Consider the following 448,795-nt stretch of genomic DNA (forward strand, 5'->3'; position numbering starts at 1 on the left):
CCGGGCGCCCGCCGCTTGGCGAGGAGCCGGAGTGACGGATCGTACAATCGCACGAAGCCATCGTCCGAGCACGTCGCCAGCCGGCCGGACGCGTCAAAGTCCGCGCCATAACTCTGGCCGCCATAGTCGCGGTCCTCCCCGATGAGGGCATAGTCGGCCGTCCGATAGACGCGAATCCCGTTCTTCCCCCCCAACGTCGCCACGAGGCGGCTGCTGTCCGGGCTGTAGGCCAGGTGGAGGATGACGTTGGGCAGACCCGCCAGGCGCCGCACGATGTGTCCGGTCGCACGGTCAAAGAGATAGATGGAGTTGCTGCCGTCCCACTCGTATCCCGTCCATCCGCCGGCCGCGACCGTCCGGCCGTCCGGGGAGATCGCCACCGCATAGATCTTGCCTTCATTGCCGTCGCCGATCGGCGGCCAGAGGATCTGCAGGAGCCGTCCGGTCGCCAGGTCCCAGACCCGGGCGGTCTTATCGTCCGAGCCGGTCACGAGAACCCGGTTCGCGGCATCCACCCCGATCCGGTTGATGATCGCGGTGTGCATCCCGCTCTCGATCTGGAGCACCGGCTCCGTGGGCGGCTCGCCCGCCCAGACTGGCCTCGACAGGCTGGCCGGCACGAGCAAGCATGCCAGAACCCCTCTCCACCTGGGTAGCGTCTTCTTCGGAGCCATGGCTTGACCTCCTCAGCGAGCGGCGATCCGGTTGTGGGCCATCCACCTCGGCCAGCCAGCCTGTCGTCTGTCCGCGAACTCGATCACCGGCAGGGCTGTTGCCAGGCGCGCCACCAGCTCCGGCGACACCGCATAAAGGTCCGACTCCGCGCCGATTCCCTTCAGCTCGCGGGTGACTGCGGGCAGCTCCTCGGGCAGGAGGCCCCGCGCGCGGGCCAGCCGGTAGGTCCGCCCGGAGAGCAGCACGCCCCCGGGATCCGCGGCGCTCTCCAGCCGTTGCGCCTTGTTCACTTCGGGGCCCACGACCGTGTAGTCCCACAGGTACTCAGTCCCGAGGTTGCCGACGGTGACGATCCCGGTGTTGACACCGATGCGCAGCCACAGCGCCTGGCCTCCCTGGCCCACCCAGCGCTCGTTCAGGATCGCCATCTGGCGTTGCATCTCGATCGCCGCGCGGACCGCGTTCCCCGCATGGCGCGAGACCCGCTCTTCCTCGGCGTCGGGCCCGCCCTCCAGCGGCTCCGCGTCGCCGAAGAAGGCCATGATCCCATCGCCCATGTACTTGTCGAGCGTCCCGCCAGCCCCTCGGAGCACCGTGCTCATGCTGGACAGGTAGTCGTGGAGGCGCTGCTGGACCTCGCCCGGATTGGCGCCCTTGCACCAGGCGGAGAAGCCCCGGAGGTCGGCGAACAGCACGGTCAGCTCGCGCCGCCGCCCGGCGAGCAGGGCGGAGATGCGGCTGGGGTTCTGCCGGATCGCCCGGATCGTCTGCGGCGGCAGACAGGCGCCGAGCACCGACAGGAAGCGCCACCGCTCCCGGTCCACGATGAAGAAGCGCGCCGCGAGCAGGAGCACGACCCCGGAGGCCAGCCCCAGGACCGGCGGCACGACCGGGAGGACCACCCCCGCATGGAAGGCCCATTGGGCCACCAGCAGCACAGCGACCAGGACCGCCCAGAAACTCGGCAGCATGACCGCGGGGCCACCCGCGAGGGTGACGGCCGTCAGCGCGAGAAGCGGCAGCCAGACCATCAACCGGGCCTCGGCCGGCGTCGCGTCCCGGAGAAACTGCCGGGTGAGCAGCATGTTCAGCACGTGCAAATGCATCTCGCTGAAGATGAAATTCTGCTCGAACGGCACGGGGCCCTGGTCCCCGGACGCGGTGGTGAGGTTCGCAACGACGACCGTCCGCCCCCGGAAGAACTCACGCAGATTGTCGGGGCCATCCGGCTTGGCCATCTCCTCGAGGATCCAACTATAGGGCGCATGCACGAATCGCTTGCCCCATCCGCCGGCATAGTTGATCCACATGGCCCCCTGCTCGTTCAGGGGGATCGCGACCGCCTCGCCGTGAACCAGGAACCGGAGCGCCCGGCCCGGCTCGATCTGGACCGACGCGAGATCCACGCCCAGATGCTGAAACGCGGCGGCCAGCGAGAGCGCGGGCACGAAGCCGTTCGAGACCCGGTACACGGCAGGAATCCGTCGCAGGATCCCGTCGGCCGAGTCAACCGTCCGGCGGATGTGGCCTAGCCCGGCCGCCGCCTCGACGAGCCCGGGCAGCGGGAGGCTCCAGGCAGCGGCCGCGGACAGCGCGCCGTCCGGCGCCGCGTCGGCCCGGATGAGGAACCGGGACTCGATCGGCGCGCTGCCCTCCGCCTCCTGACCGAGGTGGATCAGCAGCGGATAGAAGACGTTGCCGGCCTCGCGGCTGGCTGTAACCAGCGCCTGGTCCTCGCCGGGGGCCCGGCCCGGATGCTCGAAGACGAGATCCATCACGACGGCGCGAGCGCCCCACTCGCGCAGCCACCGAATCACCTGCGCGTGCACGCGACGGTCCCAGGGCCATCGTCCGAGGCCGTGCTCCTGCGCGGCGCGATTGTCGTAGTCAACCATAGCGAGGACTTCGGACTTCCCGTTCTCGGGCGAGGGATCGGCGACCGGGAGGGCGGGCCGGAGGCGAAACCGGACGTCCACGGTCCACAGCTCGACGGGCTCCAGCAGCCGAGGCCACATCCAATCGAGCGCCAGCGGAACCGCCGCGGCAAGAAGGCCGCAGCCGAGGAGCGCCGCCACATGGGACCAGCAGCGCGCCCGGTGAGGGAACCAGTCATGCATGGCCGCCAGCCGGCTAGGGGTTCGCCGGCGCAGGCTCCGGCGAGGCGCCGACCGAGCCGGTGATCCCGCCGGGCTTCACGGGGTCGGGCGGGCGCGCGAGCGGCCGCCCGATGGGGTCGAGCTGGTCAATCCGCTTGGCGAAGCCCTCGACCGACTCCTGCAACGCGACGCGCTCCGGCGTCGCGGGTGCTGGCGACCCGGCGGGCGCCTTCGGGCCGAAGGCCTCATCGAGCTCGCTGTGCGCCATCCCCGCGCGGGTGCGGGTGGCCTCCACCAGCTTCGCCTGGAGGCGCTGGGCCTCCTGGTAGATCTCGTCAATGTCGCGCAGCCGCTGCTCGTACTCCGCCTTGGAGACCAGTCCGGCGTTGTACCGGTTGCACAGCTCGACGTAGCGGACGATGATCCCGTGGACCGCCTGATCCCAGGCCACGCCCCGCTCCAACGCATAGGTGATTTCAGGGCCCACGGAGAAGAGCAAGTTGCCGACCTTCAGCCCGATCGTGACGGAGCCCTTCTTCGTCTCATAGACCCGGCAATCCAGCTTCTCGTCCGGCGATGCCGCCCGCGAGGGGACTGGGCCGAGCGCCGACGCCAGCAGCAGAACTCCGGCCAGGACGGTACCCGTCAGCGCGCCCTTGGGCACGGCCACACCTCTCGGCTACCGGCGCTCGCGGGCGCGGATTTCGTTGCGCATCTCGTCCATCAGGCTCTCCATCTCCTTCTCCACTCGATCCAGGCCCTTGACCAACTGGTCTAAGTTGTAGGGGCGCGCCGGCGGCGGGCCGCCGGCAGACGGAGCCGACGGGGGCACTGGCGCGGCGGGCTTCGGCTGCGGCTTCGGAGGAGCCAGTTGGGCCGGGGCCGGGGCTGGCTCTGCCGGCTTCGTCGGTGGGGGCGTCGCGGCCGCCACCGGCGCGTAGGCCACCTGCACTCCCTGCTGAGCCAGCCAGTCCCGCGCCACGCTGGACTTGAGCGCGAAGCTGATGGCCGTGATCGCCAAGCCGTCCTTGGCCTTCCGGGCGATCGCCGTGTTGACGCCGATCTGGTGGCCTTCGGCGTCCAGGAGCGGCCCGCCGGAGTTACCGCGGTTGAGGCTGGTCTCGGTTTGGAAGACATGCTTGCCGCGGATCTCCTGGAAGTCTTCGAACTCGGCGCTGATGACGCCCGTCGTCAGGGTCCAGAGGCCGCCCTGCTCCGGATGCCCGATGGCGACGACCCGCGCCCCGATCTGGACCGGCCGGGGATCCCCCAGCGGAAGCACCGGCAAGGGCTGTGGAGCCGGCTCGAGCTTGATCGCAGCCAGGTCCAGGTTGACGTCGTAAGCGACCACCTGGCCCTTGACCCGCCGGGAGAAGTCGTTGTCTTGATGCCCCGTCACGCGCTCCGGCTTCAGGAACACCCACACGCGGTCGAAGGGCTGGCCGGTCTCCGGATCAATCACGACGTGCGCGTTGGTCAGCACGTACCCGTCGCGGTTGACAATGGAGCCGGTCCCGGCCATCTGCTTGTCGTCGCTGAACGCCGCCACGAAGACCACGGCGGGCGCCGCCTGCGCGTAGATCTGCTGAGGGGTCAGCTCCACCGCGAGCCCGGTGCCGGGCGCCAGCCAGACCAGCCAGCCGAGCCCCCCCAGCCCGGCCAGCCTCAGCCAGAGCCGTCCCATGAGCCGCCTGTTCGTCACCATCATGGCCTCCATTTCCTCGCTAGCCGATGAGCGTTCTGCCCGCTACGGCGTTGGGATGGGCATACAGACGAGCGTATAGACCGTCCCCTTGGGCCCATACCGTGGGTCGGCTCCGGGGCTCACCCACTGCTCCCGGAGCTGAGCCTGCTTCAGCTCGACGTCGGAAGCGAATCCCGCCTGCTGCCGGATCTCCGTGTCCGACCCGCGGCTGTCTCCAGACTCCTTGAAGTCAATGGTAGCCTGGATCCTGACCTTGACCGCCTGGGCCAGCTTGACCAAGGCATCATCGTGGCTCGCTTTCTTGGCGTCCTCGGCGAAGTAGGTGGGCCCGCTCACCCCCTGGGCACACACCTCCCCTTTGGCACTGGGCACCAGCATCAGCCATCCGGGCGGCGGGGGCGGGGGCGGCGGGGCTCCGTCGCGCATCCCGCCGCCAGGGCCGCACACAGAAGGATCGAGGCGCCGCCCCGGGCGCCGGTCGTGTCACCCAAGCCCCGGCCCATCACTGCTGCGCTGACTGCCCTTTCCGGGCATTCAGCTCCTTGTCCAGATTATCGAAGGCCTGCTCGGCGTTCTTCCGGACGAAGTCCCGCATCTTCGCGTCGAGCTCCTTGAAGTTCCCCTCGGCCTGCTTCATCGCGCCGAGGGTGTCTAAGAACTGCGCCAGGTCCAGCCGCGCCAAGGCGTAGGCCTCATTCCGGGTCGGATGCTCCCAATATTCGGCGATCGTGACGCCCACGAGGGTCGCCTCCGTCAGCTGCTTCATCACGTCCACGACGTGCTGCTCGACCGCCTGCCTGTCCATCGCGCCGGCCGTCGTCTCGGCCAGGTACTGCTTCTGGAGCGCCGCCACGTAAGTGTTGAAGGTCTGCGCGATGTCACGTCGCGCCTGCCCCTCGGCCGCCCGGCGACGGAGCGCGGGGTTCTGCATCGCCGCCGAGTTCCCGACCCCATAGAAGACTCGGCGTTCACCGCTGAAGCATTTCGCCGCCTGCGTCACCCAACAGGGCAAGCCCGGCACGTTCTGGATGGCCGTCCCCGGTCCCGCCATGCCCGTCTGGGTGGTCGGCGGCACGGCCACCTCTTGCTCGGCGCAGCCTGCCGCGACCCCGACCAGCACCATCAACCCCACCCCCAGCGTTACCAGCCTCGCTCGCATCACTCGCCTCCTTGGTTGGCCGGGAAGGTCGCCCTTCGCCCGGCATCATAGGTCACCGCTGTTCCCTGGTTCGCCACGACCATAGCAACCCGTGTTTATTTAGCCAATACGCCAGACGGCGTACGCACAAGCTTTTAGGTCATACCCCCTTCTTTGCGGGTCACCTGCTGCACATCCGTGTGCAGCCCTAGCCGGACTATTCATGGCGGTTCGTCGCGAAATCGCGCGGTCGCCCGGCGAGACGGGCACGTGGAGCCGCGAGGAAGGGAGGCGTGCTCCCTGCAGCACGGTGACCGACCGAGCGGCGAGCCCGCCCGCCGGCATGCCGTGGAACCCAAATGCCGGCTTGCCGCAGCGGCGAATCCGCGATTGCAGCAGAAGCGATCATGAATAGTCCGGGCTAGCCTCGAAGCCTGTCGTGGTTGCCGCCCGCGAGCCTCTGCTGCGGGAGCCGGATCGTGAAGGTGCTCCCGCTCCCTTCGAGGCTCTCGACCGTGATCGTGCCTCCGTGGGCGTCCACGACGTCTTTCACAATCCGAGTGCCCAATCCGGTGCCGCCCGGCTTCCGGCTGATCGTCCGATCCGTAAACAGGCTGTCGCGCACCGTCGGCGGCATCCCGCGACCGGTATCCGTCACGGAGAGGACCACGTCGCCGGTCGCGGCGTCCTTGTGGCCCCATACAGTCACGGAACCGCCCGGCGGCGTTTCGGCCAGCGCGTTGTTGACCAGGTTATAGAAGGCGTTGAACAGCAGCCGCTCGTCCGCCTGGATGCATGGGAGCCGGTCCAGCCCCTGGGCGCGCAAGGCGAGTCCCCTCTCGTCGGCGACGACTTGCAGACTCCGGAAGACCCGCTCCACCACCTTGGCGACGTCGCAAACCGTAAATGCGATCGGGGTGATGATCCCCTTCACGCAATCGGCGATCTGCTTGACGCGGTGCTGGATATGCTCCGTGTTTTCCTCGATCATCCCGATCAGCTCGTCGCATCCCGGCTTGCTGGTCCGCCCACAGGCGGTGCCTTGCCGATCGAGCGACCGAAAGTGCTCTTCCAGCTCAGCCTTCAGCAGCCCCGCGCCAACGACGACCGGCTGCAGCATGTTGCGGAGGTCATGGCCGATGTCGCCGACCAGCCGCGCCACCTCCGCGAGCCGGGCCTCTTCGTAGAGCTGTGCGCGCTCAATGGTTTGGGCGGAGATAGCCGAGACGATCGTCAGTATGGCCAGATCGTCCGGTCCTAGGCGCCCCTCGCGCTTGTTCAGCACCTGTAAGACGCCGATCGGCTTGCCCTGCCATCGCTTCAACGGGACCGTGATGAGATCACGCGTGCGGTAGCCGGTCATCTCGTCAATCCCGGCAAAGTGTCGCGCGTCCTCCTTGACGTCAGCAACCACCTCCGGCTCCCCGGAGGTGAAGACCGCGCCGGCGAGTCCCTGATCCCAAGGGATGTCGGTGCCGCGCAGCAGGTCCGCCTTCTCCCCGATGACATAGGTAAAGATGAGTCGCCGAGTGTTCGGGTCGGCCAGCAGCACGGAGCCGGCCTCCGCGCCGACGACTTCGAGCGCGGTGCGGAGCGTTTTCTCGACCAACTCCCGAACGCCGACGTACCGGAAGAGCGCCTCGCAGATGCGGCGCACGGCTTCGAGCTCGCGGGTGCGCTGCAGCAGCTTGCGGTCTTCATGCCGGCGATAGTGCCGCCGCCGTTCGGACATGGACTCGGACGCGGGTGCGCGCACGACGCTCATCACATGCCTCCTCGTAGGCCCGAGCCTGTGGGGAACCGGCGCGCCCGTTCCGGGGAACCCCGCGGACCCGCCCCGGGCAAGCGAGTCGCGTTCGATTGGCCTAGGTCGTGAACTTGTCCTTGAACAGCACGTGCATATCAATCGCGCGCTTGACGGAATTCAAGAGTCGGACCGGATCGGCGGGCTTGATGAGATAGTCCACCACTCCCTGCTTGTACAGGTCGCTGACATTCTCGACGGTGGGGTGAGCGGTCAGCACGATCACCGGCACAGAGGGGAACTGGGATCGGAAGAACGCAACGGCCTGCATGCCGTTGACGTTCGGCATGACGAGGTCGCAGACAATCGTGTCCACTTTGAGCGGGTTGTCGCCGAAGCGGATGGCCTGCATGGCGTGTTGGCCGTCCTCCGCTTCGACGACCTCGAAGTCCGACTTCTCTAAGGTCAACCGCACGGATTTCCGAACTTGCAGATCATCATCCACGACCAGGACGCGTCCCAAGGGCATGGCGGCCTCCTCCTCGCATTAGAGGGTGAAATGACCTTTGTGTCGAACAGGTCCCCCATCAAAGGCGGCACGACTCTAGCAGATCGCAGGAGGCCTGCCAATACGCCATACGGCGTACGCATGCATCCCTACGATACCCTACTCCTGATCTGGCCCTGGTTCGCCGGCCAGGTCGTCGGGGAACCGGCGGAGAAGCCAGGCGCGCGCCTCGTCCAGCGTGCCGAACGCCCCGTCGAGCTGCGCCTCGTAGGCCGCCCGCAGGATCTCCCCCACCCGCGGGCCAGGCTTGAGCCCGAGCGCCAGCAGATGTCGGCCCCGGAGCAGGGGGGCGGGCACGGCATCGGCGGCCGCCAGCGTGCGCGCGATCTCCACGATCGCCGCCATGGTCGGGGGCAGCCCCTTGGGCAGGGGAGGACGGCCACTGGAATCCGCCTCCACTAACCTGGCCAGCATGTGGATGGATTCCCCCGCTTCACCGAGCGCCCGGGCCAGCCGGCGCACGCTGGAGGCGGAGCCGCCGAAGTCAAGGTGGGTCAGATGGTAGCGGCAGAGGGCGCGGACGCGTTGGCCAACCCGCGGGGGGGTGCCAATGCGCCCGAGGAACCGCCCGCCCGCCTCGAGGCGGGCGGCGTGCCCGGGAGACCGAACGCGGTCCCCCTCAATCCGCGTGGTCTCGGGCTTGCCGAGATCGTGGCACAGGGCCGCCAGCACCAGGACCGTCCGGTCGTCTTCGTCCAGCCCGTCCCGCCAGGCCACCCGAACCGCCTCGTCCGTCACCAGCCGCGTATGCGTCCACACGTCGCCCTCGGGATGCCAGGCCGGATCCTGCGGGCAGCCGTCGAGCGCTGCCAGTTCGGGAAAGACGGCGAGCCAGCCGCACTGCTGCAGAAACACGAGCCCGGCGGAGGGCCGGCTCGACCGGGCCGCCCATTTCTGCCACTCGCCCCAGACCCGCTCGATCGGGAGCGAGTGGAACTCCGCCACGAGCCCCCGCGCCATCTCCAGCGTCTCCGGCGCGGCGGTCAGATTGTAGCGCCCCGCAAGCTGCAGGCCGCGCAAGACGCGCAGCGGGTCTTCCGCGAACTTCTCGGTCGTGTGGCGGAGCCGCCGTGCCTCGAGGTCACGGAGCCCGCCGAAGCAGTCAAGGATCTCTCCCCGCTCCAGGTCATAGGCCATGGCGTCGATCGTGTAGTCGCGGCGGGCGGCCGCCTCTTCTAACGTCATACCGGGATCGGAGCTTACCTTGAAGCCCTGGTGGCCGCGGCCAGCCTTGGTGTCCCGGCGCGGGATCGCCACGTCAATGGGCAGACCGTGGAGCTTCACGATGCCAAAGACCTGCCCGACGAGGTCTAGCCGGAAGCGCGCGGCAAGCCGGTCGAGCAGCCGGTCTGGGGCGACCCCGTAGACCTCGACGTCCAGATCTTTCGCCGGCAGCCCCAGGGCCAGGTCTCGCACGCACCCGCCCACGAGCAGCGCCCGGCCGCCTGCATCCCGAACGAGTGCGCAGAGATCCGCCAGGGCCTGCTCCAGCGCCGGGTCAGCCAGACGGAACGTCATCCTCCTCCGTACAACCGCCGTCATCCGGTCAGCCCTCCCGCGCCGGGCCATTCCGCCACCGACTGTCGGCGGACAACCCACCCGCCCGATCGAGACCGCCATCATAGCACCCCGGGCCATCCGGCCAGACCTCTCCACACGCCGCGGACCGTCCTCCCAGAACCTCCGCACCCTGGTCGTGAATCACCCGGCCGACCGCATCGGGTTCTGGGGACTGGGCAGCGGCACAGACCGAAGCGGGTCGGGACCGAACCGGTTGTCCCCGGCCGTGCCCTTGTGGATCCCGCAAGCCAGAAAAATCCCCAAACCCACCAGCGGAATCACGCTGGCCAGCAACCACCAGCCGGAGTAGTCGAAATCGTGCAGCCGCTTCACCTGCACGGCCAGGCTGGGCCACAGCGCGGCCAGCATCAGAAGCCCGGCGAGTACTCCCTCCGCCCCAGCCACGACGTCGAGCGCGAGGACCCCGACGAGGCCCAGCACGTACCAAAGCATGAACAGCCAAAATTTCGACCGCGGAATCCGCCCCTTGAACGAGAACAGGAACGACGTGTCATCGAGCGTCTGTTCAGCCATGGTCTCCTCCCGCCGATCGCAATGGTTCCGCCCGCGGCACCCTCAAGCTGGCACCAAGCGGAGAAACAGCCCCCGGTCCTTCTGCATCTGGGCCACGAGTTGGGCGAGCAGGTCGTCCACCAACAGCTTCATCGCCTCCTTGGACCACCGCTCGCCCGAGAACAGCCCGCCAAACTTGACGAACACCGGCACATCGGATGAGGCCTGGCACGAGGTCACCAGCCAGCCGCCCTGACCGGCTTCGAAGACCTGGACGGAGGCCGCCCCTTTGAAGTGCCATTCGAACTCAACGAAAGGCGCCGGCAACAGCAGCAAAAACCCGGTCAAAAACGCCTTGAAGTCGTTGCCGCTCCCCTCGGCGAAGGAGCCTTCGAAGGCGGCGTCTATCTCGAGGTTCAGCCAGCTGTCGGGGACCGTGGAATAGTGGACGGACCGGAACAGCTTCGCCTGGGTCAGCCGCGTGACCAGCGCCGCACCCATGTCACTGGTCCAGAACTTATTCTGGCTGTGATGCCGCAACCCCGCAACGAGCGGGAGCGGCGCGCCGAACGGATAGGGCGCCGGCGACTCCTCGGGCTTGATCACCCGCACGCCGCAGCCAGCCTGCAGGACGGCGGCGCTCATGACCAGCAGGACCACCGCCTTCGATATCATCAGCAGGCCCATCGCACCGCGAGCCTCCGTCAGTGAACGAGGCTCCAGCCCCTCAGCCGTTCAGGCTCCGGCGTCAGTTGGGGAGTCTGCCTGGCGTTCTTGTCCCGCTTGGATTGGTCTTCCACCGCTGGCCTGACGACACGGTAAATCTCCACCAGGTCCGTCTTTCCCTCCTTGACGGCCTTCAGAAAATGATACGTGAAGAGGCCGTGCTGCTTCTCCGTATAGGCCCAGGACACCTGGGAGGGTTGGCTTGCGGCGAGGACCGCTACGTGGGGAGGGAACGTCTTGGTTTCGTCCACCACGAGGCCCATCGGCTTGGCGCCCTTGGCCATGACGGTGCGCTCGCCGCCCATGCCGGAGAAGCAGGCGTCCAGCACGACCGTCACTTGAGCCACCTCCAGGCGCTTCAGGTTTTCCTTCAGGCGACTGAGCGGATAGCCGGTGTCCGGCAGCGACTCCGGGTCACCATCGTAGGGGACCAGATACGGGGCGCCCGTTTGCGGATCGGGCGAGCCGTGTCCTGAATAGTAGATGAAAATGCGGCTGTCCGGGGAGACGTGATTCGGCAGCCAGGTCTGGAACGTTTTTTTGAAGCTCGAGAAGGTGGCCCGCTCGTTGACGAGCAGCTCGATGTTGCGCTCCGGAATGCCCATGGCGACCAGGTACTCCTTGACCAGCCGGGCGTCGTTCTCGGCATACTCCGCCTTGGGGAGATCGCGATACTTCTCCACGCCGATCACGACGGCGACGTCCTGCTCGCGGGGACCTACCTTGAACCGGGGAACCTCTTCGATGTTGACCGTGCTGGCCACGACGGGCTTCTGGGGCGTGACAGGGAGCGCCGGCGCCGTCGGCGCCGGAACCGGCCGAGACACGGCCGAGGCGTATTGCCGCAGCCTGGCATTCGTTCCCAGGAACCGAGCCAACTCCGTCAGGCCATTGAGCAAAATCGTCTCGAAGGAGAGCCCGACCTCATCGGCTGTGGGGCCTCCGACCAGAAATGCCGAATTGAAGACCCCTCCCTGCGGCTCAACCCGCCCGCTGGCCAGGACCTCTCGACCGCGCCCGTCCGTGACGGCCGCAGTGAGCGAGACGTAGCCAGTCATGAAGGGCGCCAGCCAGGGCTGGTAGGGGGCGAAGGGGAGCAGAAAGAAATAGGCGTTTTGCAGGTCACATTTCTGTTCGATCCGCGGGACGGGTGGCGCCAGCTCGATGAGCGCGTCGTACTGCCCGGAGGCCATGGCGGCCTGTTTGTCGGTGACGACGTCCACCGTTTCGAAGGCGCGCGAGAAGATCACTGGCGCGTGCCGCTCGACCTCCCGCCCCAATGGAAGGGTGAGCGCGGCCTCGTAGCCCAGGGTCAGCTTGCAGCCAACCTTGATCTCCTGGGTCGCCGCCGTCACGGTGGGAGGTAGGACGAGCGCGGCCCGCAGCGGCAGCAGCCGCATCGCCAGCGGCGGCACATCCGGATTCTGGGGAAAGGCGGCCGTGATCTGGCCCCCGGCGCACCCCAGCACGCCCAGCGCCGCGAGCAGGCCCAGCCCCGCAAGTCCGTCCGCAGCCGAGCGATACCTCCCTCCCCATCCCGATCGCCTCCCGCCCGATCGCCTCCACCCCCACGTCTGTCGGTGGCCGCCCCGCGGCCTTACCCGTATCTCCTCTTCCGCAGGTCAGAGCGGCGGTACCGCCGCGCGTAGGCCTGCACGGCCGCCTCCGTCCGGTTCCGGACCCCCAGCTTTTGGTAAATGCGTTCCAGGTGTTTCTGGACCGTCCGGGCGCTCAGGTGCAAAGCCAGGCCGATCTCGCTATTCGACCGCCCACGGACCACTAGGGACAGCACTTCAGCTTCCCGCCTACTCAACCGGCTAGGTTCGGTCATCATGATCGGCTTCCTTGGCAGCCGCCGGAGAGCCGGGCGCTGCACCAGGGCGGGGCCTGGCCGGGGCGCGCGGCGCCGCAGTGGTCTTTTAACGGGCCCGGTGCTATACTTCATCCCCCGCCCCGGCCTGGGACGGCTCCCCCGGTCCGGTGGGCATTTGCTGCCGCACCATAGCAGCCCGGTCCAGGCGTGGGAATACGCCATACGGCGTACGTAAAATGATTGGGGACATCCGGGCCGCAGACCGCCGTCCGTCCGGAGCGCCAGCCCGGTTTTCCCGCTGCCCGGGGGATGACTCGCTGACCCCTGGGGATCTTTCCAGAGGAGGGTGTGCACCGATACGGACCAGACCGGGCGGCTCGGCCGGTGATCCGCCTGGCGGAGGCCATGGCCATGCGATCTCAGTTGCAGACGCTCAACGCAGCGGAGAAGCACTTGCGGACGGCAGCCCGGCCGGCGCCGGCGTCCGGCTTGCCGGAGATGGCCCAGGCAGCAGCCGGCGTCTTCTTGGCGAACGAAGAGTTGCACCTCCAGCGGCAATTCGCGTCGCTCCACCTGGCGATCGAAACGCTCGGCCAGGGCATCCTGGAAGCCACCCCGCAAGGGCAGATCCGCTGGGCGACCATGCGAGCCCGCCAGCTCCTGGCGATCTGCGCGAACGGCGCGGCCCGGACCGGTCAGCTTCCAGGAATCCTACGAAGCTGGGTAGCGCGGCACCCCCCCCCAGCCGCGCTCGGTCGGTTCCCGTCCCCAGACATGGTCATCCGGAGGGATGGTCGCCAGGTGCTGGTACGCCTCGCCCGCACGCGGGGCCGTTGCTGGCTGTTCCTGGAAGAGCAGCGAGGAGCGTCCGTGGCGGACGTGCTGGAGCCCGTCGCGTTGACCCACCGGGAGTGCGACGTCCTCGGCTGGCTTGCCGAAGGCAAGAGCAACGCGGACATTGGCCACATCCTCGGAATCAGCCCGCGGACTGTGCAGAAGCACCTGGAGCGGATCTACCAGAAACTGGGCGTCGAGACGCGCACGGCCGCGGCCGCCCGCGCGCTGGAGCTGATTCAGCACCAGGCGAGCTGACGCACCGGTGCAAAGGGCCCGGGGCGTGGTGTACAATCACGCCCGTGCCCCCGTAGCTCAGGAGGATAGAGCAGCGGTTTCCTAAACCGCGGGTCGCACGTTCGATTCGTGTCGGGGGCACCACCTGGCACGGCCGGGACGGCGCCACCGCCCCGGCACGATGCCCCCGAGCAGAGGGATTCCATGGAAGTCGTCATCGGGGCCGTCGTGGGAGCCGCTCTCGTGTTGGCCGCTCCTCGCCTGTGCTTGGCAGTCCAGGAGGCAGCGCGTCCGCTGGCCAAGGAGCTGATCAAAGGGGGCCTGCTCCTCTACGAAGCCATGAACGACTTGGTCGCTGAAGCCAAGGCGGAGATCGCCCAGGCGAAGCAGGAGGGAGGAGTGGAGGCGGAGAGAAAGGGCTGACCCGTCCGTGGAAAGCCCCGATTGGCAGGTCCCCACCAGCGCTGGCTGTCCTGAGTCAGCCCTGACCACCGTGTAACAATTCCTCGTACGGGTTGTCATTCTTACCGGCCCCGGCTTTCCTGCGCCACGGTTCCGGGGCCGTCTTGGTCAGCGCTCCTCCGGCTCCCCCTTGAGATGTGGACTACTTACGAGTCATTTCCCTCAGCAGAGCATCGTGGCATTCTCTTTGCGTAAGTGCCTTGACCGAAACACCATGCAGGAGGACATCCCATGCGGTCATATCGCAATTTCCATCGAGATCTTCGGCCCCCGGTCTTGACCCCGCGCCAGAGCCGGGTGCTCCACCTGGTAGCGCAAGGGCTCACCAGCGAGGAAATCGGTCGCCGACTGCGCATCAGCCCGAGGACGGTTCAGGTGCACCGCTCCCACGCTATGGAGGTTCTGGATGTTCGCAACGCGGTGCAATTGATCCGCAAGGCTATAGCCTACCGTCTGCTGACGCCACGCCACCTCGGGGTTCCGGGAAGACGCCGCTCCTCCCGAGCGGCACACCGGTGGGGCGCGTCCCGCCGGTCCACGAGGCGTCGCTGACCTAGCGACGTCCGGCTTCCCGGGCAGCGGCGCGGCCGCAACGGGCCTCCGGCACATGGCGCGGGGAGTCCGCTCCCACACGCCGCGGCATCCCGCGCCCGCGTCGGCCCGACCGGTGACAGGGCCTTCCGTGCCCGATTATACTTCGCCCATGCCGGTCGCCACGGTCACCTTCAAGAAATGCATCCTTAACGTGCCGGAATGCGAGCCGGGCGATGGGCGCGTGGGCTCGCGCGTCTTCTTCGATCTCGAGATCGACGGCGCCCGTCACCCTGACCTGTGTGTGGACATCGTCCATCCGGTTGGAGAAGCACTCGCCGAGCAGCCAGTCGCGGTGACGCGGCCGAGCGGCTACGGGGGCCCACTCAACTTCCCGGTGTTTCGAGACCTGGTGACGTTCTATTACTTCCAGGTAGTGGGCGCGCGCGGGCTACTCGGCGGGCTCCGCGAGCCCCGATTGTTCCGGGGCTACACGCTGGCGCCAGAGATGCAGGTGCAGTTCGAGGTGGGCGGGCGGGACGCCTGATTCGGCAAGGCAGCCGGGTCGTCTACGGATTCTGCGCCTGGTATTCGGCGGCGAATTGGGCGAAATGGATCGTGAGCTGGTCGAGGACGCTGGTCTTGGCCTTGTCGCGGGTGCCGTGGACGAAGGATTCCAACGCCCAGGCCCGGGCGTCCACGGGTTGCGCCGTGTCGGTAAACGTCGCCTTGCGGCGCAGCTCAAGCGCCACGTGGCCGAAGAAGCCGTCGAACTGGTCCGTGGAGATGTTCTGGAGGAAGACCTTGAGGAACAGCCGATTCGGGCAGGTGCGATCCACTTTGAGCCGCGGCAGTTTCGTCTGGAGCTGGGTACGCAGCGCCTCGCGGAGCACCTCGATGGTCGTCCCCAGCGAGGAGCCGGATTCCAGGACCGCCGCCTCCGGATTGACGCAGTCGAGCTTCCGGAGCGGTGAGTCCGCGTGCCCACCCGCCAGGAGCGGCAGGAGGACCGTTCCAATGACCAGGAACAGGAGACGACGGGGCAGAGTTCCCATACCCAAGTACCCGTGTTTTCCAGTCTCGTAGACCGACTCAGCATACGCTTCTCGGCCCAGTTCGTCCAGCAGGACGGCCCTTCCGCCAGTTCCCTCCACATCGCCATCCACGCCGCGAGGGGTTGCAAGGGTCGCATCGGCCCGTGATTTCGGTTCGGCCACGCCCGCCGTTTGTGGTACAAGTGGGCCCCGTTCGACCCCACACCCGTTCCACGAAAGGAGGACTGGCCCATGCCCATGCTGAGATCCATCCGAAGCCTCCTGCTGTTGTTTCCCCTGCTCGCCGCCTGTCCGGACCTCGAGCTACAGGCGGCCCCTGCACGAAGGGCCCCACCGGAGACCGCCGTCCAGGTGTACAAGAAGGTGGCACCGGCGATCGTGTTCATTATGTCCGCCTATCTCACCAAGCCCCATCAGCCGGCCTCCCCCTATTCAGGCATCGGCTCGGGCGTCCTCCTGGACCAAGACGGCACGATCCTCACCAACGCCCATGTGGTGGCCGGCGCGGCGAAAATCATAGTGATGCTGCACGACAACCAGCGGATGCCGGCCGAGGTGATCGGCCTGGACGCCCAGACCGACCTCGCCCTGCTCCGCATGGCGCTCCCGAAGAACTTCCGCGCCGCCGTGCAGCTTGGGGATTCCGACCAGGTCGAGATCGGACAGGAGGTGCTGGCCATCGGCCATCCCTTCGGATTGGGCTATGCGCTGACCACCGGCGTGGTCAGCGGGTTCGGCAAGACCCCGGAGACGGGCCGGCTCTTTCACGAGCGCGTCATCCAGACCAGCGCTCCCATCAACCCGGGTAACAGCGGAGGCCCGCTCGTGGATCTCGATGGTCGCGTCATCGGGATCAATACGGCCATCCTGCTCGGGGCGCAGAACATCGGCTTCGCTATCCCCATCAACGTGGCCAAGGAGATCGTCGCCGAGTTGCGCGTGAACGGCCGCGTGATCCGGCCGTGGCTCGGATTTCGCGGAAAGCTCCTGACTGACGAGGTCATCAATTTGTTCGCCCTGCCGTTGACGAGTGGCTTGATCATCGAGGACGTGGAGCCGGGAAGCCCGGCGGACCGGATCGGGCTCCACGGCGGGGACCTGAACGTCACCATCGAGGGGGAACCTTGGGTCCTGGGCGGGGACATCCTGAAGGCGGTCAACGGGATGGAGCTTCGGACTCCGGAGCAGTATCGAAATGCCTTCAAGGGATTGAAGGTGGGGCAGACGGTCGATCTCAGCATCGTGCGGAACGGCGCGCGCCAGACAGTCCGGGCGACGCTGGAGGAACGGCCCCGCGCCTCCGCCACGCCCGAAGAGCCGTCAAGTCAGGGCCAGGGGCTACGTCCGCTATGAGGGACCTGGTCGGCCCTACGGCCATCGGCCTGCTGCTGGCCGCCTGCCTCGCGGCGGACGGCGGCTGGCTCGCGCCGCGGTCCGCGCATGCGCAGGCCCGGGCGGACGAGACCAGGCAGGAAAAGATCCGGATCCAGATCGAACCCTCCACCTGGCTCGCCGAAGGGCAAACCCGGTGGAGCCACAACGCCTCAGGAGTCAACCCGAGCCTCGGCAACCCGACATCGAGGCTCACGTACAAGGACGTCGTCACGACCGTCGCGCAGATCCGCGGACGGGTCACGTTCGCCAACGGTCTGTTCGTGACAGCCGACTACGGCTACGGCACGATCGGCGGCGGACGGCTCACCGACGACGACTTCCTGGCCGGCCAGGTACGCTGCTGCAGCACCCACAGCGACCTCCCCGGCGACGACCTCTGGTACGTGAACGGTGCGGTCGGCGGGGAGGTCCTCACCTTCTTCGACCGCCGTGGTTCCCTGAAGGTGTTCGGCGGCTTTCAATACTGGCGGGAGACCCTGATCACCACCGGCGTCACCCAAGTGGTCTGCACGTCGCCGGGCGTCCTGTGCAATCCGGCGGGCACCGTCTCCAACATCGGACAACCGGCGGTGACCAATCAGGCAAGCTGGAGCTCGCTCCGGGTCGGGGTCGAAAGCGGGCTGCAGGTCCTCTCACGGCTGCGGCTTGACGCCGCGGCGGCCTTCATTCCCTACACCTTTCTGGACAACAAGGACATCCATCACCTGCGGACGGACCTCCAGCAGAGCCCGAGCTTCTCGATGCGAGGCACTGGGATTGGCGCCAATGTCGAAGGGACGGTGAGCCTGATGCTCATGGAGGGGCTGTATCTGACGAGCGGGTACCGCTTCTGGTGGGTGCAGATCACAGACGGCACGTGGACGAACCATCCCGTCTCGGGGAGATCGAGTTCCGTCCCGCTCACCGAGTTCCGCACCATGCGCCAGGGCGCGACGGTCGGACTGGCCTTTACGTTCTAGCTGCGGCCGCGCGCTGGCCAGCCTGGCTGTATGACGGGGCAGCCCGTTACAGCTCACTGGACCGGGCCGGCGCCGGTTTGCCCTGGAAAAAGCGCTGGATACGTCCCATCAGCGAGCGGGCTTCCTTCTCCAGGGCCAGCTTGGCGTGCTCCTGGCTCATCTGTTGCCGGGCCGCCGCGCTCTGCACACGCCGGCTTGCCACCAGCTCGCTGATCCGGGCGATCAATTCCGGCTGCTCGACGATGATCCCGCTGAGCGTCTGCTTGCCCAGCACCATCACGCGCAGGGGAGTCTTGGCGACCACGGTGGCCGAACGCGGCTCGCCGGTCAGCAGGGAGATCTCGCCGAAGAACTGGCCTGCCTGAAGGGTGTTCAGGATCTTCTCCTCCCCCTCGTGCTCCAGCACGACGTCCGCAGCACCATCGAGGATCACAAACAACTCCTCGCCCGGCTCCCCCTGCCGCACGACCTTCTCGCCTGGGAGAAACTCCTGCGACCGGGCCCCACGCGCCAGTGTCTGCACCTGCTCGGCCGACAAGGCGGAGACGAAATCAATGCCGATGAGAAACGACGCGAAACGGTCGGCCTCGTCCCGCTGGCCAATGCCCCGGCCAGCCTCCTCCATCTGGACGGTCATCCGGGGAGAGGAGCGGGGGATGCCCAGCCGCCGGAGCGCGCTCCAGACGTAGGTCCGCGCCCTCCCTTCGATCTCGGGCGCGCGGCCGTAGTCCCGGATCGCGAACTTGAGGCGGAACTCCATGCCCGTGGCCGTAAAGGCGCTGAGGGTCGCCTCCGGTTTCGGCGTCCGCAGCACCCCCTCCACGGCACCTGCCGCCTCGGTCAACACGCCGCAGACCACCATTGGCGGGGGACCATCGGCGACTTCCACCAGAATCGAGCAGATGTGGGCAGGTGCCCGGCTGTAGTTGACGATGCCGGAGCGGACGACGTTGTCATTGGGCAGGATGACGGCATGCTGCTGCCGGGTCATGATCGTGACGTGGCTGAAGCTGATCTCGGTCACGATCCCCTCGTAATTCAGCACGGAGATCCAGTCCCCCACACGGATCATCTTGCCCAGGGAGATCCCGGAGAAGAACCGAACCAGGGTGTCCCGGAGCGCCACGCCCACCACCGCAGTCGCGACCGTGGGCACCGCCACGAGCGCGATCGGATTGACGTGCAGGACGAACTCCAGGACCACGAGGCCGGCGACCACGAGGCCCGCCCCCAGCACCAGCGTCCGGACCACCTGCGGAACGTGTGCGCGGCGGCGCTCAATGAGGTATTCGCCGATGACCGCGAGGTCCAGGGCCTTGAGGACGAAGAAGGAGGCACACAGCCAGGCCGCCACCCGCAGGGCGTTCATCGCCCGCAAAGACGGCACCGGCAGCATCTCGGCCTGGATCAGGAGCAGCAGGGAAGCCAGACCGACCGTCGCCCCCGCTCCGACGGGGATTGACGGCGAAACCCTCCTTCCGCGCCGGCGCGCGAGGACGGCCAGCCAGACGACGACGGCGGCGCAGGCCAGCGCGAGGGTGGCGATTTTGCCGAGGAGCGGGCCGAGGTCCATGCAAGGGTCCTTGGGCAGCCGCACGATGGCGCGCCCGGCAGGAATCGAACCTGCGACGACCAGCTTAGAAGGCTGGGGCTCTATCCAACTGAGCTACGGGCGCGGCCGTCGGACGCCGTCGGACCTCGCCAGTGTAGACGAGCCGGCACGGGCGAGCAAGTTAGTCCTCCCGCAACTGAACCTTGCAGGCCCCGCACCGCCTCGGGCTCACACTGAACGTCCCCCCGCTCCACGGCGCCTTCTGACAGTTCGGACATTTAAACACCAGCACCGCCACGAGGACCGACACGAGGATGAAGAAGATCGCCGCCTCGACTTGAACCGTCGTCCACGGGTCGGTGAAGGTGCCGCTCGAGTCGGACGGCAGGCCGTACCTAAACAGGAGCCCGGCGAGCAGGCCGAGGACGAGTGCGGTCAGGGCAAGGCGACGCCGGCGTTGAAATCTCCGAATAATGACCCGCTTGGTGATCTCGAGCTTCATAGCCATCCGGCCTGGCCCTCGTCGCACCGGCTCGGTCCGCCACCTCATCTCGCCACTCGGGAAGCAGTAGTAGGACCGGCTCTCGCCCGGTGGAGGCTCTAAGGCGCCGGGCACCTATTCTATGGCTGGGGATTGGCTAAGTAAACTGGCGCGCGCGGTGACAGGGGCGCTAAGCGCGCCGGCCCAGGCTAACTCCATGAAGAAAGCGGCCCCAAGGTACGGCTGCAGCGACATTGTTGAAGCCCACCGGTCGCTGCATGGCGAGCGAGGTTGGTCGGGGCGGGCGGATTTGAACCGCCGACACCCTGCTCCCAAAGCAGGTGCGCTACCGGGCTGCGCTACGCCCCGACGGGGCCCGATGTCCGGTCACGCTGAAGCAGCCGCTCCCTGAGCTTGCGAAAGGCCTGCGCGCGGTGGCTCAGGCGATTCTTGTCCGCCGGGCTCAGCTCGGCCAGCGTCTTCCCTAGGTCCGGGAGGTAGAAGACCGGGTCGTAGCCGAACCCGCCCTGGCCGGCCGGATGTTCGGCAATGTAACCATCGAGCACGCCTTCGACGACCTCGAGCCGGTCGTCGGGACCGGCGAAGGCGGCCGCCGTGAGGAAGCGGGCCCGCCGCCGTTCCCAAGGGACTCCCTTCAGCTCCCGCAACAGCTTTCTCCAGTTGTCTTCGTAGGTCGCTCCGTCGCCCGCATAGCGGGCCGCGAAGGCCCCGGGCCGGCCGCCCAGCGCGTCCACCATCAGGCCCGTGTCGTCAGCGACCGCGGGGAGGCCCGTGTACCGCGCGGCGGAGACCGCCTTCTTGACGGCGTTGGCCTCGCAGGTTTCACCATCCTCGACCACCTCAGGTGCGCCAGGAAACTCGTCCAGTGTGCGGATGCGAATACCAAGGTCGCCCAGGATTGCAGCCAGCTCCCGCCTCTTGTCCTGATTCCGCGTCGCCAGCACCAGGTCGGTCAGAGGAAACGCCATGGTCATCACCCAATGGTCAATCGCAACAGAACGCCGCCACCCACCGGTTCTGCACTAATGACCAGTGACCACTGACAGACAACCGGTCACGATCCTGCTCACGCCAGATCCCCGATGAGGTCCTTCTGGAGTGCCACCAGACGCTGGATCGCCCGCCAGCCGGTCTCGAGGAAGGCATCCAGGTCTGCCTTCGCGAAGGGGCGGCGCTCCGCCGTACCCTGGACTTCCACGTAACGCCCGCCGCCGGTCATGACCAGGTTCATGTCCACCTCGGCCATCGAGTCCTCTTCGTAGGCCAGATCCACGAGCACCTCGCCGCCGACCTTGCCCACACTCACGGCTGCCAAGTAGTCCGTGAGCGGGCGCCTCTTGATCAGATCCTTCTTCTTGAGCGCGGCGAACGCATCGGCGAGCGCGATGAACGAGCCTGTGATCGAGGCAGTGCGCGTCCCCCCGTCGGCCTGGATCACGTCGCAGTCAATCCAGATGGTCCGCTCGCCCATCTCGCTCATATCCGTGACGGCCCGCAGCGCACGCCCCACAAGCCGCTGGATCTCCAGCGTCCGCCCGCCCTGCTTGCCGCGGACCGCCTCCCGCTGCGTCCGCTCCTGGGTGGCGCGGGGAATCATCGCGTATTCCGCCGTGACCCACCCCTGGCCCTTGTCCTTGAGGAACGGGGGCACCTTCTCCTCGACCGAGGCCGTGCAGATGACCTTGGTCCCCCCCATCTCGATCAGGACCGAGCCCTCGGCGTACTTAATGAAATCCCGGGTCACTTTGACGGGCCGCAACTGATCGTTGCGCCGCCCGTCCCTGCGCAAGAGGCTCGCGCCGTGCTCCATGAAAGGCTCCTGGGTGTGTGGCGGAAGCGCGAATTATAAAGAAGGGATGGACAAAGATCAAACCGCGCCGTGCTCAGGCCTCCGGCTCATCGCGTCGCTCGGGTGGCCGTGCGCCACGCCGGGCGAGCGCCACACGCGCCACCAGCAGGGCAACGATCAGCGCCCCGACCCCGACCGCGAACAGGCCCTCATGGGGAAACAGATACGGCATCGGGCCGAGCGTACCCGGTCACGGCGGCAGAAGCAACTGGTGGGTCGGTCCGGTCGCCTCGTGCCCCGCGGCCGGGCGGATGCGCGGTTTGTCCCGCTCGCTTTCATTCCCCTCGGCTTTCTGCTACAACCGTTCGCAGATGCTGCCGGCTTGGCCGCAGCCGCCACAGAGCGCGACAGCTCGCCACTCAGCGGACCGGGAACGATGGAACAGTCGCAGATCCTCATCGTTGATGACGAAGCGCCGATCCGGACCATGCTGGCGAGATTGTTGGAGGGGTACGGCTATGCCTGCACGACGGCCGCCGATGCCGCCGAGGCGCGCGCCCGCCTCCAAGAGAAGCGGTTCGCCCTGATTCTCTGCGACGTCAACATGCCGGGCGAGTCCGGGCTCGATCTCGTCACCGACGTGCTCGCCGAGTACCAGGACATCGCCGCGGTGATGGTCACCGGCCTCGACAACCCCCATCTCGCTAACACCGCGCTGGAGCTCGGCGCGTACGGCTACATCATCAAACCCTTCGAGTCCAACGAGGTCCTCATCAACGTCGCCAACGCGCTGCGCCGGCGCCGCCTGGAGATCGAGAACCGCGCCCACCGCGAGCACCTCGAGCAGACCGTCCTCGCGCGCACGGCGGAGCTGCGGCGCGCGATCGAGCGCCTGCAGCGGGCAGAGCAGGAGGTCCGGCTGTCCCGCGAGGAAACGATCAAGCGGCTGGCCATCGCCGCCGAGTTCCGAGACAATGCAACGGCCCAGCACATTCAGCGCATGAGCCACTACTGCGCCATCCTGGCCCGGCGGTACGGGCTCGACGCCGAGCGCTGCGAGCTGATTCGGATCGCGAGCCCCATGCACGACATCGGCAAGCTCGGGACCCCGGATCACATCCTCCTCAAGCCGGGCAAGATCTCGCCGGAGGAGTTCAAGATCATGGCGCAACATTCCGAGATGGGCTACCGCATCCTCGCCGACTCGGACGCGGAGCTGCTCAAGCTGGCGGCCACGATCGCCTGGACCCACCACGAACAGTACGACGGCTCGGGCTACCCGCGCGGGCTGGCCGGTACCGCGATTCCACTCGAGGGCCGGATCGCTGCGATTGCCGACGCCTTCGACGCGATGAGCAGCCGCCGCATCTACAAGCCGGCCTTTTCCATCGAGCACACCGTGGAGCTGATGCGGGAGCGGCGGGGGACCCACTTCGACCCGGAGCTGCTCGATCTCTTCCTGGAAGCCCTCGACGAAGTGGTGGCGATCCGGCAGCGCTACGCGGACGACTAGCGAGTCGGCGCGGGCGCCCGCGTGATCCTCGCTGGAGCCGCCACCGAACATTGACAGGCGCGCGGTCGGTCTGGTAAAGTCCCTGCCGCTCATGCCGGTTGGTCCTCAGGGGTCCCCTGCCAGGCACTGAATCCGGTCCGCAACCCACCAGCATCAGACCGAAACGGACGCACAGAGGAGGATCGTGCTATGACGACGAGCATCGCTTCGCGCAACTGGATTGGGTATCTCTGCGAGGCGGCCGTGGCCGCCGGCGCCATGCCGACCTGGGAGGCCGCCGACTACTTCAGCGGCCATCTGTTCGGCGAGTCGCCGAACAGCCGGCTGCACGATTCCAAGGCGCCCTACGAAGCCATCTCCCAGTTCCTGCACCGTGTGTACAGCCCCATCGTGGAAGCGGCGACGCGGGCCGTGGACCTGCCGGCCGCGTCCATGCTCCACATCTTCACAGACATCAGCCTGATCGGGAACTCCGCCGTGCTGGTCGTCTATTTTCCAGGCAGGAACCGCCCGCACCAGCTCCTGCTGCTGGACGCCGTGCGCGCTTGGGAGCTGGTCTTCCCGGACTCGACCGCGTTCAACGCCTGGGCCGAGGAGCGATACGGCTGGATCGTGACGGCGCTTCGGACCGCTGTGGCCCACGAGTCGGCCGAGGCCGTGGCGGCCGCCGAGTCGTGCATCCTCAGCGTCTGACCTGCAGACCGCATAGTCCAGGGTTAATGGGTCATGGTTCAGGGAAAAATTGGGAAACTCCGCCCATCACCCATTGACCATCAACCATCAGTCATTCACGCCGCGTCTGAGGGCTCGTAGCCGAGATTCGGGCCGAGCCAACGTTCGACGGTCTCGAGGGGCAAGCCCTTGCGCCGCGCATAATCTGCGACCTGGTCGCGGCCGAGCTTGCCGACGGCGAAGTAGTGGGCTTCCGGATGGGCGAAGTACAGCCCGCTCACCGAGCTGGCCGGGATCATGGCATAGCTCTCCGTGAGCGTGATCCCCGCCCGCCGCTCCGCCTGGAGCAGATCGAACAGGGTCCGTTTCTCGGTGTGGTCGGGACAGGCCGGATAGCCAGGGGCCGGCCGGATGCCGCGGTACCGCTCGCGGATCAGGTCCTCCTGGCTGAGCCGCTCCTCCGCTCCATAGCCCCAGTCCGTACGGGCCCGTTGGTGCAGGTATTCGGCGAAGGCCTCGGCCAGGCGGTCGGCTAGCGCCTTGGCCATGATGGAGCTGTAGTCGTCATGGTCCCGCTCGAACCGTGCGCAGAGCGCCTCCAGGCCGATCCCCGCCGTCACCGCGAAGGCGCCCAGGTAATCCGGCAAGCCTGTTGAGCGCGGGGCCACGTAGTCGGCCAGCGCCAGGTTGGGCTGCCCGTCCGGCTTCTCGCCCTGCTGGCGGAGGGTGTGGACCGCGGCGAGGACCGCGGCGCGCGACTCGTCGGCGTACAGCTCGATGTCGTCCCCGACGCTGTTCGCCGGGAAAAACCCGTACACGCCGCGCGCGGTCAACCAGCCCTCCTTCACGATCTCCCGCAACAGGCGCTGTGCATCCTCGAACAGTTCCCGCGCCTTCGGGCCCACCTTGAGGTCCTCGAGAATCTGGGGGTAATGGCCCCGCAGCTCCCAGGTGTGGAAGAACGGCGACCAGTCAATGAACGGCACGAGCTGCTCCAGCGGAACGGAGTCGAGCGTGCGCACGCCGAGAAACGCGGGTTTGGGCCGGTCCACCCGGTTCCAGTCGAAGGACGGCTTGCGGGCCCGCGCCTGCTCCAGCGTCAGCAGCCGGGCCGTCGTCTGCCGGGCCTGATGGGCCTGGCGCACGGTCTCCTGCTCGCGGCGGTTCTGCTCGAGGAACCGCGGCCGCTGCTCGGCGTCGAGAAGCTGCCCGACGACGCCCACGGCGCGCGAGGCGTCGAGGACGTGGACGACGCCCGGCTCGTAGGCCGGGGCGATCTTCACCGCCGTGTGCGCCTTGCTCGTCGTCGCCCCGCCGATCAGCAGGGGCACCCGGAACCCCTCGCGGGTCATCTCGCGGGCCACGTGGACCATTTCGTCGAGGGAGGGTGTGATCAGGCCGCTCAGCCCGATGATGTCCACCTTCTGCTCGCGCGCCGTCCGGAGGATCCGCTCGCAGGGGACCATCACCCCCAGGTCGAGGACCTCGTAATTGTTGCACCCGAGGACGACCCCGACGATGTTCTTCCCGATGTCGTGCACGTCCCCCTTGACGGTGGCGAGCAGCACTTTCCCGTGCGCCTGCGCGCCGCCTAGGGCCTGCTTCTCCGCCTCCAGGTACGGCAGCAGATACGCGACCGCCTTCTTCATGACACGGGCGCTCTTCACCACCTGCGGGAGGAACATCTTGCCGGCGCCGAAGAGGTCCCCGACCACGTTCATCCCGGCCATGAGCGGCCCTTCGATCACCGCGAGTGGCTTGCCGTACTTCTGCCGGGCCTCCTCGACATCCTCCTCGATGTAGTCCGCGACGCCCTTGATCAGGGCGTGCGCCAGGCGCTCCTCGACCGTGCCCTGCCGCCAGGCCTCGTCCTTGGCTACCGCCCTGCCCTGCTGCTTGACGGTCTCAGCGAAGGCGACGAGCCGCTCGGTCGCGTCCGGCCGCCGGTTCAACAGCACGTCCTCGACCAGCTCGAGGAGGTCCTTGGGGATTTCCTCGTACACCGCGAGCTGGCCAGCGTTCACGATTCCCATGTCTAGGCCAGCCCGGACCGCGTGGTAGAGGAAGGCGGCGTGCATGGCCTCCCGCACGACGTTGTTGCCGCGAAACGAGAACGAGATGTTGCTGATCCCGCCGCTCACCTTGCAGTACGGCAGCGTCGCCTTGATCCGCCGCGTCGCCTCGAGGAAGGCAACCGCGTAGTCGTTGTGCTCCTCGATCCCCGTCGCGACGGTCAGGACGTTCGGGTCGAAGATGATGTCCTGCGGCGGGATTCCGACTACCTCGGTGAGGAGCCGGTACGCGCGCGTGCAGATCTCGACCTTGCGCTCGACGCGGTCAGCCTGGCCGCGCTCGTCGAAAGCCATGACCACGATCGCGGCGCCGTACCGCCGGGCGAGCTTCGCGTGCCGAAGGAAGGCCGCCTCACCCTCCTTGAGACTGATCGAGTTCACGACGGGCTTGCCCTGGACGCACTTGAGCCCCGCCTCGATTACCTCCCAGTTGGAGCTGTCGATCATGATCGGGACCCGCGCGATATCTGGCTCGGACGCGATCAGATGCAAGAACTTCTGCATGGCCGCCTTGGAGTCCAGCAGGGCCTCGTCCATGTTCACGTCGAGCATCTGGGCGCCGCCCTCGACCTGCTGCTTGGCGACCGCGAGCGCCCCTTCGTAGTCGCCGCTGAGGATCAGCTTGGCGAACTTGGGCGAGCCGGTCACGTTCGTCCGCTCGCCGATGTTGACGAAGTTCATGTCCGGCCTGATGGTAAGCGGCTCCAGACCACTCAGCCGCGTCCAGGGCTCAGGCGTGGGCAGCACGCGCGGCGGGCAGTCCCAGACCGCCGCGGCAATCGCGCGGATGTGCGCCGGGGTCGTCCCGCAGCAGCCACCCACGATGTTCAGCCAGCCATTCGCGGCGAACTCGCGCAGGTTGGCAGCCATGAGCTCGGGCGTCTCATCAAAGCCCCCGAAGGCGTTGGGCAGCCCCGCGTTGGGGTAGCAACTGAGGAAGACTGGCGCGATCCGGGACAGCTCCTCGAGATAGGGCCGCATCTGCTTGGCGCCCAGCGCACAATTGATCCCGACGCTGAGCAGTGGCATGTGCGCGATGGAGTTCCAGAACGCCTCGACAGTCTGTCCCGAGAGGGTCCGCCCGCTCCGGTCCGTGATCGTCACCGAGACCATCACCGGCACCCGGCGGCCCGTATCCTCAAAGTATTGGTCAATGGCGAACAGACAGGCCTTGCAGTTCAGCGTGTCAAAGACGGTCTCGCAGAGCAGCAGGTCTACGCCGCCGTCCAGGAGCCCGCGGACCTGTTCGGTGTAGGCGGCCACCAGCTCATCGAACGTGACGGCGCGGAACGCCGGATTGTTCACGTCCGGCGACATCGAAGCGGTGCGGTTGGTCGGGCCGATGGCGCCCGCGACGAAGCGGGGCCGGGAGGGGTCTTCCGCCATGCTCGCGGCGGCCGCGCGGCGGGCTACCTGCGCGCCGGCCCGGTTCAGCTCGTACACGTGCGCCTCGAGCCCGTAGTCCGCCATCGAGATCGCGGTCGAGTTGAACGTGTTCGTCTCGATGATGTCGGCGCCCGCCTCCAGGTACTGCCGGTGGATGGCCTCGACCACCTGCGGCTGCGTGAGGCACAACAAGTCGTTGCAGCCCTTGAGATCGCGCGGGTGTTCGGCAAACCGGGTCCCGCGGAACCCCGCCTCGTCCAACCGATAGGCTTGGATCATCGTCCCCATCGCGCCGTCGAGGATGGCGATCCGGCGCAGCAGCAGCTCCCGGAGTTGGGCCTCTCTCGGCGATTCGCTTCCCATCACCTGCCCTGCACCCGTCACGCGTCACCCGTCACGTCCCAACGTGCGGTCACTATACTGGATCGCCCCAGACCAGGCAAGGCGACAGCGGCTCTGGTGGGGCGTCTTGACATCGCCTCCACCGGTCGCTACGATGAGCCCTGTTTGGATGGCGAGGCTTCCGGCGCCTATGATTCCGCTGGCGTTGCTGGTTGCGTGGCTGCTCCTCTTCCCCTCGCTCCTGTCGCCCGTCCGGTCCGCCTTCGGTCCGGATCAGGCCTACGCTAAGGCCATCTTCGAAGACGGCTACCTGGGCCTGACCCAGACGGAGCTGCGCGAGAAGCTCGGGCCGCCCCACGCGGTCCGGGACCGCAAAGCGGCGCTGCGGGTCTTCAACTATTACTCGTTCAGCGACTGGGAGAAGTTCTACAAGAAGCTGATCTCGCCGCAGAACGGCGAGGACGTGTACAACTACAAGCGCAACGGCGTGGACGTCCGGTACTCGTTCAGCTACGTGCCGGACCTGAACGACCACTCGGACTTTCCGACCCTCTCGGTAAGCCTTGTGGATATCGAGTTCTCCCCGCCCGTCCCCATCGAGCAGGTTCCCGAGCTGGTGCCGGAGTTCAAGCCACCGGAGGAGGCGTCGGCCCCGGCCTTCCGGTCGAATCTCTGGGTGTTGGTCTTCAAGGGCGCGCCGGCGCCGGAAGCGCGAGCGATCGTCCGGGAGCGCACCAAGGATCGCCTGGACTGGACGCTGGCGTTTCAGATGTTCTCGCTGCAGGGGCTCCCGGAGTTCCTGACCACCCGCGCGCTGATTGACCGCATGGAGATCAGCGCCCAGAGCATCGAAATGGCCAAGCGGCGCGCCAAGCTGACCCACGAGCCGATCATGAACCCCTTCTCCAAGGAGTTCGCCAGCCGGCCGGCTCCGCCGCCGCCCGCGAGCAAGAAGATCCCCGTCCCCAAGTACGCGGACTAACCTGGCTCACTCGTCCGCGAACTTCAAATCCGCCGCGTCGGCCAGCGACAGGTATGGCTCGCCCCACTGAGCGCGACTCTCCAGGCTCCACTCCTCGTGGACCGCCACGGGCTTGAGCCGGATGCCCCAGTTGCCCCCGAAGACGAGGTAGGCGAGCCCGGCCCCCGAATCCTCCACCATCTGCGCATAGGCCGGACAGGTCGGCGCCGCCGGATCGTCGCGCCAGCCGACGACCCAACACCATTCGCCGCGGCTGCTCCGCTCGAAGCTGCGAACCTGCACCACCGGCCGTGGCGGCCCGACCTCCTTGAACCGCAGGAACACGGCCTGCTCGCAGTTGGGGTTACTCTCCACCTCGACGAGCATCCGACCCTCCACCGATTCACCCGCGCAGGGACAAGCGAAGAACCGCTGCCCCTGCCCACCGCCCTTGACGCCCCGCTCACCCCTCCGATAGACTTCAGGCCTATGCCGCTTCAGACGGAAACCCGCGACGTCCTCTTGCCCGCTGAGCTGCCCGCCGCCACGCCCGCGCAGGAGAAGCTGGCCTGCTCCACGCCCATCCTCTGCCGCCCGACGGTGCGGGTGGGCTTGTATGCCTTCCTGGCCATCCTGCTCCTGCTCATGCTGGTCTGGCGGTTCCTGCCAGCCTTCACGGACCCGACGTTCGAGCGGCACATCCAGGAAAAGAAAGTCGCAGTCGGCATGACGCGCGAGCAGGTGCTCAAGGCCTGGGGCGGGCCCTACTCCATCAACATCAGTTACACCAAGGACGGGCTACGGCGCGAAGAGTGGATCTACGAGGACTGGGAAAGCCCTTCTGTCGTCAAGCACCGGTACCTCTACTTCGAAGAGGGCCTGCTCGTCGGTGGCTGGTATGCCAAATGACGCGCGCCGCAGGGTCCGTTCATCCGACCTCTTCGGCGCGCGGCGCGGGCGCAAGCCGGCCCAAGAGTGTCCCGGCCCGGTCGAGATCCCACTCCTCCACCATGACGGCGCAGGCGGCGAAGGGCACCCCCGGCAGCAGGCTGCCCAGATGTTCGTTCCGCACGAAATAGGCGATCCCGTTGCCGTCGAGGAGGCTCTTGATCAGGGCGAGCTCCCCGACATCCTGGGGTTCGATGAGCTTGACCATCGCCGTCTCTTCCGAGCGCGAAGCGCCGCGGGGCGCGGACCCCGCCCAGGCCTCCGGACCATTCTATGAAGCTCCCGGCCCGACTGCAACCGCCGCGGCGCATTGATTTTTCGGAGGACGCTTCTTACACTAGCCGGCTTGGCGGATCGCCTGGGTGCGGACGAGGGAGCGCGGCTGATCAGGGGGTCTCGGTGAGTTGTACGCGGCGCTCTTGACCGGGGCCTCCGGAGATCGTCAGCACGCGCTTCCATTCGCGCACCTGGTAGATGGCCCAGGCGCCGGGCCGGCCTTTGTAGTAGGCCTCGGGATCTTCGCCGCTGGCGTTGAGATAGATCGGCTCCGTAAACCCTTCGTCGAGCACGTAATCCAGTAGGCTATCCGTGGTAAACCCCTTGCCGCGCAGCGACACGTCAGCCAGGAAGGTCAGGATCTCGTCAGGTTTCTGCAGCGTGACCGGCTCCATCGTGAAGACGCCTCCAGGCGCGCGCATTCTAAGCGGCCGGGAGTGTAGAATGCAAGGAGCTGCGTTCCCTTCACACGAGGTGCCACGGTGAGGAAGCTCTCGGCCGACCAGTTCCGCGATCGTCTGCTCAGCGTGATGGACCGCAAGAACCACTGGGCCTGGCCCTACTTCAGCGGTAACAAGATCACGCGGGACCAGCTCAAGATCCATTTCCGCCAGGAATACGCGGTGTACGTGCGGGACTTTCCCGTGCTCTTGGCGCGCATCTACGGCAAGAACCCTCCGCGCGACGTCCGGAGCATCCTGGCCAAGAACATCTACGAGGAGGACACGGGCGGGCTGTCGCTGGGCCGCCCCCACCCGGAACTGTTCCTCACCATGATGATGGGACTCGGCTTTCCCCGGAGCGAGTTCCGGGACGTGGAACTCCTCTCTCCGAGCCGCGCCTACCGTGAGTGGCTCGACAGCGTGACGATGGAGCGCGACTGGATCACCGGGGCAGCAGTCCTCACGATCTTCGTCGAGGGAAGCGTCAACGACCGTCAGGAGATCTTGCAGGGCCTCAAGCCCAAGACCCCGGCCGAGATCGAGGACTTGGTCATGAAACACCCGCTCGTCCAGTACCACGGCCTGTCGCCGGAGTACATGGACCTCGTCCGCGCGCACTACATGGTGGAGCCCGGCCATCGGCACGCGGCCTACCAGATCGTCGTGACCCACGCCGTCGAGGCCGAGCAGCAGCAGGCGGTCCTCGACGCCCTCAACGAAGCCCTCCAGTACTGGCTGCATTTCCGTGACGGAATCGCGCGCTGCTGCGGCCTACGGGAAGCGTGAGCCGGTCCGCGCTCGTCGCGGCAGTTCCGTTCGTCCATCTCGTCCTGCTGCTCGCCGCTGCGGCGGGCGCGGGCGAGGCCGGACCCGCGCCCGCATCCGAAGACATGGTTCTCGTGCCCGCGGGAGAGTTCCTCATGGGAAGCCCGGCGGGGAGCGACGGCTTCGACGACGAGCGGCCCCAGCGGCGCGTCTATCTCAGCGCGTTCTGGATGGATCGCCACGAGGTGACGAACGCGGCCTATGAGCGGTTCGTCCGGGCCACTGGGCACCGCCCACCCGCTAACCAGAATCCCGCCGTCACGCTTTGGGAGCACGGTGCCCCACTCCCTGGGACCGCCGACCACCCGGTCGTCAACGTGAGCTGGGACGACGCGCTCGCCTACTGCCGGTGGGCGGGCAAGCGCCTGCCGACCGAGGCCGAGTGGGAGAAGGCCGCGCGGGGCACAGACGGCCGCCGATATCCCTGGGGAGAGACCTGGGATCCTCGACGCGCGAACAGCGCCAGCTACTGGGCGGGCCGCACCATCGAGTTCGCGAGTCGGGAGGAGTGGCTAGCCTTCTGGATCGAGGGCGAGGGAGCCCGCATCGCCAAGGCCCGTGGGCTCAAGGGCGAAGTGCTCACCCTGCCGGTCGGCAGCTTTCCCGACGGGGCCAGCCCCTACGGGCTGTACGACATGGCCGGGAACGTCTCGGAGTGGGTGGCAGACTGGTACGAGCCCTATGCCTATCTCAACGCGCCGCTGGCCGATCCGCCAGGGCCTGACGGGAAACTGCTGAAGGCCATGCGGGGCGGATCCTGGCTCAAGCCGGCCAAGAGCCTGCGGACGACCGACCGCGACTTTGGGTTCCCCGCCGACCGGCCGAGCGGGACCGGCTTTCGCTGTGCGAAGGACGCTTACTGATCTGGGCTACTCTTGGAAATAGAGGTAGTCTAGCCGCTCGACCTGCACCACCGGCATCACCAGCCCGCGCCCCTCCTCCCCGTGCGCCATGTCGTAGATCACGGATTCCTCCGGCACGAGCCGACCCGTCACGGCCACCGCGATCGCGATCGTCTCGCCTGCAGCAATTTTCCGCTTGAGAAACGCGTTCAGGGCTGGCGGAGGCCCGGCGATCAGCTCGGAAGGCAGCCCCTCGGGTTTGAACCGGACCAGCCCCCACGCAGTCCGAATCAGCTTGGGCCCGATGGCCACCCGATAGCCGCCACGCTTTGCGTCGTAGGTCGAAAGTTCTCCCTCCCAGAGGAAGGTCACCCGCTGAGCCAGCGCCGGCTTCCCGGTCCGGGCCTGGTCCCGCTCGCGGTTCAAGGTAAAGAGCCGTTCGTCGTGGCCGCCCCCGTGATGGCCAAAGACCTCGACCCAGTTCGGCGGCGCGCCGTCGAGCGCGGCGAGGAAGCGCTCGATCGCCGCGGGTTCGTCCAGCAGCGTCGCGTCCGGCGGCACGACGCGGTGGATCTCGAACTTCCCCAACCCGATCAGCGGGCGCGTGCCGGTGGGCTCGCCCCGGAGCGGAGGTGCACCGCTTAGCAGCAGGAGCAGCAGGCTGATGAGCAGAACCCGCGTCAGCCCCATCGTCATGACACCCGCGCCCACGCTTGCTCGAACGCAGCCTCCAGCGCCGCGACCGCCGGATGGCCGACGCCGACGATACCCGCGTCCACGAGCACCGCGATCCGCGGCCTGGGGTCCAACCGGGCTAGCGCCGGACGGTCCAGCCCTCGGCCGGACTCCAGCACCTGCCGGTAGGTCGCCAGCCACGATTCGGTGACCGCGCGCAGCCCCGCGTCGGTCGGCTGCATCTTGCCCAGCCTGACCTGCTGGAGCAGCTTCACGATCGGGTCGGTCTTCGACAGGGTCTGGATGGCCTGTCTGAGGTTGGCCTCGGAAGATTCGTGCATCGAGCTCTTGACGCAACCACCCTCCGGGAGATCAGGAGATCAGACCAGGAGATCAGACGAAGGGGACCAGGAGCCTGTCGAGGCCCGCCTCAGTTCATCACGCAGGCACCGGGACCGCGGGGATCGCCGCAAGTCCCGCAGGGAGCCGGGCTGCTCGAGGGCACCCCTGTCGCACCGACGGCGAAGGCCGACCATTGCTTCTCCAACCGCGTGGCCTTGCAGACGGGACAGGCGGGCGCAGCCGAGCCCCGGACGATCGTCTCAAACCGGTGGTTGCATTCCTGGCAAATGTATTCGAAGATGGGCATGGTGTGCATTCTCCTCCTCAGGCCGACCAGCGGTATTATAGAGGGCCGCCCGGCTCGGCTTCAACGGAGGGGGCGGCGCCACGGAGGCCACATGTTTCTTGAAGAGAAGATATTCCGGCTGCGCTTCAACCTGGAAGCCAGCTTCCCTGAGGACTACGAGGGCGAGGAGGACAACTATGCCTGGCTTCGGGACTGGGAGGCGCAGATCAAGCCCGAGCTGCTCAAGCTGATTTTTGAGGCGCTGCGCAAGCATCCGGCTTGGACCGCCCGCGTGCGGAACCGCGGCCTGGCCCCGAGCGACGAGATCGAGATCGTGCTGGCGAAGGATTTCGTCCACGACCGGACCAAGTTGAATTGACCCCCATGCAGACCTCTTCGCTCGGCCGCGTCGGCCTTTATCTCCACGTCCCCTTCTGCACGACCCGCTGCCTGTTCTGCGCCTTCTCCCTCCAGATCTACCGGGAGGACTGGGCCACGGCCTATCTGGCGTCGCTCGCCCGCGAGATCGAGCTGCACGCCCGCCGGGGCAGCCTCGGCGGGCGCCTTCTGGACACAGTCTATTTCGGCGGTGGGACGCCGACCACGCTCACACCCGAGGCGCTGACCAGCATCCTGGACCGCGTGCGCGACCGGCTTGGCGTCGCGCCGGACGCCGAGGTCACGATCGAGGCCCACCCGGACACGGTGACGGCGGACGGGCTCCGGCGCCTGGTCCGGGCCGGATTCACCCGGATCAGCTTTGGCGCCCAGTCCATGGACGCCAACGAGTTGAGCCGCGTCGGCCGCCGGACGGGGCCAGACCGGACGAGGGCCGCCGTGGCGGGGGCGAAGGCGGCTGGCTTCGGCAACGTCAACCTGGACCTGATCTACGGCCTACCGGGCCAGACGCTCGAAAGCTGGCTCGCCACGCTCGACGAGGCGCTCGCGCTCGAGCCGACCCACCTGTCCCTCTACGCCCTCACGGTTGAGGACCGGACCGGCTTGCAGGTGGCGGTGCACCGGAGCACGGTCTCGGAGCCCGATCTCGACCTCCAGAACGCGATGGAGGCAGTGGCGGCGCAGCGGCTCGCCGCCGCCGGGTTCAGCCGGTACGAGATCTCGAACTATTGCCGGCCGGGCTTCGCCTGCCGCCACAACCTGCTCTATTGGCAGGACGAGGACTATCTCGGCCTGGGCCCCAGCGCGCAGTCCTATCTGGAAGGATGCCGGCTCGGCAACCTCGAGGGCCTCACGGCCTGGCGGCGCGCGCTCGACCGCGGAGAGCTGCCGATCGCCGAGTCAGCGCGCCTGAGCCCCGCGCAACGGCGCCGCGAGGCGCTCATCTTTGGCTTACGGCTGACGGAGGGCGTGCCGCTGGACCGGCTGAAGCGGAATGGGCCCGAAGATGGCCTAGCAGATGTGCTCGACCGCCTGGCCCGGCAGGGGCTGATTGAAGGGCGAGCCGGCCGGGTCGCGCTCACGGAGCAGGGGCAGCGGTTGGCCGACTCGGTCGCGGTCGAGCTGCTGTAAGGACGCCTACCGGGCCAGCAGGTAGTGCAGCGCGGTGTCGGCCAAGATGGCCATCCAGGCCGAGGCGTTCAGGACAACCAGCGAGCGGTCCCGGTTCCAGACGTGGAACAGAGCGAGCGCGATGGCAAGCTGCGTCAGGAGCGAGAAGGGCCGGTGGAGATTGGCGGAGACTGCGCCGCGCTCGCTCGCGAGCGCGGCCACGGCGGCGAGCAGGTAGCAGCCGAGCGCGCCGGCCTGGAGCCAGACCGCCTTCTTCTCTCCGGACCGGCGCACGACGTGGACCAGCGCCCAGGTAAGGCAGACGATCACAACCAGGAGCAGGAGCGGGAACAGGGGCCAGAGGACCTTCGCGCTGAGCATCACCGGAGCCTCCGTCACGTCGGGACAAGGCACCGCGGCCGACTGTAGCAGCGGCCGTCGGGAGAGTCAACCGGTTGGTGGTCCCGAGGTCCCTTGACAAAGCGTCGCGCAGAGCGGTAGGAGAACTTCTGAGCGCTTGCGCTGGAAGGAGGTGGCCATGCCCGTCAACATGGATCCCTCGAAGAAGCGCCTTAGGAAGTCGGAGCCCGAGCCGGTGGAAGCCAGGCCCGCGCCGGACCCCGAGGCAGCCAAGCCCAAGCCGAAGAATCCCGACGAACCCGACGAGCGAGACCTCGCCGAAAAGGAATGGAAGCATCTTTGGGATGCCACCGAAGTGATTGACATGGACAAGTGGTGAGGGAGAGGGCTAGGCCGGAAGGAAGTAGAATGCGATCGCGAGCATCACGTACACGCCCACCAACATCATTCCCTCCATCCAGTGGGATTCTCCGTCCATCGCCACGAAGCCTACCACCAGCACGGAGATCGTCACCGCCGCGACCTCGAAGGGCGTGAAGATCAGGTCCAGCGGCGAGCCGGTGAGGTAGCTCGCGAAGACCAGGAGCGGAGCGACGAACAAGGCGATCTGGAGGCTCGACCCCATTGCGATGCCCAGGGCCAGGTCCATCTTGTTTTGCATGGCGACCAGCACAGCGGTCGAATGCTCGGCCGCGTTGCCGACCAGGGCCACCAGGACGACGCCGACGAAGACCTGGGTGAGGCCCAGCCGCTGGGCAGCCGGCTCGATCGCCCCGACCAGCAGCTCGCTCAGGACCGCGACGGCCGCGGTCGTCCCCGCCAGAACCCCGATCGCCCGGCTTCGGCTCCACAGCTCCCGAGCGGTCCCCCCGGCTGCCTCCCCATCCTCCTCGGCGAAGAGGTGATGGTGGGTTCGCAGGGAGAAGACCAGGCTCAGAACATAGATCGCGAACAGCACGAGGGCGATCTCGAAGCTCACCTCCTGCTCCACGGCAGCTCCCTGTTGCGGGGCCGTCCAATGGAAGAGGGCGGGAACGACCAGGCCGACCGCCGAGAGCAGCAGGAGGCTCGCGCCCATGCCCGCGGCGGTGCGGTTGAACCGCTGCCGCTCGTAGCGCAGGCCACCCATGGTCATGGCGAGGCCCAGCACGAGCAGCGCGTTGCCGATGATCGACCCGGTGAGGGACGCCTTGACGACGCCGTGCAGCCCGTCCTTCAGCGCGACGAGCGCGATGATCAGCTCGGCGGCGTTCCCGAGCGAGGCGTTCAGCAGACCGCCGATTCCGGCCCCGACGTGGGCAGCCAGGTGTTCCGTGGCCTTGCCCATCAGCCCCGCCAGCGGGACGATAGCCAGCGCGGACACGAGAAAGATCGCGGTCGGCTCGGCGTGCAGCAGCTCCAGCGTCAGGGCGAGCGGCGTGAAGCCGTAGAGGGCGTTCCAGGCCCACGTCGTCAGGGGCAACCGTCTGATACCGGACCTCTCGAAGCAGTCAACGCGAGAGCGCGGCCCGAAGTTCCGCGAGGGCCGCCTCACAGCGAGCAGAAATGCGCCACGGTAGCATGGAGACGATGAGTTTGTCGAATGCCCCGGGCGAGGCCAGCCAGGCGCTCTATTACCCGTTCCATCTGTGCCACGAGCGGACGCTCGCGCGTTTGCTGGAGGAGTATGCCTCGATCCATTTCCGCGACTACATGGCCCTCCAGGTGACCCCGCTGAGCGGGACGACCGCCCATCCGGATCGGATGGGCGACGCCCACCCGGAGCTGCTCAAGAGCGGCCGGCTGGTCCAGGGCTATCCGGTCAGTGGCCCACCTGATCCCGACCTGGTCGCCGCCATGGATCGGGATCTGGCCGATTCGGACTGGCGGGCCCGCTTTCACCGAGCCCTGATTGAGGATCGGCGGTTCCAGCGGGGACTCTTCGACCTGACGCACGGCATGCGGATCGGAGCCGCGATGGTTCCCGGGCCGGCCGCCCTGCTGCGATTCCTTGAGGAGCCCCGGCGGGATCGTCCCTGCTCGTTCGAGCGCCTGCGGCAGCTCAGCGGCCGGCCCCTGACACCTGAGGAAGGCTACGACTACGAATATGCCTTGGCGCTGGTCAAGACCGCGGCGGCCCTGGCCTGGACAATCCGCCTCTGTCTTACTTACGGCCTCGTCGCCGTGACCGACTCGCGGCCTCACTACGACCTCCTGGAACGGAGCCTGGACCGGGACCGGATCGTCCTGCCCAACCGCTGGATCGCCCGTGAGGGCTATTGAGGGGATCGGGGGGCGACGAGGCGCCGGCCCAGCTTGGCAAGCCTCAGACAGGCTGCTACAATACGCGGCATGGCCGACAGCGGCGTGACGGTTGTTCTGCCGGAGACAAGTGAGGAGCAGCACACTGGGGCCGGCGACAATCTGGAAGCCCGCGTGGTGGTGTACAACTGCAACTGCCACACCTACCAGCAGGTGATCCAGTTGTTCTGCGAGGCCATTCCGGGGATGAATCCCGCCAGGGCCTTTGAGCTAGCCTGGAAGATTGACCACGAAGGCAGCGCGACGGTGTACGAAGGCCCCTGGAGCACGGCAGAAGGGATTGCTAAGCACCTCGCAGGCGGAGGCCTGCGGGTCGCAGTGCAGTAGCCTCCGCGGGCCAAGAGGCTAGCGGTGGGACGATTTTCGCCGGGCCTTGCGGGCAGCGGCGCGGCGCGTGGTCCGAGCGACAGCCCTGGCCCGCTTGCGGGTAGCCCGCTTGAGCGCGACAGTGGCCTCCGGCTTCGGATGCGGCGCAGGCCAGGATGGTAGCCGCCCTTTTTTCTTCAGGACTTCTCCGCTGTAGACCCGGACCTGGTACAGCTCGAACAGCCGGTCAATGGCCTTCGGGTCGCCTTTTCTGGCCAGATTCAGCAGCCGACGCCGCTGATTCATTTCTTCTTCTTCGGTATGGGAAGCCGCCCGTCGCTCCATTCGGCTGGTCCTTTCTCAGATAGGCGTCGTCCTTGAGAACCCCCTACTGCGCTAATCGGAAAGGCCTTACGATATCATAGAGTTATCAAATTGTCACGCCGAACTCTGCGAAAAAAATCGCTCACCTGAGCCTGTTGCTCAAACTCATGATCGAGCCCTCTGGTCACCAGACATTGATTCGCTTCGCTCCCATGTGGGCTTCTCGCTGCCGAGACCGCGAGGGAGCGTGGCCTTTGAGAGAGTCATCCCCTTGTCTTCTTTCCGCTTCCCCGGCCAAGCCGTCGCGGTTCGCTGCCCCTGCGCCGACCGGTCCAGGCCGCCTTCCCACTCCGCCAGAGCTTCAACAAGTTATGCGTGGCGCAGAGCAGCTTCCACTCGCCGTCACAGGCTTGGCGGCCACGGCGCATGAAGCGATCACAGCCACGGGTGCTCTTGATCTGGCCGAATACCGGCTCCACCGTCTGGCCGCGCTGCGTGTACAGACGACGTCCGCGCTGCGTCAGCAGCGTGCGCTCCATGCGGTCGCGGGCCGTCAGCCCCTTCGGACAGCGGCCTCGTGGCGGTGGCTGCTCCCGCAGCGCCTTGCGCTGTTTCCAATCTTGGTTCGGCGCGATCAGCAACTCAGGTCCGGCGGGATCGGCCTCCGTCAGGTTGGCCTCGCTGCAATAGCCGGCATCTGCCAGGGCGGTCTTGATGGCCTGCGGGTGCTCGATGGCCTGCAGATTCTCCTGCGCCTGCGTCAGCATCGGATGCAGTTGCCGGACATCGTTCGCCTCCTGCGTGACGGCGGCCGCCACGATGATCTGCGCCTCCGTCACGACCGCTTGGGCATTGTAGCCTTGCACGTACCCGGCCTGGGTCTTCATGATGCGACTGTCCGGGTCTGTCACGTTCGCCTTGGCCGTGGCATCCGCTGCCGCTTCGGCCGCCTTCGGCTTGCGGCCCCGCTTCTTCTGCCCGGTGGCGGCTTCCTCGGCCTGGCGGGCCTCAAGCTTGGCCTGCTGCTGCGCGGTCGCCTCGGCCGCCGCCTGCGTCAACCGTGCCTGGCACGCCTTCAACCGGGCCAGTCGGCTCCGCCGATCCCGCAACGCCTCCGGCAGTTCGTCGCCCCGCTGCTCCGGTCCGTACAGCCGATCCTCGGCGGCATCGGTGGCCTGAGCCTCGGTCAGCATCCGCGTCACCTCCGCCGCAATCGTCTCGGCGGTCCGATTCGCTGCCAGCGCCGCGTCGGCCTTGATCTTCGTGCCATCCAGGGCCACCACCCCGACCTTCACCAACCCCGCCGCCGCACACAGCGTCAGCACCTGCGTAAACAGGGCGGCCAACGCGGCCTCATGGGTCTGCCGGAATCGGGCGATCGTGGTGTGATCGGGCCGCTGATTGGCCGCGAGCACCCGAAAGGCCACATCCCGCTCGCACAGCCGTTCGATCCGGCGGCTGGAGCGCTCCCCCAGGCAGTACGCATACAGCAGCAGCGCCACCATCATGGCCGGCTCGTAGGCCGCTTGGCCCCAGCCATCGGCTCGGTACGTCCGCTCGATCTTCGTCAGATCCATCTGGGCCACCGCATCCAGGATGAACCAGGCCAGATCGCCCTCCGGCAGCCAATCCTGCAACGCCGGCGGCATCAGATACAGTTGCTCGCGCTCACACGGCAGAAAGTTGTAGCCCATCGCATCCTCCCTTCGGTCATGACTCGGGAAGACAGTATACATATAATTGCCTAGGTGTCAAGGGGTTTGTGCAACAGGCTCACCTGGAGTCATATTGCGATCACATCCCCAAGTTGCGGAAATTCAATCATCTTTCCAGGGCTCCACCGCTTGAATTCCCTTCGTCTCCTGAGCCCCACCGTTTGCCCGGCCACTCCCAATCCCCGTATAATTCGCCCTATGGCGGTCCAGGCTCCAGCCAACGAATCCCCTCTTCTCGGCCTGCTCAAGCAGCACAGCAGGGCGGCTGATCCCGAGCTGTGCGCGTCCAGACCGGACAAGAAGGAGATCATTTGCTACGCCTGCGGGCACCGGTGCGTGATTCGCGAGGGCCGGCTGGGCATTTGCAAGGTCCGGTTCAACGACGGCGGGACCCTCAGGGTCCCCTGGGGCTATGTCGGCGCGCTCCAATGCGATCCGATCGAGAAGAAGCCGTTCTTTCACGTGCTCCCCGGTGCGCGGGCCCTGAGCTTCGGGATGCTCGGGTGCGACTACCACTGCGCCTATTGCCAGAACTGGATCACCTCGCAGGCGGTCCGGGACCCAGAGGCGGTGAGCCCGATCACCCCGGTCTCGCCAGAGCAACTCGTCGGCCTCGCCAAGACCCACGGGGCGCCGGTCATCGCCAGCACCTACAACGAGCCGCTCATCACCACCGAATGGGCCCTCGATGTGTTCCGGGCGGCGAAGGCCCGAGGCCTCCGGACCGCATACATCTCCAACGGGAACGGCACGCCCGAGGTCCTCGCCCATATCCGGCCCTGGGTGGACTTCTACAAGGTAGACCTCAAAGGCTTCTCACAGGAGGAGTACCGCAAGCTGGGCGGCCAGCTCGCGGGCGTGCTGGACACGATCCAGCGGTTGGTCGGGCTGGGATTCTGGGTCGAGATCGTCACGCTCATCGTCCCGGGCTTCAACGACAGCGAAGCCGAGCTGACGGCCATGACCGAGTTTCTCGCGTCCGTCTCCCCCGATCTGCCCTGGCACGTGACGGCCTTCCACAAGGACTACAAGATGATCGAGCCCGACAACACGTCCGCCCGCTCGCTCATCCGGGCCGCGGAGATCGGCCGGCGCAGCGGCCTGCGCTATGTGTACGCCGGCAACCTGCCCGGCCAGGTGGGCCCGTACGAGCATACCTGGTGCCCAACTTGCGGCACGGCGGTCGTCAAGCGCTTCGGCTACCGCATCCTGGAGCGGCACCTCGAGGCCGGCGCCTGCGCGACCTGCGGGACCGCGATCCCCGGCATCTGGTCGTGATCGGCCCGATTGTGTCCTGCGGCGGAGGCCGCTTATAATCGCCCGTATCTTTCTGTCGGCGCCAACACCCCGGCGTTCCGGCCGGGCTCATCGAAGAAGGAGCGATCATCATGGAACTGTACAAGCGTGAAGAGCAGAAGACCGACGTCCAGGACGATCCCCGGGCCCGCGAGCTGCTGCGCCAGGCCTTCGAGAACACAGCTCGCTGGCAATCCGACTTCAAGGGCTTCAGCGCCGACCTCATCGTGAACGTAAACGGGCAAGAGGCGCGCGGCAGCGTGACCGTGAAAGGCCCGCGCGAGGTGACCGTGTCCTTGCCCGACCCGGACCTCCAGAAGTGGGCGGAGAACCAGATCGCGATGATCGCCGTCCACCGGGCACCCCGCAGCTTCGAGGAGGCGGACGGCAAGTACGCGCTGACGCTCGGCGACGACGCCGCGCATCCGCTGGGGCCGCGCGTGCAGATCCACGGGGACGGCATGCAGTCGTTCTACCGGATCAAGGACGGCCGGATCACCCAGATCAACCGGAGGATGCCCCACATCGCCTTCACGATTAACGTGGAGGACAGCGCGAAGACGCAGGACGGGAAGTTCATCACGACCCGCTACACGGTCTACTACTACTCGGGACAAGACGGGAAGCTCGCCAATGTCGAGAGCTTCAGCGACAGCCACACCCGCGTGGGCGCCTCCGACCTGCCGGCAAGCCGGCGGATCATCTCCTACGAGAACAACGAGGTGGTCGTCCGCAGCCTCACGTTCCAGAACCACAAGATGCTCTGATGGACCTGCGGACCGCGTATCCACGCAGCCTGCGGGAGAAGCTGGCCGGCTACGTACACCTGGCGCGCATGCTCGATAAGGCGCGCGCGGCGCTGGCCGGCACCCTGGGCGAGTATATCTACCCGTGCCCCCTGGATCGGCGGCTGCTGGAGTTCGCCGGCCTCACCGCGGAGCAGTTCCTGGAGGCGGTCCGCGGGCGGAGCGACGAGGAGGTGGCGGCCTGGTTTGCACGGACGGCGACGCCACGGAGCCGCGAGGAGATCGAGGCCTGGAACGAGATGATGCTCGCCGGCGGACCCGACACGGAGGAAAAGTGGGCCTATTTTCGCTCGCTCCGGGACAAGATTGATCCGACCCGGACGGACCTCACGACCTGGGCGGACCTGCTGGACCTGGATGAACAGCGGCCGGTGCCGATCCGGTCCGCAACCATGACAGGAGCGCGATGATGAGGGCTTTGGGGAGACGATCTGACAATCCGTTTCGCTGGGCCGGCGCAATGGCCGGCGCCGTGCTGACGCTGTTTGGGTTTGGACCTCTCTCGGGCGCCCGGGCGGACGACCTGCCACGGGAGGCGGTGCTGCCGCTGGCGCTGGCGACGAAGGCCGCGGCCGCCGCGGTGGAGACATGCACGAAGGACGGCTATAAGGTCAGCGCCGCCGTGGTGGATCGGGCAGGGGTGCTGAAGGCCCTGCTGCGGGCGGACGGCGCGGGCGCGCACACGACCGACAGCAGCCGGAAGAAGGCCTATACGGCGGCGAGCCTCAAGCGGCCGACGAGCGAGCTGGGCGAGCTGCTCGTCAAGATGCCCCACCTGCAGGCGCTCCGCGAGATGAACGAGCAGATCCTCATCCTGGGTGGCGGGCTGCCGATCGAGATCGGCGGCGAGGTCGTCGGCGGGATCGGCGTCGGCGGCGCGCCCGGCACGCAGCTCGATGACGCCTGCGCCCAGGCGGGCCTGGACGCCATCGGCGCGGCGAAGAAGGCGTCTCCGCCCGCAAAGTAAGAGGCCCGGCGCCACCGAACAACTGCTAGACACAACGACGTTCATCACAATACCGTCTGTCATTCCCGCGAAAGCGAGAATCCATCAACACATTGGATTCCGGGTCGCCCCAGACGTTTTCAATCCGGAGCGGGACACGTCATTCCGGCAGCCGGTCCCGGCTTGATCCGGGGCCGGGGTGACACCCTGGCGGGCGCCTGGAATGGAGGCGGAAAGACCTCTCATGTCAGTGGTCACGGTGCACCTTGATGAGAAAGCGGACCGCAAGCTGCAACGCCTGGTCAAGGAGACCGAACGTCCTCGGGACCCCTTTTCCGTGCCAAAAACTTCAGCGGCGTTGAAACCTAAGAGGGAGGTAAGGCGCTCAGTTTACCGCGTCGCCTTCAGCTCCTGGTTGGCCGCTACCCTCATCCAGAACAAAGGGAATCCCGGCCTGCTCGGCGCGGCCCTGCGCCGCGCGCCGTTCGTCAGCCGAGTCCTCACGACGTCCACCCGTCCCCGCCCGTGCCGCCATCGAAACGACACGTCCGGACGGGTCAGGCCTCCTGCCGGAGCACTCGCTGGCCGAACTTCACAAACTCGTCGAGCCGTTGCGTGATGATCGCCTTGACGATGTCGAGGTTCAGCTTGTCGTATTCGTGAACCGCGACGTTTCGGAAACCCACCATCCGCTTCATCGCCGTCGCCAGCTCGCGATCCAGGAGCCCCGCAGCGTGAAGCAACTCGAACGCATCCCGGCTGTCTTGCGGGACCCCCAGACGCCGTTTTCTCACGACGTGCATCGCCAGATCGATGGACGCTTCACAGGCCCGTTGCAGGTTCAACAATATGGAGTCTTGCGTGGTGGGATTGCTGTAGAGATGTTCGTCCTCGCCTCCGTAGACATCTCGGATCCTCTTCACGCACCGCTCAAGGCTTGCCACTTTATTGATCACGACATCATCCGGCATAGACAGCGCCTCGCGCACGGATGTCATCGAGAATACCGCGGCGTTCCTCGTTCAAGCGGGCATAGGAGGCGTACACCAAGTCTTCAAACCGCTCTCGCGCGGGATCGTGTTCGCTGTCCAGACATTCGCCATAAGCCAGCACCTGCATGCGCAGGACCGTTGAAGCCGCACGCAGATCAATCAGATCGACCTCCCGGTGCAACAGCGCCGCAAGCTGCTCCCGCAACACCATGAGGTGTTGCGGCGCACAGGGCTCTGCCGCCAGGATCGCTAAATCCACGTCGCTCTGTGGGTGAGCCTCACCTGCTGCCTGTGACCCGAACCGGTAGAGGGCGATCAGGCTCGGCACAGCCTCTCTCACGATGCCAATCAGCTTCTTGTCCTGCATCGTCTACTCTCCATCCCGGCCTCGGCACGCGCAGGAGCGTGGCCGCAGGCCCAGACTACTGTGCGCCCCCGACGCTGTCAACTGCTAGCCCCGCCCCTCCTTCACCGCCATCCGTCCCCGCTTGTGCCACCGCCGAAGCCGCCGAAGTTCCCCCCGAATCCGCCCCGGCCGCTTCCCCAGAACTCGCCCCGCCTGATGCGGCCGAAGGGATGGCGCAGGTCGGGCCGGCTGATGTACCAGAGAAAGAATAGCGCGGCCGCGCCGACCAGGCTGATCAGAAAGATCCCCAATCCCCGCGAGTGCGGTCTCGCCCGGCTGCCTATCCGCAGATGCTGGGCAGAGGAGGCGAGCATGACGGCGGCCCGATACAGCCCCTCTCCGTGCTCGCCTGTACGGAAGGCCGGCTGCAGAACCTTGCCGGCGATCTCCTCCAGGACCGACGCGGGGACGACTAGACTGAGGTTCCGCCCCAACGTGACCGCTGCCTGCCCCTCCTCGAGCGACATCAGGATGAGCGCGCCGTACCCCTGCTGCGCTGTCCCGATCCCCCACTGCTTGTAGAGGGTGCCAGCGTAGGCCTGGGCGTTCCGGTCGGGCGCGAGCGTCCGGACGGTGACGACCACCAACTCGACGCCCGTCTTGCGCTCGAGGTCCTGACAGACGGAGCGGATGCGTGCCTTCCAGTCCGGATCGAGCACGCCCGCGAAGTCGCTGACGTAGCCCATGGGCCCCGGGAGCGGTGTCGTCTCCTGGTCGGCCCTGGCGGGCAGCGCCACGACCGCCAGCAGGACCGCCGTCGCCACCAGCGCGAAGGGTGCCCGCGGCAGGCTCCGCGCTCCCTTCCTCATGGACGTGAGTCCTCCGGGGCAACCAGCCGCCCCTCCGCCCGCCACCGCCCGACCTGTTCCACGAGCGCCTGGAGCGTCCCGCAGTACCGATCGAGCAGCCGGGGGACCTCGAGCTGACCCGGCGTGAGTCTCCCGCGCTTGAGGTCCAGCACCTCTCGGACCGGCCCCAAGTCCAGCCCCAGCGCGGCCTGAAGATCTGCCAGCAACTCGTCACCGGTCTTGGCCCGAGCTCGCTCCAAGAGCCGCGCTACGCCGCGCAAGCAGGCCAGGAGGCTGGTGACCGACACCGTCAGCAGGATCACGGCGGCCTCGGCCGAGCCGGTCCCCTCCACGAACCGCTGGCGCACGCGGAGCAGGCTCGCCCACAGCTCTCGCTCGCACTGCTCGGGCAAGCGACGGAGATCGAGGGGCAAATCGGGAAACGGATCGCGGCCCGTTAACAGCCGATGGTGCTCGCGAATCTCCAGGTACTCGAGCGGAAAAAGTCCGAGCGAGGCCGCCAGTTCCGCTTTCGTGAGCAACAGCGGGACGGCGATCTGCTCGCGGCTCCAGCGCCGGTGAATCTTGGCATAGCGCTGCAGGAGGCCAACGTCCTGCGCGGCCAGGAGGACGAGCAGGTTCAGGTTGGACCGGCCGGGCAGAAACTCGCCGCGGACGGCGCTCCCGTAGAGGAGCACCGCCTCCAGCGAGTCACCGAAGAGCTTGGCGAGGTCGGCCAGGTACGCGCGGAGTACCGACCGCACCTCGGCAGGCAATCCCGCGATCGCTGTCTCGCTCAGCGCCGGGCGGGCGTCGTCTCTGGCGCTCATGGCGCCGTGGTCTCCGGCGGCAGTCGGTGCGCCCTGGGATCGGGCAGGAGCCCCGCCGCCATTAACCGGTCCAGTAAGCTGAATGCCGGGCGTTCGCGCAGCCCCGCCGTCGCGGTCAGGACCTGGTAGCGGAGCCGTGGGTTGCGGTCCAGTGTCCTGAAGACCCGATCCCGCAGGAATGCGACGACGGGGTTGCCCGTGTTCCAGAAGAACACCTGCTCGTCGGCCAGCCGCTGGAGCATCTCGACTTGCGGGCGCCGCCGCCGCTCGTAGGCGGCGAGCGCCTCGGCGGACCAGTCGTCCCGTGCCAGGCAGGCGGGGACCAGCTCAGCCAGGGTCACCGCGTCCACCATCGCCTGCATGCGTCCCTGCGAGGCGTGGGGGTTCATCGCATGCGCCGCGTCACCGATGAGCGCCGCCCCATCGGCCACCCAGCGCGCGGCCCGGACGCGGCCCGTCGGCAGGTAGGCGGTCTGGTCCCAGCTCGCAAGGTTGCGGAAGGTCTTCTCCAAGCTCGGAGCAATCCGGATCCACCGCTCGCGCAGGGCTTCCACCCCCGCGGACCTGAGCTGCGGCATGGCACCGGCTGGGATCATGAAGAAGCAGTACACCTTCCCCCTGGCGGCGGGGAAGATCCCTAGGATGGTCTTGCGGCCGACGAAGTACCGGGCTGCCTCCAGCTCGTCTGCGCCGTCGAGGATCGCGATCAGGTATCCTTCGGGATAGCGGTGCAACCTGGCAGGAATCCCCAGGGCCTCGCGGACCTTCGACAGCGCGCCGTCGGCGCCAACGACCAGCTTGGCCGAGATCCGGATCGGCTTGCCACCCTGTTCCACAACCAGCCCGGTCACCCGGCCGGCCTCACGCAGGAGCCCTTTGAACGGCGTGCCGTACCGGAGCGAGCCGGGGCTGCGGGCCTCCAGGGCCGCTAGGATCGCGTGGTGCGCCGCGTTCGGGAGCGTGACCAGCGCGCGGTTGTACGGCGGCGGGAGCATCCCGTAGTCCACCGTGCAGAGGCGCTCGCCGCCGACGCGGCAGAAGTGAAACCGGCGCACCGGCTGGATGGCGTCCGCAGGGAGCCGGTCGAGCAGGCCCAGGCCGTCCAGCACCCGCTGCCCGTTGGGCTGGAGGATCTCGCCCCGGAGGCCGCCGGGCGGCCCCGGCGCCTGCTCGAGCACGAGCGCACGGATGCCGCGCTGGGCGAGCGCGAGCCCCAGGACGGCCCCGCCGCTGCCTGCGCCGACCACCGCCACGTCCGTTCGCTCGTCCGCGAAGCTCATGGGGCGGCCCGCTCCTCGATCGTCAAGCCGGTGAGGAACTTCGACTTCACGTCGGTCACGGACAGCGGCTTGCCCTCGACGATGGACTTCCGCATTATCCCCTCGCCCGCCGTGTTTCCCACCAGGAGTGCGCCGACCAGCTTGTCCTGCCGCACCACCAATCTCCGGTAGATACCCTTGGCCGGATCCCGTCCGGTGAGGACCACGGCTCCGCCCGTCGCCGGCTGGGTCAGGCCGAGCACGGTCACGCGGAGGCCGCAGAAGGTCTCCGAGTTCGACACGATGACCCCGCGGTAGGGCTGGCCGGCGCCCGCCATGCAGGCGCCGGCCAGCTTGCCTTGCTCGACCGCGTTGTTCCAGTTCGTCACGACGCGGAAGAGGCCGGAGACCGGATCGTAACCCTGAGCCGCGTCCCCGGCGGCGAAGACATCGGGGACGTTGGTCCGAAACTCGTGGTCAATGAGGATGCCCCGGTCCGTGCGGACCCCGCTGTCCTGCAGGAACGCGATGTCGGGCCGGACGCCGACTGCGACGACCACCACTGCGGCGGGGATCCACCGGCCGCCGGCCGTCCGGACGCCCGCGACGCAGCCGCTCTCGGCTTCGATCTCGGCGACCTGATCGCCCAGCAGGACCTCGATCCCCTCCCGCTCGACCGCCGCCCGCACCAGATCCGAGGCGGGCTCGTCGAGGAGCGGTGCCCAGAGCCGCGGCTCCCGCTCGAGCAGCACGACCGGCCGGCCCCGCTTGCGGAGGCCCTCGGCCAGAATCAGGCCGAGCACGCCGCCGCCGATGACCGCCGCCGACCGGTCGGTGCTCGTGATCAAGCGGATCAGCGTCCTCGCGTCCTCCCAGGTGCGGATCGTCATGACGCCGGCCGCGGAGGCCCCCGGCACGGACAGCGTGAGCGGCGCCGAGCCCGGCGCGAGCAGCAGGGCGTCGTAGCCCACCCGCGCGCCGTCCGTCAGCTCAACCGTCCGCTCGGCCGGCACGACGCGCGTGACCACGGTCTCCAAGCGAAGCTCGATCCGCTGCTCCCGGTAAAACTCCGGTGGATTGAGCGGCAGCTCCACGTCCGGCGTCGAGCCGCCGACGTAGGTATCGAGCTCGGTCCGATAGTATGGCGGATCGCGGTCCCGGTCCAGGACCAGCACGGCCCCCTGTGCGTCCGCGGCGCGGATCGCGGAGGCCGCATAGACGCCGGCCGGGCCGCCTCCCACGATGACGTACCGTTTCACGATCGTGCCCCGCAGGGAAGCCGGCGCCGGGGATCAGTCTGACTCGAACACCAGCCGGAACTGGTCGGCGGCGGCGTCCCAGGCCTGGGGAGAGGTCTTCACGAGCCAATCCTTGAGGTACGCCTTCTGGCCGGGGGTGAGGAGCTGCTTGATCTGGTGAGCCCGCCCCTGCAACGGCTGGAGGAATCCCGCGCGCTTGGCGGAATCCAGCGTGGCCGTCCTGACGTAGACGTTCGTATAGGCGGTCGGCGCGTCCTCCTCTCCTTCCCCCTGGATCCATACGGAGATGAACTTCTCGAGGTTGAGCCCGGCGCTGTCGAGCGCCGGCTCCGTGTCGTGAAACAGCTCGTTCTCCGACTGCTCCAGGGGCGTGGAGTCCTGGTACCGAAACAGGAAGTTCCGTTTCCACATGGCGTCGGCGGTCTCCTTCTGGCGGAGGCTACTGCCCTGTGCCGGCACGGGTCCGGGCGGATCGGCCGCCCGACCTCGCAACCGCGCCATACTGGCGGCGGATCAGGGCGAAAGTCAACCCCGGAGCCGCTGCCGGGTGATGAGCAGTTGCGAGAACGAGGCCCTACTGTCGCGTCCCGGAAATTCCCGCCATCAGCCGCGCGCTGCGGGAGGACGAAGGAACGGAGCGGTGAGGGCGGAAGCAGGCGGCACGCCGGACGGCCGTGGATGCCCCGGAGGGGGTATCGCAACGGAGCTGGGAAGCCGCGCCAGCTAGCCTTGAGCTGCAGCACGATCATGGTTTGGACTGTTGTGCAAATTCCCCGTGCTCACCCCCGCAGGGCAGCCGCGGCCAAGGCACTCGGTGGGCAAGCCCCGCGGGCCGGCTGTCCTTGACAAGACTGCGGGCAGTCTGTTAGCGTCTGGCAATTCTCGTGGTTCCGAGCCCACTTGGGAGTCCCCCCGATGCAGGTGACCATTAACGGGAAGCCGGAGGACGTGCCGGGTGGCACGGTCCTGGACCTTTTGAAGGCCAAGAGCATTGATCCGCACATGGTCGCGGTCGAGCTGAACTCCACGATGGTCGAGCGCGACCACCTCGGGACGACCCCCGTCAAAGAAGGGGACCAGATCGAGTTTCTCTTCTACATGGGCGGGGGCCGGTGAGGATGAAGGCCTACCGCGACATCACCGCGTTGATCGGCGGGACCCCGCTCGTGCGGCTAAACCAGCTCTCCCCGCCGGCAGGCGCGGCGATCTACGCGAAGGTCGAGTCGTTCAACCCCGGCGGGAGCGTCAAGGACCGCATCTGCCTCAACATGATCAACGAGGCGGAGCGGCAGGGCAAGCTCAAGCCGGGCGCCACGATCGTCGAGCCTACCAGCGGCAACACCGGCATCGGGCTGGCGCTGGTTTCGGCGGTCCGCGGCTACAAGCTGATCCTCGTCATGCCCGAGAGCATGAGCATGGAGCGGGCGAGCCTGCTCTCCTCCTACGGCGCCCAGCTCGTGCTGACGCCCGCCTGGGAGGGGATGAAGGGCTCGATCAAGGAGGCCGAAAGCATCGTCGCACAGAATCCGTCCTACTTCATGCCTGACCAATTCTCCAACCCGGCCAACCCGGCGGTGCACCGGCAAACGACGGCGGTGGAGATCTGGGAGGCGCTGGAGGGCCGCTTCGACGCCTTTGTGGCCGCCGTGGGGACGGGAGGGACGATCACAGGCTGCGGCGAGGTCTTCAAGGAGCGCAATCCGCGCATTCAGGTCGTCGCGGTGGAGCCGGCCGGCTCCCCGGTGCTCTCGGGCGGAGACCCCGGCCCCCACAAGATCCAGGGTATAGGCGCCGGCTTCATCCCGAAGGTCCTGAACCGGGCCATTCTGGACCGGGTGATCACGGTCACGGACGACGAGGCCTACCAGACCGCCAAGTTGCTCGCCAAGAAGGAAGGCTTGCTGGTCGGGATCTCGGCAGGCGCCAACGTCTTTGCGGCCCAGAAGGTCGCCGAGTTGCTCGGGCCAGACCAGACCGTCGTCACCATGCTGCCGGACACCGGCGAGCGTTACATCAGCATCGAGAAGTATTTCAACATATAGTCTCTAGCCCCTGGCCACGAGCCACAACGCTTCCTTATGAACTTCACCGACGAACAGGTCACCCGCTACAGCCGGCACATCTTGCTTCCGGAGGTTGGAGGTAAGGGGCAGAAGAAGATCGCGCAGGCGCGCATCCTGATCGTCGGTGCCGGCGGCCTCGGCTCCCCGGCGGCGTTCTATCTCGCGGCCGCGGGCGTGGGCACGCTCGGGCTCATTGACAGCGACGTCGTGGACCTCTCCAACCTGCAGCGGCAGGTCATCCACTACACGTCCGATCTCGGCCGGCCCAAGGTCTTCTCCGCCCAGGAGAAGATCCAGGCCCTGAACCCGGACGTCGCCGTCGAGCTGTACGAGGACCGGCTGACCTCGAAGAACGCGCTCGACCTGGTCGGTAAGTACGACGTGGTCCTGGACGGCGTGGACAACTTCCCGGCCAAGTTTCTCATCAACGACGCCTGTGTGCTGGCCGGCAAGCCGCTGGTGCACGGGGGCATCCTCCGGTTCGACGGCCGGGTCACGACGATCATCCCGAAGCAGTCCGCCTGCTACCGCTGCGTGTTCAAGAACCCGCCGCCACCCGGGCTCGTGGCATCTTGCCAGGAAGCCGGCGTCATTGGGGTGCTCGCGGGCATCATCGGGACGATCCAGGCGACCGAGGCCCTGAAGCTCGTGCTCGGCATCGGCCGCCCGCTGACCGACCGGCTGCTGGATTTCGACGCCCGGCGAACCGCGTTCCGGGAGATCCGCGTCCGCCGGAACCCCAACTGCCCGGTGTGCGGCGACCAGCCGACGATCACGGAGCTGTTCGACCACGAGCCAGAGGTCTGCGCCGTTCGAGGGGAAGCGGGCGCTGATCGCTGAGAGCGGCCCGCTGTCGGTTGTTTCCATGTGGTGACGCCATGCCCAAGATGAAAGCCCTCGTCTGCCGGGAGTGCGGGAAAGAGTATCCGACCACGGCCACCCATGTCTGCGAGCTGTGCTTCGGGCCGCTGGAGGTGAAGTACGACTATGCGGCAATCAAGCAGGTGATCTCGCAGCACAGGATCGAGGCCGGTCCCCGCAGCATGTGGCGCTACCTGGACCTGCTGCCGATCGAGGGCGAACCCACCGTCGGCCTGTACGCCGGGTTCACCCCGATGGTGCGCGCCCGGAACCTCGGGGCCTACCTGGGCCTGGACGAGCTGTACATCAAGAACGACACGGTGAATCACCCCACGCTCTCGTTCAAGGACCGAGTCGTCGCGGTCGCGCTGAGCCGCGCGCGGGAGCTGGGCTTCGAGACCGTGGCCTGCGCCTCAACCGGCAACCTGGCGAACTCGGTCGCCGCGCACGCGGCCGCCTCGGGGATGCAGTGCTACGTGTTCATCCCCGGGGACCTGGAGGCGGCCAAGGTGCTCGGGAACCTCATCTACCGCCCGAACGTGGTCGAGGTGGAGGGTAACTACGACGACGTGAACCGGCTGTGCAGCGAGATCGCCGCCGAGCACCGCTGGGCCTTCGTCAACATCAACATCCGGCCTTACTACGCCGAGGGCTCCAAGACGCTCGCCTTCGAGACCGTCGAGCAGCTTGGCTGGCGCGCCCCGGACCAGGTCGTTGTCCCGATGGCCTCGGGGTCGCTCCTGACCAAGATCTGGAAGGGCTTGAACGAGCTGCGCACGCTGGGGCTGATTGACGCCGTTCCGACGAAGATCAACGGGGCGCAGGCCGAGGGCTGCTCGCCCATCGCGACCGCGTACAAGGAGGGGCGCGACTTCTTCAAGCCGGTCAAGCCCAGAACCATCGCGAAGTCGCTGGCCATCGGCAATCCAGCAGACGGCTACTACGCGCTGAAGGCCACGGCCGAGAGTGGTGGCGCTATGGACATGGTCTCCGACGAGGAGGTCGTCGAGGGCATCAAGCTGCTGGCCCAGACCGAGGGGATCTTCGCGGAGACGGCCGGGGGCGTGACGGTCGGCGTGCTCCGCAAGCTGGTGAAGCAGGGCGTCATCAAGAAGAGCGACGTCACGGTCGCCTACATCACCGGCAACGGTCTCAAGACCCAGGAGGCGGTGGTGGACGCGGTCGGGCGGCCCATTCGGATCCAGCCGAGCCTGGTGAGCTTCGAGCAGACGTTCAAGATCGGCAAGAACGGCGGTGGTGACGCATGATCAAAGTTCGCATTCCCACTCCACTGCGCCCGTTAACCAAGGGGCAGGGCGAGGTCGAGGCCAAGGCCTCCACCATTGCGGAGATGATCGAGCACCTGAACAGCACCCACCCTGGGTTGAAAGATCGGTTGTGCGATGAGCGTGGGGAGCTGCGTCGGTTCGTCAACATCTACGTGAACGAGGAAGACATTCGATTCCTGAAGGGCAAGGACACGACGCTGAAGGACGGCGACGAGGTCTCGATCGTGCCCGCGATCGCCGGAGGCCGATAATGCCCAGTCTGCGCTTTCACATCCGGTTCCCCGAAGAGAAGATCAAGGAGCCGATCATCTATCAGATCGGCCACGAGTACAAGGTCGTGACCAACGTCCGCCGGGCTGATGTGCGGGAGACCACCGGCTGGATGGACGTGGAGCTGACCGGCGAGACGGCGGAGATCGAGCGGGCCGTCGAGGGGCTCCGCAAGAAGGGCTGTCTCGTCGATCCGATCGAATTGAACGTGGTCGAATAAAGGGCAAGGGGGCTCACGACGAGAGGCGAGCGGTCCGAGCGTCCTCGGGTGTGCCCCTCGCCCCGTGCCGCTAGCCCCGAGCTTGGACTATGGATTTCACCGACGAGCAAATCCAGCGATACAGCCGGCACATCATCCTGCCGGAGGTCGGCGGGAAGGGCCAACAGAAGCTCGCCCGGGCCAAGGTCCTGATCATCGGGGCCGGCGGGCTCGGATCCCCGGCTGCGCTCTATCTCGCGGCGGCGGGGGTCGGCACGATCGGATTGGTGGACGGCGACGTCGTGGACCTCTCCAACCTCCAGCGACAGATCCTGCATACCACTGCCACGGTCGGGGTGCCGAAGGTGGAGTCCGGCCGGCGAACCCTCGCCGCGCTCAATCCCGACGTCACGGTCAAGACCTACCAGGAGAACGTGTCGACCGACAACATCCTGCGGCTGCTCACCGACTACGACGTGATCCTGGACGGCTCCGACAACTTCACGACGCGGTTCCTCGTGAACGACGCCTGCTTCTTCGCCAAGAAGACGCTGATCTCGGGGAGCATCTTCCGCTTCGAAGGGCAGTTGACGACGATCAAGCCCCATGCGGGCTACCCCTGCTACCGGTGCCTGTACCCCGAGCCTCCGCCGGCCGGGCTCGTCCCCAACTGCCAAGAAGCAGGCGTGCTGGGGGTGCTGGCCGGCACGATCGGCGTGCTGCAGGCCGCCGAGGCGATCAAGGAGATCCTCGGGATCGGGGAGACCCTTGCGGACCGCCTGCTCATCTACGACGCGCTGGAGATGAAGTTCCGCAAGCTGGCCCGCCCCAAGGACCCGGCCTGCCGGCTGTGCGGCCCCCACCCGACGATCACCGACCTGACGGGCGACTACACCGTGTCCTGCGCCCTGTGACCCTGCTGCCGACGTGCCACCGCTCGCGATCCCCAGGCAGATTCTCGCGGAGATGATCGCACATGCCCAGGAGCTGGTCCCCTTCGAGTGCTGCGGGCTGCTGGCTGGAACCGGTGGGCTGGTGTCCCGGCACTACCGGATCGCCAACACCGTGGCCCGGGACGCCCGCGCCGTGCAGGTCTTCCGGGAAGCCGACGTCAAGCCGCTCGATCGCCTCCCGGAGACGGCCCGGGCGGAGGTGGCCTATTTCATGGACCCGAAGGAGATGCTGGCTGCGTTCAAGGACATGCGCAGCCGGCAGCTCGACCTGACCGCCATCTATCATTCTCACACCCACTCGCCGGCGTACCCCTCGGCGACGGACGTCGGGCTCGCCTATTACCCGGAGGCGGCCTACATCATCATTTCGCTGGAGGACAAGGCCCGCCCGGACGTGCGGGCCTACTGGATCCGGGACAAGCAGGTCACCGAAACCCCCTTCACGACCATCTAATCGCCGGCCCCTGCCCGAAGAATTTCGCTAGACCCGCCGGACCGACAATGCCATAATAAGGGCCCTTATCCTCTGACTGGGAGGCCCCGGACGATGGCACTGAGCCCAACCCCTCGACGGCTGGTCCTGCTGGCCGCCGCTCTCGCGTGGCTCTGCTGGAGCGGGCCCGTCGCCGCCGAAGAGAAGAGCATTTTTAGCCCCATCATTGACGTGGACCCTCAGAGCGGCGTGATCATCGTCTCCAGCGATGCCGGCATCGTCATCGTCGAGGTCCCCGAGGCAGCCAAGCCCCATCTGAGCAAGCTCCCCATCTCCGGCATGATCGACATCGTGGTGGAGTGGCGGGGGAAGGGTAAGCCTGCGCTGCTCAAGTCCTGGAAGGTGGCGGGCGGCGAGTCAGCCTGCAAGGTCTTCGATGGCAAGACCTGCAAGTAGCGGGACCTGGAGGAGCGGCTCAGGCGGGCCCAGGTGACCAGCGGACGGGCTCGGCAGCTCACTCCGAGCTGCCGAGCATGTCGTCAATCAAGGGGCGGTTGAGATCCCCGCACCCGGGGCAGATCGTGTCGAACAGCGCCTCGTAGTTGGTGACGAAGTTGCGCCCGTCCACGAGCTGCTCGGCGACCACCTGGCTGTAGCAGGCGTCGCAGAGCATCATCAGCCCGCGTGCCACCGCGACGGTCTTACGTCCGCTGCTTCCCTGCATCCTGTGCCCCCGGGCCCCCGCTAGACCGATCCTTTGACCCGCGCCACCCAGAAATCCTCGGCCTCCAGCTCGACCCCGCAGCGCGGACACTCGTAGGGCTGGTCCGGTGGCGGGACGGCCATCTCCTCCTTCTGAATCTGCCCGAGGCAGACGTGGTAGAAATGGCCGCGGGCGTCCTCCGTGTCCAGCGGGTCGCTCTCGTAGATCAGGACCATGGCGGGTCGCCCCGCTCCCGTTACACCTGGAACTGGGCCTCGTACAGCCCAGCGTACAGGCCCCCCTGCATCAGGAGGGCCTCGTGCGTGCCTTCTTCCACGATCCGGCCGCGGTCCACGACGACGATGCGGTCCACGCTCTGCAGGGTGGACAGCCGGTGTGCGATGATGAAGGTCGTGCGGCCGCGCGTCAGGTTCGTCAGGGCCTCGCGGATCTTGACCTCGGTCTCGGTGTCAATGTTCGAGGTGGCCTCGTCGAAGATCACGATTGGCGGGTCCTTGAGGAGCACGCGCGCGATCGAGAGGCGCTGCTTCTGCCCCACCGACAGCTTGACGCCCCGTTCCCCGATCCAGGTATCGTACCCGTCCGGCAGCTCCTCGATGAAGTCGTGGGCGCGGGCGGCCCGGGCGACCGCCTCGATCCGGACCCGATCCGCCGCCAGGTCCCCGTAGGCGATGTTCTCGCGCACCGTGCCGTTGAACAGGAACGGCTCCTGCTGGACGAGCCCGATCTGGCTCCGGAGGAAGGCCAGCGGCAGGTCCCGGACGTCGTAGCCGTCAATCGTGACCGCACCCTCGCGCACGTCGTAGAACCGCATGAGCAGCTTGAGCAGCGTGCTCTTGCCCGCCCCGCTCGGGCCGACCAGCGCGATCCGCTCGCCTGCCCGGACGTCGAGCGTCACGTCCGTCAGGACGGGCACCCCGGGCCGATAGGCGAAACTCACCCGATCGAAGCGCACGGCGCCGGCGAGCCGCCCCGCCGGCGCCACCGCGCCGGGCCGATCGCGGACCTCGGCCGGCTGGTCGAGGATCTCGAAGACCCGCTCGCTCGCCGCGAGCGCGTGCTGGAGCAGGTGGTTGACCGAATGGATCTGGTTGACGGGCACGTAGAAGAGCGCCAGGTAGGACAGGAACATGACCAGCTCGCCGAGCGTGAGCCGTCCCGCGGCGACCTCGCCGGCCCCGTACCAGAGGACCAGCACGCCGCCCAGGCTGCCGACGAACATCATGCCCGGCGCGTACAGCGCCCAGAGATACATGGCCTTGAGGTTGCTCTCCGCGTACCGCCGGCTCAGCCGGTTGAAGCGCGCCTGCTCGTAGGCCTGGCGGTTGAACCCCATCGTCTCCCGGATGCCGGACAGCGCGTCCTGGAGGTACGCGTTCAGCTCTGCCGCCTGCCGCCGGATCGCGTGGTAGTAGCGGTGCACCCGCCGGGTGAAGAGCGACGCCGAGAGCGCCAGCACGGGGATCGGGACGAGCGCCAGCAGCGCCAGCTTCCAGTTCAGCGCGAACAGGACGCCAGCGATCCCGAGGAGCGTCAGCACCGCGATGAGCATGCCCTCCAGCCCATCCACGAAGATCCGCTCCACGTGCTCGGTGTCGGTGGTCACCCGCGACATGATCTCGCCGGTGGACCGGTTTTCGAAATAGGTGAGCGAGAGCCGCTGGAGCGCCGCGAAGACCTCCGCCCGCAGATCGTAGACGACTTGCTGCTCCAGCCGATTGTTCAGCCGGATCCGCAGCGAGGCGAAGAGGTGCCTCAGCGCGTGGGCGAGCACGAGCCCGGCGATCACCCAGGGGAAGAGCGCCGTTCGCCCGGCCTGGATCACGTCATCGATGGCGATCTTGATCAGCCACGGCGGTACCAGCTCGCTGACCGTGGTCAGGGCGGCGCAGCCAAGCGTGAGGACGGCCAGAACGCGATAGGGCTTGAGATAGCGAAGGACGCGCAGGAGCGAGTTCACGGGCAACCGAATAGCACGTAGCGAGCAGCTACCCGCCGAGAGCCGTGAACGGTAACCTGCTCGCTGCCAGCTATTCGCTGCTGGCGAGTGAGGCTAGATGACGGTCGCATGTTCTCGTTTCCAGAAACGGTCGAACTCCTCGAGCTGCGTCAAGGTCGAGAAGTCCGTCATGCGGTCCAGGAAGAGCTTCCCGATCAGGTGGTCCAGCTCGTGCTGGATACAGACCGCGTACAGGCCCGTCGCGTCGAAGTCCAGCGGAAGCCCCTCCCGGTCCAGCGCCTGCACCCGCACCATCGAAGGGCGTGTGACCTTGCCGCGCAGGTTGTCCACGCTCAGGCACCCCTCCCACATCTCGATCTGCTGGGGTCCGTAGTAGACGATCGTGGGGTTGATCAGGACGGTCCGCGGAAAGCCTCCCTCGCCGGGACATTCCATGACCACGAGCTGCTCGGATCGGGACACCTGTGGGGCAGCGAGCCCGATGCCCTCGTGCTCGATCATCGTCTCGAACATGTCGTCAATGAACTGCTGGAAGGCCTGGCTGCCGATCTGATCGGGATCCACCGGCTGGGCGACCTTCCGCAGCACCGGATTGCCGAGCTTGGCGATTTTCAGCAATGCCATACGTTCCTCTCCGACCTTTAGCCTAACCCCGCGAATCCGTGATGCTTATAGCACAGCCGTTCTGTGCCCTGCAACTCGACCCGGATCACAGGGGCGGGCGCGGACGCCGAGGTTCCGGCAGCTCGAAGGTCTCCCCGCTGGCCTTCCACCAATCAATCCACTCCTGGGCCCACTCCTGCCGCTCCTGCTTGCTTGAAGCGTCCCAGTCATGCAGCTCGGTCTCATGACGTGTCAGGATCCAGAGGGACTGGACCGCAGAAATCGCGACGAACCGCTCGTCGTCCGCCACGAGCCCGATCAGGACCGGAATGACCGACTTCTTCCGAACGTACCGGGCCTCGAAGGCCGCCGCCTTGCGGATGGTGGGGTTGGGATCCTTGGCCATCGTCTCGATGGCCGGCGAGACCTGGGCCGCGTCCAGCCGCACCGCCACGCGCAGCGCATGCTCGCGAATCCGGGCCATCTCCTCGGTCCGCTGCGCCGTCTCGATCAACGCAGGAACCGCCCGCGGATCCTTGATCATGGACAGCGTTTCGATCGCGTTGTAGCGCAACCGGGGCCCCGGCATCTTCAAGGCGTTGACCAGGACCGGGACGACTTGCGGGCCTAGATGGACGAATTCCCCCATCGCCCAGAGCTCCTGCTTGCCCTCCAGCAGGGGGAGCAGCGCCTCGGCCCGCTTGAGCTGCTCGGGGGTCAGCGGCTCGGAGAGCGGCGGGACCGTAGAGGTGTTGGGAATCTCTCCCGCCTTGGGCGGCATCTCGTAGGGAACCTGGACCGGGATGATCCAGGCGGCTCCCGTGGCGGCCCAGGCCGAAGGGCCCAGCGTGGCAAGCCAGATCGCGAGGCAGCGCATCAAGAGCCCGTGCAGCACGTTCATCATCGCCATCCTTTATCGCCCCTCCTCACGTTGACAGGGGTCCGCTTCGAGACCACGGGGCTCATCTTATCCGGCCGCCGCCGGAGAATGCAATCGAGCAGGGGGCGACGGCTCCCCGCGTCAGAAGGGGTAGTCGAGCCCGACGAAGACGTTCCCGCCGTCCTTCCCGTACGCCACATCCAGCCGGCCGACGACGTTCGGCTTGGCTCGGACCCGGATGCCGGTGCCGGGGTTGACCTGCAGGTTCGCGAGGTGCCCGCCCGGGAAGTCCACTTTGGTGGAGACGCGCCCGATATCCACGAACGGGGCCACCTCCAGGTCCACCGCGTAGTCGAAGAACTTCCGCTCGACCATGACGACACGTTCTTCTAGGTTCAGCAGCGCTGCCGTGTTCCCGATGAAGCGCTGCAAACCGAAGGCGCGGAGCGTATTCTCTCCGCCCAGCGTCGGCCGCTCGTAGAAAGGGATCGCGTGCTCCGCGCGGTTCGCGCGGTTGACCGCATCGAGCAAGAGGTGGGCGACGAACACTTTGTTGCCGCCGTGTGGAATCAGGTGCCGCCCGTCAATCGTGAAGCGCCACCACCAGACGTTCTCCGCGGTCTTCAGGTCCTGGTTGAACGCCCCGGAGAGATTCAGATAGCTGCCGTGCGTCGGGGTGAGCTGGTTGTCGCGCGAGTCGTAGAAGATCGTGAGCTGGTGCCCGAGGATCTGCGCGCCTTCACTGCCGGGCACGTTCGGGAAAACCTGCCGCGTGCTCGGCAGCGAGCCGACGATCCCCTGCTCCACCCGGACGTCGCGGTAGCGCTCGGTGACCACGACGGACAGGTTCGGCGTGAGGTTGATCCCTGCGGTCAGCCTCACGTTCCCTTCCCGCGACGTGTAATTGGTCTCGTTCTGCTCGCGGGAGCGATTCCCGAACCCGAAGAAGCGCGCGAACGCGTTCTTGAACCAGTTGCCGTAGAGGGCCAGGATATAGCGGCCGCCGCCGGCAGCCAGGTTCTTGTAACTGCCCTCGAAATATCGTTCGATCCGCTCCGAATAGGAGGCGACGACACTGTAGGTCTCCATGTCGGTCTGGTACCGGTAGTAGTTCCCCGTGATCGTCGAGCCGACCAGGGGGTTGAACAGGTACAGGGGGGCGAAGATCTGATCGAGATTGCCCTTCTTGTTCGTCTTCAGGATGGGCACCAGGGTGCCGACCCAGTACTTCTCGTTCCGGTTGTACGCGAAGGCCGGGAGCGGGATGATCGTGTAGTCCCCGCGGACGAGCAGCGATTTGAGCGCGTGCTCCTTGGGGTCTTCCGCGGCCGTTGGATCCGGCGCCTGCTCGAGAGGCTCCCTCGGGGGCGATGGCGGCGGCTCCCGCGGAGGTGGAGGCGGGGCGGCGGGCTGGCCGACCGGTTCAGCCGGCGCCGCCGATGGTTCCCCTTCCGCCGCGACGGCGAGGCCGGGAGCGAGGAGCAGGGCCCCTGCCCAGATCAGGGCCGCCAGCCCGATCAGCATGCCGGCCCTGAGCGATGGCAGACATCGGCGACGAGACCAATGGGCACCGCAGGAGCGGCCAGGGTAACGGAAGGCGTGGGCCTCATGAGAGCGTGAAGAAAACCACAGGCGACGCGGCGGCGTCAAGCCAAATGTGAAGGTCCGGGCTGTGCGGCACTGAGATGAGGCTTCGCGGAGGGACGATCCGAGGAGAACCATGGCGGGGACGGCGACTGCCGCCCCCGCCCCGCGGTCACGTTACCGGCCCCACTTCTGCCGGAACCACTCGACCGTGCGGCGCAACCCGTCTTCGAACTCGACCGTCGGGAACCAGCCCAGCTCGCGACGCGCCTTCTCGGCGGAGACTTCCTTGCCGCCGAAGTCCCCCGGCCGTTCCGGGACGAACTCGATTCGGACATGGTCGCCGACGAGCTTCTTGATCCCTTCCGCCACTTCCAGGATCGTGACCTTGCGGCGTCCCTCCAGGTTGTAAGTCTGGTTGGCCGCCTCGTCCTTCATCGCGAGCACATGGGCCTCGGCCATATCGCGCACGTAGACGAACTTTCGGAACTGCTCGCCCTTGCCGGCGATCGTGAGCGGCTGCCCGGTCAGGGCCTTCTTGAGGAAGAGCGGGATCAGCAGCTCCTCGCGCATGCGGGGCCCGTAGGGGATGCCGTACCGCAGGATCGTGAAGGGAACCTGGTAGAGCTGGTAGTAGTTGTGGCAGACCATCTCGCTCGCCATCTTGGTCGAAGTGTAGATGTGCCCTGCTCCCTCGAGGTAAAAGGGCACGGACTCGTCGGCCGGCTTGCCGTTCGGGGCCCCGTTGTACACCCAGACCGTCGAGGCCAGGTGCACGCGCCGGCAGCCGTTGATCCGGGCCGCCTCCAGCACGTGGGCCGTCCCCATGACGTTGAGTGCGGTGGTGTAGACGGGGTACTTGTGCGCGTAGTTCACGTTCGAGACCGCCGCCAGGTGGAACACGTGCTCCGCGCCCTTCGTGGCAGCCAGGACCGAGGACAGATCCATCAGATCCACGTCCTCGTAGCCGACGTCCGTCCGATGGGGCCGCACCCGATGGTCCACGACGGTGACCCGATGCCCGGCCTCGACCAGGGCATCCACGACATGGGAGCCGATAAATCCGCTGCCTCCGGTGACGACGACGTTCGCCATGGATCACGCTCCTTTATCCCGAAACCGCCTTCAGCGCGCCGAGCACCTGCTCGGCGTCCGCCTCCTCCATCCCGGAAAAGATCGGCAGGCACAGGTGCCGGGCACAGTAGTCTTCTGACACCGGCAGGGGGCCAGACACGTAGGGCTCGAACACCGGCTGCTTGTGCAGGGGCTCCTCGTAGACCTCCCCGGCCAGCGAGACCCCATACTGGTCCCGCAGGCGGGCCTTGAGCGCCTTCCGATCCCACCGCTCCTTCATGACCACCAGATACTTGTAATAGTTGCACCGTCCTCCGGCCGGCACCGTGACGGGGGTCAGCCAGGGCACGTCCCGCAGCCCGCGGTCGTAGACCGCCGCGATCTTCTGCCGCTCCTCGATCATGGCTGGCAGCCGCTCGAGATGTTTGAGGCCGATGATCGCGTGCGGCTCCGAGAGCCGCCAGTTGTACCCCATGCGGATGTGGGCATTCTGCGTGAAGCTGGCCTTGCCCTGGTCCCGGTAGATCCGCGCCTCCTCGGCGATGCGGTCGTCGTTCGTCACGATCATGCCGCCCTCGGCGGAGGTCATCACCTTGGTCGGATAGAAGCTGAAGGAGCCGGCGATCCCGAAGGCCCCCGCGTTGATGCCCCGATAGGAGGAGCCGTGCGCGTGCGCCGCGTCCTCGACCAGCCAGAGGCCCTTGCGCCCGGCCAGCTCCTGCAGCTCCGGCACCCGGCGAGACACGATCCCGCCGATGTGCACAAGAACGAGGCCGACCGTCTTGGGCGTGAGCTTCGCCGCCACGTCCTCTGGCCGGACCGCGAATGATTCGGGGTCCAGGTCCACCAGGATCGGCCGCCCGCCCGCGTGGATGACCGCCGCGGCGGTGGCGAAGAACGTGTTCGTCGGCACGAGCACGTCCTTGCCGGCCACCCCCAGGGCCCGGAGGATGATCTCCAGCGAGCTGGTCCCGCTGTTGACCGCGACGGCGTGCTTGCAGCCCACGAACCGGGCGAACCGCTGCTCGAACTCGGCCCCGTACTTGCCCAGCGTGAGCTGGCCCGTGGACAGCACCTCCTGGATCCGTTCGGCGATCCAGGCACGGTCCTCCGGGAGAAACTGGATCTTGGCGGCGGGCACCCGCCGGATCGGCGGCTGAGACGCGGCCGCCAGGCCGCCCTGTATACCCTGTGGACTGTTCAAGGTGTGCTTCCTCCTTTCCCCGCCCGGGCCGGGCGCTGCACGCGGAAGGGTCACGGCACGGACACCAGCGCCACACCGACACAGACAAGCATGACCCCCGTCCACCGGTAGCCGTTGACCGTCTCCCGCAGGATGAACTTGGCGGCGAGGGTCGTCACGACGTAGACCAGGGCGGTGGCCGGAAAGACCAGGCTCAGGTCCGCCCAGGACAGTAGCAAGAGAAAGCCGACGAAGTGCACCGTCATACACAGCAGGCTCGCCAGGACATGCCGGTTTCCCAGCGCCCGCCGTGCGACGAGGATTAGCTCCTTGGGTGCGAAGGTCGCGATCTCCCCCACCTGCCGCATCCCCCGAGTCAGCAGGACGTCGCCCGCCGAGTCGGCCAGCACGATGACCAGGATCCCGAGCAGCGTCTTCACTGCCGGACCTCCTCCAGCAGGGGCCCCGCCTCCTCGGCGGCGAAGGTCCGCGGCTCCGAGCGCAGCACCAGCACGACCCCGAGCGAGATCAGCAGGGCGCCGGCCCACCGGACGGCGGACACCGACTCGTGCAGCACATAATCCGCGAGGGCCACGTTGAGGACGACCTCCGCGGAGATCGCAGGGGCCACGAAGCTCAGGTCCGCCTTCGAGAGCGCGACGGAGAAGAACACGAAGAACAGCACGGTCAAGGCCATCCCCGCGAGCACCATCGGGGCCGTCGCGCCCTCGACCAGGAGGGCGGCCCAGTCTCCGTCCAGCCCGCCCCGCCCATCGGCCACAGCCTTCATGCCCTTGCTCAACAGTACGTTCCCGGCCGCCTGGCTCAGGATGGCGGCCAACAGCAAGCTGCAGATCCTCAGGCCAGCCATCGCCTACGCACCCACCGCCGCCTTGACGAAGCTCTTCCGCTTGGCCCTGGTCTTCAGGAACTCCTTGGCCTCGATGTAGAGCCGGTGCCGGTCGTTCCGGTCGAAGATCGCCTTGCGCAGGATCCGGAAGATCACGTGCGGGCGGAAATAGTACCGGTCGTAGAACCGCTCGACGGCCGCCATCATCTCCTGGCGGCTCAGGCCTGGGTACTGGATGACGGGAAGCTGGTGCCCCAGCTCGTCCGTCATCTCGGCGTTGACAAGGTAGTTGTGCTTCCGTAGCCAGGCGTCGAACTCCGTGCCCGGATAGGGGTGCGACATCGAGACCTGAATCGTCTCGGGGTCCAGTTCCATCGCAAACTGGATCGTCCGCTCGATCGTCTCCGGCGTCTCGCCCGGCAACCCGATCTGAAAGTCTCCGTGGACGACCAGCCCGAGCTGCTTGCAGTGCTTCATGAACTCCCGGGCCTGCTCGACCGTCGCGCCCTTCTTCATGTTCTTGAGGATCTCCGGGTCGCCCGACTCGAACCCGACGATCAGCAGCCGGCAGCCGGCTTCCTTCATCGCCTTGAGCGTCTCGTACCCGGCGGTCACCCGGGCGTTGCAGGACCAGGTGAACTTGAGCGGCTTCAAAGCCTTGCAGAGCTCCAGCGTCCGGTCTTTCGCCCAGGGGAACGTGTCGTCGTCGAAGAAGATCTCCTTGGCTTCGGGGAACAGCTCCAAGGCCCGCCGCACCTCGGCCACGGTGTTCGCGACGCTGCGGACCCGCCAGGGATGCCCGCTCATGGTCTGGGGCCAGAGGCAGAAGGTGCAGAGCGCCGGGCAGCCCCGCGACGTGTAGAAGGCCACGTAGGGGTGCTTGAGGTAGGGAATGTTGTACCGGCGGATGTCGAGGTCTCGCTTGTACACGTCCACCGCGAAGGGGAGTGCATCGAGGTCCTCGATCGGCGGGCGGTCTGGATTGTGGACGACCCGGCCGTTCGTCCGGTAGCTGATGCCGGCGATGTCCTCCAGCGGCTTGCCCCAGGCGAACTCGGCTACCTGGTAGTCGAACTCCCGCCGCGCGACGAAATCAATGGCCGGCGAAGCCTTCAGGCTCTGCTCCGGCTGGACGGTGACGTGCGGGCCGACGAAGGCGATCCGGATCGCCGGGTTGGCGGCCTTGATCAGCTCCGCCAGCCGGATGTCGCTCTGAAAGCCCGCGGTGCTGGTAAACAGCACCAGGAACTCGTAGTCGCGGGCGATCTCGACCGTCTCCTCCGGGCTGACCCCGTGCGAGGGGCCGTCCAGGAGCCGGCTCTCCTTGACCAGGCCGGCCGGGTAGGCGAGCCACACGGGATACCAGAAGGACGGGATCTCGCGCGTCGCCTGGTAGCGGGAGGCGGCCCCGCCGTCGAAGCCTTCGAATGAGGGCGGATTCAGAAACAGCGTCTTCATGGCCCGGTCTCCTCTCAAGCCTTCGTGGTCGTGCTCCACTCTCTCGCCTTCCCCCACGGGAGCGTCGCCAGCAAGTCGCGGAGGCCCCGCGCCAGCTCCACCTGCGGCTCGTAGCCCAGCAGGCGCGCGGCCTTGCCGATGTCCGCCTGGTCGTGCCGCACGTCACCAGGCAGCGGCGGCGCGTACCGCGGCGGGTGGGTCACGTTCAGCACCCGTTGCATCACCGCGTACAGCTCGTTGACCGACGTGCGCCAGCCGGTCCCGATGTTGATGACCTGGCCGGCGAGCCCCGGCCGCTCGCAGGCGGCCAGGGTCGCGGCGACGCAGTCGGCGACATGCAGGAAGTCCCGCGTCTGCTCCCCATCCCCGTAGATCGTCGGCGCGCTGCCGCTCAGCAAGGCGGCCGCGAACTTCGGGATGACCGCGGCGTAGGCCGAATCCGCGCTCTGCCGGGACCCGTAGACGTTGAAATAGCGGAGCGCCACCGTCTGCAGCCCGTAGAGGGACGCGAACAGTCGGCAATACTGCTCGCCCGCCAGCTTGCTCACCGCATAGGGCGAGGAGTCAGCGTCGGGCGGCAGGTCCTCGGAGCGGGGAACGACGGGGCTGGCGCCGTAGACCGCCGAGGAGGAGGCCAGGACGAACCGCGCAACCCTCGCGTCGCGGGCGGCCACCAGCAGGTTGAGCGTCCCAGTCACGTTCACCTCGTGGGTGTCCATCGGATCTTCCACCGAGCGCGGCACCTCGTGCAGCGCGGCGAGGTGGATCACGACCTCCACGCCCGCCACCGCGTCCCGGCACAGCTTGGCGTCCCGCACGTCGCCCTCGATGACCTCCACCCGGTCTGCCACCGCCGCGAGGTGCTCCCGTCGCCCCGAGACGAAGTTGTCCAGGACCCGGACGCGGTGCCCGCGTTGCAGGAGCCCCTCGACCATGTGCGAGCCGATAAACCCCGCCCCGCCCGTCACCAGATACCGAGCCACCTGCTCCTCTCTCCGTCCCCCCTCACAAGCAGGGCCCCATCGGATCCCTAGAGGTCGCTGAACGCGAGCCGTTGCGCCCCTGAGGCTGCGAAGGCCTCGCGCACCGACGGACTCACCAACGCTTCGAGCTCCAGCCGATGCTGGTAGTCCGGCTGATGCCGCTCCAGCTCAGGGCAACGGCCGGTCGCCGGATGGAAATACATCTCCGTTACCCCGTCCGGGGCCTCCTGGATAAACCGCGACACCAGTTGCGGGCTCAAGCGCCCACTGTCGTGCAGCCCGAGGACGTAATCGTTGAAGCGCAGGCCGACGCGTGCCAGGCGGCGCCGGAGCAGCCACGTCCAGGGCGCGAGGGCCAGCGTGTGCAGAAGCCGCCCGCCCAGCCCGCCGCCCGCAGCCCGCCAGGACGCGAGGGGCGGCTCATAGGGCAGGCGCACGGCCTTGAGGCCGTAGTCCTTGCCTACCGTGAGGAGCAGCCGCATGACCGTCGGGTGCAGGTGCATGTGATTGTGCGCGTTCACGTGGTCCAGGTCGAGCCCGGTCCTCCGGAAGGCTTCGAACTGCGCCCGGATCTCCGCCTCCAACTGCCGCCGCACGCCGGGCCGGACAACGAACCGCACGCCGGCGGCCACCAACCGCGTCGAGAACTCCCCCGACGCGTCCACCAGATCGGGCACCGCCTCCGGGGGTAGTACCGGCCGGCCCTCGACGAGGACCAGATGGAGCCCAACCTTTAGCGTCGGCAACTGCTTCGCCCGCTCAACCGCGTCCTCGGCGGCTGGCGCCCCAACCATCAGGCTCGCGGCCGTCAGGATACCCCGCCGGTGCGCCTCCTCGATCGCTTCGTTTACCGGTCGGGCAAGGCCGAAGTCGTCACCGGTGACGATGATTCGTCGCACGCCGCCCGCTCCTGCGGCACCAACCGGCCGTCCCGCGTCAGCCAGAATGTGGAGCCCCGCCACACGACCGTCCGCTGCGTAAAGGCCAGGGCCCACGAGCCTGTGGCAGCCAGATCCCGCAGCGGCAGCCACGCGAGGCACCGGACGCCCTCCCGGTCGCCCAGCCCCCAGCGCAGCATCGCCGCGGCCGTCGCGAGCCGGACCGCGACCGCCCCAGCCAAGACCGCCAGCCCGATCGGGTCGCATAGCCGAAGCAGCGCGACGAGCGCCGCGAACGGTACCGACCGGACCAGCACAGTGCCGAAGAATCCTTCGGGTTGGACCACGCGCGTGTTCTGGTCCCAATAGACCTGATGGCGCCACCAGTCGGTGGGGGATTTGAGGTCCATGGTCGTGTCCACGATGGCCGGCACGACCGTCATCCGTTTCCCGGTCGCCGCGATCCGCCGGCCCAACTCGTAGTCCTCGACGAGGTAGTCCGCGAGCGCCTCCAACCCGCCGATCTGTGCGAGGGTGGAGCGCCGGAAGGCCACGGAAGCACCCACGCAGAACGTCGCCGCCCCCGTCGTCAAGGCGAAGACCATGCTGGGCACCATGTCGGCGTTGAAGGTCAGCAACTCCAGCTTCTCGTACCAGCGGTCCGCGCCGACCGCCTTGTAGAACGTGCAGACGTACCCGACGGTCGGATCCGCGAGCGGCGCGACGATGGTCTTGAGGTACTCGGGGGGCACGCGCACGTCGCTGTCGGAGATGATCAGGATCTCGTGGCGCGCGTGGGCCAAGCCACCGAGCAGGTTGTTAATCTTCCCGTTCCGGCCCACGACGCGGTTCTCGACCGCGACCGTGACCCGATCGGGGCCGAACTCCTCCTGGATCTCGCGCAACAACGGAATGGCGGGGTCGTTGGGCCGCTGCACCGAGAAGACGACCTGGAACTCAGGGTAGTCCTGCCGGCAGGCGCTGCGCAGGTTTTCCCTGAGGTCCTTCTCCAGGCCATAGACCGGCTTGAGGATGGTGACCCCCGGCCAGCCTCCAGCCGGCTCGGCAAAAATCGCCCTGCGGGCGCCGCGGAAGTAGCGCACGACGGCCACCAGGGAGAGGACGGCATAGACCGAGCCGCCGATGATCGGGACGGCGCAGAGCCACTGCAGCGTGACGACCAAGTCCATCGCGAGTGAAACACCCCCAGCCGGCGCCCCAGACTGGCGCACCCATCCGCTCGAACCTGTCCGCTCCCCTATCAAGTTGCATGCCCCAAACGGGGGGTGAGGCGAAAACTTCTTTGCACACGATTTCAGTCTGTTAGAGAAGGTAGCCGAAGAAAGAGAAGCCGGACAGGGGGCCCAGTCAAAGAATTTGAATCGGCCGTCAAGGATTTTGAACGTTGGTGGCGTCGCCGGTCAGTCCAAGGACCTTGAGTTTATACTGAAGCAGGCTGCGGCTGATCCCGAGCAGCTCCGCGGCCTTGGCCTGCACGCCGTGGCTGCGCGCCAGAGCCCGCGCAATCAACTGTCGCTCGATCGCCTTGAGCGTCTGATCCAGCGGGACATTGGACGGCAGGAACCGGGCCAGGGCCGCGCTCCAATCTCCGCCTACCGAGAGCTCCAGCGGGAGGTCGTCCGGCTGGATCTCGTCCTCCCTGGCCATCAGCGCGGCGTGCGCCAGCACGTTGTGCAGTTCCCGGACGTTGCCCGGCCAGTGGTAGCGGGCGAGCAGGCTCTTCGCGGCCTCGGAGAGGCGCCGGCCGCGCACGCCGCCCTCCCGCACAAGCTGGGTGAGGTAGGCCTCCGCCAGCAAGGGGATGTCCTCGGCCCGGTCCCGCAGGGGCGGCACGTCAATCCGGACCACGTTCAGCCGGAAAAACAGGTCCTCGCGGAATCGCCCCGCCTGGACGTCTGCTTTGAGGTCTCGGTTCGTCGCGGCCAGGATGCGGACGTCCGCCTCGACCACTTTCTCTCCGCCCACCCGCCGAATCTCCTGGTTGTCCAGGACGCGGAGGAGCTTGGCTTGGAGGGGGAGCGTAAGCTCGCCGATCTCGTCGAGGAACAACGTTCCCCCGTGCGCCTGCTCGAAGATCCCGCGGTGCCGCGCGCTCGCCCCGGTGAAGGCACCGCGCTCGTGCCCGAACAGCTCGCTTTCCGCCAGGCTGTCGGTGAGCGCCCCGCAGTTCACCGCGAGAAACGGCTGGCCGCACCGTGGCCCGTTGAAATGGATCGCGCGCGCGACCAGCTCCTTCCCGCAGCCGCTCTCGCCGGAAATGAGCACGGTGGTCCGGGCGCCGATGACCCGCTTGATCTTCTCGAACACTGCCTGCATCGCGGGGCTCGTCCCGACCAGCCGATCGAAGTGATACTGGTGGGCCAGCGACTGCGAGAGCCTGATGTTCTCCCGCACGAGCGTCGTGCGCTCCAGCGCCCGGGCCACGGTGCGGAGGAGATCCGCGTTGCTGAAGGGCTTTTGAATGAAGTCGTAGGCGCCCAGCCGCATCGCCTCGACCGCCCGCTCCACGGTCCCATAGGCGGTCATCACGATCGTCGAGACCGCCGGGGCGCAGTCCCGAACCTTGGTGAGCAGCGCCATGCCGTCCATCTCCGCCATCCGCAGGTCGGTCAGGAGGAGGTCCACGGGTTCCTGCCGGAGCAGGGCCAGGGCATCCGCGGCCTTGTCGCAGGTGAGCACGTCGTAGCCCTCGCTCTCGAACAACTCCTCCAGCACCCAAAGATAGTTCTTCTCGTCGTCCACGACCAGGATCGTCGCCATGGCGTCAACCTCGCCGCTCCACCGCGCCCGTCGGCGACCGGACAGCCGCCTCCCGCGCTTCGCCGGGCAGGGTGATCGTGATGCAGGTCCCCCGGCCGAGCGTGCTGACCACCTCCAGACGCCCGCCGTGCTCGGCGATGATGCGGCGGGCCAGCGAGAAGCCCAGCCCGACCCCGCCTGCGCGTTTGGTGAAGAACGGATCGCCCAGCCGCTGCAGGTCCTCGGGCGAGAGCCCTACCCCGGTATCCGTGACGGACAGGCGCACGCCGCCCGTCTCGCAGTCCGGCTGAGCTTCGAGACCGAGAGTGCCGCCATTGGGCATGGCCTGGAGGGCGTTGCTGACCAGGTTCGTGAGGGCCTGGTACAGCAGCTCGCGGTCGCCCAGGACCCACAGGGGCTCCGCGGGGACCGTCATCCGGACCTCGTAGGCGCCGGCGAACGACCGCACGGTTGCCGACTGCGTGACCGTGCGGAGGAGCGTCTGCACGTTGACGGGCGCGGACTGGATCCGGAGCGGGGCCCCGAGCCGCAGGACGCTCTCGACGGCCCGATTGAGGCGCCCCGCCTCCTCCAGCAGCACCGTGAGGTGGTGCTGGACGGAGGGATCCGTGACGCGCGAGGCCAGGATCTCGGTCGCCCCCCGAATGATGCCCAGGGGAGTCCGCACCTCGTGGGCCACCTGCGCCGCCAGCTCGCCGAGCGCCGCCATTTGGCTGATGCGCTGGAGGCGCTCTTCCATCTGGGTGAGCTGGGCGAGCCGCTCGGTCAGCTCGGCCTGGACCCGCTGCAGATCCGCGTTGGCCTCGGCCAGCGCCGCGACCATCGTCTGGTAGCGGCTCAGTTGCTCGCGCTCATCCTTGGCGAAGACATACGCCAGGACGCCCGCCATCGTAAAGTACACCATAGCCGCCACCGCGTCCTGGAACTCCTTGACGCGCGTGATGTGCGCCGTCAGCTGCTCGCCCGTGAGGATGAACCCGATCATCGCGATGTTGGCGCCGCCGACGACCAGCGCGACGTCCCGACCGGGCAGCTTGGTCGCCGCCGAGACGATCGGCAGCAGGTAGACCAGCTCGTAGATGCTCCCGCTGCCCTCGGTCGCCGCCACGAGCACCGAGGCCAGCGCAAGCTGCAGGAAGATGTTGGCGCGAAAGGCCAGCAGCCGGCGGGCGGCGTACTCGTCCTCGACCGGGAGCAGCGGGTAGACAACCTCCAGGCCCTGCAGCAGGATGAGGCCGAGGAAAGAGAGATACGCGGCCGGCGTCGCCGGGCGCGTCGCGCTGCCGAGGAAAAACAGCAGGGCGCCGAGCAGCCCCAGCGTGCCCGCCTTGAGCACTCCAGAGAGAGAGGCCGACCGCAGCCTGGTGGACATCAGCGCCCCTGCACGATCAGGCTCCTCCTGGCGCGGGCCTCATCCCCTCGAGTCCTGCCCCTTGATCAGGACCGCTCCCTTGGTGACGATGCGCTCGCCCGAACTGACGCCCTCGATGACCCGCACGCGGTCCCCCGTGGCGCCTGCCACCTTGACCTCGCGTCGGGTGAACTTACCCGGAGCCTCGACGACGTAGACGAACTGCTTGCCCTCCACCTCCAGCACCGCCTCTTTCGGGACGGCCAGGAAGGGAGCCGCCTCGGCTACCTGGATGTGCAGGCGCGCGAACATCTCGGGCTTGAGCTTGCCGTTCTCGTTATCCACCCAGGCCCGGACCTTGATCGTCCGGGTCAGCGGATCCACCACGTCGCCGATCGCCGCGATCACCGCGGGGAAGTTCGTGCCCGGATAGGCCTCCACCGTCACGTGCGCGACCTGGCCGACCTTCACGAGCGCGAGGTCCCGCTCGTAGACATCCGCCACCACCTGCAGGCGGTCCAGGTCTGCCACGGTGAACAGCACCTGCGTCGGATCGCCCCCCACGGACTGGCCGGGGGTGACGAGCCGCTCCACCACCGTCCCGGTCAGCGGGCTTTTCATCTCGAACCGGGAGGTGATCTTCTGCTCGGCGAGCGGCTTCTCCAGCTCCGTCGCCGGCACCCGGAGTGACAGCAGCCGCTCTTTCGCCCGCCGGAACTCCGCCCGGGCCTTCACGAGGTCGTTCTCGGCCTGTTTGAGATCCTTCTGCGGCAGCGCCTTGGTCTCGAACAGGTCTTTGGCCAGCTCATAGGCGCGGGTCGCGTACTCCAGCTCGGAGGCTTCCTTCACGAAGTCCGAATAGGCGGCGGTGATGTCCGGGCTGTCAATCACGACCAGGACATCGCCGGTCTTGACACGATCGCCGAGCTTGGCCCGGACCTCGAGCACCCGGCCCTGGACCGGCGAGGAGATCTTGGAATACCTATCTTCCCCGTAGGCGACCTTGCCCGCGAGCGTGAGCACCGGCGACACGGGGCTGTAGTCCACGACAGCCGTCTCGATCCGGCTCAGGAGATCGCCCGGTGGCGCCGGCGCGGATCCGGCTGCCGGCGCGGCGTTGGACGCAGCGGGCTCGTGGTCCCGTCCGCAGGCGGCGACCAGGGCGACGAGGCAGGCGAGCAGGGTGATGGTGATCCGGGGCGTCACGACGTGATCTCTTTGCCGACCGCGTTTTCCAACTGGAACAGGTTGTGCTGGTACTGGAACAGCGCCTCGATGTAGTTCTGCTGGATGGCCCGCGAGGTTCGGGCGGCATCGAGCAGATCCAGGATCGTCGCGCCGCCGCGCTCGTAGGCCCGCTCGACGATCGTGAGCGTCGCCCGGGCATCGTCGAGGATTCCGGCCAAGTAGGCTTCCACGAGTCGCCGGCTCTGGACCAGGGTCCGGTAGGCGATGTCCACCTGGTTCTCCACCTGCACGAGCGTCTTCTGGAGGTCGGCTTCGGCCACTTGGTAGGAGACCTCCGCCTGCGCGATCCCGCCCTGGTTCCGGTTGAAGAGCGGCAGCGGCACGCCCAAACCTAACATGACCTGTTGCTGGTTGTCCGGCCCGCGCGGCCCCTGGACCGCGTACCCGGCGCCGATTGTGACGTCCGGGAACCGATAGGCCTTGGCGAGCCGCAGGTCCGCCGCCCGCTGGTCCTTGGTCAGCCGCTTTTGCCGGATGTCTGGCCGGGCCTCTAGGGCCACTTGGCGCAGGGTCGCGATGTCGGGTTCGACCCGGCGGTAGTCCAGCTCCGTGGTCAGCTCGAGCGCCTGGTCGGGCGACAGCCGCAGCAGGATGCGGAGATCGGCCCGGGCGGCGTCCGCCTCCTGGGTCGCCTGGATCACCTGCGACTGGAAATCCACGACCTGCAACCGGATTCGGATCAGGTCCACCTCGGCGATGAATCCCTTCTTGAACCGGATCGTGTTGACCTCGAGGATCCGGGCGAACCGATCGCGATTCTCTTCCGCCAGGGCTAGCCGGCGCTGGGCGAGTTGCACCCGGTAGTAGGTATCCTTCAGCGTGAACACGAGCTGCCGGATCGCGTCCTCGAAGCTGGCCTCGGCCGACCTCGTGCCCAGTTCGGCGCTCTCGATCCGGTAGCCCCGCTTGCCCGCCATCTCGAAGAGCTGCTGGATCTGCGGGAACACCTGCCCGCTCCGAGCCATCGTCTGGCCCTGCGTGTAGGCGCTCAGGGTCCCCACCCAGAAGGTCGGGTTCGGGAACAGATGGGCGGTGATCTCTTGCCCCTTGGCGTAGTCAATGCCGAACTTCGCGATGATGAGGTCCAGGTTCTGCTTGAGGAACAGGGCGAGGGCCTCGTTGAGGCTCAAGCGCAGCACCGGGGACGCAGGCGGGGGAGCCATCATCGCGCCTTCCTGGGCGGACTGGGCCGCGGGCGCCGTCGCAGCAAGGGCGGGCGAGAGCAGGACCAGGCTCACCCAGAGAGCCAACCCAAGCCGGGCGCGCGACTCGCGAGCTCGAGCACTACGCATGCCGATGACCCCATCGCCGTGGTTGCCAGACCGAGGTTTCGCCATATCCGCCGCCCTCACCTTCGCCCGACCTGTCCTCCTGCAGTCGGTCTATTCTACAGATTTCCCTCAGGGATTGGGACTAGGAAATTTGCCGGCCTGGCTCAATGCAGCTTCAGCGCCGTCCAGGCCCGGTCGTAGAGCCGGATCGCCTCCCCGACGTCCGTCATCCACTCGAGCCGGGCAGCGTCCGCCTCAGTCGGATAGACGGCCGGGTTGTCCCGCACGTCCGGCCGCACCAGGGGCAACGCGTCGCGATTGGCAGAGGCGAACAGCAGGCGCTCCGTCGTGCGGGCGGCCACCCTGCGATCGAGCAGGTGGTTGATCAAGCGCATCGCGAGGTCCCGGTTCCGCGAGGTCTTGAGGACGACGAGGCAGTCCGCCCAGATCGTCGCGCCCTCGCGCGGGAGGGCGTACCGGATGGACGGACGCTCGGCCATAGCCCGGGCCACCGCGCCGCCCCAGCCGTGGGCGAGGACGACCTCGCCGGAGGCCAGCAACTGATCGTAGTTCTCGCTCGTGTAGGTCTTGACCAGCGGCTTCTGCTCGAGCAGTTTGCGGCTGGCCTGATCGATCGCCGCAGGGTTCCGGCTGTTCTGGGAGTACCCGAGGACGTGGAGCGCAACCCCCAGCACCTCCCGCTGGTCGTTGAGCATGCTGATCCGGCCCTTGTAGCGGGGATCCCAGAGCGCCGTCCAGCTCTCCGGCGGCCGCTCGACCACGCGGGCATCATACCCGATTCCGACCGTTCCCCATAGATAGGGCACGGAATACCGGTGCTCGGGGTCGAAGGGGAGGGTCTGCAGGCGTTCCACCAGCCGGGTCGCGTTCGGAATCCTCGCCGGATCCAGCTCGGCGAGGAGGCCCAACTTGATCAGGATGGAGACCATGAAGTCCGAGGGCACCGCGACGTCGTAGCCGGGCGCCCCGCTCTGGAGCTTGGCGAGCAGCTCCTCGTTGCTGCCGAAGGTGTCCGCCACGACCCGGGCGCCGGTCTCTCGCTCGAATTCGTCGAGTGCGGCCTGGTCCACGTAGTCGGACCAGGTAAAGTAATACAGCGTCGGCCGGGCGCCCGCCCCTGGCTCGGCCCCCTCCTCCGCGGGTTGGCAGCCAGCAAGAAGGCAAAGGGTCAAAGGCACCAGACACAAGCGGACCGACCGCCTGCCCGTGATTGCAGCAGGCCCTGAGCTGGCTGCTAACTTTTCACCTTTCACTTTTGCCTGTTAACTTCAAATGGCGTCGCGCCGCTGCAGGGCGAGCGACATCCCGACGAGCGCCATGGACACGAGCGCCAGGACCGCCGAGAGCGCGTTGATGACCGGGGACACGCCCGTTTTGACCATCGAATAGACCTTCAGCGGCAACGTGGTCGCGCCGGGACCCGCCGTAAAGAAGGACACGATGAAGTCGTCCAGCGAGAGCGTGAACGCGAGGAGCGCCGCCCCGAGGATCGCGGTCCTGAGCAACGGCAGCGTGACGCGCCGGAAGGCCTGCCAGGAGGTCGCCCCTAGGTCCCGCGCGGCCTCGACCAACGCGGGGCTGAGCTGGCGCAGCCGCGCCCGCACGATCAGCACGACGAGTGGGAGGTTCAGCGCCGCGTGGCCGATGGCGATCGTCGCCAGGCTCAGCGGCACCTGCACCAGCACGAAGAACAGCATGAGCGCGACCCCCATCATCACCTCCGGAATGACCAGCGGGAGCGCGAGCACCCCTTCCGCCCACCGCCGCCCGCGCGGCGCGAGCCCCTCGAGCCCGACCGCCGCTGCGACACCCAGCAGCGTGGCGACCGCCGTGGAGGCCGCGCCCACCAGGAGGCTGTTGCGCAGGGCCGCCCACAGCGCCTCGTCATCGAGGAGCAGCCAGTACCAGCGGAGCGTGAAGCCTTCCCACGTGGCCGCCAGCCGCGAGTCGTTGAACGAGAACAGGATCAGGACCGCGATCGGCGCGTAGAGGAAGGCCAGTTCCGCCAGGCCGATGCCCAAGAGCCACCGCCGCCGTCCGCGCATCGTTGCCCTCCCGGTCACGCCCGGCCACCCTCACCAGGACGCAGGACGGGCCGGCGCCGCCGGCCGCCGCTCCAACCGGAAATATACCGCCAGGGGCAGGACGACCAGGCTCATCAGCACGAACGAGAAGGCCGAGCCCAGCGGCCAGTCCCGGATCACGAGATACTCGTGCTGGATCAGGGTGCCGGCCATCATCGTCCGGCCTCCCCCGAGGAGGTCCGGCGTGAGAAAGGCGCCGAGCGACGGAATGAACACGAGCAGGCAGCCCGCGATCACCCCGGGCCTGGCCAGCGGCACGACGACCCGCCAGAAGACCGCCCATCCCGAGGCGTAGAGATCCCAGGCCGCCTCGATCAGCGAGACGTCCAGGCGCGCGAGCGTCGCGTAGAGCGGCAGGACCATGAAGGGCAGGTACCCGTAGACCAGCCCGAGCAGCACCGCGCCGTCGGTGTAGAGCAGCTCGACCGGGCCAGCGGCGAGCCCCCAGGAGACCAGGAGCGTGTTCACCAGTCCTTCGGACCGGAGGATGAACATCCAGGCGTAGGTCCGGACCAGGAAATTGGTCCAGAACGGCAGCAGGACCAGGACCAGCCAGAGTCCCTGCCGCGCGGGCGGCACGCGGGCCATGTAATAGGCCAGGGGAAACCCCAACACCAGGCACAGGGCGGTGGTGGCCCCCGCGAGCCACAGCGAGCGCCCGTACACCCGGAGATAGAGCGGATCGGCGACCAGCGCGTAGTTGGCGAGGCTGAACGTCCACTCCACCCCGCCGTAGAGCCCGCGCGAGGCGAAGCTGATGGCCAGGACGACCAGCAGTGGCGCGAAGAAGAACAGGATGAGCCAGACGGCCGCCGGCGCCAGGAGCCAGCACGCCGGGCGGCCCGCGGGGCCGGGATCAGGAGCCGACACGGACGACTCTCGCGGGGTCACTCTGTTAGGACGACTCCTTCCTCCGCGTTCCACCGGACAAAGACCGCTTCGCCGACTTCAAACCGCTTCCAGTCGCCTCCCGCGTTGGGTGCCTTGGCCGTCCAGGAGAGCCCGCCGGTCAGGGTGAGCCGGTAGTGTGTCTCGCTGCCGTTGTAGATCACCTTGTGGACGCGGGCGGGAACGGCGTTGTCGAACCCCTCGACGCGGTGCTCCCGCGAGAGGTGGAGCCGCTCCGGCCGGAGCACGAGCGTGACCCGGGCACCCGCTCCGAGCGCCCCGGGGCGACGCGCCCGGATCGGCGGGAAGGCCGGGGCGTCGGGCACCGCGAGCGTGCAGCGGGCGCCGTCCACGGACTCGATGCGGCCGGCGAGGCGGTTGGAGAGGCCGATGAACTGCGCGACGAAGGCCGTGGCGGGCGCCTCGTAGATCTCCCGGGGAGGCCCGACTTGGAGCACACGACCGCCGTACATCACCGCCACTCGGTCGGACATGGTCAGGGCCTCCTCCTGCTGGTGCGTGACGCAGATGAAGGTGATCCCAACGTGCTCTTGGATCGTCTTCAGCTCCACTTGCATGTCCTGCCGGAGCTGCTGGTCCAGCGCTCCCAGCGGCTCGTCCAGGAGCAGGACGGCGGGCCGGTTCACGAGCGCCCGTGCCAGCGCGACGCGCTGCTGCTCCCCGCCCGAGAGCTGCCAGGGATACCGCTCGCGGAGCGAGTCCAGTTGGACCATCTCCAGCGCGGCCCGAACCCTGACGTCAATCTCCCCGCGCGGCACGCGGCGCACTTCAAGCCCGAAGGCGACATTGCGCTGGACGGTCAGATGGGGAAAGAGCGCGTAGTGCTGGAAGACCAGGTTGACGGGTCTGCGATTGGGCGGGACGTCCCGCATGGAGCGTCCCTCGATCAGGATCTCTCCACGGTCGGGGCGCTCGAAGCCAGCCAGCAGCCGAAGCAGCGTCGTCTTGCCGGAGCCGCTGGGCCCAAGAATGGAGAAGAATTCCCCCTGGCGGACCTCCAGGGACACCCCGTCCACGGCGCGGACCCCGCCGTAGGCCTTTTCGACGCCGTGAGTTTCGATGCTGGTGTGGGCCAATCCCCCCGATTCCTCCTCGCACCGCACGACGCGGCGGGGACAGACTGCGCCCCCTCACTCGACGAGGCCGACCTTCCGGCCGCCCACCCGGTCGCGCTTCCGCTTGCGACGCCACTCCTGGTGCTCCCGGAGCAGCTCCTGGCGGAGCACCTCGTGATCCTCCGCCACGATCCGGACCAGGCGATCCGCGTCCTCGGCGTGGTCGCGGACCAACTCTGAGAGGGTGCGGACCTGGCGCTCCAGACGGTCGAGGCGCCACAGTACGGCCTTCAGGCTTGGGTTGAGCTTGAGTGGGGCCACGGCCTGCCGAGGCACCGGCGTGACGGCTTTCTTGGACATCCGAGCCTCCTTCGCACGATGGGGCAACGCCCTGCAGGCTACGCCAGCCCTGTCCCGGTCCCAGCCGCGGGTTCCGCCCGTAGTATCGTCGTGCGCGGGCGACCTGTCAACCCGTTTCCTCGCCTTCCTATTTACCCCTCGTCCTGCTACAATTTTGACGTATGCGGAACATCCTCGCGATGGTGCTCGCGGGCGGCAAGGGCGAGCGCCTGTATCCGCTGACGCAGCACCGGGCCAAGCCCGCGGTCCCGTTCGGCGGGCAGTACCGGATCATTGACTGCACCCTGAGTAATTGCCTGAATTCCAATATCCGGAAAATCGCCGTCCTGATCCAATACAAGTCGCATTCCCTGGACCGGCACATCCGGAGCGGCTGGAACGTCCTGAGCCCGGAGCTGGGCGAGTTCATCATCTCCGTGCCGCCCCAGCAGCGCATCAGCGAAGACTGGTACCGTGGCACCGCGGACGCGGTGTACCAGAACCTCTTCCTGGTGGACGCCGAGCGGCCGGAGTTCCTCCTGGTACTGGCGGGTGATCACATCTACAAGATGAACTACGCCGACATGGTGCGGTTCCTCATGGCCAAGCAGGCCGACGCAGTGGTGGGAGTCATCGAGTTTCCGCTGGCGGAGGCTAGCCGGTTCGGAGTGATCGGTGTGGACGAGGAGGACCGGATCGTCCGGTTCGAGGAGAAGCCGGCGCACCCGTTCCCCCTGCCCCGGGACCCGTCGCGGGCCTTCGTCTCCATGGGCATCTACCTGTTCCGCGCGAACGTGATCCGCGAGGTGCTCGCGGAGGATGCCAGACAGTCGGACTCCTCACATGACTTTGGCCGCGACATCATCCCGCGGATGATCCGCGGGAGCCGTGTCTTCGCCTTCCAGTTCCAGGACGAGAACCGGAAGGCGGTCCAGTACTGGCGGGACATCGGCACGCTGGACGCCTACTGGGAAGCCAACATGGACCTCGTCGCCGTGGACCCGCTCTTCAACCTCTATGACCAGAACTGGCCGATCCGCACCTACCAGATGCAGGTGCCGCCCGCCAAGTTCGTCTTCGCCCAGGACTTCCAGGGCGGGCGCATGGGGATCGCGCTGGACTCCATCGTCTCCGGCGGCTGCATCATCTCGGGCGGACGGGTCCAGAATTCCGTGCTCTCGCCGAACGTCCTCGTGCAGGACCACGCCGAAGTCCGCGAGTCCGTGCTGATGGAGAACGTGACCATCGGGGAGCACGCGCGGATCCGGCGGGCAATCATTGACAAGGACGTGAGCATCCCCGCGAAGGCGGAAATCGGCTACGATCTGGAGGCGGACCGGAGCCGCTTCACCGTGACGGAGTCCGGACTGGTGGTCATCTCCAAAGGAACCAAGCTGCATGCCTCCTTCGATCCATCCGGTTGACCTGGTCAACGCACTCCGCCACAAGAACCTGACCCCGGCGATCGTGTTCCTGACTTCGCGCCGCGCCTGCGACGATGCCATGCAGGCCTTTGAGCGCAGCCACAGCGTGCTGCCGCCGGCGCGCCAGCAGGCCATCGCGAAAGTGCTCCAGGAGGTCATCGCGCAATATCCAAGCGTCGCGGACCACCCCTTGGTGACGACCGTGCAACGGGTGGGCGTCGCGGCGCACCACGCCGGCCACCTGCCATCGTGGAAGATCGCGATCGAGGAGTTGATGCGGCAGGGTTGTCTGGACGCCGTGTTTGCGACCACGACCCTGGCGGCCGGGGTGGACTTCCCCGCCCGGACCGTGGTCCTGACCCAATCCAGCGTCCGGAAGACGCGCGACTTCACCGACCTCACGATCGGCGAGGTCCAGCAGCTCGCCGGCCGGGCCGGGCGGCGCGGCAAGGACCTGGTGGGCTTCGCCGTGGTGACACCCTCCCCATACATTGACCTGAACGTCATCGTGAAGGGCTTGACCGGCCAGCCGGAGCCCATCGACAGCCAGTTCGTGATCTCCTATCCGATGGTGCTGAACCTCCTTAAGGCGCATCCGGTGGACCAGATCCAGCCCATCCTGGCGAAGAGCTTCGCGCAGTTCCAGCTCAACCGGCGCGCCGAGACCCTGGAGACGAAGCTGGACGCCCTCCACGAGCAGATGACGCCCTACGGCCCACGGGTCTGCACGGACTGGATCACGCAGTGGCAGGTCTTCGACCATGCCCGGAAGCAGAAGGCCCACCGAGCACAGGTGCGGCACCGGGAGCCGCCGGAGCTGCGCGCCCGCCTCCACTTCCTGACGCCGGGCCGGGTGGTCGGGCTGGTCAAGGGACGCGGGGTCGTGCTGAGACAGTACCGGAGCCGCGGCCAACGCAGCCCCATGCTCACCATGCTGCGGCCGGGCGGAGGGATCGTCGAGTATCCGGCGAGCCTGGTCACGCAGGTCTTCGACCATATCCTCGAGGTCGAGGAGGCCCCCGTCTACCCCTGGTGCACGCCGGAGCGCCTGGACCGGCTCGTCGAGCAGCTCGGGGACCTGCCGACACGGCTCCCCCTGCTGCCGATCCTCGTCCAGGAAGAGCCCGAGGAGGGTGACATCGTGCAGACCCTAACCGACGAGTTCCCCTGCCCGACCTGCCCGTCCCGGTCGGCCTGCCGGAAGGACCATCCGGCGGCGCTGCGCCTGCGGCAGGAGATCCAGCGCCATACGAAGACGATCCAGGCACTGCGCAACAGTCTCTGGCATCGCTTCCAGGAGCGGGCCGAGGTGCTCCAGCAGCTCGGCTACCTGACCCCCACGTTCCATCTGACCGAGACCGGCGAGTGGGCCCGCTTGATCCGCATCGATCACTCGTTGCTGATCACCGAGCTGATCCGGGCTGAGGCATTCAGTGGCGCCGACCCGCAGCTCCTGGCCGCTGTCATGGCGAGCATCGCCCACGACGACGATCGCCCGGGGGTGTTCCCGCGCATGAGCCCTGGGCTCGCCTCGCTGATGGGGCAGGTCCGCCAACTGGCCGAGTCGCTGGCGTCCTACGAGGACCCGCCGCTGCTCCGCGCGGACGTGGCGGCCCTGGTCGAGCGCTGGGTCAGCGAGCCGACCCTGACCTGGATTGGCCTGTGCCGACTCACCACGATGGCCGAGGGCGACATCTATCGCCTGTTGGCCCGCACCATCGAGTACCTCTCCCAGATCCAGACGCTGCACGACACTCACCCGGGCCTGGCCGACACGGCCGCCCGCGCCATCAAGGCCGCGCGGCGGGGCGTCCTGGAGGAGCTCCCGTGAAGAGGTGAACCAGTCAATGGTCATTGGCTAGACACGAAGTCCGAACGATTGACCAATGACCAATGATGACGAACGACGGTGAGTTCATGACCACCGACGAACTGGAAAAGCTCCTGGCCGAACAGCCGCTTGGCTTGTTGCGGCGCCTCGCGCGCGGGCGGGTGCACCGGCACTTCCGCATGGGGAAGCGTCGGCTCATCGAGGCGCTGTTGCGCCACACGGCCGACAACCGGGCCGGGCTGGAAACGGATCTGCAGACATTGATACAGGAGGGCGCGCGGCCGAGGCCGTCAGCCGACCGGCCGGCACCCCAGAGGCGCCCGGCCACCCGCGCAGGGGCTCCCAGGCATGCCGCCTCCGGCGGCGAGCCGGCCCACCCGGAGCCGGCCATCGACCTGACGGCCTTTCTCGACGGCATCGGGGTGCCGCCGCCCCGCCCCTTCGTACCGGACGCCTGGCAGGAGGAGGCGCTGACGCATCTCGCGACGACGGACGTCATCGTGAGCGTCCCGACCGGGAGCGGCAAGACCTACGTCGCGATCGAGGCCGCGCGGCGCGCGATGGAGATGGACGAGACCGTGATCTACACCTCGCCGCTCAAGGCCCTCTCGAACACCAAGTTCACGGAGTTCACCAAGCTGTTCGGCCCCGAGCGGGTAGGCATCCTCACTGGGGACCGGAAGGACAATCCGCAGGCCCCGCTCCTCATCATGACGACCGAGATTCTCAGAAACCTGCTTTACGACGCCGCAGGCGGCGAGATTGACGTACGGCTCGACACCCTCGGGCTTGTGATCATGGACGAATCGCAGTACCTGGCCGACCCGGAGCGCGGGGTGGTCTGGGAGGAGACGATCATTTTCTGCCCGTCACAGGCGAGGCTCCTGCTGCTCTCGGCCTCGATCGGGAATCCCGAGGAGGTAGCGGCTTGGCTGACCAGCATCCGGCCGACGCCCTGCCATCTGGTCCGCCACCACCGCCGGTCGGTCCCCCTCCGGGCCGGCTACCTGCACCCCAATGGGAAGTTGACCCCCCTGTTCCGATCGGTGGGCATCCCGCAGAGCTCGCAGGCCTCGCTCCATCCGGAAGCCAAGCGACTGTTCGCCCTCTATGAAGACGAAACCTTCCGGCCGAGGTCCCATTAGGGCCTGGACCCTCCCTCCCCGTCGCAAAAAAGCGACATCGTGGAAAATTTGCGACAGCCACGGGCAGGCGACCCCATCCCGCAAAAGAAGGAATCGAACGATTTCAATTGATTCCCGCAGCCAGGTTATGGCATTTAGGTTGCTTATCCTGTCGTGGAGGTGCGAGTCCCCGAGAGGGCCGAGATGAAGCGGCTGCTGCTTCTAAGCCTGATCCTGGTCGCGACCGGCTGTCAGACGGCTCACTTCTTCGAGAAAGAAGTCGTCGTGGACAACGCCACCTTCATGAGCTTGTGGCGGGTTTACAGGCACTGCCAGTCCAGCCAGGACCTGGATGCCATGCTGGCCGACATGCGCCACTTAGCGCAGACCGTCCAGCACACGCCGTCGGTCAAGGACCTCGCCCCGGTGCAAAAGCCGATCGAGCGCTTCGTATCCGACCCGGTGAATCGGCTGGCCGTTGACCTCAACGCCATGACCGCCGCCTGCATGCTCTATACCGGTCAGGTCGCGCTGAACACGGGCCGCACCGACCTGGCGGCCGAGCTGTTCCAGACCGTCATTACGAACTACGCGCAACCCGAGTATCGGTACTACGTGACCCAGGCAAGGGCCGGCATGGAGCAAGTTGAGTTCCGCTATCAGTTCGTCCGCGAGGCACCTCCTGCGTCCAGCCCCTTGCTCGCGCGGTCTTCTTTCCAAGTCCAGGCCCACCGTTAACGCTCCCTCAGTCCGCATCGTCCGCGGCACGCCGGGCCTCGGGCCAGCGCACCCGGAGCGCGGTCCGGTACAGGTTCACGTACGCTCGCGCGGAGCGAGTCCAAGACACATCGGTGGCCATCGCGGCCTGGATCAAGGCACCCCATTCGTCCTGCTCCCGGTACACCCGCAAGGCGAGCAAGATCGCGCTGAGGAAGTCCTGCGGGTGCGCCTCCCCGAAGACAAACCCGGTCGCCCGCCTCTCCTTCACTGCCCGCGGGGAGTAGGCGACAACCGTGTCCGCCAGCCCGCCGGTGCGGCGGACGACCGGGATCGTCCCGTAGCGGAGGCTGTGGAGTTGGCTCAGCCCGCAGGGCTCGTAGCGGGACGGCATGAGAAACAGGTCTGCGGCAGCCTCGATCCGATGCGCCAGCGGCTCATCGAAGCCGATGCGAACCGCGAGCCGGTCGGGATACCGCGCCTCCAAGGCCCGCAGGAGACCCTCGTAGACGGGGTCTCCGGTTCCCAGCACCACGACCTGCTGGTCTAGCTCCATCAAGTCGGGTAGGACTTCGACGACCAGATCCACCCCCTTCTGGGCGGTCAGCCGCGACACCATGGCCAGCATCGGGACGTCGCGCACCGGGAGCTTCAGCTCACGCTGCAGGGCCCGTTTGCAAAGCCGCTTGCCGGAGAGGTCGTCGGCTGCATAGCGATGGGGGAGATGGGGATCGGCGGCGGGATTCCACTCGTCCGTATCAATCCCGTTGACGATCCCCACCAGGCGGTCCCGCCGCTCGCGGACGACCCCGTCTAACCCGAACCCCAACTCGGCCGTCTGGATCTCCCGGCTGTAGGTGGGGCTCACGGTGCTCAGAAAATCCCCGAACACCAATCCGCCCTTGAGCAGATTGATCGCCCCGTAGAATTCCAGCCTTTGCGGCGTGAAGAGGCTCCAAGCCAAGCCCGTCTTGGGAAACTCCGCGGCAGGGAAGATCCCCTGAAAGCCGAGATTGTGCAGGCTCAACACGCTCGCAAGCCGGTCATGCTCGGGACGGCCCGCATACAGCGTCCGCAGATACACGGGACACAGAGCCGTCTGCCAGTCATGGACATGGAGCACGTCCGGGTTCCAACCGGCGCCCGCGCTCAAGGCGGTGATCAGTTCCATCACCGCCCGGGAGAAGAAAGCGAACCGGTCCAGGTTGTCGGGGTAGTCGGCGCCGTTCTCCTGGTACAGACCGCGACGGGCGAAGTAGGGATCGTGCCGGATGGCATAGACGGGCACGGCGGCCGGGGCCCCGGTGCTGGTCGGCAGGTGTCCTTGCTCGACCGAGGCCTCGATCAAGCCGGACCACATGGGGACGGAAAGAGACAGCGCGGGCTCCAGCCCATGCGCACGCCCGTCAATCCACCCGTAGCGAGGGAGCACCAGCCGGACGTCGTGGCCCAAGCGGGCCAGCTCGCGCGGCAGGGCGCCCGCGACGTCGGCAAGGCCTCCGGTCTTCGCGAAGGGCACGGCCTCCGGGGAGGCCATGAGGATCTTGAGGGGCTGGGCGATCATCGGACATCGTGCGAAGCGCGCCGCCCCGGCGGGCTACCGGGACGGCGGCGCAACCGACTGCTCCAGCCGGGTCTTGAACCGCTCCTCTCGCCTCCATTGCGCCTCGACGGCCCGGAGGTCCTCCGCCGTCATCCGCTCACGATAGACGAGCCGGCCGTCCAGAAAGCCCAACAGCTCCCCGCGGGGCACATACCCGAGGAAGCGCGCCTCGCCGGTCACGACCCGGCTGTCCCAGCCCGGAGGAGCTTCGCCGAGCGGCACCCGGAACCGGGGCACGTAGCTGCCATTCTCGACGAGAAAGAACTGCGTATATTCGGCATGGTCGAAGGTCGGCTCGCCCCAGACGCTGAGAAACGCCGGAATCGTCAAGGTGTGGAGCGCCAGCTCGCCGCGGCGGACTTGCTCCTGCTGCTGGTCGAGAGAGGGAAGGGCGCAGGCACCGCCGAGCAGGCCAGCCACGACGAGCCCCGACAGAGCGCCGGAGCGAAAGGAGCCTGGACGGGAGCGGTGCATCAGAGCAATCGTCTGCTCTTGGGCTCTTGCGGCTTCACGGGCTGGCACAGGTCGCACTGGCACAGCCGGCGCAGGAACGTAAACGTGTAGATGCCCGTCTCGTGGCCGTCGCTCCACTTGAACCGGAACGCATAGCGGCCGACCGGCTCGACGTCCTGGAGCCGGATCAGCATCGGCACGTCCTCCGGCTTGATACGGAGCTGGCCCGTCCACTCGTCCGTGCAGGCGGCGCAGGGGCAGTGCTGGCGGAGGTAGCGGACCGGATAGACGCCCTTGTGCCCGTCGGACCACTCGATCCCCAGGACGCCCTTGTCCAGCCACTCCATGTCCTTGGGTTCCAGGGTTGTGGTTCGTCCGTCGCTCGTCACGGGGCACCCATCACGTGTCTCCGAGCACCGAGGCCTGATACAGCCCGTAGCCCATCGCGGCGACGCCCACGACCCGCCAACATCGCAGCAGCATCGGCTGGGCGTCGGTCAGCCCGTCGAGGCCCCAGAGGAATCCCGCGCCCAGGAACCCCTTGCCGATGAACCGCACTATGGCAGGACTGTACCAGAAAGAGACTCCTCCGACAAGCGCAGCTCGGCCCTCCTCCCTTCCGCTCGCCGCGCAGCGTGCAGACGCGACCCTGGCCTAGGTCTTCGACGCTCTCAGTTACTATCTGGACCACCGCGACGAGATTGACGCCAACATCCTCCGGAATGACGTGCCAGACCAGATGACTGTTTCGCGTCTGCGGTGACGCCAGATCACCCGCTCATCTTCAGAGGGACGGTCGTCTGGGATGGTCCGTAAGCAGTCCCGCTCTCCGCGGCAACGAGGAAATCCGCCGGCGGGAGGCGCCGCCCGGCGACGACGGTGACGTAGCCCTCGATCGCCGCCTCCAGCTCCTGGCGGACGCGCCCGACGGCTTTCAGCCGGACCAGGACCTCGGCTGGCAGGCGGAGCGCCTGCTGGAGCAAGGCGAGGCTCCCCGGCGAGAGGCCGAGGCAGCGGTCGGGATACCGGCCGGCACAGGGGCCGCACACGAGGCCGCCGGCCTGTGGCGAGAACAGGCGCCCGGCCACGGCGGCCGGCTCCCCTCCCCAGTCCCGCCCGCAGGCGGCGCAGTGGTCCACCTGCGGCCGAAAGCCGGTGAGGCCGAGCAGCTTGATCTGAAAGAGGAGGGTGGCCAGACCCGGCTCCTCGCCCGCCTGCAGGGTCCGGAAGCCGGCCAGCAGCGCGTCGAAGATCGGCGGCCCCGGATCGGCCTCGGCCGTCACCGCCGCCACCAAGTTGGCGAGCCGCGCCGCGGCGGCCATGAGGGCCAGGTCCTCCCGCAACCGGGTGAACGGCTCCCGGATGTCGGCCTGGGTAACGCGGTAGAGGGTGTCGTTGGGCTTCTCGAACAGGTTCAGTTCACTGTGGACGAAGGGCTCCAGCGCGCTGCCGAAGCGGCTCTTGATCCGCCGCGCGCCCCGGGCCACGCCGCGCACCTTGCCGAATCGGAGCGTGTAGAAGGTGACGATCCGGTCGGCCTCGCCCCACTTGCGGCCCTTGAGCGCGATCGCCGGCGTTTTGAGGAGCGTCATCTCAGGTATTCCAGCAGCGCGGTCGCCAGGGCGAGATAGATCGTGATCCCCGTGATGTCGTTGGCCGTGGTGACGAAGGGCCCCGCCGCCACCGCCGGGTCCACGTCCAACCGCTTGAGCAGGATCGGGAGAATGGTCGCCATGCTCGTCGAAACGAGAAAGGCGATCGTCATGGAGGCGCCGACCACCATGCCGAGGATGCCGTGGCCGTGCCACAGCCACCCCACGAGGGACAGGAGCGCGCCGCAGGCCAGTCCCAGCAGGAAGCCGATCCGCACCTCCCGGAAGAAAACGGTCCACATGTCGGCCAGTTCCACCCCGCCGGTGGCGAGGCCGCGGATGATCACCGTGGAGGACTGCAGCCCCACGTTGCCTCCCATGGCCGCGATGACCGGGATGAAGGTCACGATCGCGACCATCTCCTGGATCGTCAAGCGGAAATACCAGAGGATGGCGCCGGAGAGGAGCCCTCCGGCCAGGTTGGTGAACAGCCAGGGAAACCGGAGCCAGGCCGCGCGGACGCTGGACGATTTCAGGAGGACGTCCTCGGCCGCCCCGGCCATCTTCAGCATGTCCTCGGTGGCTTCTTCGCGGATGACGTCCACGACGTCGTCCACGGTGACGATGCCGACGAGCCGGTTGTCCCGCTCCACCACGGGGATGGCCAACAGATTGTACCGGGCGACCTGGCGCGCCACCTCCTCCTGGTCCGTGTCCACCGTCACGTACAGCACGTCGCGGGTCATGATGTTCTTCAACGGCGTGGCCGGCGGGACGGTCAGGAGCTGGCGCAGCGACAGCACGCCGACCAGGTGGTCGTCCTTGTCGGTCACGTAGATGTAGAAGACCATCTCCGCGTCGGTCGCCTGCTGCAGACGCCGGATCGCCTCCTGCGCGGTCGTCTCCTCGTCCAGGGCGAAGAACTCCGTGGTCATGATTGCCCCGGCCGTGCCCTCGGGGTACTTGAGGAGGCCCGCGATGTCGGTGGAGACCTCGGCCTTCATGAGGGCCAGGATCTCTTGCGCCCGCTCGTCCGGGAGTACGCCGAGGATGTCCGCGACGTCGTCCGGCCCGAGGTCCTTCAGCAACCAGGCCACGTCCGCGGGGGGCAAGTCCGCCAGGAGCAACTGGATGTTGTCCTCGTCCAGCTCGCTCAAGACCTGCCCGCGCTTGGCTTCGCCGCGCACCAGCTCGAACACGGTCCGTTTCTCCTTGGGGGACGGCAGATGGGCGAGGATCTTCGCGACGTCGGCGGGGTGCATGCGCGCCAGCATCTTGGCAAGATTGGTGATCGCGCCGCGCCGGAGCAGGCGCTGGACGGAGGCCAGCACCAGGTCAAACTTGGTCTGCCCCTTCTCCCCCGACTCGCGGAGCTGGTCCTTGACGAGGTCCCGCTCTGCCAGTCTGATGCGCTCGGTCGGTTGCATAACGTTCGTCCGGCACGAGGCTCGGGGCAAGGCCTCTGCATCTACGCTGCGCACCGCCCCCCCGTACCCGTTCAGTAGCCCAGTTTCGTCAACGCCTGCTCGTCCTCCCGCCACGCCGGCCGCACCTTGACCCACAGTTCGAGGAACACCTTGACGCCGAACAGCCGCTCCATCTCGATGCGCGCGTCCGTGCCGACCGCCTTCAAGCGCTCACCCTGCTGCCCGATCACGATGGCCTTCTGGGACTCCCGCTCCACCCAAACCGTGGCCGCGATCCTGGCCAGCTTGGGCGACTCCGTGAACCGGTCAATCTCCACTGCGACCGCGTAGGGGACCTCCTCCCGGGTCCTCAACAGGATTTTCTCCCGGATGATCTCGGCCGCCAGCACGCGCAGGGGTTGATCCGTGAGCGTGTCCTGCCCGTAGAGGGCCTCCCCCTCCGGCAGGACCTTCACCGTCAGCTCGAGCAGCCGATCGAGATTGTCGCCGGTCAGGGCGGACAGGGGCACGATCTCGGTCCACGCGAACAGCCGGCTGTACGCATCAATCACGGGCAACGCGCGGGCCTTGTTGATCAAGTCCATCTTGTTCAGCAGCAGGAACGCAGGACTATGGCGGACCGTCAGGGCCTCGCGCACGTGCTCGATCACCAGTCGGTCCCCCGGGCCGGGCGGCCCGGTCGCCTCGACCATGACGTACACCACGTCCGCTTCCCGCATGGTCTCCAGGGCGGTCCGGACCATCCGCTTGTTGAGCTGATGCCGGGGACGATGCAGGCCCGGCGTGTCGAAGAGCGCGATCTGCGCCTCAGGCCGGTGCACGAGGCCCAGGATGCGCGTGCGCGTCGTCTGCGGCTTGTCCGTGACGATCGCGATCTTCTCCTTGAGCAGCGCGTTCAGGAGGGTGGATTTCCCCACGTTCGGCCGCCCGATGATGGCGACGGTTCCGGTTTTCATAACTCCAGCGAACAGCCAGCAGCTAGTCGCGAAGAGCTCGGAACGGTTTCCGCCTCGACCTGACCATCGTTGCTACCGGCTAGCAGCGCCTCGCTACTTGCTGTCTTTCTCTTCCACGATTTGATAGACCGTCTCGCCCTTGCGCACGAAGCCCAGCCGCTCGCGGGCCAGCTCCTCGAGCCGGGCCGGATCGTGCTCGATCCGGTCGAGGTCCTTCCGCAGCTCGGCGTTCGTTCGCTGCAGCTCCTGAATCTCCGCCCGAAGCTGCTCAGCGTGCCGACGCATCGCGACGTATTTCCGGACCCCCATCTCATCGAAGAAGAACGACGCCACGAGGGCCGTCCCCACCGTCAGTCCCACAACCAGCATCAGACGGCGCGCCCGCTGATGCCAGCGCTGCAAGGTCTTGCGGCTGCGGTTCCGTCTGGCCATCAGGTGCTCACACGCACCGCGTCCCGACCGAGGTACACCGCTCCGGCGCCCAGCTCCTCCTCGATCCGCAAGAGCTGGTTGTACTTGGCCACCCGATCCGTCCGGGACAGCGACCCGGTCTTGATCAAGCCGGTGTTCAGGGCGACCGCTACGTCGGCGATCGTCGTGTCCTCGGTCTCGCCGGACCGGTGGGAGACCACGGCGGTGTAACCGGACCGCTTGGCCAGCTCGATCGCCTCGAGCGTCTCGGTCAAGGTTCCGATCTGATTCAGCTTGATCAGGATCGAATTCCCGATCCCTTCGCGGACCCCTCGCGCGAAGATCTCGACATTGGTGACGAAGATGTCGTCGCCCACGAGCTGCACCCGATCGCCCAGCCGCTCGGTCAGCATGCGCCAGCCCTTCCAGTCCAGCTCGCTCAGCCCGTCCTCGATCGAGAGGATCGGATATCGGTCCAGGAGGCGTGCGTAGTACCGGATCATCTCCTCCGAAGACCGCTCCGGCTGCTTTTCGGCCTCGAGCCGGTATCGCCCCTTCTCGTACAACTCGCTGGCCGCCGCGTCAAGGGCCAGCGCGACGTCCCGACCCGGCCGATACCCGGCCGTCTCGATCGCCTCGACGAGGAGGCCCAGGGCCTCCTCGTTCGACGCCAGGTCGGGGGCGAATCCCCCCTCGTCCCCGACCGCCGTGCTCAGCCCGCGCTGCTTCAGGATGCCCTTGAGCGTGTGGAACACCTCTGCCGCCATGCGGAGCGCCTCGCTGAACCGGCTGGCCCCGACCGGCATGACCATGAACTCCTGGAGGTCGAGCCGGTTGTCGGCATGGGCCCCGCCGTTGATGATGTTCATCATCGGCACCGGGAGCACCCGCGCATTCGCGCCGCCGAGGTAGCGGTAGAGGGGCTGTCCGGTTTCCGCCGCCGCCGCGCGGGCCACGGCGAGCGACACGCCGAGGATGGCGTTGGCGCCGAGCCGGCTCTTGCCCTTGGTGCCATCCAGCGCGATCATCGCGCGGTCCACCGCCGCCTGATCGAGCGCCTCCATCCCGAGCAGCCGCGGCGCGATGGTCTTGCTGATGTTGGCGACCGCCTTCGAGACGCCCTTGCCCATCCAGCGCCGCTTGTCGCCGTCCCGCAGCTCAATCGCTTCCTTCTCGCCGGTGGAGGCACCGGAGGGCACGGCCGCCCGCCCGCGGGCCCCACTCTCGAGCAGGACATCCACCTCGACCGTCGGGTTCCCCCGCGAGTCCAGAATCTGTCGCCCCCTGATCTCCCGAATCGCGCTCATCCTCGACTCCGCTCACCGGCACCCGGCCGTCCGCGTTCGGCCACGAGGGGCCCCCGCCGGGCCACGGCCGATCGGCGCCTCACCCCGCCAGCTTCCGCTTCACCAGCTCGTTCACCTTCCCCGGGTTCGCCTTCCCACCCGAGGCCTTCATCACCTGCCCGACGAAGAACCCCAGCACCTGCTCTTTGCCCGCCCGGTACTGCGCCGCCTGGGCCGGGTTCTGCTCGATGGCCTCGATCACGAGCTTCTCCAACGCCCCCTCGTCCGACACCTGCGCGAGGCCCCTCTCCTTGACCAGGGTCTCCGGCTCCTTCCCGCTCGCGTAGACCTCCGGGAAGATCTCCCGGGCGACCTTCAAGCTGATCGTCCCGTTTTCGACCAGCGTCAGGAGGCGCACCAGCCGTTCCGGGCTGACCGGCGAGGCGGTCACCGGCGTCCCGCTGTTGTGCAGCTCCCGGAGGAGGTCGCCCATGACCCAGTTGCTCACCGTCTTCGGATGCGGGAACAGCTTCACGCAGGCCTCGAAATAGTCGGCGAGCGGGCGCGACCCGGTGAGCACCCCGGCGTCGTACTCGGGCAGCCCGTACTCCGCGACGAAGCGCCGCTGCCGCGCCGCCGGCAGCTCGGGCACCGTCTTGCGCAGCTCCTCGATCCACTCCTCGGAGACGGCCAGCGGCACGAGGTCCGGGTCCGGGAAGTACCGGTAGTCGTGGGCCTCCTCCTTGCTGCGCATGACGACAGTCTCGCCCTTCTCCGGGTCCCAGAGCCGCGTCTCCTGCGCGATCCGTCCACCCTCGCTCAAGAGCTTCGCCTGCCGCTTGACCTCGTACTCGATCGCCTCCTTGACGAACCGGAAGGAGTTGATGTTCTTGAGTTCGACCTTCGTGCCGAGCGCCGTCGTCCCGGCCGGTCGCAGCGAGAGGTTGGGCTCGCAGCGCAGGCTACCCTGCTCCATGTTCCCGTCGCAGACCTCCAGGTACATCAGGATGTCCCGGAGGAGCTTCAGGTAGGCCACCACCTCGTCGGCCGAGCGCAGGTCCGGCTCGGTGACGATCTCCAGGAGGGGCGTGCCTGCGCGATTGAGATCCACGCGGCTCCCGCCACCCCCTTCGTGGAGGTTTTTCCCGGCGTCCTCCTCCAGATGCGCGCGGCGGATGCGCACGGTCCGCACGGCGTCGCCAACCCGCACGTCGAGGTGTCCGTGCTCACAGATGGGCGCCTCGTACTGCGAGATCTGGTAGCCCTTCGGGAGATCCGGGTAGAAGTAATTCTTCCGAGCGAAGCGGTTGGTGGGACGGATCGTGCAGTTCAGCGCCAATCCCGTCCGGATCGCCATCTCGACGGCCTTCCGGTTGACGACTGGGAGCGCGCCCGGCAGCCCCAGGCAGACGGGACAGGTCTGCGTATTGGGCGGCTGCCCAAAGCGGGTGCCGCACCCGCAGAACATCTTCGAGTCAGTCTGGAGCTGGGCATGCACCTCCAGCCCGATGACGACCTCGTAGGGCACGGTCAGGCTTTCCTCTCCTCCGAGAGGCGCTCGCGCTCGCGGCGCATCGCGTCGCGCCCGGCCTCGAGCGCCTCGGTCAGCACCGACTTCTTCTCCTGGACGAACTCCCGCCCCTTCTCGACCGCTTTCTCGATCACCTCGCTGGCACGATCGGCCGCCTCGCGGAGTTTCTCCTCCGTCCGCTGCGCGTAGCGCCGAAGCTGCTCGCGCGACTCGCGGCCGGACTGCGGCGCGGTGAGCAGCGCCACCACCGCCCCGACGGCCGCGCCAGCCAGGAAAGACAGAATCACCGTTCCTGCAGAAAATCCCGAATCATTGCCCGCCATCGCTATGCCCCCTTTCCCTCTGAAGACGCCTCCGCAGGACCGCAGACGCGGCCCGGAGCCCGGCGACCACGCTGGCGACGTTGACCAGCATCGTCCCGGAGGAGCCGCGGACGATCCCGTGCACCTGCTGCACCGTCTCGCCGACCTCGCCCACCGCGTGAAGCAGCACCGACGCCCGCTCGACCCCGTCGCGCGCCCGGTCCACGAGGTCGTTCACGTTCTCTGTTACGGACCGGATCTCCTTCAGCAGGGTCGGCAGCTCCGCGTTCAGCTCGGCCATCAGGCGCGCCGACTCCGCCGCGGAGCGCCGGAGCTCGATCAGCGTCGGTACCAGCAACGCCACCAGCACGACGAACGCCCCCGCGGCCAGCACCGCCGCGATCTCGATCAACATGGATTCTCTCCCTCTTGCGCTGGGTGGACGGGAGCGGCCTGGCCCGGCACCTCTGACACCCCTATCGCACCGGAGGCCGTTTGGTCCGCCAGCTCGTCTCCTGCTCGTAGGCGTGCGCCCCGCGCAGGATCGTGCTTTCGTCGAAGGGCCTCCCGATGAGCTGGAGGCCGATCGGCAAGCCCGCCTTGCTGAACCCGCAGGGAACCGAGATCGCTGGATTCCCCGCCAGGTTGACCGAGATCGTGTAGATGTCCGAGAGATACATCTGGAGGGGATCCTCGATCTTCTCTCCGAGTTTGAAGGCGGGCGTCGGCATCACGGGCGTGACGATCAGGTCCACCGCCTGGAAGGCCGCCTCGAAGTCCCGGCGGATCAACGTCCGCACCGCCTGCGCCTTACCGTAGTAGGCGTCGTAATAGCCGGCGCTGAGCGCGTAGGTGCCCAGCATGATGCGTCGCTTCACCTCGGGCCCGAAGCCCTCCTGCCGGGTCTTCATGTACATCTCGAGCAGGTCCTTCGTCTGCTTCGCGCGCAGCCCGTATTTGACGCCGTCGTACCGGGCTAGGTTGGAGCTGGCCTCGGCGGTCGCGATCAGGTAATAGGTCGCGATGGCGGCGTCGGTCCGCGGCAGCGAGATGTCCTTGATCTCGCCGCCCAGCTCCTTGAGCACCTCCACCGCCGCCCGGACCGCCTGATCCACCTCGGGGTCCAGTCCGTCGGCGAAGTATTCCTGCGGGACGCCGATCTTGAGCTTCTTGAGGTCCTTCCGCTTGAACGAGCGCGTGTAGTCGGGCACGGCCACGTCCGCGGACGTCGAATCGAGCGGGTCGTGTCCGGCGATCACGTTCATCAGCAGCGCCGCGTCCGCCACCGTCTTCGTGATCGGGCCGATCTGATCGAGCGAGGAGGCGAACGCGACGAGCCCGTACCGCGACACGCGGCCGTAGGTGGGCTTGAGCCCGACGACGCCGCAGCAGGCCGCGGGCTGCCGGATGGACCCGCCAGTATCGGACCCCAAGGCGGCCGCGCACTCATCGGCCGCCACCGCGGCCGCGGAGCCGCCGCTGGACCCGCCGGGGATATAGGCCAGGTTCCACGGATTCCGACTCGGTCCAAACGCCGAGTTCTCAGTGGACGAGCCCATCGCGAACTCGTCCAGGTTGGTCTTCCCGAGCAGCAGATAACCCCGCTCCCGCAGCCGCGCGATCACGGTGGCGTCGTAGGGCGGCACGAAGTTCCCGAGGATCCGCGAGGCGCAGGTGGTGAGCACGCCCTCTGTGCAGATGTTGTCCTTGACGGCGAGCGGCATCCCCATCATCGGCACCGTCTTCCGCCAGGCCTTCAGCTTGGCGTCCAGCGCCTCGGCCTGGGCCATCGCCGCGTCCAGCCTGAGCGTGATGTAAGCCTTCACCTTGGGCTCCACCTGCCGGATGCGGAGCTGATAGGCGTACACGATGTCTCGGGCGCAGACCTCGCCCTTCGTGAACTTGTCCTGAAGCTCGCTCAGCGTGAGCTTGTGCAGCGACATGCCCTACAAATCACCCATCACGCTTTGCTTACGATCCGATTCTTGTCGTCCACCTGAATGATCTTCGGCCGGTGCCGCTTGGCTTCGTCCTCCGCGTAGTACTCGTAGCAGAAGATGATGATCTTGTCCCCCACGACGGCCTTCCGGGCGGTCGGTCCGTTCAGCACGATCTCGCCGCCCCCTCGTTTCCCCGCCATCGCATAGGTCGTGAAGCGCTCCCCGTTGTTGAGGTTGGAGATCATCACCAGCTCGTAGGGCAGGATCCCGGCCGCGTCGAGGAGATCCTCGTCCACGGTCAGGCTGCCTTCGTACTCCAAGCAGGCGTCGGTCACGGTTGCCCGGTGGATCTTGGCACGCAACATTTGTCGAAACATGATGAACCCTCGTGATCAGTGATAAGCGATGAGCGATGAGTTTGCGTGAGAGATGCACCGAGTCATTTTCGTGTTTCTGGTCCAGGACCCATCGCCCATTCCTCATCACCCTTAACGCTCCTCGAGGATCTTCGGCACGACAAAGAACCCGTCGCCGGCCTCTGGCGCGTTGGCCAGCGCCTGCTCGGCCGGCAGGCCGGGACGCGCCTCGTCTTCGCGGAACACATTCACCTGGCCCAGCACCGTCGCCGTCGGCTCGACGCCTTCGGTGTCGATCGCCTTGAGCGTCTCGACATAGGTCAGGATGCTGCTGAGCTGGCGGCTGAAGGTCTCCTTCTCCGCCTCGGTGATCTCCAGCCGCGCCAGCTTGGCCACGCGCTCGACTTCGTCTTGGCTGATTTCCATAGGAAAGCCCGCAGCGATCAGCCTTCAGCTTCCGACCCCATCTGGCACGCCGCTAGCTGATGACCGACGGCATCCTCGTTCGTCTATTCTTATTCTACCGTCACGCTCTTCGCCAGGTTTCGCGGCTGGTCCACGTCGGTCCCCCGCAGCACGGCGACGTGATAGGCCAGCAGTTGCAGCGCGACCGCAAACAGGATCGGGGTCAGCAGCGGCGGGACGTCCGGAATCCGGAACACCGCGTCCGCCACGCTCCCCAACTCTCGCTCGCTAGCGCTGACAAAGGCGATGACCGGCGCCCGGCGGGCCCTGACCTCCATCAGGTTGCTCACGGTCTTTTCATACAGCTTGTCCCGCGGCGCCAGGACCACCACCGGCATGTCCTCGTCAATCAACGCGATCGGGCCGTGCTTCATCTCGCCGGCCGCGTAGCCCTCCGCATGGATATAGGAGATTTCCTTGAGCTTGAGGGCCCCCTCCAGCGCAATAGGATAGTTGATCCCACGGCCGAGGTACAGGAAGTTCCGTTTCTCGGCGAAGCGCCCGGCGATCTCGGCGATCTCGCCTTCCCGCGCGAGCACCTGCTCCACCAGGCTCGGGAGCGCCACGTACCGCTCCAGCCAGACCCGCCCGTCGTCGGCGGTCAGCGTCCCGCGCATACGGGCCAGGCAGAGCCCGAGCAGGTACAACGCCGTGAGCTGGGCCGTGAAGGCCTTGGTGGACGCCACCCCGATCTCTGGCCCGCAGTGGGTGTAGAGCACGCCGTCCGCCTCGCGCGCCAGCGTGCTCCCGACCACGTTCACGATGGCCAGGACGCGCGCCCCCTTGGCCTTCGCCTCGCGGGCAGCCGCCAGCGTGTCGGCCGTCTCGCCCGACTGGGAGATGGTCAGGAACAGGTCGTCCTTCTGGACCAGCGGATCGCGGTAGCGGAATTCCGAGCCAATATCCACCTGGACCGGCATCCGGAGCAGCTCCTCGAACAGATACTTCCCCACGAGGGCCGCGTGCCAGGAGGTCCCGCAAGCCACGATCCAGATCGAGCGGGCCGACGCGAGCTGTTCGGGCTCGAGGCCGATGCCGGCCAGGTCCGCGGTGCCGCTCTCGAAGCGGTAGCGCCCCCGCATCGTGTCCCGGATGGCCTGCGGCTGCTCGTGGATCTCCTTGAGCATGAAATGCGGATAGCCGCCTTTCTCGGCCGCCTTCGCATCCCAGACGATGTGCGTGGTCGGCCGCGCCGCCGGCCGGCCCTGCCGGTCCAGGATCCGGTCGCCCGCCCGGGTCACCACCGCCAGGTCCCCCTCCTCCAGAAACACCACGTCCCGCGTGTGCGCCAGCATGGCCGTCACGTCCGAGGCGATCCAGGCGGAGTCGCCCGCACGCCCGAGGACCAGCGGGCAGCCCGATCGGGCGGCCACGAGCCGGTCCGGCTCGCTCTCCGCCATGACGACGAGCGCGTAGCTGCCCCGGATCAGCTTCGTCGCAGCCAGAACCGCCTCCGCCAGACCCAGTCCCCGGCGAAGGGCCCGGTGAATCAAGTGCGCGACCACCTCCGTGTCGGTCTCGGACTCGAACCGGAAACCTGCGTCCTGAAGCTCCTGCTTGAGGGGCAGGTAGTTCTCGATGATGCCGTTGTGCACGACCACGCAGCCGCCCGACCGGTGCGGGTGCGCGTTCTCCTCGGACGGCCTGCCGTGGGTCGCCCAGCGGGTGTGTGCGATGCCGATCGAGCCCTGGAGCGGCTGCGCCAGCACGATGGCCTCCAGGTTCGCGAGCTTGCCTGGCGCTCGCCGCACCTCCAGCGCCCCATCCTGCAGCACGGCGAGCCCGGCCGAGTCGTAGCCCCGATACTCGAGCCGTCGCAGCCCCTCGAGGAGCATGGGCACGGCGGACTGGCTGCCGATATAGCCGACGATCCCGCACATCGCCGATCAGTCGCTCCCCCGTTTGCGGGTCTTTCGAGCCACCGAGCGCGACGGCTTCTTCTTGGCGACAAACGGCTGTCCCTTCGCGACTCGCGAAGCGCGAGGCGTCTTTGGACCGGAGTACGCCTCACGCTTCCCGCGCGACGCGTCGCGATCCCCGCCGCTTTGCAGGGCCCGGTGCCGGGCGGCCCAGCCCGGCCGGTTGACCTGCGGCACGCGCGCGATCGCCAGCGTGTCAGCCGGCACGTCCGCCGTGATCGTCGAGCCCGCCGCCACGACCGCGCCGCGGCCGACCGTCACCGGCGCGATGAACTGGGTGTCGCTGCCCACGAAGGCGCCGTCTTCGATGACCGTCCGGTGCTTGCGCACCCCGTCGAAATTGCAGGTGATCGTGCCTGCCCCGATGTTGACGTCCTTGCCGATCCGCGCGTCCCCCAGATAGCTGAGATGATTCGCCTTGGAGCCCTCACCGAGGTCGGCTTGCTTGAGCTCGACGAAGTTTCCAACCTTCGCCCTGCGCCGCACAACCGTCCCAGGCCGCAGGTGCGCGAAGGGCCCGACGGTCGTCTGGTCTTCGAGCGTCGCCTCCCGGATCACGCAGCAGTCCTGCACCACCACGCCGTTGCCGAGCCGGCTGTCGGTGATCCGCACATAGGACCGCAGCTCGCAGTCCCCGCCCACGACCGTGCGGCCCTCGAGCGTCACCCCCGGATGGATGGTCGTGTCCGGCCCGATCGTCACGTCCGCATCGATCCAGGTCGTGGCCGGGTCCAGGATCGTCACGCCGGCCTCCATCCACCGCTCGCAGACCTGCCGCCGGAGCAGGCGCTCGGCCAGCGCGAGCTGCTGGCGTGTGTTGATCCCCAACCCCTCTTCCGGCTCCCCTGTCGCCAGGGCCTCGACGCGCAGGCCGCCCGCGACCGCCTGCGCGACCACGTCGGTCAGGTAGTATTCGCCCTGGACATTCGCCGCCTCCAGCCGGTCCAGAGCCTTGAAGAGAAAGACGCCCTCCACGACATAGGTCCCGACGTTCACCTCGCGGATGCGGGCCTCCGCCTCGGAGGCGTCGCGGTCCTCGACGATGCGCAGGACCCGGCCGTCTCCGTCCCGCACGACCCTCCCGTAGCCGGAGGGGTCGTCCAGCATCGCCGTCAGCACGGTCACCGTCGCCCCGCCGCGCTCATGCCGCGCCAGCAGCTCGCGGACCGTGGCCTCAGCCAGGAGCGGCGTGTCGCCGTTCAGGATCAGGTAGCGCGGCGCGCCAGCGCCGCGCGCCCTCAGGATCGCCTCGCGGGCCTGCTGGACCGCGTGGCCCGTACCGAGTTGCTCCTCCTGGCGCGCGATCAGGATCGGCGGGGCGTCTACGGCTGTCTGGACCCTCGCCGTCACGCCCTGCCTGCGCGCCGGAGCGCCGCGCATCCCGCCGTACCCGGCCGCCGCATAATGTGCCTCGACGACCGCGGTCACCTCGTCGCCCTGCCGGCCGACGACGACCGTCACGCCCTCCCCCGCCAGCTTCAGCGCGAGGTCCAGCGGGTAGAGGACCATCGGTCGGCCCGCGACCCGGTGGAGGACCTTCACGAGCTTGGACTTCATCCGCCTGCCGATGCCCGCCGCCATCACGATCGCGGCCAATCCCTTGACCGGCCCCGCCGGCCGGGCCGCGGTCGCGGCGGCCGGCACCTTGATATCGGAAAGCCCCGTCGTCATGCGATCGGCACCTCAATATCGGGACGTGGGACCGGCTCAGGCTGCCCGGCCTTGGGCCCGGGCGGCCGCGAGCCGCCGGCCGGGGCAGCAGGCGGCGAGTAGAGGCCGCCGGAGACGATCAGCTTCATTGCCTCCTCGACGCTCATGTCCACCGGCACCACCTCCCGCTCCGGAACCAGCAGAAAATAGCCCGAGGTGGGGTTGGGCGACGTCGGCACATACACGTTCACCAGCGGGTCGGGCGAGACCTCCTGGACCTGCCCGTGCGTGACGCCGGTCACAAAGGCGAAGCAGTAGTGCCCGTTCTTCGGGAACTGGATCAGGACGACGCGGTTGTACTTCTCCCGCTCCTTGAACGAGAGGATATCCATCATGGACTTGAGGGTCGCATAGATGCTGCGCACCACCGGCACCCGGTGCAGCCAGTCCTCCCAGAGCCGGACGATCTGGCCGCCGATAATGTTGGCGGCGAGCAACCCGGTGAGAAAAATGAGCAGGACGAGGGCCAGAATGCCCAGGCCTGGCACGTAGTAATCCGGAGTGACGACCTTGGCCAGCACATCCCCGAGGATGCCGTCCACCGCCACGAAGAGGGTCTTCAGGACGAGCACCGTGCCCCAGATCGGGGTGATGACCAGCAAGCCGGTCAGAAAGTAGCGTTTGAGCAGGGCTATCAGGGTTTTCACCAGGGTTGTGCCTCGACTGCTCCATCATACAAGCTTTACGGGGGTGTCGCAAGCCTTTTTATTGCTATTTTCAATGACTTGGACTACCATGCGCCCACCGAGCGGAGGCCCGCCGTCTGGTGCTCCCCTGGGCACCCCGCGCGACAGCCGAGGCCAGTCGATTAGGGACGGAGGGATGTCGGTGAAGGAAGGCTCAGGGCCTGCCAGAGGGCTGGGACTCTGCGGCGGGCATCGCGTTGGCAAGACCACGCTGGCAGAGGCGCTCTCCAGAGTGGGGGGCATTCCGTTTGTCCGCACCGGCACGAGCGCAGTGTTCGAGCGGCATGGCCTCGATCCGGCCGAGCCGATGCCGTTCGCGACTCGCCTGCTCGTTCAGCACGAGATTCTCTCGGCAGCCGAGAAGGCGTGGCGGGAAGGGTCGGGGGCCTTCATTACGGACCGGACCCCGGTGGACATGATGGCCTACACCCTGGGCGATATCCGGGGGGACACGGAGGTGCGGTTGCAGGACTTGGACGCCTACCTGGAGCGCTGCTTTCGGGTCACCAACGAGCTGTTCTCCACGCTGATCGTCGTCCAGCCCGGCATCCCGCTGGTCCCTGACGAAGGGAAGGCCGCGCTGAACGAAGCCTACATCGAGCACATCAACGCCTTGGTGCTGGGCCTCTGTCACGACCAGCGGCTGCGGTGCCGGACGTTGCTGCTCGAGCGCGAGGTGACCACGCTGGACGCGCGGGTTGCCCGGCTCATGAGCCTCCTGGATCTGCCCCCGGATCGAGCCGCTGCTCCCGCTCGGAGGACCGGGCAGCCCTCGGAGCCGCCTCCAGGGTCAGGACGATCACCTTCTCCCCGGCGCAGACGTTCATGTCCATGAAGACCTCCTGCACCGGCCCATCGAGCAAGGCCGAGACTGTCTTGGCCAGCTCGTCCCGACATTCGTCGAACAGGGCTCGGTACATCTGCTTCACCACGGCGCGTCCGTGCGGGGTTCTGACCAACTCCCACTCGGCCTGGGACGGAGTACACCCCCTCAGGCGGATTAAGACCGCTTCGTGCGCCAATACGACCCGGACATCCGTGTAACGGATCCCCATCCAGTCCCGCTCGAACTGCTGGACCGCCCGCGCGATCCCCTCCGCAATCGGCCCGTGATGCTCCGCCGTCGTCATAGCCTGTTCCCCGTGCTCATGGGGCGGTGGTCAAGTGCCGTCCCGACCGGAGCGCGTGCCGGATCACATCCAGCCGACCGGGCAGGCCGAGATACCGGGGTGCGAAGGTCTCCATCAGCACCCGTTCATGGAGCACCGAGCGCCCACAGAACTCGAAGAAGGTGAGCGGGAGGTCCAGCCTCACACCCAAGGGCCTCTCGTATTGGGTGCAGAGACAGCTCAGAGAGCCCCGCCAGAGGTCCAGGATGATCCCGAGCCCCGCCAGCCCGCGCGCGAACCTTCGCAGCCGGCCGGCCTCCCCGCCTGCCGCTTCCCGGAGGATGCGCAACCGGATCAGCCCGGGCAGATCCACGCCCGTCGGCTTGCGCATCCATTCCGCGAGGGTCCATTCGGCCTCGACGTGGTCCAGCAGGCGGCCCGCATCGCGCTGCTCCAGAGAGGCTTGCAGCCGCGGCAACGTGACGACGCCGTCCAGGCCCAGCCCGAGCTTGCTGACCCGAGGCCGCAGCCTTCGTCGCACTGCCTGGGCCACACGGCCGATCCAGGCGGTGCCCACCACGCTGGCAAACAGACTTCTTGCGGTCAACATAGGAGTCTCGTGGTCGGGGCCGGCTGATCGATCCGAGCACCATGACGCACTGGATCAGACACGACCCCGGCCTCCGCTTCATCTGACCGCGGTCATCAGTCCCGGCCGGGTTGCTCTTCAAAGTAGCCCTGGTCAGGAAGCCCCTGTGGCAAGATGGTGAAGTCCCCGGCCACCGCGCTGACCCATCGCTTGGGGGTGCAACAGCTCCCATCCGGCAGCAGGTCCCATGAGCCCCGCCGCACCACCAGTGGCCCCACGCGCAGATCGGGGTGAAACACACCCGGCCCTCCAATGCCGAACGCGTTCCGTCTGGGAACACGCACGACGATCTCCCTGTCAGTCCAGGACTGGATGATCCCAGACACACCGTTGAAGAGAACCTCCGTGCGGGCAACGTTCTCCTCGAGCCGAATCAGCGCGAACTCATGTCCCCCTTCGTTCAAGCCAGGCTGAGTGGCCTCGAATGTCCTGAGAAAGTCGCCGAAGCCGGCGCCCCTGATCGTGACAAGGTCGTCCACGCCCGCGGCCATCGGGCTCACCGACTCCACTCGCGGCGTAACGACCTGGAACTGCTCCGCCCCCACCCGGATCACGCCCCGTTCGGCGCAGCATGAGCCATCGGGCTTCGGAACCGTCGCGCCGCGCTTGATCACGACGGGGCCACTCTTGGCGCTGTAGGGCACCCACACGTCAATCTTGTCGTCGTGCCAGCGGTAGACAATGGCCGGCACCCCGCCGATCTCGACGCCGTTCTCGCCCTTGTCGAAGTCAAGGAACGCAAACGGGGTCGCCCCGCTTTCTGAGTACTGGCCAAAGTGCTCGCCCGTGATGCGCAGGAGACTGCCGATCGGTGCGCTCGATGGGGAGAGGCCCGTCACCGTCGGGACCCACACCGTGAAGAGGCCGACGGTGCGTATGGTTCCGCCCCGCCGGATCACCAGCGGGCCGCTCTCGGCGTTCAGCGGCACATGCACCACGATTCGGCTGTCGGACCACTCCGCTACCGTTGCTGGGCGACCATTAAAGAGGACCGCGTCGTCGGGCGCCTTGCTGGATCCAAAGCCCCCGCCGAACAGGACCACCTTCGTGCCTACCGGGCCAGCGAGCGGATCCACGCGCACCGCGGGTCGGACCGACAGCGGCACCGCATTGCTGAGCGCATATTCCACCGGCGCGCAACAAGACCCGTCTCGCAAGGGGTCGGAGGAGGCCAGGCGGACGACGACCTGGCCGGACATCGCTCCAGGCGGCAGCTTCACCTCAATGAGATCGTCGCGCCACTGGATGGCCCGGGCCGGCTCGCCGCTGATCAGCACGTCATTGACCCCGAACATGACGTTCGGGTCCTGCGAGCCAGCGGTCGGACCGAAGTACCGACCACGGATGCGGAGCACAGTGCCCGGCTCCGCCTCAGCCGGCTCAACGGCGTGGATCTCCGGCTGCCGCACCGTCACGGTGCCCGCCCGGATTCCCTTGTGTCCCGCGAACACCTCGACGGGACCGCTGGCAGCCCGGAGTGGCACCTTCACCTCCACTCGGTCCAGCTCCCAGCGCTGGACCAGCGCCGGGAGCCCGCCGATCAAGACCCGGTTCACCTGGGATGACACAAACCGCCCGAACCCGCTACCGGTGATCGTAAGGGTCGCGCCGGGCGGCAGGGTTTCCGGACTCACCGTAGGAGCCGCGCCGACGCTCTCGTGGACACCGGACATCCCGCCGACGGCCGCGAACAGCCCACCCAGTAATACCGCGTAAAAGGCCGACCGATTCTGCCCGTTGCCCACCTGCGTAGGTGCTCCCTCAATAGGCTGCCGCCGGTGACAGCGGTTCGTTCGACACAAGCCGCAGGATGTGGAACGCATCGAACGCCGCCGTCATCGTCCCCATCGTCACCAAGCCGACCCGGCCGCCTTGCCAGATCGGCTCATTCGCCACCGCCAGGACTTCGGTGCCGTCCAGGAACAGGGCCAGGCGCGGCCGGCTGAGATGCGCGAAGTTTTCCCGTTGGAGGCGCAACAGACGCCAGGCGCCAGGCCCGAGTCTGACAGGAGCCGCGCCAAGAAGCGTAACCGCTCCCCGCTCAATCCGGTAAATCGCCACCTCGCTCACGCCGGCGTTCACCGTCGCCGCGTAGAACACCTCCTTGTCCCGCCCGCCCACGACGATTCCGGCCCGCCCAGGCTGATGCTCATCCAGCTTGAGCCGGACCACCACATCCACATAGTCGAAGGTCGCCTCGTCGGTCAGGATCATCTGGACGCAATCGGCTCCGGCACAGGTGGCATCGACCGCGAGCACGTGGGGCGCACTTGGGGCCTGCGGATCGGCGACGATGCGCCAGTCGGCCCGACTTCCGTTCGGCCAAGCCGCTAGAAGGAATCCATGAGGAGCGGCGCCCGGAGGCTCACGGTCGAAGTCCCATGCCCGCAACAGATCCTGTGCCGGTGGGGACGCGTGGACGGCGACATCAAGCACTTCGGGCGACCGGACCGGCGTGGGCAGCGTCACCTGCGCGCCTTCGGGCACCAGGGCCTTGACCAGATCATTGCCGACCAGATGCGCCCACACCCCGGCCACGCCCGCGAGCCGATCGTGCCACTCCTTCATGGTGCGCAGCCTGGCCTGCAGCGCCTCCGGCTTGCGGTCTGGGGACAGCGCCTCCAGGGTCAGCAGCGCGTGCGCTGCAACGACCTTTTCCAACGGGGACTCCGCCAGTTCTAGCGCCTGTTCGGCCTCGCGCGTCGCCTGGCCTAACCACGGGTGCTCATACCGGCGATTCCAGGCCAGCCACTGGATCCGATCCCATGCCAGCTCCGACAAGAGCGCGCCGCGGCGCGCCGGCTCGGCGGCCAGGACCTCCGCGAGCAGGCCCTCGTGCTGCCTCACGGCTTCCTCCGCATCACCATTCCACCGATACAGCGCCCCGAGCCGGCGGCGTGTCTCTGCATCCGCCCGCCTGTGGCTTGCTACGACCTCCAGCGCGCCCAGGGCGCCGTACAGCGCATCCGCGGCGGGCTCATTGCCTGTCGCAGTTGCCGTCAGCTCCTGACGCCAGGTCGGGGCCTGAATGTTCCAATAGAGCTCCGCCAGGCGGGATCTAACCGCCTCACTTAGCGCGTTTATGCCGCTTTTGCTCAGCCCTTGGGCCAGAAACAAGCGATACAGTTCGCCGCCGAGCAGGGCGTTCGTCTCGGTATCCTCCGGATCGACCAGCAAGAGCCGCCTGAGCAACGCCAGCCGCTCGGCCAAGTCCGGCAAGTGCCGGGCCCGCTCGAGACTGGCTGCAAAGCGGTCGGCTGCGTCCGCCTTGGTCCACCAACGCACCGAACCCAGAACCAGCCCGCCGTTGACAGGGAGCGGCGACGACGAATCACCGGGACGATCGAACGCGCGCCCGATATTGTCCTGATCGAGACCGTATCGGGTTCCAGGAATCTGCGGCGTATCCGTAAGCGCTTCGTTCACCACGGCAGCGTCCATGGGATATCCGTGCTGGCGCAACCCGGTCACGACCACGAAGCGCACGCGCAGGGTCCGCACAGGACCGTACCGGCGGACCGTGCCGGTCGCCCACCAGACTTCGTTTGGCCTGAGAGCCAGCGGCGCAGTGAGGGGGTCGGGGTAAGTCACAAGGAGCTCCACCATGGTCCCTCGGACCGCCAGGGGGTCCTCCCCCTTCCGTTGAACCGCGATCGGTCGAGCGGGCCAAACCTTCTTGATCGCAACCTGGGGCCGGGCGTCCCCGACGATGGCGGGCGAGAGGAACAGGCCCGGCGGATAGTCCTTCCAGGCATCCGCGGTCCGATGCTGCTCGGCGATCAACCCGAACCCGAGACCACGGCCTTGAGCGTTGAAAATGCCTTGCTCTGGATCATCTGTGACCAACGTGCGGTGGACCTGCATTGTGTCGGCCCAGCAGGCTTGCGGCGCTTGTGGCTTGGCCTCCAGCGACGCCGGCGGCAATCCCCCTCGGGACCGGCTGACACATCCGAGGTCGAGCGTAGCCCAGTCGGTAAGCCGACCTGCGGCAAGCGCCTCCGCATACCGCAGAACCAGACGACCCAGCTCATCTGCATGCACAGGGGCGCCAGGCTTGGCCGATCCAGCAAGCAGGCTCTCTCCCCACAACAGCGTTGCCACGAGCACCAACCCGACGATCACTCGTTTCTTCACCGTCGCCCCCTCCGCTCCCCCCCTGCTCCGTCAGTACTCTGGCTGGCCGCTGTAAGGCTGCGTGCGTCCACAACGAACGGACAGGGTGCTGGTGCCGCGCCCGGCTACGCACTGATCGAGCGCCGTCGAAAAATCCACCGTGCCTTCCTCCGTCACGAGGAAGGGGAAATCAAACGTAAAGGTGCCGAACCAGTAGCGCCCAGGCTTCACCCGGAGTTCGTGCGGCTCGCCAGTCCGAAACGCGTCCGTGCTCTCGGGGTCCAGGCTCCAGATGAGCGGGGTGAGCCCCGGGACGTGCCACCAGGTCGGCGGAGAGATCTGGGTCGGGTCAATCGTGATCGTATGCTCCCGCAGGCCAGCTTGATCCGACACCGGCGCTGTCTGTGCAGTTTGAAGGACCACAAGGAGGCCCAGCGCTAAGGCTCGCAGTGTTCCCGAGAGCTGGCTTCGGTATTTACGGCGCATGGTCCCCCTGGGCCGCGCGAGGGGCCTGGAAAATGTCCTCGACCACGTGACTCTTCCACTCAGTATAGGTCTCCAACCCAAGCGCGCGGAGCACAGTCGCGCCCGTATCCATGATCGAGACCGGCTCCTTGATCGTATAGCCGGCTTTGATCCCCGCCCCCCAGGCGATCCAGGGCACGCGCGGCAGACTTGTCCCTCCGGCCGAGGGCGGTTCCGCGTCAGTCCCGCCGGCGCCGCTCAACGCGGTAACAAACACCACGGTGCGCACAAGCAGCCCAAGCTCCCGATAGAGATCCAGCACGGCACCCGTCGCCCCGTCCACCGCCCGCAGGGCCTCGCGGTATTCCCTCGAGGTCCATCCGTACGCCTTCCCCACGCGCCCCGGCTCAGGAAGGTGCACCAGCAGGCAATGTGGCAAGGCCTCGATCGCGTGGCCGTAACCGTGCCCGCTGGTCGCCTTTCGAAAATACTCGCGGATATAGCGGACCACAGTAGCGGGACTGCACTCGGGCCGCAGCGCCCCGCACACCTGGTAATCCGTATAGGGCGTCGGCTTAGCCAGTTGGTTGAGGGATTCGTCCATCAGGAACACCGCGCTGTCCCGCCCGCCGCTCAGATCCAAGTAGTCGAACAACGTCGGCGGCCGGGGATAGCCGCGGATGAAATCAAAGACATCCCAGTCAATCCCGTGCTGCTCAACCGGGAGCCCGGTCAGGAGCGAGGCCATCGTCGGCAGGCGCCCGAGAGGTCTGACAGCGGTCGCCAACCAGGTGACCGCCCCCTCCTTGGCGAGGTGAGACAGGGTCGGTGCGAGGCCGGAGGCGAAGGCTGCGCGATCCACCCCCTCGAGCACGAGCAACACGACGTACTCAGCCGGGCCTGCTGCACGCGGGCTCAGAGCTGCGGCGACCGAAGCCTCGCTGCGAAATGGCGACTGACTGTCAGCTTCAGAAGCCATCGCCAACCACCATCCGAGCAGCAGGCATACTGTTCGCGCGATCGGCCGCCAGTCCACGCGACGGTCCCCCGTGATTCACGCACGCTTCACGCAAGTCGGATGCCAGGCAATACGCCCAGCCCTGCGGGTTACGTGGCCAGCGCTGAGCCGAACGAATTGCACCCATGGGTCTAGGATTTCGGTCGAACGTCCGGACTCGGCTGTCAGGGCAGGTTCTCTTAAGCGCCGCCGCCGGTGCGTCGGCGCACGCGGGCCGGTGCATCGCCGCACGGGACGCACGCACCCGCGCACGTCTGGACCAGTCTCCAGCCGTCTACACTCATTGCGCTCTGTCCCCGCAGTCCCATCCACCCCCTGGACAGTCCCGTAGAAGGCCCGCTCGTCCGGCTCCAGTGCCACGAGGTAGACCCAGCGGTGGTTATAGAACCGTGGCAGGATCGTATGGCGCCCGATCAGCATCTCCAGGTTCTGTCGCGGAGCCTCGACCACGAAGAGTAGGCGCATCGGCTTGCGGGGGCAGTCTCCGCCGCAGATCGCTCTGGGGCGCCGACCATGACCACCAGGCAGCCCACCACGTTATGGGAGATCTTGTTGCCGGCGCCGAACGTCTCGGGAGTGGTCTTCTGAAGCCGACGGCGCACCCAGTCTTCACCGGCTAGGCAGGCCTCTAGCTGTCGGCAAACCCGGATGGAAGCGCAATGGACAGCAGCGCCATGGAGAGCGTATGTCGCTGCACAGGCTTATCAAGCCAGCCCTGTGCGCCTTTCTGCTGCATGAGCCGCCCCAGTTCAGGGGTCATCAGTGCGCTCATCATGAACACGGAGAGGTTACGGTCGTACTGCCTGATTTCGCGCAGCGTCGCCAGCCCATCCATGGTCGGCATCACCAGATCCAACAGCACCATGTCTATGCCTCCTTGCCGAAGCAACTTCAGCGCCTCCTGGCCTGACGCAACCTCCAGCGGGTCACATTGCAACTGCGACAGGAGGTTACACACGAGACGGCGACTTTCCGAATCGTCGTCCACCACCAGGATCCGCCGCCGGGCTTTCGACGACATGCTCGCCATGAGAAGCCGGGCTCAGCGCTCCTAAGCCGGGCCGGTGCGGGCACCACAGAGAAGCGGCTCCGCGCAGCGGCGCAACCGATCCATGATCGCCGCGCCCAAGCCGCGCTCCCCACAGGGCTCCGCGTACAGACGGTCGAGGGCTAAGCTGTCGAGGCGGTGCAGCGTAGCAAACAGGTTGCGCGCCGCTTCCACAAGGCTCCCGTGCTCGGACAGGACCTCGATGGCCGCGTAGGGGCCGGGGGCCCGCAGCACCGAGAAGGCGAGGAGGCCGATCCGCTCGCCGGAATCGCAGGCCGGGAGCGCGCCGCGGTGGGGCAGCAGGTGCAGCGGCGTCCTCGTCGCATAATGACGAGGGAGCAGGCCCGGCGCCAGTGGTCGCAGCTCCGCGCTCCGCACGCGCGCGAGGGCTCCAACCACCTTCTTGATGCTCTCGGAAGGGACCGCACCAGGCCTAAGCAACTGCGGCGGGTCGGCCGCGAGCGACACGATCGTGGATTCCACTCCGATCGGGCAGGCCCCCCCATCGAGGATCACATCAACGCGCCCGCCAAGCGTGTCCTGAACGTGTTGGACGTGCGTCGGGCTCAACGAGCCGAACGGATTCGCGCTCGGCGCCGCGATCGGCGTGCCCGCCTGTCGGAGCAACGCCTGCGCCACTGGATGAGCCGGCATCCTGACGGCGACGGTCGGCAGGCCAGCGGTCACCAGGTCGAGCACGCACGGCCGCTTCGGCAGCACCAGCGTCAGCGGGCCGGGCCAAAATTTAGCGATCAACTGGCGGGCCAGCGGATCGACCTCGAGGACGAGCCGTTCCAGGGCTTCGCGGTCGGCTACGTGCACGATCAGCGGATCGAACCGCGGGCGCTGCTTGGCCTCGAAGACCTTCGCCACGGCCTGCGGATCCATGGCGTTTGCGCCCAGCCCATACACCGTCTCGGTGGGAAACGCGACGAGCCCGCCGGCCCTGATGACGTCCGCTGCGATCGCGATGGAGGCGGGTTCCCCTGCCGGAAGCACCGTTGCCTTGTCCACCGGCCATCCCCCTCTGGAGATTCGCGTAGGCGCCGCACGCATCGCAGACCTGGGCCGGCACCGCCGTTCCGCCTGCGCCCTCCCGTCGCCGCGCCCGAGGCCCCTGCGAATCCCGCAGCGGCGGACCGCGGCCGCCTCCAGAACGCCCGTGCGCTACATGTGGCCCAATTTCCTGAGCAGCTCCATCCCGCGCCCCTCGTCCTGGGCCCGCCCGGCCCGTTCCGCGGTCGTGGTGACGCGCAGCTCCGCGATGATGTCGTCCACGGTGGAGGCCGTCGAGCAGACCGACCCGGTGCAGGGAACGCACCCGAGGCTTCGATAGCGCCGGCCGTCTCCCCGATCGAAATACGGGTCCGGCAAGGGGATGCGTTCGAGCCGGATGTATTCCCAGATGTCCAGCTCGGTCCAGTCCAGCAAAGGATGCACGCGGATGTGCGTCCCGGGAGGGAAGTCGGTCTTGAACTGGTCCCACAACTCCGGCGGCTGTTCCCGGAAGTCCCACTCGCCGTGCCTGTCCCGCGGGGAGAAATAGCGTTCCTTGGCTCGGGTGCCCTCCTCGTCCGCGCGAATCCCGAGAATGATGGCGGTGTAGCCTTCGGCCTCGATCGTCTGCCGGAGCGCCTCGATCTTGAGCGCCGTGCAGCAGGCGACCCGCCCCCGAGCGGGGTGCATCCCCGCGGCCAGCGCGGCCCGATTCTGCCCGACCACCAGCCGGAGCCGCCACTCGCGGCACAGCCGGTCGCGATACTCGATGAGCGCCGGCATCTCATAACCCGTGTCGATGTGGACGAGCGGGAAGGGGACATGGCCGACGAACGCTTTGCGGGCGAGCCAGAGCAAGACCGTCGAATCCTTGCCCATCGACCAGAGCATGGCGAGGCGCTCGAAATGCTGGTACGCCTCACGTAGGATGTAGACGCTCTGATCTTCCAGGTCCCGCAGGTGGCGCATCGGCACCCTCCTGGCTCCTGACATACAGGGCCATGCGAGCCCGGCAGCCGCCCGGCCCCGATTCGCAGCCGCGCGTTGGTCGCTCAGTAGGCCTTGCTGTAACCCGGCTCGCCATCGTAGGTCCACAGCTTCTGCGCTGCGGACCACCACCAGCCCCGCTTCGTCAGCGCGTCGAGGAACGCGTTCACGTCCGCGTCCTGCACCTCCCGCGTGGCGAGGAACCGGCAGCGGTACCAGTTCACCAACAGGAGGTCCGGGCTGACGAACCCCGGCCACACCTTCGTTCCCCGGTTTGAGATGAACTCGCACGCGAAGGGACCGAATTCCCCGTCGGGAAACTGCGGGATGCCCTTCTCCGTGATGATATAGACATCCACCCCGACCAGTTTGATCTCCCTCTTCTTCTTGGTGGCGATCGCTTCTTGCGTCAACGTCGGCATCGTCTCCTCCTCACTTCCGCGCCGCGTGCATCTTGTCAATGATGGCCTGCGCGTACTCGTCCGTCTTGGCGGTCCCGCCCACGTCGTAGGTGACCCGCTTCCCCTCCTCCAGCACCTGGTACATCGCCCGCTCGATCCGGTCCGCGGCCTCCTTTTCATTCAGCCAGCGGAGCATCATCACGCCCGAGAGGAGCACGGCCGACGGATTAACCTTCTTCAGGCCCGCATACTTCGGTGCCGATCCATGGACGGCTTCAAAGATCGCGCAGGCGTCGCCGACGTTGGCACCAGGCGCGAAGCCGAGCCCGCCCATCAACCCAGCGCAGAGGTCGGTCAGGATGTCGCCGTACAGGTTGGGCAGGACCAGACAGTCAAACTGGCCGGGATTCCGGACCAACTGCATCGCGCAGTTATCCACGATAATGTCGCCGGTCTCGAGGTCTGGATACTTCTTCGCCGCCGCGCGGAAGGCTTCGAGAAACAGGCCGTCCGTCATCTTCATGATGTTCGCCTTGTGCACGCAGTACACCTTCTTCCGACCGTTGTCCCGCGCCCACTTCAAGGCGAAGTCCGCGATCCGGTAGGACCCCGGCCAGGTGATCACCTTCAGGCACTGCGCGACCTCGTCGGAGACCATGTGCTCGATGGCGGCGTACGAGTCCTCGGTGTTCTCCCGGAAGTTGATGATGTCCAGCTTGTCCCAAGGGCGCTTCAGCCCGGGGATCAGCCGCACGGGACGGACGTTCGCGTAGAGGTCGAACACCTTCCGCAACGTGACGTTGGCACTCTTGTGACCGGTCCCGATCGGCGTGGTCGTCGGGCCCTTGAGCGCCACCCTGTTCTTCGCGATGCTCTGGACCGTCTTGTCCGGCAGGAGCGTGCCGTACTTTTCCAGACAGTCGAGGCCGATCTCCTCGTACTCCCACTGAATGTTCACGCCACTGGCGTCAATGACCATGCGCACCGCTTCGCAGATCTCCGGGCCGGTGCCTTCGCCCGGAATCATCGTCACTACGTGCTTTGCCATCACGTCGCCTCCTTCGTTCACACCCCTTGCGCCCGGATCCCCTGGGGAGGTCGGCTGGAACCGTGCAAGGTCGGTTCCAGCGTCCGCGCCGTCGAGTCCGGCGCAGGCAATGCCATCAACTTATTGATTCGGCTGAGAAATCAGCCAGACACGGGCACGGCAAGAGCCACGCCCCGCCTAAGCCGCAGAGGGCGGGGCCACGGGCGGTGCGCCGGCACACGGCGCGCACGCCGACCCGGTGCGGCGCTGCACGCCCCCTCCGACCGCACCCAGGAACCAAGGCACGGTAGGTCCCACGGTTGAGGAGCGCGGAGCGAGTTACGGCCTGCGGCGGCGGTCGAGGGTCCAGCGGGTGATGCCGAGGTATTTGGCGGCCAGGGTCTTATTCCCGCCCGCACGAGCCAGCACTTCCTGAATGATGCGGTCCTGCAGGTCAGCCAGGGACTGCTCGCCGACCCGGAAACGAAGCTCCACGCACAGGGGATCCGCCCCAGGGGGCGGGTCGGAGCCCGCGGCGGGCGAGACGGACGCCGGCGGCGCTCCCGCCAGCAGATCCGCGGGGAAATGGGCAGGCTCGACGCTCGAGCCGGAGCAGAACATGACCGCCCGCTCGATGAGGTTGCTCAGCTCGCGCACGTTGCCAGGGAAGTCGTACGCCTGGAGCAGGTCGCGGGCCGTAGGGCTCAGGGCCCGCACCGGCTTCCGCAAGGCCAGCGCGGAACGTACCAGGAACTGCTCGGCCAACGGGATGATGTCCTCCCGCCGCTCGCGCAGGGCCGGGACTTTGAGGGTCACCACGTTCAGGCGGAAATAGAGATCTTCGCGAAACTCGCCCTTGGCCACCGCCGCCTTCAGGTCGCGGTTGGTCGCGGCCATGAATCGCACGTCGATTGGGGTCGTCGTCGTGGCCCCGACGCGACGGAGGCTGCGCTCTTCGATCACCCGAAGGAGCTTCGTCTGCAGCCCGAGCGGCAGATCCCCGATCTCGTCGAACAGGACCGTGCCGCCTTCGGCCAGCTCGATGAGCCCGCACTTGCGGCCCACGGCGCCCGTGAACGCCCCCTTCTCGTGGCCGAACAGTTCGCTCTCGAACAGCTCCCGCGGGATGGCCGGGCAATCCACCTCGACGTAGGGCCGGCTGGCCCGCGGGCTGTTGTAATGGATGACCCGGGCCGTGAACTGCTTGCCGGTGCCGGTCTCGCCCTGCAGGAGGACGGTCACCTGGTCGCTCCGCGCCACCTCCCGGACCTGCCGCATCAGATCCTGCATCGCTGGGCTGGCGGCGATGACGTGGTCCAGCGCGTACCGTTCGCTCTCCTGGCCGTTCTGCAGCCGCATCCGCCGGGTCAGCGCCAGCAGCTCGGTCGCCCGCCGGAGCGCCAGGAGCAGATCCTCCATCTCGATGGACTTGGCGATGAAGTCGTAGGCACCGAGCCGCATCGCCTCCACCGCATCCTTGACGGTCCCGCGGGCAGTCAAGACGATGACCGGGAGATCCGGCGCGATCTGGCGGGCCCGCGCCAGCACCTCCAGCCCGGACAGGTGGGGCATGACGAGGTCCAGCACCATTACGTCGGGCTCCGTGGTCTGGAGCGCGGCGAGGGCCTCCTCGCCCGAGGCCGCCACCTGGACCGTATAGCCGGCGTCCTGCAGGCGCAGCGCAAACGCCTCCCGGACCGATCGTTCATCCTCGACGAGGAGAATCGTCCACACCACGTCAGCCCTCCTGCTTGGCCGGCAACCAGATCTCGACCCGCGCCCCACGCTCCGGCGCATTGGCGATCGTGAGCTGGCCGCCGTGACGCTGCACGATGTCCCGGCTGATCGTGAGTCCCAAGCCGACCCCCCGGGCCTTCCCGCTCGTGAAGAAGGGCTCGTAGATCCGCTCCAGGTCCTCGGGGGCGATCCCGCAGCCCGAGTCCTGGAACGACATGAGGACCCCGTCCACGCCCCTGACCGCGGCGGCGATCCCGATGATCAGGTGGCCGCCCCCGGGCATGGCCTCCACCGCGTTCATCAGGATATTGAGCCAGACCTGCTGCAGGTGCCCGCGCGACGCCTCGACTAGCGGGAGCCGCGGGCTCACCTGCGTGGTCACCGTCACCTTGCTCGTGCGCAGCTTCGTGCGGAGCAGCGCCAAGGTGTCATCGAGCAGGGCCGGCAGATCGCAGGGCTCGAAGTCGAAGGGGCGAGGGGGCAGTTGGGCCAGGTGCGACTCCAGGATCTGATCAATGCGGCTGGCCTCCTGGGCGATCAGCCGGCATCGGTCCCGCACGCCCGCGTCGAGGCTCGTCTGCGCGGCCAGATGCGTGGCCAGGCTCCCAATGCCGATGAGGGGATTTCGGATCTCATGGAGGATGCCGCCGGCCAGTTGCCCGACCAGCTTGACCTGCTCCGCGTGGCGCAGCACCTCCAGCATCTGCTCCCGCTCGGTCAGATCGGTGAGGATCGCCAGGTAGTACCGAATCGCGCCGTCCGGGTCCTTGACGGGGCTTACGCTTTCCCAGACCAGGAACTCGGAGCCGTCCTTGCGCCGGTTGACGAAGCGATCCACGAACGCATGCCCCGAGCGGATCGTCTGCCACAGCCGCTCGTAGAAGTCTGGAGGGTGCTTCCCGGACTTGAGCACGGCGGGGGTCCGTCCGATGACTTCCTCGCGTGTCCAGCCCGTCATTCGCTCCATCGCCGGGTTCCATTCGAGCAGGCGGCCCTCGGTGTCGGTGAGCATGATCCCGTCCTGCACCAGCTCGAACAGCCGGTGGTAGAGCTGCAACTGGGTTTCCTCCCGCCGCCAGCGTTCCAGGACCGTGGCCACCGTGTTCGCGACCGAGCAGAGAAACTCGAGCTCCTTGTTGGAGAACTCGCGGACTGCCTTGCAATGGGCCCCCATGACGCCGTAAACCCGGTCCTGGACCATCATAGGGGCGCTCATGCCCGAGATTCCCCCGTGCTCGGAGAGGAGCCGTGAGGGCGTGAAGCGGGTCTCTGTCCGCAGGTCCCGGACGACGACCGGCCGGCGCTCCCGGATCGCATAGCCGGCCTGGGAATGCGTCCCGCCCTCGACCGTCAGGCTGCCGATCAACCCGTCGCGCCAGCCGACGCCCGCGACCAGGTAGAGGTGCTCATCGGACTCGCGCGGGATCAGGATCTTGCACAGCTCGACGTGCAGCGCCTCCGCCGTCAACTGCACCGCCTCGTTCATGATCACCTGCACCGGGGCGCCGCTGACGGCCAGCGCGCCGAGGCGGGCGAGGACCGATTGGAAGCGCTCGGCCGAGGTCGCCTCCGCGGCGAGCTGCTCCTGCCAGGTGACGTCCTCCAGGACAATCTGAACGGCCCGCTTCCCGTGAAAGGGAACCGCGGTGAAGCGCGCCTCATACAGCCGGCGCGGGCTGGAACCAGGCAGACTGCGATAGCGGCGGCGCCCGCGCTCCCCGCCCGGGCACCCGCTCCACGCTTCGGCGTCCGCCAAAACCCGGCGGCGGGTCGCCGGCGGGAGCGTCGTGCCTGCGTCGCCGGGCCCGTCCGCCACGGGCTCGGGGTGGTCCGGAAGCTGCTCCCCGAACCCGCGGCTCTCGAAAACCACGGCGCCGTCACACAAAACCGCCATACCCCCAGGCGCGCTCTCGCCGAGCCAGGCCAGCAGGTCCGCCGTCGCCAGCGGTCCCGCCGTCTTTGCCGCAGGAGTGGCCTTGGGCCGGTTCGGTTGGGTCATGAATCCCTCGAAGCGTCCGTCATGCAGGTGTGGATCGTCGCGCGAGAGATGAGCGGTATCGAACGTGCGTCAACCGCGTCCGGTGGGCGACCGGACGTCACGACTCCGGCGCGTAGAACCGGTCCCGGCGGCTGACCGCCACGTCCGAGACGAACATGACGCCGGAATGCCGGCTGAACAGCGGGCTCAAGCCGGACAGGATCGGCTCGACCTTCTCCTCGGGGACCACCGTCATCACCATCTGCAGGCTGCTCGTCTCGTTGAACATGAGGTGACCTTCGTGGAAGCCGTGGCTGCCCTTTCCAGAAATGTTGCTGACGATCGTATAGCCGGTGGCCTTGACCTGATCCAGCAGCTCGGTGACGAACGCCAGGTGCTCGCCCTGGACGATGATCTTGATCTCCTTCATGGGATAGAGGCTGAGGCCGCTCATGACCGTAGCTCCTTCTGGAGGGCGCAGTCCGTCGTCTCCGCCGGGCCGGACTCCCGGCTGCCCGAGCCCGGATCCCGGAGGGGAACCCACTCCTGCTTGAGGTGATACCGATAGAATCGTCCGTCCTCCGGCTCGAGGGCCACCAGGTTGACCCAGCGCCGGTCGAAGAACCGCTGGAGCACCTCGTTGCGCCGGATGATCCGCAAGATCCGCTCCCGCGGCGCCTCGATGACCGCGAGCAACCGCAGCGGCTCGTGAAACGGCCGATCCCCGTCCAAGACGGTCTGCCGCGCGAGCCCGATGCGCAGATCGCTGGCCGTGCCGAACATCACGCCGAGCCGGCCCGTCACATTATGGTAGATCTTGCTCCCGCTGCCGTAGACGTCGTTGTCCACGGTCGAGAAATAATACTCCATATTAATCCATTCTGTGACCACCAGGGGAGCGGTCATGATAATCTCGAGCGCTTTGGCCGAGGCGTCCTGCTGGTAGTCATAGGAGTGGAGGAAGACCCGGCCCTCGAGGTCGAGCCCCCGGGTCAGCGCCCGCCGCCCGATCACGAAGGCCGCGTTGCCGGCGAGCCCCCATTCCGGGCGGACCTGGGACCAATCCGCGCTCCGCCGCTGCACGTGCCGGCTCGCCTCGTGCGGCGACAGCGTCCGGCGGACATCCGGGAACTGCCGGACGCGCTCCTGGCTGGTGCGCCGGCCCGCCTCCTTCAAGTCGGCCATTAATCGGAGCAGATCCTTGCGGTGCGTGGGGGGCACATCCTCCAGGTCGAAAAGCTCCACCTCGTCGGTGGTCGTGTCGTGCTGGCCAGCGACGAAGTAGGTGTCCGCGGGAATCTCAAGACCGTTGGCGGCCAGGCGGGCCCGGACCGCGGCGCGGTTCGCCATGGCGGCGAGTACCCGTGCGTTCGCCTGCCCTTGGTTACCCCCGCAGGCCCCGCAGTCCAGGGCGGACTCATAGGGATTGTTGTCCGACGTGCTGCCGTGTCCGCAGACCAGCACGAGGCGCGCCAGGTTCCGGGTCAGACCCATCATCCGGAGCGCGTTCTCCACGAAGAAGGCCTGCTCGGCCAGGGTGAAGCCGGTGCGGGTGATCCGATCCAGCCGGGCGGCTGCCCATCGCGGGTCAATCCGGCACCGGCTGCGCAGCTCCTCTACCCACCCGGTCAGATCCACCGAGGGCAGCCCCGCCACAGCCAGGCGATTCGCCAGCGAGGGCAGCGCGGCGGCGTTCTCCTGTAACGCCGCCTGCCGCACCTGCTCGATGAGATCCTTGGTCAGCAGGCCTTCCGGAAGATGGTACTCCTCGCGCAGGACCCGCCGGATCGTCGCGCGCTGCTCGACCGCCAGCATTTCCGCCGCCTCTTCCTTAGAGAGCTTGTCCACGGTCAGCGTCGTGGCGATGGGAGGTGCAATCCACCGCCGCACCCGCCGGCCCAGCCGGCACAGCCAGAGGGGCAAGACGGTCTTGCCGACGAACGGCAGCGCGAAGAACCAGCCGACAGCTTCGACCATCACGTAGGGGGTCACGACGTTCTGCTTCAGATCATGCAGCAGCTCGCGGCCGGCCTGGATCAGCCTCGCACCGGCCCGGTGCTTGCGGGCCACCTGGCCCTGGTAGGACCGGGGAATCTCACGTACCACGTGCTTGGGCTTGAGCAGCACCGGACATTGGTCCGTCTCCTGCTCGCTGCTGAAGCCGCGATAGCAGAGCGGCACGGCGAAAAAACCGGCAAACCCGAAGGTCTCGCAATCGCCGACCGCCTCCAGGTGCCGACGGAGTCGCTCGGAGCGGGCGTCAATGCAAAAGATCGCCTGCACCGCCGGCCGCAAGAGGTCCTGCGGGGTGTTCCTGTCGGCTTCGCGCAACCGCAGCCGCTGAACCGAATCGGCCAGGCGCGCCAGCAGCCGCTCCCGGTAGCCCGCTTCAAAGGCCTCCTGCCAGACGGGCGCATGCGCGGTCTCGGGGAAGGCCTCGAGCCACTCCAACAGGGTGCGCAGGCTCGAGGGGGCGCTGTCCGGCAGAACCGCCGGATCCAGGTCGAGGGCCTTCGCCAGAACCACCAGCCGCCAGGCGTCCCGGCGCAGGGCCCGCCTAGCGCGCAGCGGCGCGCTGTGCTCCCAGTACCGGGCGGCCAGCCGGTCCCAGGCCTCGCGGCCGGGCCGCCGCCAGCGATGACGCAGCCGGGCCACCCGCCGGACCCAGCCCGCCGGCAACCGGCCGGCGGCCCGTTCTCGCAGCAGCACGTAGGCGGCCGGCTCTCGTTCGATGTACGCTGCGATCGCTTGGTAGTCGCCGGCGATCCCGAGCTCCCGCGCGCAGACGCTGGCCACGAGCTCGCGCTCGTAGAAGAGACGGATCGCCAGATACATCACGAGATCTCCCGGATAGGCCTGCTGCCACGGATGGTGGACCTGGTTCGCCCGCCACTTGATGTAGCCAGCCCAGCCCGGCATGGCACCTAGGTGCAGCGCCAGATAGTCCTGCCAGAGAGGCTTGGGCACTCCCAGCGCCGCCAGGCTGGCCAGGACCGCGTCCTCCGGCCGATCCGGCAGGGCGGCGACCTTCCGGCGGCCGTCGGCGATGCCCAGCAAGGCCAGGCCGACGTCCTGCGCCGCGAGGCCTTTCCAAGCCCCGTAGAACGTCTTGTCGCGAGCCGGCATTGCCCAAGTCGCCTGGCCCTCGTCGAAGAAGGCCCCGCACCACTTGATCAGCTCGTGGTTGATCGTTGCCGTCACGCGACTCCCGAGCGTCCGGTCGCACCAGGCGGCGAGCGTCTGGCGGGTCCCCAGCGCCGCACGGTCCTCCTGGGAACAGGCCCTCAGCCAGTCCTCCAGGCCCTGCAGGCGCTGCGACTGGCCCGCGGGCTGTAGCCGCTCGCACAGGCGCTCCAGCAGCGGCCTGTCCGGGGACGTCTCGAACGCCCGGTCCAGCTCGTCGTCCGGCGGGGCGCCGATGCCGTGGAGCAGGTGCGCCTTGAGCACGGCGCTGTGGGCGACCTGCTTCGGGCCGATCGCGACCCGCTTGTCCTGGATCAGCGGCGCGAGCGCCGCGTCGAGATGCTCCGGGCGGATCCGACCCCGATGCACATAATCTCGGAACCGCGCCGGCGGCAGGTAGCCGCGCCCGCCCAGCACCTGCTCCCCCCGCCGCACCGCCTCGTCGAAGTCCAGGTACTCCAGCTCGTGGAGGGGATTGCGGTAGATGAAGGTGCGCATCGGCCAGAACGGCGCGACGACCTCGCTGGCCAGCTTGACCAGCGACCGCAGCTCCATCCGCACCGTGTCCGGATAGGTCGTCTGGCGGGTCGGCGGCATCGGCTGCGTTCCTACGTTCCGGCGGAGAGGCGGTGGGCGAGCCGGGCCACGCCCTCCCCGAGTCTCCGGTACAGGGCGTCAATGTACAGGCGGTTGAGGAACAGGACGTACAGCCGCGCTTCCAGATGCGGCAGCCACGCCGGCCGCCAGAGGCTTCGCCCGTGCGCGTGGGCGTAGATCAGGCCCCACCCTGCGACGATGAGCAACGCGGTCAGGCCGACCAGCAGATCGAACAGCCAGCCCGCCAGCGCCGCGGCGTCGTAATAGGAGGCCACGAGAACCGGGTCGGGGTACAGGAAATACGTGAAGGCCTCGCCGGCCCAGAGGTAGGTGAACACGATGAGCCCGAGGGTCAACACCATCAGCCCGGCGATCGTCCAGGAAGCGACGGCCTGGAGCCGCGAGAGGCTGATGACTGCCTGGGAAGCCGTCACCCAGCTAAAGAAGAGGAAGATCACCGCGCCCTGCGCGTCGCGGAGCGGGACGTGCAGGATCCCGTGCGCGGCCAGGAGGATGACGAGCGGCAGCAGCAGGGTGACGGCGAGCCCCGTCCCCCAGGCCAGCGGCGAAAAGGTCACGGGCGCGGGCGAGAGTGGGGAGGGCGGCGCCGTGGGCTCCCGCCGCGCCACGTGGATCACGTGGCCGGCGTTCAGGAACAGGGTGGCCTTGAACAGGCCGTGAGCCATGAGGTGGAACACCCCAAGGGCAAAGGCGCCCAGCCCGCATTCCATGACCATGTAGCCCATCTGGCCCATGGTCGAGAAGCCCAGCGTCTTCTTGATATCGGATTGGGTGAGCATGATGGCGGCGCCGAGGACCGCGGTCACCCCTCCGATCAGGAAGACCGCGTGGAGCGTGGCCGGGGCCTCCGCGTACAGGGGGGCGAGCCGGTTCAGCAGGAAGCCGCCAGCGTTCACGATCCCGGCGTGCATGAGGGCGGAGACCGGTGTCGGCGTATCCATCGTGTCCGGCAGCCAGACGTGGAGCGGCACCTGGGCCGACTTCGCCATGGCCGCGATAAAGAGCAATCCCGTGACCAGGGTAGTCGCGTTGACCTCCGCCCAGCCTCCGGGCAGAAGCGCGACCGTGCGCGGCCGCGCCGCCGCCCGGGCGAACAGCTCACCGAATTCGACGGTCCCGTACTGCGCGTAGGCCACCAGGACGCCCGCCAGAAACGCCAGGTCGCCCAGGACGAGGACCGTCAGCGTCTTGCGCGCGGCCTGCTGTGCCGGCAGGTGCCGCCGGTTGTAGGCGAGCAGGAAGTACAGCATCCAGCTCAGCAGATGCCAGCAGAGGCACAAGAGCAGCAGGTTGGGGCTCGTGACCAGCCAGAGCAGGAGGGAGGTGGTCATTCCCAAAAGCGAGAAGAACCGCGCATAGCCAGCCTCCCCCTGCATGTAGCGGATGGAGTACAGGTGCACGATGGCGCTCACCCCCGTGATCAGCACCATCATCACGGCGCTGAGCCGGTCGAGGTGCAGCGCGAGCCGAAGCGGCGGTTCTTCCCCGGCTCTGCCGGGACCGAGGAGCAGGGTCGCGGGCCCTTGCTCGGCTACCGCGACGAGGGTCCAGACGGACCCAAGGAGCGCCAGGACGAGCGCCGATACGCCGATCTTGTGACAGTCCTCACCCAGCCGGCGCCCCAGCAGACCGATGAGGAGCCCGCCCAGGAACGGAAGCACCGGAATGAGGAACGCGGTTTCCAAGGTCATCCCTAATCCCTCAACCCGCTCGGGAACGTGCCGGCGGGCCTACCGCCACGGGTGGCCCCGCGCCGTCCGCTGCCTGCATCCTACGGAGATCCTGAAGACTTCGCAATCGCCCGCCAGGGCAAGCAAGGCTGGGCCGAAAGGCCTGCTCGCCTACGCCAGTCGCCCTAGGGTGAGCGGCCGTCCTTACGAGGCTCTCCAGCCTCGCTGGACAGTCAGTCAGCGGTACAGCAAGACACGGGCCATTGCAGAAGTAGCATGTGCGCTGGACATCTCGCCCTCGCAGGCGCAGCGCGCGGGCGACTGCCGGAACTGGGCGGTGGCACGGACAGGGAACCGGCTGCCTCGTCCGAGACAGGTGCGGAGGCGCACACCGGCCCGTGCGTCCGTGCATGGGTGCACGGACCGTCGCCGAGACCATTTGGCGATTCGATCGTGCTTCCCGTTTGCCGCCCCTTCGGATAAGATGCCGTCGAGAGGCGTCGCTGTGCCCTTCCACGACGTGATCGGACACGACCGACCCAAGGCGATCCTGCACGCCGCGCTCCGCCACGACCGTCTCGCCCACGCCTATCTCTTTTCCGGCGCGGCGAATATCGGCAAACGGCTCACGGCCCTGCGCTTCGCCCAGGCGGTCAACTGCGAAGGCGACCCGGGCCCGGAGGGGCCCGACGCCTGCGGCGCCTGCCGCTCCTGCCAGCAGACCGAGCGGCAGACCCATCCGGACGTCGCCCTGATCGAGCCGGATCGGGAGGCCGCGACGCCCCAGATCCGGATCGAGCAGATCCGTGAGCTCGAATCGCAGATCGTCTATCGGCCGCTCGTGGGCCGCTGGAAGGTCTGCCTCGTGGACGAGGCGGACCGGATGACCTTGGCTGCGGCGAACGCGCTGCTCAAGACGCTGGAGGAGCCTCCCGCCCGTTGCCTGTTCCTGCTGATCAGCGACCGGCCGCTCGCCCTGCCGGCGACCGTCCGCTCGCGCTGTCAGACTATCCGCTTCGCCCCGCCGGCCCCATCCCAGATCGAAGCCGCGCTGATCGCGCGGCGTGCGCTGCCCCCGGAGACGGCCCGCATCCTCGCCGTGGCGGCGCAGGGGCGGATCGGACTGGCACTCCACGCCGACCCGGACCGGTTCCGCGCGCAGGGCCAGCGCTTGAGCGAGCTGACCGACATGGCGACTTTGCGGTCGGTCGCCGCCGTGCTCGGCGAGGCGGAGACGCTGGCCAAGGGCGAGGACGGTGCCGAGGCGCTCGACCAGCTCGCCGGCTGGCTGCGGGACGCGCTCCTGGTCCGGATCGGCGCCGATCCGGACAGCCTGGTCTATCGAGACTGGCTGACACAATTGCGCGCGCTCGCCGCGGCCGTCCAGCCCGAGGCGCTCCTCGACCTCCTCGACGACCTTGACGCGCTCCAGCGTTCCGCCGCCCGGCACTTGAACCTCCAGATGGCCCTGGAATCCCTGTTGCTCCGGATCCGCGACGCGGTCGCGCCGACGGCACGCTAGCTTTCCCCCCGCCGACCTGTTATCTTTCCTGGTCATGAGCCGCTTCTACGTGACGACGCCGATCTACTACGTCAACGATGTGCCCCATATCGGGCATGCCTACACGACGATCGCCGCCGACGTCCTCGCGCGATTCCACCGCCAACAGGGGCACGATGTATTCTTTCTCACCGGGGTGGATGAGCACGGGCAGAAAGTCCAGCAGGCCGCCGCCAAGGTGGGCATTGCCCCCCAAACCCATTGCGATCGGCTCGCGCCCAAGTTCCAGCACCTCTGGAAACGCCTCGCGATTTCGAACGATGCGTTCATCCGCACGACGGACGCCCCGCACAAGGCCGTGGTCCAGCGGCTGCTCCAGGCCCTGTACGACAAGCAGCTCCTCTACCAGGCCGACTACACCGGCTGGTACTGCACCTTTGATGAGCGCTTCTGGACGGAGAAGGACCTGGCGGGGGGACTCTGTCCCGACTGCCAGCGCCCCGTCGAGCGGCTCATCGAGCGCAACTACTTTTTCCGGATGAGCCGCTACCAGGACCAGCTCATCAAGCACCTGAAGGACCAACCGGACTTCATCCGCCCCGAGTCGCGGCGGAACGAGGTGCTCGGGTTCCTCCAGAAGCCCCTGGAAGACCTGTCGATCTCGCGGCCGAAGGCGCGCCTATCCTGGGGGATCGAGCTGCCCTTCGATCCGGCCTACGTGACCTACGTCTGGTTTGACGCGCTCGTGAACTACCTCTCGGCGCTCGAATATCTGGCGCCCGCGTCCTCGTTTGAGCGCTACTGGCCCGCCGACCTGCACCTGGTCGGCAAGGATATCCTGACGACCCATGCCGTCTATTGGTCCACCATGTTGATGGCCTTGGAGCTGCCGTTGCCGAAGTGCATCTTCGCCCACGGCTGGTGGACCGTGAGCGGCGAGAAGATGTCCAAGAGCCGCGGCAACGTTGTGGATCCCGACGCGATGGTGGACGAGTTCGGCGCGGACGCCTTCCGGTACTTTCTTCTGCGCGAGGTGCCGTTCGGCCACGATGGCGACTTCTCCCGCGAGGCCCTGGTCGGGCGGCTCAATAGCGACCTGGCCAACGGGCTTGGCAACCTGCTCAGCCGGACCCTGACGATGATCGAGCGGTTCGCGCAAGGCCGGATTCCCGCGCCCGATGCCGCCGTGGAGACCGACCTGGACTGGCAGCTCCGGCGAGCCGCCCTGGAGGTTCGCCCAGCCCTGGACACGCACCTGTCGAAGCTCGAGTTCAACCGGGCCCTCGAAGCCATCTGGAGCGTGGTCCAGCTCGCGGACCAGTACATTGACAAGTGCGCGCCGTGGGCGCTGGCGAAGCGTGCGGAGGACGCGCCCCGGCTCAGGACCGTGCTCTATCACGCAGCCGAAACGCTCCGCCTCCTGAGCCTCACCCTGGCCCCTTTCATCCCGCAGACGGCCGAGGCCATGGCCAGGCAGCTCGGGCTCGCCTGGTCCGCGGCGGGCACGGCCGCCTGGGGTGGCTTGGCGCCGGGCACGGCGATCGCCAAGGGCGCGCCCCTGTTTCCGAGGATTGAGGCTCCCACCGCCCAACCAGGAGGCCGACCCGTGTCAGCAGACCAGCAAGCGGCGGCAGCGCAAAGCCAGTCGGGCCCGCCAGCGTCGCCGGCCACTCCCCAGATCACGATCGAGGATTTCCAGAAGGTCCAGCTCAAGGTGGCGCGCGTGCTCGCCGCCGAGCGGGTGCCCAAGTCCGAAAAGCTGCTCAAGCTCCGGGTGGACCTTGGCGGCGAGCAGCGACAGATCGTTGCGGGCATCGGCAAGAGGTACGAGCCAGAGGCCCTGGTCGGCCGCCGGATCGTCGTCGTGGCCAACCTCAAGCCCGCCAAGCTCCTGGGGATCGAGTCGCAAGGGATGGTCCTGGCCGCGGGAGACCAGAACGTGGCCGGATTGGTGACGATCCTGGAGGACGTCGAGCCAGGCACGACGGTAAAGTGAGGGGTAGTCGACTAACCAGACCGATCGCCATGGCTCTTCAATGGCTGAGACCAGCCGCCCGGGCCCTGGCGTTCGGGCTCGCGACCGTCGCCGCGGCGGCGGAGCCGCCCGCCGGTCCCGAGACCGGGCAACCGGCGGAGAGCGCCCCGGCGGAGGGGACGTCGCTCCCCAAGGGGCCGATCGCGACCGATGTCGTGGTTCGCGTGGTAGCGCACGGCGCGATGGTCCTGGGCGACGAGGTGGGCGGGGCGCGGGTGACGATCACCGACGTGGCAACGGGCCAGATCCTCGTCTCCGGGCTGCAGGTGGGCGAGGCCGGCGACCAGAACCAGATCATGCGTACCCCCCGCTTCATGGAGGAGCCGCGCTACACCTCCCGGCCGTCCGGCTCCTTCCGCACCACGCTGCACCTGGAGAAGCCGACCCTGGTGGAGGTCACCGCCCAGGGACCGCTGGCCCATCCGGCCGCGATGCAGAAGGCGAGCAAGACGCTCCTGCTCATCCCCGGCCAGGACCTGACGCAGGACGGATTGGTCCTCGAGCTGAACGGCTTTATCGTCGAGATCGTCCATCCGCCGCCGGGCCAGCCGCTCCGCGCGACGGACGACGTGAAGCTGACGGCCTCGATCCGGATGTTGTCCGGCGCGCCGCTGCGGCCTCACGGGGATTGGGATTCCCGCAAGGTCAAGATCTACGGGGAGGTCCTGATCGGCGATCGCGTGCTCGAGCGCTTGCAGATGTTCTACAGCGGGACCAAGAGCCATTTCGAGGCCCCGTTCTTCGTGCCCTCGCCGAAGGAGGCCCCCGACGGCGTCACCCTCCGCGTGGTCGCCGCCGACGGGGCTGGCGTGAACTTCGGCCTCGGCGAGGCCCGTTACCCTGTGTTGCCAGCCCAGTTCATCCCCTCCAGGAAGCGGTGAGGAGACGCCCGCGCGGGCAGGACACCGGAGGCTGTCATGGACCCGAGACAACGGCAATTCTCCATCTGGTACGTGTTCATCGCCCTCTGGGCGCTCCTGCTGTTCCAGATCTTCGTCGCCCCGTTCTTCAACCCGGGCGAGATCCCCTACAGCGATTTCAAGGCGGCGGTGGCCGCCGACCGCGTCGAGGAGGTCTCGATCTCTTCCTCGATGATCCACGGGCGGATGAAGCCCGAGGCCGGGCTGACCGGGACGTCCGGCCGGGCCGCCGAGTCCAGCCTGTTCCACACGGTCCGGGTGGAGGACCCAGACCTCATCCGCGAGCTGTCGCAGCACGGCGTCAAGATCACGGGCGTCATCGAGACCACGTTCTGGCGCGACCTCCTCTCCTGGATCATTCCGATCGCCCTGTTTTTCGGGGTCTGGTTGTTCCTGTTGCGCCGCATCGGGCAGGGGCAAAGTGGGTTCATGACGATCGGCCGCAGCAAGGCGAAGATCTACATGGAGAAGGAGGTGAAGGTCACGTTCGCGGACGTGGCGGGCGTGGACGAGGCCAAGGAGGAACTGCGCGAGGTGATCGAGTTCTTGAAGATGCCGGAGAAGTTCCGCCGGCTGGGCGGGAAGATCCCCAAGGGCATCCTGCTCGTCGGCCCGCCCGGCACCGGCAAGACCCTGCTGGCCAAGGCCGTGGCCGGCGAGGCCGGCGTGCCGTTCTTCTCGATCAGCGGCTCGGAGTTCGTGGAGATGTTTGTCGGCGTGGGCGCGGCCCGGGTCCGTGACCTCTTCGAGCAGGCCAAGCAGAAGGCCCCTTGCATCATCTTCATTGACGAGCTGGACGCGCTCGGCAAGGCCCGCGGGGTCGGCCCCCTGGCGCACGAGGAGCGCGAGCAGACCCTGAACCAGCTCCTGGTGGAGATGGACGGCTTCGACCCGCGCGCCGGGGTCATCATCATGGCCGCGACCAACCGGCCCGAAATCCTGGACCCCGCGCTCCTGCGCGCCGGCCGCTTCGACCGCAATGTGGTCGTGGACCGGCCGGACAAGGCTGGCCGCCTGGCCATTCTCAAGCTGCACGCGCGGGCCGTGCCGCTGGGACCAGACGCCGACCTGGACGTGATCGCCTCGATGACGGCCGGGTTCGTCGGCGCCGACCTGGCCAACATCGTCAACGAGGCGGCGCTGCTGGCCGTGCGGCGGGGCAAGGACCGAGTCGGGCTCGCGGAGCTGCAGGAGGCGGTCGAGCGCGTCATCGCCGGGCTCGAGAAGAAGAACCGGGTCCTGAGCCCCAAGGAGAAGGAGCGGGTCGCCCACCACGAGGTCGGGCACGCGCTCGTCGCGCTCTCGATCCCCGGCTCCGACGCGGTCCAGAAGATCTCGATCATCCCGCGCGGGGTAGCCGCACTCGGCTACACGCTCCAGCTCCCCACCCAGGACCGGTTTCTGATGACCAAGTCCGAACTGGAGAACAAGATCGCGGTCCTGTTGGGGGGCCGCGTCGCCGAGGAGCTGATTTATCGCGAGGTCTCCACCGGGGCGCAGGACGACCTCCTGAAGGCCACCAACATCGCCAGGAGCATGGTCAAGGCCTACGGGATGAGCGGCAAACTGGGCCAGGTGAGCTTCGACCGGGACCGGCAGCCGCTGTTCCTCCAGACCGGCGAGGGCGCCGGGCCCGGCGACTACAGCGAGGAGACCGCCCGCGAGATCGATTGCGAGGTCCGGCGGATCATTGACGAGCAGCACGGCCGCGTGACCGCGCTCCTCGGCGCCCGCGAGAAGGAGTTGCGGGAAGCCGCGGCCGTGCTCCTATCCAAGGAGACCATCACCGGCGAGGAGCTCAAGGCCATCGTGGATCGGTCGGGGGCCGCCGCATGACCCGCCGGCCCGCGCCCCCGCGCGCGCTCCTCTTCGACCTGGACGGCACGCTCGTGGACACGTGGCGACTCTACCTCGACGCCTTCCGCCACACGCTGGAGCCCTGGTTCGGGCGCCCCCTGTCCGACGAGGACATCATCGCGCTCAACCCGTCGGCGGAGCGGCGCCTGTTGGAGCGGGTCGTGGATGCGCCGCGGGTTCCGGATTACTTTTCGCGGTTCCTGGCCCATTACGACGCCCAGCACGATCGGCTCTTCGGCGGCCCCTATCCGGGCGTGACGGAAATGCTGGCCCATCTGCGGACGGCCGGGGTGCGGCTCGGGCTCGTGACCGGCAAGAGCCGCGAGGCCTGGCGCATCACCGCGGGCAAGGCCGGGCTGGGCCCCTTTGAGGTGGTGGTGACCGACAACGAGGTTAAAGACCCCAAGCCCAGCCCCGAAGGCATCCGGATCGCCCTGGAGGCGCTGAGGCTGCGGCCGGATGACGTCCTGTTCATCGGCGACTCGTTGTTGGACCGCGAGGCGGCAGGGACGGCCGGAGTGCGCTTCGGCGCGGCCCTCTGGCCGAAGTCGCCGGGCGACCAGGAGATGTTCGGGTCCGCGGCGCGGCGGGGCGGCTCCACGCTGTCCTTTCCGACACCGGACTGTGTCCTGGCTCTCTTATGACCGACGCCTGCCTGTTCTGCCGGATCGTCCGGGGCGAGGCACCGGCCCATGCGGTGCTCGACGCCGAGTCCGCCTTCGCGTTCCTGGACCACCGGCCCGTCTTCCCGGGGCATTGCCTGCTCCTGCCCAAGAGCCACCACGAGACGCTCGCCGACCTGCCCGACGCGCTGCTCGCCCCGCTGTTCGCCGAGGCCCGGCTGCTGGCGCGGGCCGTGGAAGAAGGGATCCGGGCGGACGGGACCTTCGTCGCGATCAACAACCGGGTCAGCCAGAGCGTCCCGCACCTGCACATCCACGTCATCCCCCGCCGCCGCGGGGATGGGCTGAAGGGATTCTTCTGGCCCCGACAGCCCTATCGGGACGCGGAGGCGATGGCCGACGCCCAACGGGCGATCCAGACAGCCGTCGCGCGGCTCCGGGAGGCCAGGCCGCGCAGCGCCGATCCAGCGGAGGGCACCCATGAACGCTGAGCGGACGGGGCGTCCTCTGATCTTGGGCATCCTCCTCCTGCCGCTCCTGCTCTGGTCGGCGCCCGCCAGCCAGCCGGCCGTCGCGCAGCACAGCGACGCGCCCCAGGAGCACGGGCGCCCCCGGCAGCCGACAGACCTGCAGCAATACCTGCGCGACCTCGACAGCCCGTCGCGCGACGAGTACCAGAAGCCAGCCCAGGTGATCGAGGCGCTCGGGCTCAAGCCCGGCATGGCCGTCGTGGACCTGGGCGCGGGCTCTGGCTATTTCACGCGGCGCTTCGCGGAGGTCGTCGGGACGGAGGGCACGATCTACGCGGTGGACGTGGAGCGGGAGATGCTGGCCTACGTCGAGCGCAGCCTCCCGCAGCGGCCCGCCCGGGCGAAGGTCGAGCTGATCCTCGCGAGCCCGGAGGATCCCAAGCTCCCACCCGCCTCGACGGACCTGATCTTTCTCTGCAACGTTTACCACCACCTGGAGGAGCGGACGACCTACTTCACCCGACTCATGCCGGCCCTGCGGCCGGGCGGCCGCGTGGCGATCATCGACTTCTACCACGACGAGCGGTCGGGCAACGTGGGCTTCCCGCGCCGGCACCTGGTCGCGCGCGAGACGGTGATCGAGGAGATGGCAAGGGCGGGCTACCGGCTGGCGCGCGAGCACCGATTCCTGCCACGGCAGTACTTCCTGGAGTTCGAGCCGGCCGGCCGCCCGTAGGCCGCGCAGCTCGCCTTGCGACGGATCGTCGACCCATGAGAAACTAGGCCTGATGCCGAGCAGCTACGACCAGCTCCGGTTCCGCCTCCGGCTCGCGTTGGGGCTTAACGCCCTGGTCATCCTCGGCGAGTTCGTCGGCGGCTGGCTCATCAACAGCACCGGGGTGATGAGCGACGCCGGCCACAACCTGATTGACCAGGGCGCACTTTTCCTCGCGCTTTACGCGCATATCCTGGCCGCCCGCCCCGCCACCGAGGCCCGGACCTTCGGCTATCACCGGGCCGGCATCGTGACGGCCTTCGTCAACGCGTTCGTGCTGCTGCTGACCGCTGCGGGGATCGCCCTGCTAGCCGCGCGCCGCCTGGTCGAGCCGGTACCCGTCGCCGCCGGCTGGGTCATCGGCATCGCGCTGGCTAGCTTCCTGGCCAACCTGGGCATCGCGCTCCTCCTGCAACAGGGCGCCAAGGAGGACTTGAACCTCCGGGGCGCGTTCCTCCACATGCTGGCCGACGCCTGGGTGTCGCTGGGGGTGATCGTGAGCGGCATGGCCATCCTATTGACGGGCTGGCCGGCCTTCGATCCGCTCATCTCGCTCGTGGTCGTCGCGGTGATCGTCAACGGCGCTTGGCCGATCTTCCGCGAATCGCTGGAGGTGCTCCTGGAGTCCACGCCACCCGGCATCCGGACGGCCCATGTGGTCGAGGCGATCGAGAAGATTCCTGGCGTCAAGAACGTCCACGACCTCCACATCTGGGCGGTGGAGCCGCGGCTGGTCATGCTGACCTGCCACGTCATGGTGGAAGGGGACGACTCGCAGCTCACGGACGAGCTGCTCCGGACGATCCGGGCGCGGGTCGCCGCCGAGTTCGGCATCCGGCATCTGACGATCCAGATGGAGACGCGCTGCTGCCACCCCGAGGCGGTGCACTGCGACCTGAATCACCTCGCCGGAGAGAGCGCGGCGCACGGGGCACGAGACCGGTTTCCCGCATCTTCCCGCCCCTAGCCCTTCGCCCCTCGCCCCGCTCCCGTTCGGAAGCCCGGCCACCGGCGCAGGCAGAGCGCCGCGCCCACGCCCAATGCGCTCCCGAGCAGCCAGCCTCCGAGCACATCGCTCAGAAAGTGGGCGCCGACATAGACTCGGGAGAGCCCGATCAGGGCCACCAGCGGCCAGGTCACCCATCCGGTGACTGGGTAGAGCACCTGCAGGAAGGCCGCCGCGGCAGCGGTGTTGAGGGCATGGTTGGAGGGAAAGCCGAAGGTGCCGCCGCAGCCGGTCAGCTCGCGCACGCCCGCGAGCACCTTGCACGGCCGGTCGCGGCCGACCGCATGCTTGAGCTGCGCGCCGAGGAAATCGCCGACGAGCACCAGGGCCGCGAGCAGCGGCCCGGCGCGTAGCGCCTCGCGCCGGCTGGTCCACAGCCAGTAGCCCAGGAGGAGGACACCGGGCCACAGGAGCAGGCCGGGCCGCGAGAGGGCGAGCGCGGCCTCGTCGGCCCAGACGGACCGCCCGGCCAGCCCGTTGATCGCGTAGAAGACCGTGACGTCCCAGTCCACTGCCGCGCGCCTCGCGCCCGTGCCCTATCGCGTTCTAAAATGGATCCGCACGGTCAGCTCGCCGTCCACGGGCTGCTCGCCTCTCATCTGGGGCTGGAACTTCCACTGCTCCAGGGCGTGGAGCCCGGCGAGCGTCAGCTCGCGGTGCTTGGCGGGCTCGAGAACGACCACCGTGACCTGCCCTTCCTTGGACACCAGCATCCGGGCCTTCATCCAGTCGTCCAGCGGCTGCCCGTCGAGCGACGGCGGAATCGCCGGCCACGGGGTGTAGGTGGGCACCGGCCCGAGCTGCTGGTCCTTGTTCAACGGCAGGCCGTGAACGTGCACTTCCGGGAGCGTGATCACGTCCTCCGCATGGTCCGACTGGTGCGTCGCCTCGTCCCCCTGGACCGCGCCCACGTCTGCGGGCCAGAGCCAGACACAGAGCGCACAGCACAGGATGATTCGGTGGAGAGGCATCAGGACCGTTCACCCATCACGTGGCACCCATCACCCGTCACGGTTTTAACCTGAATCCGGCGTGAAAAGCGCGGGCGTCACAGCCTAAGTCGCTGGATCTGATGCAGGGCGTACTTCCACGCGGCCTCTCGATAGCCGCTGGCCGGTAAGGTCAGGGTGGGACGATTGCGAGCGCGCCGCAACTGGGCGGGCATGGAGAGGATCCGCTGACGCAAGGTCTGAAGGGTGGCGTTCTGGAATTCCAGAGGCAAGCAGAGTCGCTTGAACCAGTTGACGAGGTTGTAGGCTAGCAGAAGAAGATGGAAGTAGGTCTCGTTGGCAAAGAAGTGACGGGTGGGAATGCTGCCCAACGCGTAATCTCCCTTGAGCTGTTTGATGAGCAACTCGACTCCGGCGCGATCGTTGTAGAACCGCCAGAGGTTGAGGGGTCGCAACGGGAGATTCGTGACGAGGACCTGGTAGTGGTACTTGCCGAGCTTGAAGAGTGTCAGCTGGGCGGTGGGCTCTTCGGCCTGCGGGCGACGGATCACGACGAACCGACAGGGATGGGGCCAGCGGGTAGGCTGGTAGCGGAACTCGGCCACCTCGATGCCTCGACTGGGACTGACGTACCGCAGACCCGACAGTTTGCGCTTGATCGGGGCGGTCAGGCGAGCCACGATCACAAATCGGGCCCTGTGTTCTTCCAGCCACTCGATCAGCTTGTGGTCGTAAAACCCTTTGTCCGCGCGGACAATCGTCAACCGGACCCCGGCCGGGATCTTCGCGAAGCACGCCGCGAGGAGGTCGAGCGTCCCGCTGGCGGTATGCGCATCCCCTGGCCGCAACTCGCCGTGCCAGAAATCTTTGGTCTGTCCCTCGAAGCAGAGCAAGGGGTGATACGACGGCCGGCCCCGCTTGACCGGGTTGTAGCCGATCCGAGCTTGCTCCTGACGGCCATAGACCACCAGCACGGTGGAGTCCACGTCCAAGATCAGCCGGGTCGGGGGCCGCGGCCGAACGGTCATCCGGCGCAGAAAGCTGTCGTGCAGGGCGCGCACCTTCGGGAGCGCCGTCGGGGCCACCCGCAGCAGGAAGCGGCGGAGCGTGGTCGCCTCTGGATAGCTCGGCAGGCCGGTGAGAGACTGGAATACGCCATTCTGCCGCAGCAACTGCGTGGTTTCGATCCGTTCGAGCCCGAGGATCATGGGGTACAGCAGGGCGAGCAGCATCTCGCCCATGCTGTACCGGTTGTTCCGCTGGACCACTCGGACATGTCGGGCGATCGCGTCCTTGAAGCCAATCCGGGACAAGAAGCGATGCAGCAGGTAGACGCCGCCGTAATGCGTCAGCGACGCGGCACCGAACCTGATCGTGAGCTTCCGGGGCCCCCGCGGCATTTGAGCCAAAGCTAACACAATGATAGCTTTCGCTCAACTCCCCCGAAGGGGCGCCAGCGGCCCGAGAATGCGCGTCAGCAGAGGATCTTGTCATTACCTGGCGCCGGATTCAGGTTTAAAAGAACCACTGCCCGCGGAAGAAAACGGTCCGCGGCATCCCAGCATGCGCCACCCCGAGCCCGATGCTGCCTTCGCCGAAATTGTAGAAATAGCCCTGGTCGAACAGGTTGATGACGTCGACACCCAACAGGAATTTCTGGGTCTTCGCGATCGGAATCTCGTGCGTGAGCGACGCGTTGTAGATCGTGTAGGACGGCATGTGCGTCGAGTTCGTCTGGGCGCCCGGCAGGGCCGTCCGCAGACCGGAGCCGTAGAGCATCTGCCCGGACACCGTGTTTCGCTCCAGGAACCGGTAGGTCAGGACCGCAGAGCTGGTCACGAGCTGCATGTGGTCGGTGAAGACTCCGCCCCTCCGGTTGATGTCGTTGATCTCGCGCTGCTCCAGCAGGAAATGTCCCGACTGGAGCCCGTACCCCTTGGATTGGCCCCAGGCCACGCTGGCTCGGCCGGTCAGGTTGTCGGTGACGTTGACCTTCAGGGTCGTGTCCACGCCCCGCTGCCAGCCGCGCTCGAACGCGAAATAGTTCAGCAGCGGGGTCGAGCCAAACTGGCCCGCGTCCGACATGTTCTCGTTGAGCTTGTAATAGGCGACGACCTGCAGGGTCGCCAGGTGGTTGAACGCATGATACCACCCCATCTCGAAATAATGCGACCGTTCTGGCTTCGGCGGGGTGTTGGTCAGGTTCTCCGGCTGCGCCGTAGTCCCGACCGTCTGGGGCACCAGGAAGGCCACCGACTCCAGGTTCGGCGGCGTGAAGAGGCGGCCGTAGTAGGCGTGGACCACATTGGTCCGGTTCACCTTGTAGGTCACCCCGACCCGGGGGCTGAGCTGCCAGGAATCGGTCAGCGCCTGGATGTAATCCCACCGGAGCCCGACGTTGAAGGTCAGGTCGTCGGTCGGCGTGTACTGGTCCTGGATCCAGAGCTCCTCCCGCCAGCCGATCAGTCGCCGGTCCCCGTTGATCCCGATCACGGGACCGGTCGGATCCCTCGTCGTGCTGTCCCGCCCGAAGGCGAACAGGCGCGTCTTGTTGACCGCCTGCGTGCGGTCAATCTGGAACCCGTACTTCAGCAGGTGCTGGCCGCTCAGCTTGTTGGTGTAGTCGAGCCGGACGCCGGCCGAATAGGCCGACCGGTCCTGGCTGCCGGCCGAAAAAGGCTCCTCCGTATTCTGGGTGTAGCTCAGCACGTTCAGCGGATCCGTGATGAACGTCGCGCGCGTCTGCCGGAAATAGGTGGCCAGGCTGAAGAACTGGGTGGCGCTCACGTCGTGCCGCCAGACCAGGTGTCCGTACTGGTTGTTCTCGTACTGATTCTGGTCCACGGCCTGGGAGGCCACCGGCGAGAAGCCAGGACGCTGGGCTTGGATCAGCGCGACGATGGCCGCATTGGGTGTCTGGCCCGGAATCGTCGGAATCTGGTGTTTCGCGACCGAGTTGAGGACCAGAAAGGAGAAGTTGTTCCGGTTGTCGCGCTGGTAGTCTCCGCGGAGATAGGTCTGGTTCTGCTCGCTCTGGTTATGGAACCAGGAGCGGCCGAGGGTCGGCGGGTCAATGCCGCGGTTCGTCGAGGTGAAGCTGTTGAGGACGTAGTAGCGGAACTGCTCGCCGATCGTGCCGCCGTACTCGAACGATGGATTGATCGTCTCGTTCTGGCCCCCGAACATCTGGATCGAGCCGAAGCCGGGCTTCGTGCCGCTCTTGCTCGTGATGTCAATCAGGGCGGCGGTCCGGTTCCCGTATTGGGCCTCCATGCCGCCCAGAATGATGTCCGCCCGTTCCCAGGCTCTGGGCGTGATCACGTCGGCGAACGTCGTCGAGACCGTGTCCGGGATCGGGACGCCATCAATCCGGAACTGCAGGTTGGCGTGGTCCTGCCGGATGTGCACCTGCTTGAGCGCATCCACGGTTGCCCCCGGGATGGTGGCGAGGACCTGGTCCACGTCGTTGTTGTTGCCCCGCGGCAGCTCTTCGATCTCCTTGCGGCTGACCGAGTAGGTCTCGCTGGACGCCCTGTACTGGATGGGCGGGAGCGGCGAGACGATGTCCAGCGCGATCTCCTGCGTCAGCGCCAGGGTCAGCTTGACCGGCTCGAGCTGCTCGGCGCCGACCTTCAGCACGACGTACTCGCTCCGATAGGTTTCCTGGACCGCGCTCACCGAATAGGTCCCCGCGGCGGGCGCCACGATCGAGAATTCCCCCGCGTCGTTCGTCACCGCCTCCGCGACGACCGTCCCTTCCCGGTCCCGCAGCTCCACGATGGCCTGCGGCACCCGCCGCAAGTCCTGGTTTTGCACGAATCCTGTAATCGTCAGTGCCCCAGGCCGGGCCGGCTGCGCGCCGGCCTCCGCCAGTACCGCCAGCACGAGGGCAGCCCAGAACCCCAGCCCCCCCAGCGCCAAGCGGATCAACCCGATGCATCCCATCCGCGCTCCCTCCCGTCGCACGTGCGCCGCCGCGGGCCGTCCCGGCCCGATAGCGCCCGCGCCGTTGCGGCACGTCGTTGCGTCGGCGCCGGCCCTCGGGCCGGTCGCCGGACCACCTGCGTCATGAGCGGGATCAGGACAGGGGCGGCGCGCGGGAGGCCTTGGAGGCCAGCAGGGTGAGGGACGAGAGGAAGTGGGCCAGAGGCGGGTCGTGCCGCTCCGGGGCGGCGAACCGTCCGGGCAGCACGACCGTCGGGAGCACGGAGCCAGCGCTGTGAAGCTGGACCCACTGGCAGAGGTCGAAGTCCGAGTGCCGGTGCCCATCGTCGTCCGCGGCGGCCAGCTCGTGGTGCACACCGAGGGCGGCCGCGAACGGTCCCAGCGCCAGCACGAGACAGACGAGCACCAGGGCCAAGCGGGCGCGGGTCTGCTGGTGCGAGCGGGCTACCGGCACTTGGGGCACCATCCGAAAAACTCCAGCGCGTGGCCGTCCACGCGGAACCGGGTCAGACGCTCCACCAAGGCAGAGAGCTTCCGGAGGGGACAGAGGGCCAGGTCAGCGATCCGCCCGCATCCGCGACAGCGGATGTGGTGGTGGTGCTCTCGCCCCTGCCGGATCTCGTACCGGAACTGGCCCTCCTGGAACTCCACTCGGAAGACGAGCCCGAGTTCCTTGAGCACGGCCAAGGTCCGATAGACCGTCACCAGATCGGCGGGCTCCCGCTGCTCCGTCAACCGTCGGTGGACGTCCGCCGCGCTGAGCGGATATTGGGCCTGCTCGAGCACGGCCAAGATCGCCTTGCGGGTCCGGGTCAGCCGCCGTCCCGTCGCCCGCAGCCTCGCCGCTAGCGTCGCCGACACGTGAAGCGCCTCCCGGGAAGAGTAGTTGCAAATAGTTTGCATTTACCACGTCGCCGCGCCCCTGTCAACCCTCCAGGTCGCCCCGGTCTGCCCTTCCGAGTGGCATTCGGCCGTGCTAGGATACGGCGCATCCACGAGCCCGGAGCAGCCGCATGCTCATTGACACCCATACCCACCTGGACGACGCGCGCTACGACGAGGACCGCGAGGCTGTCCTGGCGCGTGCACGGGAGGCCGGCATCACGGCGCTCGTGACGATCGGCTGCGACCTCGCCTCCAGCCGGGCGGCGGTCGCGCTGGCGGACCGCTATCCCCAGGTCTATGCCACGGTGGGCGTCCATCCCCACGAGGTTCGGCAGATCGGGGACGACTGGTACGATCAGCTTCGCCGACTGGCCGCCCATCCCAAGGTCGTCGCATACGGAGAGATCGGCCTGGACTACCACTACAACTATTCGCCGCCCCGGCTGCAGCGGGACCGGTTCCGGGAGCAAGTCTGCCTGGCCAAGGATCTGGGCCTGCCCATCGTCGTGCACACCCGTGCGGCTCAGGACGACACGATCGCGATCCTCCGGGAAGAAAAAGCCGACCGGGTCGGCGGCGTCTTCCACTGCTTTTCGGGCGACGCGGCCCTGGCGAGGCAGGCGCTGGACCTGGGCTTTTACCTGTCGTTTTCCGGCGTCGTCACCTTCAGGAACGCGGAGCCGCTCCGCGAGATCGCCAAGACAGTGCCCCTGGACCGGATGCTCGTGGAGACGGACTGTCCCTACCTGACGCCGGTCCCGCACCGCGGGAAACGCAACGAGCCGGCCTACGTCCGGCTCGTCGCGGAGCGGATCGCCGACCTGACGCGTCCAGCCGGACCATCCCCGCTGGAGGAGATCGGCCGGATCACCTCGGAGAATGCGCAACGGCTATTCCAGCTCGCGGCGCGGCAGCGGTAAGCGAACGAGAGGAGCCACCCCATGGACGAGCGAGAGACGACCCTGGCGATCGAGCTGCTGGTCAACCACGTGGTCCATCTGAGAAGTCAGGTGGAGATCCTGCAGGAGCAACTCGAGCGGCTGGGGATCATCCCGGCGGAGAGCGTCGACCGCGAGCTGGACGAGAACTGGTCCGTCCACGGCGATCAGGCGGTGGATGCCTTCTGGAACGAGTTCGAGAAGATCAAGCGGGAGACGGAGTGAGTCAGAACCTCCGGAGCTGCCGCTGCCGCTGGCGGAGCGCCTTCGGCAGCTTGCGGGGATTGCCTCGTTTGTCGGAAGTCCGTCGCGGACCATCATCGTCCTCACCGCGGCTGAACGCGGGTGGACGCGCCGGCGCCGTGGGCGCCGCGCGCAGCCGCGCGTCGAATTCGCGGGCCTCGATCGTGAAGGCGCCCCGCGCGCGGGCAAAGGCCGCGACCTCGCGGTCCGAGGAGACCACCGCGCACGCCTTGCCGAACTCCTCCGCCAGCCGTTGGATGACTTGGTCCGCCCGCTCCCCGCGACGCGAATAGATCACCTCGACCCCGGCCCGGTGCTCGTGCCGCTCCGTCCCTGCCCCTTGCTGCCATCCATCGAAGACCACGGTTATGGGATGGCCTTTGCGCTGCCGGTACCGCGCCAGCTCGTGAAGCAGCGCCTCGCGGGCGGCCTCCGGATGTTCGCGGCCCGTGCGGCCGGCCTGGCCTCGGACGCCGAGGAGATTGTAGCCGTCAATGATGAGGTGACCCTCCATGGGGCTCAACCCTAGCCGACACCCGCGGGCCTGTCAATCGAGCCCGTGTGGGGCGGCCCCGGCCGGTTCTGCTTGACAATCCCGCGGGCATCTGAGACAACCTGCGGTGAGAGGGCCAAGGAGCCGACTCGTATGCTGGTAGCTCGACGGCTGGCGTTCGCTCTGAGCCTCACCGCATGGCTGCTGAGTTGGGTGGCGGCGGGGCTCGACGCCCACGGCGCCGCCACCAGGGCGCTGCGCGCCGACGGCCGGGCGGTCCCGTCCACGCAGCCGGCCACCGACCGCAAGGCCAGGAAGTCCAGAAAGAAGGCGCCCCAGCCCGCGGCCTCGCCGACGGTCGTCCGGGATCTTCGCTTCCGGGCCTACGTGGACTACACGCGGCTGGTCTTCGATCTTCAGCGCAGCGTGACCTTCACCCAGAGCCGCCAGGCGGACCCCGACCGGATCGTGATCGAGCTTCAGAATTCCGTCCTAGGCCAGGCCGCCAAAGCCCGCCTGAGCGACAAGGAGTTTCCGTCGGACATCACCATCGGCCAGCCGAACCCCCAGTCCGTCACGGTCTCCCTCAACCTAGAGTCGATCACCGACTACAAGCTGCTACCGCTGCGGGATCCGGCCCGACTCGTCCTGGACGTGTACCCCCCCGCGGCAACGGCGCCGAGCCGGCCCGGCCGGGCTCCCCGCCGGCCGCGGGTCAACCCGCTCCCGCTGGCGCGGCGCCTGTCGCTCCCGGCGCGCCAGCCCCGCCGCCCCGGCGGAGCCGGACCGCGTGATCGCGCTCACGCCCGAGCAACGCAGGGCCAGCGAGATCAGGACCATCGTGCTCGATCCGGGGCACGGCGGCAAGGATCCCGGCGCGATCGGGCGGAGCGGCACGGCGGAGAAGGACATTACCCTCCAGGTCGCCCTCAAGGTCCGCGACCTGGTGGTCAAGCGACTCGGCAAGAAGGTGCTCATGACCCGGGACCGGGACGTGTTCGTGGAGCTGGAGGACCGGGCGGCTTTCGCCAACCGGAACGGGGCGGACCTCTTCGTCTCGATCCACGTCAACTCGCACCCCCAGCGCGCCGTGAAGGGGCTCGAGATCTACCACTTCGGCAAGGCGAGCGACCGCCGGGCGCTGGAAGTCGCCGCGCGGGAAAACGGCATTCCCATTGACCAGGTGGACAACAACCCGGTCAACGCCATTGTGCTGGACATGGTGGCAACGAAGAAGCTCCACGAGTCGCAAACCCTGGCCTGGGCGACGAAAGAAGCGATGGTCGCTCACCTGGACGACCACTACGACGTGGTGGATCACGGGGTGAAGACCGCGCCGTTTTACGTGCTCCGCTTCACTACCATGCCCAGCATCCTGGCCGAGATTGCGTTCATTTCGAACCCGACGGAAGAGCGGCTAATGCGGGGCGAGGCCTTCCTCACCCGCATCGCGGAAGCGATCTTCGAAGGCATCCGGGCCTACGTCAGGCCGGTTCAGACAGTCAAGCAATGACGGGCCGCCGGGCTCCGTCCCGGCCCAGTGTCCCCTCGCCTCCGTACAGGCGTGCGCACAACTCCGAATCGGCGCTGCCCGCCCCATGGCCACGATCAAGCTGACGCTCCAATACGACGGCACGGCCTACGCCGGCTGGCAACGGCAACCGAAGCAGCCGACCATCCAGGCCGCTCTGGAAGCGGCCATCGAGCGCATCTGCCAGGCGCCGGTCCGGGTGATCGGGGCGGGGCGGACCGACGCGGGCGTGCACGCGCTGGGACAGGTGGCGAGCTTCCGCTGCGCACGGGACCTGGCCCCCGAGGTGTGGGTGCGAGCGCTGAACGGGCTGTTGCCGCCGGACATCTGCGTCCTGGCGGCCGAGCAGGTCGCCGACGACTTCCACGCGCGCTACGGCGCCACGGCAAAGGTCTATGAGTATCACATCCTCAACCGCCCGGTGCGGTCCGCCCTGGAGCGACACCGGGCCTGGCACGTCCGGCACCCGCTCCTCATCGAGCCGATGCGCGAGGCGGCGGCGCTCTTGCTCGGACGGCACGACTTCTCCTCCTTCCAAAACTCCCCGACCGACACGGAGAATCCCGTCTGCGACCTGCGTCGCCTGGCGGTGCTTCACGACTCTCCTCTTATCCGCATTGAGGCGGAAGCGGACCGGTTCCTCCGTCAGATGGTCCGCGCGATCGTGGGGACCCTGGTCGAGGTCGGCCTAGGGAAGCGTCCACCCGTGAGCCTCAAGGACATCCTCGCGGCGCGGGACCGCCGCGCCGCCGGCACCACCGCGCCGGCGCAGGGGCTCTATCTGGTGCGGGTGGAGTACTGACCCTTCCAAGCAAGCTTGCGGGACTGAGGCGGGGAACAGAATTGCGACAGATGAGCGTAGGACGGCACGCACGCATCTACCCATCACCGATGATTGACGCAGGGGCTCTCGCTACTTCGCGTTAAAATCGTAGTAGGGCCTTTCAATCCCCACGATTTCCCCTTTGCCATTAAGATACGGTGAGCGTACCTGCGCGGCGAAGAAGACGTCGTCTCCCTTCTGCAGGACGATATCCTTGGCTTCGTCCCCCTCAATGAGGAGCTTGGGAAGATCTACTTGTAACTTGACCGTGCCCTCGCCGTTCGGTTGCCGGCGGATAACATAGACGTTTGAAAAGTCCCATCCTGGATTGAGGCCTCCCAAGTCATAAACCAGGCTGGAAAATCGTTGGCCGGCTTCCAATTCATATTGCAACAGCATCGCGGTACTCGACGGTGCGGAGGAGCCGTTTTCAGCACCGGACCCGTCAGTGGTGGTGGCTAGGACCGCCGCTTGGTCGAAGATGCGGATGAGCGACCCGCTCACCGGAGGAACGAAGATGACGTCGCCTTCGTGGAGGAAAGGATTCGCGTCCTCGACGCCTCGCTTGAGATAGGCATTGAGGTCGCACATCGCGCGGAGTGTTCCGCCTTGCTTCACCTGGATGTGTCTCAAGCTGCCGCCAGGCAAAACGCCACCCGCCTCGACAATCAGGTCCGACACGCGCGTGTCCAGTGTCGCTGGATAGTTCCCTGGCGCATGGACCGCCCCGAGGACTCCGACTTTGAATGTTCGCAGGGACGTCAGGGAGATGCCGCTGTTCACATTCCTGTAGTACTTGTCCACGGCGCGCCTGAGGAGGGCCTCGGCCTGCTCGAGCGTCAACCCAGAGACCTTCAGTTCGCCGATCGTCGGGAGGCTGATCTTCCCCGTCGCGGACACAACTTGGGGCTCGAAGGCATCGTACTCCCCCCAGAGATTGACGAGGAGTTCATCTCCCGGGCCCAGGACATATTTCGCGGGATCAATCTGCTTAAAAAGGGTCAGCCCTCCGCCCCCCGATGAACCGCGCGCGCCTTTTTCTTTCGCACCACTTTGAACGCCGGCCTTAAGGCCGCTTACCCCCCCTTTCCCTTTTCGCTGGTCTCCTTGATGTGCGCCCTGCGCCCAGGTCACAGCGTGGAGGACACAACAGGTCAACAACACAATCGCGTACACCAGCACAGGTCCGCGATGGGCGTACCTTGAAGACATCGGCGATAACCCCTTCGGGGGAGGGATTCTACCCCCCCCCCCGCGCGAGCGTCAAGGCGGTGCCCAGCGCGTGGTTTCTGGAAGGAATTTGCGCGCGGGGTGTGGCGGCTCGATGCGGAAGACAAGCTGTTGCGAACCGCTCTTAGACCCGCCGCAGACGAGATGGCGCGAGCTGTTTGACGATCTAAGGATTCTTCGGAGGGTTTTGATTTTCCAGCTTTTTCCGCAGCTCGATGAGCTCGCGCTCGAGGGCCTCGAAGCGGTCGGCGATGGGGTCGGGGATGTTGATGTGGTCCATGGTAGCCTCGGGGACGCGCTGCCCCTCGGTCTTGATCACGCGCGCCGGCACGCCGATTACGGTCGAGTTGGGCGGGACGGACTTGAGCACGACCGAGTTCGCGCCGATCTTGACGTTGTCCCCGATCTTGATCCCCCCGAGGATCTTCGCGCCCGCGCCGACCACCACGTGGTTGCCCAGGGTCGGATGCCGCTTGCCCCGTTCTTTGCCGGTGCCACCCAGCGTCACGCCTTGGAACAGCGTCACGTAGTCGCCGATCTCCGCGGTCTCCCCGATCACCACGCCCATCCCGTGGTCAATGAAGAAGCCGACTCCGATCTTGGCCCCGGGATGGATTTCGATCCCGGTCAGCCAGCGGGCGAGCTGCGAAATCAGGCGGGGCAGAACCGGCACCCCCCAGGTGTACAGCCGGTGGGCAACCCGGTGGGCGAGCAGCGCGTGAAAGCCGGCGTAGGTCAGGATGACCTCCAGCACGCTCGTCGCCGCCGGGTCGCGGTCGAACACGGCCTGGAGGTCCTGTCGGATGGTCTTGAACATGCTTCGTTGGGCCGTCAGCCGTCGGCTTCGTCATTCCGGCGAAAGCCGGAATCCCGAGAGATCCCGGATTGACGCTGTCCGGGGCGACGGCCACACTGATCGCTGGTGTCCAGGCTTATTTGTCCGCGATCAAGCACACGGCCTGGGCCGCGATGGCCTCCTCCCGGCCGATCGCGTCGTCGAGCCCTTCGCCGCCCTTCACCTTCACGTTCACCTGTCCCCGTTCGACCTTGAGGACCTCTGCGAGCCGGGTCTGCATCGCGGCCAGGTGCGGGCCGAGGCGCGGCGCTTGCGCGATAATCACCGTGTCCAGGTTGACCAGCCGGAGCCCCTTCTTGTCCAGCATCGCCGCCACGTCCTCCAGCAGCCGCAGGCTGGAGATGTCCTGGAAGCGGGCGTCCGAGCTGGGATAGTGCTTCCCCAGATCGCCTTCCCCCATCGCGCCCAGCAGCGCGTCGCAGACCGCATGCACGAGCGCGTCCGCGTCCGAATGGCCGATCAACCCCCGATCGTGGGGAATGTCCACGCCACCCAGGATCAGCCTGCGTCCCTGCCCCAAGGGATGGATATCGTACCCCAATCCGACCCGCATGCCTATCCTCACCCCTTACGCCTCACGTCTTTTGCGCGCAGCCAGGATCGCCTCTCCGATCGCCAGGTCCTCCGGCCTGGTAATCTTGATGTTCTCCCCACTGCCCTCCACGAGCGCTACCGGCCGCCCGAGCCATTCCACGAGCTGGGCGTCGTCGGTGGCCCGGTACCCCTCGAGATGGGCCTTGCGGTGCGCCTCCCGCAAGACCTCGATCCGGAAGGCCTGCGGAGTCTGGGCCAGCCACAACCCGCGCCGGTCCACGGTCCGCGCGACCAGCCCGTCCTCGCCGGCCTGCTTGACCGTGTCGCGCATGGGGATCGCGACAACCGCCGCCCCCCACTCCGCTGCCCGGGCCAGTACCCGGGCAATCATATCGGCGGTGAGAAAGGGCCGGACCGCGTCGTGCACCAGGATCAGGTCGGCCTCCTCCCTGATGGATTCCAGCCCTAACCGGACCGAGTCCTGCCGCTCCGGACCGCCGGCGACGATGCGGGTGACCTTGGTGAAGCCGTGACGGGTGACGATTTCCCTCTGGCAGTGCTCGCGGTCGGCGGCGGGGACGACGAGGACGATTCCCGCCACGGAGTCCGCGCCTTCCAGGGCAAGGAGGGAGTGCACCAGGATGGGGAGGCCCCCCAAAGTCACAAACTGCTTGGGGACATCGCCCCCCATGCGGATCCCCCGTCCCGCCGCCGGGACGAGGGCGACGGTTCGGTTAGCCACGCGCGACTTGGACTTCCTCCTTTTCCGCCTCTTCCTTGAGCCGCGTGAAGATCATCCGCCCCGCCGTCGTCTGCAGCACGCTGGTGACCACGACGTCCACGTTCCGCCCGATACAGCGCTTGGCATTGTCCACCACAATCATGGTGCCGTCGTCCAGGTAGGCGACCCCCTGCCCGGCCTCCTTGCCTTCCTTGAGGACGAACACCCGGATCGTCTCGCCCGGCAGCACGACCGGCCGGAGCGCGTTGCACAGCTCGTTGATGTTGAGCACCCGCACCCCTTGCAGCTCGGCAACCTTGTTGAGGTTCAGGTCGTTGGTGATGACCTTGGCATTTACCTTCTTGGCGAGCACCACGATCTTGGAATCCACATCCTTCACCTGTGGGAAATCGTCGTCCACGATGCGGACGTCAATGTCCACCATCTTCTGGATCTTGTTCAGGATATCCAGCCCGCGGCGGCCGCGCGCCCGTTTGAGCGAATCCGACGAGTCCGCGATGTGCTGCAGCTCGTGCAGGATGAACTGCGGCACCAGGAACGTCCCCTCCAGGAAGCCGGTCTCGCAGAGGTCCGCCACCCGGCCATCAATGATGACGCTCGTGTCCAGGATCTTCATGTTGGACACCGGGGCCGCGTGCTCCGGATGCTTGACCGCCCCCGCCATCCGCTCCTGCCCGAACCGGGCGCCCAAGACCAGCCCCAGGTACGGCAGCCCCAGCAGGAAGACGAGGCCCCCGATGTGAAAGAGGACCGTCTCGACGTCGAAGATGACGCTCCCGACCCACTCCACCAACCCCGTCAGCACGAGCCCAATCGCCAATCCCGAGGTCCCGCCAACGATGATGCCAAACGAGAGCTTCTGTAATGCGTATTCTCCGGCCAGAATAAGTCCGCCCGTGGCCCCCCCGATCGCGAACCCCGCGACCATCAGCGGCGCGTTCAGCTCTCCCCCACGCAGGAAGAGGGCCATGCCCGCGAGGGCGCACAGGAGCACGAAGACGATGCGTCGTGCCATAGGCTCCACCCCCCTTCGGCCAGCAATTATACCATCAGGATCGCTTCCGGTCCTGGGACTCACGGTTTCAAGGTCACGTAGCTCGTGCGCCCGCCCCGCTGAATCAGGAGCAGCACGCTCGGATCCTTGCTCACCGCAGCCGCCTCCCGTTCGTAGGCCGTCAGGCTGTCCACCGGCTTGCGGTTCACCTCGAGGAGCACGTCGCCCGGCCGGAGGCCGGTCTCTTCCGCCACACTGCCGGGACGCACCGATGCGATCAGCACGCCGCGTTGGCCAGCCGCCAGGCTGAGGCGGCTCGTCAGGCCCCGCTCCAGCTCCCGGACCTCGAGGTCCGAGAGCAGCCCGGCCGGCCGGATCGCCTCGCCGGAGTCCTCCCGGCCCGCCTGGGCCACGCTCTTGGGCTGCTCGGCGATCGTGACTTGCACCGTGCGCACGCGCCGGTCCCGAACCAGCTTGACCGTCGTCTTCCGCCCGATTTCCGCCTGCGCCACGACGTTCTTGAGCTGGGTCGGCGTGTCCACGGGCTTCCCGTCGAACTCCACAATGATGTCGCCGCGCTCGATGCCGGCCCGCTTGGCCGGGCTGTCGTCGAGGACGTCGCTGACCAGCACGCCCTTGGCGTCCTGCACGCCGAACTGCGACGCGAGATCGGGCGTCAGCTCCTGGATGGACACCCCCAGCCACCCGCGCACGACCCGCCCGTTCTTGACGAGCTGTTCCAGGATCGAGCGGGCCATGTTGCTGGGCACCGCGAAGCCGATGCCCATGTTCCCGCCGCTCTGGCTGAAGATCGCGGTGTTGATCCCGATCAGCTCGCCGCGGGCGTTGACCAGCGCGCCGCCCGAGTTGCCCGGATTGATCGCCGCGTCGGTCTGGATAAAGTCCTCGTACTCGGCAATCCCCATGCTGGCTCGTCCGATCGCGCTCACGATGCCCATCGTCACGGTCTGGTGCAGCCCGAAGGGGTTCCCGACCGCGAGCACGAATTCGCCGACCTGGAGGTGATCGGAGTCCGCCCAGGGAATCGTGTGCAGGCCCTCGGCCGCGACCTTCAGCACCGCCAGATCGGACTTCGAATCGGTCCCCACCAGCTTGGCCTTGTATTCCCGCTTGTCGGCCAGGTACACCTTGATCTCGTCCGCCTTGCTGACCACGTGGTTGTTCGTGAGGATGAGCCCGTTGGGATCCACGATCACGCCAGACCCGAGGCTGCGCTCCTTCCGCTCCCGCGGCGCCTCGAACCGGCGGAAGAATTCCTCGCCGAAGAACCGCCGGAAGAACGGGTCCTCGAAAGGCATCGCGTGCGGGTTCCCTCCCACGCTCGTGCGGGTCGTGAAGATGTTGACCACCGCGGGCGTCACGGCCTTGGCGACCTCGACGAAGTTCGGCCCAGCCGGGACGGCCGGCGGCGGGAGGCTGGCCGGGGTCGGCTTGACCTTGACCGGCTCGGGTACCGCATGGCCGAAGGGCAGCCAGCCCAGGTCCGAGGCCGCGACGAGGCCGATCAGGATACCCACGCCCACCAGCAGGCTGGCCACAAGAAACGGGCTCACCCCACGCTGCGCCAGCCGGCTGGGCTCGTAGCCGTTCACGGAACCTCCTTGGAAGACGCGGTCAGCCCTCGGGGTCCACGGTCGTCTATGGAATCTCACCGGCATAAATGCCCATGACCGTGGCCAGGAATTTGAGCGCCTCCGGCTTCGGGCGCTGGAAGGAATTGCGCCCGATGATCGAGCCGAAACCGCCCCCGTCTCGGATCGCCCGGACTTCCTCGAAAAACGTCTTGTCCTCGCTCTTGGGTCCGCCTGAAAAGATCACGATTCGCCGGCCGTCGAAGGCGCTCTGCACGACGTGCCGGACCCGCTCGGCCAGGGTCTTGATCGGAACTTGCTGGGCCTCGTACACCTTGCGGGCCGCTTCCTGCTCGAGGTGCGCGGTCGGGAGCTTGACCTTCACGATGTGGGCGCCGAGCTGGCACGCGATCTGGGCCGCGTAGGCGACGACGTCCACGGCGGTCTCCCCCTCCTTGCTGAGCTGGGACCCGCGCGGGTAGGACCACACGACCACGGCGAGCCCATGGGCCTTCGCTTCCTCGGCGATCGCGCGGAGCTGCTGGTACATGGTCGTGCAGTGCGCCGAGCCCGGATAGATCGTGAAGCCGACGGCGGCGCAGCCGAGCCGCAGGGCGTCCCGCACGCTGCCCGTCACCGACGGGAGTGGGTCCTTGTCCTCGTGCAGGAGGTCGTGGTTGTTCAGCTTGAGGATCAGCGGCACGCGGCCGGCGTACTCCGCTGCCCCGGCTTCTAGGAACCCCAGGGGCGCCGCGTAGGCGTTGCACCCGGCCTCGATCGCGAGCTCGAAGTGATAGTGCGGATGGTAGCCCGGCGGGTTCGGGGCAAAACTGCGGGCCGGGCCGTGCTCGAACCCCTGATCCACGGGAAGGATGACCAGCCGGCCGGTCCCGCCCAGCTTGCCGTGGTTCAACAGGCGCGCGAGGTTCATGCGCGTGCCCGGGTTGTCGCTGCCGTACCAGCTCAGGATCTCTCGAACGCGATCGCTCATGCTCACCCTCCTGACCGGAACTCAGGCCCCGTTATGATGTCCGCTTGCCCTGAATGAACTGCTCGGCCGTCTCGACGTCCTCCCGGCTCCCGATGAGCAGGGGGACGCGCTGGTGCAGGCCGGCCGGCTCGACGGCGAGGACCCGGTGCGTCCCCGTGCTGGCGCGCCCGCCGGCCTGCTCGACCACCATCGCCAGCGGATTGGCTTCGTACAGCAGGCGCAGCTTGCCCTCCGGCTTGTCCGTCTCCGCGGGATAGAGGTAGATGCCGCCGCCCAAGAGGATCCGGTGGACATCCGCCACGAGGCAGCCGGAATACCGGCCGGCATAGGGACGGCCAGTCGTCTTGTCCGGAGTCTTCAGCCAGTCCAGGTAGCGTCGGGGGCCCGCCGGCCATTTCTGCGCGTTGCCTTCGTTGACCGCGTACACCTTCCCCCGAGTCGGCATCCGGATGTCCCGGTGGGAGAGGAGGTATTCGCCCACCTCGGGATCCAGCGTGAACCCGTGCACTCCCTGCCCGGATGTGTACACCAGCATCGTGCTCGACCCGTAGAGGAGGTACCCAGCGGCCACCTGCTCCGTGCCGCGCCGCACCAGCTCCGCTTCCGTCGGCAGCCGGTCCTTGCCCTTGTGGCGGAGCACGGAGAAGATCGTCCCCAGCGGCATGTTGACGTCCGTGTTGGCGGAGCCGTCGAGGGGATCGAAGAGGAGCATGTACTTGCCGTGCGGCCAGTTCTCGGGAAGCTGGACCGGCTTTTCCATCTCCTCGGAGGCTAGGGCGCAGACGAGCCCGCTGTATTGAAAAACCTTCAGGAACGTCTCGTTGGCCAGCTCGTCCAGCTTCTTGACAGCCTCGCCCTGGACATTGACCTCCCCCGTCACCCCCAGGATGTTGATCAGGCCGGCCCGGCGGAGGTCGCGGGCGAGCAGCTTGCCGACCAGGCCGATCTGCGCCATCAGCGCGGAAAACTCTCCGGTCGCGCCCGGGTGCACCGCCTGGTTTTCGATGATGAAACGGGTCAGGGTGACGGGAAACGGGCCCATGCCAGCACCTCGCAGACGGAATGCACAATTATAGCGGTTTCACGGTGGACGGGCAATCAAACGCGTTCACCGGGACCCATCCCCGTAGCCCTCGATCAGGTCCGCGACGACCGAGCCGATGATGACCTTGGCCTGCATGCGCAAGGGAACGTGTCTGTCGTCATTGGTGAACCAGACCCGGATGTTTCCTTCGTTGAGGAAGATCCCCTGGAAGGGCATCACGACCAGCACCCGGATCGCCTCCCGCTCCCCCCAGGCGCCTGCCACGCGCTCGATGCCCTCGACCCGTACCTCCAGCCGGTAGTTCTTCTTGTCGTGGTGAACGTTCAGGAAGATCGAGTCGCCGGGCCTGAGGGACGGCAGGCTCCGGACGTAGTAGAGGCAAGAGAGCGCGTCCTGGGTATCCGGCTGGATGGGAATCACGTCTGTAACCCCGTCCTTGATCGATGTGACGACACCCTGGTCTTGGCGGAACGTGAGGTCGAACTCGTTCTTCCGCTTGCCCTCGCGCCGGTGAAAGATCAGCCGCCGTGGCGCGAGCGTAGCGGCATCCACGATGGATTCCACCCGGTTGTCCACCGGATAGAACCGCGAGAGGAAGGGGGTGGACCAGGCCCTGGTGAGCAGTTCCAGTTGCGCCGGCTCGCCGGCGAACGGGTGTGCCCGCACCTCCATGACGGCCGTGCCGGCCCGCAGGTTCAGCCAGGAGAGCGCGTAGATGAAGCGCTCTCCACCGGAGAAGGGCCGCGACGAGACGGGCTGAGCCGGCGCAGGCCGGACCGCATCGCCTCGGGGGGCCGCCACCGCGGAAGGAGGCGCGGCCAGGCTCGTGACGACGAACAGAGAGAGCGCGGCGCGCCGGCTCAGCCGACGCCGATCAGGCCCCCAGGGCACGACGCGCCTCGTCCAGGTGGGATTCGATCAGCGTCTGAATGGCCGAAAGACGCTCCGGCGTCGAGGCTTCGAAACGCAACACCAAGGCCGGCTGGGTGTTCGAGGCCCGGATGAGCCCCCAACCGTCTTCGAAGATCACGCGGACGCCGTCAATGATGACCACGTCCCGGATCGCCAGGCCGTCCTTGCCCGGCGCACGGCCCAGCCGGGCGAACTCGACAAATCGCTCCTGAACGCGCCGAACCAAGTCGAACTTGATCGAGTCCGGGCAGTCCACGCGGATCTCCGGCGTCACGCAGGTCGGCGGCAGATCGGCGACCAGCGTCGAGAGCGGCTTGCCGGCCCGGGCGAGAATCTCGACCAGCCGGCAGGAGGCGTAGATCGCGTCGTCGTAGCCGAAGTACCGGTCGGCGAAGAACATGTGGCCGGACATCTCCCCGGCCAGAACGGCCGCTTCGGCCTTCATCTTGGCCTTGATGAGCGAGTGCCCGGTCTTCCACATGATCGGACGGCCGCCGTGTTTGCGGACATCGTCGTAGAGGGTCTGGGAGGCCTTCACTTCCGAGAGAATCGTGCTGCCCGGCCGGGCGGCGAGAATATCGCGGGCAAAGAGGACCATCAGGCGGTCGCCCCACAGAATCTCGCCCCGCTCGTCCACCGCGCCGATGCGGTCGGCATCCCCATCGTAGCCGATCCCGACGTCGGCGCCCGTCTGCCGGACGGTGCGGATCAGGTCTTGGAGATTGGCGACCACGGTCGGATCAGGATGGTGGTTGGGGAACCGCCCGTCCAGCTCGCAGTACAGCCCCGTCACCCGGCAGCCTAATTGCTCCAAGGCCGGCTTGGCGGCGAGCGCGGCGGCGCCGTTTCCGCAGTCAATGACCACGTGGAGCCGCTCCGCACGGACGGCGGCGAAGGTCTGCTTGAGGAAGGCCAGATAGTCGGGGATCAGCGGGCGGCTGGTGACCGTGCCCGCCCCCGAGCTGAACCGACCCGCCTCCATGACCCGCCGCAGCTCCTGGATCTCTTCGCCGTGCAGCGCCTCCTTGCCCACGCAGAGCTTGAACCCGTTGTACTCGGCGACGTTGTGGCTGCCGGTGATCATGACGCCTCCGTCCACCGGTTGGGTGAACAGCGAGAAATACAGGACCGGCGTCGGGCAGGCCCCGATGTCCACGACGTTCAGCCCGCCGGCGGTCAGGCCGCGCACGAGCCGATCTCGCAGGACCGGGGAGCTGGCGCGGCCGTCCCGCCCGACCGCGACGGTCTTCACACCCTTGTCCCGGCCCAGCGTAGCGAAGGCCCGGCCGATGCGCTCGGCGATCTCCTCCGTCAGCTCCTGACCGACGATCCCTCGGATGTCGTATTCGCGAAACAGCGTCATCTTTGCGCAGCAACCAGCGAACAGCTCACAGCAAGGAGCTCAGCGCTATTGGCTACTCGCTATTGGCTTCTCCCGTAATCGTCCTGGAGCCGGACGATGTCGTCTTCGCCCAGGTAGGGCCCGTTCTGGACCTCGATGACGTGCAGCGGCTCCTGCCCCGGGTTCTCCAAGCGGTGCGGCGTCTCCCGGGGAATCGCCGTGCTCTGGCCCACCGCCAGCTCGTACACACGCCGCCCGCAGGTGACGCGCGCCCGGCCAGCAATGACCACCCAGTGCTCGCTGCGCCGGTGATGGAGCTGCAACGACAGCCGGCCGCCCGGGCTGACGGTCACCCGCTTCACCTTGTAGCCCGGCCCCTCCTCCAGCACCGTGTAGGAGCCCCAGGGTCGGAACACCGTGCGGTGCTCCAGATGCTCGGGGGCGCCCCGCCGCTTCAGGATCTCGACCACCCGCTTGACATCCTGCGCGCGCGCCTTCGGGCAGATGAGCGTGGCGTCCGGCGTGTCCACGACCACCATGTCGGACAAGCCGAGCGTCGCCACCAGCCGCCGGTCCGCGTAGACAATCGAGTTCCGGCTGCCAAGGTCCACCACGTTCCCGCTGAACACGTTCCCGGCCCCGTCGCGTGGCGCCACCTCCTCCAGGCTGCTCCAGGTCCCGACGTCGGACCAGGCGAAGTCCACGGGGATCATCGCCGCGCAGGACGAACGCTCCATGACGCCCTGGTCGATCGAGAGCGGCGGCAACCGTCGGTACACCGGCGCCAGCCGCGCGGCCGTCGCCCCGCCCCGCGCAAGCTCGCCGAGTTTCCGGAGCGCTCCCGCGAGCGCCGGTTGCAGTCGCTTCAGCTCTTCCAGAATCACGCTGGCGCGCCAGACGAAGATCCCGCTGTTCCAGTAGTAGTGCCCCGCACGCAGGTACGTCGCCGCCGTCGGGGCGTCGGGCTTCTCCACGAAGCGCGCCACCCGGTAGCCGGTCAGCCCGTCTCGGGTCGCGAGCCGGTGGGCGAGGTCGGGCCGGATGTAGCCGTACCCGGTCTCGGGCCTGGTCGGGCGGATGCCGAACGTGACCAGATGGCCTCGCGCAGCCAACTCCGCGCCCAGCCGGACCGCGGACTGGAATCGCCGGGCCCCCTTGATGACGTGGTCCGCCGGCAGCACGAGCATGATCGCCTCGGGGTCGCGGCCGGCCAACGTCACGGCGGTCAGGGCGATCGCCGGCGCCGTGTTCCGGGCCTCCGGCTCGACGATGAAATGCCCCTGCAGCGCATCCTTCCATTCTCCGAGCTGATAGCGGATGGACTCGGCCTGGACGGGCGTCGTCGAGAGAAAGACCCGGTTGACGGGCACACAGCGCAGCACGCGCCGCATGGTCTGCTGGATCAGCGTCTCGTCGCCGATGATCCGCAGGAGCTGCTTGGGGTAGAGCTGCCGGCTCAGCGGCCAGAAGCGCGTGCCGCTGCCGCCAGCCATGATGACGGCATACAGATGAGAATTGGTGCGGGGCCTCGTCATTCGCCGCAGTCGTCGTTTACCGCGCGTCGCGCGTCATGCGTGGCTCGCAGGAGAGGGCCTTCCTCACGCCCCACGCCTCACAGGCTTGCCTGCTTGCGCCGCCAGGATCAGGTCGGCCACCTCCCGGACCGCCCCCTCCCCACCGCGCCTCCGGCAGAGATAGTGGACCGCCTTCCGGACCGCCGGGACGGCATCGGCCGGGGCCGCCGCAAATCCGACCGCCCGGAGCGCCTCCAGATCATTGATGTCATCGCCCATGTAGGCGACTTCGTCCAGCGTCAGCCCGTGACGGGCCGCCATCGCGCGGAGCGCCCCGAGCTTGTCCCGGATCCCCTGATGGACCTCGGGGATCGCGAGCTTTTCGGCGCGCCGCGCGACCAGCTTGGTCTCCTCCATCGTCACCAATGCCGTGACCAGGCCCGCCTGCTGGAGCAGCTTGATCCCCATGCCGTCCCGCGTGTTGAACTTCTTCCACTCGTCGCCCGACTCCGCATAGTACATGCCCGCATCGGTGAGCACCCCGTCCACGTCGGTGGCGAAGAGGCGGACGCGCCGGAGCGTCCGCGTCAGGGACGCGCGCCCGTCCCGGCGGCTCGATCGGTTGGGTCGTGGGGTTGACATGGAAACCCGAATCGGCTCGGGGCGATCTTAGCAGAGCCTTCCGCGGAACGCCAACCATCAGCGGTACGGACGCCCGACAGAACAACGGCCGGCCGCACTCAGGGTCGTGCGCCGCGTGCGCCCGTCAGGGCGCCAAGGTCGGCCTCGACCATCTCCTGGACGAGGGTCTGGAACTTGACTTGGCAGGTCCACCCGAGCCTCTGCCTCGCCTTGGTGGCGTCCCCGAGCAAGGTCTCGACCTCGGCGGGACGGATGAGCTGGGGATCCACGACGACGTAGTCGCGATAGTCCAGCCCGACGCACGCGAAGGCGGCCTCGGCGAACTCCCGGACCGAGTGCTGCTCCCCTGTCGCGATGACGTAGTCCTCCGGCTCATCCTGCTGCAACATCAGCCACATAGCCCGGACGTAGTCCCGCGCGTGCCCCCAGTCCCGCCTGGCGTTCAGGTTGCCGAGTCGTAGCTCCTTGGCGAGCCCGAGCTTGATCCGGGCCGCGTGCGAGGTGATCTTCCGCGTGACGAACTCGAATCCGCGCCGCGGGGACTCGTGGTTGTACAGGATGCCGCAGGCAGCCTTGATCCCGTACGCCTCCCGGTAGTTCCTGGTCAGGTGAAACCCGGCCACCTTGGAAATGCCGTAGGCCGAGCGCGGATGAAAGGGCGTGGCTTCGTTCTGGGGGACCTGCGCGACCTTCCCGAACATCTCGCTCGAGGCGGCGAAATAGAACCGGCAATCCGGGGCACAGTCCCGGAGCGCAGCCAGCACATAGTGGGTCCCGTTGATGTTCGCGTTCAACGTGGAAAACTCGTCCTCGAACGAATAGGTCACGAAGCTCTGGGCGGCCAGATGATAGCACTCATCGGGCTTCACCGCCTGGAACACGCGGTAGATGCTCGGCAGGCTCTCCATCGAGGCCGCGTGCAGGCGCAGCCGATCCCTGAGGTGCAGGATGCGCCAGAGCCGGTGCTCCGGATCCTCGATCGCCACGCGGCGGACGATCCCATGGACCTCGTACCCCTTCTCCAGCAGCAGCTCGGCCAGGTAGGACCCGTCCTGCCCCGTAATGCCGGTGATCAGCGCGCGCTTCATCGAATCCCCTCCGGCAGCAGACCGCGAAAATAGCAGGCAGCGAGCCGCCAAGGCTTCGCAGCGTCATGGGCTGTCGGCTAGTGGCTGGCGACAGCTTGCTCTTTCATGAACCGGGCTAGCGCATCCCTCCAGGGCGGTAGCGGACCGACGGCCTCGGCCAGCCGTGATCCACCCAGGACCGTGTAGGGCGGCCGCGCAGCGGCGCGCCGCGCCTCCGCGGTGGTGATCGCCCGGACGGGCACCGACAGACCAGCCAGATCCACAATCGCGCAGGCAAACTCGAACCAGGTACAGTCGCCGGAGCCCGCCGCGTGGACGATCCCGCGCAGGTTGGTCTTCAGGAGACGATGGATCGCCTCGGCCAAATCCCGAGCATAGGTGGGGCTGCCCCGCTGGTCCGCCACGACCCGCAGCTCCGGCTGCTCGCGGGCCAGGCGCAGGACGGTGGAGGCGAAGTTCTTGCCCTGCACCCCGTACAGCCAGGAGGTCCGGACAACCAGGGTATCCGGACAGACAGCCAGAGCCCGCCGCTCGCCTTCCAGCTTGGATCTCCCGTAGGCGTTGAGCGGATTGGGCTCGTCCGACTCGACGTAGGGTGCGCTTTTCTTCCCGTCGAAGACATAGTCGGTGGACAGGGCGATGAGGCGAGCCCCGACCTCCGCAGTCGCCCGGGCCACCCGCTCCGTCCCTTCGGCGTTGACCGCCATGGCTTGCGCCGGCTCCCGTTCCGCCCCCTCCACGTCGGTGTAGGCCGCCGTATGGATGACCACTTCCGGTCTCGCCGCTCGGATGAGGCCCTCGACCTCAGGCTTGAGGATATCGAACTCGGGCCGGATGCCGAGCGTCAGCTCATGGTCTTTCAGCGACCGTCGCAGTTCGTGACCGAGCTGGCCCCCCGCGCCGGTGATCAGGATCCGCACGGAACGCCGTCCTTGAGCCGGTCCCGGTACATCCGCTCGTAGTAGGCGCGGAACTCGCCGGACTTGATCTTCCGCCACCACGTCTCGTGCGTCCGATACCAGTCCACGGTCGCGCGCAGCCCTTCCTCGAACGGCACCGTCGGCGCCCACCCGAGGCGCCGAAGCCGGCTGCAATCCACCGCGTACCGGCGGTCGTGCCCCGGGCGATCCTGGACGAAGCGGATCAAGGACGTGGGCTTGCCGAGGTACTGAAGGATCAACCCGGCGACGACGAGGTTTTCCCGCTCGTTGCCCCCGCCGACGTTGTAGACGCCGCCCGGCTCGCCGTGATGCAGCACGTGCTCGATCGCCGCACAGTGATCGAAGACGGAGAGCCAGTCGCGGTGATGGCGGCCGTCGCCGTAGAGCGGCAATGGCTGCTCGTCAATCGCGTTGGTGATGAACAGGGGAATAAACTTCTCCGGATACTGGTTGGGGCCGTAGGTGTTGCTCCCGCGGGTGATGAGGACCGGGAACCGGTAGGTCGTCCAGTAGCTTTGGACGAGGAGGTCCGCGCCCGCCTTGCTGGCCGCGTAGGGGCTCCGCGGCGCGAGCGGATCGTCTTCCGTCGACGAGCCGGACTCGACGCTCCCGTACACCTCGTCGGTGCTCACCTGAAGAAACCGCGACACTCCTGCCTGGCGCGCGGCCTCCAGCAGGACGGCCGTTCCGACCACGTCGGTCCTGGCGAAGCTGTTCGGATCCAGGATAGACCGGTCCACGTGCGTCTCCGCGGCGCAATTGACCACCGCCTCGATCCCGCGCTCGCGGAAGACCCGCGCGACGATCTCCGCGTCACAGATGTCTCCGCGCACGAAGGCATAGTCCGGGTGCCCGGCGAGGTCGGCGAGATTGTCGAGATTGCCCGAGTAGCGGAGCGCGTCCAGGTTGACGACCCGATGGCCCCCGACCACTAGCCGCCGGACGAGGTGCGAGCCGATGAACCCCGCCCCGCCCGTCACCAAAATGCGCATGGAATCGTCTCTCGTCTCGCGTTATTCGTGAATCGAGGCAAGAAGAAGCTGGTCATTTACGCTTCATGATCGAGTTTGTTGGCCCCAGTCCGGGCCACGAGCTGGTTCGCGTGGAGCAGCGACTCGACCGTGCCGGCGTCGGTCCACCAGCCGTCCAGCACGTCCCAGGTAAGCTGCCCGGCCTCGATGTAGGCGTTGTTGACGTCGGTGATCTCCAGCTCGCCACGCTGCGACGGCTTCAGCGTCTTGATGATGTCGAAGACCCGGGCGTCGTAGAAATAGATCCCCGTGACCGCATAGGGCGAGGCCGGACGTTCGGGTTTCTCTTCGATCTTCACCACCCGGTCTCCTTGCAAGATCGGCACGCCGAACCGCTGGGGATCCTTCACTTCCTTGAGGAGAATCTTGGCCCCCACCTTCTGCTCCCGGAACGCCCGCGCCGCCCGGAGGATGTTGCGCTCGATAATGTTGTCGCCGAGGATGACGCAGACGGGCTCCCCGTCCGCGAAGTGCTCCGCAAGCCGGAGGGCGTCGGCGATCCCGCCCTCGCCCTCCTGGTACGTGTAGTCCAGATGGTTCAGGCCGAACTCCTTGCCGTTTCCCAACAGCCGGAGGAAATCCCCCGCGTTGTTCCCGCCCGTCACCAGCAGGATCTCCCGCATCCCCGCGTTCACGAGCGTCTGGATCGGGTAATAGATCATCGGCCGGTCGTAGACGGGCAACAGGTGCTTGTTCGTGACCTTGGTCAGGGGGTAGAGGCGGGTTCCGAGCCCGCCGGCCAGCACGACACCCTTCATCACAGGAGCCCTCGGCGACGCACTCTCAGCGAGAGGTTCATGGGATCAGAGAGCCTGACGAAAGTACTCAATCGTCTTGACGAGGCCGTCCTCCAGCGTCACCGCCGGTTCCCACCTGAGCAAGGCCCTGGCCTTGCGGATGTCCGGCCGGCGCACCTGGGGGTCATCCACCGGCAGCGGCAGATGCTGCAGCTCGCTGCGGCTTCCCGTCAGCTTCAGGATGAGCCTCGCGATCTCCCGGACCGTCAACTCGCGGGGATTCCCGAGATTGACCGGCTCGTGCACGCTCTCGCGCGCCGGGCCCGACCGGGCCGTCAGGAACCCGCGGTCCGTCCGCTCCTCGACCGGCCGGTCCGACTCGATCATCAGCAGGGCGATGACCCCGCGGACCAGGTCATCCACGTAGCAGAAGCTCCGCGTTTGGGTGCCGTCCCCGAAGACCGTGAGCGGCTTGCCCTCCAGCGCTTGGACGATGAAGTTCGAGACGACCCGGCCGTCGTTCGGCCGCATGCGGGGGCCATAGGTGTTGAAGATCCGCGCGATCCGCGTGTCCAGCCCATGATACCGGTGGTAGGCCATGGTCATGGCTTCGGCAAATCGCTTGGCCTCGTCGTAGACTCCGCGCGGGCTGATCGGATTCACGTTGCCCCAGTAGGACTCCGGTTGCGGGTTCACCAGCGGGTCGCCGTACACCTCCGATGTGCTGGCCAGGAGAAACCGCGCCCCCTTGGCCTTGGCCAAGCCCAGCGCCTTGTGCGTACCGAGCGCGCCGACCTTGAGCGTCGCGATGGGCATCTCCAGGTAGTCCTGGGGGCTGGCAGGGGACGCGAAATGCAGCACGGCGTCGAGCGGGCCCTCGACGTGCAGGTAGTCGCACACGTTGTACTTCACGAAGCTGAAGCGGGCGTGCCCCAGGAGATGGGCGACGTTCTCGACGCGGCCGGTGCTGAGGTTGTCCATGCAGACCACCTCGTGCCCCTGCCCAACCAGGAGGTCGCAGAGGTGGCTCCCCAGAAACCCCGCCCCGCCGGTAATGAGGATGCGCATCCACACCCGCCTGACACGTCACATCCGGCGGCGGAGCAACCCGCCGCCCGGAATGCAGAAGATACGCGAAGACTCCGCCGGGACGCAAGCGTAATGTGCCGCGGACGGCGCCGTCACCCGCGTTCCTCGATCACACGCCGGTACACCGCCACCGTCTCGCGCGCGGTCCGGTCCCAAGTAAACTGCGCGGCGCGGCCTAGCCCTCGCTCCCGCAAATCCCGCCGCAAGGCTGGATCCGACAAGACCCGCTCGATCGCCTTGGCGAATCCCTCCGTATCCGAGGGATCCACCAGCAGCGCGGCGTCCCCGGCGACCTCCGGCAGCGAGGAGGCGTTGGAGCTAATGACCGGACACCCGCACGCCATCGCCTCCAGCACGGGGAACCCGAAGCCCTCATACCGAGAGGGGAACACAAAGACAGTCGCGCGCTGGTACAGCTCGATCAGACGGGGCTCACTGACCACGCCGGTCAACCGGGTCTGCCCCGCGATGCCGGCCCGACTCACCCGTTCGCGCACATCCGGCCGGCGCCGGAAGTCCCCGGTGAGCACCAGATCGTGCAGGTCCCGGAGACCCTTGGGGAGCCGAGCGAAGGCCTCGATCAACATTTCCACGTTCTTGGTCGGATCGGCTCCAGCCACGCAGAGGACATAGGGCCGCGAGGCTGAGGGGGAGGTTTGTGGTGAGACGGGCCGAAAGCGCTCAAGGTCCACCCCCGGGTACACGACGGTGATCCGATCTCCCGGAAGGCCCACCCGTTCCATGAGGTCCTGTTTGGAGCAAGCGGAGTCCGTCAGGATATGGTCCATCTGCGCCCAGCGGTCACCCACGAGCCACCGCTCGACGAGGCCCCCCAGGCTTCGGCTCCGGCTCAGCTCGCCGAAGAGCAGCGGCTTGACGTCGTGGACGGTGACGACGAACTTGCCCCGCTTCCACGCCACCGCCGAGTCATAAGGGAAATGCAAAATATCGTGGGGGCCGACCAGCAGCGGCGCGACCTGCTCCCAGACCCGCCGCTTGAAGATCGGAAAGCGGATCAGCCGATGGCGCACGTTCGGCCGTGGGGAGAAGCCGCCCGCCGAGACCGGCGCGAGGATCTCATAGTGGTTGTGCAAATCCACCCTGCCCAGCGCCTCGATCAGCCCGCGCGCATAGCGGCCGAGACCGACGTTGAAATGGCTCAGGTGCCAGGCGGCAATGACGATGCGCAATCCTCAGCTCCGCGCGCGGGCGAACCCGCGCAGCTCCGACCAGGTCACGGCTCGGTCCAGGAGGAGGCAGCCGGCCCCTATCGTGTTGATCGCGAGCCACTGGCTCCCGTGCAACAGCGTGGCATAGGCCGCCGCCTGTGTGGGATCAGTGCCCGCCACCAGCGTGAGCCCCGCCACACAGAATCCATGGAACGTCCCCACGAACCCCGGCGCCGACGGAATCGCGATGCCCAGCAGGACCACTACGAACACCAGCGAGGACTGCACGATCGTCAGGCCAAGGTGAAATCCCTCAGCCAAGACGTGGAAGGACACGATCCCGACGCCCCAGACGAGCAGAGAGAGCCAGATCGCGTGCCACGTCTGGCGCCCACGCAGCGCGCACAGGCCTTCAATAAACCGGCGAAACAGGTCGAGCCCGCGTCGCCTCCAGGCAGGACCGTCTCCGGCAGCGAGGCGTTCCGCTTTCTCGTGAATCACCCCCTGGAACCGTCCGATCAACAGCAATCCCGCCACGAAGCCGATGCTGAGGAGCAGCCCCGCCAGCCCGACCTGCCGGAAGACCGCGCTGCCCGGGCCGGCCAACGGCGGCGAGAGCAGCAAAGCCAGCCCGAGGACGGCCACCAAGGCGATCACATCCAGAATCCGCTCCAGCACGATGCTAGCGAACACGACCGGAATCGGCCTGGCTTCGTTCCGTGCAAAGATCCAGGCCCGCACGATCTCCCCCAACCGGGCCGGCAGCACGTTGTTGGCCATAATCCCGATGAAGGTGGCGGACACGAGGGACCGGAGAGCGACGGCGCCTCCATTGTCGAGGAGATACCGCCACCGAATGCCCCGGATGACGAGGCTCATCACCCCGGCAACCACGCTGAGCCCGACCCAGGCCAGATGGACCTGGCCTATCTCCTGCATCAGCCCACGCAGATCTACCCCTTTGAACGCATACCAGAGGAGCACCGCGCTGATGATGCTGCCTAATAGAAGCCCCGCTACGGCGCGGCTACGCACGGCGTTCGCTCCCCGCTCTCATTTCTGGTACTCCATGACCTTGGTCGCTCCGACGATCAGGCCCTCGCCGAACAGCACCGCGTCCGAGAGGAGCACACGCCGGACTTCGGCCCTATGCGGGCTGGCGGCCGCCGCCCGCTTGCCCCTCGTCATGAGGATCGCGCGAATTAGCCGGTAGAGGAGCGAGCCCCGTTTCAGGTAGCGGTTCGTTTCGACCGCGTCCACGCGGAACCCCCACCGGCTCAACGTATAGCGCAACTCCAGGTACCCGATCGGGTTGATGTGGGCGACCGGCTGCTCGACGCCCGTGTCCTTGTCCACCTCGATCATGTAATGGAACTGGTCGGGGTACCCTCGGAGGAGGTAACTCAGCCGGGACCGGATCGAGAGGACATTGGGCGTGCTGATGAAAATCTTTCCGCCCAGCTTCAGGACGCGATTGGCCTCCCGGGCCAGCAGGTGGGGGTTCTCGATGTGCTCGATGCCTTCGAGGCAGGCGAACCCGTCGAACTCACCGTCATCGAACGGCAGTACCTCGTTGAGGTTCGCGGGGACGCAGGGCCGGCCAGGAATGACAAATCCTTCCGGATTAATATCCGCGGACACCACCTCGATGCCGCTCTCCAGCAGGAAATGGGTCAGCTCCCCCGTCCCGCAGGGCAAGTCCAGGACGCGGCGGCACCCGGTCTCGCGGATGAGCCGGGCAACCTGGACACGCGTCAGATGGACCGTGTTCGGCCCACGGTGGGCCGGGTCGACCTGGTCGAACTGCATGGGTCCTCCCACCAGCTCACGGGGTCTGGTATGATGGGCCTCGGACACGGCTCCGCTGCAAGCCGAACCCGATGACGACGGTCAGCGCAATCATTCCGGCCTACAACGGCGTGGCACGATACCTCGAGCAGGCGATCCGCAGCGTGCTCGCCCAGACCTTTCGCGACCTCGAGCTGATCGTCGTGGACGACGCCTCCACCGACGACACGGCTCGGCTCGTCTTGCGGTACCCGCAGGCCCGCTATTTCCGGCGCGCCGTGAACGGCGGACAGGCGGCGGCCCGCAACGATGGGGCCAGGCTGGCTCGGGGCGAGTACCTGGCCTTCCTCGACCAGGACGACCTTTGGGAGCCGGCGTTCCTCGAGCGCACCGTCCCCCTCCTGAGGGCGACCCCCGAGGCCGCCTTGGTCCACTGCGACGGCTACCAGGTGAACGAGCGGAACGAAGTTCTGGAGTACGACGCCGCGATAAAGCACACCGACAGCATTACGCAGATGCTGCGCGGTGGACACGACGTCGCCACCTCAGGCACCCTGTTCCGCAAGAGCTGCTTCGACGCCGTCGGCGGCTACGATGACCAGTTGACGATTTGGGAGGACATTGACCTGGCCATCCGGCTGTACGCCCACTCCCCGTTCCTGCACCACCCGCAGCCGCTGTATCGCCACCGCCTGTACGCCCGCAACGCCTCTCGGGACATTTCGTCCGAGCGGGCGCTCCTCGCCCGGCGCCGCTTCCTCGACAAGCATACGCCCGCCTGCCGCCCCGGCACCCCCGAGGCCCGTGCACTCGCGCGGGACTGGGCCTGCTACTACGGCGACCTCGGCAAGCTCCGGCTGGCTGAAGGTCGCCTCGCCGAGGCCCGCCAGGCCTTCTGGGAGGCCGTCCGCCGCGAGCCGCTCAACCGCAAGGCCCTCCTGCGACTGGTCCGCGCCTACCTCCCCCTGGCTCGCCCGAGCCAGCCGGCCGCGAGCGAGCACCGGTTGTAATCAGACAGTCCCCCTCTCGGGTCTCCCTGAACCAGCCAGGTGCACAGCCCCTGTCCCATCAGTCAAGCTGGAACTCCGTGCGCCAGTCGCTGTCCGATTGCAGCGCGGGCTGCGCGGGCTTGCGGAGGAGACAGTTGCCCAGCACGAGTGCATCCATTTCGGTCCGCATGAAGCACCGGTAGGCGTCCTCGGGCGTGCAGACGATCGGCTCCCCGCGCACGTTGAACGAGGTGTTGACGAGCACCCCGCAGCCGGTCCTCGCTTCAAACGCCTTGAGGAGCGCGTGGAAGCGGGGGTTGGTCTTGCGGGATACCGTCTGGATGCGGGCCGAATAGTCCAGGTGCGTGACCGCGGGGATGTCGGCGCGGGGCCGGTTGAGCCGCTCGATCCCGAACAGCCGTTGGTCCTCCCCAGTCAGAGGGACCCGACGTTCCTCGCGCACCGGGGCGACCAGGAGCATGTAAGGAGAGGGCTCGTTCAGCTCGAAATAGTCGGCGACGCGCTCCTCAAGGACCGCTGGGGCGAAGGGACGAAACGACTCCCGGAACTTGATCTTGAGGTTCATGACGGACTGCATCCGCGGCGAACGCGCATCCCCGAGGATCGAGCGGTTGCCGAGCGCCCGGGGGCCGAACTCCATCCGGCCCTGGACCCAGCCGACCACCGCCTCGCTGGCCAGCAGGTCGGCGACCGTCTCGACCAATTCTTCGTCGGAGAGCCGCTCATAGGGCAGCCCCCTGTCCGCCAGCCAACGGTCAATCTCAGCCTGTGTATAGGCCGGCCCCAGGTAGGAGCCGGCCATCCCGTCCGGCTCCTCTGCATCCACGCGCCGTTCCGCCCCGCCGTGGCAGTAGTAGGCGGCCATCGCCGCCCCGACGGCGCCGCCCGCGTCGCCGGCCGCCGGCTGGATCCAGAGCCGATCGAAGACCCGCTCGCGCAGGAGCCGGCCGTTGGCCACGCAGTTGAGCGCCACACCGCCCGCCAGACAGAGATGCCGCATCCCAGTCTCCCGTCGCACGTACCGGGCAATCCGCAGCACCACCAGTTCCGTGACCTCCTGGATCGAGCGGGCCAGATCCATCTCGCGCTGGGTGAGCGGCGACTCCGGCTGGCGCGGCTCGCCGCCAAAGAGCCGGTGGAAGCGCTCGTTGGTCATCCGGAGGCCCGTACAGTAGTCGAAGTACTCCAGGTTCAGGCGGAAGGACCCGTCATCTTTCAGATCAATGAGGTGGCTCAGGATCAGATCCACATACTTGGGTTCCCCGTACGGGGCGAGGCCCATGACCTTGTATTCGCCCGAGTTGACCTTAAACCCGGTGTAGTACGTAAAGGCTAAATACAGGAGCCCGAGCGAGTGCGGGAAGGTGATCTCCGCCTGGAGCGTGAGGGCCGCATCGTGCCCCCAGCCGAAGCTCGTGGTCGCCCACTCGCCCACCCCGTCCATCGTGAGCACCGCGGCTTCGCGAAAGGGGGACGGATAGAAGGCCGAGGCGGCGTGGGAGAAATGGTGCTCGGGATAGAGGATCGGGCCGGTCCACGGCCGACAACCGACGAGATCGGCCACGGCGTGCAGCTCGCGCCGGAGCAGCCGTTCGAGGAACAGCTTCTCCTTCAGCCACACCGGCATCGCCGACACGAACGAGCGCCAGCCCCGGGGCGCGAACGTGAGATAGGTCTCCAGCAGCCGCTCGAACTTGAGCAGCGGCTTGTCGTAGAAGGCGACCCGGTCCAGGTCCGCCAGCCCGATCCCCGCCTCCCGGAGGCAGTAGGCCACTGCGTGGCGCGGAAACCGGGCGTCGTGCTTCTTTCTGGTGAACCGCTCTTCCTGGGCCGCGGCCACGAGGCGGCCGCCCACGACCAGCGCGGCGGCGGAGTCATGATAGAACGCGGAGATGCCCAGAACGCGCATGCTATTACCGGGAGCGCAAAATACTTGACGCCTTTCACTCAGCCGCATAGCGGACCGCAGGGTGATGGAAGAAGGATTGCACCACGGCCGGCATGCGCTGGGTGCTGCGAAGATAGCGACGGACGTTGACCGCCAGCTCATCTGCGTCCTGGGGCGGCCGACGGCCCAGCGCGTTGGTCTTGACGTCTTGGTTCAGATATTCGTCGGGATTCAGTTCCGGGCTGTAGGGTGGCAGGAAGAACAGACGCAGCCGATCGCGGTGACGGTGGAGCCACCGCTGGGTGACAGCCGCGGTATGCACGGGATGCCCATCCACAATCAGAAAGACCGGATGCCTCACGTGCCGGAGCAAGCGGTGGCAGAATCGGAGGAAGACTCGTGCGGTGAAGCGATGCCGGAACACCATAAAGTACAACCGGCCGCGATTGGTGATGGCCGAGATCATGTTGCAGCGAAAGCGCCGACCGGGGCCACGGATCACCGGGGTCTGGCCGCGCTTGCCCCAACTGGTCCCCGCCTGATGATCCGAGCGCAGCCCCATCTCATCACCCCAGTAGATCTGGGCCCCCGCGCGCTTGGCCGCTGCCCGAATTCGGGGGTACTCGACCTCCAGCCAGCGTCGCACCGCCTTCGGGTCCCGCTCGTAGGCCCGTCGCAGCGGCTTCTGCGGGGTGAAGCCCCAGGCCCGCAGGTAGCGACCGACGGTCCAGACCGACAGCCGAAGCCCGTACCGGCGCGCGATCAGCTCGCCGACCGCTTCGCGGGTCCACAAGTAGAACGGCAAGTGCATCTGCTCCGGACAGCAGTGGGTCAAGGTGCGGACGACCTGGGCCGCTTGCCAGCCCTTGAGCTGGCCGCCGCGCGGTCGGCCCCGGGGTCGCGCTTTCAGCGGGTGCCGGCCCCCCCGCGCATGGCGCTTCAACCAGGTGTACAGGGCTTGCCGACTGATGCCCAAGAGCCGACAGACTTCGGCCTTGGAGCGCCCCTGCTGCTTGACAGCGGCCACGGCCTTCTCGCGCAAGACTTCTTGAGCTTCGGGCGACAGGTGCCGCGCATCCCGGGTTCGAGCACGCATGGCCACGTGATAACCATCGCCCGTCAAATGTCAAGTATTTCATGCTCCGATTAATAAAACAACGTATAGATGAACGGCGCCACCGCCGAGCCTTCCGTCAACACCAGCAGCGCACCGAACATCAACAGGACGAGGATGATCGGGAGCAGCCAGAACTTCTTTCGCTCCCGCATGAACGCCCACAGCTCGCTCAAAAACGCCCCCATGTTTTCCCTCCTCGTCCTCCCATCACGCCTCACCCAGCCCCGCTTTTCAGAACTGCCGCTCCATCCGCTCCGCGGTGAACTCGTCGGCGCGCCGCAGGCGCCAGTAGGACCGGGCGGCCGGGTCCCACCCCAACTCGATCGGACGCTTCCCCAGGAGTCTGAGCAGGAACGCCATTGGCGTGATGAGGCACGCGAACAGGACCGTCAGCAGGATCCGGGAATTGACGGCGCCCAGCAGGTCGGCCAGCTTCAGCCAGGCCTTGCGGAGCGGCTCCAGCCAAGCCGGCGCAAGCAGCCCCGCCCCCAGGAAGCCCAGGGCGAGCCCGAGCAGCCACCAGGCGATCGTCCCGGCGAGCAGGTAGCGAAGCCCGGTGAGGATCGCGAAGCCCACGGCCAGGACCAGGCCGAAGGAGCGATGCACCGGCCGACTGTGTTGGGGCCTCACCGGCGCCCTCCCCGTGGGACCATAAGCAGGCTGGAGACGACTTCCTCCAGAACCGGACGAATCGCCTGCGCCGCCAACGCATGACCCGCGGCGTTCCAGTGGATGTCGTTCTGGAAGTACAAGGATTCTGGACTTCCCACCGCCTTAAACGCTGGCAAGAGATCGAGGACTGGTACTCCGTGCTCGCGCCCCCAGGCCGTGAGCAGTTGCTGCGGCTTCTCGAAGTTATACTGCTCGCGAGACTGTCTGAAGGCTGCAAGGTACTCGTTTTGAAGCTGCAGGTCAATCTGGACGTGGTCCGGAATCAGGATGATGACTAGCCGGATATTTCGCGCCCGCAGAAACTCGTTCATGGCCAGAAGGATCGCCCGGGTACGAGCCCAGTGCTGCTGGAAATAGTCATTGCTGGCAGCAAGGTAGATGTCGCTGCGTTCATAGATGCCCTTCAGGTAAAACGATCGGGGAGCGAGACCGGGGCCTCGGTCTGCGCTGCCACCATCTTCGACCGCTTTAAGAACTCTACCCGTGCCGACCCGCCACAGGTAGTTCAAGTCGTGGTACAGAAACCAGCGGTCCAGGCCAAGCCGATCATGCACCCAATTGCCGTTGCTGTGCACGTAATAACTCTGTCCGGCGACGATCAGGATGGTTGACAGGTTGCTGTCGTTGCCGGCGTAGAAATTCAGCAGGACCACATCCGGCTGGAACCGGATCCCGTCGTGCTTGAGCAGATGAAATTCTTCATGAGGCCCCCAGGCGCCAACCCCCAAATTGATGATCTCCAGGCCTGGCGCTAGCCGTTGCAGATCCCGCTCCAGGATCGTCACGAAGGTTTCGTCGTAGCTCACGCCCGCCCCCCAGGTGAACGAGTCTCCCAGGGCGACTAGGCGCGGATGTCCGGTGCGCTCAAAGGTCCTTTCTCGGTCTTTGAACCCTTGCGAATTTGTAAACCCGATCGACCCGTGGACCGGCACATGCGGCTTGAGGTTGGCGGGCGTCTGCTTGTCGCCGAACAGCCCGCTCCGCGCGAAGACCGGATCCGCCAGTCTGCACACCACCTCGCCAGTACCGACAAAGACCAGCCCATTCACCAGGACGAGCCGGAGCCAGGTAGCCGGTCGCAGATTCAGGACCCGCTCCAAGTTCGTCGGGCCGATCGTGAACCACAGGCTCCACAGGAGCACGACCGTGCACCCGATCAAGAACTTGTCCATGTGGTGGGCGAGTGGCGGGATCGGATAATGGAGCAGCAGGGTATACCAGACCACAAGAGACCACAGAGCCAGGAGATGACGGACCATTGGTCGACCACCGCTAGCCAGTGCAACAGTCAGGGCGGCCAGGACTGGCAGGGCTAACAGCAAGGCCGTCGCCCGCGGCGCGTTGGACAGTTTGCTGGTCGCGCGCGCCTGCAAGTACAGTCCGATCTCTCCGATGGTCCATACCGCAGCGAGGACGCCTACGGCAGCAACCAGGCACAGCAGGACCCAGCTCCAGCCTGGCCGTCGCATCCACTCCCGCTTCAACGGGCACGCTTCTTTCGTCAGGCACGAGACTCCCTTGTATCGAGCCCGATTGCGCCACCGTGGCCTGGCTCGACATGTTGAGCCTTGACCGCGTGGACAATGAGCTCGGTCCCGGCTCCGAGGTGGCCGGCCACCAGACAGAAGGGTCGTGCGAGGAGTCGCTCTACCCATCGCCTTGCCGGCAGGGGTCCCCCCTTGCCGCTTGTCCAGGCCCGCTCCAGGCTGGACATGAAATGCACCGCCGTGACCCCGGTCCGGACCTTCACGATTCGGAAGCCGGTCCGAGTGAGGAGCCTGACCAACGTGACCTTCGTAAAGTGGTAGAGGTGTCGGGGCGGATCCCACGGGACCCACCAGCGCCCGAACAGCCGCGCCTCCCACCCGCCGGCATTCGGCACCGCGACCACGAGCAGCCCCCGGTCATCCAGAATTCGGTGCACCTCGCCCAGCACCCGGTCGAGGTGATACATGTGCTCCAGCGAATGGCTCATGAGCACGACGTCGAACGCGCGATCCGGATAGCGCACGCTTTCCAAATCCCCGACCAGGACCCAGTCCCCCAACAATGTCCTGGCCTGAGCAACGGACGCTTCACTAAAATCCACGCCCTGCACATCCCATCCCTGCCGGAGCAACATGGCGGCGCTGACCCCGTGGCCGCAGCCGACATCCAACAGGCGGCCCCGTCCAATCCAGGGAAGGATGGTTCGCCCGGTCGCGGCGCGGCGCACTGCCTCCGGCCACAGCAGCCATCGCCGCAACCGTTGGAACACCGGCGCTCGGCCAGATGCCGGATAGCCATAGAAGTCCTCCATGATCCACCGCTTGATCCGGCTCACGGGTCGAGGCGGCGACGGCGGTCCAAAGTAGCCCGCCGGATAGAACCGGCCGATTTCCTCCTCCGTGGGCCGCGGGCTCAAATACAGGAACGCGCAGCCGTCGCACCGCACGACGGTGAACTCCTCGTCCGTGACGCGGTGTAGCAGGTCACGCTGCCGAACGACGACCGTCGCCTCCTTCGATCCGCAGAGGGTGCACCCGACCTGCTCCACCGTTTTCCCCAGATGCAATCAACGATAGGACCGCAGAAGGCGGCTGACTGCCCGCCAGACCGTCTTCCAGCGCAGACCTTCCCGGAAACTCACGCCGAGCGCCTCTTTCAGGCAGGTCCGCCCACCTTCGAGATCCCCCTGCTGGATCCGCCACTTTCCCAGATCGGCGAGGTAGGCGGCCCGTTCCTCCATCAAATAGCGCCGCTTGTCGGGCTCGTGCCCGAACCGCTGCAAGAGGATCTCGTTCAAGAGCGCCCGATGTTCCAATTCCACCTGGGGCGGCTTGACGACTCGGTGGCGATGAAAGGTCAGCGGCTCATCAATGAGCGCGATCTCGCAGTGCTGCGCGATTCGCGGCCAAAACTCATGGTCGTCCAAGCCCGCCGAGCCGAACCGCTCGTCGAACCCGCCGGCCCGCTCGATGACCGTCCGCCGGATCATCGCGGCGGACGGGGTCGGCCCGTAGCCCTTGACGAACAATTGATAGAACCGGCTGGACGGGCCCGTCGGAAAGTCACGGCTGGGCCGACCGTCCCGATCCAAATGCGCGATCCCGGTGGTCACCAGCCCGACCTCCGGGCGGGCATCCAGCACCGCCACCTGCTTGGCGAGCTTGGTGGGCGCCCAGAGATCGTCATGGTCGAGGAGGGCGATATAGCGCCCGCGAGCGAGCGCGATCCCGCGGTTCCTGGCCTTCGCGACTCCGCCGTTCTCGAAGGCATGGTAGCGCACCCGGTCCCCGTAGGTCCTGATGACCTCAGCCGAGCCGTCCGTGGAGCCGTCATCAATGACCAGGATCTCGCGGTCCGTCCAGGTCTGCGCCAGGGCGCTCTCGATCGTCTCGGCGACGACATCGGCCGCGTTATAGACGGGGATCACAACACTGACCGTGACGCGGCTCCCTGGAACAGCATCAGCGACCATGCAGCCGTCCCATGAGAACCGACCGGAAGAGCCTAGAATAGGTTCGGAATTTATACGGGTCATAGAGCCTGTTGCTCAAACCCATGATTGAACCCTTTGGTCACCAGAAATTGTATTGTGCTCCCATCTGGGCCACTCGCTGCCGAGCCCGCGAGGGAGCGTGGCCGTCGAAAGGGTCATCCCCTCGTCTTCTTTCCACTTCCCCGGCCAAGCCGTCGCGGCTCGCTGCCTCTGCGCCGACCGGTCCAGGCCGCCTTCCCGCTCCGCCAGAGCTTCAACAAATTATGCGTCGCGCAGAGCAGTTTCCATTCGCCGTCACAGGCTTGGCGGCCCCGGCGCATGAAGCGATCACAGCCACGGGTGCTCTTGATCTGGCCGAATACCGGCTCCACCGTCTGGCCGCGCTTCGTGTACAGACGGCGTCCGCGCTTCGTCAGCAGTGTGCGCTCCATGCGGTCGCGGGCTGTCAGCCCCTTCGGACAGCGGCCGCGTGGCGGTGGCTGCTCCCGCAGCGCCTGGCGCTGTTTCCAATCTTGGTTCGGCGCGATCAGCAACTCAGGTCCGGCGGGATCGGCCTCCGTCAGGTTGGCCTCGCTGCAATAGCCGGCATCCGCCAGGGCGGTCCCGAGGGGCTGCGGGTGCTCGATGGCCTGCAGATTTTCCTGCGCCTCGGTCAGCATCGGATGCAGTTGGCGGATATCGTTCGCCTCCTGCGTGACGGCGGCCGCGACGATGATCTGGGCCTCCGTCACGACCGCTTGGGCATTGTAGCCTTGCACGTACCCGGCCGGTGTCTTCATGATGCGGCTCTCTGGGTCCGTCACGTTCGCCTTGGCCGTGGCATCCGCTGCCGCTTCGGCCGCCTTCGGCTTGCGGCCCCGCTTCTTCTGCCCGGTGGCGGCTTCCTCGGCCTGGCGGGCCTCAAGCTTGGCCTGCTGCTGGGCGGTCGCCTCGGCCGCCGCTTGCGTCAACCGTGCCTGGCACGCCTGCAACCGGGCCAGTCGGCTCCGCCGATCCCGCAACGCCTCCGGCAGTTCGTCGCCCCGCTGCTCCGGTCCGTACAGCCGATCCTCGGCGGCATCGGTGGCCTGAGCCTCGGTCAGCATCCGCGTCACCTCCGCCGCAATCGTCTCGGCGGTCCGATTCGCTGCCAGCGCCGCGTCGGCCTTGATCTTCGTGCCATCCAGGGCCACCACCCCGACCTTCACCAACCCCGCCGCCGCACACAGCGTCAGCACCTGCGTAAACAGGGCGGCCAACGCGGCCTCATGGGTCTGCCGGAATCGGGCGATCGTGGTGTGATCGGGCCGCTGATTGGCCGCGAGCACCCGAAAGGCCACATCCCGCTCGCACAGCCGTTCGATCCGGCGGCTGGAGCGCTCGCCCAGACAGTAGGCATACAGCAGCAGCGCCACCATCATGGCCGGCTCGTAGGCCGCTTGGCCCCAGCCATCGGCTCGGTACGCCCGCTCGATCTTCCTCAGATCCATCTGGGCCACCGCATCCAGGATGAACCAGGCCAGATCGCCCTCCGGCAGCCAATCCTGCAACGCCGGCGGCATCAGAAACAGTTGCTCACGATCACATGGCAGAAAGTTATAGCCCATGGCACCCTCCCTTCGGTCATGACGAGGGAAGAGAGTATACATAGAATTGCCTAGGTGTCAAGGGGTTTGTGCAACAGGCTCCATACTGGAGCGAACGCCACAGATACCGGCGGCCTTCGCGCACCTCTCCGGATCGGACCTTGCTGATACCCCAGTCCGAATAGCACTCCGCGAACAACGTCCGGATCAGCGCCTGCTTGGCCCGGTCTCCCGCATACAGCTCCCGCATCCGCAGCAGAAACCGCTCACGGCTGCGCTGGAGCCGCTCGCCCCCCGACCGGCTGAAGCTGGTCGGATGGACGCGATAGCACATTCCCGACTGCTCCAGGAAGGCAAACGCGCCCTCCCGCTTCAGCCTGGCGCATAGGTCGAAATCCTCGAACCCGTGCAGGTGCGGATCGAACATGCCGGCCCGGATGAACGCGTCTCGGCGCACCATGATCGCCGAGGGCAGGAGCTGGTCCGTTTCCATCAGACGGCCCAGGGGCGAATCGGCGAGCCTGGCGCGCTCGGCCGCTGTCGCCCGGACCTGGATGAGACGCCCTTCGGCATCCATGCGATCCGACTCGCAGAGGACCAGCACCACCTCCGGACACGCGTCCAGCACCGCCACCTGCTGCTCCAGCTTGTGCGAGTACCAGAGATCGTCCTGATCGAGGAAGGCCACGTAGGGGGCGGCGGCGCGCTGCACGCCTACATTGCGAGAGGCGCAGACGCCCGCATTCCTCTGCATCAGGATCTGCACGCGTGCGCCGTATTCCTCCAGTAGCTTGTGGGACCCGTCCGTCGAACCGTCATCCACACAGATGACCTCGAAGTCCTGGAACGTCTGTGCGAACACGCTGTCGAGCGCCGAGCGCAGGTACCGCTCCCCGTTGTAGACCGGAATGACGACGCTGACCTTCGGCATACGCCCCAAAAAACTTACATCCTGAACGGGCTCGCCCGGTCCTCTTCGTGTCGGATCGCCTCGTCAGCCCGCTGCCGGCGTTCGCCGCGAAAGAGCCGGTTCGGAAAGTTCAACGAAAGAGCCTGACCCGGTCCGTGATTCCGGTAGGCGTGCACAACGCCGGCTGGAACAAGCACCGCGACAGGCTGCTCACCTCCGACCATCCGCTTCAACGTGTGGCGGTAGGTGGGCGAGTCTGGCCGGTTGTCCCAGAGAGCGAGCATGAAGTGTTGCGGGCCTGGAAACACCAGGAAGTTCGACTGGTCACCGTGCTCATGGGGGCCGCGTGATGCTCCAGGTTCTGTCCAGGAGAGGGTCGCCATCTTGGGATGCAACCCGGCGGGCAGTTCGTCACACCGGAAGAGTTCGGCTAGCCCGCCGCGCGCATCGCGGTGGATCGTCAAGGGCTTGAAGACCACCCCTTGGATCTCGCCTTCGGTGAATTCGACCATCCCCTTGCTGTCGAGGGCCCAGAGTTGGCCGACGCCCCCCTCTCGTGACTGGACGATGAACTCCCCGCCCACTACGGAGGTGGCCGACACAACCAGGGGTTCCGGGATCGGCACGATGAACCGGCCGCCTTCCCGTAGGTACCGCGACTCCTTTTGGATCACCTCTCTAGCGTAGTTCCAGGCCAGAAGCAGATAATAGTCCGGCGGATGCTGCTTGGCAAAGGTTGGGGTGCAGACGGGGATATGCGTGCCCGGCAAGACCTTTCCCTGCTTGAATTCCGTCGTATCGCTTACGAAGACTAGGTCCCTCGGTCCCAGCCCGCAGGCGTTGAGCAGGGTATTACCCTTGGCGGGCGCCCCGTAGCCTGCGACGTGCTTGCCTTCGCCCGCGAGACGCCGGACCAATTCCCCCAACGCTTTCCTGGTCTGCTCGACCCGCTCGGCAAACCTCCGATAGCGACGCTCCCCGGTCAGGCCGGACCGCTCCTCCAGCTCCACGAGCTGCGACACGATCGGCCGGACGGCCCACTGGCCATCCGGGAGCCCCGCGAAGACCAGGATCGAGCCGCCGTGCACGGCAAACCGTTCCACGTCCACCACGCGGAGGCCATGTCGCTCAAACAGCCGCACGAGCGTCCCGACGGAGAAATACGACAGGTGCTCATGGTAGATCGTGTCGAACTGATTCGCGTCGAGCAGGTCCAGCAAGTACGGCACCTCGATGGCGAAGACAGCGGTCCGGTCCAGAAGAGCCTGCACCCCCTCAATAACCTCGCGGAGATCGTCAATGTGTGCGAACACATGCCGTCCGAGAATCAGCCGGGGCCGCCCGTAGTCCCTTTCGATTCGCCCTGCCAGGTCCACGGAAAAGAATTCCGGCAGCGTCGCGATCCCCTTGCGGTGGGCGATCTCCGCCAGGTTCCTCGCCGGATCTACGCCCAGGACCCGCATGCCCGCGTCCCGGAACACCTCAAGCTGCGTTCCGATGTTGCTCCCGAGCTCCACGACCAGACTACCGGTGGGAAGTTCAAACCGCCGGGCGCACAGCCCTGCGAGCTGGTGCATGTGCCTGGCGATCATTTTCGAATCGGAGGAGATGTACACATAATGCCGGTAGAGGATTCCGGATCCACCACGTGCCGCAGACTCATGAGCCAGCAGTTCCGGCAGACGATCACGTCCAGGGGAAAGCGCGGCTCCCTTTCATACGACGGAGCCGGATCAAGATAGTTATTGGCCAGCGGCATCAACCCGAACGAGAGAACCTCCAGCCAGTCCTCTCGCCCGCAGACCCGGCACGCGGTGACCGTACGCATGCGTTCGCTCATTGGTCCAGCTCGCTCTCCATCGCAAGCCCCCGACACCATGTCCACGTTCCTGGTCACTAGCAGACCGGAAAGATACCACGCCGTCCCTTCAAAAGCGACGTGTCTGAGAGGGGCCGGGTACCCATACCGAAAAGAAGCACCCGTCACTGAGCATCTTGGCCTTCAGGTAGCGTCCGCTGTCCACATAGTTCGCCACTATGTATTCCGCGAGGATCGGGTTCATCGGCCATCCCGTCATCGTCCTGCCTCGGTCTTGGCATGCGACGAGCAGCTCCGCCCCGGTCCGTTGCAATCCGGCCACGACCTCCGCAGCCCAGGCATCCGCCAAGGCGAGCTCGATTCCCGGAAACCGGTTGGGCGGCACCGTCCCGGACAGGAAGTAGTAGATCCCCGCTCCGGCCCCTAGCACCACCACCCACTTCCCGGCCCTATGGCTGTCCTTCAAGTATGAAACGACTTCATCTTCCAAATACAGGGGTTGCTCGCGCGTCAGCCGCCCGTCTGTGGAAACGAAGGTGCCCAGAAGTTGCCCGATATCCCGGACGAGACGGGGTTTCTTAACCAAGGCAGTCACCAACTGAGGCTTGGCGTCGTGGAAAAACCATGCAGCCACGATCACGGCAGCCAGGGGAGGGGCAACCAGCAGGGGTTTTGCTAGCCACGAGCCGCGAACCCGCGCCCGGCAGCCTGCCGCAGCGGCGCCAAGGACAAGCCCTGTCAAGGCGGGAAAAACCACGCGCGGGGCGATCTCCTGCGATTTCCACTCACGGGTTAATGCCTGGAACAGCACCGCTAACATGAGCACTCCGGTCAACCAGGCCACAAGCAACTCGGCAGGCACGCTCCGTGCCCCGGCCCGTGCCCCGGCAGGCTCCTGCCGCCCCTCTGTCAGGACCGCCAGCGCATAGACCGTCCCGACGATGAAGGGAAAGGCTACAACGGCCAATTTCCAGTAATTCACCCCCCGCAGGGCGTAGGGGAAGGAAAACACCCCGAAGAGCAGGGTCGGCCAGATGGCCGTCCATCGCTAGTCCCCGCCACGCGCCGCATGGACGAGGATCTGGATCATCAGACCGGCATACAGGAACGGGATAGCGTACCAGAACACATTCCTCATGCTGGCCGCCGGATAGACCTGGCTCCCCCAGACATGACTCAACGCGAAGAACTCCGCCTCCCCTCGCCTGAAGAGGTCCAGGACGAATGTGGCCATGCTACCCGTCAGCGCCAGGAAAGCAAGGAACGGGAGTATCCCGATCAGCACACCCTTGTACAGGGGCGGCGCCACTGTGAAGAACCGCGCCAGTGCCGGCGGCTCGGCGGACTTTCCTGCAGCCACCGAGCCTCTCCGCCGCAGACCCTGCTCCACCGCAACCATGACCGGGAGCGTCAGGACCGCCGTTAGCAGGAAACTGGCCTGGTCCATCGTGCTGATCAGATACCCGAGGCCCGTAATGACCCCTGCCCAGAACAGGAGCCGGGAGTTCCCGGTCCGGGCCCACGCCGCCAACAGCCCCAGGGTCACGAACACGGCCACGTGCCTCGGTAAGAGCAGCAGGGGGAACAGGACCACGCTTGCCAGCCCCACCACACGCCAGAACGGCGTCGAAAAGAGCTGCCAGATGTAGAACGCCGCCGCGACGTACGCCAGCGGCTCGAGGAACAGCCCCAGCAGCCGATCGGAAGCCAGCGACTCGCCGAACAGCCAGAACGCGAAAAGCGGCCGAATGACTTCCGGGAAGAGTCCGTGGACAGTGTACACGTCACGGATGGGCAGTCCGCCGTTAAGGACCATCTGAGCCGTCCCCATGCGCTCGCCTTCGTGCAGCCAGTCGATTTCAGCGAAGAGCGGCACGCTCGCCGTCGTCGGCAGCCCCAGGTACAAGAGGTAGATCACGACCAACAGCCACGGAGGGACCGAAGGCCGTGCACGAGTCTGAGGTTCGCTGCTGTGGGTCATTCGAGCACCTGTCGGAGGGCGATCCTCATGGCTTGACCGCTTCCAGCGTGACGGTCATCTCGTCGCACACATTCCAGAGGTACCGCCGGCATCGCTTCTGCAGATAGCGCGGCAAGAACTTGAACGGCTTCCGCATAGCGTACTCGATAGAGACCGTGCGGAAGTTGGTGTTCAGTCCGTAATAGTTGGGAGACTTGAAGTACTCAAAGCTCTCTTCAGTCATGAACCGGACGTGGGTAGGATCCACAAAAGCCTTCCGGGACGTGTAATAGGGCGTCCGGATGTACACCTTGGCTCCAGGGGCGCAGACACGGTAAAGCTCCTCCATGAACGTGATCAGGTCGCGCATGTGCTCGATCGAGTGGATGGAAAAGGCCCCGGCGACGCTGCTTTGCCGAAAGGGGAGCCCGCGCTCGAAATCGCAGACCACATCCACGCCCGGCAGGCGTCGCCGGTCAATCCCAACCGTGCCAGGCTGCTTGGAGCTACCACACCCGATGTCAAGGATCAGCTTCGCGTCGTGATCGCCTGCCGCCACCGCGTGTACCCTCACAGACGGAACGGCGCCTTTCGGATCGCCTGGGCGTAACAGCGCCGGGCCTCGTCCCGCCGGCCGCGGTGCTCGGCCAGGAAATTGTTGGGACGTCCCCAGGACTTACCGGCCCAGTGTCTGTTCATCCGGCAACTCCAACCGAATAATCTCCTTCTCACGCAGCGAGACTGGATCGCCATAGAGCAACAGCCCTCGCCCGAAACAATGCTTGAGCCGCTGGAGGAGGGCTCGACGGAACGCGCCATCACCGCCCGAAAACCGTACGGAGGCTGCTTCATGCGCCTGCAGCCATTGGGACAAACGCTCCCGGTCTTCCTGACGGGCATGGTGGATGATCGCATATCGAACCGCCGCCGCGCCTAGGCCAGGTATGGTTAGGGCCTGAGAGCCTTCGAGGACCTCCGCCCCCAACTCAACCGGGTCGCTCCACGCACGGGTCGCGCTCACGAGCACCCCAAACAGAAGCAGGATTCCGAGGCCAATCCTCTTTGGGCTCATGGTGGCACCTCCAGACCCACGTAGCGGAGCAGCCCCGTGAGGGCCAACTCGACGGCTTCTTGGGCACGCCGGACGACAAGATTCCAAACCTGCCCCCTCCGCAATCCCTCTGCTTCTTGAAGGATCACCTGAGCACCGCTCAGGTAGCTCCTGGCCATATCGAGGTTTGTCATAACTCGAATCGGCCACCCGCCACCAAGTCGGACTTGAGATCCCAGTACCGCACTTGCCCTCTGTATTTTCTGACTGTGCCGAGCTCCAGAAGGCGGTTGCGAAGTCGGTCAAGGACCGATGAGAAAAATTCGTCTCGGTCATGCAGCAATTTCGCATCCTCTGTCATATCCAGATAGAGTGGAATCACTTGGCTGGCTTCCGCCTTGGTCTTGATCAGCCTGGTTAGTCTGGGGAAATAGCCTTGGGCCTCCAACGCAGCCAGCCGTTCCTCAACCATCGGATCCAGCGCACTGAGCAGCGCCTTGCTTGCAAACCGCCCTTTCGGCAGCACCTCCACCACGATCAACATACCAATATCAGAGTACGGCCCGGCCTCTCCGCGGGCGACAGAGCCAAACAGCACCACGGAGACCAGTTGTTCGCCGAGCAGCCCCTTCAACGCCTCGGCGTAGTCACGCGCAAACGCGAGAAGTTGTGCCTGACAATTTCCAGCCTGATCGGATCCCGCACGTCTCATAGCTTCACCATCTCCCGAGGATCAGCCCCACGCCCGCAGCCACCGCGTGTACCCTCGCAGACGGAACGGCGCCTTCCGGATCGCCTGGGCGTAGCAGCGCCGGGCCGCGTCCCGCCGGCCGCCCTGCTCGGCCAGGCGCCCGGCCAGCAGGAAGTAATTCGCCCATTCCCGGCTCAGCGCCGCACGCTGCTCCGCCGTCAGCGACGGCCGGCTTTCCAGCCGTTCGAGGAATCGGCACCGGCTCGCCAGGATCCGCTCTCGGTGGGTCGTCTCGTCGAAGGCCATGTCCCGATAGCCGTGCCCCCGTTGGAGCTTGCGGACTAGGACACGGTCCACGCAGTCGAACTGCGTGGCGGCATACAGACGGATCGTCAGGTCGGAATCCTCCGACCCGTAGAGTTCGGGGTCGAGTGCCCCGACCTTGTCCAGCACCGACCGCCGGATCAGCAACGTCGAAGGCAGGGCCACGTGCCCGCCCGCGAAGGCCCGCACCAGCGGCTCCGGGCTGGCGCGGGCCCGCACGCGGGTTTCCACGCGCCCGTCCTCATAGACCACTTCATAGTCCGTATGCACGAGGCCGACCTCGGGGCACCGCCGCATGACCGCAAGCTGCGCCTCCAACTTCCCGGGCAGCCAGACATCGTCGCAGTCGAGCAAGGCCACGAACTCGCCACAGGCCGCTTCGATCCCGCGATTCCGCGACCGGGCCGGCCCGCCGTGGTCCTGCTGGAACCAGACGATGCCCGCGCTACGCTCGAGCTCCCGCAATACCGCCTGCGTCCCGTCCGTCGAGCCGTCGTCCACCACCAGGATCTCCACGTCCGGGATGCCTTGGGCCCGCACGCTCGCGACTGCCTTGGCGACGAAGGGGGCCCCGTTGAACACGGGGATGACGACGCTGACCAGCGGTGCGACGTTGCTCATACTCCCTTGCGCGCCATTCACAGGCCTAGCTTTCCCCGCCAGGCCTCCACGTACGGCCAGTCAACTCGCAAATCCGGCCGTTCTTTGATGTGCTCGAGGTCGGTCAGATCTTGAAGGCGGCCGGCCATGGCCTTCAGAATGATCAGGTCTTCGAGCGTCACGAGCGGCAGCGTCACTCCCTCGAACTCGACGGCCTGCTTTCTGGCCAGCGCCTGCCTGTGGAACTCCGACTGGGCAAGGAGCAGATCCACGATGGTTTCTCTCCCTTCCTTGATTCCGACAACCCTCCAGATTGAAACTCCCTTGAACGGCCTCGGAGCCCGATGCGGGACCACAGCGTCAAACGCGCCGGAGAACAACCGGGCGACCTGATCCGGGTCTGTGGTTTCCAGCAGGATCAGCACGTCCACATCGGTGGTGGCCCTGGGTTCAACCCAGGCGCTGTAAGCCAGGCCGCCGACCAGCGCGTAGTCCGTCCTCCGTTCGTTCAGCGTCCGGACCACTTCCTTGAGGGTTGTGATCAGGAAGGGTTCCGCCGCCACGCTCGTTCCTTGGAGAGTCGAATCTCCGCCATCAGCAGTTTCTCGACATCCTGCTCCGCATGGGTCCGCCTCAGGACAGCCCTCCGCAACTCTAGGCACAGCACCGTCAATTCCCCGCACAGAAGAAGGTTGCGGGTGAGGTTCGAGGTCCGAGGGTCGAGGGTCAAAGTCAGGGACTTTTGCCCCAACAATTTGGTCGCGGCGGCGAACACCTCGTCCACCGAGATCAGCTTCATGCAGCTCTCCTCGCCCCGAACGCAGGAGGGATGAAAGCACCGGCGGCAGTCCAAGCCCTTGTAGAGAACCTCGGCCCGGTTCCCCCGCGGCCCCCACACCGCCGGGTCCGATGGTCCGAACAGCGCGACCACCGGGATGCCCAACGCCGCCGCCATGTGCATGGGGCCGTTGTCGTTGCCGACGAACAAGGCGCAACGCTTCAGGACGGCCACGAGTTCGAGCAGGGTCGTCCGGCCAGCCAGCACAGCCGGGGCCGACCGGGCGCGCGCCCGGATCGCCTCCGCCGTCGGCCGGTCGGCCGCGCTGCCGCCGATCAGGACCCGACAGCCGCAGCGCTCCGCCAGCCGGTCCGCCAGCTCCGCGAACCGCTCCACGGGCCAGGCCTTGAACCAATACCGAGCCCCGGGCTGGAACAGCACGAGCGGCTGGGAACCGTCGGGAGGCACCCCGGCTTCCGCCAGGATCCGCCCGGCGGCCTCGTCATCGCCCGGGGCGGTCCGCAGGACCAAGGGCGCCGTCTTCGGTGCAAGGCCCAGCAGCCGCAGTGCCGCCAAGTCATGGTCCACGCGATGCTCCGTCGCCGGCCGTTCCGGCACGACGGCCGTGTACAGGAGCCCGCGCCAGCGACGCTCTTCGTTGAACCCGATCCGAATCGGCGCGCCGGTCAGTCTAGCGAGCAGGGCGGAGCGGTCCGCGTCCGTGAGATCGACCACGACGTCGAAGCGCCGTCGCCGGAGGTCCCGCGCAAACCGGAGCTGCGCCCCGAGCCTTCCACGCTCCACAACCAGCACGTCGTCCAGGTCGGGATTGTGCCGCAAGACGTCCTCGGTCCCCCGATTGACCAGCATGGTGAGCCGCGTGGCCGGAAACCCGTCTCGCAGCGCGCGGAGCACCGGCGTGGCGAGCAGCACGTCGCCGATGTACCGCAGTTTGATGATCAGAATATTCTTCATGCCTCCCTTGCTACCAATCCCTCGTTACCGGTCACCCGTCACGACTTTTCCCCGCAGAGATCCCGGTACAGGGCCACGGTACGCCGCGCCGCGGACTCCCAGGTGAACTGCTTTGCCCGCTCGAACCCCTTCACCCGCAGCTCCTCGCGCAGCCGTTCGTCCTCGATCACTCGGATCATCGCGTTCGCCAGCCCCTCCGCGTCTCGGGGGTCCACCAGGAGCGCCGCCTCGCCGGCCACTTCCGGGAGCGCCGTCGTGTTGGCGGTGATGACAGGGGCGCCGCAGGCCATGGCTTCCAGAACCGGCATCCCGAATCCCTCGTAGAGGGAGGGAAACACGAACAGGTCGGCGTGGGAATAGAGGAGCCGCAGCTCCCCTGCGGAGAGCCGGCCCGGACACACGACGCGGCTCTCCACCCCGAAGGTGCGGGCGGTCTGGCGAATGTCGCCGAAGCGATGGATTGGATCCCCCACCATCACGAGCGTGTGGCTTGTGAGCAGCTCCGCCACGCGGGCGTAGGCCCGGAGCAGAATCTGATGGTTCTTGCGCGGATCGGCACCGCCGACGAAGAGGATAAACCGTCCGGTCGGGACCGCGTGCTTGCGCCGGAACGCCTCCAGCGCCTCCGCATCGGGAGTTGGTCGGAACGCCTCGGCCACACCGTTATAGATCACCGTCACCCGCTCGGCCGGTAGATCGTACAACGCCTGGATGTCCCGGGCGGAGAATTCCGACACGGTCACCACCTTGCGGGCCCGCCAGGCGGTGCGCCGGGTCCGATAGAACGACGGCTTCTGGCCGAACAGCTTGGCGGAGTATTCCGGATGCCGGTCCAACCAGAGATCGTGGATGGTCACCACGCCGCCGTAGCGGCCCGTGGTGGGCATCTTGAAGTTGGTCCCGTGAAACAGGTCAAGGTGGTCCAGGACGCCGCGCCAGCGCAGCATCGCGCGCCCGGACTCGACCCACGCTGCCCGGACCCCGCTCTCCCACGACGTGACCTTCCCGCGGCGGACCGCACCGGGCTTGACGTAGCACAGCAAGTCCAGGTCTTCCTTGAGATTGAGCAGCGCACGGATCAGGTGATACGTATGCCACCCGATCCCTCCTCGATCCCCGACAATGGGGTTCGCGTCAATGCCGATCCGCATGCTCCCCGCGAGCCTCTCGCCCCGTGCCCCGCGCCCGCAGCATCTCATACGCCTTCGCGTACTTGACGAACGTGTGCATGCCCGCGAACAGCGCCACGACCACGCCGTGCACGCCGTCCCGGTAGCTCCCGCGGAACAGGTAGGTCCGCAGGATCGTGCCGAGGTGGCTCCCCAGCAGATCCAGCACGGTCACGCGCGCCCGAGTCTTGAGCTTCTCCTGGGCCCCCAACGTCGTGTACCGCATCATCTTCCGGACATGGTCGCGGACGCTCGGCATGCTGTAATGATCGAGCGGATGCTCGAGCCGCCCCACCCGGCCGGCGAGGTGCAGATGTTCGTGCAGCAGGACGTCGTCGTACCGCCCCGCCGTCCGGCGGAACAGCCGGAGCTGATAGTCCGGGTAGAGACCGCCGCCGCGAATCCAGCGGCCGTAGAAATAGTTGCGCCGGGAGATCTCGAAGCCGGCCAGGTCGGCGGGAGGCCCGGCGCGCAGGACGCGGAGGATCTCCTCGCGCAGCGCGTCCGTGACTCGCTCGTCCGCGTCCACGATCAGGATCCAGTCCGCCGTCGTCTGGGCCATCGCGAAATTCTTCTGCGGGCCGAACCCAGGCCAGGGCCGGACGAAGATCCGATCCGTGTAGGCCCGGGCCAGCACCACCGTTCGGTCGGTGCTGCAGGCGTCTACAACGATGATCTCGTCGGTCCACGCGAGCGACGCCAGGCAGGCCGCGATGTTCCGCTCCTCGTTCTTGGTGATGACTACCGCCGCGATCGTCATCGTCGAGCTTCACCCGGGATGGTTCCTGGCCGAGGGTGCGCGAAGAGAACGGCGCCTCTCTTCATCAGCCATAGCCATCAACCAGGCCCCATCGCCATGCCTCTATCCGCGAAACCCCCTCTTGAGGATCGCCCGATAGAAGGCCGGCGCCAACCAGCGATTGCGCCCGGGCCTGAGCTTCGGCGCGCGCCCCACCCGCTCCCGCATCACCGCCGGATGCCTGCCCGCGAAGTTCTTCATGATGTCGTATTCTTCGAACTCGTAGGCCTCTTTTGCGAGCATCCGCGCCTGCTCCTCGCCGGGCCGGTCCCCGTGGTGGCGCGCCACCTGGTACCGGAACTTCTCCAGCAGCACCCGCGGATGCTTGACCCACCCGTAATGGTAGATCGTCGCGCCGGAGGGACGCAGCCGGTCCTTGTGCGCGCCCTGGAGGTAGCCCTGGTCCGCCTTGAGCCAAAAGCCCACGGCGTCGCCGCAGGACTCCACTTCGCCGTTGTTCCGGATGATCCGGACCGCCCGGTGGTAGAACCAGGGATTCACCGACCAGTAGTCCCCGTAGAAGTGCAGGTACCGGAACGTGAACCCCAAGACGCTTGGGTTGTCGAGATGGACGCGGAGCGCCCGCCGGATCCGGTCGAGATCGTCCTCGTGCAACACCTCGTCCGCCTGGAGGTAGAGCGCCCAATCGCCCGTGCACTGCGCCAACGCCTTGTTGGTCTCGTACGAAAACAGCAGGCCTTCCTTCGTCATCGAGTCGTCCCAAACCGACTCAATGATCCGGACCTTCTCGGAGCCAATCGAGCGGATCAGGTCCCGTGTCCCATCGTCCGATGAGCCGACGTTCACGACAAATTCGTCCACGAGCGGGAGCGCGGAGCGGATCACCTCCACTATCGGGTAATCGAACCGCACCGCGTTCCGGCAAATGCTGAACCCGCTGATCCTCATCCTCAGCCTCTAGCGAGCAGCGAACAGCTCGAAGCATGCTTTCGCGTCGTCGCTATTCGCTACCCGCTGCTCGCTTCCCTGCTCAGTTCCCAGAACTTCGCGTACTTGATGAAGGTGTAGTAGGCGTAGAGCCCCGAGAGAATCAGCCCCGGCATGCCGTCCAGGAACCCGGCCCGCCCCAGGTACATCTTCATGAAGGTGAAGCAGGGATGCGTCACGAGCTGGTGGGCTCGGAAGCGCCGGCCTTGGCGCACCATCCGCTCGGCCATGAGATCCGAGTAGCGGTCCATCTTGGCGAGGTAGTGGTCCAGATCGCGGAACGGATACTGGAGCACATGGTGCCGCAGGTAGCCAACCGGCCCGTCCACGTCGAAGCCCTCGTGGACCACGTCGTCGCGGTACCGCAGGCGGGCTCGGTGGAACAACTGGGGCTGGCGGTAATCGGGGTACCAGCCACAGTGGCGGATCCACCGGCCGAGGAAATAGTTGCGGCGCGGGACGAAGTAGGCGGAAGCCTCGGGGCCGCGGGCCAACAGCGCGCGAATCTCCTCGCCCAGTTCCGGCGTCATCCGCTCGTCGGTGTCGAGACTGAAGACCCAGTCGTGCGTGGTGCGCGCCACCGCCTCGTTGCGCAGCCGCCCGAACCCGCGGAACGCATGCTGGTACACCCTGTCGGTGTATTCCCGGCTGATCCGGGCTGTTCCGTCAGTGCTGTACGAATCCACGACGACCACCTCGTCGGCCCACGCCACGGACTCCAGGCAGGCCCGTATGTTGGGCTCGTCGTTATACGCAATGACATACACGGAGAGTTTAGACACGCACCACCCGGATGGGCTCTGCGCGGCGGAGCACCTGCTGCACGCGCGCCGCCACTTCGTCCACCGTGATCCGGTCGAGGCAGTCCCAGTAGGGGCAGGCCTCATAGATACAGCGCTCGCAGGTGGGCACATCCGGCTGCAGCAGAATCCCGCGGCCCAGCGGCCCCCAGCGGAGCGGATGGGTCTTGCGTTGGGGATCATAGAGGCTCACGGTCGGCACCCCCAGTCCCGCCGCCAGATGGGCCGCTCCCGTAGACCCCGACACCACCACCTGGGCGGCGCCGATCACCGCCATGAATTCCCGCAGGCTGAGCGCGCCCCGCAGATCCAGCAGGTCGCCGCGCAACCCGCCAGACTCCTCGACCTCCCGCAGAAACCGCGCGCGCTCGGCTTCGCTCCCGCTCAGGATGATCCCGTACCCGTCGTCGGCCAAGCGATGGGCCAGGTCCCGATACTGTTGCGCGCGCCAGTGGCGGGCCGAGAGCCCGCCAGGATGGATCACCACCCGGGGCAGGGGCAGCCGGGCGAGCCGGCGCTCCGCCCATTGCCGCTCCGAGCCCGTCAACACCAGCGCCGGCGGCGCGAGGGGCCCGGGATCCAGGCCCAGTCCGGCCAAGAGCCCCAGATTATACTCGCTCTCGTGCTTGGCGAACCGGCTGCGGTGCTCGTACACGCGCCGGTTAGCCAACAGGCTGTACCAGCGGTAGCCGGTGGCGACCCGCAGGGGGACCCGCGCCGCGAAAGCGGCCAACAGCAGGCGCCGGTACGGTTTGAGAAAGATCGCGACGTCAATCCGTCGTCGAAACAGCGAGACCAACTCCCCGAATCGCTCGCGGCCAGAGAGCGTGATCACTTCGTCGAGATCGGGATGATGCGCCAGGACGGGCGCGGCCGCCTCGCTCGACAGGAAGGCAATGCGGGCCTTGGGCCGCAGACGGCGGAGCGCGGTCGCGATGGGAAGCGAGAGAATCTCGTCCCCGATCCCGTCCGGCCGGACGAGCAGGACCGTCAGGGCGTCGTTCAGCAGATGCGCGCTCATCGTTGAGCCACTCGTGCCGGAAGCAGATCGCGGACCGCCGCAGTCACCATCGCGGGGCTGATCCGCCGCAGGCACTCGAGCTCCTGCTCGTTCCGGCACACCACGCTGAAGCAAGGCCGGCACGGCACATCGCTGGTCAGGACGCGATGCCGCTCCCCGCGGGGCCCGGAGTAGGCCGGACTCGACGGTCCGAACAGCCCGACGACTGGCGTGCCGACCGCAGCCGCCAGATGCATCGGACCGGAGTCCCCGGTCACGACGACTGCGGCCGCTTCGAGCAGGGCCGGGAGCAGCTCGAGGGGGATCGCGCCGGTCAGGTCCGCCGGCACGGTCTTCATCAGACGGATCACCCCAGCGGCCTCCTCCCGTTCATCCGGCCCGCCGACGATCGCCACGCGGGCCGTCGTCTCCTGCAGCTCGTCCAGCGCCGCGGCGAAGGCGTCAGGAGGCCATCGCTTGGTCCGCCAGCGGGCCGATACGTTCACGGCGATCCACGGGGTGCCATCGCCGGACACCCCGTGCCGGGCGAGCAGGGTGCGCACCGCCTCCCGATCGGAAGCCTGCGGCCGCAGCCCGAACGCCCACGGTTCCGGCGCCAGATCCGCGGGCCCACCCGAGGCCCATAACCGGGCCGCCACCGCCAGGTAGCGGTCCACCACGTGTCGGTCTTCGCTCCCGACAGACACCCGATGCGTGTAGAATAGCGGGCTTCCCTCGCGGCCGTCCGCGAATCCGACTCGGACGGCACATCCGGCCAGCCACCCCATGGCCGCGCTCCGGAACAGGCCTTGGAGATCCACGACTGCATCAAAGCGCTCGGCGCGCAACCGCGGGATCTGTGACAGCCAACCGGACAAGCCCGGATCCACCGGCCAGATGGCGTCCAGGCCGTCCACGCGCGTCAGCAAGCCCGCCCACTGGTGCTTCACGAGCCAGGCGAGGTGGGCCTGCGGAAAGCGGCGGCGCAACGCCTGCAACGCCGGGAGCGCGTGCACGATGTCGCCGAGCGAGCTGGGCTTGATGAGCAGGATCCGCCGGTAGTCGGCCATTGCGGAACCCCCTAGCCTCGCGCCTCTCGCCCCGTGCCCTTTCGGGCCGCGTCGGCCACGATCCACTCGACCGCTTCGCGCAGCCCGGGGGCCACGAAGTCCGGTTTGGCCGCGGACGGCAGCTCGAGCCCTGCCTGGCCGGCGGGCCCGCTGGTGACCAGGACCGCCCGCGCGCCGACCTGGCGGGCCAATTCGATATCGCGCGGCTGGTCGCCCACCACGTAGGCGGCGGACAGATCCACTCCCAGGTCGGACGCCGCCTGGTTGACCAGACCCGGAGCCGGTTTCCGGCAGCCACAGCCGTCGTCGGGGTGGTGCGGGCACACGTAGAGGCCGTCGAGCGACGCCCCGCCCGCCTGGAGCGCTGCGCGCAGCTTGGCGTGAATGATCTCCAGCGCCTCCGGCGAGATCAGGCCCCGAGCCACCCCGGACTGGTTGGTGACCACGACAACCCTCGCGCCGGCCCGTTTCAGGCGCACCACCGCTTCGACGGCGCCCGGCAGCAACCGGAACTCCTCCAGGGTGCTCACGTACCCCGTATCCTCGTTCAGCGTGCCGTCCCGATCCAGGAACACCGTCACCCCCGCCAAGGGGGCTAGGGGGGCAGGCCTTGCCGCGCGCCCCTCGCCGCACGCCTCTCGCCCACGAGTCAGGCGCTCAACGGCGGCTTCAGAGACCATGTCGACCGTGATCCCCGTCATGCACCGGTGGTCAATCGGACATTCCCGCAAGAGGCAGGGCGCGCATTCGACCGGCTGGCGGACGATCGTGTGGCCGGTGCCGTACGGCGCGGTCGTGCGGGGATCGGTCGGCCCGAAGATGGCTACCAGCGGCACGCCGAACGCGGCCGCGATGTGCATGGGGCCCGTGTCGTTACTGAGGAAGAGGCCGCACCGCTTGACGACGGCCATGAGCTGCCGGACGGTGGTCCGTCCGGTCAGGAGCACCGGGCGCGCGACCATTCGGTCGGCGATCGCCTGCGCCAAGGGTTCTTCGCCAGGCGCGCCTACGATGACGAGGCGCGCGGGCTGACCCCGTTCAACGGAGAGCCGCTCGAGCAGCCGGTCCGCGGCCTGCGCAAAGCGTTCCGGAAGCCAGCGTTTCGCGCCCCCGTAGGTCGAGCCGGGATTCAGCCCGACCAGAAAGTCCCCCGGCGCCACCTCCGCCGCCAGCAACGCCCCTGCCTCCCGCTCATCCTGCTCGCTCACGAAGAGCCGGGGCGGCCGGGCCGGCAGAAATCCGCCCAGCGGTCGCAGGAGATCCAGGTAGTAATGCACCTGATGGATCGCCCGGCCCCGGTCCGGCATGGCCACCGGCTCCGAGAGCAGCCAGCCGCGGCCGTCCGTCGCGTACCCGTACCGCCGCGGAATCCCGGCCAGGAACGCGATCAAGGCCGCCTCGAACGCGTTCTGGAACAGGACCGCGAGGTCGAACCCCATCCGCCGCAACGACGAAGCCAAGGCCCATTTGCCGGACAGTCCGGCGTGCCGGCCCTTGCCGTCGTACAGCAGAATCCGATCCACCGCCGGGTGTCCCTCGAAAAGCCCGGCGACGGCCGGCTTGACGAGGAGCGCGATCTCGGCCGCCGGAAATAGCTCCCGCAGCCCCGCCAGCGCCGGCTCGCACATCACCGCGTCGCCGATCCAGTTGGGTCCGCGCACCAGTAGCCGCCGGATAGATCGGTGATGTGTGACAGAAGAAGGCATACTCGCTCGCATCCCGTCCCAGTTAACCACTTCACCGATCGCCCATCACCTGTCAGGGCAGGATGAGCTGTTCCAGCCGCTCCCGCCCTTCCAGGATCTCCAGCCCGATCCGGACCGCCCGGACCCGCTCCTCGGCTCCGACCAGCGGCGCGAGCTTGACCGCGTCCTTTTCCGTCGTCACCACCAGCTCCGCGCCGAGACGGCCAGCGCGCTCCAGCAGGGCCGAGAGCTCCCGGGCCGTGTACGCATGATGATCGGGGAACACCGCCTCGTCAACGACGGTCACGTTCAGATCGGCCAGCGTCGCCCGGAACGAGGCCGGGTTGCCGATGCCGCAGCAGGCGAGGACCTTGCGCCCGGCCAGGACGTCGGCCGGCTCCTCTCGGCCAGTCGCCACGGTGATGCAGCCTTCGCCGCCGAACCGAACCAGGATCGGCGGCATCGCGAGCGGCCCGGCGGCCCGAAGCGGGCCCAGCACCTGCTCTGGATCCACACCGGGCCCGACCCGCGTCAGCAGCAGCGCGGTCGCGCGGGCGGCGGCGGACAGGGGCTCTCGCAGCCGGCCGGCCGGGAACAACGCCGCCAGATCGTCCGGTGCCGAGGCGTCCACCAGCAGGAGATCGGCGTCCCGGTGGAGCGCGAGGTGCTGGAACCCGTCGTCCAGCACGAAGCAGTCTACCGGCACGTACTCGAGGACCCATCGTCCGAGCCCGTACCGGTCGGCCCCGACCGCCACGACCGCGCCGGGGCAGCGCCGGGCGATCACGGAGGGCTCGTCCCCCGCCTCGGCCGGGCCGGCCAGGATCCTCCGCCCGTCGGAGACGAGGAGTCGAGAAGCCCCCGTCGTCCGCCGATAGCCGCGACTCAAGACCGCGACCCGGAAGCCGCGCGCCAGCAACTGGCCGACCAGCCAGATGACGACCGGGGTCTTCCCGGTTCCGCCCAGCGTCAGGTTCCCGACGCTGACGACCCGGCCGGGAAGGCGCCGCCGCGCCAGCCATCCCCTCTCGTAGAGGGCGACACGGGTACGGACCGCCAGCCCGTAGGGGATCGCCAACGCCGACAGGAGTCCCCGCACCAAGCCGGAGCGCTCCAGAGGGATCAGTGTCTGCCTGAGAGCCAGTCCGCCCATGCCGTGCCGGTCCCGCGTCTCCGCCCGCATGTCCCGTATCCTTGAGGGCGCGGCGCCGCTAGCACGACCGTCGCCCGGAGACACGGATGGCGAGGCCGCCCGCTCCACAGCCCCATCCAGACTGCCAGCGCCGTCCAGGACCTTGGCGATCAGATCCAGGCTCCGGTCCAGCGCGCCGCGGTTCTCAGTCACCACCCGCTGCGCCGCAAGCCCCATCTGCTGAAGCGTCCCCCGGTCGTGCAGCAAGCCCGTGACCCGGGCCGCCAAGTCCGCGCCATCCCGCACGCACAGCCCCCCGCCCGCGTCGAGGAGCAGACGGGCGACCTCGGCGCAGTGATCGGTATGAGGGCCGAAGAAGACCGGCTTCCCCCACTGGGCTGGCTCCAACAGGTTGTGCCCGCCGACCGGCACGAGGGTACCCCCGACGAACGCGAGGAGCGCATGGCGATAGGCACCAGCCAGCTCGCCCCGCGTGTCGAGGATCACGACACGGGGGCCCGCCGGGCCCTGATCGCCGGCCCCGCGCAACGCGGTGCGCCGGAGCCCGACCAGGCCCCTCGCCTTCACCGCGGCCTCGACTTGCGCGACCCGTTCGATGTGGCGCGGGGCCAGCAGGAGTACCAGCGACGGAAACCCGGCGACGAGCCGCTCGTAACAGGCCAGGATTTGCTCCTCCTCACCCGGATGGGTACTCCCCGCCACGAACAGCTCCTCATGCCCGGCTAAGCCCAAGGCCGCGCGCGACACGCACTCCTCTGCCGGCAACGGCTGGTCAAATTTAAGGTTGCCGGTGACGTGCACGCGGCCGGGGTCCGCCCCAAGCGCCATGACACGCTCGGCGTCCCGACGGGACTGCATGAGGCAGCAGGTGACGGCGCCCAACACATGGCGCATCAATGGCCGGATCAGCCGGTACCGCCCGAACGATCGCGACGACAGCCGCCCGTTGACGAGAACGATGGGGACCCCGCGACGCGCCAGCATCCGCAGCAGGTTTGGCCAGAGCTCGGTCTCGACAACGAGAAAGGCGGCGGGTCTGACGAGGGCCACGACCCGGGGCACGACCCAGGAAAAATCCAGCGGGGCGTAGAAGTGGCGCGCGACGCCGGGGAGCCGCTGCTCCACCGCTTCCCGCCCGGTCTCGGTCACCGTGGAGACCAGAAACCGGCACCCGGGGTAGCGTCGGTGGAGCGCCTGCACGAGCGGCGCGGACGCCACGACCTCGCCGAGGGAGACCGCATGGAGCCAGATCGTCGGCCCGCTCCCGCCGGCCAGGTCGGCCGGCAGCCAGCCCAGCCGCTGCGTGAGTCCGCGCCGACAGCGCATCTTCGCCTGCAGGATCAGCACAATCAGCGGCGAGGCCAGGATGAGCCCGAGGTTGTACAGCAAATGCCACATCGTTTTGAGCGCGCAGCGCTTCTTGCCGGCTGTTCGCTCCTTGCTATTGGCTGTTCGCCATCCTCTGATCTGCTTCCGCGGTCAGGCGATTGAGCGCCTCCTCGATTTCCAGCCGCTTGGCCTCGATCGCCGCGTCATCCGCGTCGGACGGAACCCAAATCGGCGGCCCCCACAGGAAGAGCGCCCGGCTGAAGGGATAGGGCAGCAGAAAGCGATCCCAACTCGCAAAGAGTTTTTTTTTGAGCAGCCGAACGTCAGCGGGACGATCGGCAAGCCCGTGGCCTTGGCGAGCTGAACGACCCCCTTCTGGACCACCTGCCGCGGGCCGCGGGGCCCGTCCGGGGTGACGACCAGGTCCATCCCCGTCCGGCCGAGCCGGATGAGCTGGCGCAGCGCCTCGACGCCGCCCCGCGTCGTCGAGCCGCGCACCGAGCGGAAGCCGAATCGCCCGATGAGCCGGCTGATCAGCTCGCCGTCGCGGTGCCGGCTGACGAGCACGTGGGCCTCGGTCCCGCGGTAGGCCAGCGGCATCATCAGTTGCCGCCCGTGCCAGAAGACGATGATCATCCGCCCGCCGCGCCGATAGAGCGCATCCACCTGTTCCGCCCCGACGGTCCGAAGGAAAAGCGTCCGGCCCAGGGCCCGGATCGCCCAGGCCCCGAGCGCTGGCACCACCGCCAGTTTGAGCCAGTTGCCCACCTGCGTCATGCAGGACAGGGGACGCGGGACGCGGGACTGATGGGTGCTCTCTTCGACTCGTTCACCCATCACTCGTCACCCGTCACGCTTTCTGCGAACTGGATCGCGTGGAGCCGCTTGTAGAGCCCGCCCAGCCGGAGCAGCTCCTCATGGGAGCCGACCTCCACGATACGCCCTCGATCCAGCACCACGATGCGGTCAGCCCGTTGCACCGTCGAGAGCCGGTGCGCGATAACCAGCGTGGTCCGATTCCTCATCAGGTTGGCGAGAGCCAGTTGGACCACCCGCTCGGACTCGGAGTCCAGCGCCGAGGTGGCCTCGTCCAGGATCAGGATCGGCGGATCCCGGAGGAGCGCCCGGGCGATGGCCAGGCGCTGCCGCTCTCCGCCCGAGAGCTTCACGCCGTTCTCCCCGATCAGCGTGTCATAGCCGTCTGGCAGCCGCATGATGAAGTCGTGTGCGTAGGCGGCTTTGGCCGCGGCCACCACCTCCTCGTCCGTCGCCCCGGCGCGGCCGTAGGCGATGTTGTTGCGCACGGACTCGTCGAACAGAACCGTCGCCTGCGAGACGATCCCGATCTGCCCGCGCAGCGACCGGAGCGTGACCTCCCGGATGTCCCGCCCGTCAATCAGGATCGCGCCCTCCGTTGGCTCATAGAAGCGCGGCACCAGGCTCACCAGCGAGGTCTTCCCGCTGCCGCTGCTTCCGACGAGCGCGACGATCTCTCCCGCCTTGATCGCCAGGTTCACGTCAAACAGCGCTGGGTGTTCGGCGCCGTCGTACCGGAACGTGACGCGTCGAAACTCCAGGGACCGGCTGATCGGGGCCAGCTCCACCGTGCCCCGGTCCATCGCCTGCTCGTTCTCGAGATCCAGGACGCTGAAGACGCGTTCCGCGGCAGCCAGGGCCTGCTGGATCGTGTTGTTGGCGCCGGAGAGCTTTCGAATCGGAGCATAGGCCATAAACATCGCGGTGAGAAAAGAGAAGAACGCGCCCGGGGTCATCGTACCCTGGATCACCAAGTAGCCGCCATACCACACGATCACGGCGACACCCGTGACGCCGATGACCTCCATGTAGGTCGAAGTCAACGATGAGATCTGCACCGCTTTCATGTTGGCCCGCAGAAAGGCCCGGTTGTTGTCCAGGAACCGCTTGCTTTCGAACTCCTCGCGGCCGAAGGCTTTGACCTCGCGAATCCCCACCAGCGTCTCCTGCAGGACCGAGGCCATGTCACCCGCCCGCTCCTGCCCACGCGTGGCGAGCGCGCGCAGCCGCTTGCCCATGCGCAGCATCGTGTGCGCGGAGAGCGGGACGACGATGGCCGACACAGCCGCCAGCTTCCAGTTTTGGTAAAAGATCACGGCGACCATCGCCAAGAAAGTCAACCCCTGCTGGAACACATCTTTGAGGACCCCGCCGACGGCGTTCGCCATGACACTGACGTCGTTGAAGACCCGCGCGAGCAGTCGCCCGGAGGCGTTGGTGTCATGAAACCGAATAGGCAGTCGCATGAGCTGGACAAAGAGGGCCTGCCGGATGTCCGTCACCACCCGGTTGCCGACATAGTTCATCAAGTAGTTCTGGCCGTAGCTGAAGGCGCCTTTCAGCACCGCCACGCTCAAGATCGCGAGCGGCAGCACCGTGAGCAGGGCCTGATCCTTGCTGATGAAGATGCCGTCGAGGACGGGGCGAACCATCCAGGCATAGGCCCCGGTGAGCGCCGCGACGGCGGCGGAGCACACAAAGGCCGCCGCCAGCCGGACGCGGTGGGGCCAGAAGCACCGGATGAGCCGGAGGAACAGCGTCATGCCCCGCACTCCTCAAGGACGAGCGCGGCCGCGCGCCGCGACGCCCCCGGTTCGCCGAGCGCGGCCCGCACCCTTCGCAGCGCCGCGCGCATGGCCTCGGCTTCCGCCCCGTCGTCGAGCAGGCGCGCCGCCTCCTCGCGGAGACGGGCGCCGCTGGCCGCGCCCTGGAGCAACTCGGGCACGATCCGGCGGCCCGCGACGATGTTGACGAGGCCGATACAGCCGAGCCGCGCGACCAGCCCGGTCCGGTTCGCCCGGATCAGCCATCGCGCGAGCCAGTAGGTGAGCGGCGAGACCCGGTAGGCCAGCACCATCGGCGTGCCCACGATCGCCGCTTGAAGCGTCGCGGTCCCGGAAGCGACCAGCAGCACATCGGAGGCCGCCATGACTTCGCTCGCCAGGTCCGGCACGATCCGGACCGGGACCCGATGCCCGCGGCACAGCACCTCCACCAGCGACGTCGGGATCGAAGGGGCTTGCGCCACCAGCACCTGGAGCCCCGGATGGTCCGAAGAGAGCGCCGTCGCGGCTGCCAGCATTTCAGGAAACAACGCCTGGACCTCTCGCTCGCGGCTACCTGGCAGCACCCCGATCACCGGACCGCCGGTCTCCACGCCGAACCGCTTCCGCAGCTCGGCGCGGTCATAAGAAGGAGCGACCACGTCGAGCAGCGGATGCCCGACGAAGTCGCAGCGAATGCCCGCCTCCCTGAAGAGAGCCTCCTCGAAGGGCAGGATGACGAGCAGGCGGTCCACCACCCGAGCGATCAGGCGGACCCGCCCCGGATGCCAGGCCCAGACCTGCGGGGCGACATAGTAGATCACCCGGTGCCCGGCGCGCTTGGCCGCGCGCGCCAGGCGGAGATTTAAGCCGGGCGCGTCAATGAACACCGCGGCGTCTAGCGGGGTGCGCTGGAAGAACCGCGCCAGCGTGCGATACGTCCGGAGGCCGGCGCGCAAGTGCGCCACCCCGACCATCCCGATGCCGTCCAGGCGCTCGTTGCCCTGCACGAGCGCGACGCCCGCCGCCTGGAGCTTGGCGCTGCCGACCCCGAGCAGCTCCACGTCGGGCCGCAGTGCGTGAAGCGCCCGGGCCAGGTTCGCGCCGTGCAGCTCTCCGGAGGCCTCACCGGTCACGATCAGAATGCGGGGCATAACGCTACCCATGACGCGGGATGGGGGACGCGGGACGGGCGCGGCGCGCCGGGACCTGCGCGCACCCCAGGCGATGGGAATGCGGAAGACCCCGCGTCTTTGCACCGCCTCGCCCGTGACTCGTCACGCATCACCCGTCACTCGTCACGCCCTCAGTGTGGCGTTGCATGAACTCGCCGATCGAGTCCAGGACCTGATAGGCCAGCTCCAGCGCCGCGATGCCGTCCTCCCCCGACACCACCGGGCGCGTGCCCGACGCCACCGCCTGCACGAACGCCTCGAGCTCCAACCGCAACGGCTCGTCGTCGCTCCCCTGCACCGGCTCGGCTTTGATCGCGGGCCGGGCGCCCGGCCCGGTCTCGCGCCGGCAGATCACGCCCTGGCGAGTCTGGTAGTCCACGGAAATATAGGCATCGCGCTGGAAGAGCCGCAGCCGGCGCAGCCGGGTCATCGAGACCCGGCTCGCCGTCAAGTTGGCGACGCACCCGCTGGCGAACGCGATCCGGACATTCGCGATGTCAATCGTCGGCGACAGCACCGGGACTCCGGCCGCCCGGACTTCCTCTACCGGTCCCGGCCCGAAGGACAGGATCATGTCCAGATCGTGGATCATGAGATCGAGCACCACGTCCACGTCGGTGCCGCGCTCGCCGAAGGGAGCCAGGCGGTGGCATTCGATGAAGCCCGGCTTGCCGATGAGGGGACGGATCGCCCGGATGACCGGGTTGAACCGCTCGATGTGGCCGACTTGGAGGACCAGCCCCCGGCCCTTGGCCAGTTCCACTAGCTCGCAGGCCTCGCGCACCGTCACCGCGATGGGCTTTTCGACCAGGACGTGGACGCCGGCCTCCAGGCAGCTCTTCACGACGGCGTAGTGGGCCGACGTAGGCACCGCGACGCTCACGGCGTCCACCTGGGGAAGCAGGGCGGCCGCGTCCGTATGCCCGGGCACCCCGTGGCGCTCGGCCACGAGTCGCGCCCGGTCGGGAGCCGCGTCCACGATCCCCGCCAGGACGCAGTCGGGCAGGCCCGCATAAACCCGGGCATGGTGCTGCCCGAGATGCCCCACCCCGATCACGCCGACTCGCAGGGGACTCATCATTCAGTGAACGGGTAACGGGTGATGGGTGACGCGTAAAGAAGCCGTGTTCAGAACCTTACCCATTACCCATTACGTTGCTCGTCCGCGAGCCCGACGATTGCGATGCCCGCCCGGTCGGCTTGGCGCAGCGTCTCCCCTCGCTCCAGGAGAATCCCCCGCCCGGCTTCGAGCGCCAGGGTCGAGGCCTTCACCGCCTCCATCACCGCGATGGTGGCCGGCCCGACGGCGGGCAGATCAAACCGCAGGTCCTGCTGCGGCTTGCTGCGCTTGACGACCACGGCGCCGCCCCGCGCGAGCATCCCGCCGCGGCGGATCGCTTCATCCGTCCCCTCGACGGCCTCGACCGCCACGACGACCCGGTTCTTGACCACCACGCACTGGCCGATGTCGAGCCGGCCAATCTCCAGAGCCATGTCCCAGCCGAACCGAATGTCCGCCCACTCCTCCTCGCTGGGCTCGCGCCTCGTCAGCACGCCCTCGTCCACCAAGATCCCGCTCAGGCCAAAGGTGGATTCGCGAATCTGGATCCCTTCGCGCTCCAGTTCTGCGGCGATCTCGCGGAGGATCGCGTCGTCCTTCCACGCTTTGAGGCGGCTGGCCACGGCCAGGGCCCGGAAGTCGGGCCGGACCGTGGTAAAGACGTGCGTTTTCTTGATGCCGCCCAGCATCACCGCCTGCCGGACCCCGTCGTCCTTGAGGGCCCGGATCAACTTGTTGAACTGGCCGATCTTGACCCAGTGGATCCGGTCCACGTGCCGTTCCAGCTCAGGATCGGTCTCGCCGATGTGGGCGACCGCCGACACGGCGTACCCGAGCCGCCGGACGTTCGCCGCGAAGATAATAGGGAACCGCCCGTTGCCCGCAATGAGTCCAATCCGCTCGCCCGATCCGGCCGGCACAGCCCCCGCCCTGCCCGCGTCCATACCTAATCCTCTTCTTCGAGCTCCCCGGTGGCCGCCTGGCAGATGCCCCGCTTCGTGCCCTCCAGGAACACCAGCATCTCCTGCACATCCGGACTGTCCCCGAACTTCTCCTGGGCCTGCTTGACCGCGTCCACCAGCTTTTGGCCCGAGCGGAACAGCAGGTCGTAGGCGTCCCGGATCACGCCGACGCGCTCGGGGGAGAAGCCGTGGCGCCGCAGGCCGACGGAGTTCAGCCCGTACAGCCTGGCGCGGTAGCCCCCTGCGGCCCGGGTGAACGGGGGCACGTCCTGCCCGACAGCCGAGCATCCCCCAATCATCACATAGGCGCCGATGCGGACGAACTGGTGGATGCCGACGAGCCCCCCGATGATGGCGTGGTCTCCGATGGTGATGTGCCCCGCCAGGGTGGCCGAATTGGCCATGATCAGGTGATTCCCGAGCTGGCAGTCGTGGGCGATATGGCAGTAGGCCATGAGAAAATTGTGGTTCCCGATCGAGGTCAGTCCGCCACCCAAGGCCGTGCCCCGATTCACGGTCACGTACTCCCGGATGATGTTGTCGTGCCCGATGACCACGCGGGTCGGCTCGCCCCGATACTGGACGTGCTGAGGCGGCGTGCCGATCGAGGCGTAGGGATAGAGCTGGCAGCGCTCGCCGATCTCGGTCCATCCCTCGATGTAGACGTGCCCGAGCAGGCGGGTGCCGCGGCCGATCCTGACGTGCTCGCCGACGATGGAGTACGGCCCGATCTCCACATCTGGCCCCAACTCAGCCTTGGGATGGACAATCGCGGTCGGATGAATCTGCACGCTTCCCTCCAAGAGCACCGAGCGAAGAGCCCAAGCGAACAGCGCCGAACGCTCGGCTGCTCGCTAGTCGCTGCTCGCTGGTTTTTCTTCCGTCACCATCGCCGTCATCTCGGCTTCGCACACCAGATCGGACTCGACAAACGCCTGGCCCTGCATCTTCCAGAACGGCGCCCGCTGCCTGACCACCTCCACCTCCAGGCGGAGCTGGTCTCCAGGGACTACGGGCTTGCGGAACTTGGCCTTGTCCACGCCGGTCAGGTAGACCACGGGCTTGCCCGCCAGCGGCGCGGACTTGAACGCCAGCACGCCCCCCACCTGGGCCAGTGCCTCGAGGATCAGCACCCCGGGCATGATCGGCCGACCGGGGAAATGCCCCTGAAAGAACGGCTCGTTGACCGTCACGTTCTTGATCCCGACGATCCGGCGGCCCGCCTCCAGCTCCCGGATCCGGTCCACGAGCAAAAAGGGATACCGGTGTGGCAGCGTCGCCTGGATCTCCTGGATGTCCATCGTCGTCATCTGCTCTGCCTCCCGTCCGCACGGCCATCCTGCGTCTCAGGGGAACCGGCGATCGAACTCCTTGATCACCTGGTCGGTCAGATCAATCACCCTGGAGAAATAGATCACGATTCTGAGGGTCTCGTTGCTCCCGGAGTCCAGCACCGCCGCATAGCCGCCCTTCTTCGCAATCTCCGATGTGACCTCGCTGATCCGCTTGCTGTACTCATCGAGCAGCTCCTGCTGCTTGGCCTGGATCTCCCGGTTGAACTCCTCGAGCCGCCGCTGGTAGGCCTCCAGCTTGACCCTGAAGAGCTCGGTCTTCTGGCTCTTCTGCTCGTCGGTGAGGGAACCGTTCCGAATCTCGGTTTCCAGCCGCTTGAGTTCCTCATCGTCCGCCGCGACGATCCGCTGGCGGGTGGCCGAGAACTCCTTGAGACGGTCCAGCTCGCGCTTGCCGGCCTTCGTGCGCTCGAGGACCGCCCGCTGGTTGACGACCCCGACCTTGAAGGCCTCCGCGGCCTGGGCGGCGCCGGCTGGCAGGAGCGCGAGGACGACCAGTCCCGCGAGGACGCTTCGGCACTTCCCCGGATTCATGCGCGCTTCCACTCCCGACCCGGCCTCGGCAGACCGGCGGCGGCCACCAGGCGAGGCCCCCGCCGTCCACGTCATCGGGCCTCCTTGTTCAGCTCTTCGATGACCTTGGGCGTAATATCGAGCGACGCGTCGGAGTAAATGGTCGGGGACCCCTTCCCCTTTTCGAGCACCATGAGCAGGCCCAACTGATGCGCCACCCGAGCGGACACCCGCTCGACCTGATCGCGAAAGCCTTCGAAGACTTCCTTCTGCTTCTCCTGCACCTCGCGGTTCAACTCATTGGCCTTCTGTTGGTACTCTACCACGCGGCGGCGGAACTGCTCCTCGCGTTCCTTCTTGGCGTTGGCGCTCAGCACGCTCGCCTGCCTGCCCAGCTCCTCTTCCAACCGCCGGAGCTCCTTCTCCTCCAGCTCGATCAGCGCCTGACGGTTCTTCATGAAGGTGTTGAGGGAATCCCGAGCCTTCTGGCCGGGGACCGAGTCGGCCAGCACCCGCTCGGCGTCCACCACGCCCACCAGGAACGCGGGCTTCGCAGGAGCCGCTCCTCCGCAGCCGCTGAGCAGCAGCGCCAGCCCCATGACGACGCCCACGAGGCTTCGCCCCCGCCCGCTCGCCAGACCCTCCATCGCCCATTCGGCTGCTGTGGTCATGCTTCCCCCTGTTCTCCCCACCGCCCCGGCCAGACTGCCCAGGCCCGGCCCCAACCGACAAACGGCCCCGCGGCCTGGCTAGAACAGCGAGCCCACGGAGAATTCGAACACGGCTTTCCTCTCATTGGGCCGCGGCTCGAGGTTGATCCCGTAGGCCAGCCGGAGCGGGCCGAACGGCGAGATCCAGCGGATCTCGATACCCGCCGCCTTCCGGAGCGCCAGACTGAACTTCTCGTTGTCGTCGAACCCCTTCCCATAGTCGTAGAAGAAGACCCCGTTGAGCTTCGCCTCGGACGAGATCGGGAAAATAAAGTCGAAGTTAAAGATCAGCTCCTTCGCGGCGCCGACCAGGTAGCCGTCCGGTGTCACGGGCCCCGCCCGGCCGAAATAGAACCCGCGCATCGTGTTGATGCCGCCGACGTAGAACCGCTCCGTCAACGGGATCGGCTTCCCCTGCAGCCCTTCCACGGTCCCGAACCGCCCGCGGACCGCGAATCGGGTGTCGAACGGCAGCGGCGTGTATTTCAGGACGTCCAGGGCGAGCTTATAGAAATTGTTGGTGCCCCCGAGATACGGCGTCCCGAGGCTGAACTCGGCGGCATGGCGCCAGCCGGTTCGGGGGTCCAGGTAGTAGTCCCGAGAATCTCGTGCGACCGACAGGCGAAACCCCGTTGTGGTCTGAGTTCCGAACTGATTCCGGATGAATTGGGGGATCTGGGTGGACACGCCGAACAAGGACCCGGGGCTCGCCGCGCTGCCGAACGGGTTGAACGTGTTAAAGTACGTATTCGGATCCGCATAGCGGATATGCTCGGCGACTAAGGTGAATGACCCGGACGCATATTCGGAAAACCACCGCCCGAACGTGGCCGTCGCGCCCGTCTTGTCTTCGAAGAAGGTTCCGTACATCGTCTGCGTCTTGTACACATCTCCTTGAAACGACGTCAACGAATCCTCGACGTACGGATTGCGGAACGTGATCAACCCGACCGAGCGCAACTGGCCCAACTGGCCCCGGATGCGGCCTAGATAGCCCTTGCCGAACAGGTTGCCCTCCGTGATGTCCGCGATCGCGACGAACCGGTCCAGGGTGCTGAAGCCGCCCCCGATGCTGAACATCCCCGTCGGCTTCTCCTTCACCTTGACGTCGAGATCCACCTTGTCCTCCTCCACCTGCTTGGGGAGGATCTCGACCGTCTCGAAGAAGTTCAGGTTGTTGAGCCGCTGGTAGCTCCGCTTCATCGCGACCGTGTCGATCACTTCCTGCTCGTTGATGCGGATCTCGCGCCGGATCACGTTGTCCCGGGTCTTGTCGTTGCCGGTGATGCGAATGTTCCGCACGCGGATCAGGTTCCCCTCCTTGATGTGGAAGGTGATGGCGGCGGTCTTGGTGGTGGCGTCGGGCGTGACCGCGGGATTCACCTCGGTGAAGGCGTAGCCCTTGGCCCCGTAGAGCTCCGTCAGCCGGGTGATCTCGTCGCGGATCTTGGCCCGTTGGAAGACCTCGCCCGTCTGGATAGGGGAGCCGGCCCGCAGCTCCGCGTCTTCGAAGACCGTGTTGCCGCGGAACCCCACCTCGCCGACCGTGTAGGGTTCCCCCTCCTCGATCGGGAACGTGACGATGAACCACTTCTTGTCCGGCGTCAGCTCGATGCTCGGCAACCCGACCTGGACGTTCAAGTAGCCCTTGTTCATGTAGACTTCGCGGATCCGCTCCACGTCGTTGGCCAATTCCTCTCGCTTCAGCAGGCCCGCGTCGGTGAAGTTGGAGAGCAGCCAGATCCACTCGCGGGTGGCCATGAGCTTAAACAGCTCCTTCTTGGTCACCGCCGTCGAGCCCGGAAACCGGACCTCCTTGATCTTGGCGCGTTCGCCCTCCTTGATATAGAAGGTCAGCCGCTTCCGGTCCTGGTCCAAGGCTTGGATGATCGGGATCACCTGGGCGTTGTAGTACCCGTCTTCCTGATATTGCAGCCGGATCTTCTCGGCGCTCTCCTTGGCCTGTTGCTGATCCAGGAACGACTGGCTGCGGATGGTGATCTTTTCCTTCAGCTTGTCGTCGCTGAGCTCTTCGTTGCCATCGAACACGATCTCGGTGATGAAGGGCTTCTCGCGGACGACGAAGGTCACGGCGACGCCGCCGGGCGCCGGCTCGGTCTCGACCTGGACGTCTTCGAAGAACCCCATTTCATAGATCAACCGGATCTGGGCCCGGACGGCCTCGGCTGTATGGAGGTCGCCGGGCTTGAGCGTGAGGCGCCCGAGAATGGCGGGGTCCTCGATCCGCTGATTCCCGCGCACGTGCACCGACGCCACCCGCGCAGCCCCCTCCTGGGCCCCGCGTTCCTCAGCGGAGGGGGTGCCACGCCAGCACGCGAGCAGGACAGCCATCACCAGCACAGCGAAAAACGACGAACGGTCCACCACGAGCTTGGTCACCGCGGTCGTTCCGTGGCAACCCGCTGACCTGCGACCGTGGCGAGCGGCTCCGGGGCTTGGAGACCTGCGAGCGGAGCGTTCTGGACGACGTCCGCCTCTGGACGGCGAGTAGTCATGATGCCTATAGATGCCGTGGACGCGCCGCACCCGCTCGTGCGACGCTCACCTCCGGACACCGGAAGGTGTCTGCTCGGCCGGGCAGACAGGGACCCCGTGAAAACGTTTGAAAAATCTTACGGATTATAGGGGGCCGCTCCCGGGATGTAAAGAGAAATTCTCCGCGGGCGGCTCGCTGGTGCGCGCCCGCCCGCGACCGCCGTTGCCTTGACTTTCCAGACACCCATCTCATAGGATGCAACCCATGTCGGCGCCTGCGATCAGAACAGCGGTCATCCCCGCCGCAGGGCTCGGGACGCGGTTCCTCCCGGCCACCAAGGCCTCTCCCAAAGAAATGCTCCCGCTCGTGGACAAGCCGCTCATCCAGTACGCGGTGGAAGAGGCGGTGGCGGCGGGGATCGAGAACATCATCGTCGTCACGGGGCGCGGCAAGCGGGCGATCGAGGACCATTTCGACCGCTCCTTCGAGCTCGAAGAGAACCTCAGGGGGAACGGGAAGAGCCATCTGCTGAAGGACATCCGGCGAATCTCCGAACTCGCGAACTTCTGCTATGTGCGGCAGGCCCAGGCCCTGGGGCTGGGGCACGCGGTGCTCTGCGCGCAGCACCTCATCGGCAACGAGCCCTTCGCCGTCATCTTGGGCGACGAGGTGATTGACGCCAAGGTACCGGCGCTCGCCCAGCTCATGCGCGTCTTCAAGCAGGACACCGGCGCGGTGCTCGGCGTCAAGCAGGTGCACGCGAGCGAGGTACATCAATACGGGATCGTCGCCACGAGGCGAGTGGCCGAGGGCCTGTACCGCGTGCTCGACATGGTCGAGAAGCCCTCGCCCGAGCAGGCGCCCTCGCGGCTGGCCGTGATCGGCCGCTACGTGCTGTCGCCGAAGATCTTCCCGATCCTCGAGCGGACCTCGCCGGGAAAAAACGGCGAGATCCAGCTCACCGACGCGCTGCGCCGGCTGGCCCAGGACACGCCCGTGTTCGCCCAGATCGTCAGCGGCGAGCGCCACGACGCGGGGGACAAGCTCGGGTTCTTGAAGGCGACCGTCGCCTTCGCGCTCAAGAGCCCCACCCTGGGCCGCCCGTTTGCCCGATACCTGCGGCAGGTGGTCGGAGGCGGCCGAAAAGCGTCCTTCAACTGAGTCGTGTCGGGAAGCGCTGCCCTCTTCCTCCGGCCTCCAGCTCAGGCGCCGGCTCGCGAGGGTGAGGGAGGCAGCCCGATCCGGCTGTCCTCGGGTGTGCCCGATCGAACGAGAAAGCGCGAGACCTGATGTCGGCAGAACAGCACGAACGAGACCCGCAGCAGGTGGAGATCCCGGAGCAGCTCCCGCTGCTCCCGGTCCGGGACATCGTCGTCTTCCCCTATATGGTCCTCCCGCTCTTCGTCGGTCGCGAGATGTCCATCAAGGCGATCGAGGCGGCGCTGGCGGGCAACCGGATGATCTTCCTCGCCACCCAGAAGGCCCTCGACGTCGAGAACCCCAAGCCGGACGACATCCACCAGGTCGGCACGATCGGGATCATCATGCGCATGCTCAAGCTCCCCGACGAGCGCATCAAAATCCTGGTGCAGGGCGTCGCCAAGGGGCGCGTGCAGGACTACATCCAGACCGAGCCCTACTACTCTGTCCGCATCGCCCGGATCCCGGAGCTCAAGCCCGCCGCGGTCTCCCTCGAGGGGGAAGCGATCATGCGCACGGTGAGGGAGCAGCTCGAGCGCGTGATCAGCCTCGGCAAGGTGCTGATGCCGGACGTCATGGTCGTGATCGAGAACCTGGAGGACCCGGGACGTCTGGCCGACATGGTTGTCTCGAACCTTGGCCTCAAGGTCGAGGTCGCGCAGGAGGTGCTCGAGATTGAAGATCCGGTCGCCCGCCTCAAGCGGGTCAGCGAGATCCTGGCCAAAGAGGTCGAAGTCCTCTCGATGCAGCAGAAGATCCAGGCCCAGGCCAAGGGCGAAATGGACAAGACCCAGCGCGAGTACTTCCTGCGCGAGCAGCTCAAGGCTATCCAGAAGGAGTTGGGCGAGCTGGACGAGCGCGCCGAGGAGGTCGCCGATTTCCGCAAGCGCATCAAAGACGCGAAGATGCCGGAGAAGGTCCTCAGGGAATGCGAGAAGCAGCTCAAGCGGCTCGAAAAGATGCATCCGGATACGGCCGAGTCCGCCACGGTCCGGACCTACCTAGAATGGATGGTCGAGCTGCCCTGGAGCAAGAAGTCCAAGGACAACCTGGACATCAAGGCGGCCGCCAAGGTGCTCAATGAGGACCACTATGACCTCGAGAAGGTCAAGGAGCGCATCCTCGAATACCTCGCGGTCCGGAAACTCAAGGACAGGATGAAGGGCCCGATCCTCTGCTTCGTCGGCCCTCCCGGAGTCGGGAAGACCTCGCTGGGCAAATCCATCGCCCGGGCGCTGGGCCGCGAGTTCGTGCGGATCAGCCTCGGCGGGGTGCGCGACGAGGCGGAGATCCGCGGGCACCGCCGCACCTACGTCGGCGCCCTCCCCGGCCGCATCATCCAGGGGATCAAGCAGGCGGGGACGAGCAACCCCGTCTTCATGATGGACGAGGTGGACAAGATCGGCATGGACTTCCGCGGCGATCCGTCGGCCGCCCTGCTCGAGGTCCTAGACCCCGAGCAGAATCACGCCTTCAGCGACCACTATCTCGGCGTGCCCTTCGACCTCTCGGAGGTCATGTTCATCACGACGGCCAACCTGATGGATCCGATTCCCTCGCCGCTCCGAGACCGGATGGAGATCATCGAGATTCCCGGCTACACGGAGGAGGAGAAGCTCGGTATCGCGCAGCGCTACCTGATCCCGCGGCAGCTCAAGGAGCACGGGATCACCGAGACGCACGTCCGGTTCACCGAGCCGGCGCTCCGGCACATCATCACCCACTACACGCGCGAGGCGGGCGTCCGGAACCTGGAACGCGAGATCGCCAACGTCATGCGGAAGGTGGCCAAGAAGGTCGCCGAGGGCAAGACCAGCCGGCACACCGTGATCCCCGGCAACCTGCACCGGTACCTGGGCGTGCCGAAGTTCCTGCCCGAGGCGGAACAGCAGAAGGACGAGGTCGGCGTGGCCACGGGACTGGCCTGGACAGAAACGGGCGGCGACGTGCTCTACATCGAGGCGACCGTGATGAAGGGCAAGGGGCAGCTCATGCTGACGGGCCACCTGGGCGACGTCATGAAGGAGTCGGCCCAGGCCGCGCTCAGTTACGTGCGCTCGCGGGCGAAGCTGCTGGGCATTGACCCGGAGGTCTTCGCCAAGACGGATCTCCACATCCACGTGCCGGCCGGCGCGATCCCGAAGGACGGGCCCTCCGCCGGGATCACGATGGCCACGGCCATCGCGTCCAGTCTCACGAACCGGCCCGTCCGGCGGGACGTCGCCATGACCGGCGAGGTTACGCTGCGCGGCCGGGTGCTCCAGATCGGCGGACTGAAGGAGAAGATCCTGGCGGCCAAGCGGGCGAAGCTCTCCACGGTGATCCTGCCCGCCCGCAACAAGAAGGATCTCGAGGAGATCCCCAAGCACCTGCTCCGCGGGCTCCACTTCGTCTTCGTCGAGACCATGGACGAGGTGATCCGCACGAGCCTGGCCCAGAAGGGCGCGGCGACCGCGAAGCCGCAGCCTACGGACGGGGCGCGCCCGACCCGCCGCCCCAAGGCCAGCCGGATCGAGAAACGCAAGCCCCTGCCGCGCTCGCGCCCGCTCGCGCCCGCCGTGTCCGTCGCGCCCCGGCGCGGCCGCGGTGGCTGACCCGCATGCCGACGCCCGCCGCCCGCGGCGCTCCGCTTCACGAGTTCGGCCTGATCCGAGACCTGGCCCGCCGCTTCGGCCAGACCGGCCCCTCGGTCCTCCAAGGGATCGGCGACGACGCCGCCGCCATCCGGCCGGTTCCGGGCCGGGCCCTGCTGCTCACCACGGACCTGCTGGCCGAAGGCGTCCATTTCAATCCCGCCACGGCGACCTGGGACGAGATCGGCTACAAGGCCGCGGTCGCCAACCTGAGTGACATCGCTGCCATGGGCGGCGTGCCGCGATACCTACTGGTGGCCCTGGCCCTCCCAACCTCGCGGACCGCTGCCGAGATCCGGCGGCTCTACCGCGGGATGATGCGCGCTTGCCGGGCCTATGGCGTCGAACTGATCGGGGGCGACACCTCGGCTTCGCGGAGCGGCCTGTTCCTGAGCCTGACGCTGGCTGGGATCGCCAGCGAGACCGGTATCCTCCGGAGAAGCGGCGCCCGGGTGGGCGACCTGATCTACGTCACGGGCACGCTGGGGGACGCGCTCGCGGGCCTCGAGCTCCTCGGCGAAAGCCCGGCGCGCGCCCTCCGAGCCCTCCCGCCCCGGTACCGGCGGTACCTGCTCGAGCGGCATCGCCGGCCGAGCCCGCGCCTCAAGGAAGGGCGGCTCCTGGCCGCCCATCGCCTCGCCACGGCCGCCATCGACCTCTCTGACGGGCTCTCGGGCGACCTGGCGCACATCTGCGAGCAGAGCAGCGTCGGCGCCCTGATCGAGGCCGCCGCCCTCCCGCTGTCGCCGGCCTGCCGGGCCTACGCGCAGGCCCGGGGGCTGACCCCGGCCGCGCTGGCCCTGCGTGGCGGCGAGGACTACGAGCTGCTGTTCACGGTCCCGCCACGGCGCCGGGCGAGGCTGGAGCGGCTCGCGCGGCGCCACGGCTGCCGGTTCACGTGCATCGGCACGGTCCGGCTGCCGGGCGAGGGCCTGCGGCTGCGCGGGGAGGACGGAACGGTGCGCCGGCTGATTCCGACCAGCTATGAGCATTTCCACCGGCCGGCTCCCGGCACGAGGTGACGCGATGCCTTCGCTCGCGAGCGTCCGTCAGCGCCTGCGCGCGGTCCTCCATCTCGACGAGCCGCCGTCCCGGACCGCGCTGGCCTTCGCGATCGGCACGTTCATCGCCTTTTGCCCCCTCTATCCCCACACCCTGCTCGTGGTCCTCTGCGCCTGGCTGTTCCGTCTCAACGTCGTGGCGATTCTCGCCGGCGCGCTGCTCAACAATCCGTGGACGATCGTGCCGATCCTCGGCGCGACGTTCTGGATCGGGTTCCAGGTGACAGGCTCGCCGCAGGCCGGTCCCCTGAACTGGGACGTCAGCTCACTCACCGCCCTCTACCACCAGGCCACGCCCTACGCCGTCCCCTTCGTGGTCGGCGGGCTCGTTCTCAGCGTAGCCGGCGCGGCGTTGTCGTACCCGGTCGCCTACTACGTCATCACCCAGTACCGCGGGCGGCGACGCGCACCGGCGGAGGCCGAGCGACGGTTGCCACCCGGGACGGGGCTGGGCTAAGATGATCGCACCGGCTCGAGGACGCCACCCTGCATGGACACCGCCGCTGCGCCAGGCTCCCCGCACGAGGGCTCAGCCCTGATCGCCGATCCCATCCACGAATACATCACCTTCACGGTGCCTTCCTCGCTTTCCGGTCCGACCGAGCGGACGGAAAAGGACCTCATTGATTCGCCCTGGATGCAGCGGCTGCGCTACATCTACCAGCTCCAGAGCGCGCGCTGGGTCTACCCGTCCGCCGAGCACAGCCGGTTTCAGCATTCCCTCGGCGTCATGCACGTGGCGGGGCGCTTCGCGCGCCACCTGTATCCGTTTCTGAAGCAGGCCGTCCCGGACGCTCCATCGGCCAACTATATCGAGGAGCTGCTCCGGGTCACCGCGTTGATCCACGATATCGGGCATGGGCCGTTCTGCCATTTCTTCGACGACAACTTCCTCAAAGCCTACAACCTCACCCACGAACGGCTCGGCCAGATCATCATTCGCGAGCACCTCGGCCCGATCATCCGGAAGATCCGGCGCAGCCCCTCCGGGCCCTTCGCCCGCGGAGAGGAGCTGGACCCCAACCAGATCGCGCACCTGATCCTGAAGGACAAGGGCAAGGACAACTCCCGGATCCCGCGCTGGCTCAACGCGCTCCAGCCGATTATCTCGGGCAGTTACACCGCGGACAACCTGGACTACGTCCTGCGCGATGCCTATATGTGCGGGGTGGCGGTCGGTCCGGTTGACCTGACGCGGCTGATCCACTACACCATCATCACGCCGGCGGGATTCACCATTCACAAGACCGGGCTCCCCGCGCTGCAGATGTTCTTGACCACCCGGATGTACCTCTACTCGAACGTGTACTATCACCGGACGACCCGGGCCATCGACATCCACCTCCGCGAGATCTTCGGGGACACGATGCGGGGCCTCTTCCCCTACGACCCCCGCAAAAAGATGGATCAATACCTGACGCTCACCGACTGGTCGCTGCTGGAGGAGGTCCGGGGCTGGGTCAAGGCCCGTCAGGCGACCCGGCGGAGGCTCGGCCAGGAATGGGCGCGGATCCTCGGCCGGGACGTGAAGTGGAAGATGGCCTACAGCACGGTGCTCAAGGAGAAGGGGCAGGAACGCGGGATGGATTTTCCGAGCCGCGAGCAGTTCGAGAAGCAGATCCGCAAGGAGCTGCCCAGCCGGCTCCAGCACCTGCCGTTCCGGGTGGACATGGCGCCCCTGGACCCGAGGCCCGATCCCAAGGACACCCGCGGCACCCCGCTCCTCGTCTACGACCCGAGCACCCGCAAGGTCTCGACCGAGCCGCTCGAAGAGTTCCTGGACCTCCTGCCCACACGCCTGATCCAGTTCCGAATCTACGCCCTCAACCACGAGGCGGACACGGAGCTGTCGCAGGCCGCCGCCGCCGTGCTCAACAAAGCGCCCGCCAGCATCGAGACGAACGTCTAGTTCTCCCGGGTAGCAGGCGGACGCTCCACGATATAGTTGGGATCCAGGCGCTGCTCCCAGACGCTCTGCTCCTGGTTGGCGCCCCATCCCCGCAGGTAAAGCGCGTCCAGCACCGGCTCCTTGCCGGCGCCGGGCGCGGGAGCCGCCGTCGCGTCGGCTACCCGGCCGACGACTGTCACCTGCGCCCAGGTGCGGTAGGTCTTGGGCAGGTTCTTCGAGGCCACGGCGACCCAGTAGTGGCCGGACTCGGACGGGAGCAGGGTCGCCGGTAGGTGGGGCACGTAATCGTCGTCGAGAGGGCGGTTCTTCATGTAGAGCCAGACGCGGTCGCCCTGCTCCTTGTGGCTTACCACCACGCCGCCCAGTATGACGACCTTGCCCCGGTAGGCCTCGGGCCGGTCGGCCAGCTTGGTCAGCGTGATCCCCGGCTCGGCCTGCTTGACATACTGGCTCGGGACCGCGTCGCAGGCGGCGACGAGCGTCGCGGCAACGATCAGGAGGCAGTCTCTCCAAGGCGGGAGCGTCGCCGTCAACTGGGACTGCGCGGGGAGGCAACGGTACCGGGGCTTACTCGCCAGCGACCCCGGTCTGAGCAGGCCCGCGGCCTTCATGGCGCGGCCGAGGCCTCCTCGGCGAAGGGAAGCTTGAGCAGGGCGTAGGGATCTACCCGGGCGCCGTTGACCCGAACCGCCCAATGCAAATGGGGGCCGGACACCCGACCCGACGCGCCGACCCGGCCGATCACCTGACCCCGCTTGACGGGCTCCCCTTCTCGCACCGCGATCTCGGACAGGTGGAAATACATCGAATACAGGCCGAGCCCGTGGTCGAGGTAGACGCCCTTGCCGGAGAAGAAGTGATCCACGGTCAGTCGGACGACGCCGTCGTTCGTCGCCACGACCTCGGCGCCGAGCGGCGCCGCGATGTCCTCCCCGTTGTGGGGGGTGCGCGGCTGGCCGTTGATGATGCGTGCCTGCCCGAACGACCCGGCCACCGGCCCATGCACCGGCTCGATGAAGGGGCCCCGCCAGAACCGCTCGCGGGAGATCTGGTCCAGCACCGTCCGCACTTGCTGCTGCTCGGCCTTCACGCGAACTAGGCTGTCCTGGTCCAGGTCCACCTTGTCCTTCGGCAGGGTCAGGCGCTGCACCGGGTACCGCTCCTTGATAACCAGGACGTTGTAGCTCAGGGTCCGGGTCCCCTCCGCGGTCTTCACGGCCACGGCCAGCTCGTGCGTGCCGGGGGCGTCTTCAAGATCAATCCCCAAGAGCCCCACGTAGCCTCCAGGCTTCTCCCGCGCGGATGCGGGAAAGAACGGGATCTCGCGCCCGAGGAAGCGCCCGGTGATCTCCGGCGACCGGGCCTCGGCCGGACCCGTCTCGACCGGCACGCGCACTAGCACGACCTGCCCCTGCTTCCCGCTAAACTGTCCGTCGGTGCCGCGCAGGTCGCGCGGCGGTCCCGGGAACAGCTCTACCGGAAACACGCTGGCCAGGAGCACGACCGCCATGATGGTCAGGCGATCGAAGCGACGCCGGCGCTCGAGGTCCGCTTGAAGCTCCGCACCCGTCATCGGTAGAACCGCAGCCCCGCCACTTGGGAGACCAGTTCCTCCACGCGCCGGTTGACCGCGCTGAAAGGATCCATGCAGAGAATGGTCTCCTCCCAGTAGCCGTTGAGCTTGAGATAGGTCCAGTCCACGGTGTAGGAGCGGTTTTTGGCCCGCGCAAACCGGATGAAATCCCCCCGGATCTTGGCTCGGGTCGTCTGAGGCGGCACGGACATCGCGCGCTGGATCGCTTCCTCGTCCACGATCCGCTCCGTCATGTCGTGGGCTTCCAGCAGGTAATACAGCCCGCGGGTCCGCTTCACGTCGTGATACTGGAGATCCATCAGGAAGACCCGCGGATCGTCCATCCCGCAGCCCTTCTTCTCGCTGTAGCGGTCGATGAGCCGCTTCTTCCCGACCCAGTCGATCTCGCGCGAGAGCTGCATCGGGTCCTCTTCCAGCCGATCCAAGACGGAGGCCCATTTCGCGAGCACGTCCGCCATCACCGGATCGTGCGGCTGGGCGCTGAGGTACTCCTGCGCCCGGTCCAGGTACACGCGCTGGATCTCGATCCCGCTCAGTTGCCGGCCGTCGTCCAGCTTGACCTTCTTCTTGAGCGTCGGATCGCGCGAGATCTCGCGGATGGCCTTCACGGGATCTTCCAGCTCGATGCCGCTGACGGTATAGCCGTCCTCGATCATCGAGAGCACGAGGGCCGCGATCCCCACCTTGAGGTACGTCGCGTACTCGGACATGTTGGAGTCGCCGACGATGATGTGCAGCCGGCGGTATTTCTCCGCGTCCGCGTGTGGCTCGTCCCGCGTGTTGATGATGCTGCGAGACGAGGTGGTCGAGGAGGAGGTCTTCTCGTGGATGTGCTGGGCGCGCTGGGAGATGAAGTACTGCGGCTTGCCGGAGACCTTGAGCACCTTGCCGGCGCCCGCGTAGATCTGGCGGGTGACGAAGAACGGGATGAGCTGCTCGGTCACTTTCCAGAAGTCCACGTCCCGCCGCATCAGGTAGTTCTCGTGGCAGCCGTACGTGTTGCCGAGCGAGTCGGTGTTGTTCTTGAAGATGTAGATCTCGCCGGACAACCCCTCCTCGCGCAGGCGCTCCTCGGCCGCCGGCAGGCAGGCCTCCAGGAGCCGTTCCCCCGCCTTGTCGTGCACGACGAGGTCGAGAATGTTGTCGCACTCGGGGGTGGAGTACTCAGGATGGCAGCCGGTGTCCTGGTAGAACCGCGCGCCGTTGACCAGGAAGGCGTTGGACGGCCAACTGTTGGGGATGAGGCCCTCGAAGATGTATCCGAGGACCTTCTCCATGGGCAGGTAGATCCGCCCGTTGGGGGAAAAGATCAGGCCGTACTCGTTTTCGAGACCGAAGATCCGCTGTCGCATCGGCAGCCCGCGAGCATGCCCTGAGCCCCCAGCATACACGCGGCGGCCAAATTCTTCAAGGATGGGTCGGCCTTGCGCGGCGCTCAGGCGAGGAGCTGGCGGGCTTCGGCCGGCGAGATCCGGCGGAACTTCCGCCCGACGCGCTTGCGGTCCAGGACGGCGACCTCCAGCCCTTCGAGCGGGAGCTTCTGGTTCGTCACGCCTTCCAGCGCCTCGGTGCAGAGCAGGAGAGCGGTCTTGAGCGGCGGGGCCTCGGTCTTGTACCGCTCCTTCAGGAAGACCTGCAGGGCCTCGGCCCGCCCACCGATGGCGGTAAAGCCCCGCTCGTCGAAGATGCTGCCGTCGAACGAGATGCGGTACAGCTCGTTGGGCCGTCCCGGCTCCCCGACCTGCGCGACCAGGATCTCGACCTCCAGCGGCTTCAGCTCCTGGCTGAAGATCGTCCCGAGGGTCTGCGAGTACCCGTTGGCGAGCGACCGGGCCGTCACGTCCTCCCGGCTGTACATGTACCCCTTCAGGTCGGCGTGGCGAATGCCGGCCTTCCGCAGGTTCTCGAATTCGCTGTACTTACCGGCACCGGAGAAGGCGATGCTGTCGTAGATTTCGGAGATCTTGTATAGGGAGGCGCTGGGGTTGTCGGCGACCAGCAGGACGCCATCTTCGTACTCCATCGCGATGATCGAACGGCCCTTGGCGATCCCCTTCTTGGCGTACTCCGCCTTGTCCTGCATCATCTGTTCGGGCGAGACATAGTAGGGCAACGCCATGGTCAGACCTCCTTCCGCCGCCCCTCGATCAGCTCGGCGTAGACGCCGGCGAGGCGCTGGTCGTCCACGTCCAGGATTCCGCGGGCGGTGACCAGCTTGGCGCTAGGATAGATACCCCGGACGAGATCCGGCCCGCCCGTCCCGGCGTCCTCGTCGGCCGCGTTGTAGAGCGCGAGCATGGCGAGGCGGACCGACTCCGGTTCGGTCAGATCTTTCCGGTAGTGCTCACGGATCGTGTTGCGCGCGTCCTTGCCTCCGGAGCCGATCGCGTGGTACTCGGACTCCTCGTACCGCCCCCCCGTGACGTCGTACTTGAAGATCCGGCCTTCGTTCCGCTTGAGGTCGAAGCCCGCGTAGATCGGGATCACGATGAGCCCCTGGAAGACCATCGGCAGGTTGGCCTTGACCATCTGGCCGAGCTTGTTCGCCTTCCCCTCGCAAGAGAGCTGGACGCCTTCCAGCTTCTCGTAGTGCTCGAGCTCTGTCCGGAACAGCCGGGCCAGCTCGATGCACGGGCCGGCGGCGCCGGCGATGGCCATCGCGGAGTGCTCGTCCACCTTGAACACCTTCTCCATCCGACGGCCCGCAATCTGGAAGCCCTCCGTCGCCCGCCGGTCTCCGGCGATGACGACCCCCTCGCGGTATTTGATCGCCAGCACCGTCGTCCCGTGCGCGAAGGCCGGTGCCCCCGTCCCGCGGCTCTCCTCGGGCGCACTTCCGAAGGACGCGCCCGGCCACCCGCGGCTGCCCGGGAGCAGATCGGGACGCTGCTGCAGCAGGTAGTCGAAGAAGCTCGATCCCCAGTCGTTAGAAGCGTCCAGTGGCACGGCCGATGCTCCCCTCTAGGAACCCGGTGGCGAGCGTCTGGGCTTGAGCGCCGCGTCGCGTGGGGCGGGGCGGCGCGGGTGGGAAACGGTCAGGCGGTCAACTTGGCAAGCAACGATTCCGCCGAGTCGGACCCTTCCAGCAGCTCACGCGTCAGCGACTCGCTCCCGCGCAACGGCTCCATTAACGGGATCTTCTTGATGGCGGTATTACCCACGTCCAGCAGCACTGAGGTCCAGCTCGCCGCGTAGACTTCCCGGGGGAACTTGGCCAGACAGCCGCCCCGGAAGTAGGCCCGCGTCCCGGTCGGCGCGTGGTGCAGCGCCCGCTCGATCTCGGCGTCCCGGACCAACCGCTCGATCATGTTGCTCCGCTCGAGCGTGTAGTACAGCCCCTTTTCGGGTCGGACGTCATGGTACTGCAGGTCCAGCAGCAGCACCCGCGGGTCGTTCCAGCCGCACCCCTTGCGGTCCATGTAGGACCGCATCATCTCGCGCTTGGCCACCCAATCCAGCTCGCGGATCAGCAGGACAGGGTCCCGCTCCAGCTTGTCGAGCGTCTCCTCCCAGCGCACGAGGACGTCCTTGGTCACCTGGCTAATCTCATGGCAGGCGTAGAACTCGATCGCGGTCTGCAGGTAGGCCCGCTGGATATCGATCGCCGACGTGACCCGGCCATCCGCTAGCTTCAGGGTACCCTTGAGGTCCACGTCGCGCGAGACTTCCTTGATCGCGTGCACCGGGTCCTCCAGCTCCAGGTCCGGCACCTCCCATCCGGCCTCGATCATGTCCAGCACGATCATGGCTGTGCCCACCTTCAGGTAGGTGGACAGCTCGGCCATGTTCGCGTCGCCCACGATGACGTGCAGCCGGCGGTACTTCGCAGGGTCGGCGTGCGGCTCGTCCCGGGTGTTGATGATGGGCCGCTTCACCATGGTGTTCAGGTCCACCAAGCACTCGAAGAAGTCGGCCCGCTGCGAGATCTGGTAGTCGGCCGGGCTGGTCTGGTTCTCCGCCCCCACCTTCCCGGCGCCGGCGTAAATCTGCCGGGTCACCAGGAACGGCAGGAGCCCGCGCACGAGCCGGTCGAAGGGCACGGCGCGCGAGACCAGGTAGTTCTCGTGGTAGCCGTAGCTGTTGCCCTTCCCGTCCGTGTTGTTCTTGTACAGGACGAACTTCTCCGCGCCGCGGGCGCGGGCCAGCGTGCGCAGGCAGTCCGCCATGATGCGCTCCCCGGCGCGCTCGAACGCCACCAGCTCGCGGGGGTTCGTGCACTCGGGAGTCGAATACTCAGGATGCGCTCCGTCCACATAGAGCCGCCCGCCGTTGACCAGCAGCTTGTTCAGGAGCCGGTTGTACTCCGGCCCGGGCTGCTCCCGCTCTCCCTCCACCTCGAATCCCCGGGCGTCCAGCAGCGGGTTCTCGTTCTCGTAATCCCAGATGGCCTGCGGAGCCGGCAGGGCGGGATACTGCCCGATCAACTGGAGCGAGTTGGAGACCGGATCCAGGGCCTCGGCGTCCCTGGCGGCGATCCCGAACTCGGTTTCTGTTCCCAGCACTCGCGGCACGGTGACCTTCCCGGTTGGCGACGCCACGGTCAGAAGTAGTGACCGGTGCCGATGGTCTCGATGCGGCGCGACTCGGTCGAGCCCGCCGTGATGGTCCGGACATGGATGATCTTCTCGCCCTTCTTGCCGGCGATCTTGGCCCAGTCGTCCGGGTTGGTGGTATTCGGCAGATCCTCGTGCTCCTTGAACTCCTCGCGGATCGCCCGCTGCAGATCCTCCAGCTTGATCCCCTTCTCCTGCCCGGCGATCGCCCGCTTGATCGCGTGCTTCTTCGCGCGGGAGACGATGCCCTCGATCAACGCGCCGCTCGCGAAGTCCTTGAAGTAGAGGATCTCCTTCTCGCCGTTGGCGTAGGTGACCTCGAGGAACTTGTTTTCCTCCGAGGTTGCGTACATGGCCTCCACCGTTCGGACCACCAGGTAGTCCACGAGCGCGCGCCGATCCCCGCCGTGCCGGGCGACCTCGTCGGCCGCGAAGGGCAGGTCCGGAGTCAGGTACTTCGAGAAGATGTCGCGGGCGGCGGCCTGGTCCGGACGCGAGATCTTGATCTTGACGTCCAACCGGCCTGCGCGGAGCACGGCCGGATCGATCAGGTCCTGCCGGTTACTGGCCCCGATCACGATCACGTTGCGGAGGCTCTCGACCCCGTCGATTTCCGACAGGAACTGCGGCACGATCGTGGACTCGATGTCCGAGGAGATTCCGCTGCCGCGCGTCCGGAAGAGGGCATCCATCTCATCGAAGAACACGATGACCGGGTTCCCCTCGGCGGCGCGCTCCTTGGCCTTCTTGAACACTTCCCGGATCTGCCGTTCGGACTCGCCGACGTATTTGTTGAGCAGCTCCGGGCCCTTGACGTGCAGGAAGAAGCTGCGCAGCTCCTTGCCCGTCAGATGGCCCAGCTTCTTGGCGATCGAGTTGGCGACCGCCTTGGCAATCAGGGTTTTCCCGCAACCGGGCGGCCCGTAGAGCAGGACGCCCTTGGGCGGGCTCAGCTTGTGCTCGGCGAACAGCTCCGGATACAGGAACGGCAGCTCCACCGCGTCGCGAACCTGCTCGATTTCCTTGTCCAGCCCGCCGATGTTCTCGTAGCTGACGTCCGGGACCTCCTCGAGGACCAGCTCCTCGGCCTCCGACTTCGGCAGCTTCTCGATCACGTAGCCGGAGCGCGGGTCGTACAGCAGGTGGTCGCCGACGCTCAGCTTCTCGCCCTTGAGCCGGTCGCCGAGCTCCGCCACCTTCTCCTCGTCGAGGTGCAGGGTCACGAGTGCGCGGTTGCCTTCGAGCAGGTCCTTCAGCCGGACCACCTCGCCCATGCCGCCGTACTCACGCGTCTCGATCACGTTGAAGGCCTCGTTCAGGATGACCTCCTGCCCCTTGCGCAGGTCCTTCGGCTTGATCGAAGGGTGGAGGTTGACCTTCATCTTCCGGCCGCCGACGTACACGTTGGCGGTGTGGTCGCTGTTCAGGCTGGAAAAAATCGCGTAGCTGGATGGAGGCGCGGTCAGCTTGTCCACCTCGACCCGGAGCGCCTCGATCTGCGCCTTCGCCTCCTGCAGCGCGGCGGTCAGGCGCTCGTTCTGCCGGGAGGCCTGCTCGAGCTGGTACCGTGAGTGATGCAACTGACGGAGCTCCTCTTCCATGGACTGGATCTGGACGCGGAGCTTCTCGACCTCGCGCGCGCTGTCGTCGTGTTTTCTCACGGCGTCTGCATCTCCGTCTGACAATCGTTCAGTGAGCTTCTTGACTGAATCCCGCAGGGAACTGAGCCGACTCGAGGGGCGTTTGGACTCGGCCATAGAACTCCTCTCCCCGCCGTCTCAGGATGACACCGCGAATCGGAGCGCAAACATGCGGGGATTCTATCATCGGCTCCGGGGGCGGTCAACAGTGGCTGGGAAAACGGCGCGCAAGATCGCGACGCGGTCGGGACGCGTCCGCTCAGCGGGCAGCGTCCAGCGCCTCGATCAGCCCGCGCGTCGCCGCCGCGACCTCCGGCGCGGAGAGGATCGCGGAGACGACGGCGATGCCGGCCGCACCGGCCTGCCGCACCTCGCGCACCCGCGCGACTGTGATCCCGCCGATCGCGAACACCGGCAAGCGGCACCGGCGGCTCGCCTCCTCGATCGGCTTGAGCCCGATCGGCGCGCCGTACGCCCGCTTGGAGGGCGTGTCGTAGACGGGCCCGAGCACCACGAAGTCGGCGCCCTCCGCCTCGGCCCGGACCACCTCCTCAGCCGAATGCGCGGACACGCCGATCAGCCGGTCCGGAGGCAGGAGGCGACGTGTAACGCGGACGGGCAGGCTGTCGGCCCGGAGATGCACGCCGTCCGCGCCAAGCGCCAGGACGAGATCCACCCGGTCGTTGACGAAGAGCCAGCCACCGTGCCTGCGCACGCAGCCGAGCGCCTCCTCGGCCAAGGTCAGCAGCTCGCGGGTCGGCAGGTCTTTCTCACGGAGTTGGACCGCCCGGAGGCCCGCGCCCAGTGCCTGGTGGAGGAGCGAAACCAGCGGCCGGCCGGCAGCCTGGTGGCGGTCGGTTACAAGGTAGAGAGGAAAGTCAATGCGGGGCATGTCGGCGTGATGGGTGACGGGTGAGAAGGAAGTAAGACCTGGACCGACCCGAGTCGCGGGACACGCACGCGGGCTCTCGACCGATCACTCATCACACGTCACCGGGGACCCGTTGCGCCGGGAATGCACCGGGTGCCCTCGTCACGGTTTCTAGAGCATGCCCTCGATCGGGCTGCTGGCGGTCGCGTACAGCTTCCGGGGAATACGGCCAGCCCGGTAGGCCAGGCGGCCCGCCTCCACGGCCCGCTTCATCGCCTCCGCCATCATGATGGGATCCTGGGCGCCGGCGATTGCCGTGTTCATCAGCACCGCGTCGCAACCGTACTCCATCGCGAGGGCGGCGTCCGACGCCGTCCCCACGCCGGCGTCCACGATGACCGGCACCTTGACCGTCTCGAGAATGATCCTGAGGTTGTATGGGTTCCGGATGCCGAGCCCCGAGCCGATAGGCGCGGCCAGCGGCATCACAGCCGGGCAGCCGACGTCCACCAGCTTCTGCGCCGTGACCGGGTCGTCGTTCGTGTAGGGCAGCACGAAGAAGCCTTCCTTGACTAAGATCTTCGCCGCCTCGATCAGCCCGACCACATCGGGGAAGAGGGTCCGCTCGTCCCCGATCACCTCCAGCTTGATCATGTCCGACACGCCGGCAGCCCGGGCCAGGCGCGCGTAGCGGAGCGCGTCCTCCACCGTGTAGCAGCCGGCCGTGTTGGGCAAGATCGTGTACTGCTTGGGGTCCAGGTAGTCGAGCAGGTTCTCCTTGCTCCGGTCCGTGATGTTCACGCGGCGGACCGCGACCGTGACGACGTCGGCACCGGCGGCGTCAACGGCCTTTTTCGTCTCGGCGAAGTCCTTGTACTTGCCCGTCCCGACCCACAGGCGCGACTTGAATTCGCGCCCTGCGATGACCAGGCGATCGTCGTTCATGTTCCGCCCCCGATGAAGCTGAGGATTTCGATCCGGTCCCCGTCCTGTAACCGGTGCCGGTGGAAGTCTCCCCGGTCCACGATCTCCAGGTTCACCTCGACCGCGACCCGCTCCGGGCGGACGTCCAGCTCCTGGAGCAGGTCAGCCACCGTCACCCCACCGGGAGCGGTCCGCGACTCCCCGTTGACCTGGATCCGGATGGTTCGAGCGCCCGTCTCCGTCATTGAGGCAACGCCCCATCCTAGGGGACGCTCCGACAGGTTGTCAACCAACGCAACCGGGGAGGAAGACCGTCCTGCCGCATGCCCAGCAGCGGCCCGCGCCGGGCAGCCGACTTGGCTCCCCGCCCATCCCGGTATAGTATATGAGGGAGCACCCATCACAGCCAGGGGGGCTCCATGACTGACAGAAATCGCGCGCTCGCGACGCTGTTCCAGGCGATCGCGGCCCACCTCGCTGCCCAGCAAGCCAATCCCTATCGCGTCCGGGCCTACCGGCGGGCGGCGGAATCCCTCGCCGGCCTTGCCGAGGACGTGAGTCAGGTGGCCGAACGCGGAGAACTGCAGCAGATTCCCGGCATCGGCAAGGACCTGGCGGCCAAGATCGAGGAGTATCTCAAGACTGGGACGATCCGCGCCTACGAGGAGCTCAAGCACCCCCTCCCCCCGGAGGTGGCAGCCTGGGCCACGCTGCCGGGACTGTCAGAAGGTGTGGTCCAGTACCTTTATTTTCGGCTGGGCCTGCGGACGCTGGATGATCTGGCAACGCTGGTCCGCTCGCATCTGCTGCGGACCCTGCCGGGCGTCACGGTTGCAGAAGACGAACTGCTTGCGGCCATCGTCGCGCGGCGTGGAGTCGAACCCGCGCCTTGACTTGCCGAAGCGCCTTTTGCTAGGGTCCCCGACCGGCCAGATTGCCTCGTCACAGGAAGGAGCATGCCCGCATGGCGGTGACAGCCTTTGTCCTGATCGATGTCGTCGGGGATCATACCCGTAGCGCCCACAAGACGATCACCCGGCTCGAGGGCGTGAAAGCGGTCTACACGGTTAGCGGGCCGCACGACCTAATCGTCCACGTCGAGTCGCCGTCCTTCGAGCACCTGACCGACCTCATCATCTCGCGCATCCGCGCCGTGGACGGCGTCACCAAGACCACCACCGCGATCGTGCTCCAAGCGTAAGGCGCCGCCGCCACCCGCGCGCGGGCTACAACGGCCGCAGCTCCTTGAAGATCTTCCAGGTCTTCAGCAGCTCGATCGCCTTCTGAAGCTGGATGTCCTCTTCGGCGGAAGGCTCGGCCCCCGGCTCGCCGGAAGGCGCCGGCCTCGCGGCACCCTCGTCGCCCGGCTTCGCGCCGCCCGGCGCCGTGCCCTCCTTCGGCTTGGCGCCCTTCGCCTCCGGCTCGCCAGCCTTGGCGACGACCACTGGCTGCGGCTTCACGACGATGTCCGGCGTGATGCCTGTGGACTGAATGGAGCGCCCCTTGGGCGTGTAGTATTTCGCCGTCGTGAGCCGCAGCCCGGACCCATCGGCCAGCGGGAGGATCGTCTGCACCGACCCCTTGCCAAAGGTCGTGGTCCCGACGATGACTGCGCGGCCCCAGTCCTGCAACGCCCCCGCGACGATCTCGGACGCGCTGGCCGACCCCTCGTTGACCAGCACAATCATCGGATAGTCGTCGGGTTGGTCCTTCTGGCGGGAGACGTACTCGTCCTTCCGGCCGTCGCGCCCCTTGATGTAGACGATGAGCTTGCCCGGCCCGATGAACTGCTCAGACACCTCCACCGCCGAGGTCAGGAGCCCGCCGGGATTGTTCCGCAGGTCGAGGATCGTGGCCTGAATCTTCTGCTCGCGGAACTGCCTGAGCACCTTGCTGAGATCCCGCCCGGTGGATTCCTGGAACTGGCTCAGCCGGATGTAGCCGATGGTGTTCTCCAACACCTTCGACTTCACGCTCTCGATCTTGATGACGTCCCGCACGAGCGTGAAGCTCAACGGCTCCGGCGTGCCGTCCCGCTGGACCGTCAAGCTGACTTTGGTGCCCTTGGGCCCGCGCATCCGCTGGACCGCCTCCATCAGCGTCATGTCCTTGGTCGGCTCGTCGTTGACCTTGATGATGAAGTCGCCCGCCTTGATCCCCGCCCGCTGCGCCGGCGTGCCTTCGATCGGCGCGATCACTGTGAGCCGGTTGTCCTTGATCCCGATCTGGATGCCGACGCCACCGAACTCGCCCTTGGTCTCGACCTGGATCTCCTTGTACATTTCCGGGGTCATGTAGGCCGAGTGGGGATCCAGCGTGGCGAGCATCCCCCGGATGGCCCCCTGGACCAGGTCCTTCGTCTTCGCTTCCTCGACGTAGTGCTTCTGGATCTGGGTGAGGACCTCCGAGAACGTCTTCAGCTCTTCGTATGTCTCGGTCGCGTGTCCGGTCCGCTCCCAGCCCTTGCCGATCAGGATCCCGAAGACCAGGACCACCATGATGACGGGACCCCAGTACCATGAACGCCGCTGGCCTTGGTGTTCCATAGCCGCCCAATTCCTTTCCTGACGGGATTGGTGAAAAAGGCCCTCCAACGGGGACACGCTTGGCGAGTTCTCGCGTCCTCAGGGCCTCAACGCCTCAACACGCAGTCCACCCTTTGCTCCGGGCAGAGCAACGAGCACCCTGGTGCGACCCCATCTTACCGCCGTTTGGCCAGCCACGCCAAGGGATCCACCGGCTCTGCCCCCTGGCGCAGCTCGAAGTAGAGCGTGCTGTCCCCGGTCAGCCCCGTGTCGCCGGTCTCCCCGATCACCTGGCCGGCCTGGACCAGGTCCCCGACCTTCGCCTGGAGCTTCGAGGCGTGGGCATAGAGGGAGAAGAACCCGTTGCCGTGGTCCAGGATGAGCACCAACCCGTAGCCCTTGAGCCAGTCGGCGAAGGCTACGTGGCCCGACATGACCGCCCGGATCGCGCTGCCCTCGTCGGTCCGGATCTCGATGCCCTTGCGCTCGACGTACGTGTCGAACTGGGGATGCTTCTGGCGCCCGAAGAACGAGACGACCTCGCCCTCGGCTGGCCAGGGCAGAGCGCCGCGCGCGGGGTGCAGCCCTTTGGGCTCGGCCGGCGGGCGGGCGGCGGCGGCCCGCCGCCGGTCCTCCAGGTCCTTGAGCAGCTTCCTGAGGAGCTGGTCCACACGGGCGGCGGACTTCTCGAGCTCCTCCACCGCGAGATCATAGGAGGCCTTCTCCCGGGTCAGCTTCGCGAGGAAGACGCGCTTCTGCTGCTTGGCTTCCTGGATCTCCGCCAGCGACCGCTCGACGCGCTGCTTGAACCCAAGCATCTCCTCACGAGCACGCGCCCGCTGCCGCTCGGCCTCCTCGAGCTCGATGAGGTCAATCCGGTAGCCTTTCATCAGGTCAAATTCGAGCTGGGAGACCGCCGACAGGTACTGGAACCGCCGCTGGAGGTCTGCCAGGCTCTGCGCAGCGAGCAGCGACTTCAGATGGCCCAATCGGCCTTCCATGTACTGCACCCGCAGCCGGGCGAGGATGGACCCCTTCCGTTCCGCCATGCGGGCCCGCATGGCGGCGATCCTGGCCGTGATCTCCTCGATTTCCTGGTCCTTCCGCTTGAGCTGCTGGTCAATCGCCTGGCGCTCCTGCCGGCTCCGCAGGAGCCGTTCGTCGAGGTCCTGGAGCGCCTGGAGCAAGGATTCGCGCTTCTTCTCCGCCTCTTCGGCGTGCTTCCGTTTTTCCTCGATCTCCCGATTGAGTTTCTCCAGCGCGCGGCGCTCCCGCTCGATCCGCTGGGTGATCGGCTCATCGCGGTCCTTGGCCGCCCAGGCTGGTTCGACGAGGCTTGCCCTAAGCCCCGTCGAAGGGCTCACCACAGGCGGCTCGACGATCAGGACGACGGCAACCGCGAGCATCCCTCCGAGCCCGATCGTCCGCATCATGGCCGCGCCCTTCCAAATTGCAGCAACGACACGAAGCTGCCCGCGAAGCCGACGAGGAGGCCGGCCGTCACCAGGACGGCCGACACGTGGAGCGGGAAGAATCCCAACGCGGACGTGATCCCGAGGAACTGCCCGGAGAGGCCGAGCTGGCCCGTGACGTATTCGAAGGCTCCACGCAGGAGCAGCACGGAGAGCAGACCGCCGGCCGTCCCGAGGAAGGCTCCCTCCAGGAGATAGGGAATCTTGATGAACGCGCCGGTGGCCCCGATCAGCCCCAGGATCTCGATTTCGTCGCGCCGCGCGTAGAGGGTCAAGCGGATTATGCTGGCGATGATCGTGACCGACGCCGCGGTCAGCAGGGCGCCGACGCCCATGGCCGCAAGCTCGAGGTACCCGATTATGGTCGTGAGGTTCTCGATCCACTCCCGGCTGTACTGGACCTGCTCCACCTCCGGCAACGCCTGGACCCGCTCCGCCCACCGCCTCACCGCGGCCGGGGACCGGAAAGCTGGCGCGAGGGTCACCTCCAGCGAGGCGGGCAGCGGATTCTCGCCCAGGCCCTGGAGCAGGGGCGCGTCCCCCGGAAACTCCCTGGTGAAATCCGCCAGGGCCTGCTCCTTGGAGACGTAGATGAGGGTCACTACCTCCGGCTGGCTCTTCAGCCGCCGCTGCAGGTCCGCGACCGCCTGGGGCGCGAGCCCCTCGCGCAGGTACACGATGACTCGGATGTCCTCCTGGAGGGAGCGCACGAGTCCCTTCAGGTTGAGGTAGAGCAGCAGGAAGACGCCGAAGCAGGCCAGCGTGAAAGCCGTCGTCGCGACCGCGATCAGAGTCGTGGTCCTGTTCAACCGGACGTTCGTCAGCGCCTCTCGGAGGAGATAGCCCAGCCGCCTCACGCGCCGTTCCCTTCATCGGAGACCAGCCGACCCTGGTTGAGCGTGACCACCCGCCGGTTGACCTGCTCCGACACCTGGCGGTTGTGGGTCGCCAGCATGACCGTCGTCCCGCGCGTGTTGATCGCCTTGAACAGCTCGATGATCTCACGGGTCAGGTCCGCGTCCAGGTTACCCGTTGGCTCGTCCGCAAGCAGGATGATCGGGCCGGTCACAATCGCCCGGGCGATGCAGACGCGTTGCTGCTCGCCCGCCGACAGCATCAACGGCTTGCTGTCCCGCTTGTGCTCGACGCCCACACCCTTGAGCGCCTCCAGCACCCGCCGCCGGACCTCAACTGCCGAGACGCCCTGAACAAGGAGTGGCAAGGCGACGTTCTCGAACACGGTCTTCTTCGGGAGAAGCCGAAAGTCCTGGAAGACAAACCCCATCGTCCGCCGCAGGTAGGGGATATCGGATGACCGCAGCCGGGCGATGTTGCGGCCCTGGACCAAAATCTGTCCCTCATCCGGTTGCTCGGCGCAGAAGAGGAGCTTCAGCAGGGTCGTCTTGCCCGCCCCGCTCGGCCCCATGAGCAGCACGAACTCACCTTTCGCGATCTGGAGATTGATGTCGAGGAGCGCCGGCTTGCGATCATAGTATTTGGAGACATGGAAGAGTTGAATCATGACGAAAACTGGGCGAGGGGCATGAGGTGAGAGGCCCCTCTCGCCCCGTGCCTTTACCATCTCAGATCGTCTTCCGGCACCTGGAACGCGTTCTCGATGTGCTCCAGGCGGTCCGGCCAGGCCACCGCTCCGTGGCAGAGTACCACATCGAAGCGGCAGGGCTGGTTTTGGAGCCGCCGCTGCGCCAGGTACTGGGCAGCCAGCCGGATGAGCCTAGTGCGCTTCCGGCCGTCCACCGCGTACCGGGCGCCGCCAAACGCGGCGCTACGCCGGGCTTTCACCTCGACGAAGACGAGCACGCCGGCCGCCTCGGCGACGAGATCGATCTCGCCGCCAGGCAGTCGCAGGTTGCGCGCCAGAATCCGGTAGCCCTTGCCCCGCAGCAGCCGCTCCGCCTCCGCCTCGGCGGCCGGCCCGAGCGCGCGCGGCTCACCCATCCGCGCGCTCCGTCCCCTGCGCCGCCCCGTTTCGGCAGAACGCGCGGACAGGCCCGAAACTTCGCCGGTGCAACGCGCAGGGACCGTGGGCGGCCAGCAGGCTCAGGTGCTCGGGCGTGGGATAGCCCTTGTGCAGGTGGAAGTTGTACTGGGGATAGCGCCGGTGGTGCTGGGCCATGATCCGGTCCCGGGTAACCTTCGCCACGATCGAAGCGGCCGCGATCGCGACGGACAGGCCGTCGCCCTTCACGATCGCCCGTTGGGGCACCGGCACGGCGGGGAGGGACACCGCGTCAATGAGCAGGAAGTCGGGACGCGGACTCAGCGCCGCGATCGCCCGCGCCATGGCCAGCCGGGTTGCCCCCAGGATGTTCAGCGCGTCAATCTCGCGCGCCGTGGCGCAGCCGACGCCGACGCCCAGGGCCCGGTCGAGGATGGCCTCGTACAGCCGCTCCCGCTCTGGCTCGGCCACCTGCTTGGAGTCGTCCAGCCCGGGGAGCCAGCATCGTCGAGGCAGGATCACGGCCGCGGCGACGACCGGTCCGGCGAGCGGGCCCCGCCCGGCCTCATCCACCCCGGCCACCAGGCGATACCCGCGGCTCCGTGCTTCCCTCTCGAAGAGGTCGGTGGGCTCCACTCGCATCGGAAGCAAATAGCAAGCAGCGAATTGCTGGCAGCACTGAGCTCTCCGCTGTTTGCTGTTGGCCCTTTGTTCGTTCAGCCTTTGCCGGCCGCCACCGCATCGGTCGCCGCCTCGACGGCTTCCGCCGGCTTCCCCTCCGCGGTAGCGCCCGCCCTGGACTCCGGCGAAAACTCCCGCTCGCTCACCTTGGCTGTCTTGCCCTTCTTGTGGCGCAGGTAGTAGAGCTTCGCGCGGCGCACCTTGCCGTGCCGCACCACGTCCACCCGCGTCACCGTCGGGGAATGGATCGGGAAGATGCGCTCTACCCCGACGCCGTAGGAGATCTTCCGGACCGTGAACGTCTCGCTGTTCCGCGCGCCCTTGCGGGCGATAACGAGTCCCTCGAACACCTGGATCCGTTCCTTTTCACCCTCGACGACCTTCACGTGCACCCGCACCGTATCCCCGATCTCGAAGGCCGGGATCGTCTTCTTCACCAACGATCGTTGGATGCGCTCCAACCGGTTCATGTGATTACCCCTCCTCCCCGCACTGCACTGTCGTGTTCTCCGCGCTCTCGCGGATAACTTCATCCAACAATCGCCGCTCCTCCTCGGTCAGGAGCCGCCCCTCCAGCAGGTCCGGACGCTTCAGGTACGTGTTCCGCAGCGCTTCCTTCCGGCGCCAGAGCCGGATGGCCTCGTGGTTCCCGGAGAGGAGCACGGCCGGCACGGTCAGGCCGCGCACTTCCGGCGGGCGCGTGTATTGCGGATAGTCCAGGAGCCGCTCGGCGAACGACTCGTACCGGGCGGAGTCCGGATCGCCCAGCACGCCCGGGATCAGCCGCACGGCGGCGTCCACCATGACGAGCGCTGGCAGCTCGCCTCCCGTCAGCACGTAATCGCCGATCGAGATTTCCTCGGGGGCCAGGCCCAGTCGCACCCGCTCGTCCATGCCTTCGTAATGCCCGCAGAGGAAGACGAGCCGGCGCGGCTCCTGCGCGAGAGCCTCGGCCGTCGCCTGCGTGAACGGCTTCCCTTGCGGCGACGGGAGGATCAGTCGAAGACCCGCTGGGCCGCCGGCCTCCTCCGCTTTGAGCGCATCCACTGCGCGGAAGATCGGTTCCGCCTTCATGACCATCCCGGCCCCGCCGCCGTAGGGTGCGTCGTCCGCCACCTGATGCCGGTCCAGGGTGTAGTCGCGCAGGTTCCGCACGCGGACCCGCAGCAGCCCTTTGTCCTGGGCCCGCTTCAACATGCTCTGCTGCAGCACGGGGAGGACCATCTCGGGGAACAGCGTCAGGATCTCGCACCGCATCGCGATCACCCCTGCATCGCTCGCACCGGCGCCTCGTCGTCCAGGAGCCCTTCCAGCCGCCGGATCGTCATCGTCCGCCGGGCCAGGTCCACGGCGGCCACGACCTGCTTCGCGGCAGGCACCAGGATCTCGCGATCGTCCCGTCTAACCGCGAACACATGATGCGCGCCCGTCTCCCAGATCTCTTCCAGCGTGCCAAGCACCATCCCGGTCTCGTCCTGGACCGTCAGCCCGATCAGTTGAAACTCGTAGTACTGGCCGTCCGGCAGGGGGGGCGCCTCGCCCTTCGGAATCTTGAGCAGGCCGCCCCGCCAGGCCGCCGCCTGCTCGGGCGAGGTGACCGCCTCCAGCCCCACCACGTAGGTTCCGGGTGCGCGCTTGTCCGCGCGCACCCGCTGCACCGCCGTGACCAGGGTGCGTCCCGTCGGCGCCTCGATCGTAACCCGCCGGAGACGCTCGAACCGCCCCGGGACGTCGCTGAGCGATCGGACCCACACGTCCCCGCGCACCCCGAAGGGCTTGAGGATCTGCCCGATGGCGATCAGCTCGGTCGAGTCCCCCACTGACGTCCTCGCAAGGCCCAGGTCAAAAGACAAAAGGTCACTGTTGGCACGCCGCCCATCTTCACTCTTCACTTTTTACTTGCGCCGCGCGCATCTCCTCGAACTGCTTGAGGACTCCGGCCCGCTTCAGCACCGTCCGGACCGTGACCGTCGGCTGCGCGCCCTTCTTCAACCAGTCGAGCACCCGCTCCGGCTTTAGCTCGGCCGCCGCCGGATTCTTCAGCGGGTCATAGGTGCCCAGCACCTCCAGAAATCGCCCGTCGCGCGGCATCCGGGAATCCGCCGCCACCAACCGGTAAAAGGGCCGCTTGTGCCGGCCGGCCCGCGCCAAACGCAAACGCACTGCCACGTGAACCTCCCTCTCCCAAAGAAGCCGTCAGCTTTCAGCCATCAGCCTTCAGCTTCGGATTCCGGCCTGAGTGTTCCTCATCAAAGCTGACAGCTCACGGCTGATGGCTGGCAGCTTGTCCTCCCTCACAATGACCGCAGAAGCTGCGCGAGGTGCCGTTTCGCCCCGCCCCCCGACAGGACCTTCACCATCTTCCGCGCAGCCAGGAACTGCTTGAGCACGCGGTTCACGTCCTGCACGCTTGTCCCGCTGCCCCGTGCAATCCGCTTCTTCCGGCTCCCATTGATGATCGTGTGGTCCCGGCGTTCCTTCGGAGTCATGGAATCAATGATCGCCGCAACCCGCTTGAGATCCTTCTCGGGCGCTTCCCCCCGCACCATCCCCTGAAGCTTCTGGCCGCCCGGCAGCATCCCGAGGATTTGCTCCATCGAGCCCACCCGGCTCACCTGCCCGAGCTGTTCGCGGAAATCCTCCAACGTCAGGCTTCGCGAAGCCAGCCGCTGCTGGAGCGCCTGCGCCTGCTCGCGCGAATAGGTCTCCTGCGCCTTCTCGATGAGCGAGAGGACATCGCCCATCCCTAGGATGCGCGAGGCCATACGGTCCGGATGGAAGGGCTCCAGGGCGTCCAACTTCTCGCCGACGCCGAGGAACTTGACGGGCTTGCCCGTGACGGCGCGGATGGACAGGACGGCCCCGCCCCGCGCGTCGCCCTCCACTTTCGTCAGGATCACCCCGGTCAGCCCGACCCGCTGCTCGAAGTGCTCCGCCATGGTGACAGCGTCCTGGCCGGTCATAGCGTCCGCCACCAGGAGCACCTCGTGCGGCTCGACTGCACGCTTGACCTCCGCCATCTCCCCCATCAACTCATCGTCAATGTGGAGACGCCCCCCAGTGTCCAGGACCACCAGATCGTAGCCTTGGTCGCGCCCCCGCGCGACCCCCTCGACGCAGACGCGCACGACGTCCGCCCTGGCGGCACCGGGGCTCGCGGAGCGGTGCACCGGCACGTCGAGGTCCGCACCCAGACTGGCGAGTTGATCGCCCGCTGCTGGCCGGCGCGGATCGGCGGCCACCAGCAGCACCCGCTTCCCCTGGGTCTTAAACAGGCGCGCCAGCTTCCCGCAGGTCGTCGTCTTGCCGGCTCCCTGCAGGCCGACCATCATCACGATCGTCGGGGGGACGGAGGCTAGGGCCAAGCGGGCCTGTTCCTGCCCCATCAAAGCACACAGCTCCTCCCAGACGATCTTGACGACCTGATGCCCGGGGGTCAGGCTCTGCAACACCGCCTGGCCGACTGCCTTCTGGCGAACGCGCTCGACGAACTCCTTGACGATCTTGAAATTGACGTCCGCCTCCAGCAGCGCCAGGCGGACCTCCTTGAGCGCCTCCGCGATGTTCTGCTCGGTCAACACCCCGTGGCCGCGGAGCCGCTTCAGGATCCGTTCGAACTTCTCGTTCAAGGCATCAAACATCGTCTGCTCGCGACTGGAAGCGTGCCGGAGAATCCTGAGGAAAGAATGCGGGGGGCCTGCCCTGCGCGTCCGGGCCCCAGAGCCTGCCTGCGGAAATCAGCTCACGCTGTCGCCCGGGCCTCGATTCGGCCGGAAGCCTCAATGAGTTGGAAAAATCAGCAAAAAGACCATCGCGGAGTGTACAGAATGCCGCGACCAAAAGTCAATGGTTTGTAGGGCGTCTTCGGCGCGTGCCACGCCCCAACGATCACCCGCGCCAGAGTCGCCTTGTCAGTCTCCTCCCCGCCCCGCACCCGCCTCCCGGCCAGTGACGCCCGCGGAGCCGATCCCCGGACCCATCTCCTTGACTTCCCGGTTCCATTCCGCTATCGTGCCCCGCAATTTCCCCTAGCCCAGGGAACGGAAGAGACCCATGCGGAAGTCGCCGTGGATGTTGCTCCTGTTCGTCCTGCTCGGGGGGCTGCTGGGCGGGCTCCTCGGGGAAATCCTCAGGGCGATGGCGCCGGGCGGCACGATTCAAGCGATCTTCTCCGAAGCGGTCACGCCGGGCCTCAATCCGCCCGTGACCGTGGACCTCGTCCTCCTCAAGCTGACCTTCGGGTTCACGGTCAAGATGAACCTGTTGACCTTCCTGGGCATCTTCCTGGGCATCTATCTCTACAAGCAAGCGTAATTCGTCATGGGTCATTCGTCACGCGCAAAGCGTCACGGGCTGCTCTTGACAAATGACTGACTGACAAGGAACGCATGACGTGTCACGACCGATGTCTCACGTCGCGGCTTCGAGCTGTCTGAGCTTCAGCGCGCGAATCCGATCCCGCAGCTCCGCCGCCCGCTCGAACTCCAACACCTTGGCCGCCGCCTTCATTTCCTCTTCCAGCTTCCGGATCGTCTGCTCCAGGGTCTCCGCCTCGCCGTCGCGCGTCCCCGGCTCAGCCGCCACCTCAAGCTGCACATAGTCCAGCTCGGCGAGCTTGTACTCCAGCTCGGGAATCCCCTTTCTGATCCCCTCGGGCGTAATGCCGTGCGCCGCGTTGTACTCGGCCTGAATGACCCGGCGCCGGCGCGTCTCCTCGATCGCCAGCCGCATCGAGTCGGTCACGACGTCGCCGTAGAGGATCACGCGTCCCTCCACGTGCCGGGCAGCGCGGCCCGCCGTCTGGATCAACGACCGGTGCGACCGCAGATAGCCCTCCTTGTCGGCGTCGAGAATGGCCACCAGGCTGACCTCCGGGATGTCCAGTCCTTCCCGCAGCAGGTTGATCCCCACCAGCACGTCGAATACCCCGCGCCGCAGGTCGCGGACGATCTCCGCCCGCTCCAGCGTCTTGATGTCCGAGTGGAGGTACCGGACCCGGACGCCCAATTCATGGAAATACTCGGTCAGGTCCTCCGCCATCCGCTTCGTCAGGGTCGTCACCAGCACTCGATTCCCGCGCGCCGCCTCCTGCCGGACTTCGCCCAGGAGGTCGTCCACCTGCCCGCGCGCCGGCCGCACCTCGATCTCGGGGTCCATCAGGCCCGTCGGGCGGATGATCTGCTCCACCACCTCACCCTCCGCGTGCTCCAGCTCGTAGGGCCCCGGCGTCGCCGAGACGTAGACCACTTGATTGATGCACCGCTCGAACTCCGCGAAGGTCAGCGGGCGGTTGTCGAAGGCGGAGGGCAGGCGGAAGCCGTACTCGACCAGGCTCTTCTTCCGCGAATGATCGCCCTCGTACATGCCCTGCACCTGCGGGATCGTCGCGTGGGACTCGTCCACGATCATCAGGAAGTCCTTCGGGAAGTAGTCCAGCAGCGTCGGCGGCGGCTCGCCGGGTGCCCGCCCGCTCAGGTGCCGCGAATAGTTCTCGATCCCGTGGCAGTAACCCATCGCGCGGATCATCTCCAGGTCGAAGCGCGTCCGCTGCTCGATCCGCTGGGCTTCGAGGAGCTTGCCGTGCCGCTTGAACCAGGCGATACGCTCCTCCAGTTCCTCCTCGATCCCGTTCAGAGCCCGCTCGTAGCGGTCCGGCGCGATCAGGTAGTGCGTGTTCGGGTAGATCGGCACCTTGGGCAGCCGGGCCAGTGACTTGCCCGTCAGCGGATCAATTTCGTGGATCGCGTCCACCACGTCGCCGAACAGCTCGACCCGCACCGACACGGCGTCGGAGGAGGCGGGGAAGATCTCGATCACGTCTCCGCGCGCCCGGAAGGTGCCGCGGTGGAAGTCCGTGTCGTTCCGGGCATACTGGATCTCGACCAGCTTGGCGAGGATCTGCTCACGTCGGATCTCCATCCCCTCCTCCAGGTAGAGCAGCATCCCATGATAGACCTCCGGCGAGCCCAGGCCGTAGATACAGGAGACCGAGGCGACGATGACGATGTCGTTCCGCTCGAAGAGCGATCGGGTCGCCGAGTGCCGCATCTGGTCAATCGCGTCGTTGATCGAGGCGTCCTTGGCGATATAGGTGTCGGTCTGCGGAATGTAGGCCTCGGGCTGGTAGTAATCATAGTAGCTGACGAAGTACTCGACCGCGTTGTGCGGGAAGAACTGCCGGAACTCCTGGTAGAGCTGCGCAGCGAGCGTCTTGTTGTGGACGAGGACGAGCGTCGGTTTCTGCACCCGCTCGATCAGGTTGGCCATCGTGAAGGTCTTGCCCGAGCCGGTGACCCCGAGCAGGACCTGGTGCCGCTTGCCGGCCTCGACCCCGGCCGCCAGCTTCTCGATGGCCTGACCCTGGTCGCCGCAGGGCTTGAACGGCGCCACCAGCTTGAACCGATTCGTCGCGGGCATGCCCAGACTCCGGCGGTCATCTTAACACAGCGAAGCCCTTGCCCTCAGCCAGCCTCCTCCGGCCGTCAGCCTGCGCCAGTTGGCAACGACGGCAGAAACACCTCAAGGGCTGGCGGTTCAGCGACGGCGCCACCTGATCCGTGAAGATCGCGGGCGGCGACCCAGTTGGTCATTGATGCCAGTATCGCCGTCAAGTGGTTTCTGCCCAAGCCCCATGCCGAAGCCGCCCGGAGAGCCCTGGACAAACGGCATGACCTCATGGCCCCTGTGATCTGGGTGGAAGTGGGTAATGCCATCTGAAAACGGTGGCAGCGCGGAGAGGTGAGCCAGGAGGCTATACTGCTCCACTGAGCGAGTGGACCCGTGCGAGAGTGAGTGGGAAGGAGTCACCACACTCAACGAAGGAGGGGTCCAGATGAAGGGGCGCACCTGGACGGCAGAGGAAACACTGGCCAGTGTCTTGGAAGGGATCAAAGGGACCAAGCCGGTGGCCGAGCTGTGCCGGGAGCATCAGATCGCTCAGACCCCGTCCGACCAGTGGCGGGATCGGTTCCTGGAAGGCGGGAAGCGGGCCTTGACCAACGGGCTCCCCGCCAGTGAGGAGACGCGGACGCGAGAGAGCGAGCAGCGCCAGCGGCTCATCGGCCAGCAGGCCGTCGCCATCGAGCTGGTAAAACAACCGACGAGCCGGTCGGGAGGCGGTGAGGCTGGTGGAGGCCTGGCCCCACGCGGGCTGGACGGTGGCGGCGGCCTGCCGGCTGGTGGGGTTCAGTCGGAGTGGGTACTACGTCGCGCGGCAAGCGCGCCCCGATTCGGGGCCGGCTCTGGATCCCTCGGACCAGGCGCTGCTGGGACGCATCCGTGCGGTTGCCGAGGCTCATCCCTTCTGGGGCGTCCCGGCGGGTGTGGGCCTGGCGGCGGGATCGGGAAAGCCTCCAGGTCAATAAGAAGCGGGTGGACTCGGCTGATGCGGGAAGCTGGCTTGACGGTCAAGCGGGGCTCCATGTGGCGCCCCGAACGCCGAAGGCAAACCCACAGGCGACCCAGCCGCGGCAGTCCTGGGGGATCGACAGGACGACGTGCCTGATCCCCGCCCTGGGCTGGGCCTATCTGGTTGTGGTCCTGGACTGGTACACGAAGAAGATCGTGGGCTGGAACCTGGCCCTGCGCCGTCGCCGACAGGAGTGGGAGGCAGCCCTGGCCCGGGCGGTCCAGGCCGAATTCCCGAATGGGGTCCGGGGGGCCGGCTTGAAGCTGGTCTCCGACACCGGGAGCCACCCGACGGCGACCGGCTTCATGGCGGCCATGAGCTTGTTGGGGATCGAGCAGGTCTTCACCAGCTCTGACAACCCCAAGGGGAATGCCGAGACCGAGCGGCTGATGCGGCGATCAAAGAGGAGATGCTCTGGCTGCGGGAGTTCACGAATCTGGAAGAGGCGCGGGCGGCGATCCGCCACTGGATCACGGTGGAGGACAACGAGCGCGACGTCCACTCGAGCCTGGGGGACCAGAGCCCGCTCGAGTTCGAAGCGGCGCTCAGCGCGCAGGAGGCCGCGCAGGCCGCTGCGGAGGATGACTCACTCTCAGCACCCTATAAAGGGTCTTGACAAACGGGGAGCATTACAAATTCGATGTCTTCGTCACTGCCGACAAGACGCTCCGTTACCAGCAGAACTTGACAGGCCGGAGGTTGGCCATCGTTGTCTTGCCGACCAATCAGGTTCCTACGGTGATTGCCCTCCTACCCACGATCGAACCAGGCTGTGACAACCATTCAGCCCGGAACTCTTGTGGAAATCCCTCTACCCTCGGTTTGAGACGCATGCTGCCGAGGGAGTGGGTGCCTCGTTTGTTCATTTCTTGAATCGCCGATACGCCCCTCCCGCCAGCACAAAGAGTCCCGCCGGCAGCCAGATCCACTGGATCTCGCTCGCCAGCACCTCCAGCCCGTAGGGCGCGAAGAATTCCGCAAGCCCGATGGGGGAAACCTTGACCGGACGCCAAGGCAGAAAATAGCGGCCGTTGTCGAAGGGCGCAAAGAAGGCGACGCCCAAGCCGCCGTCGGTCATCGCGTCCAGCACGCCGTGCGAGGCCGTGACCAGGAAGAAATGCGCGACCATGCCCCACCAGCGGCGCGAGCCACGCGGCGGCTCGGGGAACTCCGTCTCTACGACGAGGAGCCCGAGCAGCAGGGCGAAGACCAACGAATGGGTGAGCCCGCGGTGTCCGAGCGGATGGGCGTACTCGATCCCAAAAGCGAAGCCGATCACGTCCACGTCCGGCAGGAGCGCACAGCCGATCGAGAGCCACCAGAAGCGGGCCGGCAGGTTCCGCCCCGGATGCGCCCGACCGATTGCGAGCGCGACGACCGCATGCGAGAAGGCCGATGCCATGTCCGGTGAGGAGTCGGCCGGCCCGGCTGCCTGGCGCCTGAGCGGACGGGTTAGCGCGCCCGCTTCCCGCTGCCCCGGCTTCCCCCCACCGCCTCGCCCCAGCGGGCCAGGAACGTTGTGACGAAGGCATGTTCCTTGGCCGGCTCGACGGCGAGCGGCGCGAGCGCGAGTGCCACGGCCAGAGAAATATGGTATCCGACTGACCGGGAGGCCAGGGCCCGTTGGTAGGCCGGATGCGCCTGGTTGATCCAAACCGTGGACTCGACCAGCCGCGCCAGCTCCGGATCACCGGGGCGCTCCTCGAACTGAATGGTCAGACCGTACCGGGCCGGCCGCTTGGCGCCGCGCCCATCCGGCAGCCGCACGCCGCTAGGCGGCGCCTGTTCCCGGCTCGGTTCCGTCGGCTCACCCGGCTGGCCGTCCGGCTCGCGCGGAGGTTCCGGCTGGGCGGGCCGGGCTGGCGGTTCCGGTTCCACGGGAGCTAGACCTGACAGGCATATCGGTTCTGCCCCCGATTCCCTGCCACCGATCGGCAACCGCTTTTGCCCACCCGCACGCGGCTCGATCAGCGCAGCCAGCAGCGGGAAGTCCTGCGCCAGATCCTCCAGCACCCGTCCCAGGTCCCGCTCGAGCGGCCGCACCGCCCGCTGCCGGGCCTCCTCCGCCGGTTCGCGCATGTCGCCCCAGGCGTGGAGCTGCCGCGCGACTGCTTCCTGAAAGGCTTTGCGGTACGCGAGGTAGAGCGCACCGCGCTGGCCCGAGCGAATGAAATCACCCTTATTGAGCGTCAGGCAGGCGGCGAGGGCCGGCGCCTCGATTAGGCCACCGATCCGCTCCGGGGCGCTCGGCGTGAGCCCGAGCCAGTCCCAACCACGCTTGATGATCTTCCCGTACGTGCTGACGGCGAGCCCGCGTCGTTCCTCCGGAAGCGGCAGGCTGTCGCGGATCAGGTACCCCAGGGCCGACGGCTTGCGCTTCCGGGCCAGACGGATCTCCAGCACCGCCCGCTCTGCCGCGGCCCAGCCCTGGCGATCGAGCGGGGTCCCGTTGACCTCGATGGTAACCCCGTGCGGATACGCTCCGGCGAGCAGCGGCTCGACAGCAGGGTCCAGCAACGGCTGAAAATGCTTGCGGATGGCGGTTTCGATGAAGCCGGGATCGAGCAGGGGCGACAGTGCATTGTGGAGCGTCAGCCGGACAGCAGTGCCCCGCGTCGGCACGAGACCGGGCGGGGGCACCCATCTCCACGGAGCGCGATGACGCGAGGCGAGATGCCAACAGGAGGCCACGTGCGTCTGGCCGCGGCGCGTTTCGGTTAGGACCTCGGCACAGACAAGGAGACCGAGCTTGATCCCGACGCCTGCGAACCCGATGCCCTGCCCCCGGGTCTTGGTGCTCGCCGCAACGTCATGATAGCGAGCCAACTCGCGCCGTTGCATGCCAGTTCCATTGTCCACCACTGTCACGGTAGCCTGGGCCGGGTCAGCCGTCACGGCGATATGGCTGGCGCCCGAATCCAGCGAGTTGGCGATGATCTCCGTCAGAATCGTCTCCTCGATCGGCCCGGCATAGGCGTCGCGCAGGTCTTCGAGCAAGTGCAGCAGGTCCACACGCGTCTCGCCCAATGGCAGCTCCCTCCTTCAGGCGGCAGGACCAGCGCTTTGCCGAGCCGCAGGCTTGCCGGTCGCGCTTTGCTTGTAACGCATCTCGCAAGGAAAGACAACTGGACTTCCGGTGGAAGGTTCTCTATGATCGGCCCCGGCCTGCCGCCCACGGACCACTTCGGAGGGCTCCGCCATGACGGCCCCCTGTCGCCGCGCCCTTGCCCGGCTCCTCCTGCTCTGCCTGGCCGGCCTGCCCGCCTCAGGTGGGGTCCAGGCCCGCACCCTCATCCTCGAGGGCGCGCTCGCCTCTGCATTCCACGTCACGGACCAGGCTGTGATCGAGTTGCCAGCGGGAATCGAAGAATTCACCTATCACCTGGTCCCGCCGCCGTCCGTCACCACGAAGACCTCCAAGCAGGCGGTCGCGAACTACCGTTACCAGGCGACCCCCGCCCCCTCCGCCGTCCAGGAGCGGACCGACCCCTACGGCAATCGCGTCCTGGCGCTCGTCTGGCGCACGCCCGCGCCCGGGGAACTTCAGATCGTCAGCGAGTACGACGTGCGGGCGTCCGTGACGTTCGCCCCCGTGGCCGCCGTCGCGCCCTATCCCCTTCCCGCCTCCGCCATCCCGGCCGATGCGGCGCCCTACCTGAAACCCTCTGAGCAGGCCCAGGCCGACGACCCGGCCATCCGCGAGCTGGCCAATGGTCTCGTGAAGGGCGCGCGAACCCAAGGCGAGGCGGTGACCCGCCTGCTGTATTGGGTCGTGGATCACCTGCACTACACGCTAGAGCCGGCCGGCTACGACGCGCTGACCACCAAGCGGGAAGGCAAGGGTAACTGCCAGAATTACACGCACCTGGCGATCGCGCTCCTGCGCGCCGCGGGGATTCCGGCCCGGATGGTCCGGGGGCGCACGCTAGAGAAGCCCTGGGAGGTGGACGAAGACAACGGCCGGCGGCGCTGGACCGCCCGCTGGGCGGCCGGCCGCCACGCCTGGCTGGAGATCTACTACCCGGACCAGGGCTGGCTCATGTACGACAGCCAGGCCTCTCACCTGTTCGTCTCCACGCGGTTCATCCGGGTCGAGGTCGGACCGGACAACAAAGCGGCCCACACCGACGGGTTGATTACCTGGCGCACCCGGGGGTCGGCCAAGCCGAGGCTGGCGGACGTGCGGCTGGAGGCGCAATTCTCCCAAGACCAGGATGTCGTCAAGGCCCAGAAGGTGGAGTCCATGCCGCAGAAGCTCCTCTATGCGGCGAGCCTGGTGGTGCCGCCGGTGAACCCGAGCCCGCCGGCCGCGCCGCCGGCGCCCACGCCGGCTCCAGCCCCGGCCCCGCCCCCACCGAGCCCGCCCTCTCCGCCCCTTGCTGCACCTCCCCGCCCAAGCCGGCGCTGAGCCCCGAGCAGTTCGACTTTCCGGTGGTCTTCGGTAACCTGGAGTTCCCGCGCGAGATCCGACTCTTCGAGCCGGTCAAGACCGAGGGCGGCGGTCAGTTCTCACTCGAGCAGAACTACATGGTCGAGACCGCCGAGTACGTGACGGGCGACCAGCTCTATGCCCAGGCTCTGGAGCCCGAGCGGCCCGTCCTGGTCAAGGATTTTTCCCTTGCCCTGCACCGGTTCGGCGGAGAGAAGGGAGAGCTGTGGGTGGAGCTGTACGAAGACGGCGGAGACGGGCCGGGCCGGCTCGTCGCGACGAGCCGGCCCGTGCCGGCCGACGCGATCCGAACGCCGCCCACCCGCTACGAGTGGGTGCCCTTCTCCTTCGAGGACCGCCCGACGATCCTGCGCGAAGGGCGCCACTGGATCGTGCTCAAGCACACCGGCGATGCGATCGTGACCTGGTTCTACCTGTACGGGAAGGTCGTCAGCCCAGAGGACGGGACTCGGGCGCGGCCGCGCACGGCGACGGGGTCGGTCTGGAATCAGATCCTGAACATCGAGTTCAACTTCCGCTTGCGGGGCCTGATCACCGCTGGCTGACGCGTACTACGAGTGCTGGCGGGTCTTCAGTTCGACGATCTCCTCCACCTGGCGGTCCCGCTCCGCCCTGATCTGCTTGATCCGCCGCCAGCGATCCCAGGTCCACCACTTGAGCCGCGCCGCGAAGGTCACGGTCGGCGGCGGCACGTTGCCGGCCGGGGCCTGTTGAAACTCATAGCCCGGCATGCGGTCTTTGCTCTGCACGAACTCGGTGTATGGGTCGTTGAAAGGGCCCTGCTCGCTCATTCTCCTCCTCCCAGCAACCGTTCGAGCGTGACCCAGTCGGTCACAGGCCGAGAGCAGGTGAACTGCTGGCACACGTAGGCGGTGGGCCGGCCATCCACGGCCCGCTTGCCCTTCGCCGCGGCCGGCACAAAGCGCGCCGCCTCACCCGCTGCGCCATCTTCCACAAGCACGAGGGTCTTGTTGGGCAGGTAACGCCGGCCGACGACTGCGCGCATCTCCTGTAGGGCCGGATCCGTTCGCCGGCCGACCAGCACGATGTCCTGCGGCCCGCGCAGGTGCAAGTCCGCCGCGCAGAGCATGGCGGCCGATCCGTACGCATTCTGATCCATCTGTGCCCGGAACAGCCGCAGCGTCCGCTCGGCCCGGTCGCGATACCGGGGCTCCCCGGTGTAGGCCGACAGGCGGAGCAGCGCCAGAGCGGCCACCGCGTTGCCCGAGGGAACGGCGCTGTCCGTGCCGGGCTTCATCCGCTGGAGCAAGGCCTCGTGGTCGCTTCCGGTGAAGAAGAACCCGTCGCCCTCTGGATCCCAGAACCGGTCCAGCATCAGCTCGACCAGCTCGATCGCCCGCTCCAAATGAGCAAGCTCCGCCGTGGCCTCGAACGCGTCCACCAGCGCCGCCGCGAGGCAGGCGTAGTCGTCCAGATATGCGTTCAGCCGGCTGCGCCCCTCCGTGACCATCCGGGACAGCCGGCCGTCGCGGTACCCCCGATCGAGGAGGAAGGCCAGCGCCCGCTCGGCCTTCGCCAGATAGGCCGGCTCGGCCAGGGCTTGGTACGCATCGAGAAGGGCCGAGATCGCCAACGCATTCCAGCCCGTCAGGATCTTGTCGTCCAGCCCCGGCTTCACCCGCCGCTCGCGGACCTCCAGCAGCTTGTGTTTCGCCGGCGTCAAGAGCCGCTCAATCTCCTCCATCTCCTCCGGCGGCAGGCTCGCGTGACCGAGTCGGTTCAGAATGGACTTCCCCTCGAAGTTGCCGGTTTCGGTGACATCGTAGACCCGGCAGAACAACTCGCCCAGCTCAGTGCCCAGGACCGCCTTGACCTCCGCTGGCGTCCAGAGGAAGTACTTACCCTCCTCTCCTTCACTATCGGCGTCCTGGGCGGCGTAAAAGGCCCCGCCCGGCGCCGTCATCTCCCGGCTCAGATAGGCGATCGTCTCCTCGACCACCTGCCGGAACCGATCGTCGCCCGTCAGGCGCCACCCGTCCAGGTAGAGCCGGATGAGCTGGGCATTGTCGTAGAGCATCTTCTCGAAATGCGGAACCAGCCAGCGGGCGTCCACCGTGTAGCGGTGGAAGCCGCCACCCAGGTGATCGTAGAGCCCGCCCGCCGCCATCTTCCGGAGCGTATGGGTCACCAGATCGAGCGCGTCCCCGTCCTTGGTCCGGTTGTGGTGGCGCAGCAAGAGATTCAACGGCGCCGCCGTCGGGAACTTCGGCCCGTCGCCGAAGCCCCCGTGGACCGGATCGTAGAAGAAGCCGAGTTCCCGGACCGCTCCGTCGAGCAATGCCGCGCTCAGCGGCTCGCCGGACGGCTGTGGCACGCTGACCCGCCGCAGCCCGGCCCGCACCCGTTCGATGTTCGTCTGGATGTCGGCGGACCGGCCGTGGTAGGCCTCCGCGACGCTTTGCAGCACCTGGGGAAAGGCTGGCAGGTTGTAGCGGGGCACGGGCGGGAAGTAGGTGCCGCCGTAGAACGGCTCTTGATCCGGCGTCAGAAAGACGGTGAGCGGCCACCCACCGCTGCGCCCGGTGAAGACCTGGACCGCCTTCTGGTAGAGGTCGTCCAAGTCCGGCCGTTCCTCCCGGTCCACCTTGACGTTGACAAATCGCTCGTTCATCAACTGGGCGATGTCGGGGTTCTCGAAGCATTCGTGCGCCATCACGTGGCACCAGTGACAGGCCGAATAGCCGATGGACAGCAGGATGGGCTTGTCCTCCGCCTTGGCTCGCGCCAGCGCCTCCGCGCCCCAGGGGTACCAGTCCACGGGATTGTGGGCATGCTGCCGCAGGTAGGGACTGGCCTCTTGGACGAGGCGGTTGTTTGGAACGATCTGCTCCCGCTGGTCTCCCGTCTCGGTCACGGAAGGGTCCCCCTGATATCGCCATAGTACCCCGTCGGTTCTTGGGTCCGCAACGGCAGGGAGCCAGCCGGTGTGGTATAGTCCGGAGCGCTATGCCGCGCCTCCCCCACCCTCGGCCTTTCCTGAGCGCCGCCGTCCTGGCCGGTTGGCTGCTGACCGTAGGCTCGGTCGCCGCCACGGCCGCGGCTCAGCCCGTTGGGGACGACGGGCTGGGCCGCGCGCTCGCCCGGATCTCCGGCGCGCGGATGGCCGTGGACGTGGCCCGGCTGAGCGGCCCGGACTTCAACGGCCGCCAGACCGGGACAGCCGACGACCGGCGCTCGGCGCGCTTCGTTGCCCACCAGTGGGCCACGCTGGGGCTCCAGCCCGCCGGGTTCGAGCTGCTCCCGGAGGAGCCGGCCACGTCCTCGTCCCCGCCCGCCTCGTCCGGCGGCGCCTGGGCGCAGACGGAGCCCGTCCTGACGACGCACCTGGAGCCCGGATGCCGCGTCGAGCTGTCTCTAGGCGGCGAGCGCGTGGCCCTGCAGATAGGCGCCGATTACTTACCCATCCTGGATTCGCCGGCCGTCGGCGCAACCGCGCCGGTGGTCTTCGTCGGCTACGGAATCGCCGACCCGGCGCGCGGCCTTGACGAATACGAGGGACTGGACGTCCGCAACCGCGTCGTGCTGTTCCTGAGGGGCCAGCCTGAGTGGTACCCGGCTCCAATCACCCACGCCGACAAGGAACGGGCTGCGCGCGAACGGGGCGCGGTCGCCTTCCTGACCGCCACCGGGCCGCTGCTCTCGGCCTACGAGGCCCGGCGCGGCGTGACGGGCCAGCCGGCCGCCTTTTACGGAGGAGCGCCGGAGGGTGAGCGGCCACTGCCGGGCGCCTGGATCAGCACCGCCTTGGCCGAACGGCTTCTCGCCGCTCAGGGCCTCTCCTTGCGCGCAGCCCAGGAGCGGATCGCCTCGGCGCGCCAGCCGCAGTCGGTGGCGCTCGCCGCCCTGGTGTCCCTCCGCTGGGCCGCCGTCCAGGAGCCGGGCCGCCTCGTGAACGTGCTCGCGCTGCTGCCGGGCCGCGACCCCGCCAAGCAGCGGGAGACAGTCGTCCTGGGGGCGCACCGCGATCATTTCGGCCGCCAGGCCGGGCTCCTGTTCCCCGGCGCCGACGACAATGCGTCGGGCACAGCCGTGCTGCTCGAGATCGCCCGCGCGCTCACGGAAGCTGGTCTCAAGCCACGACGCCCGATCCTGTTTATTTCCTTCAGCGGGGAGGAACAGGGGCTGCTCGGCGCGCGGGCCTACGTCCGCCACCCGTCGCGGCCGCTGGCCAGCACACGAGGGATGGTCAACGTGGATCATGCCGGAGCGGGCAACGGACGGCTGACCGTCGGAGTGACGCAGATCCCGAAGGAGACAGCCGCGGAAGCCGGCCGCCGGGCGGGCTCGGCTGACAGGCTGGACCTGTACGGGTTCTTCCCGGGCGGGGATCACGTGCCCTTCAAGGAGGCGGGCGTCCCGACGGCGACCGTGGTGATCGGCGGGCCCCACCCGCACTTCCACCAGCCGACAGACACCGCGGACCGGATCAACCCGGACCTGCTGGCCTCGGTGGCCCGCTACGTGCTCGCTCTCACCTGGAGCCTGGCCGACGCCCCGTGATGGGGAGCCTGGCCGCCCGGCCTCATTTCACCGTGACCACTTCGATTGGCCCCTCCCGCCTGGCGACGCTGATGCCCACATCCTGGTCATAGCGCCGGAGCTGCAGGTCCACCGAGGCCTCGCCGACTCGCAGGTTGGTGATGCGCACCTGCTGCAGGAATTCCGGCAGCAGCGGGCGGACGAAGTAAAGCCGCCGTTCGGGCGCATGGATGGCAAGCCCGAGACAGGCCTGGAGGAGCAGGAACACGGAGGCGGCAGCCCAGGCCTGCGGGGCGCAGGCCACGGGATACAGCGTCAGGCTTTCGCCGGGTCTCCGGGGAAACCCACAGAAGAGCTCCGGCAGCCGGTGCTGATCCACAAACAGGCTGGCGTCGAAGAGGCCCGCGAGGACCCGCGCCACCAGGTCCTTAAAGCCGTAGCGGGCGAAGCCCGCGGCGATCAGGGCGTTGTCGTGCGGCCAGACGGACCCGTTGTGGTAAGACATGGGATTGTACCGAACCTCCGACGTCGCCACGGTGCGGATCCCCCAGCCGGAGAAGAAGTCGTCGCCCATGAACCCTTCGGCGAGCCGGCGGGCCCGCTCCGGGGCGGCGAGGCCGCTGAACAGGCAATGGCCCGGATTCGAGGTCCGAACGCGGCAGGGCTGCTTCCGCCCATCCAGCGCCAGCGCGTAAGTGGCGAGGTCCTCGCACCAGAAGACCTCTTCGAAGCGGTCCTTGAGTCGGTCGGCCTCCTGGTAAAGCCGGGCGGCCACCTGGCCCTGACCCAGCACCAAGGCCAGCTCGGCGGCCCGGCGCTTGGCCTCGTAGACGTACCCCTGCACCTCGCACAGGGCGATCGGCCCCTCGGCGAGCGTGCCGTCGGCGTGGAACACCGCGTCGTGCGCGTCCTTCCAGCCCTGGTTCGCAAGCCCTGTGGCAGATCGCCGCGCGTACTCCACGAAGCCGTCGCCGTCCCGATCGCCGTAGCGGTCCAGCCACCCCAGCGCGGCCTCGATGTTCGGCCAGATCGCCTTGATCAGGGCCAGGTCGCCGGTTCGCTCGTAATAGGCTCCGGCTAGGACCACGAAGAGCGGCGTGGCGTCCACCGTCCCGTAGTACCGCCCGAAGGGGATCTCGCCCAGTGCGGCCATCTCCCCCTTGCGCGCTTCGTGGAGGATCTTACCGGGCTCCGCGTCCCGCTCCGGATTCACGGTGGTCGCCTGTGTGGAGGCCAGGTAGGCGAGTACCCCGCGGGCGATCGCCGGATTGACCCAGAGACACTCCAGCGCCGTGATGATTCCGTCCCGCCCGAAAGGCGTGCTGAACCAGGGCACCCCGGCATAGGGGTAGACGCCCTCCCCGGTGTCAGTCACCATCATGTGCAGGTCGAGCCGGGAGCGATTCAGCCAGTCGTTGAACTGTTCGTTCGAAGTGTAAATGGCACAGTCTTCAGTCTGCGCGCGCCTGAGCGCCCGTCCGGCTTCGGCGGCCGCCTCTTCGTAGCCGATGACACAGGCGCGGCTCCCGGCGGCGTCGCAGGCGACCGTGATGTCGAACGTCGCTTCGCCCCGCGGCGGCAGGGCGGCCCGGAAGGTGGCTTTGGTGCCGGAGAGGGTCTCCGCCGCCGGCGCGCAAACAATCTTGGTTCTTCGGAGGAGACCGTCCAGTCCCTCGTAGGCCAGCGTGACCGAATCCCCGTCGACGATCGCGGGCAGCCTGTGCCCACGCCGGGACCGGGCGAACCCCCGCACCTCGAAGACATCGGCGAAGTCGGCTTCGAACCGCAAGGAGAAGGCGACCTCCACCGGCATCAGTCCAAAGTTGGCCAACCGGAGCCGATGGAAGCAGGTGCCCTGCCAGAGGAACGTGGACCGGCACAGATGGATCGTGCCCCTTGGGATCACGACCCGCCCGTGACGGTGCACATCGGCGTTCGTCAGGTCCACCGTGAAGAGGGCGTTGTCCTCCTTGATGGTCGAACTGAGCAGCAGGGGACGACCCTCCTGGAGTGACAGGCTGAGCCGGGAGAGGAACCGGGTGCCCTCATGGTAGAGCCCGAGCATCCCACGCCCAACCGGTTGGATGTCGCCATAGCGATCGAAGACCGCGAAGGTCTCGCCATGCTTGAGCACCCGGGTTCGGTCGTCGGCCATGGCGGATGTTGCCAGGATGTAGTACTCGTCCTTGATCTGGATGACCTCTTCCACCGACGCCTCCTCGTCCGGCCAGCCCGCCGTCGGCACGCGAACGCATCTCAGCCATTGATAGCCAACTCCCTCAGCTTTCGCAAGCGGGCAGAGGGGAATCTGGACGGCCAACCCGGTCGTTGGTGACAGGGGGTAGAGCGGAGAGCGACCGGATCCTGCCAGGATTAGCCTGCATTATTCATGGCGGTTCGTCGCGAAATCGCGGAGTCGCTTGGCGAGACGGGCGCGTGGAGCCGCGAAGGAAGGAGGCGTGCTCCCTGCAGCACGTTGACTGACTGAGCGGCGAGCCCGCCCGCCTGCGTGCTTGAAATTCGCACGCAGGCTTGTCGCAGCCGCGAATCTGCGGTTGCAGCAGAAGCGTTCATGAATAATGCAGGTTAGGGAATTTCGTCGAACGAGGACTCGATCGGCGGAGGCGGAGCAACCGTGCGCGGGGGCGGGGGAATGACGAGCGGCGAGCTGGCGAGGACGTTGGTCCCGGTCGACAAGGAGAAGGTGGTCTGGATGCCCCCGGAGATCAGCCCAACGCTGAGCTGGGGGCCGAGGGTCATCATCGAGCCGATCCACGTCTGGCCTGTGCTCATGTTGCGGAAGTTGTACGATTCGAAGGTTCCGAAGGTGTACATAAAGCCCTGCGTGCCCTGGCTATCAACGTACAGGTTCCCGCCCACTCCAACGAGGTTGTGCAGGGCCCCGACCCCGCCGTTGATCCCGCGCACGCCGGAGACGGCCTGGCCCCAGGCCGGACCATGCATGGCCAGCACGAGCCCAACCGCCAGCAGGAGACCACGCGCTTGGACGATGTCGGCAAAGAAGCGGTGACAGGGAACGGCAACCATGCGTATAGTATGGACCTCGGCCGCTCCAATAGCAAGGGGGATGTTATGGACAGAACGGCGCATTCTCGCGGACAGATGCTGCTACCGATGGGAGCGATCATCGGGCTGCTTGGCTGGGCGTGGGGGCTTGGCGCGTGGGCCGCGGAGCCGCCGAGCGCGCCGCCGCTCGAACGGCGCGAGCCGCTTTCCATCGCGGATGCGGTCTTGCGCGCCCTGCAGAACAACCTGGATATCACGATCAGCCGCCACACCAAGGAGAGCCGGGTCACGGACATCGTCTTCGAGCAGGCGAAGTTCGACCCGACCGTGAGCCTCAATGGCCAGTACAACCGCTCGGTCAGCCCGCTGAACCGGCCGTTCTTCGGACTCACGGGCCAGCAGCTCGCTGGCATCCAGAGTCTCGATCAAAACCAGTCGCAGGTCACGCTCGACGTGACTCAAAACCTCCTGACCGGCGCGAATTATGATTTGAACTACAGCCCGTCGCGCACCTTTGTCGCCGGCAACCCGGGCTTCCTGTTCAACCCCGGCTACCAGGCCGGGCTCGCCCTGACCCTGACGCAGCCGCTGCTGCGGAACTTCGGCCTGGACATCAACCGGACGTTCATCCGGGTCGCCCAGAACAATGCCAAAGTCGAGGAGCACGTCTTTTTCGACCGCGTGCTCACGGTCATTGCCACGGTGGAGCAGGCCTACTGGGAATTGGTCTTCGCCAACGAGAACCTGAAGGTGGCCAAGGCCGCGCTCAAGGCCGCCGAAGAGCTGCTCGCGAGCAACCGGGCGAAGGCCAAGGCGGGTGTCATGTCTATCGTGGACGTGCTCCAGGCCGAGGCAGCGGTCGCCTCACGGGTCGAGCAGATCCTCGTCGCCGAAAAAGCGATCCGCGACCAGGAGGACCAGCTCCGGCGCCTCCTGAACCCGTCCGAAGAGGAGCTGCGACAGGATGTGCGGGTGATCCCGACGGATCAACCGGTGCAGACGCTCGAACCCCTGAGCTTGCAGGAGGCCATTGACGTGGCGATCGAGCGGCGTCCGGAAGTGCTCCAGGCCAGCAAGAACGTCGAGACCAGTGAACTCAACGTCAAGTTCGCCAAGAACCAGCTCCTCCCGAACCTCTCGTTCCAAGGCACGACTGGGTTGGCCGGGCTCGGCAAAGACCCCGGCGACATGATCAGCCGAAACTTCGGGGGCGACTTCTACAACTACGGGGCCGGCCTGGTCCTGAGCTACCCCCTGGGCAACCGCGCCGCCGTGAGCCAGTACAACAAGCGCCAGCTCGAGGCGCGGAACGCGCAGGTGTCCCTCCAGAGCGCCCGGCAGCAGGTCATCGTCAGCGTGAAGGAGGCGGTCCGGCGCGTCCAGACCGACTTCAAACGCATCGAGACCACGCGCTCCGCGCGCATCCTGGCCGAGAAGCAGCTCCAGGCGGAGGTGGAGCGGCTGAACGTGGGGCTGAGCACCACCCGGTTCGTGCTCGACTTCCAGCGCGACCTGGCCATCGCACGGGGCAACGAGGCCCGGGCCATCGTGGACTACAACAAGTCCCTGTCCAATCTGGCCCGGGCCAAGGGGACGACGCTCGAGCGGTACCGGATCGAGCTGCAGTAGCGTCGCGGTGGACCGGAACCCCAGGGCATCCCAAACACGGTCGGGCGAGCCCCTGGAGCCTGAGCGGCTCGCAGGGGTGGCGTGGCTCCCGGTCGCGGCCACCGGCTCGTTCTATGTCCTGCCTGCAGACCTCCAAGGCGTCCTCGTGATCCAGTTCCTTCCCCAGGTCCTCGCCTACCTCGGCTTGGCCCTCTGGGCCGCGCGGAACCGCGGGGTCGCCGCACACCTCGGGCTCGGGCTGGCACTCCTAGGGCAGGGACTTCGCTGGGGCCTCCCGACCGGCCTAGCACTCGGGTGCCTGAACACCGCCGTGATCCTGTGGATCGTCCCGGCCTTGGGCGGGGACATCCAGTTCCTCCGCGAGACGCCCCACGCGCGCGTGCCGCCCGCCGTGATGCTGCCCTGGGCCATCACGCTCATTGCCGTCGGAGTCGAGCTGAACTTTCGGGGTTTCCTCCTGGGCCGACTTCTGGCCCTGTGGCAGAGTCCGCGCGGCTCACGCTATCATCGGGGGAGCGCGGCGCTCGCGATCGCGGTCTCCGCCCTTGTCTTTGCCTATGATCCGTTTCTGGTCGCCACGTTTCGCCACCTGCACTGGATCGCGGTCTGGGACGGAGCGGTCTGGGGGACCCTCCGCGTGGGGCTCGGCAACCTCTACGCGCCGATCGTGGCCCACGCCGTGGAGGTCCTGATCCTCTACAGCATCCTCCGGACGGTGCTGGCATGACACCCTCGTTCTCCTGCTCCCTGGTCAACGACCCCTTCGGAGATCCAGGGCTCTACGTGGAGATCAAGTGGGCCCGCCGCGCCCTGCTCTTCGATCTCGGGACGAACGAACCCCTGACGCCCAGCCGGCTGCTTCGAGCCCGCGACATCTTTGTCTCGCACACCCACATGGACCACTTCATCGGCTTCGACCGCGTCCTCCGCGTCGCCTTGGGCCGTGGGAAGACCCTACGCCTCTTCGGGCCGCCCGGCCTCATCGCCAACGTCGCCGGGAAGTTGCGCGGCTACACCTGGAACCTAGTGGACGGCTATCCCCTGCGGATCGAGGTCGTCGAGCTGCACCCCGAGGAGACCCGCTCGGCCTCTTTCGACGCCGCCGCGGGATTCCAACTCACCGAGCGGCCCCCGACGCCGCGGCTGGCGGCGCCGCCTGGGCGGCCCGCGCCCGTGCTGGAGGATCCCCAGTTCACGGTGAGCGCGGTGGAGCTGAATCACCGGATCCCCTCGCTGGCCTACTGCCTGGAGGAGCGCTTCCACGTAAACATCAACAAGGAGCGGCTGCACGCGGCGGGCCTCCCGGTCGGCTCCTGGCTCAAGGATGTCAAACAGTACCTCTGGGAGGGCCGCCCGGACGACTTCCGGTTCACCGCGACGCTCTACCTCGAGCACCGCCGGGAGGAGCGGGAATTTCGGCTGGGGGAGGTGCGCGACCGCTTCGTCACGATCACGCGTGGCCAGAAGATCGCCTACGTCGTGGACGCCCGCTACAACGACGAGAACGAGGCGAAGATCGTCGCGCTGGCGCGGCACGCCGACGTGTTCTACTGCGAAGCCCCCTACCTGGATCGGGACGCGGACAAGGCACGCGAACGCTACCACCTCACAGCCCGCCAGGCGGGGCTGCTAGCGGCCAAGGCCGGCGTCCGGCAGCTCGTCGTGTTTCATTTCTCCCCCCGCTATACAGGCATGGGCGACGCGATCGTCCGGGAGGCCATGGAGGCGTTTCGCGGAGCGGCCGCGCAACAGGAGACCACCTGATGAACGAGACGCTCAAGCTGGCGCTGTACTTCCTGCTCGGCGGCGCCATCGTCAGCCTGTCCACCTACGTCGGCGCCCAGGGCCGCGGTTTCCTCGCGGCCTTCGTCAGCACCTTTCCCGCGATCACGGGCGTGACCATCATCCTGATCTACCTGAACGGTGGCACCGCGCCCGCCCTGACCTATGCGAAGCACCTCCTGTGGTTCGTCCCGCCCTGGATCGCCTACGTCGGGTTTTTGATCCTCGGGATGGATCGGATCGGATTCTGGCCGACGATCGCCGGCGCGCTTGCGCTCTACACGGCACTGATCGCCGTGGTCAAGCTGGCGATCCGGTAGCCGGGTTCTCCTGACATACGTACCTCTGCTGGGGCTCCGGACGAGGGTTGGTCCAGACCGGCCCGACCAGACCGGGTCCTACCGGTCCGCCCGATTTGACAAAGCCGCGGCGAAGGACTAATATTTTTTGCTGAAATCCCAACGGGTTGCGAATCGACTAGCAAACCGATTGCCTGAGGAGGGTCATGGGGCCGAAACAGTGGGTGGTCTATGAAGCCGACCAGACGCGGCGCCGCGCGCTCGCGCAGGCGCTCGCGATCTCGCCAATCACCGCGGCGGTCCTCCTCGCGCGCGGGGTAACGACCGACGAACAGGCCCGTCGCTGGCTGGCCCCGCTGGAGGCTGTCCAGCACGATCCCTTTCTCCTGCCCGACATGGAGCGTGCAGTGGACCGTCTGCACCAGGCGATCCGCCGCGGGGAGCGCGTCTGCGTCTACGGCGACTACGACGTGGACGGCATGTGCGCGGCCAGCCTGTATCTGACCGTCTTCCGGGCCCTTGGCGCCGACGTCGTCGTGTACATCCCGCACCGTCTCCGGGAAGGCTACGGCCTCAACGGCCCAGCGCTCGAACGGTTGGCCCGGGAGGGCGTCACGCTGCTCGTGACTGCCGACTGTGGGACAACTGCCCATCGCGAGGTGGCACTGGCCACCTCGTTCGGGCTCGACGTCATCGTCACCGACCACCACCAGGCCGACGCCCTGCTGCCGCCTGCCAGCGCGGTGCTGAACCCCCACCGGGCCGACTCGGCCTATCCGTTCCGCGGTCTCTGCTCGGCGGCCCTGGCCTATAAGGTCGCCGTGGCCTACGCGAGGAAGTACGGCGATGGGGGCGAGGCCGGGGCAGCAATGGAGGAGACGCTGGACCTGGTCGCACTGGCCACGGTCGCGGACGTCGTCCCTCTGCAAGATGAGAACCGGCTCTTCGTCCAGGCCGGCCTCGCGCAGATCTCGCGAGGCGCCCGGCCGGGCCTCCGCGCGCTCAAAGCCGCGGCGGGGCTTGAGGGTGATCGCCCCTGCACGGCCAGCACCGTGGCCTTCAAGTTGGCGCCGCGGCTCAACGCGGCCGGCCGGCTGGCGCACGCCGAGACCGGCGTGCGGCTGCTCACGACCGAGAGCGAGCGCGAGGCCCATGAGCTCGCCAAGCACCTTGAGCAGCTCAACCGAGAACGGCAGCGGATCGAGGAGCAGACGACGGCGGAGGCCCTGGGGGGCGTTCCGGACGACGACGCGCCCGCGGCGATGGTCCTGGGCGCGCGCCACTGGCACCCCGGCGTCGTGGGCATCGTGGCCGCACGGCTCGTCGAGCGGTTTCACCGGCCCGCTGCCGTCCTCGCCATCGGGACGGATGGCCTTGCCAAGGGATCGGCCCGGAGCGTGCCGGGGTTCGACCTCTATGACGCCCTGCGCCAGTGCCGCGACGTCCTCGAGGGGTTCGGCGGCCATCCCTGCGCAGCCGGGTTGACGGTGCAGGAGGCCCGGTTGTCCGAGTTCCGGGAGCGGTTCACCGCGGTGGCCGCGGCCTGGGCGGGCCCGGAGCGGCGCGGGCCCGAGCTGCTGGTAGACGCGGAAGTGGCGTTGACGGACGTGGACCACCGGCTCGTCCGCGAGCTGGACCGCTTGCACCCGTTCGGCGCCGGCAACCCGGAGCCGACCTTCGCCGTTCGGAACCTCGCCGTTCTGGACCGGCGGGTCGTGGGCGAGCGCCACCTCAAGCTGACCGTCCGGCACGAGAACTCTGCGCCCTTCGAAAGCATCGGCTTTCGCATGGGCGCCTTGATCGAGCGGGGGCTGGAACCGGGCCAGGTTGTGGACATGGCCTTCGTCCCGGAGCTGAGCCGCTGGAACGGGCTGGATCGTATCCAGCTCCGGATCCGCGACCTCCGCGCCAGCCGGGCCGGCTGATACGAGCGATGCCTTACGACACCATCACAGACCTCGACCAGCTCCTGGCGAAGATCCAGGCCTACAACCCGGCCGCGGACGTGGATCTGGTGCGCAAGGCTTACGGCTTCTCCGCCAAGGCCCACGCGGGACAGACACGGCGGTCGGGGGAGCCCTACCTGCAGCATCCCCTCGCCGTCGCCGGCATCCTCACCTCGCTCCGCACCGACGTGGCCGCGATCGTCGCGGCCCTGCTCCACGACACGCTCGAGGACACGCTGGCGACACCCAAGGAGCTGGAGCAGGAATTCGGCAAGGACGTCCTGCGCCTCGTGGACGGCGTCACGAAGATCGGGAAGATCCCGTTCCGGAGCTACGAGGAGAAGCAAGCGGAGAACTTCCGCAAGATGGTGCTCTCGATGGCGGACGACATCCGGGTCGTCCTCATCAAGCTGGCCGACCGGCTCCACAACATGCGGACGCTGGAGCACCTGCACGAGGCCAAGCGGCGCCAGATCGCGCAGGAGACGATCGAGATCTACGCCCCGCTCGCCAACCGGCTCGGCATCGGCTGGATGAAGAACGAACTGGAGGACCTCTGCCTGAAGGCGCTCAAGCCGGACGTCTATGCGGCGCTCAAGCTACGCGTGGCCAAGCGGGACGAGGAGCGGCAGGAGTACATCAACGAGGTAATCCAGGTCGTCCGGCGGGCCCTCGCGGAGGCCGGGCTCACCGGCGAAGTGCATGGCCGCCCCAAGCACCTCTACGGGATCTACCAGAAGATGGAGCGGCAGGCGATCTCGTTTGAGGAGGTCTACGACCTCACCGCGATCCGCGTCATCACCGACACGAAGATGAATTGCTACGCGATCCTGGGGCTGATCCACTCGCTCTGGCGGCCGGTGCCGGGCCGGTTCAAGGACTACATCGCGATCCCGAAGTCGAACCTCTACCAGTCGCTCCACACCACCGTCGTCGGGCCGAAGGGCGAGCACGTCGAGTTCCAGATCCGGACCGAGGAGATGCACCGCGTGGCCGAGTACGGCATCGCGGCCCACTGGAAGTACAAGGAGCGCGGGCAGATTGACGACAAAGACGGCAAGGTCTTCTCCTGGCTCCGGCAGTTCGTCGAGTGGCACCAGGACCTCACGGATAACCGCCAGTTCATGGACACGGTCAAGCTGGACCTGTTCCACGACGTGGTGTACGTGTTCACCCCGAAGGGGATGGTCAAGGAGATGCCGCTCGGGTCCACGCCGGTGGACTTCGCGTACGCGATCCACACGGAGATCGGGGACCACTGCGTCGGCGCCAAGGTCAACGGGAAGATCGTCCCCCTCAAGCACCAACTCGCCAGCGGCGACACGGTGGAGATCCTCACCTCACCGACCCAGGTTCCGCACAAGGATTGGCTCAAGTTCGTCCGGACCCCGCGCGCAAAGAACAAGATCAAGCACTGGCTGCGCGTCGAGGAGCAGAAGCGCAGCGTGGAGATCGGGCGTCGGCTGTTGGAGCGGGAGTTCCGCCGCCACGATCTCGCGCCGGTGCAGCTCCTCAGATCCGAGCGACTCCTGCAGGCGGCCCGGGACCTCGGTTTCGACACGACGGACGAGTTGGCGGCCGCCGTCGGCTACGGCCGCCTGTCCGTGGCGCAGGTGCTCCACCGGCTGCTGCCCGCTCCGGCTGAGACCGCGCGGCCCGCACCGACCGAGGAGGCGCCAGCGCGCCATCCGGCCGGAAAGCAGGAAGAGAAAGCTGTCAAGGTCAAGGGCGGCCAGGATCTGCTGATGCAGCTCTCCCGCTGCTGCAATCCGGTCCCCGGCGACCGGATCATGGGCTACATCACGCGGGGCCGCGGCCTCACGATCCATTCGGTGGGCTGCCCGAACCTGGAGGCACTGGACTACGACCGGGACCGGCTCGTCGAGGTCGAGTGGGACACCACCGCGCCGAGCACCCACGCGGTCAAGCTGTCCGTGCTCACGGTGGACAAGCCCGGGGTGCTGGCCAACGTGTCCTCGTCCATCTCGGAGTGCGAGGCGAACATCAGCCGAGCGGAGATCACGACACGGGAAGACCGGAAAGCCGTCCTGGACTTCGTGATCCAGGTCACCGACACGGCCCACCTGGACCGCGTGTTGAAGGCCATCGAGCGGGTGGACGGGGTGATCACCGCGCGGCGAATCCGCGCCTGGCAGGAACGCTAGGGAAGGTCAAACTTGAGCGTCACGCCGCGGTGCAGCTTCAGGCTATCCGCGACACCCGCCGCCACCTCGAGCACGTACCGCGCCGGCTCGTTGGGCTGGTAGTTCGGGCAGCCGTCGTCGGTCCTCGTGCAGATCGGGACGTTCCGCTCCACGTGGACGATCTTCTTGGTCCCGTCTAGCCAGATGATGTCCAGCCGGATCTTCGTGTTTTTCATCCAGAAGCTCCAGGGCTGGGCCTCCGGAAACGTGAACAGCATGCCGCGGTCTCTCGGGAGCGACTCCCTGCCCATGAGCCCCCGCGCCCGCGTCTCGGTCGTGTCCGCCACTTCGGCGACGATCGTGCCGCCCTGCGGCGTGAGGACGGTCACCTCCCGCATCGTCGTGGGGCCGGCGGATCCCGCCCATCCCGGCTCCGCGGCGAGTGGAAGAGCCCAGAGCAGAGTCGCAACGGCGCGCAGCCAGAATGACCGGCGAAGGCTGGCAGCGGATCTTGCACCTGCGCTGGGCACGGAGGCATCGTACGCAGCCCGCCCCGGGCTGTCAAGGCAGGCCTCGATTGACAATCCCCCGGCAGGACGCTACGGTGGCTCCCCATGGAACGCGACTGGGTCGCCCACTACGACCCTGATGTCCCGCCCACACTGACCTATCCGGACTGGGTCGTGCCCGACCTCCTGCGCGAGGCCGCCGCGCGGTTTCCCGACCGGCCAGCGATCCGGTTCTACGGCCGGACGATCTCCTACCGGGAACTTGACACCCTGGCCTCCCGCTTTGCCCAGGCCGTGGCAGGGCTGGGGGTCCGCCCGGGCGACACCGTGGGGATCATGCTTCCGAACCTCCCGCAGACGATCCTGGCCTATTACGGCTGCCTCCAGGCCGGGGCAATCGTCACGATGATCAACCCGCTCTATGTCGAGTCCGAGATCGCCTACCAGGCCACGGACGCGGGATGCGAGACGCTGCTCGCGCTCGACCAGTTTTACCCGCGCATCGCCCCCTTGCTCCATCGTTCCTGCCTGAAGCGGCTGATCGTGACCGGGGTCGCCGACTTCCTACCCTGGTTGAAACGGCTGCTCTATCCGCTCAAGGCAAGGCGCCAGCGACAGGGTCCCCCGACAGCCGTGCCGCCGGACGTCCTCCGGCTGCGCGGATTGCTGCGCGAGGCCCGCACCGGGCCGGCGATCCGTGTGCGCCCGGACGACATCGCCCTGCTGCAGTACACGGGCGGCACGACGGGGCGGCCCAAAGGTGTCGTGCTGACGCACCGCAATCTCATCTGCAACACCTGGCAGTGCAAGAGCTGGATGCCCTCCCTGCGCGAGGGCGCCGAGGTATTCCTGGCGGTCCTGCCGTTCTTTCACGTCTACGGGTTGAGCGCCTGCCTGAACCTCGCCGTCAGCGTGGGCGGCTGCCTCGTCCTCCTGCCGCGCTTTCAGGCCTCCGAGGTGCTGGAGGCCATCGCGCGCGAGCGGGTGACCGTCTTCCCGGGCATTCCGGCGATGTACGCTGCCATCAACAACGACCACCGCCTGGACCGCTACGACCTCCGGTCCGTTCGGCTCTGCATCAGCGGCGCGGGCCCGCTTCCCGCTCCCGTTCAGGAGCGGTTTGAATCGCTCACCGGCGCGCGGCTGGTGGAAGGCTACGGGCTGACGGAGGCCGGCCCCGTCACCCACGTCAACCCGATCACGGGCCGCGGCGGCGAGCGCCCACGGCGCAGCATCGGCCTGCCCCTGCCGGACACCGACGCCAAGATCATGGACGCGGAGGCGGGCGAGCGCGAGCTCCCGATCGAGGAGGTCGGGGAACTGGCGGTCCGCGGCCCTCAGGTCATGCAGGGCTACTGGAAGCGCGAGGAGGAGACCCGGCTCGTCCTCCGGGATGGCTGGCTCTATACGGGCGACATGGCCAGGCGGGACGCGGCAGGGTACTTCTACATCCAGGACCGGAAGAAGGACATGATCAAATCGGGGGGCGAGAACGTCTATCCGCGGGAGGTCGAGGAGGTGCTGCTGCGCCACCCGAAGGTCAAGGAGACGGTCGTCGTCGGCATCCCGCAGGGGCTCCGCGGCGAGCTGATCAAGGCGTATGTCGTCCTGAAGGAAGGTGAGCGGGCCTCGCCGGCCGAGCTGCTGGAGCACTGCCGGAAAGACCTGGCGAAGTTCAAGGTTCCCAAGCGCATCGAGTTCCGGACCGAGCTGCCCAAGACCCTCGTCGGAAAGGTGCTCCGGCGCGTGTTGGTCGAGGAGGAGCTGAAGAGGAGCGCGGCAGGGGGCAGCGACCGAGAAGACAGTGAGCCAGACTAGCCCCCGGTTGCTTTCCGGCGCGTGCCTGTGTCATCCTAAAGCCCGATGCAGGTGGCCGGGGCGAGCGAGGACCGCGATGAAAGAAAAGCGACTGGTGCACTACAAGAAGGGCGTCTTCGTCTGCCCAAAATGCAAGCAAACGTACGTGCAGGAGAAATGGATCGAGGAATGGCGCATCCGCTGCCATAAGTGCGACTACCGTGGGTCGCTGACGGAAGTGTCTGTCGAAGAGCACATGGACGAGGAGACGTTCCGACGTTGAGCGTCGGCCCCGCGATTTCCGTTCGGCTCGAATCCCTGTCCACTTGCAGGCCTCATGTGTCCCCGCCCGTTACGACCGCCCACCACCCATTCGCTAAACCGGGTTAGTCAGGCGCGGACTTGTCGAACCCGTCACTCTTGCCGAGGTCCACTATGAGTCGGAAGCTGGCTCTTCCGTTCCTCGTCGCCTGGCTCGCGCCGGTTGCCGCGGCGGCCGCGGAGCCGCCCGGGATCATCACGGTTCTCGTGGCGTACCATTCGATGACCGGCAACACCCAGAAGATGGCTCAGAGCGTCGCGGACGGCGCACGACAGGTGCCCGGCACAGCGGTCGTGCTGAAGTCCGTCGGCCAGGTGACCGCCGAGGACCTCTTCTCCGCCGACGCGGTCGTGGTCGGCACACCGGTCTACTGGTCCAACATGGCCGGGCCGGTCAAGACCTTCTTCGACGACTGGCAGCTCAAGTTCGGCGTGTTCCCCGAGTTCAAGATGCGGAACAAGGTCGGCGCGGCCTTCGCCACCGGCGGGCAAGTGTCCAGCGGGAAGGAGGTGGCGATGCTCACGATCCTGGCGGCCATGTTGGGCAACCAGATGATCGTGGTCAGCGGAGGCGGCGCCTTCGGTGCCTCCGCGACCACAGAGGGGGATAGCCCGGGCGTTGACGAGAAGGAATTGGCCGGTGCGCGAGCCCTCGGCCAACGGGTGGCTGAGGTCACCTGGATGGTCAAGCGGGGGAGGCGAGACTGTCTGCCAGAAATCAACCGATAGGGGGCGGTCCCGACCACAGCGACGGAGGGGCGCCGGGGGCGAGGCTCCCAAGGAGGGGTCAAAGCCTGCACCGGGTGCGATCGGCGCCGCACGCAGCCCGGCCTGACGCGATCGCCACCAACTCGTGAATGTTACGCGCGCAACGCCCGCAACATTCGTCGTCATCCAATCCCAGCTTCTTCACCAATGCGGTCGAATCCACGTGCCCAGCCCGCCCGGCTTGCCTGACGTCGGCTTCCGTAAGCCCTTTGCAGAGGCAGACATACATAGGATGGCGTCTCCTGTATGCAGTGCCGTATGTCCAACGAGGAAGAGAACGATAATGATAACCGTTCTCATCTATACGCGTATTCTACCGGCGCCGCTGCCTCCTGTCAAGCATCTTTTTTCTGGAGAGCCGGCCTGCCTAAGCCGGCAGGAACAGGTGCGGGGTGGCCGGCTAGTCCACCGTCCGAGCTAGCTCCTCGACCATAGCCCGGATCGTGTCGAAGCCCGCCTGCCAGAACGCCTCCGAGCGCATGTCAATGCCGATCTCGCCGAGGAGCGCCTCCGGGCTCCTCGACCCACCGGCGGCCAGTAAGTTGAGATAGTTCGGCACAAAGGCAGCGCCCTCCTGCTTATATCGGTGATAGAGGGCCAGCACCAGCAGGTTGCCGAAGCTGTAGGCATAGCAGTAGAAGGGACTGCCGAAGAGATGCGGAATCGTCAGCCATTCCCACCGGAACTCGTCCGGCACTGTCACCGCTTTTCCGAACTGCTCGCGGAGATTGGCCAGATAGACCGCGGCTAGATCCTGCACAGACGCGCCGTTCGCGATCATCTCGTGAGCGGCTTTTTCGAACAGCACGAAATAGGCCTGGCGCATGATGGTCGCGTACATGTCGTCGAGCTGGGCCAGGAGGAGCCCTTGCCGGACCGCCCGGCTGGACTCCTGGGCCATGAGCGCGTCCGAGAGAATCCGCTCCCCGAACACCGAGGCGGTCTCCGCCAGCGGGAGGGTCGCGTGGAAGGTGAACACGGAATGGTCGGCCGCCATCATTGCGTGCACCGCATGGCCCAGTTCGTGAGCCAGCGTGGCCACGTCGCGCGCTTCGCCCGTAAAGTTCAACAAGACATAAGGCGTCAGGCCGGGCGCGATACTGTAGCAATAAGCACCGCTGAGCTTGCCCGGCAAAGTCCGCGCATCAATGTGGCGCTCGGCGAACACGCGCTCCGCCAGATCGGCCAGCCGGGGCGAGAAGCTCCGATAGGCGTCCAGGACCATCCGGACCGCGTCCGCATACCGGTACCGCTTGCGGTCCGCCCGATGTGGGGCATAGATGTGGTAACGGTTCATCAGCTTGATCCTGCAGAGCCGCGCCTTGATCCGGAAGTACTCCTGGAACACCCCCGCATTTTTCGTACATACTGCCAGGAGGGCGTCCACCGCCTGGTCTGGAACATCGTTCCCCAGGTTCCTGGCCGCGATGGGAGTGGCGTATTTCCGCAACTCCAGGTTCTCGCTCTTCCAGTCGTTGACCAGCGCCGTGTAGGCCTCCCCGATGACGTCGCTTTGGGCGGCGAACACGCGGTAGAGCTCTTTGTAAGCTCGCTCCCGGAGCGCCCCCCGCGGACTGCGCAGGAAAGCGGCCAGGTGTTCCCGGGTCAGGGACTTCCGCTTCCCGTTGACGGTCAACGTGAAGGTGAACCCATTGGTCAGAACGTCATAGAGGGTGTTGATCGCGCTCCGGCCGGTTGAGTTCTTCAGGTTGATGATCTTCTCTTCCGACTCCGAGAGCGTATGGTCCCTGAACCGGCGGATGGACTCCAGGTGATACCGGTAGTCGCCTGAGACAGCCAGAAGCCTGGCTGCATTCTCCTCGTCCAGCTTCTGCCACCAGAGATCGAAAAATAGGGTGCGATTCTGAAGCGCGGTCAACCGCTCCTCCACCCTGGACTTGAACGCCCGCGCCTGCGGATTCTTGGTGTCCTCGGAGAACCACAAATAGGCGTATGCGCCAAGCTTGGCCGCGCGGACCGCGATATCCTCGTTCTGCTTGAGGAGCGTCAGAAAGTCCTGCTCGGACAGTCCGGGGCTTAGCCGCGCCCGCCAGGACTCGAATTCCACGATCCGGCCGTCAAGATCCTTGACCAATCCCCCGAATTCCGCCACGGGATCTTGGAACAGATGGGTCAGGTCCCACCGCTCCGGGCCCATTGTGGCGCTCTGCGATGAGGCCTTCATGCTCATCCGCTTCATCAGCGTCCGCTTCATGCTGCCTCCCCAAACCGCATCGTAGTCTGGGAAATCATACCACCCCCTGTCAGGCTTCATAAAATGCATTTTTCTTTTTGTTTTATAATAACTTACAAATATATGTCAGGTAGCAATTAGACGCGCAACCCCTGTGAGGGTCGGTTGACAGGTCCAACGGCGATGTTAGAATTCTTGGCCTGGATGGGGGCAGACCTTTGGGCTCATGCCGAATTGTTGAATGAAACCCTCCAGGGACGGAATTCGGCCATCCAAGGCGTACAGGCTTGGATAATTTTGAGCTTCATGTCCTCGTTGTCCCGGTAGCCATAGGCCCGACGGATGACGTTGCGGGCCGTCACGTGGCTCGCCTCGCTGGATCCCAGCGAGCCCTGCTTGTCGCAGAAGGCGAGGATGCCCTCCCAGTGACGCTCCACCAGGGTGACGAACTTCCGATAGGCCGGCATCCGCTGCCACGTGAGCTGGGCCTTCCAGGGCTCCCAGAACCGGCGAGCGCCGCCCTTGTCGGGGGAGTCCCACAGGTGACCGAAGGACTCCTTGAGAAGATGCGCCTTGAGCAGTTTGGGGCTGGCCGCGAGGACGGCGTCGAGGGCCTTGCGGGCCTTGCCGCGAACCCGAGCTCGGCGCGTGAGCAGCACGACCTTCTTGCCCGCCAAGGTCTGCGTGAACCGGCCCAGCGCCTTGCGCAGCTCGGCCTTGCGGACGGTGTTGAGGGCCTCGGTGAGATGGCGCCTCACAGGGAACGTGTCGTCGATGATCTGGCCCCCCCGAACCGCGCCCGTGATCTGGGGGCAGCCGTGAGCCCGGATCCTGGTCTCGAAGGCCCGACCCAGGTCGATCCCCGCGTGGGTGATCGTGGCGGCCCGGTCCGTGCCAAACCAGCGCCAACATCGCTGCAGGCTCTTCTCACTCCGGCCCTCCACCACGGGGAGCCTCGCTGGGCCCCGAGGCCCCTCCAGGGCGTTGATCAGGGTCCAGTACCGGTGGCCTTTGCCTACGCTGATCTCGTCCATCCCCAGCACGGGGATCCCCTCCAGCGACCGGGTCTGCTGCGCCCTGCGGAGGGCCGCCGTGTCAAAGGCCTTGACGGGGTCGCGGGGCCACGCCTGGAAGACGGCCACGGCCTTCACGGTCATCCCCTGGCCCAGCTCGGCCACCAAGCCGGCCAAGGCCGTGGTCACCCGGGCCTACGTGGCCAGCCACGGCAAGGCCTCCCCCGTCAGGCCGCAGGTCGGGCCGTGCACTCGGGACTCCCAGCACGTCAGCACGGTGACGGGCTCCCACCAGATCACGTGGTGGGCCGTGCGTTCCCGAGTCCCGCACCGCCCTGGTCGTCCATTGCCCGCAGCCGCGACCGCGAAACCGGCTCCGATCTGTCCTGGTCAGCCGCAGCACCACCTGGCTTCGCGTGCCGACCCAGCCTTGCTCGATGGCCGTGATTCGGAACCCTGGAATCCCCAACCGTTCGGTGAGACAATGGGGTGCATTGGGCATCTGCGCGATCCTCCCTGGCCTCCGATTTTCCCGATCGAAGGGCAGAGCGTACCTCGTCTCAGGTGCCCTTTGCTCTTGCATGGTTGGACAAAGGCCCGTTCAACATTCCGTCAAGAGCCGACCTTTGACGGACAGCGAGATTAACCGGGCGGTCCAATATGTGACTGCAGTGACGTCCTATGGACGGGAGACTGTGGCAGAAATCATCAGGACCGGTCTTGGGGAACTCGGCTCTCTCGCGACCAGTTCGATCTTCACCTTTGAGCGGGACAGTTTGCTCGAATACGTCTGCCAGTGGACAATCCGGCGGACGGGCTACCCGGAACCCATGGTCCGGGAGGTGCTCGGCCATACCGGGCGCTGGCTGGACGAGCTATGCAAGGAGATTGCCCGTAAGCATCCGGAATTGCTAGGTGAACCGGAAAGCTGATTCTGTCAAACGGTCAGGAAACCCCATGAGGCGGTACCGCAACCGTAGAAGCCGGCTAGTCCGGTCAGAGGCGATCCTCCGAAGAAGCCTGGTCCACACGTTCCACCAAGCTCCGCCCGGACCGTCACAGACCGGCGGCAGCCGCTCCCCCACCGGGGAGGCTGCTCTGGCGGCGCAGTGGGCGGCCCTGCACCACGCTTGTGCCGACCGGGCCAGCCGGGTCCGCCTCGCGCGGCTTTGGGACCGGTTGCGCAGCCGCAATCGAGGCGCCCTGGAATCAGCGGCCGCCGAGGTAAGTCTGGCCGCACAGCTGCTCCAGGCCGGGTGCGCGGTGGGGTTCCTCCCGGAATCGCAGGCGAAGACCGCCGACCTTGAATGCATGCTGGGCTCCGACCGGTTCTTTGTCGAGGTGACAGCCATGGTGGGATCAGGCGGCTCCCGCCGGCTCCCCACGCATGCGGCTGGCTCCCGGCAGGGTCCTGACGAAGGCAGCGACGGACAGGTCCTGGTCAACCGGATCGTCGCCCGGATCGTTCAGAAGGCCAGACAGCTTACGGACTACTGCGAGCCGGTTGTGCTCGCCATCACGATCCCCTACCCGGACACACGTGTCCCGACGCTCGACATCCGGCACCTGGCGGGAACGGTGAGCATGATCCTGCCGCTTGTCCGGCAGGTCAGCGCCGTGCTGCTCTCGCTCTGGCAGGTGACTCCCTCACCGGCGCGCTCGGCAGTCCGGCTGGCCAACGTCTGGATGGTTGAGCGCTCGCCCCAGCAGAGCAGGCAGCCGCGCGTGCAACTGCTGGTCGCGAACCCAGCTCCGGGCTATCCCCTGAGCCGGCGCGGGATCCAGTTGCTCGCCAGACTTCTGTAGCGAAACCCTAGGTCAGCTCACCCGAGGCTCTGCCGGAGTGTCTCCAGGTTCTTGGTGACCATGGCGTCGCCGTTCTTGGTCGAGACTGCGATGCCCTGGTCACAGACCTGCCGGCAGTCCTCGATCCGTCCGAGCTTGTGGAGCGACTGGGCCAGCGCCAGGTACGCGGCTGAATAGGTGGGCTTGACGCTCACGCAGCGCTCCAGGGCAGCCGCCGCCTCCGCGTAGTCGCCCTCCTCCATGTAGGCCTTCCCCAATCCGAACCAGGCGACCTCGTCGTTCGGATCCACGGCCAGGAACTTCTTGAGCGGCTCGATTCTCGGATGCGCCACGCTGGGTCCTCCATGAGGCAGGGTGCTCCACTGTCCAGGCACTTTACTATGGGCCCTGGGCAATTGTCCACGAAGATTCCGGCGTGCTACGATACGTGCTCGTTTAGTTGGCGCGCACGGCCCCCGGCTGGGCGCAGCAGTGGAGCCGCTGATGGGGCGAACCGGATTCGTCTACCACCCAGACTACCTGAGGCACGAGATGGGCCCGGGCCATCCGGAATCCCCCGAGCGGCTTCGCGCCATCGTCGCGCGTCTAGAAGACAGCGGCCTCCTAGGCCGCCTTGTCCGGATTGAGCCTGTGCCGGCCGCCGACGAGTGGCTCACGCTGGTCCACGCTCCGTCCTATGTGAAAAGCCTGAAGGACCGCGAGCCTGCGGTCGGCTATGCCGCCCTCGATCCGGACACGGCCCTGTCGCCGGGTTCGCTGCCCGCAGCCTATCTGGCGGCCGGAGGGGCGCTGGCGGCCGCCGACGCAATCATGGCCGGCCACGTGGACCACGCCTTCTGCGCAGTCCGTCCGCCAGGCCACCATGCCGAACGGAATCGCGCGATGGGATTCTGCCTATTCAACAACGTCGCCATCGCCGCCCGCTACCTGCAGCGTCGCCACGGAATCGCGCGCATCCTCATCGTGGACTGGGACGTGCACCACGGCAACGGCACCCAGCACGTGTTCGAGGAGGACGGCTCGGTCCTCTTCTTCAGTACCCACCAGTATCCGCATTATCCCGGCACCGGGCGGGAGACCGAACGCGGCCATGGGCGGGGAGAGGGCCTGATCATCAACGTACCCCTGCCGCCCGGCCAGGGCGACGAGGCCTATCGGGACTTGTTCCACCGGCTCCTCGTCCCAGCCGCCGACCGGTTCCGGCCTGAGTTCGTGCTGATCTCCGCTGGCTTCGATGCCCACCAAGACGATCCGCTGGCCAGCATGCGGCTGACCGAGCAGGGATACGGCGAGTTGACGGGCATCGTGGCGGGGATCGCCCGGCGCCATTGCCGCGGGCGCCTCCTCTCCTGCCTCGAAGGCGGTTACAACCTAAGGGCTCTGTCCGCCTCCGTGGAACAGCACCTCCTGACCCTGCTGGCGGCGTAGCCTCGGACCTTGGATCCATGCGACGAGCCCACACGATTCTCCTGATCGCCGTCATCGTCGCCGGACTGGTCTACCTCTACTACACCGAGGTCAAGCCGGTGGTCATCTTCGGCCTCCGGGCCGATTACGCTCGGGCCATCCCCTCCCAGCCAATCCCGGCTGGCCTCGACAGCCTGCGGGCGGAAGCCTGCGGCTCCTGTCACCGCGAGATCTACGAGGAGTGGAAGACCAGCATTCACGCCCGTGCCTACACCGATCCCTTCTTCCAGGCCTACTGGAGGAAGGATCGGAACATTTGGGTCTGCCTGAACTGCCACGCCCCGCTCGATAGCCAGCAGCCTACGGTCGTCCAGGAGATCCCCCGCGGCCGCGTCGAGAAGGCCGCCCAGGTGCCCAATCCCCACTACGACCCGGACTATCAAAAGGAAGGCATCTCCTGCGCGGCCTGTCACGTCCGTGACGGCGTGATCCTCGGACCCTTCGACGATTCCGTCGCCCCGCACCCAACGAAGTTCGACCCGGCGTTCCGGACCACGCAGCTCTGTTACCGGTGCCACAACGTCGTGTCGGGGCCGGCTCAGTTTTACAATGTCGGTCCCTGCGGGACGTATGCAGAGTACGAGGGGAAGTTCTTCATGCAGGAGCGCGGGATGATCTGCCAGAGCTGCCACATGCCGGAAGTGGAGCGGCCTGTGGCGGAGGGCGGTCCCCTCCGGCATGGCCGACAACACCTCTGGCGCGGCGGCCATGATCCCGAGATGATCCGACGCGCTGTGGCAGTCCAGGTGGATGCTGAGCCGTCCGTGCCGATTCCGGGGCAGCCAATCCGCTTCACCCTGACGCTGATCAACGCGGGTGCGGGCCATAAGCTGCCGACCGGGGATCCGGATCGGCATTTCACGGTTGAATTCCTTGTGAAGGACGCGAAAGGACGGGTCATAGCCACCCAGGCCGAGACGATGGGGCGCTGGATCCTCTGGCAACCGGTCATACTCGAGCTGTACGACAACCGGCTCCTGCCGCTGGCCAGCCGCGCGTACACCTTTGACTACACGCTGCCGGCCCGACCGGCCGGCTTTACGCTGACCACCCGCGTCCGATACCATATCCTGACGGACAGCCAGCACGAGATGCTGGTCTCCCGGTACGGGCTAACCGGGAACGACCCGTACACCTTTACGATTTACGAGCGCGCGTTTCCGCTTTCTCAGGACCTGGCGGCGGCGCTGGAGGCCGCCCAGGATCCACGAACCGGGTGCGCGGCCAAGTCCGCCGGTTCCCACGGATAAGGCGGTCATCCGCACCCCCAGCCGGAACAAAGGGGACATCATGCATCCGATGTTGATGGATACCGAGACGTTGGAACAGCACTTAGGGCACAGCGATCTCGTCGTCATTGACGTCCGCGGCAAGGCCGCCTACGCGTACGGCGGGCACATCCCGGGGGCGGTCAACGCCACGTGGCACGAATTCAGCGACCCGAACGCGGCCGCGAAGGGCCTGCTGGATCCGGACCTCGCCCGCATCGAGCAGCGGATCCAGGCGCTGGGCGTGAACCAGGACAGCGAGGTGGTCATCTACTCGAACCCCTTCGACAACTGGGGCGACGAAGGCCGCATGTACTGGATGCTGGAATATCTGGGACACACCAGGCTCAAGATCCTCGACGGCGGCTGGGTCAAGTGGGTCGCCGAGCACCGCAAGTACGAGCACGGCGTCGTCACCCCGAAGCCGGGCAACTTCCGCGCCGCGCCCAAGCCGGAATTGATCGTCATGAAGGACGAACTGAAGAAACTGGTTCGGGGCCCGCATCCGGGCGTCACCATTGCGGATGCGCGAAGCCTGGAAGAATATGCCGGGAAGGAGATCATCGGCATCCCGCGGCCCGGACACATCCCCTCCGCCATCAGTGTCCCCTGGAACGCCTTCCTGAACCCGGACGCGACCGTCAAGGATCTGGAGGTCATCCGTCAGCACCTCCACGAGAAGGGGCTGTCCGAGGACCAGGAAGTCATCTGCTATTGCACCGGCGGGGTGCGCTCCTCCTGGTTGTACTGCGTCTTGAAGCTCGCCGGCTTTCCGCGGGTCCGCAATTACCCCGGTTCGTGGTGGGAGTGGAGCCGGGACTTCGCCGCGCCGGTCGCGACGGACCCGCAACTGCTGTACAAGGTCAGAACCCAGGAGCAGCCCAGGCCGTCTTGACTCTAGAGAATTCCACGTGGTATCGTCGCTCAACAGTCGGCGCTCCCGCGTCCGAGCACGTCGTCGGGCCTCTGACGGCCCTTTACCAGCATTCAGACAGGAGGGAGACCCCATGACCAGACAGATCCTCATCGGAGCGTTCGCCGTCGGCCTCATGACCGGACTCCTCAACCTTCCCTACAGCCAGTCCCTCGCCTTGGCAGGCGGCAACCAGCATGTCGCCGAGGCGGTCACGCACGCCAAGGAGGCCGTCGAGCATGGGAAGGCGGGCCATGCCAAGGAGCTGACGATGCACGCGGAAGGCGCGCTGAAGCACGCCGAGGCTGCGCAGAAGGATTCGAAGAACCCGCACCTCGCCGAGGGCGTCAAGGAGCTCAAGAGCGCGGTCGAGCACGGGAAGGCCGGCCATGCGGATGTGGCCACCAAGCACGCCGAGAGCGCGGTGATGCATCTTTCCGAAGTGAAATAGTCGGCGGTCTCAAGGTGTCTTCGGAAGCGGGCAGGGTGCGCATCCCTGCCCGTTTTCGTTTTGAGGTGACGGGGCGTGCGTGTCGGATTCTTCCAGTTCGATCCCGCCTTTGGCGAGGTCAAGCGCAACCTCGACCGGGTCGCAGCCGCGGTTGGGCATGTGACCTGCGACCTCCTGGTCCTTCCCGAGCTGTTCGCGACCGGCTACCAGTTCGTGTCCCGGCAGGAAGTGCTCGACCTGGCCGAGCCGATCCCCGATGGCCCGACCACGCAGCGGCTCCTTGCGCTCGCGCGGGACCGGGGCACGTACCTGGTCGCCGGCCTGGCCGAGCGGGCGGGGGACCGGTGCTACAACTCCGCAGTCCTGGTCGGTCCAGGCGGCTGGATCGGGACCTACCGGAAGGCCCATCTGTTCTACGAGGAGACGCTGTTCTTCGCGCCGGGCGACACCGGATTTCTGGTCTGGGACATCGGGCCGGCCCAGGTCGGGCTCTTGATCTGCTTCGACTGGTTCTACCCTGAGGCGGCCAGGACCTTGGCCCTCCGGGGTGCCGACATCCTGTGTCACCCCGCCAACCTGGTCCTGCCGCACTGCCCCAACGCCATGGTCACCCGCTGTCTTGAGAACCGCGTCTTCAGCATCACGGCCAACCGGATCGGGTCCGAGAAGCGGGGCGGGAAGCGCCGGCTCACGTACATCGGCCAAAGCGAGATCGTGACCCCGGACGGCCACATTCTTTACCGCGCGCTGCGGGACCGGGAGGATCTGACCATCCTGGAAGTAGATCCCCGCGAGGCTCGCGACAAGACTCTGAACCAGTACAACGACCTTCTTAGAGACCGCCGGCCTGGCCTCTACGGCCTGTGACCACCTCCCGTGCCCGCGTTTCCCGGCTTGCACCCGACCTGCCACGCTGTGTAGGATGAGTGCATGCTCCAGCGGTGTCCACTCGGCAAGGGCATCTTCCTCGTAGCCAGCCCAGGGCTTCGGGACCCGAACTTCCGGCAAACCGTCGTCCTGTTGTGCGAGCATGGGCCCGAGGGCGCACTCGGCGTGGTCGTCAACCGCCCGACCGGTATGCTGCTCTCCGAGGCACTCCCCCAGGTTCCCGTCCTCGAAGGGCAGCGGCACATCCTGTACTCGGGCGGACCCGTGCAGCCCAATCAGGTGCTGATCCTCTACCGGCTCACCCAGGAGCCGACGGGTATCCACCATGTCTTTGACGGGGTCTACCTCGGCGGGGACATGGGCGTGTTGGAGCGGGTGCTGCTGGCGTCTGGGAGCGCGGCCGCGTTCCGGGCCTTTGTCGGCTATTCCGGCTGGGGCCCCGGCCAGCTCGAAAACGAGTTGAAGACCGGTTCTTGGATCACGCTCCCGGCCGACCCGGCCGTGGTCTTTGATAAGGACCCGGCCCGCGTGTGGCCGGACATCCTCCGGTCGTTGGGCGGGCCTTTCGAGATCTATGCCGAAATGCCGATTGACCCTAGCCTGAACTAGCCTTCTGCAGTCCCCGGTAGCCCGGCCGGGTGCAAGAGGGGGCGTAGCGCCCTGCCCGTGTGGGACGCTGCCACGTCGGCCACCTGCTCGGGCCGGCCTTCCGCCACGATCCGCCCACCCGCTTCGCCGCCTTCTGGCCCTAGATCAATGATCCAGTCCGCGGTCTTGATGACCTCCAGGTTGTGTTCCACGACGAGCACGGTGTTTCCGGCGTCCACCAGCTTGCCGAGCACGCCGAGGAGCTTCTTGATGTCCTCGAAGTGCAGCCCTGTCGTCGGCTCGTCCAAAATGTAGAGGACGTCGCCTGTGAGCGCCCTCCGGGACCCCGGTCGTGCGCCGGCGGCCGCGAGCTCCGCGGCGACCTTCAGACGTTGTGCCTCGCCGCCGGACAGTGTGGTCGCAGGCTGCCCCAGCCGCAGGTACCCCAGCCCGATCGTGGCCAGCAGGTGGAGCCTCTCCGTCAGTCTGGTCGCGCCGGAGAAGAAGGCCAACGCTTCGCTGACCGTCATCTCCAACACGTCATGGATCGTCTTGCCGCGGTACTGCACCGCCAGGACATCGGGTCGGAACCGGCGTCCCTGACAGTCCTCGCAGGTCACGTAGAGATCTTCGAAGAAATACATCTCCAGCTTCTCGTAGCCGTTGCCCTGGCACCGCTCGCAGCGGCCGCCCGCTGTATTGAACGAGAAGTGGGCCGGCGTGAGCCCGCGGCGCCGGGCCTCCGGTTGCGCGGCGAAGATCGAGCGAATCTCGTCGAAGGCCTTAAGGTACGTGATGGGATTGGACCGGGGCGTCCGCCCGATGGGCTCCTGATCAATCAAGCGTATGCCGCGGAGGTGCTCGAGGCCCTTGATCGCCGTGAACCGGCCGATCGGGAGCGAGGCGACCCGGAAGGCCCGCGCGACGGCCCGGTAGATCGTGTCGTTCACCAACGTGCTCTTGCCCGAACCCGACACGCCAGTCACGCAGACCAGCATGCCGAGCGGGATCTTCACGGTGAGGTGCTTGAGGTTATGCTCGCAGGCACCCACGATCACGAGGGCGCGCCCGTTTTCGCGCCGGCGGGCCACCGGCACTGGGATCGTGGCCTCGCCCCGCAGGTAGCGCGCGGTCAGCGACGCGTCGGCCGCCAGAAAGCGCTCCCGAGGGCCCGTGAAGACCAGTTCCCCGCCCCGCTCGCCCGCCCAGGGCCCCAGCTCGACGACGTAGTCCGCCGACGAGATTACCTGGCGGTCGTGCTCGACGACGACGACCGTGTTGCCCGCTGCGGCGAGATCGCGGAGGATCGTTGCCAGGGTCTCGGTGTCGCGCGCGTGGAGCCCGATGGTCGGCTCGTCCAGCACGTAGAGGGTCCCCACCAGATGGGAGCCCAACTGGCTCGCGAGCGCGATCCGCTGCGACTCCCCTCCGGAGAGCGTTCGGGTCTGCCGGGAGAGCGTCAGATAACCCAGGCCAACCCGGAGCAGAAACCCCGCCTTGCACGCGAGCTGTCGGAGCAGGTCCGCAGCCACGGCCGCGTCGAACGCCGGCAGGGACAATTGCTCCAGCCACAGGGCGAAGTCGCGGATCGTCAGCTCCGACACCTGATGGATCGTCCACCCCGCCACCGTGACGAGCAGCGCCTCGGGCCTGAGTCGGGTCCCGCCGCAAGCCACACAGGGGAAAGGGCTCCGGTACCGACTGAGAAAGACCCGCACGTGCAGCTTGTATCGCTTCTGCTCCAGGTAGTCGAAGAACTGGTGAATCCCCTCGAATCGCCCGTCGCCGCTCCAGAGGAGCGCCCGTTCCTCCTCCGACAACCGGGCGTACGGTACGGCGAGGTTGACGCCGCGCCGCTTCATCCCGAGCAACATCTGTTTCTGCCACCAGTCGGTGCCGGGTTTGGTCCATGGCTCCACAGCGCCGTCGGCCAGGGATCGAGTTCGGTCCGGGATGACGAGATCCTCGTCGTAACGCAGGATGTTCCCGAAGCCCTTGCACGCGGGGCAGGCGCCCAAGGGATGGTTGAACGAGAAGGTCACGGGCCGCACGGGCCCGAACGTCCGTCCGCAGCGGGGGCAGCGCGCGTCGGCGCTGTAGACCTGGCGGCCGTGCCCGATGACGTCCACGCAGCAGAGGCCTCGCCCCTCTTGAAAGGCGGTCTCGACGGCCTCGATCAGGCGGCCGCGGTTCGCCAGGCTGAGCTGGAGCCGGTCCAGCACGACATGGAGCTCGGCGCCGCGTGCGACTGGCAACGGCCGCCCTGGTTCGAGCTCAATCGTCTCCTCCCCGCTCATGACCCGCAGGAAGCCCCGCGTCAGCAGCGAGGCAGCCACCTGGTCGCCGGACTCCCCGTCGGACATGGTGATCGGAAAGAGGATCCGGGCGCGGGCGCTGGGAAAGCGGCCGAGCAGCTCGTCGGCGACGGCGGCGGAGGCATAGCTGCGTGCTTCCTCCTTGCAGTCCGGACAGATCTGGTGGCCGATCTTGGCGAAAAGCAGCCGCAGCAGGTCCGCGATCTCGGTCGCCGTGGCGACGGTGGAGCGGGCCGTCCGGACCGGATTCTTCTGCTCGATCGCGATGGCAGGCCTGATGTTGACGATCCGGTCCACGTCCGGACGATCCACGCGGTCCAGGAACATCCGCGCGTAGGTGGAAAGCGACTCCATGTACCGCCACTGCCCCTCGGCAAAGAGCGTATCGAAGGCGAGGGAGGACTTGCCGGATCCCGACACGCCAGTCACGACGGTGACGGCGTTGTGCGGAATGCGCAGGGAGAGGTTCTTCAGGTTGTGTTGCCGCGCGCCTTTGACGACAAGATCACTCTCGGTCTGCGAAGAAGAGCGGGGCTGCGTCACGGGGACACCTCGGCTGCTCGGCACGCGGGCATCGTAACAAGCGCCGGTCGGCGCTGCAACACGGGGCTGACGCACCGCGCGGCCGGCTCGTCCAGCCGAGGCCAGGAGACAGGAGCGCCGGAGCCGCAGCAAGCCACAACCTGAAGGCGCGGCGGCGCCTGCGAGGGCCCTCCGCTGACAGGCGGAGGGCGACCCGACTCGGGTTTCAGAACAGCACGAGGAAAGACTCGTCGGTCTCAGCGGTCAGGGAGGATGGCGGGGCAGGCGCGAGGAACCGCCGCCAGGCGCTCGGCCTGGCAGCGCGCCATGTCGAGCACCGCGAGGGGACTGCCTGACAGCGTGCGGGGGAGCCTGGTCAAATGGCTATTCTCCGCCCTTCTGCACATAGTTCTTGACGAATTCCTCCGCGTTCTTCTCAAGGACTTCGTCAATCTCGTCAATGAGCTTGTCAATGTCTTCCTTGAGCTTCTTGCCCGTCTCGACGACCTTGGGGTTTGGTTTGACGTCGTCCTTGGCCTGGGTATCTCGCTTAGACTCAGGTCTCCTCTCTTGCTTCTCCATAGGAGCACCTCCCGGTGTCGGACTGGTCACCACCTCGGTCATGCACGATCAGCCTCGCACGCTCCCTCAGAATACTCCCGGCCACCCGCGCCGTCAAGACAAGGGCGCATCCGCGCTACCGGGCGATCAGCGACACGATCAGCAGCGCGACAATATTGATCACTTTGATCATCGGATTGATCGCGGGGCCAGCCGTGTCCTTGCAGGGATCGCCGACGGTGTCGCCGGTCACCGCAGCCTTGTGCGTGTCCGTGCCTTTCTTGCCCTGCTCCTCGATGTACTTCTTGGCGTTGTCCCAGGCACCGCCGCCGCTGGTCATCGAAATGGCGACGAACAGCCCGGTGACGATGCTCCCGACGAGCACCCCGCCCAGCGCCTGCGGCCCCAGGATGACGCCGACTAGGATGGGAGACAGCACCGGGATCAGCCCGGGCACCATCATCTTCTTGATCGCGGCCTGGGTGACGATATCCACGCAGGTTCCGTATTCGGGCTTTGCGGTCCCCTCCATGATTCCCTTGATCGTCCGGAACTGCCTCCGCACCTCCTCGACCACCAGCCCGCCAGCCTGGCCGACCGCCTTCATGCACAGCGAGCCAAACAGGAACGGCAACATCCCGCCCAGAAATAGCCCCACGAGCACATCGGGGTTCGAAAGGTCGAAGCCGCTCGCGTTCTTTTCCCCCGCCACGGCCCGGGCGTATTCGGCGAACAGCACGATTGCCGCCAGGCCGGCAGAACCGATCGCGTACCCCTTGGTGACAGCTTTCGTCGTGTTCCCCACGGCGTCGAGGGGATCCGTAATGTTCCTGACGTCCTTGCCCAGGTGCGCCATTTCGGCGATCCCACCCGCGTTGTCGGTGATGGGCCCAAAGGCGTCAATGGCCACGACGATGCCGGCCATCGAGAGCATGGAGACGGCGGCCACCGCGACGCCGTACAGCCCGCCGCCGTCCGCCCCGCCGCAGACCCAGAAGCTGCCCAAGATCGCCGCCGCGATGACCACGACGGGCCAGCCCGTCGCCTGCATGCCGACCGCGAGCCCCGCGATGATGTTGGTGGCATGGCCGGTCTCACTTGCCTTGGCGATCTCCTGGACCGGGCTGAAGCTCTTGGACGTGTAGTAGTCCGTGATGAACACCATCGCGAGCGTCACTGCCAGCCCGAGCAGCGCGGCGACGTAGTAATGGAGCCCGCTCACGCCACCCACATCGTCCATGAGCTTCATCGTGACAGGAAAGAAGGCCACGGCGGCGAGCCCGCCCGCCACGAAGAGCCCCTTGTAGAGCGCGGGCATGATCCCCCCGCCCGGACCGACCTTGACGAACAGAATACCGACGATCGTAGCCAGGATGGTCACCCCGCCCAGGGCCAGGGGATACAGGATCGGCTCGCCCTGGCCCCCGAACAGCGTCAAGGCCAGCACCATCGCCGCGACCGTCGTGACCGCATAGGTCTCGAACAGGTCAGCGGCCATCCCGGCGCAGTCCCCCACGTTGTCGCCCACGTTGTCCGCGATCACCGCCGGGTTGCGCGGGTCGTCCTCCGGGATGCCCGCCTCCACCTTGCCGACCAAGTCAGCGCCGACGTCGGCCGCCTTCGTGTAGATGCCACCGCCGACGCGGGCGAATACCGAGATCAGGCTGCCCCCGAAGCCCAGGCTCAGCAGCGCGTGGACGGCCTTACTCGGACCCGCGACGGCCGACGCAAACGCGTAGAAGCCGGTCACGGCCAGGAGCCCCAACCCGATTAGCAGCAGGCCCGTCACCGCTCCGCCGCGGAACGCCACCGTCAGCGCCGCGTTGAGCCCGTCGTGGGCGGCTTGCGCGGTCCGCACGTTGGCGCGGACAGCGATGTTCATCCCGACGTACCCCGCGGTCGCCGAGGCGGCAGCCCCCACCAAGAACCCGACGGCGGTGAGGAGTCCGAAATGGTCGGACCAGAGCCCGGCGAGCCAGAGCACGGCGAAGAGGACCGCGGCGACCAGCCCTACCGTCCGATATTGCCGGTTCAGATAGGCGGCGGCCCCCTCCTGGATCGCCTGCGCGATGCGCTGCATCTCCTTGTTCCCCGCATCGAGCTTGAACACCCACAGAGCCAGATAGAGCCCATACCCAATCCCCGCCGCCGCAGTCGCGAGCGCGAAGACAATGATCGCTGTCGAAGCTTCCACAGAAATCTCCTCTCGTTGCTAAGCGAGCAGATGACCTGAACCGGTTCGGAGACGGATCTCAGGCCACGCGTCTGTCCACGTTCCCGTGGACAGGCGGGACGTCGTCACGTGATCACAAAAACCGGGCCATTGTAACGGACGGTCCCGCAATGATCAAGACGAAACGCCGCCACCCGTCCCTAGCTTGTTCTACGGAGTCTGAGGGAGCCCGCCGGCACGGACCCTCGCGTTTGCGGGATCAGAACGGATTTTGGTATAGTGTGGCGCCGAGGTGAGCGAACATGAGCCTGCAGCCTGAATACATCCTGGTCGAAGGGAAGGAGTTCACGAAGGAGGAACTCTCGCTGGACAACCACGTCTTCAAGAACTGCACGATCGACCGCTGCAAGATCTACTACAGCGGCGGCCCCTTCGAGCTAATTGATACGCACATCACGGACTCCGAGCTGATCTTGAACCAGCCTGCCAAGAACATCTACTCCGCCATTCAGATCTTCAAGGTGAAATCTCCGGGGTCCACTATCAGGACCGATTAACCTACCCTCCCATCGCGCCTAGCGGAGCGGAATATTGACCGCCCGTTTGACGATTGGGATCGGCTGAAAGACTGGGTCCTGCGCCCCCTTGGGCGACTCTGCTTCGATCCGCTGCAGGAACTCAGGTGGCCCGCTCACTGGTGCGTACTCAAGCGCGGCCTCAACGTCGAAGGAGGGCGCATCCTTCGGAGTTGGAAACGTAAATTTCTCGATTCGGCTCTCATCGGGCCTCAAGACCGTGTCCTCAAGCACCTTCACCGCTTTGAAGTCGAAGACAGTCTTCTGACCTTTGGCATCCGCATAGGTCCGCCCGTACACCCGCTGCTCCCCGTACACTTTCTTGAGGTTCTTGCCCTTGATCGTCAGATCAAGCACCACCCGGGCCCACCCCGGATGGGTGGTCGGCAGGTTGTGCGGTACCAGGCTGTGGACCGTCACCGTCACGGTGGTCTGAGGCCCCTGCACCTCGGTTTTGATGTCGAGCCGCGCGGCCTCCTGGCGAAGCTTGCCGACGCGCCCCGGGAAGGAATGGTTGGCCACCTTTCGCTTGTTCTCCCCGTTCGCGGACTCCCCGACCGCCTCCGGCATGTGGCAGGTCTGGCACTCCTTGCCGGACTTATAGGCCTTGCCGTGCTCCCAATCCCCGAGCAAGTCGTTGCTCTTCCCCAGATTGCCCGCTGTCGGGACCGCCAGGTGGCAGTTCAGGCACAGCTCGGAACGCCGGTACAGTTGGAGTTCCATGGAATCGTGCGCTTTGTTCTGCACGTAGTCCTTATAGGGCCCGTAGAGGGTTCGCCCTAGCTCATACTTGGGGACCGGCACCAGGCTCGTGCGGTCCACCTGTTTGATCAGGTGGCACTGGGTGCAACCGACCCCATCAATGGTGGGCTCGCCCGACTGCACCTGTGTGACGAAGGTCTGCACCTGGTCCGTGAACTCGTTTATGTGCGGCGCATGGCACCGAAGGCAGAGAGCCTTGTCTTTCCCTCCGGAATAGGCCAAGTACTCATCCAGCGCAGCCCGGAACGCAGGAGAATGAATGGACCGAGACAGCGGAGAGGTTTCCCACTCTTCGAAGACACGCTCGTGACAGCGCTTACACTTGTTGGAGTGTGGGAACACCTTGTCAATGGACCGGTCTTTCCCGGAATCCTGGGCGAGCCCGACCTGCCACCACGCAACGACCGCCATCAATGAGAGCGCCGCCGCAGCCAGGGCGACAGTGAACCACGTTCGAATCGTTCGTGCCACAGCTTGCATGTCCCTCCTGTCTCCGTCCGAAGACGCGATCGGATTGTCGCGATCCATCCGCAAGCAGGCTCCGTTACAAGACCTTCGTCCGGAACGTCAGCACGCGCGGCTGCGTGTATTCTTGAATCAGTTTCGACGCCATGTCTCGATCCTTGTCCGTCGGCAGCGTGGCCAAATAGCGCTCCTTGAGGGTCGGCTCAGGAGTCGGGATCAGGGCATAGGTCAGCAAGGCCTCCACCACCGCCGGGGCTCCCTCCGCCGAGAGCATCAGGGAAAAGGGGATGCGCCTGGTCGTCCCGCCCTTGACCAGCGGTTCCGGAATCGGCCCCCGGAGGATCTTGTCGTAGGGAAGGCCGAAGCGCTTCTCTTCGGTGGCCAACACCTGGCCGTCCGCAGTCTTCACGGTGATGGTGACAAAATACTGCTTTAGGACCGGGTCGCCGTCCGGGAAGCTGTGCGGCAGGCTCCCCGTGCGGACCAACACGGTCCCCTCCACCTGGCTCGAGCCCTTCCGCGCCTCGATGTCAAGCCGGGGCATCCACTCGGCCTGCAGATTGCGATTCTTCAGCATGATGCCGGGGATGACCACGCCGCGGAACCAGTGCCGCCCGATCGAGCGGGTCATCGCGCCGCGTTTCGAGGTGGAACTTCCAGTGGACGGCTCCATGTGGCAGTCCTGACAGACGGTCCCTTTGAGGATCTCGCCGGGGAGATCCCGTCTGGTCACGTCCTTGACTTTATCGAAATGACAAGCCGTGCAGTAGTTCGCGCCGCGGAAGACATCGGACTGGCTGGACGGATGAACGAGGTTCTCTTCAGGCTCGGCGTACGGCCCGTAGATGACTTTTCCCGGTTGGATCTTGAAGGTCGGCGGAGGCGCCTCCTTGTCCGAGACGGCGTTGATCAGGTGACAGGAGGCGCACCCAATCCCCTCGATCTCCACCTTACCGGAGAGGACCTGGGCTGTGACCTTTTCAACGTACTGGGGGAAGACGGTCATCGCCGGGGCGTGGCAGGACAGGCACCGCGTCCGCTCCTCGGTCGTCGGATTCGTCTGCAGCCAGAGCCCGAGGACCGTCTTGAAGATGGGCGATTCGAGCGAGGTCCCATGGAGCAAGGCCGCGTCCACGCGCCCGAAGGTCTTCAGGTCGGGGGTCTGCTCGCGCATCCCCTTCCATTCTTCATAGTGACGGTCGTGGCACTGCTTGCAATCCTCCGAACGTATGAAGATCTTCTCGATCTCGTCCACCCATTCGGCTGTCCCCTGGCTATCGGTCTTCTGGGCGATCGCCCGGCCTTGATACACCGCGCCAGCGACAACCAGCGCCGCCAGCAAGACTGCGCCCGCTACCGCATGCCCTCTCCCCATGCCACGCTCCCCGACCAGAGGCCTGCTGAGGATTCCGAATCAATCGCTCAGACACCGCACGAAGTGAAAATTGATGATGCCCCCGACGCCCTGCTCGTTCGGATCCGCCGGTTCATAGGTACCCACAGTGAAGCCACATTGCTGCTTCACCCGTTTCAACGCCCGGCCGAAGTCCTTCAGGTCAACGATCTCTGTCTTGTCAATTTCCTTGATGACCGCCCGCACCTTGATCCCGGCCATCTCGGCAGGGGTCCCCCCGATGACCTCGAAGACGACGACGCCCACAGGCTTCTGGAGTTTGAGCTCCTTCTGAATCTCTTCGTCCACCGGGCCGACGACGACGCCGAACTCCTCCCCCAGCTTGAGCGCCTCCTCTTCCGTCATCCCGTCGCTGCTCTGCCCCGAAGCCGGAAGGGGCGGGGACAGGCTCCACGCGCTTGCCGCGACGAGGCACAGCACCACCGTCCAGCACGACGGCGGAAGCGCCGACCATCCGCCCCGGCGCGCCCGAGCCCTCACGCTTCCCGCACCGGAGACCCTCAGGTCGCGGCTGGCGAGTCTGATCCTGTCAGCGTCCCTCATAGCTTCTTGATGGGATCAATCAGAAGCTGGAACCAGGGAGCCACCGCCTTCTGGCCATTGCGCTCCTTGTTCTCGCCGTTCCACACCGCGAACGCGATAGCCTGGAGGCGTCCCGGCTCCAGTCTTGCCTCATTCTCGGGATCGGTGCTGGTCATCGGCCGGCGGATGACGACGCGCCAGACTCCATTCTTCCAGGTCGCGCTCCCCTGCACCTTGCCCTGCGTTTGCTTGCTCGTCAGCGTGCTGAAGCCGCCGCCGACCAGATCTTCAACGGAGGAAGCGCGCCGTGGAATCACCTCGAATCGCCGCACCTCGCCGCTCCCCCCCTTGCCCTTTTCGCCTGCGCGGGCCGCCCGCCGATCAATATCGCTCTGCCAGTCGGCCTTCCAATGCCAGATGTTGATGTAGTGGTCCAACTGCCCCATGCAGAAAAAGGCCGGCGCATCCCCCAGCGGCAACCCGATTGCCACGCCGTCCCGAAAGGTCCCCGGCGTCAGCCGGTCGTTCTTGGTGTTGTCCTCCCACTCGAGGAGGAAGGCAAGATCGGTGCCGTTGTGCACGCTCCGGACCACCAAGGCTCGAGCGGAGGGCTCCGGCCACACTGGCCGGGTGATCACCTGCCCGCTCAGCGGCAGCGTAATCGGAGGAATGTTTTGCCATGCAGGATCGTCTGGCGTCGTGGGGATCTCGCCGGAGATGAAGTGAGATCGGATGATCATCCCCTCAGAGCTGACAATGGGGATGCTCAACCAGCCGAGGACCAGGGCCGCAACCAAGACACCGAAGAACAGCGAAAGAACGGAAGAAGACCGGAACCGCCCCGATCGCACCATACCCGTGCCCCATCTGACCAGATTCGGACCGTGGATGAGAAGCCCCGGAGCCTGCTTCGCTGGTCAGCGACCGGGGCCCCGTGTGCCCCGGTGCGCTACCACAACTTGACGCGGCGGATCTTGTTCTCGCCCCGCTCACAGATATACAGGGACCCGCGCGAATCCAGCGCGAGCCCGACGGGCGAGTTCACGACCGCCTCGACGGCCAGGAGCCCGTCACCGTGCTTCAGCATGCCCGGCGCATCCTTGGCGACGAATCGGGCCATGCCGCACCCGCCCATGTTTTTGTCCTCGTAGCCGCTGTCGCCGTTCCCCGCCACCGTGGTGATGATGCCCGTCTCCGCATCCACCTTTCTTACCCGGTGGTTCATCGTGTCCGACACGTACATGTTGTCATGGGCGTCGAAGATCACAGCTTCCGGCGCGTGCAGCATGGATTTGACGGCTGGCTTGCCGTCGCCGTCGAAGCCGTACCAGCAGACGCCCGCCACCGTGGTGATGATACCGGTCTCCCGATCAATCTTGCGGACGCGGTTGCTGCCCTTGTCCACGACGTAGATGTGGCCGCGGCTGTCCACTGCGATCCCTACGAGGTCGTACAGCCTGGCCTCCAAGGCCGGCTTGCCGTCGTCGAGGTAGAGCGACAGGTCCACGCCGGTCGAACATTCCGGCCGCAGCCAGCTCTCATCGCCTGTGAAGTCAATCCCGATGGCATCCCCGGACAGCACGACGAGGTTCTTGGCCACCAGAGGCTGCTCACGCGCATCGTCCTCCGCCGACCACGTGCCTGCGATCGTGGTGACCAGGCCGGTCCGCGGGTCGTAGCGCCGGACCCGATGGGCCTGGGTGTCGGCGATATACATCACGTCGTCCTGGTCGAAGGCGATGGCGGCCGGCCAGGTCAGGTTCACCTCGAGCGCGGGCCCGTCGCCGTTGAAGCCATGCTGCCCGGTCCCGACCACCGTTGTGATGATCCCCGTGTCGCGATCCACCCGACGGATCCGGTTGCTGCCTGAATCACAGATGTACAGATGGTTCTGGGAATCGAAGGCCACATCCAGCGGCAGATAGAGCCCAGCTTCACTGCAAGGCCCGCCATCCCCGCTGTAGCAGGTTTCTCCGATGCCGGCGAAGTTGTGAACGGTCCCCTCCAGCAGATCAATACGCCGAACGCGGTCCGATCCCGACTCCGCGAAATAGAGGTAGCGCTCCTCCTTGTCCAGCGCCGCGTGATGCGGGAGTGGAATCCCCGCCTTGGTGGCGAGCTTGCCGTCGCCGGTGCTCCGGGCCTTCCCGTTGCCCGCGAAGGTTTCGATATAGCCGACCGCCAGTTCTGCAACCGTCCCCATCTTCGTTCCTCCGCCCCCTCTTCCTCTGGCGCATTGATGCGCCTGCGCCGCTGTCCCGGAGAGGCCTCGCAGCCGCTACGCGCCTGTGCTGGGCTGCCCTGAGCCAACAGGCTGAGCCGCAGGCGGCGCCTCGATGGCCTGGCCAGTCGGTGGGGTCTGCGCCGGGGCTGGCTGCGGCGGCAACGCGCTAGCCGCCTGCATCGGCGCTTGGGCCTGAGCCTGGGCTTCCGCCTCGATCGCGTCCGCTTCATGGACGGACTTCTTGAAGCCCTTGATCGCCTTGCCCAATCCCTCACCGAGTTGGGGGAGCTTCCCCGCGCCGAAGATAATCAACACGATGAACAGGATCAGAATGAGCTCCGTGAACCCGATGCTCCCAAACATAGCGATTCTCGCTCCTTGTTGATGGGAAGTCCCTCAGCCCTTCCCGGTTTCCTTGGCCCGGCGGGCGAAGCGCTCTTTCAGCTTCTGCCGAGCCTGCTCGGCCTGCTCGAACATCTTGCACTTGTCGTACATGTTGATGAGATTGTAGTAGGCCAGCGGCTCGTCCGGGTTATGCTCGACCGCATCCTCCATCACCTTGATGGCGAGATCGAATTTGTTGTGGTTGAGGGCGATATCCATCAGCTTGAAGCTCGCGTCCAGGTGACACGGATCCAGCTCCAGCGTGCGCAGATAGCACTGCATCGCCATGTCAATCGTGTTGTAGTCGGACACCGCAGGGTTGTCCAGCTCGACGTACACACCGCCCAGGTTGTACCAGGCAATCGGATCATCCGGCGTGACCTCGACCAGACGCTCGTAGTATTGCCTCGCCTCAACGAACTGTCGCTTCTCGCTGTACAGACGCCCCAGGTTGAACAACGCCAACACGTCGTACGCGTTCAGCTCTAGCGCCTTCTTAAACTGGGCCTCCGCCTCGTCGGCCATGTTCTTGGTGGCGTAGATCGTCCCGAGGTTCGAGTAGTACATCGCGAGCGACCGGTTCATCTCCAACCGGATCGCCTCGGCCATTTCGATGGATTTCTTAACCTCGGTCAGCGCGTCGTCCAGCCTCCCCTTGCTGAAATACAGCTCGCCGAGGCGGCAGCGTGCCTGGAAATCGTCCGGCTCTTGCGCCAGCAGCTTCTCCAGCTCGGCGATCTCCTCTTCGGGGGTTAGCTGCGGCTCCGGCTGCTCGACCGTCGTCCCGCCGGGATCCGGCTGCTTGGAAACGTCCTGGTCACTCATAGATGCGTCACCCGTCCCACGTTAAGAAGCCTGCCCGCCCAGGACCGGCGAGGACGCGAGCGCCCGTTCGGCAGCGCGCTCGCCCATCTGGACCGCAGCCTTGCGGCGATCCAGCACCAGCAACATGAGACCCAGCACCACCATAAGGGTCAGATGGGAGAGCTGGAGCGCGTATCCCGCGATGAACATCAGGGCCAATCCGTACCCAGCAGGACGTCCCATCATGAGCAGCTTGCTCACCGCGTAGGACCACGCCAGGAGGCCGGTCACGTACAGCACAAAGGGGAGGTAGAAGGTGTAGCCCATACCCATCTGGAAGATCCATCCGATCCCCTGGCTGGCCTTACGGACCTTCTCGGCGAGCGCCTCGTCGTACAGTCCCAGGAAGTAGTCCATAAAGAGGAGCGCCAGGAAGAGCGCCGTCGCAACGAGTGCGAAAGCGACGGCCCGTCGCCGCTGTCGCCGGTTCTTGCTTGTCCAAGCAGGAAGCCCGCCGTAGGCCCATGCGGTGAGGATGCTCGCCAGTACCATGAGCGCTTCACCCGCCCGATTGACTTCGTGGGCGAACGGCGGCATCGCCGCCACGTTCAGCAGTCCGTAGGCCGTCGAGATCGTCTGGTAATAGACCCAGCTCCCGACCCCGAGCACAAAACAGGCCACCATGATCCGTTGCGACCAGGGGCGGCCGGCAAACCCGTAGTCCGTCAGCAGCGCCACGAGGACGAGCAGGAACGCCGCGTTGTAGACCACCGAGCCCACCATCGCTGGCGGAGACACGATGAACCCAACGGTCAGGAGCAATAGGAGCGACACGGAGGCGACCACCGAGCCGTCCCGCCACCCCAGTCCCCTCCCCGTCTTCACCCGGCTAAGCAGAAGGACCAGAATCGCCAGAAACACCAAGACGGAGACGAAGTTGAGCAGGGTAAACCCGACGGAGGAGAGGGCCTGGAAGAAGACGCGGACCCAGTCGTGCTGTTCCGCAACCTTGCTGAAATGCATCCCGAGGCGGGAGATGAGCCGGTAAAGAACGAGTTCGAGCAGCCCGGCTAGCAATAACGCCTTAACGGTATATTCGAAGAGCAGACCCTGCTCTTCAAGCCTTCCCCCCTCCTTCTCCTGGAGCTCTGCAACTGCCATGGTCCTGAAGAGCCTCTCTCACCATTTTCCGCGAGGTTCGGTGTCGGATTATAGCCAGAAGCACCGAGCTCAGTCAACCCGCGACAGTGCGAGGGAGCGGCCCGATCCTACAATGCACCGGCAGTCCTGCGTCAGGAACCGGCGGGCTGTGGCACGTGCCGAGCCTGGGCTTTGGCTCGTGCGATATACAGTAGTCCGTCCGCCATGGAGTAGTTGAAGGGCAACTCGCAGACCAGCTCGCTAATCTTCTGGTACACGTGCTGATAGACCCGCTCGGCCTCCTCGGGCGTCATTCCTTCCTGGACTTCGTAGAAGAATCCGAGGCTCAAGTCCTCGGACGCGGGCCTCATGATCCGACGGATGCCATAACTCCCGGGATCCCCCATGATCGGCGCTTCCTTCTCGAGGTCGAAGAGGCAGGGCTGGCAGGAAAACCCGTAGGACGAGTTCAGCCGTGTGTGTTCGATGATGAAGTTTGCCGTCTCCATGGCTTCCGCCTCGGTCTCGGTTGGAAAGCCCACGATGATATACATATGGATCGCGATACCCAGATCCAGGCAATCCTCGGTGATCCGCCGAACGCTGTCCTGGGTGATCCCCTTTTTCATGAAGTCCATGACGCGCTGGTTGAACGACTCAAGGCCGAACACAATTTTGAGGCATCCGGCGTCGCGCATTAGCCTGAGGAGATCACGTGACAGGTTCTTCTCGAACCGCATCTCCGCGGTCCACTGGAGGCTCAGGTTCCGGTCAAGGATCTGCTGGCACAACCGCTTCGTCGGGGACAGCGCCAGGCACTCGTCGGTGAAGAAGAAGTACGGGGTATCGTATTTGTCTGATAGCGCCTGCAGCTCATCCACGGTCTTTCCCGGATCCTTCTGCCGAAAATTCTGATGGTCCAAAGTCAGCGCGCAAAAGGCACAGTCCTTGTAATAGCACCCGCGGGAAAACTGGACCGGCAGGACGGTCTGGGGCGCCAGATAGCGCCCCAGCGGAAATCCGTCGTAGTTGGGCGCCGGAAGCTGGTTGATGTTTTCCGAGTAGAAGGGCTGGTTGACCATGACCCGCCCGTTTTGCCGGTAGATGAGGTTCGGCACCTTGGCAAAGTCCCGCTTGCCGGCGAGCTGGTTGATCAGCTCGAGCAAGGCGGTCTCGCCCTCGAAGACGATAAAGTCGTCGGTAAGCTCAAACAGACTGTGACAGCGTCGCAGGTTGTCCACGAGCCGCGTGAAGATGCTTCCGCCAATGGTCACATGGACGTCGGGACGAGCCTCCTTGATGAGACGGCATAACGTCAGGCCTGGAATGATCTGGGAGGTCGCTGTGATCGACACGCCGACGAGATCCGGGTTGTCCGCGAGGATGGATCTCAGGAACCGATCCCGGAACAATCCGAGATACGGATTCTGCTCCTCGTCCCGGATGACCTTCATCAAGTCCTTGGACGAATAGATCGAGTAGTTCCCGAACTGGTTGTCCACCACGGTCAGCCTAGTGGGGAAGTAGAGGGTGGAGACGAGCTCCAGCCATTTGTCAATTAAGAAGAGGCATTCCCGATACCGATCAATGTCGTAGAACCCCTCACCGCGCAAGGAGTTTTTTGCGGGCTCGATCTGATCAATCAGGTAGGGAAATCGCTCGAGGGACTCGACCAGCCGGGCGTAATGCTCCGTGCTCCCTGGCCCCGTTTCCCCGCTCTGCCGCGCCTCCAGTTCCCGCTGCTTCTGAACGAGCCGAGCATACACCTCGTGCCCAAAGGCTTCGGTCAGGACCGTGTCTAAGATCTCGATCCCAAGGTCACGCTGGGTGACGTTCCGGACGCCGGCCTGGGCAAGGAATCCGGTGAGGGACGGCAGGCTCAGGTACGGCTGGGACGGATGCCACGTGGGGGGAAACAAAAGGGAGACTTTCATAAGACCGCCCACTACCCTAAGGATTGACTCCTGATCCACATGCCGCACGCGGTGGCGAAATCCTTTTCTCCCTTATACACCCGGGCTTTCCTCGATTGCAACCGGCGCCCCGCACAGGCCGGTCCATCCAGTCTTCTGCAAAGGGGCCAAAACAAAAGCCCCGAGCCGCCATCGTCCCCCTGGACGACCGACTCGGGGCCTTCGTTCGATGGGAAGTTTTCAAGTCCCCCGGAACGCAGTCAGCACGCTGCTGTCCGGCCTCCCGTCAGCCGATCACGGGAGCTTCAACGTGAACCAGGTCGAGATCCCCTTCATGCCGTTCCGCTCGACGTTAGAACCGTCCCACACCGCAAAGGCCACCGGGACGGACATGCCGGGCTTGAACTGCACATCGTTCGGATCACTCGTCGTCAGCGCGCGCTTCACCACGATCCGCCAGGTGGGGCCGGTGCAGCATCCCCCCTTGATCGAGCCGGCCGGCTCCCACAACCCGTTGCCGATCACGTCCTGGTGGGCCTGCGTGGTCAGCGTGCTGAAGCCGTTCGCGTTCAGGTCCTCAACCGAGCTCACGCGCAGCGTCGGATCTGACATGATGTTGCCGGACCAGATCCCGGGGTTGAAGGGTCCGAGGCTGCGGCCGATCCGGTCTGGATAGGTCACGCCGCCCGCTGGCTCCTCAAAGTAGTAGTCCCAGAAAATGCCCGGGTACTGGTCATCCACATCCCAGATGCCGGCGCTGTCCTTGCCGAGGTCCTTCTGCCACTCCGCGTTCCAGCGCCAGATGTTCACCGTACCGCCGGACTGCCCCATGCACTGGAACGGCGGCGCCCCGGACGTGTTCACCGGGAACTGAATCGCGGCCTGATCGCGGAAGTCCTGCGGCCCGATCGTCGTATCGTTCTTGGTTTGATCCGCCCAATCGAGCCGGAAGCCGATCTCCTTCCCATTGGTGACCGCTTTGACGAAGACGGACTTCACCGAGATGTTGGGATGCATCGGCGTCGTGATCGTCTGACCGCTGAGCGGCACGACAACCCCCGGCACGCCCTCCCAGATGGGGTTGGCCCCGTCCATCGGGATGGGTCCCTTGATCGCCTTGACCGGAATCGTGACCGGCTGGCTCACTGCCAGGGGCACTTGTCCGATCGTGAGTACGAACCCGATCGCCAGAGCAGAGAGAAGAATGCCCAACACAACAGCTCTGTTGCGTGTCTGCACCACTCTCATATGAATATGCCCTCCTCTCGATTAAAGATTGAAGACTCCTCTGCAACGCTACCGACGATCAATGCTTGGCTACATCGCCCCGGGCAGATGGAAGCGACGCAGCGCGAGACGGACAGGGGGTCACGCATTGCCCACCGGTCCGGATTCATCCCGTCCTTTCTCCTTGTCCAGGAACGACTGCGCGCCGACCTCGTCAAGCAGCATGCTCAGTTCGTTCCCCTGGTCCTGTGCGCCACATTCGTACGTCTGCCCTTCCGGCGCGTTGAACGTCGCCGGCCGATACTCGGCCTCCGAATAGGGCTGCGGGGTCACCCCCAGGTAGGCCGCATCGAACTCAATGAGGTCGCTGGCGAAGTCGGCCATGTACTTGAAGAACCCCGAGTCGGCCTTCCTGGCGAGCATGCGGGAGAAGAGCGGCACCCAGCGGCCAATGTGGTTCTTGACGAACTTCTTCTGGGCGTCCACGACGATCTGTGTCTTCTCGTCCCCATCGTGGCAGCGGGCGTACGACTCTTTGTAGCCGAGGAAATGCATGAACTCCAGCTCGACGCTGAGATGGTCCATGCGCTCATGGATGTCCTTGGACAGCTCCAGACCGAAGGCTCGGTAGAATCCCGCAATGTCTCCCATCACGTGGGCTTGGCCGAAGACATGGTCGTTGCCGAAGAGGGTCTCGTAGGGGGGGCAGTCGAGGCTGATGACGTTGCTAAACACGCGGCGGTGTTCAGCCTGCAGGTCCTCGAGCTTCCAATTCATACATTCCGATGTAACCCATTCCTCAATTTGATCGAGATAACCAGCGAGCGCCGTCAGCTTCTTTTTCGCCCGGTCCCCACCGATCCCGTCGAGCGACTTCTCAAGGCTCTCGATCGCCGACCGCCCATCCTCCACAAACTCGCCGCTCTGCAGGTAGTCTAGGAACTCCTCGTCTTCCGGATACAACAGGCTCCATGAGACAAGGAGGTAGAGCTTGCTTCGCCCTAAAGCCCGTTCGACCGCTGGTGAATCCTTCAGTGCGCCGACGCCTTGGCCCACTGGGGCGCCGACTCGCCGCTCAGTTTCCTTGGTGCTCATATTCGCTGATCCCCCTTCACGTCAAGCTCGAGGGTCTGACACGAGGCACAGGAGCCCTACTCCCCCCTGATCCCGACCCGCGATCTCTCGGCTCAGGTTGGCGGTATCATAGGCAAAGCCCGGAATGATGTCAAGCTCCAACTCACCCCCGCGTCGCGCAGGAAGCCTTCGCGATGAAATACTGGTTTTTCCTGTTATTACAACGGGCTAGGCGCCTGTCTGACATTGCCGCTCCTCGCGAGGCGAAGGAGGCGCCGGTGGATGCACGACCGCAGACCCCCGAAAACCGAAGGCGTGTTCGCTGGAATCCGTTGAGGATTCTTCAGGGGTCGAGAACAATGCACACCCGCCAGGCGGGTACCCGCAGGACATCGTTAGCCGCTGCAGCATGGTCAATGTCGGACAGGCTCCTAGGCTTCACTTCTCGGTCGCCGACTGGCCGCTCCCGGACGGGAGCATCCGGGCCGGCAGAACCCGAATGGCGATCTTGTCGTTGACGGTCTTGCACACCTGCTCGCACAGGCCGCACCCCACGCAGCGAGTGGCCTCAACCTGGAGACGGAAGGCCGCGAAGTCCATGGAGAGGGCCTGAGTCGGACAGTGCGACACACAGGCATGACACCCCTGCCCCGCCGTGCATAGTCGGTGGGACACGACTGCCACGCCCATCCGCACCGCTTCCTTGGACTCGACTGGCAGCAGCGCCTCGGCTTCGCAGGCTGCGATGCAGGGGAAATCCTCGCACAGGTGGCAGGGCGCTTCGTCCGGAAAAATCACCGGGGTGCCGCCGGGCGCGGCCTTGATAGCTTCATAGGGGCAGGCCTCGATGCAATCGCCGCACTGGGTGCATCGTTCGAGAAAGAGCGCTTCGGGCACGGCGCCGGGGGGTCTGAGCCAGTCCTGCCGCGCCGGCGGCGTCGGCTTGGGCTTTTCAGAGGGAGCGTCCCGGTGCTTGACGTACTCGTGGGCAGTCCTGATAAAGGAGAGCGCCGAGTCCTTCAAGAAATGGCGGCGGCCGTATTGCGGATCGCTGCCCATACGTGGTCTACCTACATGACGCCATCCGCCCGTAGCTTGTAGACCTCGACGCACCGGTCGCACGCGCCAAACTCCACGTCCCAGCCCGGATGGTTTTCCCTGATAAAATCGAGGACGTACTTTTCCACCTTGTGCTCGAGGTCTTCAACCCAGGAGTAGGTCGGGAAGCGGCACAGCGGACAGGGGAAGCCCGGCATAAGCATGACCTTGTTGTGAACCTCCGGGACCTCTCCGCCTTCCGTCTCGATCGCCCGCTCCATCACGCGCAACGTATCAGTCGCCATGTCCACCAGCTCGGAATGCGTGAACATGTCCGATTGCCACAGCCCTTCGAAGACCGCCTTGAGCTGGGCCGGCGGAATCTTGCGGTACCAGGACCGGAATTCCTTGAACCGGTCTTCCTTCGTCAGCATCGGTTCTTTCCCGGCCCGGGTGAGCCGGCTGTCGATGTTCAGACACCACAGCACCCGGTACCGATGCAAGATCAGGGTCTCTTCGCCGGGATTCTGGCCGACCTTGGTGTCTGGATCGTAGTTGAAGGCCTCGTCCAGCATGTCGGCGATATGGGTCAGCTCATGCCGGCAGTAGCGGGTCAGGGCGGGATCGTAGAAGCGGCGCGGGATCAATTTGATCCCGACGCCCTTGAGCCCCTTCTCCTCGAATTGCTTCGCCAGATCCTGCTCCACCGAGCCCCACTTCCGCAGGATGTCCACGCCCTCCTGATCCTCTTTCAGCACGCCCTTCACCAGGACAATGCCGATTTTTTCTTTTAGTGTCGGAAACTCGTCGAACGCGTCGCGGATGATGTCCGAGAAGCCCCAGATCCCGAAAAGGTACTGGTAGAGCTTCTTAAACTCCGCCTCACGATCGTCGAGGGAGAACTTTTCGTAGATCGGATCGGCAAGCTCGTGGAACTCGCGGTAGTAGGTTGGATCGCCCTCCCGTTCGGTCTTCTCGACAAAGGAGTCAATAACCTCCTGGAGCAAGGCGGGCTGGAACCTGATTTCCATACCGGTCTCTCTCCCCTGACGGCCTCGCGCGGGAGAGCACGCCTCTGATGGAGCAAGCCTCGATCGTTGGGCCGCGAGGCGGTGGGCCACCCCGCGGCCAACGACGGCTTGACTTGGCTCCGCGGCTTCCCCTATGATGCACGCGATTCAGACGTCAATGATTGATTATAGTTGGTGATTCGATGATTTGCAAACCGGGTCCGAGCCGCGAAGGAGGCGCCGACCTGGTTGCCTGAATCTCGTCCAGGACCTCTCATGACCGATGCATCCGCAATCCAGCCCCAGGGAGGCCAGCCGTCGGGCGTTGCCCCGGCACCGGCCCCGCCCACGCCGCCGGCGATTGACTTCCTCGAATACTGGAAAGCCGGAGCCAGGGAGGTGAAGACCTTTCGGGGCCACTCGCACGGGGTCTGGACCGTCGCCTATGCCCCGGACGGCCTGACGCTCGCCAGCGGCGGCGTGGACCGGTTCGTCCGGATCTGGGACATTGAGACCGGGCGGCTGCTCCGATCGCTGCGAGGCCACACCCACGACATCCGGGCCGCGCTCTTCACCCCGGACGGGCAGATCCTGATCACGGGCAGCGAGGACCGCACGATCCGGATGTGGAATCCCAAGACCGGCGAGCCGACCAAGCTGCTCTTTACGCGCTACGACCATAACATCTGCACCCTGTCTCTGTCGCCCGATGGCTTGATGCTGGCCCGCGGGAGCCACAACAAGGACATCAAGATCTGGGAGGTGACGACCGGGACCGAGCTGATGACGCTCCTCGGGCGTGACCCCTACGATCATCACTGGACGCCATGCGTCGCGTTCTCGCCCGACGGCATCCATTTGGCCAGCGGCAGCGACATCGGTAAAATTAAGATCTGGGAAGTCCTGCCGAGCGGCGAGGAAAAGGTGCTCCTCGACGGGCACTGGAAGGAGGTGCTCGACGACGACACGACGGAATATCGCGGGTTCTTCGTCGAGGACGAAGGCGGATTCCAGAAGCCGATGGAATACTGGATCGGCGCGATGACCTTCACCCCGGACGGCAAGATCCTGATCAGCGGTAGCCGCGACTCGACGATCAAGTTTTTCGAGATGCCCTCCGGGACCGAGCTGCGGACCTTGAAGGGGCACGCGGGTTGGATACGCCATCTGGCCGTATCCCCTGACGGCAAGGTCCTGGTCAGCGCGAGCGACGATCAGACGATCAAGATGTGGGACATCGCCACGGGCCGCCAGTTCCGGACCCTGCGCGGACACCAGGGCGGCGTGCGCGGGCTGGCGTTTTCGCCGGACGGGCTTCGGCTCGCCTCCGCTTCGTGGGATCGAACCGTCAAGCTATGGGAAGGAGGCGCCTCGTAGCGCGCGCCCTGCGTCCTCCTACTCCTCCTCCGGCTCGGGTTTTCCCGCCGCAATGCCGTAACGCTTGCACTTCTCCCACAGGGCCTTCCTCGACAGCCCCAGTAGTTTCGCGGCGGCGGTCCGGCTGCCCTCGGTTCGCTCGAGCGCAGCCAGGATGTACTGCCGCTCGAACTGCTCCCGGGCGGCGGCGAGCGGTTCCGGCATCCCGCCCGGGCCGGCCTTTCCCGTCAGCCCTTCGCTGCAGAAGCCACAGCTCTCCTGCGGTGGCCCGCCGAGGAACGGGCAGGAAGGAAACCCACACAGATCCCACGCCTGCACCTCCTCGTTGGGTCGCCCTAGCGCCACAGCCCGCTCGACCATGTTCTCCAATTCCCGGATGTTGCCCGGAAACGAGTACTTCAGCAGCACCTCCCGCGCCCCCTGCGAGAATCCCTTGAGCGGCTTGTTCATGCTGGCGCACCGGCTCTGCAGCATGTGGTCGGCGATCAATAGGATGTCCTCGCGCCGCTCGCGCAACGGCGGCAGCAGGATCGGCACAACGTGCAGCCGGTAGTACAGGTCCTCTCGGAAGCGGCCCTGGGCCACCTCCTTCTTCAGGTCTTTCTGGGTCGCGCACACGAGGCGCACGTCCACCTCGATGGTTTCGTTTCCGCCGACCCGCTCAAACTGCCGCTCCTGGAGGACCCGGAGGAGCTTGACTTGGACGACCGGGGAGATCTCGCCGATTTCGTCCAGGAACAGCGTGCCTTTGTGGGCGAGCTCGAACCGGCCGCGGCGCTGCCGCAACGCTCCGGTGAAAGCACCCCTTTCGTGTCCGAACAGCTCCGCCTCAAGCAGCGCTTCTGGCAGGGCCGCACAGCTCACCTTGATGAGCGCCTGGTCCCGGCGCGGACTGTTCCGGTGAATGGCGTTGGCGACCAGCTCCTTGCCCGTCCCGCTCTCGCCGACGATCAACACAGTCGAATCCGTCGCGGCCACCAGCTTGATCTTTTCCATCACCTCGCGCATCCGCTCGTTCTTGCCGAGGATGCCCTGGAAGTTGAACTTGCCCTCCAGCTCCTCCCGCAGGAGTTGGTTCTCCTGCCGCAGCGCCAGCACCTTGCTGACCCGATCCACGATGAGGAGCAACTCCTCCATCGAGAAGGGCTTCGTGATGTAGTCGTAGGCTCCAAGCTTCATGGCCTCGACTGCCGTCTCGACCGATCCGTGTGCCGTGATCACGATGACCTCCGTCCGGGGCGAGCGTTGCTTGCAGACTTGCAGGAGGTCGAGCCCGTCGGGGCCAGGAAGGCGCAGGTCGGTGATCAGGATGTCGAAGACCTCCTTCCCGAGAATCTGGGCGCCCTCGTCCCCGGTCGCGGCAGCCCGCACCTCGTACCCGACCGCTTTCAGCGCATCGGACATGGACAGCCGCATCAGCGGCTCGTCGTCAATGATGAGGATCGCCGGAGGTTTCATGCCGTCCTCCCCGCCGGTGCCCGGTCACGGGTGAGGGGCAGGCAGACGGTGAACACCGTGCCCTTGCCTACTTCGCTCTCCACGAGGATCTGCCCGCCGTGCCGCTCCACGATGCCCAGGCTGACGGAGAGCCCCAAGCCGGTGCCTTCCCCCGTCGCCTTCGTAGTGAAGAACGGATCGAAGATGCGCGGCAGGATGTGGGGCGGAATGCCGGATCCGGTGTCCTCGACGTCAATAGCGCAGGCGCTCCCCGCCAACCGCGTGCGGATCGTGATCACCCCGCCGCCCTTGATCGCCTGGATAGCGTTCAGGATCAGGTTCATCAACACCTGCTCGATCATGTGGCGGTCCACCATCAGCGCGGGCAGGTCCGGTTGGAGCTGCTTCGCGAGCCGGATCCGGCTCGCGACAAAGGCGTGGTTGGTGAGCACGAGCACCCGTTCGACCAGGGCGTTGATGTCCGTGCTGGAGAGCTCCGGCTCGTGCTGTTGGGAGAAATCCAGGAGCTGGCGGACGATCTTCTGGACCCGCCGCAACCCGTCTTCCATCGAGACGAGATACTCCTCCTGTCGCGCCGGCGACAGACTCCCCTTCCGGATGTTGTAGAGGCAGTTGAGGATTCCGCCGAGCGGGTTGTTGATCTCGTGCGCGACGCCCGCCGCCAGCTTCCCGACGGAGGCCAGCTTCTCCGACTTGAGGATCTGCTGCTCGAGCTTCTTTGTGTCGGTAATATCCCGGGCAATGCCAAGGACGCCCTGGATGCGTCCATCGGCGTCGAAGAGCGGCGACACGCTCACGGTCACCGCACGGGCCTCCCCCGCCCGGCTCATGACCTCCACCTCGTAGACCTGCTTGGTCCCGATGTCCAGCGTGCTCTTCAGCCGCCGCCCGCGATGTCGCTTGGACAGGAGCGAGAGGTATGGCCGTCCCAGCAGATCCTCCTTCCGATAGCCCCAAATGGCCACCTTGCTGTTCACGTACGTGAAGCGCTGGTCTGCATCCAGCGTGTAAATGACGTCGTTCGCGTTCTCCAGCAGGTTTTCCAGGTATTGCTTTGTCTCCTCGATTTCCTGCGTCCGTTGCCGGACCTTATCCTCCAGCTCTTCGCTGTATTCCTGGAGCTGCTGCTCCAGCCGTTTCCGCTCCGTGATGTCGCGGAGCTGCACCATCACGGAGACCGCCGAGCCCTCGGCGATGCGGATCAGGTCCATCTCGACTGGCACGGGCATGCCTGCACTGTTGGCGACCTCGATTTCCTGGGTGGGGACCTGGCGCTCGCCCAGGACGATCTTCTCCAACAAGCCCTTGGTCACCGCCCGGTGCCGCGGCAGGACTAGCTCGAGGAACGGGCGTCCGAGGACCTGGGCCTCCCCATACCCGAGCACCTGCTCCTCCCGCTTATTGACCGCGGCGATGGTCCCGTCGGGGTTCACCATGAAGACCGAATCCGCCGCCAGATTGAAGATCGTGCGATACCGCTTTTCAGACTCGGAGAGCTGCTGGGTTCGGACCGCGATCTCCTGCTCGAGCTGCGTCGTATAGCGCTGCACCTTCTGCTCGAGGAGCTTCCGCTGGGTGATGTCCCGGACGAAGGCCCGCGAGTAGAGTAGCCCTCCGCCCTGGGGATCGAAGAGCGCCGTGGAGTGGATCTCCACGTCAATCGGCTGACCGTCCCGGGTCAGGAACACCGTCTCGATCGAGCCGCGCCCCTCGACCATGAGGCGTTCCAGGAAGGCCAGCACCTCGGGCTCCCGTCCCTTGGGGACGATGTCCCACAGGTGCATGCGTAGCATCTCGTCCAACGTGTACCCCAGCTTGTCCAGTTCGGTCTGGTTCACGTGGACAAACTGCCCCGCCTTGTTGACCTGGTGGATCATCTCCGGCGAGTTCTCGATCAGGTCTCGATACTTCTCCTCGAGGAGCCGGATCTCCGCCATCCGCTGCTGCAACTGGCCGAAGGACTGCTGGAGATTGGCGGCCATCCGGTTGAACGCGTCCGCCAGATGCTCGATCTCGTCGCCGGTTGTCAACGTGAGGCGCTGGTCCAGGTTCCCGGCCCCCAGACGCTGGGCACCATCGTGCAGGACCTGGATCGGCCGCACCAGCCGCCGGGCGACGATCAGCCCCGTCAGGCACAGTACGGCAAAGACCACGGCGCCATACGCCGCCACCTTGACGAGCAACTGGTCCAGCGGCGCGTAGGTCTCCTCCGGACTCTGGCGCACAAAGGTGAGCCAGTGCTTGCCCCCGAGACTGTCCGGTGCCAGCCGGTCCGTCAGGCGAACCGGCGAAAAGCCGACGATCGCGTTGCGTCCACCGTGGGAGTCGTCCGCCACGACGTCCCAGCCCGCCTGCGGGCTCGCGATCACCCGCACGAGCGCGGGGGTGATAGCGTGCTCCTCCGGCGCCAGCACCGGGCAGATGAGCGGGGTCCCGTCGGAGCTGACGAGCATGGCGTGCCCGGTCGCCCCAATCGCCACATCCGAAAGGGAGTGGAAGAGGGAGTCGCGCTTGAGCAGGACGGTGACCGCGCCGATGGCCGTCTGCTGGTCCTCATCGTAGACTGGCACGGAGGTGTTCACCACGTGGGTGCCGAAGGAGGGATCGAAGTAGATGTCGCTGACGTACACCTGCCCGCGCCCCCTGTTGAAGACGGCTTGCCACCAGGCGCTCCTCCCGTAGTAGTACTCCACCTGGGGGATCGAGCTGACGACCAGGGCGCCATGGTTATCCGTGACAAAGATCCCCAGGTAATCGGACTTCCGGATCTCGTGCCACCGGATCAGGTAGTTCGTGACGATCCGGTTGATGAACACGGGAAACTCGCTTTGCCGCTCCCGCTGCCGCCAGCGCTGTTGCCAATCCCGGATCATTTCCCGGACGTTCCGTTCCTCCCGCCCGGCGTAGCTGCGGTTCGATTCCTTGACCGCCGTCCGCACGAAGGGGGTGGAGCCGAGCTGCTGGGCCTCGTTGATCCCTCTGGTGATCTGCATTTCAATGCGCCGGGCCGCCTCGACGGCCATTTCCTTGAAGTTGGCCCCGATCGTATCTCGGAGGGCGCGGCGCTCTTCGATGTAAGTCAGGAGAAGGGACAGGGTAAGCGGGAGCAGTCCCACCATGATGATGGCGGTAATTACCTTCCGCTGGAGGCTGTGAGACCGGCTCCAGAGTTTCATTCCGGTAACGGAGTGGAAAGTTCTAAGTCTTCATTTTCATTGAGGCTCCCTCGAATGTCAAGAATTGGTAACGCGCCGGAGGCCCTTTGCTACCCCCGCCGGAGCATCCGGCCGTAGCCGCCAGGCCAGATCAGGAGCAGCGGGCTGGCGACGAAGATGGACGAATAGGTCCCGATCAGGACTCCCCACAGCAGCGCCAGCGAGAAATCGTGCAGGACCTCCCCACCGGCCAGCGTCAAGGGGATCAGCACCAGCACTACGGTCAAGCTCGTCACAATCGTTCGGCTCAGCACCTGATTGATGCCGCTGTTGATGACGGTCTCGATCGCGTCGCGGCGCCGGGTCTTCAGATTTTCCCGGATCCGATCGAACACGACCACCGTGTCCGTCAGCGAATAGCCCGCGAGGGTCAGGAGCGCGGTCACAACCAACAGCGTGATCTCCTTGTCGAGCACGTAGAAGCCCCCGAGCACGGCCAGCACGTCGTGAAACGTCGCGATGGCCGCTGCCACGCCGAACCGAAACTCAAAGCGGGCCGCGATATACATGATGATGCCCGCGAAGGAGATCAGCACGGCAATCAGCGCGTCCTCCTGCAGCTTCTTCCCGATAGTCGGCCCGATCTCGGTCGAGGAGTCCACGACGAACTTGTTGTCAGGAAAGGCCTTGCCAAAGATAGAGAGCACCCGCTCGGCGACCTTCTCTTCGATCGTCGTCGCCGCCTTCACCCGCACCAGGATCTTGTTCTCCTCGACGAACTCTTGCAGATCGGCGTTCGGCAACCCGTTGGTTTCCAGCGCCGCCCGCACCTCATCAATCCGGATCGGGCGCTCGAACTTCACCTGCACGGCAGTACCCCCGGCGAAATCAATCCCGAGGTTTGCCGCACCCCTGGCGATCTGGACGACCGCGACCAGGCCCAGGACCACGAGCACGCCGGAGAAGACGAACGCCATGTTCCGCTTCCCCATGAAGTCAACGTTGGTCTTGCCGAGAATCTCTAGCATGCCTGCTCCTTCTCCAGACGCGTTCCGCCCCGTCAGATGCTCAGCTCCTGCAGCTTGCGGCGCTGGTTGATCAGGTCGAAGATCACTTTCGTGCCAACGAGCGCCGTAAAGAGATTGATCGCGATGCCCAGGCACAGGGTCACGGCGAATCCCTTGATCGGCCCCGTCCCGAAGAGAAAGAGGGCCAGCCCGGTGATCAGCGTCGTCACATGGGAGTCAATGATGGTCAGGAGCGCCTTATCATAGCCGCCGTCCACAGCGAGCCGGACTGGCTTGCCTTGCCGGAGTTCCTCCCGGATCCGCTCGAAGATCAGCACGTTCGAGTCCACGCCCATCCCGATCGTCAGAATGATCCCGGCGATGCCGGGCAGCGTGAGCGTCGCGTTCAGCCCTGCCAGGGCCCCGATCAAGCAGATCAGGTTGAGCGCCAGCGCGAAATCCGCGATCACCCCAGAGAGTTTGTAGTACACCACCATGAAGCCGACGACGAGCAGGCCGGCGACGATCGTGGCCCGGATGCCCTTCTCGATCGAGTCGCGCCCGAGCGACGGCCCGACCGTCAGATCCTGAATGATCTTGAGCGGCGCCGGCAGGGCGCCCGCCCGGAGCACAATCGCTAGGTCATTCGCCTCCTGCACGGTGAAGGAGCCGGTGATCTGCGCCCGGCCGCCGCTGATGCGCTCCTGGATCACCGGCGCGGAATAGACCGTGTTGTCGAGCACGATCGCCATCCGCTTCTTCACGTTCTCGGCTGTGATCCGCTCGAATTCGCGCGCCCCTTTCGCATCGAAGCTCACTGCCACGTAGGGCTCGTTGAACTGGCCGATCGAGACGCGGGCGTCGCTCAGCACGTCGCCGGCCAGCATCACCCGTTTCTTCACCAGGTAGGGTACGCGGAACTCCCGACCGGAGTCCTGATCTACCACGCGCTCGAACAGGATCTCGTCCCCCTCCGGGATCTGACCGTGGATCTGCTTGAGGAATTCCTCCTCCTGCCCCTTCGGAATCCGTTGGGGCAGCTCCCTGCGCAGCTTGCTGTCCTCGTCGAGCAGCTTGAACTCCAGCAGGGCCGTCTCCTTGATCAGGTCCTTGGCGCGCTTGGGCTCCTTGATCCCCGGAAGCTGGACGACGATCTGCTTGAGGCCCTGCCGCTGGATCAGGGGCTCCGCCACACCGAACTGGTCAATGCGGTTCCGAATGGTCTCCAGTGCCTGATTGATGGCGGAGTCCTTCAGGCGTTTGATCTCGGTCTCGCGGAGCTGGTAGACGAGCCGGTTGGCTTGGCGCTCGGTCTCCACCTCGAAGAAAGATGGAAACTCCTCCATCACCTTCTGCACCTGCGACTGGAGTTCCGCGTTCTGAAACGCCAGGGTCACTTGATTCGAGCCAGTGCGCTTGACAGACTCCACCGGGATCTTCTTGTCCACCAGCATGTCCTGAATCGCGTTGACGGACCGATCCACCGCAATCTCCACGGCGCGATCTTCATCCACCTCCAGGACCAGGTGGATGCCGCCCTGGAGATCCAGACCGAGGGCGATGCCCTTGGACGGGAGCACCTTCTTGAGCCATCCCGGCAGAGACCGATAAAGCGCAGGATAGGAAGGGAGGAAAAACGCGATTGAGAGGATGACGACCACGCCCAGCAATGCGAACCGCCCGCCGACTTTCTTCATACCCTCCTCAAGCCTTTCACCCTAACTCTTCTTCATACTATTCTTCGTCATCGGTCCGCAGTCGGGCGATGTGCTCCCGCTGGATCTTGACCTTCGTATTGTCGGCGATCTGCAGCGTCACGGTCTCCTTGCCGATGTTGCTGACCGTGCCCCAAAGCCCAGAGGATGTCACCACCTTGTCCCCCTTCTTTAAGGAAGCCAGCATCTCCCGGAGCTGCTTCTGCTTCCTCTGCTGCGGCAGGATGAGCAGGAAGTAGAAGATCACAAAGATCAGCACGAACGGGACCAGGGAGAGCAACAGATTACCTCCGCCGCTCCCCGCCGCACCCGTTCCCTGCGCCCATACCAATGAGGTCAGCATCGTCACGCCCGTCTCTCCTCCGGATCGGCGCCAGGCTTTCTTCGGTCCGCACCTGCCGCAGCCGCCACGACTGCCTCCTCCGCCATCGGTCTCCGCTCAGCCTGGAAGCGCGCGCGAAAGGCCTCGAAGGTCCCCGTCTCGATCGCCCGTCGGATCCCGGCCATGAGCTCGGCAAAATAGGCCAGATTGTGGAGCGTGTTCAGGCGCACGCCCAGCATCTCGTTGACGTTGAACAGGTGGTGGAGGTAGGCCCGGGAATAGCGGGCGCAGACGGTGCACCGGCAGGCCGGGTCAATCGGCTGCTCGTCGCGCGCGTACCGGGCTTGCTTGATCAGCACCCGGCCGAACGACGTGAAGAGCCACCCGGTCCGGCCGTGTCGGGTCGGGACCACGCAGTCGAAGAGGTCCAGGCCTCTGGCTACTCCCTCGACCAGATCCTCCGGCATCCCGACACCCATCAGGTACCGGGGCCGCTCCGCTGGTAGCTCCGGGACCGTCGCCTCCACGATGTGGTGGCGCACCGACGCCTCCTCCCCGACCGAGAGCCCGCCGATCGCATAGCCGTCGAATCCCAGCGAGACGAGGTCGCGGGCGGCCTGGACCCGCAAGTCAGGATCGGTTCCCCCCTGCACGATGCCGAACAGCGCCTGGTCGGTCCTTCGTCGAGCGTCTTGGCACCGCCGGGCCCAGGCGTTCGTTCGCAGCGTCGCGTCGCGGACCCGCTCGCGCGGGGCAGGCAGCGCCACGCACTCGTCGAAGGTCATGATGATGTCGGCGCCGAGCGCTTCCTGGATCTCGATAGCGCGTTCTGGGGTGATGTGGTGGGACGACCCGTCAATGTGCGACGAGAACGTCACCCCCTCGTCGGTGACCCGGCAGAGCTTTGCCAGACTGAATACCTGAAATCCACCACTGTCGGTCAAGATCGCCCCTGGCCAGCCGGTGAACGCGTGCAGCCCGCCCATCTGTGCCACCACCTCGTGGCCCGGACGGAGGTACAGATGATAGGCGTTGTTGAGGATCAGCCCGTACCCGAGCGCTTGGAGGTCGTCCGGGCCGATCCCCTTGACCGCGCCGAGCGACCCAACCGGTATGAAGCAAGGTGTCTCGATGGTCCCGCGGGTCGTCGTCAGCGCGCCGCGGCGCGCGCGGCCTCCCAGGTCGGTGCAGCGGACAGAAAATTCCACCATAGGGCCTTTTCCTCTCGACAGCCGGTTACATCCGGTCCGGGGCCGATACACCCAGAATCTCCAACGCGTTCCGCAGCACCTGCCGCACGGCCACCATGAGCGCCAGCCGCGCCGCGGTGATCTCGGTGGTCAGCAGCTCGCGATGACAGGCGCTCGCGGCCTCGGGATCACCGCCGAGCGGCTCCCCCTCCCAGTCCTCGCCCCCGACCACAGGCGGCAGGATCCGGTGGCGGTAATAGAAGGTATGAAGGAGGCTCGCCAGCTCCTGGAGATAGAAGGTCAGGCGGTGCGGCTCCAGGGCCGCCGCGCTGTTCTGCACCACCGAGGGATACTCCGAGAGCTTTCGGATGAGCGCCAGCTCGTCCGGATCCGTGAGCACTGTGAGCGCGGCCTCGCTCGGTTTGGGGACGCTCATGCCCCGGTCCTCAGCGACCCGGAAGAGGCTGGAAATCCGCGCGTGCGCGTACTGCACGTAGTAGACCGGGTTCTCCGCGGACCGCTGCTTGGCCAGCTCAAGATCGAAATCCAGATGGGTGTCCGCGCGCCGCATGAGAAAAAAGAACTTGCCCGCGTCCGCACCGACTTCTTCGATGACCTCGCGCAGCGTGACGAACTCGCCCGCCCGTTTCGACATCTCGGCCTTGCGGCCTTCCCGCAGCAGATTGACCATCTGGACCAGGACAACGCGCAGCCGGTCCTTCGGATAGCCGTAGGCCTGCACGACGGCCTGCATCCTGGGAATATAGCCGTGATGGTCCGCGCCCCAGACATCAATGAGCAGATCGAAGCCGCGGCGAAGCTTGTCCCGGTGATAGGCGATGTCAGAGGCCAGATAGGTGTAGTCGCCATCCTTTTTCCGCACGACCCGGTCCTTCTCGTCTCCGAACGCGGAAGATCTGAACCAGAGGGCGCCGTCCTGCTCGAACAGGCAACCTTTCTTCGCCAGCTCATCGAGCACCTGCTCGACCGCTCCGGAAGCGAGCAGGGACGCCTCGCTGAACCACGAGTCGAACTCGATCCCAAAGGCCCGTAGGTCCTCCCGGATGAGCGCGAGCAGCTCCTTGTACGCCAGGTCTCTGCAGGTAGCTTCTGCCTCTCCGGCTGGCAGGTCGAGGAGTGTGTCCCCCACGCGGTCGCGCAGGCGGGCGGCCAGCGCCTCGATGTACGCCCCCCGGTAGCCGTCTTCCGGAAACGGTGCGTCGCGGCCGTGCAGGTGGTGGTAGCGAGCCAGGACCGATTCTCCCAGCAGCTTCATCTGCCGGCCAGCGTCGTTGATGTAGTATTCACGAACGACCTCGTAGCCCGCGGCGTCGAGCAGATTAGCGATGGCCTGCCCGACGGCGGCGCCTCGCCCGTGCCCGACGTGCAGAGGGCCGGTGGGATTGGCGCTCACGTATTCCACCAACACCCGCCGGCCGGCCCCGAGGTCGCTCCGCCCGTAGCTCCTCCCCCGGGTCTCGATCTCCGTGAGCACCTGGAGCCATAGCTCCCGCCGAACGGTCATGTTCAGGAAGCCCGGGCGGGCGATCTCGACCCGCTCGAACAGCAGCTCCCGCTGCTCCAAGTTCGCCAGGATGATCTCCGCCACGTCCTGCGGGGAGCGCCGCTCGGACGCCGCCAGGCTCATGGCCACGGTCGTGGACAAGTCGCCCCATTCGGGGCGCTTGGGAGGATCGAGCGTCAGAGTAGCGGGGGGATCGGTCTGCAACAATCCCTTGTGCCTGGCCTGCTGAAGAGCATGCCGAATGGCCCCGAGGACCTTCTCTCGAACGATGTCCTGCGACACAGAACCTTTCTAACCCCGCTCCGACTCAGCAAAAAATAGCCAGTAACCATAGCACAGCTTACCAGGCATGACAAGAATCTCCCGTCCGTTCACAGGGCGCCGACGGTTTCGCGTCAAGGCCGAGCAGCCCCAGGCAGAGCGTGACGAGTTCGTCCGCCGGGATTGCCAGACAGGGCTTCTCCGAACAACGCGACACGCGGTCCCATGTCGCACACTGGCACGGAGATCCTCTCAAGACTCTCACGTAGGGACCTAGTGGCCTCCACCGGCCTGGGTCAGTCGGCCCGAAGAGCGCCACGGTCGGGATGCCGAGAGCCGCCGCGACGTGCGTCAGCCCTGAGTCGTGCCCGACGAATAAGCCGACCTGGGCCAGGACTCCTGCCAGGGTCACGAGATCCAACCCGCTTAGCGTCGGAACCGGCTCCGGCAGGCTTCCCAGGACCGCGCTGATCATCTCCGTGTCAGCCGGCCCAGCGATGAGTACCGGCCTCACGCCATCCTCTTGGAGGCGGACGACTACTCCAGCAAGGAGATCCGGACTCACGCACTTGTGCCGACTGCCGCTCCCGGGATGGACAGCCACCACGGGGCCGGCTTCACCCTGGAGCGTCGCCTGGAGCAGTGGCTGGGTCGCTGCGAGTATCCTCGCGGGAATCTCGAGTGTCCATCCCTTGGATGGGGTTGGGGCTAATGCGGCCACAGTTTCCAGGAACCGGTCTGCCTGGTGACCGCCCAGTTTGCCTCGTTGCGAAGGCGAGGAGGCGATCACGGTGGGTACCCCCAGGGCCTGCAGCGAGGCCGTTAACCTTCCCTCGCGATCCACTAGCCATGCAATCGCCACATCGCACCGGTGGAGCCAGTCACGGAGAGCAGCGCCCACCCGCTCTGGCCCCGCCAAGAGGTCGGCCAAACTCCCGCCCTCGATCGGCATGGTCACGTCCACCTCGTGGCAGGTTTGCAGTAGCCTCCCGACCTCGATGCCCGCGACGAGCGCAACCTGATGGCCAGCCAGCGCGCACCTGAGCGCCCGAATCGCCGGCACAGAGAGGATCACATCCCCGAGGCTGCCCGGATGAATGACGAGCATCGTGCGAGGCGATGGGTTCACGTGGACTCCTCGCGCGTCTGGCTCCGGCCGATCAGCTTTTTTACAAGCTCAAGGTCCGCCGGGGTATTTACATTCAGGAAGGAAAGGAGATCCCGGTCAAGTGCGACCAGCTCCTGCTCCGTAACGATTCGAACCCGGAGGCCCGGAGCGGAGGCAATCTGCTGAAGCTTGAGGTTCCGCGCCCTGGCCATTTGGTCTAACCAGGGCAGGCAGGCCTTCGAATAGACCGCGTGCATCGGCTGCAACCCTACGGCCAGCCTAGCCATGACGACATCTGCTTCCGGGGCCAAGCCCACCATCTTTGCGACCACTGTGCGGCTGAGGAAGGGGGCGTCGCAGCCGACCGCGAACACACGCTCGTGGGTGGCGCACGTCAGTCCCGTGTACAGTCCGCCGAGCGTGGCGCAATCCGGGATCAGATCGTAGACGACCCAGTAGCCCAGCTCGGTTAGCCTCGGCACGGGCTCGGCGGCGACGACGAGGATCTCCGGGAAGAGTCCTGCCAGGACGTCGTAGACTCGCTCAATGAGCGCCCGCCCGTCCAGCTCGATGAAGCGCTTGTCCACGCCCATCCGACGGCTCTTGCCGCCTGCGACCAGCACAGCGGTGACGCCTTCTATCCGAGGATGACCCTGTGCACTCATGATCTGCCGCCCTGCTCCGAAACAAAAAGAGGGGGTGGGATTTCCCCCACCCCCCCCTTTGCCCCCGGACCGCTCTGGAGAAGCCTTTTAGAACGTCTTGCCCTTCTGCTTGTTTGCCCGCCTCGTGAGAATCCAGCCCTCGATGATGACGATCCCCACGGCGATCAGCGTCGGGTAGATGTACGTCTCCTTCGGGATCGGTGGCTCCAGGATCGTGTAGTAGAAGGCGGACACCGCCATCTTGCGGCCCACATCCCCATTGTGCCCGTCCCAGGCGAAGAAGACGGTCGGGATGTATTTGCCCATCTCGAAGTAGGTGTCTTCCTCGTAGTCCCCCTTGAGCGGCCGCTGGATGATGACAGTCCACTGGCCGTTCTTCCATTCGGCCTTGAGGACCTTCATCTTCTCGGCGAAGTCCCGCTCCTCGAAGTCCTGGTCCCAGCCAGTCCCCTTGAAGGTGCGCAGGGAGCCGTCCGCTTCCCACTTCGTGATGTCCACAGGATACTTGTCGTCCCCCCAGAGATACCGAGGCTTCTCCGGCGGAGGCAGTTCCTGCCACTTGATCGGGAACTCGATCGCGATCGCGTCGTTGTAAACCGTGTACTTGTTCTGCATCGCCGCGATCGAGCCTTCTTCGCCGGTCTTGGGAGGCTGCTCCTCGATCCCGTAGGCGTCAAGGTTCACCTCTGTCGGCTGGAAGGGTAGCTCGCCTTCGTGGACGCTCTTCGAGCGGTCGTCCCACTGGAACATGAAAGCGATGTTTTCGTTGTTGTACACCGACCGTACCCAAATATCGTCAATCCGGTTGACGAAGTTCCTGGGCTTGTGCGTGATCTGCCCACCCATCGCGACGTAGCGCCTGATGGCGGTCTGCCAGATCTCACTGGCCGGATCGTCTGGAATCTCTCCTTCGATCGGCTTCGACCGAATGACGAAGTTGATCTTCGGCTTATCTGTCAAGGGATCGATCTCCAGCGGATTGCCATTCTGGTCACGCTCGCAGAGCGATTGGACGAAGTTCGCAATGTGCCACCGCTCCTCGATCGTCGTGTTATCGGCGAACGACGGCATCGGCGTCCCGTTTACGCCAGTGGAGAACGTCCGGAAGATGTTCCGCACGTTATAGGGATCCTGCCGGCTGCCCCTGAAGTTCCAGCACTTGTGCCAGTCCGCCGGCTGGATCGGGAAGCCCCAGTCATCCTTGAGGTTAAACGCGTTGCCGTCCCCTCGTCCCTCGAGGCCATGGCACTCGATACACTTCTTATCCACGATGAGCTGCTTGCCTTTTTCCAGGCTCTCCTTGTCAGGAGGGACCGGTTTGATGGAGTCGAGCTGCAGGACCGTGTAGGTCTCCGTCTGCTTGTCGTCGAACTTGCGATCCTTGACGAGCTGCGTCGTCACAAACGACAGAACCTGCAGCCGCTGCTCCTCCGTCAAGATCCCTTCCCACGAAGGCATGGCCGATCCGGGAAGCCCGTGGGTCACGGTCTCGAACAGGTCGTTTTGCCCCTTGATCGGCTTGGTCGCGTCGAAGAGCGGCAGCTCACCGCTCGCCGTGTGGCGGATCTTAAACGTGCCCTGGTTGAAGTTCCGCGGCCGCGGCCAGAGGCGATCTGCCGCTGGCCCGTCGCCCGCCCCATCTACCCCGTGGCACCAGACGCACTTGGTGAAGTAAACCCGTTTGCCGGCCTCGATCATTTCGGCAGACGGAGGCGCAGGCAGTTCCTTCTTGGCAAAGCCAGGCGGCAGCCCATCGCCTCCACCTTCCTGAGCGTAGGTCCAGACTGTATCGCTGCCGGAGATCAGTGCGATCCCGACGACAGCGACCAGCATCAGAACCAGTCGACTGATGAACCGAAGGTCCCTCATTGGTGTACCCCTTGCGGATAGATGTGGGATTAATCCCAGGTCCTCGGATAATAACCGGTGTGCCAGTACTCAAAGAGAATGACCTTCCAGATCTCGTCCGTGGTCAGGTGCTGCTCCCACGGAGGCATGACGGAGGCCCAGGGGAATCCTTCACGGGGAAGCCCGATGCCACCCTTGGCCACCCGCCAGAAGATGAAGGTCTCTTGAAGCTGGGCGATCGTCCCTGGGTCCGTGAAGTTCGCCGGGATCGGGTTGAACGCAAACGCGTGCAACCCCCGCCCGTTCAGGTTGTCGCCGTGGCAGAAGTGACAATTCTGGAAGAAAATCTCCCCGCCCTCACGAACGTACTTGATATAGCCCTGCGCGTTGGGGTTCCACGGGTTCGCCTCCGGCTTATCCTGCATCAGGCGCCCCATGCTCTGCTCGACGATGAGCTTCCGCGCATACTCCTCGTCGAACTTCCCTTCCAGATTCGCCCGGAACGGATTGTAGGCCGTCTGGAGCGTGTACAGCTTCCCGTGAACCTTGGTGCTCGCCGGGGGCGCCGGATGCACGGTCCTGAGCTCGATCGGCTCTTCGAGGTTCGGGAGGAACGAGTTGTAGGAGAAGCCCCAGAGGAGAATCGGAATCGCAATGAGATAGAAGGTCCGCAGCGCTTTGTGGAAGCCGGTCTTTGCGTCCAGGACATTGAGGATGGGCTGCTTGAAGGCTTTCCAGTCTTCCTCGCTGGCCGACATCCACATGAAGATCGCGACCATCGAAACGGTCCCGTAGATCGCACGGACGCTAAAGGGAATCGGAGGGTAGATCCGATACTTCAGGTACAGGACGATGAAGACCCAGAAGAGGATTCCCTGCCAAAAGCGAGGAATCTTCACGCCAGCGGTCTTCAACAGGTAGCTAGCCAAGGCGAAAATGCCCACGCAGACAGCAAGCTCGAAGAGCATCTGCATGGGCATGTAACCTTCTACAAGCTTGAGCGAGGTCGCCGGCAGCACACCGAACACCATCAGGCCCAGCGTGACCGCCACCACCCCGCCCAGTATGAGGGCGCCTACCAAATTCATATGCCTACTCCTCTAGTTCTAGGACATTTGCCCCGATGAAGTCGCGTCGCATCAGGAGATCTTCGGAGGCTCCTTGCCCTCCTGCAACTGCGAGAGATAATCAATGATCTTGTTGAGAGCCCCCGCACTCAGCTTCTGCCCAAAGACCTTCGGCATCACGTTGTCGGGGAACGGCTTGACAACATACGTGCTTGGGCTGACCACAGACTCCATGATGTACTCCCGCACCGACTTCGCGTTGCCTTTGTAATCGGGCGACTTGATCCGCAGCGGCGCATTCGTTCCCTCAACCAGCTTGGGCCCGACCGTGCCCATGGCGCCAGGGATGCCAGGAATCGTGTGGCAGACGACGCACTGGGCCTTGGCGAAGATCTGATCGACGGGCTCGGTTCCGTCCGCCAGCAACCCACCGCCGCCTCCGGCAGCGCCTTCCCTTTTCTCCTCTTGCTGCTTTGGCCGATCAGCCTCGGGGATGAACTTCTCGTACGCCTTGATGATCTCTTCGTAGGTCGGCGGCTCCTTGCCTTCCCGCACATAGAGCCAGGTGTCGACTGCAGCTAGCTCGCCGAGGGTCAACGAGATCGGCGGCTTGTGAATCGGCGGCATGGGGCTTTCGCGATCGTTGGAGCCCTTGACGCCAAAGCCAGCAACGACATAACAGCTCGGGCAGGAATGGGACTCCGCGATGTACTCCTGCCCCGTCTCCGCCGTCCCGGCCCCAGGGAACGCTTCCTTCTGGACCGTATCCCGCTCCTGCGGCTTTCCCTTGTGGTAGCGCGGATCCTCGAGCCGTTGCTTGGCCCGGTCTGGAATCCCAAACAGGTTCGGGGCCCGTTCGCTCAGGAAGCCCTCGTTAAAGCCATGGCAGAGGGGGCATTGCCCCTTGCCGATCGCGCCCTGGACTTTGCTCTGACCGATGCCACCGAAGATGATCTTCTCCCCTTCGTCCGCCAATTGCTGGGGGCTCATGGACGCAAAGTCAAGCTTCACCTCGGGCGGAGGAAACCCTCCTTCCACTTGAGGTAGCCAATTCCCGTAGCCCGAGAGCGCCGCCGCCACGAAGAACATGAACCCGCCGATCTTCAACAACGCACTGATGTTCGAGAAGTACAGAGCCATCATGAAGGTCAGCGCGGTGATCATGACGAGGGAGATCGGTAGGAGGCGGGAGTTACCAAAGAAGTTGAGCTTGTAGTTGGCAATGGCAATAAAGACCATCACGGTCGCGATCATGCCGATGAAGGTCTTGAATGAGGCCCGCTTTTTCTTCTCGGGATCTTTGATGCCGACTTGAAAATAGACCAGAAGGCAGGCCAGAAAGACCAGGACCGGCCAGCCCATGTCCAGTGCAGTCCCCAGTAACTCCGCCACGTGTGAACCCTCCTTAGGGCTGCGTCCACGGGGGCGCCCCCCGTGGACGCAGCATGCCGTGTTCCTATGAGACTTTGAGTGAGATCAGTGTCCGGTGACGGGCTGCGGAGCGGTACCAGGCACCGGCACCTTCGCTTCCACCGGCACCTTCTTCACACCGAGCGTCCCGAGCCAGAAAACGAACAGAATGCTCAACCAGAAGAAGAGCACGTTGAAGGAGATCATGTTCGCCGCAAACCCTACGGTGTGGGTGTACGCCCAGGGGGAGTTGTCGCGCATGATCTCGTTGACGTGCCAGAAGAGCCGCACCGACGAACGGATGTAGCCCATCAGCCCCATCATCCAGGTAAACGCCGTCGCCAGCATGATGAGGGCATACTGGGACCGGACAGAGATCTTCCCCCACTCGATGGGCCCGCTCTCCTTCGCGCCCTTCAACATCGTCAGGTTGAGCGCCGTCATGAAGAACAGACACGACAGGGTGCTCGCCACCTGGGGCACTGACAAGCCGATGCGCACGTTGGCCGGAATGTAGTAGCCGTAGATCGCCAGCCAGATGATGTTCACGTACGCAAGGAAGAAGAACACCCCCATGAAGATGTTCCCGAACTTGGCCCAGGACACGACGGGCACCTTGTTGCCGCGCTGGTACCAAATGAAGCTCAAGACAGTGGTCGTAATGATCACGTTGATGCCGCCGTTCTTGGCAGACATCACGCCGTAGTTTCCCAGCACCGGGTGCTGCTGGCCGCCCATCGCCTTCAGCTCGGCTGGTGTCATCACCATCGTGTGCGGCGTGATAAAGATGAGGAAGCCGCACACCAGGATGAACACCAGGTACTTGATGTAGCGCTGATACTTCTCGGCGCCACGCATCCGTCCCAGCGCCTGCCACAGGTAGTAGTTGGAACTGAGGAACAGGATGCCGATCATGGTCGCCTGGATGATGAACAGCCAGGCGAGCAGGCCCCCCATCAGCGTGATTCCCATCTGCTGCCGGTAGGCATACACTTCGCGCATCAGCCAGTACCCAGCAAACGGCAACGGAATCAGGAAGGCGACGCCAATCGCCATCGCGATGTAGCCCATCCAGTCATAATGCGCCCGCTCCTCATCTGTCTTGGCGGACAAGAACCGATAGGCCGCATAGGCCGCCACGACACCGCCGCCGAAGGCCATGTTCCCCAAGATGCGGTGCACGTTGAGTGGGTTCCAAAGCGCGGTGTGGATGACGTGCCAGATGTTCCCGAGATAGCGTCCCTGCTCATCCACGCCGGCCGGGGACATCATGAACCCGATCCAAGAATTGGCCAGGAACATCAAGACGGTTCCGATGACGTTCAGGATGACGGACATGCTCAAATGGAGCCACTTGAGCAGCCCCTCCTTCATCTTGTCCCAACCGTAATAGTAGATGTAAAGCGTGCCGCTCTCCGCCACAAACAGGAGGGCGTAGATGTGCATCACGGGCCGGAAGATGCTGGAGAGATATCCGAAGAACGCCGGGTACAGCGTGAGGAAGGTGAAGATCAGGATCCCACCGAGGATCGCGGTCAGGGAGTAAGCCGTGAGGCTGATCTTCACGAAGTCGTAGGCGAGCTGGTCGTACTTCTTGGCCATCGCCTTGTCTTTCGAGACGACCCCCATGAACTCGATGATCATGCAGAAGATGGGGACCGCGAGGACGAAGCTACCATAGTACAGGTGCTGCTGGTTGGCGAACCACAGCAGCACCCGGCTCTCAAAATTGTACCGGGGATAGTCCTTCGGGCTATCCGTCGTCTTCGGAGCCGGAGCACCGGAGACAATCCCTTCCGTCTTGTAGTAGACGTCACGGGCCTTTTCGACCTTTTTGTCTTTCTCGGCGTCAGCCGCCGCCCCGGCCTTCTGGGCAGCCACCTCGGGCGGAGGCCCACCAGCCGCCGGGCCACCCCCGCCGCCTGCAAGGGCCGGCAAAGCCACCAAGATCGGCAGCAGGAGGAGGCCAATCATTGCGCTCAACGCCATGATCGACAACAGCTTGTTACGAGTTAAACCGGCCATGGCTTACCTCCTTAAACGATCGCGATGCGGAAACCGTACCGCATGAAGTCCCCAAACCGTTCGCCCGCTCTTGTGCGAACGTCATTTATTTACGGAATAAGTACCAGTAGTCGAGCCCCTGCATGTCCATCAGGTAATGGTCCACAATGTGGAAATACCCAAGGGCGATCATCAGCGAGATTACGACTGCGATCACGGTGTTGTTCAGCAACTGGGTATTTTTACGAATCGCAAACAGGATGGCGACACCCCCGCCCATCAGGGCCATCCAGAATATCGGGTTCATCAAAATTTCCATCGTTCCCGCTCCCCCTTGATCAGAAGGATCAGAAGCTTGCGCGTCACAACCCTTGACAATTCACACTATCCCAGCTGGCCCCTCTCAGCAGGGACATTGAATGCCGGCGAACCAGTAGAAGAACCAGAGGCTGACCGCACAAGTGATATAGAAAATCATCTTGCCGATCTTGATCTTGAGCTCGTCGGACGAAGCTGCTTCAGCCATTGTCGCTCCTTCGAGTAAAATTGCGGCGGCCTCGGGGACCGCCAAGATCCTTGACAAGCAGCTAACTCTATGTTATTGCTCCCTCGTTAGCGCGGTCTTAATAGCGAGGGCACACGATGAGAACCAATTCAAAATTGTTCGACATTATAGTTTTGGCTGGGATGGTTGTCAACATAATTTTGGCTGTCTTTCTCATCCTCTATTACTTTGATTTTCTGTAGGTTTTGCCGCCTTCTCGGGTACTGCTGGCCCACCCCCTCCTTCCTCCGATTTGGCACACCGGAAACCGATGGTTTCGTCTCTGAAATCCGGAACCATTTTGCTTCGGCTGGTTATCCTGACGTCGGAGCCGGTACTCGTGTAGCCCCCTCCGCGTAACACCTTGAAAACCCCATGGTCCGGGCCTCGCGGATTGCGGACATTTTCTTCCCGATAGGCCTCCTCTGCGTACCAGTCCGCCACCCATTCCATCACGTTTCCAGCCCCGTCGGCGACGCCGAAGGGACTGAAGTCCAGCTTGAAGAATCCGGCCGGGGCGGTGGCTTCAAACCCATCTCTAGCCGACCCCCAGTTGGCTGCGAGTGGCTGTGGAACATTCCCCCAGGGCCAGAGCCTTCCGTCAACACCGCGCATCGCCTTTTCCCACTCCGCCTCGGTCGGTAAGCGCTTTCCCTTCCAACGACAATAGGCATCGGCGTCGTCCCAGGACACATAGACCACGGGCTGGTTCACGCCGCGCAGCCGGGCGAGATTCTTGGCGTAGCGCGAAGGCGGCCCCGGCTTGCGATGCCCCGTGGCCGCGACGAATTCCTGATAGGAGTGATTCATCACCTCGTAGCGATCAATCCAAAAGGCATCCAAATAGACGATCCGTTGCGGCTTCTCGTCGTACCCTCCGACGGATGTCCCCTGAATGAAGGATCCCGCCGGGATGTATACCATTTCCTCAGGAAGGGCACTCTCGGCGGAGGGGACCGACTCCGGAGGCTTGCCGGGAACCTCAACCGACATGGGATCTTCTGGGGGAGGCGACGTTCCGCGGAGAATACCCATGACCGGGAGGCTGGTCAGAAACAAGACGGTTAGGAGAAGCGCGACTTTGAATCTGGTTTCGAGCATGGGACAAGCCGGACCGCTCGCATGACTTGGCGGACGGAGTCCCTGCCACGCCCGCCGCTAACGCTGTGCGCGCTGAGCCCGGTCCTGTGCGGGCTCGGGGTCTTTGGCGCACCGGATCCCAATTGTGCTGTCCGTGCGCCACATCTTGGCCTGAAACCGCTTCGAGATGCGCGCGTTGCGAGGCGTCTCCCGCCAGGAGCCCCCGCGGATCACCTTGTGCTGGCCTTCCTCGGGCCCTTTCGGATCCCGAAACGGCGATTTCGCGTAGTAGTGTTCCTCGTAGGTATCCGCCACCCACTCAGCGACGTTCCCGGTCATGTCGTAGACCCCGTAGGGGCTTCTTCCTGACTCGAAGGAACCGGGAGGCGCGAGGTACTGCACGCCGTCCTCGTCGCCGTCCACGTTGGCGTTTCCCCTCCCGAAGTCATCACCCCAGGGATACCGTCGCCGCCCTTCGCCGCGCGCCGCTTTCTCCCACTCCGCCTCGGTCGGAAGCCGCTTGCCGGCCCACCGGCAGTAGGCCAGCGCGTCTGCCCACGATATGCCGATGGCTGGCAGCTCCGGTTTCAGGATCTTGGAGATGTCGTCCTCGAATACTGGGACGAAAGGCTTCCCACGCTTGGTCATCCGGACGAAGCGCTCGTAGTCCGCCTGGGTGACCTCCTTGAGGTCTATGTAATAGGTCGAGAGGTACACCTGATGCTCGGGCGTCTCGTCGGGGTCACCCTCGCTACTGCCCATGATGAACGGCCCTTCGGGGATCTCAACCATCTCCCGTCCATCGTCGCCCATGACGGTCTTGTACATCGAGTAGTCCCGTGGCGCGGCCGCGGCGACGGGCGTCTGCTCGGTCCGGATCGAGGCCGCGAGCTCGCGCTGCTTCTTCGCCTTGTAGGACTCGTACACTAGCCCGACGATCATGAGGATGAAGGACAGAAAGACGAACCCAATAGCTCCCCACAGCACAGCCCGATTTTCCATACTCCCTCGCGAGTGCAGGATCGGCAAGGCCTCCGGCCGCTCCTATTCAGACCCGCTACGACGGCGGCCGATTGTCTGGCGCCTTTTCCCGGCGACGCTCAGCCCACAGGTCCAGAAGGGACGAGAGCTGCACGCCCAGGAAGCCGCCCATCGCTGCCCCCGCGCCAGCCCCGACGGAGATCTTCTCGGTGCCGACCAGCGCCCAGGCCAGCAGGCCGCCCAGAACCGCACCGACCAGGATGCTGACGAGGAACCGCCGTCCTCCGAGGATCCCGACCACCGTGCCCAGCACCACGCCAATACCGATCGCCACAGGAAGCGCACCGCCGCCCATCAGCAGGCCGATCAGCGCTCCGACCGTGCCCATGACCGTGGCGCCGAGCATCATATCCATGAGCGTTCGCGTTGACATCAGCCGTTGCGGCGCGCCGGCCGGGCCTCGCGCCCGCCCCAACAGCCCCTCACGGCTTCGAGGCCGTGATCGGACCGAAATCCACCTCCACGCCTGGCCCCGCAAGCAAGGAGATCCCCCAGGCTTCGGGAGCCGGCTCGTGTCGGTGAATCCGTTTGAAGTCTTCATAGACGTTCACACGCTCTTCAACCCATTCCCCCGTCGGCTTCGCGCCGCTCTGGATCACGATTTCCGTGCCGCTGAACATCCCGCCTTCGACCATGGAGCCCTCGGCCTTGGTCGCGCTCCAGACGTACTTGGTGAAGACCGGGATGATGTACAGGTCAGTGTCGAGCGACACGTAGACCGCCGCAATGAGATCGGCGCCTGCGGGAGCCGACCGCAACCGCCACCGCCAGGTGAGGACCGGCAAGGCCTTGGGGTCCCAGGCGATGCGCTTGTACACCCGCTGATCGGCCTGTCTGGCCGCCAGGAAGGCGGTTTCCCCCTCCACCTGCACCTTGTACGACTCGCGAGCCCTGTTGTTGGTCTGAACCTTCCAGCCCACGGGAAATCCGTCACCGTCCTTCGCCCGGAAATCCTCGAGCACCAGCTGGCCTGCCGCCGGAGTGGCCAGGACGGGGGGCTGCGGAAGTACGACACAGGCCGCCGCGACTAGGACCCTCAGCCACAGGCGCCCCCATGACGGCCTTCCCTTGGTCATGAGGGCTGCGCCTCCCGCGATGCCGGCGACACAAACGCACACTCGTCGCTCGTCGCCTCACCTGCTGCCGGGACCGGCTGTCGCTCGCGGCCGCTGATCCAGAACAGCGCCAGCACCGCCAGCCAGAACACCACCATGTTGAGCGTCACCATCTTCGCCGCGAATCCCAGCGTGGGCGTGTGGGCCCAGGGCGACAGGTCCGGCATGATCTCGTTCACGTGCCAGGAGAGTCGGCCGGAGGACCGAATATACCCCATCAGGCCCATGACCCACGTGAAGGTCGCTGCCAGGCCGAACAGGGCGACCATGCCCCGCACCGGGATCTTCCCCCACTGGATGGGCCCGTGGAGTTTGGCCCCGCGCAGCATCGCGCGATTGATCAACAACCCGGCCACCAGCACGGTGAGGGTCGTCGCCGCCTGCGGCGTGGACAAGCCGACGCGCACGTAGGACGGCAGGTAGAAGCCGTAGATGGCGAGCCAAATGATGTTGGCGATGCCCGCGCCAAACAGGACCGCGAGCACCGCGTTGCCGACCGGCGCCCACGAGATCGTCAAGGTCCGGTTGGCCCGGCGGTACAGGATGTAGCTCAGCCCCGTCAGGCAGATCATGATGTTGATCGCCCCGTTCTTGGCGGACATGACGCCGTAGTTCCCGATGACGGGATGTTGGGCGCCACCCATGGCCTTGACCTCGGTCGGGGACATCACGATCGTGTGCGGGGTCAGCCAGACCATCAGGCACATGGTCAACGCAACGACCAGATACTTCAGGTACCGCTGGTACCGCTCGCCACCCTGGATTCGCCCCATGCTCTGCCAGATGTAGTAGTTGATCCCAAGGAACAGCACGCCGACCAGTAGTGCCTGGACGACGAACAGCCAGGTCAGCAGGCCGCCCATCATCGTGACGCCCATGCTCTGCCGGAAGGCGTAGACCGAGCGCATGAGCCAGTAGCCCGCGAAGGGCATCGGCAGCAGCGCGCAGACCGTGACGAACAGGAAGATGTAGCCGACCCAGTCGTAATAGGCCCGCTCCTTGTCCGTCTTGCTGGTCAGAAACCGGTATGAGGCGTAGGCCAGGACGACGGCGCCGCCGGACATGAGGTCCGCCAGGAACCGATGGACGTTGAGCGGATTCCACAAGGCCGAGTGGAGCAGATGCCAAGCGTTGCCGAGGTAGCGGCCCTGCTCGTCCACTCCGGCCGGTGCCATCATGAACGCCGCCCAGGCGTTGGCGAGCAGAAGCAGCACCGCGCCGAACGCGTTGGCCAGCACGCCGAGCGAGGCGTGGACCCACTTGAGCGCCGGCGAGACCATGCGCTCCCAACTGTAGTAGTACGCGATCAAGCAGAGCGATTCACCCAGGAACACCAGCGCATAGACTGGCATCATCGTCTTGAAGGTGCCGCCCATGTAACTCATGAAGCTGGGGTAGAGCGCGATGAACACCCCGAGCATGAAGCTGCCGACGACCGCAGTGACGGACAGCGCCAAGAGGGCGATCTTGAGGAAGTCCCTCGCCAGCCGATCGTAGCGGGAGGCCGCAGCTGGATCCCGCGCCAGCAATCCGATTAGCTCGATGATGACACAGAAGATCGGCAGCGCGAGCACGAACCCGCCGAAGTAGGTGTGCTGCTGCGTCACGAACCAGAGGAACACCCGATTGTCAAGCGAGCCGTAGCGAGGATAGACCAAACTGTCCGGCGCCGGCGCGGGCGGGCCGATCGGCACGCCAGGAGTCTTATAATAGATGTCCCGCCCGCCCGCCGCCGTGTTGGCCCTCAGGGGCTGCTCCGCCGTCGCTGCGGCCGCCAGCCCAGCCGCCGCCAGCCAGCTCAGCGCAAGGGTCCACAAGACAACCTGCACCCCTCGGTGTTGGTGCGACCAACCGTGCATCGGCGTCCTCAACCCCTCTGCCGCGCCTCGCCCACCGCCACCTCCGCCTCCTGAACGGAGACGCCGTTTGCCGCAGCACCGGCCACGGACTTGGACAGGATCCCCAGCACGAACGGACAGCGCAGCAACGAGGTCGGCACCATCTGTTGAATCCGGTTCTCCAGAAAGCGACGATGCCCGAGATAATAGCAGTCCAGGGCCATGAGCCCGCCCACCGTAGCGGCGATCACGCCTTGAACCACTCCATGGCCCTCCTCCAGGCGAAGCAGGAACGTCGCGCCGCCCGCCATGGCCAGATAATAGGTCGCCGCAAAGGCCAGGCCCGGCCACCACCAGAACCGGAAGAGCTCCGTCCAGCCCTCCGAGCACGACACAGCTCTCCAGCCGCCCGGACGCTGCTCACCTGCCAGATAGGCGCCAACCGCCAGGCTTCCTGCAACCAGGCTCACCAGGATCAACTGAGCCAGGTCGCTCTGTCCGACCTCGACGAGGCGAGCGGCCAGCGCGACGAGCCCGGCCCCGGCAGCAGAGACCACGGCCCACCAAAGCGCCGGCAGGGGCTGCTCCCGCAGCAACGCACGCAAGGCAGCCCCATCTGGAAAGGTCAGCACGGATTCGCCGCGCCGCTGTAGCCGACGGACGTAGCCGATTTCAAAGGCATCCCGCGCGACGGACGTCACGGCGATGAGGATCGCCATCATCGCGGGCCCGTCCGGGTGGCGCAAGAAATCATACTGGCCCACCAGCTTGAGCAAGGCCAGCACCATCAGAGAAAGCTGGACCCCGTACGCTAACCCAACCCAGCCGGCGAGCCAGCTCAGGCGTCGCCCCCCGTCCTCGGCCCAGATCGCCGCCCAGGGTGCACCGCAACCGACCCGGTAGGCCGCCAGCGCCGTCGCGGCGGACAACAAACCGCTCACCGCGAGGAGCACCCAGGGATCCGAGAGGGGAAGGACGTACTTGACGAGCCGGTAGACCGCAAACGCCACCAGCCCCGGAATCAGCATGACGAGCCGCTTCCTCTTCCGCACCGACTCTTCGGCCACCGCCAGCGTCAACTGCGGCAGGACCCTGAGCGTCAAGCGATGGAGCATCGTCACCCCTCCCCGCTTTTCGCGAACATCCCGAAGTACCGGGCCTTGACCTCTTCTACCAGCGCGACCGTCACGCGGGCTTCCCCGCGCTCGGCCGCCGTCCGCTCCAGCTCCAGCCTCGCCATGCTCCGGACCGGTCCCGGCACCCGCTCAAGCCGCCGCTCGGCTTCCGGATCCCAGACGACCGCGCCGCCGTGGCGGGCTTGCGCCAGCACTGTGAAGGTGATCACCCGATGCCCAGCCGACTGTGCGTACCGCTCGGCCTGGTCCTGAACCAATGGCGCCAAGTAGGGCGGCAGCCGATCGAGCACGTGCCGCGCGTCGTCGCTCCACAGCAGGCGGTCCACCAGAGCCACCGCCTCCCTGGCCGGGCCCTCCGCCCCCACCCGAAGGCCGCAGCCGCGACATTCGGAGCGGACCAGCCAGGTGTCGGCATCCACTTCCTCCACCCCCTGCGTATGCATCCAGCGGCCGCACCCGCAAGTCAAAATCGCCATAAGCGACCAGCCGTCAGCGCTCAGCCCTACCCAATTTTCCCAGGATACAAAATGTACAGCATCGTATAGGTGACGCTCCCGGTGACGAACAGGATGCAGTAAATAATCATGGTGAACCGGCCGAGCACGCGGTGGCGCTGCTCGCCGTTTGGCCAGATCCGCTGGATCGCGAATTCCACGGCGAAGACCACTCCGACCAGCAGCACGAGGCCGAGATAGACCATGAACTTTCTCGTGGAAAACCCGGTTGTCAGGCCGCGTGCCAGATACACCACCAGAACCGCAACGGTCAGCCCGCCCAGGATCGTGCCGATCCGCTTCGCCGGGGTCTGGAGCACGGCGTCACGAAGGATGCGCCGGCCCTGCACCACGCTTTGGGCGCGGAACCCGAGCACGATCATGTAGATCGCCATGACCAGGCCGATGATCACGAGCGTGATGTGGAAGGTCAACAGGGGGATAAACACGTTGTCGTAGAGCTCCTGCGATCCCCCGAATCCGGCCTTGCCTTCGAACGCCAGCACCCCCAGTTGCCGAAACAGGTAGTAGCTCGTAAAGAACGCGAGCATGGCCACCATCCCGCCCAGCATCAGCCAGTGGTGGGCGTCGGCCTTGCGCTGCTTGGCCTGGACCCAGCCCACCACAAACAACACCGTGAAGAGCGTGGCCATCGCCTGGCTGAGGTCCGCCCCGATGGTCGCATGGGTGCCGAAGAATCCTGGCTGCTTCAACCATTCCTGCATGTTCTTAGCTCATTCAACGTGCGCCGGCGGTTAGACGTCCTATAGTCGCCAACCCATCAGACGGGCAACGATGGTTCATGCCGCACAAGGTCGAAGCCCATTCATCTCTTCGCTCATGAACCCGCTCGGCGGTTGAACGTCCCCCCATTCACCCACCAACCTCGCCCAGGAGCTTCGCACTACGCTTGCCGCCTCACGCCTTGCGCTTCACGGTTTCGTCCCAAGCACGACCGCAGCGGGCTCCAGCTCCGTGACCGACTGAAACCCGGCCCCCCTCATCCACTCCCGCACCTCCCCCACTGTATAGCAGCGGCCTTTCTCGGTGTTGACCAGGATATGGACGGCGAAGGCGGTCACCCAAGCGGGGCTCGTGCGCGAGGCGTCCAGGAAACGGTCCTTGATGACCAGGCGCCCTCCCGCCGTCAGGTGCCGGGCGGCCTTGCCGACCAGAGCACGATTCTCCTCAGGTCCTTGGTAATGGAGAATATCCGACATGAGCACCACGTCGTAGGGGCCTCCGAGTGGATCGCGGTTAAAATCCCCGCCGAGCAGCGTGATGCGCGACTCGAGCCTCGCCTCCTTAATGGTCCGCTCGGCCACTTTCAGCATCTGTGGCAGGTCGAAGACGGTCGCATGCAGGTTGGGATAGACCGAGCAGAACGCGATGGCGTTGGTGCCCGCGCCGCCCCCGAGATCCAGGAACGTCTTCGCATCCTCCAAGAGGAGCCGCCTGGCGAGGGCAGGCCCGCTCTGCTGGCCGATCCGGTTCAACACGGAGAGCACGTTGGCGCCCAACTCGGGGTCAGTCTCAAACAGGTGCCGGGACACCGGAGACTGCCCCGTCCTGATCGTGTCTTCCAGCCGGCCCCAGTTGCTCCACTCCGCGTCGTGAAGCAGGAGCAAGTGCCCCACGTACTGCGGCGCGCCCTTCACCAGGTGCGTCTGCGCGACCTCGGTATTGGCGAACCGTTCCCCCTCCTTGTTGAGCACCCGCATCGCGACCAGCGCGTTCAGCAGCAGCTCCAGGGCCCGCTCGTCAACCCCTAGACGCGCGGCGATCTCCGTGGCCGTGCGGCCTCTGCCATCCAGGGCCGAAAACACGTCCAGCTTGACGGCCGTCAACAGAATCTTGGTTTCCCAGTAGTATCCGAGCTCAAAGATCTCGGCGAGCGAGAGGTTCCGTGACACCGCATCCCCTGGGCAGGCGCAGCGGCCGTTTCAGGAACTGCGCCTGAAAGATTGCCATCTTACCCGGATGAGAAACGGAAAGGCAACTGTGGGAGGAGCGCGCGAGGAGGGCGCTGAAAACACCAAGGGCAGTAACCGGTGGTGGCCACTGCCCTTGGGGAAGGCTGCGAAGCGTGCTGCTCCGCGAGGAACACTCCAGATTACTTCTTCTTCACCTCGAACTTCGCTTCGACCGTCGCGCCGTCCTTCACCTCCACTTCGGCCTCGACCTGGCCGGCAAAGGGATGCCACGCGAGGATCTTGTGCTTGCCTGCCGGAACGTCCTTGATCTCAAAGGTGCCGTCGTCACCTGCCACGGCGTAGTACGGATTCCAGACCGGGAGGAAGAAGGACTGCATGAACTCGTGCTGGTCGCACTGCAACCGGTAGGTCGCGCCCTGCTTCTCCTGGCCACCCTTGAACTTCACCGGCTTCTCCAGCTTGGAGCCCTTCTCCGCGAGACCGATATTGAAATCGGTCGAAGAGCTCGAGCCCTTCACGAAGAAGCTGTGCGGGTTGTGGAGCACGCCCTTGACGGATTTGGGATCCTCGGGGTCGGCATCGTGGTTCTCCACACGGAAGGGCTTCTGGGCCACCACCACGCTGGTGAAGGGTTTGAACTCGCAGAACTCGGCGACGATGTCCGTGCCCTTGTACCCGTCCACGAAGGCCTTGTCCTCGATGTCGCGGACGGCCACCACGGCGCCCTTCAGGCCCCCGTCCTTTGCAACCGTGATGGTGGGCATGATCCGCTTTTCACCCTGGACCAGATCCTTGTTCGGATTCTTGGGGCAGAACTTCGGGTTCGGGAACTTCGAGAAGAGGAACTCCTTCGCCTCGGACTTCCCCGCATACGTAACCTTGCCCTTAACCGTACCACCCGCATAGGACGTGAACGGCAACGCGAGGAACGCCGCCGTCACCAATGCGAACATGGCGATATAGATACCCTTCTTCATAACGCCTGCCTCCTTATGGATGTGAACGGTGATACAGAACCACAGCTCTGTAAATCCTTACTGGCGAACCCCTGAGTCTTGACTACGACTACGCACAGGTGAGACCACTTACCTCTGCCACCGGCCGGCTGGGGATGCTCGACTGTGCTGGAGGGATCCTTTGTAGCTTTGAATGCCAATTGTATACGAGGTCAACAAGTTGGTGTCAAGCGAAAACCTCGCAGTCGCGATAAAATTCTCACCGTGTTTTCAACGATTTGTAGTTTTCGCCTGCAGATCGAAGGATCCGAGCTATCGCCCCGCCGGCTGTAGCCCGGACTGCATCATCCTGGTCGAGCAACGCCTCTTTGAGCATGGGCAGCGCTTCCTTGCCGCCGACACGGCCGAGCGCTCGGGCAGCGGCGATGCGGGGACGCGGGAGTGGATCTTTGATGAGCTGACGCAAGAGTTGGCTGACCTCCCCCGCATCGTCCCTGCTGCTTTTTGCCAAGGTCCGCGCCACCGCCGCCCTAATGCCCGGGTCGAGATGGCGGGTCAGGTCCTGGACCGCGGTTCTCACCTCATCGTACGGTACCCCCTGCTGGAGCAGGGCGTTGACCGTCGCGGCCCGCACGACGGGGTTCTCGTCCCTCAGCGCACGTTTCAGCGCGGAAATGGTTTCGGGTGTCCCCAACCCGCCCAGGCCGAGGGCAGCGGCCGCCCGCACCGCCGGAATCGGATCGCTCAACAGGCGAACGAGGCCGGGCGCGGCCTCGGGCTGCCCGAGATCGCCGAGCGCGGCGACCGCGGCTCCCCGCACCGAGGGTTGCTCGTCGGACAGCGCTGCTTCCAGCCAGGGCAGCGCTCGGCGATCGCGCAGGTCGCCGAGCAGACGCAGCGCCGCCGCACGCTCCTCCGGATTTCTCGCGGCGGCTGCCTCCTGCAACCGGGCCCACCCCCTCTCTTGGCCCAACATGGCCAGCGCAGCCGCCGCGGCGACACGGACTGAGGGGTGCTCGTCGCTCAGCGACCGCTCGACGAGCGGGATGACGGCGCGATCGCCGGACTGGCCGAGCACCTTGATCGCCGTCGCCCGAACCAGCGCGGCCTGATCCTCAAGCGCCTTCCGGATCGCCGGCGAACGCTGGCCTGCCGGAAGCTGCCCCAGAGCCTCGACGGCCAGCGCCCGGACAAGGCCAGACCCATCCGTCAACGCATCCTCGAAATAGGGAATCGCCTCCTCCGACTCGAGCTCCTTGAGTGCCGTGTAGGCGGCTCCGCGCATCTGCTCCCGCATGTCCTTGAGCAACGGCGTGACGAACCCGAGGGCGACCTCGCGCAGCAGCGCCGCCTCCTCGCGCCCGGTCCTGTGCGCAAGCTGGTCATAGGCGGTGAGCGCCTCCTGTGGCTTGCCCAGGCGGAGCAGGCACCGGGCCTTCAGCCGGTACGCCTCAGCCGGGCCCTTGCCATCCTTGGTCAGAGACTCCAGCAGCGCGAGCGCCTGATCGTAGGCCTTCCGTTTGTAGGCAGCTTGCGCCTCCTGGAGCGCGGCCGTCCTCTTCTCGGCTATGACAGCGGCCGGATCCGCGATGCCGTGGAGTGTCAGGCTGACCGTGCAAGCCAGAAGGATGGCTTGCAGGAGGTGAGACGGGTGGATCTGCACGAGTGATGGTGATGGTCTGGGTTGCGCCCTACTGCTGCAGCTCGACCAGCGGGACGATTTCGATCGGCTTTCCTAGCACGCCCGGTCCGAACCGCGGATTCTCCACGACCTGGAGCGAGGTGCGCCGGCCCGTGGGCGCCCGCAACGCGAGCGACACCTCGACGTGCCCGTCCGGCTCGACGGTCACTGCCCGCGTGGCGGGCGGCCCGGCCTGGGGGTGCCATGCGATGAGCCGGTACGTCCCAGGAGGCACGTTGGAGATCGTGAAGCGCCCGGCCCCGTCGGTAATAGCGTAGTAAGGATTGTCCATGGCGAGGGCCCAGCTCTCCATGTAGGGATGAAACCCGCACTGCATCAGGAACACGCGGCGCCCTTTGCTGAGGTAGATCGGCCCCAGCAGGGACTTGCCGGGTTCGTGGTTGTGCGTGGCGTGCAGGTCGCCCCGCCGGTGATGGCCGTTCATCGGCAAGGGCTGGTTGAACAGGACCCGTGCCCCCAGGCTGGATGAGGTCTCGTACGCCTGGATATCATGCATGACCGGGTCCATGTTCACGACCTCGATGGCGTGCCCGTCTCGGACCACGGTCATAAAGGGTAGAAACTTGCAGTCGCGGGCTTCCACGTGCGGGACGGATACGTCGAAAGCCTTCCCGGCCCGGATGCCTTCGAGCATCACCACGGCATCCTGGAGGCCACCGGTCTTGTCCACGACGAAGTCGTACAACAGGCGCCAGCCTTTGCCGTTCGAGATTCGCCCGCAGTACTGCGGGTCCGGGTAGATGACGAGGTTGTACCCCTTGGGCTTGGGCACGGATCCTTCCAGGCTGATCCGCCCCGTGACGGTCCCGCCGGCCTTGACCTCGACCACGTCGTAGGCCGCCGCTGCTGTCGCAGACAGCGCAAGGAAGAAGGCACCGATTCCGACGATGCCTGTAACTGTTAACGTTTCGCGTTTCACGTTTCGCGCCTCACGGCTTCTGCAATTCCAGCGTCGGCCTGATGTCGATCGGCTTGCCCAACACCTCCAACCCAAAGTGGGGATTCTCGACGACCTCGTGCGCGCTGCGCCGGCCGGTCGGCGCCTTGAACGAGAAGTTCACCTGCACCGTTCCCTTCGGCGCCACGGTCACACGCTGCTCCAGCACCGGCCCTCCCTGCGGGTGCCAGGCGACCAACGTATACTCCCCCGGTGGCACATCGCTGAGCGTGAAGCTCCCGTCAGGGGCGGTGATCGCGTAGTAGGGGTTCTCGACTGCGAACCCCCAACTCTCCATGTAGGCGTGGAAGCCGCACTGCATCACGAAGATCCGCCGCCCCTTCGTCATATGGATCGTCTGCTTCATCGGCGTGCCGGGCAGATGCTCATGTGAATCCGCGCCGATGTTGCGCCGGTGATGCGGATTCATCGGGAGGGGCGTATTGAACAGCACCCGCGGCCCGAGGTGGGAGGTCTCGTAGGCTTGAATGTCGTGCATCACGGGATCCATGTTCACGACTGTCACCTCGTGGTGGTCCCGCACCACGGTGACGAAGGGCAGAAACCGGCAATCCCGCGCCTCGATCGTCGGCGGCGTGAACGTAAACCGCTTGCCCTTCTCGATGTCCGTCAGCATCACGACCACGTCCTGCAGCCCGCCGTCCGGCGCCACTCGAAACTCGTGGAGCAGACGCCAGCCGGTTCCAGTCGAGATCCGCCCGCAATAGACCGGATCGGGAAAGGTGACGAGATTGAAGCCCTTCGGCGTCGGCTTGCCTCCCGTCAACACGATCTTGCCGGTAATCGTTCCTCCATCCACGACCGCAATCTCTTCGTAAGCTTGCACCGGCGACGCCATCAGGAACGCCGCCGCAAGCCCCGCTATGACATGCCGCATGTGATGTCTCTCCTCGAATCCGTTTCAAGTCGTATCAGTCCGACAGCCTTCTACGCTCTTCCAACCTATCACACCGCCTCGTCAAAAAAAGAGGGGGAGCCTCTGACGGCTCCCCCTCCAGGAACGCACAGTTTCAGAGGCCAGCGATTACTTGGAGGCTACCGGCATCGCCTGGCCCGGCTCCGCCGGCACGGTCTCCGCCTTCTTCGTCCCCGGAATGGCCCCGGAGAGCGGAAGTAGGCGCTGGTCCCCGACCGGAAGCACCCGCATGTAGCCCCACTGTCCGGACTGGGAGTACGGCAGCCGCTGGTTGCTCCACACGTAGTCGCCTGGCAACCGGTAGACGCCGCCGGCCGACGGGATGAAGGTATCAAGGACCTCCGACCCCGAGAATTCGACCACGCTGATCATGTCGGCGCCGCGCATGTAGGGCTCGATCGGCCACTCATGCTTCTCGACGCTGAACATGCCATTCTGCTCGTTGTTCGCACCAATTACGTGGATCCGCACCGGATCGCCGGCATGCGCCTCGATGATCGGGGTCACCGGATCCTCTGGTTTGTCCGCCGTGCAAGGCTGGAACATCCGACCCAACGAGCATCCGACCTCCTCCCGATACTTATAGGGCTCCGACCGGTAGTTGACGCCAGTCAGGCCGGCCACGTTCTGCACGTACGGCATGAAGCTCGTGCCAATGATATTGTCCTCGTCCTGGAAAAACAGGGCCACGTCCCGGTAATTGGGACGCATCTCGTTCCCCTGGATCGTCCGGTCAATAATCACATCCGCCGCCCAGGCGTTCTTGTTCGAGAGATCCTCGCCGGTCTTCGGGTCGCGATACTTGGACCCCTTGGGCCCGACGATGATCGCGCCGAACAGCCCGTTGCGCGGATTGAGCATCACGTTGCCCCAATCCCAGACCAGCGAGGTAATCTCCCCGTTGGCTGGATCGGCGTAGTACGTGTAGGTCCGGCTCTCGCCGGGGCCAATCGTCTGATCACCCGGATTGTTCCCAACGTTCGCGCCGAGCGAATCCTTCGGGTCGAACGCCAGCGAAATCGCCGAGAACGAGGCGCGGCCTTCCTTCAGCTTGTTCTTCAGGTTGATCTTGACGCAGTCGCCCACGTTGACCCGGAGCGTCAGCGGCATCGGTTGGTAGCTCCCCTGGGCCACCTTGGAGACCTCCTCCTCCAACATGTAGATCTTCGCGTTGGGATTGCGCGTCAGGATCTTCCGCTCGAAGTCCACTTCGATCTCGTCCGGCGCCTTCGGGTTGAACTTCATCTCCGGGTAGTCCGTCGCCACTACGTTGAAGGTCTTCACCGGGGCGTCGGCCGGACAAACCGGCAGCGGCTTCGGAATCTCGTTCCGGCCGCTGTAGCCAGCCGGGAGCTTCTGCAGGTCTGGCTGCTCCTTGTCGTACACACGCAGGATCCCCCAGGCCCCCTCGGAGAACTTCGAGGATCGGCCGTTGAAGTGGATGTAATCGCCTGGCTGCAGGCGCGGGCCGCCGGCTTGCGGCACGACTAGGTCGTACCGCTCGGCGATCCCAATGTGAATCGAGTTTTTCCGGTTCGCGTCGCCCGCATACCGCTCTGTCAAGAACGTATGGCCTGAGATCGTCCAGGTCATCGTCTCGTTCATAAGCGTGTGCAACAGCCGGAACACCAGCGTATCCCCCACGTAGGCCCGCAGCAGCGGCGTGTAGGGGTCGCCGTGGATCTTGCTGTTGAAGATCTGCGACGCATCCGGGTTGTTGGCCAGCCGTTGCGCAATGGGTCCGGCCCGGAAATTCAACCCGCTGCCCGTCGTGTGCGTCCCGCCGTTCAGGAAGGGCATCGGTGTCATGTAGATCTTCTCTGGCATCTGGAAGGACACAGTCTTCCCGGCTTCCAGCGCCACCTCGACCGGCTGCCCGGGCGGGTTGCCCGCCGTCACGATGTTCACCGTGTGCGGCACCGTGTCGTGCACCTGTACCATCAGCTCGCGGAAGCTGTTGTTCACGCCGTAGCCCACCGGCTCGACCGTATGGATGTCCGCGATGGGACCGCTCCGGATCTCCTTGCCGGTCTTGGGATCATAGTAGGTGGATCCGACCGGCTCGGCGATGAACGTGCCGAACCCGCCGTGCGGCCAGGTGGTTGCCCCGAACGCGTGGTCGTGCCAGAACACGGTCCCCACGTCTGCGTCCACCCAGAACCGCTGCCGGACGAACTCGACCGTCACGATGTCGTTCGCTGGGTGGTCGTGCTTGAGCGGCTTGGTCAGCTCGATCGTGTTGCCCTTGATTGCCTTGATCCGGGCGACCTCGTTGCCCTTCACGTTGTCGGCACCGACCAGGATCAGCGTGTTCACGTGGTACTGCGCCGCGTTCTTGACCGTAATGGCCTTGGCTCCCTTCTTCACCGCAGCCGTCAGCACCGTGTTCATCGGAGCCGGCAGGCCCTTCTTGTTCTTCTTCTCCAGCATCGTGAACGGCCGCACCGACTGCTCGTAGGAGAAACCCGTGATCACGCCATCGGATGCCTGGTTGTCGAACTGCAGGAAGTGCCAGTGGGTATTGATCTTGGACGACTGGAAGTTCGTGTAGTCGTCATCCTCCCACTCGCTGGTCAGGGTCCAGTCCACGCAGTCGTAGATGTTGCCACGGACGACCAGCGGATACTTGAGGTCGTCGTTCTTGCGGATCGCGGCCTCTTCCTCATGCAGCACGAAGATCAAGCCGTTCGGATCCACGACGGGGGGCTCCTTCCCCACGCCGTGCGCGATCTTGATCGGCAGCTTGATAAAGTGGACGTTGTAATCCTTACGCCCGGCGTTCTCTGGGCACAGGCTCCAGACGCCGTTCTCGCCGGGCTTCGCCTGATCGAGGCTCTCCTCGCCGTTCTCGTCCCGCCGGATCATCTCCAGCCAGGGCGCCCCGACATGGTTTGGGGAGAACATCGCCCGCTTGCCGAAGTGCGGGGTCAGGTGCGGCCAGGCGATCTTCCCGGTGGTCGGCTCGAACAGCAACGGATGCCGCTTCCCGGGATGCGTGGACTTGTACTTGGGATTGTCAATCGTACTCTCCTTCTCGCTCATCGCACGATTGCCGTCCCACACCCAGTCGAGCACGGTCGCGTCATACGACACGATCTGCCCCTTTTCGTCGTCCTTGTGGCCTGGCTTGCCCTGTGGTGGCAACTGCATCTCAACCCAGTCCTTGATGTTGATCACGGCCGGGTTGGATTTCCAGTTGCTCTTCCCCTTCTCGACGATCTTGAAGGTCTTGCCGAACCAGTCCACTGTCGTGCCGATGAGCTTGTCCGAGGGCACGCCGACCTTCATCCGGCCCTTCCGGTCCGGCAACTCGCGGAGGTCCGGCATCGTGTCGTTCCGGTACTCCCCGACCTGCAGCGTGTTGTACACGCGCCAGTAGCCCCACATCCCGGCCACATAGTGGTGTGCCACGTGGCAGTGGAACAGAAAGTCGCCGGCGAGCTGCTGGCACAATCCAGACCCGCACTCCGTCTCCAGGTCCAGCGCCTCGGAGGGCCCGATCACCTCCACGTCCACCCGGTCTGTCTTATGCCGGATCACCGGGTATTTCACCGGACCGTTCTTGGCGACATACCAGAGGTTCATATCGTCAATGGCGCGTGGGCTACGCGGCCAGCGGATGGAGCCGCCGTGCGGATGGTGGGAATGGAAGACCTCGGAGCCGCCATGCACGAGACGGAACTTGGCTGGGTCGCCGAGATAGGAGCGAGGGATCGTCGGGGCTGCGTCTCCGAAGGTATAGGAGCTGTAGCCCATGGACTCGTCCTCGAACCCGAAGTACTCGTGCTGGAGGTGCATGTTGTTGATGCCGAAGGGCTCGCTCCGGTAGTTGATCGCCCGGCCACCCGGCCGATACGCGTCCGTCAGGGGGTCGCGCTGCGGCAAGAAGTCGCCCTTCTTGTTCACGGGCCGGAAGGCCTCGTCACCGACCTCGTGGTAGATCAGGACGAACTCGCGGAAGTCTGGACCCGCGCCGTTCCGGATGATCGTTTGCCAGCCGCTCGTCTGCGGCGTGGGATCGCCGGTGCCCAAGGGCTCGAGGTACGACGACCCCTTCGGCTCGACGACGAAGGCCCCGAAGAGCCCCATCACCGTCAGCTCGCGGTCGTTGCTGTAGGAATGGAACTGGCGGACGCCTTCCTGGGTCGTCGGGTGGATATACCACTCCAGGTCCACGCTCTTATCCTTGGCGACCACACTGTCCGGATTGGTCGTGGTGGCAGCCTTCCCCGTGGCGCTCACCACCATGGCCGAGCCGTGGATATGGAGGCTTACATCCTCCCCGCCCTCCAGCTTATTCCGCAGCGTGATCTTGACGCAGTCGCCCTGGTTGCCGCGGATCACGAGCGGCTGAATCCACTGCGCCTGCACACCCGGGAGCACGGCCCCGGGATCGAAACCCTCCTTCTCGCGGGCTGCCTTGTTCTTGGCCTCTTCCTCCCGGACCTTGTCAATGTTCTCGGTCAGGACGTACATGTAGCCTGGGTAGAAGTCCAGCCACTGGTTGAGCGTGATCTCGACGTTGATCGCGGAGATATCGTACTGCCGCACTGGTGCGTTCGCCGGACACCGGCCGCCCGGGGCCGACACTGGCTCGACGCGGGGATCCGACATGAGCAGGAGGTCCTGCCCCCCGGCGCCATACTGGTGCATCATGGACATGCCGTTGTACATGCCCGTGTTGACCTGATGCGCCTGCGGGTCGTGCGCCATCTGCTCCATGATGCGCTGGTGCTGCCGCTCGACCTGGGCTGCGCGATCCGGCCGCCCCGCCATCACATCTTCCACGATGGTCTGGCCCTTGAGCTTCTCAGCCCAGTCCGGGGACTGAGGGCTCATGGCCACATGTTGAGCATGGGCCGACGACGGCTCAGCCGATGCCCCGAGAGGCATTACGAAGAGGAGCGCTCCCACAGCCACCACGCTGAGGAAGCGCCCTACCAAGGTACAACTTGAACGATCCATGGACCGGCCTCCTTGGATGAGAAAACCCTCAATGAAACGGACCTGATTCCCTATGAGTTGATTGAGCGTACAACGTGGGCGGGGTTGAGCGAACCTCCTACCTCCGCCTGTTCGTCAGACCTCAGCGGAGGAATGTCTGTTCAGAGAAGTCCCCGATTGGGGCCTTACATAAAGGTGTGGTTAACATACGTCTACCCGCTGTCCGATGTCAACCCTTTGGGGACGCGGTCCGCGATTGGGGAAGACCCAGTCGGCTCTCGATCACCTGCCCGACCGCAAAACCCTTCCCCCAATGAAGAAGAATGAGGGCAGGGGGCGCTGCCGCGCCCGCCTGCCCCTCTCACTTGCTCACTTGCGCGGGCAGCCAGCTACCATCCTGGCTCGACTGGCTCGGTCCCGTCGCGGCGGCGCGGGCGGAGGCGCACCAGCACCCGCCCTACCACGCTCGCTCGGCCCGGCGCGCTCTCGCCCCCTTGCAACAAGCAGAGCCATGGAGGCCCCGGCGCGCCCGGGTCGGTTCCTTAGAGCCAGTTGACGCGTTCGGCCGGGCGAATGTAGATCGGCTCCTCGATCTGCTGCCGCACCACCTCCTTGCCCGACTTGTTGAACCCCAGCACGGTGTCGTTGTACATCTCGAACCGCCGCCCGTGAATCTGGGTCTCAAACACCTTCGGGCCCGGAATCACGTCGTACCGGAACACAATCTGCTGGCTCGCCCGCCACAACTGCAGCACCGCCAGCAACTCCCGGCTCGGCACCAGGTACTTCTCAATGGCGTTGTCCACCCCCGGCCCGAACATCTGCCGGATGTACCCCCGCGGCGCCCACCGCGGCGGAATGTAGTACCCGTTCGGCTCCGTCCCCCACTGCGGGTACAACGGCAACGCCACCTGCTCCACCCGAATCGCAAAGTACAACGGGTGCCACCGGTCCTCCGCCCACAACCCGTCCTCGCCGATCCGCACCAGGCTCTGCATCCGAATCTTCCCCACGCAGGCCGCCATGCACCGCGTCTCCATCGGCTCCCCGCCCGTCAAGGGGTCCTTCCCCTCAATCCGCGGATAGCACGCAATGCACTTCTCGCTCACCCGCGTCGTCCCCCGGTACATCGGCTTCTTGTACGGACACTGCTCCACGCACTTCTTGTACCCCCGGCACCGGTTCTGGTCAATCAACACAATCCCGTCCTCCGGCCGCTTGTAGATCGCCTTGCGCGGACAGGCCGCCAGACACCCCGGGTACGTGCAGTGGTTGCAGATCCGCTGCAGGTAGAAGAAGAACGTCTCATGCTCCGGCAACGAACTGCCCGTCATCCGCCACGGCTCGTCCCGCGTGAACCCGGTCTTGTCAATCCCCTCCACCACTGCCCGCATGGAGGTCGCCGTGTCCTCGTAGATGTTGACGAACCGCCACTCCTGGTCCGTCGGGATGTAGCCAATCGCCGCCTGGCCCACCTTGGCCCCCGCGTCGAAAATGGTCATCCCTTCAAACACCCCGTAGGGCGCATGGTGCTTGCGGCCCACCCGCACGTTCCACACCTGCCCCCCCGGGTTCACCTGCTCGATCAGTTGCGTGATCTTCACGTCGTAGAACTGGGGATACCCGCCGTAGGGCTTGGTCTCCACGTTGTTCCACCACATGTACTCCTGCCCCTTCGAGAACAGCCACGTGGACTTGTCCGCCATCGAGCAGGTCTGGCACGCCAGACACCGGTTGATGTTGAACACGAAGGCGAACTGCCACTTGGGGTGCCGCTCCTCGTAGGGGTAGAGCATCTTCCGCCCCAACTGCCAGTTATAGACTTCCGGCATGGTTGACTCCTTCGTTAGGCGTGACGGGGGAGGGGGGCAGCGTCAACCCGCATGGCCGCGCCAGGCGCCCCGCCTCACTCGCCACGCATCCCTCTCCCCTAGACCTTGATCTTGATGTGCTCGCCCTTGAGCCACTTGATCATGAACTCGTTCTCCTGCGCCGGCGTGAAGCCCGTCCGCACCGGCTCCCACGGCCCGCGCGCCCCGATGCCCCCATCCTCCGCCTTCGTGATGCGGATCAGGCACTCCTTCGGGGTCGTGTTCACCGCATGGTGGTCAATGGCATACCCGAACTTGAACTTCCACGCAATCGCGTGCTTGCCCGGCAGCGAGTCCGTCTGGTGCATCGGCATCAGCCAGGAGCGCGTGAACGACTGCTGCGCCCCGTACCGGAAGTTGCTCTGATAGCCGGTGTCCACCGCTATCGCCCGCCCGTCCGGCCGCGTCTCATGCCCCTTCACCGACTTCGCCGTCGCCACGTACGGCGCGTGCTTCGTCATCGTCACGTGGTACGGATACGCCGGGTTGTACTTCGCCCGGATCATCAACCGCGCCACCTTGTAGAACGGATCGCTCGGCCGCCAGCCCCGGTACGGCCGGTCCACCGGGTTCCCGTCCACGTACACGTAGTCGCCGTCGTTGATGCCCCGGTCCTTCGCCGCCTGCGGGTTGATGTGCAACTGGTGCTCGCCCACCCCCGGCGTCCGCTTGTCCATCCGGTACGGATCGCCGAAGTTGGACTCGTAGATCTGCACCCAGTCGTTCACCGACCACTGGCTGTGCACGCGGTGCCGGGTCTTCGGGGTCACGCAGTAGAACTGGTACCCCTTCTCCCACAGCGGGTTCGCCTGCCGCCGAATCTCCTGCCACGGCAGCTTCAGGTTGCGCACGTGCTTGTCGTCGTGGTGCTGGGCCGTGATGGGAATCCCGTAGTCGTCCGGCCGGACGTACGGGTTGCTGGACATGATCGCGTTGGGCAGGTACGGCGTGCACTCCGGCCCCTCCCGGTGCACGATGAAGTTCTCGCCGTACTCGATCGCCTCCGGCTCCACCCGGTAGGTCTCCAACCGCCCGCACCGCGTCCACTGCGGCTTGCTCTCGTTGATCTCCTCCCACAGCGGCTGCCGCGGATACGTCCGCGTCATCACCATCCAGCCCTTCTCGCTCTTCAGCATCGTGTCCGCATGGTAGCCGTACATCGTGGCGCTGGCGTCCAGCACCCGCTGCACGTACACGTCCACCCGGTTCTGGTAGACGAAGTGGAAGACATCCTTGATCCGCTTGTCACCGGTCATCTCGGCCAGCTTCGCCGCGACGCCCGCAAAGGTGTCCGCGTCGTTGCGGGTGTCGTACAGCGGCCGGATCCCGCCCTTCCAGATCTGCACCCAGGGGTTCGACACCGTCGCCGTCATCTCCGGATAGGTGAACTCCATCCAGGAGTTGCAGGCAAACGCGATGTCCGCATGGTTGACGTCGGAGGTCATCTCGATGTCCTGCACCACGATCATCTCGATGTTCGGATCGACGTTCTTGACCATGTCGTAGTGGTGCTTGGCGTTGTTGAGGATGTTCACGTTGGTCACCCACCGCACCTTGCTCGCCGTCGGCATGTGGGTCTTGCCCGTGAACACCTTGCGGCCGTACTTCGGCGTGTTGACGATTAAGGCCGTGTCCCCGTGGTTCCAGTACCCGACCTCTTCGCCGTAGTAGTAGGACTTGACCTTGATCTCCTTGCCGTGGGCGTTGGGATCGAGCGTCAGGTTGAACGGATCCTCGCCCGTGTGCACGCCCAGGCCGCCGCCCGACCAGGGGGTCGAGTTCCAGATGCCGGCCTTGTAGTTACCGGACCAGGTGTGGCAGCCCGTGCCGAACTTCCCGATGTTGCCGCCGAGGATCATGACCAAGGCCGCCCCGCGGCCCATCTCGGTGCAGTGGAAGTAGTGGCACACGCCCTCGCCGTTGTGGATCTGCGCCGGCTTGATCGTGCCGTTGTCCCGGGCCCAGCGGACGATCAGGTCCTTGGGCGCCCGGTTGATCTGATGCACCGTGTCCAGGTCGTAGTCCTGGAAGTGCACCAGGTACATCTGGAAGATCGGCATCACGTCCACTTCGCGGCCGTTGAGCAGCTTCACGCGATAGGTCCCGGTGAGCGCCGCGTCAATGCCGCTGTTCTGGTAGTGCCAGCCCACCAGCTCACGGTCCAGCGGCACGGCCTGGTTCTTGTTGAGGTCCCAGACCATCATGCCGCCCAGCCGCTCGATCTGCTCCGGCTTGAGCGACTGCACCCGGCCCGAATACCGCTTGCTGTAGTCCGGGAACTTAAAGTCCGGCACCACGTCCCGCGGGTCCAGGTACTGCAAGGTGTCCGTCCGGACGAGCAACGGCATGTCCGTGTACCCCTTCAGGAAGTCCACGTCATGCATGTTTTCGTCAATGATGATCTTGCTCGCCCCCAGGAACAGCGCCGCGTCCGTCTCTGGCCGCACCGGAATCCAGTAGTCGGCCCGCGTCGCCGTCGGGTTGTACTCCGGCGTGATCACCACCACCCGGGCGCCCCGCTCGATGCTCTCCAGCTTCCAGTGGGCCTCCGGCATCTTGTTCTCGACGAAGTTCTTGCCCCAGGAGGTGTTCAGCTTGCAGAACCGCATGTCGGAGAGGTCAATGTCGCAGTTCTGCGTGCCGTTCCACCAGGGCTGGGCAGGGTCCTGGTCGCCGTGCCAGGTGTAGTTCGAGTAGTAGCGGCCGCCTTGCGCCTGATCCGGCTTCACCTTCCGAATGTAGGTGTCCACGAGCGGGAGCACGCCGCCGTTGAACCGGGTGTTCATCATCTTGCCGATGATGCCCAGCACGGGCATGCCGGCCCGGTGCTTAAAGCAGCGCACCCCGGCGCCCTTCATCATCTCGATCATCTCCGGCGGATAGCCCTGCTCGCGCAGCCGCCGCGCCCCCGCCTCGCCGCTGTAGCGCGTGGCGATGATCAGCACCGCCTTGGCGGCGTAGGTGAAGGCTGTGTCCCAGGACACCCGGACCATGTCGTCCAGGAAGCGGCTGTCGAACTTGTACTTCCGCTTGGTCTCCGGGGTCAGCTCCGGCGCTCCCGCATCCATCCATTCCTTCCAGCCCCGCCGCATCAACGGCCCCTTCAGCCGATAGGGCCCGTACACCCGGCGGTGGAAGGTGAACCCCTTCAGGCACATGCGCGGGTTGTGGGCGAAGGTCCCGCGGTTGCCGTAGAGGTCCTCGTAGGTCTGGTGGTCGTAGTTCTGCTCGACCCGCATCACGACGCCGTTGCGCACGAAGGCGCGCACGCGGCAGCCATGGGTGTCGTTCGGGGAGCAGCAATAGGTGAAGGAAGAGTCATACCGGTACTGGTCGTGATAGACGCGCTCCCAGGACCGGTCGGGATACTCGCCGAGGGGGTTGCCCACCTCGATGACCGGCTGTAGCGCGGTCAAGGCGAGGGCCTTGTCCGCCAGCGCGACAGCCGCCACGGTCCCGGCCGTGGCCTTCATGAACTGTCTCCGCGAAAGAAGCATAACGAAGCCTCCCCACAAGTTGATAAAGAACCTACAGACTCTCAGGCACCTTCTCGATGCGTGATTCTTGCGACTCGCCTCACCTCCTTTCTCTCCACAAATGCTGGTGTCAGGAAATACTGGCAGGCATTCTGAATCCTGCCTCAAGCCGGGCTTTGGGGAGAGGCAATGGCTATGCCAGTCGCGAGTCGGCGGGAAATCTGTCGTAAGTAGTTGATCGTGTCGCCTGAACAGGGCATGGGGCCGGGGAAGCCTGGATGCCATCGTCCGCGGCCCGCGATTTGTCACGGGCTCCGTTTCGCTTGCCGCGATTTATCGAGGGCAAGGATGGAACGGAAAATCCTATACGCTACGAAGGCGTAACGCACGCTGGCACAAATCTTGTTCCCTCCCAGCATGACGAGCCTACGTGGGATTGGAGGCGAGCGGACGTTTGAGCCCCAGCTTTTTGAGTCGGCTGCGCAACGTGCTGGGATTAAGCCCCAGGGCCTGCGCGGCCCCCTGGGGCCCCTCGATGCGCCAGCCTGTCTCCTGCAGGGTCTTCAGGATGTGGGCTCGCTCAAAATCCAGTAGCGTGGCCGGTGCACCCTGCGGGTCGGCGCCAACGCCGGGAGCCAGCGAGTCCTGGATCTCGAGGAGCGGCGTCCGGGAGAGGATCATGGCGCGCTCGATCACATTCTGCAGCTCCCGCACGTTGCCCGGCCAGGCGTACCGGACCAGACGCTCCATGGAGGCCGGCGCGATGTCTTCCCAGCGCCGCTTCAGCTTCGCGCTGTACTGCTCGAGGAAGTGGCGGGCCAGCAGCGGAATATCCTCCGGCCGCTCGCGCAGCGGCGGGACGAAGATCGGAAAGACGTGGAGGCGATAGTAAAGATCGGCGCGAAACCGGCCCTCGGCGATGGCGGAGACCAGGTTGGAGTTCGTGGCGGCGATGATCCGGACATCCACGGGCACCGGGTGCGTCCCGCCAACCCGATCCACATAGCCGTCTTGCAGCACGCGCAGGAGCTTGGCCTGCGCCTCCATCGGCATCTCCCCGATTTCATCCAGAAACAACGTGCCCCCGTTCGCGAGCTCAAACCGCCCCTGGCGACGCTGCTCGGCCCCCGTGAAGGCGCCCCGCTCGTGCCCGAACAGCTCGCTCTCGACCAACCCGACCGGCAGCGCGGCGCAGTTCACCCGCACGAAGGGCTTATCCCGTCGCAGGCTCAGCTCGTGGATGGCCCGGGCAAGCAGCTCCTTGCCGGTTCCAGTCTCTCCGGTGATCAATACCGTGCTGTTTGTCGGCGCGACGGCCTGCGCCAGCGAGAGCAGGTTCTGGAAGGCCTGGCTGCGCCCGACCATGGCCCCGAAATTGTTTGTGAGCTTGATCTCCTCAACGAGGTACTCATTCTCGCGTGCGAGCTGTTCCCGCAAACGGTTGATCTCTTCATACGCCCGCACGTGGTTGATGGCATACGCGATCTGCGTGGCCACCTGCTGCAGGAACTCCAGGTCCTCGGCATCCGGGTCACCAGTCTGCACGCTGCCGATGTTCAACGTCCCGAGGCAGGTGTCGCGGAGCATGAGCGGCAGGTTGATCATGCGCCCGAGCCCCTCCTGGATGTAGAAATCATCCTCGAGAAACAGTCGCTCCCGGTGCAGATTCGGCCGGATGTGGATCCGGCGGTGATCGTACACCCACCCCACGGCGCTCCCCACCCGTGGGATGATCGCGTCCCGCTGGAGTACCCTGACCGGCATGGTCGTTTCGACCGCGAGAAACCGGAAGGTGTCGGTGTCCGCGCTGTACAGGGTCACACCCGCACGCTCCCACGGCATCACCTGCCGAATCTGCTCCGTGATCGCCCGCCACAGACTGTCGGTGTCGCGCTGGGAATTCAGCACGTTGGTCACTTCCAGCAGCGCCCGATAACTGAGATGGATGCGTGTCATGAACATTCCCCTGGAAACCGCTGCGCATTCTAAAGCACGGGCGGGCCAAACGCCAGCGAAACTCGATGGTGAAATGCGAAACGCGGCGCGGCGGCTCTACTCGTCCGACTCCACGACGAACCGATAGCCCACGCCAGGGTCCGTCAGGATGTAGCGGGGGCGGGCGGGATCCTTCTCGAGCTTCTTTCTGAGGTGGGCGACGAAGACACGAAGGTATTGCGCCTGGTCCGCATAGGACTTTCCCCAAACGGCGGTGAGCAGCGTCTGATGCGTCAAGACCTTCCCGGCGTTCTCGATCATGTACTTGAGCAAATTGTATTCGGTGGGAGTCAGTTTGACAACCTCCCCGGCGAGGCGGACCTCGCGCGTGGCGAAGTTCACCGAGAGATCACCGGTCGTAAACACGGGCAAGGCGCTTTTGGCCCCGGCAGCCCTGCGCAGCACCGACTTGATCCTGGCCAGCAACTCGACGGTGCTGAATGGCTTGGTGATGTAGTCGTCGGCTCCCAGTTCCAGGGCTTCCACCTTCTTCGCTTCGGTCGAGACCGCCGAGAGCACGATGATCGGAACTGGCGACTGCTCTCGCAGACGACGGGTCACTTCTAGCCCTTCCAGGCCCGGCATCAACAGATCAACCAACACGACATCGGGCATGCGAGAAGCGGCTGCCTGCAACGCCTGTTCGCCCGTCTCCGCCCGGATGACCGTGTAGCCCTGGGCCTCCAGCGCGACCTGGAGGGACCGCCGGATCTGGGGCTCATCGTCCACGACCAGGATGCGAGCTCCACGGTTCACGGCGGCTCCTCTAGCACGTTGGAAGATCCAAGAACGACGGCGCCGGCTCGCGGACGGGCAGGGTGAACGTGACCGTCGTCACGTGCCCAAGGGTGGACTCCACCCAAATACGCCCGCCGTGGGCAGCAATAATGCCTTTGCAGATCGCCAGCCCCAACCCGCTGCCGCGCACAGGTCGCTCGCGCTTCGAGCGCACACGATAGAAGCGATCGAAAACCCGATCGAGATCGTTCTCCGCAATGCCTTCCCCTTCGTTGGACACGCTAATCGTCAGCTCCGAGTCGGTCTGGCGGGCCGTCAATCGGATCGCCGTGCCCGGGAAGGAATACTTGGCCGCATTGTCCAGCAGATTGACCAGCACCTGCTGGATCTCCACGGCATCCACGTGCACGGGGGCCAGCCCGTCCGGAAGCTGGATGTCCACGCGCCGCGCCTGGAGCATCGTGGCGCTGCGCCGCAGCGCCCCCTCGACTAGGTCTTCGATCGGGTACCATCCGCGGTTGGGGACGAGCTGCCCGGCCTCGATGCGCGACATGTCCAGCAGGTTGCTGATCAGCCGGTCGAGGTAGTCCACTTCTTCGTCAATCCCACGAAGGAGTTCCACCCGAGTGTCCTCGGGAAGGCCGCCCTCGACTCCCTGTAGGCTCACCACCGAGGTCTTGATGGCCGTCAGCGGCGTCCGGAGCTCGTGCGAGATGAGCGACAGCAGCGCCGATTTCAATTCGTCGCTCTGGCGGAACGCCTCGATCCGCTGGGCTTCGCTCCGGCGAAGCTCCTCCTCGGCGTGTTGACGTTGGGCGATTTCCTCCACTAACTCACGACTGGCCCGGACCACCTGGACGGTCAAGAGCAGCCCCAAACCCGCGGCGCACAGACTGAGTGAGATTTCCCACGCCAGCATGTTAGCGACTTCGGCGTCAGCCTTGGCATAGAAGAGGCGGGCCGCCTCGACCGTCACCTCATTCAACGTCTCGTTGAGCCCCAGCAACTCCTGCAGCTCGACCGCCGATCCGGGGCTCCCCTCCGGACGCTGTGCAAAGCGCTCCCCCTTCCGGACGAATTCCTCGATCAACCGTTGCTGTTCGATCAACTTCTTCCTGATGGCTTCGTCGCTGGCCGGCGGCAGCTCGACCGTCTCCGTTTGCCCCAGCAAGGCCACCCGACCGCCGTGGATCAGCGCGTTCAGCGACCCCTTCCAGAGCTCCGCCGTGTCGCGATAGTTGACCCGATGCCCCTGGGAGGCCAAGAACACCTCCTTCATGAACATCTGGTTGAGCATCCGCTGCCGACCCGCGATATTGATTTCGGCAGCCATGGACCTTTGATTCCGGATCGTCAGCACCGTGTAAGACAAGATGCCCAACATAGTCGCGATGAAAAGCCCGGCGATCACGACCAGCGTCTGGCCGATCGAAAGACGGACGACGGTGTGCTTCATCATTCATCCCCGCGGTGGTCATGCCCCGGCACTCCAGGCCGGTGAAAGCCCCGAACCAGAGGCGACCGTCAAGCCCGGATTGCCGCAGGATAATCAGTTTCGGCAGCTCCTGCAAACCAAATGCTTCTTCCACACTCGCCCCTCGGGAAAAGACTGGTGAGGATAGGCCTTGAGAAGCAAGGGGACCAGGCAGAGATTCGCGGGCGGCGGCCCGTCGCCGTCACACAGCTTGAACAATGGCGAGCTTCAAGAAGAGAGATGGGGAAACAGACATGGTGTGGAATTCACAGAATGCAGAGGGGGGCAGGGGCGCTCCCATGCGCCTCCTGCCCCCCTTCGCCGAGCCCTCAGCGCTCAGCTTGCAGCCTCCCCATGGTTGCTGACGGCTGAGCACGGATGGCGGGGTGTGGCCTCAGCCTCAGAGCCAGTTCACCCGCTCCGCGGGCCGAATGTAGATCGGCTCCTCGATCTGCTGCCGCACCACCTCCTTGCCCGACTTGTTGAACCCCAGCACGGTGTCGTTGTACATCTCGAACCGCCGCCCGTGAATCTGGGTCTCAAACACCTTCGGGCCCGGAATCACGTCGTACCGGAACACAATCTGCTGGCTCGCCCGCCACAACTGCAGCACCGCCAGCAACTCCCGGCTCGGCACCAGGTACTTCTCAATGGCGTTGTCCACCCCCGGCCCGAACATCTGCCGGATGTACCCCCGCGGCGCCCACCGCGGCGGAATGTAGTACCCGTTCGGCTCCGTCCCCCACTGCGGGTACAACGGCAACGCCACCTGCTCCACCCGAATCGCAAAGTACAACGGGTGCCACCGGTCCTCCGCCCACAACCCGTCCTCGCCGATCCGCACCAGGCTCTGCATCCGAATCTTCCCCACGCAGGCCGCCATGCACCGCGTCTCCATCGGCTCCCCGCCCGTCAAGGGGTCCTTCCCCTCAATCCGCGGATAGCACGCAATGCACTTCTCGCTCACCCGCGTCGTCCCCCGGTACATCGGCTTCTTGTACGGACACTGCTCCACGCACTTCTTGTACCCCCGGCACCGGTTCTGGTCAATCAACACAATCCCGTCCTCCGGCCGCTTGTAGATCGCCTTGCGCGGACAGGCCGCCAGACACCCCGGGTACGTGCAGTGGTTGCAGATCCGCTGCAGGTAGAAGAAGAACGTCTCATGCTCCGGCAACGAACTGCCCGTCATCCGCCACGGCTCGTCCCGCGTGAACCCGGTCTTGTCAATCCCCTCCACCACTGCCCGCATGGAGGTCGCCGTGTCCTCGTAGATGTTGACGAACCGCCACTCCTGGTCCGTCGGGATGTAGCCAATCGCCGCCTGGCCCACCTTGGCCCCCGCGTCGAAAATGGTCATCCCTTCAAACACCCCGTAGGGCGCATGGTGCTTGCGGCCCACCCGCACGTTCCACACCTGCCCCCCCGGGTTCACCTGCTCGATCAGTTGCGTGATCTTCACGTCGTAGAACTGGGGATACCCGCCGTAGGGCTTGGTCTCCACGTTGTTCCACCACATGTACTCCTGCCCCTTCGAGAACAGCCACGTGGACTTGTCCGCCATCGAGCAGGTCTGGCACGCCAGACACCGGTTGATGTTGAACACGAAGGCGAACTGCCACTTGGGGTGCCGCTCCTCGTAGGGGTAGAGCATCTTCCGCCCCAACTGCCAGTTATAGACTTCCGGCATGGTTGACTCCTTCGTTAGGCGTGACGGGGGAGGGGGGCAGCGTCAACCCGCATGGCCGCGCCAGGCGCCCCGCCTCACTCGCCACGCATCCCTCTCCCCTAGACCTTGATCTTGATGTGCTCGCCCTTGAGCCACTTGATCATGAACTCGTTCTCCTGCGCCGGCGTGAAGCCCGTCCGCACCGGCTCCCACGGCCCGCGCGCCCCGATGCCCCCATCCTCCGCCTTCGTGATGCGGATCAGGCACTCCTTCGGCACCGTGTTGACCGCGTGGTGGTCAATGCCGTAGCCGAACTTGAACTTCCACGCAATCGCATGCTTGCTCGGCAGCGAGTCCGTCTGGTGCATCGGCATCAGCCAGGAACGCGTGAACGACTGCTGCGCCCCGTACCGGAAGTTGCTCTGATAGCCGGTGTCCACCGCAATCGCCCGCCCGTCCGGCCGCGTCTCATGCCCCTTCACCGACTTCGCCGTCGCCACGTAGGGGGCGTGCTTCGCCATCGTCACGTGGTACGGATACGCCGGGTTGTACTTCGCCCGCAGCATCAACCGCGCCACCTTGTAGAACGGATCGCTCGGCCGCCAGCCCCGGTACGGCCGGTCCACCGGGTTCCCGTCCACGTAGACGTAGTCGCCGTCGTTGATGCCCCGGTCCTTTGCCGCCTGCGGGTTGATGTGCAACTGGTGCTCGCCCACCCCCGGCGTCCGCTTGTCCATCCGGTACGGATCGCCGAAGTTGGACTCGTACATCTGCACCCAGTCGTTCACCGACCACTGGCTGTGCACGCGGTGCCGGGTCTTCGGGGTCACGCAGTAGAACTGGTACCCCTTCTCCCACAGCGGGTTCGCGTGCCGCTTGATCTCCTGCCACGGCAGCTTCAGGTTGCGCACGTGCTTGTCATCGTGGTGCTGGGCCGTGATGGGAATCCCGTAGTCGTCCGGCCGGATGTACGGGTTCGTGGACATGATCGCGTTGGGCAGGTACGGCGTCGCCTCGGTGCCCTCCCGGTGCGCCACGAAGTTCTCGCCGTACTCGATCGCCTCCGGCTCGATCCGGTAGTTCTCGTACCGGCCGGTCCGGGTCCACATCGGCTTCGACTCGTTGGTCTCCTCCCAGAACGGCTGCCGCGGATACGTCCGCGTCATCACCATCCAGCCCTTCTCCGACTTCAGGCATGTATCGGCCTGATAGCCGTAGAAGGTGCTCGAGGCATCCAGGAGCCGTTGCACGTACACGTCCACCCGGTTGAGGTACACGAAGTGGAAGACATCCTTGATCCGCTTGTCGCCGGTCATGTCGGCCAGCTTCGCCGCCACGCCCGCAAAGGTGTCCGCGTCGTTGCGAGTGTCGTACAGCGGCCGGATGCCGCCCTTCCAGATCTGCAGCCACGGGTTGCTCACCGTGATCGTCATCTCCGGATAGGTGAACTCCATCCAGGAGTTGCAGGCCAACGCCACGTCCGCATGGTTCACGTCCGAGGTCATCTCAATATCCTGCGTGACGATGCACTCGATATTGGGATCGACGTTCTTGACCATGTCGTAGTGGTGCTTGGCGTTGTTGAGCACGTTCACGTTGGTCACCCAGCGGAACTTGCTCGGGCTCGGCATGTGGGTCTTGCCCGTGAACACCTTGCGGCCGTACTTCGGCGTGTTGACGATCAAGGCCGTGTCCCCGTGGTTCCAGTACCCGACCTCTTCGCCGTAGTAGTAGGACTTGACCTTGATCTCCTTGCCGTGGGCCTCCGGATCCAGCGTGAGGTTGAATGGATCCTCGCCCGTGTGCACGCCCAGCCCGCCGCCCGACCAGGGGGTCGCCGTCCAGGCGCCGGCCTTGTAGTTGCCGGCCCAGGTGTGCTGGCCCGTGCCGAACTTGCCGACGTTCCCCGTGATGATCAGAACCATGGCCGCCGCCCGGCCGTAGATCGTCTCGTGGAAGTAGTGGTTCACCCCCTCGCCGTTGTGGATCGCCGCCGGCTTGATCGTGCCGCTATCCCGGGCCCAGCGGACGATCAGGTCCTTGGGCGCCCGGTTGATCTGATGCACCGTGTCCAGGTCGTAGTCCTGGAAGTGCACCAGATAGAGCTGCCAGACCGGCATCACGTCCACCTCGCGGCCGTTGAGCAGCTTGACCCGGTAGGTCCCGGTCAACGCCGCGTCAATGCCGCTGTTGCGGAAATGCCAGCCCACCAGCTCGCGATCCAGGAACACCGGCTGCTGCTTGTTCAGGTCCCAGACCATGCAGCCCCCCAGCCGCTCGATCGTCTCCGGGTTGAGCGTCTGCACCTTGCCGGAGTACCGGTTCGAGTAATCTGGGAACTTGAAGTCCTTGATTACATCCCGCGGGTCCAGATATTGGAGCGTGTCCGTGCGGACGAGGATCGGCGCGTCCGTGAACTCCTTGAGGAAGTCCACGTCGTGCATGTTCTCGTCAATGATGATCTTCATCGCGCCACAGAACAGCGCCCCGTCGGACTGCGGCCGCACCGGAATCCAGTAGTCGGCCCGCGTCGCCGTCGGGTTGTACTCCGGCGTGATCACCACGATCCGGCAGCCCCGCTCGATGGATTCCAGCTTCCAGTGGGCCTCCGGCATCTTGTTCTCGACGAAGTTCTTCCCCCAGCTCGTGTTCAGCTTGGAGAAGCGCATGTCGCAGAGGTCAATGTCGGAGGTCTGCACGCCCGACCAGAAGGGGTGCGACGGGTTCTGGTCGCCGTGCCAGGTGTAGTTCGACCAGTAGCGGCCGCCCTGCGCCTGGTTGGGCCCCACCTTGCGGATGTAGGTGTCCACCAGCGGGAGCACCCCGCCGTTGAACCGGGTGTTCATCATCTTGCCGACGATGCCCAACACGGGCATGCCGGCCCGATGCTTGAAGGTGCGCGTGCCGGCGCCCTTCATCATCTCGATCATCTCCGGCGGATAGCCCTGCTCGCGCAGCCGCCGCGCCCCCGCCTCGCCGCTGTAGCGCGTAGCGATGATCAGCACCGCCTTGGCCAGATAGGTGAACGCGGTGTCCCAGGACACCCGGACCATGTCGTCCAGGTAGCGGGCGTCGAATTTATACTTGCGCTTGACCTCAGGCGTGAGTTCCGGGGCGCCGGCGTCCATCCACTCCTTCCAGCCTTTGCGCATCAACGGCCCCTTCAGCCGATAGGGCCCGTACACCCGGCGGTGGAAGGTGTAGCCCTTCAGGCACATGCGCGGGTTGTGGGCGAAGGTCCCGCGGTTGCCGTAGAGGTCCTCGTAGGTCTGGTGGTCGTAGTTCTGCTCGACCCGCATCACGACGCCGTTGCGCACGAAGGCACGCACCCGGCAGGCGTGGGTGTCGTTCGGAGAGCACACGAACGTGAAGGAGGAATCGTACCGGTACTGGTCGTGGTAGACCCGCTCCCAGGACCGGTCGGGATACTCACCGAGGGGGTTGCCCACCTCGACGACCGGCTGCAGCGCGGTCAAGGCGAGAGCGCGGTCCGCGATCGCGGCCGCCGCGATCGTCCCGGCCGAAACCTTTAAAAACTGTCGCCTTGATAGATACATCGTCACAACCTCCCTGCAAAATTGCCCCTCTCAAAGACATGGACCATTGAGAAGCCTCTGTTTCTCCTCACCTCACCTCACCTCCCTTCTCTACCTTCTTCCTCAGGGCAGACCGATGGACGATCTGAAGCCCTAAGCAAAGCCATTGCCAGGGGGGTTGGCAGAACGTGTGGGACACGGGAGCGTCTAAGTGGCCATCCGTTCAGCGAAAACTGCTCGGCCGGCGTGGAGGCCGATGAGCCACGCGGAGCTTGCGCGGGACACAGAGCAAGAAACTGTTGACACTCGGATCAGGCTGTGGCTAAAAACTGCTACAAGATCAAATTGTTAGCTGCGAAGAAGAAATCTTTTCGCGGGAGGGAGACCAACCAGGACAGCGCGGGTCTCCCGCTTCAGTTCGGGCTGGGTGCGCTTCCCGGCCTCCGCAGGTTACGCCAGAGAAACATGCTGGCGGATGGGGGAGATGTCCGGCCGGAGGCTTGCCTTGGAAGACCAAGCCCGCTGTCACAAAATCGGAACCAGCCTCCTAATGAGCGGAGGGGGACGAGCCTTGCAGGTAATGGCGCATCAAAGAGGAGAAATGCTGCCGGGTGATGCCGCTGTCTTCGGCCGCCTTAGCCACCTGTCCCCCTGCCATCTCCAGCTTGGCCCTGAGGTAGGCGCTGTTGAACTCCGCCAGCACCTTTTTCCTCGCCTGCCCATACGAGTCGGCCAAGTAGGCGGTGATGTCAAAAGAGGCCGCCGACTTCCTCCCCGAGGGCAGGAGCGATCTGATCTGCTGACGGCTGATGGTGTTGCCCTCGCACAGCATGATGGCCCGCTCGATGACGTTACGGAGTTCCCGGACGTTGCCCGGCCAGTCGTAGGCCGCCAGCTCGTTCATGGCGGAGGATTCCAGGTAACACCCGGGCTTCTTTAAGGCCTGCCCAAAGGACGATGTAAAGTGGCGTGCCAGGACAGCGATGTCTTCCGGACGTTCCCGCAGCGGCGGCACCTTGATGACAAAGGCGGCGAGCCGGTAGTAGAGGTCCTTCCGGAACTCGCCTGTTTGGACCTTCTCCTCGAGATCCTTGTTCGTCGCCGCGATGAACCGCATATCTACCCGCTTCACGCGGGTCCCACCCACAGGCCGGACCTCGTTGTCCTCGAGCACCCGCAACAACTTGGCTTGGAGCGGGAGCGGCAGATCGCCGATCTCGTCCAGGAAGGCCGTCCCGCCGTGGGCCAGCTCGATGAGCCCCGGCTTATCGCTGATCGCGCCGGTAAAGGCGCCCCGGACGTGGCCGAAGAGCTCGCTCTCCGCCATGCCTTCCGGCAGCGTCGTGCAATCAATGACCTGGTAGGGCTTGGTCCGCTCGCTGCTTTCCTCGTGGATCCGACGGGCGATGAGCCCCTTACCGGTCCCGGTCTCGCCGATGATCAGGACGGGCATGCGACCCTGGGCAGCCGCACGGACCGTCCGCAGGATCTCGTGAAAGGCCTTGCTCGCGCCGATGAATCCCCCCTCGTCGAACTCCCGTTCTTGGACCCGCTGGTAAACCACGCGGCGGCGGACAATCTCCGAGATGCGGATGGCCCGGTGCAGCCGCATGCCGAGATCGTCCGGGTTGGCGGGCTGCACGATATAGTCGTAGGCCCCCCGCCGCATGGCTTCCACCGCCGCCCCGACCTCATTCCGCTGCGTCACGACGATGACCGGGAGCGTGCGATCAAGTTCCTGGATCCGGCTGATCAAGTCCAGTCCGTCAACGCCCGGCAGGACCACGTCCGTCAAGACCAGGTCCACGGCCCGCTCGGTCAACGCCTGAAGCGCGCCCTTCGCGGTAGAGCAAACTTCAAAATCGAGGCCGCCCTCGACCGGTTTAAGATTCGCCCGCTCCAGAGCCTGCAGCAAGTGCTCGGTTTCGGTCGGATTGTCCTCGACGATTAAAATAGTAAAGGTTCTGGTTTTCCTCGTCTGGAAGACAGGTTCCCAGGTGAGGGTTGTCATGGTACCCCTCCGGCTCGAAGGGGGCAGAGCGCCACTCGCCTCCTGCCAGTCGGCCACCGCACACTGAGCGCCCATAGACTGGTTTCCTCTCCTCACATTGGGCCACACTCCGCCCCGGTCCCTCTGTTTTAATCATCCATCCCGCGCTCGACAAGGGGCCTTTGGGCAGGGCCGAACGGCCGGTTGTCCCAGGATGGCTTGGCCGCCGCAGGGTGGGCACCGGCTGCAATTGCCATGGATACGGTGAAGGCGCTAGAATCCTCCAAGCCTCTGCCGCTTGTGATTAGAGAGGGGGATGCGCGATGGTCACCATGCTGGGACGCCTGGCTGCGCTGATGGTTCTGCTGGCTCTCTTGTGGGCGGGTCTTTTCCCTTGCGAACAAGCGCTGGCCTTCAAGATTGTGGAGCCCACCGAGGGGAGCGTGCTCAAGTCCGGCAAGCGCGTCCCGGCCAAGGTGGACTTGGGCCGGGACACGGGCGTCGTCAAGGTACGCTACTACTGGTACGCCGACCAGGCCGATGTGCTCGTCGAGCAGGATGTGACGCAGGCCGGCGGCGGGAGCAGTAGCGACAAGATCGCCGACGACAAGTATTGGCAGAAGGAGTATGCCACTGGCGGGAACATTGTCGCGCTGCCGTTTCTCGTTTCGACTGCCCAGAGCGAGCCGCCATTCGGCGGGCCGCTCCCGGTTCCCAAGGAGGCGATCGGCAAGATGCGGCTCCTGGCGATCGGAGAGATCTCCCGGGGCCGGCTGGAGGCCCGGACGGTCTTCGATGAAGTCGAGGTGCAGGTCGAGCCGGAGGCAGAGCTAACCGCGATCGAGTTCGAGACCGAGAAGCCCCTGCGGCTGGGTCGGACTGGTCAGCTTGCCACCTACGGTCAAGTGGACACGAAGGGCAAGATCTTCGAGCTGCCCGTGGTCGGAGTCTTCTCGGATGGGGTCTCGCGCGCTATTTCCGCCCCCTCCACGGGCACCACTTACACCTCGTCCAACGAGCAGGTCATCAAGGTGCACCCGCAGTATGGCCTGCTCCAGTTGGTGGGCGACGGGCAGACGAGCCTCACGGTCTCCAACCGCGGCAAGCAGGAATCCTTGGAAGTGATCGTGGAAGTGGGGGGAGAGCCGAACGAGCCGCCTATTGCGGATGCGGGACCGAACCGGACCGTGAAAGCCGGCACCAAGGTCAAGCTGAGCGGCTTGCGGAGCCGGGACCCGGAAGGCGAAGCGCTCTTCTACGCCTGGAGCCAGGTCCGCGGGAGCAAGGTCGCGCTGCTGGACGTCAACATGCCCGAAGCCTCCTTTCTCGCTCCCTCGGTCTCCGAGAAGCGACTGTTTCGGTTCAAGCTGCGGGTTACGGACAAGAAGGGGGCAGATAGTTTGCCGGCATTCGTGGACGTGACCGTGGAGCCATAGGACGTCGTTCGTCGCGACGGGCTTTCCGCACCGCCGCCAGGCGGGTCATGGAGAAGAGCGCGGAGCCGGACCGCTGCCTCGCCTGCCTAATCCGCCAGCCGTTTGTACCTGGCCCGCCGTCTTTTCATCCGGCGCCTCACTGATACTCACCGTCCCACAGGGCCTCCAGGAACTCCCTGTACGGAACGACGCGCACGCCCGCGACTTCCCGCGGCCGCGGCTCCAGACTGACACAGAGATAGCGTTTGAGCTTCTGCTCCTCCGCCAGCGCCCGCAACGGCTTGAGGTCCTGCAGCCCTATGGTGTCCTTGGCCTTGACCTCCACCGCCGTGTGGTCGCCGAGGATGAAATCCACCTCGAATCCGGACGTCGACCGCCAGAAGGTTACAGGTTCTCCGGAAACATAGTCGCTGTAGCATCTGAGCTCGTGCATGAGATAGGTCTCCATCGCCGCCCCGAACTCCGGGGTCCCGCGGCGAAACTCCCGTCCTTGCAGCGCCGCCATGACCCCCACATCGAAAAAAAAGTACTTCGAGGAGACCAGCGGCTTCCGTTTCTTCGACTTCCGCCAGGCCGGTAACTCATGCAAGACGAGGGTATCCTTCAGAATCTCGAAGTATTCGTACACGGTCGTGCGAGGGACCTGCGCGTCATTGGACACTTTGGTGAAGTTCACGATTGTTCCGTTGCAAAGCGCCGCGACCTTGAGGAATCGGCTGAACGCAGGCACGTTGCGGGTCGCACCCTCGGCCACGATCTCCTGCTGGAGATAGGTCCCCGCATAAGCCTGAAGGTCTGCTCGGGGGTCGTCCGAAAAATAGATGGACGGTAACAGCCCCCTTGTGATTGCGCGTTGCAGGTCGAAGTGACCGCCCAACTCTCGCAAGGTCAGAGGATGCAAATACTTCGTCCGCGCCCGCCCCCCCAGCAGATTGACGCCTCCCCCGCGCAGCTTCCGGGCGCTGGATCCGGTGAGGAGAAACCGAACACCGCGCTGTTCGATGAGGCGATGCACCTCATTCAGGAGGTCCGGCAGCCGCTGGACCTCGTCAATCACGACAATGCGGTCCTTGGCGGTGATCTCCTCGGCCAGGCGGCCCGGCGTGTGGCTCAGCGTCAGATAGACCGACGTATCCAGGAGGTCATACACCCGCACGCCCTTCAGATTGTGAGCGATCAGAAAGCTCTTGCCGGTCTGGCGGGGGCCGAAGAGAAAGTGGGACTTCTTCTTCAGCAGCTCCCGAAGATCGAGAATTCGGTCAATTACAGGAGCATCCGCCATGGCGACGGATGATACCAAATGACGACTCCGTCGTCAAATGTCATGACACATGACGACATAATTGTCACCTGGCGAGACAGGGAGGCCGGTCACTGCTCACTGGAAGCTGCGCAGCGCCTCCTCATCTATCGCGTACACGGGAAAGATGGCGCCGAAGCCAGCGATCTCGAACACCTCTTGGATCTGCGCCTTGAGACTCGAGAGCACGATCCGGCCGTTGAGAGGCTTGAGCCGTTTGGCCGCGACGAGCAGCACGCGGAGGCCCGCGCTGCTGCTGTAGTCGAGCTGCTGCCCGCTCACGATCACCTGCCGGTCCCCACCCTGGATGAGGGCGAGCAGCCGCTCCTCCAGCTTCGTCGCCGTGCTAGCATCCAGCTTGCCGCGCAGCGCCAGGATTACGACGCCGCCGCGCCTCTCCTCCATGACCTCCATGGCCGACTCCTTCGTCAGGTTGGCACGTATTTCCGCATCACCAGCAGGTTCCGGTCTCGCTGCCGCTTGTACTCCAGCTCGTCCATCATCGTCCGGACCAGATGGATGCCTAGCCCCCCGACCGGACGTTCCTCCAGCGAACTGTCCGTGGGGGGCTCGGGTACCTCGAGCGGGTTGAACGGCCGGCCGTCGTCCTCGATCTCCGCAGTCAGCGTGGAGCCGTCCAGAGACAGCCGCAGCGTGATCTGGTGCTCCCCCCCGATCCCCGTATGCGTAGGAGATGATGTTCGTCAGGATCTCGTCCAGGGCCAGGTTGACCGGATACACCAGGTCGGGTGACAGACGATGGTCCTCCACGAAGGCCGCCACGATCTGGCTCAACCGCTCCAGCTCCGAGAGCCGGTTGCGCAGCGTCACCGAGAGCATCCCGCTCATCCCAGGTTCCCCTGGAGGTAGCGCAGGACCAATAGAGTGATGTCGTCGGCCTGGGGCGCGCCGGCGGCGTAGGCCTGCACCGCCGCGACCGTCGCCCGCACCAGTTCGGCCGAGCCCGCCCGGTTCAGCCGCTCCAGCAGCGTTTCGAGGCGGGGATTCGAAAACAGGTTTCCTTCCGGGTCCATGGCCTCGGTGATCCCGTCCGTATACAGGAAGAGCCCGTCGCCGGGCCGCAGCCGGATGGTGTGCACCCGGTAGCGGAGCTCCTCCATGACGCCCAAGGCCATCCCGCCCGGATTCTCCAGCTGCGTCACGGCGCCCTGCCCGTCCAGGAGGTAGGGAATGTTGTGGCCGGCGTTGCTGTACTGGAACTCGCCGGTCCGGGTGTTGAGGATACCGTAGAAGACGGTCACGAACATGGCGGAGTCGTTGTCCGGACAGAGCAGGTTGTTGACGTGCCGGAGGCAGTCGCCGGGCGAGGTCCCTGCAGCGCTGTCGCCTTGAGCATGGTCCGGGACACGGCCATGAAGATGGCCGCCGGCACGCCTTTCCCCGAGACGTCGGCGATGACCACCCCGAGCCGGTTCCGATCCAGGAGGAAGAAGTCGTAGAAGTCCCCGCCCATCTCGCGGGCCGGGATCGTGTCCGCGTAGAGGTCGAAGTCCTCACGGCGGGAAGGTCCGGGGGAGGATGGAGCGCTAGATCGCGCCGGCGATTCGCAGCTCGCTGCCGATCCGTTCCTTTTCCGCCATCGTTTGCCGAAGCTGCTCGGTCCGCTCGAGGACGCGCCACTCCAGGAGCTGGTTGGCCTCCCGCAGCTCCTGCGGCTGCGCCGCGATCACCGCCTTCATCCGCTCGAAGGCGGCCGTGATGGAGACGACCTTGTCCCCGGCCGGAGGCTCCTCGGGCATGCCCGAGGAGCCTCCGGCTTCGCCGACGAAGGCCCGCATCTGGCCGGCGAGGGCGCCCAGCGGCTGAGCGACCGTGCGCCGGCTGCCGATCCCCGCGATCACCAGGACCAGCAGGCACATCACGCCTCCACCGGCCAGCGTCAGCAGCAGGTTCAGGTCGTTCTCTTTGAGGTACTGATCCATGGGCATGGCGATCTCCAGCCCACCCATGAGGTCGTTCAGCTTGAAGTCGTGCCTGGGGCTCTGCGCGTGCGCGTTGTGGCAGTCCACGCAGGACTTGGCGGAGGCCAGATCGGCCATCAGCACCCGCAGGACGGCCAGGCCCTGGATCGTGTCCGTGCGGATGAACGGCTGGTCGGGATGTTGGACCAGAAACGCGAACCCGTCTAGATGGAACTGGTCCTTGACGCCCTTCTCCTTGTTGATGGCCAAGGGGCTGATGAGGTTTGCGGTGTAGCCGTTGGGAATCTTCGCCGTCGCCTCCGAGACTTCCCGGACGAAGGTGGCCGGCAGGGGAAAGCGTCCCGGGATCGTGTGGTAGTCCACGCCTAGGGTGCCGCCGAGCGCGATGGCGCGCGGCACAATGACCGCGGCGTAGTATTGCTGGTCCGCCATGATCTGGTGGGCGATGCTCTTGGCGCGGGTCGCCAGTTTCTCTTCCAGATTGGCCGTGATCCGGACATGCTCGACCACCGCCGCGATCATCGATACCAGTGCGATGAGCGGCACGGTCGCCACGATCAGTTTGGTCCCGACCGTCCGGTCCTGTTTCGCCCAGAGCCGATGCAACAGGGAGCGCCGATGCTAGGGAGCGGGGATCATGGACGTCACGGGCCCTCCATGGCAAGGCCCTCTTCAGAGCGCACGTGTTTTCCCGGCCAACGCCTGGGCCACCGCGACGGCCAGGCGGGCGGCGCCTGCCGCCCGCTCGTCCGCGGCCAGCTCGCGCGCGGGCCCCAGCACCGGCTTTCCAGGCACCGCCTGGCGGACCGCCGCGCCCACCCTCTCCTGGGCGACCACCACGACGTCCGGATCGCCAGCCCGGACATCCGCCAGGGTCTCCCGCCACGTCGAGTGGGGCCCTGTGACGACATAGCGGCGGAGGACAAAGTCGCTGTCCCCGACCAGGCCGGCCTCCGCTAGCCCCTTGAGCAACCCAGTCTGGAAGTCCTCCGACTCGCCGGCCGTCTCGACCAGTGCGATCCGCGCGGACCGCCCGTACCAGGCCGCGAGATGGACGAACACGCGCGATCGCTCGACCAACTCAGCGGGGAACGCGATGCCAAGCTGCTGGGCGGCCTCGAAGTTCAGGCAGACCTTCTTGTCGGAGACTTCCTCGAACGGCAGGCTCTTGGGGCTCTCGCCCATGAGCACCCGGGCCGCTAGCGTGGCCGCCACGTAACCGCTCTTGTAGAACCCCTGCCCCACACAGGCCAGCCCCCCTCGTTCGATGAACTCGGGCTGGTTGATAACCAGGGGAATGCGGGTCTGATCGGCGACCCTGGTGATCGTCTCGTAAGCCTGCAGCGCCGTATTGTCGCCCGTGATCCAAAAGGCATCGATGTTGCGCGTCGCGAGCATCTGCGCCGCCTGGAACACCTCGCCGGTCTTGGCAATCGCCACCTCTTGCAAGGCGATCCCGCGCTGTTTGAACAGCTCGCGGGCCACCCCGACGACCTTGCGGGAGTTGGCCTCGGCGGCGTTGTAGAGGGTGCCCACCGCCTTCACCTGCGGCACCAGCGTGCGGATGAGCTCCACGGTCTCTTCGACGGGAGGAAAGGACCCGACGCCCGTGATATTCGGCAAGTGCTCGGTCCGGCTGGTGCCCGCGCCGGCGGCGATCGGGTCGTAGACCACGGCGAAGACGACGGGTGTCTTCTTGACCAGGTTCACGGCCGCCGCGAGGCAGGGCGTGGTCAAGGTCACGATCAGGTCCAGATCCCCGGCGATGTAGCTTTTGAGGATCGCGGGGATGTTGGCCATCTCCCCTTGGGCATGGGCCCGCCGGACCTCCAGGTTCTCCCCCTCGACGAAGCCCAGCTCGCGCAGGCCGTCGAAGAGGCCCTGGAGGCCGGAGTCCACGACCGGATCGGGGCCGAAATAGACGACCCCAACGCGGAAGATTCGGCCAGGCGGCGGGCGGGCCACCAGCGCCGCGCCGCGGTGCACCCCGGTCTCGTCAATCACTTCATGGGCGGCGTGGAGCACCTCTTCATCTACCATCCACGGATCCTTGAGGTTGGCCAGCGCCACTAAGTTGATCACCGTTTTCTTCGGGACGAGGTTCTGCACGGCGACTGTGGCCGGGTTCACCCCCTGCAGGAGCTCGGAGGCGAGCAACCCGGTCCGGCGGCCCACCTCCCGGTAGTCGGCGCCGATGTCGAACAGAGCGCCGCGCTCCGCGCTCAGCGGGACGTTCGTGAACACCGGGACGCGCGCCCGCCGTGCCGCCTCCAGCACCGCGTCCAGCGCGAGCAGGACGGTCAGGTCTCCGCCCACCCAGAGGGCCTGGACCGGCTTCGCCAACAAGGCGGCCGCCGCCTCGGCCGCCGCAGCGGGGCGGTCCACCTGCCGCTCGACGAGCACAATGCCGAGCTGATGGCTCACCTCCCGGGCCATCCGGACTAGGGCCGCGGAGTCGGCGTCCGCGGGGTTCCAGATGACCCCGACCGAGGCCAAGGCCGGATACAGGGTTTTCGCGAGCCGGAAAGCGTCCTCGATCGGCGGCATCGTCCCGTAGCCCACAAGGTGGCGGGGGTGGTCGAGCGGGTTCTCGGGATTGATGCCGACCCCGGCAGCGAAGGGATCGCTCACGAGCCCGAACACATGGCGCGTCCGGCCACCTTCGTTGGCAGCGGCGACGGCCTGCAGGGAGCGCGTGCTCACCGTCACCACCAGGTCGTAGGACCCGCTCGTCACCTGTTGGGCGATCTGGTCGGCGAGGGCGAGGTCGTTTTCCGCATCGAAGCGGGCGAGTGCGAGACTCTGGCCCTCGATGTAGCCCGCTTCCGCGAGCCCCTCGATGATCCCCTTGACGCCTTCATCGAGGAGAGGCAGTGACGAGTGCTGCACGAGGGCGACGCGCGGAGCCGGTTGCGGCTGGGACGGGAGGGGACGCCGGCTTTGGTGCGCGACCAGCAGGGCGGTGGCGAGCAGTGCGACGAGGAGCGCTCCCAGGGCGAGTCGCTGAATGGCAAGCCTCACGGCCGGCACGCAATCTCCCAGGGAATAGCCACGCTCAGGTGCCCTTATACCAAGGCAGGTTCAGCGCGTCAACGAGACAATCAGGTCCTCAAACTCGCGGTAGGCGGTGGCCAGCTCGTCCCGCCGGCCCGGCTCATAGTCCGCGGCGTCGTAGCCCGGCGCCATCGTCGTCCCCAGGAGGGCGAAGCGCCCCCCGGGGCGCAGCCGTGCCCCTTGCCAGACGCCCCGCGGCACGACGATCTGAGGCCGCATGCCCCTGAGCAGGTCTGGACCGAGCGTGAACACCTCGCCGGAGCCGTCAGGCCGGAGCTGGAGCAGCTCGACCGGATCACCCACATAGAAATGGTAGATCTCGTCGGTCAGCAGCCGGTGCAAGGCCGAGAAGGTATCCGGGGTCAGGAAATAGTAGATGGCGGTGCTGAGGGATTTGGCGGCGGGGTAGCGTGGCGGGAGCGCCGTCCGGGGCACGGACTCGGCGGCCCGGTACGTCTCGACGTAGTAGCCGCCTTCCCGCGGCAGTGGCTTCAGATTGAGCAAGGCCTTCACGTCGTCTGCCGTCATGGGCTCCCTCCAGTGTCAGTCTTTCCCCAGCCCAATGGACTGAGCGCGCGCGGCGCACCGTCAGGCTCGGGGGAGCGGGTACGTGGCGCGGGCGCGCGCCAGCTCGCGGACGCGGCGATGCAGCGCCGGCCCGAAGGCCGAGCGAAGAACGGCGGGCCGGTAGCGGGCGATGCGCCGCTCGACCCGCCGGATCGTGCGGTCGAGGGCCTCGACCAGCGCGATCCCCGCAGAGGTGAGCCAGCCCAACCGGTCCGCCGCGTAACGCAGATCGCGGATCGAATACCGGACCGCGGCGACCTCCTCCAGGCAGCGAAACCGCGCGCGGAGGATGTCCCGCTCGGTCAACCCGAGCCGCGTCACGTCCTCGGCTCCCCGGTTGCCCGCCCACGCGGACAGCCGCTCGAACAGCAGCGCGCCCATCGTGAACGTGAAGGTCGCGTGCAGGATGCCGTGCAGGGGGCGCAGGCTGCGGCGCCACGGCGAATAGAAGACCTCCTGGTTCCGATCTCCCTGCCGCATTCGGAACTTCCGGAGCAGCAGGTTCAGATGGTGATGGCTGTTCTCATGTACGAGATCGTCCACGAGGTCGAGCTGATCCCGATCGAAGCAATTGATGAACGACAGCCCGGGACGATGCCGGTAGCTGAAGCTCACGACGCCGCGGGCCTTGAGCGGGACGATCCGTTCGGTCAGGGTGACGAGCGTGCGCGCGCCGGCCGGCCAGGCCGCTTCGATCACCGCCAGCGCCCGCCGCACCCGGGCCAGCAGGCCCGCCGGCGTCCGGGCAAGCCGCACCGGCGTGCCATCCTTCCGATAGACCAGCGTGTCCCCGAGGGTCAGCCCCTCCAGCCCGATGCGGCGCGGCGGCACGTACTGCCAGTGCCAGCGCAGCCCCTCGTCCAGCGTCAGAACCGGGACCAGCCGCCGGCCGGCGCGGAGCCATATGCCCTCCGGCCGGACGACCAGCGGCGCGCGGGCCGCAGCCCCCGACAAGAGGTGCCTGAGCGGAGCGGGCGGCTCCAGGTACGCCCCCTCCAAGCCGACCGCGAGGCAGCCGCCCGGCTCGGCGCGCTCGAAGTTCGGCGCCAGCGAGCAGGGCACAACCCACTCATCGTCCCGCCGGCGCCGACGACTCGCCAGCCAGGCGCAGGGAGCCCCCGGCGCGAGGAACAGCGATTCCTCGACCACGCCCTGCGCCAGGCGCGCACAGAGCGCGTCGAGCCGCCATCCGAGCCCCATCGGGTCCGGCTCGCCGCTCGGGAACAGCTCTTCCTGATAGCTGTTTTCGTAGAACTGCTCCTCGCAGTCGGCGAGCAGCGCCTCGGCGAAGGCATGCCGGTCCCGCTCCCGACGCCACTGCTCCCGCAAGTCAATGAAGTAGACCAGGTCGTTCAGCTCCTCGACCCAGCCCACGAGCTTCCATCCGGCCCAGTCTTCCGGCTTCACCACGTCGGCAAGCCAGCGGAGATAGTCCACCGGCAGCCCCAATGTCGCCGCGGGTGCCGCGTAGCGGTCCGCCAGGTCGGCGCAGAGACCGAGCAGCAGGCGCCGGACATCGCGGCCGAGTTCGCGGAGCAGCTCCGCCAAAACAACCGAGTCGTCGAGCGGGATCTGTGGCAGCATGCGGGCTCCACACGCGTGGTCAGGTGACCGATGCGTCGGTTCGTCCTCTTGGCGGCTCTCTCAGGCCTGCTCCCCACCCCGGCCGTGGCCCCGCCCGCGAGTCTCGCCGACAAGCCCCGCGACGATTACCCCCGCGAGAAGCAACGCCGGTGTGAGGCGCTGTGGAAGCAGATCAACGCCGAGGCGGCACCGGAGATGGCCCAATTCGGCCTGGATCAGCTCAGGCGCCGGCAGGAAGGCAAGATCACGCAAGAGCAGCATCTCCAGGGAAACACGGCATTCATCAAGCGCGCCGCCGAGCGGCGGCTGAGGCTGGTGAAAGAGCGGATGGACAAGCCATGAGACCGGCCGGACGCCTCCCACTCGCACCTACAGGGTCAGTGTCTCCGAGTCTTCCTGCATCTTCTTTCCCGCCGACTCGAGCAGGTCCCGGCTCACCAGGATCGGCGCCTTGAAGTGGATCGCCAACGCGATCGCGTCGGAGGATCGGCTGTCGAACACCTTCGTCGTGTCCTTCATCACAACGGTCAGGTCCGCGTAGTAGATCCCGTCCTTCAGCGTCACGACCACCTGCGTGACCTTGCCGCCGAAGGCCTCCAGGATCGTGTGCATCAGATCATGGGAGAGCGGGCGGCGAAGCTTCTGCCCGGTCAGCGCCTCCTGGATCGAGCCCGCCACGGTGGGGTCCACGAAGATCGGAATCGCCCGGTTCTCCGCCTTGAGGAGCACGACCGGCCCGTGGTCCGAGAGGCGCACGTCCACCTCCTTGATCTGGACCTGGGCCTGCGACGGGGGCGCAGGGTCGGCAGCGACGGACGGCTCCGGGACGGCCACGGTCAGTCCGACGGCCATCCCTACGATCAGCGCGAGACCGGCGTACCTCATGGCTTCCTCCTTTGCTTCGACTACCCCCTGACAAAGGCGTTCATCTCCCGCTCCCATCCGATCTGGGTCTCCGGCCCGTGCCCGGTGATCACACGGGTCGTCCCGTCGAGGGTGTACAGCCGTTCGCGGATGGACCGCTGGATCGCGCGCCCGTCGCCGCCCCAGAGGTCCGTCCGGCCGATGCTCCCCTGAAAAAGCGTGTCTCCGGAGAGGAGCAGCCGCTCCCCCCAGAAATAGAAGCACATGGACCCTGGGGTGTGCCCCGGCGTGTGCAGGGCGACGCCCTCCAGCCCCCCGACGCTGAGCTTCTCGTCGTCCTTGAGCCACCGATCCAGTGACGGCGCCGGGCCCTGACCCGACAGCAGCGCCACCCCGAAGGCCCGGCATTGCATCTCCACAGCTTCCCACAGCGGCCGATCGTCCTGATGCAGACAGAGCGCCGCCCCTGTCGCCCGCTTCATGGCGCCCGACGCCAGGAAGTGATCAAAATGCGCGTGGGTGTGCAGGATGGCCACCACGGTCAGGTTGAGCGCGTGCACCGCGTCGAGAATGCGCTCGGGCGCGCCCCCCGGATCCACCACGACCGCTTCGCCGGTCACGGCATCGCCGAGAATGGTGCAGTTGCAGCCCAGCGGCGGGACCGCAAAGGTGCGCAGGATCAGACTCGACATCCTCCATGGCTCCCTCGGCTGGACGGCCGGACCGCCACGCCTCTACGACCTCCATGCTATCGCCCTCGTGGGCCGATGACAAGGGCCATGCCGGTCAACTCTAGATTGCCCGGCCGCGGCGCCCGCCTTATCGAGCAGGCACCCCGGACAGTTGCAGGCTCCCCGGGGACGCCGGTATACTCATTGCACTCACCGCCTGCAGCACGACGCCCCGGGCGACGCGGAAGGGGTGCACCGGCCATGCCTGCTCTCAGCGTCGAACACGTGGAATCGCGGTTGGCCAGCGTCCGCTGCGCCGTCTGCAAGCAGAACGAGTTCGCCATTGACCGGCGCAGCATGCAGCCGGACGGCGACTGGAAGGGCACGTGCCTCCGGTGCCGGTACACGTTTCCCGTCCACACGGACATGGAGTTCTACCTCCGGACGCAGCCGGACATCCCCTATCGCCTGAAGGAGATCGCCTGCCCAGCCTGCGAGCACCGTGGGGTGAGACTGGACTTCCGGATCGTCATGTCCGTGCGCGAGGCGGTCTATTTCGTGACCTGCCAGACGTGCCAGCACCAGTTTCCGGAGAAGTCGTCTCTCGAGACCTTCGAATGAGGGGGCTTCAGGTGGCCGGTACCCGGTCCTGAGCCTGAAGGGAGTCCAACGATGGAGCCGTCCCGACCGGCAGAGCACTCCGCGGAGCCGGACCCCGGCCCGGACAAGGAGCCCAAGCTGCGCAAGGAGCTTCCGCTCGTCTCAGTACCGGACGACCGTGCGCTGATCGAAGAAGAGATGGCCGAGCTGTTCGAAGAGGATCAAGTCACCCACCAGCACGGCTCCACCGAGCCGGAGGGCGACTGAGTTTCGGAAGCGGTCAGCCGACAGCGACGGGTGACGGATGAGCCGCTGATACACCACATACTCTCCCGTTTGCTCCGCTCCTGCCATCAACCGTTCATGCGGCGTCTTGAAACGACGAAATCGTCACGCACTTCGCGGACTGATAGCCGATTGGCCGCGAGGGAATCTCGGCCAGCTTGAGGCAAAGTGCTATCGCATCATCGCCGTCGGACATAATCGAACTGGAGCCTTGGGCTTGAACCAGCGAAGTCGTTCATCGCACCCAAGACTTGGCGACTGACGGGCTTTGCAAAGGCAACCTCCCTGACAGCAGCGACCTCCCGGCCAACCAGGTCCGCTCGGACACCAAGCCTCTCAAGGACGGCCGCCAACGTCGGCCCGAAGGCCGCCGGGAAGGACTCGTTCCGCGCCGAAGATGACCGGAAGGAGCGACCGCTCGCTCTGGCAGCGCACCAGATGCGTTCGGCCGACGTTCAGCAGGTTGACGTCTCAATCACCCAGAACGCCCGACGAGGCCGGCGCGTCGTCCTGGAACCGCAGCCGAAATCGCCGAACCACCGGCCTCGAAACAGACACCCGCCCTTCGTCAACCGAGGCTCCTATCCTCAAATATGACGCACGGCCGGGCGGCACCCGCCTCAGACCGGCCGCACGATCTCTACCGTCGCCTCCGCCGGAATCCGTCCGACGGTGGAGGCCCGCCCCCTGCGGTCCTTCCGGACGATCTGATCAATCTTGACGATCATCCCCCGATGCCAGGCGTCCATCGCCGCGTTCGCCGGCGAGCGCTCCCGGTCCAGCCGCCCGACCTCGGGCCGTCCCGTCTCGTTGCACAGCCAGGCTCGCTGGTCCCCCTTCATCACCCGCAGCTCGCTCACGACCCGGTAAATCGTCGGCGCACGCGGCGCGATGGTTCGGCCGTCCTTGCGGAGCAGCAGATAGGAGAACTTGAGCGCGTCCTTGATCAAGCCGACCGCCCGGTCCAGGGCCGCCACCAGCGGCGGCGGCTCCCAGGGCCGCTCTTCATGGCACCAGTCCGTCTCGCGCACGAGCGCCGGGCAGGGACGCTCATGTAGGCAGGGACTATAGACCGTGCAGGCGCCGCTCTCGACGAGCTGGTCCCGCAGCCGGTGCAGCGCGCGGGAGGTCTCCCGCAAGGCCGGCTCGATCAACATCACCGTGCCATCGGGCTGCAGCAGGTCGAGCAGCCCGGCGACCAGCGCCGCCCGGGGCTCGACGGGATCCCAGGCATCCGCAAACAGCTCGTTGAGGGTGTTGGCGAGGACGATCAGCTCATAGGGGCTGCAGCGACGAAGCTCAGGATCATGGAGCAGGTCCGACCGCTCGAGATCGGCGACCCGCGTGATCAGGCGTGCCGCGTCCCTCGAGGCGCCCCGACGATAGACCTCCCAGAGCCGGCGGCAGTCCTCGAGAGCCGGCTCCGCGCGATCCACGGCGATGACGGTCCCCACCCGCCACGACGGCCCTCCCTGAGCCACCCAGTCGAGGAGCCCCAACGCGGCCGTGCCCGGCCCGCAGCCGAGGTCCAGCACGGAGATCGCCCGCTGCTCCTCCCGCCCCTGTCCCTGACCCCAGTCCTCCGGCAGCTCGTTCAGGAGCGCCTGGACCTTGGCCAGATTCACGGGGAAGAAGTAGGCGAGGTAGGCTCGCCGGAGCGCCGGGTCGGCCCAGTAGGGCGGCCCGAGGCTGCTCCGCTCCCTGGTAAAGAGCCGGGAGAGCTCTGCGACGCCGCGCGCGAGGGCGGGTGAGGCGATGGCGGTGTCTCTGTCCAACACGAGGGTCAGGGCGCGAAGCACCGCGTCGGACAGTCGGCGAAGCCGGGGGGGCGTGACCATGGTTGACCGGCCATCAAGGGTGCGGTATCCTGCCTGATCATCAGGCTAGGAGCGTGCCATGACCGACGACATCATGCAAGCGTACCTGGAGGTCGAGCGGGCGATGGAGCGGTACAACAAGGCGCTCCAGCACCAGGTGGACCTGCTGCGCAATTCGGAGTCCGCCGACATGAAGAAGCTCGAGCGCATGACGCACGGCGCCAAGGCCATGCGCGACAGCAGCATGATCTACCTCTCCTACGCCAAGTTCATCGCCTACGGGATGCCAGACAGCGAAGAGCTGGTCCAGGACGATCTGCAATCGTGACGAACGTCGCCCGTCACTCGGGAAACGTTCGTTCGTAAAAAAGAGCCCGATCCCGGACGGGATCGGGCTCTTGATTTTTCGGACCGCGCGGGCCGCGTCAGATGTTCTGCATGAAGTGGGCGACCATGGCCGGATCCACATCGGTCCCCATGATCTGGGACATCGGGACGTTCGTGGACCGCTTGCCGGTCAGCCCGGCGAGCACCTCATCTACGATCAGCTCGACCGGCATGGACTGCCCGCCGTACACGTGCGGGCCGGCGATGATCTTGGCCTTCGAGTGGCCGTAGATGGCCGCGGCCACGTCCTTGGCGAGCCAGCCGACGTAGTTGAACTCCGGCACCACGACGAGCTTGGATTTGGCCAGGATCTCGCGCAGCTCCTTCGTGGGAAAGGGGCGCAGCGACCGGATCTTGACCAATCCGACCTTGATGCCCTTCTCCGCGCAGAGCCGGATGGCCTCGCGGGACTGGGCGACCGCGCTCCCGGAGGCAACCAGCACCGCGTCCGCGTCCTCGACGTTCTCGGCGGTGCAGAGCCCGCCCATGTACTTGATGATGTACTTCCGCGAACGCTCCACGGCAGCCCAGACTTCCTGCTGCCAGACCGCGTGGATGTTGTAGGCCATGAAGTTCGACTTCTGGACCGGCGCGTCCCGCGACAGCCGGGCCGGCGGATTCTCCGCATCCAACACCGGCACCGCCCCCCGCCAGGCGTCGCGCGGCGGGAGCTTGATCCCCTTCTCCTGCATGTACACGTAGCCGCGGGCATGGGTGACGAAGAAGCCGTCGCAGCAGACGCCGACCGGCAGGGTCACGTCGTTCTTCTCGCTGATGATGAACCCCTTCATGATGAAGTCGAACATGTCCTGCTGGTTCTCGGCGTGGAAGACGATCATCCCGCAGTTCAATAGGTAGGAGATCTCGATGTTGTCCGGCTGGATCGCGAGCGGGGCGTTCACTACCCGGCAGGTGAACATGGCCACGGCGGGTAACCGGTGGCCCGGCCACGACGCGATCGGCTCGAGCCCGCGCAGCGTGCCCGGCCCAGCAGTGGCGGTGAAGCACCGCACGCCGGCGCGCGACGCCCCGGCAATGGCGGACATTACCCCGTACTCCTCCTCGCCCCGGTAGTATTCCTTAACGTAACCCTCCCCGTAGAGCACCCCGATAAGCTGCATCGTCTCGCTCTGCGGGGTGATCGGGTAGGCCACGGCGAAGTCCACGTTGGACCGCCGCACGGCCTCCTTGGCGGCCTCACTGCCCGTGATGAATTCCTTGGTCCGCGGAGCCTCAAAGAACATGTACTCCGGGGTCACGACTCGCTGCTTCTTCGCCTCGGCGTGGGGATCCTTCTTGCCATCCAGCTTCGGAGCGGCCACGCTGGTAATCGGATCGCCCTGCGGATTGGTCTTGACCTGGGGTTCCAACGCTTCACTCATCGTCGCACCTCTTCTGTCTCGACGAGCCCGGCGCCGCCTAGGCTTCGCGCTGCATCTGTTCCATCCGATGTCCGAAGGCGGCGGCGCTGGCCACGCCCTCCGCTGTCGGCATGAAGGCCAACGGATTCGTGTGGGTTTTCCCGCCGTGCACCTTGGACTGCGTGCCGGTGAACCGGACGTTCTCCCCGCTTTCCGGCAGCTTGATCCCCATCTCTTCGCGGACGCGCTTGATGACCTCGGCGACCCGGCGCAGCTTGGCCGCGTCACAGTCCCGGACAGTCAGCATCGCGTCCTCATGCCCCTGCTCCGCGCAGAGCGCGGTGGTGCAGCAGTTCGTGCCAGCCCGGATCATCTTCAAGGTCAGATTCGCATAATGGCAATGGACGCCGACAAAGATGCAGGCCTCGATCTTGTTGCCCCAGATGGTCAGGTTCGGATGGTTGGGGTTGATCACCTCCTCCGGATCAATCTTAGGGTACTTGGGCCGGTAGTCGGGCATCGGGATGATGAAGACGTCCGGAATCTGCGCGGCGATTTCGAGCACAGCCTTCGCCTTCTCGATCGCGTGCTCGTTCCAGGCCCACAGGACCAGGGGTCCGGGGAAGATCGTCGCGTTCGGGCTGGTGAGCATCACGCGCGCGATCTCCTCCATGACCTTCTCCTCATTAGGCTCCAGGAGCCCGTACATGAGGCCCTGCCCCGGCTCCGGCAGCATCACGCCGAGCTGGGCTGCCGAGGGGGGATGGAAGCCGGCTGGCCCCGGCACGATGATCCGTTCTCGCTGCTGCGTCGTCGTGTCCACTCCCGATCTCCTCTTTTCTCTGACCGTGGCAACCGCTCAGTCTAATACCGCGACCGGGTTGACCAGTTTCGCGACGGGGCCCTTCTCGCCGTACTGGACCGTGTTGGTCGTCGCAGCTTGGGGCAACTGGTCAATCATGACCATCTTGATCGCGTGGTGCTTGGCCATGTTGTCGCAGACCCAGACGCACTGCGCGCACCCCTTGCAGCGGTCCACCGCCACATAGGCGGACCCGTACTTATAACCCTTTTCCTTGCCCGCGTCGGGGTTATAGAGGATCGTATTCGCTTCGGGACAGAACTGCGTACAGAGCTTGCAGCTCGTCTGCGCGCAGATGTCGACGTTGATATCGGCTACGAGATACATGGAGGCTCCTTACTGTGTGAGAATCAGGCGCTGACCTCGGCCGGGGCAGGGGCCTCCGAGCGCGTCACCGACGGCGCCGCCCACCCGTGATCCACCGCGTAGTTCCACGCCGCCCGGATGACCGCGACGTTCTTCTCAATGAGCTCCTGCTTCTTCTTGAACTTGCGCTCCACGACGCTGTCCAGCGCGGCCGTCCCGCCCGACACCACGAACCCCTTGCCCAGGAACCGGTCTTTGACCGCCTGGGTCAGCGCATCCATGTTGGTGAGCCCTGTGATCGCCCCGATCGCCCCCATGAGGGCCATGTTGGTCGCGAGGTCCATCCCGGATACGTCCAGCGAGATCTTGGTGGCCGGCAGGTAGTACAGCTTGGCGCGCCGCTCCTCCAGCTCCCGCTGATGGTCCTTCTCCAGCTTCATCGGCCCATCGTGGTTGATCAACGCGATTCCGTCCTCCTTCAACCCGAAGTAGAAGGGCATGGTGTAGGACTTGCCGTGCGTGATCACCTGCGGGTGGAAGATGATGATGATGTGGGGGAACGTGATCTCGCCGATCTCGTAGATCGGCTCGTCCGAAACCCGGACGTAGCTCTCAACCGGTGCCATGCGTTTCTCGGAGCCGTAGAAGGGCACGATCGTGCTCTCCCCGCCTGCGTTGATCACGGCCGTACTGAGAATATGGGAGGCAGTGACCACCCCCTGGCCACCGACGCCGGCCATCCGGATGTTGAAGCGCTTCGCCATCGCCGCTCCTCCTTTTCCGCTCCCTTACGTCTGGGAAATCGCCGGCGCTGCGGCCGCCGGCTTCGGCAGGTACTCCCGATAACCGTACCGCTCGGCGAGGTATTGCTTGGCTTCCTCGGTGATGTACTCGGTGAACTGGTACCGATCGTTCTCAACCTTCTTGGCGTCCTCCATCACCTTGTCCGTGGGGATGGCATACTCGATGTTACAGGAGGTGTATGCCTGGATGTAGGTGGGCCCAACCTCGCGCGCGATGAGCACCGCTTTCTTGATCACGCTCTCGACGCGCCGGGGATTGTTCGGCACCACCGTGGCGACGTACACACAGCCGGCGACTTTCGCCATACCCACCATGTCCATCTTCTCGAACTTCTTGCCAAGCGGAGCCATCTTGAGGACGGCGCCCTTGTTCGTCATGCCGCTCTCCTGGCCGCCGGTGTTGCCGTAGACTTCGTTGTCCAGCATGATCGTCGTGAATTTCTCCTTGCGGAACCAGGAGTGAAGCGTGGCGGAGAACCCGATGTCGGCCATGCCCCCGTCGCCCACCATCACCACGACGTCCTTCGGCTTGTCCCCGAACCGGAGCCGCAACCCGCGGCTCAACCCGCTGGCCACACCGTTCTGGTCTCCGTAGTTGCCGTAGACGAACGGGATGGCCGCCTGGGAGATCGCGAGCCGGCCGCACCCGGCCGTGCCGACCGTGATCGTGTCCTCGGGGTTCGGGAAGGAAATCATCGCGAGACGGATAAACAGCGTCATCGCGCAGCCCGCGCACATGGGATGTTCCTCGAGGATCTCCTTGAAGGTTCCCATCTGCGAGACCGACACCTTCTTTCCGAAGGGACCGTGCTCGACCATGTCCCGATATTCTTTCGGCATGAACTTGTCGAAACCAGGAGTAAATTTGACGTAGTCGAGACTCATTGGTCGCCTCCCTTGTCAAGAGAACTCGGCTCGGTTTGCTAAGCCGAGCCGCCGGGCTGTCCGTGAAAACTCCGGGGATGCGCGAAGATTCCTGTGCCAGCTCGGTTCATGAGCCCTGCAGTTTCGCAGGGTTAAGCGCGGAACCGCCCTGGTCACCCACCTGCATTCGAGTGGCCGAGTGTAGCAAAGGGGTCCAAATGATGTCAAATGCAAAGTTCCCCGAACCACGCCAGTCATTCAGATCCAGTAGATCGTATAACTTCTCGGATATTAATGCAACTTGGCAGAAGGCCCACAGGCTCCGCAAGAAGGCCTAGCCTGCGTCGTCGGGGCTAGGCCATTGGCCCTAACCGAGTCGCTCTCGTGGCGGCACCAGGCACGCGTGCCGGCTCCCTGCTTGACGCGTTCCTAGGAAGTACCTATAATTCGCAAAATTTTATTCATTTCCAGCGGTCTTGCTGGGGTTTGGCCGTGCGGCGTCGCCGGCGTGGGGCTTGCCTGCAGGATGCGCGGCCGGTCCAGGATCCAGGCCTTGTGACGCATTCGAGTTGGTGGACGATGTAATCCGATTCGCTCCCGACACCCCCGCCCGGAGGGCACTGGGCATGGCGCGGACGCTAGGCATCAAGCCGCTGACGGTCGAAAGCCTCGACAGGATCAAGCGCGTCGCGGCCGATCTGGTGCGCGATGTCCGGAAAACCCTCCGCCATTGCCACTATCTTGACCTGCGCATCGAGCTCTCTGAAGTCAAATCCGCCCGCGCCGAGAACGGAGCCGGCAAATCCGGGCAGGACGATTATGTCTTCGGATTCGGCATCCGCGTCCTCGCCGGCACACCCCTGTTCGCGCCGGGCTATTATGGACACCGCCTGGGCAATGCGGACATGCCGCGCCTCCCCACCCTCCTCCGCGCCGGCATCCGCCAGGCGTACGAGCGCGCGATGGAGAACGCGCGGCTTAAGGCACAGACCAGAACGCGGTTCAGGGAGCTGGGCGCGAGCCTGGCCGCCCTGCCCCTGGCGCCGATCGATGTCCGCCAGGACACCGTCAAGGCCGAATATGCCATTGACCCGCGCGCCGTCCCGTTGGGAGAGGTCGTTCGCCTGACGGTGGAGACATCCCGCGCCGTGCGCGGGCTGAGCCCCCACATCCGCTTCAACGCCGTCGCCGCGACGACCGGCCTGACCCGCGGCCTGTTCCTCAGCTCGGAGGGTGCGGTCATTGACCAGTCCTTCGCGGCGACCCTGGGCTTCTGCACAGTCGTCGCAGAGCGCGAAGCGGCCGAGGCCAGCCTCTCCGACTCCATCGGCCACCAGCGCGGCTGGGAAGTCGTCACCGAAGGCACGCGCAGCGAGCTCATCCGCCACCTGGACCTGCTGACCTTTGCCACCAGCCTGGCGCGCGACTGTCTGAAGCTGGCCGATGCGCCACCGCTGCGGGCGACCGACCGCGAAGTCGTCGTCGTGACCGATCCCCACTTCAACGCGCTCACCGCCCACGAGATCATCGGCCACCCCACGGAGCTGGACCGGGCGCTGAAGATGGAGACCGCCTACGCGGGCCGGAGCTGGTTCCTGCGCTCGCTCCGGGACAGCCAGATCGGCAAGCAGGTCGCGTCGCCGCTCGTGACGGCCTATTCAGACCCTAGCCTCCCCGGCCTCGGCCACTACGCCTACGACGACGAAGGCACACCGGCGCGCCGGATCGTGCACATCAACAAGGGCATCTTTACCGGGTTCATGAACAGCCGGCAGACGGCCGAAATCCTCAAGGCCGAACCCAACGGCTCGTACAAGGCCGCCGAAGCCTCGATGGTCCCGCTCATCCGGATGTCGAACACCGTCTTCGCCGCAGGCACCAGCGAGCCGGAGAAGATCATCGCCGAGGTGGACCATGGGTACTACCTGGTCGGCCACCGCACGCCCTCCATCGCCGAGTCGCGGGAGAACTTCAGTATCTCGGCGCAGAAGGTCTACGAGATCCGGAACGGCCAGATCGGCCAGCTCTACCGCGGTGGCGGCTTGACTGCCGACACCAAGGACTACCTCATGAAGGTGGACGCGGTGGGCCGCGACTTCCGCTTGACGCCCATCCCCACCTGCGGCAAGGGTCAGCCCATGCAGATCAAACGGCTCGGCAACGGCGCCCCGACCATGCGGAGCCGGGCCAGGCTCACCGGCCAATGATCCCGCGCTCGGTCCTGAAGAAGGCCGTCCACCAGGCGCTCCGCCAGATTGCCCGGATCAGGGACATTCGCGAGGCGGAGGTCTTCGCGTCCAGCACGGCGCAATTGCTCTGCCGGCTGAACTACACCTCGGAGATTCCCTGCAACGGCGTCGAGGAACCCAAGTCGGTGGAAGCGTACGGCCTGAGCATCCGCGCGGTGTTCGCCGAGAGCGCGCCGGGCGACGCCCCGCGCGTGGGCTTCGGGAGCGAGGCCCGGGATATCTCCCCCGACGCGGTGAAGCGGGCGATCGAGAAAGCGCGGCAGCACGCCGTGCCCGACCCTGACTTCGTCTCGCTGCCGATGCCCCCCACCGGCACCTCCGCCACGGGCCGCTCGTCCCGCCGGCCGGCAGCCCTCCATGATCCCGTGCTCATGGGTCTGAAGGACCAGGCATTGGTGGCGAGCGGCTGGCGGATCATCGCCGAAGCCCTCAAGGCATTCTCCAAGTCCGAGGCCTTGGCGAGCCTGTCGGAGGCCAGAGACAAGCTGACGTCGCTCGGGCTGATCATCGGTGGCGACGTCACCCTGGTCCGGCAGCGGATCGCCGTGGGGTCCACCCGGCTCCCGGCGATCCAGACGGACGAGTCCACGCTGGTCACCTCCCAGGTCACAGCCATGATCGAGCGCCACCAGGCCAAGGGCAGCGGCTACACGGCGACAACGCACCTGGCCAAGTTCAAGGGAGAAGCTGGCGCGGAGGCCGTTCGCAACGCGGTCGGGGTGATCGGCGGACAGCGCCTGCCCACCGGCACCTATCCGGTGGTGCTCGGGCCGCAACCGGTCTGCGACCTGATGGTGAACGTCCTCCTGCCGAGCTTGGGCGCCGACGCGTTCTACGCCTGCCAGTCGGCCTTCCTCGGCGAGATGGGGCGCCCGATTGCGCCCCGCGAGCTGACCATCTATGACCATGGGGCGTTGCGCGGGGCGGCGGGAAGCCGGCGCATCACCTGCGAAGGGCTGCCGACCGGGCGGACCGACCTGATCCGGGAGGGCGTATTGCACGCCCTGCTCTCGAACCACTACGAGACCCAGCGGCTGCTGCGCGACCCGCAGGCGCGCGAGAAGCTGGGGCTCAATCCGAGGGAGCATCCGGACGCGTTGGCGCCGCGCAACGGGTTCCGGCGCGGCGCCGGCGGACGGCGGCAGTTCGACGTGCCGCCCTCCATCGCGGCCACAAACCTGTTCATCGAGTGGGCGACGCCCAGGAGCCGGGACGACCTCCTCGGCCTGGTGGGCAACGGCGTCTACATCGGCCGCATCTGGTACACCTATCCGATGAATGGGCTCCGGGCTGGAGATTTCACCTGTACGGTCGTGGGCGACTCCTACCTCATCCGGGACGGCCGCCTGGCGGCGCCCCTCCAAAGCAACGTCGTCCGCATCACCGGCAACATCCGGCAGCTCCTCCGTAACATCATCGGTGCGAGCCGCGAAGCGCGCCCCGTCATCCCCTGGGGCTCGGACGAGGTCATCTACGCCCCGGACGTCGCCGTGCGGGATCTCCAGCTCACGGAGATTGCCCAATGCATGCGAACCGTGTAAAGTGAGCCCATGCCCCTGCGTGTGATCATCCCGGGCGAGGATGAGGAGCAGCGCTTCGTCGGCGGCGTGCACAACCGGCCGCCGGTCCCCGACGGCAGCCCCAAGGCGGAGTGTCCGAAATTCATGAGCCACGGCCCTTGCGGCGGCGTCCGCAAGGGTGGGTTCTGCGAGGTCTATCCCGAGATGCCGTGCCCCTGGGTCACGCTTTACTTCGAGCTGGAGAAGATCGGCCAGGTGGAGTGGATGAAGCAACTGTAAGTGGGCGCGAAGCTATGGGCAAGCAAGCAAGACACACGACGCGGCTTGGCTATTCGGAGCGGCACGCGGTCAGCGGGCTGGATGCCAAGCTGCCCCGCATCGAGACCTGGCCGAACCAGTACAAGGGCTACGAGATCACGATCGAGATCCCGGAGTACACCGCGATCTGCCCCAAGACCGGCCTGCCCGACTTCGGAACGATCCGGATCCGCTACATGCCGGACAAGGCCTGCGTGGAGCTGAAATCGCTCAAGCTGTACATTCACGCCTACCGCAACGTCGGGATCTTCTACGAGAACGCGGTCAACCGGATCCTGCAGGATCTGGTGACCGCCTGCCGGCCGGTCTGGGCGGTCGTTACCGGCGAGTTCACCGCGCGCGGCGGCCTCCGCAGCACCATCGAGGCCAAGTACCCCTAGAAGATGTCATTGGTCAATTGTCATCGGTCCATGGGAAGGTCACGCTCCACGACTCATGACCGTTGACCTTCCGCAATGGCCACCTACGCGATCGGCGACATCCAGGGTTGCTGCACTGCACTACAGCGGCTGGTGGACCTGATCCGATTCGATCCGACGCGCGACCGCCTCTGGTTCGTGGGCGACCTGGTGAACCGGGGCAGGGCGTCGCTTGCCGTCCTCCGCTTCGTCAAGGAACTGGGACCAGCGGCCGTCACGGTCCTGGGCAACCATGAGCTGCACCTGCTGGCCGTCGCGGCCGGCGTGCTTCTGCCCCGTCCGACGGACACGTTTCACGACGTGCTGGCCGCACCAGATCGGGCCGAGCTGCTCGAGTGGCTGCGGCGACGACCGCTGCTCCATCACGAAGGAGACTTCGTCCTCGTCCATGCTGGCCTGCTGCCGCCTTGGACTGTCAGGCAGGCGGCCGACCTAGCTCGCGAGGTCGAGCAGGTGCTGCGCTCGGACGGCTATCAGGACTTTCTCCGCGACCTCGACAAGCTTGCCTCCCAGGCTGACCACGCTCCACAGCGGTGGTCCGACGACCTCGTCGGCATGGCACGCTGGAGCGTCGTCGCTAACGCCATGACCAAGCTGCGCGTGTGCTCGGCCACGGGCGAAATGCGGCTCTCGCACAAGGGGCCGCCGGCGGATGCGCCGCCGGGATTCCTCCCCTGGTTCGACGCACCCGGACGCCAGAGCGCCGACGCGACCGTGATCGTCGGGCACTGGGCGGCGCTGGGGCTGCGGATGACCGAGACGGTGCTGGCCTTGGACAGCGGGTGCGTGTACGGGCGGCAGTTGACGGCGGTCCGGCTCGAAGATCGGGCGGTCTTTCAGGTCTCCTGCGCAACGGCAGACGCGGGATCTGGTGCGAGCGGAAGAGGCGGGGGGCCGACTGGGGAACTGCGCGGCCGTCAGTGGTAGCTCTCGGCATCTGTCGGGTATTTCCCCTGCTCGACCTCTTCGCGGTACCGACGCAGGGCCTGCAACGCTTCGGCCTTGAGACGGGCGTAGGGCTTGACGAACTTGGGCACGAACTCGTCAAAGAGCCCGAGGAGGTCGTAGAGCACCAGCACCTGCCCGTCGCAGTGGGGCCCGGCGCCGATCCCAATGGTCGGGATCGTCAGCGTCTCGGTGATGCGCCGAGCCAGCTCGGCGGGGATAGCCTCCAGCACGACGGCGAAGGCACCAGCCGCTTCCAGCGCCTTGGCGTCCTCAACCAGCACCTCGGCCTGCTCGCGGTCTTTCCCCTGCAGCTTGTACCCGCCCAAGCGGTGGACTGCTTGCGGGGTCATCCCGAGATGCCCCATAACCGGGATCCCGAAGCGGGTCAGCGCCGCTACGCGGTCCACCACCGCCGCGCCGCCCTCCAGCTTGACCGCCGCGGCGCCCGCCTGCAGGAACCGCCCCGCGTTCCGCACCGCCTCCTCCACGCTGACCTGATAGGAGAGGAATGGCATATCGGCGATCACGAGCGCGCGTTCGACCGCCGCCGCCACCAGGCGCGTGTGGTAGAGCATCTCCTCCATCGTGACGGACAGGGTGTCCTTCTTCCCCTGGACGACCACCCCGAGCGAATCCCCGACCAAGATTGCCTCGATCCCGGCCTGCTCGACGATCCGCGCGAACAACGCGTCGTAGGCCGTCACCAGAGTTAGCTTCTTCCCGTCGCGCTTGTGGCGCTGGAACTCGGGGACGGTCATCGGAGTCATCCTAGCTCGGCCTTGGTGAGGATCTCCGGCAAGCGGTCGATCGCCTTGATGGCCATGATGTGGACGCCGTCGCAGTGGGGCCGCACCGCCTTGATCGTGCGGACGGCGATCTCGACCCCCACGTCCAGCGCGCGCTGGTCGCCGGCGGCCCGCAGCTCGGCGATCATCTCGTCCGGCACCGAAATGCCCGGGATGTTGGCGTTCATGAACTCCGCCATCTTCGCCGAGCGCAGGAGGAGGATGCCCGCCAGCACCTTGACCTTGAACGGCCGCACCGCCTGCATGAACGAGGCGAACTGCTCCGGGTGATAGATGGCCTGGGTCTGGAAGAACTGCGCGCCGGCCTTGACCTTGGTCTCAAACTTGACCAGCATCGGGCCCAGCGGGTCGGCCTCGGGCGTGACGGCGCCGCCGATCAGGAAATCGGTCGCGCCGTCAAGCTTGTTGCCGGCGAGATCCCGCCCGTGGTTGAGACTCTGGACGGTCTGCATGACCTGGACCGAGTCCAGGTCATAGACCGGCTTCGCGTCTTTATGGTCGCCGACCGTCGGATAGTCGCCGGTGAGACAGAGCACGTTGCGAATCCCGAGCAGGTGCGCCCCCAGGAGATCCGTCTGGATCGCCAGTCGGTTGCGGTCCCGGCAGGTGATCTGCATGACCGGATCATGCCCCATCTCGTAGAGCAACCGGCAGACCGCGATCGAGCTCGCCCGCATCACCGCCGCCGTGTTGTCGGTCACGTTGACGGCGTGCACGCGCCCGACCAAGGCCTTGGCGCTCTCGAGAAGGGCGGTGACGTTCGTGCCCTTGGGCGGGTTGTACTCGGCCGTCACCGCGAACTCGCCCTGCGCGAGCACGTCTCTGAGCCGTCTCAGGCTGTTCCCCATCCCGCGTCGTCCTAGGCCACGCCGGCGGCGCGCTTGGCCGACTCCAGCGTATTGTCCAGCAGCATCGCGATGGTCATGGGCCCGACTCCTCCGGGCACGGGCGAAATCCAGCCCGCCCGCTGGCTGACCGGGCCGAAATCCACGTCGCCGACGAAGGTGCCGTCCTCGAGCCGGTTGACACCCACGTCAATCACCACGGCGCCCTCCCGCACCATCTCGGCGGTCACGAACTTCGCCCGGCCGATCGCGACCACCAGGATCTCGGCCTCGCGGCAGACTGCCGGCAGGTCGCGGGTCTTGGAGTGGCACACGGTGACGGTGGCGTTCCGGTGCATCAGGAGCAAGGCCGCCGGCTTGCCGACGATGTTGCTCCGCCCTACCACCACCGCTCGCTTGCCTTCGATCGCCACGCCCGTGGACTCGATCATCGCGACGACTCCCTTGGGGGTGCAGGGCGTGAACAGGGCCATGCCTTCCACGAGCCGGCCCATGTTGTAGGGGTGGAATCCGTCGGCATCCTTCTGCGGCGAGACCGCGTCCAGAATGACCTTGCTGTCAATCTGCTTCGGCAGGGGGAGCTGGACGAGGATGCCGTGCACCCTGGGGTCCGCATTCACCTTCTCGATCAGTGCCAGCAGCTCACTCTGGGTCGTCGTGGCCGGTAGCTTGTGCTCGTCCACGTAGATGCCGGCGGCGTCGCAGGCCTTCTGCTTGTTCTTCACATACAGCTTGGACGCCGGATCGTCGCCGACCAGGATCGCCGCCAGACCTGGCCTGACTCCGGTCCTGGCCACGAGGTCCGCGACGTCCTTGGCGATCCGCTCCCGGATGGTTTGCGCCAACGCTTTCCCGTCAATCAGTCGAGCAGTCACAGCCCCCTCCATCCCGCATGCGACGCCCCTCGTAAAGATCTGGACAATAGCAGGGGCTCCGAAGGGCAGTCAAGCGCGGCCGAGAACAGGCCCGACGGGCAGCGGGAAGAAGGAGCCGCCGGCTGCGCAAGGGAGAGAACCGGCTGTCCGTCGTCAGGAAGACGTATGGTCCCTGGTGAGCTTGTAGACCCGCCGCATGCATTCCGGGCAGATGCCGTGCGTAAGCTCCGCTGCGGTGCGTTCCCTATGGAACAGGGCATCCTTGCTGGGTTCTGGCCCACCTCCGCAGCAGAGTTGGGCGGCGACTCCTTCGCTCCCCTGAAAGTGGGGGGACCCCCTGACCTTTTTGCGCAGGCCGTGCAGTGTTGGGTCGAGTCTGCCACGGATTGCCACGCCGCCGACCCGCCCGGACGGATGCTCGCTGCCGGCACCGCGTCCGAAGCAGGGCCCTGCCTGACGGACTCTCCGCATGATCGATGATCGCGCCACACGGACGCCCGAGCGGTTTCCTTGACAGGTCCTCACAGGGTCCTTTACCATGCCAGCAAATGCACCGGTTTTCCCACTGCTGGCGCTGTCGCGCCCCTGTTTCCCCCCGGCGGTCCTTCCAGACTGAGCCAGCCCCTTCCAGCCTCGCCACAGCGACACCCGCAGCCCTTCCGGAGCCACGGGTCCCCGTCAGGACCCTCCTCTGCGCCGGTTTGCTCTTGGCTTGGCCGACTCTCGCCGAGGCCCTTCAGGTCACCGGGCTCCACAACCCCCAGAGCTTCGTCCCGGACCCCACAACGGGACAGTATTTCATTTCGAACACGGACCGCAGGAACGACGCCCCATCCTCGTCCGGCTTCATCACGAAGCTTGACCGGGACGGCAAGATCCTCAAGCTGCATTTCATCCAGAACGGCGACGGCCAGGTCGTCCTGCGCGCGCCGAAGGGGATGGCGGTGGCACAGGACGTCCTCTACGTCGCGGATGTGGACACCCTGCGCGGGTTCGACACGAAGTCCGGCCGGCCCGTCGTGGAGGTCCGGATCGGTCGGGACGGCGCCGCCGACCTCGCCGACGTCGCCTACGACCCAGGCCGGAACCTCCTCTACGTATCCGACACGAGGGCGGACACCATCTATCGGGTCGACCCGGCGAAGTCGCATGCGGTGTCGGTGCTCGTGCGCGATCCGGCCCTCGCTGGGCCCCGCGGCCTCGCGGTGCATCCGAAGACAGGTCGGCTGGTCGCCGTGAGCTGGAACAAGGGCAAGATCCTCGAGGTCGCGCCGGACGGGACGATCACCGAGCTGGTCTCAAACTCCTGGTTCTCCTCCCGGTTTCAGAACCTGGCCGGGGTGGACTTCGACAGTTGGGGGACCATGTACGTGTCCGATTTCACGGCCGGCAAGGTCTGGCGCATGCGGTCCGACCAGCATTTCGACGTCATCGCCGAGTTTCTTCCCTCTCCCGCCGACATCAGCGTGGATCGGCTGAACCACCTCATCCTGGTGCCCTACCACGATGCCCACGTGGCCGAGATGAACGGGCTGGAGTCGCCCGTCAAGCGCGACAAGAAGCCGCGGACCCTCAAGGATTACGGATTCCCGTTCCTGGGAGGCAAGGAAGGGGAGCAAGAGAAGGAACAGGGGCGCAGATGAGCAAGTGTGTCTACTGCGGCCTACGCAAGGGCAAGCGGCCCTGTCCCGGCTATCCGCCCGGCGGGGGGGACTCGCCCGGCAGGTCCCCGGGCTTGATCTGTACCCAGTGCTGTGGAGAGTACCGGCTCGTCCGGATCGCCTGCCCGGCCGACTGCGTCTATCTCGACGCCAACAACGACTATCAGCAGCGACGGCTGGGAGACCGGTTCGCCCAACCGCGGCGGGAGTTCTACCGGGATCTGTTCGAGTTGGGCGGAGAAAAGGCCGCTGCCCTCTTCAACCTGATCGAGGTCGTCACCTTCAGCTACTTCCAGGGACGTCGCGACGGGCAGGACGCGGAAGTCCTCGCCGCCGTCCAGGCCTTGCGACGCAGCCTCAGTCCCCTGCATGTCCCCGCCGCTCCCATGCCGGTGTTCGCCGAGCATCTCAAGAAGGAGTACGAGGCCTTCGTCGCACAGCAGTCGCCGCAGGCGGTCGAGAGCCAGATCGCCCCGGAGGTCCTGGACCGCGCGAGCCAGTTCATCACCGGGGTCTCCGGCGGCGCCTTCCAGTCACAGCGGTTCCTGAATGCGCTCATCGGCTACATCCGGACGCACCATCCGGAGGTCGCCGAGCAGCTCGCCCGCCAGCAGCAACAGGGGCGCATCCTCCTGCCCGGCCAGCTCGTACCGCCGCCGGCCGCCGGCCCGGCCGAGCCGCCCGGCCATCTCCACGCTGGCCACGCGCACCACCACCGCTGAGCGCGATGTCTGGTCTCCCTCACCTCTCGTGGCCAGCCGAGGCCTATTCGACGATCTCCACCTTCATCTCGATCCGATCAATCGGGTTGTCGCGCGCGTCGCGCGGCTGCTGGACGATCTTGTCGGCGACGCCGATCCCCTTCACGACCTCGCCGAAGACCGTGTACTTCCCGTCCAGGAACCGCGAGTCCTCCACGACGATGAAGAACTGGGAGCCCGCGCTGTCCGGATCCTGCGCCCGCGCCATCGAGACGATCCCGCGCCTGTGTGGGAGGTCGTTGAACTCCGCCTTGATCGAGTAGCCGGGGCCGCCCATGCCATACATCTCCTTCTTCTTCGGGTCCTTGGTGTTGGGATCGCCTCCCTGGATCATGAATCCCGGAATCACGCGGTGAAAGATCGTGCCGTCATAAAACCCTTCCTTGGCCAGCTTGATGAAATTCTCCACGTGCTTGGGCGCCTTGTCCGGAAAGAACCGGATCTCGATGTCGCCGAACTTGGTCTTGATGATTGCCCGCGGCTCCTTCTTTGCCGGTGCGGCTGGCGCCGCCGGAGCCTTCTCCGCGGCGACGGCTGGGCTAACAGCCCACACCGTCGCGGCTGCCAGCACCGCCGTCATAATCCCGATCGCCCCCATCCCGGTCCCCGCTCTGAACATGCTCGCCTCCTCTCCTTTATTCCTTTATGGGTCGTCTCATCAGGTCAGGCCAACCCGTCGCAGCGCTTCCTTGGCCGCCATCTGCTCCGCCTCCTTCTTGCTCCGCCCGATGCCTAGACCGAGGATGTCGTCCCCGACCATGACCTGGACTTCGAACACCTTCTGATGATCGGGACCGGACTCCCGGAGGAGCAGGTATTGGGGCAGGGTCTCGAATTGCTTTTGGCACCATTCCTGGATTCGGGTCTTGTAGTCATCGACGACCGAGGGCCACTCCGCCTCCTCCCGACGCTTCAGGTCGTCGAGCTCCGGCGCGAAGACCTTCAGCGTGAACGCCCGCGCCGCCTCGAGGCCGCCGTCCAGATAGATGGCCGCGATCACGGCTTCCAGCGCGTTGGCCAGCAGCGAGTTTTTCTCCCGACCCTGCGTTAGCTCCTCGCCGCGGCCAAGCCGCAGCAGGTTGCCCAGCTCCAGCCGGCGCGCCCCCTTGGCCAGGAATGGCTCACTGACCAGCCGAGCCTTCAGCTTGGACAGCTCCCCCTCGGTGGAGTTCGGAAACGCGCCGGTCAGGTATTCGCTGATGATGAGGGCCAGGACGGCGTCGCCAAGAAACTCAAGCCGCTCGTTGTGCTGGCACCCCTTGTCCCGGATCTCGTTGACGTGAGACTTGTGGGTCAGGGCCTGGCTAAGGAGGCGAGGGTGGTGGAACCGATAGCCGATCGCCGCCTGTGCTACATCGAGATGGGACTGCGCCATAGGTCACGAGGGGCGGTCGTCTGACCTCCCGCGGCGCTTACACAGTGGCCCGCTTGAAGACGAGGCAGGCATTGACCCCTCCGAACCCGAAGGAGTTGGACATAGCCACCGCCACCGACGCTTCGCGGGCCCGGTTAGGGACATAATCGAGGTCGCAGTCCGGGTCGGGATGGTCCAGGTTCATGGTTGGCGGCAGCACGCCGCGGTGGAGCGCCAGCACGCTGAACACCGCCTCCACGCCGCCCGCCGCGCCGAGCAGATGGCCGGTCATGGACTTAGTCGAGCTGACCGGGATGCGGTACGCGTGCTCGCCGAACACCCGTTTGATCGCTAGGGTCTCGATCTTGTCCGCGAACGTGGAGGTGGCGTGCGCGTTGATGTAACCGACCTCCTCGCGGGAGATCCCGGCGTCCTTCAACGCCAGCTCCATGCACCGCACCGCGCCCTCCCCGTCATCCGGCGGGGCGGTGATGTGGAAGGCGTCGCTGGTCATCGCGTAGCCCGCTAGTTCGGCGTAGACGCGCGCCCCGCGCCGCCGCGCCGTATCGAGCTCTTCGAGCACCAACACGCCTGCGCCTTCGCCGAGGACGAAACCGTCCCGGTCGCGATCGAAGGGCCGGCTGGCTCGGGCAGGATCGTCGTTGCGTCGCGAGAGGGCGCGCGCCGCCGCGAAGCCCGCGACGGCCAGCGGGGTGATCGTCGCCTCGGTGCCGCCCGCCAGCATGGCATCCGCCTCGCCCCGCTGGATGATCCGGAACGCGTCGCCGATGCAATGGTTGCCGGTCGCGCAGGCGGTCACCGCGCAGGAGTTGGGGCCCTTCGCCCCCAACCGGATCGCCACCTGCCCCGAGGCCAGGTTGATGATGACCATGGGAATAAAGAACGGGGAAATGCGGTCCGCGCCCTTCTCCAACAGCACCTTGTGGTAGTGCTCGATGCCCGGCAGCCCGCCGATTCCCGCCCCGATGTAAACCCCGACCCGGTCCGCCTGGTCAGGCGAGATCTTCAGGCCCGCGTCATCCACCGCCATCTGGCTCGCCGCCACGGCGTAGTGGATGAACGCGTCCATTTTCTTGATCTCTTTCTTTTCGATGAAGGCGGCGGGATCGAAATCCTTGACCTCCCCGGCGATCCGAACCGGAAAGTCGGTCGGGTCGAAGCGGGTGATTCGGCCGATCCCGGACTGGCCGGCGCAGAGCGCCTTCCAGGTCTTCTCCACACCCGTCCCCAGCGGGGTGATGACCCCCAGCCCGGTTACGACCACTCGTCGCATCACGCGCTCATCCATCGTCGCCGCCGCACCGGAATCAGATCTTTTCCTTAATATACTCCATGGCCTTCCCGACGGTGAGGATCTTCTCCGCGTCTTCGTCGGGAATCTCGATGTCGAACTCCTCCTCGAACGCCATCACCAGCTCCACCGTGTCGAGGGAGTCCGCGCCTAGATCGTCAACAAAGGAGGCCTCAGGCACGACCTCGTCCTCATCCACCCCGAGTTGTTCGGCAATAATCTTCTTGATGCGATCCTCCACCGCCATGGGCTTCCCCACCTCCTCTCCCATATCGGACCTCCCTTGCGCCTTGTCAATTCGAATGATCCGCTCGTCGTCGGCTCACCGCTGTCTGGCCCGCCCGCGTTTCCGCCGTTCGCCCGCCGCCCCTCAGGCCATGAGCATGCCGCCGTTCACGTGCAGCACCTGGCCCGTGATGTAGCTGGCCTGGTCGGACACCAGAAAGCACACCGCGGCCGCCACGTCAGACGGCTGCCCCAGCCGCCCCAACGGGATCTGCTTGAGCAACGCCTCCTTGACCTCCGGCGGCAACCCCTGAGTCATCGCCGTATCGATGAAGCCCGGCGCCACCGCGTTCACGGTCACGGCCCGGCTCGCGTACTCGCGCGCGACCGTCTTGGTGAACCCGATCACGGCCGCCTTCGACGCCGCGTAGTTCGCCTGACCGGCGTTCCCCGTGACACCCACGATCGAGGCGATGTTCACGATGCGCCCGCTGCGCTGCTTGGTCATCGGCTGGAGCACGGCCTTCGTGCAGTAGAACGTGCCGTTCAAGTTCACCTGGAGGACTAGGTGCCAATCCTCCTCCTTCATCCGGATGAGCAACCCGTCTCGGGTCACTCCGGCGTTGTTGACCAGGATATCAATGCGCCCCCATTCCTTAAGCACGTGGTCGGCCATGGCCTTGACGTCGTCCCAGTCGGCCACGTTGACCTTGACGTTGAGCGCCCGGCGACCCATCGCGCGGATCGCCTCGACGGCTTCCTGGGAGCGGCCCGGGTCCAGGTCGCACACGGCCACATCGGCGCCCTGGTGCGCCAGCGCTTCAGCGATCGCGCGCCCGATCCCCTGGGCCGCGCCCGTGACGATTGCGGTTTTCCCCTCCAACGACATTCTTCCCTCTTGTTCCATGTCACTCGTCGCTCGTGAAGCCTGGTTCGCAAGGCAGGGTCTTTCCTCACGCCTCGCCCTTCACGGCCAGCGCCTTCAGCGCGGCGTCCAGCGACGCCGGATCCTGCACGTTCAACGTCGTTGCGCTCGGCACGATCCGTTTCACCAATCCGGTCAGCACCGTGCCGGGGCCTACCTCGATAAAGGTCGTCACGCCCAGCTCAACCATCACCGTGACCGACTCTTCCCACCGCACCGGCGAGGGCAACTGGCGAATCAGCGACGCCCGGACCTCGGCGGCAAGTCGCAGCGGCTTGGCGTCGGCGTTGTTCACCAGCGGCACAGCGAGGTCCGACCAGGAGACCAGGGCCAGGTCCTCTGCCAGCCGGGCCGCCGCCCGCTGCATCAGCGGCGTGTGCACCGGCACGCTCACCGGCAAGCGCACCGCTTTCCGCGCCCCTTTCGCCTTCGCAACCTCGAGGGCCCGCTCCACAGCCGCCTTCTCTCCCGCAATCACCACCTGCCCCGGGCAGTTGAAGTTGGCCGGGGCCACAATGCCTAGGGCCGAGGCCTCGCGACAAGCTTCCGCGACGGCCGCGGCGTTCAGACCGAGCACCGCTGCCACAAGACCGCTCCCAGGCGGCACGGCCTCGGCCATGTACCGGCCGCGCTTCTGCACGAGCGCCACGGCGTCCGCGAAGGTCAACGCCCCCGCGGCCACCAACGCGCCGTACTCCCCAAGGCTGTGGCCTGCGACCGCGACCGGGCGTAAGCCGTACGGCTCCATCGCCTTCAGCGCGGCGAGGCTCGCGGTCAGCAGGGCGGGTTGCGTGTACTCCGTCAGGTTCAGGCGGTCGGTCGGTCCCTCGAAGCACAGGGCGGCCACATCGTAGCCGAGGACGGTTGCCGCCTCGTCGTAGAGTGCCCGGACGCCGGGATCGTGCTCGTAGAACAGCCGCCCCATCCCGACCGACTGCGAGCCCTGGCCGGGAAAGACCAGCCCGATTCCGGCACCCATAGCGGGGTATGATATGGGAGAACCTGCACCCAATGTCAACGACAAAATCCAAGAGGACAGCCGTCAGGCACCAGCGAGCGAAACGCGGATGGCTGAAGCTTCTTCCTCAATCCACCACGAACTCGCCGCCATCCACGCAGATGACGTTCCCCGTCACCCAATGCGCCTTCGGATGGCTGAGCAATCCGATCGCCTGCGCCACGTCCTGCGGCGTCGTCAACCGGCCCGATGGATTCTTGCGTTGCGCCATCCGGATCATCTCATCCGAGCCCGGGATCTTCCGCAGCGCGGGCGTATCAGTGACCCCGGCCATGATCGCGTTCGCCGTGATGCCCATGGGTGCGAGCTCGAGCGTCAATTGGCGGATGTGGGACTCCAGCGCCGCCTTTGCCGCCGACACCGCGCCGTAGGTGGACCAGACGCGGGCACCGCCCGCGCTCGTCATCGCGAAGATGCGCCCACCTGGCCCCATGAGCTGGCGCGCCACCAAGTCCTGCACCCAATAGACCAGGCTGTTGGCCATGACGTCCAGCGTCATGTCCAGATGCGACTTGCCGATCGCGTCGCCCGGCGACTTCGCGATGAAGGGCTTCAACGTCCCGAAGGCGAGCGAGTGCAGGAGGACGCGCACCGTCCCTTGCCGTCCCTCCTTCGTCAGCCGTGTCTGGATGGCGTTCAGGATTTCCTGCCGCTTCTCCGGGTCAGCCGCGTTGGCGTTGAAGAACACGGCCTCGCGGCCCATGCCGGTGATCCGCCCGACGATGCGCTCGACGTTCGGCAGCGTCGTCTTCCGGTCCAGATGGACCCCGAAGATGTGCATGCCGAGGGAGGCCAGCTCCAGGGCGGTCGCCTCTCCGAACCCGCTCGACGCGCCCAGGATGAGCGCCCACTCGCCTTCCAACGGTCGCGTATCGGTACCCATTACTCCTTCTCCATGTTTGCGTGAGGCGTCAGGCGTGAGGCGCAAGGAGAGTCAATTCTCCTTCAAAGACGCTTTACGCCGGACCCCTCACGCCTCACCCCGTCTTCTCCATCACCATCGGATAATCGCCGACGCCCAGGTCAGCCCCGAGCCGAAGGCGCCCAGTAGCACCAGGCTGCCGTCCCGCACCCGCCCGTCTCGCACCGCCTCGTCGAGCGCGATCGGGATCGAGGCGGCGGAGGTGTTGCCGTAGCGGTCCATGTTCAGGACCACCTTCTCCAGCGGCAATCCCAGCCGCGCGGCGACGGCCTTGATGATCCGGACGTTGGCCTGATGTGGCACATACAGGTCCACGTCCTCGACGGCCAGGCCGTGCGCCGCGAGCGCCTCACGCGCGACTTCCTCCAGGGTCTTTACGGCGACCTTGAACGTCTCATTCCCCTTCATCTTGATGTACTGCAGCCCGTCGGCCAGCACCTTCTCCGCGACCGGGAGCCGCGACCCACCGCCGGGCACGCAGATCATGTCCCAGAGACTGCCGTCGGCGTGGAGATGGGTAGAGAGAATGCCCCCCTCGCCCGGCGACGCGCTCACGACCGCCGCGCCCGCCCCGTCGCCGAACAGGACACACGTGCTCCGGTCGGTCCAGTCGGTGATCGCGGACATGACCTCGGTGCCGATCACCAGGACGTGCCGGAGGCCCGTCTTCACGTAGGCGTCCGCGACCGACAGCGCGTAGACGAACCCGGAGCACGCTGCCGCGATGTCGCAGGCGGCCGCGCGCAGCGCGCCGAGCCGGTGCTGGATGAGGCAGGCGGTCGAAGGCAGCGGATGGTCTCCGGTGCAGGTCGCGACGAGAATGAGGTCCAGCTCGGCCGCCGACACACCCGCCGCCTCGAGCGCGCGGTGCGCGGCCTTCAGGCCCAGGTCGGAACTGGCTTCGCCCGGCGCGGCGATCCGGCGCTCCCGGATGCCCGTGCGCTCGACGATCCACTCGTCGGAGGTGGCGACCATCCGCTCGAGGTCAGCGTTGGTCAGGACCCGCTCCGGCAGGTAGGAGCCGGTCCCGGTGATGCGGGACCTGGCGGAAGAAGCTCTCATGGGGCGGGCTCGTCCTTCCTGGAGTCGCCGTGCGACGCCAGACTCTCTTCGATGTCCCGGCGGATGAGCTCGTTCACCCGGCTCTCCGCCAGGCTGACGGCGCGGCGGATCGCGTTCTTGATCGCCTTGGCCGATGACCGCCCGTGGCAGATGATGACGATCCCGTTGACGCCCAGCAACGGCGCGCCGCCGAACTCGGCGTAGTCCATCCGGCGGCGGAGCCGCAACAGCGGCGTGGCGAGGAGCGGATAGGCCAGCCGCCCCAGGAAAGAACTGGCGATTTCCTTCATCAGGAGCTTCTTGATCGTGTCTGCTAGCCCCTCGGAAATCTTCAGCGCGACGTTCCCGATGAAGCCGTCGCACACGATGATGTCGGCGGTCCCGCTGTACACATCCCGCCCCTCCACGTTGCCGATGAAGTTGATCGGGCTGGCCTTCAGCAGCTTGAAGGCTTCCTTGGTGACCTCATTCCCCTTCGTGTCCTCCTCGCCGATGCTGAGGAGGCCCACCCGGGGATTCGGCTTGCCCAGCAGGTGCTTGCCGTACTCGTGCCCCATGAGCCCAAACTGGTGGAGGTGCTGGGCGGAGCAGTCCACGTTAGCGCCGACATCCAGCATGACCGCCTCGCCGTCCAGGGTGGGCAGCGATGTGGCGATGGCGGGGCGCTCGACCCCTTTGATGACCCCGAGGACAAAGAAGGCGGCGACCATCGTCGCGCCGGTGTTACCGGCGCTGACCACGGCGCCGGCCTCGCCCGACTTGACCAGCTCGGTGGCGATCCAGATGGAGGAATCCCGCTTCTTGCGGGCGACCTGGGCGGGAGACTCGTGCATCGCCACGGTTTGCGGGGCGTGGCGGATAGACATGCGGCGATCGGCGCAGCCGATGCGCCGGAGCTGCTCGGCGACCTGGCCCTCGTCCCCGACCAGCACGACCTCGATGTCGAGATCCCGCGCCGCTGCGACGGCGCCCTCGACGACGGGACCCGGACCATGGTCCCCGCCCATCGCATCTACCGCGATTCTCATGGGATGCTGTGGCGCATGAGCGAATAGCCGGCAGCGAAGAGCCAGCAGCCAGCGCCCCGGGAGTTGCGGGTTCAGAGCTACCTGCTCCGAGCTCCCCGCTGCCCGCCCGCGCTCAGGTTTCTTCGACAGCGATGACCGGCATGCCCTTGTAGGTGCCGCAATTCAGGCAGGTGTAGTGCGGAAGCTTCGGCTCATGACACTGCGGGCAGACCGACAACGACGGCGGCGTCACCTTCTTGTGGGTCCTTCGCTTGTCACGCCGGGCCCTGGAGAGTTTATGTTTTGGATTCGGCATCGTGGTTTCTCGCTCAGTTTCGGCCCAGTTTGTCCCGCAGCTCCCGCAGAATCATGAACGGATTGTCGCCCCGCTGCTCCGGACAGCCGCACCGCCGTTCGTTCCAGTCCTGCCCGCAGACCGGGCACAACCCGAGGCACGCCTCGTTGCACAACGGCTGCATCGGCGTGGCCAGGATGACCTGCTCGCGCAACATGTCGGCGAACTCGATCCGGTCGCCGACGAACTGATAGACGTCGTCAGGCGCATCCGGGTCGAGCCAGTCCGGCAGCACCGGCGCCTCCGGGAGCGGCGTCACGCCGCCGGCGCGGGACGTGCGGCGCAGCGCGGCGCCGCGCCGCCGGTATCGCACCGCGAACGGCAGCACGACCTCGTCCTCGAAATCCTTCAGACAGCGCACGCACTGACGGAAGAACGTGCCGGCCAGGACCCCCGCGACGTGGAAGCCCCGCCCAATCTTGTCAATTTCCAGGGCTAGCGACAGGAGGCTCCCGACACGCGCGTCCTCCGCCTCCAGCGCCAGCTCCTCGGCGCTGACCTCGCAGGACAGGCGCAACCCCTCATCCGGAATCTCACTGATATGGAAGCTCGGCAGCGCCACAGGCCCGTCCGCGCGTCCACCTCGGCTGCTGTGTGTATACACGGCCGCTGGCGAGAAGTCAAACCGCCGGTCCCCCTCGAAGCGGAGCGGTGGGGTCAGCGCTCCTCCGCGAAGGCGAGCAGCGCGATCGTCCGCGCCCGCTTGATCGCAATCGTCAGCTCGCGCTGGTGGCGCATGCAGTTCCCGGAGATCCGGCGCGGGACGATGCGCCCTCGCTCGGTCAGAAAGTTCTTCAGCAGCCCCACGTCTTTGAAGTCAATGGGCACCTTCTCGTGACAGAAGCGGCACACGCGCCGCCGCTGGAAAAAACGCCCGCGTTCCACCCGCGCCTCCCTGTTGGTCTCGTTACGGCGTCTCGTCGAGATCGTAGCCAGGCTCGTCCACCGGGACCGCCTCGCCGCCCGCCTCGGCCCGCTTCGGCAAGAACGTGATGGTCTGGGCTACCACTTCGTGCTTGCTGCGCTTCTGGCCGTCCTCCGTCTCCCACCGGCGCTGTTGCAGCCGGCCATCCACGATCACGCCCGCGCCCTTGCTGAGGTACTGCCCGCAGTGCTCGGCCTGCTTGCCGAACACCACGATGTCAATGAAGCAGACCTCCTCCTTCAGCTCGTCTCCCTGCCGGTACTTCCGGTTGACGGCGAGCCCGAAGCTCGTCACCGGCGTCCCGCTGGGCGTGTAGCGAAGCTCGGGGTTCTTCGTCAGATTGCCGATCAGGATGACCTTATTGAACCCGGCCACGGTCGGACTCCTTTGTCTCTCCTCCCGGCTTCGCTGGGCTGGCCTGCTCCAGCCGGACCGTCAGGAATTTGATCACGGAGTCCTCCAGCCGGTAGGCGCGCTCCAGCTCGCTGACCGTCGCGCCCCCCGCCTGGAACGTCATATAGGCGTAGGTCCCCTTCCGCTCCCGCTTGACCTCGTAGGCGAGCTTCTTCCGGCCCCAGGTCTCGGCCTTGAGCACGGCGCCGCCGTGTTTCTCGACGACGCCCTTCATTTTCTCGACGAGCTTCTGGGTCTCTTCGTCGGGGAGCGAGGGGCGGATGATGAAAATAGACTCGTAGGCCTGCATGCGGTAACAACCTCCTCATGGACTCGTTGCAACGGGTGCAACCGGCGGCCCCGGAGCCGGGTCCGGAGCGAGGCGGGCGAGCCCGCGAACCGCCGGACGCTACCACAGGCTTAGAGGAAGTGTCAATCTCTCTGGAATCCCCACAGGCGGCCGGCCGACGGCTAGAGCTTCTTTAGACGTTGAACCGGAAATACACCACGTCGCCGTCCTTGATCACGTAGTCCCGCCCTTCCAGCCGGAACAGCCCCTTGTCCCGCACGCCCGCCACCGACCCGCAGGCGATCAGGTCGTCGTAGTGGAACACCTCGGCGCGGATGAAGCCGCGCTCCATGTCCGAATGGATCTTCCCCGCCGCCTGGGCCGCCTTGGTGCCGCGCCGGATCGGCCAGGCGCGCGCCTCCGTCTCTCCCACGGTGAAGAAGGTAATCAGCGAGAGCAGCTCGTAGGCTGCCTTGGTCAAGCGGACGAGGCCCGAATCGCTCAGGCCCAGCGCCTTCAGGTACGTTTCGCGCTCGCCCTCGGCGAGCGCGGCGAGCTCCGCCTCGAGTTGCCCGCAGATCGTCACGACCTTGGCCCCCCTCTTCTCGGCCAGCTCGCGGATTGTGCGCACGTGGGGATCGTCGGGGCCCGCCCCCTCCGCCACGTTGGCGACAAAGACGACCGGCTTGGCCGAGAGCAACTGACACTCGTTGAGGACCGCCTGTTCCTCCGGCGCCAAGGTCTGCCCGCCCGGCCACTCCATCCGGTTCAAGAGGTCGGTCAGCTTCTGCACGACCACCAGCTCCTTGGCGGCCTGCGCGTCGCCGGACTTGGCGCGCTTCTCAACCCGCTGCCGGCGCCGCTCCAGGGTCTCCAAGTCCGCCAGCATCAGCTCCGTCTCGATCGTCTCGATGTCGCGCAGCGGGTGCACGCCGCCGCCGACGTGGACGACGTCGGGATGGTCGAAGCAGCGGACCACGTGCATGAGCGCGTCCACCTCGCGGATCTGTGCGAGAAACTGGTTGCCGAGCCCCTGCCCCTGGCTCGCCCCCTGGACCAGGCCCGCGATGTCGCGCACCTCCAGAGTGCTGGGGGTCAGTTTCCGCGACCGGAAGATCGCGGCGAGCCGACTGAGGCGGGGGTCCGGGACCTGCGCGATCCCAACGTTCGTCTCCACCGTCGAGAAGGGATAGTTGGCCGTCATCGCCCCGCCGCCGACGAGCGCGTTGAAGACGGTCGTCTTCCCGACGTTCGGCAACCCGATCATGCCGCAACAGAGGCCCATCTTCTCTCCAGCTCACAACTTGCAGCGAACAGCGAGCAGCCATCGGATTTCGCTATTCGCTGTTCGCCATCGGCTTTTGATTGAACCGGTTCATTGCCGCCGCCACGCCTTCGACGATCCAGCATTCCAGCGCGGCCACGGCCTGCTCCTCCACCGGCTCGATGACCGCTTGCTCCTCCGGCGCGAAGGGCGAGAGGACATAGTCCGCCGGATCCTGGCCCGGAGCCGGCCGCCCGATGCCGATCTTCAGGCGGCAAAACGCGTCGGTGTCTAAGGCTGCGATGATCGAGAGAAGGCCGTTGTGGCCGCCGGCGCCGCCTCGCGCTTTCACGCGAAGCCGGCCCACGGGCAGGTCCAGATCGTCGTGCACGACAAGCAATTGTTCAGGCGGGAGTCCCAGATCCTCCAGCAGGGTCTTGACGGCCGAGCCGGAGTCGTTCATCCAGGTGAGGGGAACGGCGAGCGTGATGTCCTGCTTCGCGTCGGGAGGACCGACCTGCCCGACGCCGCGGTGCGCCGGGCCGCCGGGACGGAGCCGGACCGACCAGCGGGCAGCAGCCCGCTCCACCACCTGGCGCCCAACATTGTGGCGGGTCCGGAGATACCGTTCGCCAGGGTTGCCGAGTCCAACGATCAGGCGCAAGGCTATTTCTTCTTGTCCTCCTTGGCCTCCTTCTTCTCGGCCTTGGCGGGAGCGGCTTCCTTCTTCTCCTTCTCGCCGCCGGCCTTGGCCTCGGCGGGCGCCGCGCCCTTCTCCGCCCCCTTCTCGGCTCCCTCCGCCGCCTCTTCCTTGCCCTTGCCGATGACCTCCGGCTCCTTGCCCTCCTCGGCGGCAGCACCGCTGGTCAGCAGGGCCTCCAGCTTGGCCTCGGAGATCGGCGCGGCGACGCTGACCACCATCTGGTCGGGGTCGTCCAGGTAGCGAATGCCTTGCCGCGCGGGCAGCTCGCGCACGTGGACGCCGTGCCCGATGGCGAGCTGCGATGCATCCACTTCGATCTGGTCCGGCAGGGCCGAGGGTAGACACTCGATATGCAGCTCCCGCAGGTTGTGATGGAGCACGCCGCCCTCCTTGACGCCGGCGGGCGTGCCGCCGACCAGCGCCACGGGCACCTTGACGCGAATCGGCTTGTTCATCGAGATCTCGAAGAAGTCGGCGTGCAGGAGTTCGCCCGTGACGGGATCCACCTGATAGTCCCGCAGCAGGGCCGTCCGTTGGGCCTTCTGGGCCGCGCCAGAGATGTTCAGCGTGATCAAGGCCGTGCTCCCCGCGTGCGCGCGCAGGAGCTTCGTCAGCGGGATCGGGGACAGGGTCAACAGCAGGCACTCCTCTTGCCCATAGAGGACCGCCGGGATGCGCCCGCTGCGCCGCAACTGGCGGGCAATCCCTTTGCCCGCCTGTTCTCTGACTTCCGCCGCCAATTCGAATCTCATAATCCCTCCCCCAAACAAGCTAATAGCGAGCAGCGGGCAGCCCCGAGTTCCGAGCTATTCGCCGCCAGCTACTCGCTATTGGCTCTCGACTACGCGAAGAGCGAACTGACCGATTGTTCCTCGTGAATCCTCGTGATTGCCTCGCCGAGCAGCGGCGCTACGGACAGCACCCGGAGCTTCGGGCAGCGCTGCTCCTTGCCGTTGAGCGGGATCGTGTTGGTCACGACCACCTCGGTGAGGCAGGAATCCTGAAGCCGCTCCAGCGCCGGGCCGGAGAGCACCGGATGCGTGCATCCCGCCCAGACCAGGCGCGCTCCCTTGTCCGCACAGGCCTGCGCACCCTGGACGATCGTGCCCGCCGTGTCAATCATGTCATCGAGCAGGAGCACGTTCCGCCCCTCCACGTCGCCGATGATGTTCATGATCTGGGCGTTGTTCGGCCCTTCCCGCCGCTTGTCGATGATGGCCAGGCCGGCCTGGAGCCGCTTGGCGAAAGCCCGCGCGCGCTCGACGCCACCGGCATCCGGCGAGACCACGACCAGGTCCTTCGCATCCTGCTTGTTGATGTAGTCGAGCAGGACGGGCGTCGCGTAGAGATGGTCCACTGGGATGTTGAAGAAGCCCTGAATCTGTCCGGCGTGCAGGTCCATCGTGAGCACCCGGTGCGCGCCGGCCGTCGTGATCAGGTCCGCAACGAGCTTTGCTGTGATCGGCACGCGCGGCTGGTCCTTCCGGTCCTGCCGGGCGTAGCCGTAATAGGGAATGACGGCCGTGATCCGGTACGCCGACGAGCGCTTCAGCGCGTCGATCATGATCAACAGCTCCATCAGGGAGGTGTTGACCGGGGCGCAGCAGGACTGGATCACGAACACATCCGCGCCCCGCACGTTCTCTTCGATCCGCACCCGGATCTCCCCGTCGCTGAAGGCGGAGACCGTCGCCCCTCCCAGGCCGATCCCCAGGTAGGCGCAGATCTCCTTCGCCAAGGCCGGGTTGGCGTTACCGGTAAACAGCTTGAGCTCTCTGGACATAGGGTCCTCCCTCTACACCGGAGCTGCGGCCGCCGTTTGACCCGCCGTTCACCCCTGACGCCGGCTCATGGGTGGGTATCGAAAAGGACAGATGAAGGTATCGGAAACGCGGCACAATTGTCAACCAATACGCCGCCCGCACCGACGTTCGGGAGGCCGCAGGCCCGCGGCGCGACGGCGTGAGGGGATCGCTCACGAGCCAGTCGGGGGCTCGCCGCCAGCCGCGACCGCGTACGCGCGTCGGCCCGGCGCCGCCGCGACTGCCGCACGTGCACGCATCGCGCTCGCCTCGTCGGGAAAGATGCCGAACACCGTCGCGCCGCTCCCGGAGAGCAGCGCCGCTTCCGCCCCAGCAGCGAGCAGCTCGCGCTTGATCTCTCCCAGGACAGGATAGGCCGGCGCAAGGGCTTCCTCGAAATCGTTCTCCATCAGCGGGATGAGCTCCTCCCAGGAGAGGGACGCGCCAGGCTCCAGGCGGCGCAGCGTCTCTGGCAGCGGCTTTGGGCTCGTCCGCGAGGCCGCGAGCCGCTCGTACGCCCAGCGGGTCTCAATGGGAAATCCGGGATTCACCAGCACCACCCAGCGGGCTCCGGTCAAGAGTAGGGCAGCGACCTGCTCACCCCGCCCCCAGACCTTCGCCGTGGGCGCCTGGAAAAAAAATGGGACGTCGCTCCCCAGCCGCTCGCCCACGCGGGCCATGTCCGCCGTCGTCCAGCCGAGGCCGAGGAGCCGGTTCAGCGCCGCGATCGTCGCCGCGGCGTCGCTGCTGCCGCCGCCCAGCCCGGCCGCCACCGGGATCCGCTTCGTGAGCGCCACGTCCAGGCCCACCCTGGGAATCCCCTGGACGGCCGCCTGCTCCAGGACCAGCGCCGCGGCGCGACAGATCAGGTTGCGCCCGTCCCTCGGCACAACCGGGTCCTCACAGGTCAGCCGGACCCCGCCGCCGTCCAGGCATACCCGGACGTGCAGCTCGTCCGCCAGCCCGACGGTTTGCATGAGCGACCAGAGGTTGTGGTATCCGTCGGGCCGGCGGTCCAGCACCCTCAAGATCAGGTTTACCTTCGCGGGGGCCAAGACCCGGAGCTCGTTCTTGGTCAGGGGGTCTCTTGTCATTCGCAGACCAGCCTTCTCAAAGCAGGCCCCTGCTTCATCCGTCTCTCTATTGACCATTGACCCATGACCCATTCAATCCCGTCCCCCCTTGATCGCGTACTTCTCCAGCCGGTACCGGAACGAGCGGGTGTTCAGGTGGAGGAGCTTGGCCGCCTTCTTCTTGACCCAGCGGGCCCGCTCGAGCGCCTTGAGCAGCAGGTCTTTCTCGATCCGGCCGATCAGTTCCTCGAGGTCCACGCCCTCCGGTGGCAGGTCGCTAGGTAACGCCGACTGCGGCGCCGTGGGGACCCGGTGCAGCCAGCCGCGGATCTCCTGCTCCGAGATCACGGGACCCGAGGCGAACGCCACCACCCGCTCGATCACGTTCTCCAGCTCCCGCACGTTGCCCCGCCACTCGTGGTCGAGGAGCGCGCGCATCGCCTCCTGGCTTAGCGTGGGCGTCGGCCGCCCGCTCGCCTTGGAGAAGCGCTCCAGGAAGTGCTGGGCGAGCAGCGGAATGTCGCCCGTCCGCATCCGCAGCGGCGGCAGGTGGATCGGAATGACGTCCAGCCGGTAGTAGAGGTCCTCCCGGAACGAACCCTCCGCGACGGCCTGCTCCAGATCCTTGTTCGTCGCTGCGATGATCCGCACGTCCACCTGCACGTTGCGCGTGCCCCCGACCCGGCGGAACTCCCGCTCCTGGATCACCCGAAGGAGCTTGACCTGGGTGGCTGGCGTCGTCTCCCCGATCTCGTCCAGGAAGATCGTGCCGCCGTTGGCCACCTCGAACAGGCCGGCCTTGTTGGCGACCGCCCCGGTGAAGGCGCCTTTCATATGCCCGAATAGCTCGCTCTCCAGCAGCGGTTCGGGCAGCGCGCTGCAGTTGACGGTGACGAACGGCATTCGGCTGCGCGCGCTGTTGTAGTGGATGGCGCGGGCGACCAGCTCCTTGCCCGTGCCGCTCTCTCCGCAGATCAGCACGTTGCTCCGGCTGTCGGCCACGCGCTTGACCATCTCGAAGACCTTCTGCATGGCCTCGCTCTGCCCGATGATCTGGGAGAAGGAGGACTGGCTCGCCATTTCCCGCTTGAGCAGGAGGTTCTCGGTCGTGAGCCGCCGCTTCTCCAGCGCGTTCCGGATGATGAGCTGAACCTCGTCCACCTGGAAGGGCTTGGTGAGATAGTCGTAGGCCCCGCGCTTCATGGCCTCCACGGCCGACTCGGTCGAGGCAAACGCCGTGATCACGAGCACGACCGTGTCGGGCGAGGCTTCTTTCACCGCCTTGAGCACCTCCAGCCCGCCGACCTTGGGCATCTTGAGATCCGTGATGACCAGATCGAAGATCTCCTTGCCGAGCTGGGCGATCGCCTCCTCACCGTCGGCCGCGACCGACACGGCATACCCGGCCCGCTTGAGCATGATGCTCAGGACCTCGCGCATGCTGCGCTCGTCGTCAACGATCAGGATCTTTTCCACGGCTCCCTACCTTCGTGCCACAGACGCACGCCCGCCTCCGCCACCCGCGGCAGGCACACCACGAAGCTCGACCCCTTGCCCTCCTGGCTCTCCACCCGGATCCACCCGCCGTGCAGGTCCACGACCCGGTGCACCGCCGCGAGGCCCAACCCGGAGCCCTGCCGCTTCGTTGTGAAGAACGGCAGGAAGATCTTGTCCAGATCCTCTTTCTTGATTCCCTCGCCGGTGTCCTCGAACGCGACCTCGATCACCTCGCCGCTTCGGGTGCCGGCGCCGACGCGCCGCCGGCGCGTGGTGATCGTCAGCCGTCCGCCCTGAGGCATCGCCTCGAAGGCGTTCATCGCCAGGTTCCAGAGCACCTGCCGGAGCTGGTTGTCGTCCACCTGGGCGGTCATAGGCCCGGCGCCGAGCCGCGCAGTCAGGATGATCCCGGGACGGGACTGCGCCTCGTGGCGTAGCAGGTCCATCACCTCCGTCAGGACGGCGTTCAGGTCGCAGTCCTTTAAGTTCAGGGCGGGCGGGCGGGCGTACATCAGAAACTCGGTGATGATCGCGTCGAGGCGCGTCGCTTCGCGGACAGCGATGTCCATGAGCCGCCGGCTCGTCTCGTCGAGGTCAGCGTCCTTGCGCAGCATCTGCATCGAGCCGGCCAGCGCGGCGAGCGGGTTGCGAATCTCATGGGCCATCCCCGCCGACATCTCACCGAGCGTCGCGAGCCACTCCCGGCGCCGGATTTCCGCCTGCAGATCCCGCACCTGGGTCAGGTCCTGGAACACGCCGACCACGCCGGTCCGCGCACCGTCCTCCGTGAGCGGCGACAGCGTCATCCCCACCACGACCCGGCTGCCGTCGGCGCGGCGGCCCTCCGCCTCAAAGCGGTACGGGACCGTGAGCGTCGCCGGATCTTGGCAGATCGCCTCCGGCCGCTGCCAGTTGAACGCCTCTCCCCACGGGCGTCCCTGCACGGCTGTTAGCGGATAGCCCGTGATCTCCTGCGCCGCCCGGTTAAACGAGGTGATCTGCCCCGCGGCGTTCGTGGAGAAGACCCCGCTGGTCAGGCTCTGCAGGACGTTCTCGTGGAACATCCGCAGGCGGTGCAGTCCCTGCTCCTTCTCCACCAGAGACAGGCCCGTCCGGCGCAACTGCTCGGCCAGGGTCCCACTCAGGAAGCCGACGACCACCAGGGCGAGGGTGTTCACGCCGAACGTGTAGAGGGTCTCCGGCGCGGAGAGGCGGCTCGGCGGGATCCAGCCGCGCGACTCGACGAGCCCGTAGAGCTGCACGTTCGTGACCAGTCCGAACAGGATCGCGGACACCCCGGCCGTGATCAAGCCGCCGCGGCGCTTCAGGATGAAGCTCGCGAGCGTGACCGTCATCATATACAGCACGGGAAAGGGGCTCTCGACCCCGCCCGTGCGGGCGACCAGGAACGTCTCGAGCAGCAGGTCCACCCCGACCTGCCCATACGCCATCAGCGTTAGGGCCTGCTCGGTCTTCAGGAACCGCAGCGCACCCGCATAGACAATCGTGATCGCGTACGTGAGCGCGATGAGCGCGTAGAAGGTAACCGCATGCTCACCCCGCCCCACGTGGAAGGCGATCGACAGCCCCAGCAGGAGGGTGACGACCACCAGCCGCAGGCCCATCAGCCAGTGCAGCCGGATTCGGAGTTCGTCCATGACCGATCCCCCGCGCCCGCGGCTCGCCGGGCCGCCGCATCCCCGCACGCTCGGCTTAACCGATCAGGTTCGCCATGGTAAAGATAGGGAGGTACATGGCGATCACGATAAAGCCGATCGTGACGCCCAGGAAGACCATCAGCATCGGCTCGAGCAGCGAGGTCAGCGCGGCCACCGCTGCATCCACTTCGTCGTCGTAGAAGTCGGCAATTTTCCCGAGCATCGCGTCAAGAGCGCCGGTGGACTCCCCCACCGAGATCATGTGCGTGACCATGTTCGGAAAGACCCCGCTCTTGGCCAGGGGCTCCGATACGGTCTTGCCCTCGGCGATGCTCTGCCGGGCCCCCAGGATCGCCTCCTCCACCACCTTGTTGCCCGCGGTCTTGGCCGTGATCGCCAGGCCCTCGAGGATCGCCACGCCGCTCGTGATCAGCGTGCCGAGCGTCCTGGTGAACTTCGCCACCGCAGCCTTGCGGATCAGATCCCCGAACACCGGCACCTTGAGCAGGAGCTTGTCAATGGCTAGCCGCCCCTTGGGCGTCCCATAGTACCGCTTGATGCCGTACACGATCGCCCCTGCCACGCCGGCCATGTGAAGGATGTAGTGCTGGAAGAACGTGCTCGTGTCAATGACGAGCTGGGTGGGAGCCGGCAGCCCGACCTTACCGCTGGACATCTCGGCGAACATTTTGGCGAAGACCGGGATGACCCAGATCATCAGCACCACGATCACGATAATCGAGATCCCGAGGACGGCCGCGGGATAGATCATAGCGCCCTTGATCTGGCTCTTGAGCTTCATGGCTTTCTCGATGTGCTTGGCCAGCCGAACCAGGACGGAGTCCAGCATGCCGCCGACCTCGCCGGCGTGCACCATGTTGACGTACAGCTCGTCGAAGACCTTGGGGTGCTTCTTCATCGCGTCGGTCAGGGTGGACCCGCCCTCGACCTCCACCTTGATCTCCGCGATGGTCTTGCAGAAGATCTTGTTCTCGGATTGCGTGGCGAGGATATCCAGGCACTGGATGAGCGGAAGCCCGGCGTTGATCATGGTGGAGAACTGGCGGGTGAAGACGACGATATCTTTGTCGGTCGGGCCCCCGCCGATGGTGACGTTGAGGATGCCGGCGGCGGCCTTCTCCTGCAACGTAGTGACCAGGATGTTCTGACGCCGCAGCAGCTCGACCGCCTCTTCCCGGCTCTTGGCGACGATCTCGCCTTTCTTGATCAGCCCCTTGCGGGTTTTCCCGGCATAGGTATAGGTCGCCATGCATCATCCGGCCCGCCTGGCTTGCACGCGGGCCCTCCGCTGGATACCTGCTCGCTGGTTCAGGATCACGCGGCGCACGGGTAACGGCCGCCTGGAAACAGGGAAAAACCCGGGGTCTTCTCCGGCTCGCTCGAACAGGCTCGCCTCGCGTTGATCAGGAGCCAGGCTCGTTCCACCGTTCGGGCTGTTTCCTGGGGGTGTGGAGAACAAGCCCGAAGTCTACTGGAGGGTCCGGGGCTTGTCAACTAAACTCCGGGTTTACCGCGAGGATAGCAATGGCGGCCGTTCGGCGTCACGCCTCCCCGACGCTCAACTGGGTGAAGCCGCGGTAGAGGTAGTGGAGCCCCGACGCCAGCGTGAGCCCGGCCGTGAGCAGCAGCAGCGGCTCGAGCAGGCGAACGTCCATCTGCCGGGAGGTCAGCGCGACCACGAGCAGGAGATAGGAGAGCTGGAACAACGTGGTGCCCTTCCCCAACAGGGTAGGCGACAGGTCCACCGGGGAGTCGGTGAGCCGCACGAGCAGGGTGCCGGTCATCAGGATCAGGTCCCGGCTCACGACCAGGATCACGATCCACAGCGGCACCAGGTGCAGCACGGAGAGCGTGATGAACCCGGAGGTCAGCAGCAGCTTGTCCGCGAGCGGATCGAGGTAGGCCCCCAGCCGGGTGCGCTGGTTCGCCACCCGCGCGATCGTTCCGTCCAGCGCGTCGGTCAGCCCGGCGGCCAGCAGCACGCCGAGCGCGTAATCGTAGCGCTGATAGACCAGCAATCCGATGAAGACCGGGATCAGGAGAATCCGCAACAGGGTCAGGCTGTTGGGGACGTTCAGGGCGCTCGCCGCGGTCAGCGGCCCCTTGTCTATCGTGGCAGTGACCTCGGTTTTCATCGCGCGCCTGCACCCCTTCGATGCGGTGAAGGGGATCATACGGGCGGCCGGAACCCTTGTCAATGTTGCAGTCGCCCGTCGGGACGACTATAATTCCGCTCGCGTTCTCATCATTTCTTGTTGGGTCGAGGAGGGGGCGCCGTGAGCACGCTGCCGCTGTCGTTCAAGAAGGAGGGCGTCGTCGAGCGCCACCAGATCGAGGGCAACGACCCGAGCGACCGGTACTTCAACCGCTCGATCCTCGTCAACCGCACCCCGCAGGGGTACCGCGCCCAGGTCATGTACGAGGCCCTGACCGTCGAGGGGGAGACCGTCCCGACGATCGCCGGGGCGGTCAAGAGCGTCGTGGACAAGCTCCGCGCGCTCGGCTTCACCCGGATGCGCACGCGGGTCAACTTCCGCGGAAAAAAGTACCTCGCTGAGAAGGAAACCTGGGTCGAGTACCCGGATTAGCCCGCCTCTTTCTCGCCGTCCAGTCTCCGTTTCACCCGACCAGCTCCTCGTAGATCACATCATGGATCACCGGCCTGACCTGCTGGATCGCCTGGTTCTTGCTCGTCGGATGCACGCGGTTCGAGAGCAGGACCACCTCCAGCTCGCGCTCCGGATCGATCCACAGCGATGTGCCCGTATAGCCGAGATGCCCGAACGACCGCGGCGAGAAATGCCGGCCTGATGACGAGGGCGCCGAGGGAGTGTCCCAGCCGAGCGCCCAGCTCGAGCCCGGCGTCTCCGCCCGCCGCGTCGTAAACAGTCGGACGAGATCCGGCCGCAGCAAGCCGTCGCACCCCAACCAGCCCTGCAGCCACGCTCCCGAGACCGTCGCCACCGCCGCCGCCGTGCCAAACAACCCCGCGTGGCCTGCCACCCCGCCCATCGCAAAGCAGTTCTGATCGTGGACCTCGCCCCTCAGCATTCGCCCCCGCCAGCCCTCGTCTTCCGTCGGGGCCACCCGACGGCCGCCGGGCCCCGACCCCACCAGCTCGATGGGCCCGCCCGGCCCGGTCCGCACGAAGTACAGCGGCTCCGCGCCCAACGGCACGAAGATCCGGTCGCGGCAGAACTCTGCCAGGCCGATCCCGCTCGCCCGCTCGACGACGAGGCCGAGGAGCATAAACCCCAGGTCGCTGTACAAGCTGCGCGTGCCTGTCGGGTAGAGCAGCGCCTCCTGCCCGATCAGCTCCACCACCAGGCGACAGACTGCGGCGCTCCCACGGAAGCCGGGATCAGCCCGCGCGGCCTCGGGGACCCGTTCGTAGAACGGCCGCCAGCCCGGCAGCCCGGCGCTGTGGTTCAGCAAGTGGGTGAGGGTCGCGGGGCCGACAGGCGTGCCCTTCAGCTCACCGAGCCAGCGCTCGACCGGCTGATCCAGTCGGAGGACGCCTTCTTGGAGGAGACAGAGGATCGCCGTAGCGGTCGCGAGCGGTTTGGTGAGGGAGGCCAGGTCGTAGACGGTCGCGAGGTCGGCGGGCTCGGCCTGCGGCAGTCGGGCGGCCAGCCCGAAGGCCCGATAGTAGGCGACCTGGCCGCGGAGGCGGACAAAGAGGACCGCGCCGGGGAACGCCCCCGCGGCGACGGCGGCCTCTATGGTCTCGGCGATGCGGTCGGGCGGCCTCACATGTTCTGAGGGCGGGCCGAGGCCTCGGCCTGCTCCTCGACCCCCTCTTCGACCTCCAGGAGGCGCTCGAAGGTCCGGAGCGTCGAGCGTAGGCGCTCGATGGCCAGGACCCGCTGCTTCCGAAGGTCGGTGAGGTCGCGCTGGAGCGCGGCCAGATCCTCGCGCGCCCCGCGGAGCAGCTCCGCGGCCTTCAGCTCAGCCTCCCGGATGATGAACTCCGCATCCCGCTGGGCCGCCTGCTTGAGGCCCTCCGCCATCGCTTGCGTGGAGACGAGCGTCTGCGTGAGCGTCGTCTCCGCTTTCCGCAGCTCCGCGAGCTGCTGCTCCGCCTGGGCCAGCCGCTCGCGCAGCGCCGCCCCCTCCCGGGCCAGGCTCTCGACGGTCTGCGCCACGTCTTCGAGGAACTCACGCACCTCCCGGGGGTCGTAGCCCCGCAGCCGCTTCTTAAACTCGACCTGTTGGATGTCCAGCGGGGTGATCTTCATCGGTCGCCTCTCAGGTGGTCCATCACCGCATTCGCATCGCAATGTCCTTCAGCGACTCGACCACGGCGTACTGCAGGAAGATGATGATGAGGATGGCGATCATCGGCGACAGATCAATCCCCATCCGCCAGCCCAACCGCCGCCGGATCGGGTAGAGCACGGGCTCCGTCGCCCGCTCCAGGAACCGCACGATCGGATTCCAGGGGTCAGGATTGACCCAGGAGATGAGCGCCCGGACGATGATTACCCACATGTAGAGCCACAGGACGGTATCCGCGACGACGGCGAGCCCCTGCAGAATATTCCCCGCGACGAACATTGACCCTTTACCCTCCCAGTGCCTCGGATCGCCGCGTCGCCGCCTCGACGGCCGCGATCAGGCTCGCGCGCACCCCCGCTTGCTCCAGCTCGGCCAGCCCGGCGATCGTCGTGCCGCCCGGCGACGCGACGCGGTCCTTCAGCTTGGCGGGATGCTCGCCGCTCTCCACGAGCATCCGCGCGGCGCCCAGCACGGTTTGGGCAGCCAGCCGCTCGGCCACCGTGCGCGGGAGCCCCATCTTCACGCCGCCATCGGCCAACGCCTCGACGACGAGGCAGACGTAGGCGGGCCCGCTGCCGCTCAGGCCGGTCACCGCGTCCATCAGCCGCTCCTCCACGACCACGACCGCGCCCACCGCTTCGAAGAGGCGTCGGGCGGTCTCCGCCTCGACCTCCGTCACGCCTGGCCCGAACGCCAGCGCGGAGACCCCCGCGCGGACGAGTGCTGGCGCGTTCGGCATGACCCGCACGACCCGGCCGCCGTTCTGAATCCGGCTGGCGATCCGCCCGATGGGAACGCCCGCCGCGATCGAGAGCACCAAGCGCGGGCCCGCCACCGGCGCGATCTCCTCCAACACCTGGCCGAGGACCTGCGGCTTGACCGCCAGCACGATCAGCTCGGCCCAGGCGGCTGCCTCAGCGTTGCTGGCGCCGACGCGGACGCCGAACCGTCGCTTGGCCAGGTCCCGCCGCGCCGCGCTCACATCCGTCGCCCAGACCCCGGCCGGCTCGACGAGGCCCGACGCGAGCCAGCCGCCCAGGAGCGCCTCGCCCATCTGACCGGCGCCCAGCAGCGCGATTCGCTGGGAGACCTTCTGCCCGCCGCTCATCGGGGCCGCGCTCCAAAGATCGCCGTCCCGACGCGCACCATCGTCGCGCCCTCCTCGACAGCCACCTCGTAGTCCTGGGACATACCCATCGACAGCTCGTGCAGCCGGACCCGGCGCCAACCCGCTCCCAGCGACGCTGCCAGCTCGCGCAGCCGCCGGAAATAGGGCCGGGCCCCCTCCGCGTCCGGAGTCGGCGGCGGAATCGCCATCAACCCCTTCACGCTCAGGTGCGCCAGCCGGTCCAGTTCGGGGAGGACCTCCGGCAGGAACGTAGGTGCGAACCCGCCCTTGCTGGCCTCGCCGCCCAGGTTCACCTCGAGCAGCACCGCCTGCTCGATCCCGGCCGCCCCCGCGCGACGCTCGATCTCGCTCGCCAGCTCGAGGCTGTCCACCGAATGGATCAGCTCGAATTGCCCGACCACTGCCTTGACCTTCCGGCGTTGGAGCCGCCCGATGAAATGCCAGCGGAGGTCCTGGCAGTTGGCCAGCGCCTTGATCTTCGGGAGGGCCTCCTGCACCCGGTTTTCGCCGAGGATCCGCAGGCCGGCTTCGACCGCGACCCGGATCCGCTCCGGCGAGGCTCCCTTCGTCGCCGCGATGACCTGCACCGCCTCCGGGCCGCGGCCCGCACGGGCCGCGGCCCGCCGGATTCCTTCGATCACCGTTCTGACATTGCGGCCAATGATCTCCGAATCGGCTGCATCATCCACAGTCTTCCAACGCGAGCAGGGGAGAACGCCGACCGACGAACGACGGTTGGCCTCAGGCAAGAATCTTACACCATTCCGCCTTCAGCGTTCATCCGTCATCGTTCATCGTGGCCGCGGGTCAGAAAGATACCGCTGACCATCGTTCCGCGGACGGTGCCGTCGCGACGGTACGAGTGGAAGAGCTCGGGGTAGCAGACGGTGCAGAGGTTGACGGCGTGAACGCCGTCCGGCCGCACCCCGCGGGACTCCGCCTGCAGGCGGACGAGGAGCCGGAGATCCAGCTTTGCCCTCCCAGCCCCGGTCTCCACGGCCACGGTTTTCCAGTCCGAAAATCCAGCCCGCAGCCGTGACAGGACCGGCTCATCCACCTCGTAACAGCAGGCGCCCACCGAGGGCCCGATGCCGACGCGCAGCGAGTCCGGAGTCGAGCCGAACCGGCGCCGCATCGTCTCGAGCGTCCGCGGGATGATCCCGGCCACTGCCCCGCGCCAGCCAGCGTGCACCGCGGCCACCACCCGCCGGACGGGATCGTGGAGCAGGACCGGGACACAGTCGGCGGTCCGGACCGTCACCAGGACCCCCGGCTGGTTCGTCATCAGCGCGTCCCAGCCGCCCAAGAAGACGGCTCCGGGCGAGACCGGACGATCCAGGACGAGCACGTTCGTCCCGTGCACCTGCTCGACCGCGACGACGGTCGGCTTGGCCCTGCCGCGGCTCATCGGCCAGTTCAGCGGCAGCCCCTCAGACAGTCGTGTCCCGAAGAAGTGGCGCACCCCGTCCCGCCGGGTCGCGAACGCGGGGATCGTGATGACGCCGGTTGGCATGCCATGAACTCGTCGTGCGTTATGACGAATGACGCTAGTCCGCGCGTTTCCTCAAAAAGGTGGGCACGTCCCACTCGTCCTCGAGGTCCAGGCCCAGCCGTTCTTGGCGCTCGCGCGACGGGCCGAACTTACGGAGCGCGGCGGGCCGGTCCAGGTCCGGCGCGGCCGCGCGCCCTTCGTCGGCCGGTACCGTGACCGAGGCGGTGGCCGGCTGCAGGGCCCGCCCGCCGACGGCGGTCCGCTCGTGGTGCAGCATCCGCTCGGACGCCCCGAGCCGGGCCGCCGGCTCCTCTCGGTCGAAGCCAGTCGCGATGACCGTCACGACGATCTCCTCGGTCAGCTCCGGGTTGATCACCTGTCCGACGATGATGTTGGCTTCCGGATCCGCCGCCTCTTCAATGATCGAGGCCGCCTCCCCGACCTCGTGCAGGGACAGGGTGGCCCCGCCGGTGATGTTGAGCAGTACGCCGCGGGCACCGGCGACGCTCCCGTCCTCCAGCAGCGGGCTGGAGACGGCCTTCTGCGCCGCCTCGACCGCGCGGTTGGTGCCACGCGCGACGCCCATCCCCATGACCGCCCGGCCCGTGTAGGTCATCACCGTGCGCACGTCGGCGAAGTCCACGTTCACGTGGCCGGTTGTGGTGATCACGTCCGCGATCCCCTGGATCGCCTGCCGCAGCACGTCGTCCGCAACCTTGAAGGCGTCGAGCAACGGGGTGTTCTTGTCCACCAGACACATCAGCTTCTGGTTGGGAATAACCAGCAGCGTGTCCACGTGCTTGCGCAGCTCTCGGACGCCCTCCTCGGCGTAGCTCATGCGCCGCTTGCCCTCGAAGGCGAAGGGCTTGGTGACGACCCCAACCGTCAGGATGCCTAGTTCGCGAGCGAGGCTGGCCACGATCGGCGCGGCGCCCGTGCCGGTCCCGCCGCCCATGCCCGCGGTGACGAAGACCATCTCGGCCCCCTCCAGCGCCTCCCGGATCTGGGTCTTGCTCTCGAGGGCCGCTTCCTTACCGACCTCGGGTTTGGCTCCCGCGCCCAACCCGCGGGTCCGCTCGACGCCGAGCTGGACCTTAAAGGGGGCCATGGACTTGCCCAGGGCCTGCACGTCCGTGTTGGCGGCGATGAACTCGATGCGGCTCAGCCCGGCCGCGATCATCGTGTTGACGGCGTTGCAGCCGGCCCCGCCGACCCCGATGACCTTGATGCGGACCGGCATGATTTCGTCTTCCTCAAATGAATACATCGCGTCCCCTCCTTAGCCTATAGCGCACAGCCGATAGCCCACAGCTCGGAGTCCTCTGCGGCCCGCTGCCAGCTTCATTAGAAGAACTCGAACATCCAGGCCCGCATCCGGTCCAACACCCGTCCGAACCGCCGGCCGCTCCGCAGCCCGGCCGCCTCGAGGTCCTCCGCATGGCGGCGCGCATAGAGGATCAGCCCGACGCCTGTCGCATACATCGGGTTGTGGACGATGTCGCGGAGCCCGCCGACGCCGGTTGGCAGCCCCCGTCGAACGGGCAGGTCGAGCACCCGCTCCGCCGCATCCACCATCCCCTCCAGCAGCGAAGTACCGCCCGTGATCACCGCGCCCGCCGCCAGCATGCCCTCGTAGCCAGTCTTGGTGATCTGGTCGCGGACCAGCTCGAACATCTCCTCGACCCGCGGCTGGATGATCTCGGCCACCTCGCGCCGGGGTACGCTCCGCGGGGGCCGGTCGCCCACGCTCGGCACCTCCACCAGTTCCTCGTCCGCCACCTGCTCCGCCAGCGCGATCCCATGCTTGATCTTGACCTTCTCGGCCTCCGCCTGCGGGGTCTTCAGGATCATCGCAAGATCCCGCGTCAGGTGCTGGCCGCCGATCGGGAGCACCGCCGTGTGGCGGATGCTCCCCTCGACAAAGATCGCCAGGTCCGTGGTGCCGCCCCCGAGGTCCACCATGGCCACGCCGAGGTCCCGCTCCTCGGCCGTCAGCACCGCCTCGCTGGAGGCAAGCGGCTGGAGCACGATGTCCACGACGTCCAGCCCCGCGCCGTTCACGCTCTTGATGATGTTCTGCGCCGAGGTGACCGCGCCGGTGATGATGTGCACGTCCACCTCCAGCCGGGTGCCCGACATCCCCAGCGGGTCGCGGATGGAGTCCTGGTCGTCCACCATGAAGTCGCGCGGGAGCACGTGGAGGACCTGCCGGTCCGGCGGGATCACGGCCAGCGCCCGCGCCGCCGCCACCGCGTGGCGAACGTCGCCGGGGGTGACCTCCTGCTTTTTCAGCGCGACCACCCCCTTGGAGTTGATCCCGGAGATATGGCTGCCAGCGATGCCGGTATAGACCGAATTGATCTGGACCGCCGCCATCAGCTCGGCTTCCTCCACCGCCTTCTTGATGGACTCGACCGTGCTCTCGATGTTGACGACGACGCCCTTGCGAAGCCCACGGGAGGGGCTCGATCCCACCCCGACGATGTCCACCCCGCCCTCCTCGGTCACCTCGGCGACGACGGCAACGATCTTCGTCGTGCCGATGTCCAGCCCTACGACGATCTGGTCTCGTTTGGCCACGGTTGGTTACCCCCCTCCGCGACGGATAACTTTCCCCGGGAAGCGAAGATCGATCTCCTCACCTGGCATCGCTTCCTCGGTCCCAGCGCTCACGCGCAACGCCTGCTCAACCTGCTGGTAGCGGGCCCACTGCTCCTCGACCGACGAGGCCCCGAAGTGGAACCGGAGGCCGTTGAAGTACGCCACCGGATGCTCCGGATTCGTGACGTCCACCTCCGGCCGGCCGTCGAAGGACCGGCTCAGGACGTCCGCCACCGTGATCCCCACCCGGACGGCCCGGCGCGCCGGCTCGTCTCCGTCCAGCAGCCGTCTCGGGTCCACCCCGACGAGCACCGGGAGCGAGGAGCCCGCCGTGTCGGGCAGGACCGACAGGAGGTGCCCCTCCTCGTCCACCGAGACGGTCATCGCCGGCGCCCGCACGACGGCGGCCGGGTGGCGCTCCGTGATCGTCACCGCGAGCGTATGCGGGAAGACGCGCGTGACCGTCGCCTGCTTGATCCAGGGATGCGCCGCCAGGCGCTCCGCGAGCTCGGCGGGTCGGACCGAGAGCAGGGTCTCACCCGGCGCCAGCGCCAGCCGCTCTAAGACCTCGCTCCTCGTCACCTGCCCGAGACCCTCGACCCGCACCTCCCGCACCGCGAGCCACTCCGCCACAACAGGCCTCACGACCCGGTAGCCCTCGGCTCCGCCCCAGAGCACTAAGCCCCCTCCCAGCAGCCCGGCGAGCAGGAGCCCAGTCCGGCGCGCCGCGCCCTTGCGCCGGCGCACCGGCTTCGGCCGCAGCCGCCCGCCCCAGTACACCTCAGCCATCCAGCCCGTCTTGCGCGTCGCCCGTTTCACGGCCCGATCCTCCCGCGCGATCCCGCCGCCGTGGCCGGATCGTGCCGCCCCCGCCGCATCGCAGCCCGGCGCGCGAGTGCGGATCCGAGGATCCGCTCGGTCAGCGCGTCGTAGCTCAGCCCGGCCGCCGCCGCAGCCATCGGCAGCAGGCTCGTCTCTGTCATGCCAGGGATGGTGTTGAGCTCCAGCACGTAGGGTCGGCCGGCCCGCGTGACCCGGAAATCTACCCGCGCCGCGCCCTCGCAGCCGACGAGCTGATAGGTGCGCAGCGCGAGCTCGCGCAGCCGGCGCGCCAGCGGTGGCGCCAGCGGCGCCGGGCAGAGATAGCGCGTGCGGCCCTTCTGGTACTTGGCCGAGTAATCGTAAAAGCCGCCGGGCGCGACGATCTCCACCGCGGGCAACGTGTCCGGCGCTCCCGCCCCACCCAGCACCGCGACCGTGATCTCGCGGCCCGGGATATAGGCCTCGACCAGCGCCTCGGGATCGTACCGATGCGCCTGCCGTAGGGCGGGGATCCACTGCGCCGGCTCCCGGACGATGCTGACCCCAATCGTGGAGCCCTGGCTAGCCGGCTTGACGACGACCGGCCAGGTCAGGCCGGCCGGCAACGTCCGGAGGCGCCGGGCCTCGGGCTCGCCCGCCCGTACGACCGCCCCCTTGGGAACCGGAATGCCATGGCAGGTCAGGAGCGTCTTGGTCACCCCCTTGTGCATGGCGATCGCGCTCGCCCGGACGCCGGAGCCCGTATAGGGAATGCCGATGAATTCCAGCAGGCCCTGGATCGTGCCGTCCTCCCCGCCGGGCCCGTGCAGCGCCAGGAACGCGATCTCTACCTTCTTCGCCCGCAACTGGCGCTCGACCGCAGGCCCGACGTCGATCGCCACGGCGCGGTACCCCCGGCGCAGCAGCGCGCGGAGGACGGCCGCACCGGTCCGCAAGGAGACTTCCCGCTCTGACGACCAGCCGCCCATCAGCACGCCAATCCTCGCATCCGTCAATCGCATCCTGCCTCGCGCCTCGCTCGTGACGCGTTACGCCCGACGCCCCACACCTCACGGTTGCCCAACGATCTTCAGCTCCAGCTCCAGCGTAATCCCCGTCCGCTCCTCGACGGTCCGCCCGACCTTCTTGATCAGCGCGATCACGTCCGCGGCGCGGGCGCAGCCGAGGTTCACGACGAAGTTCGCGTGCCGCTCGGACACCTGCGCGTCGCCGACCCGCGTCCCCTTGAGCCCCACCCGCTCAATCAACCGTCCGGCCGGCTCTGGTCCCGGATTCTTGAACACGCAGCCCGCGCTCGGGAGCGCCAGGGGTTGCGTCTTCTTCCGATAGCGCAGGTACTCCTTCACGACCGACTGGATCGTCGCCCGGTCTCCCGGAGCAAGCTTGACCCGCACGGCGACCACGACGCCGGGCGGCAAGTGCGCGCGGCGGTAGCTGAACCGGATCTTGGAGGCCGCCAGGTCGATCATCCGCCCACGCCGGTCCACCATCCGGACGCCCTGCACCACGTCCTTCATCTCGCCCAGCCGCGTGCCGGCATTCATGACGAGGCAGCCGCCAACCGTCCCGGGAATGCCGGCGGCCCACTCCAATCCGGAGAGGGACCGGGCGATCGCGTACCCCAGTAGGGTCGGCATCCCCACCCCGGCCTCGGCGTAGACCACCCCATCCCCCTCGTCCCGGATCGCATTCAGCTTGGCCAGGCGCACGACGACGCCGCGGATGCCCCCGTCGCGCACGAGCAGGTTCGTGCCCCCGATCACGAAGACTGGGACACGGTGTTCGCGTGCCTGCGCCACGAGGCGAGCCAGGTCCTCGATGTCGGCCGGGGTCACCAGCACGTCGGCTGGCCCGCCGATCCGGAAGGAGGTATAGTTCCGCAGCGGCGCGTGGAACCGGACCTCCCCGCGAAGGCCGTTCACGACGGCCTTCAGAGCGTCTCGCGAGGCGCGCGTCCGCGCGGGAATCGCCCGGCCGCTCCCCCCCCGCTCGCCGCCGGCCCGCATGCAGAGCCCTCCGGTCACAGCCGCTCCAGCACCTCCAGCCCGACCCTCCAGATATCGCCCGCCCCCAGCGTCAGCACCAGATCGCCGGGCTTCAGGCTCGGGAGCACCCGCGCGGCGAGCTGCGCCTTCTCAGCCACCCAGGTCACCGCCGGATGGCCCGCCGCCCGCACGGCCGCCGCCAGCCGCTCGCCGGTCACTCCCGGAATCGGCGCCTCGCCTGCGGGATAGATCTCCGTGATGAAGAGCTCGTCCGCCAGGTCAAAGGCGCGCGCGAAATCGTCCAGCAGGTCGCGCGTCCGCGTGTAGCGGTGGGGCTGGAAGAGCACGACTAGGCGGCGCGCCCAGCCGGCCTTGGCGGCCGCGAGCGTCGCCTTGATCTCGGTCGGATGGTGCCCGTAGTCGTCCACGACCAGGATACCGTGCTTCTCCCCCCGCCGCTGAAATCGCCGCTCGACGCCCGTGAAGCCCGCCAGGCCCTTCCGGATCAGGTCGAGCGGCACCTCCAGCTCCAGCCCGACCGCGATCGCAGCCAGCGCGTTCGCCACGTTGTGGACCCCCGGCGTGGAGAGCCGGAACGGCCCCAGGCTCTTGCCCCGAAAGTGGGCCCGAAACTCCGAGGCACCCGGCTTCAGCTCGATCTCCGTGGCCTTGAAGTCCGGCGGCGGTGCGCCAGGCGTCTCCTGCAGGCCGTAAGTCTGGTATCGCTTGACGACGAGGGGGAGGAGGGCGCGCAGGCGCTCGTCGTCGGCGCAGAGCACCGCCAGCCCGTAGAACGGGATCCGGTTGATGAAGTCCAGGAAGGCCTGCTCGAGCCGCTCCATCGTGCCGTAGTGGTCCAGATGCTCCCGATCGAGGTTGGTCACGGCCACGATCGTCGGGGAGAGCTTGAGGAACGAGCCGTCGCTCTCGTCCGCCTCGGCCACGAGGAGGTCGCCGCGCCCTAGCCGCGCGTGGCTCCCCAGCGCGTTGACTTTTCCCCCGATGACCATTGTCGGGTCGAGGCCGGCCTCGGCGAGCACGGCGGCGACCATGGAGGTGGTCGTCGTCTTGCCGTGGGCGCCCGCGATCGCGATCCCATACTTCAGCCGCATCAGCTCGGCCAGCATCTCGGCGCGCGGAATCACCGGCACCACGCGGGCCTTCGCCGCCAGCACTTCGGGGTTCGTCGGCGAGACCGCCGAGGACACCACGACGACCTGGGCGTCCCCGACGTTGGACTCGTGGTGGCCAAGGAAGATCCGGCCGCCCAATTCCTCGAGCCGCCGGATCGTCTCCGAATAGTGGAGATCGGACCCGGTGACTTTGTAGCCGAGCGTGAGGAGCACCTCTGCGATGCCGCTCATCCCCGCCCCGCCAATCCCTACGAGATGGATGTGCTGGATCTTCCTGAATCGCATGCCCCTTCCTTTACCATGATGCGTGATGGGTGCTGCGACGAGACAGAACCCTCCTTGAGCACCTCCCTCCTTCTCCGCCTCGTTACCCTTCACCGGGCCCCCGTTGCATTTCCCGGAGCAACGGGGGCCCCCTTCACCAATTGCAAGCACTCACGGACGATGACTTCCGCCGAGTCCGGCCGGCCCAGCGCGCGGCTGCGCTCACCCATGGCGCGCAGCCGCGCGCCGTCCTCCAGAAGCTCGCGGACCATCCCGGCCAGCGCCGGGCCCGTCAGGTCCCTCTGCCGCAGGACCACCGCCGCACCCGCCGCCGCCACGACCCGCGCGTTGCGCTCCTGATGCTGACGGATCGCGGTCGGGAGCGGGATCAGGATCGCCGGCTTTCCGCAGACCGCCAGCTCGGCCAGCGTCACCGCGCCCGCCCGACAGACGACGAGGTCCGCCGCCCGCAGCGCCCGGGGCATGTCGTAGAGGAACGGCGCCACCTCGGCTTGGAACCCCGCGGCCTCGTAGGCCCGCTTCACGGACTCACGGTCGGCCTCGCCCGTCTGGTGGATCACCGCCAAGGCGCCGCGCAGGTCCCGCAGCTCGCCCAGCGCCTGGATCATGGCTTGGTTGATCGCCTGTGCGCCCTGGCTGCCGCCGAAGACCAGGAGGGTCCGCTGCCCAGCCGCCCGCGGCACGCGGTCAGCCTCGCCCCTCGTTTCTGGCCCCTCGCCTCCCTCATAGAACTCCCGCCGTACCGGCGCGCCCACGACGCGCGTCTTGCGCGGATCGAAATGGCCCTTCGCCGTCTCGTAGGCCAGAAACACGCGGTCGGCGAGCGGCCCGAGCACGCGGTTCGCCATCCCGGGGTAGGCGTTCGGCTCGAGCAAGGCGCGCCGCACCCCGAGCCAGGCCGCCGCCGCGAGCACCGGCGGGCTCGTGTAGCCGCCGATGCCGATCACGAGATCCGCGCGACGCTCGCGCAGGAGGCGGCGCGCCTGCCCGAGCGCACCCGGCAGCGCGGACAGCCCCGCGAGCGCGCCGCGGAGCCCCCGCCCCATCACAGGCCTCGCGTCAATCATCGCCAGCTCGAACCCCTCACGCGGCAACACGGTCGCCTCGATCCCCCGGACCGTCCCCACGAACAGCACCGATGAGCCTGGCGCCTGCCGGAGAAACTCGCGCGCCAACGACACCCCCGGGTACAGATGTCCGCCCGTGCCCCCCGCCGCGATCACGATCGTCATGAAACAAGCCAACCAGCTAAGAGCCAAATAGCCGGGAGCCATGTGCTGCTCGCCGTTCGCCGCCTGCTATTTGGCTGGCCGGCCCGCCTGGCGGTCCCGGGAGACACTCAGCAACATGCCGATCGCCAGCAACGTCACCAGCAGCGACGAGCCGCCGTAGCTGACGAGCGGCAGCGTGAGCCCCTTGGTCGGCAGGAGACCGGTCACGACGCCGGCGTTGATCAGGGCCTGGAGCCCAATAAGGAGCGTGACGCCCGCCGCGAGATGGCGGCCGAACGGCTCCCTCGCCCGCCCCGCGATCTGGAGCCCCTTGATGACCAGCATTGCAAAGAGCAGCATGATCGCGCTGGTGCCAAACAGCCCCAGCTCCTCGCCGACGAGCGCGAGCACGAAGTCCGTGTGCGCCTCCGGCAGGAAGAAGAGCTTCTGCTTGCCTTCGCCCAGCCCGACCCCGAACAATCCGCCGCTGCCCAGGGCCATAAAGGATTGCGTGACCTGGAACCCCGCGTTCGTCGGGTCCTCCCAGGGCGAGAGGAAGGTCATGAGCCGCTGGCGACGGTACGGAGAGGAGAGGATGAACGCCGCCAGGACCGGAGCCGCGACCAGGATCAACCCGGTGAGGTGCGCCAAGCGGGCGCCGCCCAGGAAGAACAGGCCGAGCGCCACCCCCCCGATGACCACGACAGTCCCGAGGTCCTTCTCCAACACCACCAGCCCCGCCACCACGCCGAGCACGACCAGCGGCGGAAGCAGGCCCGACGCGAAGTCTCCCAGACGCGCCTCCTTGTTGGTCAGGTACGCGGCCAGGTAGATCACCGTCGCCAACTTGGCGACTTCGGCTGGCTGGATCGAGAGCGCACCCAGCCGCAGCCAGCGGCGCGCGCCCTTGACCGACGCGCCCACGCCCGGGATGAGCACCAGGATGAGCAGCAGCACCGTCACCGCCAGCACCGGGATCGCCAGCCGCCGCCACAGCGTGTAATCCATGTGAGAGGCCAGGTGCAGCAGCAGGAACCCGAAGGCCAGCCAGGCGAGCTGGCGCTTGAGGAAATAGCCCGCGTCGTCGTAGCGGTTGACGGCGACCACCGCGCTCGCGCTAAAGACCATCACCAATCCGATCAACGCCAAGACGACTGTGACCGTCCACAAGCCGGCGTCGGCGGCTGGGCGCCGCCGGCCCGCGGTCGGCCGGGCCGGCCATGGCAGCGTCAGCGTCCCCGTCTGGGCTCCTCTACGCGCCATAGGCTCGTTCCCTCAGCGAATAGCGAGCAGTGACCAGCTAGCAGCAAAGAAGTCCAAGCTATTTGCTATTTGCTGTCAGCTACGGTAACTCGTTTACGAGCTGCTTGAACTGCCGGCCGCGGTCCTGGTAGTCGGCGAACATGTCAAAGCTCGCGCAGGCGGGCGACAGCAGCACGACGTCGCCCGGCACCGCCGCGGCGGCTGCCGTGCCCACCGCCTCTCGGAGGCTCTCCGCCTCGACGAGCCGATCGAAGTCGCCCAGGGCCGCCTTGATGCGCGGCGCCGCCTCCCCGATGAGGATCAGCCGCTTGACCCGTCGGCGGATGGGCTCGCGCAGCCTCGTGAAATCCCCGCCCTTGTCCCGTCCCCCCGCGATCAGCAGGATCGGCGCGTCGAAGCTCTCCAGGGCCTTGAGCGTCGCGTCCACGTTCGTGCCCTTCGAGTCGTTGACGAACCGCACGCCGCGCCGCTCCCGCACCACTTCCAGCGCATGTTCCAAGCCCGGGAAGGTGCACAGCGCCTCCCGAATCGCGTCCCTCGGGCACCCGGCCGCCAGCGCGATCGCCGTCGCCGCCAACGCGTTGGCCAGGTTGTGCTCGCCGATTAGCCGCAGTTCGCTCCGCGCGATCACCTCGGTCGTGGGGCCGCCGAGCGCGGCGACGAGCCGCTCGCCCTCCAGCCAGGCCCCGACCTCGACCGGCGGGCGGAGCGGCCGCCGGCAACTGAAGCCCGCCCGCCGCGCCCGGAGGCCCTTTGCCATCGCCGCCACCCGCTCGTCGTCCAGGTTCAGGACCGCCACGTCGTCCGCGGTCTGGTTCTCGAAGATCCGGGCCTTCGCCGCGATGTAGTCCTCCAGGCTGTCGTAGCGATCCAAATGGTCCGGCGCGATGTTGAGCAGCGCCGCCACCGCCGGATGAAACCGCTCGATCGTCTCAAGCTGAAAACTCGACACCTCGACGACGACGACGTCGTAGGGTGAGCCGCCGGGGTACCCATGGCTCTTACCATGCAATGGGTCGAGACCGCGCCGCTGCGCCCAGGTCGCCAGCGCCGCCTCGCCGAGCGCCCGGCCCAGGTTGCCACCGACGAAGGCCCGCTTGCCCGCGCGCTCGAGCGCCAGTCCCAGCAGCGTTACGGTTGTGCTCTTGCCGTTCGTCCCGGTCACCGCCAGCACCGGCGCCTCGAGGAACCGGAAGGCCAGCTCCAACTCGCCGATCACTGCCACGCCCCGGGCGCGGGCCGCCGCGAGCATCGGCAGCTTGGCCGGGACGCCCGGGCTCACAACGACGAGGTCGGCCCCGTCGAGCGCCGTCTCGTACCCGGAGCCGACACGGACCGCCACAGCCTGCCGGTCGAGCTGCTGGAGCGCGCCCGCCAATTGCGTCTCCGGCTTCTCGTCCGCGACCGTAATCTGCGCGCCCGCGGCGGCGAGCAGCCGCACCGCCGCCATTCCGCTCCGCGCGAGCCCGACAACGGTGACCCGCCGCCCTCTGAATTCGTCTGCCGGATCCGCTCGCATGGTCGTTCGCCATCAGCCGTCAGCTATCAGCTCCCTCAACTCTCCCCTCATCACCCATCACCCATCACCGCAGCTTCAGCGTACTCAGGCTCAACAGGGCGAGGAGGATCGCGATGATCCACAGCCGCACGACGACCTTCGGCTCCTCCCAGCCCTTCATCTCGAAGTGGTGGTGGATCGGCGCCATCAGGAAGATCCGCTTGCCGCGCGACTTGTAGGAGACGACCTGGAAAATGACCGAGATCGCCTCAATCACGAACACGCCGCCGACCAGCAGCAGCAGCAGCTCGTGCTTGCTGGCCACGGCCACGGTCCCCAGCGCCGCGCCGAGCGGCAACGAGCCCACGTCCCCCATGAACACGGACGCCGGGTAGGTGTTGAACCAGAGAAACCCCAGGCTGGCGCCGAAGATGGCGGCGGTGAACACCGCCAACTCCCCCGCCCCTTCGATGTAGGGGATCAGCAGGTACTCGGACATGATCCTATTACCGACCACGTAGACGACGATCGTGTAAGCGAGGGCCGCGATCATCACCGGCCCCACCGCCAGCCCGTCCAGCCCATCCGTCAGGTTCACCGCGTTGGAGCTGCCGACAATGACCAGGATCGCGAACGGGATGTAGAAGACGCTCAGGTCAGGCGTGAAGTTCTTGAAGAAGGGCACGCTGAGCTTGGTCGAATACCCGGGGAGAAAGTAAAAGAAGACCCCGATCCCCAGCGCGACCAGGAGCTGCGCCGCCATCTTCTGCTTGACGGAGAGGCCCTTGGACTGGCCCCGGACGAACTTGAGGTAATCGTCCATGAACCCGATCGCCCCGAACCCCAGGGTCGCGAAGACCACCAGCCACACATACCGGTTCGTGATGTCGGCCCAAAGCAACGTGGAGAGCACGACCGCGAAGAGGATCAACAGGCCGCCCATCGTCGGCGTGCCGCTCTTGGCCAGGTGGGTCTTCGGCCCGTCTTCCCGCACGTGCTGGCCGAGCCGGATCTCCTGGAGCTTGCGGATGAGCGGGGGCGCCAGCACGAACGCGATGAGGAACGCCGTCACGGCGGCGTAGATAATCCGGAAGCTGAGATACCGGAAGACGTTCAGGAAGGAGAACTCGGTGTGCAGCGGATAGAGCAGCAGGTAGAGCATGGTTCAGACCGGAGCGTCTGGCTGATGGCTGATGGCTGACGGCCCAACCGCGAACTGGAACCGGAGGCCATGAGCCATTAGCGTTTCCTTCCCATGAGCGCCTCAACGACCCGCTCCAACCGCATCCCGCGGGACGCCTTGACCAGGACCGTGTCGCCCGGGCGCACGAGCCGGCAGGCGAGGCCGGCGGCCTCCTCCGCGTCCTCGATCTCCCGTACCTGCTCCGCGGGCAGCCCGGCCCGCCGGGCCCCCTCCGCCAGGTGGCGGCCCAGGGCGCCGCAGGCGATCAGGAACGAGATGCCCCGCTCGGCCAGGTAGGCGCCGACCGCGCGGTGCCAGGTCTCCGCCTCCGGGCCCAATTCCAGCATGTCGCCCAGCACGGCAAGGGTGCGGCCCCCGCGCCCAAGCTGGGCCAGGAGGTCCACGGCGGCCTTCATCGAAGCCGGATTCGCATTGTAACAGTCGTTGATGACCCGGACCCCGCTGACCGTCACCACCTGCGAGCGCATGGTCGCCGCCCGGAACCGCGCCAAGCCGCGCGCGATCGCCGACCCGCTCAGCCCGAGGACATGCCCGACCGCGCCGGCGGCCAGGGCGTTAGCGACGTTGTGGAGCCCCGGCACCCGCAGGCGCACGGGCACGGGGCGCGTGCGACCCGGCAGCAGCAATCCGAAGCGGGCGCCGCCTTCGTCCTGCGCCACCGCGCCCGCCCGCACGTCGGCCCTCGCCGTAAAGCCGAACGTGATCACGCGGCAGCGGGCCCTGGAGGCCAGGTACTCGTAGTAGAGATCGTCCGCGTTCAACACGACTGCCCCGTCCGGCGGCAACTGGTCCAGCAGCTCCCCCTTGGCCTGGGCGGAGGCCTCGAGGCTCCCGAAGAACTCCAGATGGTCAGGGCCGATGTTCGTGATAAGCCCGATCGTCGGCCGCGCGAGCTCGCAGAGCCGGCTGGTCTGTCCCTGGTGGTCCACGCCCATCTCCACGACTGCCGCGTCGTGGCGGGTGGTCAGGCGCAAGAGAGTCTGGGGAACGCCGATACGGTTGTTCAGATTGCCCTCGGTCTTCAGGACCCGGCCCCGCTCGGCAAGCACCAGAGCGACCATGTCCTTCGTGGTGGTCTTCCCGTTGCTCCCGGTCACGGCGACCAGCGGAATCCGGAAGCGGCTCCGGTGCTGCGCGGCGAGCTGCTGAAACGCAGCCAGGGTGTCCGGCACCTTCACGAGGAAGGGCCGCCCCGGCGCGCCGGCCGCCCCTCCCGGGAGCGCCATCGCCTTCTGCACGATCGCGCCAGCCGCGCCCCGCCGAACTGCGTCGGTGACGAAGTCGTGGCCATCGTGGCGCTCTCCGGCTAGGGCCACGAACAGGTCGCCCCGCCGGACCGCGCGGGAGTCGGTCGTGACCCACCGGACGCCGGCCCTGCCACGGGCTTCTCCCGCGAGCAGGCGGCCGCCAGTCACCTCCAGAATCTCTTCGAGCGTGAACAGCGCCATCTCCCAGACGGAGCTGCGCTCGCGCCGCCGCGCGGGCGTCGGTTCAGCGAGGTGCCCCGTGAGTCCCGCCACGCCCCTCTCCCATGACCGTCTGAAACCGGGCCTTGACCCGTCCGAGCGCCGCGCCAATGGTCTCGCCGGGCCGGATGGCGAAGGTCGTGCCGGTTTCCGGGTCCAGGCAGAGGATGAAGGTGCCACCCTTCAACCCCCGCTGGACACCGAAAACTTTGATGCTCTCAACCCGCTCAAGGTCGGTCATCGCCTCTCCCGTATGAGCGCGGCGCCGCCGGCGCCCCCACTGGATCGTCCCCTCATCGCCCGAGCCGGCTGAGTGCCTCCCGCGCGACCTCCCGGTCGTCGAAATGCAACCGCTGCGTCCCGACGATCTGGTAGTCCTCGTGGCCCTTGCCCGCGATCAGGACCATGTCGCCGGGCTTGGCTTCCCGGACCGCCCGCTCGATAGCCTGCCGGCGGTCCGGAATCACCTCGTACCGGACCGGCCGCCGTGCCTGCACCTCCATCACGCCCGCCTCGATCTCCCGCAAGATCGCCAGCGGGTCCTCGCTGCGCGGGTTGTCCGAGGTGAGCACGACGAGGTCGCTCCGGAGCGCCGCGGCCCGGCCCATCTTGGGCCGCTTGCCGCGGTCCCGGTCGCCCCCACAACCGAAGACCGTGATGATCCGGCCTGTCTTCAGCGCCTGGACCGTATCGAGCAGCCGGACCAGCGCGTCCTCGGTGTGGGCGTAGTCCACGACGACCGTGAAGTCCTGGCCCACCTCCACCCGTTCGAACCGGCCCGGGACGTTGATCCCGCCGCGGAGGGTCTCCCGAATCGTCCCCGGCGCCACGCCTTCATGAAGCGCGACGCCGATGGCGGCGAGCAGGTTGTAGACGTTGTGCTCCCCGACGAGCCGGCTCTCGACGGGGAAGACGCCCCGCGGCGTGACCGCGGTGAAGCGCGTGCAGGCGAGCGCGAGCCGCACGTCTTCGGCGCGGAGGTCCGCCCGCTTCTCGACCGCGTAGGTCCAGACCGGGACGCCGCTCGCGCCGCAGACGTGGTGCCCGCGCGGGTCGTCCGCGTTGACGATCGCGCGCTTGGGCCGACGCTTCGCCCCCGCGTCGGTGAGCCCGGTGAAAAGCCGCAGCTTGGCTTGGAAGTAGTCTTCCATGTCACGGTGGAAGTCGAGATGATCCTGCGTCAGGTTCGTGAAGACCGCCAGGTCGAATTCGCAGCCGGCGACCCGATCGAGGGCCAGCGCGTGCGAGGAGACCTCCAGGACAGCCGTGTCGAGCCCGGCCTCGACCATCCGGCCCAGCAAGGCCTGCAGCTCGGCGGCGCCGGGCGTCGTGTGCGAGGCGGCGATCCGCTCGGAGCCGATCTGATAGTCGACCGTCCCGATGAGCCCCACCCGCCGACCCGCCGCTTCCAAGAGTGCCTTGCAGAGGTAGGTGACCGTGGTCTTCCCGTTCGTACCCGTGACGCCGATCATGGTCAGCCGGGTCGAGGGCTCGCCGCGCAGCCGGCTGGCTAGAAGCCCGACCGCCCGCCGCGAGTCGGCCACGCGGATGACGGGCACCGTCGGCTCGCAGGCCGCGGTCGGCCAAGGATCCTGCACGACCAGCGCCGCCGCACCGGCCGCCATCGCCGCCTGAAGGAACGCGTGTCCGTCCGCGCGGCCGCCCTTGACCGCGACGAACAGGCTCCCCGCCCTCACACGCCGCGAGTCATCCGTCACGTCAGTCACCTCGACATCGAGTGCGCCGCGTCGCTCCATCACCGCCAACGGCGCGATCAGTTCCGCCAATTTCATAGACCCGGGGTCGCCGCATCGCCGGCCTGCGCAACTTTGATCGGCTCCTGGCCGGTGACGCCGAGATAGGGCAGCGCCTGCTCCGCGATCCGTCTGAACACCGGGGCGGCGACCACGCCGCCCCAGCCCTCGGTCTGCGGCTCGTCAATGACTACCACAATGGCCAGCTTGGGGTCTTCCACCGGCACGAATCCGACGAAGGAGCCGACGAGCAGGGTCGAGGAGTAGGCGCCGGTCGCCGGATCAATCTTTTGGGCGGTCCCTGTCTTACCGGCGACCCGGAAGCCGGGCACAGCCGCCTTGCGCCCCGTTCCCTGGGTCACGACGCCCTCGAGAATGCTGCTCAGCGTCTGGGCGGTCTGCCGGGAGATCGGCCGGCGGCGCACCTGGGGGCCTGCCTGGGCGATGACCCGTCCGTCCGCATCGCGAATCTCGGAGACGACATAGGGCTTCATCAGCCATCCGCCGTTCGCGACCGCCGACACGGCAGTGACGAGCTGCAACGCCGTCACCCCGATCTCCTGCCCGATGGCGATCGAGGCGAGTGAGCGGCGGCCCCAGTCGCGCGGCTCCTTGACGAGCCCCGCCGCCTCGCCCGGCAGATCAATCTCCGTCCGCTGGCCGAACCCGAAGGCAGTGAGATAGCGGAACAGCCGCTCCTCACCGAGCGCCTGGGCCACCTTGACGGCGCCGATATTGCTGGACTTCTGGATGACCTCGGCGAAGGTGAGCCAGCCGGCCTTCTCGTGGTCGTGGATGACCGTGTTCGCCACGAGCATCTGCCCGTTCTCGGCGAAGATGAGCGTGCCCGGCTCCATCACCCGCTCCTCGAGCGCCGCGGCGGCGACAACGACTTTCATGGTGGAGCCCGGCTCGTAGGCGTCCGTGATCGCGCGGTTCCGGAGGCGATCCGTGGGCGTCCGGCCGACGGCGTTCGGGTCGTACCGGTGGCTCAAGGCCATCGCGAGGATCGCCCCGGTCCGCGGCTCCATCACGATGGCGATTCCGCCCTTTGCCCCGGTCGCGCCGACCGCCTCGTCCAGCTCTTTCTCGGCCAGATATTGAATCACCTCGTCAATCGTGAGCGTCAGCGAGCGGCCCGGGGCGGGGGCCTGCTCGGTCAGGCCCTTGGGAAACACGGTCCGGCCGAGGGCGTCCTGCTCGAGCACGACGAGCCGCTTCTCTCCCCGAAGCTGGCCGTCATAGCGGCGCTCCAGGCCCTCGAGTCCGTTCCCATCCATGCCGGCGAAGCCCAGCACATGCGACAGCAGCGTCCCCTTCGGATAGAACCGGCGCCCCTCCATGACCATCCCGATCCCCTCAAGCCCGAGGCGCTCGAGGCGCCGCCCCTGATCGGGGTCGAGCTTCCGCGCGATCCAGACGAAGCTCCGGTCCTGCCGTAACTTGCGCTCCACGTCGTCCGCGCTCACCGGCAAGACGCGGGCGAGGTCCCGGGCGACCGCCGCGGGATTCGCGAGCGAGGCCGGCATCCCGAACACGGAGGGGACCTGGAGGTTGACCGCGAGTACCTTGCCTTGCCGGTCGTAGATCGCCCCGCGCTCGCCCTCGACCGTCACCGCCTTCCGGTGCTGCCGGTCCGCCTTCTGGGTCAGCTCCGCAGCCTCCAGCACCTGCAGCATAAAGAGCCGAAATAGGACGGCCCCGAAGCCCGCCATCAAGACGAGCCCGACCAAAACCCGGCGGCCTCGATGCTGGTCTCCCCCTTCCATAGCGTTCCGCTATTCGGCGTTCCGCTATTTGACTATTCGACCCGCCGCGCCGGCTGGAGCCCCTCGTGCTTGGCCAGCCGGATCTCCGGCTGGGGCGCGCCGCGGCCGGAGGGCGCCGCCCGCTCCAGTCTCACGACGACCACCTGCCCCTGGCTTGGCGGGACCATGGCCAGCTTCTCCGAGGCGACGCGCGCGATCCGCTCCGGCGAGGTGAGCGCCGACACCTTGAGCCGGAGCTCGTCCCGTTCCCGCAGGAGTGTGATCCGTTGTGCCTTGAGCTGCTCGACTTGGTACCCCACGCGCACGAGGTCCACGCGCTCCCACACATACCCCAGCGCCAGGACCAGGCTGACCGCAATCACCGTGCCGAAGGTTCTCATACAGACCTCCGCGTCGGGAGCCGTTCCGCCACTCGTAGCTTGGCGCTGCGGGCACGTGGGTTCTGGTCACACTCCCGGTCGGACGGGACAATGGGTTTCTTCGTCAGCGACCGGAGCCTGGGCTCAGGACCTCCAGCCAACGCCCGAATCGTCTGCTTGACAATCCGGTCCTCGAGCGACTGGAAGGAGACCACGCAGAGCCGCCCGCCCGGCGTCAGTACATCCGCCGCGTCGCGCAGCGCCCCCTCCAGCCCGTCCAGCTCGCCGTTCACGGCAATGCGCAGAGCCTGGAAGGTCCTGGTGGCGCAATGCAACCGGCCGTGCCGGTAGGGGCCCGGCACCGCCCCGCGGATCACTGCCACCAGCTCTCCTGTGGTCCGAAGTGGGGCTCGCTGGCGCGCGCGGACAATGGCGCGGGCGATCCGGCGGGCGAATCGCTCTTCGCCGTACTGGTAGATGAGGTTTGCCAGCTCGCGCTCGGGAAGGTGGTTCACCAGGTCCGCAGCGGTGCGGGGCTCACGGCGGTCCATCCGCATGTCAAGCGGGCCGTCCAGAGAAAAGCTAAAGCCTCGCTCCGGCCGATCGATCTGGGGCGAGGAGACGCCGAGATCAAAGAGCACCCCATCCACCTGCGAGCAGCCCGTGGTGCCAAGATGTTGTTTCAGCTCACGAAAGTTGCTGTGGATCAAGCGCAGCCTCTCGCCGAACCGGCTCAGCCGTTTGGCCGTCGCTTCGACCGCGTCGCCGTCCCGATCGAGCCCAATGACGATGCCGCCCGGTGCCGTCGCTTCCAAGATTCGCTCCGCGTGGCCCCCCAGCCCGATCGTGCAATCGAGGTAACGTCCTCCGGGCCGGCAGGCGAGCCAGACGAGAACCTCGTCGAGCAGCACGGGCGCATGAAAGAGAGTCGCTGAATTCTTAGCCTCTACATTGATTCCCACTTCTTCCCACTTTTCGCCAGGAGTATACATCCCTAGAAGCGCTTGTCAACAAAAATCTTTCGGTCCCGTGCAAATTTACGCTCCCCCCTTAGGAGCTGCGATCGCCCCTCTGGTGGACGAGCATAACGGGCTGGATGGGATCGTCCCGATACCGGGGTGTCATGGTCGCGACCCCGCCGACTCAGGGACGTCGCGTGCTTGGGGAACGGCGAGCTTCGGACCCTCAGGCGCCCACCTTAATCGCCTAAGGTTCCATGCGCTGCTCACTGCTCGTGGCTGTTCGCTGACGACTCTGATGTTTGATGTTAGGGATAGAGCTTGTACAACATGCGCGGAAACGGAATGGTTTCGCGAACGTGCTCAAGCCCACAGATCCAGGCCACCGCACGCTCGATGCCCATGCCAAAGCCGGCGTGGGGAACCGACCCATACCGGCGCAGGTCGAGGTACCAGCGGAACGCCTCCTCGGGGAGCTTGTGCTCGCGAATCCGGGCCAGCAATTTGTCGTGCTCGTGGATGCGCTGGCCACCGCCGATGATCTCGCCGTAGCCCTCCGGCGCCAACACATCCATGCACAGCGCGAGGTCCGGCCGCTCGGGATCGCTCTGCATGTAGAACGCCTTGATCGCCGCCGGATACCGGTGCACGATCACTGGCCGATCGAACTGGTTCGAGAGCAGCGTCTCCTCATCCCCACCGAAGTCGTCGCCGAGCTGCATCGGGTTCCCTTTGCTCTGGAGCAAGCGGACCGCCTCCTCGTAGGTGATGCGCGGAAACGGCGGCACGACCCGCTCGAGTTTCGACACGTCGCGCTCCAACACGGCCAGCTCCGCGCGCCGCTTCTCCAGCACTCGGGCCACGACGAAGCTCAGGAACGCTTCGGCCAGCTCCATCATGTCAGAGAGTTCGGCGAACGCCACCTCCGGCTCGACCATCCAGAATTCCATGAGGTGCCGGCGCGTCTTGGATTTCTCCGCGCGAAAGGTCGGGCCGAAGCAGTAGACCTTGCCGAAGGCCGCCGCCGTCGCCTCGCTGTAGAGCTGGCCGCTCTGCGTCAGGTAGGCCATCTCGTCGAAGTATTGGGTCTGGAACAGTGTCGTCGTGCCCTCGCAGGCGTTGGGTGTGAAGATCGGCGCGTCCACGAGGACAAAGCCGCGCTCGTCGAAGAAGGCCCGGCAGGCGCGGATGACCTCGTGCCGGATGCGGAGGATAGCGTGCTGGCGGCTGGAGCGGAGCCACAGGTGCCGGTGCTCCATCAGGAACCCAATGCCGTGCTCCTTGGGTTGAATCGGGAAGGGCTCCGCGAGATGGACGGTCCGGATTGCCGCGACCTCCAGCTCGTAACCGCCGGGCGCGCGGGACTCGTGGCGGACGCGGCCGGTCAGGACCAGGGAGGACTCCTGGGTGAGCTGCGTCGCCTGCGCGAACGCCTCCTCGCCGACGGCGCCCTTGCTGACGACGGCCTGGAGATCGCCCGTCCCGTCGCGCACGACGAGGAACTGGATCTTCCCGCTGGAGCGGCGGTGCCGCACCCAGCCGCGGATCGTCACTTCCTCGCCGACATGGTCGGCGATGTCCTCGATGTAGACGACGGGCGGCATCGGGCCACCCCCTCCGACCGGCTCTCCCCTCTGCCCTTCGCTGCTCGCGAGCCTAGCCGATCCGGCGGCGGGATTTCAAGCGAGCCTCGGAGAGGAGCGCTCCAGCCAGCCATACCAAGCTCCTGGCCTGATCGCCAGTCCACATCACGGCTGGTCGCCCCGGCCGTAGGGACGCACTTCACCGGACCATTCCTGGTGCAGGTCCACGGTACCGAACGACCACTCGTGCTGGCGCTTGCGCTCAGGCTCCGGTCGGCGACGCCGCACGTGGGACTCGGCGGTGCGTATCGTGCGCGAGGCACAGTCGCACCCGCGGGGCGGCCCCAATTCACCGCTTTTCTTGCAGCGCGGCCGCGCAGGGGGTGTATAATGGCGCATGCAGTCTTGCCGGAACAACAAGGCGTGCGGTACGATGCCTCCGCTGCGAGGCCTGGCCGTGCTCATCCCGGCCTTCTTGTTGGCGTGGCCACCTTCGGTCGGCGAGACCAAGGACCTCGCTCCCGACAACCCGCTCAACCCGCCCGCTCCCATCTTCTGGTGCCCCAACAAGACGCCGGACCAGCAGATTTCCGTGACCCCCAATCCGGGCTGCATGCCGATCGTCGAGAAGCAGGAACGGAGGAGGCCGCCCGATGCCAAACCCGACCGGTTCAAGGATTTGCCGCCGATCAAGATCATCGAGATTCAAAGCGCTGCATCGAAGTTTGCGGAGAAATACCGCCAGTTCCTGGACTGCTGCGCCGCTAAGATCGCGTCCCTCGATCAGATTGACGAACTCAGCGACGAAGCCAACTATATCCTCACCTCTGTCCAGCAGAGGGGTCTCTTCAACAGCGCAGGCATGCCGTCCACATCACCAAACAGAGGGTCGCTCGGAACGTTTGCAAGACAGTGGACATTGACTGAGATCATCGGCACCGTCGTACGGGCGCGTCACGATCTTGCCCGACTCAAGGAACAGCTCGAGGCTCTCGAGCGAGGCCGGGAGAACCTTGACAAGCTGGACTACGAAGCGGCCGGGCGCGAACGGCGAAGACTTACGAACGAAGAATTGACGATCACGGAGGAATTCAAAGCGAAGCGTCCGCCGCCATCCGCGCGCACCGGCACGGAGATCGAGAACACGACGGTTCCGACCAGAGTTGGCGGCGATATCGAGAATACCACGCTGAACAGCGCCTACTCGGCGGACATCGGCTACGTTGTTTCCCCCTACAGTAGCGTGCGGGAAAATTTGAAGCCCAGAAGGGGCACCGATATTGCGGATACGAACCTCCCCACGGTCGCGGGTCCGGCTGCCAAGGACAAGGTTACGGAGCCGACCGACTTGCCGGTCTCGATTGGGTTTGAGGTGGGCACGTCACAGGGCCCCACGGGTGAGTCGTCGCTCCCCATGCGCGTCGGCCCCGCCATCGGCAACTCCAGCCTGAACAACCCCTGACAGGTACAGTGAAGAGTGTGGATGGTGAGTGATCGGTTGAGGAGAGCAGTAAAGGCCGGACTCAGACCGTCACGCTGCCGTTTCCTCACCCTCACGCCGCTCTGTCCTTGACCGGCGGCATCGCCTCCCAGGTCTCGCCGCCATCGCGGCTCCGGTAGAGCCCGCTCCCGTTCGTGCCCACGTACCAGGTCGCGGGATCGGTCGGGCTCTGGGCGAGCGACCGGATGTTGAGCGTGGCTAGCCCCTTGTTCAGCGCGCGCCAGGTCGCGCCCCCGTCTTCGCTCATGTGCACTCCCTCGCGGCTCGCCACGTAGAGCGTATCCAGCCGTGACCGGTCCAGCACCATCGCGCTAAGCATCTGATCCGGGAGCGTCTGCGCGATCCGCGTCCAGGACTGGGCGCCGTCGGTGGTCTTGTAGAGTCCGTTGAGGGTGGCGGCGTACACGGTGTCTGGCCGGTGCGGGTCCACCTGCATCACGGTCACACCAAGCGCGCGCGAGGACTTGATGACGTCCGGGGACACGAGGCCATTGTTCACCTTCTCCCAGCGGGCGGCCCGGTTCACCGTCTTGTAGACGCCCCCGCTGGTCCCCGCGTACATGACCTGCGGCCGCGTCGGGTCCAGCGCGAGCGTGACGACCATCAGCACCTCCTTCATCCCCTCCATCCGCTTTTGCCAGGAATCGCCGCCGTTCGTGGACTCGAACACGCCCATCGTCGTTGCCACGAACAGGTGGGTGTTGTCCGCCGGATCGACCACGAACTGGTTCACCACCGAGGTGATCGTCGCGTCGTCCAACCCGGTCCGCTGGGACCGCCAGGTGTGCCCGCCGTCGTAGCTCTTGAAGACCGCGTCGCCCTTGGTGCCCGCGTAGACCGTCGCGGGGTAGACCGGGTCCACGGCCATGGCGATCACGCGCGAGTGCGTCATCCCCCGGGAGAGGTTCTCCCAGGTCTGCCCGCCATCCCGCGTCTTGTAGATGTAGTCGTTGGTCGCGACGTAGATGATGTTCGGGTTGGTCGGATGGAGCTGGATGACGACGATCGCATCGCTGCGCTGGCACCCTGAGCCCAGCAGGGCCGCCAGGCCGAGCGCGATCGTCACGAGGAAGACGCGGGCTGTCATGGGGCTCGATCCTCCCGAGCCCGCCACGGGCTAGCGATAGTTGGTGAACTGCAGGTCAATCCCGAAGTCTTTCTGCCTCAGGAATGCGATGACGGCCTGCAGCTCGTCCTTGCTCTTGCTCTGGACGCGAAGCTGGTCGCCCTGGATCTGGGCTTGCACCTTGAACTTGGCGTCCCGGATCTCCCTGGCCATCGCTTTGGCCTTCTCGTCCGGAATGCCGTTCTGGATCGTGATGACTTGCCGCACCGTCCCCCCCAGTGCCTCCTCCAGCTTGCCGTAGGTCAGCGCCTTGAGCGACACGGCGCGCTTGACGAACTTGGCCTTCAGGATATCCAGGACGGCCTTGAGCTTGTACTCGTCGTCGGAGACGACGACCAGCTCCCGCTCCTTCTCCTTGAGCGTAAGGTCTGTCTTCGTCCCCTTGAAGTCGAACCGCTGCCGGACCTCCTTGAGTGTCTGATCAAGCGCGTTCTTGACTTCCTGCATATCCACGCGGGACACCACGTCGAACGAGAACTGATCCGCCACAGTCTTCCTCCTCAGCAACAGCCCCCCGTCGTCAGCGGATTGCCGTCCGACACGGACGGCCGCGACCCGGCCGGCGAGGCGCTGCCCCGCAGCACCAGCACTTCGCTGCTGGTAATGGGCCGGCCCGCCACCACGTAGCCGTACCACTGCCGCGCGCTGTCCGTCAGCACCACGACTGCGAGCACGGCGACCGCCCCGACCAGCGCCGCATCTAAATAGAGCGCGACGGCCCGGCCGGCCCCGCCCGGGCTGCCCGCCTGCTCGACAAACAGCCAGAACATCTCGTAGCAGCCGGTCAGCGTGATCACGCCGACGAACGCCATCGGCACCGCGGTGACCCACAGGAACTGCGGCTTGCGCATCTTGATGAGCACCGTCGTCCCGATACAGAGCGCCAGCGTCCCCAGGAGCTGGTTGGCCGCGCCGAACATCGGCCAGATCGTCGAGATGCTGCCGGTCCCGATCAAGTAAGCCCAGCCGCCCACCACGGCCCCGGTGCCGAGCCAGACGCCCGGCCACCAGGTGAATTGCCGCAGCGGCGCGTACCAGCGCCCGCCCATCTCCTGGATCAAATACCTGGCGACCCGTGTCCCGGTGTCGATGGTCGTGAGGATGAACAGCGCCTCGAACAGGAGCGCAAACTGGTACCAATAGGCCATCAGGCCCGCCATCCCGGGGAGCGCGGCGAAGATGGACGCCATACCCACGGCGAGCGAGACGGCTCCGCCGGGCCGCCCGGCCACCTCCACCTCGACCAGCCGGGACAACTCCTGGATCCGCTCCACCGGAAACCCGAGGGCCGCGAGCCGGTCCGCGGAGAGCATCGTGTTGATCGCCAGGTAGTCCCCGGGGACGAGCACCGACGCCGCGATCAAGGCCATGACGCCGACAAAGCTCTCGAGCAGCATCGCGCCGTAGCCCACCGGCGCGTGGGACTCGCGCTCGATCATCTTCGGCGTCGTCCCGGAGGACACCAGGGAGTGGAACCCGGAGATCGCCCCGCAGGCGATCGTGATGAACAGGAACGGAAAGAGCGTCCCGGGAATCACCGGACCGCCGCCGTGCACGAAGGCGGTCACCCGCGGCATCTCGATCGTCGGCGCCATCAGGAGCACGCCCAGGCCAAGCAGCACCACGACGCCGAGCTTCATGAACGTGGACAGGTACCCCCGGGGGACCAACAGCATCCAGGCCGGCAGGACCGAGGCCAGAAACCCGTAGCCCGCGAGCAGCCAGACCAGCGTGGGCCGCTCGAATTCAAACCAGGGCGCGAGCGAAGACTGCGCCACCAGGCGCCCCAGGCCGACCGAGGCAAGCAGGAGCAGGACCCCGAGGAGTGAGACCTCGCCGACCCGGCCAGGCCGGAACTTCTCCAGATAGAATCCCATGAGGAACCCGATGGGAACGGTCATGGCGATGGTGAAGGTCCCCCAGGCGTTCCGGTACAGCGCGTTCACGACCGCGAGCCCGAGGCCGGCCAGGGCGACGACGACGATGAACAGGACCGCGACCGCCGTGGCCGTGCCGGTGACGGCCCCCAACTCGTCCCGGGCGATCTCCGGAAGCGACCGGCCGTTGCGCCGCATGGAGGCGACCAGGATGACGAAGTCCTGTACGGCTCCGGCCAGGACCGCCCCGATCACCAGCCATAGAAACCCCGGCAGGTAACCGAACTGCGCCGCCAGCACTGGGCCGAGGAGGGGCCCCGCGCCGGCGATCGCCGCGAAATGGTGTCCGAACAGGACGTAGCGGTTGGCCGGATAGAAATTCGTGCCGTCGCGGAGCCGGTGGGCGGGCGTGACGTAGCGATCGTTGAGCTCGACGACGCGCCGGGCGAGCCAGCGCGCGTAGAACCGGAGCGCCAGCACGTAGCAGCAGGCCGCGGCCACGACCAGCCACAGCCCGTTGACCTTCTCGCCCGGGTTGACCAGGCCCGTAACGAAACCGAGCGCGACCGCGCAGAGCCCGGCCACCAGCGCCCACAGGAGCTTCATGCCGACGCTCATGGCGCAGTATCCTAACAAGCGAGGGGGACCTTGTAAACGGGAGGGCCTGTCGTGCTATCGTGGCAGCGCCACGGCCGGACGGCCACCCAGCGCGGCAAGGCACAGGAGCCCGATCGCGATCCAGACCAGCTCGCGGAGCCGGCGCAGGAGCGCGAAAGTCAGGCCGGTCACCTCACTATAGCCGAAGGCCATCACGAGGAGCAGGTTGCCGCCGTCCTGCATGCCGAGGCTCCCGGGAATGAAGAAGGTGCCGCCTTTGATGAAGACGGACAACGCGGCGACCGCGATCGCGGTCGCCGGCGACGGGACCCCTCCAAGAATCCAGAGGATCACATAGACCTCGAGCGCTTCAGCGAGCCAGCCCGAGAAGGCCGCGCCGGTGGAGAGTAGGAACCCCCGCCGGTTCCCCGCGTAAAACTCGAGGATCGTCCGATCGAGGGCCCGGAGCTTGTCCTCGCGCCGCTCCAGCGCCGCGATCCGGAGCCGGCAGCGCCGGAGCGCGTTGAGCAGCCCCACAAATAGCCCGGCGCGTTGCACGAGGAGCAGCACGGCGGTGCCGAAGACGAGCAGCCCCACGACGGCCACCACAGCGGCCGCCGTGGGCGCCGCCGGGCCGGTCACACCCAGCGGCCCGACGGCGAGTCCGATCCCCAACAGGATGAAGGCGACCTGGGCGAGGGTCAGCGTCGTCTTGGCCGTGACCACGGAGGCCAGCCCATCCACGATTGCGATCCCCTGCTGCTTGAGCAAGTAGGCTTTGAGCGGTTCGCCGCCGAGGTAGGCGGTCGGCGTCGTTAGGTTGAGCACTTCGCCCGCGGTACGAATGGCGAAGAGGCGCCCGAAGGACACCTGCTCCGCATGGCGGCCCAACGTAAACCGCCAACTGAGCGCTTCGAGGACATACATGAGCAATGAGGGCAGAAGCAGGATGAAGAGAGAGCCTGGCCCGAGCAGCGAGACCGTCTCGGCGAGCCGGCCCAGCCCGATGTGCCAGATCAGCCCCAGGAGAACCAGGATCCCGATGACGAGGAGGGCCGCCCGTAGGCTATGCACGGCTGATCGCCGAGGGTCGCGTGGCCCAGGCTAGCGTGACCCAGAAGGCATTGGCGCCGATCGCGGCGAGCCAGAGGAAGATGTCCAACCGGCCGAGCAGCGCGAAGGCCAGAACGATCGCGGAGAAGTCCCGGCTGGCCATGTTCCTAAGAAGAAACTCCGCGCGCGCGGCGGCGGCCGGGTTCACGATGGCGCCCCGGTCGCGCAGGGCCTTCGCGCGGATCACGAGCCAGAGCGAGAGCCCGTTCGCGAGGATCGCCGCCCCGCCGAGCGCCAAGGGACTCCAGGCAGCAGCGACTCCGCTCTGCCAGCCGCCCTGCTGGAGGAAGACGGCCCAAGACATCCCGGCGAAGATCGCCATGTGGACGAGGTTGTCGCCCAGCAGGTCGAGTTGCTCGCCGAGCTTCGATTCCGTGAACGTGAGCCGGGCTACCTCTCCATCGCAGCAGTCCACGACGGCCGACAACTGGAAGAGCAGGGCACCGACGAGCCCGGCGAGATAGGTCCCCTGTGCGATCGCCGAGGCCGCGAGGAGGCCGATCAGGGTAGCCAGCGCCGTAACGGCGTTGGCCGACAGCCCCGCCCGGAGGAAGAACCGCGTGAAGAGGGCGGAGAGCTTGCGGTTGAAATGGCGGTCCACGACCCCCTCGAAGTGCTCCTTTAAGGATTCGAGGAGCCTCCGCTCGGCGAGCCGCGCGTCCGCGACATCGCGGACCTCGCGGAGCCAGCAGGGCGAGTCCGCGGGCACAGACAGCGTTCGCAGGCCGCCCTCCGCGTCGGCCCGCGCGATGAGCCCGCGCACCCAGCCCAGACCCGACAGGGGCCGAGACTCCTCACCCCGACAGTGTGCCGTGGGCCAGCCCGCCGTTTCCTCCGCACCCCCAGCCCCCAGCGAGGACGAGGCGGCCAGCCCTGTTCGGAGCACGATCACCTCCGCCGGGCCAGCAGCAGCCCCACCGCCCGGGTGCGCTTCGCTCTTCGAGACCCGACAGAGGAGTAGCGAGGGCTGGCCGTCCTGGACCTCGTGGCGCAGCCGTTCCACCAGTTCCCGGGAAAAGAGGGTGGTGGCGCCTACGACTAGGCAATAGCCCCGCCGCGCGCCCAGCACCGTCTCCCAGGTCTGGGGATCGTCCGGCGGGAATTCGCGAGTCGGCAGCCAGCGGATGGCGAGCCTCACCCGCGGGTCCTCGCGGACCAGCGCTCTGAGGGCCACCTCCTCGTCCCCGACGAGCACGAGGGCCTGCCCGATCCCCGCGCGCTGGAGGGTGAGTAGGGTCCGCTGGAACAGCGTGAGGCCGCCGACCCGCGTCAACGGCCCTGCCGAGCCCGGCGTCGCGGTCCGGCCAGGGACCGCGAGCACGACTGCGGTCTCCAGCCCTTGGGACTCGGCGATCCGGTTATGCAGGACGCTGTCGGTCATTCATCCAGCTTTGGCAGAATCTCCCGCTCGGCGCGGGCCACGTCCTCGGGAAAGTCAATCTCGATCCACGGGAGCCCGCCGATGCGCTCATAGCCCACGGGGACAGTTCCGAAGAATTCCGCGAGCGCGTCCTCGTACTCCATGTCCAGCGCACCACGGTCCACGTAGCCCTTGAGCGACGCCGTGAGCGCGTCGGTGTCCTGCCGGCGCACCTTCAGGAACCCGACGCCCTCGCCCGCCAGATCGTAGCGCTCGGGCATCCGCTTACTGAGCGCGACGACCCGCCCGCCACGAACCGCAACCATACACTCCTCGGTTCGTTGTATGACCGTCTCATCGAGCAGCAACGCCGTCGGCCGGGAAGACTCGATGAGCCGCCGGAGGATCGCCCGGTGAAACAGCACGTCCGCATCCATGATCAGGACATCATCGTCGAACTCGGTCCGTGCGAGCCAGAGGGACGTGAGGCTGCCGCGCTGATAGTGCTCGTTCACGAGGAACCGGACGTCCAGCCCCTGCGCCACAGCCGCGACGGCAGCGCGAACCATCTCCTGTTTGTACCCGACGACGAGCGTCGCCCGCTTGACCCCCACGGCGTCCAAGGCCTCGAAGTAACGGGCCAGGAGCGGCCGCCCGCCCAGTTCGATGAGGCACTTGGGCCGGTGTTGCGTGATCGGCCAGAGCCGCTTGCCGACCCCGGCCGCCAGGATGATGGCCTTCATGGGCTACTCGCTTGCATCGGCGACTGCCTTCAGCCGCGGCCCGGGGCCGCCTCCAGAACCTGCTTGAACGCCGCCAGGAACCCTTCCAGGACCTCCTGGGTCAACGCGCCCATGTTGGCCACGCGGAAGATCTTGGATTCCAACTGGCCTTGCCCGGCGTAGATGACGTAGCCCTGCTCCTTGAGGCGGTCGTGCAGGCACTCGTAGGTCAGCCCCGGCGGAAGCTGATAGGCGGTGATCGTGTTCGATTGCAGCTCCGGCGGCAGGAGCGGCTTTAGGCCCAATGCCGCCAGACCCCGGCGGATGAACGCCGCCGCCTTCTGGTAGCGCTGGATCCGGTTGGCCACCCCTTCTTCCAGCAGCTCGTCCAGCGCCTCCTCGAACGCGTAGCAAAGCTGGACAGCCGGCGTAAAGGGAATGCGGCCCCGTTCCTCGTCCTCGTAGTAATGCGGCAGGTGCAGGTACCAGGAGCGTTTGGGATAGCCCTTCATCCGCTCCATGAACCCGCGGCGCACCAGGACGAACGACACCCCGGGGAAGCCCTGGATGCACTTGCCCGCGGTCCCCGCGACCATGTAGACGTGCGGGCCCGCGATGTCCACGGGCTCGCCTCCCAGGCCGCTCACCGAATCGAGGATGAACACCCGGTTCTGGCTGTCCACGACGTCGGCGATCTCCCGGACTGGATTGATCAGCCCCGTTGTCGTCTCGTGGTGCACCATGGCCACGGCATGGACTTCGGGGTGCTGGCGGAGGGCCAGGCGTAATTGCTCCGGATCCGGCCGCATCCTCCAGTCGTACTTCAGTTCGGAGACGCCCAGCCGGTGCACGCCCAGGATCGAAGAGATGCGTTCGCCGTAGACGCCGTTGTTGATGACCAAGGCGCGCTTTCCGACCGGGATCGCCGACAGCACGGCCGCCTCGACCGCCGCCGTGCCGGACCCGGACAGGATGATCGCCGTGTAGTCGGCTTCGGCCCCGGGCACGAAGGCGGTCAGGAGCTTCTGCCGGATCCGTTGGAGCAGCTCGGCGAACTCCGGCTCACGGTGGCAGATATCCGGCTGCAGGAGTGCCTTCCGCACCCGCTCCGAGACGTTGACCGGACCTGGGTTGAGCAGAATCATCACAAACTCCGGCAAGCGGCGGGGGTAGGAAAACGCTTGTCCGCGTGCCTCTCGCCGCTTTACCCCTGGCCGAACATCATTTGATCGCGTCTCTGAACCGATGCGTGATCGCGACCGGCTCGAGCGGCACCCGGTCCACGTCCTCGACCAGTTCGGTGACTTTCACGAGCAGGAAACTCGGCCCATCCTTGGCGAGCATATCCTTGAACTCGTAGATGAGGTCTTCCCGCTCCCGGACCCGCTCCACGTTGACGTACCCCGCCGCCTTCGCCACCTGGTCCAACCGCACGAGGCGCGAATAGGTCGGCTGGTTGCCGGTGCTCCCGTACACCTCGTTGTCCAGCACCACGTGGATGAAGTTCTTCGGCTTCAACGCAGCGACCGTGGCGAGCGTCCCCATGCCCATGAGCACGTTCCCATCCCCGTCCAGGACGACGACCTTCTTGTCCGGCTTGGCCAGGGCCACGCCAAGGCCGATCGCCGCCGCCACGCCCATCGAACCGATCATATAGAAGTGCGTCGGCCGATCCGCGATCCGGAAGGCCTCCCGCGACGGAAACCCGTTGCAGATGATCACCGGCTGGTCGGTAAGCAGGCCGAGCACCGCCTCGATGGCCTGCGCACGGCTTTGCATCGTGCCTTGCTCGGGTTTCAGGGTCATGGCTGGATGCCTCTGACGACGCCCTTCTTGATGAGCAGGGCGTGCGGAATCCGCGCCTTCATGAAGGTCTCGGCGACCCACTTCAGGTCCTCCCCCATAGTCGCCTCAGACAGCGTGCGATGAGGAATCCGGACCGTGTCGAGGAGCTGGGGCATGGTCTGCCCCATGACGAGGTGCTCAGGCGCGTCCTTCCCCTGGAAGCCCCGCCAGGAGACGAGCAGGAGGCAGGGTTGCTGATAGATGAGGTTCAGGGAGATCAGCGTGTTCAGGGAAGTCCCCAATCCGGAGTTCTGCATAAGCACGGCCGGCACCTTCCCCGCCATGTAAGCGCCGGCGGCCAGGGCCACGGCCTCGTCTTCGCGCACGGCGGGGATGTACAGCCGTCGCTCGAGGAGCGTCTCGATGATCCCGCCCAGAATGGAATCGGGGACGCCCGTGAAGAAGTCGAACCCGATGGTCTGGAGCGCCTGGACGAACTGGTCGCTCTCGATCATGTGCGCGAAGCGGTCAGAAAACAACGGCGGCCGGACGTGGGGACCGGCCGGCCGCGAAATCGGGGCGGATTATAGCGAAGCCAGGGGGGATTCTCAAGGGAAGCCGTTGCCTTCGCGGCGCGAGACATGGTATAGGGTGAAGCGTCTTCCGTCGAGGACCTTGACTGATGCGCTCCCGATTTCTCCTGGTCCTGGCGATCATCGGCCTGCTGAGCCTGGAGTGGGGTGGCGCCGTCGTCTTCCCCCGCCTGGCCGCAGCCAGCGTGGAAATCGCGATCGAGAACGACCCCCACGGGTTCCACGGGATCCCCTGGGGTGCCTCCCTCGCCAACAATCCGGACTTCACCTTGGTCACGTCCTCGAATGAAATTAAAGAGTATGAGCTGAAGAATGGCCCGCCACCCTTGGGAGAGGCGCGCGTGGACTCCATGCGCTTTACGACGATCGAGGGCCAATTCGCCCGGGTCACGATCCGCTACCGCGGGCAGAAGACGCACGATCAGGTGCTGGCGTACCTGCAGGCCGCGTTCGGGCAAACCGACCGCACCCAGGGCTCGATGATGCGCGGCCTCAACCAGCAGTTCAACTGGCGCGGCACGGACACCGAGGTCAACCTCACGTACGAAGGGGCGGGCGAACGCGGCTACCTCTTTATCGAAAGCCGCATGCTCGCCGGCAAATTCAACGAGCATCTCCCGACCGCGTACCGGGCTGGGCCGCGCGGCCCGGCGGCGCCGCCGGCGACGCTCTGAGCGACGCGACGCATGGCGTCCCCGACCTTTCCACTCCCTATCCATCCTCAATTGGTGCCGCGACGCGAGTTCGCGTGGCGCAGGCCGGCCGGCCAGGACGCAGCGGCCCTCCAACGCTTGGCCCGCGGGGTCGCGCGGCTGCTCTGGATGGCCAGCCTCCTCGCGCCCGGGCTCGCCGCGGCGGGCTCAATGGTGAACGACCCCAAGGGGTTCCAGGGCATTTCTTGGGGCTCGCCGCTCGCCGAGCGGCCCGAGCTGACCGAGGTCGGCTCGGGGGACCGGATCAAGGAATACGAACGCAAGGACGGCCCGCCGGCCCTCGGGGGCATTCCGGTATCGTCCCTCCGGCTTTCCACGATCGAGGGCAAGTTCGCCCGGGTCACGATCCGCTATCAGGGCGGCCAGACGCACCGGCAGATCCTGGCCTACCTGCAAAGCCAGTTCGGGCCGATCGACGTCACACCGGGCCAGCTCGCCGCCGGCGCGGAGCAGCAGTTCAACTGGCGCGGCACGGACACCGAAGTCAACCTCACTTACCAGCGGATGGGGGAGCGCGGGTTGCTCTTCATCGAGAGCCGCTCGCTGGCTCCCAAATTCGTCGAGGGCGTCGGCTGCCAGTGAGCGCGCCCGGCCAGCCAGGCGGCTCCGCCTGCCCACACATTTCCGTTGACAAGGTTCGGCCCTCCCTCCCATAGTAGCTTCCCCATGCACAAGGCGACCAAGCTCAGAGCCCTGCTCAAGCGGCCCGGCCTCATCAAGGCCGTCGGCGCGCACGACGCGCTCAGCGCGAAGCTGATCCAGGAAGCCGGCTTCGACGCCGTCTGGGCCAGCGGGTTCGGGATCTCCGCCTCCCTCAAGTGCATCCCCGACGCAAGCTTCATCACGCTGACCGAGCAGCTCGAGATCGAGCGGAACATGGCGGAGGCCGTGGACCTCCCGATCATCGCCGACTGCGACACGGGCTACGGGAACGCCCTCAACGTCAAGCGGACCGTCGCGGACCACGAGCGGGCTGGCATCGCTGCCATCTGCATCGAGGACAATGTCTTTCCCAAGCGGTGCAGCTTTTACGCCGGGGTGCGGCGGGAACTGGTCTCCATCGAGGAGCACTGCGGGAAGATCCGGGCCGCCAAAGCCGCCCAGACCGTGCCGGACTTCATGGTTATCGCCCGGACGGAGGCGCTGATCGCGGGCTGGGGTCAGGAGGAGGCGCTCAGGCGCGCCGAGGCTTACGCGCAGGCGGGGGCCGACGCCGTGCTCATCCATTCCAAGTCCAAGACGTTCGACGAGCTGCGGCAGGTAGCGCGGGCCTGGTCCGGCCTGGTCCCGCTGGTCGTCGTCCCGACGATCTTCGACGGGGTGACCGCGGCCGAACTGGAAGAGGCCGGCTTCAAAATCGTCATCTACGCGAACCAGGTCATCCGGGCCGGGATCAAGGCCATGCGCGATGTGCTCGCGATCCTGAAGCAGGACACACGGCCCGGAGCCGTGAACGACCGCATCGTCCCACTCCAAGAGGTCTACGAGCTGGTGGGAGTCCCGGAGATGGAGGAGGACGAGCGCCGGTTCCTCCCGGCCGGCGGCGAGCAGGTCACGGCCGTGATCGTCGCGGCGGGCTTCGAGAAGCAGCTGCTGCCCTTGATCGAGGACAAGCCGAAGTGCCTCCTCGACATCAAGGGCAAGACGATCCTGGAGCGCCAGGTGGCGGCGCTCAACGAGTGCAACATCAAGGACATCGCGCTCGTGCGCGGGTACCGGAAGGAAGCGATCGCGCTCCCGAACCTCCGCTATTACGACAACGACCGGTATGAGGAGACGGGCGAGCTGGCCTCCCTGTTTTGCGCCGAGGCGGAGCTCAAGGGCCGCTGCCTCGTCTCCTACGGTGACATCATCTACGACGCGACCGTGCTCCAAAAGCTGCTCAAGAGCCCGGCCGACATCGCGCTGGTCGTGGACCTGGCCTGGAACGACCAGCGGGAGCGCGGGCTGACGAACCCGGCCCTCCGGCCGGACCTGGTCATCCTTGAGCGACCGCCTGGCCTCAGCTACCGGTACGTCACGCCCGAGGAGCAGAGCCGCGTGGTGCGCATCGGCCGGGACCTCCCGCCCGAGCAGGCACACGGGGAGTTCATCGGCCTGGCCATGTGCTCGGAGCGGGGGACCGAGGCCCTCGTCCGTACCTACCAGCAGGCGCGCGAGCGGCACCCCGCTGGGCCCTTCCACGCGGCCCCGAGCCTCCAGAAGGCCTCGCTCACCGATCTCTTCCAGGAGCTGATTGACACCGGCCACCCGGTCGTCGCCGTCCCCATCTACAAGGGCTGGATGGAAGTGGACTCCTTCGAGGACTACCAGAAGGCCTGGGCGGCGATCCGCAAGTAGCCCGCCGTGCGGCCCGAAGGCGGCTCCCGTCTTTCCCGCCCGCCCTCCACCATCAGTCCCGCTTGTTCCCACGGCGCACCTGTGCTAGGATTGGGTGAGTAATCACTTACTAACCGACCGGGTCGCTATGGCGAGACGGCAGGGATCGCTCCAGACCAGGACTGCGCGGCAGGAGCGCCAGGCCGGCATCATCGAGGCCGCCGCGACGCTCTTCGCTCACAAGGGCTTCAGCGGGACGACGACGCGGGAGATCGCCCGAACGGCCGGCATCAGCGAAGCCCTGCTCTTTAAGTATTTCCCCACGAAACGCGCACTCTACGCCGCGATCCTGGCCGAGAAGGCGCCGATGTCCCAGCTCATCGCCCTCGTGGACGAGGCCGCGCGGAAGCGGGACGACGAACGGGTGTTCCGGCTCATCGCCGCCTCCCGCATCCGGCGCGACGCGGACCCGACCCTGCTCCGCCTGCTTCTGTTCAGCGCCCTGGAGGGCCACGAGCTGTCGGATATGTTCTTCCGGAACCAGCACCGTGTGTTTTACGACTACCTAGCAGGCTATATCGCGCGGCGCACGCGCGAGGGGGCATTCCGGCGCGTGGACCCGCTGCTGGCCGCACGCGCCTTCATCGGCATGCTGGCGCACCACCGGCTGCTGCACGAGATCTTCCGTGTGCCTGCCCACCGGCCGCCTGAGGACAGCGTCGGCGCCTACGTGTCGCTGTTCCTGGAGGGCCTGCGGGCCGAACCGCAGCGCAGAGGCAGGCCCCCGCTTGGGTCAGTTTGGGGCAGGCGGAGGGCCACCGCGCTATGAACCGGCTGCGACAACATCCGGGCCTGACCGTGCTCGCGGTCCTCGCGCTGGCGCTGGCCGGCCTCGTGACCTTCCGGCTCACCAGCAGCGGAGCCAAGAGCGACCCGCGCAAGGGGCGGCTCATCTCGGTCGGTGTCGCCACACCCGTCCGGCAGAACGTGGACATCCGGCTGCCGTTCACCGCCGACATCCTGCCCTACCGGCAGGTCAACGTCTTCTCCCGCGTAGACGGGTACATCGCCAGGATTCACGTGGACCGGGGCGACTTCGTGAAGGCCAACCAACTCCTGGTTGAGATTGACCACACGGAGTACCAGCATGCAGTCAACCGGGCGAAGGCCAACCTGGCTGCCGCGCGGGCCGACGTGCTCCGCCAAGAGGCCACCATCCGGAACGCGAAGCTGACGCTGGACCGGATGAAGGCCTTGATCAAGGACCAATTCGTCTCCCAGCAGGACCTGGACACCGCGCAGGTCAACTTCGACATGGCGGTGGCGCAGATGGAATCGCTGAGGGCCCAGGTCAAGCAGATGGAAGTGGCCCTCCAGCAGGCCGAGACGAACCTTGCCTACTCTTACATCCGGGCGCCCTTCGCTGGGTACATCGCGGAGCGAAACCTTGACCCGGGCGCCTACGTGACCGGCTCGACCCCCAGCACGTCCACGATGTCCCGTGGCATCCTGACGCTCCACGAGATTGACACGGTGCGGACGATGCTGGACGTGGTCGAGAAGGACGTGCCGCTCGTCAAGATCGGGCAGCGCGCCGAGGTCCGGGCCGAGGCCTACCCGGACCGCGTGTTCATCGGGGAAGTCACGAGGATCCTGCACGCGCTGAGCAAGTCCACCCGGAGCATGACGATCGAAGTGGACCTGCCTAACCCGGACCACCTGCTCAAGGGCGGGATGTTCGCCCGCGTCGAGGTGCTCGTGGGGGTCCACCCGAACGCGATCCAGGTTCCGATTGACGCGCTGACCCGCCTGGAAGAGCGCCAGTACGTGTACATCGTCCGGGACGGAAAGGCCCTGCAGGTGGACGTCGAGACGGGGGCTCGGGTAGGCAACCGCATCGAGATCACCAAGGGCCTCGACGGCACCGAGCAGGTCATCGTGGCCGGCAAGGATTTGGTGAGCCACGGCGTGCTGGTGCAGGCCTATCCCATGGAACCGGTGAAAAGTGAAGGGTGATGAGCGATGTGGCGAATCAGCCTTGAACATCCTTCCTTCGGCACCCGTCACCCGTCGTGTATCACCTGTCACGCATCACACGTCACGTCCTTATGTGGCTGACGTCCCTCGCGCTCAGAAACCGGATCGGCATCCTGATGCTGTCGCTCGCGATGGTGGTACTCGGCGCCACCTCGCTGGACCGGCTGCCGGTGGACCTCTTTCCGAACATCCAGGTGCCGGTCGTCTTCGTCGGGGTGATCTACAAGGGGGCGCCGCCCGAGGACATCGAAAAGAGCGTCGTCTACCCGATCGAGAAGGCGGTCAGTTCCGCCTCCAACGTCGAGCACGTCGAGTCCTTCTCCAAGCATGGGATCGGCGCCGTCCAGGTCTGGTTCAACTGGGGCGCGGACATTAACGTCGGCCAGATGGAGGTGATGCAGCGCATCACCCAGATCCTGAACCAGTTGCCGCCCGGTGTCCTGCAACCCTTCGTCGTCAAGTTCGACGTGTCGAACATCCCGGTCGCATTCGTGACGGTCTCGGGGGGTGATCTCGATGAGCGGGCGCTCTACGACCTGGCCTTCAACACGATCGCGCCCCAGATCGAACAGCTCCCCAACGTGGCGGCGGCCACCGTCGAGGGCGGGAAGGTACGCCAGATCAACATCAACCTGGACCCGGCGCTGCTCCACGCCCGCGGCCTCTCGATCCTGGACGTGGTGAAGGCGGTGAAGGCGGCCAACCTGATCCTCCCCTCCGGCGACCTCAAGGCCGGCAACCTAGACTACAACGTCTTCACGAACAACCAGTTCAAGGCCGTCGAGCCGATCAACGACGTCATCGTCAAGGTGGACGCGCAAGGGATTCCTGTCCGGGTGCGCGACCTCGGCACGGTGACGGACTCCTCGGACATCCAGACGAACATCGTCCGCACCGACGGGCGCCGGTCGGTGTACCTGCGGGTCAACAAGCAGCCAACCGCGAACACCGTCGAGGTGGTGGATGCGCTCCGGCGAGCGCTCCCGAACATGATCGGCGTCCCGCCCGGCGTAAAGCTCGGGATCTCCTTCGACCAGTCCCTCTACATCCGGATGGCGATCCGGAACCTGATGGAGCAGGCGCTCCACGGCTCCTTGCTGGCCGCCGCGGTCATCCTGGTCTTCCTCCGCAACTTCACCAGCACGCTGATCATCTCGGTCGCGATCCCGCTCTCGATCCTGGTCACGTTCATCGTGCTCTACTTCACCGGCCAGACGCTCAACATCTTCACCCTGGGCGGCCTGGCGCTTGGCGTCGGCCGGCTCGTGGACGACTCCATCGTCGAGCTGGAGAACATCCAGCGGCACCTGAACGAGAGCCACCGCCGCTGGGAGGAAGTGCGGGAGGAGGCCAGCGCGCTGGCCCCGGGCGCCGCCCTGCAGCTCGCGGTGCCGACCAAGTGGGAGGCACTGCTCGAAGCGGCGCGCGAGGTCGCCATGCCGATCTTCGCCTCCACGGTGACCACCGTCGTCGTGTTCCTCCCGATCTTCTTCGTGGTGGGGATCGCGAAGCTGCTCCTGATCCCGCTGGCCTATACGATCGCGATCGCGCTGTTCACCTCATTCTTCGTCTCCCGCACCGTCACCCCGGCCCTCTGCTTTAAGTTCCTGAAGCCCGAGCCGGAAGCCCGGCGCACGCTCCCGGCCTGGTGGCTGCGCCTCATGGACTGGAGCCGCGGCCTATACGAGCGCCTGGACAACCGCTACCAGCAGGCGTTGGTCTGGGCGCTGTCCCACAAGCGCGTCCTGATCGGCTCGATCGTCGGCCTCTTCGTCGCCTCGCTCGCGCTGATTCCCTTCATCGGCACGGAGTTCATCCCGGTTACCGACGAGAGTCAGTTCCGGATCATCGTGCGCGCGCCGGTGGGCCAGCGGGTGGAAAAGACCGAGCAGCAGGTCGCCGAGATCGAGCGGGTGCTCCGGGAGACGATCCGCCCCGAAGAACTGGACACGATCGTCTCCAGCACGGGCGTGCTCGCGCAGGGGCGCTCCTCGCTGTTCAATCCGAACACGGGGCCGCACACCTCGCTCGTCCAGGTCTACCTGGTCCCACCGGACCGGCGCCGGCGCAGCCAGATCGAGATCATGAACGAGGTGCGCCCCAAGGTGCTCAAGCTCTTCCCCGGCGTCGCGATGTACTTCGATCCAGGGGGAATCGTGAAGCGGGTGACGAGCTTCGGTTCCCAGAAGGCCGTGGACGTCGAGATCTACGGCTATGAGATGGAGAAGGCGCGGACGGTCATTCGGCAGGTGGAGGCCGCCATGCACCAGGTCGAGGGGATCGCGGATATCGAGGTGAGCCGCGAGGAAAACTACCCGGAGTTGGACATCACAGTGGATCGGGAGAAGGCCGCGCTGCTCGGGATCAGCGAGCAGGACGTGGCGAGCGCGGTCCTCTACTCGCTGAACGGGAACGGGCAGACCGACCCCATCATCTACACGGACCCAGAGACGGGCAACGAGTACTACATCAGCGCCTGGCTCGCCGAGCCGTACCGGAAAGACCTCTCGGACCTCGAGCAGATCATCCTCACGAGCCGGACGGGTGAGCCCGTGCTACTCAAGAACCTGGCGACGATCTCGTTCAACGCGGGCCCCGTCAAGATCGACCGCAAGTACTTCCAGCGGGTCGTCCACATCACCGCCAACCCCGTGGACCGGGACTTGGGCTCGATCGCCGAAGAGCTGGAGGCGCGGTTCAAGGAGGTCCATCTCCCACCCGGGTTCAGCATCCGGCTGGCGGGACAGATCCAGCAGCAGCGCGAGACGTTCGAGGGACTGATCTTCGCCAGCATCCTGGCGCTCCTGCTCGTCTACATGGTCATGGCAGCGCAGTTCAAGTCGCTCGTGGACCCCTTCATCATCATGTTCTCGGTGCCGATGGGACTGCCGGGGGTGATCCTGATGCTGTTCCTGACCAAGACCACGCTGTCCACCACCTCGTTCATGGGCGTGATCATGACGCTCGGCATCGTGGTCTCGAATGGCGTGCTGCTTGTGGACTACACGAACGTGCTCCGCCGGCGGGGGAAACCGCTGCGCGAAGCCGTGGTGCTCGCGGCGCGGACGCGGCTCCGGCCGATCCTCATGACCTCGCTCGCGACGATCTTCGGGCTGGCCCCAATGGCGCTGGGCTGGGGAGTCGGCGGCGAGACGAACGCGCCGCTGGCGCGCGCCGTCATTGGCGGGCTGAGCGTCTCGACCGCGCTGACGCTCTTCCTGATCCCCACGCTCTATCTGATCCTGGAGGAACGGTTCCCGCGGCGGTCTGATCCGGAGATGAGCGGAGGCCGGGAGCAGAGCTGGACCGAAGAGACGCGGCCGGCGGCGAGTCCAGCCCCTGCGTAACCGGGGAGGCTACCCCACTGAGGGAAACAACGCCTTCAACTGAAGCGCCAGCCCGAGGTCGCCTTCGACCCGCAGCCGGCCGGCTAGGAAGACCGACGGCCCGTCCAGCCGGCCGCTGAGCACCCCTAGGCAATCCTCGCCTGACATCGAGAACACGACGTGCGGCTCGGGATGCACCCCCTCTCGCACCAAGCACGCGCCGTCCTGGACGATGACGTGATACCGGCCGCCCTGCGGGCCGGTCAGGTTGAACTGGAAGACCGCATCCAACCCAGCGGCGGCCCCCGGATCGAGCTTGCTCGGCAGACCACGGAAGAATTCGTGGACGGGGCTCGTGCTCATAGGGCAGCAGTTTAGCGGACCGGCTCTGCCGGAAGCAAGCAGACCATGCCGGCGGAGGGAATTCCCTCGTTCAGGAGCGTGCGCGTCACGGTGCCCGAGGGACGCAATAGGTCTCTTCCTGGAGCGGATAGTAGCCGTCGGCGATATTGGGGAAGTCCGCGATCGCGTAGGTCCCCGTCTTCCAGACGTGCAGGCAACGCGCGCGCAGATACGGCACGGGCTTCCGGATGTCGCCGAGCGTAATCGTCTGGGTCCCTTTCATCTCGCCGATCAGCGTAAACTTGTTCCCCCGCTGCAAGCCGGCCGCATCAACCGGTCCCTGATACAGGATCACGAACGACCCGGTGGACTTGGCTTCGTCGGCCGGCCGTGGAACGGCGCCATGGGTGAGCGGAAGTTCCTGGGCCATAATCAGAAGCCCCTCGTCCGTCTTGGTGATCCGGAGCATCTGGCCGCCGACTTGGACGACCTTGCCGGTGAGATACGTGTCGGCTTCCGGATTGAAGATACCGAATTGCGCCTGCGGGTCAAAGCCTTCCAAGGCCTCGGGTGGAAAGAGGGGAGCCGGCGCGCAGGACGCCAGACAGCAAGCCGCCGCCGCGGCGCCGGTGAAGACTGGTCCCTTCACCCGCACTCCTTGCTCCATGGGAATGAGTCGCCACGCCCCCGCTGGATACCGGCTCTGCCCGGGATTGTACGCGCAATTCAGGCCAGACACCAGCCGTCGCCCGTCTCGTTGACAATCAAAGGAACGCTCGGGGACAATGCCTCCATGAGTGAGCAGTCGCAGCCCAAGTCCGAGCCGGCCGGCGTTGCGCCCGAGGCCATCCCCGACCGCCTCTGCACCTGGTGCAAGGTGCCGATGCTGAAGCGGCTCGTCGGCGCCGGCGCCTACATCCACTACACCTGCCCGAGATGCATCTTCCAGCACGCGACAAAACGGGAGAAGAAAGACTAGACGTCTTTTCACCCCCCGTCCACTCCTTCGACAAGCTCAGGGCGAATGGAGAGTCCCTCGAAAACAGTGGCATGCTGCCGCTCGTACTGAGCCAGTTGAAGCCCGATCAAGGGTTTTGAAATGGCTTCGAGCCTGCAGCCCAGACGCGCAGGCTCGACCGCCCTAACCTGCATTATTCATGAACGCTTCTGCTGCAACCGCAGATTCGCGGCTGCGACAAGCCTGCGTGCGAATTTCAAGCACGCAGGCGGGCGGGCTCGCCGCTCAGTCAGTCAACGTGCTGCAGGGAGCACGCCTCCTTCCTTCGCGGCTCCACGCGCCCGTCTCGCCAGGCGACCCCGCGATTTCGCGACGAACCGCCAGTAGAGTCGAACATGGGCGCTGGCCTGGAGCCGCTCTCGATGGTGTCGATGCACGCATCTACCGCCAACCACAGCGGTCAGGAGTTTCCCCCATCCGCTCATCGAACCGGACGTGCGGTTTTCCCGCATCCGGCTCTCGGACGAGCGTCACACCACAGCATGCACAGGCGACCCCAGGTGCACCCGCCGCAGCCGGAGGACGCCCCACTCGCCGAAGATCATATCGGACGAGCAGCGCCGCGTGCCGCGTGTCGGAACCTTGTGTCGTCGCCGCAAGAAGTGCCGCACCCGCGTTGCGCCAGACCGATCCACCGCCCGATACGCCATCAGACGCGTCCCATAGGAGAAAGAGGCCGCCCAACCCCGCAACACGCTGTTGAGTTCGGCTCGTACTGGCTCCCAGGGGAGCTGATTGCCCGAGCCTAGGATCTGTCGGATGCGCCTCTTGATCCCTTGCACCGCCCTCTTGGCCGGGGCTGCTCCCAGATACCAGTGGCCGTCTTTGCGATAGGGCTGCGGCCCGAAGGTATAGCCCAGGCACGTGAACGGCTCACGCCGCCCATTGCACAGGCGCGTCTTCTGCTCGTTCAACGTCAACCCCATCGGCTGGAACCACTGCCGGGGCTGCGCCAGGACTTCGGCGGCCCCCTGCCGACACAGCACCACGACGTCGTCGGCAGAGTTGACCAGTCGTGCCCCGTAGCGCCGGTCCAGTCCGGCGTGGCGGAACGCTTGCAGGTAGCGGTTCATGTAGAGGTTCGCGAGCAACGGCGGCACCCGCTTGGCGGGTACCCGCCCGCCTTGCGGGATGCCCCGCGTCGCCCGCTTGCCTCCCGGGTACCGCCATCCGTCGCGCCCCGTCCGCTCGGCCACCGGCGCTTTCAGCCACCGCTTCAGCAGCCGGAGCAGTTTCCGATCGCTGATCCGGCGTGCCAACGCCTGCATCAAGGCCGCGTGCGGGATCGTGTCGAAGTCCTGCGACACATCCGCATCGACCACCTGCGTCTGCCCGGCACACAGCGCCCGGTGGACGGTTGCCACCGCCGCGCGCGCCGTGCGCCCCGGACGATAGCCATAGGCCGTGGGTTCCATGTCCGCCTCAAAGATCGGGGGCAGGATCAGCAGGACGGCCGTCTGCCCCACCCGATCCCGAATCGTCGGAATCCCGAGTGGCCGCTCCCCGCCGGCGGGTTTGGGAATCCGCACCCGTCGCACGGGCTGCGGGCGGTCGGTCTCCGTCCGCAGGGCCTCCTGCACGGCGGCCAGCCATCGCTCCCGTCCCGCTGCCTCAATGGCCTCGAACGTCTCTCCATCCACGCCCGACGCTCCGTCGCGTTGTTTCGCGAGGGCGTAGGCATGGGCCAAGATGTCCGCCCGATAGACCTTGTCGTACAGCAGGGAGAAGCGATAGGTCGGCGCCTGCTTGGCTTTGGTGCCCAGTGCCTCTTGGAGTCGCCGGATCGTACGTGGAGTTGCCAGGCTCACGCCAATCTCCTGATCCTTCTCTCGGTGAGGCACGCCTCGAACCAGGGCTCCTTCCCTCCTCGGCGGTTGTGTTGTCCGCCGAGTGCCATCGGTCCGATGAGCCCCTCCGACTTCCCGCCCGGCTCCACCCTCGTGATGGAGCGAGGCCTGCGCGGCCCCGCCGAGCGGGATCTCCCGTGTTGCCCTGTGTGCTGTGCCGACGTGCCACGCCCACTACCCCGGCGAGGAAGTCTGGGCTCATCGGTCGGGTGCTCCTCCAGACTCCAACGGCCTTCCCGGTTATTCAGGCCGGTCGGCCCTCGCGACTGCACGTTCGAGGCCTGCTCAGGCTTCACCCGTGTTGCGGCCCGTCGGCTCGCTGACCCACCCACGGTGGGCCTCTGTCCCGAGGGCTTCAGTCGGTCAGTGACCCTTGCGACTGCCTTGGTAGCTACTGGGGTGTCCCGACAACTCCCCAGACAGGACTTGCACCTGTGAGACACACAGCGCCTTTTCACGGCGCACTGAATAATGCAGGCTAAGTGTCACCACCCGTTGTTCCCGGTTGCAACGGCTGAATCGCGATTGCGACGCAGCCTTGGTTGGCCCGGTCTGTGGAGGGCAGGTTGGCGCGGTTCCAGAACGTCGCTCCCTCCACCACCTGACCACTGGCTGCTCGAGGGTATGAATCTGGTTACACTGCGCGCGCCCATCGTCGTGGAGCAACGATGCCGAGACCCTCAACCAAAGTGGCCGTGAGCCTTCCCAGCGAACTGTTCAGAGCCGTCGAGCGAGCCAGGAAGAAAAGCGGGAAGAGCCGCAGCGCCGTTCTACAGGCGACCATCCGTCACTGGCTGAAGCAGCAGGAACAGGCCGTGCTGATCAGGGACTACGAGGCGGGCTACCGTGGAAACCGGAAAGCCGTCAAGAGATCAAGGCGGCTGAGGTTGCGGCGGTTCGATTGCTGTCGGCCGCGGAGTGGTGATACGCCATGGTGAGGTGTGGTGGGCCGACCTGCCTACGCCTGCGGGACGGCGGCCGGAGGAAGCCCTGCGCTTTGCCTGGGGGTTTCCGGCATAACGCAGCGACCAAGTTTATGACCCTCTACCTGGCAAAGGGAGAGTGACATGGCCAGGGTGACGTGGCCACCATCGTGGAGGCCCATCCGGCCGGCCCGGCCGCGAACCGCTGACCGACAAGGAAGTGTTTCACGTTCGGCGACTGGATGAAGTACCGGCCTGAGCGAGCTTCTTGCGCGATGGCGCCTACATCCATCACACCTGCCCCCGCGCGAGGCGTTTGGCGTCCAGGAGCGCGAGCCGCTTGGCGCCACCGCGGGATCGTGGTCGGCTAGCAACGAGCCGGTGGCGGTGATGGCGCGGACCTCTCCCTGGGCGGGCGCCGCGGCAAGCACGTTTCGTTCGGTTGGCCCGGTGTGCCGCATAATCGGACAGGGGCATGGTCCGGCCCGCCTTGACGTCGCGGAGGCCAGCTTGGATTTTCTTCCGAAGTTTGGGGCTCTAGGCAGCAGAACGTCTTCAAGATCGTCCTCTGTGACCGGACCCAGCATCGCTGTCGGCCGGCCATGGATCGTCACCAGCACCGCGTCGCCGTTTTCAACCGTCCGCATAAGATGATGAAGACTAGCAGGGTGTTGAAAAACTGACATGCACGGTCTCAATTCCCCCTCACAGTTGAGGCGGCGGCGGATTTCCCCTGCTCCCATGAACGCCCTGTGTGAGTCCAGCGTCTATCTCTCCTGCCCTTTCCTTGGCAGACTCGTCAGCTTATTCTTCCTTCAGGGTGGTCAACCATGCTCCCATTGGTGCCGCGTGCAAGGTGGCACACATGATGGCATGCGATTGAGGTTCCAGGCCCCTTATTCTCCCCAAGGGGTGCGTCTCACCCGCAGGTGGACCACCAGCAGGATAATCAAGCAGTCTGGAACCAGACAGCCGAGAGGGCCTCTGCTGAGAGAGGACCCGAAAGACAATTGTTGCGAGCCGGCGCGCCGTGGCTACCTTGGCTGGGTTCGGCCCCTTCCGTGACTTGATGCGCTCGTAATAGGCGCGAAAGGCAGGGTCAGTCCGGATGGCCGGCCACACCGCTTCCACGAGGGCCCAGCGCAGATATTACCGGGAGCGCAAAATACTTGACGCCTTTCACTCAGCCGCATAGCGGACCGCAGGGTGATGGAAGAAGGATTGCACCACGGCCGGCATGCGCTGGGTGCTGCGAAGATAGCGACGGACGTTGACCGCCAGCTCATCTGCGTCCTGGGGCGGCCGACGGCCCAGCGCGTTGGTCTTGACGTCTTGGTTCAGATATTCGTCGGGATTCAGTTCCGGGCTGTAGGGTGGCAGGAAGAACAGACGCAGCCGATCGCGGTGACGGTGGAGCCACCGCTGGGTGACAGCCGCGGTATGCACGGGATGCCCATCCACAATCAGAAAGACCGGATGCCTCACGTGCCGGAGCAAGCGGTGGCAGAATCGGAGGAAGACTCGTGCGGTGAAGCGATGCCGGAACACCATAAAGTACAACCGGCCGCGATTGGTGATGGCCGAGATCATGTTGCAGCGAAAGCGCCGACCGGGGCCACGGATCACCGGGGTCTGGCCGCGCTTGCCCCAACTGGTCCCCGCCTGATGATCCGAGCGCAGCCCCATCTCATCACCCCAGTAGATCTGGGCCCCCGCGCGCTTGGCCGCTGCCCGAATTCGGGGGTACTCGACCTCCAGCCAGCGTCGCACCGCCTTCGGGTCCCGCTCGTAGGCCCGTCGCAGCGGCTTCTGCGGGGTGAAGCCCCAGGCCCGCAGGTAGCGACCGACGGTCCAGACCGACAGCCGAAGCCCGTACCGGCGCGCGATCAGCTCGCCGACCGCTTCGCGGGTCCACAAGTAGAACGGCAAGTGCATCTGCTCCGGACAGCAGTGGGTCAAGGTGCGGACGACCTGGGCCGCTTGCCAGCCCTTGAGCTGGCCGCCGCGCGGTCGGCCCCGGGGTCGCGCTTTCAGCGGGTGCCGGCCCCCCCGCGCATGGCGCTTCAACCAGGTGTACAGGGCTTGCCGACTGATGCCCAAGAGCCGACAGACTTCGGCCTTGGAGCGCCCCTGCTGCTTGACAGCGGCCACGGCCTTCTCGCGCAAGACTTCTTGAGCTTCGGGCGACAGGTGCCGCGCATCCCGGGTTCGAGCACGCATGGCCACGTGATAACCATCGCCCGTCGAATGTCAAGTATTTCATGCTCCGATTAATATCGGTTTCCCTGCTTCGTGAGGCGGCCGTGGAAGGTGCGACCTCCCGAGGCATACGTGGACGGGACGAGGCCCATGTCGCTGAAGAGTTTCTTCTCATGCGCAAAGCGACTGATGGTGTCCACCTCGTACGCGATCAGCCCCGCAAAGAACTGGCCGATCCCGGGAATGGTCTTTAACAGGGTCACCCGGGCATCGCCCGCAGCCAGGCGTTCCACGAGGCGATCAGTGTGCTGGAGGTGAGCGTTCAGCTCGTCGAGCAGATGGAGGTCTTCACGGAGCACGTGGTCATCAGTGGGCTTCAGGGGAAGGTCGGTGAGCCAGGAGCGCCCAGCGCGACTGAACAGGTCCGGGCAGGGCTTCTGCGCCAGCCGTTCGGGATAGCGATCCAGGAGGACCTGGATTCGGTTCTTCACCATCGTGCGCAGCCGCACGAAGAACATGCGTTGACGAAGCATCGTCCGGCATTCCCGCGTGGTTGCCCCCGGGATATGCGCTGTGGGCAGGAGATTGGTGCTCAGTAAGTGCGCCAGGACGGTGGCGTCGATCTGATCGGTCTTGATCTTGGCCTCAGCAATCGCTTTGACTTTGAGAGGATGAGCCAGGTGCACATCATTCACCAGCTCCTCCAGCCAATCGTGCATGACGGTCCAATTGCGTGTCGCCTCCAAGACCGCGGACCGAGGGCCGTCGTCCGAAGCGTGCCCGAGAAACTGAGCGAGGGCCTCCTTCGAGTTGCCCACCCGCCCGTGTCGGACGATGCTTCCGCCTTCATTCATGACGGTCACATACGAGTACCGACGGTGATAATCCACCCCAATATACAAGCCCATGGCGTGCACCTCCTGGCTAGCCGTTTCCGACATTGTGACAGGATCGCACGGGGCGTTCATGCCATTCTCCCCATGGAGCCAGGTGGCCGACTCCTCATCGGCTGAGGCTCACGGACCATACCGCTTCACTCCTCTGGCGATCAGGTGACCGGCGCCAGCGGCTGCAGGCGACTGATGCGAAGCAGGTTGTAGGCGGCACCGACCAGCCACGCCGCATGCTGGGTCCGGGCGATGCCGCGGAAGCGCGTCTTGCGCAGGCCCCCGACGGTCTTCAGCCAGCCGAAGCTCGCCTCCACGCGTGTGCGGATCCGTTGACTCAGCGCGTCGCCCCGCGTGCGCGTCGTGCGGCCATCCAGCCCAGGCGTGTGCCGGTTCCGCACGCAGGCCACATGCGGCCGAATGTGTCGCCGCCGCAACCGGCGCACGAAGTCGCCGCAGGGGTCCCCGTTGTCCGCCCCGAGCGTGCGCGGGCGAATCCCACGACGCGCTTGGCGCCGGAGCATGACCAGGGCCATGTCCCGCTCCGCCGTGCCGGTGGCCGGGGCACTCGGCAGGTCCACACACAGCCCGTGGCGATGCTCCATGAGCATGGGGCCCGAGAAGCAGAGCTTCGCTTCCTGGCCGGCGCCTTTGCGGGCCAGGCGGCTTCCGGGTCCGTCGTGCTCTGATGGGTCGCATTGGTGCGGCGCTCGCCATGGAAGTCCACGGTGGGATTGCCCGGATCATCCGGGGGCGGGGCCGTGGCGCGGCGGCCTTGGGTTGCAGGCTCTTCAGCGACGCCCAGGCCTCGATCAGGGTGCCATCCACGGTGACGTGCTCATCCGACAGCAGCCCTGCTTGCTGGGCGTCCCCCACCACGGCCTCGAAGAAGCGCCAGGCGACGTCGTGCTGGAGCAGCCGCTCGCTGTTCTGGCTGAAGGTCCTGTGATCGAAGGCAGGCTCATCCAGACTCATGTCCAGAACCCAGCGGAACAGGAGGTTGTAGTCCAGCTCCTCACAGAAGAGCCGCCGGCCCCGGAGGGAGAACAAGGCGATCAGCAACTCGCCCTTCAGCAGCCGCTCCGGCGGAATCGACGGACGCCCCATCTGGCTATACATCTTGTCGAAGGTCGGCGACAAGAAAGCCAGGACCTGGTCCGCGAGGGTCTTGATGGCTCGCAACGGATGGGTCGCGGGAACCCGCGCTTCCGGAGAGACATATTACCAGGAGCGCAGAATACTTGACACCTCTCACTCAGCCGCATAGCGGACCGCAGGGTGGTGGAAGAAGGATGGCCCCACGGCCGGCAGTCGCTGGGTGCGGCGAAGATACCCACGGACGTTGGCCGCCAAGTCGTCCGCGTCCTGGGGGGCCGACGGCCCAGGGCGTTGGTGTTCACGTCCTGGTTCAAATCCTCGTCGGGGTTCAGTGCCGGGCTGGAGGGCGGCAGGAAGAAGAGGCGCAGCCGGTCGCAGGGGCGCTGGAGCCCCTGTTGGGTGACCGTCGCGATAGGCACGGGATGCCTCTCCACGATCAGAAAGACGGGATGCTTCACGTGCCGGAGTCAGCGACGGCCGCATGGCAGGCAGATCCGCGCCGGGAACCGCTGCGGAAACCCCATGCAGGACAGCCGCCCACGAGTGGTGAGAGCGGAGAGCCTGTGGCCGCGAAATCGCCGGCCGGGGCCACGGCTCACCGGGGGCTGGCCGCGCTGGCCCCACCTGGGCCCCGCCTGATGATCCGAGCGCAAGCCCATCTCGTCGCCCCACGAGAGCGGGGCCCCCGCGCGCTTGGCTGCTGCCCGCATCCGCGGGGACTCGACGGCCAGCCAGCGCCGCACCGCCTTGGGATCCCGCTCAGAGGCCTGCCGCAGCGGCTGCTGCGGGGTGAAGCCCCAGGCCCGCAGGGAGCGCCCAACGGTCCAGACCGACAGCCGAAGTCCGGAGCGGCGCGCGATCAGCTCACCCACCGCTTCGCGGGTCCACAAGGAGCACGGCAAGGGCCACGGCTCCGGGCAGCAGTGGGGCACGGGGCGAACGAGCTGGGCCGCTGGCCAGCCCTTGAGCCGGCCGCCACGCGGCCGGCCCCGGGGCCGCGCCTTCAAGGGATGCCGCCCCCCACGGGCGTGTCGCTTCAACCAGGTGGACCGAGCTTGCCGACTGATGCCGAAGAGCCGACAGACCTCGGCCTTGGAGCGCCCTTGCTGCTTAACGGCGGCGACCGCTTTCTCGCGCAAGACTTCTTGGGCTTCGGGCGACAGGTGCCGCGCATCGCGGACTCGTGCACGCATGCGCAATGGATCACCATCGCTGGTCATAAGTCAAGTATTTCATGCTCTGATTAATAGCTGAACAGGGCCTGCTAAGGGTTGAGCTCACCGCGCATAGGGCCGCCTCCTGGTTCAGGGGATGTTTGCACGGTGATAATACTTATCATGGTACGGTCAAGACCGTTCAACCGACTTTTTCAACATCCTGCTAGAAGCTCAGCAGCAAGAACCAGATCGTCATCCCAAAAGAAGCCATGAGGCGATGAGGAACTGCTTGAGCAGTTCTACGGCTTATCCGACACGTATCCATATCTGCTGGATCCCTGTGACGATCGAAGTCGCGGACCGCGCCGCTGAACTCCGCGCCCGCTACCGCCTTAGCACGCCAGATGCCGTTCACGTCGCCACAGCCATCAGCGGCGGGGCCACCGGCTTCATCGGTAATGACAAGGGAGTGAACAGGGGACGAGCAATCGGGTGCCTGGTGCTGGACGAGGTGCCGTAGGTGCCGGCTGACTGAGCCCTTGCCTTCAATGCGCGCCGTTTTTCCCGTTTTTCTCCTCAAACTGGCCGAGGACTTGGAGGATGGCCTTGGCACGCTCGACCCAATGGTGATTCGCCGGGGTGTCGGGGATCAGCTTGAGGTAGTTGCGGAAGGCCTGGGCTGCCTCGGCTGGCCGGTTCCTGGCCATGAACGCGACCCCGAGGTTGTAGTGAATCACGGCGTGGTCGGGCCGCAGCCGGAGCGCGGCGCGATATTCGCCGATCGCCCCGTCCACGTCGTGCTTCTCCTGGAGCGCCAGCCCCAGGTCCTCATGGACCTTCGCGTCGTCGGGCGTGAGACGAAGCGCCGCCTGGTACTCGCCGATCGCCCCGACCAAGTCGCCCTTGGCCTGCAGCACCCGGCCGAGGCCGTGGTGGATGGAGGCCGCCGCCGGCTCCTGGTGCAGGAGCACCCGATATTCTGCAATCGCCTGGTCCAGCTCGTGCTTTTCCTCCAGCGAACGGGCGAGCTGCAGGCGGGCGGTCGCCATGTCCGGGCGAAGTTGCAGGGCTGCCCGGAGTTCCTCGATCGCGCCGGCGAGGTCGCCGCGCTTGACCAGGAGAGTGGCGAGGTTGTACCGGGCGACCGCGTCTTTTGGCTCGAGCCGCACCGCGGCGCGGTACTCAGCCAGCGCGCCGTCCAGATCCCCCTTCTCCTGCAGGAGCAGCCCGAGGCTGTGGTGGGCCTCCGCCAGGTTCGGCTGGAGCTTGACCGCCTGCTGGAGCGCCGCGAGCGCGCCGGCGCGATCGCCTTTGGCTTGGAGCACCAGCCCGAGGTCGTAGTGGTGGGCCGCGTCGTCGGGCTTCAGCTTGACGGCCTGTTGGTACGCCACGACCGCGCCGGCGAGGTCGCCCTTGACACGCAAGGCGTTGCCGAGGCTGGCGTGCGCCGCCGGATCCTCCGGATAGAGGTGCGCAGCGGTCCTGAACGCGGCGATCGCCCCATCCAGGTCACCCTTGGCTTGCAGGGCCAGTCCCAGGTTGTGATGGAGGGCGGGGATATTGGGCTGGAGTTGGAGCGCCTTGCGGTATTCCCTGATCGCCCCGTCCAGGTCGCCCTTGCTCTGAAAGGCGAATCCCAGACCGTGGTGGGGAGCGACCATGTCGGGCCGCAACTGGATGGCCTGGCGATACTCCGCGATCGCCCCGTCGTAGTCACCCTTGGTTTGAAGCACCACGCCCCTGTTGTAGTGGGCGATGGCGTCGTCCGGCTGTGCATGGCCCGTCCGATGCACGGACGGATTGCTCATCACGCGGGGAGCGAAGGCGCCTACTCCCGCAGGACCGAACCAGGGCGCCACGCTCGCGGACGTCGTGGCCTGCGCCCAGCCCAGCAGCCCGTAGCCGCAGGCAACCAGCACGCTTCGCCGCAACAGAGGCCGATGAGTTGGCATCGCTTCCACCCATATGACTGCGATGATAACAGACTCACGTCCACCACCCCACCTAGCGCTGTTCCGATCAGAAGGTCTTCAGCAACTGGCACGGTCAGTTGTTCCGCCTCGCTCCGTCGCGATCGTCACCTCCTGTTCCAGATTGTCCCGCGAGCACGCCCCCTATCAGACGGTCTCGGCTGGTTCCCGTACCGACTGGAACCGGAGCTTGTGCCCCGGCGCGGTGTTGGGGCATTGCCGCCAAGCTCATATGGTCCTTCCTTTTGAAGGCGAAAGTCAAGGCATCCCGTGGCCCTCCCGTCAACGACTGATCCTCGCAAGCTCGGGGACGCCGTCCGGGGACTCGGAGACCGTGAACGTCACCCGGCCGATCAGCCGCCCGTCGGACGTTTCGACATCCACCCGCCAGTCGCCCGGCATCGCCCGCTGCTTGACCGAAAAGCCGCGATAGCCGTCCTCCCGGCCCCCCGAAATCGGGATCGCAATTCGATCCGTCGTCACAAACCGTCCGTCGCGCCCGGCCGACCGGTGCTGCCAGTGGTGGTAGATCGTCGTCTGCAGAGCGATGGGGGCGAACACGGCCGTGAAGCAATAGACCGGCGCGCCGGCCGGCAACCGATCGTCCGCGCGCTTCCAGAACCGGTACCAGGGCCCCCGCTCAAAGGTGAGCTCCCAGGTTCCGTCGGTGGCCCTGGCCACCTGACGGTAGGCGCCGCCGAACTTCAGCGAGAGCGGCACGGGCGGAATCCAGTTGAGAAAATAGAATCCCACCAGCACCATGACGACCGCGACGGCGGGGGCGCCGGCCAGCCACCGCTCGCGCCGTGGCCGGTGGGGCGCCTGGCAGTAGACGAGCTCGACGACTTTCAGCGCCACGCCCGCGCTCAGCAAGGCCCCGAGCAGAAAGACGCCCGTGTTCATGACGCCGGTCAGCACCGGCAGGAAATAGGTGAAGAAGCTCAGGCAGACGACGGCGTAGAGGGCGACCAGCAGCTTCAGGTTCGTCAGCCGGTCGTGGAGGAACTCGTTGCCGACGAGCAGCCCGACCAGGATGAAGAAGTACACAGCCGTGGAGCTCCACGAGGCGCTGTGCGAGTAGAAGACCGCGTAGGCGCTGAACAGCCCACCCAAGAGGAACTGGATGGCCATGGGGGCGAGCGGGCGCACGCGGGCGGCCAGATAGGACGCGCCTTCCTCGCGCGCCGGGTCGCCAGCGGCCCGGCGCGCGAGGTCGGCCTGGCCGGTCAGGATGATCAACAGACCAAGCAGGCTGAGGTATAGGAGTAGGATCAGGTTGTCCAGCAGCCGGTCAATCCGGGTCAGCGTGAGACTGTCATAGGTGACGCCAGCGAAGAAAAAGAGGACGGGCAAAACGGGCTTGGCGAGGGCGCTGCGGAGTCGGGCTGGCAGGTTCATGGGAACGGCGGTAGGGGCGCCTCACTCACCGGGAGGCCCAGTAGCGCCTCCAGCCACGACCCCATCCGGTCTTCCGGCAGCGGCGCGCGGTTGAGCCGGACCTCGACCTGGAATCCTCCCTCCTTGCCGACGATCCCGACGATCGCGGAGGTGTCCTCCCGCAGCGGCAGCACCCGCTGGGTCTGGAACTCGCACAGCATGGCGTAGACTCGACCGTCCGGCGCCACCGCCTCCAGCACGGCCGGGAGCTCGCTCAACCGGCAATGGGCGGAGCAGCGGCAGGCGAGGCGGGCGTTGGGCACGACGGCCTGGAAGTCTTCCAGCGCCGTTTCGGGGAAGCCGGTCAGGTAGGCCCGCACGGGGACGGCCTCCTCGCCGCACGTGGTGGCCAGCCGGCTGGCCGGTACCAGAAACTCGAACGCGTCGGACGAGTTGTACTCGAACTGGCAGGGGCCGAAGGCGTCGGGCCAGGAGCAGAACAGCGGCGCCGCCGGCTCCAGCGCCCGCAGCGTCAGGCTCCCCTTCTCAATCCGGGACTCGATCGGCAGCTCCAGCAGAGCGAGCGCGGCCCGGAACGCCGCGCCGCGCTCGGCGAGCCACTCCGCCCGCCGGCCGTCCCCGCGAGTCTCCCCCGGCGTGATCACCTCCGTGGTATGCAGCCTGACCCGGATGAACGAGTGGGCGTGGCGGAATCCCACCCAGAACTGGGCGCGCGGATAGTGGAGCTGCAGCGGGTCCGGAATCAGCCAGGGGTGACTGACCGAGCAATAGGTTCCCACACCCTGATACCGCTGGTACACCGTGTGGTAGCCGCCGGCGAGCAGGAAGAAGTCGCCCCGCCAGCCGTCCCGGAGATGGACGAACGTCACGTCTTCGGTCGGCCAGGGATCGAGGCGCTCGAGGTCCCCCGAGCCGGCGACCGACCACTCCTCGACGTAGCAGATCACATCCTTCGTCGGCGCCGCGGGGTCCAACCCCTGAGCCGCCAGTCGTTTTCCCAACGCCAGCACGGCGCCAAACTCCAGTTTGGCCGGGGACTCCCACCGCCGCTCACGCACCGCCCCCTCCATTCCTACATAGTGTTTATTGCTGCGCGCCGCGACCGCCGTTCACTTCAACCGGAGGGTCCGATTCTCGACCCTCATGTCCGCCGCCATCTTTTCCAGGTTTTCCCGCAGCGTCTCGTTGACCAGCCGTTGCACGTCCTCCTCCGTGAACCAGAACACCGTATCGGTCCGGCTGCCTTCCACCGTCACCCGGGTGCGGCTCTTGTCCGAGGCGTTGATCCCCTGGATCTCCATGTTCAGGGCGACTGTGAGCTTGGTTGAGAACGCGCGGCTCTTCACCGAGACGGCGAACTCGCGGATCTGGCCGGAGAGCGTCACCTCCGGGCTCACGTCGGCGCCGCCGGTCCCGAAGCCCGGGGACCGGACCTTCCAGCCCTTATGCGCCAGGAATTCCGCGAGCGTCCGCGTCACGGCCGTGCTGACTTTGCCGTCCGTCACGTCGAAGTACGTGACGCCCCCCCACAGATGGGTCCGGACTCCCAGCCGGTCCTTGTTCGGCCGCAAGTCCTGGAACTCTTCGATGGTCACCCGAAGCGCGTCTTCGTTCTGGAGCGGCGCGCCCGCACCCGCAGGAACCGAGTGCAGGTCCATGAGGACAACCTCTCCTGTCCCGGCACACCCGACCAGCGCCATCATCCAGACTGCAGTCACCAACCACCGCGTCCATCCCAGTACACCAAGCACGGAGACCTCCTGTTCGCGAGAGGGTGAGAGCGGAACGGGGCTCTGTGGCCGCGCCGCTGGCCGGAGTGTAGCGCAGCGCCGCGGAGCGCGTCTACCCGGTCGGCCGGTCAGGGCTTGATCACAGGAAGATCAGGGTGCGCAGGGTTTCCCGGCCCAGCTCCACCAGCCGCCCCTCGCGCACGGCGGGGTCGTCGGGCACCACGAACCGGGCCAGCTTGAAGAACCGCCGGCCGGAGAGGACCGCCGCCACCTCCGCCTTGCGATCGTGGGTCAGCGGGAGCGTGTACCCGTCGCCCCGCTTCCATTCCCACAGGGAAGGGCCCAGCGACAGGCAGACGTGGCGGCCAGCGACTTCATGGTACCGGTTGACCAGGTTCTGCTTATAGCGGAGCAGCCCCGCGCCCTCCAGGATGAGCGCGAACACGAAGTGGTGCCCCCACCAGAACAGGCTGCGGAACGTGAACTTGTCGTCCCCGACGAAGTGCTTGGGAAAGTCGAGATACTGGTACGGGCAATCCTCCAGGTGTTCCCCTTTGACGAGCTGGAACCGGCCAGGATCGAAACCAGGCGGAGTGAGCAGCTCGACGCCGGCCAGCTCGGCCCGGAAAGCCCCGTGCAGCTCCTCCAGCAGCCCGCGGACTTTGCCCATCACCCGGGCCTTGGCCCGGAAGAACTGCTCGTTGGCGATCAGGGCAAGCTCGTCTGAGGTAAAGGGGCCGAGCGGGGTCACGGTTGGTGCGTCTCAAAGAACGCGACGTCCAGATCGTAGAGCCGGCGGCACTCGGCACACCGCAATCCGACGAAGTCCCGGAGGACATCCATCTCGCGGACGCCGAGCGCGGTCTGGTGCGCAGTCGCACAGTGCGCAATCCAGTCCTCCGCCGCCCGCTCGACCGCAACCGGGGGCGTCCCCTCGTGCGGCGCGTGGGCCGCCGGAGAGCGGGACGCCAGAGCCCGCAGGGTCAGCCGGTGCTGGAGGTTACAGGAGGTGCAGGCGAGGATCAGCCGCTCGGGCAGCGCGAGCTTCTTGAGCACCAGGCACCGGGGATGCACGGAAAAGCACTGCTGGACGAAGGCCCCGCTCTTGAAGACCGGAGACATGCTTCGCTCGCGACACTGGTGCGCGGGCCCGCTTCCCGCGTGCGACGCCCCGCCTCAGCCCGCGAGCCGCGCCAGGGCCAGCAACGCGCAGACACCAGCCGTGTACGGAATCGCGCAGGAATAGAGGAGCGCCCTCAACGCACGGAGATCCGAGGACGTCGCGCACCGCCCCCGTTGCTCCCGATAGACGAACTCATAGGCGAGGACCAGCACGGTCAGGGTGAGGACGATGACGCGGCTGGTGCGCGGCCAGGTGTACTGTCCGCTGAGCAGAAAGTCGGCGGTGAAGAACCCGGCGAACAAGAGCACGAGCGGCGCGATCACGCACCGGACTGCCTCCGCGAACCAGACGTGCGCCCGCTCAGAGGAGCCCGCCTGGGCCCGACCTCCCTCTCCAGGGGCAGTTGGGGTCACGACTGGACCGCCAGTGAAGCCGCGCCAGCCGCCCCCGAGCGGGCCTGCTCCTCGCGGCAGACCTTGCAGACGCGCGGCCGCATCTTCAAGAATTTCACCGTGCCGCTCGCCAGACAGCTATAGTGGACGAACTGGTTGCAGACCGTGCAGCGCGACCAGCCGCCCCGGAAAAAGGTGATGTCCCGGGAGAGGCCCTTGGAGCAGACCCGACAGGTCCGGGGCTCGATGCCCAGCAGCAAGGGTTCCCATTCGCCGCCCGCCATCCGGATGCTCATGGCGGCGAGTATACCCAAGCAGACGGCCGGATTACAACGGGCGTGCAAAGGATCCGAGGCTGGACCGTTTGACAGGGTGCGAAGCCATTTGTTACTCTCTCCCGCGCGAGCCCCCGTACAACACCCGATTCTCCGGACCGCACGTGGATATCGCCAAGTATCTGGACCAGAAGCGCGAGGAGGTGGACCGCTTTCTCGACACGGTGATCCCCGACGCGACGACTCCCCCGGCCGAGCTGCATGAATCCATGCGTTACAGCCTGTTCGCAGGCGGGAAGCGCATCCGGCCGATCCTCGCCATCGCGGCCGCGGAGGCCGTGGGCACGGCCTCGCCCGCTATCCTGCCCGTCGCCTGCTCGCTGGAGCT

The 448,795-nt window shown here is 66.5% G+C and carries 435 protein-coding genes, 3 tRNA genes and 8 pseudogenes (2 of these 446 cut by a window edge); 107 read left to right on the forward strand and 339 right to left on the reverse strand.

The window, feature by feature from the left end:
* The 13 genes from ACWHYQ_RS16000 to ACWHYQ_RS16060 form a co-directional block, all read right to left on the reverse strand.
* Positions 1-674, reverse strand: partial view of a caspase family protein gene (locus tag ACWHYQ_RS16000; RefSeq protein ID WP_447973106.1) — the 5' end (the start) only. 2,272 nt of this gene lie to the left of the window's left edge; the window shows 674 of its 2,946 coding nt (coding positions 1-674); its start codon is at positions 672-674; the stop codon falls past the left edge of the window.
* A 12-nt stretch (positions 675-686) separates the two neighbouring features.
* A complete protein-coding gene (locus ACWHYQ_RS16005) occupies positions 687-2,792 on the reverse strand; it encodes a CHASE2 domain-containing protein (RefSeq protein ID WP_447973107.1) in 2,106 nt (701 codons plus the stop codon).
* Between the two features lie 13 nt (positions 2,793-2,805).
* A complete protein-coding gene (locus ACWHYQ_RS16010; RefSeq protein WP_447973108.1) occupies positions 2,806-3,435 on the reverse strand; it encodes a hypothetical protein in 630 nt (209 codons plus the stop codon).
* A 15-nt stretch (positions 3,436-3,450) separates the two neighbouring features.
* Positions 3,451-4,479, reverse strand: a complete 1,029-nt coding sequence (locus ACWHYQ_RS16015) for a S1C family serine protease (RefSeq protein WP_447973109.1) — start codon at positions 4,477-4,479, stop codon at positions 3,451-3,453.
* Between the two features lie 39 nt (positions 4,480-4,518).
* Positions 4,519-4,854, reverse strand: coding sequence for a hypothetical protein (locus ACWHYQ_RS16020; RefSeq protein WP_447973110.1), 336 nt, complete (start codon positions 4,852-4,854; stop codon positions 4,519-4,521).
* Between the two features lie 124 nt (positions 4,855-4,978).
* Positions 4,979-5,635: an LPP20 family lipoprotein gene (locus tag ACWHYQ_RS16025; RefSeq protein ID WP_447973111.1), complete on the reverse strand. Its 657-nt coding sequence runs from the start codon at positions 5,633-5,635 to the stop codon at positions 4,979-4,981.
* 400 nt (positions 5,636-6,035) lie between these two features.
* Entirely contained in the window at positions 6,036-7,379 is a 1,344-nt protein-coding gene (locus ACWHYQ_RS16030; protein WP_447973112.1) for a sensor histidine kinase, read from the reverse strand.
* A 100-nt stretch (positions 7,380-7,479) separates the two neighbouring features.
* Positions 7,480-7,887, reverse strand: coding sequence for a response regulator (locus ACWHYQ_RS16035; protein WP_447973113.1), 408 nt, complete (start codon positions 7,885-7,887; stop codon positions 7,480-7,482).
* Positions 7,888-8,025: 138 nt separating this feature from the next.
* Positions 8,026-9,444, reverse strand: a complete 1,419-nt coding sequence (locus tag ACWHYQ_RS16040) for an HD domain-containing protein (RefSeq protein ID WP_447973114.1) — start codon at positions 9,442-9,444, stop codon at positions 8,026-8,028.
* A 183-nt stretch (positions 9,445-9,627) separates the two neighbouring features.
* Positions 9,628-10,020, reverse strand: a complete 393-nt coding sequence (locus tag ACWHYQ_RS16045) for a DUF805 domain-containing protein (RefSeq protein ID WP_447973115.1) — start codon at positions 10,018-10,020, stop codon at positions 9,628-9,630.
* A 42-nt stretch (positions 10,021-10,062) separates the two neighbouring features.
* Positions 10,063-10,686, reverse strand: a complete 624-nt coding sequence (locus ACWHYQ_RS16050) for a hypothetical protein (RefSeq protein ID WP_447973116.1) — start codon at positions 10,684-10,686, stop codon at positions 10,063-10,065.
* Positions 10,687-10,703: 17 nt separating this feature from the next.
* A complete protein-coding gene (locus ACWHYQ_RS16055) occupies positions 10,704-12,194 on the reverse strand; it encodes a caspase family protein (protein ID WP_447973117.1) in 1,491 nt (496 codons plus the stop codon).
* Positions 12,195-12,322: 128 nt separating this feature from the next.
* Positions 12,323-12,559, reverse strand: coding sequence for a response regulator transcription factor (locus tag ACWHYQ_RS16060; protein WP_447973118.1), 237 nt, complete (start codon positions 12,557-12,559; stop codon positions 12,323-12,325).
* Positions 12,560-12,943: 384 nt separating this feature from the next.
* Here ACWHYQ_RS16060 and ACWHYQ_RS16065 point away from each other — a divergent pair, with 384 nt between their 5' ends.
* The 5 genes from ACWHYQ_RS16065 to ACWHYQ_RS16085 all read left to right on the forward strand — a co-directional run bounded on the left by ACWHYQ_RS16065 (position 12,944) and on the right by ACWHYQ_RS16085 (position 15,149).
* Positions 12,944-13,630, forward strand: coding sequence for a helix-turn-helix transcriptional regulator (locus ACWHYQ_RS16065; protein WP_447973119.1), 687 nt, complete (start codon positions 12,944-12,946; stop codon positions 13,628-13,630).
* Positions 13,631-13,676: 46 nt separating this feature from the next.
* Positions 13,677-13,753: transfer RNA gene (locus ACWHYQ_RS16070), tRNA-Arg, on the forward strand.
* A gap of 60 nt (positions 13,754-13,813) precedes the next feature.
* Positions 13,814-14,032, forward strand: coding sequence for a hypothetical protein (locus ACWHYQ_RS16075; RefSeq protein WP_447973120.1), 219 nt, complete (start codon positions 13,814-13,816; stop codon positions 14,030-14,032).
* Between the two features lie 270 nt (positions 14,033-14,302).
* The gene (locus ACWHYQ_RS16080) at positions 14,303-14,623 is read left to right on the forward strand and encodes a response regulator transcription factor (RefSeq protein WP_447973121.1); all 321 of its coding nucleotides are present in this window, start codon (positions 14,303-14,305) and stop codon (positions 14,621-14,623) included.
* Positions 14,624-14,753: 130 nt separating this feature from the next.
* Positions 14,754-15,149: a hypothetical protein gene (locus ACWHYQ_RS16085; protein WP_447973122.1), complete on the forward strand. Its 396-nt coding sequence runs from the start codon at positions 14,754-14,756 to the stop codon at positions 15,147-15,149.
* A gap of 22 nt (positions 15,150-15,171) precedes the next feature.
* On the opposite strand, the gene ACWHYQ_RS16090 is transcribed toward ACWHYQ_RS16085, so the two are convergent.
* A complete protein-coding gene (locus ACWHYQ_RS16090; RefSeq protein ID WP_447973123.1) occupies positions 15,172-15,657 on the reverse strand; it encodes a hypothetical protein in 486 nt (161 codons plus the stop codon).
* A gap of 231 nt (positions 15,658-15,888) precedes the next feature.
* Between ACWHYQ_RS16090 and ACWHYQ_RS16095 the strand changes: the two genes are divergently transcribed.
* Positions 15,889-17,010, forward strand: coding sequence for a S1C family serine protease (locus tag ACWHYQ_RS16095; protein ID WP_447973124.1), 1,122 nt, complete (start codon positions 15,889-15,891; stop codon positions 17,008-17,010).
* A complete protein-coding gene (locus ACWHYQ_RS16100) occupies positions 17,007-18,011 on the forward strand; it encodes a hypothetical protein (protein ID WP_447973125.1) in 1,005 nt (334 codons plus the stop codon). The genes ACWHYQ_RS16095 and ACWHYQ_RS16100 overlap by 4 nt, the downstream gene beginning before the upstream one ends.
* Positions 18,012-18,057: 46 nt before the next feature.
* On the opposite strand, the gene ACWHYQ_RS16105 is transcribed toward ACWHYQ_RS16100, so the two are convergent.
* The 7 genes from ACWHYQ_RS16105 to ACWHYQ_RS16135 all read right to left on the reverse strand — a co-directional run bounded on the left by ACWHYQ_RS16105 (position 18,058) and on the right by ACWHYQ_RS16135 (position 22,086).
* Positions 18,058-19,584 carry a cyclic nucleotide-binding domain-containing protein gene (locus tag ACWHYQ_RS16105; RefSeq protein ID WP_447973126.1) on the reverse strand — a complete coding sequence of 509 codons (1,527 nt, stop codon included), beginning with the start codon at positions 19,582-19,584 and terminating at the stop codon, positions 18,058-18,060.
* A gap of 26 nt (positions 19,585-19,610) precedes the next feature.
* Positions 19,611-19,687: transfer RNA gene (locus tag ACWHYQ_RS16110), tRNA-Arg, on the reverse strand.
* 57 nt (positions 19,688-19,744) lie between these two features.
* Positions 19,745-20,065 carry a hypothetical protein gene (locus ACWHYQ_RS16115; RefSeq protein WP_447973127.1) on the reverse strand — a complete coding sequence of 107 codons (321 nt, stop codon included), beginning with the start codon at positions 20,063-20,065 and terminating at the stop codon, positions 19,745-19,747.
* 271 nt (positions 20,066-20,336) lie between these two features.
* Positions 20,337-20,413, reverse strand: a tRNA-Pro gene (locus tag ACWHYQ_RS16120).
* Complete coding sequence (locus ACWHYQ_RS16125; protein ID WP_447975582.1) at positions 20,404-21,021, reverse strand: XTP/dITP diphosphatase; 618 nt, start codon at positions 21,019-21,021, stop codon at positions 20,404-20,406. The genes ACWHYQ_RS16120 and ACWHYQ_RS16125 overlap by 10 nt, the downstream gene beginning before the upstream one ends.
* 110 nt (positions 21,022-21,131) lie before the next feature.
* Positions 21,132-21,875: a ribonuclease PH gene (gene rph, locus ACWHYQ_RS16130; protein WP_447973128.1), complete on the reverse strand. Its 744-nt coding sequence runs from the start codon at positions 21,873-21,875 to the stop codon at positions 21,132-21,134.
* Between the two features lie 73 nt (positions 21,876-21,948).
* Positions 21,949-22,086 carry a hypothetical protein gene (locus tag ACWHYQ_RS16135; protein ID WP_447973129.1) on the reverse strand — a complete coding sequence of 46 codons (138 nt, stop codon included), beginning with the start codon at positions 22,084-22,086 and terminating at the stop codon, positions 21,949-21,951.
* Between the two features lie 204 nt (positions 22,087-22,290).
* Here ACWHYQ_RS16135 and ACWHYQ_RS16140 point away from each other — a divergent pair, with 204 nt between their 5' ends.
* Positions 22,291-23,367 (forward strand): HD domain-containing phosphohydrolase, encoded by a 1,077-nt coding sequence (locus tag ACWHYQ_RS16140; RefSeq protein ID WP_447973130.1) that lies wholly within the window; start codon positions 22,291-22,293, stop codon positions 23,365-23,367.
* Between the two features lie 189 nt (positions 23,368-23,556).
* Positions 23,557-24,060, forward strand: coding sequence for a hypothetical protein (locus ACWHYQ_RS16145; protein ID WP_447973131.1), 504 nt, complete (start codon positions 23,557-23,559; stop codon positions 24,058-24,060).
* A gap of 95 nt (positions 24,061-24,155) precedes the next feature.
* Here the strand turns inward: ACWHYQ_RS16145 and metH are convergent, their stop codons facing one another.
* Positions 24,156-27,860 (reverse strand): methionine synthase, encoded by a 3,705-nt coding sequence (metH, locus tag ACWHYQ_RS16150; RefSeq protein WP_447973132.1) that lies wholly within the window; start codon positions 27,858-27,860, stop codon positions 24,156-24,158.
* Positions 27,861-28,008: 148 nt separating this feature from the next.
* Between metH and ACWHYQ_RS16155 the strand changes: the two genes are divergently transcribed.
* Positions 28,009-28,821: a hypothetical protein gene (locus tag ACWHYQ_RS16155; protein ID WP_447973133.1), complete on the forward strand. Its 813-nt coding sequence runs from the start codon at positions 28,009-28,011 to the stop codon at positions 28,819-28,821.
* A gap of 6 nt (positions 28,822-28,827) precedes the next feature.
* Here the strand turns inward: ACWHYQ_RS16155 and ACWHYQ_RS16160 are convergent, their stop codons facing one another.
* Positions 28,828-29,187, reverse strand: a complete 360-nt coding sequence (locus tag ACWHYQ_RS16160; RefSeq protein ID WP_447973134.1) for a hypothetical protein — start codon at positions 29,185-29,187, stop codon at positions 28,828-28,830.
* Positions 29,188-29,289: 102 nt separating this feature from the next.
* On the opposite strand from ACWHYQ_RS16160, the gene ACWHYQ_RS16165 reads away from it, so the two are divergent.
* Positions 29,290-29,709, forward strand: coding sequence for a hypothetical protein (locus tag ACWHYQ_RS16165; protein WP_447973135.1), 420 nt, complete (start codon positions 29,290-29,292; stop codon positions 29,707-29,709).
* A 19-nt stretch (positions 29,710-29,728) separates the two neighbouring features.
* Here ACWHYQ_RS16165 and ACWHYQ_RS16170 read toward each other — a convergent pair whose 3' ends face one another.
* Positions 29,729-29,956, reverse strand: a complete 228-nt coding sequence (locus ACWHYQ_RS16170; RefSeq protein WP_447973136.1) for a putative signal transducing protein — start codon at positions 29,954-29,956, stop codon at positions 29,729-29,731.
* A 178-nt stretch (positions 29,957-30,134) separates the two neighbouring features.
* Entirely contained in the window at positions 30,135-30,419 is a 285-nt protein-coding gene (locus ACWHYQ_RS16175) for a hypothetical protein (RefSeq protein WP_447973137.1), read from the reverse strand.
* A gap of 87 nt (positions 30,420-30,506) precedes the next feature.
* Between ACWHYQ_RS16175 and ACWHYQ_RS16180 the strand changes: the two genes are divergently transcribed.
* Positions 30,507-31,253, forward strand: a complete 747-nt coding sequence (locus tag ACWHYQ_RS16180; protein WP_447973138.1) for a TenA family transcriptional regulator — start codon at positions 30,507-30,509, stop codon at positions 31,251-31,253.
* On the forward strand, positions 31,250-32,155 hold the full coding sequence (locus ACWHYQ_RS16185) for a formylglycine-generating enzyme family protein (protein ID WP_447973139.1): 906 nt from the start codon (positions 31,250-31,252) through the stop codon (positions 32,153-32,155). The genes ACWHYQ_RS16180 and ACWHYQ_RS16185 overlap by 4 nt, the downstream gene beginning before the upstream one ends.
* A gap of 6 nt (positions 32,156-32,161) precedes the next feature.
* Here the strand turns inward: ACWHYQ_RS16185 and ACWHYQ_RS16190 are convergent, their stop codons facing one another.
* The 3 genes from ACWHYQ_RS16190 to ACWHYQ_RS16200 form a co-directional block, all read right to left on the reverse strand.
* On the reverse strand, positions 32,162-32,830 hold the full coding sequence (locus tag ACWHYQ_RS16190) for a hypothetical protein (protein ID WP_447973140.1): 669 nt from the start codon (positions 32,828-32,830) through the stop codon (positions 32,162-32,164).
* Entirely contained in the window at positions 32,827-33,150 is a 324-nt protein-coding gene (locus ACWHYQ_RS16195) for a hypothetical protein (protein WP_447973141.1), read from the reverse strand. The genes ACWHYQ_RS16190 and ACWHYQ_RS16195 overlap by 4 nt, the downstream gene beginning before the upstream one ends.
* A gap of 89 nt (positions 33,151-33,239) precedes the next feature.
* A complete protein-coding gene (locus ACWHYQ_RS16200) occupies positions 33,240-33,458 on the reverse strand; it encodes an FmdB family zinc ribbon protein (protein ID WP_447973142.1) in 219 nt (72 codons plus the stop codon).
* A 91-nt stretch (positions 33,459-33,549) separates the two neighbouring features.
* Here ACWHYQ_RS16200 and ACWHYQ_RS16205 point away from each other — a divergent pair, with 91 nt between their 5' ends.
* Both ACWHYQ_RS16205 and hemW read left to right on the forward strand, forming a co-directional pair.
* Positions 33,550-33,816, forward strand: a complete 267-nt coding sequence (locus ACWHYQ_RS16205; protein ID WP_447973143.1) for a hypothetical protein — start codon at positions 33,550-33,552, stop codon at positions 33,814-33,816.
* Between the two features lie 5 nt (positions 33,817-33,821).
* The gene (gene hemW, locus ACWHYQ_RS16210; protein ID WP_447973144.1) at positions 33,822-34,967 is read left to right on the forward strand and encodes a radical SAM family heme chaperone HemW; all 1,146 of its coding nucleotides are present in this window, start codon (positions 33,822-33,824) and stop codon (positions 34,965-34,967) included.
* Positions 34,968-34,973: 6 nt separating this feature from the next.
* On the opposite strand, the gene ACWHYQ_RS16215 is transcribed toward hemW, so the two are convergent.
* Positions 34,974-35,330, reverse strand: coding sequence for a hypothetical protein (locus tag ACWHYQ_RS16215; RefSeq protein WP_447973145.1), 357 nt, complete (start codon positions 35,328-35,330; stop codon positions 34,974-34,976).
* Between the two features lie 154 nt (positions 35,331-35,484).
* On the opposite strand from ACWHYQ_RS16215, the gene ACWHYQ_RS16220 reads away from it, so the two are divergent.
* On the forward strand, positions 35,485-35,685 hold the full coding sequence (locus tag ACWHYQ_RS16220; RefSeq protein ID WP_447973146.1) for a hypothetical protein: 201 nt from the start codon (positions 35,485-35,487) through the stop codon (positions 35,683-35,685).
* A gap of 9 nt (positions 35,686-35,694) precedes the next feature.
* On the opposite strand, the gene cax is transcribed toward ACWHYQ_RS16220, so the two are convergent.
* Positions 35,695-36,768 carry a calcium/proton exchanger gene (gene cax, locus ACWHYQ_RS16225; protein ID WP_447973147.1) on the reverse strand — a complete coding sequence of 358 codons (1,074 nt, stop codon included), beginning with the start codon at positions 36,766-36,768 and terminating at the stop codon, positions 35,695-35,697.
* A 107-nt stretch (positions 36,769-36,875) separates the two neighbouring features.
* On the opposite strand from cax, the gene ACWHYQ_RS16230 reads away from it, so the two are divergent.
* Positions 36,876-37,568 (forward strand): hypothetical protein, encoded by a 693-nt coding sequence (locus tag ACWHYQ_RS16230; RefSeq protein ID WP_447973148.1) that lies wholly within the window; start codon positions 36,876-36,878, stop codon positions 37,566-37,568.
* Positions 37,569-37,637: 69 nt separating this feature from the next.
* On the forward strand, positions 37,638-37,934 hold the full coding sequence (locus ACWHYQ_RS16235; RefSeq protein WP_447973149.1) for an ATP-dependent Clp protease adaptor ClpS: 297 nt from the start codon (positions 37,638-37,640) through the stop codon (positions 37,932-37,934).
* Positions 37,935-37,952: 18 nt separating this feature from the next.
* Here ACWHYQ_RS16235 and ACWHYQ_RS16240 read toward each other — a convergent pair whose 3' ends face one another.
* Together ACWHYQ_RS16240 and ACWHYQ_RS16245 are read right to left on the reverse strand one after the other, a co-directional pair.
* Positions 37,953-38,219 carry a hypothetical protein gene (locus tag ACWHYQ_RS16240; RefSeq protein WP_447973150.1) on the reverse strand — a complete coding sequence of 89 codons (267 nt, stop codon included), beginning with the start codon at positions 38,217-38,219 and terminating at the stop codon, positions 37,953-37,955.
* Positions 38,220-38,500: 281 nt separating this feature from the next.
* Positions 38,501-39,931 carry an IS1182 family transposase gene (locus tag ACWHYQ_RS16245; RefSeq protein ID WP_447973018.1) on the reverse strand — a complete coding sequence of 477 codons (1,431 nt, stop codon included), beginning with the start codon at positions 39,929-39,931 and terminating at the stop codon, positions 38,501-38,503.
* A gap of 219 nt (positions 39,932-40,150) precedes the next feature.
* On the opposite strand from ACWHYQ_RS16245, the gene amrS reads away from it, so the two are divergent.
* From amrS to ACWHYQ_RS16265, 4 genes are all read left to right on the forward strand, one after another.
* Complete coding sequence (amrS, locus tag ACWHYQ_RS16250) at positions 40,151-41,230, forward strand: AmmeMemoRadiSam system radical SAM enzyme (protein ID WP_447973151.1); 1,080 nt, start codon at positions 40,151-40,153, stop codon at positions 41,228-41,230.
* Between the two features lie 110 nt (positions 41,231-41,340).
* On the forward strand, positions 41,341-42,015 hold the full coding sequence (locus ACWHYQ_RS16255) for a DUF3386 family protein (RefSeq protein WP_447973152.1): 675 nt from the start codon (positions 41,341-41,343) through the stop codon (positions 42,013-42,015).
* Entirely contained in the window at positions 42,015-42,464 is a 450-nt protein-coding gene (locus ACWHYQ_RS16260; protein ID WP_447973153.1) for a DUF5069 domain-containing protein, read from the forward strand. Before ACWHYQ_RS16255 ends, ACWHYQ_RS16260 begins: the two co-directional genes overlap by 1 nt.
* Positions 42,461-43,021, forward strand: a complete 561-nt coding sequence (locus ACWHYQ_RS16265; RefSeq protein WP_447973154.1) for a GlcG/HbpS family heme-binding protein — start codon at positions 42,461-42,463, stop codon at positions 43,019-43,021. The genes ACWHYQ_RS16260 and ACWHYQ_RS16265 overlap by 4 nt, the downstream gene beginning before the upstream one ends.
* A gap of 536 nt (positions 43,022-43,557) precedes the next feature.
* Here ACWHYQ_RS16265 and hepT read toward each other — a convergent pair.
* The 7 genes from hepT to ACWHYQ_RS16300 form a co-directional block, all read right to left on the reverse strand.
* Complete coding sequence (gene hepT, locus ACWHYQ_RS16270; protein ID WP_447975583.1) at positions 43,558-43,971, reverse strand: type VII toxin-antitoxin system HepT family RNase toxin; 414 nt, start codon at positions 43,969-43,971, stop codon at positions 43,558-43,560.
* Positions 43,961-44,359, reverse strand: a complete 399-nt coding sequence (gene mntA / locus ACWHYQ_RS16275; protein WP_447973155.1) for a type VII toxin-antitoxin system MntA family adenylyltransferase antitoxin — start codon at positions 44,357-44,359, stop codon at positions 43,961-43,963. Before mntA ends, hepT begins: the two co-directional genes overlap by 11 nt.
* A gap of 101 nt (positions 44,360-44,460) precedes the next feature.
* A complete protein-coding gene (locus ACWHYQ_RS16280; protein ID WP_447973156.1) occupies positions 44,461-45,207 on the reverse strand; it encodes a TPM domain-containing protein in 747 nt (248 codons plus the stop codon).
* Positions 45,204-46,016, reverse strand: a complete 813-nt coding sequence (locus ACWHYQ_RS16285) for a hypothetical protein (RefSeq protein ID WP_447973157.1) — start codon at positions 46,014-46,016, stop codon at positions 45,204-45,206. The genes ACWHYQ_RS16280 and ACWHYQ_RS16285 overlap by 4 nt, the downstream gene beginning before the upstream one ends.
* Positions 46,013-47,296, reverse strand: a complete 1,284-nt coding sequence (locus ACWHYQ_RS16290) for an FAD-dependent monooxygenase (protein WP_447973158.1) — start codon at positions 47,294-47,296, stop codon at positions 46,013-46,015. Before ACWHYQ_RS16290 ends, ACWHYQ_RS16285 begins: the two co-directional genes overlap by 4 nt.
* Positions 47,293-48,534, reverse strand: coding sequence for an NAD(P)/FAD-dependent oxidoreductase (locus ACWHYQ_RS16295; RefSeq protein ID WP_447973159.1), 1,242 nt, complete (start codon positions 48,532-48,534; stop codon positions 47,293-47,295). The genes ACWHYQ_RS16290 and ACWHYQ_RS16295 overlap by 4 nt, the downstream gene beginning before the upstream one ends.
* 33 nt (positions 48,535-48,567) lie before the next feature.
* Positions 48,568-48,945 (reverse strand): hypothetical protein, encoded by a 378-nt coding sequence (locus ACWHYQ_RS16300; RefSeq protein ID WP_447973160.1) that lies wholly within the window; start codon positions 48,943-48,945, stop codon positions 48,568-48,570.
* Between the two features lie 504 nt (positions 48,946-49,449).
* On the opposite strand from ACWHYQ_RS16300, the gene thiS (ACWHYQ_RS16305) reads away from it, so the two are divergent.
* From thiS (ACWHYQ_RS16305) to ACWHYQ_RS16345, 9 genes are all read left to right on the forward strand, one after another.
* Entirely contained in the window at positions 49,450-49,650 is a 201-nt protein-coding gene (gene thiS / locus ACWHYQ_RS16305) for a sulfur carrier protein ThiS (RefSeq protein ID WP_447973161.1), read from the forward strand.
* Between the two features lie 2 nt (positions 49,651-49,652).
* Positions 49,653-50,576 carry a cysteine synthase A gene (gene cysK / locus ACWHYQ_RS16310; RefSeq protein WP_447973162.1) on the forward strand — a complete coding sequence of 308 codons (924 nt, stop codon included), beginning with the start codon at positions 49,653-49,655 and terminating at the stop codon, positions 50,574-50,576.
* A gap of 36 nt (positions 50,577-50,612) precedes the next feature.
* The gene (locus ACWHYQ_RS16315) at positions 50,613-51,437 is read left to right on the forward strand and encodes a HesA/MoeB/ThiF family protein (protein ID WP_447973163.1); all 825 of its coding nucleotides are present in this window, start codon (positions 50,613-50,615) and stop codon (positions 51,435-51,437) included.
* Positions 51,438-51,475: 38 nt separating this feature from the next.
* On the forward strand, positions 51,476-52,726 hold the full coding sequence (thrC, locus tag ACWHYQ_RS16320) for a threonine synthase (RefSeq protein WP_447973164.1): 1,251 nt from the start codon (positions 51,476-51,478) through the stop codon (positions 52,724-52,726).
* A complete protein-coding gene (locus ACWHYQ_RS16325; protein WP_447973165.1) occupies positions 52,723-52,998 on the forward strand; it encodes a MoaD/ThiS family protein in 276 nt (91 codons plus the stop codon). Before thrC ends, ACWHYQ_RS16325 begins: the two co-directional genes overlap by 4 nt.
* Complete coding sequence (locus ACWHYQ_RS16330) at positions 52,998-53,237, forward strand: NIL domain-containing protein (protein WP_447973166.1); 240 nt, start codon at positions 52,998-53,000, stop codon at positions 53,235-53,237. Before ACWHYQ_RS16325 ends, ACWHYQ_RS16330 begins: the two co-directional genes overlap by 1 nt.
* A gap of 89 nt (positions 53,238-53,326) precedes the next feature.
* Positions 53,327-54,130, forward strand: a complete 804-nt coding sequence (moeB, locus tag ACWHYQ_RS16335; protein WP_447973167.1) for a molybdopterin-synthase adenylyltransferase MoeB — start codon at positions 53,327-53,329, stop codon at positions 54,128-54,130.
* 13 nt (positions 54,131-54,143) lie between these two features.
* The gene (locus tag ACWHYQ_RS16340) at positions 54,144-54,623 is read left to right on the forward strand and encodes a M67 family metallopeptidase (protein ID WP_447973168.1); all 480 of its coding nucleotides are present in this window, start codon (positions 54,144-54,146) and stop codon (positions 54,621-54,623) included.
* Positions 54,624-54,716: 93 nt separating this feature from the next.
* Positions 54,717-55,058, forward strand: a complete 342-nt coding sequence (locus ACWHYQ_RS16345; RefSeq protein WP_447973169.1) for a hypothetical protein — start codon at positions 54,717-54,719, stop codon at positions 55,056-55,058.
* 58 nt (positions 55,059-55,116) lie between these two features.
* Here the strand turns inward: ACWHYQ_RS16345 and ACWHYQ_RS16350 are convergent, their stop codons facing one another.
* The 23 genes from ACWHYQ_RS16350 to ACWHYQ_RS16460 form a co-directional block, all read right to left on the reverse strand.
* Positions 55,117-55,326, reverse strand: coding sequence for a hypothetical protein (locus ACWHYQ_RS16350; protein WP_447973170.1), 210 nt, complete (start codon positions 55,324-55,326; stop codon positions 55,117-55,119).
* A gap of 20 nt (positions 55,327-55,346) precedes the next feature.
* On the reverse strand, positions 55,347-55,541 hold the full coding sequence (locus ACWHYQ_RS16355; RefSeq protein ID WP_447973171.1) for a hypothetical protein: 195 nt from the start codon (positions 55,539-55,541) through the stop codon (positions 55,347-55,349).
* Between the two features lie 20 nt (positions 55,542-55,561).
* A complete protein-coding gene (locus ACWHYQ_RS16360; RefSeq protein ID WP_447973172.1) occupies positions 55,562-57,286 on the reverse strand; it encodes an ABC transporter ATP-binding protein in 1,725 nt (574 codons plus the stop codon).
* A 93-nt stretch (positions 57,287-57,379) separates the two neighbouring features.
* Positions 57,380-57,910, reverse strand: coding sequence for a peptide deformylase (gene def, locus ACWHYQ_RS16365; RefSeq protein ID WP_447973173.1), 531 nt, complete (start codon positions 57,908-57,910; stop codon positions 57,380-57,382).
* A gap of 85 nt (positions 57,911-57,995) precedes the next feature.
* Positions 57,996-58,799: a HEAT repeat domain-containing protein gene (locus ACWHYQ_RS16370; protein WP_447973174.1), complete on the reverse strand. Its 804-nt coding sequence runs from the start codon at positions 58,797-58,799 to the stop codon at positions 57,996-57,998.
* Positions 58,800-58,910: 111 nt separating this feature from the next.
* A complete protein-coding gene (locus tag ACWHYQ_RS16375; RefSeq protein ID WP_447973175.1) occupies positions 58,911-60,293 on the reverse strand; it encodes a BamA/TamA family outer membrane protein in 1,383 nt (460 codons plus the stop codon).
* Positions 60,294-60,530: 237 nt separating this feature from the next.
* Positions 60,531-61,448, reverse strand: coding sequence for an NAD-dependent epimerase/dehydratase family protein (locus tag ACWHYQ_RS16380; RefSeq protein ID WP_447973176.1), 918 nt, complete (start codon positions 61,446-61,448; stop codon positions 60,531-60,533).
* Between the two features lie 13 nt (positions 61,449-61,461).
* Entirely contained in the window at positions 61,462-62,631 is a 1,170-nt protein-coding gene (locus ACWHYQ_RS16385) for a DegT/DnrJ/EryC1/StrS family aminotransferase (protein ID WP_447973177.1), read from the reverse strand.
* Between the two features lie 50 nt (positions 62,632-62,681).
* Positions 62,682-63,050 (reverse strand): EamA family transporter, encoded by a 369-nt coding sequence (locus tag ACWHYQ_RS16390; protein ID WP_447973178.1) that lies wholly within the window; start codon positions 63,048-63,050, stop codon positions 62,682-62,684.
* On the reverse strand, positions 63,047-63,481 hold the full coding sequence (locus tag ACWHYQ_RS16395; protein WP_447973179.1) for an EamA family transporter: 435 nt from the start codon (positions 63,479-63,481) through the stop codon (positions 63,047-63,049). Before ACWHYQ_RS16395 ends, ACWHYQ_RS16390 begins: the two co-directional genes overlap by 4 nt.
* A 3-nt stretch (positions 63,482-63,484) precedes the next feature.
* Positions 63,485-64,918: a hopanoid biosynthesis associated radical SAM protein HpnJ gene (gene hpnJ, locus ACWHYQ_RS16400; protein WP_447973180.1), complete on the reverse strand. Its 1,434-nt coding sequence runs from the start codon at positions 64,916-64,918 to the stop codon at positions 63,485-63,487.
* A 14-nt stretch (positions 64,919-64,932) separates the two neighbouring features.
* Positions 64,933-65,901, reverse strand: a complete 969-nt coding sequence (locus tag ACWHYQ_RS16405) for an SDR family oxidoreductase (RefSeq protein WP_447973181.1) — start codon at positions 65,899-65,901, stop codon at positions 64,933-64,935.
* Positions 65,902-65,948: 47 nt separating this feature from the next.
* Positions 65,949-66,800, reverse strand: a complete 852-nt coding sequence (hpnK, locus tag ACWHYQ_RS16410; protein WP_447973182.1) for a hopanoid biosynthesis-associated protein HpnK — start codon at positions 66,798-66,800, stop codon at positions 65,949-65,951.
* Complete coding sequence (gene hpnI, locus ACWHYQ_RS16415; protein WP_447973183.1) at positions 66,749-67,969, reverse strand: bacteriohopanetetrol glucosamine biosynthesis glycosyltransferase HpnI; 1,221 nt, start codon at positions 67,967-67,969, stop codon at positions 66,749-66,751. The genes hpnK and hpnI overlap by 52 nt, the downstream gene beginning before the upstream one ends.
* Before the next feature lie 199 nt (positions 67,970-68,168).
* Positions 68,169-69,560, reverse strand: a complete 1,392-nt coding sequence (locus ACWHYQ_RS16420; protein WP_447973184.1) for a sigma-54-dependent transcriptional regulator — start codon at positions 69,558-69,560, stop codon at positions 68,169-68,171.
* Between the two features lie 4 nt (positions 69,561-69,564).
* The gene (locus ACWHYQ_RS16425) at positions 69,565-70,932 is read right to left on the reverse strand and encodes a two-component system sensor histidine kinase NtrB (protein ID WP_447973185.1); all 1,368 of its coding nucleotides are present in this window, start codon (positions 70,930-70,932) and stop codon (positions 69,565-69,567) included.
* Between the two features lie 39 nt (positions 70,933-70,971).
* Positions 70,972-72,117 carry an efflux RND transporter periplasmic adaptor subunit gene (locus ACWHYQ_RS16430; protein ID WP_447973186.1) on the reverse strand — a complete coding sequence of 382 codons (1,146 nt, stop codon included), beginning with the start codon at positions 72,115-72,117 and terminating at the stop codon, positions 70,972-70,974.
* Entirely contained in the window at positions 72,114-73,451 is a 1,338-nt protein-coding gene (locus ACWHYQ_RS16435; RefSeq protein ID WP_447973187.1) for a TolC family protein, read from the reverse strand. Before ACWHYQ_RS16435 ends, ACWHYQ_RS16430 begins: the two co-directional genes overlap by 4 nt.
* Before the next feature lie 143 nt (positions 73,452-73,594).
* Positions 73,595-74,629 carry an ABC transporter substrate-binding protein gene (locus ACWHYQ_RS16440; RefSeq protein ID WP_447973188.1) on the reverse strand — a complete coding sequence of 345 codons (1,035 nt, stop codon included), beginning with the start codon at positions 74,627-74,629 and terminating at the stop codon, positions 73,595-73,597.
* Positions 74,630-74,719: 90 nt separating this feature from the next.
* A complete protein-coding gene (locus ACWHYQ_RS16445; RefSeq protein WP_447973189.1) occupies positions 74,720-75,496 on the reverse strand; it encodes an ABC transporter permease in 777 nt (258 codons plus the stop codon).
* A 30-nt stretch (positions 75,497-75,526) separates the two neighbouring features.
* A complete protein-coding gene (locus ACWHYQ_RS16450) occupies positions 75,527-76,405 on the reverse strand; it encodes an ABC transporter permease (protein ID WP_447973190.1) in 879 nt (292 codons plus the stop codon).
* A 17-nt stretch (positions 76,406-76,422) separates the two neighbouring features.
* A complete protein-coding gene (locus ACWHYQ_RS16455; RefSeq protein WP_447973191.1) occupies positions 76,423-77,520 on the reverse strand; it encodes an ABC transporter ATP-binding protein in 1,098 nt (365 codons plus the stop codon).
* Between the two features lie 54 nt (positions 77,521-77,574).
* Positions 77,575-77,859 carry a hypothetical protein gene (locus ACWHYQ_RS16460; protein ID WP_447973192.1) on the reverse strand — a complete coding sequence of 95 codons (285 nt, stop codon included), beginning with the start codon at positions 77,857-77,859 and terminating at the stop codon, positions 77,575-77,577.
* A 161-nt stretch (positions 77,860-78,020) separates the two neighbouring features.
* Between ACWHYQ_RS16460 and glgC the strand changes: the two genes are divergently transcribed.
* From glgC to ACWHYQ_RS16480, 4 genes are all read left to right on the forward strand, one after another.
* The gene (gene glgC, locus ACWHYQ_RS16465; protein WP_447973193.1) at positions 78,021-79,262 is read left to right on the forward strand and encodes a glucose-1-phosphate adenylyltransferase; all 1,242 of its coding nucleotides are present in this window, start codon (positions 78,021-78,023) and stop codon (positions 79,260-79,262) included.
* Entirely contained in the window at positions 79,237-81,093 is a 1,857-nt protein-coding gene (locus ACWHYQ_RS16470; RefSeq protein WP_447973194.1) for a hypothetical protein, read from the forward strand. Before glgC ends, ACWHYQ_RS16470 begins: the two co-directional genes overlap by 26 nt.
* An 86-nt stretch (positions 81,094-81,179) precedes the next feature.
* The gene (locus tag ACWHYQ_RS16475; RefSeq protein WP_447973195.1) at positions 81,180-82,238 is read left to right on the forward strand and encodes a DEAD/DEAH box helicase; all 1,059 of its coding nucleotides are present in this window, start codon (positions 81,180-81,182) and stop codon (positions 82,236-82,238) included.
* A gap of 183 nt (positions 82,239-82,421) precedes the next feature.
* Positions 82,422-82,955 (forward strand): hypothetical protein, encoded by a 534-nt coding sequence (locus ACWHYQ_RS16480; RefSeq protein ID WP_447973196.1) that lies wholly within the window; start codon positions 82,422-82,424, stop codon positions 82,953-82,955.
* 7 nt (positions 82,956-82,962) lie between these two features.
* Here the strand turns inward: ACWHYQ_RS16480 and glgA are convergent, their stop codons facing one another.
* From glgA to ACWHYQ_RS16570, 18 genes and pseudogenes are all read right to left on the reverse strand, one after another.
* Positions 82,963-84,498, reverse strand: a complete 1,536-nt coding sequence (glgA, locus tag ACWHYQ_RS16485) for a glycogen synthase GlgA (protein ID WP_447973197.1) — start codon at positions 84,496-84,498, stop codon at positions 82,963-82,965.
* A gap of 33 nt (positions 84,499-84,531) precedes the next feature.
* Complete coding sequence (locus ACWHYQ_RS16490; protein ID WP_447973198.1) at positions 84,532-84,957, reverse strand: hypothetical protein; 426 nt, start codon at positions 84,955-84,957, stop codon at positions 84,532-84,534.
* A gap of 53 nt (positions 84,958-85,010) precedes the next feature.
* On the reverse strand, positions 85,011-85,379 hold the full coding sequence (locus ACWHYQ_RS16495; protein WP_447973199.1) for a gamma-butyrobetaine hydroxylase-like domain-containing protein: 369 nt from the start codon (positions 85,377-85,379) through the stop codon (positions 85,011-85,013).
* Between the two features lie 10 nt (positions 85,380-85,389).
* Complete coding sequence (locus ACWHYQ_RS16500; protein WP_447973200.1) at positions 85,390-85,548, reverse strand: hypothetical protein; 159 nt, start codon at positions 85,546-85,548, stop codon at positions 85,390-85,392.
* 212 nt (positions 85,549-85,760) lie between these two features.
* Complete coding sequence (recO, locus tag ACWHYQ_RS16505) at positions 85,761-86,582, reverse strand: DNA repair protein RecO (protein WP_447973201.1); 822 nt, start codon at positions 86,580-86,582, stop codon at positions 85,761-85,763.
* Positions 86,579-88,009 (reverse strand): magnesium transporter, encoded by a 1,431-nt coding sequence (mgtE, locus tag ACWHYQ_RS16510; RefSeq protein WP_447973202.1) that lies wholly within the window; start codon positions 88,007-88,009, stop codon positions 86,579-86,581. Before mgtE ends, recO begins: the two co-directional genes overlap by 4 nt.
* A gap of 71 nt (positions 88,010-88,080) precedes the next feature.
* A complete protein-coding gene (era, locus tag ACWHYQ_RS16515) occupies positions 88,081-88,965 on the reverse strand; it encodes a GTPase Era (RefSeq protein WP_447973203.1) in 885 nt (294 codons plus the stop codon).
* Positions 88,966-89,058: 93 nt separating this feature from the next.
* The gene (locus ACWHYQ_RS16520) at positions 89,059-89,397 is read right to left on the reverse strand and encodes an FtsB family cell division protein (RefSeq protein ID WP_447973204.1); all 339 of its coding nucleotides are present in this window, start codon (positions 89,395-89,397) and stop codon (positions 89,059-89,061) included.
* Positions 89,397-90,683 (reverse strand): phosphopyruvate hydratase, encoded by a 1,287-nt coding sequence (eno, locus tag ACWHYQ_RS16525; protein ID WP_447973205.1) that lies wholly within the window; start codon positions 90,681-90,683, stop codon positions 89,397-89,399. Before eno ends, ACWHYQ_RS16520 begins: the two co-directional genes overlap by 1 nt.
* 79 nt (positions 90,684-90,762) lie before the next feature.
* Complete coding sequence (gene gatB / locus ACWHYQ_RS16530; protein ID WP_447973206.1) at positions 90,763-92,190, reverse strand: Asp-tRNA(Asn)/Glu-tRNA(Gln) amidotransferase subunit GatB; 1,428 nt, start codon at positions 92,188-92,190, stop codon at positions 90,763-90,765.
* A gap of 2 nt (positions 92,191-92,192) precedes the next feature.
* A complete protein-coding gene (locus ACWHYQ_RS16535) occupies positions 92,193-92,480 on the reverse strand; it encodes a YtxH domain-containing protein (protein ID WP_447973207.1) in 288 nt (95 codons plus the stop codon).
* A 22-nt stretch (positions 92,481-92,502) separates the two neighbouring features.
* Positions 92,503-92,910, reverse strand: a complete 408-nt coding sequence (locus ACWHYQ_RS16540; protein ID WP_447973208.1) for a DUF948 domain-containing protein — start codon at positions 92,908-92,910, stop codon at positions 92,503-92,505.
* A 61-nt stretch (positions 92,911-92,971) separates the two neighbouring features.
* Positions 92,972-94,438 carry an Asp-tRNA(Asn)/Glu-tRNA(Gln) amidotransferase subunit GatA gene (gene gatA / locus ACWHYQ_RS16545; RefSeq protein WP_447973209.1) on the reverse strand — a complete coding sequence of 489 codons (1,467 nt, stop codon included), beginning with the start codon at positions 94,436-94,438 and terminating at the stop codon, positions 92,972-92,974.
* 17 nt (positions 94,439-94,455) lie between these two features.
* Positions 94,456-94,812: an aspartate 1-decarboxylase gene (gene panD / locus ACWHYQ_RS16550; protein ID WP_447973210.1), complete on the reverse strand. Its 357-nt coding sequence runs from the start codon at positions 94,810-94,812 to the stop codon at positions 94,456-94,458.
* Between the two features lie 111 nt (positions 94,813-94,923).
* Positions 94,924-95,217, reverse strand: coding sequence for an Asp-tRNA(Asn)/Glu-tRNA(Gln) amidotransferase subunit GatC (gatC, locus tag ACWHYQ_RS16555; RefSeq protein ID WP_447973211.1), 294 nt, complete (start codon positions 95,215-95,217; stop codon positions 94,924-94,926).
* An 89-nt stretch (positions 95,218-95,306) separates the two neighbouring features.
* Positions 95,307-97,136 carry a glutamine--fructose-6-phosphate transaminase (isomerizing) gene (gene glmS, locus ACWHYQ_RS16560; protein WP_447973212.1) on the reverse strand — a complete coding sequence of 610 codons (1,830 nt, stop codon included), beginning with the start codon at positions 97,134-97,136 and terminating at the stop codon, positions 95,307-95,309.
* Between the two features lie 168 nt (positions 97,137-97,304).
* Positions 97,305-98,756: pseudogene (glmU, locus tag ACWHYQ_RS16565) on the reverse strand (bifunctional UDP-N-acetylglucosamine diphosphorylase/glucosamine-1-phosphate N-acetyltransferase GlmU); the annotation flags it as partial.
* Between the two features lie 86 nt (positions 98,757-98,842).
* On the reverse strand, positions 98,843-99,532 hold the full coding sequence (locus ACWHYQ_RS16570) for a DUF502 domain-containing protein (protein ID WP_447973213.1): 690 nt from the start codon (positions 99,530-99,532) through the stop codon (positions 98,843-98,845).
* A 181-nt stretch (positions 99,533-99,713) separates the two neighbouring features.
* Between ACWHYQ_RS16570 and ACWHYQ_RS16575 the strand changes: the two genes are divergently transcribed.
* On the forward strand, positions 99,714-100,406 hold the full coding sequence (locus ACWHYQ_RS16575) for an AAA family ATPase (protein ID WP_447973214.1): 693 nt from the start codon (positions 99,714-99,716) through the stop codon (positions 100,404-100,406).
* A 7-nt stretch (positions 100,407-100,413) separates the two neighbouring features.
* On the opposite strand, the pseudogene ACWHYQ_RS16580 reads toward ACWHYQ_RS16575, so the two are convergent.
* From ACWHYQ_RS16580 to ACWHYQ_RS16655, 16 genes and pseudogenes are all read right to left on the reverse strand, one after another.
* Positions 100,414-100,701, reverse strand: a pseudogene (locus ACWHYQ_RS16580) (Na-translocating system protein MpsC family protein); the annotation flags it as partial.
* Positions 100,702-100,717: 16 nt separating this feature from the next.
* Entirely contained in the window at positions 100,718-101,290 is a 573-nt protein-coding gene (locus ACWHYQ_RS16585; protein WP_447973215.1) for a hypothetical protein, read from the reverse strand.
* Positions 101,291-101,385: 95 nt separating this feature from the next.
* Entirely contained in the window at positions 101,386-103,074 is a 1,689-nt protein-coding gene (locus tag ACWHYQ_RS16590) for an IPT/TIG domain-containing protein (protein WP_447973216.1), read from the reverse strand.
* Between the two features lie 16 nt (positions 103,075-103,090).
* Positions 103,091-105,463, reverse strand: coding sequence for a hypothetical protein (locus ACWHYQ_RS16595; protein WP_447973217.1), 2,373 nt, complete (start codon positions 105,461-105,463; stop codon positions 103,091-103,093).
* A 30-nt stretch (positions 105,464-105,493) separates the two neighbouring features.
* On the reverse strand, positions 105,494-105,835 hold the full coding sequence (locus tag ACWHYQ_RS16600) for a hypothetical protein (protein ID WP_447973218.1): 342 nt from the start codon (positions 105,833-105,835) through the stop codon (positions 105,494-105,496).
* A gap of 82 nt (positions 105,836-105,917) precedes the next feature.
* A complete protein-coding gene (locus ACWHYQ_RS16605; protein WP_447973219.1) occupies positions 105,918-106,790 on the reverse strand; it encodes an alkaline phosphatase family protein in 873 nt (290 codons plus the stop codon).
* 763 nt (positions 106,791-107,553) lie between these two features.
* On the reverse strand, positions 107,554-107,955 hold the full coding sequence (locus tag ACWHYQ_RS16610; protein WP_447973220.1) for a response regulator: 402 nt from the start codon (positions 107,953-107,955) through the stop codon (positions 107,554-107,556).
* Positions 107,956-107,976: 21 nt separating this feature from the next.
* Entirely contained in the window at positions 107,977-108,987 is a 1,011-nt protein-coding gene (locus ACWHYQ_RS16615; RefSeq protein WP_447973221.1) for an L-threonylcarbamoyladenylate synthase, read from the reverse strand.
* A gap of 153 nt (positions 108,988-109,140) precedes the next feature.
* Positions 109,141-109,938, reverse strand: coding sequence for a sulfate adenylyltransferase subunit CysD (gene cysD, locus ACWHYQ_RS16620; protein ID WP_447973222.1), 798 nt, complete (start codon positions 109,936-109,938; stop codon positions 109,141-109,143).
* Between the two features lie 83 nt (positions 109,939-110,021).
* On the reverse strand, positions 110,022-110,378 hold the full coding sequence (locus ACWHYQ_RS16625) for an isocitrate dehydrogenase (protein WP_447973223.1): 357 nt from the start codon (positions 110,376-110,378) through the stop codon (positions 110,022-110,024).
* 10 nt (positions 110,379-110,388) lie between these two features.
* The gene (locus tag ACWHYQ_RS16630; RefSeq protein WP_447973224.1) at positions 110,389-111,405 is read right to left on the reverse strand and encodes an isocitrate/isopropylmalate dehydrogenase family protein; all 1,017 of its coding nucleotides are present in this window, start codon (positions 111,403-111,405) and stop codon (positions 110,389-110,391) included.
* Between the two features lie 318 nt (positions 111,406-111,723).
* A complete protein-coding gene (locus ACWHYQ_RS16635) occupies positions 111,724-113,121 on the reverse strand; it encodes a sigma-54-dependent transcriptional regulator (protein ID WP_447973225.1) in 1,398 nt (465 codons plus the stop codon).
* 1 nt (position 113,122) lies between these two features.
* Positions 113,123-115,120: a PAS domain S-box protein gene (locus ACWHYQ_RS16640; RefSeq protein ID WP_447973226.1), complete on the reverse strand. Its 1,998-nt coding sequence runs from the start codon at positions 115,118-115,120 to the stop codon at positions 113,123-113,125.
* 97 nt (positions 115,121-115,217) lie between these two features.
* Entirely contained in the window at positions 115,218-115,553 is a 336-nt protein-coding gene (locus ACWHYQ_RS16645; RefSeq protein WP_447973227.1) for a P-II family nitrogen regulator, read from the reverse strand.
* Complete coding sequence (locus ACWHYQ_RS16650; protein WP_447973228.1) at positions 115,550-118,879, reverse strand: DUF2309 domain-containing protein; 3,330 nt, start codon at positions 118,877-118,879, stop codon at positions 115,550-115,552. Before ACWHYQ_RS16650 ends, ACWHYQ_RS16645 begins: the two co-directional genes overlap by 4 nt.
* Positions 118,880-118,890: 11 nt before the next feature.
* On the reverse strand, positions 118,891-120,591 hold the full coding sequence (locus ACWHYQ_RS16655) for an NADH-quinone oxidoreductase subunit 5 family protein (protein WP_447973229.1): 1,701 nt from the start codon (positions 120,589-120,591) through the stop codon (positions 118,891-118,893).
* Between the two features lie 463 nt (positions 120,592-121,054).
* Here ACWHYQ_RS16655 and holB point away from each other — a divergent pair, with 463 nt between their 5' ends.
* The 8 genes from holB to ACWHYQ_RS16695 are packed head-to-tail and all read left to right on the forward strand — an operon-like array spanning position 121,055 to position 129,718.
* Positions 121,055-122,092 (forward strand): DNA polymerase III subunit delta', encoded by a 1,038-nt coding sequence (gene holB / locus ACWHYQ_RS16660; RefSeq protein WP_447973230.1) that lies wholly within the window; start codon positions 121,055-121,057, stop codon positions 122,090-122,092.
* A gap of 49 nt (positions 122,093-122,141) precedes the next feature.
* On the forward strand, positions 122,142-124,067 hold the full coding sequence (gene metG / locus ACWHYQ_RS16665) for a methionine--tRNA ligase (RefSeq protein ID WP_447973231.1): 1,926 nt from the start codon (positions 122,142-122,144) through the stop codon (positions 124,065-124,067).
* 29 nt (positions 124,068-124,096) lie between these two features.
* A complete protein-coding gene (locus ACWHYQ_RS16670; protein WP_447973232.1) occupies positions 124,097-124,987 on the forward strand; it encodes a hypothetical protein in 891 nt (296 codons plus the stop codon).
* Positions 124,988-125,023: 36 nt separating this feature from the next.
* Positions 125,024-126,862, forward strand: coding sequence for an ATP-dependent zinc metalloprotease FtsH (ftsH, locus tag ACWHYQ_RS16675; RefSeq protein WP_447973233.1), 1,839 nt, complete (start codon positions 125,024-125,026; stop codon positions 126,860-126,862).
* Positions 126,859-127,527 carry an HAD family hydrolase gene (locus ACWHYQ_RS16680; protein ID WP_447973234.1) on the forward strand — a complete coding sequence of 223 codons (669 nt, stop codon included), beginning with the start codon at positions 126,859-126,861 and terminating at the stop codon, positions 127,525-127,527. Before ftsH ends, ACWHYQ_RS16680 begins: the two co-directional genes overlap by 4 nt.
* Complete coding sequence (locus tag ACWHYQ_RS16685) at positions 127,524-127,997, forward strand: HIT family protein (RefSeq protein ID WP_447973235.1); 474 nt, start codon at positions 127,524-127,526, stop codon at positions 127,995-127,997. The genes ACWHYQ_RS16680 and ACWHYQ_RS16685 overlap by 4 nt, the downstream gene beginning before the upstream one ends.
* Positions 127,987-128,712 carry a class I SAM-dependent methyltransferase gene (locus ACWHYQ_RS16690; protein WP_447973236.1) on the forward strand — a complete coding sequence of 242 codons (726 nt, stop codon included), beginning with the start codon at positions 127,987-127,989 and terminating at the stop codon, positions 128,710-128,712. The genes ACWHYQ_RS16685 and ACWHYQ_RS16690 overlap by 11 nt, the downstream gene beginning before the upstream one ends.
* A 52-nt stretch (positions 128,713-128,764) precedes the next feature.
* Positions 128,765-129,718: a cation diffusion facilitator family transporter gene (locus ACWHYQ_RS16695; protein WP_447973237.1), complete on the forward strand. Its 954-nt coding sequence runs from the start codon at positions 128,765-128,767 to the stop codon at positions 129,716-129,718.
* Here ACWHYQ_RS16695 and ACWHYQ_RS16700 read toward each other — a convergent pair.
* From ACWHYQ_RS16700 to ACWHYQ_RS16725, 6 genes are all read right to left on the reverse strand, one after another.
* Positions 129,715-130,269, reverse strand: coding sequence for a phosphatase PAP2 family protein (locus ACWHYQ_RS16700; protein WP_447973238.1), 555 nt, complete (start codon positions 130,267-130,269; stop codon positions 129,715-129,717). The two genes, ACWHYQ_RS16695 and ACWHYQ_RS16700, sit on opposite strands and share 4 nt — an antisense overlap.
* Before the next feature lie 24 nt (positions 130,270-130,293).
* Positions 130,294-130,728 carry an energy transducer TonB family protein gene (locus ACWHYQ_RS16705; RefSeq protein WP_447973239.1) on the reverse strand — a complete coding sequence of 145 codons (435 nt, stop codon included), beginning with the start codon at positions 130,726-130,728 and terminating at the stop codon, positions 130,294-130,296.
* Positions 130,729-130,805: 77 nt separating this feature from the next.
* Complete coding sequence (locus ACWHYQ_RS16710) at positions 130,806-132,107, reverse strand: IS1380 family transposase (protein WP_447972544.1); 1,302 nt, start codon at positions 132,105-132,107, stop codon at positions 130,806-130,808.
* Between the two features lie 115 nt (positions 132,108-132,222).
* The gene (locus ACWHYQ_RS16715; protein WP_447973240.1) at positions 132,223-134,652 is read right to left on the reverse strand and encodes a TonB-dependent receptor; all 2,430 of its coding nucleotides are present in this window, start codon (positions 134,650-134,652) and stop codon (positions 132,223-132,225) included.
* A gap of 133 nt (positions 134,653-134,785) precedes the next feature.
* Positions 134,786-135,118 carry a hypothetical protein gene (locus tag ACWHYQ_RS16720; RefSeq protein WP_447973241.1) on the reverse strand — a complete coding sequence of 111 codons (333 nt, stop codon included), beginning with the start codon at positions 135,116-135,118 and terminating at the stop codon, positions 134,786-134,788.
* On the reverse strand, positions 135,097-135,513 hold the full coding sequence (locus tag ACWHYQ_RS16725; RefSeq protein ID WP_447973242.1) for a Fur family transcriptional regulator: 417 nt from the start codon (positions 135,511-135,513) through the stop codon (positions 135,097-135,099). Before ACWHYQ_RS16725 ends, ACWHYQ_RS16720 begins: the two co-directional genes overlap by 22 nt.
* 152 nt (positions 135,514-135,665) lie before the next feature.
* Here ACWHYQ_RS16725 and ACWHYQ_RS16730 point away from each other — a divergent pair, with 152 nt between their 5' ends.
* Together ACWHYQ_RS16730 and ACWHYQ_RS16735 are read left to right on the forward strand one after the other, a co-directional pair.
* Positions 135,666-136,457 (forward strand): TatD family hydrolase, encoded by a 792-nt coding sequence (locus ACWHYQ_RS16730; protein WP_447973243.1) that lies wholly within the window; start codon positions 135,666-135,668, stop codon positions 136,455-136,457.
* 21 nt (positions 136,458-136,478) lie between these two features.
* Positions 136,479-136,700 carry a hypothetical protein gene (locus ACWHYQ_RS16735; RefSeq protein WP_447973244.1) on the forward strand — a complete coding sequence of 74 codons (222 nt, stop codon included), beginning with the start codon at positions 136,479-136,481 and terminating at the stop codon, positions 136,698-136,700.
* Position 136,701: 1 nt separating this feature from the next.
* On the opposite strand, the gene ACWHYQ_RS16740 is transcribed toward ACWHYQ_RS16735, so the two are convergent.
* The gene (locus ACWHYQ_RS16740) at positions 136,702-137,232 is read right to left on the reverse strand and encodes an NYN domain-containing protein (RefSeq protein WP_447973245.1); all 531 of its coding nucleotides are present in this window, start codon (positions 137,230-137,232) and stop codon (positions 136,702-136,704) included.
* Between the two features lie 132 nt (positions 137,233-137,364).
* Between ACWHYQ_RS16740 and ACWHYQ_RS16745 the strand changes: the two are divergent.
* From ACWHYQ_RS16745 to truA, 3 genes and pseudogenes are all read left to right on the forward strand, one after another.
* Positions 137,365-137,850, forward strand: a pseudogene (locus tag ACWHYQ_RS16745) (AMIN domain-containing protein); the annotation flags it as partial.
* A gap of 151 nt (positions 137,851-138,001) precedes the next feature.
* Positions 138,002-138,724 (forward strand): N-acetylmuramoyl-L-alanine amidase family protein, encoded by a 723-nt coding sequence (locus ACWHYQ_RS16750; protein ID WP_447973246.1) that lies wholly within the window; start codon positions 138,002-138,004, stop codon positions 138,722-138,724.
* Between the two features lie 85 nt (positions 138,725-138,809).
* Complete coding sequence (gene truA / locus ACWHYQ_RS16755; protein WP_447973247.1) at positions 138,810-139,544, forward strand: tRNA pseudouridine(38-40) synthase TruA; 735 nt, start codon at positions 138,810-138,812, stop codon at positions 139,542-139,544.
* 111 nt (positions 139,545-139,655) lie between these two features.
* On the opposite strand, the gene ACWHYQ_RS16760 is transcribed toward truA, so the two are convergent.
* The 20 genes from ACWHYQ_RS16760 to ACWHYQ_RS16855 all read right to left on the reverse strand — a co-directional run bounded on the left by ACWHYQ_RS16760 (position 139,656) and on the right by ACWHYQ_RS16855 (position 159,823).
* Positions 139,656-140,741 (reverse strand): polysaccharide biosynthesis/export family protein, encoded by a 1,086-nt coding sequence (locus ACWHYQ_RS16760; protein ID WP_447973248.1) that lies wholly within the window; start codon positions 140,739-140,741, stop codon positions 139,656-139,658.
* Between the two features lie 220 nt (positions 140,742-140,961).
* Positions 140,962-141,612, reverse strand: a complete 651-nt coding sequence (cysE, locus tag ACWHYQ_RS16765; RefSeq protein WP_447973249.1) for a serine O-acetyltransferase — start codon at positions 141,610-141,612, stop codon at positions 140,962-140,964.
* 115 nt (positions 141,613-141,727) lie between these two features.
* The gene (gene ispF / locus ACWHYQ_RS16770) at positions 141,728-142,204 is read right to left on the reverse strand and encodes a 2-C-methyl-D-erythritol 2,4-cyclodiphosphate synthase (protein ID WP_447973250.1); all 477 of its coding nucleotides are present in this window, start codon (positions 142,202-142,204) and stop codon (positions 141,728-141,730) included.
* 15 nt (positions 142,205-142,219) lie between these two features.
* Positions 142,220-142,927 (reverse strand): 2-C-methyl-D-erythritol 4-phosphate cytidylyltransferase, encoded by a 708-nt coding sequence (gene ispD, locus ACWHYQ_RS16775; RefSeq protein WP_447973251.1) that lies wholly within the window; start codon positions 142,925-142,927, stop codon positions 142,220-142,222.
* Positions 142,920-143,942 (reverse strand): PIN domain-containing protein, encoded by a 1,023-nt coding sequence (locus ACWHYQ_RS16780; RefSeq protein ID WP_447973252.1) that lies wholly within the window; start codon positions 143,940-143,942, stop codon positions 142,920-142,922. The genes ispD and ACWHYQ_RS16780 overlap by 8 nt, the downstream gene beginning before the upstream one ends.
* Positions 143,943-144,001: 59 nt before the next feature.
* Positions 144,002-145,534 carry a DegQ family serine endoprotease gene (locus ACWHYQ_RS16785; protein ID WP_447973253.1) on the reverse strand — a complete coding sequence of 511 codons (1,533 nt, stop codon included), beginning with the start codon at positions 145,532-145,534 and terminating at the stop codon, positions 144,002-144,004.
* 46 nt (positions 145,535-145,580) lie between these two features.
* Entirely contained in the window at positions 145,581-146,504 is a 924-nt protein-coding gene (locus ACWHYQ_RS16790; protein WP_447973254.1) for a class I fructose-bisphosphate aldolase, read from the reverse strand.
* A 31-nt stretch (positions 146,505-146,535) separates the two neighbouring features.
* Positions 146,536-147,546 carry a class 1 fructose-bisphosphatase gene (gene fbp, locus ACWHYQ_RS16795; RefSeq protein WP_447973255.1) on the reverse strand — a complete coding sequence of 337 codons (1,011 nt, stop codon included), beginning with the start codon at positions 147,544-147,546 and terminating at the stop codon, positions 146,536-146,538.
* Positions 147,547-147,612: 66 nt separating this feature from the next.
* Complete coding sequence (locus ACWHYQ_RS16800) at positions 147,613-148,440, reverse strand: DUF3108 domain-containing protein (RefSeq protein ID WP_447973256.1); 828 nt, start codon at positions 148,438-148,440, stop codon at positions 147,613-147,615.
* Positions 148,424-149,824 carry a phosphomannomutase/phosphoglucomutase gene (locus ACWHYQ_RS16805; RefSeq protein WP_447973257.1) on the reverse strand — a complete coding sequence of 467 codons (1,401 nt, stop codon included), beginning with the start codon at positions 149,822-149,824 and terminating at the stop codon, positions 148,424-148,426. Before ACWHYQ_RS16805 ends, ACWHYQ_RS16800 begins: the two co-directional genes overlap by 17 nt.
* A 59-nt stretch (positions 149,825-149,883) precedes the next feature.
* Entirely contained in the window at positions 149,884-151,338 is a 1,455-nt protein-coding gene (locus ACWHYQ_RS16810; protein WP_447973258.1) for a mannose-1-phosphate guanylyltransferase/mannose-6-phosphate isomerase, read from the reverse strand.
* A 63-nt stretch (positions 151,339-151,401) separates the two neighbouring features.
* Positions 151,402-151,959: a KdsC family phosphatase gene (locus ACWHYQ_RS16815; RefSeq protein ID WP_447973259.1), complete on the reverse strand. Its 558-nt coding sequence runs from the start codon at positions 151,957-151,959 to the stop codon at positions 151,402-151,404.
* Between the two features lie 98 nt (positions 151,960-152,057).
* Positions 152,058-153,047 (reverse strand): GDP-mannose 4,6-dehydratase, encoded by a 990-nt coding sequence (locus ACWHYQ_RS16820; protein WP_447973260.1) that lies wholly within the window; start codon positions 153,045-153,047, stop codon positions 152,058-152,060.
* Positions 153,048-153,124: 77 nt separating this feature from the next.
* Entirely contained in the window at positions 153,125-153,967 is an 843-nt protein-coding gene (gene rfbD / locus ACWHYQ_RS16825) for a dTDP-4-dehydrorhamnose reductase (RefSeq protein WP_447973261.1), read from the reverse strand.
* Positions 153,955-154,980 (reverse strand): dTDP-glucose 4,6-dehydratase, encoded by a 1,026-nt coding sequence (gene rfbB, locus ACWHYQ_RS16830; protein ID WP_447973262.1) that lies wholly within the window; start codon positions 154,978-154,980, stop codon positions 153,955-153,957. The genes rfbD and rfbB overlap by 13 nt, the downstream gene beginning before the upstream one ends.
* A gap of 56 nt (positions 154,981-155,036) precedes the next feature.
* Positions 155,037-155,777, reverse strand: coding sequence for a sugar phosphate nucleotidyltransferase (locus tag ACWHYQ_RS16835; RefSeq protein WP_447973263.1), 741 nt, complete (start codon positions 155,775-155,777; stop codon positions 155,037-155,039).
* Between the two features lie 45 nt (positions 155,778-155,822).
* Positions 155,823-156,824 carry a UDP-glucuronic acid decarboxylase family protein gene (locus ACWHYQ_RS16840; RefSeq protein ID WP_447973264.1) on the reverse strand — a complete coding sequence of 334 codons (1,002 nt, stop codon included), beginning with the start codon at positions 156,822-156,824 and terminating at the stop codon, positions 155,823-155,825.
* 113 nt (positions 156,825-156,937) lie between these two features.
* The gene (locus ACWHYQ_RS16845; protein ID WP_447973265.1) at positions 156,938-158,035 is read right to left on the reverse strand and encodes a glycosyltransferase family 4 protein; all 1,098 of its coding nucleotides are present in this window, start codon (positions 158,033-158,035) and stop codon (positions 156,938-156,940) included.
* 3 nt (positions 158,036-158,038) lie between these two features.
* Positions 158,039-159,049, reverse strand: coding sequence for a lysylphosphatidylglycerol synthase transmembrane domain-containing protein (locus ACWHYQ_RS16850; RefSeq protein WP_447973266.1), 1,011 nt, complete (start codon positions 159,047-159,049; stop codon positions 158,039-158,041).
* An 18-nt stretch (positions 159,050-159,067) separates the two neighbouring features.
* Positions 159,068-159,823: a class I SAM-dependent methyltransferase gene (locus ACWHYQ_RS16855; RefSeq protein WP_447973267.1), complete on the reverse strand. Its 756-nt coding sequence runs from the start codon at positions 159,821-159,823 to the stop codon at positions 159,068-159,070.
* A 71-nt stretch (positions 159,824-159,894) separates the two neighbouring features.
* On the opposite strand from ACWHYQ_RS16855, the gene ACWHYQ_RS16860 reads away from it, so the two are divergent.
* On the forward strand, positions 159,895-160,812 hold the full coding sequence (locus ACWHYQ_RS16860) for a glycosyltransferase family 2 protein (RefSeq protein ID WP_447973268.1): 918 nt from the start codon (positions 159,895-159,897) through the stop codon (positions 160,810-160,812).
* 58 nt (positions 160,813-160,870) lie between these two features.
* On the opposite strand, the gene ACWHYQ_RS16865 is transcribed toward ACWHYQ_RS16860, so the two are convergent.
* The 38 genes from ACWHYQ_RS16865 to bamA form a co-directional block, all read right to left on the reverse strand.
* Positions 160,871-162,721, reverse strand: coding sequence for a carbamoyltransferase family protein (locus tag ACWHYQ_RS16865; RefSeq protein WP_447973269.1), 1,851 nt, complete (start codon positions 162,719-162,721; stop codon positions 160,871-160,873).
* Between the two features lie 34 nt (positions 162,722-162,755).
* The gene (locus ACWHYQ_RS16870) at positions 162,756-163,796 is read right to left on the reverse strand and encodes an IS630 family transposase (RefSeq protein WP_447972380.1); all 1,041 of its coding nucleotides are present in this window, start codon (positions 163,794-163,796) and stop codon (positions 162,756-162,758) included.
* A gap of 50 nt (positions 163,797-163,846) precedes the next feature.
* Positions 163,847-164,002 carry a DUF5989 family protein gene (locus ACWHYQ_RS16875; RefSeq protein ID WP_447973270.1) on the reverse strand — a complete coding sequence of 52 codons (156 nt, stop codon included), beginning with the start codon at positions 164,000-164,002 and terminating at the stop codon, positions 163,847-163,849.
* 46 nt (positions 164,003-164,048) lie between these two features.
* A complete protein-coding gene (locus ACWHYQ_RS16880; protein WP_447973271.1) occupies positions 164,049-164,447 on the reverse strand; it encodes an SxtJ family membrane protein in 399 nt (132 codons plus the stop codon).
* Positions 164,444-165,958 carry an alginate O-acetyltransferase AlgX-related protein gene (locus tag ACWHYQ_RS16885; protein WP_447973272.1) on the reverse strand — a complete coding sequence of 505 codons (1,515 nt, stop codon included), beginning with the start codon at positions 165,956-165,958 and terminating at the stop codon, positions 164,444-164,446. Before ACWHYQ_RS16885 ends, ACWHYQ_RS16880 begins: the two co-directional genes overlap by 4 nt.
* A gap of 32 nt (positions 165,959-165,990) precedes the next feature.
* A complete protein-coding gene (locus tag ACWHYQ_RS16890; RefSeq protein WP_447973273.1) occupies positions 165,991-167,025 on the reverse strand; it encodes a class I SAM-dependent methyltransferase in 1,035 nt (344 codons plus the stop codon).
* Positions 167,026-167,043: 18 nt separating this feature from the next.
* Positions 167,044-167,949: a glycosyltransferase family 2 protein gene (locus ACWHYQ_RS16895; RefSeq protein WP_447973274.1), complete on the reverse strand. Its 906-nt coding sequence runs from the start codon at positions 167,947-167,949 to the stop codon at positions 167,044-167,046.
* Between the two features lie 176 nt (positions 167,950-168,125).
* The gene (locus tag ACWHYQ_RS16900; RefSeq protein WP_447973275.1) at positions 168,126-169,556 is read right to left on the reverse strand and encodes an IS1182 family transposase; all 1,431 of its coding nucleotides are present in this window, start codon (positions 169,554-169,556) and stop codon (positions 168,126-168,128) included.
* 16 nt (positions 169,557-169,572) lie between these two features.
* Positions 169,573-170,466, reverse strand: coding sequence for a glycosyltransferase family 2 protein (locus tag ACWHYQ_RS16905; protein ID WP_447973276.1), 894 nt, complete (start codon positions 170,464-170,466; stop codon positions 169,573-169,575).
* 14 nt (positions 170,467-170,480) lie between these two features.
* Positions 170,481-172,022, reverse strand: a complete 1,542-nt coding sequence (locus ACWHYQ_RS16910; RefSeq protein WP_447973277.1) for a methyltransferase domain-containing protein — start codon at positions 172,020-172,022, stop codon at positions 170,481-170,483.
* Positions 172,023-172,033: 11 nt separating this feature from the next.
* Positions 172,034-172,273, reverse strand: a complete 240-nt coding sequence (locus tag ACWHYQ_RS16915) for a class I SAM-dependent methyltransferase (RefSeq protein WP_447973278.1) — start codon at positions 172,271-172,273, stop codon at positions 172,034-172,036.
* Between the two features lie 100 nt (positions 172,274-172,373).
* The gene (locus ACWHYQ_RS16920) at positions 172,374-173,084 is read right to left on the reverse strand and encodes a hypothetical protein (protein ID WP_447973279.1); all 711 of its coding nucleotides are present in this window, start codon (positions 173,082-173,084) and stop codon (positions 172,374-172,376) included.
* A gap of 228 nt (positions 173,085-173,312) precedes the next feature.
* Positions 173,313-174,182 (reverse strand): hypothetical protein, encoded by an 870-nt coding sequence (locus tag ACWHYQ_RS16925; RefSeq protein WP_447973280.1) that lies wholly within the window; start codon positions 174,180-174,182, stop codon positions 173,313-173,315.
* An 88-nt stretch (positions 174,183-174,270) separates the two neighbouring features.
* Positions 174,271-174,783, reverse strand: a complete 513-nt coding sequence (locus tag ACWHYQ_RS16930) for a class I SAM-dependent methyltransferase (protein ID WP_447973281.1) — start codon at positions 174,781-174,783, stop codon at positions 174,271-174,273.
* 11 nt (positions 174,784-174,794) lie between these two features.
* A complete protein-coding gene (locus ACWHYQ_RS16935; RefSeq protein ID WP_447973282.1) occupies positions 174,795-174,923 on the reverse strand; it encodes a hypothetical protein in 129 nt (42 codons plus the stop codon).
* On the reverse strand, positions 174,901-175,296 hold the full coding sequence (locus ACWHYQ_RS16940; protein WP_447973283.1) for a hypothetical protein: 396 nt from the start codon (positions 175,294-175,296) through the stop codon (positions 174,901-174,903). Before ACWHYQ_RS16940 ends, ACWHYQ_RS16935 begins: the two co-directional genes overlap by 23 nt.
* Before the next feature lie 169 nt (positions 175,297-175,465).
* Entirely contained in the window at positions 175,466-175,987 is a 522-nt protein-coding gene (locus ACWHYQ_RS16945; RefSeq protein WP_447973284.1) for a nucleotidyltransferase domain-containing protein, read from the reverse strand.
* Between the two features lie 21 nt (positions 175,988-176,008).
* Positions 176,009-176,911, reverse strand: a complete 903-nt coding sequence (locus ACWHYQ_RS16950; protein ID WP_447973285.1) for a glycosyltransferase family 2 protein — start codon at positions 176,909-176,911, stop codon at positions 176,009-176,011.
* Between the two features lie 17 nt (positions 176,912-176,928).
* Positions 176,929-177,453: a nucleotidyltransferase gene (locus ACWHYQ_RS16955; protein ID WP_447973286.1), complete on the reverse strand. Its 525-nt coding sequence runs from the start codon at positions 177,451-177,453 to the stop codon at positions 176,929-176,931.
* Positions 177,432-178,643: a putative lipopolysaccharide heptosyltransferase III gene (gene rfaQ / locus ACWHYQ_RS16960; RefSeq protein WP_447973287.1), complete on the reverse strand. Its 1,212-nt coding sequence runs from the start codon at positions 178,641-178,643 to the stop codon at positions 177,432-177,434. The genes ACWHYQ_RS16955 and rfaQ overlap by 22 nt, the downstream gene beginning before the upstream one ends.
* 38 nt (positions 178,644-178,681) lie before the next feature.
* Entirely contained in the window at positions 178,682-179,794 is a 1,113-nt protein-coding gene (locus tag ACWHYQ_RS16965) for a glycosyltransferase family 4 protein (RefSeq protein WP_447973288.1), read from the reverse strand.
* On the reverse strand, positions 179,778-180,572 hold the full coding sequence (locus tag ACWHYQ_RS16970; RefSeq protein WP_447973289.1) for a glycosyltransferase family 2 protein: 795 nt from the start codon (positions 180,570-180,572) through the stop codon (positions 179,778-179,780). The genes ACWHYQ_RS16965 and ACWHYQ_RS16970 overlap by 17 nt, the downstream gene beginning before the upstream one ends.
* A gap of 102 nt (positions 180,573-180,674) precedes the next feature.
* On the reverse strand, positions 180,675-181,520 hold the full coding sequence (locus tag ACWHYQ_RS16975; protein ID WP_447973290.1) for a hypothetical protein: 846 nt from the start codon (positions 181,518-181,520) through the stop codon (positions 180,675-180,677).
* A 59-nt stretch (positions 181,521-181,579) separates the two neighbouring features.
* Positions 181,580-182,341: a glycosyltransferase family 2 protein gene (locus ACWHYQ_RS16980; RefSeq protein ID WP_447973291.1), complete on the reverse strand. Its 762-nt coding sequence runs from the start codon at positions 182,339-182,341 to the stop codon at positions 181,580-181,582.
* A complete protein-coding gene (locus tag ACWHYQ_RS16985) occupies positions 182,334-183,380 on the reverse strand; it encodes a glycosyltransferase family 9 protein (RefSeq protein ID WP_447973292.1) in 1,047 nt (348 codons plus the stop codon). The genes ACWHYQ_RS16980 and ACWHYQ_RS16985 overlap by 8 nt, the downstream gene beginning before the upstream one ends.
* Complete coding sequence (locus ACWHYQ_RS16990; RefSeq protein ID WP_447973293.1) at positions 183,377-184,429, reverse strand: glycosyltransferase family 9 protein; 1,053 nt, start codon at positions 184,427-184,429, stop codon at positions 183,377-183,379. Before ACWHYQ_RS16990 ends, ACWHYQ_RS16985 begins: the two co-directional genes overlap by 4 nt.
* An 11-nt stretch (positions 184,430-184,440) precedes the next feature.
* The gene (waaF, locus tag ACWHYQ_RS16995) at positions 184,441-186,090 is read right to left on the reverse strand and encodes a lipopolysaccharide heptosyltransferase II (RefSeq protein ID WP_447973294.1); all 1,650 of its coding nucleotides are present in this window, start codon (positions 186,088-186,090) and stop codon (positions 184,441-184,443) included.
* Between the two features lie 97 nt (positions 186,091-186,187).
* Positions 186,188-188,656 carry a tetraacyldisaccharide 4'-kinase gene (gene lpxK, locus ACWHYQ_RS17000; RefSeq protein ID WP_447973295.1) on the reverse strand — a complete coding sequence of 823 codons (2,469 nt, stop codon included), beginning with the start codon at positions 188,654-188,656 and terminating at the stop codon, positions 186,188-186,190.
* 90 nt (positions 188,657-188,746) lie between these two features.
* Entirely contained in the window at positions 188,747-189,433 is a 687-nt protein-coding gene (locus ACWHYQ_RS17005; protein WP_447973296.1) for a lysophospholipid acyltransferase family protein, read from the reverse strand.
* On the reverse strand, positions 189,433-191,175 hold the full coding sequence (gene msbA / locus ACWHYQ_RS17010) for a lipid A export permease/ATP-binding protein MsbA (protein ID WP_447973297.1): 1,743 nt from the start codon (positions 191,173-191,175) through the stop codon (positions 189,433-189,435). Before msbA ends, ACWHYQ_RS17005 begins: the two co-directional genes overlap by 1 nt.
* Positions 191,172-192,329, reverse strand: coding sequence for a lipid-A-disaccharide synthase (lpxB, locus tag ACWHYQ_RS17015; protein WP_447973298.1), 1,158 nt, complete (start codon positions 192,327-192,329; stop codon positions 191,172-191,174). The genes msbA and lpxB overlap by 4 nt, the downstream gene beginning before the upstream one ends.
* Before the next feature lie 130 nt (positions 192,330-192,459).
* The gene (locus ACWHYQ_RS17020) at positions 192,460-193,431 is read right to left on the reverse strand and encodes a Gfo/Idh/MocA family protein (protein WP_447973299.1); all 972 of its coding nucleotides are present in this window, start codon (positions 193,429-193,431) and stop codon (positions 192,460-192,462) included.
* Positions 193,432-193,493: 62 nt separating this feature from the next.
* On the reverse strand, positions 193,494-194,354 hold the full coding sequence (locus ACWHYQ_RS17025; protein WP_447973300.1) for an LpxI family protein: 861 nt from the start codon (positions 194,352-194,354) through the stop codon (positions 193,494-193,496).
* A 2-nt stretch (positions 194,355-194,356) separates the two neighbouring features.
* A complete protein-coding gene (gene lpxA, locus ACWHYQ_RS17030; protein WP_447973301.1) occupies positions 194,357-195,163 on the reverse strand; it encodes an acyl-ACP--UDP-N-acetylglucosamine O-acyltransferase in 807 nt (268 codons plus the stop codon).
* Positions 195,164-195,226: 63 nt separating this feature from the next.
* Positions 195,227-195,682: a 3-hydroxyacyl-ACP dehydratase FabZ gene (gene fabZ / locus ACWHYQ_RS17035; RefSeq protein ID WP_447973302.1), complete on the reverse strand. Its 456-nt coding sequence runs from the start codon at positions 195,680-195,682 to the stop codon at positions 195,227-195,229.
* 36 nt (positions 195,683-195,718) lie between these two features.
* Complete coding sequence (locus ACWHYQ_RS17040; protein WP_447973303.1) at positions 195,719-196,333, reverse strand: OmpH family outer membrane protein; 615 nt, start codon at positions 196,331-196,333, stop codon at positions 195,719-195,721.
* A complete protein-coding gene (locus ACWHYQ_RS17045; RefSeq protein WP_447973304.1) occupies positions 196,330-196,908 on the reverse strand; it encodes an OmpH family outer membrane protein in 579 nt (192 codons plus the stop codon). Before ACWHYQ_RS17045 ends, ACWHYQ_RS17040 begins: the two co-directional genes overlap by 4 nt.
* A 78-nt stretch (positions 196,909-196,986) precedes the next feature.
* Positions 196,987-199,347, reverse strand: a complete 2,361-nt coding sequence (gene bamA, locus ACWHYQ_RS17050) for an outer membrane protein assembly factor BamA (RefSeq protein WP_447973305.1) — start codon at positions 199,345-199,347, stop codon at positions 196,987-196,989.
* 361 nt (positions 199,348-199,708) lie between these two features.
* Between bamA and galU the strand changes: the two genes are divergently transcribed.
* The 5 genes from galU to ACWHYQ_RS17075 all read left to right on the forward strand — a co-directional run bounded on the left by galU (position 199,709) and on the right by ACWHYQ_RS17075 (position 206,247).
* The gene (galU, locus tag ACWHYQ_RS17055) at positions 199,709-200,605 is read left to right on the forward strand and encodes a UTP--glucose-1-phosphate uridylyltransferase GalU (RefSeq protein WP_447973306.1); all 897 of its coding nucleotides are present in this window, start codon (positions 199,709-199,711) and stop codon (positions 200,603-200,605) included.
* A 128-nt stretch (positions 200,606-200,733) separates the two neighbouring features.
* The gene (gene lon, locus ACWHYQ_RS17060) at positions 200,734-203,238 is read left to right on the forward strand and encodes an endopeptidase La (RefSeq protein WP_447973307.1); all 2,505 of its coding nucleotides are present in this window, start codon (positions 200,734-200,736) and stop codon (positions 203,236-203,238) included.
* A gap of 5 nt (positions 203,239-203,243) precedes the next feature.
* On the forward strand, positions 203,244-204,299 hold the full coding sequence (gene thiL / locus ACWHYQ_RS17065) for a thiamine-phosphate kinase (protein ID WP_447973308.1): 1,056 nt from the start codon (positions 203,244-203,246) through the stop codon (positions 204,297-204,299).
* Between the two features lie 4 nt (positions 204,300-204,303).
* Entirely contained in the window at positions 204,304-204,795 is a 492-nt protein-coding gene (locus ACWHYQ_RS17070) for a DUF2062 domain-containing protein (RefSeq protein WP_447973309.1), read from the forward strand.
* Between the two features lie 33 nt (positions 204,796-204,828).
* Entirely contained in the window at positions 204,829-206,247 is a 1,419-nt protein-coding gene (locus tag ACWHYQ_RS17075) for an HD domain-containing protein (RefSeq protein WP_447973310.1), read from the forward strand.
* On the opposite strand, the gene ACWHYQ_RS17080 is transcribed toward ACWHYQ_RS17075, so the two are convergent.
* The 10 genes from ACWHYQ_RS17080 to thiS (ACWHYQ_RS17125) form a co-directional block, all read right to left on the reverse strand.
* Positions 206,244-206,858 (reverse strand): Slp family lipoprotein, encoded by a 615-nt coding sequence (locus tag ACWHYQ_RS17080; protein WP_447973311.1) that lies wholly within the window; start codon positions 206,856-206,858, stop codon positions 206,244-206,246. The genes ACWHYQ_RS17075 and ACWHYQ_RS17080 overlap by 4 nt on opposite strands.
* Positions 206,855-207,820, reverse strand: a complete 966-nt coding sequence (locus ACWHYQ_RS17085; RefSeq protein WP_447973312.1) for a M23 family metallopeptidase — start codon at positions 207,818-207,820, stop codon at positions 206,855-206,857. The genes ACWHYQ_RS17080 and ACWHYQ_RS17085 overlap by 4 nt, the downstream gene beginning before the upstream one ends.
* The gene (pafA, locus tag ACWHYQ_RS17090) at positions 207,817-209,193 is read right to left on the reverse strand and encodes a Pup--protein ligase (RefSeq protein ID WP_447973313.1); all 1,377 of its coding nucleotides are present in this window, start codon (positions 209,191-209,193) and stop codon (positions 207,817-207,819) included. Before pafA ends, ACWHYQ_RS17085 begins: the two co-directional genes overlap by 4 nt.
* Before the next feature lie 83 nt (positions 209,194-209,276).
* Positions 209,277-209,960 carry a proteasome subunit alpha gene (prcA, locus tag ACWHYQ_RS17095; RefSeq protein ID WP_447973314.1) on the reverse strand — a complete coding sequence of 228 codons (684 nt, stop codon included), beginning with the start codon at positions 209,958-209,960 and terminating at the stop codon, positions 209,277-209,279.
* 2 nt (positions 209,961-209,962) lie between these two features.
* A complete protein-coding gene (gene prcB, locus ACWHYQ_RS17100) occupies positions 209,963-210,787 on the reverse strand; it encodes a proteasome subunit beta (protein ID WP_447973315.1) in 825 nt (274 codons plus the stop codon).
* An 89-nt stretch (positions 210,788-210,876) separates the two neighbouring features.
* On the reverse strand, positions 210,877-212,352 hold the full coding sequence (dop, locus tag ACWHYQ_RS17105; protein WP_447973316.1) for a depupylase/deamidase Dop: 1,476 nt from the start codon (positions 212,350-212,352) through the stop codon (positions 210,877-210,879).
* A gap of 29 nt (positions 212,353-212,381) precedes the next feature.
* Positions 212,382-214,151 (reverse strand): proteasome ATPase, encoded by a 1,770-nt coding sequence (gene arc, locus ACWHYQ_RS17110; RefSeq protein ID WP_447973317.1) that lies wholly within the window; start codon positions 214,149-214,151, stop codon positions 212,382-212,384.
* 142 nt (positions 214,152-214,293) lie between these two features.
* On the reverse strand, positions 214,294-214,926 hold the full coding sequence (gene thiE, locus ACWHYQ_RS17115) for a thiamine phosphate synthase (RefSeq protein ID WP_447973318.1): 633 nt from the start codon (positions 214,924-214,926) through the stop codon (positions 214,294-214,296).
* A 150-nt stretch (positions 214,927-215,076) separates the two neighbouring features.
* Positions 215,077-215,850 carry a thiazole synthase gene (locus ACWHYQ_RS17120; protein ID WP_447973319.1) on the reverse strand — a complete coding sequence of 258 codons (774 nt, stop codon included), beginning with the start codon at positions 215,848-215,850 and terminating at the stop codon, positions 215,077-215,079.
* Entirely contained in the window at positions 215,847-216,074 is a 228-nt protein-coding gene (gene thiS, locus ACWHYQ_RS17125) for a sulfur carrier protein ThiS (RefSeq protein ID WP_447973320.1), read from the reverse strand. Before thiS (ACWHYQ_RS17125) ends, ACWHYQ_RS17120 begins: the two co-directional genes overlap by 4 nt.
* A 174-nt stretch (positions 216,075-216,248) precedes the next feature.
* On the opposite strand from thiS (ACWHYQ_RS17125), the gene ACWHYQ_RS17130 reads away from it, so the two are divergent.
* Together ACWHYQ_RS17130 and ACWHYQ_RS17135 are read left to right on the forward strand one after the other, a co-directional pair.
* A complete protein-coding gene (locus ACWHYQ_RS17130) occupies positions 216,249-216,722 on the forward strand; it encodes a helix-hairpin-helix domain-containing protein (RefSeq protein ID WP_447973321.1) in 474 nt (157 codons plus the stop codon).
* 71 nt (positions 216,723-216,793) lie between these two features.
* Positions 216,794-217,030, forward strand: a complete 237-nt coding sequence (locus ACWHYQ_RS17135) for an Lrp/AsnC family transcriptional regulator (RefSeq protein WP_447973322.1) — start codon at positions 216,794-216,796, stop codon at positions 217,028-217,030.
* A 25-nt stretch (positions 217,031-217,055) separates the two neighbouring features.
* Here ACWHYQ_RS17135 and ACWHYQ_RS17140 read toward each other — a convergent pair whose 3' ends face one another.
* The 11 genes from ACWHYQ_RS17140 to ffh form a co-directional block, all read right to left on the reverse strand.
* Positions 217,056-218,375, reverse strand: a complete 1,320-nt coding sequence (locus ACWHYQ_RS17140) for a S41 family peptidase (RefSeq protein ID WP_447973323.1) — start codon at positions 218,373-218,375, stop codon at positions 217,056-217,058.
* A 155-nt stretch (positions 218,376-218,530) separates the two neighbouring features.
* Positions 218,531-219,787: a murein hydrolase activator EnvC family protein gene (locus ACWHYQ_RS17145; protein ID WP_447973324.1), complete on the reverse strand. Its 1,257-nt coding sequence runs from the start codon at positions 219,785-219,787 to the stop codon at positions 218,531-218,533.
* Positions 219,784-220,683 (reverse strand): cell division protein FtsX, encoded by a 900-nt coding sequence (locus ACWHYQ_RS17150; RefSeq protein ID WP_447973325.1) that lies wholly within the window; start codon positions 220,681-220,683, stop codon positions 219,784-219,786. Before ACWHYQ_RS17150 ends, ACWHYQ_RS17145 begins: the two co-directional genes overlap by 4 nt.
* The gene (gene ftsE, locus ACWHYQ_RS17155) at positions 220,680-221,348 is read right to left on the reverse strand and encodes a cell division ATP-binding protein FtsE (protein WP_447973326.1); all 669 of its coding nucleotides are present in this window, start codon (positions 221,346-221,348) and stop codon (positions 220,680-220,682) included. The genes ACWHYQ_RS17150 and ftsE overlap by 4 nt, the downstream gene beginning before the upstream one ends.
* A 53-nt stretch (positions 221,349-221,401) precedes the next feature.
* Positions 221,402-221,785 (reverse strand): YraN family protein, encoded by a 384-nt coding sequence (locus tag ACWHYQ_RS17160; protein ID WP_447973327.1) that lies wholly within the window; start codon positions 221,783-221,785, stop codon positions 221,402-221,404.
* Entirely contained in the window at positions 221,778-222,506 is a 729-nt protein-coding gene (locus ACWHYQ_RS17165; protein WP_447975584.1) for a ribonuclease HII, read from the reverse strand. Before ACWHYQ_RS17165 ends, ACWHYQ_RS17160 begins: the two co-directional genes overlap by 8 nt.
* A complete protein-coding gene (gene rplS / locus ACWHYQ_RS17170; RefSeq protein ID WP_447973328.1) occupies positions 222,503-222,937 on the reverse strand; it encodes a 50S ribosomal protein L19 in 435 nt (144 codons plus the stop codon). Before rplS ends, ACWHYQ_RS17165 begins: the two co-directional genes overlap by 4 nt.
* A 4-nt stretch (positions 222,938-222,941) precedes the next feature.
* On the reverse strand, positions 222,942-223,724 hold the full coding sequence (gene trmD, locus ACWHYQ_RS17175) for a tRNA (guanosine(37)-N1)-methyltransferase TrmD (protein ID WP_447973329.1): 783 nt from the start codon (positions 223,722-223,724) through the stop codon (positions 222,942-222,944).
* A gap of 5 nt (positions 223,725-223,729) precedes the next feature.
* Entirely contained in the window at positions 223,730-224,287 is a 558-nt protein-coding gene (gene rimM, locus ACWHYQ_RS17180; RefSeq protein WP_447973330.1) for a ribosome maturation factor RimM, read from the reverse strand.
* Positions 224,288-224,348: 61 nt separating this feature from the next.
* Complete coding sequence (gene rpsP, locus ACWHYQ_RS17185) at positions 224,349-224,636, reverse strand: 30S ribosomal protein S16 (RefSeq protein WP_447973331.1); 288 nt, start codon at positions 224,634-224,636, stop codon at positions 224,349-224,351.
* Between the two features lie 125 nt (positions 224,637-224,761).
* Entirely contained in the window at positions 224,762-226,108 is a 1,347-nt protein-coding gene (ffh, locus tag ACWHYQ_RS17190; protein WP_447973332.1) for a signal recognition particle protein, read from the reverse strand.
* 412 nt (positions 226,109-226,520) lie between these two features.
* On the opposite strand from ffh, the gene ACWHYQ_RS17195 reads away from it, so the two are divergent.
* On the forward strand, positions 226,521-226,781 hold the full coding sequence (locus ACWHYQ_RS17195; protein WP_447973333.1) for a DUF4321 domain-containing protein: 261 nt from the start codon (positions 226,521-226,523) through the stop codon (positions 226,779-226,781).
* Between the two features lie 96 nt (positions 226,782-226,877).
* Here the strand turns inward: ACWHYQ_RS17195 and uvrB are convergent, their stop codons facing one another.
* Positions 226,878-228,884, reverse strand: coding sequence for an excinuclease ABC subunit UvrB (uvrB, locus tag ACWHYQ_RS17200; RefSeq protein WP_447973334.1), 2,007 nt, complete (start codon positions 228,882-228,884; stop codon positions 226,878-226,880).
* Positions 228,885-229,585: 701 nt separating this feature from the next.
* On the opposite strand from uvrB, the gene ACWHYQ_RS17205 reads away from it, so the two are divergent.
* The 3 genes and pseudogenes from ACWHYQ_RS17205 (at position 229,586) to ACWHYQ_RS17215 (ending at position 230,491) form a co-directional block, all read left to right on the forward strand.
* Positions 229,586-229,831 carry a hypothetical protein gene (locus ACWHYQ_RS17205; protein WP_447972342.1) on the forward strand — a complete coding sequence of 82 codons (246 nt, stop codon included), beginning with the start codon at positions 229,586-229,588 and terminating at the stop codon, positions 229,829-229,831.
* Between the two features lie 58 nt (positions 229,832-229,889).
* Positions 229,890-230,225, forward strand: a pseudogene (locus ACWHYQ_RS17210) (DDE-type integrase/transposase/recombinase); the annotation flags it as partial.
* Positions 230,226-230,284: 59 nt separating this feature from the next.
* Entirely contained in the window at positions 230,285-230,491 is a 207-nt protein-coding gene (locus ACWHYQ_RS17215) for a hypothetical protein (protein WP_447975619.1), read from the forward strand.
* 246 nt (positions 230,492-230,737) lie between these two features.
* On the opposite strand, the gene ACWHYQ_RS17220 is transcribed toward ACWHYQ_RS17215, so the two are convergent.
* On the reverse strand, positions 230,738-231,277 hold the full coding sequence (locus tag ACWHYQ_RS17220) for a metal-dependent hydrolase (RefSeq protein ID WP_447973335.1): 540 nt from the start codon (positions 231,275-231,277) through the stop codon (positions 230,738-230,740).
* A 50-nt stretch (positions 231,278-231,327) separates the two neighbouring features.
* Positions 231,328-232,902: an ATP-binding protein gene (locus ACWHYQ_RS17225; protein WP_447973336.1), complete on the reverse strand. Its 1,575-nt coding sequence runs from the start codon at positions 232,900-232,902 to the stop codon at positions 231,328-231,330.
* A gap of 172 nt (positions 232,903-233,074) precedes the next feature.
* Here ACWHYQ_RS17225 and ACWHYQ_RS17230 point away from each other — a divergent pair, with 172 nt between their 5' ends.
* Both ACWHYQ_RS17230 and ACWHYQ_RS17235 read left to right on the forward strand, forming a co-directional pair.
* Complete coding sequence (locus ACWHYQ_RS17230) at positions 233,075-234,283, forward strand: transglutaminase domain-containing protein (RefSeq protein WP_447973337.1); 1,209 nt, start codon at positions 233,075-233,077, stop codon at positions 234,281-234,283.
* A 23-nt stretch (positions 234,284-234,306) separates the two neighbouring features.
* Positions 234,307-234,870 carry a hypothetical protein gene (locus ACWHYQ_RS17235; RefSeq protein ID WP_447973338.1) on the forward strand — a complete coding sequence of 188 codons (564 nt, stop codon included), beginning with the start codon at positions 234,307-234,309 and terminating at the stop codon, positions 234,868-234,870.
* A 6-nt stretch (positions 234,871-234,876) separates the two neighbouring features.
* Here the strand turns inward: ACWHYQ_RS17235 and ACWHYQ_RS17240 are convergent, their stop codons facing one another.
* Complete coding sequence (locus ACWHYQ_RS17240; protein WP_447973339.1) at positions 234,877-235,116, reverse strand: hypothetical protein; 240 nt, start codon at positions 235,114-235,116, stop codon at positions 234,877-234,879.
* Entirely contained in the window at positions 235,113-237,200 is a 2,088-nt protein-coding gene (locus tag ACWHYQ_RS17245; protein ID WP_447973340.1) for a thioredoxin domain-containing protein, read from the reverse strand. The genes ACWHYQ_RS17240 and ACWHYQ_RS17245 overlap by 4 nt, the downstream gene beginning before the upstream one ends.
* A 92-nt stretch (positions 237,201-237,292) precedes the next feature.
* Between ACWHYQ_RS17245 and ACWHYQ_RS17250 the strand changes: the two genes are divergently transcribed.
* Entirely contained in the window at positions 237,293-238,846 is a 1,554-nt protein-coding gene (locus tag ACWHYQ_RS17250; protein WP_447973341.1) for a M20/M25/M40 family metallo-hydrolase, read from the forward strand.
* A 22-nt stretch (positions 238,847-238,868) separates the two neighbouring features.
* Here the strand turns inward: ACWHYQ_RS17250 and ACWHYQ_RS17255 are convergent, their stop codons facing one another.
* Positions 238,869-240,980 (reverse strand): amylo-alpha-1,6-glucosidase, encoded by a 2,112-nt coding sequence (locus tag ACWHYQ_RS17255; RefSeq protein WP_447975585.1) that lies wholly within the window; start codon positions 240,978-240,980, stop codon positions 238,869-238,871.
* Positions 240,981-241,411: 431 nt separating this feature from the next.
* On the reverse strand, positions 241,412-241,873 hold the full coding sequence (locus ACWHYQ_RS17260; protein ID WP_447973342.1) for a hypothetical protein: 462 nt from the start codon (positions 241,871-241,873) through the stop codon (positions 241,412-241,414).
* A gap of 87 nt (positions 241,874-241,960) precedes the next feature.
* Between ACWHYQ_RS17260 and ACWHYQ_RS17265 the strand changes: the two genes are divergently transcribed.
* The 6 genes from ACWHYQ_RS17265 to ACWHYQ_RS17290 all read left to right on the forward strand — a co-directional run bounded on the left by ACWHYQ_RS17265 (position 241,961) and on the right by ACWHYQ_RS17290 (position 249,673).
* Positions 241,961-243,481 carry a TolC family protein gene (locus ACWHYQ_RS17265; protein ID WP_447973343.1) on the forward strand — a complete coding sequence of 507 codons (1,521 nt, stop codon included), beginning with the start codon at positions 241,961-241,963 and terminating at the stop codon, positions 243,479-243,481.
* Positions 243,482-243,557: 76 nt separating this feature from the next.
* Complete coding sequence (locus ACWHYQ_RS17270) at positions 243,558-244,208, forward strand: CPBP family glutamic-type intramembrane protease (protein WP_447973344.1); 651 nt, start codon at positions 243,558-243,560, stop codon at positions 244,206-244,208.
* Entirely contained in the window at positions 244,205-245,245 is a 1,041-nt protein-coding gene (locus ACWHYQ_RS17275; RefSeq protein ID WP_447973345.1) for a ribonuclease Z, read from the forward strand. Before ACWHYQ_RS17270 ends, ACWHYQ_RS17275 begins: the two co-directional genes overlap by 4 nt.
* Positions 245,245-245,583 carry a DUF3147 domain-containing protein gene (locus tag ACWHYQ_RS17280; RefSeq protein WP_447973346.1) on the forward strand — a complete coding sequence of 113 codons (339 nt, stop codon included), beginning with the start codon at positions 245,245-245,247 and terminating at the stop codon, positions 245,581-245,583. The genes ACWHYQ_RS17275 and ACWHYQ_RS17280 overlap by 1 nt, the downstream gene beginning before the upstream one ends.
* 185 nt (positions 245,584-245,768) lie before the next feature.
* Positions 245,769-247,487: a single-stranded-DNA-specific exonuclease RecJ gene (recJ, locus tag ACWHYQ_RS17285; RefSeq protein WP_447973347.1), complete on the forward strand. Its 1,719-nt coding sequence runs from the start codon at positions 245,769-245,771 to the stop codon at positions 247,485-247,487.
* Between the two features lie 8 nt (positions 247,488-247,495).
* The gene (locus tag ACWHYQ_RS17290; protein ID WP_447973348.1) at positions 247,496-249,673 is read left to right on the forward strand and encodes a RelA/SpoT family protein; all 2,178 of its coding nucleotides are present in this window, start codon (positions 247,496-247,498) and stop codon (positions 249,671-249,673) included.
* On the opposite strand, the gene ACWHYQ_RS17295 is transcribed toward ACWHYQ_RS17290, so the two are convergent.
* The gene (locus ACWHYQ_RS17295; protein ID WP_447973349.1) at positions 249,670-250,041 is read right to left on the reverse strand and encodes a DUF192 domain-containing protein; all 372 of its coding nucleotides are present in this window, start codon (positions 250,039-250,041) and stop codon (positions 249,670-249,672) included. The two genes, ACWHYQ_RS17290 and ACWHYQ_RS17295, sit on opposite strands and share 4 nt — an antisense overlap.
* Positions 250,042-250,266: 225 nt before the next feature.
* Here ACWHYQ_RS17295 and ACWHYQ_RS17300 point away from each other — a divergent pair, with 225 nt between their 5' ends.
* The 3 genes from ACWHYQ_RS17300 (at position 250,267) to ACWHYQ_RS17310 (ending at position 253,008) form a co-directional block, all read left to right on the forward strand.
* Positions 250,267-251,979 (forward strand): long-chain-fatty-acid--CoA ligase, encoded by a 1,713-nt coding sequence (locus tag ACWHYQ_RS17300; protein ID WP_447973350.1) that lies wholly within the window; start codon positions 250,267-250,269, stop codon positions 251,977-251,979.
* Positions 251,980-252,055: 76 nt separating this feature from the next.
* On the forward strand, positions 252,056-252,241 hold the full coding sequence (locus ACWHYQ_RS17305; RefSeq protein ID WP_447973351.1) for a hypothetical protein: 186 nt from the start codon (positions 252,056-252,058) through the stop codon (positions 252,239-252,241).
* 152 nt (positions 252,242-252,393) lie between these two features.
* Positions 252,394-253,008, forward strand: a complete 615-nt coding sequence (locus tag ACWHYQ_RS17310; protein ID WP_447973352.1) for a flavodoxin family protein — start codon at positions 252,394-252,396, stop codon at positions 253,006-253,008.
* 58 nt (positions 253,009-253,066) lie between these two features.
* Here the strand turns inward: ACWHYQ_RS17310 and ACWHYQ_RS17315 are convergent, their stop codons facing one another.
* The 3 genes from ACWHYQ_RS17315 to ACWHYQ_RS17325 form a co-directional block, all read right to left on the reverse strand.
* Positions 253,067-253,276 carry a (2Fe-2S)-binding protein gene (locus ACWHYQ_RS17315; protein WP_447973353.1) on the reverse strand — a complete coding sequence of 70 codons (210 nt, stop codon included), beginning with the start codon at positions 253,274-253,276 and terminating at the stop codon, positions 253,067-253,069.
* Positions 253,277-253,447: 171 nt separating this feature from the next.
* Positions 253,448-255,262: a M3 family oligoendopeptidase gene (locus ACWHYQ_RS17320; RefSeq protein WP_447973354.1), complete on the reverse strand. Its 1,815-nt coding sequence runs from the start codon at positions 255,260-255,262 to the stop codon at positions 253,448-253,450.
* Between the two features lie 203 nt (positions 255,263-255,465).
* Positions 255,466-256,443: an ISL3 family transposase gene (locus ACWHYQ_RS17325; RefSeq protein ID WP_447973355.1), complete on the reverse strand. Its 978-nt coding sequence runs from the start codon at positions 256,441-256,443 to the stop codon at positions 255,466-255,468.
* A 506-nt stretch (positions 256,444-256,949) separates the two neighbouring features.
* Between ACWHYQ_RS17325 and ACWHYQ_RS17330 the strand changes: the two genes are divergently transcribed.
* Both ACWHYQ_RS17330 and ACWHYQ_RS17335 read left to right on the forward strand, forming a co-directional pair.
* Positions 256,950-257,186 carry a hypothetical protein gene (locus ACWHYQ_RS17330; RefSeq protein WP_447973356.1) on the forward strand — a complete coding sequence of 79 codons (237 nt, stop codon included), beginning with the start codon at positions 256,950-256,952 and terminating at the stop codon, positions 257,184-257,186.
* Between the two features lie 25 nt (positions 257,187-257,211).
* Positions 257,212-258,060 carry a hypothetical protein gene (locus ACWHYQ_RS17335; protein ID WP_447973357.1) on the forward strand — a complete coding sequence of 283 codons (849 nt, stop codon included), beginning with the start codon at positions 257,212-257,214 and terminating at the stop codon, positions 258,058-258,060.
* A 17-nt stretch (positions 258,061-258,077) separates the two neighbouring features.
* Here the strand turns inward: ACWHYQ_RS17335 and ACWHYQ_RS17340 are convergent, their stop codons facing one another.
* A complete protein-coding gene (locus tag ACWHYQ_RS17340) occupies positions 258,078-258,392 on the reverse strand; it encodes a tetratricopeptide repeat protein (protein ID WP_447973358.1) in 315 nt (104 codons plus the stop codon).
* Between the two features lie 151 nt (positions 258,393-258,543).
* On the opposite strand from ACWHYQ_RS17340, the gene ACWHYQ_RS17345 reads away from it, so the two are divergent.
* The 6 genes from ACWHYQ_RS17345 to ACWHYQ_RS17370 all read left to right on the forward strand — a co-directional run bounded on the left by ACWHYQ_RS17345 (position 258,544) and on the right by ACWHYQ_RS17370 (position 263,656).
* Positions 258,544-259,488: a histone deacetylase family protein gene (locus ACWHYQ_RS17345; protein WP_447973359.1), complete on the forward strand. Its 945-nt coding sequence runs from the start codon at positions 258,544-258,546 to the stop codon at positions 259,486-259,488.
* A 17-nt stretch (positions 259,489-259,505) separates the two neighbouring features.
* On the forward strand, positions 259,506-260,777 hold the full coding sequence (locus ACWHYQ_RS17350; RefSeq protein ID WP_447973360.1) for a multiheme c-type cytochrome: 1,272 nt from the start codon (positions 259,506-259,508) through the stop codon (positions 260,775-260,777).
* 40 nt (positions 260,778-260,817) lie between these two features.
* Positions 260,818-261,690 carry a sulfurtransferase gene (locus tag ACWHYQ_RS17355; protein WP_447973361.1) on the forward strand — a complete coding sequence of 291 codons (873 nt, stop codon included), beginning with the start codon at positions 260,818-260,820 and terminating at the stop codon, positions 261,688-261,690.
* A gap of 112 nt (positions 261,691-261,802) precedes the next feature.
* Complete coding sequence (gene smbP, locus ACWHYQ_RS17360; RefSeq protein WP_447973362.1) at positions 261,803-262,159, forward strand: small metal-binding protein SmbP; 357 nt, start codon at positions 261,803-261,805, stop codon at positions 262,157-262,159.
* Between the two features lie 75 nt (positions 262,160-262,234).
* Positions 262,235-263,026, forward strand: a complete 792-nt coding sequence (locus tag ACWHYQ_RS17365) for a nitrilase-related carbon-nitrogen hydrolase (RefSeq protein WP_447973363.1) — start codon at positions 262,235-262,237, stop codon at positions 263,024-263,026.
* A 63-nt stretch (positions 263,027-263,089) separates the two neighbouring features.
* Positions 263,090-263,656, forward strand: a complete 567-nt coding sequence (locus ACWHYQ_RS17370; RefSeq protein ID WP_447973364.1) for a YqgE/AlgH family protein — start codon at positions 263,090-263,092, stop codon at positions 263,654-263,656.
* On the opposite strand, the gene uvrA is transcribed toward ACWHYQ_RS17370, so the two are convergent.
* The 3 genes from uvrA to ACWHYQ_RS17385 form a co-directional block, all read right to left on the reverse strand.
* Positions 263,653-266,493, reverse strand: a complete 2,841-nt coding sequence (uvrA, locus tag ACWHYQ_RS17375; protein WP_447973365.1) for an excinuclease ABC subunit UvrA — start codon at positions 266,491-266,493, stop codon at positions 263,653-263,655. The genes ACWHYQ_RS17370 and uvrA overlap by 4 nt on opposite strands.
* Positions 266,494-266,856: 363 nt before the next feature.
* Positions 266,857-267,054, reverse strand: coding sequence for a ubiquitin-like protein Pup (locus ACWHYQ_RS17380; protein ID WP_447973366.1), 198 nt, complete (start codon positions 267,052-267,054; stop codon positions 266,857-266,859).
* Positions 267,055-267,169: 115 nt separating this feature from the next.
* Positions 267,170-269,227, reverse strand: a complete 2,058-nt coding sequence (locus ACWHYQ_RS17385; RefSeq protein ID WP_447973367.1) for a sodium-translocating pyrophosphatase — start codon at positions 269,225-269,227, stop codon at positions 267,170-267,172.
* 281 nt (positions 269,228-269,508) lie between these two features.
* Between ACWHYQ_RS17385 and ACWHYQ_RS17390 the strand changes: the two genes are divergently transcribed.
* On the forward strand, positions 269,509-269,763 hold the full coding sequence (locus tag ACWHYQ_RS17390) for a hypothetical protein (RefSeq protein ID WP_447973368.1): 255 nt from the start codon (positions 269,509-269,511) through the stop codon (positions 269,761-269,763).
* An 18-nt stretch (positions 269,764-269,781) separates the two neighbouring features.
* Here the strand turns inward: ACWHYQ_RS17390 and ACWHYQ_RS17395 are convergent, their stop codons facing one another.
* The 13 genes from ACWHYQ_RS17395 to ACWHYQ_RS17455 form a co-directional block, all read right to left on the reverse strand.
* Positions 269,782-271,023, reverse strand: a complete 1,242-nt coding sequence (locus ACWHYQ_RS17395; RefSeq protein ID WP_447973369.1) for a multiheme c-type cytochrome — start codon at positions 271,021-271,023, stop codon at positions 269,782-269,784.
* A gap of 64 nt (positions 271,024-271,087) precedes the next feature.
* Positions 271,088-272,383: a multiheme c-type cytochrome gene (locus tag ACWHYQ_RS17400; RefSeq protein ID WP_447973370.1), complete on the reverse strand. Its 1,296-nt coding sequence runs from the start codon at positions 272,381-272,383 to the stop codon at positions 271,088-271,090.
* A 39-nt stretch (positions 272,384-272,422) separates the two neighbouring features.
* Positions 272,423-272,767 carry a hypothetical protein gene (locus tag ACWHYQ_RS17405; RefSeq protein WP_447973371.1) on the reverse strand — a complete coding sequence of 115 codons (345 nt, stop codon included), beginning with the start codon at positions 272,765-272,767 and terminating at the stop codon, positions 272,423-272,425.
* 194 nt (positions 272,768-272,961) lie between these two features.
* On the reverse strand, positions 272,962-273,684 hold the full coding sequence (locus ACWHYQ_RS17410) for an ethylbenzene dehydrogenase-related protein (RefSeq protein ID WP_447973372.1): 723 nt from the start codon (positions 273,682-273,684) through the stop codon (positions 272,962-272,964).
* A gap of 209 nt (positions 273,685-273,893) precedes the next feature.
* Complete coding sequence (locus ACWHYQ_RS17415; RefSeq protein ID WP_447973373.1) at positions 273,894-275,147, reverse strand: NHL domain-containing protein; 1,254 nt, start codon at positions 275,145-275,147, stop codon at positions 273,894-273,896.
* Positions 275,148-275,222: 75 nt separating this feature from the next.
* Complete coding sequence (tatA, locus tag ACWHYQ_RS17420) at positions 275,223-275,531, reverse strand: twin-arginine translocase TatA/TatE family subunit (protein WP_447973374.1); 309 nt, start codon at positions 275,529-275,531, stop codon at positions 275,223-275,225.
* A 33-nt stretch (positions 275,532-275,564) separates the two neighbouring features.
* Positions 275,565-276,377, reverse strand: a complete 813-nt coding sequence (locus ACWHYQ_RS17425) for a tetratricopeptide repeat protein (protein ID WP_447973375.1) — start codon at positions 276,375-276,377, stop codon at positions 275,565-275,567.
* A gap of 21 nt (positions 276,378-276,398) precedes the next feature.
* On the reverse strand, positions 276,399-277,517 hold the full coding sequence (locus ACWHYQ_RS17430; RefSeq protein ID WP_447973376.1) for a hypothetical protein: 1,119 nt from the start codon (positions 277,515-277,517) through the stop codon (positions 276,399-276,401).
* Positions 277,518-277,648: 131 nt separating this feature from the next.
* Positions 277,649-279,430, reverse strand: a complete 1,782-nt coding sequence (locus ACWHYQ_RS17435) for a B12-binding domain-containing radical SAM protein (RefSeq protein ID WP_447973377.1) — start codon at positions 279,428-279,430, stop codon at positions 277,649-277,651.
* 273 nt (positions 279,431-279,703) lie between these two features.
* A complete protein-coding gene (locus tag ACWHYQ_RS17440) occupies positions 279,704-280,657 on the reverse strand; it encodes an ethylbenzene dehydrogenase-related protein (protein ID WP_447973378.1) in 954 nt (317 codons plus the stop codon).
* A gap of 120 nt (positions 280,658-280,777) precedes the next feature.
* On the reverse strand, positions 280,778-281,731 hold the full coding sequence (locus ACWHYQ_RS17445) for a TorD/DmsD family molecular chaperone (protein WP_447973379.1): 954 nt from the start codon (positions 281,729-281,731) through the stop codon (positions 280,778-280,780).
* A 417-nt stretch (positions 281,732-282,148) separates the two neighbouring features.
* The gene (locus ACWHYQ_RS17450; protein ID WP_447973380.1) at positions 282,149-282,769 is read right to left on the reverse strand and encodes a 4Fe-4S dicluster domain-containing protein; all 621 of its coding nucleotides are present in this window, start codon (positions 282,767-282,769) and stop codon (positions 282,149-282,151) included.
* 11 nt (positions 282,770-282,780) lie between these two features.
* Positions 282,781-283,779, reverse strand: coding sequence for a hypothetical protein (locus tag ACWHYQ_RS17455; protein ID WP_447973381.1), 999 nt, complete (start codon positions 283,777-283,779; stop codon positions 282,781-282,783).
* Positions 283,780-284,034: 255 nt separating this feature from the next.
* Between ACWHYQ_RS17455 and ACWHYQ_RS17460 the strand changes: the two genes are divergently transcribed.
* Positions 284,035-285,135 carry a WD40 repeat domain-containing protein gene (locus ACWHYQ_RS17460; RefSeq protein ID WP_447973382.1) on the forward strand — a complete coding sequence of 367 codons (1,101 nt, stop codon included), beginning with the start codon at positions 284,035-284,037 and terminating at the stop codon, positions 285,133-285,135.
* A gap of 18 nt (positions 285,136-285,153) precedes the next feature.
* Here the strand turns inward: ACWHYQ_RS17460 and ACWHYQ_RS17465 are convergent, their stop codons facing one another.
* From ACWHYQ_RS17465 to ACWHYQ_RS17645, 37 genes are all read right to left on the reverse strand, one after another.
* The gene (locus ACWHYQ_RS17465) at positions 285,154-286,593 is read right to left on the reverse strand and encodes a sigma-54-dependent transcriptional regulator (RefSeq protein WP_447973383.1); all 1,440 of its coding nucleotides are present in this window, start codon (positions 286,591-286,593) and stop codon (positions 285,154-285,156) included.
* Positions 286,590-289,712: a PAS domain S-box protein gene (locus ACWHYQ_RS17470; RefSeq protein WP_447973384.1), complete on the reverse strand. Its 3,123-nt coding sequence runs from the start codon at positions 289,710-289,712 to the stop codon at positions 286,590-286,592. The genes ACWHYQ_RS17465 and ACWHYQ_RS17470 overlap by 4 nt, the downstream gene beginning before the upstream one ends.
* A 146-nt stretch (positions 289,713-289,858) precedes the next feature.
* On the reverse strand, positions 289,859-290,776 hold the full coding sequence (secF, locus tag ACWHYQ_RS17475) for a protein translocase subunit SecF (protein ID WP_447973385.1): 918 nt from the start codon (positions 290,774-290,776) through the stop codon (positions 289,859-289,861).
* 32 nt (positions 290,777-290,808) lie between these two features.
* A complete protein-coding gene (secD, locus tag ACWHYQ_RS17480) occupies positions 290,809-292,452 on the reverse strand; it encodes a protein translocase subunit SecD (RefSeq protein WP_447973386.1) in 1,644 nt (547 codons plus the stop codon).
* 37 nt (positions 292,453-292,489) lie between these two features.
* A complete protein-coding gene (gene yajC, locus ACWHYQ_RS17485) occupies positions 292,490-292,813 on the reverse strand; it encodes a preprotein translocase subunit YajC (RefSeq protein ID WP_447975586.1) in 324 nt (107 codons plus the stop codon).
* A gap of 2 nt (positions 292,814-292,815) precedes the next feature.
* On the reverse strand, positions 292,816-294,003 hold the full coding sequence (tgt, locus tag ACWHYQ_RS17490) for a tRNA guanosine(34) transglycosylase Tgt (RefSeq protein WP_447973387.1): 1,188 nt from the start codon (positions 294,001-294,003) through the stop codon (positions 292,816-292,818).
* 25 nt (positions 294,004-294,028) lie between these two features.
* Positions 294,029-295,789, reverse strand: a complete 1,761-nt coding sequence (argS, locus tag ACWHYQ_RS17495; RefSeq protein ID WP_447973388.1) for an arginine--tRNA ligase — start codon at positions 295,787-295,789, stop codon at positions 294,029-294,031.
* Positions 295,790-295,847: 58 nt separating this feature from the next.
* Positions 295,848-296,897 carry a glycosyltransferase family 9 protein gene (locus ACWHYQ_RS17500; protein ID WP_447973389.1) on the reverse strand — a complete coding sequence of 350 codons (1,050 nt, stop codon included), beginning with the start codon at positions 296,895-296,897 and terminating at the stop codon, positions 295,848-295,850.
* Positions 296,894-297,541, reverse strand: a complete 648-nt coding sequence (mobA, locus tag ACWHYQ_RS17505) for a molybdenum cofactor guanylyltransferase (RefSeq protein WP_447973390.1) — start codon at positions 297,539-297,541, stop codon at positions 296,894-296,896. Before mobA ends, ACWHYQ_RS17500 begins: the two co-directional genes overlap by 4 nt.
* A gap of 87 nt (positions 297,542-297,628) precedes the next feature.
* Positions 297,629-299,410: a c-type cytochrome gene (locus tag ACWHYQ_RS17510; RefSeq protein WP_447973391.1), complete on the reverse strand. Its 1,782-nt coding sequence runs from the start codon at positions 299,408-299,410 to the stop codon at positions 297,629-297,631.
* A 29-nt stretch (positions 299,411-299,439) separates the two neighbouring features.
* On the reverse strand, positions 299,440-300,477 hold the full coding sequence (locus ACWHYQ_RS17515) for a c-type cytochrome (protein WP_447973392.1): 1,038 nt from the start codon (positions 300,475-300,477) through the stop codon (positions 299,440-299,442).
* A 51-nt stretch (positions 300,478-300,528) separates the two neighbouring features.
* Entirely contained in the window at positions 300,529-301,848 is a 1,320-nt protein-coding gene (locus tag ACWHYQ_RS17520) for a nitric oxide reductase (protein ID WP_447973393.1), read from the reverse strand.
* A gap of 84 nt (positions 301,849-301,932) precedes the next feature.
* Entirely contained in the window at positions 301,933-303,891 is a 1,959-nt protein-coding gene (locus ACWHYQ_RS17525; RefSeq protein WP_447973394.1) for a cytochrome ubiquinol oxidase subunit I, read from the reverse strand.
* An 85-nt stretch (positions 303,892-303,976) separates the two neighbouring features.
* On the reverse strand, positions 303,977-304,189 hold the full coding sequence (locus ACWHYQ_RS17530) for a hypothetical protein (protein WP_447973395.1): 213 nt from the start codon (positions 304,187-304,189) through the stop codon (positions 303,977-303,979).
* Positions 304,190-304,273: 84 nt separating this feature from the next.
* On the reverse strand, positions 304,274-304,396 hold the full coding sequence (locus tag ACWHYQ_RS17535; protein ID WP_447973396.1) for a hypothetical protein: 123 nt from the start codon (positions 304,394-304,396) through the stop codon (positions 304,274-304,276).
* 192 nt (positions 304,397-304,588) lie between these two features.
* Positions 304,589-305,407 (reverse strand): formylglycine-generating enzyme family protein, encoded by an 819-nt coding sequence (locus ACWHYQ_RS17540; protein ID WP_447973397.1) that lies wholly within the window; start codon positions 305,405-305,407, stop codon positions 304,589-304,591.
* A gap of 165 nt (positions 305,408-305,572) precedes the next feature.
* Positions 305,573-306,496, reverse strand: a complete 924-nt coding sequence (locus tag ACWHYQ_RS17545) for a formylglycine-generating enzyme family protein (protein WP_447973398.1) — start codon at positions 306,494-306,496, stop codon at positions 305,573-305,575.
* A 55-nt stretch (positions 306,497-306,551) separates the two neighbouring features.
* Positions 306,552-306,908, reverse strand: a complete 357-nt coding sequence (locus ACWHYQ_RS17550; protein WP_447973399.1) for a hypothetical protein — start codon at positions 306,906-306,908, stop codon at positions 306,552-306,554.
* Positions 306,909-306,957: 49 nt separating this feature from the next.
* Positions 306,958-307,497 carry a DUF3047 domain-containing protein gene (locus tag ACWHYQ_RS17555; RefSeq protein WP_447973400.1) on the reverse strand — a complete coding sequence of 180 codons (540 nt, stop codon included), beginning with the start codon at positions 307,495-307,497 and terminating at the stop codon, positions 306,958-306,960.
* Positions 307,498-307,607: 110 nt separating this feature from the next.
* Positions 307,608-309,467 carry a cytochrome ubiquinol oxidase subunit I gene (locus tag ACWHYQ_RS17560; protein WP_447973401.1) on the reverse strand — a complete coding sequence of 620 codons (1,860 nt, stop codon included), beginning with the start codon at positions 309,465-309,467 and terminating at the stop codon, positions 307,608-307,610.
* 50 nt (positions 309,468-309,517) lie between these two features.
* Positions 309,518-310,603: a hypothetical protein gene (locus ACWHYQ_RS17565; RefSeq protein ID WP_447973402.1), complete on the reverse strand. Its 1,086-nt coding sequence runs from the start codon at positions 310,601-310,603 to the stop codon at positions 309,518-309,520.
* Between the two features lie 2 nt (positions 310,604-310,605).
* A complete protein-coding gene (locus tag ACWHYQ_RS17570) occupies positions 310,606-311,067 on the reverse strand; it encodes a PCP reductase family protein (RefSeq protein WP_447973403.1) in 462 nt (153 codons plus the stop codon).
* 59 nt (positions 311,068-311,126) lie between these two features.
* Positions 311,127-311,843, reverse strand: a complete 717-nt coding sequence (locus ACWHYQ_RS17575) for a DUF420 domain-containing protein (protein WP_447973404.1) — start codon at positions 311,841-311,843, stop codon at positions 311,127-311,129.
* 207 nt (positions 311,844-312,050) lie between these two features.
* Complete coding sequence (locus ACWHYQ_RS17580) at positions 312,051-313,031, reverse strand: methyltransferase (protein ID WP_447973405.1); 981 nt, start codon at positions 313,029-313,031, stop codon at positions 312,051-312,053.
* A gap of 200 nt (positions 313,032-313,231) precedes the next feature.
* Complete coding sequence (locus ACWHYQ_RS17585) at positions 313,232-314,029, reverse strand: carboxypeptidase-like regulatory domain-containing protein (RefSeq protein ID WP_447973406.1); 798 nt, start codon at positions 314,027-314,029, stop codon at positions 313,232-313,234.
* Between the two features lie 238 nt (positions 314,030-314,267).
* On the reverse strand, positions 314,268-315,671 hold the full coding sequence (locus ACWHYQ_RS17590) for a HEAT repeat domain-containing protein (protein WP_447973407.1): 1,404 nt from the start codon (positions 315,669-315,671) through the stop codon (positions 314,268-314,270).
* Between the two features lie 28 nt (positions 315,672-315,699).
* Entirely contained in the window at positions 315,700-316,629 is a 930-nt protein-coding gene (locus ACWHYQ_RS17595) for a carboxypeptidase-like regulatory domain-containing protein (RefSeq protein ID WP_447973408.1), read from the reverse strand.
* Between the two features lie 10 nt (positions 316,630-316,639).
* Positions 316,640-317,545 carry a carboxypeptidase-like regulatory domain-containing protein gene (locus ACWHYQ_RS17600; RefSeq protein ID WP_447973409.1) on the reverse strand — a complete coding sequence of 302 codons (906 nt, stop codon included), beginning with the start codon at positions 317,543-317,545 and terminating at the stop codon, positions 316,640-316,642.
* A 147-nt stretch (positions 317,546-317,692) separates the two neighbouring features.
* Positions 317,693-322,423, reverse strand: coding sequence for a multicopper oxidase domain-containing protein (locus tag ACWHYQ_RS17605; RefSeq protein ID WP_447973410.1), 4,731 nt, complete (start codon positions 322,421-322,423; stop codon positions 317,693-317,695).
* A 647-nt stretch (positions 322,424-323,070) separates the two neighbouring features.
* Positions 323,071-324,360: a 4Fe-4S dicluster domain-containing protein gene (locus tag ACWHYQ_RS17610; RefSeq protein ID WP_447972022.1), complete on the reverse strand. Its 1,290-nt coding sequence runs from the start codon at positions 324,358-324,360 to the stop codon at positions 323,071-323,073.
* Positions 324,361-324,458: 98 nt separating this feature from the next.
* Positions 324,459-327,896, reverse strand: a complete 3,438-nt coding sequence (locus tag ACWHYQ_RS17615; protein WP_447973411.1) for a molybdopterin-dependent oxidoreductase — start codon at positions 327,894-327,896, stop codon at positions 324,459-324,461.
* A gap of 405 nt (positions 327,897-328,301) precedes the next feature.
* Positions 328,302-329,831, reverse strand: coding sequence for a sigma 54-interacting transcriptional regulator (locus ACWHYQ_RS17620; RefSeq protein WP_447973412.1), 1,530 nt, complete (start codon positions 329,829-329,831; stop codon positions 328,302-328,304).
* Positions 329,832-329,927: 96 nt separating this feature from the next.
* A complete protein-coding gene (locus ACWHYQ_RS17625) occupies positions 329,928-330,626 on the reverse strand; it encodes a response regulator (protein ID WP_447973413.1) in 699 nt (232 codons plus the stop codon).
* Positions 330,627-330,636: 10 nt separating this feature from the next.
* Complete coding sequence (locus tag ACWHYQ_RS17630) at positions 330,637-332,067, reverse strand: ATP-binding protein (protein ID WP_447973414.1); 1,431 nt, start codon at positions 332,065-332,067, stop codon at positions 330,637-330,639.
* A 415-nt stretch (positions 332,068-332,482) separates the two neighbouring features.
* Complete coding sequence (locus ACWHYQ_RS17635; RefSeq protein ID WP_447972022.1) at positions 332,483-333,772, reverse strand: 4Fe-4S dicluster domain-containing protein; 1,290 nt, start codon at positions 333,770-333,772, stop codon at positions 332,483-332,485.
* Positions 333,773-333,870: 98 nt separating this feature from the next.
* The gene (locus ACWHYQ_RS17640) at positions 333,871-337,308 is read right to left on the reverse strand and encodes a molybdopterin-dependent oxidoreductase (RefSeq protein WP_447973415.1); all 3,438 of its coding nucleotides are present in this window, start codon (positions 337,306-337,308) and stop codon (positions 333,871-333,873) included.
* Positions 337,309-337,834: 526 nt separating this feature from the next.
* Positions 337,835-339,298, reverse strand: a complete 1,464-nt coding sequence (locus ACWHYQ_RS17645; RefSeq protein WP_447973416.1) for a sigma-54-dependent transcriptional regulator — start codon at positions 339,296-339,298, stop codon at positions 337,835-337,837.
* Positions 339,299-339,600: 302 nt separating this feature from the next.
* Between ACWHYQ_RS17645 and ACWHYQ_RS17650 the strand changes: the two genes are divergently transcribed.
* Entirely contained in the window at positions 339,601-340,713 is a 1,113-nt protein-coding gene (locus ACWHYQ_RS17650) for a PKD domain-containing protein (RefSeq protein WP_447973417.1), read from the forward strand.
* 136 nt (positions 340,714-340,849) lie between these two features.
* Here the strand turns inward: ACWHYQ_RS17650 and ACWHYQ_RS17655 are convergent, their stop codons facing one another.
* The 9 genes and pseudogenes from ACWHYQ_RS17655 to ACWHYQ_RS17695 all read right to left on the reverse strand — a co-directional run bounded on the left by ACWHYQ_RS17655 (position 340,850) and on the right by ACWHYQ_RS17695 (position 349,161).
* Positions 340,850-341,995: an ATP-binding protein gene (locus tag ACWHYQ_RS17655; protein ID WP_447973418.1), complete on the reverse strand. Its 1,146-nt coding sequence runs from the start codon at positions 341,993-341,995 to the stop codon at positions 340,850-340,852.
* Between the two features lie 96 nt (positions 341,996-342,091).
* A complete protein-coding gene (locus ACWHYQ_RS17660) occupies positions 342,092-342,427 on the reverse strand; it encodes an STAS domain-containing protein (RefSeq protein WP_447975587.1) in 336 nt (111 codons plus the stop codon).
* 14 nt (positions 342,428-342,441) lie between these two features.
* On the reverse strand, positions 342,442-342,516 hold the full coding sequence (locus ACWHYQ_RS17665) for a hypothetical protein (RefSeq protein WP_447975588.1): 75 nt from the start codon (positions 342,514-342,516) through the stop codon (positions 342,442-342,444).
* Positions 342,517-342,601: 85 nt separating this feature from the next.
* Positions 342,602-342,862: pseudogene (locus ACWHYQ_RS17670) on the reverse strand (ATP-binding protein); the annotation flags it as partial.
* Positions 342,859-343,487, reverse strand: a pseudogene (locus tag ACWHYQ_RS17675) (PP2C family protein-serine/threonine phosphatase). The pseudogenes ACWHYQ_RS17670 and ACWHYQ_RS17675, both read right to left, overlap by 4 nt.
* 73 nt (positions 343,488-343,560) lie before the next feature.
* Entirely contained in the window at positions 343,561-344,562 is a 1,002-nt protein-coding gene (locus ACWHYQ_RS17680) for a c-type heme family protein (protein ID WP_447973419.1), read from the reverse strand.
* Between the two features lie 66 nt (positions 344,563-344,628).
* A complete protein-coding gene (locus ACWHYQ_RS17685) occupies positions 344,629-346,986 on the reverse strand; it encodes an ABC transporter substrate-binding protein (protein WP_447973420.1) in 2,358 nt (785 codons plus the stop codon).
* Positions 346,987-347,037: 51 nt separating this feature from the next.
* Positions 347,038-347,538 (reverse strand): cupin domain-containing protein, encoded by a 501-nt coding sequence (locus tag ACWHYQ_RS17690; protein ID WP_447973421.1) that lies wholly within the window; start codon positions 347,536-347,538, stop codon positions 347,038-347,040.
* 60 nt (positions 347,539-347,598) lie between these two features.
* Positions 347,599-349,161 (reverse strand): aKG-HExxH-type peptide beta-hydroxylase, encoded by a 1,563-nt coding sequence (locus tag ACWHYQ_RS17695; RefSeq protein ID WP_447973422.1) that lies wholly within the window; start codon positions 349,159-349,161, stop codon positions 347,599-347,601.
* Between the two features lie 30 nt (positions 349,162-349,191).
* Here ACWHYQ_RS17695 and ACWHYQ_RS17700 point away from each other — a divergent pair, with 30 nt between their 5' ends.
* Positions 349,192-349,503: a hypothetical protein gene (locus tag ACWHYQ_RS17700; protein ID WP_447973423.1), complete on the forward strand. Its 312-nt coding sequence runs from the start codon at positions 349,192-349,194 to the stop codon at positions 349,501-349,503.
* A 27-nt stretch (positions 349,504-349,530) separates the two neighbouring features.
* Here the strand turns inward: ACWHYQ_RS17700 and ACWHYQ_RS17705 are convergent, their stop codons facing one another.
* Both ACWHYQ_RS17705 and ACWHYQ_RS17710 read right to left on the reverse strand, forming a co-directional pair.
* Positions 349,531-350,046: a bifunctional nuclease family protein gene (locus ACWHYQ_RS17705; protein WP_447973424.1), complete on the reverse strand. Its 516-nt coding sequence runs from the start codon at positions 350,044-350,046 to the stop codon at positions 349,531-349,533.
* A gap of 20 nt (positions 350,047-350,066) precedes the next feature.
* On the reverse strand, positions 350,067-350,717 hold the full coding sequence (locus tag ACWHYQ_RS17710) for an MBL fold metallo-hydrolase (protein ID WP_447973425.1): 651 nt from the start codon (positions 350,715-350,717) through the stop codon (positions 350,067-350,069).
* A 240-nt stretch (positions 350,718-350,957) separates the two neighbouring features.
* Here ACWHYQ_RS17710 and ACWHYQ_RS17715 point away from each other — a divergent pair, with 240 nt between their 5' ends.
* Positions 350,958-351,317 (forward strand): hypothetical protein, encoded by a 360-nt coding sequence (locus tag ACWHYQ_RS17715; protein WP_447973426.1) that lies wholly within the window; start codon positions 350,958-350,960, stop codon positions 351,315-351,317.
* A 51-nt stretch (positions 351,318-351,368) separates the two neighbouring features.
* Positions 351,369-351,563: a hypothetical protein gene (locus ACWHYQ_RS17720; RefSeq protein WP_447973427.1), complete on the forward strand. Its 195-nt coding sequence runs from the start codon at positions 351,369-351,371 to the stop codon at positions 351,561-351,563.
* Positions 351,564-351,760: 197 nt separating this feature from the next.
* Here ACWHYQ_RS17720 and ACWHYQ_RS17725 read toward each other — a convergent pair whose 3' ends face one another.
* Positions 351,761-352,021 carry a DUF6933 domain-containing protein gene (locus ACWHYQ_RS17725; protein ID WP_447975589.1) on the reverse strand — a complete coding sequence of 87 codons (261 nt, stop codon included), beginning with the start codon at positions 352,019-352,021 and terminating at the stop codon, positions 351,761-351,763.
* A gap of 180 nt (positions 352,022-352,201) precedes the next feature.
* Entirely contained in the window at positions 352,202-353,419 is a 1,218-nt protein-coding gene (locus ACWHYQ_RS17730; protein ID WP_447973428.1) for a small ribosomal subunit Rsm22 family protein, read from the reverse strand.
* Between the two features lie 58 nt (positions 353,420-353,477).
* Between ACWHYQ_RS17730 and ACWHYQ_RS17735 the strand changes: the two genes are divergently transcribed.
* Entirely contained in the window at positions 353,478-353,726 is a 249-nt protein-coding gene (locus ACWHYQ_RS17735) for a hypothetical protein (RefSeq protein ID WP_447973429.1), read from the forward strand.
* Positions 353,727-353,823: 97 nt separating this feature from the next.
* Here ACWHYQ_RS17735 and ACWHYQ_RS17740 read toward each other — a convergent pair whose 3' ends face one another.
* The 5 genes from ACWHYQ_RS17740 to ACWHYQ_RS17760 form a co-directional block, all read right to left on the reverse strand.
* Complete coding sequence (locus ACWHYQ_RS17740) at positions 353,824-355,167, reverse strand: transketolase C-terminal domain-containing protein (RefSeq protein ID WP_447973430.1); 1,344 nt, start codon at positions 355,165-355,167, stop codon at positions 353,824-353,826.
* 37 nt (positions 355,168-355,204) lie between these two features.
* Entirely contained in the window at positions 355,205-355,882 is a 678-nt protein-coding gene (locus ACWHYQ_RS17745; protein ID WP_447975590.1) for a carbon monoxide dehydrogenase beta subunit family protein, read from the reverse strand.
* Positions 355,883-356,005: 123 nt separating this feature from the next.
* On the reverse strand, positions 356,006-356,335 hold the full coding sequence (locus ACWHYQ_RS17750; RefSeq protein WP_447973431.1) for a ferredoxin oxidoreductase: 330 nt from the start codon (positions 356,333-356,335) through the stop codon (positions 356,006-356,008).
* A gap of 23 nt (positions 356,336-356,358) precedes the next feature.
* Complete coding sequence (locus ACWHYQ_RS17755) at positions 356,359-357,078, reverse strand: 2-oxoacid:acceptor oxidoreductase family protein (RefSeq protein WP_447973432.1); 720 nt, start codon at positions 357,076-357,078, stop codon at positions 356,359-356,361.
* A gap of 24 nt (positions 357,079-357,102) precedes the next feature.
* Entirely contained in the window at positions 357,103-358,002 is a 900-nt protein-coding gene (locus ACWHYQ_RS17760; RefSeq protein ID WP_447973433.1) for a thiamine pyrophosphate-dependent enzyme, read from the reverse strand.
* 605 nt (positions 358,003-358,607) lie between these two features.
* On the opposite strand from ACWHYQ_RS17760, the gene ACWHYQ_RS17765 reads away from it, so the two are divergent.
* The 5 genes from ACWHYQ_RS17765 (at position 358,608) to ACWHYQ_RS17785 (ending at position 363,414) form a co-directional block, all read left to right on the forward strand.
* Positions 358,608-360,188 carry a TldD/PmbA family protein gene (locus ACWHYQ_RS17765; RefSeq protein WP_447973434.1) on the forward strand — a complete coding sequence of 527 codons (1,581 nt, stop codon included), beginning with the start codon at positions 358,608-358,610 and terminating at the stop codon, positions 360,186-360,188.
* A complete protein-coding gene (locus tag ACWHYQ_RS17770) occupies positions 360,185-361,771 on the forward strand; it encodes a TldD/PmbA family protein (protein WP_447973435.1) in 1,587 nt (528 codons plus the stop codon). Before ACWHYQ_RS17765 ends, ACWHYQ_RS17770 begins: the two co-directional genes overlap by 4 nt.
* A 9-nt stretch (positions 361,772-361,780) precedes the next feature.
* Complete coding sequence (locus ACWHYQ_RS17775; protein ID WP_447973436.1) at positions 361,781-362,029, forward strand: methylenetetrahydrofolate reductase C-terminal domain-containing protein; 249 nt, start codon at positions 361,781-361,783, stop codon at positions 362,027-362,029.
* Between the two features lie 14 nt (positions 362,030-362,043).
* Complete coding sequence (gene queF / locus ACWHYQ_RS17780) at positions 362,044-362,448, forward strand: preQ(1) synthase (protein WP_447973437.1); 405 nt, start codon at positions 362,044-362,046, stop codon at positions 362,446-362,448.
* Between the two features lie 75 nt (positions 362,449-362,523).
* Positions 362,524-363,414: a symmetrical bis(5'-nucleosyl)-tetraphosphatase gene (locus ACWHYQ_RS17785; RefSeq protein WP_447973438.1), complete on the forward strand. Its 891-nt coding sequence runs from the start codon at positions 362,524-362,526 to the stop codon at positions 363,412-363,414.
* On the opposite strand, the gene panB is transcribed toward ACWHYQ_RS17785, so the two are convergent.
* From panB to folD, 3 genes are read right to left on the reverse strand one after another with little or no spacing between them, the layout of a single operon-like run.
* Positions 363,405-364,193 carry a 3-methyl-2-oxobutanoate hydroxymethyltransferase gene (panB, locus tag ACWHYQ_RS17790; protein WP_447973439.1) on the reverse strand — a complete coding sequence of 263 codons (789 nt, stop codon included), beginning with the start codon at positions 364,191-364,193 and terminating at the stop codon, positions 363,405-363,407. The two genes, ACWHYQ_RS17785 and panB, sit on opposite strands and share 10 nt — an antisense overlap.
* A gap of 5 nt (positions 364,194-364,198) precedes the next feature.
* Positions 364,199-365,089 (reverse strand): methylenetetrahydrofolate reductase, encoded by an 891-nt coding sequence (locus ACWHYQ_RS17795; protein WP_447973440.1) that lies wholly within the window; start codon positions 365,087-365,089, stop codon positions 364,199-364,201.
* Between the two features lie 11 nt (positions 365,090-365,100).
* Entirely contained in the window at positions 365,101-365,961 is an 861-nt protein-coding gene (gene folD / locus ACWHYQ_RS17800) for a bifunctional methylenetetrahydrofolate dehydrogenase/methenyltetrahydrofolate cyclohydrolase FolD (RefSeq protein ID WP_447973441.1), read from the reverse strand.
* 707 nt (positions 365,962-366,668) lie between these two features.
* On the opposite strand from folD, the gene ACWHYQ_RS17805 reads away from it, so the two are divergent.
* The gene (locus ACWHYQ_RS17805; RefSeq protein ID WP_447973442.1) at positions 366,669-367,604 is read left to right on the forward strand and encodes a hypothetical protein; all 936 of its coding nucleotides are present in this window, start codon (positions 366,669-366,671) and stop codon (positions 367,602-367,604) included.
* Positions 367,601-368,344: a hypothetical protein gene (locus tag ACWHYQ_RS17810; protein ID WP_447973443.1), complete on the forward strand. Its 744-nt coding sequence runs from the start codon at positions 367,601-367,603 to the stop codon at positions 368,342-368,344. Before ACWHYQ_RS17805 ends, ACWHYQ_RS17810 begins: the two co-directional genes overlap by 4 nt.
* Positions 368,345-368,387: 43 nt before the next feature.
* Here the strand turns inward: ACWHYQ_RS17810 and ACWHYQ_RS17815 are convergent, their stop codons facing one another.
* The 23 genes from ACWHYQ_RS17815 to ACWHYQ_RS17925 all read right to left on the reverse strand — a co-directional run bounded on the left by ACWHYQ_RS17815 (position 368,388) and on the right by ACWHYQ_RS17925 (position 388,323).
* Positions 368,388-368,963 (reverse strand): peptidylprolyl isomerase, encoded by a 576-nt coding sequence (locus ACWHYQ_RS17815; RefSeq protein ID WP_447975591.1) that lies wholly within the window; start codon positions 368,961-368,963, stop codon positions 368,388-368,390.
* Positions 368,964-369,041: 78 nt separating this feature from the next.
* On the reverse strand, positions 369,042-369,758 hold the full coding sequence (gene rnc / locus ACWHYQ_RS17820; RefSeq protein WP_447973444.1) for a ribonuclease III: 717 nt from the start codon (positions 369,756-369,758) through the stop codon (positions 369,042-369,044).
* Positions 369,759-369,795: 37 nt separating this feature from the next.
* Positions 369,796-371,031: a beta-ketoacyl-ACP synthase II gene (gene fabF / locus ACWHYQ_RS17825; RefSeq protein WP_447975592.1), complete on the reverse strand. Its 1,236-nt coding sequence runs from the start codon at positions 371,029-371,031 to the stop codon at positions 369,796-369,798.
* 34 nt (positions 371,032-371,065) lie between these two features.
* Positions 371,066-371,296 (reverse strand): acyl carrier protein, encoded by a 231-nt coding sequence (gene acpP / locus ACWHYQ_RS17830; RefSeq protein WP_447975593.1) that lies wholly within the window; start codon positions 371,294-371,296, stop codon positions 371,066-371,068.
* Positions 371,297-371,419: 123 nt separating this feature from the next.
* Positions 371,420-372,163 (reverse strand): 3-oxoacyl-[acyl-carrier-protein] reductase, encoded by a 744-nt coding sequence (fabG, locus tag ACWHYQ_RS17835; RefSeq protein ID WP_447973445.1) that lies wholly within the window; start codon positions 372,161-372,163, stop codon positions 371,420-371,422.
* A gap of 64 nt (positions 372,164-372,227) precedes the next feature.
* Positions 372,228-373,178 carry an ACP S-malonyltransferase gene (fabD, locus tag ACWHYQ_RS17840; RefSeq protein WP_447973446.1) on the reverse strand — a complete coding sequence of 317 codons (951 nt, stop codon included), beginning with the start codon at positions 373,176-373,178 and terminating at the stop codon, positions 372,228-372,230.
* Positions 373,179-373,284: 106 nt separating this feature from the next.
* Positions 373,285-374,100: an enoyl-ACP reductase FabI gene (locus ACWHYQ_RS17845; RefSeq protein WP_447973447.1), complete on the reverse strand. Its 816-nt coding sequence runs from the start codon at positions 374,098-374,100 to the stop codon at positions 373,285-373,287.
* A gap of 111 nt (positions 374,101-374,211) precedes the next feature.
* Positions 374,212-375,201, reverse strand: a complete 990-nt coding sequence (locus tag ACWHYQ_RS17850) for a beta-ketoacyl-ACP synthase III (protein WP_447973448.1) — start codon at positions 375,199-375,201, stop codon at positions 374,212-374,214.
* On the reverse strand, positions 375,198-376,229 hold the full coding sequence (plsX, locus tag ACWHYQ_RS17855; protein WP_447973449.1) for a phosphate acyltransferase PlsX: 1,032 nt from the start codon (positions 376,227-376,229) through the stop codon (positions 375,198-375,200). The genes ACWHYQ_RS17850 and plsX overlap by 4 nt, the downstream gene beginning before the upstream one ends.
* Before the next feature lie 112 nt (positions 376,230-376,341).
* Positions 376,342-376,524, reverse strand: a complete 183-nt coding sequence (rpmF, locus tag ACWHYQ_RS17860; RefSeq protein ID WP_447973450.1) for a 50S ribosomal protein L32 — start codon at positions 376,522-376,524, stop codon at positions 376,342-376,344.
* Positions 376,525-376,537: 13 nt separating this feature from the next.
* On the reverse strand, positions 376,538-377,125 hold the full coding sequence (locus tag ACWHYQ_RS17865; RefSeq protein WP_447973451.1) for a YceD family protein: 588 nt from the start codon (positions 377,123-377,125) through the stop codon (positions 376,538-376,540).
* A gap of 95 nt (positions 377,126-377,220) precedes the next feature.
* The gene (rpsR, locus tag ACWHYQ_RS17870) at positions 377,221-377,499 is read right to left on the reverse strand and encodes a 30S ribosomal protein S18 (RefSeq protein ID WP_447975594.1); all 279 of its coding nucleotides are present in this window, start codon (positions 377,497-377,499) and stop codon (positions 377,221-377,223) included.
* Entirely contained in the window at positions 377,471-377,863 is a 393-nt protein-coding gene (locus ACWHYQ_RS17875) for a single-stranded DNA-binding protein (RefSeq protein ID WP_447973452.1), read from the reverse strand. Before ACWHYQ_RS17875 ends, rpsR begins: the two co-directional genes overlap by 29 nt.
* Entirely contained in the window at positions 377,847-378,191 is a 345-nt protein-coding gene (gene rpsF / locus ACWHYQ_RS17880; RefSeq protein ID WP_447973453.1) for a 30S ribosomal protein S6, read from the reverse strand. Before rpsF ends, ACWHYQ_RS17875 begins: the two co-directional genes overlap by 17 nt.
* Before the next feature lie 172 nt (positions 378,192-378,363).
* Complete coding sequence (gene ychF, locus ACWHYQ_RS17885) at positions 378,364-379,455, reverse strand: redox-regulated ATPase YchF (protein ID WP_447973454.1); 1,092 nt, start codon at positions 379,453-379,455, stop codon at positions 378,364-378,366.
* A gap of 52 nt (positions 379,456-379,507) precedes the next feature.
* Entirely contained in the window at positions 379,508-380,098 is a 591-nt protein-coding gene (gene pth / locus ACWHYQ_RS17890; RefSeq protein WP_447973455.1) for an aminoacyl-tRNA hydrolase, read from the reverse strand.
* Positions 380,099-380,100: 2 nt separating this feature from the next.
* Positions 380,101-380,889 carry a 50S ribosomal protein L25 gene (locus tag ACWHYQ_RS17895; RefSeq protein ID WP_447973456.1) on the reverse strand — a complete coding sequence of 263 codons (789 nt, stop codon included), beginning with the start codon at positions 380,887-380,889 and terminating at the stop codon, positions 380,101-380,103.
* A gap of 89 nt (positions 380,890-380,978) precedes the next feature.
* Positions 380,979-381,920: a ribose-phosphate diphosphokinase gene (locus tag ACWHYQ_RS17900; RefSeq protein WP_447973457.1), complete on the reverse strand. Its 942-nt coding sequence runs from the start codon at positions 381,918-381,920 to the stop codon at positions 380,979-380,981.
* 192 nt (positions 381,921-382,112) lie between these two features.
* Positions 382,113-383,033 (reverse strand): 4-(cytidine 5'-diphospho)-2-C-methyl-D-erythritol kinase, encoded by a 921-nt coding sequence (gene ispE / locus ACWHYQ_RS17905; RefSeq protein WP_447973458.1) that lies wholly within the window; start codon positions 383,031-383,033, stop codon positions 382,113-382,115.
* Between the two features lie 72 nt (positions 383,034-383,105).
* Positions 383,106-384,488: a sigma-54-dependent transcriptional regulator gene (locus ACWHYQ_RS17910; RefSeq protein WP_447973459.1), complete on the reverse strand. Its 1,383-nt coding sequence runs from the start codon at positions 384,486-384,488 to the stop codon at positions 383,106-383,108.
* Positions 384,473-386,167, reverse strand: a complete 1,695-nt coding sequence (locus ACWHYQ_RS17915) for a two-component system sensor histidine kinase NtrB (protein ID WP_447973460.1) — start codon at positions 386,165-386,167, stop codon at positions 384,473-384,475. Before ACWHYQ_RS17915 ends, ACWHYQ_RS17910 begins: the two co-directional genes overlap by 16 nt.
* Before the next feature lie 55 nt (positions 386,168-386,222).
* Positions 386,223-387,437 carry a type II secretion system F family protein gene (locus ACWHYQ_RS17920; RefSeq protein WP_447973461.1) on the reverse strand — a complete coding sequence of 405 codons (1,215 nt, stop codon included), beginning with the start codon at positions 387,435-387,437 and terminating at the stop codon, positions 386,223-386,225.
* Positions 387,438-387,729: 292 nt separating this feature from the next.
* A complete protein-coding gene (locus tag ACWHYQ_RS17925) occupies positions 387,730-388,323 on the reverse strand; it encodes a CDP-alcohol phosphatidyltransferase family protein (RefSeq protein WP_447973462.1) in 594 nt (197 codons plus the stop codon).
* 141 nt (positions 388,324-388,464) lie between these two features.
* On the opposite strand from ACWHYQ_RS17925, the gene ACWHYQ_RS17930 reads away from it, so the two are divergent.
* Positions 388,465-388,776: a hypothetical protein gene (locus ACWHYQ_RS17930; RefSeq protein WP_447973463.1), complete on the forward strand. Its 312-nt coding sequence runs from the start codon at positions 388,465-388,467 to the stop codon at positions 388,774-388,776.
* Positions 388,777-388,807: 31 nt separating this feature from the next.
* Here the strand turns inward: ACWHYQ_RS17930 and ACWHYQ_RS17935 are convergent, their stop codons facing one another.
* The 23 genes from ACWHYQ_RS17935 to asnS all read right to left on the reverse strand — a co-directional run bounded on the left by ACWHYQ_RS17935 (position 388,808) and on the right by asnS (position 413,000).
* Positions 388,808-389,941 (reverse strand): serine hydrolase domain-containing protein, encoded by a 1,134-nt coding sequence (locus ACWHYQ_RS17935; protein WP_447973464.1) that lies wholly within the window; start codon positions 389,939-389,941, stop codon positions 388,808-388,810.
* Positions 389,938-390,426 carry a DivIVA domain-containing protein gene (locus ACWHYQ_RS17940; RefSeq protein WP_447973465.1) on the reverse strand — a complete coding sequence of 163 codons (489 nt, stop codon included), beginning with the start codon at positions 390,424-390,426 and terminating at the stop codon, positions 389,938-389,940. Before ACWHYQ_RS17940 ends, ACWHYQ_RS17935 begins: the two co-directional genes overlap by 4 nt.
* 22 nt (positions 390,427-390,448) lie before the next feature.
* Positions 390,449-390,745, reverse strand: coding sequence for a YggT family protein (locus ACWHYQ_RS17945; protein WP_447973466.1), 297 nt, complete (start codon positions 390,743-390,745; stop codon positions 390,449-390,451).
* A 7-nt stretch (positions 390,746-390,752) separates the two neighbouring features.
* Positions 390,753-391,574 carry a pyrroline-5-carboxylate reductase gene (proC, locus tag ACWHYQ_RS17950; protein ID WP_447973467.1) on the reverse strand — a complete coding sequence of 274 codons (822 nt, stop codon included), beginning with the start codon at positions 391,572-391,574 and terminating at the stop codon, positions 390,753-390,755.
* A complete protein-coding gene (locus ACWHYQ_RS17955; protein ID WP_447973468.1) occupies positions 391,571-392,236 on the reverse strand; it encodes a YggS family pyridoxal phosphate-dependent enzyme in 666 nt (221 codons plus the stop codon). The genes proC and ACWHYQ_RS17955 overlap by 4 nt, the downstream gene beginning before the upstream one ends.
* Before the next feature lie 143 nt (positions 392,237-392,379).
* A complete protein-coding gene (gene pgeF / locus ACWHYQ_RS17960; RefSeq protein ID WP_447973469.1) occupies positions 392,380-393,108 on the reverse strand; it encodes a peptidoglycan editing factor PgeF in 729 nt (242 codons plus the stop codon).
* A gap of 34 nt (positions 393,109-393,142) precedes the next feature.
* Positions 393,143-394,354: a cell division protein FtsZ gene (gene ftsZ, locus ACWHYQ_RS17965; protein WP_447973470.1), complete on the reverse strand. Its 1,212-nt coding sequence runs from the start codon at positions 394,352-394,354 to the stop codon at positions 393,143-393,145.
* Between the two features lie 77 nt (positions 394,355-394,431).
* The gene (gene ftsA / locus ACWHYQ_RS17970) at positions 394,432-395,667 is read right to left on the reverse strand and encodes a cell division protein FtsA (RefSeq protein WP_447973471.1); all 1,236 of its coding nucleotides are present in this window, start codon (positions 395,665-395,667) and stop codon (positions 394,432-394,434) included.
* 6 nt (positions 395,668-395,673) lie between these two features.
* Positions 395,674-396,507, reverse strand: a complete 834-nt coding sequence (locus tag ACWHYQ_RS17975; RefSeq protein WP_447973472.1) for a cell division protein FtsQ/DivIB — start codon at positions 396,505-396,507, stop codon at positions 395,674-395,676.
* Complete coding sequence (locus ACWHYQ_RS17980) at positions 396,504-397,511, reverse strand: D-alanine--D-alanine ligase (protein WP_447973473.1); 1,008 nt, start codon at positions 397,509-397,511, stop codon at positions 396,504-396,506. The genes ACWHYQ_RS17975 and ACWHYQ_RS17980 overlap by 4 nt, the downstream gene beginning before the upstream one ends.
* Positions 397,512-397,559: 48 nt before the next feature.
* Positions 397,560-398,516 carry a UDP-N-acetylmuramate dehydrogenase gene (gene murB / locus ACWHYQ_RS17985; RefSeq protein WP_447973474.1) on the reverse strand — a complete coding sequence of 319 codons (957 nt, stop codon included), beginning with the start codon at positions 398,514-398,516 and terminating at the stop codon, positions 397,560-397,562.
* A gap of 14 nt (positions 398,517-398,530) precedes the next feature.
* Positions 398,531-399,913, reverse strand: coding sequence for a UDP-N-acetylmuramate--L-alanine ligase (murC, locus tag ACWHYQ_RS17990; protein ID WP_447973475.1), 1,383 nt, complete (start codon positions 399,911-399,913; stop codon positions 398,531-398,533).
* An 89-nt stretch (positions 399,914-400,002) separates the two neighbouring features.
* Entirely contained in the window at positions 400,003-401,145 is a 1,143-nt protein-coding gene (murG, locus tag ACWHYQ_RS17995; RefSeq protein ID WP_447973476.1) for an undecaprenyldiphospho-muramoylpentapeptide beta-N-acetylglucosaminyltransferase, read from the reverse strand.
* 66 nt (positions 401,146-401,211) lie between these two features.
* Positions 401,212-402,387 carry a putative lipid II flippase FtsW gene (gene ftsW / locus ACWHYQ_RS18000; protein WP_447973477.1) on the reverse strand — a complete coding sequence of 392 codons (1,176 nt, stop codon included), beginning with the start codon at positions 402,385-402,387 and terminating at the stop codon, positions 401,212-401,214.
* Between the two features lie 79 nt (positions 402,388-402,466).
* Positions 402,467-403,906, reverse strand: coding sequence for a UDP-N-acetylmuramoyl-L-alanine--D-glutamate ligase (gene murD, locus ACWHYQ_RS18005; protein WP_447973478.1), 1,440 nt, complete (start codon positions 403,904-403,906; stop codon positions 402,467-402,469).
* A 64-nt stretch (positions 403,907-403,970) separates the two neighbouring features.
* A complete protein-coding gene (gene mraY, locus ACWHYQ_RS18010) occupies positions 403,971-405,047 on the reverse strand; it encodes a phospho-N-acetylmuramoyl-pentapeptide-transferase (protein ID WP_447973479.1) in 1,077 nt (358 codons plus the stop codon).
* Between the two features lie 77 nt (positions 405,048-405,124).
* The gene (locus ACWHYQ_RS18015; protein ID WP_447973480.1) at positions 405,125-406,609 is read right to left on the reverse strand and encodes a UDP-N-acetylmuramoyl-tripeptide--D-alanyl-D-alanine ligase; all 1,485 of its coding nucleotides are present in this window, start codon (positions 406,607-406,609) and stop codon (positions 405,125-405,127) included.
* Complete coding sequence (locus ACWHYQ_RS18020; RefSeq protein WP_447973481.1) at positions 406,581-406,796, reverse strand: hypothetical protein; 216 nt, start codon at positions 406,794-406,796, stop codon at positions 406,581-406,583. The genes ACWHYQ_RS18015 and ACWHYQ_RS18020 overlap by 29 nt, the downstream gene beginning before the upstream one ends.
* A gap of 52 nt (positions 406,797-406,848) precedes the next feature.
* The gene (locus ACWHYQ_RS18025) at positions 406,849-408,348 is read right to left on the reverse strand and encodes a UDP-N-acetylmuramoyl-L-alanyl-D-glutamate--2,6-diaminopimelate ligase (protein WP_447973482.1); all 1,500 of its coding nucleotides are present in this window, start codon (positions 408,346-408,348) and stop codon (positions 406,849-406,851) included.
* Positions 408,345-410,078: a peptidoglycan D,D-transpeptidase FtsI family protein gene (locus ACWHYQ_RS18030; protein WP_447973483.1), complete on the reverse strand. Its 1,734-nt coding sequence runs from the start codon at positions 410,076-410,078 to the stop codon at positions 408,345-408,347. The genes ACWHYQ_RS18025 and ACWHYQ_RS18030 overlap by 4 nt, the downstream gene beginning before the upstream one ends.
* 32 nt (positions 410,079-410,110) lie before the next feature.
* A complete protein-coding gene (ftsL, locus tag ACWHYQ_RS18035; protein ID WP_447973484.1) occupies positions 410,111-410,458 on the reverse strand; it encodes a cell division protein FtsL in 348 nt (115 codons plus the stop codon).
* Complete coding sequence (gene rsmH, locus ACWHYQ_RS18040; protein ID WP_447973485.1) at positions 410,455-411,429, reverse strand: 16S rRNA (cytosine(1402)-N(4))-methyltransferase RsmH; 975 nt, start codon at positions 411,427-411,429, stop codon at positions 410,455-410,457. Before rsmH ends, ftsL begins: the two co-directional genes overlap by 4 nt.
* A 275-nt stretch (positions 411,430-411,704) precedes the next feature.
* A complete protein-coding gene (gene asnS, locus ACWHYQ_RS18045; RefSeq protein WP_447973486.1) occupies positions 411,705-413,000 on the reverse strand; it encodes an asparagine--tRNA ligase in 1,296 nt (431 codons plus the stop codon).
* Positions 413,001-413,436: 436 nt separating this feature from the next.
* Between asnS and ACWHYQ_RS18050 the strand changes: the two genes are divergently transcribed.
* Entirely contained in the window at positions 413,437-414,441 is a 1,005-nt protein-coding gene (locus tag ACWHYQ_RS18050) for a hypothetical protein (protein WP_447973487.1), read from the forward strand.
* A gap of 91 nt (positions 414,442-414,532) precedes the next feature.
* On the opposite strand, the gene ACWHYQ_RS18055 is transcribed toward ACWHYQ_RS18050, so the two are convergent.
* The 9 genes from ACWHYQ_RS18055 to ACWHYQ_RS18095 form a co-directional block, all read right to left on the reverse strand.
* A complete protein-coding gene (locus tag ACWHYQ_RS18055; protein WP_447973488.1) occupies positions 414,533-415,567 on the reverse strand; it encodes a WD40/YVTN/BNR-like repeat-containing protein in 1,035 nt (344 codons plus the stop codon).
* Positions 415,568-415,597: 30 nt separating this feature from the next.
* A complete protein-coding gene (locus ACWHYQ_RS18060) occupies positions 415,598-416,095 on the reverse strand; it encodes a YajQ family cyclic di-GMP-binding protein (protein WP_447973489.1) in 498 nt (165 codons plus the stop codon).
* A gap of 11 nt (positions 416,096-416,106) precedes the next feature.
* Positions 416,107-418,101, reverse strand: a complete 1,995-nt coding sequence (locus tag ACWHYQ_RS18065) for a carbon starvation CstA family protein (RefSeq protein ID WP_447973490.1) — start codon at positions 418,099-418,101, stop codon at positions 416,107-416,109.
* A gap of 54 nt (positions 418,102-418,155) precedes the next feature.
* The gene (locus tag ACWHYQ_RS18070; protein WP_447973491.1) at positions 418,156-419,154 is read right to left on the reverse strand and encodes a lysylphosphatidylglycerol synthase transmembrane domain-containing protein; all 999 of its coding nucleotides are present in this window, start codon (positions 419,152-419,154) and stop codon (positions 418,156-418,158) included.
* On the reverse strand, positions 419,147-420,574 hold the full coding sequence (locus ACWHYQ_RS18075) for a CDP-alcohol phosphatidyltransferase family protein (protein ID WP_447973492.1): 1,428 nt from the start codon (positions 420,572-420,574) through the stop codon (positions 419,147-419,149). The genes ACWHYQ_RS18070 and ACWHYQ_RS18075 overlap by 8 nt, the downstream gene beginning before the upstream one ends.
* Positions 420,571-421,296, reverse strand: coding sequence for a phosphocholine cytidylyltransferase family protein (locus ACWHYQ_RS18080; RefSeq protein ID WP_447973493.1), 726 nt, complete (start codon positions 421,294-421,296; stop codon positions 420,571-420,573). Before ACWHYQ_RS18080 ends, ACWHYQ_RS18075 begins: the two co-directional genes overlap by 4 nt.
* 29 nt (positions 421,297-421,325) lie before the next feature.
* Positions 421,326-422,420: a 2-aminoethylphosphonate aminotransferase gene (locus ACWHYQ_RS18085; RefSeq protein ID WP_447973494.1), complete on the reverse strand. Its 1,095-nt coding sequence runs from the start codon at positions 422,418-422,420 to the stop codon at positions 421,326-421,328.
* 76 nt (positions 422,421-422,496) lie between these two features.
* On the reverse strand, positions 422,497-423,081 hold the full coding sequence (locus ACWHYQ_RS18090) for a thiamine pyrophosphate-dependent enzyme (RefSeq protein WP_447973495.1): 585 nt from the start codon (positions 423,079-423,081) through the stop codon (positions 422,497-422,499).
* Positions 423,078-423,575, reverse strand: a complete 498-nt coding sequence (locus ACWHYQ_RS18095) for a thiamine pyrophosphate-binding protein (RefSeq protein WP_447973496.1) — start codon at positions 423,573-423,575, stop codon at positions 423,078-423,080. The genes ACWHYQ_RS18090 and ACWHYQ_RS18095 overlap by 4 nt, the downstream gene beginning before the upstream one ends.
* 167 nt (positions 423,576-423,742) lie before the next feature.
* Here ACWHYQ_RS18095 and ACWHYQ_RS18100 point away from each other — a divergent pair, with 167 nt between their 5' ends.
* The 6 genes from ACWHYQ_RS18100 (at position 423,743) to ACWHYQ_RS18125 (ending at position 432,069) form a co-directional block, all read left to right on the forward strand.
* Entirely contained in the window at positions 423,743-424,327 is a 585-nt protein-coding gene (locus ACWHYQ_RS18100) for a hypothetical protein (protein WP_447973497.1), read from the forward strand.
* Positions 424,328-424,339: 12 nt separating this feature from the next.
* Entirely contained in the window at positions 424,340-424,948 is a 609-nt protein-coding gene (locus ACWHYQ_RS18105) for a hypothetical protein (protein WP_447973498.1), read from the forward strand.
* Positions 424,949-425,032: 84 nt separating this feature from the next.
* A complete protein-coding gene (locus tag ACWHYQ_RS18110; protein WP_447973499.1) occupies positions 425,033-426,706 on the forward strand; it encodes an isocitrate lyase/phosphoenolpyruvate mutase family protein in 1,674 nt (557 codons plus the stop codon).
* 127 nt (positions 426,707-426,833) lie between these two features.
* Positions 426,834-427,514 carry a TetR/AcrR family transcriptional regulator gene (locus ACWHYQ_RS18115; RefSeq protein ID WP_447973500.1) on the forward strand — a complete coding sequence of 227 codons (681 nt, stop codon included), beginning with the start codon at positions 426,834-426,836 and terminating at the stop codon, positions 427,512-427,514.
* Positions 427,511-428,701: an efflux RND transporter periplasmic adaptor subunit gene (locus ACWHYQ_RS18120; RefSeq protein WP_447973501.1), complete on the forward strand. Its 1,191-nt coding sequence runs from the start codon at positions 427,511-427,513 to the stop codon at positions 428,699-428,701. Before ACWHYQ_RS18115 ends, ACWHYQ_RS18120 begins: the two co-directional genes overlap by 4 nt.
* 92 nt (positions 428,702-428,793) lie before the next feature.
* On the forward strand, positions 428,794-432,069 hold the full coding sequence (locus ACWHYQ_RS18125; protein WP_447973502.1) for an efflux RND transporter permease subunit: 3,276 nt from the start codon (positions 428,794-428,796) through the stop codon (positions 432,067-432,069).
* Positions 432,070-432,078: 9 nt separating this feature from the next.
* Here ACWHYQ_RS18125 and ACWHYQ_RS18130 read toward each other — a convergent pair whose 3' ends face one another.
* Together ACWHYQ_RS18130 and ACWHYQ_RS18135 are read right to left on the reverse strand one after the other, a co-directional pair.
* Positions 432,079-432,411, reverse strand: a complete 333-nt coding sequence (locus ACWHYQ_RS18130) for an SCP2 sterol-binding domain-containing protein (protein WP_447973503.1) — start codon at positions 432,409-432,411, stop codon at positions 432,079-432,081.
* Positions 432,412-432,496: 85 nt separating this feature from the next.
* Positions 432,497-433,057, reverse strand: a complete 561-nt coding sequence (locus ACWHYQ_RS18135; protein ID WP_447973504.1) for a Slp family lipoprotein — start codon at positions 433,055-433,057, stop codon at positions 432,497-432,499.
* 126 nt (positions 433,058-433,183) lie between these two features.
* On the opposite strand from ACWHYQ_RS18135, the gene ACWHYQ_RS18140 reads away from it, so the two are divergent.
* Positions 433,184-433,369, forward strand: a complete 186-nt coding sequence (locus ACWHYQ_RS18140) for a hypothetical protein (protein ID WP_447973505.1) — start codon at positions 433,184-433,186, stop codon at positions 433,367-433,369.
* Positions 433,370-433,878: 509 nt separating this feature from the next.
* On the opposite strand, the gene ACWHYQ_RS18145 is transcribed toward ACWHYQ_RS18140, so the two are convergent.
* A complete protein-coding gene (locus ACWHYQ_RS18145; protein ID WP_447973506.1) occupies positions 433,879-435,216 on the reverse strand; it encodes a reverse transcriptase domain-containing protein in 1,338 nt (445 codons plus the stop codon).
* Positions 435,217-435,923: 707 nt separating this feature from the next.
* On the opposite strand from ACWHYQ_RS18145, the gene ACWHYQ_RS18150 reads away from it, so the two are divergent.
* Positions 435,924-436,193: a ribbon-helix-helix domain-containing protein gene (locus tag ACWHYQ_RS18150; RefSeq protein ID WP_447973507.1), complete on the forward strand. Its 270-nt coding sequence runs from the start codon at positions 435,924-435,926 to the stop codon at positions 436,191-436,193.
* A gap of 1,164 nt (positions 436,194-437,357) precedes the next feature.
* Here ACWHYQ_RS18150 and ACWHYQ_RS18155 read toward each other — a convergent pair.
* The 5 genes and pseudogenes from ACWHYQ_RS18155 to ACWHYQ_RS18175 form a co-directional block, all read right to left on the reverse strand.
* Positions 437,358-438,398: an IS630 family transposase gene (locus ACWHYQ_RS18155; protein ID WP_447972380.1), complete on the reverse strand. Its 1,041-nt coding sequence runs from the start codon at positions 438,396-438,398 to the stop codon at positions 437,358-437,360.
* Positions 438,399-438,448: 50 nt separating this feature from the next.
* The gene (locus tag ACWHYQ_RS18160) at positions 438,449-439,285 is read right to left on the reverse strand and encodes an IS110 family transposase (RefSeq protein ID WP_447973508.1); all 837 of its coding nucleotides are present in this window, start codon (positions 439,283-439,285) and stop codon (positions 438,449-438,451) included.
* Between the two features lie 140 nt (positions 439,286-439,425).
* Positions 439,426-440,485, reverse strand: a pseudogene (locus tag ACWHYQ_RS18165) (IS5 family transposase); the annotation flags it as partial.
* 152 nt (positions 440,486-440,637) lie between these two features.
* Positions 440,638-440,820: pseudogene (locus ACWHYQ_RS18170) on the reverse strand (transposase); the annotation flags it as partial.
* Between the two features lie 9 nt (positions 440,821-440,829).
* Positions 440,830-441,555, reverse strand: coding sequence for a winged helix-turn-helix domain-containing protein (locus ACWHYQ_RS18175; RefSeq protein ID WP_447973509.1), 726 nt, complete (start codon positions 441,553-441,555; stop codon positions 440,830-440,832).
* Between the two features lie 241 nt (positions 441,556-441,796).
* On the opposite strand from ACWHYQ_RS18175, the gene ACWHYQ_RS18180 reads away from it, so the two are divergent.
* The gene (locus ACWHYQ_RS18180) at positions 441,797-442,039 is read left to right on the forward strand and encodes a type II toxin-antitoxin system VapC family toxin (RefSeq protein ID WP_447973510.1); all 243 of its coding nucleotides are present in this window, start codon (positions 441,797-441,799) and stop codon (positions 442,037-442,039) included.
* A gap of 25 nt (positions 442,040-442,064) precedes the next feature.
* Here the strand turns inward: ACWHYQ_RS18180 and ACWHYQ_RS18185 are convergent, their stop codons facing one another.
* The 8 genes from ACWHYQ_RS18185 to ACWHYQ_RS18220 all read right to left on the reverse strand — a co-directional run bounded on the left by ACWHYQ_RS18185 (position 442,065) and on the right by ACWHYQ_RS18220 (position 448,416).
* Entirely contained in the window at positions 442,065-443,471 is a 1,407-nt protein-coding gene (locus tag ACWHYQ_RS18185; RefSeq protein ID WP_447973511.1) for a tetratricopeptide repeat protein, read from the reverse strand.
* A 300-nt stretch (positions 443,472-443,771) separates the two neighbouring features.
* Entirely contained in the window at positions 443,772-444,887 is a 1,116-nt protein-coding gene (locus ACWHYQ_RS18190) for a DUF2914 domain-containing protein (RefSeq protein WP_447973512.1), read from the reverse strand.
* Positions 444,884-445,945: a hypothetical protein gene (locus ACWHYQ_RS18195; protein ID WP_447973513.1), complete on the reverse strand. Its 1,062-nt coding sequence runs from the start codon at positions 445,943-445,945 to the stop codon at positions 444,884-444,886. The genes ACWHYQ_RS18190 and ACWHYQ_RS18195 overlap by 4 nt, the downstream gene beginning before the upstream one ends.
* A gap of 51 nt (positions 445,946-445,996) precedes the next feature.
* Positions 445,997-446,638, reverse strand: a complete 642-nt coding sequence (locus ACWHYQ_RS18200; protein ID WP_447973514.1) for a YajG family lipoprotein — start codon at positions 446,636-446,638, stop codon at positions 445,997-445,999.
* 118 nt (positions 446,639-446,756) lie between these two features.
* Positions 446,757-447,368: a hypothetical protein gene (locus tag ACWHYQ_RS18205; RefSeq protein ID WP_447973515.1), complete on the reverse strand. Its 612-nt coding sequence runs from the start codon at positions 447,366-447,368 to the stop codon at positions 446,757-446,759.
* A complete protein-coding gene (locus tag ACWHYQ_RS18210) occupies positions 447,365-447,739 on the reverse strand; it encodes a hypothetical protein (protein ID WP_447973516.1) in 375 nt (124 codons plus the stop codon). The genes ACWHYQ_RS18205 and ACWHYQ_RS18210 overlap by 4 nt, the downstream gene beginning before the upstream one ends.
* 54 nt (positions 447,740-447,793) lie before the next feature.
* Entirely contained in the window at positions 447,794-448,063 is a 270-nt protein-coding gene (locus ACWHYQ_RS18215; RefSeq protein WP_447973517.1) for a hypothetical protein, read from the reverse strand.
* A gap of 86 nt (positions 448,064-448,149) precedes the next feature.
* Positions 448,150-448,416: a hypothetical protein gene (locus ACWHYQ_RS18220; protein WP_447973518.1), complete on the reverse strand. Its 267-nt coding sequence runs from the start codon at positions 448,414-448,416 to the stop codon at positions 448,150-448,152.
* Positions 448,417-448,571: 155 nt separating this feature from the next.
* On the opposite strand from ACWHYQ_RS18220, the gene ACWHYQ_RS18225 reads away from it, so the two are divergent.
* Positions 448,572-448,795, forward strand: the beginning of a protein-coding gene (locus ACWHYQ_RS18225) for a polyprenyl synthetase family protein (RefSeq protein ID WP_447973519.1). Its footprint extends 667 nt past the window's final position; only the first 224 of its 891 coding nucleotides appear in the window; the start codon lies at positions 448,572-448,574; its stop codon lies beyond the right edge, outside the window.

The sequence above is a fragment of the Nitrospira sp. Kam-Ns4a genome, assembly GCF_965152595.1.

What these genes read in the sequence shown, in the direction of transcription:
- ACWHYQ_RS17745 (WP_447975590.1), bottom strand. Translation starts at nt 355,882, where the DNA reads ATGCTGCCGGAGCCGGGGCAGGGCCTCATGTACGGGCTCCTGGAGCCT.
- ACWHYQ_RS17335 (WP_447973357.1), top strand. Translation starts at nt 257,212, where the DNA reads ATGAGGCGGTACCGCAACCGTAGAAGCCGGCTAGTCCGGTCAGAGGCG.
- ACWHYQ_RS17350 (WP_447973360.1), top strand. Translation starts at nt 259,506, where the DNA reads ATGCGACGAGCCCACACGATTCTCCTGATCGCCGTCATCGTCGCCGGA.
- thiL (WP_447973308.1), top strand. Translation starts at nt 203,244, where the DNA reads ATGCCGACGCCCGCCGCCCGCGGCGCTCCGCTTCACGAGTTCGGCCTG.
- ffh (WP_447973332.1), bottom strand. Translation starts at nt 226,108, where the DNA reads ATGTTTGATGCCTTGAACGAGAAGTTCGAACGGATCCTGAAGCGGCTC.
- ACWHYQ_RS17640 (WP_447973415.1), bottom strand. Translation starts at nt 337,308, where the DNA reads ATGTATCTATCAAGGCGACAGTTTTTAAAGGTTTCGGCCGGGACGATC.
- ACWHYQ_RS16840 (WP_447973264.1), bottom strand. Translation starts at nt 156,824, where the DNA reads ATGCGCATCCTCATTACCGGCGGGGCGGGGTTTCTGGGGAGCCACCTC.
- ACWHYQ_RS17565 (WP_447973402.1), bottom strand. Translation starts at nt 310,603, where the DNA reads ATGCTCCATCGCTTGACGCTCAGGGTCCTGCCGCAGTTGACGCTGGCG.
- ACWHYQ_RS16470 (WP_447973194.1), top strand. Translation starts at nt 79,237, where the DNA reads ATGCCTCCTTCGATCCATCCGGTTGACCTGGTCAACGCACTCCGCCAC.
- metH (WP_447973132.1), bottom strand. Translation starts at nt 27,860, where the DNA reads ATGGGAAGCGAATCGCCGAGAGAGGCCCAACTCCGGGAGCTGCTGCTG.
- ACWHYQ_RS16585 (WP_447973215.1), bottom strand. Translation starts at nt 101,290, where the DNA reads ATGTTGACCGCAAGAAGTCTGTTTGCCAGCGTGGTGGGCACCGCCTGG.
- glmS (WP_447973212.1), bottom strand. Translation starts at nt 97,136, where the DNA reads ATGTGCGGGATCGTCGGCTATATCGGCAGCCAGTCCGCCGTGCCCATG.
- ACWHYQ_RS18220 (WP_447973518.1), bottom strand. Translation starts at nt 448,416, where the DNA reads ATGGCGGGCGGCGAATGGGAACCCTTGCTGCTGGGCATCGAGCCCCGG.
- thrC (WP_447973164.1), top strand. Translation starts at nt 51,476, where the DNA reads ATGCCCAAGATGAAAGCCCTCGTCTGCCGGGAGTGCGGGAAAGAGTAT.
- ACWHYQ_RS18130 (WP_447973503.1), bottom strand. Translation starts at nt 432,411, where the DNA reads ATGAGCACGAGCCCCGTCCACGAATTCTTCCGTGGTCTGCCGAGCAAG.
- ACWHYQ_RS17305 (WP_447973351.1), top strand. Translation starts at nt 252,056, where the DNA reads ATGAAAGAAAAGCGACTGGTGCACTACAAGAAGGGCGTCTTCGTCTGC.
- ACWHYQ_RS16855 (WP_447973267.1), bottom strand. Translation starts at nt 159,823, where the DNA reads ATGCAGTTCGACCAGGTCGACCCGGCCCACCGTGGGCCGAACACGGTC.
- gatC (WP_447973211.1), bottom strand. Translation starts at nt 95,217, where the DNA reads ATGGAAATCAGCCAAGACGAAGTCGAGCGCGTGGCCAAGCTGGCGCGG.
- secD (WP_447973386.1), bottom strand. Translation starts at nt 292,452, where the DNA reads ATGAAGAAAGTCGGCGGGCGGTTCGCATTGCTGGGCGTGGTCGTCATC.
- ACWHYQ_RS16345 (WP_447973169.1), top strand. Translation starts at nt 54,717, where the DNA reads ATGGCACTGAGCCCAACCCCTCGACGGCTGGTCCTGCTGGCCGCCGCT.
- ACWHYQ_RS17850 (WP_447973448.1), bottom strand. Translation starts at nt 375,201, where the DNA reads ATGAGAGCTTCTTCCGCCAGGTCCCGCATCACCGGGACCGGCTCCTAC.
- ACWHYQ_RS16160 (WP_447973134.1), bottom strand. Translation starts at nt 29,187, where the DNA reads ATGCTCGTCGAGGTGGAGAGTAACCCCAACTGCGAGCAGGCCGTGTTC.
- ACWHYQ_RS17775 (WP_447973436.1), top strand. Translation starts at nt 361,781, where the DNA reads ATGCCCCTGCGTGTGATCATCCCGGGCGAGGATGAGGAGCAGCGCTTC.
- ACWHYQ_RS17160 (WP_447973327.1), bottom strand. Translation starts at nt 221,785, where the DNA reads ATGGGTGAGCCGCGCGCGCTCGGGCCGGCCGCCGAGGCGGAGGCGGAG.
- ACWHYQ_RS17915 (WP_447973460.1), bottom strand. Translation starts at nt 386,167, where the DNA reads ATGGACGAACTCCGAATCCGGCTGCACTGGCTGATGGGCCTGCGGCTG.
- ACWHYQ_RS17630 (WP_447973414.1), bottom strand. Translation starts at nt 332,067, where the DNA reads ATGATGAAGCACACCGTCGTCCGTCTTTCGATCGGCCAGACGCTGGTC.
- ACWHYQ_RS17005 (WP_447973296.1), bottom strand. Translation starts at nt 189,433, where the DNA reads ATGGGTGAACGAGTCGAAGAGAGCACCCATCAGTCCCGCGTCCCGCGT.
- ACWHYQ_RS16425 (WP_447973185.1), bottom strand. Translation starts at nt 70,932, where the DNA reads ATGTCCACCAGGCTGCGGTCGGCCTCTCTCTCTGGAGTGCTCAAGGCG.
- ACWHYQ_RS17080 (WP_447973311.1), bottom strand. Translation starts at nt 206,858, where the DNA reads ATGAAGGCCGCGGGCCTGCTCAGACCGGGGTCGCTGGCGAGTAAGCCC.
- ACWHYQ_RS16090 (WP_447973123.1), bottom strand. Translation starts at nt 15,657, where the DNA reads ATGGGAACTCTGCCCCGTCGTCTCCTGTTCCTGGTCATTGGAACGGTC.
- ACWHYQ_RS16940 (WP_447973283.1), bottom strand. Translation starts at nt 175,296, where the DNA reads ATGAGCCCAAAGAGGATTGGCCTCGGAATCCTGCTTCTGTTTGGGGTG.
- yajC (WP_447975586.1), bottom strand. Translation starts at nt 292,813, where the DNA reads ATGCTGACCTCATTGGTATGGGCGCAGGGAACGGGTGCGGCGGGGAGC.
- ACWHYQ_RS16230 (WP_447973148.1), top strand. Translation starts at nt 36,876, where the DNA reads ATGAGTTTGTCGAATGCCCCGGGCGAGGCCAGCCAGGCGCTCTATTAC.
- msbA (WP_447973297.1), bottom strand. Translation starts at nt 191,175, where the DNA reads ATGACGCTGTTCCTCCGGCTCATCCGGTGCTTCTGGCCCCACCGCGTC.
- ACWHYQ_RS17120 (WP_447973319.1), bottom strand. Translation starts at nt 215,850, where the DNA reads ATGAACGACGATCGCCTGGTCATCGCAGGGCGCGAATTCAAGTCGCGC.
- ACWHYQ_RS17720 (WP_447973427.1), top strand. Translation starts at nt 351,369, where the DNA reads ATGGAGCCGTCCCGACCGGCAGAGCACTCCGCGGAGCCGGACCCCGGC.
- ACWHYQ_RS16475 (WP_447973195.1), top strand. Translation starts at nt 81,180, where the DNA reads ATGACCACCGACGAACTGGAAAAGCTCCTGGCCGAACAGCCGCTTGGC.
- ACWHYQ_RS17600 (WP_447973409.1), bottom strand. Translation starts at nt 317,545, where the DNA reads ATGCGGCATGTCATAGCGGGGCTTGCGGCGGCGTTCCTGATGGCGTCG.
- tatA (WP_447973374.1), bottom strand. Translation starts at nt 275,531, where the DNA reads ATGTTTGGGAGCATCGGGTTCACGGAGCTCATTCTGATCCTGTTCATC.
- ACWHYQ_RS18075 (WP_447973492.1), bottom strand. Translation starts at nt 420,574, where the DNA reads ATGACCGACAGCGTCCTGCATAACCGGATCGCCGAGTCCCAAGGGCTG.
- ACWHYQ_RS18055 (WP_447973488.1), bottom strand. Translation starts at nt 415,567, where the DNA reads ATGACAGCCCGCGTCTTCCTCGTGACGATCGCGCTCGGCCTGGCGGCC.
- ACWHYQ_RS16815 (WP_447973259.1), bottom strand. Translation starts at nt 151,959, where the DNA reads ATGTCAACCCCACGACCCAACCGATCGAGCCGCCGGGACGGGCGCGCG.
- ACWHYQ_RS16990 (WP_447973293.1), bottom strand. Translation starts at nt 184,429, where the DNA reads ATGGCCGACTACCGGCGGATCCTGCTCATCAAGCCCAGCTCGCTCGGC.
- rph (WP_447973128.1), bottom strand. Translation starts at nt 21,875, where the DNA reads ATGGAGCACGGCGCGAGCCTCTTGCGCAGGGACGGGCGGCGCAACGAT.
- ACWHYQ_RS17460 (WP_447973382.1), top strand. Translation starts at nt 284,035, where the DNA reads ATGACCGATGCATCCGCAATCCAGCCCCAGGGAGGCCAGCCGTCGGGC.
- ACWHYQ_RS16480 (WP_447973196.1), top strand. Translation starts at nt 82,422, where the DNA reads ATGAAGCGGCTGCTGCTTCTAAGCCTGATCCTGGTCGCGACCGGCTGT.
- ACWHYQ_RS18150 (WP_447973507.1), top strand. Translation starts at nt 435,924, where the DNA reads ATGCCGAGACCCTCAACCAAAGTGGCCGTGAGCCTTCCCAGCGAACTG.
- ACWHYQ_RS17405 (WP_447973371.1), bottom strand. Translation starts at nt 272,767, where the DNA reads ATGACGGAAGAGGAGGCGCTCAAGCTGGGGGAGGAGTTCGGCGTCGTC.
- glgC (WP_447973193.1), top strand. Translation starts at nt 78,021, where the DNA reads ATGCGGAACATCCTCGCGATGGTGCTCGCGGGCGGCAAGGGCGAGCGC.
- ACWHYQ_RS17510 (WP_447973391.1), bottom strand. Translation starts at nt 299,410, where the DNA reads ATGAGGGACCTTCGGTTCATCAGTCGACTGGTTCTGATGCTGGTCGCT.
- ACWHYQ_RS16135 (WP_447973129.1), bottom strand. Translation starts at nt 22,086, where the DNA reads ATGCCGTATCTGTTTCCCCATGAGGGCCTGTTCGCGGTCGGGGTCGGG.
- ACWHYQ_RS17810 (WP_447973443.1), top strand. Translation starts at nt 367,601, where the DNA reads ATGAGCAAGTGTGTCTACTGCGGCCTACGCAAGGGCAAGCGGCCCTGT.
- rfbB (WP_447973262.1), bottom strand. Translation starts at nt 154,980, where the DNA reads ATGCGCATTTTGGTGACGGGCGGGGCGGGGTTCATCGGCTCGCACCTC.
- ACWHYQ_RS17430 (WP_447973376.1), bottom strand. Translation starts at nt 277,517, where the DNA reads ATGGCAGTTGCAGAGCTCCAGGAGAAGGAGGGGGGAAGGCTTGAAGAG.
- ACWHYQ_RS16245 (WP_447973018.1), bottom strand. Translation starts at nt 39,931, where the DNA reads ATGGGCTACAACTTTCTGCCGTGTGAGCGCGAGCAACTGTATCTGATG.
- ACWHYQ_RS16175 (WP_447973137.1), bottom strand. Translation starts at nt 30,419, where the DNA reads ATGGAGCCGGTCACGCTGCAGAAACCTGACGAGATCCTGACCTTCCTG.
- murD (WP_447973478.1), bottom strand. Translation starts at nt 403,906, where the DNA reads ATGCGAGCGGATCCGGCAGACGAATTCAGAGGGCGGCGGGTCACCGTT.
- ftsZ (WP_447973470.1), bottom strand. Translation starts at nt 394,354, where the DNA reads ATGTATTCATTTGAGGAAGACGAAATCATGCCGGTCCGCATCAAGGTC.
- ACWHYQ_RS18135 (WP_447973504.1), bottom strand. Translation starts at nt 433,057, where the DNA reads ATGGAGCAAGGAGTGCGGGTGAAGGGACCAGTCTTCACCGGCGCCGCG.
- ACWHYQ_RS18120 (WP_447973501.1), top strand. Translation starts at nt 427,511, where the DNA reads ATGAACCGGCTGCGACAACATCCGGGCCTGACCGTGCTCGCGGTCCTC.
- ACWHYQ_RS16950 (WP_447973285.1), bottom strand. Translation starts at nt 176,911, where the DNA reads ATGAGCAACGTCGCACCGCTGGTCAGCGTCGTCATCCCCGTGTTCAAC.
- ACWHYQ_RS18105 (WP_447973498.1), top strand. Translation starts at nt 424,340, where the DNA reads ATGGCGTCCCCGACCTTTCCACTCCCTATCCATCCTCAATTGGTGCCG.
- ACWHYQ_RS17765 (WP_447973434.1), top strand. Translation starts at nt 358,608, where the DNA reads ATGGCGCGGACGCTAGGCATCAAGCCGCTGACGGTCGAAAGCCTCGAC.
- ACWHYQ_RS16670 (WP_447973232.1), top strand. Translation starts at nt 124,097, where the DNA reads ATGGCTCTTCAATGGCTGAGACCAGCCGCCCGGGCCCTGGCGTTCGGG.
- ACWHYQ_RS16205 (WP_447973143.1), top strand. Translation starts at nt 33,550, where the DNA reads ATGTTTCTTGAAGAGAAGATATTCCGGCTGCGCTTCAACCTGGAAGCC.
- ACWHYQ_RS16035 (WP_447973113.1), bottom strand. Translation starts at nt 7,887, where the DNA reads ATGCCCTTGGGACGCGTCCTGGTCGTGGATGATGATCTGCAAGTTCGG.
- cysE (WP_447973249.1), bottom strand. Translation starts at nt 141,612, where the DNA reads ATGTTCAAGACCATCCGACAGGACCTCCAGGCCGTGTTCGACCGCGAC.
- ACWHYQ_RS16655 (WP_447973229.1), bottom strand. Translation starts at nt 120,591, where the DNA reads ATGACCTTGGAAACCGCGTTCCTCATTCCGGTGCTTCCGTTCCTGGGC.
- ACWHYQ_RS17300 (WP_447973350.1), top strand. Translation starts at nt 250,267, where the DNA reads ATGGAACGCGACTGGGTCGCCCACTACGACCCTGATGTCCCGCCCACA.
- ACWHYQ_RS16895 (WP_447973274.1), bottom strand. Translation starts at nt 167,949, where the DNA reads ATGGTCGCTGATGCTGTTCCAGGGAGCCGCGTCACGGTCAGTGTTGTG.
- pgeF (WP_447973469.1), bottom strand. Translation starts at nt 393,108, where the DNA reads ATGCCAACCGGCGTCATCACGATCCCCGCGTTCGCGACCCGGCGGGAC.
- ACWHYQ_RS17390 (WP_447973368.1), top strand. Translation starts at nt 269,509, where the DNA reads ATGAGCCTGCAGCCTGAATACATCCTGGTCGAAGGGAAGGAGTTCACG.
- murB (WP_447973474.1), bottom strand. Translation starts at nt 398,516, where the DNA reads ATGCGGGCCGGCGGCGAGCGGGGGGGGAGCGGCCGGGCGATTCCCGCG.
- ACWHYQ_RS17195 (WP_447973333.1), top strand. Translation starts at nt 226,521, where the DNA reads ATGCGGAAGTCGCCGTGGATGTTGCTCCTGTTCGTCCTGCTCGGGGGG.
- ACWHYQ_RS16060 (WP_447973118.1), bottom strand. Translation starts at nt 12,559, where the DNA reads ATGATGACCGAACCTAGCCGGTTGAGTAGGCGGGAAGCTGAAGTGCTG.
- queF (WP_447973437.1), top strand. Translation starts at nt 362,044, where the DNA reads ATGGGCAAGCAAGCAAGACACACGACGCGGCTTGGCTATTCGGAGCGG.
- ACWHYQ_RS16165 (WP_447973135.1), top strand. Translation starts at nt 29,290, where the DNA reads ATGCCGCTTCAGACGGAAACCCGCGACGTCCTCTTGCCCGCTGAGCTG.
- ACWHYQ_RS16115 (WP_447973127.1), bottom strand. Translation starts at nt 20,065, where the DNA reads ATGAAGCTCGAGATCACCAAGCGGGTCATTATTCGGAGATTTCAACGC.
- acpP (WP_447975593.1), bottom strand. Translation starts at nt 371,296, where the DNA reads ATGGCGGTGGAGGATCGCATCAAGAAGATTATTGCCGAACAACTCGGG.
- thiS (WP_447973320.1), bottom strand. Translation starts at nt 216,074, where the DNA reads ATGACGGAGACGGGCGCTCGAACCATCCGGATCCAGGTCAACGGGGAG.
- ACWHYQ_RS17370 (WP_447973364.1), top strand. Translation starts at nt 263,090, where the DNA reads ATGCTCCAGCGGTGTCCACTCGGCAAGGGCATCTTCCTCGTAGCCAGC.
- ACWHYQ_RS17715 (WP_447973426.1), top strand. Translation starts at nt 350,958, where the DNA reads ATGCCTGCTCTCAGCGTCGAACACGTGGAATCGCGGTTGGCCAGCGTC.
- ACWHYQ_RS17545 (WP_447973398.1), bottom strand. Translation starts at nt 306,496, where the DNA reads ATGGAAAATCGGGCTGTGCTGTGGGGAGCTATTGGGTTCGTCTTTCTG.
- ACWHYQ_RS17410 (WP_447973372.1), bottom strand. Translation starts at nt 273,684, where the DNA reads ATGATCATCCGATCTCACTTCATCTCCGGCGAGATCCCCACGACGCCA.
- ACWHYQ_RS16640 (WP_447973226.1), bottom strand. Translation starts at nt 115,120, where the DNA reads ATGACCCAACCGAACCGGCCCAAGGCCACTCCTGCGGCAAAGACGGCG.
- ACWHYQ_RS16860 (WP_447973268.1), top strand. Translation starts at nt 159,895, where the DNA reads ATGACGACGGTCAGCGCAATCATTCCGGCCTACAACGGCGTGGCACGA.
- ACWHYQ_RS16290 (WP_447973158.1), bottom strand. Translation starts at nt 47,296, where the DNA reads ATGAGCTTCGCGGACGAGCGAACGGACGTGGCGGTGGTCGGCGCAGGC.
- ACWHYQ_RS17455 (WP_447973381.1), bottom strand. Translation starts at nt 283,779, where the DNA reads ATGGAAATCAGGTTCCAGCCCGCCTTGCTCCAGGAGGTTATTGACTCC.
- ACWHYQ_RS16985 (WP_447973292.1), bottom strand. Translation starts at nt 183,380, where the DNA reads ATGAGCGCGCATCTGCTGAACGACGCCCTGACGGTCCTGCTCGTCCGG.
- ACWHYQ_RS16260 (WP_447973153.1), top strand. Translation starts at nt 42,015, where the DNA reads ATGGACCTGCGGACCGCGTATCCACGCAGCCTGCGGGAGAAGCTGGCC.
- ACWHYQ_RS17575 (WP_447973404.1), bottom strand. Translation starts at nt 311,843, where the DNA reads ATGCAGGAATGGTTGAAGCAGCCAGGATTCTTCGGCACCCATGCGACC.
- gatA (WP_447973209.1), bottom strand. Translation starts at nt 94,438, where the DNA reads ATGTCGCTGCACAAGCTCACGCTGAGCGAGCTTCAGGACAAGTTCACG.
- eno (WP_447973205.1), bottom strand. Translation starts at nt 90,683, where the DNA reads ATGAGCGCGATTCGGGAGATCAGGGGGCGACAGATTCTGGACTCGCGG.
- ACWHYQ_RS16395 (WP_447973179.1), bottom strand. Translation starts at nt 63,481, where the DNA reads ATGGCTGGCCTGAGGATCTGCAGCTTGCTGTTGGCCGCCATCCTGAGC.
- ACWHYQ_RS17215 (WP_447975619.1), top strand. Translation starts at nt 230,285, where the DNA reads ATGCTCTGGCTGCGGGAGTTCACGAATCTGGAAGAGGCGCGGGCGGCG.
- ACWHYQ_RS17220 (WP_447973335.1), bottom strand. Translation starts at nt 231,277, where the DNA reads ATGGCATCGGCCTTCTCGCATGCGGTCGTCGCGCTCGCAATCGGTCGG.
- ACWHYQ_RS16195 (WP_447973141.1), bottom strand. Translation starts at nt 33,150, where the DNA reads ATGCACGAATCTTCCGAGGCCAACCTCAGACAGGCCATCCAGACCCTG.
- rsmH (WP_447973485.1), bottom strand. Translation starts at nt 411,429, where the DNA reads ATGTATACTCCTGGCGAAAAGTGGGAAGAAGTGGGAATCAATGTAGAG.
- ACWHYQ_RS16435 (WP_447973187.1), bottom strand. Translation starts at nt 73,451, where the DNA reads ATGCGTAGTGCTCGAGCTCGCGAGTCGCGCGCCCGGCTTGGGTTGGCT.
- ACWHYQ_RS16095 (WP_447973124.1), top strand. Translation starts at nt 15,889, where the DNA reads ATGCCCATGCTGAGATCCATCCGAAGCCTCCTGCTGTTGTTTCCCCTG.
- ACWHYQ_RS18110 (WP_447973499.1), top strand. Translation starts at nt 425,033, where the DNA reads ATGCACAAGGCGACCAAGCTCAGAGCCCTGCTCAAGCGGCCCGGCCTC.
- ACWHYQ_RS16045 (WP_447973115.1), bottom strand. Translation starts at nt 10,020, where the DNA reads ATGGCTGAACAGACGCTCGATGACACGTCGTTCCTGTTCTCGTTCAAG.
- ACWHYQ_RS18160 (WP_447973508.1), bottom strand. Translation starts at nt 439,285, where the DNA reads ATGGGCTTGTATATTGGGGTGGATTATCACCGTCGGTACTCGTATGTG.
- ACWHYQ_RS17275 (WP_447973345.1), top strand. Translation starts at nt 244,205, where the DNA reads ATGACACCCTCGTTCTCCTGCTCCCTGGTCAACGACCCCTTCGGAGAT.
- rfaQ (WP_447973287.1), bottom strand. Translation starts at nt 178,643, where the DNA reads ATGAAGAATATTCTGATCATCAAACTGCGGTACATCGGCGACGTGCTG.
- pafA (WP_447973313.1), bottom strand. Translation starts at nt 209,193, where the DNA reads ATGCGACAGCGGATCTTCGGTCTCGAAAACGAGTACGGCCTGATCTTT.
- ACWHYQ_RS17635 (WP_447972022.1), bottom strand. Translation starts at nt 333,772, where the DNA reads ATGCCGGAAGTCTATAACTGGCAGTTGGGGCGGAAGATGCTCTACCCC.
- ACWHYQ_RS18020 (WP_447973481.1), bottom strand. Translation starts at nt 406,796, where the DNA reads ATGACCGACCTTGAGCGGGTTGAGAGCATCAAAGTTTTCGGTGTCCAG.
- ACWHYQ_RS17895 (WP_447973456.1), bottom strand. Translation starts at nt 380,889, where the DNA reads ATGAGATTCGAATTGGCGGCGGAAGTCAGAGAACAGGCGGGCAAAGGG.
- ACWHYQ_RS18190 (WP_447973512.1), bottom strand. Translation starts at nt 444,887, where the DNA reads ATGAACCTGCCAGCCCGACTCCGCAGCGCCCTCGCCAAGCCCGTTTTG.
- ACWHYQ_RS16265 (WP_447973154.1), top strand. Translation starts at nt 42,461, where the DNA reads ATGATGAGGGCTTTGGGGAGACGATCTGACAATCCGTTTCGCTGGGCC.
- ACWHYQ_RS17135 (WP_447973322.1), top strand. Translation starts at nt 216,794, where the DNA reads ATGGCGGTGACAGCCTTTGTCCTGATCGATGTCGTCGGGGATCATACC.
- ACWHYQ_RS16630 (WP_447973224.1), bottom strand. Translation starts at nt 111,405, where the DNA reads ATGGCAAAGCACGTAGTGACGATGATTCCGGGCGAAGGCACCGGCCCG.
- mobA (WP_447973390.1), bottom strand. Translation starts at nt 297,541, where the DNA reads ATGAGTGCACAGGGTCATCCTCGGATAGAAGGCGTCACCGCTGTGCTG.
- proC (WP_447973467.1), bottom strand. Translation starts at nt 391,574, where the DNA reads ATGAGCGGCGGGCAGAAGGTCTCCCAGCGAATCGCGCTGCTGGGCGCC.
- ACWHYQ_RS17845 (WP_447973447.1), bottom strand. Translation starts at nt 374,100, where the DNA reads ATGGGTACCGATACGCGACCGTTGGAAGGCGAGTGGGCGCTCATCCTG.
- ACWHYQ_RS17085 (WP_447973312.1), bottom strand. Translation starts at nt 207,820, where the DNA reads ATGACGGGTGCGGAGCTTCAAGCGGACCTCGAGCGCCGGCGTCGCTTC.
- ACWHYQ_RS16810 (WP_447973258.1), bottom strand. Translation starts at nt 151,338, where the DNA reads ATGACGAGGCCCCGCACCAATTCTCATCTGTATGCCGTCATCATGGCT.
- panB (WP_447973439.1), bottom strand. Translation starts at nt 364,193, where the DNA reads ATGACCGTCCCCGAGTTCCAGCGCCACAAGCGCGACGGGAAGAAGCTA.
- ACWHYQ_RS16040 (WP_447973114.1), bottom strand. Translation starts at nt 9,444, where the DNA reads ATGACGTTCCGTCTGGCTGACCCGGCGCTGGAGCAGGCCCTGGCGGAT.
- recO (WP_447973201.1), bottom strand. Translation starts at nt 86,582, where the DNA reads ATGACGCTCCTCAAAACGCCGGCGATCGCGCTCAAGGGCCGCAAGTGG.
- ACWHYQ_RS17380 (WP_447973366.1), bottom strand. Translation starts at nt 267,054, where the DNA reads ATGGAGAAGCAAGAGAGGAGACCTGAGTCTAAGCGAGATACCCAGGCC.
- fabG (WP_447973445.1), bottom strand. Translation starts at nt 372,163, where the DNA reads ATGTCGTTGGAGGGGAAAACCGCAATCGTCACGGGCGCGGCCCAGGGG.
- ACWHYQ_RS16610 (WP_447973220.1), bottom strand. Translation starts at nt 107,955, where the DNA reads ATGGCGAGCATGTCGTCGAAAGCCCGGCGGCGGATCCTGGTGGTGGAC.
- ACWHYQ_RS18140 (WP_447973505.1), top strand. Translation starts at nt 433,184, where the DNA reads ATGAGTGAGCAGTCGCAGCCCAAGTCCGAGCCGGCCGGCGTTGCGCCC.
- ACWHYQ_RS16190 (WP_447973140.1), bottom strand. Translation starts at nt 32,830, where the DNA reads ATGACGATGGGGCTGACGCGGGTTCTGCTCATCAGCCTGCTGCTCCTG.
- ACWHYQ_RS17980 (WP_447973473.1), bottom strand. Translation starts at nt 397,511, where the DNA reads ATGCGATTGACGGATGCGAGGATTGGCGTGCTGATGGGCGGCTGGTCG.
- ACWHYQ_RS17070 (WP_447973309.1), top strand. Translation starts at nt 204,304, where the DNA reads ATGCCTTCGCTCGCGAGCGTCCGTCAGCGCCTGCGCGCGGTCCTCCAT.
- ACWHYQ_RS17075 (WP_447973310.1), top strand. Translation starts at nt 204,829, where the DNA reads ATGGACACCGCCGCTGCGCCAGGCTCCCCGCACGAGGGCTCAGCCCTG.
- ACWHYQ_RS16375 (WP_447973175.1), bottom strand. Translation starts at nt 60,293, where the DNA reads ATGCTGATCGGGCTGGCGGCCCTGATCTGGGCAGGGGCCCTGCTCCTC.
- fabZ (WP_447973302.1), bottom strand. Translation starts at nt 195,682, where the DNA reads ATGACGACGATGGACATCCAGGAGATCCAGGCGACGCTGCCACACCGG.
- secF (WP_447973385.1), bottom strand. Translation starts at nt 290,776, where the DNA reads ATGCTAGAGATTCTCGGCAAGACCAACGTTGACTTCATGGGGAAGCGG.
- ACWHYQ_RS16200 (WP_447973142.1), bottom strand. Translation starts at nt 33,458, where the DNA reads ATGCCCATCTTCGAATACATTTGCCAGGAATGCAACCACCGGTTTGAG.
- ACWHYQ_RS16355 (WP_447973171.1), bottom strand. Translation starts at nt 55,541, where the DNA reads ATGGTCCTGATCTACGAGAGCGACCCGCTGGACACGGAGGACGCCCGC.
- ACWHYQ_RS16975 (WP_447973290.1), bottom strand. Translation starts at nt 181,520, where the DNA reads ATGAGGATCAGCGGGTTCAGCATTTGCCGGAACGCGGTGCGGTTCGAT.
- ACWHYQ_RS16140 (WP_447973130.1), top strand. Translation starts at nt 22,291, where the DNA reads ATGGAACAGTCGCAGATCCTCATCGTTGATGACGAAGCGCCGATCCGG.
- ACWHYQ_RS16790 (WP_447973254.1), bottom strand. Translation starts at nt 146,504, where the DNA reads ATGAGCGATCGCGTTCGAGAGATCCTGAGCTGGTACGGCAGCGACAAC.
- ACWHYQ_RS16540 (WP_447973208.1), bottom strand. Translation starts at nt 92,910, where the DNA reads ATGTTGATCGAGATCGCGGCGGTGCTGGCCGCGGGGGCGTTCGTCGTG.
- ACWHYQ_RS18125 (WP_447973502.1), top strand. Translation starts at nt 428,794, where the DNA reads ATGTGGCTGACGTCCCTCGCGCTCAGAAACCGGATCGGCATCCTGATG.
- holB (WP_447973230.1), top strand. Translation starts at nt 121,055, where the DNA reads ATGCCGTCGAGAGGCGTCGCTGTGCCCTTCCACGACGTGATCGGACAC.
- ACWHYQ_RS16240 (WP_447973150.1), bottom strand. Translation starts at nt 38,219, where the DNA reads ATGAATCAGCGGCGTCGGCTGCTGAATCTGGCCAGAAAAGGCGACCCG.
- ACWHYQ_RS16690 (WP_447973236.1), top strand. Translation starts at nt 127,987, where the DNA reads ATGAACGCTGAGCGGACGGGGCGTCCTCTGATCTTGGGCATCCTCCTC.
- ACWHYQ_RS17755 (WP_447973432.1), bottom strand. Translation starts at nt 357,078, where the DNA reads ATGGCGAAGCGCTTCAACATCCGGATGGCCGGCGTCGGTGGCCAGGGG.
- ACWHYQ_RS17020 (WP_447973299.1), bottom strand. Translation starts at nt 193,431, where the DNA reads ATGATGAGTCCCCTGCGAGTCGGCGTGATCGGGGTGGGGCATCTCGGG.
- ACWHYQ_RS17260 (WP_447973342.1), bottom strand. Translation starts at nt 241,873, where the DNA reads ATGGTTGCCGTTCCCTGTCACCGCTTCTTTGCCGACATCGTCCAAGCG.
- ACWHYQ_RS16680 (WP_447973234.1), top strand. Translation starts at nt 126,859, where the DNA reads ATGACCCGCCGGCCCGCGCCCCCGCGCGCGCTCCTCTTCGACCTGGAC.
- rpsF (WP_447973453.1), bottom strand. Translation starts at nt 378,191, where the DNA reads ATGCAGGCCTACGAGTCTATTTTCATCATCCGCCCCTCGCTCCCCGAC.
- ACWHYQ_RS18180 (WP_447973510.1), top strand. Translation starts at nt 441,797, where the DNA reads ATGAGGAACTGCTTGAGCAGTTCTACGGCTTATCCGACACGTATCCAT.
- thiE (WP_447973318.1), bottom strand. Translation starts at nt 214,926, where the DNA reads ATGCCCCGCATTGACTTTCCTCTCTACCTTGTAACCGACCGCCACCAG.
- recJ (WP_447973347.1), top strand. Translation starts at nt 245,769, where the DNA reads ATGGGGCCGAAACAGTGGGTGGTCTATGAAGCCGACCAGACGCGGCGC.
- ACWHYQ_RS16650 (WP_447973228.1), bottom strand. Translation starts at nt 118,879, where the DNA reads ATGCCGCCGACCCGCCAGACGACCTATCCGGACACGGTGCGGATGGAG.
- ACWHYQ_RS17450 (WP_447973380.1), bottom strand. Translation starts at nt 282,769, where the DNA reads ATGGGCAGCGATCCGCAATACGGCCGCCGCCATTTCTTGAAGGACTCG.
- era (WP_447973203.1), bottom strand. Translation starts at nt 88,965, where the DNA reads ATGAAAACCGGAACCGTCGCCATCATCGGGCGGCCGAACGTGGGGAAA.
- ACWHYQ_RS16685 (WP_447973235.1), top strand. Translation starts at nt 127,524, where the DNA reads ATGACCGACGCCTGCCTGTTCTGCCGGATCGTCCGGGGCGAGGCACCG.
- ACWHYQ_RS17130 (WP_447973321.1), top strand. Translation starts at nt 216,249, where the DNA reads ATGACTGACAGAAATCGCGCGCTCGCGACGCTGTTCCAGGCGATCGCG.
- ACWHYQ_RS16325 (WP_447973165.1), top strand. Translation starts at nt 52,723, where the DNA reads ATGATCAAAGTTCGCATTCCCACTCCACTGCGCCCGTTAACCAAGGGG.
- ACWHYQ_RS16280 (WP_447973156.1), bottom strand. Translation starts at nt 45,207, where the DNA reads ATGAGGAAGGGAGCGCGGAGCCTGCCGCGGGCACCCTTCGCGCTGGTG.
- prcA (WP_447973314.1), bottom strand. Translation starts at nt 209,960, where the DNA reads ATGGCGTTGCCCTACTATGTCTCGCCCGAACAGATGATGCAGGACAAG.
- rnc (WP_447973444.1), bottom strand. Translation starts at nt 369,758, where the DNA reads ATGGCGCAGTCCCATCTCGATGTAGCACAGGCGGCGATCGGCTATCGG.
- ACWHYQ_RS16820 (WP_447973260.1), bottom strand. Translation starts at nt 153,047, where the DNA reads ATGAAGCGCGCGCTGATCACCGGCATTACGGGGCAGGACGGGTCCTAC.
- def (WP_447973173.1), bottom strand. Translation starts at nt 57,910, where the DNA reads ATGGCATTGCTGAAAATCGCCAAGCTCGGCAATCCGGTGCTGCGGAAG.
- ACWHYQ_RS17550 (WP_447973399.1), bottom strand. Translation starts at nt 306,908, where the DNA reads ATGTCAACGCGAACGCTCATGGATATGATGCTCGGCGCCACGGTCATG.
- ACWHYQ_RS16005 (WP_447973107.1), bottom strand. Translation starts at nt 2,792, where the DNA reads ATGCATGACTGGTTCCCTCACCGGGCGCGCTGCTGGTCCCATGTGGCG.
- ACWHYQ_RS18155 (WP_447972380.1), bottom strand. Translation starts at nt 438,398, where the DNA reads ATGCGTGCTCGAACCCGGGATGCGCGGCACCTGTCGCCCGAAGCTCAA.
- ACWHYQ_RS17320 (WP_447973354.1), bottom strand. Translation starts at nt 255,262, where the DNA reads ATGAAGCGGACGCTGATGAAGCGGATGAGCATGAAGGCCTCATCGCAG.
- ACWHYQ_RS17750 (WP_447973431.1), bottom strand. Translation starts at nt 356,335, where the DNA reads ATGTATCTCGTAGCCGATATCAACGTCGACATCTGCGCGCAGACGAGC.
- ACWHYQ_RS17230 (WP_447973337.1), top strand. Translation starts at nt 233,075, where the DNA reads ATGACGGCCCCCTGTCGCCGCGCCCTTGCCCGGCTCCTCCTGCTCTGC.
- ACWHYQ_RS18085 (WP_447973494.1), bottom strand. Translation starts at nt 422,420, where the DNA reads ATGATTCTGCTCAACCCAGGTCCGGTCAACGTCTCGGAGCGGGTGCGG.
- tgt (WP_447973387.1), bottom strand. Translation starts at nt 294,003, where the DNA reads ATGGTGGAATTTTCTGTCCGCTGCACCGACCTGGGAGGCCGCGCGCGC.
- ACWHYQ_RS16350 (WP_447973170.1), bottom strand. Translation starts at nt 55,326, where the DNA reads ATGCAGGGAAGCAGCGGACGTAAGACCGTCGCGGTGGCACGCGGGCTG.
- ACWHYQ_RS17145 (WP_447973324.1), bottom strand. Translation starts at nt 219,787, where the DNA reads ATGATGCGGACGATCGGGCTCGGAGGGATGCTCGCGGTTGCCGTCGTC.
- ACWHYQ_RS17445 (WP_447973379.1), bottom strand. Translation starts at nt 281,731, where the DNA reads ATGAGCACCAAGGAAACTGAGCGGCGAGTCGGCGCCCCAGTGGGCCAA.
- panD (WP_447973210.1), bottom strand. Translation starts at nt 94,812, where the DNA reads ATGTTTCGACAAATGTTGCGTGCCAAGATCCACCGGGCAACCGTGACC.
- ACWHYQ_RS16105 (WP_447973126.1), bottom strand. Translation starts at nt 19,584, where the DNA reads ATGGACCTCGGCCCGCTCCTCGGCAAAATCGCCACCCTCGCGCTGGCC.
- ACWHYQ_RS16710 (WP_447972544.1), bottom strand. Translation starts at nt 132,107, where the DNA reads ATGCCGCGGGGGCCCCGGAAGCTCACGATCAGGTTCGGTGCCGCGTCG.
- ACWHYQ_RS16235 (WP_447973149.1), top strand. Translation starts at nt 37,638, where the DNA reads ATGGCCGACAGCGGCGTGACGGTTGTTCTGCCGGAGACAAGTGAGGAG.
- mraY (WP_447973479.1), bottom strand. Translation starts at nt 405,047, where the DNA reads ATGCTCTACCTGCTGCTCTATCCGCTGCACACCGAGTTCTCCTTCCTG.
- fbp (WP_447973255.1), bottom strand. Translation starts at nt 147,546, where the DNA reads ATGGGCCCGTTTCCCGTCACCCTGACCCGTTTCATCATCGAAAACCAG.
- plsX (WP_447973449.1), bottom strand. Translation starts at nt 376,229, where the DNA reads ATGAGAATCGCGGTAGATGCGATGGGCGGGGACCATGGTCCGGGTCCC.
- ACWHYQ_RS16885 (WP_447973272.1), bottom strand. Translation starts at nt 165,958, where the DNA reads ATGCGACGGCCAGGCTGGAGCTGGGTCCTGCTGTGCCTGGTTGCTGCC.
- ACWHYQ_RS17250 (WP_447973341.1), top strand. Translation starts at nt 237,293, where the DNA reads ATGCCGCGCCTCCCCCACCCTCGGCCTTTCCTGAGCGCCGCCGTCCTG.
- ACWHYQ_RS17530 (WP_447973395.1), bottom strand. Translation starts at nt 304,189, where the DNA reads ATGGAAATTTTGATGAACCCGATATTCTGGATGGCCCTGATGGGCGGG.
- ACWHYQ_RS17515 (WP_447973392.1), bottom strand. Translation starts at nt 300,477, where the DNA reads ATGAATTTGGTAGGCGCCCTCATACTGGGCGGGGTGGTGGCGGTCACG.
- ACWHYQ_RS17255 (WP_447975585.1), bottom strand. Translation starts at nt 240,980, where the DNA reads ATGGCCGACGACCGAACCCGGGTGCTCAAGCATGGCGAGACCTTCGCG.
- moeB (WP_447973167.1), top strand. Translation starts at nt 53,327, where the DNA reads ATGGATTTCACCGACGAGCAAATCCAGCGATACAGCCGGCACATCATC.
- rplS (WP_447973328.1), bottom strand. Translation starts at nt 222,937, where the DNA reads ATGAACCGGTTGGAGCGCATCCAACGATCGTTGGTGAAGAAGACGATC.
- ACWHYQ_RS18210 (WP_447973516.1), bottom strand. Translation starts at nt 447,739, where the DNA reads ATGTCTCCGGTCTTCAAGAGCGGGGCCTTCGTCCAGCAGTGCTTTTCC.
- ACWHYQ_RS17710 (WP_447973425.1), bottom strand. Translation starts at nt 350,717, where the DNA reads ATGTCGAGTCTGATCCTGCGCACCTTTGCGGTCCCGCCGCTGGGCTGC.
- ACWHYQ_RS16730 (WP_447973243.1), top strand. Translation starts at nt 135,666, where the DNA reads ATGCTCATTGACACCCATACCCACCTGGACGACGCGCGCTACGACGAG.
- ACWHYQ_RS16520 (WP_447973204.1), bottom strand. Translation starts at nt 89,397, where the DNA reads ATGGCCAGACGGAACCGCAGCCGCAAGACCTTGCAGCGCTGGCATCAG.
- trmD (WP_447973329.1), bottom strand. Translation starts at nt 223,724, where the DNA reads ATGCGGTGCGAGATCCTGACGCTGTTCCCCGAGATGGTCCTCCCCGTG.
- ACWHYQ_RS17770 (WP_447973435.1), top strand. Translation starts at nt 360,185, where the DNA reads ATGATCCCGCGCTCGGTCCTGAAGAAGGCCGTCCACCAGGCGCTCCGC.
- ACWHYQ_RS16075 (WP_447973120.1), top strand. Translation starts at nt 13,814, where the DNA reads ATGGAAGTCGTCATCGGGGCCGTCGTGGGAGCCGCTCTCGTGTTGGCC.
- ACWHYQ_RS17645 (WP_447973416.1), bottom strand. Translation starts at nt 339,298, where the DNA reads ATGACAACCCTCACCTGGGAACCTGTCTTCCAGACGAGGAAAACCAGA.
- ACWHYQ_RS16900 (WP_447973275.1), bottom strand. Translation starts at nt 169,556, where the DNA reads ATGGGCTATAACTTTCTGCCATGTGATCGTGAGCAACTGTTTCTGATG.
- truA (WP_447973247.1), top strand. Translation starts at nt 138,810, where the DNA reads ATGGCCACGATCAAGCTGACGCTCCAATACGACGGCACGGCCTACGCC.
- ACWHYQ_RS17140 (WP_447973323.1), bottom strand. Translation starts at nt 218,375, where the DNA reads ATGGAACACCAAGGCCAGCGGCGTTCATGGTACTGGGGTCCCGTCATC.
- ACWHYQ_RS17925 (WP_447973462.1), bottom strand. Translation starts at nt 388,323, where the DNA reads ATGAAAACCGAGGTCACTGCCACGATAGACAAGGGGCCGCTGACCGCG.
- ACWHYQ_RS16445 (WP_447973189.1), bottom strand. Translation starts at nt 75,496, where the DNA reads ATGCGCGGACGGCGGCGGTGGCTCTTGGGCATCGGCCTGGCGGAACTG.
- smbP (WP_447973362.1), top strand. Translation starts at nt 261,803, where the DNA reads ATGACCAGACAGATCCTCATCGGAGCGTTCGCCGTCGGCCTCATGACC.
- ACWHYQ_RS16155 (WP_447973133.1), top strand. Translation starts at nt 28,009, where the DNA reads ATGGCGAGGCTTCCGGCGCCTATGATTCCGCTGGCGTTGCTGGTTGCG.
- hepT (WP_447975583.1), bottom strand. Translation starts at nt 43,971, where the DNA reads ATGCCGGATGATGTCGTGATCAATAAAGTGGCAAGCCTTGAGCGGTGC.
- ACWHYQ_RS17435 (WP_447973377.1), bottom strand. Translation starts at nt 279,430, where the DNA reads ATGAAAGTCTCCCTTTTGTTTCCCCCCACGTGGCATCCGTCCCAGCCG.
- ACWHYQ_RS17920 (WP_447973461.1), bottom strand. Translation starts at nt 387,437, where the DNA reads ATGGCGACCTATACCTATGCCGGGAAAACCCGCAAGGGGCTGATCAAG.
- ACWHYQ_RS16865 (WP_447973269.1), bottom strand. Translation starts at nt 162,721, where the DNA reads ATGCGCGTTCTGGGCATCTCCGCGTTCTATCATGACTCCGCCGCCGCG.
- ACWHYQ_RS17470 (WP_447973384.1), bottom strand. Translation starts at nt 289,712, where the DNA reads ATGGTGGGACTGCTCCCGCTTACCCTGTCCCTTCTCCTGACTTACATC.
- ACWHYQ_RS17620 (WP_447973412.1), bottom strand. Translation starts at nt 329,831, where the DNA reads ATGACACGCATCCATCTCAGTTATCGGGCGCTGCTGGAAGTGACCAAC.
- ACWHYQ_RS17940 (WP_447973465.1), bottom strand. Translation starts at nt 390,426, where the DNA reads ATGAAGATCACCCCGCTGGACATCCAACAGGTCGAGTTTAAGAAGCGG.
- ACWHYQ_RS17290 (WP_447973348.1), top strand. Translation starts at nt 247,496, where the DNA reads ATGCCTTACGACACCATCACAGACCTCGACCAGCTCCTGGCGAAGATC.
- ACWHYQ_RS16030 (WP_447973112.1), bottom strand. Translation starts at nt 7,379, where the DNA reads ATGAGCGTCGTGCGCGCACCCGCGTCCGAGTCCATGTCCGAACGGCGG.
- fabF (WP_447975592.1), bottom strand. Translation starts at nt 371,031, where the DNA reads ATGCGACGAGTGGTCGTAACCGGGCTGGGGGTCATCACCCCGCTGGGG.
- ACWHYQ_RS17785 (WP_447973438.1), top strand. Translation starts at nt 362,524, where the DNA reads ATGGCCACCTACGCGATCGGCGACATCCAGGGTTGCTGCACTGCACTA.
- uvrB (WP_447973334.1), bottom strand. Translation starts at nt 228,884, where the DNA reads ATGCCCGCGACGAATCGGTTCAAGCTGGTGGCGCCGTTCAAGCCCTGC.
- ACWHYQ_RS16170 (WP_447973136.1), bottom strand. Translation starts at nt 29,956, where the DNA reads ATGGTCAAGCTCATCGAACCCCAGGATGTCGGGGAGCTCGCCCTGATC.
- ACWHYQ_RS17440 (WP_447973378.1), bottom strand. Translation starts at nt 280,657, where the DNA reads ATGAGAGTGGTGCAGACACGCAACAGAGCTGTTGTGTTGGGCATTCTT.
- ACWHYQ_RS17815 (WP_447975591.1), bottom strand. Translation starts at nt 368,963, where the DNA reads ATGACGGCGGTGCTGGCAGCCGCGACGGTGTGGGCTGTTAGCCCAGCC.
- mntA (WP_447973155.1), bottom strand. Translation starts at nt 44,359, where the DNA reads ATGCAGGACAAGAAGCTGATTGGCATCGTGAGAGAGGCTGTGCCGAGC.
- ACWHYQ_RS17655 (WP_447973418.1), bottom strand. Translation starts at nt 341,995, where the DNA reads ATGGCGGATGCTCCTGTAATTGACCGAATTCTCGATCTTCGGGAGCTG.
- ACWHYQ_RS16645 (WP_447973227.1), bottom strand. Translation starts at nt 115,553, where the DNA reads ATGAGCGGCCTCAGCCTCTATCCCATGAAGGAGATCAAGATCATCGTC.
- ACWHYQ_RS17310 (WP_447973352.1), top strand. Translation starts at nt 252,394, where the DNA reads ATGAGTCGGAAGCTGGCTCTTCCGTTCCTCGTCGCCTGGCTCGCGCCG.
- ACWHYQ_RS17525 (WP_447973394.1), bottom strand. Translation starts at nt 303,891, where the DNA reads ATGGCCGGTTTAACTCGTAACAAGCTGTTGTCGATCATGGCGTTGAGC.
- ACWHYQ_RS16910 (WP_447973277.1), bottom strand. Translation starts at nt 172,022, where the DNA reads ATGCACCAGCTCGCAGGGCTGTGCGCCCGGCGGTTTGAACTTCCCACC.
- ACWHYQ_RS16330 (WP_447973166.1), top strand. Translation starts at nt 52,998, where the DNA reads ATGCCCAGTCTGCGCTTTCACATCCGGTTCCCCGAAGAGAAGATCAAG.
- ACWHYQ_RS17700 (WP_447973423.1), top strand. Translation starts at nt 349,192, where the DNA reads ATGCGTCGGTTCGTCCTCTTGGCGGCTCTCTCAGGCCTGCTCCCCACC.
- murG (WP_447973476.1), bottom strand. Translation starts at nt 401,145, where the DNA reads ATGACGATCGTGATCGCGGCGGGGGGCACGGGCGGACATCTGTACCCG.
- ACWHYQ_RS16370 (WP_447973174.1), bottom strand. Translation starts at nt 58,799, where the DNA reads ATGGCGATGATGAACGTGCTGCACGGGCTCTTGATGCGCTGCCTCGCG.
- ACWHYQ_RS16080 (WP_447973121.1), top strand. Translation starts at nt 14,303, where the DNA reads ATGCGGTCATATCGCAATTTCCATCGAGATCTTCGGCCCCCGGTCTTG.
- ACWHYQ_RS17690 (WP_447973421.1), bottom strand. Translation starts at nt 347,538, where the DNA reads ATGACGGCAGACGACGTGAAGGCCTTGCTCAATCTGAAGCCACTGCCG.
- ACWHYQ_RS17025 (WP_447973300.1), bottom strand. Translation starts at nt 194,354, where the DNA reads ATGGACGCGGGCAGGGCGGGGGCTGTGCCGGCCGGATCGGGCGAGCGG.
- ACWHYQ_RS16805 (WP_447973257.1), bottom strand. Translation starts at nt 149,824, where the DNA reads ATGACGCTGTTTCGCGAATACGACATCCGAGGGATCGTCGGTCAGGAG.
- hpnJ (WP_447973180.1), bottom strand. Translation starts at nt 64,918, where the DNA reads ATGAAGACGCTGTTTCTGAATCCGCCCTCATTCGAAGGCTTCGACGGC.
- ACWHYQ_RS16715 (WP_447973240.1), bottom strand. Translation starts at nt 134,652, where the DNA reads ATGGGATGCATCGGGTTGATCCGCTTGGCGCTGGGGGGGCTGGGGTTC.
- ACWHYQ_RS17660 (WP_447975587.1), bottom strand. Translation starts at nt 342,427, where the DNA reads ATGGAGGTCATGGAGGAGAGGCGCGGCGGCGTCGTAATCCTGGCGCTG.
- ACWHYQ_RS16025 (WP_447973111.1), bottom strand. Translation starts at nt 5,635, where the DNA reads ATGCGAGCGAGGCTGGTAACGCTGGGGGTGGGGTTGATGGTGCTGGTC.
- ACWHYQ_RS16905 (WP_447973276.1), bottom strand. Translation starts at nt 170,466, where the DNA reads ATGCCGAAGGTCAGCGTCGTCATTCCGGTCTACAACGGGGAGCGGTAC.
- ACWHYQ_RS16920 (WP_447973279.1), bottom strand. Translation starts at nt 173,084, where the DNA reads ATGTTAGCGGTGCTGTTCCAGGCATTAACCCGTGAGTGGAAATCGCAG.
- ACWHYQ_RS16740 (WP_447973245.1), bottom strand. Translation starts at nt 137,232, where the DNA reads ATGGAGGGTCACCTCATCATTGACGGCTACAATCTCCTCGGCGTCCGA.
- ACWHYQ_RS17570 (WP_447973403.1), bottom strand. Translation starts at nt 311,067, where the DNA reads ATGCATACGCAGGGGGTGGAGGAAGTGGATGCCGACACCTGGCTGGTC.
- ACWHYQ_RS16460 (WP_447973192.1), bottom strand. Translation starts at nt 77,859, where the DNA reads ATGTCCAAGAAAGCCGTCACGCCGGTGCCTCGGCAGGCCGTGGCCCCA.
- ACWHYQ_RS17040 (WP_447973303.1), bottom strand. Translation starts at nt 196,333, where the DNA reads ATGACGTGGACGGCGGGGGCCTCGCCTGGTGGCCGCCGCCGGTCTGCC.
- ACWHYQ_RS17415 (WP_447973373.1), bottom strand. Translation starts at nt 275,147, where the DNA reads ATGGGGACGGTTGCAGAACTGGCGGTCGGCTATATCGAAACCTTCGCG.
- ACWHYQ_RS16780 (WP_447973252.1), bottom strand. Translation starts at nt 143,942, where the DNA reads ATGGCACGACGCATCGTCTTCGTGCTCCTGTGCGCCCTCGCGGGCATG.
- ACWHYQ_RS18115 (WP_447973500.1), top strand. Translation starts at nt 426,834, where the DNA reads ATGGCGAGACGGCAGGGATCGCTCCAGACCAGGACTGCGCGGCAGGAG.
- ispF (WP_447973250.1), bottom strand. Translation starts at nt 142,204, where the DNA reads ATGCGGGTCGGATTGGGGTACGATATCCATCCCTTGGGGCAGGGACGC.
- ACWHYQ_RS18185 (WP_447973511.1), bottom strand. Translation starts at nt 443,471, where the DNA reads ATGCCAACTCATCGGCCTCTGTTGCGGCGAAGCGTGCTGGTTGCCTGC.
- ACWHYQ_RS17540 (WP_447973397.1), bottom strand. Translation starts at nt 305,407, where the DNA reads ATGTCGGTTGAGGTTCCCGGCAAGCCTCCGGAGTCGGTCCCCTCCGCC.
- murC (WP_447973475.1), bottom strand. Translation starts at nt 399,913, where the DNA reads ATGCGATTCAGGAAGATCCAGCACATCCATCTCGTAGGGATTGGCGGG.
- ACWHYQ_RS16625 (WP_447973223.1), bottom strand. Translation starts at nt 110,378, where the DNA reads ATGCCGACGTTGACGCAAGAAGCGATCGCCACCAAGAAGAAGAGGGAG.
- ACWHYQ_RS16015 (WP_447973109.1), bottom strand. Translation starts at nt 4,479, where the DNA reads ATGATGGTGACGAACAGGCGGCTCATGGGACGGCTCTGGCTGAGGCTG.
- ACWHYQ_RS17740 (WP_447973430.1), bottom strand. Translation starts at nt 355,167, where the DNA reads ATGAGTGAAGCGTTGGAACCCCAGGTCAAGACCAATCCGCAGGGCGAT.
- ACWHYQ_RS18100 (WP_447973497.1), top strand. Translation starts at nt 423,743, where the DNA reads ATGCGCTCCCGATTTCTCCTGGTCCTGGCGATCATCGGCCTGCTGAGC.
- ACWHYQ_RS16220 (WP_447973146.1), top strand. Translation starts at nt 35,485, where the DNA reads ATGCCCGTCAACATGGATCCCTCGAAGAAGCGCCTTAGGAAGTCGGAG.
- ACWHYQ_RS16255 (WP_447973152.1), top strand. Translation starts at nt 41,341, where the DNA reads ATGGAACTGTACAAGCGTGAAGAGCAGAAGACCGACGTCCAGGACGAT.
- ACWHYQ_RS16870 (WP_447972380.1), bottom strand. Translation starts at nt 163,796, where the DNA reads ATGCGTGCTCGAACCCGGGATGCGCGGCACCTGTCGCCCGAAGCTCAA.
- hpnI (WP_447973183.1), bottom strand. Translation starts at nt 67,969, where the DNA reads ATGGACTTGGTCGTCACGCTGCAGTGGCTCTGCGCCGTCCCGATCATC.
- ACWHYQ_RS17795 (WP_447973440.1), bottom strand. Translation starts at nt 365,089, where the DNA reads ATGGGGAACAGCCTGAGACGGCTCAGAGACGTGCTCGCGCAGGGCGAG.
- ACWHYQ_RS17280 (WP_447973346.1), top strand. Translation starts at nt 245,245, where the DNA reads ATGAACGAGACGCTCAAGCTGGCGCTGTACTTCCTGCTCGGCGGCGCC.
- ACWHYQ_RS16315 (WP_447973163.1), top strand. Translation starts at nt 50,613, where the DNA reads ATGAACTTCACCGACGAACAGGTCACCCGCTACAGCCGGCACATCTTG.
- ACWHYQ_RS17400 (WP_447973370.1), bottom strand. Translation starts at nt 272,383, where the DNA reads ATGGGGAGAGGGCATGCGGTAGCGGGCGCAGTCTTGCTGGCGGCGCTG.
- cysD (WP_447973222.1), bottom strand. Translation starts at nt 109,938, where the DNA reads ATGCGCCACCTGCGGGACCTGGAAGATCAGAGCGTCTACATCCTACGT.
- ACWHYQ_RS16380 (WP_447973176.1), bottom strand. Translation starts at nt 61,448, where the DNA reads ATGGCGAACGTCGTCGTCACCGGAGGCAGCGGATTTATCGGCTCCCAT.
- ACWHYQ_RS17610 (WP_447972022.1), bottom strand. Translation starts at nt 324,360, where the DNA reads ATGCCGGAAGTCTATAACTGGCAGTTGGGGCGGAAGATGCTCTACCCC.
- ACWHYQ_RS18030 (WP_447973483.1), bottom strand. Translation starts at nt 410,078, where the DNA reads ATGGAAGGGGGAGACCAGCATCGAGGCCGCCGGGTTTTGGTCGGGCTC.
- ACWHYQ_RS16100 (WP_447973125.1), top strand. Translation starts at nt 17,007, where the DNA reads ATGAGGGACCTGGTCGGCCCTACGGCCATCGGCCTGCTGCTGGCCGCC.
- ACWHYQ_RS16970 (WP_447973289.1), bottom strand. Translation starts at nt 180,572, where the DNA reads ATGACGATCGCGGCGGTAGTCATCACCAAGAACGAGGAGCGGAACATC.
- ACWHYQ_RS17345 (WP_447973359.1), top strand. Translation starts at nt 258,544, where the DNA reads ATGGGGCGAACCGGATTCGTCTACCACCCAGACTACCTGAGGCACGAG.
- ACWHYQ_RS16875 (WP_447973270.1), bottom strand. Translation starts at nt 164,002, where the DNA reads ATGGGGGCGTTTTTGAGCGAGCTGTGGGCGTTCATGCGGGAGCGAAAG.
- ACWHYQ_RS17045 (WP_447973304.1), bottom strand. Translation starts at nt 196,908, where the DNA reads ATGACCACAGCAGCCGAATGGGCGATGGAGGGTCTGGCGAGCGGGCGG.
- ACWHYQ_RS16705 (WP_447973239.1), bottom strand. Translation starts at nt 130,728, where the DNA reads ATGCCTCTCCACCGAATCATCCTGTGCTGTGCGCTCTGTGTCTGGCTC.
- rpmF (WP_447973450.1), bottom strand. Translation starts at nt 376,524, where the DNA reads ATGCCGAATCCAAAACATAAACTCTCCAGGGCCCGGCGTGACAAGCGA.
- ACWHYQ_RS16935 (WP_447973282.1), bottom strand. Translation starts at nt 174,923, where the DNA reads ATGAACAGACACTGGGCCGGTAAGTCCTGGGGACGTCCCAACAATTTC.
- ACWHYQ_RS18095 (WP_447973496.1), bottom strand. Translation starts at nt 423,575, where the DNA reads ATGATCGAGAGCGACCAGTTCGTCCAGGCGCTCCAGACCATCGGGTTC.
- ACWHYQ_RS17615 (WP_447973411.1), bottom strand. Translation starts at nt 327,896, where the DNA reads ATGCTTCTTTCGCGGAGACAGTTCATGAAGGCCACGGCCGGGACCGTG.
- amrS (WP_447973151.1), top strand. Translation starts at nt 40,151, where the DNA reads ATGGCGGTCCAGGCTCCAGCCAACGAATCCCCTCTTCTCGGCCTGCTC.
- ACWHYQ_RS16050 (WP_447973116.1), bottom strand. Translation starts at nt 10,686, where the DNA reads ATGGGCCTGCTGATGATATCGAAGGCGGTGGTCCTGCTGGTCATGAGC.
- ACWHYQ_RS17355 (WP_447973361.1), top strand. Translation starts at nt 260,818, where the DNA reads ATGCATCCGATGTTGATGGATACCGAGACGTTGGAACAGCACTTAGGG.
- ACWHYQ_RS16065 (WP_447973119.1), top strand. Translation starts at nt 12,944, where the DNA reads ATGGCCATGCGATCTCAGTTGCAGACGCTCAACGCAGCGGAGAAGCAC.
- ACWHYQ_RS16420 (WP_447973184.1), bottom strand. Translation starts at nt 69,560, where the DNA reads ATGGCGACGATCCTGGTCGTGGACGACGAGAAGAACTATCTTTGGGTG.
- ychF (WP_447973454.1), bottom strand. Translation starts at nt 379,455, where the DNA reads ATGGGCCTCTGTTGCGGCATGATCGGGTTGCCGAACGTCGGGAAGACG.
- ACWHYQ_RS16965 (WP_447973288.1), bottom strand. Translation starts at nt 179,794, where the DNA reads ATGCGGATCGGCATTGACGCGAACCCCATTGTCGGGGATCGAGGAGGG.
- ACWHYQ_RS16300 (WP_447973160.1), bottom strand. Translation starts at nt 48,945, where the DNA reads ATGTGGAAACGGAACTTCCTGTTTCGGTACCAGGACTCCACGCCCCTG.
- ACWHYQ_RS16145 (WP_447973131.1), top strand. Translation starts at nt 23,557, where the DNA reads ATGACGACGAGCATCGCTTCGCGCAACTGGATTGGGTATCTCTGCGAG.
- ACWHYQ_RS17535 (WP_447973396.1), bottom strand. Translation starts at nt 304,396, where the DNA reads ATGGCTGAAGCAGCTTCGTCCGACGAGCTCAAGATCAAGATCGGCAAG.
- ACWHYQ_RS16735 (WP_447973244.1), top strand. Translation starts at nt 136,479, where the DNA reads ATGGACGAGCGAGAGACGACCCTGGCGATCGAGCTGCTGGTCAACCAC.
- lon (WP_447973307.1), top strand. Translation starts at nt 200,734, where the DNA reads ATGTCGGCAGAACAGCACGAACGAGACCCGCAGCAGGTGGAGATCCCG.
- asnS (WP_447973486.1), bottom strand. Translation starts at nt 413,000, where the DNA reads ATGCCGCCCGTCGTCTACATCGAGGACATCGCCGACCATGTCGGCGAG.
- ACWHYQ_RS17240 (WP_447973339.1), bottom strand. Translation starts at nt 235,116, where the DNA reads ATGAGCGAGCAGGGCCCTTTCAACGACCCATACACCGAGTTCGTGCAG.
- ACWHYQ_RS17760 (WP_447973433.1), bottom strand. Translation starts at nt 358,002, where the DNA reads ATGAGTCTCGACTACGTCAAATTTACTCCTGGTTTCGACAAGTTCATG.
- ACWHYQ_RS17945 (WP_447973466.1), bottom strand. Translation starts at nt 390,745, where the DNA reads ATGTTCGTCGCGGGGAATATTCTGCAGGGGCTCGCCGTCGTCGCGGAT.
- ACWHYQ_RS16720 (WP_447973241.1), bottom strand. Translation starts at nt 135,118, where the DNA reads ATGGTGCCCCAAGTGCCGGTAGCCCGCTCGCACCAGCAGACCCGCGCC.
- ACWHYQ_RS17705 (WP_447973424.1), bottom strand. Translation starts at nt 350,046, where the DNA reads ATGAGGTACGCCGGTCTCGCGCTGATCGTAGGGATGGCCGTCGGACTG.
- ACWHYQ_RS17650 (WP_447973417.1), top strand. Translation starts at nt 339,601, where the DNA reads ATGGTCACCATGCTGGGACGCCTGGCTGCGCTGATGGTTCTGCTGGCT.
- ACWHYQ_RS17265 (WP_447973343.1), top strand. Translation starts at nt 241,961, where the DNA reads ATGGGAGCGATCATCGGGCTGCTTGGCTGGGCGTGGGGGCTTGGCGCG.
- fabD (WP_447973446.1), bottom strand. Translation starts at nt 373,178, where the DNA reads ATGGGTGCCGGAATCGGGCTGGTCTTTCCCGGCCAGGGCTCGCAGTCG.
- ACWHYQ_RS16945 (WP_447973284.1), bottom strand. Translation starts at nt 175,987, where the DNA reads ATGAGACGTGCGGGATCCGATCAGGCTGGAAATTGTCAGGCACAACTT.
- ACWHYQ_RS18065 (WP_447973490.1), bottom strand. Translation starts at nt 418,101, where the DNA reads ATGAGCGTCGGCATGAAGCTCCTGTGGGCGCTGGTGGCCGGGCTCTGC.
- ACWHYQ_RS16695 (WP_447973237.1), top strand. Translation starts at nt 128,765, where the DNA reads ATGCCGAGCAGCTACGACCAGCTCCGGTTCCGCCTCCGGCTCGCGTTG.
- thiS (WP_447973161.1), top strand. Translation starts at nt 49,450, where the DNA reads ATGCAGGTGACCATTAACGGGAAGCCGGAGGACGTGCCGGGTGGCACG.
- hemW (WP_447973144.1), top strand. Translation starts at nt 33,822, where the DNA reads ATGCAGACCTCTTCGCTCGGCCGCGTCGGCCTTTATCTCCACGTCCCC.
- galU (WP_447973306.1), top strand. Translation starts at nt 199,709, where the DNA reads ATGTCGGCGCCTGCGATCAGAACAGCGGTCATCCCCGCCGCAGGGCTC.
- mgtE (WP_447973202.1), bottom strand. Translation starts at nt 88,009, where the DNA reads ATGCAACCGACCGAGCGCATCAGACTGGCAGAGCGGGACCTCGTCAAG.
- ACWHYQ_RS17585 (WP_447973406.1), bottom strand. Translation starts at nt 314,029, where the DNA reads ATGAAGAAGGGTATCTATATCGCCATGTTCGCATTGGTGACGGCGGCG.
- ftsE (WP_447973326.1), bottom strand. Translation starts at nt 221,348, where the DNA reads ATGATTCAACTCTTCCATGTCTCCAAATACTATGATCGCAAGCCGGCG.
- ACWHYQ_RS16285 (WP_447973157.1), bottom strand. Translation starts at nt 46,016, where the DNA reads ATGAGCGCCAGAGACGACGCCCGCCCGGCGCTGAGCGAGACAGCGATC.
- ACWHYQ_RS18090 (WP_447973495.1), bottom strand. Translation starts at nt 423,081, where the DNA reads ATGACCCTGAAACCCGAGCAAGGCACGATGCAAAGCCGTGCGCAGGCC.
- ACWHYQ_RS17730 (WP_447973428.1), bottom strand. Translation starts at nt 353,419, where the DNA reads ATGGTCACGCCCCCCCGGCTTCGCCGACTGTCCGACGCGGTGCTTCGC.
- ACWHYQ_RS16020 (WP_447973110.1), bottom strand. Translation starts at nt 4,854, where the DNA reads ATGCTGGTGCCCAGTGCCAAAGGGGAGGTGTGTGCCCAGGGGGTGAGC.
- glgA (WP_447973197.1), bottom strand. Translation starts at nt 84,498, where the DNA reads ATGATCGCCCAGCCCCTCAAGATCCTCATGGCCTCCCCGGAGGCCGTG.
- ACWHYQ_RS17425 (WP_447973375.1), bottom strand. Translation starts at nt 276,377, where the DNA reads ATGAGTGACCAGGACGTTTCCAAGCAGCCGGATCCCGGCGGGACGACG.
- ACWHYQ_RS16915 (WP_447973278.1), bottom strand. Translation starts at nt 172,273, where the DNA reads ATGCGTACGGTCACCGCGTGCCGGGTCTGCGGGCGAGAGGACTGGCTG.
- ftsL (WP_447973484.1), bottom strand. Translation starts at nt 410,458, where the DNA reads ATGAGAACCTTCGGCACGGTGATTGCGGTCAGCCTGGTCCTGGCGCTG.
- ACWHYQ_RS16835 (WP_447973263.1), bottom strand. Translation starts at nt 155,777, where the DNA reads ATGAAGGGTGTCGTGCTGGCCGGCGGGCTCGGAACCCGCCTCTACCCC.
- ACWHYQ_RS17315 (WP_447973353.1), bottom strand. Translation starts at nt 253,276, where the DNA reads ATGTATGTCTGCCTCTGCAAAGGGCTTACGGAAGCCGACGTCAGGCAA.
- ftsW (WP_447973477.1), bottom strand. Translation starts at nt 402,387, where the DNA reads ATGGCGCGTAGAGGAGCCCAGACGGGGACGCTGACGCTGCCATGGCCG.
- cysK (WP_447973162.1), top strand. Translation starts at nt 49,653, where the DNA reads ATGAAGGCCTACCGCGACATCACCGCGTTGATCGGCGGGACCCCGCTC.
- ACWHYQ_RS17465 (WP_447973383.1), bottom strand. Translation starts at nt 286,593, where the DNA reads ATGAAACCTCCGGCGATCCTCATCATTGACGACGAGCCGCTGATGCGG.
- ACWHYQ_RS17735 (WP_447973429.1), top strand. Translation starts at nt 353,478, where the DNA reads ATGACCGACGACATCATGCAAGCGTACCTGGAGGTCGAGCGGGCGATG.
- ACWHYQ_RS18080 (WP_447973493.1), bottom strand. Translation starts at nt 421,296, where the DNA reads ATGAAGGCCATCATCCTGGCGGCCGGGGTCGGCAAGCGGCTCTGGCCG.
- ACWHYQ_RS17395 (WP_447973369.1), bottom strand. Translation starts at nt 271,023, where the DNA reads ATGCAAGCTGTGGCACGAACGATTCGAACGTGGTTCACTGTCGCCCTG.
- ACWHYQ_RS17695 (WP_447973422.1), bottom strand. Translation starts at nt 349,161, where the DNA reads ATGCTGCCACAGATCCCGCTCGACGACTCGGTTGTTTTGGCGGAGCTG.
- ftsH (WP_447973233.1), top strand. Translation starts at nt 125,024, where the DNA reads ATGGACCCGAGACAACGGCAATTCTCCATCTGGTACGTGTTCATCGCC.
- ACWHYQ_RS18175 (WP_447973509.1), bottom strand. Translation starts at nt 441,555, where the DNA reads ATGCGTGCACGAGTCCGCGATGCGCGGCACCTGTCGCCCGAAGCCCAA.
- ACWHYQ_RS18025 (WP_447973482.1), bottom strand. Translation starts at nt 408,348, where the DNA reads ATGAAATTGGCGGAACTGATCGCGCCGTTGGCGGTGATGGAGCGACGC.
- ACWHYQ_RS17605 (WP_447973410.1), bottom strand. Translation starts at nt 322,423, where the DNA reads ATGAGCCCTCAGTCCCCGGACTGGGCTGAGAAGCTCAAGGGCCAGACC.
- arc (WP_447973317.1), bottom strand. Translation starts at nt 214,151, where the DNA reads ATGGCCGAGTCCAAACGCCCCTCGAGTCGGCTCAGTTCCCTGCGGGAT.
- ispE (WP_447973458.1), bottom strand. Translation starts at nt 383,033, where the DNA reads ATGACAAGAGACCCCCTGACCAAGAACGAGCTCCGGGTCTTGGCCCCC.
- ACWHYQ_RS17900 (WP_447973457.1), bottom strand. Translation starts at nt 381,920, where the DNA reads ATGTCCAGAGAGCTCAAGCTGTTTACCGGTAACGCCAACCCGGCCTTG.
- lpxB (WP_447973298.1), bottom strand. Translation starts at nt 192,329, where the DNA reads ATGCCCCGCATTCTGATCGTGACCGGTGAGGCCTCCGGAGAGCTGCAC.